General features: G+C 49.8%; 327 protein-coding genes, 4 tRNA genes, 6 pseudogenes and 1 riboswitch (2 of these 338 running past the window's edge). Of the genes and pseudogenes, 123 read left to right on the forward strand and 214 right to left on the reverse strand.

Annotation, left to right across the window (positions count from 1 at the left end; genetic code table 11):
• From JS578_09255 to JS578_09330, 16 genes are all read right to left on the reverse strand, one after another.
• A protein-coding gene (locus JS578_09255; protein ID QRX63063.1) for an o-succinylbenzoate synthase crosses the window boundary here: on the reverse strand, nt 1–812 show its 5' portion. It extends 253 nt beyond the left edge of the window; the window shows 812 of its 1,065 coding nt (coding positions 1–812); its start codon is at nt 810–812; its stop codon lies beyond the left edge, outside the window.
• A gap of 12 nt (nt 813–824) precedes the next feature.
• Nucleotides 825–1,646, reverse strand: coding sequence for a 1,4-dihydroxy-2-naphthoyl-CoA synthase (menB, locus tag JS578_09260; protein ID QRX63064.1), 822 nt, complete (start codon nt 1,644–1,646; stop codon nt 825–827).
• Complete coding sequence (gene menD, locus JS578_09265; GenBank protein ID QRX63065.1) at nt 1,643–3,319, reverse strand: 2-succinyl-5-enolpyruvyl-6-hydroxy-3-cyclohexene-1-carboxylic-acid synthase; 1,677 nt, start codon at nt 3,317–3,319, stop codon at nt 1,643–1,645. Before menD ends, menB begins: the two co-directional genes overlap by 4 nt.
• An 11-nt stretch (nt 3,320–3,330) precedes the next feature.
• Nucleotides 3,331–4,419 carry an isochorismate synthase gene (locus JS578_09270; GenBank protein ID QRX63066.1) on the reverse strand — a complete coding sequence of 363 codons (1,089 nt, stop codon included), beginning with the start codon at nt 4,417–4,419 and terminating at the stop codon, nt 3,331–3,333.
• Entirely contained in the window at nt 4,416–4,856 is a 441-nt protein-coding gene (locus JS578_09275; protein ID QRX63067.1) for a PaaI family thioesterase, read from the reverse strand. Before JS578_09275 ends, JS578_09270 begins: the two co-directional genes overlap by 4 nt.
• Nucleotides 4,857–4,958: 102 nt before the next feature.
• Nucleotides 4,959–6,782 carry a family 43 glycosylhydrolase gene (locus tag JS578_09280; GenBank protein ID QRX63068.1) on the reverse strand — a complete coding sequence of 608 codons (1,824 nt, stop codon included), beginning with the start codon at nt 6,780–6,782 and terminating at the stop codon, nt 4,959–4,961.
• Between the two features lie 5 nt (nt 6,783–6,787).
• The gene (locus JS578_09285) at nt 6,788–8,347 is read right to left on the reverse strand and encodes a sulfatase (protein ID QRX63069.1); all 1,560 of its coding nucleotides are present in this window, start codon (nt 8,345–8,347) and stop codon (nt 6,788–6,790) included.
• A gap of 19 nt (nt 8,348–8,366) precedes the next feature.
• Nucleotides 8,367–10,640 (reverse strand): beta-glucosidase BglX, encoded by a 2,274-nt coding sequence (bglX, locus tag JS578_09290; GenBank protein QRX64977.1) that lies wholly within the window; start codon nt 10,638–10,640, stop codon nt 8,367–8,369.
• Between the two features lie 144 nt (nt 10,641–10,784).
• Nucleotides 10,785–12,146, reverse strand: coding sequence for a beta-glucosidase (locus JS578_09295; protein ID QRX63070.1), 1,362 nt, complete (start codon nt 12,144–12,146; stop codon nt 10,785–10,787).
• Between the two features lie 53 nt (nt 12,147–12,199).
• Nucleotides 12,200–13,171: a metallophosphoesterase gene (locus JS578_09300; protein ID QRX63071.1), complete on the reverse strand. Its 972-nt coding sequence runs from the start codon at nt 13,169–13,171 to the stop codon at nt 12,200–12,202.
• A 76-nt stretch (nt 13,172–13,247) separates the two neighbouring features.
• Nucleotides 13,248–14,891, reverse strand: coding sequence for a beta-glucosidase (locus tag JS578_09305; protein QRX63072.1), 1,644 nt, complete (start codon nt 14,889–14,891; stop codon nt 13,248–13,250).
• A gap of 72 nt (nt 14,892–14,963) precedes the next feature.
• Entirely contained in the window at nt 14,964–15,758 is a 795-nt protein-coding gene (locus tag JS578_09310; protein QRX63073.1) for a LamG domain-containing protein, read from the reverse strand.
• 13 nt (nt 15,759–15,771) lie between these two features.
• A complete protein-coding gene (locus JS578_09315) occupies nt 15,772–17,313 on the reverse strand; it encodes a RagB/SusD family nutrient uptake outer membrane protein (protein ID QRX63074.1) in 1,542 nt (513 codons plus the stop codon).
• Between the two features lie 12 nt (nt 17,314–17,325).
• Nucleotides 17,326–20,340, reverse strand: a complete 3,015-nt coding sequence (locus JS578_09320) for a TonB-dependent receptor (protein ID QRX63075.1) — start codon at nt 20,338–20,340, stop codon at nt 17,326–17,328.
• A 206-nt stretch (nt 20,341–20,546) separates the two neighbouring features.
• Entirely contained in the window at nt 20,547–23,432 is a 2,886-nt protein-coding gene (locus tag JS578_09325) for a hypothetical protein (protein ID QRX63076.1), read from the reverse strand.
• A 28-nt stretch (nt 23,433–23,460) separates the two neighbouring features.
• A complete protein-coding gene (locus JS578_09330) occupies nt 23,461–24,192 on the reverse strand; it encodes a hypothetical protein (protein ID QRX63077.1) in 732 nt (243 codons plus the stop codon).
• A 154-nt stretch (nt 24,193–24,346) separates the two neighbouring features.
• On the opposite strand from JS578_09330, the gene dut reads away from it, so the two are divergent.
• The 6 genes from dut (at nt 24,347) to JS578_09360 (ending at nt 33,031) form a co-directional block, all read left to right on the forward strand.
• A complete protein-coding gene (dut, locus tag JS578_09335; protein QRX63078.1) occupies nt 24,347–24,781 on the forward strand; it encodes a dUTP diphosphatase in 435 nt (144 codons plus the stop codon).
• Nucleotides 24,782–24,793: 12 nt separating this feature from the next.
• Nucleotides 24,794–26,521, forward strand: a complete 1,728-nt coding sequence (locus JS578_09340) for a tetratricopeptide repeat protein (protein ID QRX63079.1) — start codon at nt 24,794–24,796, stop codon at nt 26,519–26,521.
• On the forward strand, nt 26,518–27,363 hold the full coding sequence (locus JS578_09345) for a DUF4292 domain-containing protein (GenBank protein ID QRX63080.1): 846 nt from the start codon (nt 26,518–26,520) through the stop codon (nt 27,361–27,363). The genes JS578_09340 and JS578_09345 overlap by 4 nt, the downstream gene beginning before the upstream one ends.
• A gap of 10 nt (nt 27,364–27,373) precedes the next feature.
• The gene (locus JS578_09350; GenBank protein QRX63081.1) at nt 27,374–28,762 is read left to right on the forward strand and encodes a peptidoglycan DD-metalloendopeptidase family protein; all 1,389 of its coding nucleotides are present in this window, start codon (nt 27,374–27,376) and stop codon (nt 28,760–28,762) included.
• A gap of 26 nt (nt 28,763–28,788) precedes the next feature.
• Nucleotides 28,789–30,072 carry an MFS transporter gene (locus JS578_09355; protein ID QRX63082.1) on the forward strand — a complete coding sequence of 428 codons (1,284 nt, stop codon included), beginning with the start codon at nt 28,789–28,791 and terminating at the stop codon, nt 30,070–30,072.
• 94 nt (nt 30,073–30,166) lie between these two features.
• Nucleotides 30,167–33,031 (forward strand): DUF5110 domain-containing protein, encoded by a 2,865-nt coding sequence (locus JS578_09360; protein QRX63083.1) that lies wholly within the window; start codon nt 30,167–30,169, stop codon nt 33,029–33,031.
• Nucleotides 33,032–33,380: 349 nt separating this feature from the next.
• Here the strand turns inward: JS578_09360 and JS578_09365 are convergent, their stop codons facing one another.
• From JS578_09365 to JS578_09385, 5 genes are all read right to left on the reverse strand, one after another.
• Complete coding sequence (locus JS578_09365) at nt 33,381–36,173, reverse strand: insulinase family protein (protein QRX63084.1); 2,793 nt, start codon at nt 36,171–36,173, stop codon at nt 33,381–33,383.
• 71 nt (nt 36,174–36,244) lie between these two features.
• The gene (locus JS578_09370; protein QRX63085.1) at nt 36,245–37,111 is read right to left on the reverse strand and encodes a nucleoside phosphorylase; all 867 of its coding nucleotides are present in this window, start codon (nt 37,109–37,111) and stop codon (nt 36,245–36,247) included.
• A gap of 37 nt (nt 37,112–37,148) precedes the next feature.
• The gene (gene floA, locus JS578_09375) at nt 37,149–38,135 is read right to left on the reverse strand and encodes a flotillin-like protein FloA (protein QRX63086.1); all 987 of its coding nucleotides are present in this window, start codon (nt 38,133–38,135) and stop codon (nt 37,149–37,151) included.
• Between the two features lie 82 nt (nt 38,136–38,217).
• On the reverse strand, nt 38,218–38,709 hold the full coding sequence (locus JS578_09380; protein ID QRX63087.1) for a hypothetical protein: 492 nt from the start codon (nt 38,707–38,709) through the stop codon (nt 38,218–38,220).
• Nucleotides 38,710–38,720: 11 nt separating this feature from the next.
• Nucleotides 38,721–40,142: a tetratricopeptide repeat protein gene (locus JS578_09385; protein QRX63088.1), complete on the reverse strand. Its 1,422-nt coding sequence runs from the start codon at nt 40,140–40,142 to the stop codon at nt 38,721–38,723.
• A 276-nt stretch (nt 40,143–40,418) separates the two neighbouring features.
• Between JS578_09385 and guaA the strand changes: the two genes are divergently transcribed.
• Nucleotides 40,419–41,939, forward strand: a complete 1,521-nt coding sequence (gene guaA / locus JS578_09390; GenBank protein QRX63089.1) for a glutamine-hydrolyzing GMP synthase — start codon at nt 40,419–40,421, stop codon at nt 41,937–41,939.
• A 22-nt stretch (nt 41,940–41,961) separates the two neighbouring features.
• Here the strand turns inward: guaA and JS578_09395 are convergent, their stop codons facing one another.
• Nucleotides 41,962–44,091, reverse strand: coding sequence for an HDIG domain-containing protein (locus tag JS578_09395; GenBank protein QRX63090.1), 2,130 nt, complete (start codon nt 44,089–44,091; stop codon nt 41,962–41,964).
• Nucleotides 44,092–44,296: 205 nt separating this feature from the next.
• On the opposite strand from JS578_09395, the gene JS578_09400 reads away from it, so the two are divergent.
• Nucleotides 44,297–45,262, forward strand: a complete 966-nt coding sequence (locus JS578_09400) for a Stealth CR1 domain-containing protein (protein QRX63091.1) — start codon at nt 44,297–44,299, stop codon at nt 45,260–45,262.
• 3 nt (nt 45,263–45,265) lie between these two features.
• Here JS578_09400 and JS578_09405 read toward each other — a convergent pair whose 3' ends face one another.
• The 6 genes from JS578_09405 to JS578_09430 form a co-directional block, all read right to left on the reverse strand.
• Nucleotides 45,266–46,258 carry a Stealth CR1 domain-containing protein gene (locus tag JS578_09405; GenBank protein QRX63092.1) on the reverse strand — a complete coding sequence of 331 codons (993 nt, stop codon included), beginning with the start codon at nt 46,256–46,258 and terminating at the stop codon, nt 45,266–45,268.
• A gap of 28 nt (nt 46,259–46,286) precedes the next feature.
• On the reverse strand, nt 46,287–47,801 hold the full coding sequence (locus JS578_09410; protein QRX63093.1) for a glutamate--tRNA ligase: 1,515 nt from the start codon (nt 47,799–47,801) through the stop codon (nt 46,287–46,289).
• Nucleotides 47,802–48,040: 239 nt separating this feature from the next.
• Complete coding sequence (locus JS578_09415) at nt 48,041–48,682, reverse strand: WbqC family protein (GenBank protein ID QRX63094.1); 642 nt, start codon at nt 48,680–48,682, stop codon at nt 48,041–48,043.
• Complete coding sequence (gene lepB / locus JS578_09420; GenBank protein ID QRX63095.1) at nt 48,679–50,148, reverse strand: signal peptidase I; 1,470 nt, start codon at nt 50,146–50,148, stop codon at nt 48,679–48,681. Before lepB ends, JS578_09415 begins: the two co-directional genes overlap by 4 nt.
• 24 nt (nt 50,149–50,172) lie before the next feature.
• On the reverse strand, nt 50,173–50,892 hold the full coding sequence (dapB, locus tag JS578_09425; GenBank protein ID QRX63096.1) for a 4-hydroxy-tetrahydrodipicolinate reductase: 720 nt from the start codon (nt 50,890–50,892) through the stop codon (nt 50,173–50,175).
• Nucleotides 50,893–51,007: 115 nt separating this feature from the next.
• Complete coding sequence (locus tag JS578_09430; GenBank protein ID QRX63097.1) at nt 51,008–52,021, reverse strand: NAD(P)-dependent oxidoreductase; 1,014 nt, start codon at nt 52,019–52,021, stop codon at nt 51,008–51,010.
• A gap of 142 nt (nt 52,022–52,163) precedes the next feature.
• On the opposite strand from JS578_09430, the gene rnr reads away from it, so the two are divergent.
• Nucleotides 52,164–54,308 (forward strand): ribonuclease R, encoded by a 2,145-nt coding sequence (gene rnr / locus JS578_09435; GenBank protein QRX63098.1) that lies wholly within the window; start codon nt 52,164–52,166, stop codon nt 54,306–54,308.
• On the opposite strand, the gene JS578_09440 is transcribed toward rnr, so the two are convergent.
• The 3 genes from JS578_09440 to JS578_09450 are packed head-to-tail and all read right to left on the reverse strand — an operon-like array spanning nt 54,295 to nt 57,538.
• Nucleotides 54,295–55,200 carry a glycosyltransferase family 2 protein gene (locus JS578_09440; GenBank protein QRX63099.1) on the reverse strand — a complete coding sequence of 302 codons (906 nt, stop codon included), beginning with the start codon at nt 55,198–55,200 and terminating at the stop codon, nt 54,295–54,297. The genes rnr and JS578_09440 overlap by 14 nt on opposite strands.
• Nucleotides 55,190–56,086 carry an FkbM family methyltransferase gene (locus tag JS578_09445; GenBank protein QRX63100.1) on the reverse strand — a complete coding sequence of 299 codons (897 nt, stop codon included), beginning with the start codon at nt 56,084–56,086 and terminating at the stop codon, nt 55,190–55,192. Before JS578_09445 ends, JS578_09440 begins: the two co-directional genes overlap by 11 nt.
• Nucleotides 56,087–56,092: 6 nt before the next feature.
• Complete coding sequence (locus JS578_09450) at nt 56,093–57,538, reverse strand: lipopolysaccharide biosynthesis protein (protein ID QRX63101.1); 1,446 nt, start codon at nt 57,536–57,538, stop codon at nt 56,093–56,095.
• A 158-nt stretch (nt 57,539–57,696) separates the two neighbouring features.
• Here JS578_09450 and queG point away from each other — a divergent pair, with 158 nt between their 5' ends.
• Both queG and ruvB read left to right on the forward strand, forming a co-directional pair.
• The gene (queG, locus tag JS578_09455; GenBank protein QRX63102.1) at nt 57,697–58,617 is read left to right on the forward strand and encodes a tRNA epoxyqueuosine(34) reductase QueG; all 921 of its coding nucleotides are present in this window, start codon (nt 57,697–57,699) and stop codon (nt 58,615–58,617) included.
• 26 nt (nt 58,618–58,643) lie between these two features.
• Nucleotides 58,644–59,675 (forward strand): Holliday junction branch migration DNA helicase RuvB, encoded by a 1,032-nt coding sequence (gene ruvB / locus JS578_09460; GenBank protein QRX63103.1) that lies wholly within the window; start codon nt 58,644–58,646, stop codon nt 59,673–59,675.
• Nucleotides 59,676–59,710: 35 nt separating this feature from the next.
• Here ruvB and JS578_09465 read toward each other — a convergent pair whose 3' ends face one another.
• Both JS578_09465 and JS578_09470 read right to left on the reverse strand, forming a co-directional pair.
• Nucleotides 59,711–61,105 (reverse strand): DUF4270 domain-containing protein, encoded by a 1,395-nt coding sequence (locus tag JS578_09465; protein QRX63104.1) that lies wholly within the window; start codon nt 61,103–61,105, stop codon nt 59,711–59,713.
• 146 nt (nt 61,106–61,251) lie between these two features.
• Nucleotides 61,252–62,070 (reverse strand): glycogen/starch synthase, encoded by an 819-nt coding sequence (locus tag JS578_09470; GenBank protein QRX63105.1) that lies wholly within the window; start codon nt 62,068–62,070, stop codon nt 61,252–61,254.
• A gap of 294 nt (nt 62,071–62,364) precedes the next feature.
• On the opposite strand from JS578_09470, the gene JS578_09475 reads away from it, so the two are divergent.
• From JS578_09475 to ligA, 5 genes are all read left to right on the forward strand, one after another.
• Entirely contained in the window at nt 62,365–63,207 is an 843-nt protein-coding gene (locus tag JS578_09475; protein ID QRX63106.1) for a pantoate--beta-alanine ligase, read from the forward strand.
• 6 nt (nt 63,208–63,213) lie between these two features.
• Nucleotides 63,214–63,567, forward strand: a complete 354-nt coding sequence (locus JS578_09480) for an aspartate 1-decarboxylase (protein QRX63107.1) — start codon at nt 63,214–63,216, stop codon at nt 63,565–63,567.
• A gap of 118 nt (nt 63,568–63,685) precedes the next feature.
• Nucleotides 63,686–64,957 (forward strand): MATE family efflux transporter, encoded by a 1,272-nt coding sequence (locus JS578_09485; GenBank protein QRX64978.1) that lies wholly within the window; start codon nt 63,686–63,688, stop codon nt 64,955–64,957.
• Between the two features lie 39 nt (nt 64,958–64,996).
• Nucleotides 64,997–66,064, forward strand: a complete 1,068-nt coding sequence (locus JS578_09490) for a hypothetical protein (protein ID QRX63108.1) — start codon at nt 64,997–64,999, stop codon at nt 66,062–66,064.
• 12 nt (nt 66,065–66,076) lie between these two features.
• On the forward strand, nt 66,077–68,077 hold the full coding sequence (ligA, locus tag JS578_09495) for an NAD-dependent DNA ligase LigA (protein QRX63109.1): 2,001 nt from the start codon (nt 66,077–66,079) through the stop codon (nt 68,075–68,077).
• Between the two features lie 9 nt (nt 68,078–68,086).
• Here ligA and JS578_09500 read toward each other — a convergent pair whose 3' ends face one another.
• A complete protein-coding gene (locus JS578_09500) occupies nt 68,087–68,977 on the reverse strand; it encodes a hypothetical protein (GenBank protein QRX63110.1) in 891 nt (296 codons plus the stop codon).
• A gap of 147 nt (nt 68,978–69,124) precedes the next feature.
• The gene (locus JS578_09505) at nt 69,125–70,039 is read right to left on the reverse strand and encodes a glutaminase (protein QRX63111.1); all 915 of its coding nucleotides are present in this window, start codon (nt 70,037–70,039) and stop codon (nt 69,125–69,127) included.
• A gap of 128 nt (nt 70,040–70,167) precedes the next feature.
• Between JS578_09505 and JS578_09510 the strand changes: the two genes are divergently transcribed.
• Together JS578_09510 and JS578_09515 are read left to right on the forward strand one after the other, a co-directional pair.
• Entirely contained in the window at nt 70,168–72,336 is a 2,169-nt protein-coding gene (locus tag JS578_09510; GenBank protein ID QRX63112.1) for a S46 family peptidase, read from the forward strand.
• 89 nt (nt 72,337–72,425) lie between these two features.
• Complete coding sequence (locus JS578_09515) at nt 72,426–72,965, forward strand: DUF4488 domain-containing protein (GenBank protein QRX63113.1); 540 nt, start codon at nt 72,426–72,428, stop codon at nt 72,963–72,965.
• A 66-nt stretch (nt 72,966–73,031) separates the two neighbouring features.
• Here JS578_09515 and JS578_09520 read toward each other — a convergent pair whose 3' ends face one another.
• Together JS578_09520 and JS578_09525 are read right to left on the reverse strand one after the other, a co-directional pair.
• Nucleotides 73,032–74,330, reverse strand: a complete 1,299-nt coding sequence (locus JS578_09520; GenBank protein ID QRX63114.1) for an O-acetylhomoserine aminocarboxypropyltransferase/cysteine synthase — start codon at nt 74,328–74,330, stop codon at nt 73,032–73,034.
• A gap of 86 nt (nt 74,331–74,416) precedes the next feature.
• A complete protein-coding gene (locus JS578_09525) occupies nt 74,417–75,622 on the reverse strand; it encodes an ROK family transcriptional regulator (GenBank protein QRX63115.1) in 1,206 nt (401 codons plus the stop codon).
• A 352-nt stretch (nt 75,623–75,974) separates the two neighbouring features.
• Here JS578_09525 and JS578_09530 point away from each other — a divergent pair, with 352 nt between their 5' ends.
• A complete protein-coding gene (locus JS578_09530; protein QRX63116.1) occupies nt 75,975–78,176 on the forward strand; it encodes a sodium-translocating pyrophosphatase in 2,202 nt (733 codons plus the stop codon).
• 126 nt (nt 78,177–78,302) lie between these two features.
• Nucleotides 78,303–79,301, forward strand: coding sequence for a malate dehydrogenase (locus JS578_09535; GenBank protein QRX63117.1), 999 nt, complete (start codon nt 78,303–78,305; stop codon nt 79,299–79,301).
• An 86-nt stretch (nt 79,302–79,387) separates the two neighbouring features.
• On the opposite strand, the gene JS578_09540 is transcribed toward JS578_09535, so the two are convergent.
• Both JS578_09540 and JS578_09545 read right to left on the reverse strand, forming a co-directional pair.
• Complete coding sequence (locus tag JS578_09540; protein QRX63118.1) at nt 79,388–79,915, reverse strand: DUF1858 domain-containing protein; 528 nt, start codon at nt 79,913–79,915, stop codon at nt 79,388–79,390.
• Entirely contained in the window at nt 79,902–81,140 is a 1,239-nt protein-coding gene (locus JS578_09545) for a DUF438 domain-containing protein (protein ID QRX63119.1), read from the reverse strand. Before JS578_09545 ends, JS578_09540 begins: the two co-directional genes overlap by 14 nt.
• A gap of 252 nt (nt 81,141–81,392) precedes the next feature.
• On the opposite strand from JS578_09545, the gene JS578_09550 reads away from it, so the two are divergent.
• The 3 genes from JS578_09550 to istB all read left to right on the forward strand — a co-directional run bounded on the left by JS578_09550 (nt 81,393) and on the right by istB (nt 85,255).
• Nucleotides 81,393–82,712, forward strand: a complete 1,320-nt coding sequence (locus tag JS578_09550) for a Gfo/Idh/MocA family oxidoreductase (GenBank protein QRX63120.1) — start codon at nt 81,393–81,395, stop codon at nt 82,710–82,712.
• Between the two features lie 219 nt (nt 82,713–82,931).
• Complete coding sequence (gene istA / locus JS578_09555; GenBank protein ID QRX63121.1) at nt 82,932–84,485, forward strand: IS21 family transposase; 1,554 nt, start codon at nt 82,932–82,934, stop codon at nt 84,483–84,485.
• Nucleotides 84,486–84,514: 29 nt separating this feature from the next.
• Nucleotides 84,515–85,255, forward strand: coding sequence for an IS21-like element helper ATPase IstB (istB, locus tag JS578_09560; GenBank protein ID QRX63122.1), 741 nt, complete (start codon nt 84,515–84,517; stop codon nt 85,253–85,255).
• 143 nt (nt 85,256–85,398) lie between these two features.
• Here istB and aspS read toward each other — a convergent pair whose 3' ends face one another.
• Complete coding sequence (gene aspS, locus JS578_09565) at nt 85,399–87,156, reverse strand: aspartate--tRNA ligase (protein QRX63123.1); 1,758 nt, start codon at nt 87,154–87,156, stop codon at nt 85,399–85,401.
• 153 nt (nt 87,157–87,309) lie between these two features.
• Between aspS and JS578_09570 the strand changes: the two genes are divergently transcribed.
• Nucleotides 87,310–87,384 (forward strand) — tRNA-Pro (locus JS578_09570).
• A gap of 1,036 nt (nt 87,385–88,420) precedes the next feature.
• Nucleotides 88,421–89,716: a group II intron reverse transcriptase/maturase gene (gene ltrA / locus JS578_09575; protein QRX64979.1), complete on the forward strand. Its 1,296-nt coding sequence runs from the start codon at nt 88,421–88,423 to the stop codon at nt 89,714–89,716.
• Nucleotides 89,717–89,838: 122 nt separating this feature from the next.
• Here the strand turns inward: ltrA and JS578_09580 are convergent, their stop codons facing one another.
• From JS578_09580 to JS578_09605, 6 genes are all read right to left on the reverse strand, one after another.
• Nucleotides 89,839–91,548, reverse strand: coding sequence for an ATP-binding protein (locus JS578_09580; protein ID QRX63124.1), 1,710 nt, complete (start codon nt 91,546–91,548; stop codon nt 89,839–89,841).
• A gap of 13 nt (nt 91,549–91,561) precedes the next feature.
• Nucleotides 91,562–92,494: an SIR2 family protein gene (locus JS578_09585; protein ID QRX63125.1), complete on the reverse strand. Its 933-nt coding sequence runs from the start codon at nt 92,492–92,494 to the stop codon at nt 91,562–91,564.
• Nucleotides 92,495–92,599: 105 nt separating this feature from the next.
• Entirely contained in the window at nt 92,600–93,169 is a 570-nt protein-coding gene (locus JS578_09590) for a 3'-5' exonuclease (GenBank protein QRX63126.1), read from the reverse strand.
• Nucleotides 93,170–93,358: 189 nt separating this feature from the next.
• Nucleotides 93,359–95,008 (reverse strand): ATP-binding protein, encoded by a 1,650-nt coding sequence (locus JS578_09595; protein QRX63127.1) that lies wholly within the window; start codon nt 95,006–95,008, stop codon nt 93,359–93,361.
• The gene (locus JS578_09600) at nt 95,001–96,083 is read right to left on the reverse strand and encodes a DNA cytosine methyltransferase (protein ID QRX64980.1); all 1,083 of its coding nucleotides are present in this window, start codon (nt 96,081–96,083) and stop codon (nt 95,001–95,003) included. The genes JS578_09595 and JS578_09600 overlap by 8 nt, the downstream gene beginning before the upstream one ends.
• A 262-nt stretch (nt 96,084–96,345) precedes the next feature.
• Nucleotides 96,346–96,603: a tyrosine-type recombinase/integrase gene (locus JS578_09605; GenBank protein ID QRX64981.1), complete on the reverse strand. Its 258-nt coding sequence runs from the start codon at nt 96,601–96,603 to the stop codon at nt 96,346–96,348.
• Between the two features lie 130 nt (nt 96,604–96,733).
• Between JS578_09605 and JS578_09610 the strand changes: the two genes are divergently transcribed.
• Entirely contained in the window at nt 96,734–99,268 is a 2,535-nt protein-coding gene (locus JS578_09610) for a glycoside hydrolase family 9 protein (GenBank protein ID QRX63128.1), read from the forward strand.
• Nucleotides 99,269–99,281: 13 nt separating this feature from the next.
• Here the strand turns inward: JS578_09610 and JS578_09615 are convergent, their stop codons facing one another.
• A complete protein-coding gene (locus tag JS578_09615) occupies nt 99,282–99,782 on the reverse strand; it encodes a DMP19 family protein (protein QRX63129.1) in 501 nt (166 codons plus the stop codon).
• A 127-nt stretch (nt 99,783–99,909) separates the two neighbouring features.
• Here JS578_09615 and JS578_09620 point away from each other — a divergent pair, with 127 nt between their 5' ends.
• From JS578_09620 to JS578_09640, 5 genes are all read left to right on the forward strand, one after another.
• Entirely contained in the window at nt 99,910–101,151 is a 1,242-nt protein-coding gene (locus JS578_09620; GenBank protein QRX63130.1) for a DUF1015 domain-containing protein, read from the forward strand.
• Nucleotides 101,151–102,344 carry an amidohydrolase gene (locus tag JS578_09625; GenBank protein QRX63131.1) on the forward strand — a complete coding sequence of 398 codons (1,194 nt, stop codon included), beginning with the start codon at nt 101,151–101,153 and terminating at the stop codon, nt 102,342–102,344. Before JS578_09620 ends, JS578_09625 begins: the two co-directional genes overlap by 1 nt.
• A gap of 87 nt (nt 102,345–102,431) precedes the next feature.
• Nucleotides 102,432–102,893: an Lrp/AsnC ligand binding domain-containing protein gene (locus tag JS578_09630; GenBank protein QRX63132.1), complete on the forward strand. Its 462-nt coding sequence runs from the start codon at nt 102,432–102,434 to the stop codon at nt 102,891–102,893.
• A 98-nt stretch (nt 102,894–102,991) separates the two neighbouring features.
• Nucleotides 102,992–103,159 (forward strand): glycoside hydrolase family 125 protein, encoded by a 168-nt coding sequence (locus tag JS578_09635; protein ID QRX63133.1) that lies wholly within the window; start codon nt 102,992–102,994, stop codon nt 103,157–103,159.
• Nucleotides 103,160–103,177: 18 nt separating this feature from the next.
• Nucleotides 103,178–105,463, forward strand: a complete 2,286-nt coding sequence (locus JS578_09640; protein ID QRX63134.1) for a GH92 family glycosyl hydrolase — start codon at nt 103,178–103,180, stop codon at nt 105,461–105,463.
• On the opposite strand, the gene JS578_09645 is transcribed toward JS578_09640, so the two are convergent.
• Together JS578_09645 and JS578_09650 are read right to left on the reverse strand one after the other, a co-directional pair.
• Nucleotides 105,381–105,854, reverse strand: coding sequence for a septal ring lytic transglycosylase RlpA family protein (locus tag JS578_09645; protein QRX63135.1), 474 nt, complete (start codon nt 105,852–105,854; stop codon nt 105,381–105,383). The genes JS578_09640 and JS578_09645 overlap by 83 nt on opposite strands.
• A gap of 78 nt (nt 105,855–105,932) precedes the next feature.
• Nucleotides 105,933–106,005 (reverse strand) — tRNA-Met (locus tag JS578_09650).
• 112 nt (nt 106,006–106,117) lie between these two features.
• On the opposite strand from JS578_09650, the gene JS578_09655 reads away from it, so the two are divergent.
• The 3 genes from JS578_09655 to JS578_09665 all read left to right on the forward strand — a co-directional run bounded on the left by JS578_09655 (nt 106,118) and on the right by JS578_09665 (nt 109,400).
• Complete coding sequence (locus tag JS578_09655) at nt 106,118–106,885, forward strand: polyprenol monophosphomannose synthase (GenBank protein ID QRX64982.1); 768 nt, start codon at nt 106,118–106,120, stop codon at nt 106,883–106,885.
• Nucleotides 106,882–108,222: a dihydroorotase gene (locus JS578_09660; protein QRX63136.1), complete on the forward strand. Its 1,341-nt coding sequence runs from the start codon at nt 106,882–106,884 to the stop codon at nt 108,220–108,222. The genes JS578_09655 and JS578_09660 overlap by 4 nt, the downstream gene beginning before the upstream one ends.
• A 101-nt stretch (nt 108,223–108,323) precedes the next feature.
• Nucleotides 108,324–109,400 carry a glycosyltransferase gene (locus JS578_09665; protein QRX63137.1) on the forward strand — a complete coding sequence of 359 codons (1,077 nt, stop codon included), beginning with the start codon at nt 108,324–108,326 and terminating at the stop codon, nt 109,398–109,400.
• 36 nt (nt 109,401–109,436) lie between these two features.
• On the opposite strand, the gene aroB is transcribed toward JS578_09665, so the two are convergent.
• Genes aroB through JS578_09685 form a run of 4 tightly spaced genes read right to left on the reverse strand, consistent with a single transcriptional unit; the run spans nt 109,437 to nt 115,096 of the window.
• On the reverse strand, nt 109,437–110,492 hold the full coding sequence (gene aroB, locus JS578_09670; protein ID QRX63138.1) for a 3-dehydroquinate synthase: 1,056 nt from the start codon (nt 110,490–110,492) through the stop codon (nt 109,437–109,439).
• 9 nt (nt 110,493–110,501) lie between these two features.
• On the reverse strand, nt 110,502–113,465 hold the full coding sequence (locus JS578_09675; protein QRX64983.1) for a serine hydrolase: 2,964 nt from the start codon (nt 113,463–113,465) through the stop codon (nt 110,502–110,504).
• A 39-nt stretch (nt 113,466–113,504) separates the two neighbouring features.
• The gene (locus JS578_09680; GenBank protein QRX63139.1) at nt 113,505–114,332 is read right to left on the reverse strand and encodes a metallophosphoesterase; all 828 of its coding nucleotides are present in this window, start codon (nt 114,330–114,332) and stop codon (nt 113,505–113,507) included.
• A gap of 5 nt (nt 114,333–114,337) precedes the next feature.
• On the reverse strand, nt 114,338–115,096 hold the full coding sequence (locus JS578_09685; protein QRX63140.1) for a 5'-nucleotidase C-terminal domain-containing protein: 759 nt from the start codon (nt 115,094–115,096) through the stop codon (nt 114,338–114,340).
• Nucleotides 115,097–115,335: 239 nt separating this feature from the next.
• Here JS578_09685 and rplS point away from each other — a divergent pair, with 239 nt between their 5' ends.
• Nucleotides 115,336–115,686 carry a 50S ribosomal protein L19 gene (gene rplS, locus JS578_09690; protein ID QRX63141.1) on the forward strand — a complete coding sequence of 117 codons (351 nt, stop codon included), beginning with the start codon at nt 115,336–115,338 and terminating at the stop codon, nt 115,684–115,686.
• 117 nt (nt 115,687–115,803) lie between these two features.
• The gene (recO, locus tag JS578_09695) at nt 115,804–116,526 is read left to right on the forward strand and encodes a DNA repair protein RecO (GenBank protein ID QRX63142.1); all 723 of its coding nucleotides are present in this window, start codon (nt 115,804–115,806) and stop codon (nt 116,524–116,526) included.
• Here recO and JS578_09700 read toward each other — a convergent pair.
• From JS578_09700 to JS578_09730, 7 genes and pseudogenes are all read right to left on the reverse strand, one after another.
• A complete protein-coding gene (locus JS578_09700; protein QRX63143.1) occupies nt 116,523–117,146 on the reverse strand; it encodes a thiamine diphosphokinase in 624 nt (207 codons plus the stop codon). The genes recO and JS578_09700 overlap by 4 nt on opposite strands.
• Before the next feature lie 81 nt (nt 117,147–117,227).
• A complete protein-coding gene (gene ric / locus JS578_09705; GenBank protein QRX63144.1) occupies nt 117,228–117,953 on the reverse strand; it encodes an iron-sulfur cluster repair di-iron protein in 726 nt (241 codons plus the stop codon).
• 74 nt (nt 117,954–118,027) lie between these two features.
• Nucleotides 118,028–120,246 (reverse strand): annotated as a pseudogene (locus JS578_09710) (nitric-oxide reductase large subunit).
• A gap of 29 nt (nt 120,247–120,275) precedes the next feature.
• Nucleotides 120,276–120,725, reverse strand: a complete 450-nt coding sequence (locus JS578_09715; protein ID QRX63145.1) for a hypothetical protein — start codon at nt 120,723–120,725, stop codon at nt 120,276–120,278.
• A gap of 85 nt (nt 120,726–120,810) precedes the next feature.
• On the reverse strand, nt 120,811–121,245 hold the full coding sequence (locus JS578_09720; protein QRX63146.1) for an Rrf2 family transcriptional regulator: 435 nt from the start codon (nt 121,243–121,245) through the stop codon (nt 120,811–120,813).
• Nucleotides 121,246–121,433: 188 nt separating this feature from the next.
• Nucleotides 121,434–122,645, reverse strand: coding sequence for a transposase (locus JS578_09725; GenBank protein QRX63147.1), 1,212 nt, complete (start codon nt 122,643–122,645; stop codon nt 121,434–121,436).
• Between the two features lie 202 nt (nt 122,646–122,847).
• Nucleotides 122,848–124,059 carry a transposase gene (locus JS578_09730; protein QRX63148.1) on the reverse strand — a complete coding sequence of 404 codons (1,212 nt, stop codon included), beginning with the start codon at nt 124,057–124,059 and terminating at the stop codon, nt 122,848–122,850.
• Between the two features lie 246 nt (nt 124,060–124,305).
• Here JS578_09730 and JS578_09735 point away from each other — a divergent pair, with 246 nt between their 5' ends.
• The 15 genes from JS578_09735 (at nt 124,306) to JS578_09805 (ending at nt 137,067) form a co-directional block, all read left to right on the forward strand.
• Nucleotides 124,306–125,298, forward strand: coding sequence for a thiamine pyrophosphate-dependent dehydrogenase E1 component subunit alpha (locus JS578_09735; protein ID QRX63149.1), 993 nt, complete (start codon nt 124,306–124,308; stop codon nt 125,296–125,298).
• 23 nt (nt 125,299–125,321) lie between these two features.
• The gene (locus JS578_09740) at nt 125,322–126,323 is read left to right on the forward strand and encodes an alpha-ketoacid dehydrogenase subunit beta (protein QRX63150.1); all 1,002 of its coding nucleotides are present in this window, start codon (nt 125,322–125,324) and stop codon (nt 126,321–126,323) included.
• Between the two features lie 11 nt (nt 126,324–126,334).
• On the forward strand, nt 126,335–127,459 hold the full coding sequence (locus tag JS578_09745) for a dihydrolipoamide acetyltransferase (GenBank protein QRX63151.1): 1,125 nt from the start codon (nt 126,335–126,337) through the stop codon (nt 127,457–127,459).
• Nucleotides 127,460–127,477: 18 nt separating this feature from the next.
• Nucleotides 127,478–129,187, forward strand: a complete 1,710-nt coding sequence (gene lpdA / locus JS578_09750; protein ID QRX63152.1) for a dihydrolipoyl dehydrogenase — start codon at nt 127,478–127,480, stop codon at nt 129,185–129,187.
• A gap of 201 nt (nt 129,188–129,388) precedes the next feature.
• Nucleotides 129,389–130,387 (forward strand): lipoate--protein ligase, encoded by a 999-nt coding sequence (locus JS578_09755; protein ID QRX63153.1) that lies wholly within the window; start codon nt 129,389–129,391, stop codon nt 130,385–130,387.
• Between the two features lie 284 nt (nt 130,388–130,671).
• Entirely contained in the window at nt 130,672–130,995 is a 324-nt protein-coding gene (locus JS578_09760) for a hypothetical protein (protein QRX63154.1), read from the forward strand.
• A 23-nt stretch (nt 130,996–131,018) separates the two neighbouring features.
• The gene (locus JS578_09765) at nt 131,019–131,270 is read left to right on the forward strand and encodes a hypothetical protein (protein QRX63155.1); all 252 of its coding nucleotides are present in this window, start codon (nt 131,019–131,021) and stop codon (nt 131,268–131,270) included.
• Nucleotides 131,267–131,605 carry a NifB/NifX family molybdenum-iron cluster-binding protein gene (locus JS578_09770; protein QRX63156.1) on the forward strand — a complete coding sequence of 113 codons (339 nt, stop codon included), beginning with the start codon at nt 131,267–131,269 and terminating at the stop codon, nt 131,603–131,605. Before JS578_09765 ends, JS578_09770 begins: the two co-directional genes overlap by 4 nt.
• Before the next feature lie 13 nt (nt 131,606–131,618).
• Nucleotides 131,619–132,488, forward strand: a complete 870-nt coding sequence (locus JS578_09775) for a DUF89 family protein (protein QRX63157.1) — start codon at nt 131,619–131,621, stop codon at nt 132,486–132,488.
• The gene (locus tag JS578_09780) at nt 132,485–133,342 is read left to right on the forward strand and encodes an ATP-binding protein (protein QRX63158.1); all 858 of its coding nucleotides are present in this window, start codon (nt 132,485–132,487) and stop codon (nt 133,340–133,342) included. Before JS578_09775 ends, JS578_09780 begins: the two co-directional genes overlap by 4 nt.
• Complete coding sequence (locus tag JS578_09785) at nt 133,339–134,208, forward strand: 4Fe-4S binding protein (protein QRX63159.1); 870 nt, start codon at nt 133,339–133,341, stop codon at nt 134,206–134,208. Before JS578_09780 ends, JS578_09785 begins: the two co-directional genes overlap by 4 nt.
• A 25-nt stretch (nt 134,209–134,233) precedes the next feature.
• Nucleotides 134,234–135,169, forward strand: coding sequence for a radical SAM protein (locus JS578_09790; protein ID QRX63160.1), 936 nt, complete (start codon nt 134,234–134,236; stop codon nt 135,167–135,169).
• On the forward strand, nt 135,166–135,687 hold the full coding sequence (def, locus tag JS578_09795; GenBank protein ID QRX63161.1) for a peptide deformylase: 522 nt from the start codon (nt 135,166–135,168) through the stop codon (nt 135,685–135,687). Before JS578_09790 ends, def begins: the two co-directional genes overlap by 4 nt.
• Nucleotides 135,684–136,508, forward strand: coding sequence for an Mrp/NBP35 family ATP-binding protein (locus tag JS578_09800; GenBank protein ID QRX63162.1), 825 nt, complete (start codon nt 135,684–135,686; stop codon nt 136,506–136,508). Before def ends, JS578_09800 begins: the two co-directional genes overlap by 4 nt.
• Nucleotides 136,501–137,067 carry a uracil-DNA glycosylase gene (locus JS578_09805; protein ID QRX63163.1) on the forward strand — a complete coding sequence of 189 codons (567 nt, stop codon included), beginning with the start codon at nt 136,501–136,503 and terminating at the stop codon, nt 137,065–137,067. The genes JS578_09800 and JS578_09805 overlap by 8 nt, the downstream gene beginning before the upstream one ends.
• Nucleotides 137,068–137,136: 69 nt before the next feature.
• On the opposite strand, the gene JS578_09810 is transcribed toward JS578_09805, so the two are convergent.
• From JS578_09810 to JS578_09860, 11 genes are all read right to left on the reverse strand, one after another.
• Nucleotides 137,137–137,868: a ZIP family metal transporter gene (locus JS578_09810; protein ID QRX63164.1), complete on the reverse strand. Its 732-nt coding sequence runs from the start codon at nt 137,866–137,868 to the stop codon at nt 137,137–137,139.
• Between the two features lie 29 nt (nt 137,869–137,897).
• Complete coding sequence (locus JS578_09815; GenBank protein QRX63165.1) at nt 137,898–138,575, reverse strand: YggS family pyridoxal phosphate-dependent enzyme; 678 nt, start codon at nt 138,573–138,575, stop codon at nt 137,898–137,900.
• On the reverse strand, nt 138,572–138,958 hold the full coding sequence (locus tag JS578_09820; protein QRX63166.1) for a VOC family protein: 387 nt from the start codon (nt 138,956–138,958) through the stop codon (nt 138,572–138,574). The genes JS578_09815 and JS578_09820 overlap by 4 nt, the downstream gene beginning before the upstream one ends.
• An 8-nt stretch (nt 138,959–138,966) precedes the next feature.
• A complete protein-coding gene (locus JS578_09825) occupies nt 138,967–139,200 on the reverse strand; it encodes a hypothetical protein (GenBank protein QRX63167.1) in 234 nt (77 codons plus the stop codon).
• A 44-nt stretch (nt 139,201–139,244) separates the two neighbouring features.
• A complete protein-coding gene (locus tag JS578_09830; protein ID QRX63168.1) occupies nt 139,245–139,586 on the reverse strand; it encodes a uracil-DNA glycosylase in 342 nt (113 codons plus the stop codon).
• A gap of 19 nt (nt 139,587–139,605) precedes the next feature.
• Entirely contained in the window at nt 139,606–140,133 is a 528-nt protein-coding gene (gene cobO / locus JS578_09835) for a cob(I)yrinic acid a,c-diamide adenosyltransferase (protein ID QRX63169.1), read from the reverse strand.
• Nucleotides 140,118–140,432: a hypothetical protein gene (locus tag JS578_09840; protein QRX63170.1), complete on the reverse strand. Its 315-nt coding sequence runs from the start codon at nt 140,430–140,432 to the stop codon at nt 140,118–140,120. The genes cobO and JS578_09840 overlap by 16 nt, the downstream gene beginning before the upstream one ends.
• A gap of 20 nt (nt 140,433–140,452) precedes the next feature.
• Nucleotides 140,453–140,692, reverse strand: coding sequence for a DUF5320 domain-containing protein (locus JS578_09845; protein ID QRX63171.1), 240 nt, complete (start codon nt 140,690–140,692; stop codon nt 140,453–140,455).
• 84 nt (nt 140,693–140,776) lie between these two features.
• A complete protein-coding gene (locus JS578_09850; protein QRX63172.1) occupies nt 140,777–141,556 on the reverse strand; it encodes an MBL fold metallo-hydrolase in 780 nt (259 codons plus the stop codon).
• 86 nt (nt 141,557–141,642) lie between these two features.
• Nucleotides 141,643–142,203 carry a nicotinamide mononucleotide transporter gene (locus JS578_09855; GenBank protein QRX63173.1) on the reverse strand — a complete coding sequence of 187 codons (561 nt, stop codon included), beginning with the start codon at nt 142,201–142,203 and terminating at the stop codon, nt 141,643–141,645.
• Nucleotides 142,204–142,226: 23 nt separating this feature from the next.
• A complete protein-coding gene (locus JS578_09860; GenBank protein ID QRX63174.1) occupies nt 142,227–144,470 on the reverse strand; it encodes a TonB-dependent receptor in 2,244 nt (747 codons plus the stop codon).
• A 110-nt stretch (nt 144,471–144,580) separates the two neighbouring features.
• Nucleotides 144,581–144,675, reverse strand: a riboswitch (TPP riboswitch).
• Between the two features lie 134 nt (nt 144,676–144,809).
• Here JS578_09860 and JS578_09865 point away from each other — a divergent pair.
• Entirely contained in the window at nt 144,810–147,104 is a 2,295-nt protein-coding gene (locus JS578_09865) for a bifunctional (p)ppGpp synthetase/guanosine-3',5'-bis(diphosphate) 3'-pyrophosphohydrolase (protein ID QRX63175.1), read from the forward strand.
• Here the strand turns inward: JS578_09865 and JS578_09870 are convergent.
• From JS578_09870 to miaB, 4 genes are all read right to left on the reverse strand, one after another.
• The gene (locus JS578_09870) at nt 147,097–147,480 is read right to left on the reverse strand and encodes a hypothetical protein (protein ID QRX63176.1); all 384 of its coding nucleotides are present in this window, start codon (nt 147,478–147,480) and stop codon (nt 147,097–147,099) included. The genes JS578_09865 and JS578_09870 overlap by 8 nt on opposite strands.
• Nucleotides 147,477–147,854, reverse strand: a complete 378-nt coding sequence (locus JS578_09875) for a phage holin family protein (GenBank protein QRX63177.1) — start codon at nt 147,852–147,854, stop codon at nt 147,477–147,479. The genes JS578_09870 and JS578_09875 overlap by 4 nt, the downstream gene beginning before the upstream one ends.
• 25 nt (nt 147,855–147,879) lie before the next feature.
• Nucleotides 147,880–148,122 carry a YtxH domain-containing protein gene (locus JS578_09880; protein QRX63178.1) on the reverse strand — a complete coding sequence of 81 codons (243 nt, stop codon included), beginning with the start codon at nt 148,120–148,122 and terminating at the stop codon, nt 147,880–147,882.
• A gap of 171 nt (nt 148,123–148,293) precedes the next feature.
• Entirely contained in the window at nt 148,294–149,655 is a 1,362-nt protein-coding gene (gene miaB / locus JS578_09885; GenBank protein ID QRX63179.1) for a tRNA (N6-isopentenyl adenosine(37)-C2)-methylthiotransferase MiaB, read from the reverse strand.
• Between the two features lie 241 nt (nt 149,656–149,896).
• Between miaB and JS578_09890 the strand changes: the two genes are divergently transcribed.
• The gene (locus JS578_09890) at nt 149,897–150,379 is read left to right on the forward strand and encodes a hypothetical protein (protein QRX63180.1); all 483 of its coding nucleotides are present in this window, start codon (nt 149,897–149,899) and stop codon (nt 150,377–150,379) included.
• Nucleotides 150,380–150,432: 53 nt separating this feature from the next.
• On the forward strand, nt 150,433–151,926 hold the full coding sequence (locus JS578_09895) for a succinate CoA transferase (protein QRX63181.1): 1,494 nt from the start codon (nt 150,433–150,435) through the stop codon (nt 151,924–151,926).
• A 348-nt stretch (nt 151,927–152,274) separates the two neighbouring features.
• On the opposite strand, the gene JS578_09900 is transcribed toward JS578_09895, so the two are convergent.
• A tRNA-Pro gene (locus JS578_09900) sits at nt 152,275–152,353 on the reverse strand.
• Between the two features lie 251 nt (nt 152,354–152,604).
• On the opposite strand from JS578_09900, the gene lpxD reads away from it, so the two are divergent.
• The 5 genes from lpxD (at nt 152,605) to JS578_09925 (ending at nt 157,930) form a co-directional block, all read left to right on the forward strand.
• Nucleotides 152,605–153,651, forward strand: a complete 1,047-nt coding sequence (gene lpxD, locus JS578_09905; protein QRX63182.1) for a UDP-3-O-(3-hydroxymyristoyl)glucosamine N-acyltransferase — start codon at nt 152,605–152,607, stop codon at nt 153,649–153,651.
• Nucleotides 153,652–153,767: 116 nt separating this feature from the next.
• Nucleotides 153,768–155,150: a bifunctional UDP-3-O-[3-hydroxymyristoyl] N-acetylglucosamine deacetylase/3-hydroxyacyl-ACP dehydratase gene (locus JS578_09910; GenBank protein ID QRX63183.1), complete on the forward strand. Its 1,383-nt coding sequence runs from the start codon at nt 153,768–153,770 to the stop codon at nt 155,148–155,150.
• 21 nt (nt 155,151–155,171) lie between these two features.
• Nucleotides 155,172–155,960, forward strand: a complete 789-nt coding sequence (lpxA, locus tag JS578_09915) for an acyl-ACP--UDP-N-acetylglucosamine O-acyltransferase (GenBank protein QRX63184.1) — start codon at nt 155,172–155,174, stop codon at nt 155,958–155,960.
• 2 nt (nt 155,961–155,962) lie between these two features.
• Entirely contained in the window at nt 155,963–157,003 is a 1,041-nt protein-coding gene (locus JS578_09920) for an agmatine deiminase family protein (protein ID QRX64984.1), read from the forward strand.
• A gap of 48 nt (nt 157,004–157,051) precedes the next feature.
• Complete coding sequence (locus JS578_09925; GenBank protein QRX63185.1) at nt 157,052–157,930, forward strand: carbon-nitrogen hydrolase; 879 nt, start codon at nt 157,052–157,054, stop codon at nt 157,928–157,930.
• A 60-nt stretch (nt 157,931–157,990) separates the two neighbouring features.
• Here JS578_09925 and JS578_09930 read toward each other — a convergent pair whose 3' ends face one another.
• The 8 genes from JS578_09930 to JS578_09965 all read right to left on the reverse strand — a co-directional run bounded on the left by JS578_09930 (nt 157,991) and on the right by JS578_09965 (nt 164,888).
• Entirely contained in the window at nt 157,991–159,208 is a 1,218-nt protein-coding gene (locus JS578_09930) for a hypothetical protein (GenBank protein ID QRX63186.1), read from the reverse strand.
• 206 nt (nt 159,209–159,414) lie between these two features.
• The gene (rsxA, locus tag JS578_09935) at nt 159,415–159,999 is read right to left on the reverse strand and encodes an electron transport complex subunit RsxA (protein QRX63187.1); all 585 of its coding nucleotides are present in this window, start codon (nt 159,997–159,999) and stop codon (nt 159,415–159,417) included.
• A gap of 21 nt (nt 160,000–160,020) precedes the next feature.
• Entirely contained in the window at nt 160,021–160,614 is a 594-nt protein-coding gene (locus JS578_09940; GenBank protein QRX63188.1) for an electron transport complex subunit E, read from the reverse strand.
• Nucleotides 160,607–161,272 (reverse strand): RnfABCDGE type electron transport complex subunit G, encoded by a 666-nt coding sequence (locus JS578_09945; GenBank protein QRX63189.1) that lies wholly within the window; start codon nt 161,270–161,272, stop codon nt 160,607–160,609. Before JS578_09945 ends, JS578_09940 begins: the two co-directional genes overlap by 8 nt.
• Nucleotides 161,265–162,233 (reverse strand): RnfABCDGE type electron transport complex subunit D, encoded by a 969-nt coding sequence (locus JS578_09950; protein QRX63190.1) that lies wholly within the window; start codon nt 162,231–162,233, stop codon nt 161,265–161,267. Before JS578_09950 ends, JS578_09945 begins: the two co-directional genes overlap by 8 nt.
• A 21-nt stretch (nt 162,234–162,254) precedes the next feature.
• Nucleotides 162,255–163,586, reverse strand: a complete 1,332-nt coding sequence (gene rsxC, locus JS578_09955) for an electron transport complex subunit RsxC (protein QRX63191.1) — start codon at nt 163,584–163,586, stop codon at nt 162,255–162,257.
• 12 nt (nt 163,587–163,598) lie between these two features.
• The gene (locus JS578_09960; protein QRX63192.1) at nt 163,599–164,468 is read right to left on the reverse strand and encodes a Fe-S cluster domain-containing protein; all 870 of its coding nucleotides are present in this window, start codon (nt 164,466–164,468) and stop codon (nt 163,599–163,601) included.
• Nucleotides 164,469–164,477: 9 nt separating this feature from the next.
• Nucleotides 164,478–164,888, reverse strand: coding sequence for a SoxR reducing system RseC family protein (locus JS578_09965; protein QRX63193.1), 411 nt, complete (start codon nt 164,886–164,888; stop codon nt 164,478–164,480).
• Between the two features lie 361 nt (nt 164,889–165,249).
• Between JS578_09965 and JS578_09970 the strand changes: the two genes are divergently transcribed.
• From JS578_09970 to JS578_09985, 4 genes are all read left to right on the forward strand, one after another.
• Nucleotides 165,250–167,502 carry an aconitate hydratase gene (locus JS578_09970; protein ID QRX63194.1) on the forward strand — a complete coding sequence of 751 codons (2,253 nt, stop codon included), beginning with the start codon at nt 165,250–165,252 and terminating at the stop codon, nt 167,500–167,502.
• A 22-nt stretch (nt 167,503–167,524) separates the two neighbouring features.
• The gene (icd, locus tag JS578_09975) at nt 167,525–168,787 is read left to right on the forward strand and encodes an NADP-dependent isocitrate dehydrogenase (protein ID QRX63195.1); all 1,263 of its coding nucleotides are present in this window, start codon (nt 167,525–167,527) and stop codon (nt 168,785–168,787) included.
• 108 nt (nt 168,788–168,895) lie between these two features.
• The gene (locus JS578_09980; GenBank protein ID QRX63196.1) at nt 168,896–170,251 is read left to right on the forward strand and encodes a citrate synthase; all 1,356 of its coding nucleotides are present in this window, start codon (nt 168,896–168,898) and stop codon (nt 170,249–170,251) included.
• Between the two features lie 9 nt (nt 170,252–170,260).
• Complete coding sequence (locus JS578_09985; GenBank protein QRX63197.1) at nt 170,261–171,481, forward strand: NADP-dependent isocitrate dehydrogenase; 1,221 nt, start codon at nt 170,261–170,263, stop codon at nt 171,479–171,481.
• 99 nt (nt 171,482–171,580) lie between these two features.
• On the opposite strand, the gene JS578_09990 is transcribed toward JS578_09985, so the two are convergent.
• The gene (locus JS578_09990; protein ID QRX63198.1) at nt 171,581–173,737 is read right to left on the reverse strand and encodes an elongation factor G; all 2,157 of its coding nucleotides are present in this window, start codon (nt 173,735–173,737) and stop codon (nt 171,581–171,583) included.
• A gap of 451 nt (nt 173,738–174,188) precedes the next feature.
• On the opposite strand from JS578_09990, the gene JS578_09995 reads away from it, so the two are divergent.
• From JS578_09995 to JS578_10010, 4 genes are all read left to right on the forward strand, one after another.
• Complete coding sequence (locus JS578_09995; protein ID QRX63199.1) at nt 174,189–176,882, forward strand: cation-translocating P-type ATPase; 2,694 nt, start codon at nt 174,189–174,191, stop codon at nt 176,880–176,882.
• A gap of 191 nt (nt 176,883–177,073) precedes the next feature.
• Nucleotides 177,074–177,328: an OadG family protein gene (locus tag JS578_10000; protein ID QRX63200.1), complete on the forward strand. Its 255-nt coding sequence runs from the start codon at nt 177,074–177,076 to the stop codon at nt 177,326–177,328.
• Between the two features lie 27 nt (nt 177,329–177,355).
• Nucleotides 177,356–179,269: an oxaloacetate decarboxylase gene (locus JS578_10005; GenBank protein QRX63201.1), complete on the forward strand. Its 1,914-nt coding sequence runs from the start codon at nt 177,356–177,358 to the stop codon at nt 179,267–179,269.
• A gap of 2 nt (nt 179,270–179,271) precedes the next feature.
• Nucleotides 179,272–180,480 carry a sodium ion-translocating decarboxylase subunit beta gene (locus JS578_10010; protein QRX63202.1) on the forward strand — a complete coding sequence of 403 codons (1,209 nt, stop codon included), beginning with the start codon at nt 179,272–179,274 and terminating at the stop codon, nt 180,478–180,480.
• A 246-nt stretch (nt 180,481–180,726) separates the two neighbouring features.
• Here the strand turns inward: JS578_10010 and JS578_10015 are convergent, their stop codons facing one another.
• The 11 genes from JS578_10015 to JS578_10065 form a co-directional block, all read right to left on the reverse strand.
• Nucleotides 180,727–181,956 carry a PLP-dependent aminotransferase family protein gene (locus tag JS578_10015; protein ID QRX64985.1) on the reverse strand — a complete coding sequence of 410 codons (1,230 nt, stop codon included), beginning with the start codon at nt 181,954–181,956 and terminating at the stop codon, nt 180,727–180,729.
• A 20-nt stretch (nt 181,957–181,976) separates the two neighbouring features.
• Nucleotides 181,977–182,402: an ACT domain-containing protein gene (locus JS578_10020; GenBank protein ID QRX63203.1), complete on the reverse strand. Its 426-nt coding sequence runs from the start codon at nt 182,400–182,402 to the stop codon at nt 181,977–181,979.
• A gap of 42 nt (nt 182,403–182,444) precedes the next feature.
• Nucleotides 182,445–183,743 (reverse strand): phenylacetate--CoA ligase, encoded by a 1,299-nt coding sequence (locus tag JS578_10025; GenBank protein ID QRX63204.1) that lies wholly within the window; start codon nt 183,741–183,743, stop codon nt 182,445–182,447.
• A complete protein-coding gene (locus tag JS578_10030) occupies nt 183,740–184,330 on the reverse strand; it encodes an indolepyruvate oxidoreductase subunit beta (GenBank protein QRX63205.1) in 591 nt (196 codons plus the stop codon). The genes JS578_10025 and JS578_10030 overlap by 4 nt, the downstream gene beginning before the upstream one ends.
• A gap of 57 nt (nt 184,331–184,387) precedes the next feature.
• Nucleotides 184,388–186,013: an indolepyruvate ferredoxin oxidoreductase gene (locus tag JS578_10035; protein ID QRX64986.1), complete on the reverse strand. Its 1,626-nt coding sequence runs from the start codon at nt 186,011–186,013 to the stop codon at nt 184,388–184,390.
• A 422-nt stretch (nt 186,014–186,435) separates the two neighbouring features.
• Nucleotides 186,436–188,568, reverse strand: coding sequence for a polyribonucleotide nucleotidyltransferase (gene pnp, locus JS578_10040; GenBank protein QRX63206.1), 2,133 nt, complete (start codon nt 188,566–188,568; stop codon nt 186,436–186,438).
• 223 nt (nt 188,569–188,791) lie between these two features.
• Nucleotides 188,792–189,901, reverse strand: coding sequence for an OmpA family protein (locus JS578_10045; protein ID QRX63207.1), 1,110 nt, complete (start codon nt 189,899–189,901; stop codon nt 188,792–188,794).
• Between the two features lie 189 nt (nt 189,902–190,090).
• A complete protein-coding gene (locus tag JS578_10050) occupies nt 190,091–192,898 on the reverse strand; it encodes a hypothetical protein (protein ID QRX63208.1) in 2,808 nt (935 codons plus the stop codon).
• Between the two features lie 201 nt (nt 192,899–193,099).
• The gene (locus JS578_10055; protein ID QRX63209.1) at nt 193,100–193,477 is read right to left on the reverse strand and encodes an HU family DNA-binding protein; all 378 of its coding nucleotides are present in this window, start codon (nt 193,475–193,477) and stop codon (nt 193,100–193,102) included.
• A gap of 597 nt (nt 193,478–194,074) precedes the next feature.
• The gene (locus tag JS578_10060) at nt 194,075–195,805 is read right to left on the reverse strand and encodes a helix-turn-helix domain-containing protein (GenBank protein QRX63210.1); all 1,731 of its coding nucleotides are present in this window, start codon (nt 195,803–195,805) and stop codon (nt 194,075–194,077) included.
• Between the two features lie 135 nt (nt 195,806–195,940).
• Complete coding sequence (locus tag JS578_10065) at nt 195,941–196,693, reverse strand: hypothetical protein (protein ID QRX63211.1); 753 nt, start codon at nt 196,691–196,693, stop codon at nt 195,941–195,943.
• Nucleotides 196,694–196,815: 122 nt separating this feature from the next.
• Between JS578_10065 and JS578_10070 the strand changes: the two genes are divergently transcribed.
• From JS578_10070 to JS578_10080, 3 genes are all read left to right on the forward strand, one after another.
• Nucleotides 196,816–197,976 carry an AhpC/TSA family protein gene (locus JS578_10070; protein ID QRX63212.1) on the forward strand — a complete coding sequence of 387 codons (1,161 nt, stop codon included), beginning with the start codon at nt 196,816–196,818 and terminating at the stop codon, nt 197,974–197,976.
• Between the two features lie 156 nt (nt 197,977–198,132).
• Entirely contained in the window at nt 198,133–198,603 is a 471-nt protein-coding gene (greA, locus tag JS578_10075; GenBank protein ID QRX63213.1) for a transcription elongation factor GreA, read from the forward strand.
• Nucleotides 198,604–198,608: 5 nt separating this feature from the next.
• The gene (locus tag JS578_10080; GenBank protein ID QRX63214.1) at nt 198,609–199,007 is read left to right on the forward strand and encodes an HIT family protein; all 399 of its coding nucleotides are present in this window, start codon (nt 198,609–198,611) and stop codon (nt 199,005–199,007) included.
• A gap of 331 nt (nt 199,008–199,338) precedes the next feature.
• Here JS578_10080 and JS578_10085 read toward each other — a convergent pair whose 3' ends face one another.
• Together JS578_10085 and htpG are read right to left on the reverse strand one after the other, a co-directional pair.
• Nucleotides 199,339–200,289 carry a type I pantothenate kinase gene (locus JS578_10085; protein ID QRX63215.1) on the reverse strand — a complete coding sequence of 317 codons (951 nt, stop codon included), beginning with the start codon at nt 200,287–200,289 and terminating at the stop codon, nt 199,339–199,341.
• A 108-nt stretch (nt 200,290–200,397) separates the two neighbouring features.
• Nucleotides 200,398–202,287 (reverse strand): molecular chaperone HtpG, encoded by a 1,890-nt coding sequence (htpG, locus tag JS578_10090; GenBank protein QRX63216.1) that lies wholly within the window; start codon nt 202,285–202,287, stop codon nt 200,398–200,400.
• Nucleotides 202,288–202,617: 330 nt separating this feature from the next.
• Here htpG and JS578_10095 point away from each other — a divergent pair, with 330 nt between their 5' ends.
• Complete coding sequence (locus JS578_10095) at nt 202,618–203,136, forward strand: RNA polymerase sigma factor (protein ID QRX63217.1); 519 nt, start codon at nt 202,618–202,620, stop codon at nt 203,134–203,136.
• Between the two features lie 126 nt (nt 203,137–203,262).
• The gene (locus tag JS578_10100) at nt 203,263–204,201 is read left to right on the forward strand and encodes a calcium/sodium antiporter (GenBank protein QRX63218.1); all 939 of its coding nucleotides are present in this window, start codon (nt 203,263–203,265) and stop codon (nt 204,199–204,201) included.
• Here JS578_10100 and lon read toward each other — a convergent pair.
• Entirely contained in the window at nt 204,194–206,653 is a 2,460-nt protein-coding gene (gene lon, locus JS578_10105; GenBank protein QRX63219.1) for an endopeptidase La, read from the reverse strand. The two genes, JS578_10100 and lon, sit on opposite strands and share 8 nt — an antisense overlap.
• A 108-nt stretch (nt 206,654–206,761) precedes the next feature.
• On the opposite strand from lon, the gene JS578_10110 reads away from it, so the two are divergent.
• The 12 genes from JS578_10110 (at nt 206,762) to JS578_10165 (ending at nt 216,039) form a co-directional block, all read left to right on the forward strand.
• Nucleotides 206,762–207,475, forward strand: a complete 714-nt coding sequence (locus JS578_10110; protein QRX63220.1) for a tRNA1(Val) (adenine(37)-N6)-methyltransferase — start codon at nt 206,762–206,764, stop codon at nt 207,473–207,475.
• A gap of 91 nt (nt 207,476–207,566) precedes the next feature.
• Nucleotides 207,567–209,201 carry an exo-alpha-sialidase gene (locus JS578_10115; protein ID QRX63221.1) on the forward strand — a complete coding sequence of 545 codons (1,635 nt, stop codon included), beginning with the start codon at nt 207,567–207,569 and terminating at the stop codon, nt 209,199–209,201.
• Nucleotides 209,202–209,272: 71 nt separating this feature from the next.
• Nucleotides 209,273–209,809 (forward strand): hypoxanthine phosphoribosyltransferase, encoded by a 537-nt coding sequence (gene hpt / locus JS578_10120; GenBank protein ID QRX63222.1) that lies wholly within the window; start codon nt 209,273–209,275, stop codon nt 209,807–209,809.
• A 179-nt stretch (nt 209,810–209,988) separates the two neighbouring features.
• Nucleotides 209,989–210,687, forward strand: coding sequence for an energy transducer TonB (locus tag JS578_10125; GenBank protein QRX63223.1), 699 nt, complete (start codon nt 209,989–209,991; stop codon nt 210,685–210,687).
• An 88-nt stretch (nt 210,688–210,775) separates the two neighbouring features.
• Nucleotides 210,776–211,753, forward strand: coding sequence for a polyprenyl synthetase family protein (locus tag JS578_10130; protein QRX63224.1), 978 nt, complete (start codon nt 210,776–210,778; stop codon nt 211,751–211,753).
• A 19-nt stretch (nt 211,754–211,772) separates the two neighbouring features.
• Entirely contained in the window at nt 211,773–212,468 is a 696-nt protein-coding gene (locus JS578_10135) for a hypothetical protein (GenBank protein ID QRX63225.1), read from the forward strand.
• Nucleotides 212,465–213,274 (forward strand): TatD family hydrolase, encoded by an 810-nt coding sequence (locus tag JS578_10140; protein ID QRX63226.1) that lies wholly within the window; start codon nt 212,465–212,467, stop codon nt 213,272–213,274. Before JS578_10135 ends, JS578_10140 begins: the two co-directional genes overlap by 4 nt.
• A 132-nt stretch (nt 213,275–213,406) precedes the next feature.
• Nucleotides 213,407–213,494: transfer RNA gene (locus JS578_10145), tRNA-Ser, on the forward strand.
• Between the two features lie 122 nt (nt 213,495–213,616).
• The gene (locus JS578_10150; GenBank protein QRX63227.1) at nt 213,617–214,420 is read left to right on the forward strand and encodes a MotA/TolQ/ExbB proton channel family protein; all 804 of its coding nucleotides are present in this window, start codon (nt 213,617–213,619) and stop codon (nt 214,418–214,420) included.
• 5 nt (nt 214,421–214,425) lie between these two features.
• Nucleotides 214,426–214,905: a hypothetical protein gene (locus tag JS578_10155; GenBank protein QRX63228.1), complete on the forward strand. Its 480-nt coding sequence runs from the start codon at nt 214,426–214,428 to the stop codon at nt 214,903–214,905.
• Between the two features lie 40 nt (nt 214,906–214,945).
• Nucleotides 214,946–215,575 (forward strand): biopolymer transporter ExbD, encoded by a 630-nt coding sequence (locus tag JS578_10160; protein QRX63229.1) that lies wholly within the window; start codon nt 214,946–214,948, stop codon nt 215,573–215,575.
• A gap of 2 nt (nt 215,576–215,577) precedes the next feature.
• A complete protein-coding gene (locus JS578_10165) occupies nt 215,578–216,039 on the forward strand; it encodes a biopolymer transporter ExbD (GenBank protein QRX63230.1) in 462 nt (153 codons plus the stop codon).
• Nucleotides 216,040–216,108: 69 nt separating this feature from the next.
• Here the strand turns inward: JS578_10165 and JS578_10170 are convergent, their stop codons facing one another.
• Nucleotides 216,109–217,347, reverse strand: coding sequence for an anaerobic sulfatase-maturation protein (locus JS578_10170; GenBank protein ID QRX63231.1), 1,239 nt, complete (start codon nt 217,345–217,347; stop codon nt 216,109–216,111).
• A 96-nt stretch (nt 217,348–217,443) separates the two neighbouring features.
• Here JS578_10170 and JS578_10175 point away from each other — a divergent pair, with 96 nt between their 5' ends.
• The 4 genes from JS578_10175 (at nt 217,444) to JS578_10190 (ending at nt 221,584) form a co-directional block, all read left to right on the forward strand.
• The gene (locus JS578_10175; protein QRX63232.1) at nt 217,444–217,860 is read left to right on the forward strand and encodes a DoxX family protein; all 417 of its coding nucleotides are present in this window, start codon (nt 217,444–217,446) and stop codon (nt 217,858–217,860) included.
• A 301-nt stretch (nt 217,861–218,161) separates the two neighbouring features.
• Nucleotides 218,162–219,382, forward strand: a complete 1,221-nt coding sequence (gene pepT / locus JS578_10180) for a peptidase T (GenBank protein ID QRX63233.1) — start codon at nt 218,162–218,164, stop codon at nt 219,380–219,382.
• Nucleotides 219,383–219,408: 26 nt separating this feature from the next.
• Entirely contained in the window at nt 219,409–220,494 is a 1,086-nt protein-coding gene (gcvT, locus tag JS578_10185; protein ID QRX63234.1) for a glycine cleavage system aminomethyltransferase GcvT, read from the forward strand.
• Between the two features lie 94 nt (nt 220,495–220,588).
• Complete coding sequence (locus tag JS578_10190; GenBank protein ID QRX63235.1) at nt 220,589–221,584, forward strand: flippase-like domain-containing protein; 996 nt, start codon at nt 220,589–220,591, stop codon at nt 221,582–221,584.
• Between the two features lie 9 nt (nt 221,585–221,593).
• Here JS578_10190 and JS578_10195 read toward each other — a convergent pair whose 3' ends face one another.
• From JS578_10195 to ffh, 3 genes are read right to left on the reverse strand one after another with little or no spacing between them, the layout of a single operon-like run.
• The gene (locus JS578_10195; protein ID QRX63236.1) at nt 221,594–222,349 is read right to left on the reverse strand and encodes an SDR family oxidoreductase; all 756 of its coding nucleotides are present in this window, start codon (nt 222,347–222,349) and stop codon (nt 221,594–221,596) included.
• 38 nt (nt 222,350–222,387) lie between these two features.
• Nucleotides 222,388–223,269, reverse strand: coding sequence for a bifunctional methylenetetrahydrofolate dehydrogenase/methenyltetrahydrofolate cyclohydrolase FolD (folD, locus tag JS578_10200; GenBank protein QRX63237.1), 882 nt, complete (start codon nt 223,267–223,269; stop codon nt 222,388–222,390).
• Nucleotides 223,266–224,591 carry a signal recognition particle protein gene (gene ffh, locus JS578_10205; GenBank protein QRX63238.1) on the reverse strand — a complete coding sequence of 442 codons (1,326 nt, stop codon included), beginning with the start codon at nt 224,589–224,591 and terminating at the stop codon, nt 223,266–223,268. Before ffh ends, folD begins: the two co-directional genes overlap by 4 nt.
• A gap of 255 nt (nt 224,592–224,846) precedes the next feature.
• Between ffh and JS578_10210 the strand changes: the two genes are divergently transcribed.
• Nucleotides 224,847–225,767, forward strand: coding sequence for a cation transporter (locus JS578_10210; GenBank protein QRX63239.1), 921 nt, complete (start codon nt 224,847–224,849; stop codon nt 225,765–225,767).
• A 79-nt stretch (nt 225,768–225,846) separates the two neighbouring features.
• On the opposite strand, the gene JS578_10215 is transcribed toward JS578_10210, so the two are convergent.
• From JS578_10215 to JS578_10245, 7 genes are all read right to left on the reverse strand, one after another.
• Complete coding sequence (locus tag JS578_10215) at nt 225,847–226,308, reverse strand: V-type ATP synthase subunit K (protein QRX63240.1); 462 nt, start codon at nt 226,306–226,308, stop codon at nt 225,847–225,849.
• Nucleotides 226,309–226,406: 98 nt separating this feature from the next.
• Nucleotides 226,407–228,221 (reverse strand): V-type ATP synthase subunit I, encoded by a 1,815-nt coding sequence (locus tag JS578_10220; GenBank protein ID QRX63241.1) that lies wholly within the window; start codon nt 228,219–228,221, stop codon nt 226,407–226,409.
• Nucleotides 228,215–228,829, reverse strand: a complete 615-nt coding sequence (locus JS578_10225) for a V-type ATP synthase subunit D (protein ID QRX63242.1) — start codon at nt 228,827–228,829, stop codon at nt 228,215–228,217. The genes JS578_10220 and JS578_10225 overlap by 7 nt, the downstream gene beginning before the upstream one ends.
• Nucleotides 228,829–230,142, reverse strand: a complete 1,314-nt coding sequence (locus JS578_10230; protein QRX63243.1) for a V-type ATP synthase subunit B — start codon at nt 230,140–230,142, stop codon at nt 228,829–228,831. The genes JS578_10225 and JS578_10230 overlap by 1 nt, the downstream gene beginning before the upstream one ends.
• A gap of 66 nt (nt 230,143–230,208) precedes the next feature.
• Complete coding sequence (locus JS578_10235; protein ID QRX63244.1) at nt 230,209–231,966, reverse strand: V-type ATP synthase subunit A; 1,758 nt, start codon at nt 231,964–231,966, stop codon at nt 230,209–230,211.
• Between the two features lie 25 nt (nt 231,967–231,991).
• Nucleotides 231,992–232,843 carry a DUF2764 family protein gene (locus JS578_10240; protein QRX63245.1) on the reverse strand — a complete coding sequence of 284 codons (852 nt, stop codon included), beginning with the start codon at nt 232,841–232,843 and terminating at the stop codon, nt 231,992–231,994.
• Between the two features lie 43 nt (nt 232,844–232,886).
• On the reverse strand, nt 232,887–233,474 hold the full coding sequence (locus JS578_10245; GenBank protein ID QRX63246.1) for a hypothetical protein: 588 nt from the start codon (nt 233,472–233,474) through the stop codon (nt 232,887–232,889).
• A gap of 248 nt (nt 233,475–233,722) precedes the next feature.
• Here JS578_10245 and JS578_10250 point away from each other — a divergent pair, with 248 nt between their 5' ends.
• Both JS578_10250 and JS578_10255 read left to right on the forward strand, forming a co-directional pair.
• Nucleotides 233,723–235,012 carry an MATE family efflux transporter gene (locus JS578_10250; GenBank protein QRX63247.1) on the forward strand — a complete coding sequence of 430 codons (1,290 nt, stop codon included), beginning with the start codon at nt 233,723–233,725 and terminating at the stop codon, nt 235,010–235,012.
• Between the two features lie 119 nt (nt 235,013–235,131).
• Entirely contained in the window at nt 235,132–236,226 is a 1,095-nt protein-coding gene (locus JS578_10255) for a hypothetical protein (protein QRX63248.1), read from the forward strand.
• Between the two features lie 34 nt (nt 236,227–236,260).
• Here the strand turns inward: JS578_10255 and JS578_10260 are convergent, their stop codons facing one another.
• The 3 genes from JS578_10260 to JS578_10270 are packed head-to-tail and all read right to left on the reverse strand — an operon-like array spanning nt 236,261 to nt 241,773.
• The gene (locus tag JS578_10260) at nt 236,261–237,589 is read right to left on the reverse strand and encodes a TolC family protein (GenBank protein QRX63249.1); all 1,329 of its coding nucleotides are present in this window, start codon (nt 237,587–237,589) and stop codon (nt 236,261–236,263) included.
• Nucleotides 237,582–240,641, reverse strand: coding sequence for an efflux RND transporter permease subunit (locus JS578_10265; GenBank protein ID QRX63250.1), 3,060 nt, complete (start codon nt 240,639–240,641; stop codon nt 237,582–237,584). Before JS578_10265 ends, JS578_10260 begins: the two co-directional genes overlap by 8 nt.
• A gap of 31 nt (nt 240,642–240,672) precedes the next feature.
• The gene (locus JS578_10270; protein QRX63251.1) at nt 240,673–241,773 is read right to left on the reverse strand and encodes an efflux RND transporter periplasmic adaptor subunit; all 1,101 of its coding nucleotides are present in this window, start codon (nt 241,771–241,773) and stop codon (nt 240,673–240,675) included.
• 285 nt (nt 241,774–242,058) lie between these two features.
• Between JS578_10270 and JS578_10275 the strand changes: the two genes are divergently transcribed.
• Complete coding sequence (locus JS578_10275) at nt 242,059–242,760, forward strand: SGNH/GDSL hydrolase family protein (GenBank protein ID QRX63252.1); 702 nt, start codon at nt 242,059–242,061, stop codon at nt 242,758–242,760.
• Nucleotides 242,761–242,843: 83 nt separating this feature from the next.
• Here JS578_10275 and JS578_10280 read toward each other — a convergent pair whose 3' ends face one another.
• The 5 genes from JS578_10280 to rhaB all read right to left on the reverse strand — a co-directional run bounded on the left by JS578_10280 (nt 242,844) and on the right by rhaB (nt 249,294).
• Nucleotides 242,844–244,115 carry a fimbrillin family protein gene (locus JS578_10280; protein QRX63253.1) on the reverse strand — a complete coding sequence of 424 codons (1,272 nt, stop codon included), beginning with the start codon at nt 244,113–244,115 and terminating at the stop codon, nt 242,844–242,846.
• Between the two features lie 238 nt (nt 244,116–244,353).
• Nucleotides 244,354–245,250 carry a helix-turn-helix transcriptional regulator gene (locus tag JS578_10285; protein QRX63254.1) on the reverse strand — a complete coding sequence of 299 codons (897 nt, stop codon included), beginning with the start codon at nt 245,248–245,250 and terminating at the stop codon, nt 244,354–244,356.
• 160 nt (nt 245,251–245,410) lie between these two features.
• Nucleotides 245,411–246,439 (reverse strand): L-rhamnose/proton symporter RhaT, encoded by a 1,029-nt coding sequence (rhaT, locus tag JS578_10290; protein QRX63255.1) that lies wholly within the window; start codon nt 246,437–246,439, stop codon nt 245,411–245,413.
• Nucleotides 246,440–246,442: 3 nt separating this feature from the next.
• Nucleotides 246,443–247,708, reverse strand: a complete 1,266-nt coding sequence (locus JS578_10295) for an L-rhamnose isomerase (protein ID QRX63256.1) — start codon at nt 247,706–247,708, stop codon at nt 246,443–246,445.
• 101 nt (nt 247,709–247,809) lie between these two features.
• A complete protein-coding gene (rhaB, locus tag JS578_10300) occupies nt 247,810–249,294 on the reverse strand; it encodes a rhamnulokinase (protein QRX63257.1) in 1,485 nt (494 codons plus the stop codon).
• Nucleotides 249,295–249,639: 345 nt separating this feature from the next.
• On the opposite strand from rhaB, the gene JS578_10305 reads away from it, so the two are divergent.
• From JS578_10305 to JS578_10335, 7 genes are all read left to right on the forward strand, one after another.
• The gene (locus tag JS578_10305) at nt 249,640–251,001 is read left to right on the forward strand and encodes a 2-oxo acid dehydrogenase subunit E2 (protein ID QRX63258.1); all 1,362 of its coding nucleotides are present in this window, start codon (nt 249,640–249,642) and stop codon (nt 250,999–251,001) included.
• 101 nt (nt 251,002–251,102) lie between these two features.
• Nucleotides 251,103–252,458 carry a dihydrolipoyl dehydrogenase gene (gene lpdA, locus JS578_10310; GenBank protein ID QRX63259.1) on the forward strand — a complete coding sequence of 452 codons (1,356 nt, stop codon included), beginning with the start codon at nt 251,103–251,105 and terminating at the stop codon, nt 252,456–252,458.
• Between the two features lie 62 nt (nt 252,459–252,520).
• A complete protein-coding gene (locus JS578_10315; protein QRX63260.1) occupies nt 252,521–254,980 on the forward strand; it encodes a dehydrogenase in 2,460 nt (819 codons plus the stop codon).
• Between the two features lie 13 nt (nt 254,981–254,993).
• Nucleotides 254,994–256,199: a hypothetical protein gene (locus JS578_10320; GenBank protein QRX63261.1), complete on the forward strand. Its 1,206-nt coding sequence runs from the start codon at nt 254,994–254,996 to the stop codon at nt 256,197–256,199.
• Entirely contained in the window at nt 256,186–258,147 is a 1,962-nt protein-coding gene (locus JS578_10325; GenBank protein ID QRX63262.1) for an SDR family NAD(P)-dependent oxidoreductase, read from the forward strand. The genes JS578_10320 and JS578_10325 overlap by 14 nt, the downstream gene beginning before the upstream one ends.
• A gap of 16 nt (nt 258,148–258,163) precedes the next feature.
• The gene (locus JS578_10330) at nt 258,164–259,438 is read left to right on the forward strand and encodes a zinc-binding dehydrogenase (protein ID QRX63263.1); all 1,275 of its coding nucleotides are present in this window, start codon (nt 258,164–258,166) and stop codon (nt 259,436–259,438) included.
• Between the two features lie 56 nt (nt 259,439–259,494).
• Nucleotides 259,495–260,793 carry a class II aldolase/adducin family protein gene (locus JS578_10335; protein ID QRX63264.1) on the forward strand — a complete coding sequence of 433 codons (1,299 nt, stop codon included), beginning with the start codon at nt 259,495–259,497 and terminating at the stop codon, nt 260,791–260,793.
• A 4-nt stretch (nt 260,794–260,797) separates the two neighbouring features.
• On the opposite strand, the gene JS578_10340 is transcribed toward JS578_10335, so the two are convergent.
• From JS578_10340 to JS578_10550, 43 genes and pseudogenes are all read right to left on the reverse strand, one after another.
• A complete protein-coding gene (locus JS578_10340; GenBank protein QRX63265.1) occupies nt 260,798–262,621 on the reverse strand; it encodes a sialate O-acetylesterase in 1,824 nt (607 codons plus the stop codon).
• A gap of 252 nt (nt 262,622–262,873) precedes the next feature.
• Nucleotides 262,874–264,205: a xylose isomerase gene (gene xylA, locus JS578_10345; protein ID QRX63266.1), complete on the reverse strand. Its 1,332-nt coding sequence runs from the start codon at nt 264,203–264,205 to the stop codon at nt 262,874–262,876.
• A gap of 37 nt (nt 264,206–264,242) precedes the next feature.
• Entirely contained in the window at nt 264,243–265,715 is a 1,473-nt protein-coding gene (locus tag JS578_10350; protein QRX63267.1) for a carbohydrate kinase, read from the reverse strand.
• A 93-nt stretch (nt 265,716–265,808) separates the two neighbouring features.
• The gene (locus JS578_10355; protein ID QRX63268.1) at nt 265,809–266,621 is read right to left on the reverse strand and encodes an SDR family oxidoreductase; all 813 of its coding nucleotides are present in this window, start codon (nt 266,619–266,621) and stop codon (nt 265,809–265,811) included.
• Nucleotides 266,622–266,632: 11 nt separating this feature from the next.
• Complete coding sequence (gene uxuA / locus JS578_10360; protein QRX63269.1) at nt 266,633–267,814, reverse strand: mannonate dehydratase; 1,182 nt, start codon at nt 267,812–267,814, stop codon at nt 266,633–266,635.
• A 100-nt stretch (nt 267,815–267,914) separates the two neighbouring features.
• Nucleotides 267,915–270,041: an alpha-glucuronidase gene (locus JS578_10365; protein QRX63270.1), complete on the reverse strand. Its 2,127-nt coding sequence runs from the start codon at nt 270,039–270,041 to the stop codon at nt 267,915–267,917.
• On the reverse strand, nt 270,041–271,015 hold the full coding sequence (locus JS578_10370; GenBank protein ID QRX63271.1) for a glycoside hydrolase family 43 protein: 975 nt from the start codon (nt 271,013–271,015) through the stop codon (nt 270,041–270,043). Before JS578_10370 ends, JS578_10365 begins: the two co-directional genes overlap by 1 nt.
• Before the next feature lie 21 nt (nt 271,016–271,036).
• The gene (locus JS578_10375) at nt 271,037–272,146 is read right to left on the reverse strand and encodes an endo-1,4-beta-xylanase (GenBank protein ID QRX64987.1); all 1,110 of its coding nucleotides are present in this window, start codon (nt 272,144–272,146) and stop codon (nt 271,037–271,039) included.
• 49 nt (nt 272,147–272,195) lie between these two features.
• Nucleotides 272,196–273,611, reverse strand: a complete 1,416-nt coding sequence (locus JS578_10380; GenBank protein QRX63272.1) for an MFS transporter — start codon at nt 273,609–273,611, stop codon at nt 272,196–272,198.
• 627 nt (nt 273,612–274,238) lie between these two features.
• A pseudogene (locus JS578_10385) lies at nt 274,239–275,069 on the reverse strand (RagB/SusD family nutrient uptake outer membrane protein).
• Nucleotides 275,044–276,180: pseudogene (locus JS578_10390) on the reverse strand (hypothetical protein). Before JS578_10390 ends, JS578_10385 begins: the two co-directional pseudogenes overlap by 26 nt.
• A 101-nt stretch (nt 276,181–276,281) precedes the next feature.
• Nucleotides 276,282–277,718, reverse strand: a complete 1,437-nt coding sequence (locus JS578_10395) for a DUF1593 domain-containing protein (GenBank protein QRX63273.1) — start codon at nt 277,716–277,718, stop codon at nt 276,282–276,284.
• Between the two features lie 71 nt (nt 277,719–277,789).
• Nucleotides 277,790–280,564, reverse strand: a complete 2,775-nt coding sequence (locus tag JS578_10400; GenBank protein QRX63274.1) for a DUF4982 domain-containing protein — start codon at nt 280,562–280,564, stop codon at nt 277,790–277,792.
• A gap of 30 nt (nt 280,565–280,594) precedes the next feature.
• Nucleotides 280,595–282,103, reverse strand: a complete 1,509-nt coding sequence (locus tag JS578_10405; GenBank protein QRX64988.1) for a hypothetical protein — start codon at nt 282,101–282,103, stop codon at nt 280,595–280,597.
• Between the two features lie 196 nt (nt 282,104–282,299).
• Nucleotides 282,300–283,670, reverse strand: coding sequence for a family 43 glycosylhydrolase (locus JS578_10410; protein ID QRX63275.1), 1,371 nt, complete (start codon nt 283,668–283,670; stop codon nt 282,300–282,302).
• A complete protein-coding gene (locus tag JS578_10415; GenBank protein QRX63276.1) occupies nt 283,670–284,593 on the reverse strand; it encodes an alpha/beta hydrolase in 924 nt (307 codons plus the stop codon). Before JS578_10415 ends, JS578_10410 begins: the two co-directional genes overlap by 1 nt.
• A 54-nt stretch (nt 284,594–284,647) precedes the next feature.
• A complete protein-coding gene (locus tag JS578_10420; protein ID QRX63277.1) occupies nt 284,648–287,026 on the reverse strand; it encodes a glycoside hydrolase family 127 protein in 2,379 nt (792 codons plus the stop codon).
• A gap of 45 nt (nt 287,027–287,071) precedes the next feature.
• Nucleotides 287,072–289,018 (reverse strand): glycoside hydrolase family 97 catalytic domain-containing protein, encoded by a 1,947-nt coding sequence (locus JS578_10425; protein QRX63278.1) that lies wholly within the window; start codon nt 289,016–289,018, stop codon nt 287,072–287,074.
• 63 nt (nt 289,019–289,081) lie between these two features.
• Nucleotides 289,082–290,467 (reverse strand): family 43 glycosylhydrolase, encoded by a 1,386-nt coding sequence (locus JS578_10430; protein QRX64989.1) that lies wholly within the window; start codon nt 290,465–290,467, stop codon nt 289,082–289,084.
• A gap of 59 nt (nt 290,468–290,526) precedes the next feature.
• A complete protein-coding gene (locus tag JS578_10435; GenBank protein ID QRX63279.1) occupies nt 290,527–291,738 on the reverse strand; it encodes a hypothetical protein in 1,212 nt (403 codons plus the stop codon).
• A 38-nt stretch (nt 291,739–291,776) separates the two neighbouring features.
• Entirely contained in the window at nt 291,777–292,910 is a 1,134-nt protein-coding gene (locus JS578_10440) for an esterase (protein ID QRX64990.1), read from the reverse strand.
• Between the two features lie 88 nt (nt 292,911–292,998).
• A complete protein-coding gene (locus tag JS578_10445) occupies nt 292,999–294,720 on the reverse strand; it encodes a glycoside hydrolase family 43 protein (GenBank protein QRX63280.1) in 1,722 nt (573 codons plus the stop codon).
• Between the two features lie 106 nt (nt 294,721–294,826).
• Nucleotides 294,827–298,711 (reverse strand): response regulator, encoded by a 3,885-nt coding sequence (locus JS578_10450; protein QRX63281.1) that lies wholly within the window; start codon nt 298,709–298,711, stop codon nt 294,827–294,829.
• 175 nt (nt 298,712–298,886) lie between these two features.
• Nucleotides 298,887–302,708: a glycoside hydrolase family 3 C-terminal domain-containing protein gene (locus JS578_10455; protein QRX63282.1), complete on the reverse strand. Its 3,822-nt coding sequence runs from the start codon at nt 302,706–302,708 to the stop codon at nt 298,887–298,889.
• 44 nt (nt 302,709–302,752) lie between these two features.
• A complete protein-coding gene (locus tag JS578_10460) occupies nt 302,753–305,176 on the reverse strand; it encodes a glycoside hydrolase family 95 protein (GenBank protein QRX63283.1) in 2,424 nt (807 codons plus the stop codon).
• Nucleotides 305,177–305,190: 14 nt separating this feature from the next.
• On the reverse strand, nt 305,191–307,098 hold the full coding sequence (locus JS578_10465) for a glycoside hydrolase family 97 catalytic domain-containing protein (protein ID QRX63284.1): 1,908 nt from the start codon (nt 307,096–307,098) through the stop codon (nt 305,191–305,193).
• Nucleotides 307,098–309,725 (reverse strand): DUF5110 domain-containing protein, encoded by a 2,628-nt coding sequence (locus JS578_10470; protein QRX63285.1) that lies wholly within the window; start codon nt 309,723–309,725, stop codon nt 307,098–307,100. The genes JS578_10465 and JS578_10470 overlap by 1 nt, the downstream gene beginning before the upstream one ends.
• 35 nt (nt 309,726–309,760) lie before the next feature.
• Nucleotides 309,761–310,522: a sialate O-acetylesterase gene (locus JS578_10475; protein ID QRX64991.1), complete on the reverse strand. Its 762-nt coding sequence runs from the start codon at nt 310,520–310,522 to the stop codon at nt 309,761–309,763.
• Nucleotides 310,523–310,540: 18 nt separating this feature from the next.
• A pseudogene (locus tag JS578_10480) lies at nt 310,541–312,553 on the reverse strand (hypothetical protein).
• A 131-nt stretch (nt 312,554–312,684) separates the two neighbouring features.
• On the reverse strand, nt 312,685–315,231 hold the full coding sequence (locus JS578_10485; protein ID QRX63286.1) for a glycosyl hydrolase 115 family protein: 2,547 nt from the start codon (nt 315,229–315,231) through the stop codon (nt 312,685–312,687).
• A gap of 13 nt (nt 315,232–315,244) precedes the next feature.
• A complete protein-coding gene (locus tag JS578_10490; GenBank protein ID QRX63287.1) occupies nt 315,245–316,516 on the reverse strand; it encodes a glycoside hydrolase in 1,272 nt (423 codons plus the stop codon).
• Between the two features lie 60 nt (nt 316,517–316,576).
• Nucleotides 316,577–318,160, reverse strand: a complete 1,584-nt coding sequence (locus JS578_10495) for a glycoside hydrolase 43 family protein (protein QRX63288.1) — start codon at nt 318,158–318,160, stop codon at nt 316,577–316,579.
• Nucleotides 318,161–318,172: 12 nt separating this feature from the next.
• Nucleotides 318,173–320,137 (reverse strand): cellulase family glycosylhydrolase, encoded by a 1,965-nt coding sequence (locus JS578_10500; GenBank protein ID QRX63289.1) that lies wholly within the window; start codon nt 320,135–320,137, stop codon nt 318,173–318,175.
• Between the two features lie 82 nt (nt 320,138–320,219).
• The gene (locus tag JS578_10505; GenBank protein QRX63290.1) at nt 320,220–322,418 is read right to left on the reverse strand and encodes an endo-1,4-beta-xylanase; all 2,199 of its coding nucleotides are present in this window, start codon (nt 322,416–322,418) and stop codon (nt 320,220–320,222) included.
• Between the two features lie 19 nt (nt 322,419–322,437).
• Nucleotides 322,438–323,466, reverse strand: a complete 1,029-nt coding sequence (locus JS578_10510) for a DUF1735 domain-containing protein (GenBank protein ID QRX63291.1) — start codon at nt 323,464–323,466, stop codon at nt 322,438–322,440.
• 29 nt (nt 323,467–323,495) lie between these two features.
• On the reverse strand, nt 323,496–325,283 hold the full coding sequence (locus JS578_10515) for a RagB/SusD family nutrient uptake outer membrane protein (protein ID QRX63292.1): 1,788 nt from the start codon (nt 325,281–325,283) through the stop codon (nt 323,496–323,498).
• A 27-nt stretch (nt 325,284–325,310) separates the two neighbouring features.
• Nucleotides 325,311–328,139: a SusC/RagA family TonB-linked outer membrane protein gene (locus JS578_10520; GenBank protein ID QRX63293.1), complete on the reverse strand. Its 2,829-nt coding sequence runs from the start codon at nt 328,137–328,139 to the stop codon at nt 325,311–325,313.
• 26 nt (nt 328,140–328,165) lie between these two features.
• Nucleotides 328,166–330,037: a RagB/SusD family nutrient uptake outer membrane protein gene (locus JS578_10525; GenBank protein ID QRX64992.1), complete on the reverse strand. Its 1,872-nt coding sequence runs from the start codon at nt 330,035–330,037 to the stop codon at nt 328,166–328,168.
• 11 nt (nt 330,038–330,048) lie between these two features.
• The gene (locus JS578_10530) at nt 330,049–333,171 is read right to left on the reverse strand and encodes a TonB-dependent receptor (protein QRX63294.1); all 3,123 of its coding nucleotides are present in this window, start codon (nt 333,169–333,171) and stop codon (nt 330,049–330,051) included.
• A 687-nt stretch (nt 333,172–333,858) separates the two neighbouring features.
• Nucleotides 333,859–334,986, reverse strand: coding sequence for an endo-1,4-beta-xylanase (locus JS578_10535; GenBank protein QRX63295.1), 1,128 nt, complete (start codon nt 334,984–334,986; stop codon nt 333,859–333,861).
• A 539-nt stretch (nt 334,987–335,525) separates the two neighbouring features.
• Complete coding sequence (locus tag JS578_10540) at nt 335,526–336,704, reverse strand: esterase (protein ID QRX64993.1); 1,179 nt, start codon at nt 336,702–336,704, stop codon at nt 335,526–335,528.
• 156 nt (nt 336,705–336,860) lie between these two features.
• A complete protein-coding gene (locus JS578_10545) occupies nt 336,861–338,540 on the reverse strand; it encodes a RagB/SusD family nutrient uptake outer membrane protein (GenBank protein QRX63296.1) in 1,680 nt (559 codons plus the stop codon).
• 17 nt (nt 338,541–338,557) lie between these two features.
• Nucleotides 338,558–341,674, reverse strand: coding sequence for a TonB-dependent receptor (locus JS578_10550; GenBank protein ID QRX63297.1), 3,117 nt, complete (start codon nt 341,672–341,674; stop codon nt 338,558–338,560).
• Nucleotides 341,675–342,013: 339 nt separating this feature from the next.
• On the opposite strand from JS578_10550, the gene JS578_10555 reads away from it, so the two are divergent.
• Nucleotides 342,014–343,351, forward strand: a complete 1,338-nt coding sequence (locus JS578_10555) for a family 43 glycosylhydrolase (protein ID QRX63298.1) — start codon at nt 342,014–342,016, stop codon at nt 343,349–343,351.
• An 84-nt stretch (nt 343,352–343,435) separates the two neighbouring features.
• Here JS578_10555 and JS578_10560 read toward each other — a convergent pair whose 3' ends face one another.
• Nucleotides 343,436–345,019, reverse strand: coding sequence for a response regulator (locus JS578_10560; GenBank protein ID QRX64994.1), 1,584 nt, complete (start codon nt 345,017–345,019; stop codon nt 343,436–343,438).
• A 129-nt stretch (nt 345,020–345,148) separates the two neighbouring features.
• Nucleotides 345,149–347,665 (reverse strand): annotated as a pseudogene (locus JS578_10565) (hybrid sensor histidine kinase/response regulator).
• 317 nt (nt 347,666–347,982) lie between these two features.
• Between JS578_10565 and JS578_10570 the strand changes: the two are divergent.
• Nucleotides 347,983–349,038, forward strand: coding sequence for a family 43 glycosylhydrolase (locus tag JS578_10570; protein ID QRX63299.1), 1,056 nt, complete (start codon nt 347,983–347,985; stop codon nt 349,036–349,038).
• Between the two features lie 37 nt (nt 349,039–349,075).
• Here the strand turns inward: JS578_10570 and JS578_10575 are convergent, their stop codons facing one another.
• The 8 genes and pseudogenes from JS578_10575 to JS578_10610 form a co-directional block, all read right to left on the reverse strand.
• The gene (locus tag JS578_10575) at nt 349,076–350,080 is read right to left on the reverse strand and encodes a glycoside hydrolase family 43 protein (GenBank protein QRX63300.1); all 1,005 of its coding nucleotides are present in this window, start codon (nt 350,078–350,080) and stop codon (nt 349,076–349,078) included.
• Between the two features lie 59 nt (nt 350,081–350,139).
• Entirely contained in the window at nt 350,140–351,591 is a 1,452-nt protein-coding gene (locus tag JS578_10580) for a family 43 glycosylhydrolase (GenBank protein QRX63301.1), read from the reverse strand.
• A gap of 22 nt (nt 351,592–351,613) precedes the next feature.
• Nucleotides 351,614–352,207: pseudogene (locus JS578_10585) on the reverse strand (acetylxylan esterase).
• 153 nt (nt 352,208–352,360) lie between these two features.
• On the reverse strand, nt 352,361–353,281 hold the full coding sequence (locus JS578_10590; GenBank protein ID QRX63302.1) for an alpha/beta hydrolase: 921 nt from the start codon (nt 353,279–353,281) through the stop codon (nt 352,361–352,363).
• A 64-nt stretch (nt 353,282–353,345) separates the two neighbouring features.
• Nucleotides 353,346–354,467 carry an alpha/beta hydrolase gene (locus JS578_10595; protein ID QRX63303.1) on the reverse strand — a complete coding sequence of 374 codons (1,122 nt, stop codon included), beginning with the start codon at nt 354,465–354,467 and terminating at the stop codon, nt 353,346–353,348.
• 90 nt (nt 354,468–354,557) lie between these two features.
• Nucleotides 354,558–355,715: an esterase gene (locus JS578_10600; GenBank protein QRX63304.1), complete on the reverse strand. Its 1,158-nt coding sequence runs from the start codon at nt 355,713–355,715 to the stop codon at nt 354,558–354,560.
• A 230-nt stretch (nt 355,716–355,945) separates the two neighbouring features.
• A complete protein-coding gene (locus JS578_10605) occupies nt 355,946–358,585 on the reverse strand; it encodes a glycoside hydrolase family 3 C-terminal domain-containing protein (GenBank protein ID QRX63305.1) in 2,640 nt (879 codons plus the stop codon).
• Between the two features lie 184 nt (nt 358,586–358,769).
• Nucleotides 358,770–360,845, reverse strand: coding sequence for a beta-galactosidase (locus JS578_10610; GenBank protein QRX63306.1), 2,076 nt, complete (start codon nt 360,843–360,845; stop codon nt 358,770–358,772).
• A 216-nt stretch (nt 360,846–361,061) separates the two neighbouring features.
• Here JS578_10610 and JS578_10615 point away from each other — a divergent pair, with 216 nt between their 5' ends.
• On the forward strand, nt 361,062–362,123 hold the full coding sequence (locus tag JS578_10615; GenBank protein ID QRX63307.1) for a LacI family DNA-binding transcriptional regulator: 1,062 nt from the start codon (nt 361,062–361,064) through the stop codon (nt 362,121–362,123).
• A 97-nt stretch (nt 362,124–362,220) separates the two neighbouring features.
• Nucleotides 362,221–363,288 (forward strand): substrate-binding domain-containing protein, encoded by a 1,068-nt coding sequence (locus JS578_10620; protein QRX63308.1) that lies wholly within the window; start codon nt 362,221–362,223, stop codon nt 363,286–363,288.
• A gap of 23 nt (nt 363,289–363,311) precedes the next feature.
• Here the strand turns inward: JS578_10620 and JS578_10625 are convergent, their stop codons facing one another.
• The 14 genes from JS578_10625 to JS578_10690 all read right to left on the reverse strand — a co-directional run bounded on the left by JS578_10625 (nt 363,312) and on the right by JS578_10690 (nt 391,047).
• Nucleotides 363,312–364,076: a rhamnogalacturonan acetylesterase gene (locus tag JS578_10625; GenBank protein ID QRX63309.1), complete on the reverse strand. Its 765-nt coding sequence runs from the start codon at nt 364,074–364,076 to the stop codon at nt 363,312–363,314.
• The gene (locus tag JS578_10630) at nt 364,073–367,072 is read right to left on the reverse strand and encodes a DUF4982 domain-containing protein (protein ID QRX63310.1); all 3,000 of its coding nucleotides are present in this window, start codon (nt 367,070–367,072) and stop codon (nt 364,073–364,075) included. Before JS578_10630 ends, JS578_10625 begins: the two co-directional genes overlap by 4 nt.
• Nucleotides 367,073–367,132: 60 nt before the next feature.
• Complete coding sequence (locus JS578_10635; GenBank protein QRX63311.1) at nt 367,133–369,922, reverse strand: glycosyl hydrolase family 2; 2,790 nt, start codon at nt 369,920–369,922, stop codon at nt 367,133–367,135.
• 46 nt (nt 369,923–369,968) lie between these two features.
• Entirely contained in the window at nt 369,969–372,851 is a 2,883-nt protein-coding gene (locus tag JS578_10640; protein QRX63312.1) for a beta-glucuronidase, read from the reverse strand.
• Entirely contained in the window at nt 372,841–375,156 is a 2,316-nt protein-coding gene (locus JS578_10645) for a family 43 glycosylhydrolase (protein ID QRX63313.1), read from the reverse strand. The genes JS578_10640 and JS578_10645 overlap by 11 nt, the downstream gene beginning before the upstream one ends.
• Complete coding sequence (locus JS578_10650; protein QRX63314.1) at nt 375,153–376,385, reverse strand: glycoside hydrolase family 88 protein; 1,233 nt, start codon at nt 376,383–376,385, stop codon at nt 375,153–375,155. The genes JS578_10645 and JS578_10650 overlap by 4 nt, the downstream gene beginning before the upstream one ends.
• Nucleotides 376,386–376,410: 25 nt before the next feature.
• Entirely contained in the window at nt 376,411–377,688 is a 1,278-nt protein-coding gene (locus JS578_10655; GenBank protein ID QRX63315.1) for a rhamnogalacturonan acetylesterase, read from the reverse strand.
• Between the two features lie 27 nt (nt 377,689–377,715).
• Nucleotides 377,716–378,030, reverse strand: coding sequence for an L-rhamnose mutarotase (gene rhaM / locus JS578_10660; GenBank protein ID QRX64995.1), 315 nt, complete (start codon nt 378,028–378,030; stop codon nt 377,716–377,718).
• A 90-nt stretch (nt 378,031–378,120) separates the two neighbouring features.
• Entirely contained in the window at nt 378,121–380,259 is a 2,139-nt protein-coding gene (locus JS578_10665) for a glycoside hydrolase family 88 protein (protein ID QRX63316.1), read from the reverse strand.
• 38 nt (nt 380,260–380,297) lie between these two features.
• Nucleotides 380,298–383,144 (reverse strand): beta-galactosidase, encoded by a 2,847-nt coding sequence (locus JS578_10670; protein ID QRX63317.1) that lies wholly within the window; start codon nt 383,142–383,144, stop codon nt 380,298–380,300.
• Between the two features lie 126 nt (nt 383,145–383,270).
• Nucleotides 383,271–384,659, reverse strand: a complete 1,389-nt coding sequence (locus JS578_10675; protein ID QRX63318.1) for a sulfatase-like hydrolase/transferase — start codon at nt 384,657–384,659, stop codon at nt 383,271–383,273.
• 88 nt (nt 384,660–384,747) lie between these two features.
• On the reverse strand, nt 384,748–386,361 hold the full coding sequence (locus tag JS578_10680) for a RagB/SusD family nutrient uptake outer membrane protein (protein ID QRX63319.1): 1,614 nt from the start codon (nt 386,359–386,361) through the stop codon (nt 384,748–384,750).
• A 46-nt stretch (nt 386,362–386,407) separates the two neighbouring features.
• Nucleotides 386,408–389,623, reverse strand: a complete 3,216-nt coding sequence (locus JS578_10685) for a TonB-dependent receptor (protein ID QRX63320.1) — start codon at nt 389,621–389,623, stop codon at nt 386,408–386,410.
• Between the two features lie 53 nt (nt 389,624–389,676).
• Nucleotides 389,677–391,047 carry a Gfo/Idh/MocA family oxidoreductase gene (locus JS578_10690; GenBank protein QRX63321.1) on the reverse strand — a complete coding sequence of 457 codons (1,371 nt, stop codon included), beginning with the start codon at nt 391,045–391,047 and terminating at the stop codon, nt 389,677–389,679.
• Between the two features lie 1,035 nt (nt 391,048–392,082).
• On the opposite strand from JS578_10690, the gene JS578_10695 reads away from it, so the two are divergent.
• The 14 genes from JS578_10695 (at nt 392,083) to JS578_10760 (ending at nt 418,751) form a co-directional block, all read left to right on the forward strand.
• Nucleotides 392,083–395,118 carry a TonB-dependent receptor gene (locus JS578_10695; protein QRX63322.1) on the forward strand — a complete coding sequence of 1,012 codons (3,036 nt, stop codon included), beginning with the start codon at nt 392,083–392,085 and terminating at the stop codon, nt 395,116–395,118.
• 33 nt (nt 395,119–395,151) lie between these two features.
• Nucleotides 395,152–396,720 (forward strand): RagB/SusD family nutrient uptake outer membrane protein, encoded by a 1,569-nt coding sequence (locus JS578_10700; protein QRX63323.1) that lies wholly within the window; start codon nt 395,152–395,154, stop codon nt 396,718–396,720.
• A gap of 152 nt (nt 396,721–396,872) precedes the next feature.
• Nucleotides 396,873–399,578 (forward strand): hypothetical protein, encoded by a 2,706-nt coding sequence (locus tag JS578_10705; GenBank protein QRX63324.1) that lies wholly within the window; start codon nt 396,873–396,875, stop codon nt 399,576–399,578.
• A gap of 70 nt (nt 399,579–399,648) precedes the next feature.
• Entirely contained in the window at nt 399,649–400,299 is a 651-nt protein-coding gene (locus tag JS578_10710; GenBank protein ID QRX63325.1) for a hypothetical protein, read from the forward strand.
• An 8-nt stretch (nt 400,300–400,307) separates the two neighbouring features.
• A complete protein-coding gene (locus tag JS578_10715) occupies nt 400,308–401,705 on the forward strand; it encodes a hypothetical protein (GenBank protein ID QRX63326.1) in 1,398 nt (465 codons plus the stop codon).
• Nucleotides 401,706–401,768: 63 nt separating this feature from the next.
• A complete protein-coding gene (locus JS578_10720; GenBank protein ID QRX63327.1) occupies nt 401,769–403,118 on the forward strand; it encodes a hypothetical protein in 1,350 nt (449 codons plus the stop codon).
• Nucleotides 403,119–403,231: 113 nt separating this feature from the next.
• On the forward strand, nt 403,232–404,203 hold the full coding sequence (locus JS578_10725; protein QRX64996.1) for a PKD domain-containing protein: 972 nt from the start codon (nt 403,232–403,234) through the stop codon (nt 404,201–404,203).
• Nucleotides 404,204–404,478: 275 nt separating this feature from the next.
• A complete protein-coding gene (locus JS578_10730; GenBank protein QRX63328.1) occupies nt 404,479–407,748 on the forward strand; it encodes a TonB-dependent receptor in 3,270 nt (1,089 codons plus the stop codon).
• A gap of 13 nt (nt 407,749–407,761) precedes the next feature.
• Nucleotides 407,762–409,297 (forward strand): RagB/SusD family nutrient uptake outer membrane protein, encoded by a 1,536-nt coding sequence (locus JS578_10735; protein ID QRX63329.1) that lies wholly within the window; start codon nt 407,762–407,764, stop codon nt 409,295–409,297.
• A gap of 149 nt (nt 409,298–409,446) precedes the next feature.
• The gene (locus JS578_10740) at nt 409,447–411,030 is read left to right on the forward strand and encodes a DUF5597 domain-containing protein (protein QRX63330.1); all 1,584 of its coding nucleotides are present in this window, start codon (nt 409,447–409,449) and stop codon (nt 411,028–411,030) included.
• Between the two features lie 17 nt (nt 411,031–411,047).
• Nucleotides 411,048–411,920 carry a DUF4861 family protein gene (locus JS578_10745; GenBank protein QRX63331.1) on the forward strand — a complete coding sequence of 291 codons (873 nt, stop codon included), beginning with the start codon at nt 411,048–411,050 and terminating at the stop codon, nt 411,918–411,920.
• Between the two features lie 29 nt (nt 411,921–411,949).
• The gene (locus tag JS578_10750) at nt 411,950–413,401 is read left to right on the forward strand and encodes a glycoside hydrolase family 28 protein (protein QRX63332.1); all 1,452 of its coding nucleotides are present in this window, start codon (nt 411,950–411,952) and stop codon (nt 413,399–413,401) included.
• An 83-nt stretch (nt 413,402–413,484) separates the two neighbouring features.
• Nucleotides 413,485–415,626 carry a hypothetical protein gene (locus tag JS578_10755; protein ID QRX63333.1) on the forward strand — a complete coding sequence of 714 codons (2,142 nt, stop codon included), beginning with the start codon at nt 413,485–413,487 and terminating at the stop codon, nt 415,624–415,626.
• A gap of 1,373 nt (nt 415,627–416,999) precedes the next feature.
• Nucleotides 417,000–418,751, forward strand: a complete 1,752-nt coding sequence (locus JS578_10760) for an alpha-L-rhamnosidase (GenBank protein QRX64997.1) — start codon at nt 417,000–417,002, stop codon at nt 418,749–418,751.
• Nucleotides 418,752–418,845: 94 nt separating this feature from the next.
• On the opposite strand, the gene JS578_10765 is transcribed toward JS578_10760, so the two are convergent.
• The 4 genes from JS578_10765 to JS578_10780 all read right to left on the reverse strand — a co-directional run bounded on the left by JS578_10765 (nt 418,846) and on the right by JS578_10780 (nt 427,677).
• The gene (locus JS578_10765; protein QRX63334.1) at nt 418,846–420,015 is read right to left on the reverse strand and encodes a glycoside hydrolase family 88 protein; all 1,170 of its coding nucleotides are present in this window, start codon (nt 420,013–420,015) and stop codon (nt 418,846–418,848) included.
• An 80-nt stretch (nt 420,016–420,095) separates the two neighbouring features.
• Nucleotides 420,096–421,931 (reverse strand): silent information regulator protein Sir2, encoded by a 1,836-nt coding sequence (locus JS578_10770; GenBank protein QRX63335.1) that lies wholly within the window; start codon nt 421,929–421,931, stop codon nt 420,096–420,098.
• 478 nt (nt 421,932–422,409) lie between these two features.
• Nucleotides 422,410–424,548: a RagB/SusD family nutrient uptake outer membrane protein gene (locus JS578_10775; protein QRX63336.1), complete on the reverse strand. Its 2,139-nt coding sequence runs from the start codon at nt 424,546–424,548 to the stop codon at nt 422,410–422,412.
• A gap of 27 nt (nt 424,549–424,575) precedes the next feature.
• Nucleotides 424,576–427,677: a TonB-dependent receptor gene (locus JS578_10780; protein ID QRX64998.1), complete on the reverse strand. Its 3,102-nt coding sequence runs from the start codon at nt 427,675–427,677 to the stop codon at nt 424,576–424,578.
• 155 nt (nt 427,678–427,832) lie between these two features.
• Here JS578_10780 and JS578_10785 point away from each other — a divergent pair, with 155 nt between their 5' ends.
• From JS578_10785 to JS578_10795, 3 genes are all read left to right on the forward strand, one after another.
• On the forward strand, nt 427,833–428,990 hold the full coding sequence (locus JS578_10785) for an IS4 family transposase (GenBank protein QRX64999.1): 1,158 nt from the start codon (nt 427,833–427,835) through the stop codon (nt 428,988–428,990).
• Between the two features lie 176 nt (nt 428,991–429,166).
• Complete coding sequence (locus tag JS578_10790) at nt 429,167–430,615, forward strand: transposase (GenBank protein QRX63337.1); 1,449 nt, start codon at nt 429,167–429,169, stop codon at nt 430,613–430,615.
• 457 nt (nt 430,616–431,072) lie between these two features.
• Nucleotides 431,073–431,801: a lipoate--protein ligase family protein gene (locus JS578_10795; protein ID QRX63338.1), complete on the forward strand. Its 729-nt coding sequence runs from the start codon at nt 431,073–431,075 to the stop codon at nt 431,799–431,801.
• 6 nt (nt 431,802–431,807) lie between these two features.
• Here JS578_10795 and hemG read toward each other — a convergent pair whose 3' ends face one another.
• The 11 genes from hemG to JS578_10850 all read right to left on the reverse strand — a co-directional run bounded on the left by hemG (nt 431,808) and on the right by JS578_10850 (nt 444,690).
• Nucleotides 431,808–433,175 (reverse strand): protoporphyrinogen oxidase, encoded by a 1,368-nt coding sequence (hemG, locus tag JS578_10800; protein QRX63339.1) that lies wholly within the window; start codon nt 433,173–433,175, stop codon nt 431,808–431,810.
• A gap of 8 nt (nt 433,176–433,183) precedes the next feature.
• A complete protein-coding gene (gene hemN, locus JS578_10805) occupies nt 433,184–434,548 on the reverse strand; it encodes an oxygen-independent coproporphyrinogen III oxidase (protein ID QRX63340.1) in 1,365 nt (454 codons plus the stop codon).
• A 7-nt stretch (nt 434,549–434,555) separates the two neighbouring features.
• Entirely contained in the window at nt 434,556–435,764 is a 1,209-nt protein-coding gene (locus tag JS578_10810) for an MFS transporter (GenBank protein ID QRX63341.1), read from the reverse strand.
• 10 nt (nt 435,765–435,774) lie between these two features.
• Nucleotides 435,775–437,856, reverse strand: coding sequence for a TonB-dependent receptor (locus tag JS578_10815; GenBank protein QRX63342.1), 2,082 nt, complete (start codon nt 437,854–437,856; stop codon nt 435,775–435,777).
• Nucleotides 437,857–438,050: 194 nt separating this feature from the next.
• On the reverse strand, nt 438,051–438,986 hold the full coding sequence (locus tag JS578_10820) for a TIGR01212 family radical SAM protein (protein QRX63343.1): 936 nt from the start codon (nt 438,984–438,986) through the stop codon (nt 438,051–438,053).
• Nucleotides 438,987–439,113: 127 nt separating this feature from the next.
• Entirely contained in the window at nt 439,114–441,093 is a 1,980-nt protein-coding gene (rpsA, locus tag JS578_10825; GenBank protein ID QRX63344.1) for a 30S ribosomal protein S1, read from the reverse strand.
• Nucleotides 441,094–441,323: 230 nt separating this feature from the next.
• On the reverse strand, nt 441,324–441,869 hold the full coding sequence (locus tag JS578_10830) for a DJ-1/PfpI family protein (protein QRX63345.1): 546 nt from the start codon (nt 441,867–441,869) through the stop codon (nt 441,324–441,326).
• Nucleotides 441,870–441,885: 16 nt separating this feature from the next.
• Nucleotides 441,886–442,671 (reverse strand): energy transducer TonB, encoded by a 786-nt coding sequence (locus JS578_10835; protein QRX63346.1) that lies wholly within the window; start codon nt 442,669–442,671, stop codon nt 441,886–441,888.
• Nucleotides 442,672–442,709: 38 nt separating this feature from the next.
• A complete protein-coding gene (locus tag JS578_10840; GenBank protein ID QRX63347.1) occupies nt 442,710–443,117 on the reverse strand; it encodes a biopolymer transporter ExbD in 408 nt (135 codons plus the stop codon).
• 66 nt (nt 443,118–443,183) lie between these two features.
• A complete protein-coding gene (locus JS578_10845; GenBank protein QRX63348.1) occupies nt 443,184–443,897 on the reverse strand; it encodes a MotA/TolQ/ExbB proton channel family protein in 714 nt (237 codons plus the stop codon).
• Nucleotides 443,898–443,958: 61 nt separating this feature from the next.
• A complete protein-coding gene (locus JS578_10850) occupies nt 443,959–444,690 on the reverse strand; it encodes a pyridoxine 5'-phosphate synthase (protein ID QRX63349.1) in 732 nt (243 codons plus the stop codon).
• Between the two features lie 152 nt (nt 444,691–444,842).
• On the opposite strand from JS578_10850, the gene JS578_10855 reads away from it, so the two are divergent.
• Together JS578_10855 and JS578_10860 are read left to right on the forward strand one after the other, a co-directional pair.
• Nucleotides 444,843–445,220, forward strand: coding sequence for a hypothetical protein (locus JS578_10855; protein ID QRX63350.1), 378 nt, complete (start codon nt 444,843–444,845; stop codon nt 445,218–445,220).
• 26 nt (nt 445,221–445,246) lie between these two features.
• Nucleotides 445,247–446,140, forward strand: a complete 894-nt coding sequence (locus JS578_10860) for an NAD kinase (protein QRX63351.1) — start codon at nt 445,247–445,249, stop codon at nt 446,138–446,140.
• A gap of 6 nt (nt 446,141–446,146) precedes the next feature.
• Here JS578_10860 and JS578_10865 read toward each other — a convergent pair whose 3' ends face one another.
• The 11 genes from JS578_10865 to pruA all read right to left on the reverse strand — a co-directional run bounded on the left by JS578_10865 (nt 446,147) and on the right by pruA (nt 456,888).
• On the reverse strand, nt 446,147–446,329 hold the full coding sequence (locus JS578_10865; GenBank protein ID QRX63352.1) for a hypothetical protein: 183 nt from the start codon (nt 446,327–446,329) through the stop codon (nt 446,147–446,149).
• A 10-nt stretch (nt 446,330–446,339) separates the two neighbouring features.
• On the reverse strand, nt 446,340–447,491 hold the full coding sequence (locus JS578_10870) for a sodium ion-translocating decarboxylase subunit beta (protein QRX63353.1): 1,152 nt from the start codon (nt 447,489–447,491) through the stop codon (nt 446,340–446,342).
• Nucleotides 447,492–447,515: 24 nt separating this feature from the next.
• A complete protein-coding gene (locus JS578_10875) occupies nt 447,516–448,673 on the reverse strand; it encodes a sodium ion-translocating decarboxylase subunit beta (protein ID QRX63354.1) in 1,158 nt (385 codons plus the stop codon).
• A 15-nt stretch (nt 448,674–448,688) separates the two neighbouring features.
• Nucleotides 448,689–449,129, reverse strand: coding sequence for an acetyl-CoA carboxylase biotin carboxyl carrier protein subunit (locus JS578_10880; protein QRX63355.1), 441 nt, complete (start codon nt 449,127–449,129; stop codon nt 448,689–448,691).
• A 31-nt stretch (nt 449,130–449,160) separates the two neighbouring features.
• Nucleotides 449,161–450,066, reverse strand: coding sequence for an OadG family protein (locus JS578_10885; protein ID QRX63356.1), 906 nt, complete (start codon nt 450,064–450,066; stop codon nt 449,161–449,163).
• Nucleotides 450,067–450,078: 12 nt separating this feature from the next.
• The gene (locus tag JS578_10890) at nt 450,079–451,641 is read right to left on the reverse strand and encodes an acyl-CoA carboxylase subunit beta (GenBank protein QRX63357.1); all 1,563 of its coding nucleotides are present in this window, start codon (nt 451,639–451,641) and stop codon (nt 450,079–450,081) included.
• A 65-nt stretch (nt 451,642–451,706) separates the two neighbouring features.
• Nucleotides 451,707–452,114, reverse strand: coding sequence for a methylmalonyl-CoA epimerase (gene mce / locus JS578_10895; protein QRX63358.1), 408 nt, complete (start codon nt 452,112–452,114; stop codon nt 451,707–451,709).
• 109 nt (nt 452,115–452,223) lie between these two features.
• Complete coding sequence (pfkA, locus tag JS578_10900) at nt 452,224–453,207, reverse strand: 6-phosphofructokinase (protein QRX63359.1); 984 nt, start codon at nt 453,205–453,207, stop codon at nt 452,224–452,226.
• A gap of 105 nt (nt 453,208–453,312) precedes the next feature.
• A complete protein-coding gene (locus tag JS578_10905; protein QRX63360.1) occupies nt 453,313–454,206 on the reverse strand; it encodes a 4-hydroxy-3-methylbut-2-enyl diphosphate reductase in 894 nt (297 codons plus the stop codon).
• Nucleotides 454,193–454,897 carry a (d)CMP kinase gene (locus JS578_10910; GenBank protein ID QRX63361.1) on the reverse strand — a complete coding sequence of 235 codons (705 nt, stop codon included), beginning with the start codon at nt 454,895–454,897 and terminating at the stop codon, nt 454,193–454,195. The genes JS578_10905 and JS578_10910 overlap by 14 nt, the downstream gene beginning before the upstream one ends.
• Before the next feature lie 359 nt (nt 454,898–455,256).
• Entirely contained in the window at nt 455,257–456,888 is a 1,632-nt protein-coding gene (gene pruA / locus JS578_10915) for an L-glutamate gamma-semialdehyde dehydrogenase (protein QRX63362.1), read from the reverse strand.
• 141 nt (nt 456,889–457,029) lie between these two features.
• Between pruA and JS578_10920 the strand changes: the two genes are divergently transcribed.
• Complete coding sequence (locus tag JS578_10920; protein QRX63363.1) at nt 457,030–458,220, forward strand: proline dehydrogenase family protein; 1,191 nt, start codon at nt 457,030–457,032, stop codon at nt 458,218–458,220.
• 4 nt (nt 458,221–458,224) lie between these two features.
• On the opposite strand, the gene JS578_10925 is transcribed toward JS578_10920, so the two are convergent.
• From JS578_10925 to murA, 3 genes are all read right to left on the reverse strand, one after another.
• Nucleotides 458,225–459,259 (reverse strand): 2-oxoacid:ferredoxin oxidoreductase subunit beta, encoded by a 1,035-nt coding sequence (locus tag JS578_10925; GenBank protein QRX63364.1) that lies wholly within the window; start codon nt 459,257–459,259, stop codon nt 458,225–458,227.
• 2 nt (nt 459,260–459,261) lie between these two features.
• Nucleotides 459,262–461,127 (reverse strand): 2-oxoacid:acceptor oxidoreductase subunit alpha, encoded by a 1,866-nt coding sequence (locus JS578_10930; GenBank protein QRX63365.1) that lies wholly within the window; start codon nt 461,125–461,127, stop codon nt 459,262–459,264.
• A 223-nt stretch (nt 461,128–461,350) separates the two neighbouring features.
• Nucleotides 461,351–461,373, reverse strand: partial view of a UDP-N-acetylglucosamine 1-carboxyvinyltransferase gene (gene murA, locus JS578_10935; protein ID QRX63366.1) — the final stretch only. It continues 1,285 nt past the right edge of the window; 23 of the gene's 1,308 nt are visible here — the last part of the coding sequence; its start codon lies beyond the right edge, outside the window; it ends in the stop codon at nt 461,351–461,353.

Genomic DNA, 461,373 nt, shown 5'->3' on the forward strand with positions numbered 1-461,373 from the left:
CATTCATTGCAACCGCTGATACCGCCGTGCAGTGATGGCTTTAGGATGATGTAGTGCGGTCGGATCGTTTCCAACAACCTTCTCTTCTCCTCCGGCCGGTGGATGCCGATCAGTTCCTCATCGAGGGCGATGGGTAGGGGAGAGGTCTCACATAAACGGGTCATCCCTTCCCACAGTCCCGCCCTAATCGGTTGTTCGATGGAGTGGATATCCAGCGGGGCGAGCATTTGAAGCTTCTCATCAACCTCTCTGGGTGCAAAGGCACCGTTGGCATCCACGCGGAGGGTTATGGTTGGATGGTTGTTGCGGATGAACTGCAGCAGCTCCAGTTCCTGATCAAACCCTATGGCGCCAATCTTCAGCTTGATGCATTGGAACCCTTTTTGCAGCAATTTTTCTGCCTGTTGTTGCATCTCATCATAACTGCCCATCCAGATAAGTCCATTGATGGGGATTCCCTCCTCACCCCGGCTAAAAGGGCTCTCCAGAAGCTGCCACGAGTGCTGTTGGTAATGTTGTAGGGCGCTCTCCAGGCCAAAGAGAATGGAGGGGTATGGGCGTATTGGCTCAATGTCCAGTTGCTGCCACTCCTCCAGGATCCGGCAGAAATGGCTGAGCGTTTCCGCATAGCGGGCATTGTAGTCGCAGCTCAGACCTGGCAGCGGTGCGCACTCGCCGATACCGATATGGGTTGGATCTTCATTGTCGTGTAGCACTACATACCATACCCGGTGCTCGCGGTAGACCCCTCGGGAAGTGCCGGCAGGCTGCTTGAAGCGAAGAGTGTAGGGAATGATCTCGGTAGTGAACACGTTCTTTGCAGGTTAGGGTAGTTTAGGGAATTTTTTGAAATTGGGTTTCCGTTTCTCCAGGAAGGCCTGTTTCCCCTCCTGTGCTTCCTCTGTAAGATAGTAGAGCATGGTGGCATCTCCAGCCAGTTCCTGGATGCCTGCCTGCCCGTCCAGCTCGGCGTTGAGGCCCGCCTTGATCATACGCAGCGCCAGGGGGCTGTGCTGCATCATCGTCTCTGCCCACTCCACCACCTCATCCTCGAGTTGGTCGAAGGGCACCACCTTGTTCACCAGCCCCATCTCGAGTGCTTCCTGCGCGTTGTACTGGCGGCAGAGGAACCAGATTTCACGTGCTTTCTTCTGTCCCACGATGCGGGCCAGGTAAGAGGAGCCAAAGCCGGCGTCAAAGCTTCCCACACGGGGCCCTGTCTGACCGAAGATGGCATTCTCGGAGGCAATGGAGAGGTCGCACACCACGTGCAGGACATGTCCGCCGCCGATTGCGTAGCCATTCACCATGGCGATCACCGGCTTGGGGATGGAGCGGATTTGTTTCTGTACATCGAGCACGTTGAGGCGCGGCACGCCATCCTTACCGATGTAACCTCCCTTCCCCTTCACGTTCTGGTCGCCACCGGAGCAAAAGGCCTTGTCGCCGGCGCCGGTGAGCACCACCACGTTCACCTCCTCCATCTCGCGGCAGATGCGAAGAGCATCGCTCATCTCTGTGGTGGTGGTAGGTGTGAAGGCGTTGCGGTAGCGGGGGCGGTTGATGGTGATGCAGGCGATACCGTTGTAAAAATCAAACAAGATATCTTCATATTCCTTGATGGGGGTCCATTCTCTCTTTGTCATTTTCTATTGTGTTTGAATTGTTCGTAATAGGATGCGATCACTTGTCGGTTCTCCTCTATCGAGGTGAAGACCTCCAGTAAAACAGGTTGCTCCCCTTCCCTGTTCATGAAGAGGGGCAATTGTTGCTGCAGTTCCTCTCCGTTACGGGCCGTCATTACGCGGAAACCCTGTTGTTCCGCCCATCTGCATGCCTCGGTGTGGTGTGCTGTCGCCACGTAGTCGTCCAGCGCTTCCGACCGGTTTAATCCCGGCAGGGTATGGAAAATGCCGCCTCCGCCGTTGTTGTTCAGCAGGATGCGCAAATTCGGAGAGAGGTGGCGATTCCAGAGAGCATTCATGTCGTAGAAGAAGCTTAGGTCACCCGTCAGCAGGAAGGTGAGCCGTCCCGAGGCTGCAGCATAACCTACTGCGGTGGAGAGCGATCCCTCGATGCCATTGGTGCCCCGGTTGCAGAAAAGTTCCACATCGGCAGGGGGGGTGAACAGCTGGGTCTGGTAGACTGCCTGGCTGTTGGCCAGGTGAAGGGCCGCTCCCACAGGTAACTGTTCCAGGAAGCTCCCAGTTACAGCAAGGTCGGAGAAGAGAGCCCTGGGTGGAGTGATTGTCGCAGCTGCATTGATCCAGTCTTGCCGGAACCTATTGCTGCACCTGTTGGCCGGTCTTGCTGCCAGCCGTTGCAGAAAAACAGCAGGCTCGCACCGAATGAGCTCGGTCACCTTCTGAAAGGTGTCAGTCACCTCCCCTGAGGGGGTGAGGTGCCATAGCTCCCTGATTTCCGCCTTTCGGACGAAATGCTTCAATCGCTTGGATGTGAGATGCCCCCCTAGTGTGATGACTAGTTCTGGTGTCAGTTCCTGTTGCTTCTCCTCGTCTACGCTTCGTAACAGGGCATCATAGCGGTGTATCATAGTGGCGGGAATGTTGGAGAGTCGGTCAACCAGCAGCACCACCCCTTGTTCCTCTGACAGTTTTTGCAGGGATTCTGAGAGTCCGTGACCAGGGGGCAGTTGCCCCACGATGATCATCTTCCTCTCAGTTTTCCGGAACCGAACGAAATAATCCTCTTCCACATCCCGCGGAAGCGTGTAAATCGTTCTTGACCGGCGGATCACTCTTACTATCGGCAGTTGCTCACTGTTGAAAGAGAAGAGCGGCTCCGAGAGGGGGATGTTGATGTGTGCCGGACCGTAGATGCCATCATTGTTGATGGCCAGGATGGCCTCGTTGATCAGCCGGTTGCAGTGCCACTCCTCCTCTTCGTCTTTCACCTCGGGGAGTTGTACCGAACGACGAACCATTGAGCCGAACATTTTCTCCTGGGGGATGGTCTGCCCATCCATTTGCCCGACCCATGCCTGAGGGCGGTCGGCGGTGATCACCAGTAGCGGGAGTTGTTGATAGTAGGCCTCTGCGACTGCGGGTCCCAGGTTGAGTGCCGCGGTTCCGGAGGTACAGCACACTACCACCGGCTGTTGCACTGCCTGTGTGACACCCAAGGCGAAAAAGCCGGCACTCCGTTCATCCACTACACTGTAACAGGTGAAGTCACTGTCCCCCGCGAAGGAGTGAATCAGTGGTGCATTGCGTGAGCCAGGGGAGAGCACCACCCGGGTGATACCATGTGCCTTGAGCAAGGCTGTCAATTGCAATACACTTTTTTTGTCTGAGTACATGATTTCAGCGATTAAATGATACTCCCCATCGTTCCTATCTTCTGCTCTGTCTCTTTCCACTCCTCCCTGCAGCTGGAGGAAGCCAGTAAGCCGCTGCCGGCAAAGAGGGTGAGCCTGTTTTTGCCGATTTGCATGCAGCGCAGGTTGACGTAGAGGGTGGTCTCCGCCTCCCGGTCTAACATCCCCAGGAAACCGGTGTAGTAGCGACGGTCATACCCCTCATGATTCTGTATGAAGTCGAAAGCATCTTCCTTTGGCAGCCCGGATACAGCAGGGGTGGGGTGGAGAGCCTGCAGCAGCGATCCTATCGCTGTCTCCGCAGGCAGTTCAAAGCGGATATCGGTCTTCAGGTGGGCTAAGTTACCCGCCCGTGCGGTATAGGGACCGTGAATCTCGGGGGTAATCCGGAAAGAGGTGAGTTGCCGTAGCAAGTAGGAGGTGACCAAGTGCTGCTCACGCAGGTTCTTGTCGTCCCACGAAACATGCCCTGAACGGGGATAGCGGGTGCCCGCCAGGGCAACGGTCTGCCAGTTGTTCTCTTTACCGGTGAGGATAATCTCGGGTGTACTCCCCAGCCAAGTACCACTCTCCGGTGTATGGAAGAGATAAACACAGGAGCGTTCATATTTTTGTGCTGCCCGCCAGAAGGTGCGCCCCGGCGAGAAACCTTTCCGGCGCACCACGCACTTACACCGGGAGAGCACCACCTTCTCCAACCTGCCGCTCAGCAGCGGTTGCATGAATTGCAGGAAACGTTCCCGGTAATCAATTTTGCCACCGTGGACTCTCTCAGGGTCATTCGTTTTTTTGGTTTCTTCGAACTGTTCAGATGCAGGAGTCACCAGTAGGTCGGAGAGTTGGGGCATCACTGTCTGGTCTGCACGAATCACCAGCAGCGGTGAGGAGGGGGTGATTCGGAAAGGAGCCACCACGAACCCTTTCTGGTCGTTCAGTGACTCCAAATCCTGCAGTCGCAGAGGAGTGCCACTCTGCTGCATCACAAAGCGAGGTTCCGTTTCTCCGGGGAGTCGGCAGATGGCAAAGGAGGCATCCCGTTCAATCAGTGCATCCAGGATCAGATGCTTCTCTTCGTCACTCATCGTCTTTTCAATATGCTGTTGACCACCCGTACGGTGGAGATTATTCTTCCGTCTCCGGCGGTGACATCGATGTTCCAGATATGGATGGTTCGTCCCTGCTGTAGTATGGTTCCCACGGCATGTACGGTTTCACCCTCCCTTGCCGGGGAGAGATGGTTGCCGCTCACCTGGATGCCGGCAGGTACCTCGCCCTCGCCGCATAGCATCAGTGATCCTTGTCCTGCCACAGTCTCTGCCAGTGCCAGAGTGGCTCCCCCGTGCAGTATCCCGAAGGGTTGGCACACTTTTTTCTCGACCCCCATCACTGCCTCGCAGCGACCCTTGGAGAGTAAGGTAAAGTGTATCCCCAGCGAGGCCATGAGGGTGCCCCGGTTCCCTTCGTTGATACGCTCCAGGGTGATCTCATCCGGAGAGGGATTTTGTATCTTTTCGTTCATGCTTATGTTGTTTGTTGCCTACAAAAATAGTCAATCAATTGGCATGAACCTCATAAGAATCTTTAAAAAGTGTGGGGAGCCTTCCGCCCTCTCCACTCACTTTCAGTTTTTGGTCTGTGGTGAGATACCGTTCTCGTTGAACGCCTCAATAGCGAAATGATATTCCACCCCTTTGTTAAGAGCACGTAGCTCATAGGCTGTCTTGCCGTAGATCATCACCGAATTATTCAGTTTGTCCGGTTCAATGCCCCAATAAAGCACATACCCCATCGCATCTTTTACTGGATCCCAGCTGATGTCAGCGTTTCTTGCATCGGTCTGTCGCACAGCCTTGAATGAGCTCGGTGGGGAAGGTTTTTCTCCTTTGCCGTCGCCGAAGACGCGAAACTCACCGATGCCGAGGTAGCGGTTGGGGAAATATTTGTTGGTGAAGCGGATATAACGTCCTTCTACCGGCTCTTCCAGTTCGACATAAGCGTGGGGACGGTCCTCGTTGTTCTCCGAGTAGTCGACGGTGGTTCGCCATTCGTTCCCGTCGATCGAGGTCTCGATCACGAACTGTTGCCGCAACGTGTCGGGTTTACCGAAAATGGTGGCGTTGAAATCTTGGAAGTTCAATTGAATGGCTCTTAAGGTCATTTTACGACCCAGGTCCATTTCGAAGCGAAGGGTGTCGCTGTTGTTCTCTGCTACCCAGAGGGTGCGGATGTTCTCATCATTGATCTTCCCGATGCTGTAGTCAGCAACCTCCTGTTCCGGCAAGTATCCCTTTTCATCTTCATCCGCCACGTTTCGATGTACACCGGTCAGCACCGAGTTGCTCTTCACCGGTTTATCCTTTGAGAGCAGCATCCATCCAGTGAAGCGATGTTTGTGATCATCCACCTCTACATCGGGCAGGTAGTGGGGGTAATCGCCATAAGCAGTGTTGACATACATCTGTCCGTTCTCCTCAAAGCCGGCGGGGTACATACCTAACCGGCGTTCAAACTTGTAGTTAACCGAGATGGCCATGGTGGAGAAGTGCCAGTGATTCCCATGGTTATCCATTACCGCGCTGCCGTGACCCGATCCGTTGAGAAAACCGCCCGGCTTATATGCCACCGGGTTGTAGGGGGCATAGGAGAAGGGCCCCAGGGGGTTGTCGGAAGTATACACCCCATCAGCATAGACATTCCACTGCGTGCCTGGGGCACCATACATAAGGTAGTAGGTGCTGTCATGCTTCACCATCCAAGGTCCCTCAATGAAAGGCGCTACGTCGGAGCGGTGATCCTGCCCGAAGCGCTCCCATCCGTGGTTGTCGGGATCGAGTTTGAAAAGATCGACCTGTTCTCCTTTCGGGATGAAGTAGTTCTCGGCATCGAGCTCCACACCCCTGATGGGCCATCGGTTGGAAGACTCCTCAAACAGGTAAACCCTGCCATCTGTATCCACAAAGAGATTGGGGTCCTGTATTCCACCCGGTGGGTTGATTACGGCATAATTTGTTTTCCAACTTCCCAAATCTGGATTATCCGTTTCAATTATGGGACCATAACCTGAGGGATCACCATATGCGATGATTTTATCATCATTTACTGCTGCGGCTGGAGCATTGGAGCCACTGAAATACCAGTTCTGTGGGCGAATAAATCTCCATTTGCTCATATCCTCTGATACCCAGTAGCCATGGGAGCGTGTGACAAACAGGTAGTACTTACCCTTGAAGTTTACGACCGCCGGATCTGCTCCAGAGCGGTAGGATACATCCCTCTCTGCGCGATAGTGCGACATGTAAGTGTAGTCGATGTCTATCGGGTTGCAGTAGGTGGACTGGCTTCTATCTGCTGTTGCCATCGGTTTGATTTCCTGCCGCTCGGTGTCGCAGGAGAGTTGTATAATCGCTATCAGTAGAATCAGGGGAATGACGAAGGTTTGTTTCATAGGTTTCATTTTATTCCAGGTTGTAGATGGTCTGGGGGCACATCACACGTTGCCTGCAGTTTTTTCAGCTCATGCTTCAGTTGGCGGGTAATCTGTTCTGTGCCTTTCTCGCCGTAGAGGTTATTGATCTCAAGTGGGTCGTTCTGTTGGTCGTAGAGTTCCCACTTCTGTTCCCCGTAGAAGTGGATCAGTTTGTAGCGTGTCGTTTTTATACCGTAGTGGGCACGGACGCTGTGGAAGCCGGGGTATTCGTAGTAATGATAATAAAGAGAATTTCGCCATTCCTCAGGCGTTCGGCCTGTTTCGACCAATTTTCTGAAAGACTCACCCTGAATATCTTCCGGTATGTCAATGCTGCAGAAGTCGAGAAGGGTGGGGGCAAAGTCGATGTTCTGTGTCAATCCCTCAACCTGTGTGCCCGGCTGGATATGCTCCTTGTACTGCATCAGAAGGGGCATTCCGAATGACTCTTCGTACATGAATCGCTTGTCGAACCAGCCATGCTCACCCAGATAGAATCCCTGGTCACTGCTGTATATGATGAGGGTATTTTCGTCCAGTCCGGTTGCTTCCAAGTAGTCGAGTAACTGTCCCACGCTTTCATCCACCGCCCGGATGGTTGCCAGGTAATCCTGCAGGTAACGTTGATACTTCCACTGGGCAATCTCCTTTTCGGTCATCGGAATGGTATGAAAGGCATTGTTACGCTTCCGGTAGGCAGCGAAGAATCGTTGCTGCTCGCCGGGAGTCATAGTGCCCAAAAAGGCATGGGGCCAGGGGTCGTAGAGCAGGCTGTCGCTGTCAACACCGTTCACCATCTTCAGGTCGTGTCCCTCATACATGTCGCGGTAGATGTTCATCTCTTGGTGAGCCGCTGCAAAGCGTCCCTCATAATCGTCGAAATAGCTCTCGGGTAGCGGGAAGGTGACATCCTCGTAGAGGTGGTAATGTCGCTCTGCCGGCACCCAGTTGCGGTGGGGTGCCTTGTGGTTCATCATCAGGAAGAATGGTTTGTCATCATCTCTTGTCTGCAGCCATTGTTTGGTGAAGGTGGTAATCAGGTCGGTTACATAACCGGCATACTGCACAGTATCGTTCTCCGTGATGAAGTCCGGGTTGTAATATTCCCCCTGGTCGTTCAGGATCATCCAGTGGTCGAAGCCGGTAGGTTTAGAGATAAGGTGCCACTTGCCGATAAGCGCTGTCTCGTAGCCATGTTCCTGTAGGATCTTGGGAAGCGTCTGCTGAGAACCATCGAACGCCCTGTTCCAATTGGCGAGGAAGCCGTTCTTGTGGCTGTGCTTGCCGGTTAGGATGCTGGCACGGCTGGGACCTGAGATGGAGTTGGCGCAGTAGTTGTTCCGGAAGATAGCACCATGGCGGGCAATCCGATCGATGTTGGGTGTAGGTGCCAACTCCGAGATAGGATGTCCATAGGCGCTGATAGCTTGGGTAGCATGGTCGTCGCTAAGGATGAAGATGATGTTGGGGCGGTGCTCTGTTTGCTGTGCCATTGCCGTCAAAGCCGTCAAGGCCAGTGTCCCTATGGTGAGATTTCTCTTCATTGTTGCGTTGTTTTACTCTTTACTCAACTGAAAATGTAGCTTCATTCTCATTGTCATTGGAGCTCTGGGCTACCCATAACTTAAAGTTTCCTGGCTCGGTCTTTTTCTGCATATCGATGCCATAGAAGGCCAGCTCTTCGGAGCGTAGTTCAAAAGTGACCTGCTTGTGTTCTCCCGCCTTCAGCGCGATCTTCTGAAAACCTTTCAATTCCTTCACCGGACGGGTGACGCTTCCTACCAGATCGCGTACATAGAGTTGTACTACCATCTCACCATCCATTTCGCCACTGTTAAGTACGGTGGCAGTGATAGTGATCATGTCACTGTCTGCTTTCATGGAAGGTTTGTCGAGTATCAGGTCGCTGATGGCATAGCTGGTGTAACTGAGTCCATAGCCAAAGGGGTAAAGCGGGGTGATGGAGCTGTCGAGGTAGTTCGACTTGTAGTCGACCCGCTCATCGTTCAGGTCTACCGGACGGCCGGTGTTCTTGCGGTTGTAGTAGATGGGAATTTGTCCCACATTTCGGGGAAACGACATCACCAGTCGTGCCGAGGGATTGTAATCACCGGCTATTACATCAGCAATGCCGTGACCACCTTGTGTCCCTGGGAACCAAGCCTGCAAGATGGCATCCATCTCTTCATTCTCCCTCGATAGGTCGAGGGGTCGACCACTCAAATTGACCAGTACAATCGGCTTTCCTGATTCTTTGAGGGCCTCCAGCAACTGGCGCTGTGCCTCTGGTAGGCGGATGTCGGTGCGTACAGCAGCTTCGCCAGACCAATGGAAGCTCTCTCCCACAGCTGCAATTACGATATCAGCTCTGCGTGCAGCGGAGACCGCATCGGCAATTCTTTGGGGAGTGGTTTCATCAATCGATGCCCCCTCCGCATAAATCAATTTTACAGCACTCTCCTTATATTTCTCGGTAAGTCCCTTGAGAATGGGAACGCTATTGTTGCGGTCTCCCAATCCGGCCCATTCACCATTGAGGTTAATGGAATCGTTCATTAGAGGCCCCACCAAAGCAAGGGTGACCGCTTTCTCTTTCGTGATGGGAAGGATGGTATGCTCGTTCTTCAATAGCACCACCGAAGCGGCTACGGCCTTACGCGCTGTCTCCAGAAACTCAGGTGTCATGCTGTTTTGTCTTGCTCGCTCTTCATTGAGGTAACGGTAGGGGTCATCAAAGAGCCCCAGCAGGAACTTCATCTCAAGGATGCGGCGGGCAGCGTTGTCGATGGTCTGTACCGGCACATTACCCTCTTCCACCGATTTACTGAGATACTTGATGAAGCTGGCACCTGTCATATCCATGTCGATGCCCGCATTTACCGCCAGCTCGGCAGCATGCTGTTCATCCTCCGCAAATCCGTGGAGTACCAGCTCGTTGACTCCAGTATAGTCGCTAACCACGAAGCCCGTAAAACCCCACTCACCACGCAGGATATCGGTCATTAGCCACCGGTCGCCGGTAGCGGGTACACCGTTAATCTCGTTGAACGATGCCATGAATGTGCCCACCCCTGCATTTGCAGCTGCCTCATATGGGGGCAGGTAAATGTTGCGCAGGGTGTGCTCGGAGAGCTCGGCGGTGTGGTAGTCCCTGCCTGCTTCAGCCGCACCGTAGGCTGCCAGGTGCTTGCCCGTAGCCAGTAGGGTATGCAGCTCACCCAATGCTTTTCCTTCGGCACCTCCCTGGAAGCCGATGACACGTGCTTCGGCGACCCTGCTGCCCAGGTAGGGATCTTCGCCGGCACCCTCCATTACACGGCCCCAGCGGGCATCGCGGCCGATGTCAACCATCGGTGCGAAGGTCCAGTTGATACCGTCGGAGGCTGCCTCAATGGAAGCGATTTCAGCGGTTCGGCGCATCATCTCCAGGTCCCATGAGCAGGCTTCCGCCAAGGGTATTGGGAAGATGGTCTTGTAGCCGTGGATCACATCCTGTCCGAAAAGGATGGGAATCCCCAGCCGGGTAGAGTCGACCGCAATTTGTTGCATGTTCCGAATTCCCTCCACCGAGGTGGCGTTGAAGATACTGCCTATCAACCCTTTTTCCAGGTAGGGTTTAAAGTCGTCAGACATCACCGGCCCGGTGATGGACCAGTTGGCAGAGAACTGGGTCATCTGTCCGATCTTCTCCTCCAGGGTCATTAGTTTCAACAGGGAGTCAACGCGCCTCTCCACCTCTTTGTCGCCGCTGTAACTGACCCACCTGCCGGTACCGGATCTGTTGGATGTGGGTGAACAGCTGTTGGTAAAGAGCATTAGCACTACTATCCATACCATTGGAATTGCAATTTTATTCATATTTTTCTCTCTTTTTATGTTGTTTTTTGTCCTGTGATCCTGCTTCTATTTTTATTGTTTTTGAACAGCTAACTTCAATCTTTTTTAACCTACGGTCTGATCAACCTTCCAATCTCAGAAATCTTATTTGAATTCTAGCTTCTTTAGGCCTTCCTGAACCTCTGGTGCACCCATAAAAAGGTTCCATAGCAGTCCGCTGCGGTGGTTCTCGATCATCGGGGCGATGGTGAGTTGGTCGATGGCGAGATAGCGTTGTGGGTACCACTCATGTTCGATGCTGAAGGCATCGTAGAAGCCATATTTTCCCCAGATGCTGTCTCCCAGTTCGAAGTAGAAATGTTTCAATGCCTTCATCGACTCTTCAGGTGTGTAAGGGAAGCTGGAGAGTGCTGCCGTGGGGGTGATCACTCCACGGTCGTTCTCCATTGGCTTGTGGCCGGTGTACCCTTCCACCGAGTAACTTGCGGTGAGTCCCCAGCAGGCATCGCTGTATCCTTTGAACCCTTTTGGGTTCTGCGCACAATAGGCATGATTGATCAGAGTATGATTGCGGTTCAGCTCCCAGTAGTCGGCATACCGGTCGCTCAGTCCCTTCGGACTGAGACCTATGTAGGAGTAGTGTGACCAGAAGAGTGGACCGCCATATACCTCAGCTCCGTTGTGTCGGAGAATCAGAGGATAGCCAAAGGCACTTTTGCTGCTTTTAATCTCACCTCCCCGTGCCCACCCGTTGTGGTATGCCGATGCCGGGATGGGATGGGTGGGTGAGGAAGCTGCCAGGATATAGGTGATGAGGCACTCGTTGTATCCCTCCAATGGGAAGTTCATCTCCCAGCCGTAGTCAGGACTCCAGTGCCAGTAGAGTACATCCTGCCCGTTGAGGTGCCAGTCCCATTCCATCTCCCGCCAGAGGATGTCGATCTTGGCAGCGAGTGCCTGCTCTACCGGGTTACCATTCTTGAAATACTCACGTACGATGAGTAGTCCCTGCATCAGAAAGGCGCTCTCCACCAGGTCTCCGCCGTTGTCTTTCTTGCTGAAGGGTTTTGTCTTTCCGGTGGAACCCTCCAACCAGTGGGGCCATATCCCGTGGAAACGGTCGGCAGTAGCCAGAAAATCGGCAATTGTATGCAACCGCTCCACACCCTCTTCACGGGGAATGAATCCTCGTTCAATGCCGACAATCAGTCCTGCCAGGCCGAAACCGCTGCCGCCCGTGGTCACCACAGAAGCATCGTTTTGTGGGTAGTTGCCGTCGATGTGAATCCGTTCTCGAGCCAGTCCGGAGGTGGGCTCTGCACCTTCCCACATATAGTTGAGATGGCTGTGCTGGATGTAATTGAGCAGCTCTTCATCCGATGCGAATGTGATCGTTCGTCTCTCTTCCGGGGAGGCTGTTTTTTTTCTGTTGTTGTTGCCACAGGCAGTGAAGAAGAGAGTGGCCGTAATAATCATTGCCAGTGTCGTGTATAAACCTTTTTTCATTTGCATCTATCTCTTTATATAGTTTGATTGATGGATTGAGAGAACATATACATTCAGTGTCTTTTCTGCCGATCGTTCAGTTTCAGATCAGTGAAAATAAAATTGTGCACCGGAGATGGATGATATTTGTCTTCCAGTGTAGAATAGGTTTTCACCTCCAGCGTTCCTTTCTTCCGGTCAAAGGTGACAATCCGCAGGTAACCGTTGCCTCCTTTTTCTGAGCCCTTCACTCCTCTTTGATAGTTTGCCAACATTTGATACACCTTGTTCCCCTGTTTGCCGTTGCTCACAAGGGTGCCTACTCCTTCGTTGAGAACATGTCCACAAAACAGGGCCACGATATTGGGATGATTAGATGCAAATTTCTCCCATATTTGTGCCCCATCGTTGACAGTACGGGTGGTGTCTTTTCCAATTCCGTAGGATTGCGGTCGCCACCAGTCACCATTGTCAAGCAGTGTACTGTCGCTGTAGAGATAGGCATGCGTGTTGACGATTATCCATTTATCCCGATTCTCTTCAGCCACCCTGTTTGCCCAGTCGAGGACATCATCAGATGGGCCGAACTCAAGACTCATAATAAGCCACTCTTTACCTCCCGCACGAAGCGTGATGTAATGGTTGTCAATAGTCATCTGATCATGACTCCCTCCCCACTCTTTTTTCGTTTTGAAGCGGCTCACCGGGAAGAACCTGTTGGCCAGTGAGGTGTCGTGTTGATCAGCAAATAGACCCGGTTTACTTCCCATGTCGTGGTTACCCAGTGAAAAGGTGTAAGGTAACGCAATTTCTTCGATATCGGAAAAGTAGCGGGAGAGCAGCATCCACTCCACGGGATGGTTATCCTGTGTAAGGTCCCCCACATGAATAAGGGCATCTATCATGTTGTGGTTGTCGGAAATCCAGTTGAACTGTGATTCCAATACTTCCGGGTAGGCTTCCAGATATGTTTGTGTATCGGGGAGCACTACAAAAAGCGCTTTGTGGGAACGGCACGAGATGAATACCCACAGTGACAACGACATTAAAATCAGATATGTAATTTTATTTTTCAATTTATTTAATTTAATCAGCTATTAATTCACTGGACAGTTTCCTGTATTACCAAAGAAATCCCAGCAGGGTAAGTCCCCATTTAATTTCATCGTCGTTCATCAGTAGGTCCCATAGTAGTCCGCTCCTGTGGTTCTCAATCATCAGGATGATCGGTCCCTGGTTGATGGCGAGTTGTTGATTGGTGAACCATCTCTCCGAGAGGTTGAATGCATCGGTAAAGCCATAATCAGTCCAAATCCTGTCTCCCAGCTTGTAGTAGAAGAAGTGGAGTGCTCTCATCGATTCTTCCGGCGTGTAGGGTATAGAGGAGAGCGCTGCTGTGGGTGCTATTACACCACGGTCGTTGGAGGGTGAGTGCGCGCTGTAACCCTTGTCGCCGTCACAGGCGGTAAGTCCCCAGCACTCTTTGCCATAGCCGTAGTAGCCATTAGGATTTGCCACACAATGGTTGTAGTTGATGAGGGCATGGTTCCTGTTCTGTTCCCAGTAGTCGGCATAACGGTCGCTCAACCCCTCTGGGCGAATGCCCAGGAAGGAGTAGTGGGCGAAGAAAAGTGGTCCTCCCTGTGGTGGTCCCAGCGGAAGCCGATACCCGTAGTAAGTGGCGTTGTTGGTCATGTTGCCGCCACGTGCCCATCCATGCTCATACATCTCCCTGTTGATTGCGTGCGAAGGGGAGGAGGTGGCGAGCAGGTAGACGATCAGACTCTCGTTCCATCCGCTGATGGGCAAGTTCTTCTGCCATCCGTATGTGGGGCTCCAATGCCAGTAGAGCACCTGTTCCTCTCCTTTGTGAAACCAGTCCCATTCAACCGCTTCCCACAGTCGGGTGATCACCTCCCTCAGGGTTGTTTCCTCCGGCGTGGTGCGGTTGAAGTACTGCCTGGCAGTGAGCAGTCCCTGCATAAGCAGCGCGGTCTCCACCAGGTCGGCTCCATCATCATAGGTGCTGAAAGGGATTGTTTCACCCGTCTCACCATGGATCCAATGGGCAAAGGCACCGTGGTACCTGGTGGCTTTCTGCTCTAGGAAGGTGGCGATCTGCTGCACCTGTTGGAGTGCCTCTTCCCGGGTTATAAATGCTCTTTCGGTCGCGACTATCATTGCCATCACGCCAAAACCGGTACCACCGGTGGTGACGGTGTTACCCGAACTAGTCCGTTCGCGGGCCATGCCACTCACTGGGTGGGCGAATTCGCGGAAATAGCGGAAAGTATGTCGCTGTACCAGTGTCAGCAGCTCCTCGTCAGGAATGCGAGAGAACTTGTCGGTACTGTCCAGACCCGTGGTGAGCGGGAAAATCTTTCCCGTGGTGATCCTACTGCCGGAAAGGGCTCTCAGGCCGTTGTGTATCTCGAGGCGATAGTCGCTGAAGGCAACCAGTCTGTTCACCGCTTCGATATGGAGTTCCGACTGGTCCGGGGTGAAGTGAAGTTCTATCCTTTCACCACTCTTGTGCTGCAGGGTAATGTTGGCTTCCATCGTGACAGGGTCAACCGGTTCCGAAAAACGAAAGGTGACCACCAGTGAGGGGTCCAGGTGATGGTAGGAGTGAGCATCCGCCACCTCACCGATCCGAATGGTCTCCAGATGGAAAAAGGCGGGTGGCGGTTGTTCGTCGCTACTGCCACAACCCCAGAGGAGGATGGAGCAGAGGATGCCTGTCCATATACCAATTGCTCTGTTCATTTTACTACTCTTTGGAGACCACCGGTATTTAGAACCGGTGGTTCCCTTGTTATCACCTGTCTACACTCCTGCTTATTGATTTGACAGCCTTTCTATCTCCGATGCAGGGAGGGCCTTGTTGTAGATGCGCACATCATCGATCAGGCTTTGGTCAGAGAGGTGTCCCCATTCATTGAAGCGGGGTGCACCCGAGCCGATCGACATGATGTCGCAACCATTCCAGCTGATACCGGTGAAGTTGGACGCAGCCACCTCCACCCCTGCCATGTAAAAGGAGGCTTTGTCGGGTGACAGCACCAGGGCGACATGAACCCATCCGGCCGTTGCCGGATCCAGGTCAGCCTTTGTCCCACCGTCTAGCCAGCTGTCTGCCGTACCATTTCCGACATTGGCTTTCACCCGCTGTTTGCCTCCCGCATTTTCACGGAAGATACGGATGCCGGCAGTGCGGTTGTTTTGCGCATTGGCTGGTTTTCCCTCATGCGGAGGGCCGATCACCAGGATGCCTGCCCGGTCGGGGGTGCCGTTCACCTTGTACCAGAAGGTGAAAGTCATGGAACTGCCGAGCGGTGCCGCCATGTTGGCCACGTCAAAGGTGAGGTAGCTGTTGACAGCGCCGGCATAAGCCTTGCCGCTCTTGCCGTCTGTAAAGGTGGGTGTGCCCACTACAGCGGCTTCCATCAGGCTTTGGTAATCCTCCAGATCCTCATCGAAAGAGAGGTAGAACATCTGACCGTCCGCACCGATGGGAGGTGGCGTGGGCTGTTCGGGGAAGTCGAATGGGGGGTTCTGTCCCAGGTCCTGAAAGCAGGAGGTGAAGATGACCCCTGTCATCATCAGAATTAGGAGATATGCTGTTTTCTTCATAGCGATCATTGTGTTAATAGTTAGGATTCTGTACCAGTACACCGTTTGATTTGTCAACCTCGTTCTGTGGCAAGGGAAGCAGTTCATGTTTCTCCTGATAACCGGTCTTGCCGGCAGCATGCAGCACCTCTTGGGCGATGCCCCAGCGTACCAGGTCGTAGAATCGGTCGAACTCCATGCCCAGCTCCACCCGACGCTCGTGGCGGATGGCATCGCGCATCTCTGCCTGGTTAGTTGTGGTCACTTTGGGTAGTAGGGATGCATTTGTGCCGCGCGCTCTCGCCCTGACCATTTCAAGATGATCTGACGCTTCTCCGGTACTTCCCAGTTCATTGGCAGCTTCGGCCGCCATCAGCACCACGTCGGCGTAACGTATCAGCCGGATGTTATACCAGTACCCTCCCTTTGTATAGGTGGCCCGCAGGCTGGGGTTGGTATAGGCTTTCTTGTTGTAGTACTTGTTGATCACATCGGCGTTGGAGATAGGTTTCTCACCGTAGGGTTGATTCGCCGGGATGGAAGAGGGATCACCTCCCGTCTTGATAAAATAGAGCAGTGTCTCGTTTCTTCGGGGGTCTCCCTCCTCAAAAGCGTCTGCCAGAAACTCCGTAGGGGTGTGCCACCCCCATCCAAGATTCCATTCGCCAGCACCTCTTACACCCTGCACCTGTGCAAACTGGCTGCCGATGTCGTTGGAGCCGGGTTGAGAGGCAGTGGCGGTACATTGCAGTTCGAATACAGACTCGCTGCTGTTCTCTCCCGTCTCGCGGAAGATTTGGTTGTAGGGGGTATTGAGGTTGTAGAGTCCAGATTGGATCACCTCCATCGCTGCGGTGTGCATGTTGTTCCAATCGTTTCTCATCATGTAGGTGCGCGCATGAAGTGCCCTTGCGGCACCCCAGGTGAGGCGGCCGGTGTATACTGGTGGCCAGCTCTGCGGCAGATGGGCCTCTGCTGTCTCCAGGTCAGCGTCGATCAGTGCATAGATTTCAGCGGCGGGTGATTTGGGGATGTTGGCCTCTTCGGCATTCACAATTCGGAAATCGATCTTGGGTACATCGCCGAAGGCTCGTACCAGGTTGAAGAAGGCAAACGCACGGAAGAAGTGGGCTTCCGATCGGTTAATCAGGTCACCCTCAGAGAGGACTCCCTTTTCTGCTTCACTCATTGCAATATCGTCGAGGATCTTGTTGGCCAGGATGATGATCTCGTAGTTAGCAGTCCAGTAGGAGCCGATCAGGCCGTTGGTGGCGATGTATTCGAAGTCGTCGAACATCCTGCCGTGTGCGGCACCGTCGGAGGCGGTGCTCCCTTTTTCGGCATCCTCGGAGCGGAAGGAGTGGATGGCGAGGGCAGTGGTACCAGAAGTGACGTGGTAACCGCGTAGTTTTGCATAGAGGGTGAAGATGTCGGACTGGAAAGAACCGCCGCTACCCTCATCGCCTTCTACCCATTCGCCCTGTGGCTTTTGGTCCAGGAGGTCGGAACAGCCACCAAGGGCTAGAGAGTAAATTGCTGCAAAGATGAGCCAAATATATATCTTGTTCAGTTTCATAATGCTGTCAGTTTAAAAAGTTAAGTTCAGACCAAAGGTATAGATCATCGGCATGGGATAGGTGCCGCCATCGATTCCGAAAGCGAGTGCAGAGCCGCCAATCTCGGGGGTATAGCCTGTATTGCGTGTCCAGGTCTTCAGATTCTGCACGTTGGCGAAGAGCCGTAGCGACTTGAGGTATACCCTCTGCAATAATTCAGTTTCAAAGGTGTAGCCCAGCTGAACGTTGCGGATGCGGAAGAAACTGCCATCCTCGATGAAGTAGTTGGAGTTGATCAGGTTGATGGAGCGGGAAGGGTTGAGTATTGGCTCCCAGTTGGAGGTTCCTTCGCCGTTCCAGCGATCCATACGATTGGTCAGGTAGTTGAGCTGTGCGTAGGTGGGGTCATCCCATGTGCGGTAGATTTCATTTCCGTAGACCCCCATCATCTCGACATCGAAGTCGAAGTTGTGGTAGTCCAGGTTGAGGCTGAGGCCATAGGAGAAGTCGGGTGTCGGGTTGCCGATCATGGTGCGGTCCTCCTGTGTGATGGCACCATCTCTGTTTATATCCTCGAACTTGAGGTCGCCCGGTGCGACACTCCCCACGCTGTTGGGGTAGTAGGTCTTCACATCCTCCCTGTTCTGGTAGACACCAGCCACTTTGTATCCGAAGAAGTGTCCCACGGGATAACCTTCCAGTGAACGGGATATGCCGCCCGAGGCGAAGATGGCATCCTCTGGACCACGGCCGAGTGAGAGCACCTTGTTATCAATGGTGGTGAAGTTGCCTGCAAGCGAGTAGGAAAGGCCGTCGCTACCAATCTGGTCGTTCCAGGTGGCGGAGAGTTCGAGACCCCTGTTTCGTATCTCACCCAGGTTCTCCAATGAGTTCTTGGCTCCGGAGAAACCGGCCAGCATCACGATGATGTCGCGAGTGGTTTTGTTGTAGAAAACCGGTTCGATCCGCAGACGGTTGTCGAGAAGGTTGACCTCGACCCCAGCCTCCCAGGCGTATGTCTTCTCCCAATTGAGATCCTGGGGCAGATACTGCACCGAGTAGCCGGTGATGATGTTGTCGCCGAAGACGGCACTGCCGGAGCTTTGCAGGCGGGGGTAGGTGGGGTAGTTATAGCCGCCGGTGTTCTGACTGCCCAGCACACCCCAGGAACCCTTGAACTTCAGGTAGTCGATCAGTGCCAGACCTTTCATGAAATCTTCTTCCGAGGCAACCCAGCCGGCACCGAAGGAGTAGAAGTCATCCCAGGTGTTGCCCACCGAACGAAAGACTGAAGCACCATCTCGCCGGTAGGAGGCGTTGAAGAGGTATCGGTTCTGAAAGTTGTAGAGCCCCCTCAATAAGTAGGACATGGTGAACCGCTTGTACTGACTCCCACTGTTTGACATCGATTTGTTCGAAAGGGAAGAGATCCACCACTTGTCGGTGTCATCGCTTGGAACTGAGAAGATGATCTCTTCGATATTCTGGCTGCGCGAACCGCCCAGAGAGGAGTATTCGGTGAAGTTGGTTGTAACACCGGCGGTGGCGGTCAGGTTGTGATAACCAAAGGAGTTGTTGTAGGTGAGGATGTAGTCACTCTGTGCCACGGTCCGGGTCGATTTCGACTGTGATACCGACTCACTCGTGGTGAGGTTTTCCGCCCCCTCTATGTCGGGGTTGTAGACCGTGATGATGGGGCTGAGGCTGCGGGATTCGTTCACTGCATAGTCGAGCGAGAAGGTGCTCTTGAAGCTGAAATGTTCCAGGAAGTCCACCTCCCCGTAGATGTTTCCCGCCGCACGGTGGTTCTGTGCTTGGGCATGGTTGGCCCTAGCCTCCACCTCGATCAGGGGATTCCAGACCTGTGCCCTTTGAAAATCGGGAAGAGTGTGAATAAGACCTTCAGTTGCGTCATAAAGCGGAGCGATGGGAGCTGCCCTGATGGCACCGCTCACTCCCTTGGCGTCGGTGGGGTTGGTCCTGGATGCGTTCACCTGATAGCCGAAGCGTAGTGCTTCACTTACGCTGTACTCGCTGCTCAGGTTGAGTGTCAACCGCGAGTATTTCTCATATTTAATGTTACCCTCCTCGGAAGTGTAGCCGATACCGAGGTAGAAGCGGTTTTTCTCACCTGAACCGGTGATGCTGACATTGTTATTGGTGAGGAATCCCTGCTGGAAGATCACATCCTGCCAGTTGGTGTCTGCTTGCCAGTCACTGTAATCGAAGCTGGATAGTCCCTGGTTAACACGCTGTTCGTCATACAACTCGCGAAACTGAGCCGCGTTGGCCATCGGCATCATGTGGGTCACTTCCTTGAAGCCGAGTGAACTGTTGAAGTTGACCACTGTCTGGCCCCGTTTAGCCCTTTTCGTGTTGACGATGATCACCCCGTTGGCTCCCCGGACACCGAAAATAGCAAGCGAGGAGGGGTCTTTCAGGATCTCCATTGACTCTATATCAGCAGGGTTGAGGTAGTTGATGTTGTCGGAGAAGAGTCCGTCCACCACGTAGAGCGGGGAGTAACCGTTGATGGAGTTGGTACCGCGGATACGGACTTCCGGGTCCTGTCCGGCACGGCCACTGTTAACGATTTGAACACCGGCCACCTTACCCTGCACGGAAGATAGGAGGTTGGTGGTTGGCCTGTTGGCGATCTCCTCGGCACTTACGCTGACGATAGATCCGGTCAGGTCACGTTTCTTGGCACTGCCGTAACCGATCACCACCACCTCTTCCAGTGCCTGCACATCTTCGTTCATCACCACGTTGATGGTAGTGCGGCCGTTGAGGGGTTCTTCTACCGAGAGCATACCGATGTAACTGTACTGAATGGTTGCGTTGGAAGGCACGTTCTCAAGGGTGTAGTTCCCGTCATAATCGGTCACGGTACCGATTGTAGTGCCTTTTACCAATACGGTGACACCGATTGCCGGATCACCGGTTGCTCCTTCCGTCACCATACCGGTAACCGTTACGGTCTGTTGTGCGGACAACAGGAAAGTGAACAACAGCAGATGCAGAATGATTGCGATTTTCAATTTCATAGATTCATATTTTACTTGTTCATAAATGGCAGATGAAGCAAAGGAAATATATGAATCTGATCAGGTAAAATAATAAACCTCGTTAAAGATACGTTATGTTTTATAACATATTTTTAAAGGATACTTTTTTACTACACTTTCAGTATTTAAAATATTTTAAATCAGTATGAATGGCAGTGTGATATTAATAAGTGTACAGTATCCATTTATTGGAATTTAATCATGAATTCCACCAGATTGTCAGCTTCTGAAAGGGTTAGTTTCTTGCGTAACCGATAGCGGGCAGCTTCCACACCCCGGATGGAAATGTTCAACATCTTCCCGATTTCCTTTGAAGAGTAGTTCAGTCTAAGTAGGGCACACAGTTTTAGATCGGAGGGTGTGAGCAAAGGATATCGTTCCTTCAGTTTGCGGAAGAAGTTCTCGTGAATCAGGTCGAAGGTATCCTGAAACTGGTTCCATTCATCTTCATCGGAGAGGCCATTGTTGATCATGGACAACAGTTCGTTCCCTTCGTTACGTTTGAGTTTGCCGTTCAGTATGAGAGATTGAATGGTGCTGCGCATATTTTTCAGAAACTCGGTATGGTTGATGATCATCATGGTGGCGCTAGCCAACTCCTTACTCTTGTGTGTCAGTTCAGCCTCAAGTTTTTCATTGCGTAACCGGGTGATCTCTCTCTCCTGTTTCTCCAGCTGTGCCAGTCGACGGTTCTCCTGTTCGACAAAGAGCTGGTTTTTCTTCTTTATGATACGGCGTACGCGGTTGCCGATGAGTAGTCCGCTTGCCAGAATGATCAACAGGATATAGAGAAGTGTGGCCCACCATGTTTTGTACCATGGGTTTTTTATACGGAATGCAAAGGTAACCTCTGACAACACTTCTTCCCTATCATCCAGTACCCTCGCTCTGAGTCTATAATCATTGGGAGGTAGATTGTTGTAGGTCACAGCAAGATCTCCGGCTACGGGAACCCAACGATTGTCATATCCCTCAAGGATGGATTCCACCAGCAGGGGTTTACGGGTGAATTCAGGAAAGACAAGCTGAAAGGAGAGATTGTTGTGTCGGTAGGCGATCACCTCTTTAGTCTTTGTGTTCAGATCTTGGTTCTCTCTCCATTCGCGGTCATGGCTCATGGCAGAAGCAATTCTCAGATTGCTGATAGACAACGCTCCTGTTTGCTGACCTATAAGGTATTTTCCGATGCCGCCATTCAGAGAAAAATATGAAACTGTATCATTCACGATGAAAATGTCTGCCCGTCCCTCATTGGGAGGGTTGTTGAGGATTCCGTAAGGGATTCTGTCCCTGAGGCGAAAGTGATCAGCGGTGTATTCCACCAGCGCATACTCTTTGTTGCGGATAAACCAGAATAAATGATCATTCTGGGGAACGATGCGATAGGTGTCGGCAAATTCCGGAAGATCTTGGTTCAGAGGTTCAAAGGGGATGATTTTACGGCTGATGTCATCGTAGGTATAAAATAGCTTTCCATCTGCAAAGAGTACTCTTCCTTTCAATTTCATCACTTTTACGGGACGATATGGCTCATTCAGGGCGGTATCGAACGTGAGGAAGTTCTCAATTTCTGTAACCTTATCCAGATCGGAGGATAGCTTCAATCGATAAACACCTTTGTACATGTGGCCGGCCCAGATGTTGCCGGTATGATCAATTTCGATGTTACGGATCAGGTCGGAAAAACCTTTCACCTGGTGACTGAACTGCCAATTGCCAGATGGGTCCTGGTCATATACATAAAGTGCTGTGTAGGACGATTGAAGCAAGTGGTTTTCCCCGTTCAGGATTATCTGTTTCATATCCAATCCACCGGTACGTGCTTGCGGAATATCAACTAAACGTTCCTTTTCCAGCAACGATGTGCCTAGGTTGTGTCCCACAAATAACTGACGGTTGAATTGTTCAATAAACCACGACTGGGTGTCAAAATGGGCATAACGTCTGAAGTTCCTTTCCTCTTTGGAGTAAGTGTAGATTCCCTGGTTTGTTGCCAAAAATAGTGAGTGATCGTTCTCGAGGATATCCTCCACCAATCCAATCTGGATGTCGGAAGGCTCAAAAAAGGAGTAAGGGGAGTGGGAAAGAAAATGGGCTATGCCGTTGTCCAGCGCTGCCCATATATTTTGTTCTCGATCGCTGAAAAGTGAGAGCACTGTGTTGTTGTGCAGTCCATTGTTACGATTGATGTGCCATCGCTCTTCACCCTTGTGGTTTAATGCAAAAAGACCGTCGTTCAGGGTCCCTATCACGATCAGTGAATCACCATTCAGGGTTGCTCGGTTGACCACTCCCTCCCTCAGCCGTTTGTCAGCTGTTGTTGGCCATGGCTGGAGTGTTTCAAGGTCGTTGCCGAGATGGAAGATCCCGTTTTTTTCCGTTACCAGCAGCTGCTCTTCACCCAGAGGAAGGACTGCCACAACATTGTCGTTATTGAGTTGCTTGCGGGTGAACAGTTCCCTGAAATGTTCTCCGTCAAACAGGGTGAAGTGGTTGTTGATCAACTGTGCGAACAGGTTGTCCCCAACCGGAAAAAAATAGAGAACGCCGGGATAGGGTTTATGGGTTTTGATGGAGTTTTCTTCCAGGACAAAGAATGCAGAAAATGATTGAAAGTAGATCTTCCCCCTGTGTTGACAGATTTTCCATATCTCGTCGTTGTGGAATTGATAATCCTTCACCCGTTTCCTGAGTGAGTGGTAGATGAGCCGGTTGTAGCGATCCCGTTCAAAATATCCAAATTCCTCGAACGATCCCACATAGATGCGATTGGGGTGTTGATTAAAATCGATAAATATCGATTTCACAGCCAGATTGTTGGGGAGCTTGTGGAGGTTCCAGTTTACACCGTCAAAGCTGAGCAGTCCGTTGTTGTTACCGAAATAGATTACACCCTCCTGATCCTGTGCGATGGACCAGTTTTGATTCCCTGCCTTATAGTGCGCAGTGGTGTAGTTGTATACAGGAGGAATGAATGGTATTTCGAGCGAATAACCCTTCCATGGGAAGAGTGAGCATATGAGGGTGAAAAAGATCCCGGAGAAATTGACGATTGGCATTTTTTTTCTCATAAAGTCGGGAATGGGTTTGTAGAATGGGTCAACTCTGCTTTTTTTCCAGCAACTGTTCGATCTCTGCTTCACTGAGCACTTTCACATTGGTGAAGATAAACCTGGTGTCGAGGAAGTTGCCGTACTGATTGCACTCCTGCACTGCAGCAGTCAAGTTTGTATGGATATCTCTTTCAAATGATAAGAGCATGAGGATGGAGAAATAGTTGTCTTTGATCTCAAATTTCTCAATCACCACTTCAGCCTGCTGTAGCTGAAATGTGAATTCTCTTTCCACAATCTCCCTCTGCAGGGAGGTGAGTGTCTCTTTGTTGTGGGTTGTGAAGAGTGAAAAGAAACGTAGCTTCTTATCCAGTCCCCCCAGTCCGGAGGAGATATAAACCTGCTGTTTCCCGGAGAGATCGGAACTCAATATGATTCGGCTGCTCACCAGCGCCATGGCCGACCAGTGTGCCAGTTCGGGCTCGGCAGGACTACTGTGATAGGTCTCAATGGCACGGTATGCTCCTACGTCTGGGATGGATGCCAACAGTGTCAGACATCTTTTTTTCCGTTCTGCCGGTATGTCGGGTGTGAAGAGGATAGCGATCTCATCATCCCGTACGAAAGGCTTGTTTTCCTCGCGTAGCTGGTCGAAATAACGGAAATAGGCCATCTGTTCCTCAATGGGTACAAGCTCCTCCAGGATATGAAAAGAGTCTATACCCTGTTCGTTGAGGGACTGTCTCAACTTGGCCAAAAGATCTTCCTGACTGCTCATCTGACAAAGATAGTTTTTTTTGTAAATTTAGCCTCTCTTCTTCGTCAAAAGATAATAGAAGAGTGGCTTCTTAATCCTTAAATTTCATCAAACAGGCCAAATATCTCACCAGAAATGTATAAATTCGCACAATCAATTTAAAATGTGCCCTCTAATGAGAATCAGGATTGTGAACCAGTCGAAACACCCTTTGCCCGCCTATGCCACCGCGCTCGCCGCAGGGATGGATTTACGGGCCAATATTGATGAGCCATTGATGCTGAAGCCTCTGGAGCGAATCCTCGTGCCTACTGGTCTCTATCTGCAATTACCGGAGGGCTATGAAGCCCAACTTCGTCCCCGCAGCGGGTTGGCTCTCCGTCATGGCATCACACTGCTCAACAGTCCCGGCACCATTGATGCCGATTACCGGGGCGAGATTGGGGTGATTCTGGTGAATCTCTCCGATGAACCTTTCACCATCCTGGATGGTGAACGCATTTGTCAGATGGTGGTGGCACAGCACTCCCGCATAGAGTGGGAACCGGTAGCGTCACTCAGCGAGACAGGACGTGGCGACGGTGGATTTGGACATACCGGAAAAAAGTAACAATCGATTCACATGCACAACAGATATACGAGACAAATTTTTCTGATACTGTCGTTCTTGCTCTTCTGCCCAATCGGCTCCATTGCCACTGAAGTGTCACTTACGCAGGAAGAGAGGCGGAAATTTGATCATTTCTTTTACGAGGCATTGAACGCCAAGGCCCAGGGCAAGTACGACGAAGCGATGGATCTTTTTCGCTACTGCCATGCCCTCGACTCCACCAATGCCAATGTCCTGGTGGAACTGGGTACTTTTTACAATGTCTTGCAGGAGAAAGACAAAGCACTCACATACCTGCAGAAAGCAGTCACTCATGATCCCTCGAACTACTATTACAACATGATGCTGGCAGGGCTCAGCAAGGAACTGGACCGTAAGCAGGATGTGGTTGATATCTATGCCGCGATGCATGAACGCTACCCCGACAAGCAGGAGTTGCTCTACGAGTTGGCGTCGGCACATGCCGACAATGGCGAACTACAGCAGGCAATCGATATGCTGGACCAGCTGGAGAAAAGCACCGGCATCATCGAGACGGTTACCATGAGCAAGTTTCGATACTACTCGATGTTGGAACAAAAGGAGGAAGCATTTGAAGAGATAGAGCAGATTATCGAAAAGAATCCCTCCAACCCCGCCTATCTGGTACTAATGGGAGATCTCTACATGGAGGACAATCAGTCTGAAAAAGCATGGGAATATTATGAACGGGCTTACAAGGTTGACTCTTCATTTCCGGCACTCATTCTTTCCAGGATCAACTATTACGAAAAGCACAACCGAAAAAGGGAGGCACAAGAGGAGCTGGAAACGGCAATCACCGGCAGTTCAATGGATGCAGAAACGAAGGTACAACTGCTTACCCGGTATCTTGGTATCCTTCAGCAGGAGCAACAGGATTTGTCCCAGGCCAATCCTCTTTTCGAGTCTCTCTTCAAGCAATATCCCAACTATTCGCGCCTGAGGATGATTTACGGAAATGTCCTGATGATGCAGAATGATAAAAAAGGGGCTATGAAGCAGTTTCGGGAATATATCACTGAGCAACCGGACGATCCGGCCGGATATGAGCAGATCATACGCATCGCTTTACCCGAGGAGGATATGGAGACGCTCAAATCAATCACCGAGGAGGGAATCAAAAATATTCCACAAGAGCCTCAGTTCTATTTTTACCTTGGTGCGGCCCATTATCAGGAAGAAAACCATGAAGAGGCCCTTCGTGTTTTCAAAGAGGGGCTGGAACATGCTGTGATTGAGAATCCCCTGCTTGAGTCAGACTTTTATGGACAAATAGGTGATCTCAATTTTTTTCTTGGACGCAAGGAGGAGGCATTTGAGAACTATGAGAAAGCACTGCAACTCAACCCGCAGAATCTGCCGGTGTTGAACAATTACAGTTACTACCTCTCGCTCGACAAGAGGGATCTCGACAAAGCGGAGATGATGAGTGGCATCACCATCAAAGCCGAACCGATGAATCCCACCTATCTGGATACCTACGGATGGATTCTATACGAACAGGGATCCTACATCATGGCGAAAATTTACCTTGAGAAAGCTGTTGAATACAGCGGGGAGAACCCCTCAGCCGAAGTGCTTGAACATTATGGTGACCTGCTGCATAAAACCGGAGAGAAAGAAAAAGCGGTTGAGCAGTGGATCAGAGCCAAGGAGCTGGGAGGCGATGCTGAAACGCTGGAACGAAAAATCAAGAATATAACCAACCCAACACTATGAAACGTTCGACCAAGAGGATCCTTTTTTTATGTTTCTTATCGGCCACTCTCTTGTTGACAGCCTGTAAATCGCGCCAACAATATATCTATTCAACCACACCGGTTGAAGATAAAGAATACAATGAATTGTTTCATGACATCATTGAGAGTGAATTCTCCTTCCAGACATTCGCTGCCAAAATGAATATGAACCTGACCACCGGTAAACGATCTCTCAGCTCCAAGGCCAATATCCGGATTGTGAAGGATAATGCTTTGCAGATTTCAATACAACCGTTGTTCGGTGTAGAGATGTTTCGTCTCTACATCAATCCTGATACCCTGATTTTACTCGACAGAATGAACAAGCGTTATGTGATGGAGCCAATCGCCGAACTAAAAGCGCAATATCCGGTAGGGTTCGATTTTTATACCATGCAGTCAGTATTCACAAATGCGTTGTTTATCTCGGGCAAAAACGAGGTCGAGCTTGCTGACTACAGGAAGTTCAACTTTACACGCACCTCAGACCACAACTATTACCTCACGGCAAAAGATAAAACCTCGGGCATCGATTATGCTTTCACCGTGAACGGTGACGATCGGATCACCTTCACCCATTTGTTGCAACCGGAAGGTAGTCATTCACTTCAGTGGGGATACAATAATTTCGCACTACTGAATGAGATTAGTTTTCCGCACAAGATGAATATCTCACTCAGTTCAAACAGTAAGAAAGTAGATGCGGAGTTGCTTTTTTCAGATGTGGTGACCAATCTGCCGATTGAACTCACAAAAAGTGTACCGAATGGTTATTCCAGAACTACTATTGGTGAGATCATGAAAATCCTCGCTACAAATTGATGAAACGAGCATGAGAAAAACGGTTGTTCTGTTATCTTTCTTCCTCCTCTTGTCAAGCAGTCTGTTGGCGCAAACCCCTCAGATTGAGCGCTTGCAGCAACAACAGCAGGCCCTGCAGGAGGAGATACGCAATGCCAACCGTCTCTATCTCGATGTGAAGAAACAGACCAGCACCATCTTGGACCGAATCAATCTGATCAATAAACAGATCAATTCCCGGAAGGAACTGATAAGCGTACAGCGTGAAGAGGTGGCTGCATTGCGTAGGGAGGAGACAAGGCTGGAAGAGGAGATTCAACGACTCAACAAGGAGCTGGTTGAGACACAGGACAAATATGCCAATGCGATCCGTGGAATGTTACGCCACAATGTAAGCCAGAACAAACTGCTTTTTATCCTTTCGGGCCGCTCGTTTGGGGAATCGATACGCAGGATGCAATATCTGAAAGATTATTCCCGCTGGCAACAGTCGCAGGCTGAAGAGATCAAAAAACAAAACCGTGCGATAGCCGATAGGAAAGAGCTGCTTACCAAAGCAAGGGCAGACCGGGAGAAGGCGCTCACAACCCTCGAGCAGGAGCAACAGAAACTGCAAAAGGAGGAGCAGTCAAGACAGCAGGAGATCACTGCTGCAAGGGGTAAAGAGCAAGAACTGCAGAAGACGTTGCAGCAGAAACAGCGGCGGGTGAACCAACTGAATGCTCAGATTGAACAGTTAATCGCTGAGGAGGTAGCGCGTCAGGAGCGTGAGGCGGAAGCGCGCCGCAGGGCAGAGCAGGAGGCTTTACGCAAGAAAGCAGCGGCGGAGGCTGAACGGGCAGCACGCCGCAGTAAGGATGAAAGCAAAGAGGAGGCCGCAACCAAGGAGGAAGCTGCAACCAGGGAAGAGCCTGTTCCCAAGAAGGAGGCAGCACCGGAGAAACCTGCAGAGACCGGTCCCAGGATAGAGGCGGGGGGCAGTGCCACTACCGAGACTTTCCGGCTTTCCAAGAATTTTGCTGCCAACAAAGGGAAGCTGCCCATGCCGGTGACGGGAACTGCCTCCATCGTTGGCGGATTCGGTGCCAAGAAGCACAGTGAGTGGAATGTGACCACCAACAGCAATGGTGTCGATATCCAGGCGCAGAAGGGAGCCAGTATCCGTTCAGTGTTCGACGGTGAGGTGTCGAAGGTGTTCTCATTCCCCGGTTCAAACACCTGTGTCATAGTGCGTCATGGTGAATATTACACTTTCTATGCCAACATCTACGATCTCTTTGTGAAACAGGGTGACAGGGTGAAAACAGGCCAGTCGCTGGGACGCATCTATGCCGATCCTGATACCGGCATTGCCACCATGCATTTCCAGTTGTGGCAAAAGACCACCAAGCTCAATCCTTCTCCCTGGCTCAGCAGATAAAAACCACAACACTATAAGTTAACGTTATGTCACTCAAGCTTCGACTCATCATCATGAACTTCCTCCAGTTTGCCGTCTGGGGGGCCTATCTCACTTCGATGTCCCGTTATCTGGGGCCTGCCGGTATGGGGGCACACATCGGCATCTTCTATTCCGTACAGGGACTCGTTTCCATTTTCATGCCGGCCATCATGGGCATCATCGCCGACCGTTGGGTGCCGGCACAGAAGCTGCTGGGTGCATCGCACTTGCTGGCCGCAATCTTCATGATATCTGCAGGCATTTATGGTCTGCAAGCCGGGCCCGATGTCTCATTCTCCATCCTCTTCACACTCTACACGTTGAGTGTCGCTTTTTACATGCCCACGCTGGCACTCTCCAACTCTGTAGCCTACACCATCCTGGAGCGGGGTGGCATGGATACGGTCAAGGCATTTCCTCCCATTCGCGTATTTGGCACCGTGGGATTTATCTTCACCATGTGGTTTGTCGATCTTGTGGGCTACCAGACTTCATCGATGCAGTTCGTGGTGAGTGCCGTAATCGGCCTGATGCTGGGACTCTACTCCTTTACCCTTCCCAATTGCCCAATCAGTACCGACACCACAGACAAGACACTGGCCCAGGCGCTTGGCCTGGATGCCTTCAAGCTGTTCAAACAGCGTAAGATGGCACTTTTCTTCATCTTCTCCATGTTGCTGGGTGTATCCCTGCAGATCACCAACGGTTTTGCCAATCCCTTTATCGCCAGTTTCGAGGCAAACCCAATTTTTGCCGATACCTTCGGTGTGCAACATTCAAACATGCTGATCTCCCTGTCACAGATATCAGAAGCACTCTGCATTCTGTTGATCCCATTTTTCCTGCGGCGTTATGGCATCAAACGGGTGATGATCATTGCCATGCTGGCCTGGGTGATGCGCTTCGGATTCTTCGGACTGGGTAATCCCGGTAGTGGTGTCTGGCTCCTTGTGTTATCCATGCTGGTTTACGGTGTTGCTTTCGATTTTTTCAATGTCTCCGGCTCGCTCTTTGTGGATAAGGAAACCCCTCACCACATCCGTTCCAGCGCACAGGGAATGTTCATGCTGATGACCAATGGCATCGGTGCCACCATCGGCACGCTTGGGGCCCAATGGGTCGTGAATCAGTTTACTTCCTGGCAGGAGGTGATGGTGGGAGGTGAAACTAAATCGCTGATGCTGGGCGAGTGGTCCTCTGTCTGGTTTATCTTCGCAGGCTATGCCTTGCTGGTTACCATCTTCTTTGCCATACTCTTCCGTTACAAACACGAACGAACTCATTCATAAATAATTCCAGTTTCACCTGTTGATCATATTGGTTTTGCGAATTTTTGTTTGTTGAACTTGAATGATTAATATTACTGAAAATAAATTGTAATACATGGAACGCATTTTATCGATCGCATTGGGGATTCTCTTGTTTGTCTCCTGCACATCTACAGGCATTGAAAAAACAGATCATGGGATCATTGTCCATTTACAACCGGAAAACAGCAGGGGGGTACGCAACATCCGGCTGCAGGTCGTCAACGAAAAGATTATTCATGTTTCTGCCACCAGCGAGAAAAGCTTTTCAACGGAGAAAAGTCTGATCACCAAACCGGGACTGACCTATTCGGACAAATTCACGGTTGAAGAGAAAGAGGATAGGGTCATCCTCTCCACCGATTCCCTCGATGCAGTCGTTCTACTGGAAACAGGAGAAATCGCTTTTCTGAACAAAAAAGGAGAATCCATCCTGCAGGAACTAAAAGGTGGCGGGAAAACGCTGACCCCCATCGAAGTGGAAGGGACCAAGGGCTATACAATTCACCAGTTGTTCGAGTCGCCCAATGATGAGGCCTTCTACGGATTGGGACAACATCAGGCCGATGATTTTAATTATAAGGGTAAAAATGAGTCGCTGTTTCAGTACAATACCAAAGTATCGGTGCCCTTCGTCGTCTCCAACAAAAATTACGGAATCGTATGGGATAATTATTCGTTGAGCAAGTTTGGCGATGTACGTGATTATGCCGATCTCGATCAGTTCAGGCTTTACGGCAGCGACGGTTCGGAGGGAGGACTTACGGCTGTCTATGCGAAAAAGGATGATCCCTCAGTGATGATTGAACGGAAAGAGACAAAACTCGATTATCAGTTTATGTCGTTGCTGCACAATTTTCCGGAGAATTTCGACCTGAACGACTCGCGGGTGGTCTGGAGCGGTGAGATAGAAGTGCCTGAAAGCGGTTTATACCGTTTCTTCCTCCATTATGCCGGTTACACAAAGGTTTTCCTCAACAACGAACCGGTGGTGGAGGAGCGTTGGCGTACCGCCTGGAATCCCAACAGTTTTAAGTTTGACTATCCGCTTCAAAAAGGAGAAAGAGTCCCCCTGCGTATCGAGTGGGAGCCCGATGGGGATGTCTCCTATATCGCGTTGAAAGCATTGAGCCCTGTTCCGGATGAGTTGCAGAACAAACTATCGCTTTGGAGTGAGATGGGCAATGGAATCGATTACTATTTCGTGGCGGGTAACAGCATGGATGATGTGATCAGCGGATACAGAACCCTCACCGGGAAATCACAGATCATGCCCAAATGGGTAATGGGTTTCTGGCAAAGCCGCGAACGATATAAAACGCAGGATGAGATTGTGGGCACACTCGCCGAATTCAGGAAAAGAGAAATACCGATCGACAACATCGTACAGGACTGGAGCTATTGGCCCGAAAAGGAGTGGGGCAGCCACAAGTTCGACACGACCCGATTCCCCGACCCTCAGGGAATGGTAGACCGAATCCATGCAATGAATGCCCGGATCATGATTTCCGTGTGGCCTAAATTTTATGTGGGTACCGATCATTACAAGGAGTTCGACAAAAATGGGTGGATGTATCAGCAAGCGGTGAAAGACAGCATCCGCGATTGGATCGGAGAGGGTTACATCGGCTCGTTCTATGATGCCTATTCCGAGGGTGCCCGCCAACTATTCTGGGAACAGCTCGAAGAAAATCTCTATTCCTACGGTGTGGATGCCTGGTGGATGGATGCTTCCGAGCCCAACATACAGGACAATACCGACATGGATTACCGGAAGAAACTGTGTGGCCCCACAGCGTTAGGACCCTCCACGAAGTATTTCAATGCCTATGCCCTGGTCAATGCCGAAGGTATTTATGAAGGACAGCGGGGCGTCAATCCCGATGAACGGGTGTTTCTGTTGACGCGATCAGGCTTTACCGGAATCCAGCGCTATTCAACCGCTGTCTGGAGCGGCGATATCGGTACCCGGTGGGAAGATATGAAAGCACAGATCTCTGCCGGACTCAACTTTGCCTTGTCTGGGATCCCCTACTGGACAATGGATATCGGCGGTTTTTGTGTCGAAAAACGATACGAGCAGGCACAACGTATCTACGATGCTACCGGTGTGGAAAATGAGGATCTCAAGGAGTGGCGTGAGCTGAACAGTCGCTGGACCCAGTTCGGTGCTTTTGTGCCGTTGTTCCGCTCCCATGGACAGTTCCCATACAGAGAGCTGTTTAATCTCGCGCCGGAAGATCATCCCGCCTACCAATCCATGCTCTACTACACGAAACTCCGATACCGGCTGATGCCCTATATCTATTCGATGGCCGGGATGACCTATTTCAACGATTACACCATGATGCGTGCCCTGGTGATGGATTTCGGTAAAGATCCGAAAGTAAATGACATCGGTGACCAGTATATGTTTGGCGATGCACTGATGGTTTGTCCGGTCTACACCTACCAGGCCACTGACCGGGAAGTCTATTTCCCCACAACCACAGGCTGGTATGATTTCTATACCGGAGCATTTGTGGAGGGGGGCCAAAAAATAAGGGTCGAAGCTCCCTACAGCCGCATGCCACTTTTCGTGAAAGAGGGAGCGATTGTTCCGTTTGGACCGGAGATTCAGTACAGCGACGAGAAAAAGCCGGAACAGATCACCCTTTATCTCTATGCCGGTAAGAACGGAAAATTCACGCTCTACGAAGACGAAGGGGTGAACTACAACTACGAGCAAGGAGCCTATACCACCATCGACTTCAATTATAACGATGCCTCCCGCACACTTGAAATTGGAGAGCGGCAGGGGTCGTTCGACGGCATGTTGCAGGAGCGCACTTTCCAACTTGTCTATGTCGATAAAAACAGACCTCAGGGTGTAAACCCCGATGCGACGGGAATCGAAGTGGTCTACACCGGTCAGCCACAAACAATCAAGTTAGGGGAATGACAAACAGCTAAGTAGAGTTCCAAAAAAAGAGGCCGTTTCAATATATAAATGAGATGGCTTTTTTTTATCCCACCCACTAAGATTCGCCTTATATGGCTTTTTACTGCGTATCAATTCAGTCGTAACTGACTCTAATCTGGTTCGAATCTATTAGAACCAGATTAGAACCATATTAGAACGAGATTAGAACGAGATTAGAACCTGTAACGAAGAAGGTAGGCTGTCTCTTCCTGAAATAGGGCTACTCAAACTGTAACGTATAAACACAAAAAGGCCATCTCATGTTGAATGATGAGACGGCCTCTTTTATTAGTTGGTCTTGTCGGATCACTCTATGATCCAACGCCCTTTAGGGAATCATGATGATGGTTTTCAGGTTGCCCTGCTTGAGCAGTTCAGCAGTGAACTCCTGTACATCTTTCGGTGTCATGGCGTTGACGGCATCAATGTAACCTGTGTGCATGTCTTCTCCGTAGAAGTAGAGCTGATCCAGGATGTTTGTCCAGTAACGGTTCTCCTTCAGGTTCTCGTTGAAGCTCTTGTTCATGTATTCCTTCACCTTGATGAAGTCCGATTCACGGGGACCATTGGCTGCAATCCCTTCCAGTTCCTTCAGGATGATGGCATTCAGGTGATCTTTCTTTTCGGGATCGGTATCGAACATGATCTGGAGCACGGTCTGTCCCTCCGGGTAACGGGAAATGGCTCCCGCTGAGGAGACACCATAGGTGCCACCTTCTTCTTCCCGAACCTTTTCGGTGTAGACGATGTCGAGAATCTGGTCGAACATGCTCATCAGGATCTGGTTCTTCATGTTACGCTCCATGTTGCCGGTAACAGCATTGAAGACAGAAGCCTTCGGGTTCTGCATCTCCCGATTGAAAACATTCTCTGTTTTGCCCTCGTTGAATGACATTGGCACCTTGATAAACTCACCCTTCACTGCATCACCCGGCAGCGAGGCCAGATACTGTTCCACAACGGGACGAACTTTTTCGGCATCTACATTGCCAACAAAGGTGAAGGTGAAGCTACCCGGATTGCGGAACTGCTGTTTGAACATTTCCATGATACGGTCGTAATCAACCTTGGCGAGATCAGATAACTTGATTCTGTTTGTCAGCGGGTTGTTGCCGTAGATGGCATGGTTGATGCTGTCACTGAAGGCCACCATCGGTTCTGCCTCCTGGTTTTTGAGCTGTGTCTCCATCCGCTGAATGAAAGACTTGAAGGCATCAGCGTCTTTACGCGGTGCAGTGAAGTAGAGGTAAACCAACTGCAGCATGGTTTCGAAATCTTTGATGGATGAAGAACCGTTGAAGTCCTGCGTGGTAAGGCTGATGCTGGGACGCACTGTCGCTGTTTTACCGGCCAGCACCTTCGGCAGATCGGTGGCACTGAAATTACCCACACCGCCAAGGTTCATCACGGAGCCCATGATACGGCTGTTGATGGGGTCCTGTACCGCATATTGGGAGTATCCCCCCGTGCTGGTAGCAGTCATCAATATTTCATCATCCTTGAAGTCGGTGTTCTTCAGGATCACTTTTATACCGTTCTGCAGGGTCCAGATGGTGGCATCCATCGCTTCGTTTTGTTCTTCTTTCACTATCTTACCGGGTGTGGGAGGCGTGGCGATCAACGGTTCATCAATCACCTGTTCCGCGTATGCTTCAATCTCTTCCGCTTTCACGCTGCTAACCACCGCGAGCAATTCTTCTTCAGAGGGGTATGACAGTCCCTCCTTCTCCGGACCCGTGACGGCAATCACGATGTTTTCATCGGTGATCAGCTGCTGCAGGGTCATGTTGATTGCTTCCACAGGGATGTTGGGGACGAGTGCCTGCATGAACTGGTATTCGAATTCGATGCCCGGTATTGGCTCCCCATCAGTGAATGCGCGCACGTACTCTTGAGAGTAGGAGGAGTTTCGTTGTTTGTCGCGGTTGTTATAGCTGTTTTCGATGCTTTTGAGGATGTTGGTGCGAGCCACTTCATATTCAGAAGCAGTGAAGCCAAATTTCTTCACCCTTTCAGTCTCGCGTATCATCGCTGCCAGCGCGTCGTCAATCTTATCCTCCGCACTCTGGGCCACAACCGTCCAGGCGTCCTTCGTCTTGGCTACGAAATAGTCATCGTCGTAGGCATAGGCCGTTGTGAAGGGTGCATCAGGCTTCTGCGTGATCTCCTCGAAACGCTGGTTCATCATGGAGGATGCAGCATTCAGAAGATAGGTGGTAATGTAGCCCATTTGTGTGTTCTTCAGCTCTTCGGGCAGCGGGTCATGCTTGTAGAAAAGCATTAGCTGTGTGCTCCTTGCTTCCTTGTCGGTTGCAAAAGCCACCAGGGGTTCCTTGTTGTCCGGAACGGGGAAGTAGACCCTTTCAGCTCTCTCTTCCTCCAGCTTGATGGGTGAAAAGAGTGCCTTTACCTTCTGCTCCATCTCATCCAGATCGAAATCACCCACAACGATGATCCCCTGAAGATCGGGACGATACCATTTGTGGTAGTAGGCACGTATCTCCTCCGGCTTGAAGTTGTTGATCACGTCGATGCTGCCTATGGGCATTCGGTTGGCATACTTGCTGTCGGGGTACATCTTTGGTAAAAGCTGATCCCACAACCGTTGCTGTGCACCCCCGCGGGTGCGCCACTCTTCGCGGATCACTCCCCGTTCATTTTCCAGCTCTTCCTCTTCCAGCGCGATGGCACTCGACCAGTCGTGAAGCACCAAAAGGGCTGAGTCCACCAGGTTCTGGTTGTTGGTAGGGATGTCGGAGATGTAGTAAACCGTTTCATCGAACGAGGTGTAGGCGTTGATGTTGGTCCCGAACTTGATGCCGTTGTCCTGCAAGTAGTTGAGCATCGCCTTGCCGGGGAAGTTCTTGGTGCCGTTGAAGGCCATGTGTTCCAGGAAGTGTGCCAGACCTGCCTGGCTGTCTTCCTCCTGCATGGAGCCCACTTTCTGTGCGATGTAGAAATCGGCTCTGTTTTCCGGTTGCCCGTTATGCCGGATGTAATAGGTCAGCCCATTCTCCAGCTTTCCTGTTCTCACCTCCGGATCCACAGGAAGGGGAGGATTCTGTTGTGCCGTGGCCGCAAACGTTGCGACAAGCAGCAGCAAGGTAAAAATTCTTCTCATGTTACTTTTTTTTAAAAAATTGATTCTTGTTGAATAGGTGATACACTCATTTTTTGTAGTGAGTTTATTCGCTAAATACGATCTAACACAATTTTAATCAGTTCTTCGGTAGATCCCTTGTAGTTGGCATTCGATTCAAGTGCCACGCGGTTTGCGATGATGGCACAAACCGTCATCGCCTTGTGACCCATCATCTTGCCCAGGCCGGCGACTGCGGAGCTCTCCATCTCGTAGTTGGTGATGCAATGATCCCCGAAACGGAAGGACTCAATCTTCGCATTCAGGTCCGGATCTGCCAACGGCAGACGTACATGCCTTCCTTGTGGACCGTAGAAACCAATTGCTGAGATGGTGACTCCACGGATCATGTCATGACCGATGCGTTCCACCAGCTCTTCGTCAGCACTTACCACATAGGGGGAGCAATGAAAGGGCGACCAGTTGACATGCTTCTGGAAAGCCTCCTCGAAATCCTCTTCCCGTATGGTGTGAGCGTTGGCATAATAGTGAATCAACCCGTCGAAACCGATTGACTTCTCCGAGATGACGTAGGATCCCACGGGACAGTGGGGCTGCATACCTCCCGAAGTGCCCACGCGGACCATTGTGAGTTGTCGGAACTCCTCCTTCACCATGCGGGTGTTAAAGTCGACGTTGGCCAGCGCATCCAGTTCGGTAAGCACGATGTCGATGTTGTCGGTGCCAATGCCGTGCGAGAGTGCCGTGATTCTTTTACCCTTGTAGGTCCCGGTGACGGTATGAAACTCACGGCTGGAGACGTCACATTCGATATGGTCAAAAAAACCGGCAGTCATGGTGACCCTACCGGGGTCTCCCATCATCACGATCTTGTCAGCCAGCTGATCGGGCCGGATGTGCAAATGAAAGGCACTGCCATCGGAGTTGATGATCAGCTCCGATTCGGGAATGATTCTCATAATAATTTCAGTATGTTAGGTTCAGTTAAAATAACGTTTATTTCTTGTTGTTGCCACCGCTTTGTGGTTTTGCAATGGAGTCACGCATGTCGGTATCAGCCTTGATGTTCTCCATCCGGTAATAATCCATGATGCCCAGGTTGCCACTGCGGAACGCCTCTGCCATTGCGATGGGCACCTCAGCCTCGGCCTCGATCACTTTGGCTCTGGCTTCCTGAGCCTTGGCCTTCATCTCTTGCTCAAGGGCGATGGCCATGGCCCGGCGTTCTTCGGCACGTGCTTGTGCGATGTTCTTGTCGGCCTGTGCCTGATCCATCTGCAGTACCGCACCGATGTTCTTGCCGATGTCGATGTCGGCGATGTCAATGGAGAGGATCTCAAATGCAGTACCGGCATCTAGCCCTTTTTTGAGAACCAGTTTCGAGATGGAGTCAGGATTCTCCAATACCGACTTGTGGGAGACAGCCGATCCGATGGAGGAGACGATTCCCTCACCCACGCGGGCCAGGATGGTCTCTTCGCCGGCGCCCCCTACCAACTGCTTGATGTTGGCACGAACTGTTACGCGTGCCTTGGCGATCAACTGAATGCCGTCAATGGCCACGGCGGTCACTGGCGGAGTGTCAATCACCTTCGGGTTTACTGACATCTGTACAGCTGTCAGTACATCGCGCCCGGCCAGGTCGATGGCGGTAGCCATCTGGAAGGATAGGTCGATGTTGGCCTTTGATGCAGAAACCAGTGCATGAACCACCTTTTCCACATCACCACCAGCCAGGTAGTGAGCTTCCAGGTTGTCACGGGTGACATCTCTCAGGCCTGCCTTGTGGGCCTCTATCATCGCATAAACGATGGTGTGGGGTGGTACCCGTCGCAGCCGCATCAGGAAGAGCTGGACCAGTGAGATGCGCACGCCTGCCGACAAGGCATTGATCCACAGGAAGAATGGGACGTAATGGAAGAAAATCATCAAGAAGATGACGATGACGGCAATTGTAATGATTAAGGGAAATGATAAAGCCATAATGTTATGTTTAGAGTGAATATTTTCTTTTTTTCATGTTGATATGCAACACCCAATTTGGGTTTTTGTTTCTGTGAAGAGATTAAACCTTTTCAGTTTCTGTTTTTCTTACAACCTGTATCTGGTAAGTATCGATTCTTATCACTTCAATCTTTTCGTCTTCATCGATAAACTCACCGTTGTACGATTTACCTTCCACTATCAATTCGTTCACCATCACTTTTCCGGTTGGATTGAGCCTTGAAAGAGCAATACCGGTATCACCGACGCTTATTTTCGCGAGGTCTGAATTATCCACCTTACTCTCGATATTGGTCTCGAGCGAGATTCTGCGCAATGATTTTGATTTCAGCAGCAAGAAAAATGAGGCTCCCATCGCTATGGCTGATGCGGCCAGGGTTATGTTGCCGGCAGTGCTGCCGATGAAGAGGTAGGAATAGACAATCCCTCCGATCAGGAAGATGGCACCGGCAATTCCGGCAACAGAGATCCCCGGCAACAGAAATATCTCTGCAAGCATAAAGAGGATGCCCACCAGGATCAGGGCAACTACTATCATTAGTTCGAACGTCATATCCAATCTGTTTATCTGGTTAGATTTCTGATTTCTTCGTTGCGGGCTTCATTTTTCAATCTCTCAATTTGTCGGTACAGGATTTCACTTTCTTCTTCAAGTTCAAGCATTGATGTGATGAGTGAACTGTCAGTTCCCCCCCCTTTTGCAATAAACTCTCTTTTTTCCTTCAATTCATTCGTTAACACTTCCAACTGTTTGGTGAGTCCAATCGCCTGTGAGTAAAGAGAACGCGCATTACTGAAGGTGAAATCATCCAATCGGTGGTACACTTTTTCATCGTTGATGATGAACTCAAATTCAACCGTATTTTCCTCTTCCCTGTTGTCACTCAATTGCGCTGCTTCACGGAACGTGCCATATTCAACTCCCTCTCGCCAGCTGTCGGCAATGGATGTGATACGTGCCCTGCGATAGATGTATGCCTCATCGTCACTTTCCAGCAGTGTTATCTGAGGATTGGGAAGAAAGGTGTATACACAGACAAAACCATCCGGTTGAAAACGGTCGCTTGCAAACCAGCCTACTCCTTTCTTCTCATCGATGACCATCATGTAGTCGTTGAAGGGTGAGTTAAAGGGCATGTTCAGCTGGTTGGGAGTGAGGTATGAATCTGAAGCCAGGTTGTATCGTGTTACATACAGGTCATAGCCACCCAGCGACTGGTGACCGGTAGATGCAAAGTAGATAGTGAGGCCGTCACTCATCACATAGGGGTAGGCTTGATTGCCCTTCCCGTTGATTGTTTCCGGGAGTTTTTGTTCATTGCCGAAGCGATTCAGCAGCTTGTCCATGGTGAAGAGGTCTTGACCGGATAGACTGTTCTCCTGCGAGTAATAGACCTTGTCACCTCGTTCGTTCAAAAAGAGCGTTTCGTTCCCTTCAGGGAACTCCCTGAAGAAGGTGTGAATCGGTTCGAGGGAACCGGATGAGCGGGAGAGATTGTATGCCGAAAGGAATTCGCTTTTGGGGAGGACCAGGCTGTCGATGATTTGTACATCTTCAGAGCGAAGGACTCTTCGTCTCAGTTGGGCCGTTTCTTCCCTGAATTGATCCAACTTCGCCAATGCATCTTTGTTGCGACGATTTGTTTTCTGGTATTTCTCAAAAACAGATTCGGCTTCCTCGAAGCGATACTGTTTGCTGTAAAGCTCTCCCAGGTAGAGTGACGCCTCCGGTATTTTCTTCTCATCAGAGAACAGGAGATAACTTTCTGCCTCGACAATTTTTCCCGTTTTCAACAGACTCACTCCGAGCCATTGATTCAGTGCAGGATTCAACGAATCGTCAGCATAGGCTTTTTGGAAGATCGGTAGGGCATCGGCATATCGACCTTCCAGGTACCAGTTCCTGGCATCATCGAGTGTCTGTCCCTTGAGGGTAAACAGTGCAGTGCTGATCAGTATCGTAGATATGAGATATTTGTGATTCATTTTTCGTGCTTTCTACATTCAAAGATAAGTAAAATAGAAATACCAACGTTATATCGGGTTACATTCCTTAAAAATTGTCATCTGAGATGGGATATTTATATTGCAATAAATAATTATTCCATTGCAGCATCAAGGGTCATCCATCCTTTTAGTTTTCCACTGCCGAAACAGTTTTACGGATGAATAATTATTTTCATTCTTTTTGTATCTTTGTCACCTAAAACTTCATCAACAGAACAGACCTGCTCACGCAATGTCTCAACACAATCAAACCCTATGCACGAAAAAATTGTAATTCTCGATTTCGGCTCCCAGACCACCCAGCTGATCGGCCGCCGCGTCCGGGAACTGAACACCTATTGTGAGATCGTTCCCTACAACAAGTTTCCCTACTGCGATGCGTCGGTGAAAGGGGTGATTCTTTCTGGTAGCCCTTTTTCGGTGAACGATGAGCATGCGTTCAAAACAGATTTACAAGCCATCAGAGGGAGTTACCCCGTGCTGGGAATCTGTTACGGGGCTCAGTTGATGGCTTCCGTTTCAGGAGGAGAGGTGGGCAATCACGGATCCAGGGAATATGGCCGTGCGCACTTGCAGGTTAGCGAGAACAAAGATCCGCTTTTAGGAGACATAGCACAAAAGAGTCAGGTGTGGATGTCACACGGTGACACCATCGTTAGGATCCCCGATCACTTCAAGGTGATTGCCTCCACTGAAGATGTGGCATTGGCAGCCTACCGGATTGAGGGAGAGGAGACCTGGGGGGTGCAGTTTCATCCCGAAGTATACCACACGGAGCAGGGCACGAAGATCCTGGACAATTTCCTCTCCATCTGCGGGATGAAGAAGGACTGGACGCCTGCCTCCTTCATTGAGTCCACTGTAGAGGAATTACGTGATCAGCTGGGTGACGACAAGGTTATCCTGGCGCTCTCGGGAGGAGTAGACTCTTCGGTGACTGCCGTACTGCTCAATAAAGCCATCGGCCGTAATCTCACCTGCATCTTCGTTGACCATGGGTTGCTGCGCAAGAACGAATTTGAGACGGTGTTGGAAAATTATGAGCACTTAGGGCTGAACGTGATTGGCGTGGATGCCAAGCAGCATTTCTATAAGGAGTTGTCGGGGGTGACCGATCCGGAACAGAAACGTAAAATCATCGGCAAGGGTTTTATTGATACTTTCGATCGTGAAGCGCACAAGCTGCAGGATATCAAATGGCTGGCACAGGGTACTATTTACCCTGATATCATTGAGTCACTCTCCATCACGGGTGTTACAATTAAAAGCCACCACAACGTGGGAGGGCTTCCGGAGAAGATGAACCTGAAGCTGTGTGAACCACTGAAACTTCTTTTCAAGGATGAGGTGAGGCGCATCGGCCTTGAACTGGGCATGCAGCCCCACCTGATCCACCGTCACCCTTTCCCCGGTCCGGGGCTTGGTATCCGAATTCTGGGTGATATCACACCGGAGAAGGTGCGCATGGCACAGGAGGCAGATGATATCTTCATCTCCAACCTGCGTGCAGCAGGTCTTTATGAACAGGTGTGGCAGGCGGGAGCGATTCTGTTGCCGGTACAATCGGTGGGAGTGATGGGTGATGAACGCACCTATGAAAATACTATCGCATTGAGGGCTGTCACTTCGACCGATGCGATGACGGCCGATTGGGCTCATTTGCCCTATCCTTTTCTGGCCAAGGTGTCGAATGAGATCATCAACCGGGTGAAAGGGGTTAACCGTGTGGTCTACGACATCTCCTCCAAGCCACCGGCTACAATCGAGTGGGAGTGAACCATCCTTACATGACAGTTCGTTAGGATTCTTCCTGACTCATCTTATTATCAGCTGTGTGATCTTGATCAGGCAGCTGTTTTTTTTCGCTTTTGTTAAGTTCAGGGTAAGCTATACGGGAATGATAAATGGTCTGCAACTTCTCAACAAATACATCTTTCACCGTTTGGATGTCCCGGAAGGTGATGGGAGCCAACTTGAAATAACCTTCATAGAGCTGAGCGTCGATGATCTTGTCTACCAATGTCCGGATCGATTCCTCTGTATATTCCGGAAGGCTACGGGAGGAGGCCTCCACTGCGTCTGCCATCATCATGATTGCTTCTTCACGGGTGAATGGATTGGGACCCGGGTAACGGAAATCGGACTCATTGACCTCTTTTCCGGGGTTTGCATTCTTCCATGAAATATAGAAGAATTTTGGCATGCTTGTGCCATGGTGTGTTTCGATGAAGTCGATGATCTGTTTAGGGATGTTATTTTTTTGTGCGATCTTCACCCCATCTTTCACATGATTGATGATGATGCGTGCGCTCTCTTCAAAAGGAAGTCCTGCGTGTGGATTCATGCCCGGTGTTTGGTTCTCGGTGAAGAATGCAGGATTCACCATCTTCCCGATATCATGGTAAAGCGCACCTGTACGGATAAGCGAAGCGTTGGCTCCCAGTTTTGAAGCCGCAGCCATCGCGAGGTTGGATACCTGCATCGAGTGTTGAAAAGTGCCCGGAGCCTTTTCCGAGAGCTCTTTCAGAAGTGGTTTGTTGATGTTGGAGAGCTCCACCAATGAAACGCCGGAGATAAATCCAAACGACTGTTCTACCAGGTATACAAGGGTGTATGAGAACATGATAAAGATGAAGTTGATCAGGAAGTAAATCAGCATCACCCAGTTTGTTTCTTTGATGCTCCCCTCCTGGTATAACGTCAGACCCACATATACCAATACGTAAGTTAGCAGGATGAAAAAAGAGCTTCTGATAAGTTGTGATCGTTCCGACAACTCTTTAAGCATAAAGATGGAAACCATCGCTACCGACATCTGAATTACGATAAACTCAAAGGGGTAGGGAACCATCAACGAGCTGAGAATTACGGTGATCAGACTTGTGAAGAGTGCGGTACGTGAGTCGATGAAGGTACGGATCAGGATGGTCACGATGGCGTATGGGATAATGAATACGCTGAAGAGCTCAAAACGTACCGTCACGGCGGTGAGTAACAGAAAAATCACAATCAGCAATACCATGAAGACCACATGCTTGCGGTTGCGATATTCGTTGGGTCGAAAAAAGAGAAGGTACATGTAAAATGATCCGAACATCAGTAGGATCAGCATCAGTTGCCCTACAATTATTCCGCTGTTTTTGCCGGCACCACCGCTGCGTTCCTCGGTAACCCGCTTCAACGAGGAGAGGATGTTGTAGGTGTGGGCATCGACGATTTCTCCCTGGTCAATGATTCGCTGTCCTAGCTGCACCATTCCACGGCTGATGTCTATCTGTTGAATAAACTCTTTTTCTGCTTTTTCTGAAGTGGCGGCATCGAAGATGATGTTCTCCCTAATGTAGTCATTGATGTCAGCAGATCTCAATCGTTCGACATCCATCGACTCCGGTAAATCATCCAATACTTTTTCATAGGCGGATCGAATCGTGAAGAATGATTCAACGTTTCTTGAATCAGCCATGTTCCCTTCCTTGAGACGCAGGCCGCCTGTTACAGATGCAGCAATGCGGTCATAATCCTCGGAACGCATGATGCCTTCCTCGTATACCTCCTGCAACTTTTTACGAATGTAGAGTTTGTAGTCCGCCGATAACTCTGACATCCTTTCTTTCAGGTTCACGTCGGCATCGAAATCTGCCAAAGCATTTTTCTGCACCTCGTCATCGATTTCAAAATAGGGCTCGTAGTATTGCAGAAGGCTGTCCTGCTCAGCCTGCAGTTGTTCCGTTGTTTTGTATATCGGGAAATCGAATGGAGCCGTCAACAACCCGTATTGCCATGGTCTTCCTTCGTTGAAAGAGTACTTGAAGCTGCTCTGCCGGGGAAAGAGGTAAGTTACGAGCAGAACCGCAATGACAAAGACCAGTGGAACAAATACGCGGGTGCGGATCTTTATTTTTTTCTTCTTCGATTGGTTTGCGTGCATACCTCAGACAATTGGATAGAGTTCAATTCCTTTAAACAAATTAGCCGATGAAAAGTTTTGTCAATAGGGCTCCTCCTGCCATTTCTGTGACAAAGAAATCCCCGGATCTCTTTTTTTCATCAGGTCAAATTATTCAATTACTTTTGCACCGGATAAAAATCGTTCTCATGCAGAGAAGATAGAAGGCCAAATTTAATTTATAGGTATGGAGGAGCGTATCATGCATTCTGAAATTGATCTAGTTTACATGTGGGTTGATGGTAGTGATCCAGTCTGGATTGCAAAAAAACAACAGGTTACAGGTAAGGTGAGTGATCAATCGGAAGAAAATAACAGGGGACGATACATCAACAATGATGAACTAAGGTATTCTCTTCGTTCAGCAGAGTTGTATGTTCCCTGGGTTAGGAAAATATTTATCGTGACCGATAACCAGTCCCCTGACTGGCTGGTGAGAGATCATCCAAAAATAGAGGTGGTGGATCATACGGAGATACTTCCCCCGGAGGCGCTTCCCTGTTTTAATTCCAGCGTCATCGAATATTTCATTCACAGGATACCCGGGTTGGGCGAACGCTTCTTGCTGGCGAATGATGATCTTTTCTTCGGCAAACCTCTCAAATCCTCTTTTTTCTTTGATTCCAATGGTTTACCCTATGTGCGATTGAAAAGGAAAGTGTTGGGCCGATGGCACTACGCGGTGAAAAAGTTATTTCGAAAACGATTGGGTCAGTACATTTCAAAGGTCCTTGAGGGTGCTGTCATGGTACATCAGCAATTTGGTAAGTTTTATTCGGGAATTCCACATCACAACATAGATGCATATCGAAGGGATGACTACCGCTATGCCGCGGAACAGGTCTTCGGTGACAAGGTAAAGGCGTCACTGGGAAGTCATGTTAGACAGTATGGTGATTTGCACCGTTCCGCATTCTCCTATTATATTCTGGCTACAGATAAGGCACACCTGAGATATGTAAATCGTCGAGAATCTCTGAGGCTGAATGTTCACAAGCAACATTTCATGAAACGATTGATGCGTTTCAATCCTTCCCTGTTCTGTCTGAACGACAGCCAACGTGTCTCGGATGCTGATCGTGAGGCTATAAAACCATTCCTGGAAATGCTCTTCCCTCAAAAATCATCGTTTGAAAAGACAAATGTAGAGTGATCGTTACAACTCAAAGTCTGATTTCTCCGGAAGAATGGTCTGAAATGCTTTGTTCAGTTGCTCCATCACCGCTTCGTAATTGCGGATATGACCGTTGTCGTTCAGGCAGATAAGCTTGTATTGTTGCTCCTCGATTGCCCTGATAGCCTGTTTCGATTTGAGAATCAGTGGAAACATCTTGGTGTCGCTGTAGGTGTTGTAGGGATTGAAGTTGGAACGGCAGATCTGCCAGGTGCGGAACAATTCAGGGGTATAATCACTTGTGTTCCGAAACCGGTTCACCGAAACGGCTGTCAGTTGCTCTCCGGCATAATCCCACACCTCTTCAAAGGTTGATTTAAGGAAGGGTTGTGCATTGTGCGGGGTGATGAGGGTGACAAACTTATCATAGGGCTGCAACAGTCGGGTGAGTCTGCTTCTTTTCCCGTAGGATGGGTGAAACCATTTGTCATGGTCGCGCGACAGTACCTCTCGTTTGTCGAATCGTTTGTTGATGAGCCGGATATTGTTTTTTAGTGTTTTCGACCAGAGGCCAATACCCGAATTGTGTCGGAATGCTGCAATATCGTTTGGCAAGCCATTGGTGAAGAAACGTTCCTGTGTAAGGTGGTTGATGATGAAAAAATCATCGTTAAAATAGACAAAGTGCTCGGAGAGATCAGGGATCCGATGAATGTAGCTCTCGATCAGTGTTGAGTTGAAGACCGGAAGGTATTGTGTGGGAATATAATCTGAATGATTAACCAGCTGCAGTTTGGGGTGGTCGGCGTTCAACCATTCCGGCTTTTGGCCACAAGTAACAAAATGTACTTTGCGTACCCATGGTGCGAATTTTTCTAACCCCCTGAACCAGTATCTCAGAAGGCCATGGTCCCGAAAACGGGCTTCTGTCATCTCATTCTTCAGGTTATCGATTTTACCGGAGTGTTTCGCAAAATCAGTTTTCCATGTTGGGTCATCCATGTCTACCCAAGTGACTACAAAATCAATTTCCATCTTATTTGCAATTAAGGTTTCCCGATCTCTATGCAATATTTTCTACTGCCCGGCGAAGCCTGCGAACTGTTTCATCTTTGCCAATCAGTTCCGTAATCAGGAACATGTGAGGGCCTTTTCCGGCACCTACCACCGCCAGACGGAAAGCGTTCATCACATTTCCGGTGTGGTAGTTGTTGCGCTGGATCCAATCCATCACAATTGACTCCTGTGCATCAGCAGAGAAGTCATCCATCGCTTCGAGCATGGCTGCCAACTCATTCATCTGTGCAGGAGTCTCCTCTTTCCACCGTTTGCGCACCGTTTTCTCATCGTAGCTCACGGGTGCCTCGAAAAAATAGGATGACTGATCCCACAACTCGTGTGCGAAGTGAACGCGCTCTTTCACGATGCCTGCCACTTGTACAATCATCTCCTTCGGAGCGTTGATGCCCCGCTGATTCAATTCAGACATGAAGATCTCTGCCAACATGTTGTTGGGCAAGTTGAGGATGTATTGGTGGTTAAACCATTTTGCTTTCTCCAGATCGAAGCGGGCACCGCTCTTGCTACACCGTTCAAACGTGAAGGCGTGTGTAAGCTCCTCGAGAGAGAATATTTCCTGTTCCGTGCCGGGGTTCCATCCTAGGAATGCAAGGAAGTTAATCACCGCTTCGGGTAAGTAGCCACTCTCGCGAAATCCGGAGGAGCGATCGCCGCTCTGGGGGTCTTGCCATTCCAGCGGAAATACGGGGAAGCCGAGGCGATCACCGTCTCGTTTACTCAGTTTGCCATTGCCCTCCGGTTTAAGCAACAGAGGCAGGTGTGCGAATTGGGGCATGCTTTTTTCCCAACCGAGACTCCGGTAAAGCCATACGTGCAGAGGCGCGGATGGAAGCCACTCCTCACCGCGAATCACATGGGTGATTTTCATCAGGTGGTCGTCAACCACGTTGGCCAGGTGGTAAGTGGGAAGCTCATCGGCCGACTTGTAAATCACCTTGTCGTCGAGCACCGATGAGTTGATCACCACTCTACCGCGAATCAGGTCGTGCACAACAATCTCCTGTCCCGGTTCAATCTTGATGCGTACCACATACTGTGCCTTGCTTTGTATCAGGCGGTTGGTCTCTTCTTTTGTGAGGGTGAGGCTGTTGCGCATCTTCATGCGGGTTGAAGCATCATACTGGAAGTTTGCTTTTTCTGCACGTTGTGATTCAAGTTCTTCGGGTGAGTCGAAAGCGATATAGGCTTCCCCTGCTTCCAGAAGCCGGTGCACATACTCCTTGTAGATCTCCTTTCGTTGTGACTGTTTGTAGGGGCCGTAGTTCCCTCCCTGCCGCGGACTTTCATCGAAAGAGAGTCCCAACCAGTCGAAAGTCTCCTGGATATACTCCTCGGCACCCGGTACAAAACGTGTAGAGTCTGTATCTTCAATGCGTAGAATGAAGGAGCCTCCCTGTTGTCGTGCGAACAGGTAGTTGTAGAGGGCAGTGCGTACACCGCCAATATGTAGTGGCCCGGTGGGGCTGGGAGCAAAACGTACTCTTGGTTTTTGTTGCATCTTAATATTCTCTCTTTTGTTGATCCAAACAACCCTTAATCAGAGGGTGTTGGTGTATGGGGCGTTTTATTTAAAACCTTGTTTTTTTACAATCTGCAAAGATAGGGAAAAAGCTCCGGTCATACAGCTTCTGTTGCTCAAAAATGTGAAGGCTGTTCACTGATAACGAATCCCATGCAACCAAATAACTTTTTTTTATCAAGACAAACCATCAGCCACGAGGCATGATTCTTTGTGAATCAGTCTACTTTCATCCTTCTGAGAATCAGTCTTGTTTCGTTCCCCATGTTGAACAGCAGGTCTATGATACTCAGGTCATGCATCAAGCCACTATTGTCAGCAAACACTTGGTAATAATAAGGTATTTGGTAAGGGGAGGGTCTTTTTGGATGTATCAGCTCCCTGTAATCCATCATCCCATTGGGAGGATCATTCACATATGCTGAGGTGTAGGAAACTGTAGTTTCAATACTGATCAACCGACCGATCAGCTGACGCAACCCTTCGTTAAAGTCATGCAGAAAAGAGAACCTCTTCTCATAATAGAGACGAAATTCGTCTTCATAATATTGAAAGAAGGGTGTAGATCGGTATGCCGACAAGATGGCGTTCCAGTGCAAATGCTGCCAATTCCCGTGGTCGGCAATCCGAATATCACGCATGGTGCACTTGTTGCCGGAGTTTTTTTCAACCGGTATGCTCAAGGGAAGTATCCCGTTGGCACCGGCAATGTGACAACGGTTTCGATAGCTCTGTTTCTGGTAGTGATCGCAGACTTCTATTGTTGCATTTTCAGCATTGAAAAGCAATGCATAGTAGGTGACAGGTGCAAGATAGCAGGAGGAGAGCAGCACCGTGTGATGTGCTATTCCATTGCTCATGCCGGAACACTTGCGCTACGGAACAGCCTGTTCCAGCGTATCTTCCCGTTGAACCATCCCTTGTCTTTTTCCAGTGATAACCAGATAAGCATTGGCTTACCCACGATGTGATCTTCCGGAACGAACCCCCATACCCGGGAGTCGGCTGAGTTGTGGCGGTTGTCGCCCATCATGAAGTAATAATCGAACCGGAAGGTGTAGGAGTCAGCTTCTTCGCCGTTGATAAACACCTTTCCGTCACGATATTCAAAGTCATTCCCTTCATAGTTCTTGATGCAGCGTTCGTATGCCGCCACCTTGAAAGGCAGGTTGTCGTTGAAGGTGATCGTCTCCCCCTTCTTGGGAATCCAGAGGGGACCGAACGTGTCGCGCGACCAGCCACTGTTGTAGCTGAGGGGATAATAGTAACTCATACCAGGCTGTTCTTTCTCTTTGATGATCTTCCACACAAACGGCTTGGCTTTTAATCCGGCTACCATCTCCTCTGTGAGGGGAATGCTGAAATAGATACGTCCGTTGTTCCCGTTACGGGGCTGCAAACCGAACATGGCCAGGTTTAAACTGTCCACCCCTGTCAGATCCTGTGAGCGTGTGACCACCTGTCCGTAGTTGTTCTGCGTTTCATAGTCAGCCTTGTTGATGCCCAGCTCTTCGAATACCTCACTGGCAATTGTGGTACCGTCGGTGTGAATCATATAGTTGTGTTGGGAATAGCGTGGGTTAGGCAGATAGTTGCCGTCGATGAAAACACTGTCATTGCTCAAAGAAATGGTCTCTCCCGGCAGCCCGATGCAGCGCTTCACGTAGTTCTCCCTCCGGTCCACCGGGCGGTAGACGATTTCTCCATAGGTGCGCCGGTCTGATCGCACACCGCTGCTGCCATTGGCATTTAGCTTCGAGAGAGTGTAGAAGTCAACTCCCTGCATGTTGAGAGCCACCGTGTCACCGGTAGGGAAGTTGAAGACCACGATATCGTTTCGTTCCACTTTGCCAAACCCTTTCAGTCGTTTGTATTTCCATTGCGGCTTCTCGATGTATGACTTGCCGCCCACCACCGGCATGGTGTGTTGTGCCAGCGGAAAAGAGAGTGGTGTGATGGGAGCGCGTGGGCCATAGCTTAGTTTGCTCACCGCCAGGAAATCACCTACCAGTAGTGATTTTTCCAACGAGGAGGTGGGTATCTGATAGTTCTGGAAGAAGAAGGTGTTGATGAAATAGACCGCCACCAACGCGAAGAGGATTGCATCCACCCATTCCATGGTCTTGCGGAATGGTTCGTTCTTCGATTTCTTCCAGAAGGACCAGGGGATGAACTTGGTGATGTAGATGTCGAAGAAGAGTAGTGTGAACAGTAGTATCCAAGGTGATCCTGCCCAGAGTGAGAATAGCAGTGTTGCAGCGACCCAGACGGCAAACCAAAACCATTGATGTTGTGTTGCCGATGAAACACGTTGTTTGAATGTCATAGCGTCAATTCTTACAATATCTGTTTATAACGAACCCAGCATGTCTTTCATGCCGAGGAGTCCCTTCCTGCCTTTGGTGAACTCGGCAGCCAGCACTGCTCCCAACGCAAATCCGGAGCGATTCTTCGCATCATGTGTGATGCGGATGGTGTCACTTGCCGATTCATAGATGACGGTGTGGATGCCTGGTACTTCCCCTTCTCGAAAGGCGTCTATTGTGAGTTCACCTGATGTGCCTTTCTCACCCAGTACCCACTTCTCCTTTCGTTCCACCTGTTCGATGATTCCCTCGGCCAGGGTGATGGCAGTGCCGCTTGGAGCGTCCAGCTTGTGGATGTGGTGTGTCTCCTCCATCCGTATCTCATAATCTGTGAACCGGTTCATGATCTTTGCCAGATAGTTGCTCAGTGCGAAGAAGATATTGACACCAAGACTAAAGTTGGATGCGTAGAAGAAGGTCTTTCCGTTTTTGTTGCACTCCTCCCTGATTTCATCCATGTGTTCCAGCCATCCAGTGGTGCCCGATACAACAGGTACCCCGGCTGCGAATGCTCTCCTGTAGTTGTGAAGGGCGCTCTGCGGTGAGGTGAATTCTATTGCCACCTCGGCACTCGCAAATGCGGGTGAAGTGAATTTATCCTCTTCTCCTATATCAATTGTGCATACAATCTCATGTCCTCTCTCCCGGGCGATGCGTTCAATTTCATGTCCCATCTTCCCGTATCCAATCAATGCTATTTTCATTATTTTATTTTCTATCTACCTGCCTATGACAGGTTATGTAACCAACAAAAGTACAAAATAAATAGTTACTGAATGTGCTATCACTCATAAAATCACCAACCGCTGCTTGCAGCGATTAAAGCCATCCCTCATTGCGATACCAGGCGACTGTCATTTCTACCCCCTCTTTCAGTTTCCAGCGAGGGGTGAAATTGATATCCTCTTTCAGAGGGGTTATATCGCAACTCCAGTTGCGCTGTTTCATGATCAGGAACTTGTCACTGTTAAAAGCAGTAGTTCTTCCCAACAGAGCAGACAAACCTCCGTTCACACAGGCAGCTTGCTTTGTCAACCAGAGCGGTATCTTCAGACGGGTTACCCTTTTCTTTCCGAGTGCCTCCTTTACGATGGCATTAAATTGTGAGTCAGTATAGCTGTCACCATCGGCCAAAAAATATTTTTTGTTTTGGATCCCTTTTGCCAGGAGATTGAAGATCACCCCTGCCAGATCCTTGCTGTGGATGAAGGTGAGCAGCTGTTTACGGAAACCCACACCCACATCAAGGCCATTTTGTACCGCTTTCATAAGGATCAGGTAATCCTTGTCGCGTGGTCCGTAAACACCTGTTGGACGGATGATCAACCAAGGGATATTCTTCTGGTTGAACAGGAATTGTTCCGCCTTAAGCTTGCTTCTGCCATATGCCGTGTTGGGATTGGGTACACTTTCAACACTGAAAGGGGTGTACCCCTTTTCATCTCCGGGTCCCATGACACTGAGTGAGCTGAGCAGTATGAAGGTGCCTGAAAGTGCATCTGCTGCTTGAAGTGCTTCTGCCAGGTTGCGGGTGTATTGGTAGTTCACCCTGTCAAACTCCTCATTCCGTCGTGCCTTGGTGAGACCGGCAACATGGATTACAGCATCGAAAGGACCAACATGTTCCACTTGTCCCCGCAGTTGTTGGGTAAGCATCCTTGAATCATCATATTGGAGGTCGATGAATTTGATTCGTTCATCCTGTAGGTATTGAAGGCTGCTTCCAGAGCGAATGCCCGCCCAGGTCTCATGTCCCAGCTCGAGAGCCTTGTCGACGATGGTGCTGCCGATAAAACCGCTGGCGCCGGTGATGAGTATTCTTTTTTTGTCCATTGTGAATCATTTCTCTTCTACAAAAATAAGGATATCTTCATGAAAACGCCCTATCTTAAGCATTCAGATTGTTTTTTTTATTACCTTGCGTTAACTAAAACCGGACTCATTTGTTTAAGTTATATTAATCAATAGAGATATTATGAGCAGAAAAACAAACACCTCTTCCACTGAAAGTAAACCCAGGAAGAAAGAACTGATTACATCCGTCACACAATTCCTTACAGAAAACAACGATAAACAATACAACTACAAACAGATAGCAGCAGCCATCAACGTGCGAGGCGAAGAGGGCCGGCGGCAGTTGGTGAAGGTGCTCGACAAGCTACGCGATGAAGATATGCTGCTTGAGACCTCCCGTGGCAGGTACCGGATCAACAACCGTGGTTTGATGCTGGAGGGTCGATTTGAGCGAAGAAGCAACGGTAAAAACTTTTTTGTGCCTGACGATGATGCAAACATCATCTACATTCCCGAACGTAACAGCAAGCATGCCATGAACGGAGACCGTGTACGGGTTCAGTTGCTGGCCAAACGCAAACGTGCCGAAACAGAGGGAACGGTTGTGGAAATTCTTCAACACACTCAGAGTCGCTTTGTGGGGGTGTTGGAGGTACAGAAGCACTTCGCTTTCCTGGTAATGGACAACAAGTATCTTTCCAACGATATCTTTATCCCGAAGGAGGATCTCAATGGAGCCGGCAACGGTGATAAAGTGGTAGTTGAGATTGTTGAGTGGCCTGAGAAGGCAAACAACCCTGTGGGTAAGGTGATTGATGTCCTGGGCAAGCCGGGACAGAACGATACTGAGATGCATGCCATCCTGGCACAGTACGATCTGCCCTACAAGTATCCGGCGGATGTGGAGAAATATGCCGCGACAATTTCCGACAAGATTAGCCAGGAAGAGATCGCCAAACGGGAGGATTTCCGTGATGTGTTCACCATCACCATCGACCCAAAGGATGCGAAGGACTTTGACGATGCACTCTCACTGCGACAGCTTTCTCCCAGGGAGTGGGAGGTGGGAGTTCATATCGCCGATGTGACACATTACGTGAAGCCGGGTGATTTGGTGGATCGTGAGGCAGTGAATAGGGCTACTTCGGTCTATCTGGTGGATCGCACCATCCCGATGTTGCCGGAACGACTCAGTAACGGGCTATGTTCGTTACGTCCACAGGAAGAAAAGCTCTGCTTCTCTGTTATCTTCAACCTCAACGACAAGGCGGAAATCAAAAAGTCGCGCATTGTCCGCACGGTGATCAAGTCGGATAGCCGTCTCACCTATGAGGATGCACAGGCTGTGATAGAGACCGGTAAAGGTGATTTCTCCTCTGAGATATTGAAAATGAACGACCTGGCTATCCAGCTTCGCGAACGCCGCTTTGCTGATGGAGCAATTAACTTCGAACGATATGAGGTGAAATTCAACCTCGATGAGAAAGGAAAACCGCTAGGTGTCTACTTCAAGGAGTCAAAAGAGGCCAACCACCTGATTGAAGAGTTTATGTTGCTGGCAAATAAAGCTGTGGCAGAAGCTATCGGGCGGGTACCTAAGGGCAAAAAAGCCCAAACGTTTGTCTATCGCATCCACGACATTCCCGATCCGGAGAAGTTGGATACCCTCAATAACTTCATCCTCCGTTTCGGGCATAAGATCAAACCAGAAGGCAGCAAGACCGAGGTGGCGAAAAGCATAAACGCTCTTCTAGACAAAGTTCAGGGACGTCCCGAAGAGAACCTGGTCGAGACAATTGCCATCCGTACAATGTCGAAGGCGATCTACTCAACCAAGAATGTGGGGCATTACGGGCTGGCTTTTGACTACTATACCCACTTCACATCACCCATCCGCCGCTATCCCGACATGATGGTACACCGTTTACTGGAGCATTACCTGGCTGGTGGCAAGAGTGTGAATCAGGGAGAACTTGAGGAGGAGTGCAAGCACTGTTCACAGATGGAGCAGGTGGCTTCCAACGCGGAACGAGATTCAATTAAGTACAAGCAGGTGGAGTTTATGTCGGACAAGATCGGCAAGGTGTATGACGGAGTGATATCCGGTATCACCGAATGGGGACTCTACGTTGAGATAAATGAGAACAAGTGTGAGGGGATGATTCCCATCCGAGAGCTGGATGATGATTTTTATGAGCTGGATGAGAAGAACTACCGACTGGTGGGACGTCGTTCCAAGCGTGAATATCGTCTCGGGCAACCGGTCTCAATACAGGTGGCACGTGCCAACCTCGATCGCAAGCAGCTAGATTTCACTTTTGCATAGGATATCCTTCTCTTCGGGTGTAACTGGCAGCCCGCAACTTACTCACCAGACGCAGTGCTATGGAGTTGTAGGCTGCTGCATCCCTGCCTTTACCTGCAATAAGAGCCTTGCCGGCCTTTTTCAGGGCGGCAAGCACGCTGTATGCAAACGCGTTGATAAAGTTGTAATAGGGATTGGAAGCCTCCGTGAGAAAGTAGACATATTCTGAGTAGAAGAATTGAGTTCTACTCAGTCCTCTGTTCTCCCGCTCATGATACCCTACAGCATTTTTCACCAATCCTAACCGGTAACCCTTTTTTTGCATCCGCAGTACGAAATTACGGTCCTCACCGTAATGTGCAAAGAGCGGGGCGAAGCCACCTACCTCACGGATGATCCGGGCAGGTACTAGCCAAAGTGCTGCATTGATAAATTTATATTCGGTAACTGCAGACGGCAACCGTTCGGCATCCCTCCTGTCACGAATGCCCGTATATTCTGCAAAACCAAAGTCAGTAGCATCACCTCTGCTGTTGAGGTGGAGTGGTGATAGTATCCCGTAAGCTTTCTCTCTTTCTGCAGCAGCCACCAGCTGGGTTAGTGTGTCAGGTTCGATGCGTGCATCCTGGTTCATTAAAAATAGATAGTCAAACCCTTTCTCCAGTGCATATCGAAAACCGATGTTGTTGGCCTTGCCGAATCCCAGGTTCTCTCCGCTATTGATCAGTACTACCTCGGGAAAACGTGAGCGTATGATTTCACAAGTGTGGTCATCTGAGCCGTTGTCCACCACAACTGTCGTGACCCGCAGGGTTGAGGCCCGCAGGGAGTGCAGGCAGCGATCGATCCATGGTTCGAAATTGTAGGAGACGATCAGGGCGCAGAGAGATGGGTTGGGGGTGTCACTCATCATGTGAAGTCGCTTTAATCATACATTTACGAAAAAAGGGTGGTGCGAAATTGTTCAGATCATTCAGGAAGACCATCACGCCGGGAGTGGGATAATGGTGAAACCCCAAATTGTTGAAAAAACGGGTAAACTGTATAAAATCATCTTGATGATGGTAGGTACAGAGTGCGATCCGAAGTGGATGATTGTTGATGAGACGGCTCATCCCTTTTAGTACAGAAGCTTCGGCACCCTCCACATCAATCTTACAAAAGTGGGGTCTTACTCCTTTCTCTTCAAAAAAGTGGTCGAGGGAAATCTGATGGTCGCTGTTGCTCTCGCCCACAAATCGGGGTACAATGGTCACTTTTTCCTGCCATGGAGCAAAAGTAGCCTCAAGTGCTTCAAGCCACCCGTTGTCCTGTTCAAAAAGAAAGATTCGTTGTTGACTCTCTACGTTCAGCAGTGAGAAGTAACCCTCGGCACACCCCACGTCAGCCAGCAACTCTCCGGTACGGGGATAAAAAGATTCATCAGTGTAGCAATGCGGTGATTCCCAATCTTGTTCAATGAGCAACATGTTATATAGCAGTTGAACGGTGCGTTTGTTGTGTGAGCGTTTGAAGTAGAGTCGTTTATTTCCAGTAAGCACATATGGAAGACCGTTTTTGGAATCATGCAATACATTGATATCCCGGTATCGATATTTCTCCTGAAAGTGGCCGTAGAAGGTGGAGAGGCGATGGTGCAGAAGGTATACGACTGCGTTTTCAATCTCTGGATCCGTGGGTGGATTTTTTCGGTAGTGGGTAAGCACCTTTTTACGTGCCCATTTGTACTGTTGAGAGGTCTGAAAGGCTTTCAGTCTGGAGATGACTTTGTAGCGCAGCGTATTGGTTGCATTTTTCATAAAAGCTCATTTTTGAGTGATGATCCACTCCTTGATCTCCTTGATCATCTCGAGCCTGAAGAGACGACAAAATAGTAGGTAGAGGATAGCTACAATACCGCTGCCGGTAAAGATAAAGAGCAGGTTGTGCTCGATATTGCGGGTTAAGAACCAGGCTACACCAGTACTAATCAGCGCCAGCAGCATGTAGGGGAGCACATCGCCGGCAAAAGCTGATAAAGAGTATCCGATCAGTCTCTGGGAGAGGATGAGAGTGATGATCAGTGTGACATAGGTATAGATTACCCAGCTGGCTGCAAGCCCCATAATTCCGTAGTGAAAGAGCATTGCGATGAGGAATACCAATATCAGTCGCCTGATGATTTCTACCCCGAGAAAATAGTTGGCTTTTTCCCTGGCGATGAATAGCTCATTCAGGACAAAAGCAAAGGGGGAGATGATACCCGCAAGAGTGAGTATCCGGAAGTAGGGTACAGCCGGCAACCATTTCTCCTGGAAGAGAAAGAGGAAAGTAGGCTCGGCAATCAGGATCATCAGGAATCCAATGGGGAAAGACAAGAAAGCAAGTGATTTCATCATTTTGCTCACCACACGATGCAATCTTTCAGTCTGGTCGTTAATTTCAGGGAGGATTAGCATTGAGACGGAACGGAAGGTGTTGGAGAGGACGCCAAAAGGTATCTCCTGATATTTCTGAGCCTGGTTGTAATAGCCCACTTGATGCATCGCGTTTGGATAGAAGAAGGCAATGATGGAGGGATATATATTGTTAAAGATGGCGTTGATAAGTGATGTGGTGGCTAGCTTATAGCTCAGCCCGGTAAAGGATCGAAGCAATTTCATGCTGAACTGCCTCAGTGGTGACCACCGCGAGTAAATCCAGAGAAACATCGTGCGGAAGAGGGCAAAAAGAAGGTTCTGAGCTACCAGTGACCAGACACCGTAACCTTTCAATGCCATCACCATGGCAGCAATCACGGCGATGAGTTGTGCCATCAGGTTTACACGTGTGATTCCCCTGAAGTCAGCTTTCTTGGTGAGGAGTGTCATTTGGATCATACCCGCGGCATTGAAGATGAGTGATAGGAAGAGAATGCGGGAGACAGACATGATGCGGGGATCGTGGAAGAGTTGTGCGATGCGGGGAGCTGCTGCGAAAAGCAACAAATAAAGCAACACGCTGAACAGCAGATTGAAATAGAACACGGTACTATACTCTTCAGCAGTGATATGCTTTCGGTTGAGAAGAGCACGACTGAATCCGCTGTCAACCAGTAATGCTGAGAAAGCAATAAAGATAGTGAGTGCTCCGATCAATCCATATTCAGAGGGTGAAAGGATGCGCATCAGCACGATACTGCTACCCAAAAAGATGAGCTGCTGCCCAAATTTATCCAGAAAACTCCAGAAGAGTGATACTGTGGTCTTATGTTTGAGTGTTGGTTCCGTCATCAGAGGGTGAAAATAGCTGTTTGCTCCGCAAAAATACGCAACTTAATTCACAAATGTGGAATATTCATAACCTTGTTGCTGTTGTATTCTGGAATATGCCTCTTGAAATCACCAATTTCTTTAAGGTTATTTTTGTTTTTTGATGTACATTTGCGAGGATGACTTTTTCACAAGAGATAAAGCAGCAAGCGCTGCAGCTTGGCTTCGATGTGTCCGGTATCTGCCGCGCCACAGACAGTGGTGAGGAGGATCGTTATATGCAGTGGCTGCATGATCACTGGCAGGGAGATATGGGTTACATGGAGCGTAACATCGACAAACGACTCGATCCCCGTCTGCTGGTGGAGGGTGCGCGTTCCATCATCTCTGTTGCACTGAATTACTATCCACCGGTAAAGCTTCCGGGAAAGGTACCTCAATTCGCCTATTATGCCTATGGTAAGGATTACCACGAGGTGGTTAGAGGGAAGCTTAGGCGTCTTTTCGAGTGGATCCGGGAGCGTCATCCGGAAGTTACGGGGAGGTGTTTTTCCGACTCGGCACCCGTCCTGGAGCGCTTCTGGGCTGCACGTGCAGGATTGGGGTTCATTGGCAAGAACACACTGCTGATCATTCCAGGCAAAGGTTCTTACTTTTTTCTTGGAGAATTAATCATCGATATGGAACTCGATTACGATGAACCTGTCACCGAGAACTGCGGCGACTGTACCCGCTGTCTCCGTTCCTGTCCCACTGCCGCCATAGAGCAACCCTACCGACTGAATGCTGCCAAATGCATCTCCTATCAAACCATTGAAAACAAGGGGGAGATTGACCCCGGTATCCTGCCTAATCTGCGAAACAACATCTACGGTTGTGACATCTGCCAGAAGGTATGTCCCTGGAATCGAGAGGCCACCTCGCACAGCACACCTGAGTTCATGCCATCCGATGATTTTCTGACACTTGATTTGGAGCAAATCATGGAGATGGATGAGGATCGCTGGCGCCACATCTTTCGTCATTCGGCGGTGAAAAGAGCCAAATTTAGCGGATTGAAACGCAACGCAATTGCCATTTCCAAAAGTCGTGGGAAATAGCTACATTTGCATTTTGCAGCACAATTATGACAACAGATGAATCATTTGACATCCGGGCGAAAAGTACGTTGCCGGAGAGTGAGCGAGAGGTGGAAAATACACTGCGTCCGCTTACTTTCAGTGGCTTCAATGGTCAGGAGAAGATCGTAGAAAACCTGAAGATCTTCGTCAGCGCCGCCCGCATGCGGGGTGAATCACTCGACCACGTGCTGTTGCATGGTCCTCCGGGACTGGGTAAGACCACCCTTTCGAGCATCATCGCCAATGAACTGGGCGTCGGTTTCAGGGTTTCCTCAGGACCGGTGCTCGACAAGCCGGGAGATCTGGCAGGTATTCTCACTTCGCTGGAGCCCAACGATGTGCTTTTTATTGATGAGATACATCGTCTTTCACCAGTCGTGGAGGAGTATCTCTACAGTGCGATGGAAGACTATCGCATCGACATCGTAATCGACAAAGGACCCAGCGCCCGCTCCATACAGATAGACCTCAATCCTTTCACGCTGGTGGGTGCCACCACACGCAGTGGCCTGCTCACCAGTCCCCTGCGTGCCCGCTTCGGCATCAACATGCATCTTGAATATTACGATATCGATACACTTACTGGAATTGTGTTGCGATCTGCGGATATCCTGCAGATAGCGTGCGACCGGAATGCTGCATTGGAGATTGCCTCCCGCAGCCGCGGTACACCGCGAGTGGCCAACGCCCTTCTGCGCAGGGTGCGTGACTTTGCACAGGTGAAGGGTAACGGCCGCATCGATCGAGCCATCTCAACCTATGCGCTCGAAGCACTTTACATTGACAAGCATGGGTTGGATGAAATCGACAACAAGATACTGCTTACGATCATTGACAAATTCAATGGTGGACCAGTGGGAATATCTACCATCGCCACCGCCGTGGGGGATGATGCCGGTACCATTGAAGAAGTATATGAACCATTTTTAATCAAGGAGGGATTCATCAAGCGCACCCCACGTGGTCGTGAGGTGACTGAATTGGCTTATATTCATTTGGGCAGAGTGAAGAGGGGGGAGCAGGGAGAGTTGTTCTAATCTGTGGCGAAAGCAGCCAGCTTTCACAAATTATCTCAATAATTACTGAATATCAATTCTATTTTCAGGTTGCCCTCTCTTTTGTCAAGTTTGGCTGCCGTGGGCCACATCTGGTTCTGTAGGTCTGTTAGCGTTTGGGTACCGGAAGAATAGTAACTCTGCTGTGAGGTGGTGATGGTTGCATCTACCGGAACCAGGTAATAGACCAAATCTTTTGGATTTTCTCCCATCGTCCGGTTGTAGTAGTTCATCATTGCAGAGATGTTGTTAAAGTCGTAGCTGTAAGTGGTAGCATCGAACTTATCAGAGAGAAAACTGGTGACATTGTCCGGCAGTTTATTCTTTTCGAAGAATCCTGCCAACGAATCCCGGTTGATCAACAGCAGGTAATCGGGTGGAGAGATTTTTACCAGCGGATCTTCCGTTGCCTCAGGCATTGCGCTGAAAGAGAAATTGGCCAGGTTGAGAGCCCTGGATTCTAATTCCTGATTTATATCGCTGAAGGGAAAGGTGATCTCGGTCACTACCCCGGCAGGACTTTTCACGTAGGTGTGGCTGTCACTCTCTTCCAACAACTGTTGGTTATTGCTGCGAATGGTGTTGATCTGGGTCACATCAGGGGTGATGTAGAGTCTCATTGCATCGGTGCGGGTAGTATCCTGACCGGTCGAAGAGCCTTTTACATCGGTATAGTGATAATGAACGTAGAAGGTGGTGTAATTGACGTTTATAATGGTACTGTTTCCGAAACTGGTTGTAAAGTAGAGACCGGGAAAGAACTCTCTGAAACTGTTCAAATCGCTCATCTTTCCATGACCCGGTTTTTTGTATTCATTGAGAAACCGTTCACCAATTGTCAGGGGGAGATTCACACTGATGTCGTACACATTGTAAGACTCGGTGTTCCCGTATCCAGAATTGTAATACTCTGTGTGATAATTGTTGTTCTTTCCTGTAAACACTGTCTTCCCCAGCGGTGCTGACATTTCAGCATACTCTTCCGGATTGATGTGTGTATAGTTGTTGACCCCTTTGAGTGATCGGTTGAGCTCATATGCCGACAATTCCATTGGTGCCAGAGAATCACCCATCATGTTGGTGTATGATACAACAACCCTCACAGAATCAATGTGAGCGCCCGGTTTGAATTCTGATCCTTCAGGCAGGTAAAATTCACCCATAAACTCTGATTTGACAGATCCGAAAACCGGATCCAGGTATTCTCCCAGCACTGGATATTTGGTCCTGCCAAAAATTGAATCGAGTTGAATGGTACGGGCTTTAAGATGCATAGTGTCGATACCCACTGTGAGTGAGTCCATTCCCGGTTGGATGGAGAACCCCACCTGATCGAGTGTGTCGTCACAGGAGAGTGCCATAAAAGAGAGTAAGGCCACAATCAGCACCTTGTATAAAGAGTTGGGTTTCATTGGCTCCAAAATATTTTTTTTCAACGGCGCAAATATCAGAAAAAAAAGGTTCAGATGAAAGCTGTTCAAATGCTTTCTCTCATTTTTTAATGATAATTGTCTTACGTCGATTTAAAAAAAGAAATTCATTAAGGTTTTTAAGAGAATCATGCATCAATTTGATCGTAAAAGCGATTGATCTCATCAGAGTACTGTTCGAAGTCGCTCTGGAAAGGGAGTTGCTGAATGCCTTTGTCGGTTGCATAGCGGATTAGTTCCGGGTCAACCTTATCGCTTCCCATGATGATGCCATCTGAAAAGTCAATGGCCAGCTTCATCAGCTTGGTGTAATCAATCGTGCCAAGCGCTTTTACAGCTTCAACCTCTTTGTCTCCAATGCCGTCATATCGCAGCTTGCCGGCAAAGTCGGGTTGGAAGGGTCTGGAAAACGACTCGTCATAGAGTGAGCAAATCACTTTGCTGTTTCTAAAACAGGGATCGTCTGCATAACCCTTTTTGATGTAGAGTGGGGCCAACGCTGAAAACCAACCATGGCAGTGAATTACGTCAGGCACCCATCGTAGCTTCTTGATGGTTTCCATTACACCGCGAATGAAGAAAATACTTCTTTCATCATTGTCTTCATATTCTGCTCCTTCTTTGTCGGTCAGTAGTTCCTTGGTTTGGAAATAGTCTTCATTGTCGATGAAGTAGACCTGCATTCGAGCCGCTTGAATCGAGGCCACCTTGATGATCAGCGAATGGTCGGAGTCGTCGATGATCAGGTTCATCCCTGAGAGACGGATCACTTCGTGCAATTGGTTGCGGCGTTCGTTAATCGGTCCGTACTTGGGCATAAAGGCTCTGATTTCTTTTCCTTTTTCCTGGATGGCTTGTGGTAAGAAGCGTGAAGTGTTCGAGATGGGAGTTTCGTCGAGATAAGGGTATATTTCCTGCGTAATGTACAATATTTTTTTCTGGGACATGGAGCTAATTCTCTAAATTTGAGTACAAAGATAATAAAAAAAAATCAGACAATAACAAAATAAAAAGATGTCAATTTTATAATCAGCACTATAATAGGACTATAACAGGTTTATTGCGTTTTTCTGAATCTTTTTTTGCCGATGGATTACTTGTTCATTGCCACAAAATCAGCAATGCAACGGTTTATATTTCAACAATCCGTGAAAGAAAGCTAATTATTTTCTCAATGAAGGCAAATTTCTTCTCTATGTGGCAAATATTTTGTTGCTTTGCAGACTGAAACAAAATAATCAATGAAAGTTATTCATACTGTTTCCGGTCTCAACCTGGCACTGCAATCTATTCGCTGCAAGGGCGATTCTATAGGGTTTGTACCTACAATGGGGGCGTTACATGAAGGTCATGCAACACTAATCCGGCAAAGCATTGCAGAGAATGAATGTACGGTGGTAAGCCTTTTTGTGAACCCCACGCAGTTCAACAACAGTGATGATCTGCTGCTCTATCCCCGTACTCCGGAGGCAGATGAACAATTGTTGCAGGAGTTGGGGGTAGACTTTCTGTTTGCTCCTTCTGCAGAGGAGGTTTATCCGGAGCCGGACAGAAGGGTATTCGATTTTGGAGTGCTTGACAAAGTGATGGAAGGTCGCTATCGTCCCGGTCATTTCAATGGTGTAGCCCAGGTGGTAAGTCGCTTGTTCAGCTTCGTGCAGCCTGATAAAGTCTATTTCGGAGAGAAAGATTTCCAACAACTGGCCATCGTGCGTGAGATGACCGCAATGCTACATATCCCGGTGGAGATCGTGGGTGTGCCCATCGTGCGGGAGCAGTCGGGATTGGCCATGAGCAGCCGCAATCAACGTTTGTCGCTTCCGGAGCGGGAGCAGGCCTCTCGTATTTACCATGTTTTGCGTGACAGCCTACAAAAGAAGAGAGACTGTGCCCCACAGGAAATTGCATCGTGGGTTGTTCAGGAGATAAACAAAGTGCCCGGTTTACGTGTTGAATATTACGAAATTGTAGACGGATATTCACTCCAACCTCTTGCCTCCTGGGGTGAGAGTGATTGGCCGGTGGGTTGCATCGCCGTTTATTGTGGTGAAGTGCGTTTAATCGACAACATCAGTTACAGATAATAAGTTATGTGGGTAGAGACATTAAAATCAAAGATACACAAGGCAACAGTCACCGATGCCAATCTCAATTACGAGGGTAGCATCACCATCGACGAGAATCTGATCGATGCCGCGGGAATGTTTGTGCACGAGAAAGTTGCGGTAGTGAACAACAACAATGGTGAGCGATTCGAGACCTATATTATTCGCGGGGAACGCGGATCAGGGACCATTTGTCTCAATGGCGCAGCAGCCCGTAAGGTACAGGTAGGGGATGTGATCATCATCATGAGTTATGCTCTCCTTCCGCTGGAAGAGGCAAAGTCATTTGTTCCCACTGTGATCAACCTCGAGCCTGGCTCCAACAACATCCGCAGGTAACATTTGAAGTCAAAGAACCTGCCGCCGGTAGTGAATCACATCGGCGGTTTTTTTATGAAACCACAAAGTGTACAGCAATAAACAGATTCTAAAGGTTAGTTCACCCATCCTGCTAAGCTTGCTGGCGCAGAACATCATTCAGGTGATTGATACCGCCTTCCTCGGCCGTGTGGGGGAGGTGGAGCTGGGTGCGTCTGCCCTGGCAGGGATCATTTACATTGCCATCTACACCCTGGCCTTTGGTTTCAGTATGGGGAGTCAAATCCTCATAGGGCGGCGCAACGGTGAGGGGAACTACCATAAGATCGGCGAGATTGTGATCCAGGGGATCCTCTTCCTGTTGATCCCGGCACTCTTGCTGATTCCCCTGCTTCGTTACGCTGCGGTTCACTGGCTGCCGGCAATGTTCGCATCGCAGGATGTGGCAGGCGCGGTTACAGACTACATGGTGTGGCGTGTCTTCGGCCTTCTCTTTGCTTTTACCAACGTGATGTTTCGTGCCTTCTATATCGGCATTGCACGTACGAAAGTACTGACCATCAATGCGGTGGTGATGGGGCTGGTCAATGTGGTGTTCGACTATGGGTTAATCTTCGGGAATCTGGGTATGCCGGAAATGGGCATGGCCGGAGCAGCTATTGCTTCAGTGATAGCAGAGATGGCATCCACAATCTTTTTCATCCTCTATACACGTAAGACAGCCAATCCACACCAATATGGCTTCACCACAATACGCTTTCAGTGGCCGGTGATCAAGAAGATACTGGATATCTCCATCTTCATGATGGTGCAATACCTCTTATCGGTGGGCACCTGGATGCTTTTCTTTCTCTTCATCGAGAACTATATGGGTGAGCGATCGCTCGCGGTAACCAATATCGTACGCAGTTTCTACACCATTTTCACCATTCCCTCTCATGCTTTGGGGTCCTCCACCAGCACGTTGGTGAGCAACACCATCGGTGCCGGGAGGAACAGTGAAGTGCTTCAGCTGGTTAAACGAATCTCACTCCTTAGCATGGGCGTGATGTTACTTGTCATCTTGGTGATCTCACTCTTCCCGCGGCTCATGATACACATCTATACTGACGATCCCTCGTTGATAAGCGATACGGTGGTTCCGCTCTACGTGCTGATCTCGTCACTGCCCCTCTACAGTGTGGGCACAGTGCTCTTCAGTGCCGTCTCCGGTACCGGCAACACCCGTACAGCTCTCGGTTTCGAGATCTTCACCCTGTTCTTCTACCTGGCCTACATGTGGCTGGTGATTATCTTCCTCCGTTTGTCAGTAGCTGTTGCCTGGACCACCGAGCATGTCTACTGGATCTTCCTGATGACCCTCTCTTTCTATTATCTCCGCAGCGGGAAATGGAAAGATCGCAAGATTTAAGCATTTTTACTATCTTTATCTCCCAATAAGTTGCTAGTTATGGGATCAAGGATATTCTGCATTGCCTTTTTACTCCTCTCGGTGCTCACTTCTCCCGCACAGGAGTTTCGTTGGAGTACCGGTATGGATTACTTCTTCGATAATATGGAGTATAAACCTTCGCCATATGCCGATGCCCGTACCCTACAGGGTATCTGGTTAAACGCCCTGGGAGTTGTGGAATGGGACAGTTCCCACACCTTGGTTGCTGGGGTGAACCTGCTGAAGATGCCGGGGATGCGTCGTGCTGTTGACAAGGCTGAGGTCACGCTCTACTACAAATATGAAAACGAAAAGGTGCAGTTTCGTGCCGGTGCGTTCCCCCGCAGGGAGGTGCTCTCCAATTACTCAGATTTTTTTTTCAGAGATTCGGTGAATCAGTTTATGCCGCTGATGCAGGGTCTCTTCTGGCAGTTCGGCAGGGAGACTAACTTTTTCAACGCCTGGATGGACTGGACCGGTTATTCTACCGCCGAGGAACGTGAGAGTTTCTTCCTGGGTTTCTCCGGCAAAGCGAGCAAAGGCCTTTTTTTTGCTGATTTCCAATCCAACCTCTTTCATCTTGCCGGCAACTACCCCAACGACGGACGCTACGGCGTGAGTGAGGTGATCCAGGGTATCGCTTCAGCGGGGTTGCAGTATGACAGGGGAAGCAATTTTCAGGTGATGGCTTCGGCAGGTATCTTTGCAGGTGTGGAACGTGACCGCAAGGCAGAGGAGACTTATATCCCCATTGGTTTTATTGCACGATTCAATGCCGAATACATGGGGTTCGGCACCGAGAACAACCTCTATGCGGGAGATCCCCGCATGCGTCTTTTTGAGAGATATGGCAGTCAGCTTTACCGGGGTAATCCATTCCTGCAGGGAAGCCGCTATCTGCAAAGCAAATGGTATATTCGTCTCATTGAAACGGGGAGAACGAAGCTACGACTCAACTGCAATTTGCATTTCAGCGAGGGGGAATTGTTCTTCCAACAAGCACTGAATCTCTCTGTAACGGTCGGAACCCTTACGCCAGGGGAACGCAGCAACAGTGAGTATCCCTGGATGCGTTTTTTTCAATAATCGTCACATGTTATGGATCAGATCAGGCAACAAATAGAAGCGCTGCGTCAGCAGTTGCATGAACACAACTACAACTACTACGTCCTGTCACAACCGGAGATCTCAGATCAGGAGTTCGACCGGCTGATGGCCGAGTTGACTCACCTGGAAGCCCAATACCCGGAGTATGCCGACCCCAACTCACCCTCAGTCAGGGTGGGGAGTGATACCAACAAGAGTTTCACGCAGGTGGCGCATCGATATCCGATGTTGTCATTGCAAAACACCTATTCCGAAGATGAGGTGAAAGAGTTCTACAACCGGGTAAAGAAAAGCCTGAACGAAGATTTTGAAATCGTTTGTGAACTGAAATATGACGGCACCTCCATCTCTCTGATTTATGAGGAAGGGAAGCTTACTCGTGCCGTCACGCGGGGAGACGGACAAAAAGGGGATGATGTGACCGCCAACGTGCGTACCATCCGCAACGTACCACTTATTCTGAGAGGAACGGAGATCCCCCCCTACCTGGAGATGCGGGGTGAGATCCTGATGCCCTGGAGCTCATTCGATGAATTGAACCGTGAACGGGCCGCACAGGAAGAGCCTCTTTTTGCCAACCCCCGGAACGCAGCTTCCGGTACGCTGAAGCTGCAGGATTCACGTCTGGTCGCTTCGCGCCGATTGCAGTCGTTTGTCTATTACATGCTGGGAGAATCGCTTCCAACGGAAAGCCATTATGAGAATATGACTCTGGCACGTGGTTGGGGGCTCAACGTGTCGTCGGCCATGCAACGCTGTGAAACGCTAGATGAGGTGTTCGACTTCCTGCGTTTCTGGGACCATGAGCGGCGACAACTGCCGGTGACCACCGACGGTGTGGTGATCAAGGTCGATTCGCTGGTGCAACAGCGCAATCTGGGCTACACTTCCAAGTTTCCCCGCTGGGCCATTGCCTATAAGTTTAACCCGGAGCAGGCGGTAACCACCTTGGAGTCAGTTTCCTGGCAGGTGGGTCGTACAGGTGCGGTAACGCCAGTGGCTAACCTGGAGCCGGTATTGCTGTCCGGCACTACCGTTAAGCGTGCCTCACTCTATAACGAAGATGCGATCCATGCCCTCGACCTGCACATTGGAGACAAGGTTTATGTGGAAAAAGGGGGTGAAATTATTCCCAAAATCACAGGTGTGGACAAAGATGCACGCTTCCTGTTGGGGGACAAGGTGACTTTCACACGTAACTGCCCTGCGTGTGGCAGTTTGTTGGTCCGTAACGAGGATGAGGCGGTACATTATTGCCCCAACAGTGCCGGCTGCCCCCCGCAAATCAAGGGTCGCATCGAACATTTCGTGACCCGTAAGGCGATGGACATCACCATCGGACCGGAGACGATTTCACTGCTTTACGACAAAGGGATGATCCATGATGCTGCCGATCTTTACTTACTCCGTTTCGATGATCTGGCAGTTCTTGAACGGTGGGGTGAGACCAGTGCCCGAAATCTGTTACAAAGCATCGAACAGTCAAAAACGGTACCCTATGAGCGGGTACTCCACGCGCTTGGAATCCGTTATGTGGGTGAGACGGTGGCACGCAAGCTGGCACACGCTTTCCCGCACATTGAGCGTTTGATGGCGGCAACAGAGGAGGAGCTGACGGCTGTGGAGGAGATAGGTGATCGTATCGCACAAAGTGTAACAGCCTATTTTGCAAACCCGGAAAGCCTTTTGTTTGTTGAGCGACTCCGCAAGGTGGGGCTACAGTTTACGCTCAGCGCGGAGACGCTGGCCGGCAGAACAGATAAGCTAAGTGGATTGACCATTGTGATCAGTGGTACATTTGCGTTGCATTCGCGTGATGAATACAAGGCAATGATCCTGCAACACGGTGGTAAGAACAGCGGATCGGTATCCAAAAAAACCGATTATATCCTTGCCGGAGAGAACATGGGGCCGGCGAAGCTGGAGAAAGCAGCGAAGCTGGGGGTGAAAGTGATTGACGAGCAGACTTTCCTGCAGATGATTGGTTCGTGACAGGGAGGTTTATTCCTCCATGTTGAAGCTGCTTGTGCCAATGTGGTGCCCATCGGCAAAGATATCTGCTTTGAAGGTGCCCGGCATCAGGAACTCCTCGATATCCCAGTAGAGGGTTACCGGTATCTCTTCGCCTCCATATTCCACAATACGATGCATGGAATAAAGAATATCCCTGTTCTCATAGGGGAAGGTATGGGTGGGACTCTTGGAGAGTACTGTCCCATCGGGTGTCATCAGTCGCACGTAAATGCTTCGCTCTCCCGGTTCAGTGGTGATGTTGCGGGCGATGGTGAAGGAGACCACAAACTGACTGCTGCGACTGAGCCTCGACTGCTCCCTGCCACGGTTGTTCACTGCCTTCACCGCGATGTTGGTAGCCACCAGCTGTGCAGCCAACGACACTTTCTCTGTCAGTTCTTCTTTCTCCTGTGATACTTGTGTCAGTGTACGGTTGGTCTCATTAAACTGGCGTGTAATCTGCCGATTTTCAGCCCGCAGCTCTTCATTCAGTCGGTTAAGGGAGTCAATCTGATGGATGTAGGAGCGCAGCACCTTTCGCAAAGTGGAAAGCTCATCTTTTAGTCGTCTGATCTCTGCCTGGTCGGTGGCTTTTGTCATGCGCAGCTCCTCCTGGAGGCGCATCACCTTCGTCCGTTCGTTCTCCAGCTTGTATAGTAGTGAGTCGTTCTGTACACTGAACTTGAACCCTTCATACTGTAGTGAGATCGCTTCGTACTCATCCTCCAACTCCTGTTTGTCGAGGGTAAACTGTTGCTGCATATCTTCAATTTCAGCATTCTTGTTTACCAGGAAGCCAATTGCGATGGCCAACACGATGGCCAACACTCCGATGACGGCGATCAGTTGAGCTGTTCTTTCCTTAAAGTCAAATTTCATCTAAACCCTTATTTTTCAATCGGGAGCAAAATTAACCGTTTTCACCTGAAAAGCCAATGAAGCGATCCCCTTTTTCATTAATTTAAGATTTCCTCATTCCTCCCGTGCGAAGGCGATGGGGGAGAGTGTTCCCCGCCTCGCAGATCCCTAAAAGATCGAGAGGTTTGTCACGGTGGTGAACTGTTCCAGGAAGAGCATTCCCCTGTATGAGTTGCCTTTGCTGTTAAGTCTTGGACTCCAAACGGCAATGACATACCTGCCCGGGTGCACTGCCACGATGCCACCCCCCACACCACTTTTACCCGGCAGCCCCACCTTGAAAGTGAACTCGCCTGCTTCATCGTAGAAGCCACAGGTCTGCATCAGCGCGTTGGTACGTTTGGTGCGGCTGGGAGAGAGAATGCGTTCCCCCGACCAGGGTACCACCCCGTTGTTGGCCAGGAAGAGGAAAGTAGATCCAAGTTCTTTGCAGCTCATCTCCAGGGAACAAAGGTGGAAGTAAAGATCCATCACCGTTTCAATCTCGTTTTCAATGTTGCCGAACGATTTCATGAGGTAAATCATGGCATAGTTACGGTTTCCCGTCTCTTTTTCTGATTGTGCTACCCTTGGGTTATAGTCGATGGTGTCATTGCCTGAAAGAGCTCTCACAAAAGCGAGCATCTCCTCCCTGGGATTATCCAGCTCGCTTACCAGTATATCACAAATGAGGATGGCCCCTGCATTGATAAATGGGTTACGAGGGATGCCTCTGTCCACTTCCAACTGCAGGAGGGAGTTGAAGGGCGTGCCAGCCGGTTCCAGGTTGGTTCGTTTCCAGACATCACTTTTCAGTCGCCTGTAAGCCATTACAAATGAGAGCACCTTGGCGATGCTTTGTATGGAGAATCGCTTCGCTGCATCTCCGTAAGAGTAACCTTTACCCTCTACGGTTTTCAGATGTACACCAAACTGATTGGGATCGACAGAAGCCAACTCAGGGATGTAAGCAGCCACTTCACCCCTGTCCTCTATTTTTTGGAGATCACGAAATATCTCTTCGAAAGTTTTCTCGTAATGCATGATCTGGAAGGCTAAACAGTAAGGTTCAATTTCTAAGGCAAAGATAATCGGAAAAGAGATAGAGAGGGGGATTTGTGACATTTTTTTCTATCTTTATCGTTCCAAACATTAAAGTAAAAACTGCAACGATGAAAAGATCACTTGTAAGTCTGTGCCTCTCCTTTTTGCTCTTTTCTCCTCTCTTTGCCGATGAGGGGATGTGGATGATTCACCTGCTGAGACAGCAGAAACTGGCTGAGATGCAACAGATGGGATTGAAACTGGATGATGTGGATATCTACAACCCCGATGGCTCCTCTCTTAAGGATGCCGTGGTACAGTTTGGAAGAGGTTGTACGGGTGAGGTGATTTCGCCAAACGGGCTGGTGCTCACCAATCACCACTGTGGATACGGACAGATACAGCAGCATAGCACCCTGGAACGCAACTATCTGGAAGAGGGGTTCTGGGCCATGTCGCCCGAGGAGGAACTCCCCAATCCCGGGCTTACGGTGACCTTCATTGAGGGGATTGAAGAGGTGACCGATTGGGTGAAGGAGTGCCTGGAACGAGACAGGGCGGACGACACAGAAGGCCTCTTTTATCTCTCACCTTCTTATCTGAATCGCCTTGCACGTCAGAAAGCAGGGGAGCAGTTTCTGGCTGACCATCCCGGTACGGAAGTGGAAATTAAACCCTTCTTCGATGGAAATCAATATTACCTCTTTACCAAAAAAGTCTATTCAGACATACGGCTTGTGGGTGCCCCTCCAAGTGCCATCGGTAAGTTTGGTGCCGACACCGACAATTGGATGTGGCCACGCCACACGGGAGATTTCAATCTTTTTCGTGTCTATGCAGACAAGGATGGCAATCCTGCTCCCTATGCAGCAACCAATGTGCCGTTACGTCCCAAGCGGTGGTTTCCCATCTCCACAGCCGGGGTTGAGGAGGGTGATTTTGCCATGATGCTTGGTTTTCCCGGCACTACCCATGCCTATTATACATCGTGGGAGGTGGCTGAGCGACGTGATATTGACAATGCAGTGCGCATAGCCATGCGTGCAGTGCGCCAGGAGGCGATGCTGGAGGAGATGCTGCGTGATCCGGCAGTGAAAATCCAGTATGCCTCCAAATATTCAGGTTCAACCAATGGCTACAAGAACGCCATTGGCAGCAGTTGGGCAATCGATAAGCGTGATTTTGAGCAACAGAAGAGCGTCATGCAGGAGCGACTTCTGGAGTGGGCAGCGACGAACAACCAGGCGAAATATGGGGATGCCCTTGCAGAAATTGAGCGAATCGTGACTGAAAGGGCTTCATTGCGCTACCGTAGCTGGATGCTGACGGAGGCTATTCTCCGGGGTATAGAATTTGCGGCGGTGCCCACCGAGACTGCTGAAGCCCTCTCTGTTGCCTTGTCCGAGAATGATCAAGAGCGGATTGATGCGTTGATTGATCAGTTGTCGGATGAATTTCATCAATTCAACAACAAGGATTACAACAGAGAGGTAGATCGCAAGGTGGCACGGGCCATGTTGAAGGCTTATACTGATGGTGTGCAGCTGGAACTTCAACCCACAATCTTCACTGTTCTTCACGATCGCTTTTCCGGTGATATTGATCGCTTTGTGGATCATCTGCTCGATCACTCCCTTTTTGGCAACGCTGAAGCGATGCAACAATTTATGGAGCATCCTTCGCGGGAGACTTTACGCAACGACCCGCTGTTTACCTTTGCACGTTCGGTGCGCGAGGAGTCACGCACACTGCAAAGTGAGCTGGCCAGGTTCGAACCCCCATTCCGCTTGGCGCGACGCACCTTGCTGGAGGGACTGCTGGCCATGGAGGGAGAGCATGCCCTCTTTCCCGATGCCAACCTCACACTGCGTCTCACCTATGGTCAGGTGAAGGGATACCGGCCTCGTGACGGGGTGGTTTTTACCCATCAAACCACCTTGGATGGCGTAATGGAGAAAGAGGATCCGGACAACTGGGAGTTCGTGGTGCCTGAGAAACTGAAACGTCTTTACCGGGAGGGTGATTTTGGACCATATGCCTTGCCCGACGGTCGTATGCCGGTTGCTTTTGCTGCCACCACCCACACCACCGGGGGCAACTCAGGCAGTCCGGTTCTGAACGGCTGTGGTCAGTTGATTGGCATCAACTTCGACCGCAACTGGGAAGGGGTAGGCGGAGACATCACCTATCTACCCGATTACCAACGCAGCATCATCGTTGACATTCGTTATGTGCTTTTCGTGATTGAAAAGTATGCCGGAGCAAATCGCCTCATGGAGGAGATGGAATTGCTTTAAAACATGGGAAAAAAGTGTGATCATTTTGAGAAACATATCTAAATAAACGCTATATTTGACAAGATATCCATCCCTCAAAATCATAGCCTATGAAAGCAACGAAACTTACTTTTTTGCTCCTCCTGACGATGTCGCTGGTCATCAGCTGTGGCAGCTCGCGACGTGCAGCGATGGACCAGGCTTCCCGCTTGTATGGCCTCTGGGAGGTGAAGGCAATTCATAACAGTGATGAGCCGGGTTATAAACAGATACCACCCGGTATGTTCAAGATGATCTTCCCCAATGGTCAGTTCATGAATTTTATCTCTACCCAGGAGGGTGCTATCATCACGGTCGACGGTTCCTATCGTATTGAAGGGGATCTTTACACCGAAGAGATCGTCCATTCCTTCAACAAGAGTCAGGAGGGAAAGCATAACCCTCTGCAGATGAAGCTTTCGCAACAGCATTTTATGTACCTGCGCTGGTTTCAGCCAATTGATGAGTTTGGCATGGAACGTAACCGCTGGATTGAGGAGATCTGGCAACGGGTCCGCATTGAGGATCTGGAGGTGAGCAACGTAGATTTGCAGCAGGAGCTCTCCTCCCTGCCGGTCAACGAAGAGGGGATCAGGAAGGTGATTGAATGACCTCTCCCAAACGAAAGATGGCGACACCGTGTGTATGTCGCCATTTCTATCCGATTGAAGCAGTCCTTATAGTTTCTGCAATGCTGCTTCAAGGTCTGCCTTGATGTCGTCAATGTGTTCATACCCTACCGAAAGCCGCAACAGGTTGGGATAAACTCCAGCCGCCAGTTGGGCCTCCTGGGGCAGTTGCTGATGCGTGGTGCTGGCAGGGTGAATGATCAATGTTTTCGCATCCCCTACGTTTGCAAGATGACTGATCAGAGAGAGGTTGTCAATGATGCGTGCAGTTTGATCCACATCTCCCTTCACGAAGAACGAGAGTACACCGCCGTAACCGCCGTTCTTCAGGTACTTCTTGGCCAGTGTGTGGTACTTGCTGCTTTCCAGTCCGGGGTAATTTACCTTCTCCACCTTAGGATGCTTCTCCAGCCAGCGTGCCATCTCCAGTGTGTTGGCATTGATGCGTTCCGCACGCAGAGAGAGTGTCTCAATCCCTTGCAACAGAAGGAAGGTGTTGAATGGGCTGTTCACCGGCCCCAGGTCTCTCAGGCCCTCCACGCGGCAACGGATTGCAAAGGCAATGTTTCCAAATGGAGATCCCTCGCCAAAGGTATTCCAAAAGTTGAGACCGTGGTATCCTTCAGAAGGTTCACTGAACATCGGAAATTTGCCGTTACCCCAGTTGAAGTTGCCCCCGTCAATCACCACGCCTCCCATGGAGGTACCGTGTCCGCCAATCCATTTGGTGGCGGAGTGCAATACGATGTTGGCTCCCCATTCAAAGGGATTGCAGAGATACCCTCCCTGTCCGAAGGTGTTGTCTACGATCAGTGGAATCTGATTCGCTTTTGCCACCTGTGCGATGGCTTCAAAATCGGGTATGTTGTATTCCGGATTACCAATGGTCTCCAGGTATATAGCCTTTGTCTTTTCGTCAATTAGTGAGGCGATGCTATCAACATTGTCGCCGTCGGCAAAGCGTACATCAATACCCATTCGTTTGAAGGCCACTTTGAACTGATTGTAGGTGCCTCCGTAGAGGAAAGATGAGGAGACAATGTTGTCACCTGCCTCGGCCAGATTGTGAATGGCCAGCAACTGGGCTGCCTGTCCCGAGGAGGTGGCAACTGCCGCCACACCCCCTTCAAGGGCTGCCATACGTTTCTCAAATACATCGGTGGTCGGGTTCATCAGTCGGGTGTAGATGTTGCCGAACTCTTTTAACCCGAAGAGGTTGGCGCCATGCTCGGCGCTCTTGAATGTAAATGCTGTAGTCTGATAAATTGGTACCGCTCTAGCACCCGTTACCGGGTCAGATTCCTGCCCCGCATGTAACTGTAATGTTTCAAAATGTTCTTTTCTCATTGCAATCCAAAATTAATGTCCCGCAAAAATAGGGGAAATAATGAGAAAATGACATGAAAGGACGGGTATAAGTGATAAATTAACACTTATTCAGAAAACAGCCTGCTACGAGCAATCATGCAGGCACCAATGATGCCGGCTTTGTTCTTTAATTTGGAGGTGACAATTTGGGTGTCTTTGTTCACCAGGTTCAGAGAATGCTTTTTAATGGAACTGCGGATAGGCAGCATGAGGAAGCCTTCAGTCTCAGCTACCTGTCCGCCAATCACCACCAGCTCGGGGTTGAAGATGTTAATCAGCCCTGCGATGTACCTTCCCAATTTATAGCCCACCTCTTCCACGATCTCAATGCAGAGCGGATCTTCGTTGTTGGTGGCTTCAATGATATGGGTCAGGGTGAGCTGATCCAGGTCCTTCACCTTTTGGGTGAGGATACTGCTTTCCCCCTGTCTGATCCGCTCTTTGACGGTACGGTGTATGGCCAGGCCTGATGCTTCGGTTTCGAGGCATCCTTTCTTTCCGCAATGACAGATAATCTCATTGTCGTAGATGGGGAAGTGACCAAACTCGCCTGAAAAACCCGATTTACCGTAATAGGGCTTGCCGTCGATGATGATGCCAATGCCAAGTCCCCAGCTCACGTTGACGAAGATGACGTTTTTTTCGTTTTCAACCACCCCTTTCATGTACTCACCGTAAGCCATGGCCCGGGTGTCGTTGTCGATGCTCACCGGATAGTGGAGCTTCTCGGTGAGGATCTCACTGATGGGTTCTTCGCTGAAGTAAAAGCTGCTAAAACTGTAACCTGTTTCCGGATTAACTCTTCCGGAAATGTTCAGGTTGATGTGATAGATCTTGGGCTTCATCTCTCCTGTCTTGTCGATGAATTTCTGCAGGTGCCCGCAGAGCAGGTCGAACGATTCGGGAGTGTTCTCGTAGGTGAAGGAGATGCCCATTTCGTTGTCCACAATCCTGCCGGTGAAATCCATCAGCGCGATGTTGAGGTGGTGACGGCTCATGTCAGCACCAACGAAGTAGGCGGAGGTGGGTTTCAGTCCATATACAATGGGATGACGGCCACCGGGGGTATGTATCTTCCCGAATTCAGTAATCAAACCCTGGTCCGTCAGTTCACCGATGAACTTGGTGATGGTGGGTACGCTCAAATCGAGCTCTTTTGCCAATTCAGCAATTGTATCGTTGCCCAAGTTGATGAAATGGGAGATGATGTCCTTTTTTATTTGAATATTTTTCGGACTTTTGTCGCTCTTGAAAAAGTGATTTTTCACCATGTTCTTTCTGTGATATTGAATAATCAGATTTGATTGTTAAAACAAAATCAGAGAGCATGTTCCTGTGCATCATTTGTGTGATGATTGTGTATGGAACCGTTCGTGTCGCACCTCTGTCAATTCTGTTTTGTCTATAGGTGTTTGGCGTTCATATCATTCATAAAATCACAAAAATACGAATATTTTTCAATATTCAAAAAAAAAGTTCTGTTTACAATCATTGCAACAATTGCTGATTTCTCTCAATTATTTTTTATTTTTTTAAATTATTTCTACATCTTTGTGGGTAACATAACCTGTTGCCAGGTGTGATGCATTTGGATGAGAACAATCACTTTAAAATAGTTACACCGTGAATTACTTTTATCTTGTACCGGCAGCCTCCGTGGTTGCGTTGTTGTTTGCCCTTTACTTCTTCAAGCGGATGATGCGTGAGAGTGAGGGTACTGAAAAAATGGTTACCATCGCGCGCTATGTGCGGGAGGGAGCAATGTCCTATCTCACCCAGCAATACAGGGTGGTAATAGTGGTCTTCGTCATACTGGCCATCCTTTTTGGAGTGATGGCATACTTTGGGTTGCAAAACAACTGGGTTCCATTTGCCTTTCTTACCGGTGGCTTTTTCTCCGGACTGGCCGGCTTCTTCGGGATGAAGACCGCCACCTACGCTTCGGCCCGCACAGCCAATGCCGTGCAGCGGTCGCTCAACAGTGGACTGCAGATTGCATTCCGCTCCGGAGCAGTGATGGGCTTGGTGGTGGTAGGGTTGGCACTGCTCGATATCTCGGTGTGGTACCTGGTGCTCGATCATTTCATCGAAGATGAAGCGACCGGTCACAAGCTGGTAATGATCACCACCACCATGCTCACCTTCGGCATGGGTGCCTCTACCCAGGCGCTCTTTGCCCGTGTGGGAGGGGGTATCTATACCAAGGCGGCCGATGTGGGTGCCGACCTTGTGGGGAAGGTAGAAGCGGGCATCCCCGAGGATGACCCCCGCAATCCCGCCACCATCGCCGACAACGTGGGTGACAACGTGGGTGACGTGGCCGGCATGGGTGCCGACCTCTACGAATCCTACTGTGGTTCCATCCTCTCCACGGCGGCACTGGGTGCCTCAGCCTATGTGCTTAATCCCGCGATGCAAACGAAAGCGGTTTTCGCCCCGATGATCATTGCAGCCATCGGTGTTTTCCTCTCCATCATCGGCATCTTCCTGGTGCGTACAGGCGAGAAAGCATCGGTGAAGCAACTGATGGATTCCCTCAACAGGGGGGTCAACGTGAGTGCTGTGCTAATTGCCGGCGCTACCTTCGGCATCCTCTACCTGCTGGGCTTCAGCAACTGGGTGGGTCTCTCCTTCTCGGTGATCGCCGGGCTGCTGGCCGGCATCATCATTGGTCAGGGCACCGAATATTTCACATCGCACTCCTACCGTCCCACGAGGATGATCGCGGAGAGTGCCAAGACTGGTCCTGCCACGGTGATCATCGCCGGTATGGGCAACGGATTCATCTCTACCGTGATTCCAGTGGTTACGATTGTGGCGGCCATCCTGATCTCCTACCTGTCGGCCATCCGCTTCGACGTAGCGAACATGATGAGTGCCGCGAACCTTAGCATGGGGCTCTATGGCATCGCCATCGCCGCGGTCGGGATGCTCTCCACGCTGGGCATCACACTGGCCACCGATGCTTACGGACCCATTGCCGACAATGCGGGTGGCAACGCTGAGATGAGCGGTCTCGGGCCTGAAGTGCGCAAGCGTACCGATGCGCTGGATGCGCTAGGCAACACCACTGCCGCTACCGGCAAGGGATTTGCCATCGGCTCGGCGGCACTGACGGCGCTGGCGCTGATCGCCTCCTACATGGAGGAGATTCGCATCGGCATGATGCGGCTCGGACATACGCTGTTGGAGTTCGCTGACGGTGAGACGGTGGAGGTGGCCAGGGCCAGCTTTGTCGATTTCATGAACTACTATCAGGTGACGCTGATGAACCCAAAGGTGCTGGCAGGCATCTTCATCGGATCCATGATGGCATTTCTCTTCTGCGGACTGACAATGAACGCTGTGGGCAGGGCGGCACAGAAGATGGTGGAGGAGGTGCGCCGACAGTTCCGTGATATCAAGGGGATACTGACGGGTGAGGCTACACCCGACTATGCGCTCTGTGTGGAGATCTCCACCAAGGGAGCACAACGTGAGATGCTCCTTCCTTCACTCCTGGCCATCGCGATACCCATTCTGATTGGTATCTTGCTGGGCGTTCCCGGCGTGTTGGGATTGCTGGCCGGGGGGCTGGGAGCCGGTTTCGTACTGGCCATCTTCATGGCCAACTCGGGGGGTGCCTGGGACAATGCCAAAAAGTACATCGAAGAGGGACACCTCGGCGGCAAGGGAAGCGATGCACACAAGGCCACGGTGGTGGGCGATACGGTGGGTGATCCCTTCAAGGATACCTCCGGGCCGTCGCTCAACATCCTGATCAAGCTGATGAGCATGGTCTCCATCGTGATGGCCGGCCTGACGGTAGCCTGGAGCCTCCTGTAAGAAACAACTTGTTTAGTGTTTATTATCATTTTGCATGTTTGTTCGTTCGGTTTTTTTTTGTATATTTGATCCCTGAAAAAATCACCCTTTTAGGCTATTCATCAATCATCAAATAGAACCAAATTTATGAGCTTTTTAACGAACGACAAACTGACAATTGTAGGAGCAGCCGGCATGATCGGTTCCAACATGGCACAGACTGCTGCCATGATGCGTTTAACACCCAATATCTGTCTCTACGACCCCTTTGCACTGGGTCTCGAGGGAGTGGTTGAAGAGATGCGTCACTGTGGCTTTGAAGGCGTGAACTTCACCTATTCAACCGATGTGAAGGAGGCCTTCAGCGGCAGCAAGTACATGATCTCTTCCGGTGGTGCGCCCCGTAAGGATGGCATGACCCGTGAGGATCTGCTGAAGGGCAACGCTGAGATTGCCGCACAGCTTGGCAAGGATATCAAGAATTACTGTCCCGAGCTGAAGCACCTCACCATCATCTTCAATCCGGCCGACATCACCGGGCTGGTGGCGTTGATCTATTCAGGTCTGAAGCCGTCACAGGTGACCACCCTGGCAGCACTTGACAGCACCCGCCTGCAGAGTGAACTGGCAAAGAACTTCGGTGTGGAGCAGAGCAAGGTGACCGGTGCCCGCACTTATGGTGGCCACGGTGAGCAGATGGCTGTTTTTGCCTCTACCGCAAAAATTGATGGCACACCATTGTCCGAACTGATCGGCACTGAAAAGTTGACCAACGAAGCATGGGCTGACCTGAAGGTGCGTGTCACCAAGGGGGGTGCCAACATCATCAAGCTGCGCGGCCGTTCTTCCTTCCAAAGCCCTGCATACACCTCTGTGGAGATGATCCGTGCCACCATGGGCGGAGAAGCCTTCCGCTGGCCTTCAGGCTGTTACGTGAACACCCCCGAGTTTGGCCACATCATGATGGGAATGGAAACCACACTCGACAAGAACGGTGTTTCTTTCGGTGAGGTGAAGGGTACTGACGCCGAGATTGCTGATCTGAAGCAGAGCTACGGCCACCTGGTGAAGCTGCGCGACGAAGTGATTGCCATGGGAATCATCCCCACGGTGGATCAGTGGAGCAGTGTCAACCCGAATCTGTAAGCTGAGATAGTTGCAACATACCAAAAAAGACGGCCCATGGGCCGTCTTTTTTTATCTCAATTTTTGATCTCCTGCACGGTGGGGGGTTATCGCTCCACGTATGTTTTTACCATTCCATTCCCGGGAGGCAGCATGGTCACCCGGAATCCCCTCTTCTGCAGGAGAGTGATGAGTGGTGCCGGCGGGAAGGGAGCAAGCAGTAACATGCACTCGCCCGATTTCAGTTTCTCCGCCTCACTCATCACGGCATCTTTGGGTTGGTCCCCTGCTTTGATGATGGGACGCACATCAAGGGTGAAGGTTACCGGTGTCACGGGAGCCTGTTCAGCGACCTGCAGCGATTCCTCATCATAGCCAGCGCTTAAACGCGCGCCGAGCGACTCCAGACCTGCTGCCTGTCGAAGGCTGTCCACCATCTCAACTGCATTGATGTTGCCCACCTTTGCTGCCTGTTGCAGTGAGGTGACACGTGCAACGGTTCTGCGCAACACCGGATTCTTCAGGGCAGCAAACGTGGGTGCCAGGCGACACAGTAGCTCTTCCAGTTCCGGATATTCGCGTAGCAGCTCGGCCACCTTCGTATCGGGCGTGATATCTAATTTACTTCTGCTCATAAGAGAGGAGGCGTTTATCTCCTTCAAGCTGCCGCAGTCGGGTGATGTCTTGCGTCACCTCCACTACACCGAGGTAGTCACCCTCCTTGCTTCTCACGGCCGAATACTCAATGTATACGAACCGATCCTTCATGAAAGATGACATCCAGAAGACAGCTTTGTTCTCCTTGCCACTCTTGAAGTCGGTGAGGATCTGTTCCACGATGTGCACGCTGCCCGGGGGGTGGCACATTCGAACATCGCGTCCAAGGATGGCGCGGTTTCGTTCAAACACCCTGTTTGGGCTATGGGAGAAGAAACGCACTTTGTCGTTTTTGTCCACGAAAGTGATGTCGATGGGGAGGTGCAGGAAGAGCGCCTCCAGCTCACCGATGTCGAAGGCTCCCGAAGAGAGACGAATGGCGTCGGCAGTTACATATTCCTGTTTCTCCGCCCTCATGCCTTCCGGTTTCCACTCATCCTGCGGATCAATCAGGCAATAGCCAAAGTCAGCTGTTTCGTTATACACCTTGTACCACTCCTCATCGCTGAGCGTATCCATCGCCATGGGGAGCAGTATCTCCTCCTCCTTCATGATCATCCCTTCAATCATCTCCACCGTGTGATCCAGTACCAGCTCCACCAGCGACTGCAGCTCTTCCGCGCTCTCCACCGGTGCGGCAAGGGCTTCGTGCGCGTTCTTCAGGAGCCCGCGAGTCTCGTCATGCTTGCCCCACATCACCTTTGGGGGGCCGGTGATCAGATGTTTTTCCAGGAAGGGAAAGAGCAGGTATTCCTTACGCAGGTAGTGCTTCTCCACATCGGCGAAATTGTTAAAGATGGTGCGCAGTTGCAGGATGAAGGCCGGCACGTCGCTTTCGCTCACCTGCCACAGCTGTTCCTTCACCAGCCTGTAGGCATCAACCTCCCTTCTCAGGGCACTGTTCTCCTTTTTGAAAGTGTCCACCGGATGTCCTCCTGGAATCTGTTTCGCCGCCTCCAGGTCGATGCTTCCATCGAGCACCGCGGTGTGAAGGTCACAGAAATCGAGGATCTCCTCTTCGGTCAATGCGTTGCTGTTGATCAGCTCCTGCTCCACCTCCACCACCTCGTGGTAGGGGATCTGTTGCAGGGCGTCGATTAGGCGGCTACGCAGCACTTCGGGGTTGTCCCCTTCGTGCAGCCGGAGCAGGAGGTGTTTCAGCAGCTCCTTGCGTTGGGAAGAATTGTTGATCAGTTCGCTCATACTTATTTAGTTTTGGAATACAAATATACTATTTAGAATCAATATGAATTGCAATCCGGATTCTATTCTATTCAATTTAATAAAATATTAACCAATGAGATTCATTTAGATTCATGTAGAGCGATTGACTCAGGCAATTCATGGTAGTTTTCTGCAGTAATTTTTCGTTTTGAAGGGTGTTGGATATAAAAAAGGTTATATTTGCAGAGAGAAAAGAAAAAAGTTTAATCCCTGAAAATAATATCAAAAGTCATGAGCAATCAACTAACCAGAAGAAAATTTTTCAAGACGGCAGCCGTGGGTGCTGCCGGTGTGGCACTGTTCCCGCAGTTCCTGGCATCCTGTATTCAAAACAAGAAAGCTGACGGCGACGGTATCCTCCGCCTTGGGTTTATCGGACTGGGTCAGCAAGCGATGTACCTGCTGGCCGGTTATCTCGGCATGGAAGGTGTGCAGGTCGTTGCCGGCAGTGATGTCTACGGTGTGAAACGGGAACGTTTCCTGAAGCGGGTGAACGCCCGTTACGCCGAAACCGGCGAAGAGGTTGTCGTGGAGACCTACGAGAACTACAAGGATCTGATCGCCCGCGACGACATCGACGTGGTGGTGATTGCCAGCCCCGATCACTGGCATGCCTTTATGGCGATCGATGCCTGTAACGCCAAGAAGCACATCTATCTGGAGAAACCGCTCACCTTCACCATCAAGGAGGGTCAGCTGCTCCGCCAGGCGGTACGCGACAACGGTGTGGTGCTGGGTGTGGGGAGCCAGCAGCGTTCCGATACCAACTTCCAGCACGCTGTGAAGATGGTGCAAGAGGGACGTATCGGTAAGATTGAAAAGGTGAACGCCTATGTGGGAGCACCACCCGTACCATACGACCTGCCCGAGGAGCCGGTGCCGGCCGACCTGAACTGGCCCATGTGGCTGGGACCATCGGAATACCTGCACTACAATGCACAGCTCAACCCGCCCATCTCGCTCGATCCCGAGCAGAATGAACAGTTCTGGGGTGCCTGGCGCTGGTACAAGGAGATTGGCGGCGGCTTCACCACCGACTGGGGTGCCCACATGTTCGACATCGCGCAATGGGGACTTGGCATGGATGAGAGCGGTCCCGTAGAGGTCATCCCGGCCGGCTACGAGGGAACCCAGTTCCTCACCTTCAAGTATGCCAACGGGGTTGTGATGACCGAGGAGCCGTTCAACGAGCAACAAACCAAGGGTGTCAAGTTCTGGGGCGACAAGGGATGGATTGAGATCTCCCGTGAGCATTTCCTCGCTTCCGACGAGAGCCTGTTGCCACCGGCCGCGGAAGTGTCGGAGGGAGCCTATGAGACACAGATCCCGCACCTGGAGAACTTCATCAACGCCGTAAAGACGAAGAGCGATCCTGTGGTGCCGGTAGAAATTGGTCACCGCTCCTGCACCGTCTGCACGTTGGGGAACATCGCCTACGACCTGGGGCGTCCCGTCAAGTGGGATCCCGCTGCAGAGAAGTTCGTAGATGATACCGAGGCCGATGGCCATCGGTTGTTCAACAAGAGCTACAGCGAAGGATACACCCTGTAAGGGATCTCCGTTTCTGAAACCAAAAAAAGCTGCCCGCGGGCAGCTTTTTTGTTTCACAGTGGGGGATGAGCAGTTGATGGATAAAACGGTTTGATTTGTGCCAGTGATTTCGGTCTATGTGTGCCACCTTTTTCGGTTCAAACCGTGCCACTTTTTACGGTTCGATTTGTGCCACTTTGAAAAGATCAAGTTATCTTGTCCCTAAAAAAGGGATGCGGTATGGCAAATAAACTTGATCCTATGGATATAAAACAAATTTTAGTCTTAATCAAAGACGGTTTTAGTAACCGCAAGATTGGTGCTACACTTGGTATATCTCGTAATACCGTTAACAGCTATGTACAACAGTTTAAATCAAGTGGTTACAGCATTAGCGAGCTTTTAAACTTTGAAGAGACTCGTTTAAACGAACTCTTCACCAGTAAAACTACTATCGACACTTCCCGGCATGATGATTTAATGTGCTATATTGAGCGCATCAAAGCAGCCCGGAGTCATCCCGGTTTTACTTTTCAGTACCATTATAATGAGTATGTAAATAATGTAAGCAACCCCTACAGCTACACTCAGTTCTTGGAGCACTTCCACCGTAAAAACAGTAAAGTAAAAGGTTCAATGAAGCTTGAGCATATTGCAGGCCATGAGATGTTCGTTGACTTTGCCGGTAAAAGGCTTGAGATAGTAGATAAAGATACGGGTGAGATCAAACAGATTGAAGTCTTCGTATCAATTTTACCCTGTAGTCAATATACTTATGTTGAAGCCTGTGCCACACAGAACCGTAATGATTTTATAAGTTGCTGTAAAAACGCATTACACTTTTATGGCGGTGTTCCAAAGGCAATCGTATCTGACAATCTAAAGTCTGCCGTTACAAGAGCCAGCAAACATGAAGCAGTTATTAACCGCTGCTTCAAAGACTTTGCCAGTTATTACGGTTGTGTTATTAACCCCACAAGAGTGTATGCTCCACAGGATAAAGCATTAGTAGAAAATGCTGTACACCTTACTTATCAAAGAATCTATTACCCTCTTCGAGAAATGACATTCTTCTCGATAGAAGAGCTCAACAGGGAGATCAGGCGATTGCTTACAGAATACAACAAACTGCTCTTTAAGCGTAAAGAGGCCAGCAGACTGGAACTGTTCCAGACAATAGAGCGAGGCTATCTGAAGCCATTACCCGGCGAGCAGTACGAGATAAAAGAGTACCGCAGGGCAAAGGTTCAGAAAATGGGATATGTATATTTTTCACCCGATAAGAGTTATTATAGTGTACCATACCGCTATATAGGCAAACAAACGCAAATACATTATACACAGAAACATATAGAGGTTTACTACAATCATCAGCGCATAGCCATACATCAAAGGAATCACTCAACAGGCAGCTATAACACTAACTCAGATCACCTGAGCAGTACGCATCAATCATACCTGGGTTGGAATCCGGATTACTTTAAGAATAAAGCTGCAGCGCATGGTGAGCATGTTGTCAGCTGTGTAGAACATATACTTGCATCTGTAGATTATCCCGAGATTGGTTACAAGCGTGTAACCGGTCTTTTACAACTCCATAAAGCATATGGCTCAGAAAGATTAAACAGGGCCTGTAAAATGGCTTTAAATGCCGGGATACCATCATATACCCGAATCAAAAACATCCTGAAGAATAACATGGATAAAGCATTAATCTCATATAATGAATCCGATAGTGCACAGTCGCACATACCGCTGCATCATAATATAAGGGGAGCATCATCCTACAGTTAAGCAAATTAGTTAATTATAAACCTATAATAATGAACAACAATCAAACAGTCGAAAGATTAAAACAAATGAGGCTCGGAGCGATGGCTTCATTGCATTATCAGCATATCAAGGACAACAGGATAGAGAATGTCACAGCTGATGAATACCTTGCATTGCTTACAGATCATCAATGGGAAGAACGATTGAATAATAAAATAGAGCGTCTTATCAAACAGGCCGGCTTCAGAGAACAGGCCAGTGTAGCGGATGTTGAATACAATCAGCAACGCAATCTGGATAAAAACATGTTTACCCGTCTGGCCACTCTGGACTTTATTAAACGAAAAGAAAACATCATAATAACTGGAGCATCCGGTACGGGCAAAAGCTATCTTGCTCAAGCTTTGGGATATCAGTCCTGTTTAATGGAATACAAAGTGTTATATGCAAACACCGCCAAACTTATCGGCAGACTCAAACTCAGTAAAATAGACGGCACTTACCTGAAGGAGCTGTCAAAACTAATAAAAGCAGATATACTTATCTTAGACGACTTTGGGCTGCATGCCTTTGACAATCAATCCAGGGAGATATTACTGGATATTATTGACGAGAGGCATAATCAGGCATCAACTATATTATCCTCACAAATACCGGTATCAGCCTGGTATGATCTGATTGGGGAGCAAACAATAGCAGATGCTGTCCTGGACAGGATAGTAAACTCATCACACAGAATAATACTTAAAGGTGAGTCCCTTAGGAAAGGAAAAATAAGTACAACTGAATAAAATTATTAACTTTGCCAATGATCTTTCAAATAGGTAAAAACTATGAATTATAGTGGCACGGTTTGACCGAAAAGAGTGGCACTATCAGACCGAAATACACAGTTGAGGCATCATCACCCTTACGGTATCATCTGTGCAGTATCTCAATCCTGCTTCTGAGGCTTTAGCATGATGCCCAACTCGTCGAGCTGTTCCAACTCTACGTGGGAGGGCGCGTCGATCATCACATCGCGACCGCCGTTGTTCTTGGGGAAGGCAATGCAGTCGCGTATGCTGTCGAGTCCCGCGAAGATGGAGACAAAGCGGTCCAGTCCAAAGGCGATGCCACCGTGGGGTGGGGCGCCATACTGGAAGGCGTTCATCAGGAATCCGAACTGCTCCTGCGCTTTCTCCTCGGTGAAGCCGAGCACGGAGAACATCTTCTTCTGCAGAGCGCTGTCGTGGATACGAATTGAGCCTCCGCCAATCTCCACGCCGTTGATCACCAGGTCGTAGGCGTTGGCGCGTACGGCTGCCGGGTCGCTGTCGAGCAGGGCGATATCCTCCGGCTTGGGAGAGGTGAAGGGGTGGTGCTTCGCGAAGAAGCGGTTCAGCTCCTCATCCTTCTCCAGCAAGGGGAAGTCCACCACCCAGAGGCAGCGGTAGTTGTTTTTGTCGCGCAGCCCCAGGCGCGATCCCATCTCAAGGCGCAGCTCCGAGAGTTGCTTCTGTGTCTTCTCTGTCTCGCCGGCCATCACCAGGATCAGGTCGCCCGGCTTGGCGTTGCAGCGGTCTGCCCACTGTTTCAAGTCTGCTTCACTGAAGAACTTGTCGACCGATGATTTGAGCGACCCATCCTCGTTGTAGCGGAGGTAGATCAGCCCCTTGGCGCCCACCTGCGGGCGTTTCACGAAGTCGGTCAGCTCATCCAGCTGCTTGCGGGTATAGGCGGCGCACCCCTCGGCGCAGATGGCACCCACATATTCCGCGGCGTCGAACACCCCGAAGTCGTGCCCCGTGGTGAGGTCCTTCATCTCGATGAAGCTCATCCCGAAGCGGGTGTCCGGCTTGTCGGAGCCGTAGAGGCGCATGGCGTCGGCATAGCTGATGCGTGGAAAGTCGGGGATCTCGATTCCCTTGATGGTGCGGAAGAGATGTTTTGTAAGTCCTTCGAAGGTGGAGAGCACATCCTCCTGGTCCACGAACGACATCTCGCAGTCTATCTGTGTGAACTCCGGCTGGCGGTCCGCCCTGAGGTCCTCGTCGCGGAAGCACTTCACGATCTGGAAGTAACGGTCGAAGCCGGATACCATGAGCAGCTGCTTGAAGAGCTGGGGCGACTGTGGCAGGGCATAGAACTCGCCCTGGTTCATCCGTGAGGGGACGATGAAGTCGCGCGCACCCTCGGGTGTAGAGCCGATCAGCACCGGCGTCTCCACCTCCAGGAAGGCCCGCTCGTCGAGGTAGCGGCGTGTTTCGAACGCCATCTTGTGGCGCAGCTCCAGGTTCCGGCGCACCACGTTGCGGCGCAGGTCCAGGTAGCGGTATTTCATGCGCAGCTCATCACCGCCGTCGGTCTCGGTCTCGATGGTGAAGGGCGGCGTCTTGGAGGCGTTGAGCACCTTGAGTGAGGAGGCGATGATCTCGATCTCGCCGGTGGGGATGTTGGCGTTCTTGCTGGAGCGCTCCTGCACCTTTCCGGTCACCTGAATCACCCACTCACGTCCCAGCCTGTTGGCCTGGTCGCAGAGGGAGGCGTCCACCTCCTGGTTGAAAGAGAGCTGCGTGATGCCATAGCGGTCGCGCAAGTCGATGAAAGTCATCCCGCCCATCTTCCGGATGTGGGATACCCAACCCGATAAAGTTACTTCCCTGTTTGCATCGGCCAGCCGCAACTCGCCGCACGTGCTGTTTCTGTACATAAATGATTTCTGTTATGTTACGTTTAATTTTCAACCAACAAAGGTACATAATTCTTGTGGGAAATGAATGTTGTGAGAAAAAAAGCAGTGAAGTTTTGATTCACAACGAAAATAATCTTATCTTTGCGCCCGTCTTTTGAGAAGAAGACCAATCGGGGTGTAGCGCAGTCCGGTTAGCGCACCTGCTTTGGGAGCAGGGGGTCGCGAGTTCGAATCCCGCCACCCCGACATTCAAAATCAAACACCTATCTGAAATTTCAGGTAGGTGTTTTTTTGCATTGTGTTCCCGGCTCATTGATCTGTTTCGCAACCTTGCAACTAAAATAATGGTCGACTATTCGGCTATACCAAAGCAAGACATCGGCCTCTGCCCCTCCAATATTTTTTGGAGTGGCTTTGGAGTGGATTTGGAGGGATATGGGAGAGGCACCAGTCCAGTCCTTGCCGAGTCTTTTTTGTAAAGTCCTGAAAAGGGTTATACCATGTGTGTGTAGAGTCGATATTCCCTGCATTCAAACAAGTGCACTCCCATTAAACATCGCTTTCTCATGGTAATCGTTTAACGTTCACTTGTATGTGGTCGGGCGGGATTTCGAAGAGAATCCTATCAGACCAGCAGGAAAGTAGGCAAAAGGTCTGATTTCTCAGACCGTTACCCGCCCCGCCTGCCATATACAAATTGTGTGCGCCCTGCATGAGCAGAGCGCACCTGCTGCAAGCAACAGTAAAATTTCAAAATTACAAATAATTTTGGTTAAACAATGCTCTAAGCAGGTGTATTTTTCCAGAGGGTGTAAGTCCCTTATGCACGGGGTCGTGCCCGAAGCATTAGCAAGTCGCAAGCTGGTTGTTGGTGACGACAGCAGTGAAGGAAGCGAGACTGCAAAATCCGGTACTGACGAACAGAAACGGTATATGAGGCATAATTGTCCTGGGTAAGCAACCACATCATTGTAACGCCCAAAAGGTAGTTTGTGGACAGATATGTAGATACCGCAGGGATTGGAGGAAGGAAAAAGCTCTTACCGGGGGAGATCTCTAAGCAGTAAAATGTAATGAGAAGTCAGCCGAGGTCATAGTAATTACGGAAAACGAGCCGGCAAGTGATAGAAATCCAGAGAGTCGGAGGTCTCACGAACGTAATGAAGGACTGAACGTTAAGAAGTTTTTAATGCGACATGGATTTTCAGCAATGAAATAGCCTGTAGCAAGCGAAACAGGGCAAGAGAAGATGATTAAATTAGCAAACAAAAACGAAATGGAATTGATCGAGCAAGTGATTAACCGTCACAACATGATGCGTGCATTGCAACAGGTCAGGCAGAACAAAGGTTCGGCAGGAGTTGACCGGATGCCTGTAAGCGAACTATACGACCACCTGACAAAGAACAGGGAAAGTATAGGGCAATCATTGTTAAATGGCACTTACCTGCCACAACCCATTTTGGGGGTAGAGATACCCAAGGGAAATGGGAAGACACGTCTTTTAGGTGTGCCTACCGTGGTTGACCGAATGCTTCAACAAGCCGTAGGGCAAGTTTTAGCCAACCGGTTCGAAATGGAATTTGAGGATTACAGTTATGGATTTCGCCCGAATAAGAATGCCCTGCAAGCGGTACTCAAAGCATTGGAGTATATAAACAATGGTTATCAGGATATAGTAGACATTGACCTGAAGAGCTTCTTTGACGAAGTAGACCACTGCATTTTGCTGCAATTGTTGTATCGCAAGGTAAAATGCCCGCTTACGCTGCGTCTTATCCGCAAATGGCTGCGAGCGCCGATTTTAATCAACGGGAAGTTAGTCAAACGCCGAAAAGGAGTACCACAGGGCAGTCCGCTGAGCCCGATTCTCTCCAATATCATGTTAGATGAATTGGATAAAGAATTAGACAGACGTGGATTAAAGTCTGTCCGCTATGCTGACGACTTTAGCATTTATTGCAAAAGCCAATGGCAAGCCCGCAAAACAGGCAACGAGATCTTTCTCTTTCTAAAGAGTAAACTACACCTGCCTATTAATCGGGAGAAAAGTGGAATCCGTCGCCCCGTAAACTTTTCGCTATTAGGATATGGTTTTGTGCCCACTTACAAAAAGGGGGAAAAAGGCAAATACCAGCTGGTGGTAAGCGGCAAAGGATGGAAAAACCTGAAACTAAAACTCAAAGCCATCACCCGAAAAACCACACCCGCCAGTTTCGATGAGCGTATCCACAAACTGAAAGAAGTACAGCGAGGCTGGCTTCAATACTACCGCATGGCAAGTATCCAGGAAAAACTCAAAGATGTGGATGGGTGGGTGCGTAACCGGTTACGTTGCTGTATCTGGAAACAATGGAAGAAATCCGAACGAAGACGGAAAAACCTGATACGTTTGGGCGTTGACCTTGAACACGCATACAGCCACAGCCGTAGCCGAATGGGTACATGGGCGGTCGCCTGTAGCCCTATTTTGAAAACCACCATCACGGTGGAACGTCTGCAACAACGCGGTTACGAACCTATGTTTACTTATTATCAGAAAATTGCTCCATTTCTTAACGAACCGCTGTATACGTGAACCGTACGTACAGTGGTGTGAGAGGCTCTCCCCGTCAGCCAAGGCTGGCGGGGCAGTCTACTCGATTACCAGCTGGCGTTTTTTTTAATTTTTTGTATTACCTCGTTTTTAGTGCCTCAACCTCATTCAACTTGTTGTTTTCTCCATGCATTTAATACAGGGTTGAATTCTATTTTTTCATATGGCGAATTCCATTCCTTGTAAAATGAAGTGTCATCGCTGTTTGGTGTTGGATCAGGTTTGCGTATTTTAATTCTGGTCGGCATGATTACTGAATCGCCTAATAGAGTACATTCACCTCTTCTTAGATTTGAAAACATACTTACAATCCCTCTAATTGAATCAGGCAATAAACTTTTTACATACGATTGATCTTCGGGATTTGAAATTCTCATGCAAAGAAATGAATTGCACTGTGATAAAATTGTAGCTGAAACTTCTCTAGGTCTTTGACTTATTACAGTCAAACTTATTCCATATTTTCTTCCTTCTTTTGCAATTCTCTCGGCTGATAATCTTGCGGCTTCTGAATTTGGGTCTTTGTCATTAAAGTATATATGTGCTTCGTCGCAAAATACAGAAATTGGATAAGCTTTTAAATTCACTTTCTTATACCAATAAGCAAAATCAAACATACATCTTAGGATTAAGGATATTATCGAATTTCGAACATCAAATGGGATTGAACTTAGGTCTATAACAACTATTTTCTTGGGATTTGATTCTTCACCTAAAATTTTACGAAAAAGTCCTTCCATTGAAGCCGATGTATTATATGTGACAGGATTAAATATCAAGTCATATCTTTTGTCATTCAGTCTTGAATCAATTCTCATTAATAGACGAGTAAAATCACCATTTAGCGGACCTTTTATCAATCTTCCAGCAGTTGCTCCGGGGACCATTTGAACATCTAACCGTCTAAATTCATCAATAATATTAGTAAAGTCAAAATGGACAGGCGTATCAATAGTAATTTTAGGAATATCTAATGTTTGGTTTTCAGCGTGATTTTCTTTTGCAGCTTGAAGTAACTCTTTAAATTTCGCTATCTGGTTTGGTGCAGCAGATTCTGCTCTATCCACCATTAATCCTAAAAGTTCATCACTTTTCATAAGCCAATAAGGAAATTCTAAATCACCCGCATTTATATATTCTGCATAGTCGCCAAAAGCTGTTTTATATTCTCCATGAAGATCAAAAAGTACAACTGTAGATTTAGGAAATGTAGAAATACTTTGAAGTAAAGAAGCTACAGTCCACGATTTTCCGCCACCTGTTTGTCCTAACACGGCTGCGTGTCTTGAAAGAAATGAATCAAGATTAATTTTTGCTTCTTGATCTTTAAGTAAAGAGAGTTCACCAATTGAAAAATTTCCTTCTGCAAACGATTCATAGACTTTATCAATTACATCTGGCAAAACTGCAAATACATCGTTGTTTACTGTCGGGAGAAGGTCTGTTCCCCTTTCAAACTTTCCAGAAGTATCTATTGTTCCGACAGGAATTACAGAAATAATTCTAAGCGGACTTTGAATTAGATATTCATTAGAATTTTCTGCTTTTTTAATCTCGCCATTTAATGTGGATACTTCTTTCATTGAAATATCAGTAATCATTGAAAGTAAAGTTCCATTTGGAATTGCAACCAAAACAAATGTGCCAGGTTGACCAATCAAAACAGGTGTTGGCCCAATTGGTGTATCAATTATTACGTTCATGTTATCTGGTACACCGTAAACCGTTTCATCAGAATCTGAAAAATTATAAAGAGATATATCAATCAGGTCAGATGAGACGTTAATAACTTTTCCAATTTTGTATTCTGCCATATTATATTGGTTATTAATTAAATAATTCGATAAATTTTTTGAAATCCCAAAGGTCAAAGATGCCGTCTGTATCTTTTCCATTATAATGTAATTTATTGCTAACCATATAATGAAAACTTGGATTGTCTTTTAATTGTATGATCTCGGGAGTTTCATCTTTAGACAATGCAAAAACTCGAATTGAGTTATCTCGAAGTTTAGAGCTAAAAAGAATGTCGTTTATATGTTTATCACGATAACTATATCCACATGAAACAATAAATTTACATTGCTTTCCAATAACTGATGACGCATATCTGAAAAGCTTATCGTAGGGGGATTCAAGAGTTTCAATAACCTTTGTCCTTTTGGGTAAAATCATACATCTATTTTCCGTTTTTTCAGGTGAAAATGATTCAATAATGTTATTACTCTCTTTGAACCAAGATGTTGAACCATGCAGCTTAATCAGATTAATGTGTGGTTCATTAAGTTGTTCAAATGTCCTATTTGGTTTTATTTTGCCATAAGTAAGTTCTAGCCTTTCAATATCAAAAAACCTTTGGGCTATTCCTTCAAATCCATTGAATATTGGAATTTTTACGATAGATGCAGCAAATTCGAATAACAAATCATAATTAGTTGTAAAAATCCAAACCGATTCATTCCTATGTTGCATGCGTTTTTTTAATCCATTTAGAAAATTTACATGCCATTCAAGATTAGGATTAGCAATTTCACTTATTACACTAACAATTTGTTTTCTAATGGAATCAATTAACAAATTGACTCCGGCATAGCCACCTCTTGCTTTTGCTTGATTTAATTTGTCTGAAATTATTTCAATATCAGGTTCTCCTTTAGAAACATTAAGATTAAGTCCTTCTGCTTTAAGGATCTTCTCAATCAACTTAATTTCAGTAGAATTAAGTTTTTCTAATACGTCAATTGTTAATTGATAAGTCAATGGATAACCAGCAGCATATGAAGACCCAGCTCCAAAAAAGAAACCTATTTGACTTAACCCTGTATTTGAATTAGGAAATAAATCAGAAAGTGTAATATCTATAGTTTAAATTTTTCCAAGCCGTTTCAATTCCCAAAAACATTTTGCAGTAGCATTAATATCAACTGCAGCATTATGAGCTTCCTCAAAACCAGTTCTAAAAAGTTTATAATGCAATTCAGAAAGTTTAGGCCATTTATAACCATAAGGTCCTTCGATTGCGCAAAAATTAGTCGTGCTTTGCATTGTACAAATCTTTCTTTTAGGTGCTACACCATCGGACATTTTATTTCTCAAAAATTCAGCACCAACAATTTTTTCATCAAAACTCATATTGTGTGCAACCAAATATTCTGCTTGTTCTATCATAGATTGAAATTTTTGCAAAACATCTATTAATGGTTTTCCTTCTCTAATAGCACGTTCTGTTGAAATGCCGTGAATACGAGAAGTTTCTATAGGTATTGTAAAACCCTCTGGTTTAACAATATAATCTCCGGCAGAAATTTTATTCCCGTTTTTATCGTAAAATAAATAAGCTAATTGAACAAGTCTAGGCCAATTGTTCAAATCTGTTACAGGTGCTTTCCAGTTTCTTGGAAGTCCAGTTGTTTCGGTGTCAAAAAATAGGTACATAGTGATAGTATTTAGTATGTTGATTTTTCTTTTTTCACGCTTGCTGGTAACGTTTCGGCGCTTGGCGCAGTGGCGGATTTCGGAGCACAAAACTGTCAATACACCACAAAAGTTGATGCGAGCTAGAATGTTCAATTAACCACTACACCCGCCATTGAGCCAAACGCCTGTTGGCTGCTGGGCTTCTTGTCATCCGAGTATTTTTTTAATTCTTGCCTTAATATTTTCATAGGTTGAGTTTAGTCGCTGCTTAGCGTTTTGCGTTAACAAAGCAGTATGAGCCATTGCATCACGGATAGGCTTATATTCCTTTGCATCCCTTGATAGTCCTGCTTGTTTTAAAGGGTCAACTTTTTCAATTAAGTTGGCTAAGTTGTCCATATCCAAGTAAACGAGGTCTTCTTTGGACTGTCGCAAGTCAAAGCTAATGTTTGCAGTATTTTTATTTGCTTCTTCTTTGTCTCTCCATTTCTTGCTTTCTGAAATCGCTTCTGGTGATAAAGGAACAGGTTTGTGATTTATATAATTACGAAGTAGGTTTTCACTAATAAAACATTCTGCATAAGTTGTAACATTAAATTCAGCGTCTTTACTTAGGCTTTCAAGCCATTCGTCAACTTTACTTCGATAAATTGATTCTTTGGTTGGAACGAATTCGTCTGAGATTGTATTTACTAATTCTTTTGACTTTCTTTCTTTTTTGGTCATTCGAGTTGTATTCTCTGAATCACCATCTTGTCTTAATTCTACCCGCCAATTATCCCAATCTTCTATAATTCTTTTCATTATATTGTCTTTTAGTTCACTGAGTAGTGATTGAAAAAGAGGATCATCAGAAATTACTCCTTCGCGACTACTTGTAAACCTGTCTTTTTCACCATCTAAACTATTAAAGTGAATCTGCCCATAAGTATAGCTTTCAACTATTCGTGTTGTTGGTATATGTTTTAGTAAGTTGGTTTCTCTTAATCTTCCATTTACATATAAATCTAAAGTCACTTTTTCTTGTGTGTTCCTAATTTTCAAATATTCAGGTTTTTTTACAGAAGCTATAAAACCACTAATATTTAATGGTGATGTAAGCTTTTCATATCTTTTTATATGTTCAAGGGTTGGCGAAACTTTCTCTTTTAAATATGGGTCTTCAATCGAATTTATTTGCCAAACAAATTGAGTGCTTTGTGATAAATCATTTAATTCATTCAAGGTAATCGGGTCATCATTGAGAGATATTTTAAAAGAATCGTCAATTAGTGAGAATCTGAAAAACAGAGCAATAAGTTTTCTGATGTATTCAATTCTATTTTTAATCCCATCGTTTATGTCTTCAAAATAGATAATCGTTCCCTTTTTAAAATCATCAAGGTGTTTTCCAAAGAGTTCGGTATTTACAGTTTCTAATGGATATTGTTGTGGAGTTAAATCATCGTGTATAGCATTATCTAACCCTGAATTATCAATCACTCCCCCAACAAATTCAGTTTCCGCTGTCTTTGATAATATATGAATCCTTTTTGCACAAGATAATAGGGCAAGTTTTCCAATGCCTTTTCGTCCAATGAAAGGTCTATGTAAGTTTGTCTTATCCGCTCCATCTTTTCGTTTTGAGTAACCGATTTTCAGAAACTTGTTTTGAAAATCATCTGATGTCATCCCGTCACCATTATCCTTTATAATTAGGTGATTGTTTTCCCTGTCAATATATATCCAAACATTTTTAGCATCAGCATCCCAAGAATTTGAAATTGCTTCTCCAAGAACTGTAATAAAGTTTCGGTATAAGTTCCGCCCCAAGTGGTTGAGAACGCTCAATGATATATTGAAGGTAAAATTATCCATTGCTGATTTCGTTTAAATGTTTGATTATGCTCTTTCCAATGGCTAAACCAAGATTGACTGGAACTGCATTACCTATATGTGTGCCGATGCGTGTTAGCATAACTTCTTGACTTTTATCAACAAACTTATACTTCGGAGGAAAACTTTGAAGAATTGATGCTTCACGAATGGTCAATGCTCTGTCCTGTTCAGGATGACCAAACCGACCTGTTCCATAGTTGTAAAATTGTGTTGTAATAGTCGGTGCAGGTTCGTCCCACGACATTCTACCATAAACAGCTTTATATGTTTTTCCTGATTCTTTTTTATGGCACTCCAACCAAAGATTTGCATCCCAATCTTCCCAAGTTCCGTTAGGAACAGACGCCCTGATTCTTTGTAAGTTGATGTCTGTTAGCTTAGTGGTGAAGTGAAGTTTATCTTTTTCACTTATTTCGCCACATTCAATTGGCTCCAAATGTGAAATGGCATCTCGAACGGTTTTGTATTTTTCTTTTTTATGGGTAGGGGCAATTAAATTTAACTCACCGAAACGAGAAGCAAGTAATACCAATCGTCTTCTCTTTTGAGGAATACCATAGTCAGGGCAATAGACATTCTGATATTTAACATTGTATTTTAATTCTTCAAGTTGACCCACAAAGTCTCTAAACACTTGTTTGTTTGAAAGATTTGTAACATTCTCCATTGAAATAATGTCTGGTGTGGTTTCTCTTACCAATCGGATAAACTCTTTTAAAAGATTCCACTTATCTCCTTGTTCTTTGTCTTGGTCTTTTACTTTGTTTGCGTGAGTGGAAAATGGCTGACAAGGAGCGCAACCCACTAAAATTTTCACTTCATCATCCTGCCAATATTTTTGGATTTGTTCACCTGTTATTTCCGTAATGTCCGCTCCAATAAATTCAGCTTTGTTATTTACTTCATATGCGTATTTACAACTTGTGTCAAGGTCTATGCCCGCTCTTACTTTTATCCCTGATTTTATAAGTCCGTGAGTCAGTCCACCCACTCCGCAAAATAAGTCAACCCCCGAAACTTTCGGCAGATTTTGCTTTCTCTTTGTCGGTTTCATTATCTTTTTCTTTGTTGTCATATTCTTATTAAATGTCACAATTATAGTGAATTGTTGGGTTTGTTAGCCTTGCAGCCAACATTTGTGTATACGCAATACAATTGCGTATATATTTCATATATACTCCCTCCTTGTTTTTCTAATAAACTAATTCCTAGAGTTATATAAAAAGTTGTATGTTTAAATGCAATTGCGCATACATAACTTATTGATTGAGTATAATATGTCGTTTTTCTTAAATATCAGGGTTATCCAATGGATTTCATATCCCAAGCCAGTGTTTAGCAAAAGAATGACGCAACGAATGTACAGAAATATTTTTATGAATCCCAACTTTCTTTAAAGAGATTTTTAGTATGTTCTGAACACTTCTGATTGAATATTGCCCCCCATTTGATCCCTCAAACAAACAATCTTTTGGTTGGTATTCCTTGATATATAACCGCAAAGTATCCAATGTCTTATTTCCTAATAGAGTGTATCGGTTCTTTTTTTCTTTTCCAAATAACGCAGTGGGGATAAAAGAGGTGTTGCTTGCTTAATGATTCCAAAATTGGTATTGTGTGTAACTTTTACCTTTTTTGTTTATCTTTACGCCTTTCAAAACCGAGAGAAACAACAATTGATGATTTAATATTTTTTTGATTTCCATGAAACGACTGACTTTTTTACCCTTTTTACTCCTTTTTTTCGCAGCCGGTAATCATGCCAAGGCGCAACAACTGACCCTCAATGAGCTGGAATATTTTGAAAAACAGGGTGTCAACGTGCTGGTATACAGTAACCTTTTTACCGGTGGCTTCAACGATGAGAAAAATGCAGGCATCGAACTGATTCACCATGGCGTGCGCACGGCACAGGGTGGTGCGGTACGCCTTTCCAATACCCCGGAACAGTGGGACCTGGTGCCGGAGATTCCCACCAGGAAGGTGGATCCTGCAACCAAAAGCATTGAATCGTTGCTGCGGTATGAGGAGTACGACTTCGATTCGCGCGTGGTGGTCACCGCGAAAGGCAACGGGGTGGAGATCTCGGTATGGCTCGATGAGCCGCTCCCGGAAGAGCTGGTGGGAAAAGCGGGCTTTAACCTGGAGTTCCTCCCTTCTCAATACTGGGCAAAAGCATTTCTGATGGATGGTAGGCCCAACCGCTTCCCGCGCTACACCGTGGGCAACACGGTGACACGTCCCAACAGCGAGAAGACGAAACAGTTCAAGGGATATGTCACCTCTGACGACCGCGGTACAGGCCAGTTCATCGATCCCCTCCCGCTCGAATCGGGACGCTCCATGCTGCTGGCTCCCGATGCCCCCGAGCGGATGGTGAAAATCACCTCACACGATGCGGACCTGATGTTGTTCGATGGCCGCATATTGGCACAGAACGGCTGGTTCGTGGTACGCAGCCTCCTGCCGGCCGGCAAAACGGGCAAGGTGCTGACCTGGACGGTGGAGCCCAATGCCGTGGAGGGCTGGGTGCGGGAACCCAACATCGGTTTCTCACAGGTGGGATACATCCCTGAGCAACCTAAAATATCGGTGATTGAACTGGACAAGAAGGACAAGCCGCTCGAAACCGCTTCGATCTACAGGATTGGAGAGGATGGCAATGCCTCCGAGGTGTTCACCGGCAAGATCACTCCCTGGGGCGACTACTTCAAGTATCACTACGTGAAGTTCGATTTCTCTGCGGTCAACACGCCCGGAATCTACTACATTCGCTACGGCGACTGCATCACTAACAACTTCATCATCGAAGAGAATGTCTACGACCAGATCACCGATGCCACAAGCGATATCTGGATCCCGATACACATGAACCACATGTACGTGAACCAGGCTTACAGGGTGTGGCACGGGGAGCCTTTCAAGGAGGGTTACCTGCAGGCACCGCCCAACACCGATCACTTCGACCTGCACGGACAGGGTCCCACCACCGATACGAAGTACAAGGCGCTGGAGCTGATCCCCGGACTGAACGTGGGGGGCTTCTTCGACGCGGGTGATTTTGACATCGAGACCGGATCGAACATCAACGTGGTGCAGAACTTCGTGCACACCTGGGAATATTTCAAGCCGTTACGCGACCAGACCTTTGTCGATCACACGCAACGCTATGTGGACCTGCACCGCCCCGACGGGACCCCCGACATGCTGCAGTTCATTGAGCATGGTACCATGCAGCTGGTGGCGCAGGCGGAAATCATCGGTCACATGGCGCAAACGCTCTCCAACGCGGTGCTGGATAACTACCACCACCTGGGCGACGCGGCCTCCATCACCGACGGCCTTCCCTACAACCCGGAGCTGGGTCCCTACGAGGTGGCCGCCGACGGTCGCTCCAGTGGTGTGAAGGATGATATGTGGGCCTTCACCAGCCGCAACCCGGGTCTCGACCTCAGGGCGGCTACAATGTTCGCCGCTGCCAGCAGGGCGCTGAAAGGTTACAACGACGACCTGTCGGAAAGGGCATTGGTGCAATCGAAACGACTGCTGAAAGAGGCTACGGAACTGCTTGAAGAGAGACCTGAACGGCAGGGGCGCCGCGGCTTTGAACCATTTGACATCGGCTCCTACCTGCAACTTTATATCTCCACCGGTGAGCAATCGTATCTCGATCGTTTCCAAGAGCTGCTTTGGCCGGCACTCGACAGAAATGTCAACTTCCAGATACTGACGGCCCTTAATGCCATCCCTCACCTGGATGCATCCTACAAGGAGAAACTGCGTCCCTACGTGGCAAAATACAAGGATTACATCGACGAACTGGAACAGGACAACCCCTACGGATTGCCCATCGGCCTGGCTAACTGGGCCGGGGGAGGTGCCGTGGTTAACTACGGAACCACCCTCTGCATTGCCAACGAGTTCTATCCAGAGCTGATCGACAAAAGCCATGCCTACAAGGTGGCCAGCTGGCTCTATGGATGCCATCCCTATCACAACTACTCACTGGTGGCCACCCTGGGTGCCACACGCCCCAAGGAGGTGTTCTACGGCAACAACAGGGCCGACTTCTCTTTCATCCCCGGCAACATGGCTCCCGGCATCCTCTTCCGGCAACCGGACCACTTTGAGAATTACGACGACTGGCCTTTCCTCTGGGGTCAGAACGAAGGGACCATCGCAGGCAACACCGGTTACCTGATCTTTGGCTCGGCCTTCAAGAACCTGGTGAAGGAATGATCCTGTTGTTGGGCTACTGAATAACTTCGGCGAAATCTTCCAGGTGCTCATCTACATATTGGGCAACCTGGAGGGTTTCCTCTTCCTCGAGATAGAAGAACTTCTCCTCCAGCTCATCGAACTGTTCAAAGTCGACATACATCGCCATGAACTCCTCCTCGCTGGTCTCCCGTTCAAGCTCCTCGCGATGGGCATCGTAGATCTCCTTCGCCTTGTAGAGGATCTTCGACATCCCCTTGGCGCCCATCTCTTTCAATGCCTTGGCCACCGGGTTGTTGAAGAGATAACCGCCGTAGCCGTTCTGGATGAGCTGCACGAAGCCTCCCTCGTTCACCTCTTCCGTGAAGAAGCGGTAGGCCAGCAGGGTGTGCTGGTAACCGTTCAGCAGCTCCATGTTCTCGGCCGTGATGTCGCCGCCAAGCAGCTCCAGGTAGGCGTCGGTGAACACTTTCAGGAACTCATCCATCCCCTTCTCCGCCGCTGCAATGATCTGCTTTTCCTCTATCTGTACCATCCCATAAAAGTTTAATTTGTTGTTGAAACAAAAGTAGCTGTTTTTTCCCAAATCTGCCTTCCGGCATGTCTTTATTCAGGAGAAAATGGCTACATTTGCGATGATAACTTTTTTAACGTTTGACAAGATGAAAATAAAACCTTTCCGGGGCGTACGGCCGCCCAGCACGATGGTCCGCGAGGTGGCCTCCCGACCCTATGATGTACTCAATTCAGAAGAGGCCCGCAGAGAGGCTGAAGGCAATGAGAAATCGCTCTACCACATCATCAAGCCGGAGATCGATTTCCCCGCAGGCAAGGATGAACACGACGAGGATGTCTACCTGAAAGCGGCGGAGAACTACCGTATGTTCTGCGACAAGGGATGGCTCCTGCAGGATGAGAAAGAGCTTTATTACGTCTATGCCCAGACCATGAACGGCAAAAGGCAGTATGGCCTTGTGGTGGCTGCCGCCGTGGAGGATTACATGAGCGGGAAGATCAAGAAGCATGAGCTGACACGGCGCGACAAGGAGGAGGACCGGATGAAGCATGTGCGGGTGAACGATGCGAACATCGAGCCGGTCTTCTTCGCTTACCCGGAAAACAACGAGGTCAACGCCATCGTGGAGTGGGTCTCTGCCACTGCACCGGAATATGATTTTGTTTCTGTTGATGGTGTGGGACACCACTTCTGGCTGGTAACGGAGGAGCAAGACATCCGCCGCATCACCGAGCTCTTCGCCGCCATGCCGGCCATGTACATCGCCGACGGTCATCACCGTTCCGCCGCCGCCGCACTGGTGGGTGCCGAGAAGGCGAAAAACAACCCCGACCACCGGGGCGATGAGGAGTACAACTACTTCATGGCGGTTTGCTTCCCCGACAACCAGCTCACCATCATCGATTACAACCGGGTGGTGAAGGATCTCAACGGACTCACACCCGATCAGTTCCTGACGCGGCTGGAGAAAAACTTCACGGTGGAGCCCACCGGATCAGAGATACAGAAGCCGAAGCAGCTGCACAACTTCTCAATCTACCTCGACGGACGCTCATACAGCGTTACCGCCAAGCCGGGCACTTACGACGACGGCGACCCCATTGGCCAGCTCGACGTCACCATCACCTCCGGCCTCATCCTCGATGAGATCCTTGGCATCAAGGACCTGCGCAGCGACAAGCGGATCGACTTCGTGGGAGGTATCCGGGGACTGGGAGAACTCAAACAACGGGTCGACAGCGGTGAGATGGCCCTGGCCATTGCCCTCTACCCCGTATCGATGAAGCAGCTGATGGACATCGCCGACACCGGCAACATCATGCCGCCCAAGACCACCTGGTTTGAGCCGAAGCTGCGCTCAGGACTGGTGATCCACAACCTGCACTGATGGACCTCCTGCAGCAGATCCGTCTCCTGACGGAGCAACTCTTCCCGGAGGTGGTTGGTCATTACCGCCACCTCCACAGCCATCCCGAGCTCTCCTACCGGGAGCAGGAGACGGCTGCATACATCGCCGCCTTCCTGCAAAAGGAGGGGATCTCATTCCGGAGCGGAATCGGCGGCTACGGTATTGTGGCTGAGGTGAAGGGGGAGAAGGAGTTGTCGGAGAGCTGCATCGCCTTCGTGGCCGACATGGATGCGCTGCCGGTGCAGGAGGAGAACGATGTCTCCTACCGGTCGCTGAACGAGGGGGTGATGCACGCCTGCGGCCATGATGCTCAGGCGGCTGCACTGATGGGTGCGGTGAAGATGCTCCACTCGCTGCGCCAACATTTTGCCGGCACGCTGCTCTTCGTCTTCCAGCCGGGTGAGGAGCAATCGCCCGGGGGTGCTTCCCTGATGTTGCGCGACAATCTCTTCGGGGCTTACAACCCCTGCATGATAATTAAACAGCATGCCTACATTGACCTGCCGGCCGGACATGTGGCCTTTCAGAGCGGCACGGTGATGGCCTCGGCCGACGAGGTGCACCTCACCGTGAAGGGTCAGGGTGGACATGGTGCCCTCCCGCACGAGCTGAACGACAACGTGCTGGCCGCCTCGCAGATTGTGGTGGCCATGCAGCAGCTGGCCAGTCGCAGGAGCAATCCCTTCCATCCCATCGTACTCTCCTTTGGGCGTTTCATTGCTGCCGGTGCCACCAACGTGATCCCACCGGAGGTGACACTCGCCGGCTCCCTGCGCTGCATGAACGAGGAGGAGCGGCGGAAGATGCTTGGGTTGATCCCGCAAATCGCTTCCGACACTGCAGCAGCCTACGGCTGCCGGTGTGAGGCAGTGCTGCCGGAAGGGTATCCCTGCGTGATCAGTGACGAGACAGTCACCCGGGAGGTCAAAGTTGCGGCGGCTGAATGGCTGGGCGCAGAGCGGGTGGGGGAATACCCGCGACGGATGACAGCCGACGACTTCGGCTTCTTCACCCAACAATACCCTTGCTGCTATTACCGTTTCGGGGTGTCGCCAACAAACAAAAGATCAGGAGCCCTCCACTCCGGTAGCTTCCTCATCGACGAGGAGGCGCTGCGCACCGCCACCGGACTGCCTGCTGCCATAGCTTTAAAATGCTTAAAAATGGAGTGATTTGATTTGGTTGATGTTCAGAGATCCGAATATTTTACTATTTTTGCATAAAACAACCTATTTTACTGACAGATTAAAACTTACACTATGGCACAACATGAACTGGATGAGTTGGATGAGAAGATTTTGCGAATGATCATCGACAACGCACGCATACCCTTTCTGGAGGTGGCCCGCGAATGCGGTGTCTCTGGAGCGGCAATTCACCAGCGGGTGCAGAAACTCATACAACTTGGCGTGGTGAAAGGTTCGGAGTTTATCGTGGATGCGGAAAAGATCGGCTTCGAGACATGTGCCTATGTGGGGATTTTTCTCACTTCTCCTTCAACGTTCGATTTTGTGGTGAAAGAGCTGGAAAAGATTCCCGAGGTGGTGGAGTGTTACTACACTACCGGTCAGTACGACCTGCTTATCAAGGTCTACGCGAAGAACAACAAAGATCTGCTGCGCATCATCCACTCGGAACTACAACCCCTGGGCCTCTCCCGTACCGAGACCTTGATCTGCTTCAAGGATGGCTTCCGCAAGAAATTGCCGGTGAAATTGTAACCGGTTTCCTAAGAAATGATTAACCACCATACTACATTGTGTGACTACACGAAGGAGCTATATCAAAAAATCGACCCCTCCTGTGTCACTGCTGCCGCATGCTGCGCCATACCGATGCAGGTGCCGGCTTCATGCATGAGTCCTTTCACAAGGACGACCCTGCAAAATTCACCCGCAGCTGGTTTGCCTGGGTCAATACCCTCTTTGGGGAATTGATCGTCGACCTCGATAAGAAAGGGAAAATGAACCTGGTAAACAGCCTTTAACCCCTGCAAGACAAAAATATGAAAAGATATACATTGGCACTCAGCCTGCTGCTGAGCCTGACAGCTCCTCTGGCCGGAAAGGCTTATGACGACCCCGTGGATTACGTGAATGTACTGATGGGTACCCAGTCGGAGTTCGCTCTCTCCAACGGCAACACCTACCCGGCCATCGCACGTCCCTGGGGGATGAATTTCTGGACACCCCAGACCCGCAAGATGGGTGACGGATGGCAATATGCCTATACCGACAACAAGCTGAACGGCTTCAAGCAGACCCATCAGCCCAGTCCCTGGATGAATGACTACGGTCAGTTTGCCATCATGCCGATGACCGACAGGATGGAGTTTGCGCAGGAGAAACGGGCAAGCTGGTATTCCCATAAGGCTGAGGTGGCGAAGCCCTACTATTACAGTGCCTATCTGGCCGACTACGACATCACCACCGAGATCTCTCCCACTGAGCGGGCTGCCATTTTCCGCTTTACCTTCCCCGAGACAGACAGCGCCATCGTGTTGGTGGATGCCTTCGACAAGGGATCCGCAGTGGAAATTATCCCCGGGAATAATGCTATTGTCGGCTACACCACCCGCAATAGCGGCGGTGTTCCTGAAAACTTCAAAAACTACTTCGTGGTGCTCTTCGATAAATCCTTTACGTTGCACCGTGCGGTGAAAGATGGTGAGATACTGGATGAGGAACTCGCTGCTGACGGAAGCCACACCGGTGCTTTCATCGGTTTTGCCACCCACCGTGGTGAGCAGGTGGTGGCCCGCGTGGCCTCCTCATTCATCAGCTATGAACAGGCGTGGCAGAACCTGAAAGAGGTCACCGGCAAATCGTTTGAACAGGTGAAACAGGAGGGTCGCAATGACTGGAACAAGGTGCTTGGCAGGATTGAGGTGGAGGGTGGCAACCTCGACCAGAAGCGTACCTTCTACTCCACGCTCTATCGTTCCACCCTCTTCCCCAGGAAGTTTCACGAGGTGGACGCCGATGGCAATATCATTCACTACAGTCCCTACAACGGAAAGGTCCTTCCCGGCTACATGTATACCGATACCGGCTTCTGGGATACTTTCCGTGCGCTCTTCCCCCTGCTCAATCTGGTCTACCCCTCGGTGAACGCTGAGATTCAGGAGGGGCTGGTCAATACCTACAAGGAGAGTGGTTTCCTGCCCGAGTGGGCCAGCCCCGGCCACCGCGGCATCATGATTGGTAACAACTCCGCTTCGGTGGTAGCGGATGCCTGGCTGAAAGGGGTTCGCGGTTATGACATTGAAACGCTTTACGAAGCGATGCTTCACGGCACCGAGCACGTACATCCGCAGGTCTCTTCTACCGGGCGTCTCGGCCATGAGTACTACAACACCCTGGGTTATGTACCCTACGACGTGAAGATCAACGAGAACGCCGCACGCACGCTGGAGTATGCCTATGCCGACTGGACCATCTACAAGCTGGCCAGGGAGCTGAAGCGCCCACAGGCGGAGATCGATCTCTTTGCCAAAAGAAGCCGGAACTACCGCAATCTTTACTCTCCTGAGCACAAGCTGATGCGTGGCCGCAACAAGGATGGCTCCTTCCAGTCGCCCTTCAGCCCCACCAAGTGGGGGGATGCCTTCACCGAAGGGAACAGCTGGCATTACACCTGGTCGGTGTTCCACGATCCGCAGGGGTTGATCGACTTGATGGGAGGCAACAGGGCTTTCGTGGAGATGCTCGACTCGGTATTCGTGATGCCCCCACTCTTCGACGACAGCTACTACGGCGGGGTGATTCATGAGATCCGTGAGATGCAGATCACGAACATGGGACAGTATGCACACGGCAACCAGCCCATCCAACATATGATTTATCTCTACAACTACGCGGGTGAGCCATGGAAGGCTCAGTACCGGGTGCGAGAGGTGATGGACAAGCTCTACACACCCCATCCCGACGGTTATTGCGGGGATGAGGACAATGGTCAGACATCGGCATGGTATGTCTTCTCTTCCCTCGGTTTTTACCCTGTCTGCCCGGGTAGCGACCAGTATGTGATCGGTTCACCACTCTTCAACAAGATGACACTACACCTGGAGAATGGAAACAGGGTGGAAATAAATGCACCCAACAACGCACACGAAACTCGTTTTGTCTCCTCGGTAGAGCTCAACGGCAGAAGCTACACGAAGAACTACTTCACCCACGGTGAACTGATGGAGGGGGCAAAGATTGACTTCACCATGTCGGAGAAACCGAACAGGGAGAGAGGTATCCGCAAGTCGGATGCTCCCTATTCCTTCTCAAACGAGAAGAGGTAGGGTTCATTTGCCAAAGATCCGCATCAGGGATGTGTTCCCTGATTTCCACCGTGATGACCCCCTGTTTCAGCATTCCCAGCTGTTGGGCGGCTGCATGAGAAACGTCAATGATCCGGTTGCGCATATAGGGTCCCCGGTCAGTCACCTTTACGATGACACTCTTGTTGTTTTTGGGATTGGTCACCTCAAGCAAGGTGCCGAAAGGATAGGTGCGGTGTGCACAGGTGAGGCTGTCTCTGTGGTAGGAGGTTCCGTTTGACATTTTCCGGCCGTGAAAACGCCCGGCATAATAGGAGGCCCTTCCCAGTACCTGTTCAGCCTGTTGTGCCTGCCCTGATAAAGGAAGGAATGACAGCAGCAACAGTGCAGTGAAAATAGTGATTCGAAACATCGACAGGGCTATTGATCGGTTCTACCCTGCAAATAAACAGAAAAAAAAGGAAAGCAGAACTGCTTTCCTTTAAAAATGTTGCGGAGGCAAGACTCGAACTTACGACCTTTGGGTTATGAGCCCAACGAGCTACCAACTGCTCCACTCCGCGATTTAGTTTCCCTTAATGGGACTGCAAAGATAGGAATTTGTTTTGATGATACAAAATATTTCACCAACTTTTTTATTTGTGCGCCAAATGGTGTACTTTTGAAATAAAATTGATTCCAATGGCAGATAGTGTAGTGATTATACCCACCTACAACGAGAAAGAGAATATTGAGAACATCATAAAAGCTGTTTTTTCGCTGGACCAACAGTTTCATATCCTGGTGATCGATGACGGCTCACCCGACGGCACCGCGGCCATCGTGCAACGCCTTATGAGCGGTCCGTTTGAAGGTCGCCTCTTTCTGGAAGAAAGGAAGGGGAAGCTGGGACTGGGGACTGCCTACATCCATGGTTTCAAGTGGGCATTGCAGCGATCGTACGACTATATCTTCGAGATGGATGCCGACTTTTCGCATAACCCGGAGGATCTGCCACGACTCTATGCCGCCTGTCATGACGATGGATTTGATGTGGCTGTGGGATCACGCTATGCCACCGGTGTGAACGTCGTGAACTGGCCCATGGGGCGTGTGCTGATGTCCTTCTTCGCATCGAAGTATGTACGCCTGGTGACAGCACTCAATGTGAAGGATACCACTGCCGGTTTCGTCTGCTACCGACGCAAGGTGCTGGAGACCATCAACCTGGATCAGATTCGGTTCAAGGGTTATGCCTTTCAGATTGAGATGAAGTATTCCGCCAAAGTGCTGGGTTTCAGCATTAAAGAGGTGTCGGTCATCTTCGTGAACCGGCAGCTGGGCACCTCCAAGATGAACAGCAGCATATTCGGTGAAGCATTCTTCGGCGTGATCAACCTGCGCTGGAGAAAAGAGTTGGGACAAATAAAACCACGCAAACAATCCAAACAACTATCCTCATGATACTGATACAAAAAGCAACCATCATCAACGAGGGGGAGACCTTTACCGGCTCACTCCTGATAGAGGGTGAACGAATTGCACGCATCTTTCGCGATGAGGTGCCGGAACAACTGCTCTCCCGCTGTGACGATGTGATCGATGCCAGGGGGCTTTTCCTGATACCCGGTGTGATTGACGATCAGGTGCACTTCCGTGAACCGGGTCTGACTCACAAGGGGGATATTTTCAGCGAGAGCAGGGCTGCCGTGGCAGGAGGTGTCACCTCATACATGGAGATGCCCAACACGATGCCCCAGACCATTACCAACGATGAGCTTCGCCGCAAACAGGAGCTGGCTGCGGGACGCTCTGCTGCCAACTACTCCTTCTACATGGGTGCCACCAACGATAACATCCGGGAGCTGATGAAGGTTGATCCGGTAACTACCTGTGGGGTGAAGGTATTCATGGGTTCCTCTACGGGCAACATGCTGGTGGATGACCGCAGGACGCTGCAAAAGATCTTCGCCGAGGTAGAGATGTTGATCGCCACCCACTGCGAGAGTGAGGAGCTGATTCGTGAGAACAGGGATCGAATGATCCGATTGCACGGAGAGGAGATGCCTGTTGCCATGCATCCGCTGATCAGAACTGCGGAAGCCTGTTACCGTTCTTCGGCCGAGGCGGTGGAGCTGGCCGACCATTACGGCAGCCGCCTGCATGTGTTGCACCTCTCCACGGCGCAGGAGATGAGCCTTTTCTCCGAAGGCTCATTGGCAGAGAAAAAAATCACGGCAGAGGTATGTGTTCACCACCTCTGGTTCAGTGATGAGGATTATGGCCGCATGGGAAGCCGCATCAAGTGGAACCCGGCGGTAAAGGGGGCGGCCGATCGGGAAGCGCTCCGTGAGGCACTGCGTCGCGGACGCCTTGATGTGGTGGCTACCGACCATGCTCCTCACCTCCTGAGTGAGAAGGAGGGCGGTGCCATCAGAGCTGCCTCTGGTGGTCCGCTGGTACAGCATTCGCTGGCAGCAATGTGGGAGATGACCGATGCAAAGATCTTCACCCGTGAAATGGTGGTGGAGCGGATGTGTCACGCTCCTGCACGCCTCTTCGGTGTTCGGGAAAGGGGTTTCATCCGGGAGGGTTACCATGCTGACCTGGTTTTGGTTGATCCTTCGGCTCCCTTCACTGTTACCCCGGAAAACATTCTTTACAAGTGCGGCTGGTCTCCTTTCGAGGGGGTCACCTTTGGCAACAGCGTGAGCAAGACATTCGTGAATGGTATGCTGGCATACGATGAGGGGCGTGTGTCGGATTGTGCCGCGGGACAGTTGCTTACATTTGAACGCTGAGTCACTTTTTTTGCGATGTTACTATACCTTAACCGAAAAGTTAAGGGTGACTGCCGTTTAATTTGTACTTTTGCAGCTGAAACATCAAAAATCTTTTTTTTGTGAGATTCTTGTTCACTGTACAGGGAGAAGGCAGAGGCCACTACACGCAGGCGCTCTCGCTTGCTGCCATCCTGCGTAAACAGGGCCATGAAGTGGTGGCCGTGCTGGTGGGTAAAAGCGACAACAGGGAGATACCATCCTTCTTCTCCGAGAAAATTGCTGCACCGGTCACTGCTTTCAACAGCCCCAACTTCACCTCCTTCTACAAACAAAAGCGACCCAACATCCTGTTGAGTGTGGCGACCAACTTCTCACGTCCCTTTATCTTCCGTAAAAGCCTTCAGCACATCCGTCATAAGATTGAAGAGTATCGTCCCGACAGGGTGATCAATTTTTATGAGATGATCACCGGTATGGCTTATGGCATTTACCGGTTCGACAAGAAGATGGGGGTGGAGATGATCTGTGTGGCACATCAGTACATCCTCCTGAATCCAAATTACAAGACCAGTGCCGAACAGGATGTGAAGTACTATTTCCTAAGAATGCTCTCGCGCATCACCTCCAACCGTGCTTCCCGTATCCTGGCCCTCTCCTTTCGCGATATGCCTGCTGCAACCGACAAACGGATTGTTACCGTGCCCCCGTTGTTGCGTGCGGAAGTGTTCCGCTCAGTACCCTCTGATGGCGATTACATTCACGGCTACATGCTCAATGCGGGCTATTATGATGAGATTGCCCGTTGGCATGCACGCCATCCGGAGGTGCCGTTGCGCTTCTTCTGGGACAAGAGTGATGCCGCGGAGGAGGTGCAGGTGGATGATCGGTTCACGATCACTCGTCTCCATGATGAGAAGTTCCTCAGCAGCATGGCCGGGAGCATGGCCTATGCCACCACTGCAGGCTTCGAATCGCTCTGTGAAGCACTCTACTTCCGCAAACCAATCCTGATGATCCCGGTGCATGTGGAGCAGGAGTTCAATGCCCAAGATGCATCACTCTCCGGTGCGGGCATCGCCGGCAAACGATTCGATCTGGACCGGCTGGTCGATTTCATTCCGCATTACAAGCCTGATGAAACGTTTCGCGACTGGGTTCACCAGGCTGAAGAGCGTTTCATACGTGAGATTTGTTGAATCAATCCGCACAATTTCCACCCCGCGGGGTTCTGTTTACAATCCAACCGAATCGCGATAGAAGTCGAGCGCTTCAAAAAAGAGTTTCTTGTCTGCGGTCTGGTCTATCTGCACGTTTCCGATCTCTGAGAGCAAGGTGAAATTGATTACTCCTCCCCGGTTCTTCTTGTCATGGAGTGCGATCTCATAGAGTTGCTCATAATGATCGCAGCTGATTGCAAAGGAGCCGTACTGCTCCCGGATGAACCGTACCGTCTTCAGCAGTTTCTCCTTGGGGAAACGACAGATGCGGTGTGAGAGGTAAAGCTCAACAATCAATCCCCATGCTACGGCAAAGCCGTGTGGCACAGGAGTGCCTGCTTTAAGGGCGTGGCTCTCGAAAGCGTGTGCAGTGGTGTGTCCCAGGTTCAGCGCCTTGCGTATATCCTGCTCGTAGGGATCCTTCTCCACAATCTGCCGCTTGATGCCAACCGAACGAAATACCATCTCGTTCAACTGTTCATAGTCGGGTTTGTCGAGTTGGAAGGCAATGAGTTTGTCAAGGTCGGCCGCCGAGTGGATCAATGCATGCTTGATCATCTCTGCATAGCCGGAAAGAAGGGCTTCCTGTGTCAGCGTGCGGAAGAAGTCGGAGAAGATGATGACAAACTCCGAAGGGTAGAAGGAGCCAATCTCATTCTTGTAGCCGCCAAAGTTGATGCCGGTCTTGCCGCCTACGGCTGCATCGACCGCGCCCAGGAGTGTGGTGGGGATGTTGATGTAACGAATGCCCCGCTTGAAGGTGGCGGCAGCAAAGCCTCCCAGATCGGTGACCATTCCTCCGCCCAGGTTGATGAGCAGCGAGTGGCGGGTGGCTCCTCCCGCAGTGAGTTGTTCCCATACCATCGAAAGTGTGGAGATGGTCTTATTGATGTCATCGGCGGGGATCACAATCTCTGTGGCGTCGCTGATCTGTGGCAGGTTGCTGAGCAACGGCAGGCAATGCCGGTGCGTGTTGTCATCGGTGAGGATGAAAAGTTTGTCGTAGCGGGTGTTACGGATAATTTTTTCTGTGTCGGCAACCAACTGGCTGCTCTTGATAACCTTTTGCATCGTCTCTTGTTACTGTTGGTTTGTGATGGGTGAATCGGTCCGCAGGGCCTGGTAGATCTCTTCCTGTACCCGTTCGCGAATGCTCAGCGTAGAGAAACGGTTGGGCGCGCGCGAAGGGTTGACACGGTTGGAGAGAAAGATGTAGATCATGTTGTTCACCGGGTCTATCCAGAAACTGGTGCCGGTGAAGCCGGTGTGTCCATATACCTCCACAGGCGTGGCGGGACTGGTAGGGCTTAGCTTACTGTTGCCCGGGTCGGGCTTGTCGAAGCCCAGGCCGCGCCGGCTGATGCTGCTCTTCATGGTGGTGAAGAGCCTGACAGTCTCAGGGCTGAGCAGCTGCTCACCTCCGTAACTTCCGCCATTCAACAACATCTGACTCAGTTTGACCAGGTCGTTGCTGTTGGAAAAGAGGCCGGCATTCCCGGAGATACCGCCGAAGAGGGCAGCTCCCTCATCATGTACATATCCGCGCAGGTGCTGTCGCCGGAAGAAGGGGTCATCTTCGGTGGGGGCGATCAGTTCCTCCGGGTGTTGCTCCAGGGGGCGAAAGGTGATGTTGTTGGCTCCCAGCTTACGGTAGAAGTTATCCTTCACATAGCTGTCGAGGTTGTTTCCGGTGGCGGCTTCCACCGCTTCCTTGAGCAGCATGAAGTTGAGACAGCTGTAGAGATAGCGTCCCTTTCGCCGCAGGGGCGACTGAATGATGTCGCGCAGCAGTGCATCGTGCATCTTGTTGCTGGCATACAGTTTTTTGGCTACGGGCATGTGAAATCGTTCCGACTGTTTGCGGGAGATCAAATCGGGCAGGAAGGAGTAGTCGGTGCGCGCCCAGACACCGGCATAGCGGACATGGTAGCGTGACGACTTGCGGCCGAACAGGGTGCCTTCGTAGCTTTTCGCGTCGATCGCACTGGTGTAGTAAGGGATAAAAGAGGTGATGCCCGATTCGTGAAAGAGCAGCGAGCGGATGGTGGCAGATGCTTTGTCACTCCCCCGTGTCTCTTTTACAAACTTGCTGATGGGATCCTGCAGCCGCATTTTTTTCTCATCGAACAGTTTCATCACCGCCGGCAGTGTGGCGGCTGCCTTGGTGACTGATGCCAAGTCATAGATTGTCTGAGCGGTTACCTCTTCATCCGATCCATAGTCGAGTGTGCCAAACGATCTTTCATAGATTACCACTCCATCTTTTGCCACCAGGATCTGACATCCGGGGTAGGCCCGCTGGCGGATGCCCTCCAGGGCGATCTGTTCAATCCCTTCCAGCTTTTCAGAGTTGATTCCCACCTCCTCCGGCAGCGAATAGCCGAGTCGTATCTTTTCCGTCTGAAGACCTGCTCCTTCGGGGTAGTTGCCGGCGGCTACAGGTAGTCGCCCCGAGAGGGCGATGCCGCCGAAGAGTGCCTGTGCGGCACTGAACTGTGCAGCCTCCGAAGCGTCGTATGCCAGCAGTAGCACGGAAGCCTCTTGTGCCGTTTTACTGAAACGATGCAGTTGTGACGGAGGGGTGAAGAGTACCACCACGCTTTTCTTCGATTTTGCCAATTGTTGCAGATGAACGGAGTCGTCAATTTTGTCTTTGTGCAGTGAGATGATGACCAGATCGAATGCATCCAGTTTTTCAAGCAGGGCACCGATCGATGAGGAGGATGGTGTGAAGGTGGTCACCTTCCCATACTTGTTGAGGTACTGTTGAAAGGGGTTGTCATCGGGGGCATCTACGGCAACCGATGCAATCTTCAGCCGCTCCAGCTTTTTGAATGGTATCAGCTCAGTTTCATTCTTCAACAGGGTGATTGCTTTGTCGTAGATCTTACGTTGCATCCATACTGCACCAGGGTTGTTCACTCTGTTGTGAACTTTTGAATGGTCTATGGGAACGATTGTGTCGAGGCCGACGATGTATTTGTAGGCAAGGATTCTTCTTACCTTCTCTTCCAGTAGCGAGTCGGGGAGTACACCCTCTTCAACCGCTTTCCTGACAGAAAGGAAAGCTTTTGAGAGGTTTGCCTCTCCCAACAGGATGTCGTTGCCGGCCAATAGTGCCTTCACGCTGGCATCGGGCTGATCAGATACTCCCTTCATGGCCATTGCATCGGTGAAGGTGAGCCCTTTGAATCCCATCTTTTCACGCAGCAAAGCTGTGACGATCTCCGGCGAGAGCGACGCCGGCAACCCCTTCGTGTTGAGAGCAGGTACATTCAGGTGGCCCATCATGATGCCGGAAAGGCCGGCATTGATGTATTCCCGAAACGGATAAAGCTCCACTGAATCGAGCCGCAGGGTGTCATGGGTAATCAGCGGCAGCGTGTGATGTGAATCATCGGAGGTGTCGCCGTGGCCGGGGAAGTGTTTGGCCACCGCAATCACACCCTTCTCTTCCATTCCGCTGGCAAAGGCGATCGCCTGGCGGGCCACCTTTTGGGGATTCTCTCCGTATGAGCGGTTCCCGATAATGGGGTTGGCGGGGTTGGTATGCACATCGACAGAGGGTGCGAAGTTGACATGGATACCCATTTCGCGGCACTGCCGTGCCACCTCGTTGCCGTAGTGTCGTATTGTCTCCTCGTCCTGTATGGCACCAATCACCTGGTTGCGCGGATATCTGGGTGCATCGGTCAGTCGCATGGCAAGGCCCCACTCTCCGTCGAGCGCGATGAGCAACGGTATGGGTGAGAGGTTCTGTGCATAGTTGGTCACGTCGGCCTGGTTGCTCAGCTTGCTCTTTGAGAAGAGCAGGCCCCCTATTTTCTGCTCTGCAATGTATCCCGCGATGCGCTTTTTCCAACCGCTGCCGGTCTCAACGATTGGCATGAAGAGCTGTCCTATCTTCTGATCTGTGGTGAGTTGTGTGTAGATGGAATCTACCCAGCGGTTCATCTTCTCTTTGTCTGCTTGTTCATAGAGCGTGACGGGCACCTGTGCCTGTACCCCACCTGAAAAGAGGATTGCACCCAGGGTAAAAAGCATTACACATTTTCGCATTGTCTCGTGAAGGTCTGTTCGTTTTTATTTCTTTATTTTCTCCATCGTCACGTTGATTCGTCCCACATAGACTCCTCTGCCGGCAGTCTGGTAGATTAGCACCTCACGGTTGTCCATGTTCTTACGGACATCGGGTTCTTCCATGTAGGTGTGACTGTGCCCGCCGATGATGATGTCGATGTTTCGGGAAGCCTCTGCCAGCCTCGTGTCGTGTTGGTATCCAAGGTGAGAGAGAGCCACCACCAAGTCGCACCCGTATTGTGTGCGCAACCGGTAGGCGAGCATGTTGGAGGTGGTCACCGGGTCGAGATACTCCATGCCCTCGTAGTTGGCCGAGGAGACAAGCCCCTTAGGCTGGATGTTGATTCCCATCACTCCGATTTTCACGCCTCCTCTTTTCAGGATGAGGTAGGGCTTGATCTTTCCTGCGAGGGGTGTCTTGCTGAAATCGTAATTGCTCGAAACGATGGGGAAGTGGGCAGCTTTCACCACCTCCTCCAACACCTCCAGTCCATAGTCGAACTCATGGTTGCCAAGGGTCACAGCATCGTATCCCATCAGGTTCATCGCCTTCACTTCTGCCTCTCCCTTGAATAGGTTGAAGTATGGAGTGCCTTGCAGGAAATCACCTGCATCGAAGAGTAACAGGTTTTCATGCTCAGCGCGCATTTGTTCAATGTAGTTGATGCGCCGCTCCACACCTCCCTTGTCGGGAGCATGGCGGTCACCCGCGGGCAGCGGTTCGATGCGGCTGTGGGTGTCGTTGGTATGTATGATCACTAGCTGTTTCTGGGCAGAGGCCGTGACGAGGATCGTCAGCAACAGCAGCAGGGTGAGAGTCGTTTTTTTCATCTTGTTCACTCTTGATTGGTTATGGTTATTCGTCCGTCGAGGGTTGAGCGGATTGGGTTGCCCCGGCGGCTCTCCTCTTTTACATGGTCAATCATCACGTCTCGCAGGGTGACACCGGTGTTGTGTTGCCTGATGGCATTGCGCATGGCGCTCATGTTGTCGTTCCCCTCTGCCAGATAGTCGAGCGTGACCACCCGATATATCTGTTCTGCATTGATTGCTTTCCCGTCGAGGGTTACCTCTTTGACACTGCGGTTATCGATGACCAATCGCACGTTGGAAGAGATGCCTGCACCGCCTATGCGCGCATAGGCGTTGAAGAGCTCTATCAGGTCGCTCCCTTTAATCTCAAGAAAGGTGATGGCGTTGTCGAAAGAGTAGATCTCGTAGAGGTTGCCTACCGTGATCTCACCTTTGGGCATCGACGCTCGGTGCCCGTGTACATTCATCATCGCCACATCGGCTCCTTCCTCCAGCTGCTCATCGCCATATGCTTTCATTACATCGGAGGTAAAGTTGGTCAGCAAGCTCTCCGGTCGCCCATACATCATCGCCTGCTCGGAGGTGGCAATCACCTCGTTCATCTTTTCGTCCAGCTCACTCTTGTAGGAGTATACCAGGGCATGCATGGCTGCATGTTGTGGGGAGTCAAAGCTGTTGTTCATCTCGGTGATGGAGCCGCTCATCTCTGCAATATGGTATTGCGGTTTGCAGGATAGAAGGATCAATGCCGTAAGGAGGATCCCGAATGTTTTCATTTTCATGTTGTTGAATCTCATTGTTGGGTTGGGGTGTGTCGAAACAATTGTTACGCAGCTCAAAAATAGGGTTTTTTCCTCAGTGCATCAAGAACTGCACAAAAAATGTGGATTAATTGGTTATTTGTATGGTGGTTTCATTTGGATTTACTACCTTTGCATCCGCTTTGCGTAATCTCTGTCGGTCAACATGCCGTTACATTGCGTTCACACAGGTTAATTATTAACATAAAGCTTATTATAGGATGGACTTACTTAAAGTAGCGGAAGCCTCTTTTGCCAAAGAAAAGAAGGAATTCCCCAATTTCAGGAGCGGTGACACCATCACGGTGGCCTATCGCATTGCCGAAGGTAACAAAGAGCGTATCCAGCTCTACCGCGGTGTGGTGATTAAAATCTCCGGTCATGGTGATGCAAAACGCTTCACTGTACGCAAAATGTCGGATAACATTGGCGTGGAGCGTATCTTCCCGATGAACTCACCCTTCATCGAAGAGATCACTCTTAACAGCCAGGGTAAGGTACGCAGAACCAAACTTTATTATCTGCGCAAACTGCGTGGCAAGGCTGCCCGCATCAAGAAAAAATTGTATTGATCATCTTCAGTATGAGAGATATTGTGACGCTCCGGATGATTCCGGAGCGTTTTTTCTATACAGACCACCGGAATTTGCTACATTTGTAGCTGTAAGTGACTAACGTTAAGCGAAGAGATGTTGCACAAGACCCAGGGCATTGTACTGTCGACCATTCCCTACAGTGACACCTATTCCATCACGCAGCTCTTCACGCGTGATTTTGGGAGGGTCTCTTACTTGTTGCCACGATCGAAGGGTAGAAAATCGAAGATCAATATATCACTTTTTGCTCCACTGACATTGCTTTGGTTGGAGGTTGAGCACAAGCCATTACGCGACCTGCAGCGTATCAGGGACGCAACGCGTCAGTTTCCCCTCTATGAGATCAACAGCCAGATGGCAAAGATCTCTCTGACTTTCTTCCTGTCGGAACTACTCACCCGGCTGCTGCATGAGTCGGATCACAACGAATTGCTTTTCGACTATCTGAAGAATTCGTTGGAGACACTGGAGGCGACAGAAAAGGGGGTTGCCAATTTTCACCTCGCTTTTATGTTGGGACTGACTCGCTTCATGGGTATCAGCCCCAACATGGAGGGTGCGGGGAACAACCGCTTTTTTGATCTGATGAATGGGGAGTTTACCAGTTACGCACCGCTGCACAGCCATTACCTGAACAGAGAACAGAGTGCTTATCTTCAACTGCTGAAACGGATGCACTACGGCAACATGCATCTCTTCCACCTGTCTCGCAGCCAGCGCAACAAGATTGTGGACTCTCTGCTGGAGTATTACCGGCTGCACACATACGACTTTCCCCCACTCAAATCACTCGACGTCTTGCGGGAGCTGGGTTAATAAGCCTGAAAAACGATCATTCTTCCTTCAGTTTCAATCCTGAAATTGTCGCCGGTTGACTCGTTGAGTGAGCCCTGCCACCAGTTGGTAAGCACCCTCTGTTGAAGTGGATACTTCAATCCGCTGGTAGTCAGAGGCACAGTATCGATGGCGAATATCGATACCTGTTCTCCCCTGAAACTTTGAAAGGTGGTGCTGCCCGCTATGGGAGTGAAGAGACCCCAGTTGGTGACCATCACAACCTGTGCCAATTGGCAGTACTCCGCAAGCAGGGAGATGTTGCCCAAGGTGTGGTCTTCCCGTCTACCGGTGCCTCCCACAATGACAATCTCCTTGCGACCCTCTGCAACGCAGTATTGCACCGACTTGGTAAGGTCGTTGGTCTCCTGATCGGCACTGGGATGGATGATTGCGGCGAAGCGCTCCCTGTTCTCCTGTGAGATGGAGTCGCAGTCGCCCACAATCGCATCGGGAACGCCCCCTCGTGCGATAAAGTCGTTGGCTGCACCATCAGTGCAAACGATAAAGGAAGCCTCCCGGATCAGGGAGAGCGGCATGGCATGTTCCGGGTAGCGACCGTTGGCGATGATCAGGGCGGAAGTCGATCGTGAAACGTTCATCGAGATTTGTTTTAGTACAAAGATACTAAAGATGCGGCAACCGCCCTGCGATCACATCTCCAAATTTTGTGCTTCAGTTGTTCAATGTGGCAGCTGCTCTTCGAGTATCACTGCCTTGGGGAAGAGGATGTTGTTCTCCAGGTGGATGTGCCGGTGCAGGTCCTCCTCGAATTCCTCCAGCATGCTGAAGGTGACGCGGTAGGTGCTGCAGGCATCCTCTGGGGGGGTGTAGTGATCGGTCAGCGCACTGATGGTGCGAAACCGTTCACCCTCCGCATCATGCTCCTTTTCCATCTCAGCGATGTATGCGGCAGCTGAGCCGATCACGCTCTTCGGCTTGTTGCCGCCGCTGAGTTGAGCCTTGACCACTCCCCGGATGTATGGAAAGAGCATCAGCTCCTCTTTTTTCAGGTGCGCCGACAGGTCCCCCGCCGACTGCAGAAAGAGCCGTTCCACCTCCATCAGATCGGGATGGTTCATTCCATGTACCTCCACAATCTTGCGCAGGAAGGGGGTAATCTCGCTGATCTTTTGCGTCACGTAGCGATGGTGCGTCTTCTCGATGTAATCGGCCAGCAGGTCATGCGGGAAGGTGTTGAAGTCGATGCCGCCGTTATTTTTCTCTGCCATGGCCTCCTTCAGTTCCCGGATCAGTTGATCCGGACCACTCTCCTTCTTGCCGGCAGCCCTTTCGATGGTGCGGTTGCCGTTGCAGCAGAAGTCGATGCCATGCTTCTTGAACACCGCGGCAGCCTTGTAGTTCTCCGCCACAATTTGTCCGATATTGCTGTTTTTGTTGATTTCCATAAGCTTGCTATTTGTGGGAGGTGTTACCCGGGAACCGTTGCTGGCTCCCGGGAACGTTCTCCTCCCGGTGAATGTTATTTTTTCAGGAGGGTGAGCCGGTAGACAAACCAGAAGAGGGTCAGTGTACCCACCGCGAAGATGGTGTCACCGATGGTGCGTAGCCACTTGAAGGTGTTGACCAACGGCTCCTGCATGAACTCGGCTGAGCGGGCGTACCACATCCCCTCCTTCACGCTGGCCACAGTCTGCATCAGTCCCACCGGCAGCAGGCTCAGCAACACCATCAGCAACAGTCCGATGTTGAGCGACCAGAAGGTGAAGCTGATCAGCTTGTTGTTCCACTGCTGCTTGCGATACATGCTGTGCAGCACGAAGAGGATCAGACCGATACCCAGCATGCCGTAGACTCCGAAGAGGGCGGCGTGTCCATGCACCGGTGTGGTGTTCAGCCCTTGCATGTAGAAGAGGGCGATGGGTGGGTTGATGATGAATCCGAAGATACCGGCACCCAGGAAGTTCCAGAAGGAGACCGAGAGCAGGAAGTAGATAGGCCACTTATAGTCCTTGAGCCATTCGGTGGCCTTGCTCAGCCGGTAGTTGTGGTAGGCCTCAAAGCCAATCAGCACCAACGGTACCACCTCCAGCGCACTGAAGGTAGCTCCCAGCGCCATCACACCGGTGGGTGTGCCGGTGAAGTAGAGGTGGTGGAAGGTGCCCAGGATGCCACCGGTGAGGAAGATGATGGTGGCGAACAATACGTTGTGTGTCGCGGAGCGGATGCCCAGCAGTCCCATACGGGTGAAGAGGAAGGCGGCCACTACCGTGGCGAACACCTCGAAGAACCCTTCCACCCAGAGATGTACCACCCACCAGCGCCAGTACTCGGCAACCGCCAGGTTGGTGGTGCGTCCCCACATCAGTCCCGCACCGTAGAAGAGAGCGATGGCGGCGCAGGAAATCAGGAAGAGGATGAGCAACCCCTTTTCGGAGGTACCCTTGCGGATGATTGGCAGGATGGGGCGCACCATTAGTGCCAGCCATAGGAAGAGGCCTACCACCAGCAGGATCTGCCAGAAACGTCCCAGGTCCACATACTCATACCCTTGGTGTCCGAACCAGAAGTTATCCACCAAGTTGAGCCGCTGCATCACACCGAACCATTGCCCAATGAGGGAGCCGGCCACCACGATTAGCAGTGCCCCGAAGAGGACGTTGACTCCCAGTCTCTGGTATTTCGGATCCCTGCCGCTCAGCGAGGGAGCGATGTAGAGACCAGTGGCCAGCCAGGCGGTGGCAATCCAGAAGATAGCGATCTGGATGTGCCAGGTGCGTGTGATGGAGTAGGGGATGAAGGAGGCGATGTCGATGCCGTAGAAGCCGTCACCCTCCACGCCGTAGTGTGCGGTGATCACCCCCAGCAGGACCTGTGCCAGGATCAACAGGTTCACGACCCAAAAATATTTTTTCACCGCCCACATGGAGGGGGTGATGTTTTGGTTCATCAAGGGGTCGGAGACCGGTTTCAGGGGTTCTTCCTCGCGGGTGCGTGCCTGCAGAAAGATCATGATGCCGATGCCCAGTAGCAGCATGATGATACTGAAGCCTGTCCACAACACCAGGTCGCTGGTGGCCACGTTACCTATCTGCTCGTCGGGCGGCCAGTTGTGGGTGTAGGTGACATCGGATCCTGGCCGCTCAGTGACGCATGCCCATGAGGCCCAGAAGAAAAACTGCGCCATCTTCTCCATCCGCTCCTCCGAGCGGATGCTGTTGCGCGCGATGGCATAGTCGGCGCGCAGTTCATCGAGCGCCGGGTCATCCATGAAGAGGCCGGCATAGTGTCCGAAGAGTTCCCGGAAGGCATCATAGCGCTGGCTGTGGATTACCAGGGTGGAGGTTTTCTCGTTGTAGCTATTCTTACGCAGAAACTCCTGCAGGCGGCGTTCCATGGCTGCCTGCTCCACCTCGGTGAGCTGTTCGAATGTTTTACCCTGCTCCTCCTGCGACCAGGTACTGTGCCTCGCGGTGCATGCAGGTAGTCGGCTGTCCAGTCAGGTGCCACATAGGCGCCATGCCCCCAGACGCTGCCCACCTCCTGACCGCCAATGCTCTGCCAGATGTTCTGACCATCCTTGATGTCCTGGCCGGTGAAGAGCAGTTGCCCCTCTTCATTGGTGACCCGCTCCGGTACGGGCGGTGCCTGCTGATAGATTTGGTTGCCGTAATAGAGCAACACGGCAAAGGAGATGCCGACCACCAGGGCGAATGCAATCCAAAGTTTTTTCTGTGTCATAGGTTTTTTTTAATGGATGATTGATAGGTTTATCTCGCTTCTTTCAGAAATCCGATTCCAACGATAATTAGAAGGGTCACCTTGAATACCTCTGCCACCACGTAATAGATGTGTAAAGGAGAGGAGGGTACCTCCAGCCCCTGCTGGTAGAGGGGGATGCGTGCATCGAGTGCCGGCAGCAGCCAGAGAGTCTGGATTAGAAGCAGTATCATGATGATCCCATATTGGGTAACGCTGCTTCTCCTCTCTCTTCTTCGGTTCAGAATAAATCTTGCTGCGATGAGTAGTGCGAAGAGCCACTCCATCAGGTTCAGTGCTTTGAAGACAAGGCTACCAATTCCCAGTCCCAGGGGCAGGGTGATTCCGGGAGCCCTGAACTTGAGCCAGGCTTCCATGAAGCTGATTGCCGAGACAAATCCGATCCAGAGAAAGGTGGCCGGTAGGGCGGCTTGTTTGAAGGTTTGCTGTAATGGGTACATATATGGCGGGTGTATTTGGCTCACTCCTGATTAATCATCACCTTTCTTTGTTTACGATAAAAAAGTCGTAAATAAAGACAAAAATTTAACGCTTCAATATCAGCTCTATATTTTTCTGTTTGGTTACCAGGTCATGGAGGCTGGTATGCTGCAACACGTAGAACATGTTCTCCCGGATCTTCACCACAGAGTGATGCATCGGACAGGGGTTTTTCTCGTCGCAATGGGAGAGCCCCAGGGCACATCCTTCAAAAAACTCATTGCCGTCGATGGCACGCACGATCTGTTCAATAGTGATCTGCCTTATTTTTTCCTTTTTGATCTCGAAGCCGCCAGCAGGTCCCGTGTAAGAATCGACCAGCCCGTGTCGGGAGAGGAGCCCCAGGATCTTGCCGGTGAAAGCTTCGGGTGATCCTGTTTGCCGGATGATGTCACCAATCTTTACCCGCCTCTCATTCAGAGATTGAGAAGCGATGTAGAGCATTGCCCGGATACCATGTTCACATGTTTTTGAAAACATCTTTTAGCATTTAACGCTTCAAAGATAGGAAATCTTTTTAAATTGCGACAAAAATATCGTAAATCTTTTTTTACCTTTGTGCCATTGTTTTTAGTCTGACCTGACATTTTTCTATTTGAAGAGTGTCGGGATGTGATTTTTTTTGTATGTTTAAGATTTCAATAGTTCGTTAAAAATATAGTTTAGAGTCATGCAGCAATGGCTGCAAACTCAATGAGTTCTTTGACAAGTTTATCTTTTAATCTTCTGTTCGGTTTAATGCCAGACACGCAAATAAATCGTTCAAGCAAGTAAGCGTTGTGTATCATTGTTTTACATGATGCCATCGAAAAAGAGATGCCTCTCTCCTTTGCCAGTACCTTTGCCAGGTTGACTGAGGTAAGAGATGCATTAAAGTTGAACGATAGCTTTGCTACATCCCTTGCCTGCGATTGCATCAGTCCTGTGAAGCCTTTTGCATCCCTGAAGCAAAACTCGATCTGAAAACGGGTGCGGTAAAATTCTATAACATCTTTTCCACTCATCTTAGGATTGGTAGAGAAGAACAGTTTTGGTTTTTTCCCATCTTTGAAATACCAGATGACAAGCCTGACCATCTGTCTAAGTGATTTGGAATAGGCTATCAAGGTGTAGAGATCACCGTTATCAATATTGATCTTTTGCACTCTGGTTGTATCCAGGTTGGCCATGTCAATCTTACCGTCGTAGAGTTTAGGCCTTCCTTTCTTGCCCGTTGGTTTCTGCAGTGTTGGATAATAAAGTGCGGCGTCATCCCTGAAACGGCTGACCAGATCAAACTTCATCTCTTGCAGACCCGTAACGAAGTTGTTCTTTGCGAAGTAGGCATCAGCAACCACGTAACGGCTTGTCCGATGGAGTTTCTCCTGCATCGATTCAAGGACCAGCAGGTACCAGTCGATCAGGTTGGCCTCGCGACTCTCCAGGGTTTGACGGTCCGGAGTCTGAACGGCCTGTAGACTGATGCAATCCTTGTTGTCGACGTCTATAAGGCCCACTCCCAGGATTTCCAATCCCCTTTTCGCCTGACCGGCTGCACCCGACCAGAAGTAACCAATCCAAGGGGTATTCTTTCCTGATTTGGTTATATAACTGGGATCAATGGCAATAGCCTTGCGATCTCCGGTTAATACCCTATCAGACAAAGACAAGTTAAACTCCAGCCAATCAAAATCCTTCGAGAAGTTCTGGCGAAATCGCTGTTCACACGACTTGCCATATCTCCCTAATTGTAGGAAATTAATCCTCCCGGGAATGACCAGATACAAAATAAGCGTCTCCATAAGGAATGATTTGAAACTTTTGTTTAACTTCGTAGTTAGTTCACCAAGAACATCACTACAGATACCTCTATATTGGTTAAGTATGCTGGTTCTATCCATCTTTATTAGGCTTTCATCAGCTATAAAGCTACTGATAATCAGCTACTTAGCCATCTTTTTTATGTTAAACTATGTTATGTAAATCATTGAATTCTAATCAGTTAATTGAATATTTACCGAAGTATTGTTAAACGCAACAGTACAAAAATGAATATTTGAAGCAAATGCTTTATCAATAGTTCGTTAAAAATATAGTTTCGAGTCACGCAGCAATTGCTGCAAACTCAATGAGTTCTTTGACAAGTTTATCATTTAATCTTCTGTTCGGTTTAATGCCAGACACGCAAATAAATCGTTCAAGCAGATAAGCGTTGTGTATCATCGTTTTACATGATGCCATCGAAAAGGGGATGCCTCTCTCCTTTGCCAACACCTTTGCCAGGTTAACCGAGGTAAGAGATGCATTAAAGTTGAACGATAGCTTTGCTACATCCCTTGCCTGCGATTGCATCAGTCCTGTGAAGCCTTTTGCATCCCTGAAGCAAAACTCGATCTGAAAACGGGTGCGGTAAAATTCTATAACATCTTTTCCACTCATCTTAGGATTGGTAGAGAAGAACAGTTTTGGCTTTTTCCCATCTTTGGAATACCAGACGACAAGCCTGACCATCTGTTTAAGTGATTTGGAATAGGCTACCAAGGTGTAGAGATCACCGTTATCAACATTGATCTTTTGCACTCTGGTTGTATCCAGGTTGGCCATATCAATCTTTCCGTCGTAGAGTTTAGGCCTGCCTTTCTTGCCCGTTGGTTTCTGCAGTGTTGGATAATAAAGTGCGGCATCATCCCTGAAACGGCTGACCAGATCAAATTTCATCTCTTGCAGACCCGTAACAAAGTTGTTCTTTGCGAAGTAGGCATCGGCAACCACGTAACGGCTTGTCCGATGGAGTTTATCCCGCATCGATTTAATGACCAGCAGGTACCAGTCAATCAGGTTGGCATCACGACTCTCCAGGGTTTGACGGTCCGGAGTCTGAACGGCCTGTAGACTGATACAATCCTTGTTGTCGACGTCTATAAGGCCCACTCCCAGGATTTCCAAACCTCTTTTCGCCTGACCGGCTGCACCCGACCAGAAGTAACCAATCCAAGGGGTATTCTTTCCTGATTTGGTTATATAACTGGGATCAATGGCAATTGCCTTGCGATCTCCGGTTAATACCCTATCAGACAAAGACAAGTTAAACTCCAGCCAATCAAAATCCTTCGAGAAGTTCTGGCGAAATCGCTGTTCACACGACTTGCCATATCTCCCCAATTGTAGGAAATTAATCCTGCCGGGAATGACCAGATACAAAATTAGCGTCTCCATAAGGAATGATTTGAAACTTTTGTTTAACTTCGCAGTTAGTTCACCAAGAACATCACTACAGATACCTCTATATTGGTTAAGTATGCTGGTTTTATCCATCTTTATTAGGCTTTCATCAGCTATAAAGATACTGATAATCAGCTGCTTAACCATCTTTTTTATGTTAAACTATGTTGCGTAAATCATTGAATTTTAATTAGTTAATTGAATATTTACCGAAGTATTGAGATTTAATAAAATATAAAAAACAGGCCCCTACAAACAATAAGTTTGAAATAGTGTTGTTAAGTAGACTCATTCTAATTATGTAGAAAACTACAAACAAAATACAATAAGGAAGCTGCTATGGCGAAAACAAAATCAACTAAAAGCAATTTATCGAAAGAGAAGATGTTGCACATGCATCGGATGATGTTGGACATCCGCAATTTCGACAGTAAGGTTAACAAGCTGGTAAGAAAAGGGATGATTCCCGGAATGACCCACTTCTCTATTGGTGAAGAGGCGGCCAATGTGGGGGCGGTAGCTGCCATCGAGAAAGGTTTCGATATGATTACCTCCAATCACCGCGGTCACGGACAAAGCATTGCCCTGGAGATCGACCTGAACGGAATGATGGCGGAGATCATGGGGAAGGCCACCGGAACCTGCAAGGGTAAGGGTGGTTCCATGCACATTGCCGACTTGGACAACGGTAACCTGGGAGCCAACGGTATCGTAGGCGGCGGTATGGGGATGGCTATCGGTGCGGCGCTTACACAAAAGATGAAGAAGACCGGCAAGATCGTGGTCTGCTTCTTCGGTGATGGTGCCGTGAATGAGGGTACCTTTCATGAGACAATGAACATGGCTTCAATCTGGGACCTGCCGGTGATCTTCTATTCGATCAACAACCTCTATGGCATCAGTACCCCCATCAAGGATGTGATCAACATCGACTACAACTACCAGCGGGCAGCATCCTACGGCATCCCGGGTCACTTCATCGAAGATGGAAACGACCTGATGGCGGTTTACAACAAGTTCGAGGAGATCGTAAAATACGTGCGTGACGGCAACGGCCCTGTACTGGTGGAAGCTATCACTTACCGCTGGCTTGGACACTCAACCTCCGACCCCGGCAAGTATCGCACCAAGGAGGAGGTAGACGAGTGGAAGCAGAAGGATCCCATTACCCGTTTTCGCAATTACCTTATTGAGAATAAGATTGCTTCTGAAAAAGAGCTGGATGAACTGAACGATGCTTCGCTGGCAGCAGTGGAAGAGTCGGTCAAGTTCGCGCTGAGCAGTCCCGAACCCACCCTGGAGTCCGCCTTCGAAGATATTTACGCAGATTAAAAAACAACAGCACACGATAATCAATGGAAAAAGAAACGAAAATAATGTCTGTCCGCGATGCCATCATTATGGCCATGTCGGAAGAGATGCGGCGCGACGAAAGCGTATTCCTCATGGGTGAGGATGTAGGGATCTTCGGAGGCGACTTCGGAACTTCGGTTGGGATGCTCGATGAGTTCGGTAAGGAGCGGGTGCGCGACACCCCCATCTCGGAGAACGCCATCTCCGGTGCTGCCATCGGTGCCGCCATGACAGGCATGCGTCCCATCGTGGATGTCACTTTCATGGATTTTGTAGTCTACATGATGGACAACATCGTGAACCAGGCAGCCAAAACAAGGTATATGTTCGGTGGTAAGGGGCAGATCCCCGTGGTCTTCCGCTGTGCCGCCGGCGGTGGTGTAGGCTCCGCTGCTCAACACTCACAGTCGCTCGAAGCATGGTTCACCCATATCCCGGGACTGAAAGTGGTGGCCCCCGGTACCCCGGCTGACGTGAAAGGAATCCTCAAGGCGGCTATACGTGACAACAACCCGGTGATCTTCCTCGAGTACAAGGCGCAGTTTAACATGAAAGGCGAGGTACCCCTTGATCCCGACTTTGTGCTACCCATCGGCAAGGCCGATATCAAAAAGGAGGGTAAAGATGTTTCGGTGATCACTTACGGACGGATGCTCGAAAGGGTGATGCAGGCTGCCAAAGAGGTGGAGGAGGCCGAAGGAGTGAGCGTTGAGGTGGTCGATTTGCGAACCCTCAAGCCGCTCGACAAAGATACCGTGCTGGAGTCGGTGAAGAAGACCGGCAAGGTCCTGCTGGTGAACGATGCCCACAAGACTGGAGGTTTCATTGGCGAGGTGGCTGCCACCATTGCCGAGAGCGACGCCTTCGATTACCTTGATGGACGCATCTTACGCCTTGCGGGTGAGGATGTGCCCATCCCCTACAACCAGACCCTCGAGGCTGCGATGATTCCCAGCGTGGAGAGGATCAAGAAATACATTCTCAAGTTAGTCAACAACCGCTAAAAAGGGATTGAATGGAAACAGTTAAACTAAGGGCAACACCGGCTGCAAGAGCACTGGCGAGACGCCTCGGGGTGAAGCTGACCAACGTGACCGGCACCGGTTACAAGGGACGCATACACCGCGACGACATCGCCGGCTTCAATTACGAGGAGAAGGTACATGTCTCCCCGTTGGCCCGCCGCATTGCCGAGGAGCACAATATTGAACTGAAAGGAATCAAGGGCAGCGGCCACAACCACAAAATCATGAAGGAAGATGTGCTACAGCTAATTGCCGACCCGCAGGTGAAAGCGATGCTGACCCGCGACAAGCTGGCTGAACCCGCGGCACCCCCCAGGACGCCGGCAGCTGTACAGCAGCCCTCACAACAAGCTGCCGCACCTTCACCAGCCAAAACTACTACACCGGCAGTATCAACTGCTTCTGCCGCCCCCGCGGGCAGCACCGAGACGGTGCCAATGACACAGATGCGCAAGATCATCTCAAAGCGGATGATGGAAAGCTACTTTGGTATTCCCTCTTTCATCCAAACCTGGGAGGTAGACATGACCAACCTGCTGGCCCTGCGTAAGCAGCTTATCGAACCCATCAAGGAGAAAACAGGGAAGAAGCTGACAGTAACCGACCTGATCTCGGTGGCGGTGGTGAAGACGCTGATGAAACACAAGTCGATCAACGCCAGCCTTAACAAGGAGGGTACCGAGATCACCTACCACAACTATGTGAATCTCGGTATGGCGGTAGGCATGGATGAGGGGCTGCTGGTGCCGGTGGTGAAGAATGCCGATAGAATGAGCCTGAGTGAGTTCGTGGTAGCTATCAAGGACCTCACCGAGCGTACCTTTTCCAAGAAGCTGTTGCCCGATGAACAGGCGGGAAGTACCTTCTCGATCAGCAATCTGGGGATGTACGGTGTGGATGAGTTCACAGCCATCATCAACCAGCCCAACGCGGCTATCCTGAGCGTGGCCTCCACGCACGAACGGATTGTCCCGATAAATGGTGAGGCGGTGGTTCGCCCCATCATGAAGATCAGCCTCACCAGCGACCATCGGATCATTGACGGCCTCACAGCCGCAAAGTTTATGACCGACCTGAAGGCGCTGCTGGAGAACCCGATGACCCTTTTGATATAAACAAGAAAAAATAGAAATATGGCTTTTGAAATCATCATGCCCAAGGCCGGTATCGACATGACCGAGGGACAAATTGTGAAGTGGTTGAAGAGTGAGGGCGATCCCGTCAAAGAGGGGGAGATCATCCTTGAGATCATGACCGACAAGACCAGCATGGAGCTAGAGGCGGAAGCCACGGGTATCCTGCTGAAGATCGTACGCCAGGACGGAGAGACCGTACCGGTGACGGAGGTGATCGGCTACATCGGCTCCGAGAACGAGTCGGCCGACACACTGATGCCCGAGGTGATCGAAGATACCGGGGCGAAAGAGAGCGATGAGGAGAAGCGAATGATACGACTGGAGGACAACTACCAGGTGGTGGTTATCGGAGGCGGTCCCGCCGGCTATGTGGCTGCAATTCGTGCGGCACAGCTGGGCGCCAAGGTGGCCATCGTGGAGAAGGGCACCTTTGGGGGCACCTGCCTCAACGTGGGTTGTATCCCCACCAAAACCTACCTGAAAAATGCTGAGATCATCGAGCATATTCAGGCTGCGGCCTCGCGCGGAATCATCATCGACAGTTCCATGATCAAAATTGACATGGCTAAGGTGCAGGAGTACAAGAACGGCGTGGTGAAGAAACTCACCAGCGGTGTGGTAGCCCTGCTCAAGAGCAATGGTGTGGATATCTACCAGGGTGTGGGGCGCATCAACAAGAACAATGATGTGGTGGTCAACGACTCGCAGATCATCAAGGCGGACAAGATCATCCTGGCAGGAGGTTCAAAGGCTTCAAGGATCAACATCCCAGGCATCGAGAGCGACAAGGTGCTCACCAGCGATGAACTGCTGGCTGTCAAGGAGGTGCCCGGCACGCTCGCCGTCATCGGCGGCGGCGTGATAGGAACCGAGATGGGACAGTCTTTCGCAGGTCTGGGATCAAAGGTGATTATTATCGAGATGATGGATCGTATCGTGCCCACCCTCGACCAGGAAGTGTCGGCAGAACTTCTTCGCCACATGAAGAAAAAAGGAATTGAGGTGTTAACCTCTACCCGCATCACCGAGATCGTGGACAAGGGTGACAAGCTGGAGGTACGCATTGAAGGCAAGGATCCGGTAGTTGCCGACAAGGCACTCATTTCCATCGGCCGTACACCCGACTTGGAGGGTCTGGGTGAGGTGAAGCTGGAGACTGAAAGGGGCAAGGTCAAGGTGAACGAATACATGGAAACCAGCGTGAAGGGGATCTACGCCCCCGGCGATGTGAACGGCATCAAGATGCTGGCACACGTGGCCTTCCGCATGGGTGAGGTGGCCGCTGAGAACGCAGTGAAGGGCAACCACCGCAAGGTGAACCTCCTCTCGGCACCCTCTGTGGTATACACCTCTCCCGAGGTAGCCCAGGTGGGGATGACCGAGGAGCAGGCACGTGAGAAGTATGATGATATCCGCATCGGGCGGTTCAACTTCTCCGCCAACGGACGTGCCCTCGCTTCGGGCGATGCGGTTGGCTTCGTGAAGGTGATTGCCGACAATCGCTACGGCGAAGTGCTGGGTGTCCACATCATCGGACCCTCTGCCGCTGAGATCATCACCCAGGCATCGGTGATCATGGAAATGGAAATCACGGTGGAAGAGGCGGTGCAGACCATCTACGGTCACCCCACCTACTCTGAGGCGCTGATCGAGGCATTTGCCGACGTACTTGGCGAAGCGATTCATATCCCGAAGAAAAAGAAATGATCACTTTAACCCTAGAGACTTAATAGGTCAAATATATTTAGAAGAAGACCGGTTGACACTTTCGAAGGGTGGATAATCGGTCTTCTTTTTTATTTCTACAGATTGAATCGTTTGTCGGTTCACTGTTTCTTGGTTTTCGATATTTCGGAATAAACCTCACAACCTCACAACGTAATGACTTAACAACGTCACAACATAACAATGATCTATATTGTCAATAAAAACAACAAGCCCGACCACAACATCGCGTTGGAGGAGTACTGCTTCAAGCATCTGAGGCATTTCGGCAAGATATTCATCCTCTGGATCAACGAGCCGTCAATCATCGTTGGCAAGAATCAGAATACCCTGGCCGAGATCAACAGCCGTTACGTGGAAGAGCATGGGATCCATGTGGTTCGTCGCATTACCGGCGGCGGGGCGGTCTACCACGACCTGAACAACCTTAACTACACCATCATCTCTAATGAGGAGAAGGGTGAGGGAGCGTTTGACTTTAAAACATTCTCGCAGCCAGTGATTGAGACCTTGACAGAGCTGGGGGTGACAGCAGAGTTCTCCGGCCGCAACGACATCACCATTGAAGGGAAAAAGATATGCGGTAACGCCCAGGCCTACCACGACGGACGGGTAATGCACCACGGCTGCCTGCTCTTTAACACCGACCTGACGGTGCTCTCGCAGGCACTGGAGACCTCAAGGGAGGGGGTGGAGGCAAAGGGTGTAAAGTCGGTTCGTAGCCGTGTGGACAACATCCTTCCAAACCTGCCGGAAAAGATCAACGTGAAGCTGTTCGCTGAGAAGATACTTGCTCACATGAAACAACACTATCCAGAGATGGTGGAGTATCACTTTAGCGAAGATGAGTTGCAGGCCATCGAACAGACACGTCGTGAAAAGTTCGGCAGTTGGGAGTGGAACTTCGGCACTAACCCGGTGGCCGAGGTGGTGCGCGAGCGCCGTTTCGCGGCAGGTAAAGTACAGGTATTCCTGAACCTGCGGAAAGGACGCATCGCCGATATCCGTTTCTTCGGCACGTTCTTCGGCCGAGAGGCCGACCTGAGCCCACTTGAGGAACAGCTTCAGGGTGTGAGGTATACAGCCGGTGAGGTGAGGGATGCGCTAGCGGAGATGGATATCTCCCGATTCTTCGCAGGCTTCACCAGGGAGGAACTGACGGAGGCGATTGTCGGCAGTTAAGCAAAATCATTTTCTTGTTCCGGCGGTACAGGGAGCGAACCTGTTTACTTGCCTACCCTGATGTGACTGATTAAATCGAATCCCAAGATGCAGAGGGTCAGTGGCAGGAAAATTTAGGCTATTCGACGAACATCGTTTTGGCATCTGCTTTTTTTTCTTTGCGTGGTAATAATTGTAGAGATTTTGTTTGCAAATAGAACATATGTTCATTACATTTGCTGCGTGAAACAGATAGATTGCCAATGTTGACGATCTCATGAATCAATCAGGAATAAAAACATCCTATGAAAGTAGCCATTACATCATCCGGCAAAGAGCTGACAGCCCTCCCGGATAAGCGCTTCGGACGCTGCAACTGTTTTGTCATTTATGACACCGATAACGAATCGGTGGAAGTTGTAGATAACCCCAATAGGGATCACAACGAGGGAGCGGGGCCTGCCGCAATGCAGCTGATTGCCTCGAAACGAGCCGGGAAGATAATCACCGGCCATCTGGGGGACAAGGCTGCATCGGTTGCGAAACAGCTCGGAATAGAGATGGATCCGATCGATGACAACCTAAGGAGTGTGGAAGAGGTGATTCAGATGATCAGACGTAACAACTAAACAAAAAACAAAAGGAGATTATTATGCCAGGAATGAACAGGAGAGGCCCCGAAGGAGAGGGCCCGATGAGTGGAAGAGGACGGGGACGTTGTAACCCGGTGAACAGAGAGTCCAACAACAGTGATGCTCCAGCAGGTAGCGGGATGAATGCTCCTTTCCGGCAGGGTGCCGGCAGGGGTATGGGTCAAGGTGCCGGCAAAGGTATGGGCCAGGGACAAGGACAAGGCGAGAGAATGAGGAGAAGAGAGGGAACCGGTAGAAGACCAATGGGATGAAGCAGGTGATTGCAATACCCCTCGAAGAGGGAAGACTTTGTCAGCACTTTGGCCATTGTCAGCAGTTTGCCATCATCGAAACGGAGGATGGAGCCATACAGAACGAAGCATTAGTGACTCCTCCTCCGCATGAACCGGGATTGTTGCCTGCTTGGCTCTCGGAGAGAGGTGTCACGGAGGTGATTGCGGCCGGGATCGGACAAAAAGCCATACGTCTGTTCGAAAAACAACAAATCAGGGTACACATAGGTGCTGAGTATAAGAGCCCGCGGGAGTTGGTTAGTGATTACTTTCAGCAGTCACTGCTCACCGGACTCAATGCCTGTGATCACTAGAAGGGTAAGTTTGGTGGAAGCCGATTACAGATGTTATTTTTGTTTTGCTCGCACCTTCGAGCGTTTGTTGGAGAAGCACAAGCTTACGGTAGAGGAAAAGAAAGCACTTGCCATTGAGATGTTCTCCCACTTTTATAACGGCAATACCGGGTTTTCTGTTCCTGTTCTCTCTAGAGAGCTTTACCGTCTTTTCAGGGAGAAAAGCGGAGTGGTTGATCCTTACCGGCGAATCAAGTATGAGAGCAACGAGCGCCTCATCGGTGAGTATGCCTCCTTCAGGGAGAAGATTGACCAATCGGATGATCCCTTCGAAACAGCATTGCGATTGGCAGTTGCAGGGAATATCATTGATTACGGGGTAAGTGACCATCATGATCTGAAAGAGACGATGTCGAAAGTCCTTGAGAGTCCTTTCGCAATTAATGATGTGGAACGCCTCAGACGGCGGTTGGCTGAAGCCAAGACGGTCCTCTATCTAGGCGATAATGCCGGCGAGATTGTTTTTGACAAATTGTTTATCGAAACCTTTCGTCACCCTAATATATGGTATGCCGTGCGAGGAGCACCTGTGATCAACGATGCCACCCGGAGAGATGCCGCCCAGGTAAAGATGGAAGAGGTGGCACAGGTGATTGACAACGGTTACGATGCTCCCTCCACCTTGCCGGAGTACTGTTCGCCAGCCTTTCAGCAACTATACAATGATGCGGATCTGGTGATCTCAAAAGGTCAGGGCAATCTGGAGGGGTTGATCGATGCCCCCAGGGGTGATATTTACTTCCTGTTGATGGTGAAGTGCGAGGTGATTGCTGACAGGCTCGGAGTAACAAAAGGTAGTTTTGTCTGTGCGGAGAATAACCCGAGAAAGGTTTATACAGGATGAAGATTGCGATAGCCAGTGGTAAGGGAGGTACCGGTAAGACATTTGTTTCAACCAACCTCTTATGGGTAGCAGCGCAGAAGGGTATCGATTGTTTGCTGGCCGATTGTGATGCAGAAGAACCTAACGTGGCAGAGTTCCTTGCCGGTGAGGAGGACCGGGTTGTGGAGGTCTACCAACTTGTGCCGGTGATTGACCCGGGGAAGTGCACCTTCTTCGGGAAATGTTACGAATACTGCAGTTACAATGCCATCCTCTATCTACCCGAGAGGAAAATGATTCAGGTGCTTCCCGATCTCTGTCACGACTGTGGTGCATGCAGCTATGCCTGTCAGGCGGGAGCGATCACCGAACATCCCAAGCTCTTGGGCAGGGTGAAGCATGCTACATATGGTGCCGGTCAGCAGTTGGTCGAAGGTCGTGCCGAGGTGGGGGTCTACTCCCCCGTGCCGGTCATCACCCGTGCCATCCATGAGGCCGGAGAAAGGGAATTAGTACTTTTGGACTCACCTCCCGGCATCTCATGTCCCTTTATTGCAACCGTCGACAGGGCCGACTATGTGGTGCTGGTCACTGAGCCCACGCCATTCGGACTGCATGACCTGCAGCTCTCGGCAGCCACCGTCCGGCAGCTCGGTAAACCTTTTGGTGTGGTGGTCAACAGAGCCGGACTGGGCAACAATGAAATATACCGGTGGATGGAGCAGGAGTCGATTCCCCTGTTGCTGAAGATCCCTTTCGACCGTGAAGTGGCACGCATCTATGCCGAGGGAGGGCTGCCTGCAGCTGTTGATGGCTCCTATCGGGAGATGTTCAGCCTTCTGCTTACACAAATCGTAGAACAGCATATCTCATGAGACAGATTGTAATCATCAGCGGAAAGGGAGGGACAGGCAAAACAAGCCTGAGCGCAGCACTTGCAACCATGGGTGAACAGTTGATGGTGGCCGATTGTGATGTGGATGCGGCTAACCTTCATCTGTTACTGGAGCCGACAGATCACTCCACTCACCCCTTTTCCACTGGTTCCAAAGCGGTAATCGACCAGCAGCTATGTACACAATGTGGGGCCTGCATGGATGCCTGTCGCTTTGATGCGATCCGGTATCACGAAGATCGCTACACCATCTCTGAAACATCCTGTGACGGATGTCGTTTATGCATGCGCATCTGTCCGGCCGACGCAATCAGTATGATTGAAAGCAATGGCAGCTACTGGACGACCGGCACCTTCCGCAACGGTTGGATGGTGAATGCCAGGCTGGCGCCAGGAGAGGAGAACTCCGGCAAGCTTGTAAATGTGGTGCGTGAGCAGTCTCGTCAACTGTCGGAGCGGATGGGGTTGGAGACCATTCTGATTGATGGCCCTCCAGGAACCGGCTGTCCCGCCATCTCAGCTATGAGCGGTACTGATTTGGCACTGTTGGTTACTGAGCCGAGTCGCTCCGGTTTTCATGACCTGAGGAGGGTGAAACAGTTGGCCGATGGGTTCGGTATTCCCTCTGTTGTAGTGATCAATAAATATGATCTGAATGAGCAAGTGGCGTCCGAAATCGCTACCTGGTGCCGTAACAAGAACCTCCCGCTTATCGGGAGGATTCCTTTCGAACCGGCAGTGGTGGAATCTATGCTGCAATGCCGTACGGTGGTTGAGTGGGCTCCCCGGTCGGCGGCAGCCGGTGAGATCGCAGCCATCCATCGGCATATTTTTCAATCGAAGTGAAAGAACCATTAAAAAATATGAAGCGATGATTAGTTTTGGCCCCGTACCCTCCAGAAGACTGGGACAAAGCCTTGGGATCAACAACATCCCGGGGGATAAGATCTGTACCTATGCATGCATCTACTGTCAGGTGGGTGCCACACGTCATTACACCCTCGAAAGGGCATCATATTACAACCCGGAGCAGATCCTCGAAGCGGTGGAAGAGCACTTGGGTAAGTTAAAGGCAATGCCTGATTATCTTACATTTGTACCGAACGGTGAACCCACACTTGATATCCACCTGAAAGAGTCGATTCGCCTGTTAATGCAGAGCGGTATTCCGATTGCTGTGATCACCAATGTATCACTACTGGGTGATGCAGCGGTGCGTGATGCCCTCTCGCTGGCCGACTGGGTTTCAGTGAAGGTGGATGCCAACGATGAGGCTGTATGGAAGAAGATCAACAGACCCCATCCCAAGCTCACCTTTGAGGGTTACAAGGAGGGTCTCCTGACTTTTGCCTCATCTTACAAGGGAATCCTGGCAACTGAAACCCTGATGGTGGATGGGGTCAACGATGGAGCTGAGCTGTTACAGCACAACGCCTCACTGATTGCAACGATCAATCCCTCCAGGGCTTATCTCTCCATTCCCACGCGGCCCCCTGCAATGCGGAGCGTGAAGAAACCGGATGAGGAAGCCATCAACAGGGCTTACCAGGTCTACACTGATGCCGGACTGCACTGCGAGATGCTGCTCGGCTTCGAAGGCAGTGATACCGGTTTCACCGGCGATGCCAGGGAGGATATCCTTAATATGAGTGCTGTACATCCCATCCGGGAGGAAACCATGGGAGAGATTCTGCGCAAGAACCGAGCGGAGAGCAGTCTGCCCGATCAGTTGGTCCGTGAGAAAGAGATCAGAGAGGTGCTCTATCAGGATAATAAATTTTGGATCCGTAACTTTACAAAAAGATGATTGTGCCGATAGTGATATACGGTGCTCCCGTATTGCGTCAAAGCGCCTTTGACATCCATCAGGAGGATCTACCGGACCAGATCAGTGGGAACCTGTTCGATACCCTCAAGAGAGCTGAGGGTATTGGGCTTGCAGCTCCGCAGATTGGTCTCACAAAAAGGATATTTGTGATTGATACCACCCCGCTTGTCGATGATGAAGGGGAATTCAAGCCGCTGGAGAAGGTCTATCTGAATCCCCGCATATTACATTCTGATGATACGCTCTCTTCCTATAACGAGGGTTGTCTCAGCATCCCGGGCATTTTCCGCGAGCTGAACCGCCCTGAGAAGATTCACGTGACCTACCAGAACCTCGCCTTTGCGACTATAGAGGAGGAGTTAAGCGGATTGGAGTCCCGTATCTTCCAGCATGAGTATGATCATCTCGATGGCATCCTTTTTATTGACCGGTTGTCCGGCCTTCAAAAACGATTGATACAGGGTAAACTGAACAAAATTAGAAAGAAAAGAAGATGAATGAACAATGTAACACTGCCAAAAAGCCGTTCGAAAAAACGAGGCTGCCAAATATAAAAAATATTCTTATCGTTGCTTCGGGTAAAGGGGGAGTAGGGAAGTCGACCGTGGCTGCCGGCCTGGCACTCTCTCTGGCCAGAGAGGGGTATGCAACTGGCCTGCTGGATGCCGATATTCATGGTCCCTCGGTACCCACTCTCTTCCACCTGAACAACCAACGGCCACTATCGATGGAGAAAGAGGGGAAGACATGGATTGAACCCTTTGATCGGTATGGCATCAAGGTGATCTCGATTGGTTTTTTTATCGATTCCTCCCAGTCACTTCTTTGGCGAGGCCCTATGGTGTCGAATACACTCAAGCAATTGCTCAACGATACCGACTGGGGAGAACTGGATTATCTGGTGATTGACACCCCGCCCGGAACAGGTGATGTCCACCTGACCCTGCTACAGTCTTATGAGATCTCCGGTGCCGTGGTGGTTACCACTCCACAGACCATTGCACTGGATGATGTGATCAAGGCAATCGGTATGTTCAATAACAAAAACGTCTCTGTGCCGGTGCTGGGCATCGTGGAGAACATGTCCTGGTTCACCCCTGTGCAACATCCCGACGAGAAATACTTCCTCTTTGGACAGGGGGGTGGTGAGAAGCTGTCACAACAATTTCATCTGCCCCTGATCGCACAGATCCCCATGAATGAGCAGATCAGACAAAACTGTGATGAGGGCTCGCTTGACAATCTCTTTCAGGATGAGCAGATCGCACATTCACTCTCAGGTATCGTGAACGCGGTGCTGGCGTACCGTGATGCGTAAACAGAGAGCACTCGGTCACCTTTGTCGCACCATCAAAGCGTGTTGTCGCTGCCCCCTGCATGAATCGACAGAGCAGGCTCTCTGTGGGGAAGGCAACGCCGATGCCTCTCTCTTCTTTATTGCCCAGGCACCGGGTGAGACTGAGGAAAGAGTGGGGCGTATGTTTATGGGGCCAACCGGTGTTGTTGTTGATCAACTGTTTCAATCTGTTCATCTCTCGCGGGATGAGGTCTACATGACCAACCTGATCAAGTGCAGACTCCCCGGCAACCGAAAGCCGAAAAGGGAGGAGATTGAGCGCTGCAGCTTCTATCTCGACCGGGAGATTGAGATTGTGAGACCCCGTTTGCTTATTCCGATGGGTTATTACGCCACTTGTTACCTGCTGGAGCGCTACGGGTTAACCCATACCCCTGCGAAGGAGCAGATAGGCAGTTTGTATGTTTCCGGCTCTTTTCTGATTTACCCGGTGAGACATCCCTCCGCACTGCTCCATAACCCATCGTTGAGAGATGGGATGTTTAAGGATTTTGAGAGAATACCCCATCTGAGTGAGTGACCACTGAACTAGCCGGATCGCATCTCCCATTAGAGCGGAGGTGTGGAACAACAACCCTCTGCCGTTGCTCTAACCGAACAGCTTTGAGAATACGATAAAGAGTGCCAGGGCTACACCTCCCAGGAAGGCCACACCGGAGTGCTTTTTCTCCTCACCTCTTGCCTCGGGGAGAAGGTGCGAAGCAGCGATATAGATTAATACCCCCGCAACAAAGCCCAGCATTAACCCCAGGTGACTATCGTTGAGACTTTTTACAAGCGGGTATGCTACGAAGGCACCCAATGGTGTGGTGAGTCCTGCCACTAGGAATGCATAGAACATGGAACGTTTCTCTTTCACACCCCCCTTGAGAAAGAGGGTGTAGGTGATGATCCCCTCGGCAAACTCATGAATCACCAGTCCTGTTGCTGCCAGAAAACCGGCCAGGATGCTGATGCTGAAGGTGACGGTGTAGATGATGCCATCGATGAAGGAGTGGATGGCTATCCCTTCGGCGGCAACGATGCCGAAGGCGAGCACCTCTGTCTTGGTGATCTTCTTGATCAGTCCGTTCGAGAAAAACATAAACAGGAAACCGAGCAGTGCCGTGAATCCTGCAAAGAAATTCTTCTCTATGGCCTGGGGGAGCGCCAGCATCAAGGGGGTGGCAATCAGCACGCCGGCAGCAAAGCAGATGAAGTAGGGTTTGGATTGTATGGCCCAATTCCGGTACCTGTAGAGGATGAAAATTCCCAACCCGTTGATGATGGCTGCAAGGATAGCAAAGAGGGCGATCCAGAGAAATGTATTGTTGTCTGACATGTTCCCAGTAAATCTCGTTCCAATGTCTGTTATTCTACTTTTTCTCTCTCACCAAACAGGGCGGTTCCGATACGGATGATGTTGGCACCCTCGTCAATGGCGATCTGATAACTGTTGCTCATTCCCATGGAGAGATAGCGCATCTCAACACACGGGATCTCAGCCTGTCTGATCTCGTCGAAGATTCTTTTTGTGATCCGGTAGTAGGGCCTGGCATCCTCCGGGTCTCCAAAGCGCGGTCCCATGGTCATCAACCCCACAATCGACAGGTGTGACAGATGATTGATCCGACGGATCAGTCCAATCGCGTTTTCCGGTAGCACACCGCTTTTATTCGACTCCTTGCCGCTGTTGATCTCAATCAATACCGGCATCACCTTGCCCACGGCAGCCGACTGTTTGTCTACCTCCAGTGCCAGTCGCTCCGAATCGATGGTCTCAATCATGTTGAACAGCTCGACCGCTTTTTTTACTTTGTTACGCTGCAGGTGACCAATCATATGCCAGGGCAGTGTTCCTTCTACAAGTGGACGCATGCGCTCTGCCTCCTGGATGTAGTTGTATCCGATGGCATGAATACCGGCAGTCACCGCAGCATTTACCTCGTCGGCATTTCTTGTTTTTGCGGCTGCCACCAGCTCTACTCCCGGGGGGAGCGACTTCAATATCTCCGTTATGTTCCTCTTTATCCTTTCTGAATCTGTCATGATTCAATCTCCTTTCTCTTTATCTCAAACATGTTTCCGCTTTTGTCCCAGATGAAATGGGTGACACGGTTGGGACCTCTTTTGATCCATCGCCTGTATCCCTGTTGATGGGCATGGTCCGACACCTCTTCCGGGTTGTCATACTCCAGACAGAGGTGGGTAAAACGACCTTTTTCTCCCTCGGGGTCAATGAAGATCTCCAGTTTCAAATCCTGATACTCCAGCATATAGACTTCTGTTTTCCTGTCGGTGGCGAAGATGGAGTGGAGCACCTCTTCTGAATCGAGGGTGAACTGCTTCAGCCGCCTGAAATGCAAAACGGCTTCGTAAAATCTTCCAATCTCTGCAGGTTCAATAATGGTTAATCCCACGTGATGTAACATTGTTTTTTTTATGATTCGTACTTTGTTAGATTGGTATTCAATGGAATATGGGGAGTGTAATGATTAGGATCAACCAGCTCCCGGTACTTATAAATCACCTTCTTGAAATCATCCCAGGTATCCCTTTTTAGTGCCGGGTTTCTTAACAGTGCAGAGGGGTGATAGACTGGCATCATTAACCGATTGTCCTGTTTGATCCAGTTGCCCCTGACCCGTGTGATGCGGTAATCGGTACCTGCCATATATCTCAGTGCTGTTGCACCCAGCAGGATTACGATTCTGGGATCTACCAGCTCCAGCTGTTGGTGCAGCCACGGTAGGCAGGCGGCACTCTCTTGTGTGGTGGGGGGACGATTCCCCGGGGCCTGCAGCGGACAATGTTGCTGATGAAGAGATGCTCCATCCTGTTGAATCCACAGGCTGTGAAGATCTTGTCCAACAGGATCCCCGAAGGGCCTATGAAAGGTCTCCCTACACGGTCTTCATCTCTTCCCGGTGCTTCACCGATGATGAAGATGGGAGCATGATGATTTCCCTCACCGAAAATGAGGTGGTTCCGTGAATGCCACAAGTCGCATCTTCTACACTGTTCCATCTCCTCTCGCAACTGCTCCATCGTATGGCTCATTTTGATTTTTTCCTGTTTGTTAATATTCAATTCCCTCCCGAGCCTCAATGCCCTGACGGTAATAATGTTTCACCTCTCTCATCTCAGTCACAAGGTCGGCCACCTCAATCAGCTCCTCCGGTGCATAACGACCAGTAACCACCACTTCACAACCGGCTGCTCTCTTCTTCAATATTTCGATTAACTCACTCACAGTGAATAGATCATAATATATGGCGATGGTTGCCTCATCCAGAATCACCAAATCATACTGCCCAGAGGTGAGTACTTCAGACACCACTGCCAGTCCCTCGCGTGCAGCATCTACATCCTTCTCCGTGGGTTTTTCCACGATGAAACAACCCCTGCCGAACTGCCGGATTGTGATTTGGGGCAGATGCTCCCTAACAGCTGTAATCTCGGAGTAGTTTCTTCCTTTCACGAACTGTGCAATGTAGATACGCATCCCGGCACCGGCTGCACGAAGAGCCAGGCCGAAGGCTGCCGTGCTCTTTCCCTTGCCGTTCCCTGTGTAGATATGCAGATATCCTCTCATCTCACTTTGCATGCATTGGATATTTTCAGTACGAAGACTGATGGATAGCGCACCATCAGTGGAGCAAACGTATCGGTGAGGGTCTGCATCACCAGATGATACTCACCGGCTATAAAGGTGCTCATACTGCCTGTTTCCACCTGTATCATCTGACAGCGTGACACTCTCTCCAAAAAATCCTTCACCGGGGTGGCATAATCGCCGGTAAGGGCACAATAACTGATTTCAATGGTGATCTGCATGGTTCCTTCTCTTTTGTACGATGGTAGCAATAAATGCCGGATGAGTATTACCTTTGTCACGTTGCTCATCAAGCAGCTCAAAATTGCTGTCATAATAGACAGCGTAGCGAAACTGTGGGGTCCCCAAGAATGTGAGGTGGTTCCTGATCTCTGCCGGTGTGTAAAGATGTGCCTTGCTGAAGGTGGGAGAGTTTTACTTTTGTCGCCCAATCTCTGTTGCGATACAATCCATCTTCATATCCGGGTGCATCATATCCCGAACAAAATCCTCTTGCTCTTCCGGTTCTGGGACCTTGTCCCAGCGGTCCGGTACGATCTCCTGATGGCATAATGCTAAATTTTTAAGTGAAACAATTGATAAGTTGATAACGGCAAAAAGCCTGAATTGAAGTAAACCTTCTTTCATTAATAAATTAAAAGGTGTAGACGTCTCCTGTTTTAACCGATCGAGTCTTGAAACTTTCCGTAAAAGCCACAAGGGCAGGCAATGCAGTACAATGAGAGGGGATGACATGTTCCACCTTGTTTTTTTTGAGGTACTGAATGGTCTCGATGGTTTGCCGGTCACGCTTCTTCAGATGAAAACCACCCATAATCCCGAAGATTCTTTGCTCACCGGTGCTTTTTTTTGCATGTTCCAGGGTGTTTACCACCCCGGCATGCCCGCAGCCTGTAATGACAAACAGCCCTTTATCTGTCTGCAGGGCGACAGCACTGTCGTCTGCAACAAAATCGGGTGTTCCGTCTTCGAAGGAGAAAGAGGTCTGTTGCGATTCAAAATTGGTGATGCGGGGAATCTCCCCCAGAAACAGAATGGAATCACTGACACGGTAGGGAGCTTTACTGGTTATGAGATCAAATTTTTCAACGATCTCATCATGGCTGTTCTTCAGACCGATGTAGGTGTGATCGACTGTTCTGTATCGCTTCACAAAACAGCCCGGATGGCAGACCAGCCTCCCACCTGAGAGATGTCTCAGTCCGTTTCCGTGATCAAAGTGACCATGACTCAGAATGATCAGATCTCTATCCTCCGGATCAATCCCCATCAGTGAAGCATTTCTCAGAAAAAGATCACTCTGTCCCGTATCAAATAGGATCTTTGTGCCTTCATGCTCTATAAAATAGGAGAGTCCATGTTCTGCAGCGGTGTTTCCTCCCGGGTAATTGTCGGTAAGTATCGATACTTTCATCTCTTTTTTCTACAAATATAGACATTATAGTTTTAAAATGAACAAATGTTCATTTTAATTTGCCATAAAAAAAGGATAATGATCGATCAGCTTTCTCTCGTCATTCTTGCCCACTTGAAATATCCGAACACAGAGATCACGGTGTAGATGCCAAAAAGCAGCGTGGTGGGATAGAGCCCTTTCCAGAGGTAGAGTCCGCAGGAAATAAGGTTGACCAGGAACCACACCCACCACTGCTCCGCATGTTTCTGTGCCAGCATCCACATACCAACGATGCTCAGGGCGGTGGTGAGGCTGTCACCCCCGGCCACAGGGCTGTCTGTGTAGCGGGTGAGGAGCAGGTAGATGAATCCGAAGAGTAGCATGGTGACCAGCGTGAGGGGTAGGATCAGACGACGCGGGGTATGGATGATGGCAGGCGTATCTCCTTCCGTATGACTTCTTTTCCAACGGATCCAGCCATAGATGCTGGCGAAGAAGTAATAGATGTTGATCCCCATATCTGCATAGAACCTGCTCTGGAAGAAGATCCAGATATAAACCACCGGCATCAGTACCCCCACCGGCCAGAGCCATCTGTTGGCTTTGTATTCGAGATAGAGATAGAGCAGGCCGATCAGGGCACCGATGATTTCGATGGTTTGCATGTTATTGCTGGATCATTATTGATTTAAAACGAAATAGTAAGCCGAGCCATGATGTTGCGCGTGGCTTGGGGATAATAACCAATCCAGTTGATGCTGCTGCCGTCAGCAAAGGTGTCGGTGGCTGCCCAGCCGTTGGCCACATATTCCTTGTTGAACAGGTTGTTCACGAACAATTGCAGGTTGATCACCCCCAGTTGGCTCTTCTGGAAGGTGTAGCCCGCCGAGAGGTTGCTCACGAAGTAGCCGTCAATCGACTTGGCATCGTCGGAGGTGTTGTCCATATATTGTTTGCTTACATACTTACCCAGCAGGTTCAGATAAAAAGCAGATGCCGGTTGCCAGGTAAGCCCCACGGTGCTCACAAGATCGGGTGAGAAGGAGATTTGTGTGGAACCATAATCCCTGCTGACCTGTCCCACCCACTCATAATTGTCGGGGGTGTCATACTGGTCGAAGTACGCCGTGTAATCGCTGATTCTGTTGCGGCTGAAGGTGGCGTTGGCATCCAGCTGCAATTTTTCTGTCCAGAGAGGGAGGGATGCCTCCAGCTCAATGCCGGCACGATAGCTATCCTTCACGTTCTCCATCAGTTTGTAACCAATATCGGTCAGCTTACCGGTTTGCACCATCTGGTTGTAGTAATCCATGTAGTAAAGGTTCACACCCAGTCTGGTGCCCTTGCTACTGTAACGGTACCCCAGCTCATAGTCTATCATGCGCTCCGGTCGGATCGGATTGACCGCTCCCCCCTTGATGCCATCCTTCAGGTCGGCACGCAGCGGCTCCCGTTGTCCCACCGCAGTTGAGGCATATAGATTGCTCGACTGATTGAGCTGGTAGAACAGACCGGCTTTTGGGTTGAAGAAATTGTAATTAAAATCGCCGTTAAGCTCCATCATATCGTCGTCCATCCCGCTGAAGCGGTATCCCACATGGCGATACTGCAAGTCACCGAACAGTGAGAGCCTTTCGTTAACCTGATACTCAACCTTGGAAAAAAGACTTACTTCCGATTTACGTCCTACATTGCGGTACCATTCATACTGCTCCGGGATGTTTTGGTTGTGCTTTACCCAGGGAAGGCGACCAAAGTGATCGCCGTCGTAGTAGCTGTAGAGCCCACCAACATTGAACTTAAGGGCATCAATAACTTTCTCGATGCCCAGGCTCGCCACGTAGAAGTCGTTCTCCATCAGCTTGCGACGGATAAAGTCGGTACGATTGTGGGTTTCCTCACCGACGGTCTGGGGGTCCAGTCCGAAATCGGAGTATTTCCGATTGTAGCGATAGTTCTCGTAGTAACCATAACCATGGTTGTAACTGAGTCCCGCGTTGAGCGAGAGGGAGCGGCTCAGCTCCCTTGTGAAGGTAAGCTGAAGGATGTGTGAGTAGTAGTTGTCGGTCTCATTGTCGTAATAAAGACGGTTACCCGCATCATCATAGTATTCTCCGGCAGGGTTGTAGCGCCGTCCATATTCCGGATCCTGCATCTGCTCTTCCGAAACCCCTTCCCACGTGATGCCGGTATGCTGGATTCCCCTCAGGTAGCTGAGACGGAGCAGCTGATGCTCGCCATAGTGAGAAAGCACACCGTAGAAATTGGTGTGGTCTACCGTACCATTACGCACGTAACCCTCGCCCAGCACCCGTGAGAAACGGGCATCGAACGAGAGGCCTCCCTCGCTGATCCCGGTGCCGGCAGCGATTGAGGAGGAGTAAGTACCATAGCTGCCCACGGCGGTGGATGCTTCACCGTAAGCATTGGAACGTGCACCGGCCGTCCTGAGTGAGATGCTGGCCCCGAAAGCGCCGGCACCGTTGGTGGAGGTGCCTACGCCGCGTTGTACCTGGATGCTCTGCAACGAGTTGGAGAGGTCGGGCAGGTTCACCCAGTAAACCTCCTGACTCTCCGGGTTATTGAGCGGCATTCCATTGAGCGTTACGTTGATGCGGGTGGCATCGGTGCCGCGGATCCGGAAAAAGGTGTTGCCTACACCCAGTCCGTCTTCGGTGAAGGCGACGAGTGAGGGAGTGGATTGCAGAATCGAGGGAATGTTGCGTGCCGCGTTCTCCCTGCGGATATCCGCAGCGGTGAGGTTGCTGTAAGTGACCGGTGTCTGTGAACCGGCACGCGTGCCGGAGACAATCACCTCCTCCAGCCGGATGTTGTTGATCGTGTCGCCCGGCGTGGCATCTGCCTGCGCCGTTAGTTGAAAGAGAGTTGCTGAAAAGAGTGTCAGCAGAATTGAAAAGAAAACCTTTTTCATTTTACCTGTGTTTTTTTGTGTTGAACAAATCATGTGACTTTGTTCAACGGTGTGAGTGAAATAAAAAAGGGGATTTATGAAAGATGGATACCTATGAAAGAGCCACCGGGATGTGTGCTGCTTTCTTTCCCTCCGCCGGCATTATCCGGATCAGGTGATATGGGTATGATCTCAGCCCGTTCTCCGGGCACCCCTGTTGTTTGGTGAAACAAAAGTACACACTTTTTGTTCAAAAACCTCAGTCCAGACGAAAAAAAGGATTCAAATGCGATTATCTCTCGATTTATTTGTAATTTCGTTTGTGGTTAAACGGTTCAAACAAAGTGGATCTTACGGTATATGAGTGACGAAGACAAAATGATAGCTGAAGAGCAGATGATTGAGCAGGAGTTTCAGGGACTCCTGGAGGATTATCTCAACTCGAATCACCGACGCAAGGTGGACATCATTACCCGCGCCTATAACATGGCGAAGGAGGCACATAAAGGGGCGCGCCGTCGTTCCGGTGAGCCCTATATTATGCATCCCTTAGCCGTGGCCCGTATCGTTTCCAGGGAGATGGGGCTCGGCTCCACTTCCATTTCAGCCTCATTGCTCCACGATGTGGTGGAAGATACAGAATACAGCACAGAGGATATTCGTGCCCTCTTCGGCGACAAGATAGCCCAAATTGTGGATGGTCTCACAAAGATATCGCAAGGTATGTTTGGTGAGAATGTATCGGCACAGGCTGAGAACTTCCGCAAGCTGTTGCTCACAATGTCGGACGACATCCGTGTGATCCTGATCAAGATTGCAGACAGACTGCACAACATGCGCACACTCTCTTCGATGAGTCCCACAAAGCAGTTTAAGATTACCGGTGAAACACTTTACATCTATGCGCCTCTGGCACATCGGTTGGGTCTTTTTGCCATCAAAACCGAACTGGAAGAACTCTGTTTCCGGTATGAGCATCCTGAGGTCTATGCCGATCTGAAAGCAAAAATTGCAGAGAGTGCCCCCGAACGAAACAAGATTTATGAGAACTTCGCCGTTCCTGTAATCCCGGCGCTTGATAAGATGGGGATTCAATATGAGATGCGTGCCCGTGTGAAATCGGTCTACTCCATCTGGAACAAGATGCAGAACAAGGGGATCAGCTTCAACGAGGTGTACGACCTATTTGCCGTGCGCATCATCTTTGAGGTACACCCCGGTATGGATGAGAAGAAGCAATGCTGGGACATTTACTCAGCTATCACAGATATTTACAAGCTGCGTCCGGACCGTATCCGCGACTGGGTGAGTCACCCGAAGGCCAATGGTTACCAGGCGCTGCACCTCACCGTGATGGGTCCCGACGGCAAGTGGATTGAGATTCAGATTCGAAGCCGCCGCATGGATGACATTGCTGAGAAAGGATTCGCTGCACATTGGAAGTACAAGGAGAATCGCATTGAGGAGGACAATGAACTTGAAAAATGGCTCAAGACCATCCAGGAGATTCTCTCCAACCCCAACCCCAACGCGATCGACTTCCTGGATACGGTGAAGATGAACCTCTTCTCTTCAGAAATATTCGTATTCACCCCAAAGGGTGAGATCAAGACACTTCCTCAGGGAGCTACGGCGCTCGATTTTGCCTACATCATCCACACCCGCATCGGCGACCACTGCCTGGGGGCCAAGGTGAATCACACGCTGGTACCCCTCAGTCAGAAGTTGCGCAGCGGTGATCAGGTGGAGATCCTCACCTCTCAATCGGTCAACCCCCAACCGGAGTGGCTCAACTTCGTCACCACCGCCAAGGCACGTACCAAGATAGAGGCTTCGCTGCGACGTCAGCGACGCCGCATCGTAGAGAAGGGACAGAACATGCTGGATGAGCTCTTCAACAATGAACCGATCGACAACACCCTTTTCAATAAGATTCTCCACTCCTACAAGGCGGAGAACAAAGAGGATCTCTACTACATGATCGGTAACAATGAATTGACCCTTCCGCTGCAGAAAGAGGCATTCTTCAAATTGAAGCCGGTTCCTCAGAAACAGGACAATCTCTTTGTCCGTTACGTGAAGCAGGCGATGAATGCCATCAAGAAATCACCTCAGGAAGCTGAGAAGGTGACACTGATCGGGGGAGATGATGAGGAGTCGCTGCCGCTGCCGCAAGTGGCAAAGCCGACGAAGATAGACCGCAAGCTGGTTTATCGTCTCACAGAATTGAACTTCCGCAAGAATTTCATCGTTTACTCCTGCTGCAATCCGCTGCCGGGTGATGATGTGTTTGGTTTTGTAACGGAGAGAGAGGAAGTGGAGGTGCATAAACGCTCCTGCCAGACAGGCCTGAAGCTTAAGGCCAGTTACGGCGATCGCATCATCGCGGTAGAGTGGGGTGATTACCGACAGTACTCCTTTCTGGCATCAATCATATTCACCGGTATCGACCGTGTCGGGATCCTGGGAAGCATCCTGGCCAAGTTGGCTGAAGATGTCGTTGTCAATATTCAGAGTGTGAATGTGGCATCAAAGGATGGTATCTTCGAAGGGGTATTCAATGTACATGTACACAGTGCCGAGGAGGTGAATCAACTCTGTGCCAAGATCGCAAAAGTGGACGGCGTTAGCACCGTCCACCGTTCCACTATCTGATTTTTTTCTTTTTCCTGCCGAACAGCAATGAGGTGCCCTGTTTCAGGGCAAAAGCGATGATGGCCGGTTTGGTCAGTTTCCAGGTGACTGATCCCAGCAGGGGCAGATTGGACATCGCCAATTGTATCCAGGGGTTTCTCTTGTGAGTAACAAAAGGTGTCACCGAGTAAGAGTTGCCGCTGGAGATTGTATCCATCGTTTCAGCAAACTTTGTTTTCACCGATGAGGTGAGCCCCTTGGTAAGCATTGATCCCCAGTTGTCATTCAAATACTGCAACTGGTAGGAGAGGCGTTGGCTGGCGATGCTGCGTTCCTCTTGCTGTCTCTTTTTCTCAAGTCGCAGCTCCTCCAATGGCGTGAGTTTATAGGTGCTCATGGCTTGCTCTTTTTGTTGTCAGACTCATCATTTTCCATCAGGAAGTGTATTACCTTGTTTGTCATCTTTTTCTTGAAAGGCTTACCCACCAGCAACATTATCAGCAGTACCAACAGGGCGAATGCGGTTACAATACCGAAACCGGCCCAGAGGTTTTGCAACAAGTCACCCAGGTAGAGTGCCACAGTGACAAAAAGGAACAACAGAACAAAGAGAGAGACACCCCCCAGAATCAATCCATAGGTGATGGCCGAAGATCCCAGGCTTAGTTTCTCATACACCTCCAGTTTTCCGAGTTCAAGAGTGCTGGATATATATCTGGATATATCATCGCGCATCTCCTCAAACAACGTACTTACTTTTTTTTCTTCCATCAGTTCGGCAAGTTATGAGAGTCAATTATTGTTTGGCCAGTTCTTTCTTGGCAATATCAGCGATGTCATCGATATCTTCCTTGAGATCCTGCACCTCGCTCTTGCCTTTGTAGACTGCTGACTTCACGTTAGCTCTCACCTTATCGGCAAATTCATTGGCTTGCTCCAGCCACTCTTCCTTGCGGTCTGTTCCCATGATGTAACCGATGGCAGCTCCCAATGCTACACCAATGCCTAATCCCAGTAATAATTTTGATTCTGAATTCATAATTGGTAGTGTTTAATAGTTAGTAGTTTCTGTTTCGTCAATCACGCCTTACGAACCGTTCATCGTATGAACCGTTCTTGCTTTTTAACAGCTTCTCAGCGATCATATGCTATCAAGTAAACAGACAGGTCGCAAAATTGTTTGCTCCGGGTGGCGATTATCTGAAGTACACTACTTCTCCTCAACTGCTTCCCCGAGTAAGGTGGCGGAAGTGAAACCGGTCACTCGTACCTTCACGAAATCACCTATGCGGTGATGCTTCTTGTTGAATATCACTACCTTGTTTTGATCGTTCCTGCCAAAGAGTTGCTCACGTGAACGTTTGGAGAATCCCTCTACCAGTACCTCGAACACCTTCCCCATGTCACGTTCGTTGCTTTGATGTGACAGCTCCAGCTGGAGGTTGATGATCTCCTGTAACCTGCGGTTTTTAACCTCTTCCGGCACATTGTCTTCCAACTTCTTGGCAGCATAGGTGCCGGGGCGCTCGGAGTACTTGAACATGAAGGCGGAGTCGAAACCCACCTCACGCATCAGCGAGAGGGTCTCCTGATGATCCTCCTCCGTCTCGGAGTGAAAGCCACACATGATGTCGGTTGAGAGGCCGCAGCCGGGAATGATTCGTTTAATGGCGGCGATCCGTTCCAGATACCATTCCCTGTTGTAGCGACGGTTCATCAGCTTCATCATTCGTGAGCTTCCCGACTGAACCGGCAGGTGGATGTAATTGCTGAGATTGGGGTAGCGTGCGATGGTCTCAAGGGTGGCATCGTTCATGTCCCACGGGTGGGAGGTGGTGAAGCGAATTCGCATTCCCGGTGCTGCCTCTGCCACCAGGGCCAACAGCTCATCGAAGCCAAGGGTGCGCTCATCATCCTTGTAACGGTAGGAGTTGACATTCTGCCCCAGCAGGATCACCTCCTTGAAACCCTTCTCCCGCATCACCCGCAACTCGTTGAGGATGCTCTCCGGCTCGCGGCTGCGCTCCCTGCCGCGTGTGAAGGGAACGATGCAATAGGTACAGAACTTGTCGCAGCCGCGCATGATGGAAATGTATCCCGATATGTTGCTCCCCTCCATCTTGAGGGGGATCACATCCTTGTAGGTTTCTGTCTTCGACAGCTCTATGTTCATCGCCTTTTCGCCCTGCTCTGCTGCTCCCACCAGGTTGGGCAGGTCGAGGTAGGCATCGGGACCCACCACGAGGTCGGCATGATGCTTGTCTATTAGTTCCGATTTGGCCCTCTCAGCCATGCAACCGAGAACTCCGATAATCAGTTTCTCTTTTCGCTTGCGTTTCAGTGACTGGAAGTAATCCAACCGCTGAATCACCTTCTGTTCGGCATTCTCTCGGATGGAACAGGTGTTGACGAAGATGGCATCAGCTTCCCGGTCGTCACTTGTCAGTGAGTAGCCATCCATCTCCATGATGGAGGCAACAACTTCTGTGTCGGCAACGTTCATCTGGCATCCGTATGTCTCGATGTACAATTTCTTGTCGCTATGCTTGTCTGTACTCATTATTTCACTCATTTTCACTGTGATTCATCCCGTGGGGGAAAAGTTAAATATTGCATTTATCCGGCCAAAAACTTGGATTTTAAGATCCAATAGTTTATATTTGTCTGGGAAAAATTTATTTTTTTTCATAGTTAAGGTTTTGGTTAAATTATCGGGAGTGACTGGGAAGTTACTTCCGATAATTTGTATACCAAATGCCCTTAATATTGACAAAAAATGCCTATTTTTGTCCAGTTGCAAAATTAATCAAATTATGGAGTTCGGCGACATCATTTATTTTATCCTTCTTCTATTTTTCGCGATATTGGGTTTTTTTAATGAATCCAGGAAGAAGAAAAATTTACAGCAGCAGCAGGGAGAGAGAGACTCAAAACCTCTTTTCACTGAGGAAGAGGATGAGCCTTACCTGCATCATCTTCCACTGCCGCAGACAAGAGATTTGCCGCCCACCACACCTCCCGTACAAAAGAACAAACGTCGCGAATTCCAATCCTCTCTCGACCTGGTGACCGATTTTGAAGGAGTCTCATCACTGAAAAATTCTCTCTTTGTTTATGATGCCGATGACTCCTTTGCACAGGATGAGACATCAGTCTTTACAACTTCTGAACAGGAGCAACGCAGCGACATGATTAGCACGCTTCATCCACTGGTGGCTGAACTGGCCGGTGATAGTGGCGAGGAAGCATTGAAGAGAGGGTTGATTTACGGGGAGATCATGCAGCGTAAATATTAAATTATCCACTCCCGGAAACCACTCACCAAAACATATAAAAACCAACAATTGATATGGCATTGAAATTTATTAGCGCTGAAGAGGCTGCGTCGCTCATCAAAAATGACGACAACGTTGGCTTCAGCGGGTTTACCCATGCCGGCTGCCCCAAGGTGGTGCCGGTAGAGATCGCCAGGAGGGCGGAAGCTGAGCATGCAAAAGGGAATCCTTTCAAGATAGGTGTTTTTACCGGTGCTTCTACCGGTGACTCCATCGACGGATCGCTCGCACGGGCCAAGGCAATCAAGTTCCGCACTCCCTACCAGACCAATAAGGATATGCGAGAGGCGCTTAACAGGGGGGAGTTCGACTTCTTCGACCTGCACCTGTCACAGCTGGCGCAAGAGATTCGTTACGGTTTTCTCGGGAAGATCAACGTGGCAGTGGTGGAAGCTGCCGACGTGACAGACAATGGTGAGATAGTACCCACCACCGGTGTGGGCATCACTCCCACCATCTGTCGTCTGGCCGACATCGTGATCGTCGAACTCAACAAGAAGGTGCCCTCGAAATTGAGGGGTATTCACGACCTCTACGAACTGCAGGATCCCCCCAAACGGCGCGAAATTCCCATCTATGAGGTGCAGGGTCGTGTGGGACTGGAATATGTGAAGGTGAACCCTGAAAAGATCTTCGTGGTGGAAACCGAGCGGGACGGCGAAGGGGGCGGCTTTGCCCCGCTCGACGATGTCACTGCCCGTATAGGCAATAACGTGGCAGAGTTCTTCGTGGCCGAGATGAAAGCCGGACGCATCCCGCCACACTTCCTCCCCATCCAGTCGGGCGTGGGCAATATTGCCAATGCGGTGCTGGGCTCCATGGGAACCAATCCCGACATCCCCCGCTTCGAGGTCTATACCGAGGTGATTCAGGATGCGGTGATTGACATGATGCAGAAGGGCAATATCTCGTTTGCCAGCGGCTGCTCTCTCACCGTGAGCAACGAGGTGCTCGACAAGTTCTACAGCGACCTCCCCTTCTTCAAGAACAAACTGGTGCTCCGTCCCTCGGAGATCTCCAACAACCCGGGTCTGGCACGTCGCCTGGGCATCATCGCCCTCAATACCGCCATTGAGGTGGATATCTTCGGCAGTGTCAACTCCACCCACGTGAACGGTACCAAGATGATGAACGGTATCGGCGGCTCGGGCGACTTCACCCGCAACTCCTACCTCTCCATCTTCCTCACCCCCTCCACGGCCAAGAACGGTGCCATCAGCTGCATCGTGCCCAAGGTGACACACGAAGACCACAACGAGCACTCGGTGAAGATCATGGTATCCGAATATGGGGTGGCCGACTTGCGTGGCAAGGGTCCCCGCAACCGTGCCGAGGAGATCATCAACAAGTGCGCGCACCCGGACTACCGTCCGCTGCTGCACGAGTACCTCAACCTGGGTGTGAAAGGTCATATCCCGCAGGATCTCTACTCCTGTTTCGCTTTTCACAAAGCTTTGCAGGAGACAGGTAGCATGATCAATACTGACTTTTCGAAGTACAGGAAGTAATTGATTGTCAAAGACAATGATTGGGAGGACCAGCTCTACTTTTGAGCTGGTCCTTTTATATTGAAGATATTCGCATGTCGGATTAATTTGATTCACTGTTTTTCATTTTGAATCCATCTTACATGGCTTGATATGCGATTGAATTTCATCTTAATTTGGTCGTAACTTGCTCTTTACTGGTTCGAATCTATTAGAACCATATTAGAACCATATTAGAACGAGATTAGAACGAGATTAGAACGAGATCCATACGAAAGAGCTGAAATCCCGGATTGTTAGAATAGCAGAATTGAAATGAAAAGGAAAAAAAAAGAGCTATGCGCATGCATAACTCTTTTAATAATGGGTTGGTCGGGATGACTGGATTCGAACCAGCGACCACTCGCCCCCCAGACGAGTACTCTAAACCGGACTGAGCTACATCCCGTAAAAGTGCCTGCAAAAGTAACACTATTTTTTTAAATGCACAAACCTTCTCACCCTTTCGTTTAAACTATATTATGAAATAATTTCGTCACAGTTAAAAAAAAAAGTTGTTAATTTGCATCCAAAATGATAATGCAGAGGCATTTTGAGATAGTTTTGTCCCTCACCACGCCAATCGCAGCAATTGAGTTGATCCTGATTGAGCCGCTGTATGAGCGCATGTGTAGCCTCGGTAAATAATAGAATCTATAGATGACTTTTACTGCAAAGCAAATAGCCGACTTCCTTCACGGAGAAGTAATCGGTAATCCGAATGCGACCGTATCCTCCTTTTCCAAGATTGAAGAAGGCAAGCCGGGAACACTCACCTTCCTGGGAAACCCCAAGTATACATCCTTTATATACGAGACTGCTGCCGACATCGTGTTGGTAAACAATGATTTTTTGCCCGATAAACCCATCAATGCCACATTGATAAAGGTTCCCAATGCCTATGCTGCTCTAGCATCGCTGATGGCAATGGTAGAAAAGCAGAAACCGGTGAAAGAGGGGGTCGCGTCATTAGGATTTGTCTCGCCAACTGCAAGCCTGGGAGAGCAGATCTACGTGGGTGAGTTTGCATACATAGGGGAACAGGCACGCATTGGCAACAACTGCAAGATCTACCCACAGGTGTATGTGGGTGACAACGTTCAACTGGGTGACAATTGCATCCTCTATCCCGGGGTGAAGATTTACCACGATTGTGTGATTGGCAACAACTGTATTGTGCATGCCGGTGCCGTGATCGGTGCGGACGGCTTCGGTTTCAGCAAGCAGGAGGAGATTTACCGGAAGATACCGCAGATGGGCAATGTGATCATTGAAGATGATGTGGAGGTTGGAGCCAACACCACCATCGATCGGGCTGTGATGGGATCGACCATTATCCGGCGTGGGGTGAAGCTCGACAACCTGATTCAGATCGCACACAACTGCGAGGTGGGTGAGAATACGGTGATGGCTGCCCAGGTGGGCGTTGCCGGATCGACCAGGATCGAAGAGAGCTGTGTGCTGGGCGGACAGGTAGGCATTGGGGGACACATCACCATTGGTAAGAATAGCCAGATTGGAGCGCAATCGGGCATCATCAGCAATACCAAGGAGGGATCAGAGTTGATGGGATCACCCGCGTTCCCGGTGAAAGGTTTCTTCAAATCGAGTGTCATTGTTCCCAAGCTGCCGGATATGTATCGCAAGCTGAACGCCATGGAGAAAGAACTGGCTGAATTGAAGAAAAGACTCACTGAGAACGAATAGGCATGCTTCATTGAAAGCATCGCCCGCAAACATTTGAGGCCAAGAAGCAGGATTTCCTGCTTTTGGTTGTATATTTGCACACAATTTCCGATAATGTGTAATAAAAATAAGATACAGTGAAACAGAGAACATTGCAAAACAGCTTCACCCTGCAGGGGATCGGACTTCATACCGGACAGGATATTGTCGTTACCTTCAATCCTGCACCGGTGGATCATGGATACAAGATTCGACGGGTCGATCTGGATGATCAACCGGTGATTGACGCTCTGGCAGAGCATGTGGTCAACACGCAGCGCGGAACGGTGCTGGGAAAAGGGAATGTCACGGTGAGCACCATCGAACATGGTTTTTCAGCACTCTATGCGCTTGGCATTGACAACTGTCTGATCGACGTGAACGCCTCCGAATTTCCCATACTCGACGGCAGTGCCATCGAGTATGTACGTGAGATACGCAAAGCTGGTGTTGTAGAGCAGGAGAAGGACAAGGATTACTACATCGTGCGCAACAAGATGGAGGTGACCGATCCTGAAACAGGCTCCAAGCTGACGCTGCTCCCCGATGACGCTTTCTGTATCAACTCTTTCATCGAGTTCGATTCGCAATATATACCCAACCAGTCGGCATCGATGGATACGGTGACCGATTTTGAGAAGGAGATTGCCTCCTGTCGCACGTTTGTTTTCGTGCGTGAGATTGAACAACTGAGGAAAGCCGGATTGATCAAGGGGGGCAACCTCGACAACGCCATCGTGATCTATGAGAAGAAACTCTCTCAGAAAGAACTCGATGAGATTGCCGACGAGTTGGGGGTGCCTCACCACAATGCCGATGAACTGGGTTACCTCAACCATCGAAAGCTGGCATACCCCAATGAGCCGGCACGCCATAAGTTGCTCGACATCATCGGAGACATGTCGCTCATCGGTAAGCCGATCAAGGGGCGTCTCATCGCCCACAAGCCGGGACACAAGATCAACAACCAACTGGCCAGGCTGATCCGCAAGGATATCAAGCTCAACGAGGTGCAGCCGCCGGTATATGATCTGAAGTCTGAGCCTGTGATGGATAACAAACGGATCCGGGAGTTGCTGCCCCACCGTTATCCCTTCCTGATGGTGGACAAGGTGATCCAGATGACCGACACCTTCATCGTGGGGGTGAAGAACATCACCACCAATGAGCCATACTTCACCGGCCACTTCCCCCAGGAACCGGTGATGCCAGGAGTGCTGCAGGTAGAAGCGATGGCCCAGACCGGGGGATTGCTGGTACTGGCCATGCTGGATGAGCCGGAGCGGTATTCAACCTACTTTCTGAAGATCGATAACGTGAAGTTCCGCCACAAGGTGGTGCCGGGCGATACGATTCTCTTCAGGGTAGAGCTCACCTCGGAGATGCGCAGGGGCATCGCCACCATGCGTGGACTCGCTTTTATCGGAGACAAGGTGGTTTCCGAAGCCGACTTCACCGCGCAGATCATCAAGAACAAATAGAATTAACTGAACGATACTTTTATGAGCAGTATATCATCGATGGCTTTCGTGCATCCTGAAGCCAAATTGGGGGAGAACGTGATCGTGGAACCCTTTGCCTACATCGACGCCAACACAGAGGTTGGTGACGGCACACGCGTGATGACGCAGGCCACCATCCTCTCCGGTGCCCGCATCGGCAAAAACTGTGTCATCTTCCCGCATGCCACCATCGCCGGAATCCCGCAGGACCTGAAGTTCCAGGGTGAAGAGACCTTCGCCATCATTGGCGACAACACCACCATTCGTGAGTGTGCCACCGTGAACAGGGGTACCGCTTCTCGCGGATATACCAAAGTGGGCAGTAACTGTCTGATCATGGCTTACAGTCATGTAGCACACGATTGTGTGCTGAACGACCATGTGATCCTCGGTAACACCACCCAGCTGGCGGGCGAGATCGAGATCGATGACTATGCCATCGTGAGCGGAGGCTCCCTGGCACATCAGTTCACCAAGATCGGTCCCCACGTCATGGTACAGGGTGGCTCTAAGATTGCTAAGGATATCCCTCCATTCGTGATGGTCGGTCGTGAGCCGATCTCCTATGTGGGCCTCAACATCGTGGGGTTGCGCCGCAGGGGTTTCACCAGCGAGCGGATCAATGTTATCCAGGAGATCTACCGTACCCTTTACCTTTCAGGATATAACATCTCACAAGCGGTGGAGCGTATTGAACAGGATCTGCCTGCCTCAGAGGATCGCGACCTGATTCTCAACTTTGTTCGCTCATCCAGTCGTGGCATTGTACGCAGCAACATGGAGGGATGACCATGGCACAGGTGGTTTTTCCGGCTGAATGGCATCCACAGGAGGCAGTAATGATCACCTGGCCCCATCGCGACAGTGACTGGGCTCCCATGCTGGAGGATGTTACGCAAACCTTCCTGGCCATCTCGAAAGAGATTCTGCGACGGGAAAAGCTTTTGGCATTGGTGCCACCGGGGTTGGACATCACTTCCCACTTAACCGAAGAGGAACAGAAAAACCTGATCAGGGTTGAGGTTCCTTCTAACGACACCTGGGCACGCGACCATGGACCCATTACGCTGTTTCGTGATGGCTCTCCAGTGGTGGCCGATTTCGGCTTCAATGGCTGGGGACTCAAGTTCGCTGCCGACAGGGACAACCTGATCAACGGTCAACTCTTTAGAAAAGGGATTTTTCATTCGTCGGCCACCTATCAGAACCGGCTCAACTTCATCCTTGAAGGCGGTTCATTGGAGTCGGACGGTGAAGGTACACTTCTCACCACCTCTGCCTGTCTGCTGGCACCCAACCGCAACCAGCCAATGACACGGCAGGAGATTGAAGATGCGCTGAAAGAGATGTTAGGCCTCGAAAGAGTGCTCTGGCTCAACCACGGCTACCTGGCGGGTGATGATACAGATAGCCACATAGATACACTGGCTCGTTTTTGCGATCCTTACACCATCGCTTATGTGAAGTGTGATGAGGTTGCCGACGAACATTATGAGTCACTCAGTGCGATGGAGCAGGAATTGCGGGCTTTTACCACCGTTGCCGGAGAACCCTACCGGCTTGTTCCGCTTCCCATGGCAGACGCCGTTTATAGCGAGGGAGAACGGCTGCCGGCTACCTATGCCAACTTCCTGATCCTGAATGATGCGGTACTGATTCCCTTTTATGGTACCGATAAAGATGAGATGGCGCTCCGGCAATTGCAACTGGCTTTCCCCGACAGGGAGGTGATTGGTGTGGATTGCTCTCCGCTGATCTGGCAACACGGTTCGCTGCACTGCGTCACAATGCAGCTGCCGAAGGGAATTCTGGCGATTAGTGGTCATTCTTAATTCTATAACTAGCTAACATCCCAAAGTACCAACCTCAAATATAAAGTCATGAAGGTAGGAATCATACAACAGGCAAACAGCGGGAATCGTGAGGAAAACATCTCCCGGCTCGAATCAAAAATAAGGAAACTTGCTGGAAAAGGTGCCGAGTTGATTGTTCTGCAGGAGTTGCACAACGGTCTCTATTTTTGCCAGACGGAGGAGACATGCCTGTTTGATCAGGCTGAGACCATTCCCGGACCATCTACCGAACGATATGGCCGACTGGCAGCAGAGTTGCAGGTGGTGATCGTGCTCTCCCTCTTCGAGAAAAGGGCAGCCGGCCTCTATCACAACACCGCGGTGGTGATGGAAGCAGATGGAACCATCGCAGGCATCTATCGCAAAATGCATATCCCTGATGACCCTGCCTATTACGAGAAATTTTATTTCACCCCCGGCGACCTGGGGTTTCATCCCATAAATACATCGGTGGGACGTCTTGGGGTGCTGGTCTGCTGGGATCAGTGGTATCCGGAGGCAGCAAGGCTGATGGCTCTTGCCGGAGCAGAGCTGCTGATATATCCAACTGCCATTGGCTGGGAGTCGTCTGACAACCCTGAGGAGCAACAACGACAGCGGGATGCATGGGTCACAGTACAGCGTGGTCATGCTGTTGCCAACGGACTTCCGGTGATTGCTGTGAACCGTACCGGCTACGAAGCAGATCCATCGGAACAGACCGGTGGCATTCGTTTCTGGGGGAGCAGTTTTGTATGCGGTCCCCAGGGTGAGATACTATGGCAGGCTGCCACTGATGAGGAGGTCGAACAAATTATTGAGATCGACAAGCAGCGAACAGAGAATGTGCGTCGCTGGTGGCCTTTCTTCCGTGACCGGCGAATCGAAGCCTACGGTGATCTGACACGCCGATGGATTGACCTGTAAAAAAAAGAGAGGCCTTCCCCATCGGGAAGGCCTCTGACATTTCATACACCCTTTAACCCTTTATCTTCTTCCGGAACTTCTTCCGGAGCTGCTGCTCTCACGGGTGCTGCTTGTTGATGAAGAGCGGGTGGCGGAGCTATTGCGGTTGCTGCTGGTAGAGCTTTGTGAGCGGACTGCACTGCTTCCGCGGGTTGAGCTCTGGCTGCGTACCGTACTGTTTCTATTGTTGGTGCTGGTGCTGCGTTGCGGTGTGCTCACTCTGCTGTTGCGCGTGGAGGTCTGCGTGCGTACCGTTGTATTACGGTTTGATGTTGTGCTGCGCTGCGGGGTTGCTACGTTACTGTTACTGCGGGGTGCGCTCTCGGACTGTACCGTGCTGTTCCGGTTTGTCGAAGTTCTGTTTGTAGCAGCGTTTGGAGTAGCCTGACGTGTTGTGCTGCTGCTGCGCCGGTTTACAGCTTCCCTGTTAGTGGTTGTCCTGCCGTTGGTTGCATCGGGGCGGTAGACTCGTACCGCGTTGTTGCTAACCCGTGTGGAGGCTCTGCCGGAACGGCTGGTACTGCTTTCCAGTCGCCGTACGGTGGCTGTTCTGCCCGTCTCGCGGCGGTAGTCGCTGGCGCTGGGACCACTGTAATACCGATTGTCATTGTAGACATAGGTGTTGTTGATGATGGTGGTCCGGTTGTAAATGGCCGGGCTGTAACGGTTGTAGTGACGGTGCATGTTGCGGTAGTACATATACCTGTTGGGAAGGAAGGTCCAGTAGCGGGCCGGCAGGTTGATGTTGATGTTGATGTTGATGCCGGGGCCCATTGGTGCCCATCCGTAGTATCCGCCGCCGCTTCTCCAGCTGACCCAGGCAGGTGCCCATTCGTAGCCGGGAACCCAGGCCCACCCGTAGTAGTCGTCATAATACCAACGGCCGTAGTGGAACGGAGCCCATCCCCATGAATAGTCGGAGACCCAGGTGTTGCCGTAGTCGGTCATCACCCAATAGCCGTTGGTGGCGTAGGGATGGAAGTTGCCCCCCACGTTTGGGATCCATACACGTCCATGTGCTCGGTGGTTGATCCAACTGCCGTAAGGACTCAGCTCATTGTAAAAGAGATTGAAGCTGACCCCTCCGTTGTTGTAGTTGTCATACTCATTGTAGTTGGCGTAGCCATCATTATAGTCGTCGTAGTATCCTCCCTGTGCGTATGTGCTGCGGCTGGCGTAGCAGGAAGTAAGCATCAGTGCGATGGCTGTGAGGATGAGGTTGGTTTTTAAAGCTTTCATATCTGTTATTGTTAAAGGGTGTAACATCATTTGTTTAACACTATGACACCATTTTCACCCGATGGTTTAACAAATGGGCAGATATTTCAGTTATCAGTTATCAGTTATCAGTTGTTAGTTGTCAGATTCGAAAAATAATAACCAAGTACCAAGGACTACGAACTTCCTAACCGATTAATTTATGAACCTATTCACCTACCAACGTTTTACTTAAAAACCTGGTCGATGCCTGAGAAGCCCATGAATGCCATGGCGATGATGCCCGCAGTGATGAGTGCAATGGGCATTCCCTCCATCGCCTTGGGTACCCGTGTCAGGGATAGCTGTTCCCGTACACCGGAGAAGATGATCAGCGCCAGCCCGAAGCCGATGGAGGTGGCAATGGCATAGACCACCGACTCCAGCAGGTTGAAATCTTTCTGGATCACCAACAGGGCCACACCCAGAATGGCGCAGTTGGTGGTAATCAGTGGGAGGAAGACCCCCAGTGCCTGGTAGAGTGAGGGTGAGATCTTTTTCAGGATGATCTCCACCATCTGTACCAGGGCGGCGATCACCAGGATATAGGTGATGGTCTGTAGGTACTGCAGGTTAAATGCTTCCAGTACACCCTTGTAAAGGAGGAAGGTGACCAGCGTGGCAATGGTGAGCACGAAGGTAACCGCTGCACTCATGCCAATGGCAGTGTCTACCTTCTTGGAGACACCCAGGAAGGGACAGATGCCGAGGAACTGTGAGTAAACGATGTTGTTTACAAAGATGGCAACGATGATGATTCCAATATATTCCATGATTAATTGTATCTTATCTGTTTATGCCTTTTTATGCTGTAGTTTGTTGAAGATGGCTATCAGGAAGCCCAGTACGATGAAGGCACCCGGTGCCAGTACAAAGAGCAATGATCCGTACTGCTCAGGGTAGATCGTCTGTGAGAAGATCTTACCGGTACCCAGCAACTCACGCGAAGCACCCAGCAGCGTAAGCGCCAGGGTAAAGCCCAGACCGATGCCCACGCCATCGAAGATGGAGGAGACTACGCCGTTCTTGGAGGCGAACGACTCTGCACGGCCCAGCACGATGCAGTTGACCACGATCAGCGGGATGAAGATGCCCAGGCTCTCGGCCAGCGCCGGCACGTAGGCATTCATCATCATCTCGATGATGGTCACGAAGGTGGCGATCACCACGATAAATGCGGGGATGCGCACCATGTCGGGGATCACGTTCTTCAACAGCGAGATTACTGCGTTGGAGCTGATCAGCACGAACATGGTGGCCAGGCCCATGCTCATCCCGTTGATGGCTGAGCTGGTGGTAGCCAGCGTGGGACACATCCCCAGTAGCAATACGAAGATGGGGTTCTCCTTGATGATGCCGTTAAGCAGTATCTTTACTTTTTTATTCATTGCTGACTCCTCCTTCCTTTGTTGTTTCGTCTGTTTCATTTTCGGTAGCAGTGGTAGTACCGCTCCAGGCATCTTCCATGCCGCCATTGTAGACAGCGTAAGCTCTGTTCACCGCTTCCATGAAAGCACGTGAGGTGATGGTCGATGCGGTGATGGCATCCACGTTACCTCCATCCTTGGTTACGGCGAGCGTTCCCTGTGAGAGATCCCTGCCGATAACTGACTGTCCCGGCTTGGTAGCATCGCGGAACCACTCGGTCATCTTGGAGCCCAGTCCCGGTGTCTCGGCATGCTGCAGCACGGCGTAGTTGACGATGCGGTGCTCCATGTCGAAGCCCACCATAATCTGTATGTTGCCACTGAAGCCGTTGTTGGAATAGCTGTTGAGCGCGAAGCCCACCAGTTCGTCACCCTGTTTTGCCGGGTAGACCAGCAGCGAGTCGCCGTTGTCGTCGGCCATCCGGTAAGCTTCCGCCACCGGATCGTTGTCGAAGGCAGGCACCACCTCACTGATGGCATTTTGTAATTTCATTGCCTTCGCTTCGGCAATGGGTGTCGCGGTCATCTTGTTCACCTGAGCCAGCAGCAGTGCCACCGTAAGACAGATGAGCGAGAGCGAAAGGAACATGTTCCTGAATGATGATTGTAGTTTAGCCATGTTTCACTGCCTCCCCGAATCGTTTAGGTGTGGTATAGGTATTGATAAGCGGTGTGAAGGCGTTCATCAGCAGGATGGCGAACGAGATTCCCTCGGGGTAGGCACCCCAGAGACGAATCGCGACCGTGACGAAGCCGATGCCGACGCCGTAAATGATCATTCCCTTTTTGGTGAGTGGTGAGGTGACATAATCGGTCGCCATGAAGATAGCCCCGAGCATCAGTCCTCCCGAAAAGAGATGGATCAGCGGGTTGTATTGGGGCAGTGGCTCAATCAGGTAGAGAATACCGGTGAAAAGTGCCACGGTGGCCAGGATGGTGAGTGGAATGTGCCAGGTAATCACCTTCTTCCAAAGCATGTAGATCAGCCCCAGCAGTAGCGCTGCGGCGCTCATCTCGCCCAGCGAACCGGGTTCCAGCCCCAGGAACATTTGCTGCAGGGCAGGCAGCGTTTCGGGTGCCTGCTTCAGCAGCGCCAGCACGGTGGCGGAGCTCACCGCGTCGGTGGTCTCAACAGCCATCACCGTTGCGGGCCAACTGGTCATTTGTGCCGGGAAGGATATCAATAGGAAAATGCGTCCCGCGATGGCGGGGTTGAAGATGTTGTTGCCCAGTCCCCCGAACGAGAGCTTCACCACCCCAATGGCGAAGAGAGCACCCAGTGCCAGGATCCATACCGGCAGGCCGGAGGGGACGTTGAAGGCAAGCAGCACGCCGGTGATGATGGCTGAGCCGTCGAGGATGGTAGGCTCCTTCTTCATGACAAACCGCACGATCAGGTATTCAAAACACACGCAGAAGAGCACCGACAGGGCGGTGATCAGCAGCGCATCGAGACGGAAGGTATAGAGGGCCACCAGGAACGCCGGAATCAGGGCGATCAGGACGGCATACATATTTTTGGGGATGGTGTCACCGCTGTGCACATGCGGCGAGGGTGAGACGATCAGTTTTTGTTCCATAATCAGTTTTATCCCTTGGTGTTAATTTTTTCTGGCTCTGATGATGCCGTTCACCTTGCTCTTACCCAGGCGGATATAGTCGAGCAGTGGCCGGTCGGCAGGACAGGTGTAACTGCAGGAGCCGCATTCTATGCAGTCGGTGATAGCATTCTTCTCAGCGCGGTCCCACACCTCATACTCGGTGAGGTTCATCAATAGGGTGGGGTTGAGGCCCATGGGGCATACCTGCACGCATTTACCACAGCGGATGCAGTCTTTCATTGCCTTGCGTTTTGCTTCCAGGGTGGGTACGACCAGGATGCCTGAAGTTCCTTTGGTGACCGGGATATCGACCGATGCCAGTGCCTTGCCCATCATGGGGCCACCGCTGATCACCTTGCCGGTGCTTTCCGGTAATCCCCCGGCAGCATCAATCAAAGTCGTCAGTGGCGTCCCGATACGTGCTCGCAGGTTGCAAGGCCGTTCTACCTCTTTCCCGGTGACTGTTACCACACGCTCTACCAGCGGCTTGTTTTTCTGAACCGCCTCATAGATGGCAAAAAGCGTCCCTACGTTCTGCACCACTGCACCCACCGAAATGGGGAGCGCCCCGGAGGGTACCTGGCGACCTGTTAGAGCGTCGATCAGCTGTTTCTCACCTCCCTGTGGGTATTGCACTTTCAATGCCTGTACTTCGATGCCGGGGAACGCTTTTACTTTCTTTGTGAAGAGTGCCACCGCATCTTTCTTGTTGTTCTCAATGCCGATGATGGCGCGCTGCACGTTGAGTGCTTTCATCACCAGCGTGATGCCCACCAGAATCTCTTCGCTTTTCTCCATCATCAGCTGATGGTCGGAGGTGAGGTAGGGTTCGCACTCCACCCCATTGATGATCAACACCTCCGCCTTCATGCCGGGAGGGGGTGTCAGCTTCACGTGGGTGGGGAAGGTGGCGCCACCCATGCCCACGATGCCGGCAGCGGCAATCTTCTCCAGGATATCTTTTGGTGTGAGACTGCAATCGCTGATCAATTGCTCTGAACGGTCGATTTGTTTTTCCCATTCATCCTCTTCCACCTTGATGAAGACGGCGTCACGTTTGTAACCGCTGGCATCCATCGCCTTGTCGATCTTCAGCACCGTGCCGGAGACCGACGAGTGGATCTGTGCAGAGACAAAACCGACACCCTTGCCGATGAGTGTGCCCACCTTCACCTTGTCGCCCTTCTTGACGACCGGCTGGCAGGGTGCCCCGATGTGTTGCGAGAGCGGTATCACCACCTGTGCGGGAACGGCAATGGTTTGTATGGCCATTCCTGCAGAGAGCTTGTTCTCTTTCGGGTGGATGCCGCCTAAACGAAAACTCTTTAACATATGTTTTTCTTCTTATGCGGTTGTGGTTGCTGCTTCCTCTTTGGCTTCCGGAGGTGTCTCCTTGCGGGGCGGGAAGTGGAGCTCCAGGATTGAGTGGGTAGGACAGACCACCACACACTTGCGACAGAGACGGCATTTGTCGTCGTCGATGTAAGCCAGGTTGTTTTCAATGGTGATAGCGTCGAACGGGCATACCTGCTGGCACTTGCTGCAGCCGATACAGGCCACGTTACAGGCTTTCTTTGCCACGGCACCCTTGTCCTTGTTGACACAGCTCACGTAGATGCGGCGCGACTTGGGGCCTTGTTTGCGTAGTTCGATGATATCCTTGGGGCAGGCTCTTACGCAAGCACCACAGGCGGTGCACTTGTCCTCCACCACCTCGGGCAGCAATGTCAGCGGGTTGATGTGTATGGCGTCAAACGTGCAGGATTCCTCACAGTCGCCCAGGCCCAGGCAGCCGAAGGAGCAACCGGTGTCGCCACCATAGAGGGCGGCAGCGATGGAGCAGTTGGAGACGCCGTCGTAAAGGTTGAGGCGGGGACGCTCCTCGCAGGTACCGCTGCAGCGCACCACTGCGATCTTCTTCGCTGTCTTGGATGCAGTCTGACCCAAAATTTCGGCTACCCGCTCCATGGTAACCTGTCCCCCCACGGGACAGTTGAGCCCCTCCAGTGAATCGGCCTTCACACAGGCGGCAGCGAAGGCTGCACAGCCGGGAAAGCCGCAGCCACCACAGTTAGCGGCGGGAAGGGCGTCCTGCACCTCCTGGATGCGGGGGTCCTCCTCCACTTTGAACTTCTGACTTACCAGGTATAGGATGCCGGCGCTTCCGGCGCCAATGGCGCCCAAAGTGGCTACGGCAGTAAGGATTACACTCATAATTACTGATTAATGGTTTTTTTTAATACTGAATTGAAAGGTGTGAGCCATGCTGTTGCGAAATAGATAGAGAAGTAGGTAGTAGGGTGCCAGCGCCAGCAGTGCGCTGAGTGCCGCCTCTGTCTCACTGAAGTGCCAGACGCTTGTGGTGAGTACAAGCATGGCGATGAGGATCAACAGCGGGAGTAGAAATGCCCAGAAGACCGCTTTGTAGCCAATCGACTCTTTTCCCTCAATGATCACCAGCTCATGAAGGGTGAACTGCCCGGAGTGGTCGGCGATGTCGACAAGCTTCTCCTTCGAGTCGGCTGCCATACAGGCTCCCTTGGCGTGGCAACTGCTGCAGGCTGATTGTTGCAGGATGCGAACGGTTATCTTCTCTCCGCTGATTTGTTCAATGATTCCCTTGTGTGTGATCATGAAACGATGGTTTTTTTCAGACGATCCCTCTTCTCTTTCCAATGGATTCGCAAAGTTAAGGATTATTTTCGGGAATAGTGCCTCTTTTTTTGAACATAAAAGGGCCTTTGATTGTTAATGTGCGCTTATCCCCCCCCCCAATCCCCGAACCTTAAGACTGAATGCGATGAAGAATCTCCTCCGGATCCCCACTCACCGACTCCTGCGGCAGACCAATCCAATAATTCTCCCCTGTAGAGTTACTTAATCCTCATTTTAGCTCCTCACGGGCGAACATTTAGGCTTCCAAATTTGTTAAAAAGTGAAATTGCCGCTTTAAGCAACCATATTAAACAAAACATATTTAAACCACTTAACCCGTATGATTTTCGACATTGAAATGATTCGCAGGGTCTATGCGAATTTGCCCGAAAGAATTAAAAAAGCCAAAGAGAACCTGCAACGTCCGTTGACGCTCACTGAGAAGATATTGTTCTCTCATCTCTCCCCAGGAGTACCCCTGATCAACTACAAGCGTGCATCCGACTATGTGGATTTTGCCCCTGACAGGGTGGCGATGCAGGATGCCACCGCACAGATGGCCCTGTTGCAGTTGATGAATTCCGGTCGCACCAGTGTGGCGGTACCCTCCACGGTGCATTGTGATCACTTGATACAGGCCTACCGCAATGCCGAGAGCGACCTGGAGACCGCCAACGTCACCAACCGTGAGGTATACGAGTTCCTGCGGGATGTCTCCAACAGATACGGCATTGGTTTCTGGAAACCCGGTGCCGGCATCATCCACCAGGTGGTGCTGGAGAACTACGCATTCCCGGGTGGAATGATGGTGGGCACCGATTCCCACACACCCAATGCCGGCGGACTGGGAATGATCGCTATCGGTGTGGGTGGAGCTGACGCCGTGGATGTGATGGCCGGACTGCCCTGGGAGCTGAAGATGCCCAAATTAATTGGTGTGAAGCTCACCGGAAAGCTTTCCGGATGGAGCGCCCCCAAGGATGTGATCCTCAAGGTGGCCGGTATCCTCACCGTTAAGGGGGGCACCAACGCCATCATCGAGTACTTCGGTGAGGGGGCTGCATCTCTCTCGGCAACAGGAAAAGGCACCATCTGCAACATGGGTGCCGAGGTGGGAGCAACCACCTCCATCTTCCCCTTCGACGAGAAGTCTGCCCAATATCTTGAAAGTACCGGGCGCAAGGATGTGGCCGACGAGGCACGTCGCATCATGGAGCATCTGCAGCCTGATCCGGAGGTGATGGCCGATCCTGCACAATATTATGACCAGCTGATCGAGATTGATCTCTCCGAATTGGAACCTCATATCAACGGTCCATTTACCCCCGACGCAGCTTACACCATTTCCGAGTTTGGCGAGGTGGTGCGCAAGAACAACTACCCTCGCAAGATGGAGGTAGGTCTCATCGGTTCCTGCACCAACTCTTCTTATGAAGACCTCACCCGTGCAGTCTCCATCGTACAGTATGCACGTGAACAGGGAGTGCCGGTGAAGGCACAGTTCCTGATCAACCCCGGCTCGGAACAGATACGCTACACCGCTGAACGCGATGGTATCCTGGAGGAGTTTGACAAGGCGGGTGCCACCATCATCGCCAACGCCTGTGGCCCCTGTATCGGACAGTGGAAACGTGATGATGTGGCAGACAACCGTCCCAACTCCATCGTCACCTCTTTCAATCGTAACTTTGCCAAGCGCAACGACGGCAATCCTAACACCCATGCTTTTGTCACCTCTCCCGAACTGGTAGCTGCACTCACCATTGCCGGTGATCTCTGTTTCAATCCGCTTACCGACACACTGCTCAACGACAAGGGGGAAGCCGTGAAATTACCCGAGCCGAAAGGCTTTGAGATGCCCCCCCTAGGATATGAGGTGAAGGATGCCGGTTACCTGGCTCCCTCCCCGGAGGCTGCTGTGGAGGTGACCATCGACCCGCAGTCGAATCGTCTGCAGAAGCTGGAGCCCTTCTCCGCCTGGGACGGGAAGGACTATGCTGACCTGCCGCTGCTCATCAGGGTGCAGGGTAAGTGTACCACTGACCATATCTCGATGGCCGGTCCATGGCTCCGCTATCGCGGTCACCTCGACAATATCTCCGACAACATGCTCATAGGGGCTGTCAACAGTTTCAATGAACAGACCAATGCGGTACTCGACCCTGAGACGCTCGAATATATGCCGGTACCGGCACTGGCCCGTAAGTTCAAGAGCAAAGGGGTAGGATCCATTGTGGTCGCTGAAGAGAATTACGGCGAAGGATCCAGCCGTGAACATGCAGCCATGGAGCCACGTCACCTCAATGTGAAGGTGATTTTGGTTAAGTCGTTCGCCCGTATTCACGAAACCAACTTGAAGAAACAGGGTATGCTGGCACTCACCTTTGTCAACAAGGAGGATTATAACAAGGTACAGGAACGCGACAAGATCAGCGTGGTTGGCCTTAGCGAATTTGCTCCCGGCCGGAACCTTACCATTGAGTTGTTGCATGCCGATGGCACGAAGGATCGCTTCGAGGCGGCTCACACCTACAACGAGCAGCAGATAGAGTGGTTCAAGGCCGGTAGTGCTCTGAATGCGATGAGGAGATAACCAAACCCCAATAAGAATAACAATGCAGGTAACGAAACAGGGCGAGCGGCTTCTGGTACCCGACAGGCCGGTGATTCCCTTTATCGAGGGCGATGGCATCGGTAAAGAGATCACCCCCCATGTGCAGCAAATTATTGATGCTGCTGTGGCGAAAGCATATGGTGAAAACCGCCGCATCGACTGGCGCGAGGTACTGGCCGGCGAGAAAGCGTTCAATGCCGTGGGCAGTTGGTTGCCTGAAGAGACGATGGAGGCTTTCCGCACCCACATGGTGGGGATTAAAGGGCCGCTCACGACACCCATCGGAGAGGGGATCCGCTCGCTCAACGTGGCACTACGCCAGGAGCTGGATCTTTACGTATGTCTGCGACCGGTACGCTGGTTTAAAGGGGTCGCTACCCCGCTGCTGCACCCCGAGAAGGTGCATGTCACCATCTTCCGCGAGAACACGGAGGATATCTATGCCGGCATCGAGTGGGCAGCAGGTACACCGGAACTGAAGAAGGTGCTCCGATTTCTACAAGAGGAGATGGGAGTGGCGAAGATTCGTTTCCCCGAGACCACCTCGCTTGGTGTGAAACCTGTATCACTGGAGGGTACCGAGCGATTGGTTCGCGCTGCAATCGAGTATGCGTTGGAGCATGGGCTGCCTTCTGTGACACTGGTCCACAAGGGCAACATCATGAAGTTTACCGAGGGTGGTTTCAAGAAGTGGGGTTATGCCCTTGCGGAAAGGGAGTTCCCTGACCGCACCTTCACCGAACACAAGTTTCGCCAGATAGAGGCGGAACGTGGTCTGGAGCAGGCGGTAGAGGAATACAACCAGGCGGTCGCCTCGGGAAAGGTGTTCATCAAGGATGTGATCGCCGACGCGTTTCTGCAGAACACGCTCCTCAAGCCGGAGGAGTATGCCGTGGTGGCTACGCTCAACCTCAATGGCGACTATATTTCCGATCAGCTGGCGGCCATGGTGGGCGGCATCGGCATCGCGCCGGGAGCCAACATCAATTATGACACCGGTCATGCCATCTTTGAAGCAACGCACGGCACGGCCCCTGACATCGTCGGGAAGGGAAAGGCCAATCCCTGCTCCATGTTGCTCTCGGGGGTGATGATGCTGGAGTACATGGGATGGCACGAAGCGGGTGCACTGATCACAACCTCGCTTGAGAAACTCTTTGCGGATGGATATGCTACCGCCGACCTGGCTCGTTTCATGGAACACGGGAAAGCACTTACCACAGCTCAGTTTGCACAAAAAGTGACCGAAACCATTAAAATATGATGATTCGAACAAACAAAATGGCTTGAAAGACTGTTATTTCAGCATTCTCTAACCATTGCCCAACATTTTCACATTGCTAACATTTTAACAATCAAAACATATCTAAAGATGAATAATGAACAAATAACGAAGACTTTATCTGACTCCATTGCCTTCACCAGCAACATTGACAAGGAACTCTTTACAAAAATGGGGGTGAAGCGCGGTCTGCGCAACGAGGATCACTCCGGTGTGCTGGCTGGACTCACTCGTGTGGGTGATGTGGTGGGCTATGAACGTCAGGAGGATGGTACCCTCAAGCCTGTACCGGGTAAACTTTACTATCGTGGGTTGGATGTGGAGGAGTTGGTGAAAGGTGTGCAGTCTGAAAATAGGCTCGGTTTCGAGGAGACTGCTTTCCTGCTGCTCTCCGGTCGGCTCCCCAGCAAAGAGGAGTTGGATGCCGTGAACAGCTTGATTGCACAGACCATGCCGCTGAACCACCTGGCCACTATGAACATCCTTTCGCTGAAGGGGAAGAACATCATGAACATTCTTGCCAGAAGCGTCCTGGAGCTCTATGCCTACGACGATAATCCAGATGACATCTCACCCGACAACCTGGTACGTCAGTCGCTGAACCTAATAGCCAAGTTCCCCACCATCATTGCCTATGCATACCAGGTGATGCGTCATGATCAGATGGGCCGTTCGCTGCACATCCGTCATCCCTACGAAGACCGCTCCGTGGCGGAAAACTTCCTCTTCATGATGAAGGGACGCGACAATTACACCGAACTGGATGTGAAGATCCTCGACTTGGCGCTGATACTGCATGCCGAGCACGGCGGTGGTAACAACTCCACCTTCTCGGTACGTGTCACCAGTTCTACCGAGACCGACACCTACTCGGCCATCGCTGCCGGTATCGGTTCTCTGAAGGGGCCCCTGCATGGTGGTGCCAACATCAAGGTGCAGGGTATGCTGGAAGATATGAAACAGAATGTGAGTGACTGGACCAGTAAGGAGCAAATCGATGCCTACCTGACCAAGATACTGAAAAAGGAGGCCTACGACCGTACCGGTCTCATCTATGGCATTGGCCACGCCGTCTACACCGTGAGCGACCCGCGTGCCGACCTGCTGAAGGGAATGGCACGTGAACTGGCCCGCGAGAAAGGACGTGAAGAGGAGTTCAACTTCATGGAGTTGATCGAGGAGCGTGCAGTTGATGTGTTCCTGGGCTTCAAGAAGCAGACTGCCAAGTCTCGCACCTGCATCAACGTTGACTTCTACTCCGGCTTCGTTTATGACGCCATCGGTCTGCCTGCAGAGGTCTTCACCCCGCTGTTTGCCATGGCCCGCATCGTGGGCTGGTCGGCACACCGCATCGAGGAGATGAACTTCGCCAGCAAGCGTCTGATTCGTCCGGCTTACAAGAACGTACGGGAGAAACAACCCTTTACACCCATCAACGAAAGATAAAGAAACCGCATGCAGAAGATAAAAGTAACCCATCCGGTGGTTGAGCTGGATGGTGATGAAATGACCAGAATTATCTGGTCATTTATCAAAGAGGAACTGATCCTTCCCTATCTCGACCTTGATATCAAGTATTACGACCTGAGCATCCAGCACCGTGATGCCACCAACGACCAGGTGACAATTGATGCTGCTGAGGCGATCAAGAAGTACAACGTGGGTATCAAGTGCGCTACCATCACGCCCGATGAGGCGCGAGTGGAGGAGTTCGGACTGAAACAGATGTGGCGGTCACCCAACGGTACCATCCGTAACATCGTGGGGGGGACCGTCTTTCGCGAGCCGATCATCTGCTCAAACATACCCCGCTACGTGCAGGGGTGGACTGAGCCAATCATCATCGGTCGTCATGCTTTCGGCGACCAGTATCGTGCTACCGACAAGGTGATCAAGGGGAAGGGAAAGCTAACGCTCACTTTCACTGCCGAGGATGGTGAACAGACCAGCTGGGAGGTGTATGACTTCAAGGGTGACGGCGTGGCGATGGCGATGTACAACACCGATGAATCGATTTACGGCTTCGCTCGTTCCTCTTTCCAGATGGCGCTGACCAAAGGCTATCCGCTCTACATGTCGACGAAGAACACCATCCTGAAGGCTTACGACGGCCGCTTCAAGGATATCTTCCAGGAGGTGTACGAGACTGAATTCAAGGATGCGTTCGCAAAGGCAGGCATCACCTACGAGCACCGGCTGATCGACGACATGGTGGCATCCGCCATGAAGTGGAACGGCGGTTTCGTCTGGGCCTGCAAGAACTACGACGGCGATGTGCAGTCCGACACCGTGGCCCAGGGCTTCGGTTCGCTTGGGATGATGTCCTCCGTGTTGGTGACACCCGATGGCAAGACGGTGGAGGCCGAAGCGGCCCACGGCACGGTAACGCGCCACTATCGCCAGCATCAGCAGGGCAAGGAGACCAGCACCAATCCCATCGCCTCCATCTTTGCCTGGACGCGGGGACTGGCTCATCGCGGCAAGCTGGACAACAACCAGCCGCTCATCGACTTCTGTAACAAGCTCGAGCAGGTATGCATTGAAACGGTGGAGGGAGGTGAGATGACCAAGGACCTGGCACTTCTCGTGCATGGCAACGATGCACCGCGCGATAGCTGGCTCACCACGCAGCAGTTCCTGCAGGCGCTGAAAAGGAATCTGGAGAAAAGTTTTTAGCTATCAGCAGTCAGCATGCTGATTTCAGCAGTTTATTAGTAAAGAAGGGCAGTCCGTGCGGGCTGCCCTTGCTGTTATGAAAACGAAAATAATTGATTGTCAATCTTCCTTCTCCTGCTCCTCGTAAGCCTTAAGTAGTTTCTCCTGCACATCGGAGGGCACCAGCTCATAGCTGGCGAACTTCATGGTGAAGGAGGCCCTGCCACCGGAGAGAGAGCTCAGGGAGGTGGAGTAGTTGTTCATCTCTTTCAGGGGTACACGTGCCTTCAGCTTCTCAAACCCTTTTTCACTCTCCATGCCCATGATCATGGCACGGCGTCCCTGCAGGTCGCTCATCACATCACCCATGTAATCACCCGGAACGGATACCGTTACATCATATACCGGTTCCAGAATTTTTGGGCCTGCATTCTTAAAGGCGGTGCTGAAAGCGTTCCTTCCTGCCAGCATGAAGGAGATTTCGTTCGAGTCCACCGGGTGCATCTTGCCGTCGTAGACGATCACCCGCACGTCACGAGCGTATGAGCCGGTAAGCGGTCCCTGCTCCATGCGACCCATGATTCCCTTCAGAATCGCCGGCAGGAAGCGGGTGTCAATGGCACCACCCACGATGCTGTTCACAAAGACCAGCTTGCCGCCCCAGTCAAGTTCAATCACCTGCGTGTCGCGGTTCTGTACTTTGAACTCCTGTCCGTTGAAGCGGTAGACTTCCGGCATGGGCAACCCTTCACTGTAAGGCTCTACAATCAGGTGTACCTCGCCGAACTGACCGGCGCCACCCGACTGCTTCTTATGCCGGTAGTCGGCACGTGCCGTTTTGGTGATGGTCTCACGGTAGGGTATTTTCGGTTCCAGGTATTCGATCTCTATCTTATCGTTGTTTTCCAGACGCCATTTGAGGGTACGCAGGTGGAACTCACCCTGACCCGATACGATGGTTTGCTTCAGTTCCTTGGAGACCTCAACGATCCATGTGGGATCCTCCTCCTTCATGCGGGTGAGCGCCTCGCTCATCTTCTCGGAGTTGGATTCGTTCACCGCACGGATGGCACGACGATATCGCGGTTCCGGGTATTTGATGAAGTTGAACCGGTTGTCGATCCCCTTTGCGTTGAGGGTGTTGCCGGTTCGCACGTCCTTCAGCTTCACAGCGGCACCGATGCTGCCGGCATGCAGCTCCTCCGCCTTGGTGCGGATCTGTCCCGCCACGGTATAGAGCTGTGCCAGTCGTTCCTTCGAGGAGCGGTCGCTGTTGGCCAGGTCATCACCTTCCTTTACGGTACCCGACATCACCTTGAAGTAGGAAACTTCACCGATATGGGGTTCTACGGTGGTCTTGAAGAAGAAAAGGCTGGCGGATGCAGTGGCATCGGGTTTCACCTCTTCCCCTTCACTGTTGAGGGGAGCCGGCATTTCATTCGGCGAGGGGGCCACCATGTTGAGGAAGTTCATGACACGGTGCACCGCCATGTTTTTTTCTGCGGAAGCACAGAAGAGCGGGAAGAGAGTGTGGTCGAGCATCCCCTTGTGGATGCCGTCGCGCATCTCCTCTTCAGTGAGCGATCCCTGGTCGAAGTACTTCTCCATCAATCCCTCGTCATTCTCTGCGGCCGCTTCGAGCAGTACCTGGTAATATTCGCCGGCCCGTTCCTTCTCACTGTCGGGAATCTCCAGCACCTCCGGGGCGGTAGCTCCAGGTTTCCATTTGTAGAACTTCTGTTTCAGCACATCAACGATGCCGTCGAAGGAGCTGCCGCTGCCTGTTGGGTATTGCACCGGCACCACCTTGTTGCCGTAGAACTCGCGGAGCCCTGCCAGCGTGTTGTCATAATCGGCCTTGTCGTGGTCCATCTGGTTCACCAGCAGCACCATCGGTTTCTTCAATTCATCCACGTAGCGGAACTGATTCACGGTGCCCACCTCCACGCCGTTGGCGGCATCAATCAACATCAGCACCATATCGGTCACATGAAGTGCGGAGATCACTCCCCCTACAAAATCATCCGATCCGGGGCAGTCGATAAAGTTCATCAACTTATCTTTCCACTCGTAAGAGAAGACGGTGGAGAATACCGAGTAGCCATAATCCTTCTCCACCGGGAAGTAGTCGCTCACGCTGTTCTTCCCATCCACGGATCCGCGTCGTTTTATCAGACCACTCTCGAAGAGCATGGCCTCTGCGAGGGTGGTCTTACCTGATCCGGCATTGCCAATGACAGCAATGTTCTTGATTTCGTTTGTTTTGTACACTTTCATATGATTTATTTATTTAATAAGTTAGGTGAATGTCACGTCTCAAAGGAGTGAATTTATGTGAGAATTCTCTTATATTCGTTTCATGATTAGAATCTTATTAAGTATTTAAAGTTTACCGGCGGCTAAAACATTCAATACCTCCCTCACTCCGGTGCGAAAAAAACGTGATGGCAGGGGTGCGGCGGTATGAAAAATGACTTTGCAACGGCCTGAGACCGGCAAAGTCAACCTGTCGTGATCAGCGTTGCAATTTATAAAATAAGGATGACAAAGAGAAATGTTACGGTTATGTTTTATAACATATCAAATTGGCAGGGTAGCGAGTAGATCTGAAGGTAAACATTTACCGCTGTCAGTTGTTAATAAATCTGTCAGCCCCAACCTCTACCACATTCGGGAGGGTGGCAACTACACCAAAAAATAAGATATCCAACAACCTAAAGAACAATCAATGAAACCCTATTACAGTCAGCCGGCAGAAGAATTGTTGCGGCAACTCAATGCGAATGCCGATACCGGACTATCGGATGAGGAAGTGAAACAACGCCTCGCAACCCATGGTCCCAATGAGCTTCAGTCGGCAAAGCAGAAATCGCTGTTTGCCATCTTCTTCGAGCAGTTCAAGAGCAGCATGGTGGTGATCCTCTTCATTGCAGCCATCGTATCGGGTGTGATTGGCGTGATGCATCATGAGGGGCTGACCGAGAGCTACGTGATCCTGGCCATCCTGATCATCAATGCGATCATCGGCACGGTACAGGAGCGGAAGGCACAGTCGTCGCTCGAAGCACTGAACAGGATGAGTGCACCCCAGACCAAGGTGTTGCGTGGAGGACAGGTGGCGGAGGTGGTCTCCACCGCCATCGTGCCGGGCGACATCGTCATCCTCGATACAGGTGACATCATCCCGGCCGATTTGAGGCTGCTGGAGGCGGTGAACATGAAGGTGCAAGAGTCGGCCCTCACCGGCGAGTCGGTGCCGGTGGAGAAGCATCACGGGCTGCTGGAGGAGGGTGAGGTGCCGCTGGGTGACCGTGACAACATGGCATTTTCTACCAGCGTAGTGACCTATGGCCGTGGAAAAGGAGTCGTGGTGGGTACCGGCATGCAGACTGAGGTGGGTAAGATCGCCCATATGCTGCAACATACCGAGAACACCGACACCCCCATGGGCAAGCGGCTCCATCAGCTGGGCCGCATCCTGGGCTACGTGGCGCTGGGCATCTGTGCCCTGATCTTCGGCGTGGGCATCCTCTATGGAAACGACTGGCTGGAGATGCTGATGATGGCGGTGAGCCTCGCAGTGGCGGCCATTCCCGAGGGGCTGCAGATCGTCTCCACCATCGTGCTGGCCATAGGCGTACAGCGACTGGTGAAGCAGAACGCCATCGTGCGTACCCTCCCCTCAGTGGAGACGCTGGGCAGCACCACGGTGATCTGCTCCGACAAGACCGGTACGCTCACACAAAATAAGATGACCATCGTGGAAGGATGGAGTGGCGGCAACCGAATCGACTTCCGCAATGCACCGCTGCCGGAGGAGCTCGACAAAGATGAACGGATGCTGCTGATGAGCTCGCTGCTCTGTACCGATGCCCATCTGAAGATGACGGAAGTGGGAACCCACGAGACGGCAGGTGATCCCACCGAGACTGCCATCGTGGATGCGGCCTTGGAGCTGAAAATGAACAAGAACGAACTGGAAAAGCAATACCCGCGACAGGAGGAGGTTCCTTTTGACTCAGAACGAAAACGTATGGCCACCATCAACCGGATGGAGGAGGGTCAGCTGCGCGTCAACGTGAAGGGAGGACTCGACGAAGTGCTGGCAGTCACCACAAATATCCTGATGCATGGCAAGGTGCGTCCCCTTACCGACGAAGACCGGTCGACCATCCTGGAGGAGAACCATCGCATGGCACAGTCGGCACTGCGTGTGTTGGCAGTAGCCTATCGCGACATCGACGCACTGCCTGCCGAGGTGAGCGCTGAGACGGTAGAAAAGGAGCTTGTATTTGTTGGTTTGCTCGGACTGATAGACCCTGCCCGTCCCGAGGTTGTGGAGGCTGTGATGAAGTGCCGTACGGCCGGCATCCGTCCCGTGATGATCACCGGCGACCACAAGGTGACCGCTGTGGCCATTGCCGATGAGATTGGTATTTTCAACGAAGGAGATCGTGCAATCACCGGCAGCGACCTGGCTGCGATGCCCGACGAGTCGCTGCGGCGTGATGTGAAGGACTATTCAGTATACGCGCGGGTGGCACCCGAGCACAAGGTACGCATCGTGCAGGCCTGGCAGTCGCAGGGCCAGATTGTGGCGATGACCGGTGACGGTGTGAACGACGCCCCGGCACTGAAGCAGGCCGACATCGGTGTCTCAATGGGTATCGTGGGCACCGAGGTGGCCAAGGATGCCTCCGACGTGATCCTAACCGACGATAACTTCGCCACCATCGTGGGGGCAGTGGAGGAGGGACGCCGCATCTACGACAACATCCTCAAGGCAATTCAATTCCTGCTCTCGGCAAACGTAGGCGAGGTGCTGCTGATCTTCATCGCCTCCATCTTCAACATCGGCAACCCGCTCACCCCGATCCTGATCCTCTGGATCAACCTGGTGACCGACAGCTTGCCGGCACTGGCCCTCAGCATGGATCCTGCGGAGAAAGATATCATGACCCGTCGTCCGCGCGATCCAAAACAGGGATTCTTCACCAAGGGGATGATCTGGCGCATCTTCTACCAGGGTGCCACCATTGGCCTCATCTCATTGGCTGCCTATCTGATTGGACGTCGCGATGGCATAGAGGCAGGCCTGGAAGACCCGGGAGCATTGGGACGCACCATGGCATTTGCCGTATTGGGATTCTCCCAGCTGTTGCACGTGCGAAATCTGCATTCCAACAAACGCTCATCTTTCCGTACCAGTATCTTCAGCAACCTGCCATTGCTGGGCGCTATCTTCCTTTCGGCCCTGCTGCTGCTGGCGGTATTGCTGATTCCGGCCGTAAGCCGCATCTTCGGGGTGATTCCGATGGACAGCATCCATTGGCTCTATGTGGGTGCACTCTCACTGGTTCCAATCCTGGTGGTTGAACTGGTTAAATTGGTGCGGCTCAACCATACGAAAGATGAATACTGATTACTGAAGAAAAGTCAAAGCAATTTAAAAAAAATATAAATATGCTCATCTTGGTGTACAATGTGCATCAATGAGCATATTTTTTTGTATTTTTGGGTATCTAAGTGCACACGCTTTCCCGAGATCCGTTATAGTTCCAACAATTCAGGTTATGCCGGGTTATCATCTCTGGGGTGTAAAAACTAAATTCTATGGAAAATATAAATGAGGCCTTAACCCTGCTGGCAATAGGGATGATCATGGTATTTCTTATCCTCACCCTTGTGGTGGGGGTGGGCAACCTGGTAATCGGGATTACCAACCGGTATATCAGGGAAGCAACACAGCCGGCAAAGGCTACCGGTGGGGGTAAGGCAATTCAACCCCGCAAACTGGCAGCAATCGCTGCCGTGGTAGATGTGATCACCCGTGGAAAAGGGAGGGTCGACTCCATCGAGAAGCGATAAGAACCAAAACAAATCAAACAATATTTTATGGCAAAAGAGATTAAATTCAGTCTCCTTTACAGAGACATGTGGCAATCGTCAGGAAAGTATGTCCCCACGGTGGAACAGCTCACCGAGGTGGCTCCCGCGATCATTGAGATGGGTTGTTTCGCCCGCGTGGAAACCAATGGCGGCGGCTTCGAACAGATTAACCTGCTGTTCGGTGAAAACCCCAACAAGGCGGTGCGCGACTGGACACAGCCCTTCAACGATGCAGGCATCCAGACCCACATGCTGGAGAGGGGATTGAACGGCATCCGGATGAGCCCCGTGCCATCGGATGTACGGCGACTAATGTTCCGGGTGAAGAAGCAGCAGGGCACCGATATCGCCCGTTCGTTCGACGGTCTGAATGATCCCCGCAACCTGAAGGATTCTATTGTTTTCGCGAAGGAGGCAGGCATGATCTCACAAGCGGCGCTCAGCCTCACCGTCTCACCCGTACACACGGTGAAATACTACACCGAACTGGCTGATACGCTGATCGGGATGGGTGCCGATGAGATCTGCATCAAGGACATGGCAGGCGTGGGACGTCCCGCCACCATCGGGCGGATCATCAAGCAAATCAAGGAGAAACATGCCAACATTCCTGTCACCTACCACGGTCATGCCGGTCCCGGTTTCCAGATGGCTTCCATCCTGGAGGCGGCTCATGCCGGTGCGGAGTATATCGACGTGGCAATGGAGCCTCTCTCCTGGGGTACCGGCCATGCCGACCTGCTGGCGGTACAGGCCATGTTGAAAGATGCCGGCTTCAAGGTGCCTGAGATCAACATGAAGGCCTATATGAAGGTGCGTTCCCTCACGCAGAAGTTCATGGATGATTTCCTGGGTTACTACATCGACTCCAAGAACAGGGTGATGAACTCGCTGTTGATCGGTCCCGGTCTGCCCGGTGGCATGATGGGCAGCCTGATGGCCGACCTGGAGAACAACCTCGCCTCTCTGAACCGCTGGAAGGTGAAGAACGGCCAACCCGAGCTGACGCAGGATGACCTGTTGGTCAAGCTGTTCGACGAGGTGACCCATGTGTGGCCCATGGTGGGTTATCCACCATTGGTGACCCCCTACAGCCAGTACGTGAAGAACCTGGCGCTGATGAACGTGTTGCAGCTCGAGAAGGGCAAGGAGCGCTGGTCGATGATCGCCGACAACATCTGGGATATGATCCTCGGCAAGTCGGGCAAGCTGCCCGGTGAGCCGGCCCCCGAGATCGTGGCGATGGCGAAGGAGCAGGGCCGTGAATTCTACACCGGCAATCCTCAGGAGCTCTACCCCGACAAGCTGGACAGCTTCCGTGCCGAGATGAAACAAAACAACTGGGAACTGGGCCAGGATGAGGAGGAACTCTTCGAACTGGCGATGCATCCCGAACAGTACCGTGCCTACAAGTCGGGTGAAGCCAAGAAGGCTTTCGAAGCTGACCTGGCAAAACGCAAGGCAGAGGCAAGCGCACCTGCTGAAACAAACGGGGCTCCTGCTGCTGCAGTAACCTCATCCGTAGCAGAGAGTCAGTCATTCATGCCGAAGCAGCTGGTGGTGAATGTGGACAACGAGGAGTTCGTGGTTAACATCTCCTATCCGGGGAGTGGCAACAGCAGCGCACAAGCAGCACCAAAAGAGAATGCCCCCGCTGCCCCGGTGGCAGCAGCCCCGGTAACGGGTGATGTGAAGGAGGTGCTCTCACCGCTGGAAGGGAAGTTCTTCCTCACCAAGGAGTCGTCAGAGAGCCCGCTGAAGGTGGGAGATAGCGTGAAGGAGGGCGACCTGATCGGCTACATTGAGTCGATGAAGACCTACAACGCCGTCACTGCCGAGGTGAGTGGCAGGGTTACCGAGATCTGCTTCGACAACGGTGCCTCGGTCGATGAGGATGACACGCTGGTTAAACTGCAATAGGCATGGGAGATATTTTTTCCAACATCGCGGAGATGACCGGGTTCAGCACCATGGGGTGGGAGACCATCCTGATGTGGCTGATCGCCTTTGTGCTGCTCTACCTGGGCATCAAAAAACAGTATGAACCGTTGCTGCTGGTACCCATCGGCTTCGGTGTGTTGCTGGCCAACCTGCCGGGGGCAGGGCTGGGCATCGTAGACACATCGCTGGTGCACAACGCCGACGGCAGCTACATGAGCCTGCTCGATATCGCCGACCAGCATGGCATCATGAACTTCCTCTATTTTGCCCTGATCAAGACCGGTATCCTGCCCCCCATCATCTTCATGGGGGTGGGTGTGCTGACCGACTTCGGACCAATGTTGCGCAACCTGAAGCTCTCCCTCTTCGGGGGAGCGGCTCAGCTGGGCATCTTCTCGGTGCTGATGGGTGCGGTGCTGATGGGCTTCACCCTGCCGGAGGCTGCCTCACTCGGCATCATCGGCGGTGCCGACGGCCCTACGGCCATCTACACCACTATCAAGCTGGCACCTCACCTACTAGGGCCGATCGCCATCGCCGCCTACTCTTACATGGCGCTGGTGCCGGTGATCATCCCCTTCATCGCGAAGCTGCTGATGACCGAGAAGGAGTTCAAGATCCACATGAAGAAGATGGACAAGCAGTATCCGCCGAAGCATGAGATCAAGCATATGAAGACAGTGAAGATCATCTTTCCCATCGTGCTGGGGGTAATCGTCTCGGTGTTGGTGCCCTCCTCGGCACCGCTGCTGGGGATGTTGCTCTTCGGCAACCTGGTGAAGGAAATAGGTTCCAGTACCGGTCGACTAGCCGATGCTGCCTCCGGGCCCATCATGAACACCGCTACCATCTTCCTCGGCCTTACTGTGGGGGCAACCATGACCTCAGAGGTGTTCCTTTCGTTTCAGACGCTGGGTATCATTGTGGGGGGGCTGCTCGCCTTTGGTGTCTCGGTAGCGGGGGGTATTTTTGCCGTGAAAGGATACAATCTTTTCTCGAAGAAGAAGATCAACCCGCTGGTGGGTGCTACCGGACTGAGTGCCGTGCCGATGGCTTCACGCGTAGCCAACGATGTGGCGTTAAAGTATGACAAATCGAACCATATCCTGCAGTACTGCATGGCCAGCAATGTCTCCGGCGTGATTGGATCGGCCGTGGCTGCCGGCGTGCTGATCTCATTTCTGGGATAATTTCTTACCTTGTACCCAACGAAAGTTTCGACTTCCAAAGATTTCATGCACAGCTTAAGTTTCGACTTCCGATGTTTCGTGACCCATTCCAGCTCACATGAGCTAAAAGAGTAGAACTCGCTTCGCTCAAACATCTACTCTTTTTTTACGCTCCTTGCGAGCGATGGGTCCCCACAAAACATCAATAGGTCTCGACTTAAGCTGTGCATATTTTGTAGCAACCCTAAAAAGGTGCACAGTAAAATCTTACTTCTCGATGTTCTCGCGAATGGCCTGGGCGATGAGGGGGATGCCGCGGCGGATGGTTTCCGCATCGGTATTGCAGAAGGAGACCCGCATGTGGTCGTTCTGTAGTCCCGCGGGATCAAACGTCTTGCCGGTTACGAAGACCACCCCTTTTTCAATGGCTCTCTTCAGAATGGTGGTGGAATCGGTCCCCTTTGGCAGCTGCAGCCAGGTGTAGAAGCCTCCGCGCGGTCGCTCGAAGGTGACATATTCGGGTAGGTGTGCTTCCAGTTCCGCGATCATCGTTTCCCCTCTTTTTTTGTACTCCTCCCGCACGCGGGCAGCATAACGGTATATCTCCCCGCTGCGGATGAACTTGTCCGCCAACACCTGCGAGAGAGAGGGGGAGCAGGCGTCGATCGACTGCTTGATCAGTTCACACTTGCGGTAGATCGCCTCCGGTACCAGCATCCATCCCAGTCGCAGGCCGGGGCCCAGGATCTTGGAGAAGGAGCCGGTGAAGCAGATGTCAATCCCCTGTGGGTTGATCGCCTTGAGGTTCTTCATCTCCTGTAGATCCTCCTCGTGAAACCAGATGTCACTGTATACATCATCTTCGATCACCGGTATGTTCCTTCCTTGCAACAGCGCGATCATCTGTTGCTTCACCTCCATCGAGTAGATGATGCCCGCCGGGTTGTGGAAGTTGGGTGCAAAATAGAGGAACTTGGGCAGCGGAGCATCACTGTTCAGCTCCTTTGCCAGCAATGATATATCCATCCCGTCGCCCCTAAGCGGGATGGCTTGCAGCTCCGCCTGACAAGCGCGAAAGGCAGAAAGTGCCCCGATAAAGGAGGGGTTCTCCACCACTACCCGGTCCCCCGGGTCAATAAATGCCCTCGCCAGGATATGAATCGCCTGCAGCGATCCGGTGGTGATCAGCAACCGGTTTTCCTTCACCGGCAGTCCCTTTGTTTCCAGGTAGCCTGAGAGTGACTCGAGCAGGGAGGGGAGTCCGCTCGTGGGACCGTACTGCAAGGCGGTTTGCTTCTCACTTTTGGTGAGGCTGTTGTAGATGCGATCCATCTCGTCGAGCGGGAAGAGTTCGTTGCCCGGCATCCCCCCGGCGAAAGAGATGATGTCGGGGGCGGAGGCGAGGCTCATCAGGTCCCGTATCTCGGAGGAGTTGAGTGCTGCGCTGCTTTGCGCGAAGCGAGGCTGATTGCTTGCCTGTAAACCGGGAGTGGTCATGCTGTTCATTTCTGTCGCGTTTACATTTGATAAAGATCGCTGCCGGAGAGTAATTCCAGCTTGTGTTGCTGCAGCACGGCGCCCACGCGACTGATGTCAGCACTGCGGATTACTGCCAGTGCCACGTTGCTGTTGGAGAAGGCGTACATGTAGTCCACGTTGATCTGTTCATCAGTAAGGATCTGCAGGATCCGGTGGAGAGACCCGGCCCGGTCGGGCATCTTCGCACAGACCACCTCGGTGAGGCCCACCGTGAAGCCGGCCTGTTCGAGTGCTTCCTTGGCTCTCTCCGGTCGTCCCACCACCATGCGTACCATGCCATAATCGGCAGTCTCAGCCACGGTGAGGGCTGTGATGTTGACGTCGTTCTCTGCCAGGATGCGGGTCAGCTCTGTAAGTCGTCCCGACCGGTCTTCCAGGAACACGGATAATTGTTTGATCAGCATAATGTTTTTGCTTTCAGCGGTTTGAAAATTCGTTTTCGCGGGTTATAAGTGACGTTCGTCGATGATCCGCTGCGCCTTTCCTTCTGAGCGTGCGATGCTGTAGGGTTCCACCAGGCGGATGGTGGCGCTGATGCCCAGGAGGCTGCGGATGCTGTGGTCGATGCGCCGGCGGATGCCCTCCAGTTCGCGGATGCTGTCGGACCAGTTCTGCTGATCCACCTCCACCCGTATCTCGAGCGTGTCGAGGTTGTGCTCCCGCCGCACGATGAGCTGGTAGTGGGGAGTGGTCTCCGCTATCTCCATCAGCACCGACTCCACCTGTGAGGGGAAGACGTTGACGCCGCGGATGATCAGCATGTCGTCGGTACGTCCCAGGCACTTCTCCATTCGCACCAGCGTACGCCCACAATCGCATTTCGTGCGGTGCAGCCGTGTCAGGTCGCGTGTGCGGTAGCGCAGCAGCGGCATCGCCTCCTTGCTCACCGTCGTGAAGACCAGTTCGCCCAGCTCCCCGTCGGGCAGCACCTCCAATGTTTCAGGATCGATGATCTCCGGGATGAAGTGATCTTCGAACACATGGTTGCCGCATTGACATTCACACTCCATTGAAACGCCGGGGCCAATCACTTCGCTCAGCCCGTAGATGTCGTAGGCTTTGATGTGCAGCAGTTTCTCAATCTCACGACGCATCTCACCGGTCCAGGGTTCCGCCCCAAACACCCCGATGCGAAGGCGCACATCGTCGGGTGAGATGCCCTCTTTGAGGAGGCTTTCCCCCAGGTGTGCCGCATAGGAGGGGGTGCAGGCCAGCACCGATGCCCGGAAGTCGGTCATGAACTGCAACTGTTTCTTTGTGTTGCCTGTGGAGATGGGAATCACGGTGGCACCGATCTTCTCGGCGCCGTAGTGCAGTCCCAGTCCCCCTGTAAAGGGGCCGTAGCCATAGGCGATCTGGATGGTGTCGCCACTGTGGACACCGGCCATGGTGAGGCTGCGGGCCACCACCTCCGCCCATAACTCAATGTCGGCACGACTGTAACCCACCACGGTGGGCTTGCCGGTGGTGCCGCTGGAGGCATGTATCCGCACCACCTCGCTTTGGGGCAGGGTGAACAGACCGAAGGGATAGTTGTCGCGCAGGTCCGTCTTGGTGGTGAAGGGGAGCAGCTTCAGCTGCTCCACGCTCCTGATGTCGCCCGGTTCCATGCCGAGTTCCATCAGTCGGTTGCGGTAGAAGGGCACGTGGTTGTAGATCCGTCGGACCATTGCCTGCAGGGCGCTTCCCTGCAGCTCTTGCATCTGTTGCCTGTCGGCACACTCTCGTTGTGGGTTCCAGATCATCTTACTGTTTGTTTCAATCGGTTCTGTGCAGCACCCAGCCTGAAGGCTCTCAGGTTGGTTGCGACGATGTTCTCTCCTTTCTTTGCAAAATAGGCGGTGATTGCCTTCTCCAGCACCTTGCTTTCAATACCCAGATAGGGTGCTGCCGCTCCCAGCATCACCAGGTTGGAGCTTTTACTGCTGCCGGCATCCCTGGCCAGCGTAGTGGCATCGACCAGCAGGTGGAACCCTGTGGCGTTGATGACCCTGTGCAATGCATCAACGGATGGGTAACCGTCAATTTCACCCTGTGGCTCCGTGGCGGTGATGATGAGACCCTTCGGAGAGAGGAAGTGGAGATGGCGGAGCGCCTCCATCGGTTCCAGTGAGAGGATCAGATCTGCTTTGCCCAACGGGATCAGATCTGACCAGATCGCTTCGGATGAGATGCGCAGGTGCGATTCCACGGCGCCACCGCGCTGGCTCATACCGTGTACCTCCGCCTGCTTCACCTGCAGTCCCAGTTCCATTGCTGCCAGGTCGATGATGGCGGCGATTGTGAGGATTCCCTGGCCTCCCACGCCGGCAATGATGATATCTTTGTGCATATGATTAGGGATCAGTTGTCAGTTGTCAGTTATCAGTTGTCAGTTGACAGTTGTCAGTTATCGGTTTTTTGTTTTGCGGATGTGGATGCACTCCCGTTGCGCGATGATCACCGAGACACCTTCGTATTCGAGCTCTTCGCGAATGATTGTGATGTTCTCCTCCATGTTTTTCCGGAGCGGCACGATGGAGCGGATATGTGCTTCATCCACACCAACACCTTTGCAGATGTCAAAGAAGCGACCGGTGCCGGCTGAATCTTGTCCCCCGGTCATGGCGGTGGTGCCGTTGTCGGAGATGATCACCGTGAGGGGGGAGCGGTCGTTCACAGCGTCAAGCAGTCCCGTGATGCCGGAGTGGGTGAAGGTGGAGTCGCCAATCACGCAGAGGGCGGGACGGAGCCCCGCATCGGCGGCACCCTTGGCCATGGTGATGGAAGCTCCCATATCCACGCAACTGCTGATGGTGCTGTAGGGCGGCAGCGCCCCCAGCGTGTAGCATCCGATGTCACCGAAGACATGCTTTTCAGGGTAATCGTTCATCACCCGGTTGATTGCTTCGAACAGGTCGCGGTGGCTGCATCCCTTGCAGAGCATGGGAGGGCGTGGTACCACCAGCGGATAGGTTACTGGTTGATAAATGACTGCCGGTTGTTTGGTATCATGCCGGGTGTCATTTGCACATCCCATAAATTCGAGCAAGGCCTTCTCCAGCAGGGCAGGTGATAACTCTCCCGTGCGGGGCAGTGTACCATCGAGCCGTCCTCGAAAACGGTTGTCACCCGAGAAACCACGCAGCAGCTCCTCCTGGAGCGGGTAGCCCTCCTCGGCGATGAGGATCTCGCTGTACTGTGCCGTGAACTGTTTCACCATCTTCTCCGGCAGCGGGTATTGCGATATTCTCAACAGCGGGATCTCTAGGTTGTGGGAGGTGATCACCTCCATGGCGTAGTTGACGGCGATGCCGAAGGCGATCACCGCCCGCTCACCGCTGCCTGATATCATACGGTTGTAGGGCGACTGTTCCGAGATTTGTCGCAGCGCATCCTGCTTGGTGAGCAGCAGGTGGTAGTTCTTCCGGGCGTTGGCCGGCAGCAGGATCCACTTGTTCCTGTCTCTTTCGGGGTTGAGTTTGTTTTGCGCGCGTGGCTCGGCGGGAGTGACCACCGCCCGCGAGTGCGACAACCGCGTGGTGATGCGCAGCATCACCGGCAGCCTCAATATTTCCGAGAATTCGAAGCCGTAGCTGACCATCTCGTAGGCCTCCTGCTGGTTGGAGGGTTCCAGGATGGGTATCATGGCGAACCGGCCATAGTAGCGGCTGTCCTGCTCGTTTTGTGAGGAGTGCATCGAGGGGTCGTCGGCCACCACCAGCACCAGTCCGCCGAGCACCCCCGTGATGGCCGCGTTCATGAAGGCATCGGCCGCCACGTTGAGGCCCACGTGCTTCATACATACCAGGCTTCGCCTGCCCGAGTAGGAGACACCCAGTGCCGCCTCGAAGGCGGTCTTCTCGTTGGTTGCCCAGCGGGAGTGCACACTGGCCTGATTGCCTTCTGTTGCGCGTTGGATGTACTCGGTGATCTCGGTGGAGGGAGTGCCCGGGTAGGCGTAGACACCCGATATGCCCGCGTCGATTGCGCCCTGTGCCACCGCTTCTGCCCCCAATAACAGTTTTTTCTCCATATGCTCTGTCTCACCGGTCAGCAGTGTGGCGTTGGTAGTTGTCCGATTGCCCACCTCTTGATGCCGGAATGAAATTAAAAGATTGCGATAAGTTGCAAAAGTACAAAAAATATCAGCTTCGGGTTACAGAATATCATAATTAGAATGTTTCCAGATAACGACTCGTTTTTCAGAACAAATCGGCCTATAATTCGCAAGGAATGGGCGTCTGCCTCTCCCATAAATATAAGAATTGACTGGGAGAGGTGTGGGATAGGCATAAGAGGGGCACAAGCCCGGTACCCGTCCATTTGTTGCGAATTAGAGTTCTGTATGAAGACAAAAAAAAACTGCCTCAATCAATGAGGCAGTCACCAATATGTTAGATGTCAATCTTTTGGAGTTTCAGGAAGGGTTGCTTCCCTGCTCCGTGTCGACTTCGTTTACTTATCGTTTCTTTCCGGACGGGGCAGCAACACCTTGCGGGAGAGCTTGAACTTGCCGGTGCGGGGATCCACATCGATCAGCTTCACGCGGATCTTGTCACCCTCCTTGATGCCGGCATCTTCCACCTTCTCCAGGCGTTTCCAGTCGATTTCGGAGATGTGAAGCAGTCCGTCCTTACCAGGGAGGAACTCGCAGAAGGCGCCATAAGGCATCACCGAACGCACGGTGGCTTCATACTCCTCACCCACTTCGGGAACAGCCACGATGCCCTTGATCTTGAGCATGGCGGCATCGATGGATGCCTTGTTGGTGGCTGAGATTTCCACGCGGCCGCGGTTGTTGATCTCCTCGATGGTGATGGTGGCACCGGTCTCTTCCTGCATGCCCTGGATGATCTTTCCACCCGGTCCGATCACGGCACCGATGTAGTCTTTTGGTATCTCGATCACCTCGATGCGGGGAGCGTGCGGTTTCAGGTCGGTACGCGGTTCGGAGAGCGTCTCCATCATCTTGCCCATGATGTGCTCGCGACCAGCCTTTGCCTGCGCCAGCGCATTCTCGAGGATCTCATAGGAGAGACCATCCACCTTGATGTCCATCTGTGTGGCGGTGATACCATCTCTGGTACCGCACACCTTGAAGTCCATGTCGCCCAGGTGGTCTTCGTCGCCCAGGATATCGGAGAGGATGGCGTAGTTCTGCCCCTTGTTCTCGGAGATGAGACCCATGGCAATGCCGCTCACCGGTTTCTTCAGTGTGACGCCGGCATCCATCATGGCGAGGGTACCCGCGCAGACGGTGGCCATTGAGGAGGAGCCGTTCGACTCCAGGATATCGGATACCACGCGGATCACGTAGGGGTATCCTTCCGGGATCATCTTTTTGAGGGCGCGGTGCGCCAGGTTGCCGTGGCCGATCTCGCGACGGCCGGTACCGCGTTGCGGACGGGCTTCGCCAGTGGAGAAGGGGGGGAAGTTGTAGTGCAGCAGGAAGCGGTCAGTACCATGTTCCAGCACATTGTCGATGATCTTCTCGTCGAGCTTGGTGCCGAGGGTCACTGTGGTGAGCGACTGCGTTTCGCCGCGGGTGAAGAGGGCCGAGCCGTGGGGTCCCGGAACGAAGTCCACTTCGCTCCAGATGGGCCTGATCTCGTTGGTTTTGCGGCCGTCGAGACGCTTTCCCTCGTCGAGGATAGAGCGGCGCATCGCCTCTTTCTCCACGTCGTGGTAATATTTGCCGGCAAGCGCTGCTTTGGCATCACGTTCCTCTTCGGGCAGTGATTCCAGGAATTGGTTCAGCACCGCCTCGAACGCTTCGATGCGTTCATGTTTGTTGGGGTTCTGGGAGGCAGCAACCACGTAGGCAGGTGCATAGCACTTGTCCCATACCAACTTGCGCAGCTCCTCGTCGTTCTCTTCGTGACAGTAGGCACGTTTTTCGGTTTTGCCGACCGCTTCGGTCAGTTCCATCTGGATGCGGCAATGTTTCTTGATCTCCTCGTGGGCGAACTTGATGGCATCGAGCATCTCTGCTTCCGACACCTCGTTCATCTCGCCCTCCACCATCATGATGTTGTCGAGGGTGGCACCCACCATGATGTCCATGTCGGCCTGGGCTAACTGCTGGATGGTGGGGTTGATGACAAACTCACCGTTGACACGTGCAACACGCACCTCCGAGATGGGACCGTTGAAGGGGATGTCCGAAACGGCGAGTGCTGCCGATGCTGCCAATCCGGCCAGTGCATCGGGCATGTTCTCCGTATCGGCAGAGAAGAGGATCACATTCACGAAAACCTCCGCATGGAAATCGTCCGGGAAGAGAGGTCTCAGCGCACGGTCGATCAAACGGCTGGTCAATATCTCAGAGTCGGAAGGTCTTCCTTCTCTTTTCAGGAAGCCTCCGGGGAAGCGTCCCGAGGAGGCAAATTTCTCGCGGTAATCAACCGACAGGGGCATGAAGTCGGTTCCCGGGGTGGCATCTTTGGCTGCGCAAACAGTGGCCAGCAGCATCGTGTTGCCCATACGAAGGGTCACGGAGCCGTCTGCCTGTTTTGCCAGCTTCCCCGTTTCGAGCGTGATCGTGCGTCCGTCTGACAGTTCGATCCGCTTAACAATTGGATTCATCATAAATATCTGTTGTAATCTTCTAAGTGAAAAATTACACAAAGGTACATAAAGTTTTGGTTACTTGGTGCATTCGGCACTGTAAATTAGTGTAACAATCCCGACGCACATCTACCCCTCAACGCATCACCTGTTGTGTATGCACCTCCCTAATGTGAGTGAGCGTGCAATTAAAAAGAGAGGAGTGTCCGTTGCGGGACACTCCTCTGTGTAAATAAGCAATCAGTTAGTTCATTTCCGTTACCTCCACACGACGTGCCTGGATGGTGAGTGCCTCCTCACCGCTTGTCTTGGGATCTTCACCCATGCCGGCGGTGGTCATGCGGGCAGCGTTGATGCCCTGACCCACCAGGTAACTCTTCACAGCTTCCGCTCTTCTCACCGAGAGGGCGTCGTTGTAGGCGTTGGGTCCCTTGTGGTCGGTATAGCCGATGATGTTCACCTCCGTATCGCTGAACTCTTTGAGTACGGAGACGATGGTGTTCAATTCGGTCGCATACTTATCGGTATCCACTACATCACTGTCGAAGGCAAAGTGAATCGATGGCAATGCCGGGAATTCCTTCACCACTACCGGTGCCGGCTCAGGCTTCGGTGCGGGTGCGGGTGCGGGTGCCGGTTCCGGAGCGGGCGGTGGTACTGGTTTCGGATCGTAGTAGACCGGTTCGGTACGTCCGTAGCTCTTGCCTAGGTTGATCTTGAAACCAGCCAGCGCGTTGAACTGCCAGTCGGGATTGTCAGCCCTTTTCGAGTTGAAATGATCGTCCAGGATGCTGGCACCCCCCTCGAGGGTGAAAGCCAGCGCGTCGCTGATGCGGAAGTTAAAGCCAAGGCCTGCACGTCCTGCCAGGAAACCGCGGTTTTCGGTCCAGAGGTACTCCAGGTCATAGTCGCCGGTGTTCAGTGCCGTGGCACCATTCTCAAAGCCGTAGGCATAACCACCGCCGGCAAAGAGATAGGGGCTCACCGCCCGTTCCGGCTTGAAGCCGCCGAAGAGCGTACCCAGGTCGAACAGCAGGTCAAGGTTGCCCTGCACGAACTGGAAGTCGTACACCTGTGCGGGAGCCACCCAACCCCCTTTACCCTGCCATCCGGAAGCGCCGAGGCGCATGCCGAAGAGGGGACTGAACTGGTAGCCCAGGTTCACTGCTCCCGCGGGTGAGATCAGATCCTTGAAGGCCGCTTCACCGAGCGTGTGGGCTGCACCTGCCTGCCACTGCGTAAAGAAGTGGGGCTTGAAGAAGGTCTTACCCTCCTCCTTGATCTCTCTTTCCTGAGCAAACGTCACCATCGGTAGCAGGACGCATGCGATCAGGTAGATAAAAAACTTTTTCATAGACTTTACTTTTAAATTATGGTAAAACAGTTGATAATAATGCGTTCGCTTACGTAGTTAAGATTTTCTGTACAATATTAACAATATAGCCCGATAAATGTTTATTTTTCCCCACATTTCGTTAATAGAAACCACACAAAAAAAGAGGTGCCCAATGGACACCTCTTTTTTATTAAGAAAGCGGGTTAATTACTGTACACTTTTTGTAGCGGAAGTCGGACGAACGACTACGTTTACAATCGTTTCTACATCACCCCACTTGTAAGATACGGTTACAGGAACCTTCAGTGTGAACTCGTTTACAAGTGCAGCACCATTGTTCGTGTATGTCAATGCACCGTTCGGATAATCTGCAACAGGTAATGTTGTATCGAACGCAACTTCAATCGTTGAAGGAAGTTCGGTCAGTTCAGTACCACCAGAAGTCATTAATCCAACAGGTACAATGTTGTCTACATCTACTGCTACTCCGGTAACATCATAGAAGCCGTAGTAGTTTTCGTGGTCAGGTTCGAAGTAGTAAGCATCGGTATTCTTGGCATAGTTTCTCCAGTCAGAGAGACGTACTACATCGCGGATATCGAGGATTGAACCTTCTGCACCAAAGTCAACACCATCAACGAAGTTGTCAGCAGCATTTCCTTCAATGTTCACCGGACGGAGGAAGTGTACATCGAATTCACCTTCGAAGTCACCAGTCAGTTCCACTGCATGTCCACAGTCGTTCATCACAACCATGTAGAGAGTTGCTTTCATGAATTCCGGACCCTTGTTGAGCAGATACTTGCCAAGGTCGCTGTCTTCGTTGTAAGCAAGGATATCGCCATCAGCTGTAGTCTGAGCAAGAATTTCTGCAACAACTTCTGTTGTAGCACCATCGTCATCAGAAGCAAGCAGTTGCTTACCATCTGTGCTTACAGAGACAGTGATACCGTCAACAGTCTTGATGGGCTGAACATCCTTGAAGAAGTATTCGTAGGTGTAACCTGCGTAGTCTTCATCTGCAGCTTCAAGATCAAGCAACTGACCAGTAGTTACGAATGCATTGTTGATGTTGTTTTCAAACGTTGCATTGGCAGGATCATCATCTGTTGTCGATGTCGGTACAGCCACGTTGTGCTGGATGTAGGTCAGGTTTGCATCCCAGTAGTTGGTCAGCAACAGGTCAGAGATATCTGCTGTGGGCTGGCTTACTTCTGCGGTGAAGGTTACCTGAATTACGTTCGGACCGTAGGTATAGGTACCGGACTTGGTAATTGTTTCACCGATGTTATCCCAAAGTTCAGCTTCGGTAACAGTCCATACCAAGTTGAATGATTCAGTGTCGTTCAGGTCTTCTTCTTCGGTAATTGTTCCAACACCTTCAGTTTCTTGTGCCCATACATAGTTATCATGGAAGAATGTCTTGGTCACCTTGGCAACAGCATAGAAGTTTTCATTCATTTCCTGTGTACCAACTCTCAGTACGAAGTCTTCGCAACCAGCTTCAACGCCACCGTCTACTACGAAGGTAACCGGATCAATTGGTTCAGGCTGAGCTTCCACGATGTTGATCTTGATGAAGCCTTCTGCCACGAGGCAGTCATCGTTCATCAAAGAAACATGTACAATCGGGGTACGATTGATGGATGCAGGGTTGGGTTCGTTGATGTCATACACGCGGGTGGAAACTTCAGAACCTACCAGGTTGATAAATTCTTGCTGGTCGGTATCGTTGTCTCCCTGGAGGAATTCAATCACTTCACCTTCTTCGTCCAACAGGTCGAATTCATACTCAAGTCCGTATGTATCAAGGTTGAGCCAAGCTTCAACTTCAGGAGCCCATGTATTGACAACATCGAGCAGGTCAAGCGTTTCGTTGTACACCAATTCAACAACGGGAAGGTCTTCCACATCAAGAGCCTTGGCGTCGTCAAGGAGTGCCGGGAATTCGTAAGTTGACCAGGCTACACCTTCTTCAACTTCATCCTGTACATTGACGAGCATGAGTTCAGAGATAGGATCAGACATTACCGTCATCCAGTCAGAGTTCGCTTCTCCACCAGTGGTAGAGGGAACGATCAGCATCAACTGGTCGATCTTATCGCTCCAAGGTTCTTCAATCTCTGCGGTATTGATTTCAACGGCAACGGTAAGGATACCATCTTCAAGAGATACAAAGGTAGCTTCCGGAGCGATATCAGCAGATCTTGTTGCATAAGGATATACAACAGTCGGGTTGTTGTATTTGAAATAGATTCCTTCGGTATCGATCATGTCAATCGAAGCGTTGCTCGGGCTCACCTGGAAGCGGGCCATTGTAGCAGGAACAATCTCGCCACATTCTTCTGTTACCAGTGGAGAGAAATTCAAAATCGGAAGTGATCCAGTTGGCATTACAAAGTCTGGAATCAGGGTGAGGTAAGCGATGGAGAGGTTACCCAAAGCGATGGGGCCGTCAGCACCTTCCACATTGTAAAGTGTTACACCACCGTTTTCCCATACTGCAGTGATGGTACCGGCAGGTAACCATGTCATTTCAGTAACGGTATCGGTTTCTCCCTCTACCATATGCCAGAAACCATCAGCATGTGGGTAGTAATAAGCACCGTCAGCACCGTCAGCACCGTCAGCACCGTCAGCACCCTTAGATGCCATGCCGGTGTCTACACCGTCGATAAACCAGTTTCCGTTCTCACCAATGGTGATAACCGATCCGTCAGCACCGTCAGCACCGTCAGCACCGTCAGCACCGTCAACACCGTCAACACCGTTGGTGATGTTGTAAGACTGACCGTTGCTAAGGGTTACAGTGATACCGTTTGCAGTAGAGCTAACATTGGTAATCACAGAACCACTTTCTACAGCAGCATTCACGGCATCAACCGTAGTCTTCAGAGATGTAATCTGGTCCTGAAGGTTGTTGATGTCGTCATCATAATCTTTACAAGATGTAACTGTCACGAAAGCGCCAATTACTGCAAAGATGAATAACTTAAATAATAACTTTTTTTTCATACACTAAAAAATTTAATAATAATAAATTAAGATATTGCACTTTTCTGTTCCCTATTTGATTTTAAAGTCTTTTTATTGTTTGTTCAATAGTCAACTCCACAAGTGTCGGGCGGAGTTTGTTTTGTTGTCTTGTTTCTTCGATCGTTCTGTTTTTCATAAACTGTTACCTGATACTCCTCCTTTCTTTACGCGTGTGATTGACTATTCAGTTTTCTCGAAATGCATCTTTTGTAATGTCTCCTTAAACTCCGGCGAGGGTGTGAACACCACTCGCATATTCTTGATATGGGCGGCTGTGAAACTATCCGGTTCCGACACCCCTTCGCTCGATAAAGAGAGACGCAGCGTGCCGAAATTGTTCAGGTTTACGCTGTAGCCCTCAGTAAGGTATCGGGGGATCTCATCCACCATATTCTCGATCACATTCATCACATCACCGCGTGAGAGGGAGGATTTGCCTGCGATCCCCTTGCTCAACTGGTAATTGTTGATGGTTCCCGCCTTGACCGGACTGGCATACCACTTTCGTGTTGTTCCCGGTTCGAGCGGATTGGCTTTTTGAATCAGTTTATACTTCATAGACGTATGTGGTTAATATTTTCTCCACTGCATTGGCGGCTTTACGACTCATCGTGATTTTTTTTTTGCTTCTGTTGTTTCGTCCCTCATCCGTTTGTAACAAAATTGCTGAACGTTTAAAAACTTTGCTCTGACCGTTTGTCGTTTGTCGCTTGCCGTTCCTGTTTTTTGGGCTCCGACCGCTTGGAGATTTTTATCTCTCCTTATCACCGCCACTTTTTAATGGTGGCAAACATACGCTTTTCTATTGCTTTACGTTAGGATTTATGACCAAAATTGTAGGATAAACTACGCTTTAACATTTTATTATATTAGTGCATTTTGCGCAAAGACAAATGCTAAAATGCATACAAATAAGTTAATACCTGTGCTGTTACCCGGTTTTGATCTAAATCATGTCACTGTCGCTTTTTTATTGACCTGTTTTTATGGGATCTTATCCCTGGTTTAATTGTCTCTATTTCAAAAAACTCCGCTGTTCCGCTACCGTACGGGTGAGGGCAACAGCGAAAAAATTTTTTACAAATATACAACTTTGTTGTTGAAAACAAAAAAAGTTTAATAAAATATGGAGTGCCTTCCCCGATATTTTTCGATTCATCCTTCATTGAGGCTGGGAAGTCGCTGGTATTGAGTAGGTGTAACACCTGTATGCTTTTTAAAAATTCGTGAAAAATAATTGACGTCGTAAATGCCGCACTCGGCGGCTACCTCACCAATGGCTTTCTGTTGTGACGCGAGGATTTTCCTGGCGTGTGCCATTTTCACCTGCAGGATGTAGGTGGAGGATGGTTTCCCTGCCACACTGTTCAAACGCCTGTTCAGCTGCGAGAGACTGAGGGCGAGCTCTTCTGCTAGCATCTTGGGGGAAAATGCCTGGTTCCTGATCTCACGGTGGATGATGTCGGTCACCTGCCTCAAAAACTCCAGCTGCTGACTCTCCGGTTCATCTTTCATCTCGTTGACCGGTTGTGCACGTTGGTATTTCTCCCGCAGCAGGTTCCTTGATTCCAGCAGTTTCTCCACCCTCAACTGCAGCTCCTCGGCACGGAATGGCTTGCTGAGGTAGGCATCGGCACCGCTTTGAAGTGCCTCCAGTCTGTCGTCAAGCGTGTTGCGGGCAGAAAGGAGGATTACCGGGATATGGTTCAACAGGGGGGATGAGCGAAACGAACGGCACAGCTCCAGCCCGCTTTTTTGTGATGTGTTGCTGTCAGCAATCACGATGTCGGGAATATGTTTCAGTGCCAGTTCGTGTGCCATCGTACCTCCGGGGACAACGAGGAGGTTGTATCGGTTGGGATGGAACAATGTGCCGAGATAACCTGCCATGTCGTTGTTCTCCTCCACAAGGAGGATCAGCTCACGGGGGTCATTTGCATGGATGGAGGGATTGACGGAATTGCTTGTCATCACCAACTCCGTCTCATATTCCTCCTTTGAGGGGTCGAATGCAAGCGGCCGGGGAGTCTCTTCCGGAGGAGCGGCAGCTTTTTCGTTCCGGATGGGAAGCTGAAGGGTGAAGGTGGTGCCTTTGCCCTCACTGCTGTTCACCCTGATGCATCCTTTCAATCTTGTCACCAACTGTTTGCTGAGCATCAGTTCTGTTTCTGTTTTAACCGGCTCCCCGTTGATGTCTTCGTGATAACAGGGCTCAAACAAAGATGGCAGCTCTTGCTTGCTGATGCCTTTGCCATGGTCCACCACCTTGATGACGTAATTCTTTTGATTCCCCCGTTGCCGCTCCACGATGAGAAAGATCCTGGAACCCTCACGGCTGCTTTCCAACGCTTTGTTGAGCAGTAGGTGCAGTATCTGTTCGAGATGAGCGGGGTGGAAGTCGGTTTCTATTTGTGTCTCTTCACTGAAAAAGACCAGCTCAACACCTTTCTTGCGGGTCACAAGCAGGTATGATTCGGCAACCATCTCCAGGAATGCCACTACGTTTCCATGCTTCCAGGCATCGGGTGCATCTGCGGTCTCATAACCGGTCACCACCTGCATTCGGTTGGCAAGGTCGTTCAGTATCCTGCCTTGCCGCTCAATGGTTCCCAGGTAGGTGTGGTTGTTGTTGCCCGTTTGATTCCCCTCCCGGAGGTGCCGGCTCAGTCCCTGAATGATGGTAAGGGGGGAGCGAAATTCATGTACCAATCCCCGCAAGAAACGTGTACGCATCTTCTCGCTTTGCTGCATTCGGGACAAAGCACGGGTGCGTTGCACCAGCAGGATAGACAAGGTGATTGCAATTGCTGCAAGCAGTAGGATGATGAGCATCACGGGCATCGAGACACCCGTGTTGTCAGGTAGATAGATTGTTAGTTTGTTCACGACTGTTTTCAGTTAGCACAAAAGTAACAGCATTTTTCACATGCAATATTAGCACTTATTTTGAGAATGACAAAAGAAGTGCTTAAAATTATGCTTGTAAACAGGCGGAATAAAAATCTGGTGAACCGCTCACTCCTAATTGATACGCACTGTGAGGGAGAGGTTGAGCATGGGCCACCAGTTGAGCGTCTCCTGTGATACCGGCAGTTCGAGCTCCTCGGCCATGCGGTTCACCCAATCGCGTCCGGCCTCGTTGAGGTTATCGCTATCCAGGCGGTATTTGCCCTGGTAGACCGCACCCAGCTCAAACCTGACGCCCACCCGGTTCTTCGGGATGGTTCTGCCCAGGGCCACACCAATATAGGGTTTCAAGCTGTTCCCCATGGTCAGCAGGGCGTCAAAGCTACCGTCGCTGTTGGGTTGAAAGACGATATCCTCGTAGGTGAGGGAGGGTTCCTCGCCCATTGCAGCGGAGATTGTTTCGTAGTCGTGAATCAGTCCCTTCCCATCAACGCTGTTGCTGCCGACGTAAAAGCCGCCGGTCAGACTGAAGATGCTGTTGCGCACCGGGTAATAGTCGAGCATCAGTTTAAAATTGGGGAAGGTGATGGAGGCCTCGGTGATTTCTGCCTCCACCGTGGGAGTGATGCCATATTCCTCGTAGCCTTCGATCTCCGCTTCAAACGAAGCAACATCCTGACGGCTGTAACCAAGATAATCGAAGCCGGCACGCAGTGAGAAGTGTGGAGAGAGGTTGGTGGCTGCCTGCAGGCCTACGCCATAGAGACCTCCGTTGATGCCTGCCGACCAGTGTGTGAAGGGGCGTTCCTGTGCATGGATGGCGATGATGCAAAGCCCGAGGAGGATTGTAAAGATAAATTTTCTCATATCAGGTGCAGCTAAAAGGTGAATGATTCAGGAAACAATCACACATATATAAGATTTAACAATCATTCCAACTTTTTTGTTTTCCAAAAAAAGAGTAAGTTTGCACCCTTAATTGAAATGATATGAAGAAACAGGGATTCATTGTTTTTATACTCCTGCTCGGGGTTCTCATGATCACCGGATGTACGCAAGGCGACCGGTTCACGGTGGAAGGAAATATCGTTGCTGCCGAAGGTGATACACTCTACCTGGAACAGCGGGCACTTGCCGGTGTGGAGCTGCTCGACTCGGTGGTACTTGACAAGGAGGGTGCGTTTCGTTTCCGGCAGCCGGCGCCGGACAATCCTGAGTTTTATCAACTCCGTCTGGGTGGCCTGATGGCAGCCTTCGCGGTGGACTCGTCTGAGACACTCCGTGTGACAGCTGACGGTTCGGATCTCTATCGCTCTTTCAAGGTGATGGATTCGCCCACCAACGATCAGCTTCGGCAGGTGGATCGTTTGGTGATTGATGCTGCAGCCGCTCTCAAGCAACTGGAGGAGGAGCACAAGGCGGGATCGATCGACGACATGGCTTTCATCAGCCAGCTCGACTCCGCCCTGCTCAATTATAAGGGGGAGATTTCTAAACTGATCCTGGGCAATCCCACCGGTGCAGCCGCTTACTATGCCCTGTTCCAAAAGATCAACAACTTCCTGATTTTCGATCCTTACGACCGTCGCGATTACGCCATGTTCGGGGCGGTAGCCACCTCCTGGAATCGTTTTTACCCGGAGAGCGATCGTACCCGCCACCTCTACGAGTTCACCATGAACGCCCTGAAGGTGCGACGTCAACAGGAGCAACAGGCTGAACTGCTTGAGAACGCAGTGCCGGAGACCGGTACGGGATTGCCCGACATCGTGCTCCCGGTGGTGAGTGGTGAGAAAGTGAGTCTCTCCTCCCTGCAAGGGAAGGTGGTGCTGCTCGATTTCACGGTGTATGGATCCGACTTCTCTCCCCGGCACAACATCGACTTGAATGCGCTCTACGAACGTTACCGCGAGAGTGGGCTGGAGATCTACCAGATCTCGTTCGACTCGGATGAGCATTTCTGGAAAACAGCTGCCAGCAACCTGCCCTGGATCGCCGTGCGTGATCCCCAATCGGTGAACAGCCGCCTGCTCCCGCTCTACAACGTGAGAGAGCTGCCCACAGCCTTTATCATGAATCGGGACGGTGATCCGGTGGTGCGTATCGAATCGTATGCCAGCCTTGAGGAGGAACTGAAAAAGTTGCTCTGAAACTTTTTCCCCAATTTTTGTTTTTATGGAATAAAGTTTTTATCTTTGTGGTAATTACATCATGGAAAAAGGGAGTTCCGGTCTTGTTGAAAAAGGCCGGAATTCTTTTTCTTTGTGTTGTTTATAACAAGTATCAAAACAAAGAAATTACACGTTATGGCAGTAACCTACATGACCGAAGATGGACTTCGGAAATTGAAAGAAGAACTGATAGAGCTGGAGTCAGTGCAACGGCCTGAGATCTCACGTCAGATTGCAGAGGCACGTGACAAAGGTGATCTGTCGGAAAATGCGGAGTATGATGCCGCCAAGGAGGCACAGGGAATGCTGGAGGCCAAGATTGCACAGTTGAAAACGCTGATCGCAAGTGCCCGGCTCATTGATGAAAGCAGCATCGGCACCGATGAGGTGCAGATCATGAACAAGGTGACCATTCGCAACCTGCAAACAAAGAAGTCGATGACTTACACCCTTGTTTCGGAGAGCGAAGCGGACCTTAAAAGCGGTAAGATCGCGGTCAGCACCCCCATCGCACAGGGACTGATGGGCAAGAAGGTGGGTGACGTGGCCGAAATCAAGGTTCCTTCCGGAACAATGACATTTGAAATAGTGGAAATATCAATCTGAAAAAAATGGCAACCATTTTCAGCCGGATCATCTCAGGGGAGATCCCATCCTACCGGGTGGCCGAAGATGATCGTTTTTTTGCTTTTCTCGACATCAACCCGATGCAGGCGGGGCATACCCTGGTGGTGCCCAAACAGGAGACCGATTACCTGTTCGATTTAGATGATGCACTCTTGGCCGACATGATGCTTTTTGCCAAAAGAGTGGCAAGGGCGATTGAAAAAGCGGTGGAGTGCCGCCGCGTGGGAGTGATGGTGATCGGCCTCGAGGTGCCGCATGCCCACATCCACCTGATCCCGATTCAACAGGAGGGAGACATGAGTCTTGCCCGCAAGAGAGTAGAATTGACAGAAGAGGAGTTCAAGCAAATCGCGTTGCGGATAGAAGCCGCATTTGATGCGTGAAGTTTTGTGCTGCAGAGCACAAGGAGAAAACAGACGAAGAGGCTGTCTCAATTTACAAATGAGATGGCTTTTTTTTATCCCACCCACTAAGATTCGCCTTAGTTGGCTTTTTACTGCGTATCAATTCAGTCGTAACTGACTCTAATCTGGTTCGAATCTATTAGAACGAGATTAGAACCATATTAGAACCATATTAGAACGAGATTAGAACCTGTAGCGAAGAAGGTAGGCTGTTTCTTCCTCAAATAGGGCTACTCAAACTGTAACCTATAAACAAAAAAAGGCTATCTCATTTTATATCATGAGACAGCCTCTTTTTTGTTGAGTGTAGTCAGATTTTCCGGATACGGACGCCCCTGACAAAATGGCACTCTCCCTTCTCCAGAATCAGGTCGGCCCGGAAGCGGGTGGGGAGGATGTTCTGCTGCAGGTTTACCAAGTTGATCTCATCCCACACCTCATTGGCGAACTTCATCAGCTCCTCTTCCGAGTAGGTGGCGTATCGGTGGAAATAAGACTCAGGGTTTCGGAAAGCAGTCTGCTGCAGCTTCTTGAACCGTTCGAGGTACCACTCCCGTAAGTTGCGCTCGCTGGCATCCACATAGATGGAGAAGTCGAAGAAGTCGGAGACGAACACCCTCCGCTTTGGTTTCTTGGCCGTGTTCACCTGTAGCACATTGATTCCCTCCACGATCAGGATATCGGGACGTTCAATGGTCTGTATCTCTCCCTCCAGCACATCATAGTAGAGGTGCGAATAGAGTGGCACCTCCAGGAGCTCCTTCCCCGATTTCACGCTGGCCAGGAAGGCCAGCAGCCGTTTGGCATCATAACTTTCGGGAAAACCCTTCCGGTTAAGGATGCCCCGTCGCTCCAGCTCTGCATTGGAATAGAGAAAGCCGTCGGTGGTAATCAGTTCTACTTTTGGTGCACCGGGTGTCATGGAGAGCAGCTTCTGCAATACCCTCGCCGTGGTGCTCTTCCCCGCGGCCACGCTGCCGGCGATGCCAATGATGTAAGGTATAGGGTGGCTGGTGTTGTGGAAGAACTGATCGCGCTCGTTGTGCAGGTTGCGGTAGTGCGTCAGGTGGATCTGCAACAGGCGGATCATCGGGATGTAGATCTCCTCCACCTCTTTTGTAGTGAGCGGTTCGTTGAGGGCCTGCAGCCGTGTGAGATCGATGTCGGAAACGGGAAACATGGGATGTTCATCCAACATGCTCCACGCCTTACGCGTGAAGGCACGAAAGGGTGAGTAGGTAACCTCGTAGGTTTTGTTCATCTCTGTTGATAGCTTTTCTTGCTGCAAATATACGGAAAAAGTACAAAAAAGGGAATCCCACTTACGAGGATCCCCTTTTTTATGCAATTATCTCTGTTGTTGTCCGGTTCAGATCATTTCGAAGCTCCGTTTCACGAAGCTGTTCAGCGACTCACCCTTCAGCAGACCACCGGCCAGCAGTGCCAGGTCGACCATATGCTTCAGCTTCGTGTCGGCTGTGACCGTTGTCTCCAGTTCCTCCTTCGATTCGCTTAGGGTGATCAGCTGTTTGATGTAAGAGTGATCGGCATTGAGTACCAGCTGATAGCTGTCGGGCATCTCACCATAGAACGCCATCTGTTGCTGCATGGCGGCCATCTCTTTCATGCGGCGGGAGAACTCGTTCTGGGTGATCTGCACCGGTTTGGAGCTTTCACCCAGAGCCTTGAAGTCGACGTTGAACTCAGTCTTCTCGATGACCGGCAACTGTGACTTCACCACTTCGGTCAGTGTCTCCTTCTGCTTGTCGCTCAGCTCCGGTGCACTCTTCTCTTCTTTTTCGATGATGTGCTCAATGATGTCGCTGTCTACCCGTACGAAGCGGATTTTCTCCAGCTTCTGCTCCAGTAGTCCCATCCAATGTACATCGAGCTGTCCATCCATCAACAGGACATCGTATCCCTTCTCACGGGCCGCCTCGATGGGAGCATACTGCTCCTGATGGTCGCTGGCGTAGAGCCAGATGAGGTCGCCGTTCTTGTCGGTCTGTGACCCCTTGGTCAGTTCCTTGTATTCTTCAATTGTGTAGGACTGCTGCTCACTGTTCTTCACCAGTGCGAACTTGGCGGCACGGTCGTAGAACTTCTCTTCAGAGAGCATCCCATATTCGATAAAGAGCTTCAGGCTCTCCCACTTCTCCTCGAACTGGGGACGCTCTTTTTTGAAGAGTTCCTCGAGCTTGTCAGCTACCTTTTTGGTGATGTGGTTGGAGATCTTCTTCACGTTCTGATCGCTTTGCAGGTAGGAGCGGGAGACATTCAGCGGGATGTCGGGTGAATCAATCACTCCGTGCAGCAGTGTGAGGAACTCCGGTACGATCCCCTCCACCGAGTCGGTGACGTAAACCTGATTGCTGTAGAGCTGTATCTTGTTGCGCTGCAGGTCTATGTTGCTCTTGATTTTCGGGAAATAGAGGATACCGGTCAGGTTGAAGGGGTAGTCCACGTTGAGGTGGATCCAGAAGAGTGGCTCGTCGGTGAACGACATGGGATAGAGGGTGCGGTAGAACTGGAGGTAATCCTCATCCTTGAGCTCTGTCGGTTTTTGTTTCCAGAGCGGGTTCACCTCATTTACCACGTTGTCTTCTTCGGTGTCCACATATTTGCCATCCTTCCACTCCTGCTTTTTGCCGAACACCACCGGTATGGGCAGAAACTTGCAGTACTTCTTCAGAAGTGATTCAATCTTCTCTTTCTCCAGGAACTCCTTGTTCTCATCGTCGATGTGGAGGATGATGTCGGTGCCGCGATCCTCTTTTTTCACCTCCTCCATGGTGTACTCAGGTGAGCCGTCGCACGACCACTTCACTGCGGGTGCTTCCTGGTTGTGTGATTTTGTGACGATCTCCACTTTCTTCGCCACCATGAAGGTGGAGTAGAAGCCCAGCCCGAAGTGACCGATGATGGCGTTGCTGTTGTCCTTGTATTTATCGAGGAAGTCGTTGGCCGAAGAGAGGGCAATCTGGTTGATGTATTTGTCCAGTTCTTCGGCGGTCATGCCGATACCACGGTCGGAGAGGGTTACGGTTTTCTTTTTCTTGTCGACCGAGACCCTTACGGAGAGGTCGCCCAGTTCACCTTTGAACTCGCCCACATCGGCAAGTGTCTTGAGCTTCTGTGTGGCATCGACGGCATTGGAGACGATCTCACGCAGGAAGATTTCATGATCACTGTATAGAAACTTTTTGATGATTGGGAAGATGTTGTCGGTGGTGACACCGATTTGTCCTTTTTGTGCCATATATCTTTTTTTTTATTGGGTTATTGCAACGCTGATAAATTTGCAAATAGTGTGCCATAGTTTCGCTTTGCGAATTGGGCCAGGAGGGACCTTTAATCGCTAAACTTTATACCCTCTCTTGTTATATTGATATTATTTATCGTATATTGATGAACTTCTTCCGCCTGAATATTCCCAATATCCCATGTGGGAATCAATGGAATATCACTTTTTATTTCACAATTAACAATCATTAATCGTTTTTCGTTCCACAAACACTCTTTCTTTTGAATAGTTATTTTTATATTTGCAAGGACAACGGTCATTTAACACAATAAAAAGTTATCGCTTATGAAGACAAAGAAATCTTTCGAGAAACAGTTGTTGAGTCTGCAGGATAATATGTTCAATTTTGCACTTACGCTGACTGCCGACCGGGAAGAAGCAAAGGATCTGTTGCAGGAGACTACGCTCCGGGTTTTGGATAACAGGGAGAAATATTATGAGAACGTAAACTTCAAGGGCTGGGTGTTCACCATCATGCACAACATCTTTGTGAACAACTACCGCAAGATTGTGAGAAGCCAGACCATCATCGACAAAACAGAAAACCTCTATCACCTCAATCTCCCGCAGGACTCCGGTTTCGATACCCCTGACGGAGCCTACACCATCAAGGAGATCAACAAGGCGATTAACAGCTTCACAGAGGAGTACAAGGTGCCCTTCTCGATGCATGTCTCCGGATTCAAATATGAGGAGATTGCCCGTCACCTCTCGTTGCCCATCGGTACGGTGAAGAGCAGGATCTTTTTTGCCCGCAAAAGATTGCAGGAGATGCTGAAGGATTTCCGCTACTACTCAGAATAATCAACAGACAACGATAAATTGTTTTAAACCTCTTTCATTGAAAGAGGTTTTTTCATTTCCGACAAATGCGGTATCTTTGCAACTGAAAAATTGATTGTTCAGGAATAGGTTTTATAAATAGAATATATGGAAATTGTCTGGTTGTTGCTTTCACTCGTGATTCTTTATTTCGGTGCCGAAGGGCTGGTGTCGGGCGCTGCCTCGCTGGCCAAACGGATTGGTATCAGTCCCCTGGTGATCGGGCTTACCATCGTTTCGGTGGGAACCAGTGCACCGGAGCTGCTGGTGAGCGTGAAGGCAGCCCTCAACGGTCAGGGTGCCCTCTCGGTAGGGAACGTACTGGGGTCTAACTTTTTCAACGTGGGGCTCATCCTGGGCATTTCTGCCATTATTTACCCGCTGGCGGTGAAGCGACAACTGCTCAAGCTCGACGTGCCGGTGATGATACTCTCCTCGCTGCTCTTCTTTTTCTTTTTCCTCGATTTTACCATCTCCCGACTGGAGGCATTGGTCTTTGTGTTGATCCTGATTACCTATATCACCTATATGTTGATCACTTCGAAAAAAGAGAAGCCTGCACAGAAAGGGGATGAGGAGGATGAGATCAAGATGAGCAAGCACTGGCTGCTCGACATCCTTTTCATCGGGGTGGGACTGGCCGCGCTGGTCTACGGTTCCGACCTGCTGGTGGTGAATGCGGTGATCATCGCCGGATGGCTGGGTATGTCGGAGGCACTGATTGGCCTCACCATAGTGGCGGCAGGCACCAGCATGCCGGAAATGGCCACCTCAGTGGTGGCAGCGCTCAAGAAACGTTCCGACATCGCCATCGGCAACGTGGTGGGGTCGAATATCTTCAATATATTCCTGATCCTGGGTGTTACGGGCCTAATAACTCCTCTGCATACCAGTGACATCAACTATGTGGATGGTCTCTTCAACCTGGGCATCGGTGTGCTGCTCTGGCTTTTCATGAAACGGAGTTCCCGCATCAAGCGGGCACAGGGAGCTATCTTCCTCCTGTTCTACCTGGTCTACTTTGCCTACAAGCTGTTTCTTATTTAGCAACAGCCAGATTCTTCGCATTGGCCACTTTCTCGGGTAGCAGAGCTGCGTCAAGCACCTCCTTCACGTCACTCACATAGTGGAAGGTGAGTCCTTTCACGTAGTCAGCTTTGATCTCCTCAATATCTTTTTGGTTCTCCTTGCAAAGAATGATATCGCTGATGCCGGCCCGTTTGGCTGCCAGGATCTTTTCGCGGATGCCACCTACCGGCAACACCTTACCCCGCAGGGTGATTTCACCGGTCATGGCCACGTTCGCACGTACCTTGCGTTGTGTGTAGACCGATGCCAGTGAAGTGATCATGGTGATACCCGCCGAGGGTCCATCCTTGGGAATGGCTCCTTCGGGCACATGGATGTGTGTGTTCCAGTTGTCGAACAGCTCCGGATCGATTTCCAATTCCTCCGCGTGGGAGTGGATGTACTCCATGGCCAACATGGCCGACTCCTTCATTACATCTCCCAGGTTGCCGGTGAGGGTCAGCTTGGCACCCTTGCCACGGCTGAGTGAGCTCTCCACGAAAAGAATCTCTCCTCCTACGGCAGTCCAGGCCAGGCCGGTCACCACGCCGGCGTATTCGTTGCCCTGGTATCGGTCGCGACTGTATTGCTCCACACCCAGGTATTCACGGATATCCTGCACTTTCAGCGAGCGGGGGTAGGGCTCCTCAGCCGCCACACGACGGGCCACGCGGCGCATGATCTTGGCGATCTTCTTGTTCAGCTCTCTCACACCCGACTCGCGCGTGTAGTTTTCGATGATGCGTTGCAGTGTGGGCTTGGGGATGTTGAATGCTCCTTTTTCGATGCCGTGGTTCAACAGCTCCTTGGGCACCAGGTGACGGTGGGAGATTTCTATCTTCTCCTCGGTGATGTATCCCCCCACGTTGATCAGCTCCATGCGGTCGAGCAGTGGTTGCGGGATGCTGTTCAGGTTGTTGGCCGTTGCAATGAAGAGTACCTTCGAGAGGTCGTAATCGATGGAGAGGTAGTTGTCGTGGAATGCCATGTTCTGTTCCGGGTCGAGCACCTCCAGCAGTGCCGAGGAGGGATCACCGCGGAAGTCGTTGCCGATCTTGTCAACTTCGTCGAGTACGAACACCGGGTTGGAGGTGCCTGACTTCTGTATGTTCTGGATGATGCGCCCCGGAATGGCTCCAATATAGGTGCGGCGATGACCGCGGATCTCCGCCTCATCGTGCAGTCCCCCCAGCGATACCCGTACGTACTTGCGGTTCAACGCCTCAGCGATTGACTTGCCCAGAGAGGTCTTGCCCACCCCCGGGGGGCCGTAAAGACAGAGGATGGGCGATTTGAGATCGCCCTTCAACTTGAGCACCGCCAGGTGCTCAATGATACGCTCCTTCACCTTCTCCATGCCAAAGTGGTCGCGATCCAGAATCTTCTGCGCATGCTTGAGGTTGAAATTGTCTTTCGTATATTCGTTCCAGGGCAACTCCAGGATGGTCTGCAGGTAACCGTATTGCACCGAGTAGTCGGGCGACTGCGGGTTGAGCCGCTCCAACTTCTGCACCTCTTTCTCAAAGGTCTCGGCAACAGCCGTGCTCCACTTCTTCCCGTGTCCCTTTTTACGGAACTCATCAATCTCGATCTGCTGGGTGTTGCCTCCCAGCTCCTCCTGGATGGTTCTGATCTGCTGTTGCAGGAAGTACTCCTTCTGCTGTTGATTGAGATCCTCCCTTGTCTTCATCTGGATGTTCATCTTCAGCTCCAGGATCTGTGACTCCCGGTTGAGGATCATCAACAGACGGTAGGCCTGCTCCTTTTCGTCGCGGATACTCAGTAGCTCCTGCTTCTCCCGGCTGTCGATCGGTAGGTTGGTGCCGCAGTATCCAATCAGCATGTCGGAGAAGGCTTCGCTCAGGATGGTTTGAATCAGCTCCTTGGGTGGCTCTCCCAACATCTGCAGCATGTGCACCATTGACTCACGGATGGAGTCGAGAATTGCTTTGTATTCCTTGTCATCTTTTGGTGCCTTGATGGTCTCCATCAGGTGGTAGGTGCCCTTCATGAAGGGCGTTTTTTGGGTGAGTTCCTGCCACTCGAATCGTTTCTTAGCCTGTACGATGATGCTCATGTTATCGTCAGCAAGCTCGATCACGCGGATCACCTCTGCCAACACCCCCAGACGATAGAGGTCTTCGGCTTCGGGATCTTCCACGCTGGCATCCTTCTGGCATACCAGTCCGATGTAGCGTTGTTTCTTACCCAGTGCCTTTATCAGTGCAAGCGACTTTTTTCTTCCAACCGAAATGGGAAGCGTGCTGCCGGGAAAGACGATTGTGTTGCGCAGTGGCAGCAACGGCAGTGTCTCTTTCAGTCCAGATTCGTCTATATCAGTATTGCCATCAATAAAGTCGCTGGCGATAAATGAGATCACGTTCGATTCACTCTCCTCGGTATGTATGCTGTTTTTTTTGAATGGATTCATATTCATTGTTTATCTCTGTTGTCAGAACAGAAAATTGGCTATATTTGTTTTCCTGTAACAGATGATTAAACAAATTCCGTGCCAAAGCGGCACGAAGAAGTGAGCGCAATGTCGAACCCCTTTTTTAAGTTTAAACAATTCACCGTTTATCACGACCGTTGCGCCATGAAGGTGGGTACTGACGGTGTCCTGCTCGGCGCATGGGCTTCTGTGGATGGGTGTACCCATCTGTTGGATGTGGGTACCGGCTCTGGTTTGATCGCGTTGATGCTTGCACAACGGTGCAGGAATGCTTTTGTAACTGCGATTGATCCCGATGAGGATGCCATAAAGCAGGCTGAAGAAAATGTGAAGGCATCTCTCTTCGCCGAGAGAATCACTGTTGTGGGCACACGTTTCCAGGATTTCACAATCAAAACATCAAAACGTTTCGACCTGATTGTCTGCAATCCCCCGTTTTTTGCCCGGTCATTGCTGCCACCGGATGCTGGAAGAGCCAATGCACGACATTCCGTCAGCCTCTCACTTGAAGAGCTGATGCAAGGTGCTCACCGCTGCCTCTCACCGGAGGGACATCTGGCCCTTATTCTCCCTGCCGAAAGGCTCGTTGAAATGGCAGCGTTGTCTGCTCATTTCGGGTTCCAGTTGCGACGGCTGACACACGTGGTCCCTTCCTCCGGGAAGCCGGTTCGCAGAATACTGGCTGAGTTTTCACGCTCTCCCGGCGAGCCGGTGGAAACTGAGCTACTGCTGGAGGTGTCTCGCCATCACTATTCACCCGCTTATATCGAGCTGGTTCGTGACTTCTATCTCAACCTCTGAACGTGGAGAAAGGATAAGGCAGAGCAATATAGAAATTGTTTAATATATAAGCCAAAATATATTATCTTTGTTGCATAGCAATCCCAAGAATATGAAAAAAATTATTTTAATCGCATTGACAATGGTAATGGCTCTTCTCTCAGTTGAGGGAGCAGATACCCTTCGGGTGAAGCAGACCCGAATTCCGATACTGATTGACCGGGAAGACAATGTCCTGTTCTACATTCGTCTGGAAGCATCGGAAAGTAAACAATTGGATGAGATAGCTCTCCGTTTCGCTCAAGAGACAGATATGAAGGCGGTGAAGGCTGTCAGACTCTGGTATGGCGGCACCGAAGCACCGCAGCACAGGAATACGCTTCGCTATGCCCCCGTGCAATATGTTTCAAGTCACGACCGTGGCAGGACAAGGGTGGCCAATCCTTCCTATTCACTGGAGGTGCAGGAAATCGCAACACCCGAGAGGGAGGTGCTTTTCAAGCCTGCCTATCCCCTTTTTCCCGGCATCAATTTCTTTTGGGTGAGCCTGGAGATGCATCAGGATGCATCGCTACTCACCACAGTGGATGTGGAGATGGTCTCTGCCGAGCTCGACGGTGTAATGGCGCCCCTGTTGTTCGCAAACGAAGCTGTTACCCACCGCATGGGAATTGGCGTACGTCACGCCGGTGATGACAATGTGGCAGCTTACCGCATCCCCGGATTGGTGACTACAAACAAAGGAACATTACTGGGTGTGTATGATGTGCGTTACAACAGCAGTGTTGATCTGCAGGAATATGTGGATGTGGGGCTGAGTAGAAGTACTGATAAGGGACAGAGTTGGGAGAAGATGCGTTTGCCTCTCAGTTTCGGGGAATATGGAGGACTGCCCAAGGCGCAAAATGGCGTGGGTGATCCTGCCATCTTAGTGGATGAGCATACAGGTACCATCTGGATAGCTGCGCTCTGGACACATGGTATGGGTAACGGTCGTGCATGGGTCAATTCAATGGACGGTAATGAAATTCACAGCACGGGACAGTTGGTGCTCACAAAAAGTTGTGACGACGGCAAGAGCTGGTCGGAGCCGATCAACATCACCCCACAAGTGAAAGATCCCTCCTGGAACCTTCTGCTACAGGGACCCGGAATGGGGATCACCATGCAGGACGGCACACTGGTATTTCCGATACAATATATTGATTCCACCAGGGTTCCCAATGCCGGAATCATGTATAGCAAAGATAACGGTGAGAGTTGGACCATCCATAACCATGCCCGCACCAACACCACCGAGGCTCAGGTGGCAGAGGTAGAACCGGGAGTGTTGATGCTTAACATGCGGGATAACCGTGGCGGTAGCAGGGCGGTATCCATTACCCGCGATCTTGGAAAAACATGGGTAGAGCATCCCTCTTCGCGGAGCGTGCTGCAGGAGCCTGTCTGCATGGCGAGTCTGATCAACGTCCCCGCATCGGAGAACCTGCTGGGTCGTGACATCCTTCTATTCGCCAATCCCAATTCCACACAACACCGCAATCAAATCACCATCAAGGCCAGTCTCGACGGAGGGTTGACCTTCCCGGAGGAGCATCAGCTGCTGCTTGATGAGGATTTTGGCTGGGGTTACTCCTGCCTGACCATGATTGATGAAGAGACGGTAGGAATACTCTACGAGAGCAGCGTAGCACACATGACTTTTCAGGCGGTGAAGCTGACAGATATCGTGAAAACCATATTTTAGGTAAAAAAGCGTCGAACCTCACTCATAAGTCACAAAATTGTAGTAATTTTGGCGTTTTAAATTCCAGAATCGTGAAAGAAGTAATCACAATCAAAGACAGAGACTTTGAGTTGTTCATTGAGCAAGAGGTAGTTGAACAGGGGATAAAACGCATCGCCGGTAAGATGAACGCCGACCTGGAGGGAAAGAACCCAATATTTGTGGCTGTTCTTAACGGTGCTTTCATGTTTGCCGGAGAGCTCATGAAGGAGGTGAACATCGCGAGTGAGATCACCTTCGTGCGCCTGGCTTCATACCATGGAACAACCACCACCAATGATGTGAAGGAGGTGCTCGGCCTCAACGAAAGCATTGAGGGTCGGTGTGTGGTGATTGTTGAAGACATCGTGGATAGCGGCAACACTATGGTTTCTCTTCTGGAACAGATGAAAGCACTTCGTCCCAGTGAGGTTCGGATTGCCACCCTCCTCTTCAAACCCGCGGCATTGAAACAAAAATTACATCTGGATTATGTTGCACTGGAGATTCCCAACGATTTTATTGTGGGGTATGGTCTTGATTATGACGGATACGGCCGCAACCTGAAGGATATTTACAAGGTGAAATAAACAGCCTTATACCATGCGTGACAACGAATGTGAAATTTCCTGCGAATAAGACGTAGAACCATTAATAAATCTATTTTTCCTAATTTTATAGGCGAAAAAGGAGTTGGTTTAAAAAAAATGCCTATTTTTGCATTAGCAGCAGACTTGTAACAAACTGAAGTAGATAAAAATTTTTCAAAATGGACAAAGATGAAGTAAAAAAATCGCCAAAAGCGAATTTGGAAGTACATCGGAACACCTTTATCCTGATGGGATTAGTGGTGGGTCTGTCACTTCTTTTCTTCGCTTTTGAATGGTCCACACAAACCAGAAAACTGGACGAGACTGTCCTCGTTCAGGATGTGTTGGCCGAAGAAGAAATTGAGATTACTCGTCGTGAGCCCACTCCTCCTCCTCCCCCTCCACCACCGGAACCGGAAACACCCGAGATTATTGAAGTGGTAGAGGAGAAGGTTGAAACGAAGCTGGAGATCAAGACCGAGGATGACCAGTCGCAACGACAGATGCAAACCTATGTTCCGCCCCCACCTCCCAAGCCAAAGCAAGAAGAGGTGACCGAAGAGATCTTCGTGGTGGTAGAAGACCAGCCACTCTTCCCAGGTGGTAATGCCGCCATGATGAAGTTTCTCAGTGACAATATCAAGTATCCAGTGATTGCACAGGAGAACAATATTCAGGGACGTGTGATCTGTAACTTTGTAGTTGAAAAGGATGGCAGCATTACCGACGTACAGGTTGTGCGTGGTGTGGACCCCACGCTCGACAGAGAAGCAGTCAGGGTGATACAGCAGATGCCTAGATGGAAGCCCGGTAAACAGCGTGGACAGGCAGTACGTGTCCGTTTCACCCTTCCGGTGGTATTCCGCCTCCAGAACTGATTTAGAAATATTGTATTGCGAAAAGCTGCTTTTGTGAACCAGAAGCAGCTTTTTTGCTCATTTGTACCTTTCATCCATACCGACTGTTATGAATCAGAAGATATCACTTTTTGAGAAGAAAATCGGTGACGCCATCGGAGAGGTGTTGCTCCGTGAGAAGCCTGAATCGTTGTTCGACCCAGTCCGCTACATCCTATCCATCGGCGGAAAGCGTTTGCGTCCCCTGCTCACCCTACTGGCTGCCGATATGTTTGGGGCTGACCCGGAAGTAGCATTAGAGCCTGCTTTGGCGGTGGAGATCTTCCACAACTTTTCCCTGTTGCATGATGACCTGATGGATCAGGCTGATATTCGACGGGGCATGCCTACCGTACATCGGAAGTGGAATGCCAACAGTGCCATCCTCTCGGGCGATGCCATGATGATTGAATCATACCGCCATGTGGCAAATGTTGCTCCCCACTTGCTCCCTCAAGTGCTCGACATCTTTTCTAACATGGCTATGGATGTTTGTAAGGGACAGCAGTACGACATGGATTTTGAATCACGGCTCAACGTGCAGGAGGATGAATATCTTGAGATGATTCGCCTCAAGACAGCGGTGCTGCTGGGCAGTGCGCTCAAGTTAGGAGCAATTCTGGCTGAGGCTCCACCGGAAGATGCTGACCATCTTTATCGCTACGGGGTTCACATAGGCATTGCTTTTCAATTGAAGGATGATCTTTTGGATATATATGGTGATCCTGTCACCTTCGGGAAGAAGATAGGTGGAGACATCCTTGCAAACAAAAAGACCTACCTGCTGATCAAGGCTCTTCATAATGCCGATAAAACCCAACGAGCCGCACTTGAACAATGGATTACCGCTACCAATTATGTTGCAGAGGAAAAAATTACTTTTGTTAAAAATCTTTACGATCAATTAAATTTGAAACAGCAGGCTGAGAATCTCATTGAAAAGTATTACCTTGCATCTTTAGATCTGCTCTCCTCAATCAGGGTAGCAGAAGATCGGAAAATGGATTTACTCCGGTTGTCGGAAAAGCTGATGTACCGCGAGAAATAAAAAAGATCTACCCTATAAAATGCCCTATCGCAGACTACCCAATACCGACAATGCACGCATCAAAGCCCTGAGGTCCGCAATCGAGAAGGCCGCTGAGACCGATTACCAACAGTTGCCACTCTCACCTGGTCACATCACCGAAGCCCAAAAGGTGCTGGCCAGGCTGGAACGTTTGACGGAGCGGTACCAACAGATGTACGCCGTACAGGTGAAAGCCAACAAGCAGTTTATATTGAAGGTGAAAAATGTACGGATGTATCTTTCTCACTTTGTGCAGGTGTTGTATTTCTCGGTGATGCGTGCTGAAATTAAAGAGGATCAGCTCTCCTACTACGGATTGGAAGGTGAGAAGTTGGTGGTGCCAGACTTAACCACTCACGAACAAATACTATCATGGGGAGAGAAGATTATAGAGGGTGAGAACAACCGAATTTCCCGTGGTGGCGTCCCCATATACAACCCCTCCATCGCCAAGGTAAAGGTGATGTTTGCACTCTTCCGTGAAGCTTACCAGAACCAATTGTTGCACAAGAAAGCCACCAACCGCGTGTTGGGTGAGATTGCAGAATATCGTGTGACGGCTGACAATTTAATCTCCCGGATATGGGATGAGGTTGAGAACAACCATCTGAATCTTCCGGCTGATAAGCGTCTTGAAATTAACCGTGAATACGGCATCGTCTATTATTACAGGAAAGGAGAGACGGTGGAATGACATTGATCGATACCCATGCACATCTTTTCACCGATGAGTTTCGGCCTGATCTGGATGAGGTGGTGAAACGGGCTCAGGTTGCCGGTGTGGAGCTGATACTGCTTCCAAACATAGATGAAACTACCATCTCTGATCTGAAAAACGCAACTGCAAGCCATCCGGCTCATCTACTTCCGATGATGGGGCTTCATCCCACCAGTGTGACAAAGGAGTGGAAGCAACAACTGGAGGTCATTGGTCGCGAACTCGATCAGAATTGTTACGTAGCGGTGGGTGAGATTGGTGTCGATCTCTACTGGGATCAATCACTACGTGAGGAGCAGCTCAGCGCCTTTGAGGAACAGCTCAGATGGAGCATCGAAAAGGATCTGCCGGTCTCCATCCATTTCAGGAATGCGCTCAACGAGGTGATTCAATGCATCGAAAGGGTAGGTCCTGAACGCCTGCGGGGAGTCTTTCACAGCTTCGGTGGTTCGAAAGAGGATCTACAACAGATCCTTTCGCTGAAGAACTTCATGGTGGGTGTCAATGGTGTAACCACCTTCAAGAATGCCGGCGTGGCAGAAACGCTTGCCATTTGTCCACACGAGAAGTTGATCCTGGAGACCGATTCCCCCTATCTGACACCGGTGCCTTTTCGGGGCAAGAGAAACGAATCATCATACATCACCTTTATTGCCCGACGAGTGGCTTCTATATGGCAGATCAGCGAAGAGGAGGTGGCGGCCATCACCACCCGCAATGCATCTCATCTTTTCAGACGGATAGGGGAGGGCGTGCAACCATCTGCGGGAAATAAACAGTGAAAGAATGTTTTATTCAAATTAATCCTGATCGGAGTAGTATATGTAGGATAAATTCAGTATTTTTGCCCTCCAAATGGGATGCAAATAAAATATTTTTTGTAATTTGCACCCGTTTTTGGAAACAACTCATAGGGAGAGGTGCTCGAGTGGTTGAAGAGGCACGCCTGGAAAGCGTGTATACGCCAAAAGTGTATCGCGGGTTCGAATCCCGCTCTCTCCGCAAGTTTTATGTAGAAAAGAGATAGATTTATTCATCTGACTGTTGCACAGAAAACCCAACAAAACAACACGTAATACAACAAAAAACAACTAAAGATCATTAATCAAAAATTTGAACACACAATGAAAAAGTTATTTGCAATTTTAGCAATCTTCGGAATGATGTCTGTAGGATTGTCATCGGTTCTTTTGGCACAAGAAACCACTCCGGCTGAACAAACAGAAGAAGTTGTTACCGCACCTGTAGAAACAGCCTCCACTGCAGTTGAGGAAACATCCACCGGCGGATTTCATCAGGCACTGAAGACAAAATTCATTGAAGGTGGTGCCAGCTTTATGAGCTTGATCATGATCGCTCTGATCCTTGGTCTTGCGTTCAGTCTGGAAAGAATTATCTATCTCAGCCTGGCTGATGTGGACCCCGATTCTTTGCTCGATAAAGTGGGAGACGCATTAGACAGAGGTGATGTAGAGGCAGCCAAGGACATCGCCCGCAATACAAGAGGACCTGTTGCATCAATCGTATACCAGGGACTGCTTCGTTTGGACCAGGGTGCTGATGTGGTGGAACGCTCCATCGTTTCATACGGCGGCGTACAGTCCGGTCTGCTTGAAAGAAACCTTTCCTGGATCACCCTCTTCATCGCCATTGCTCCTTCACTCGGATTCTTGGGTACAGTAGTAGGTATGGTACAGGCTTTCGATGACATCCAGAGAGCAGGTGACATGAGCCCGACAATTGTAGCCGGCGGTATGAAGGTTGCCCTTATCACCACAGTAGGTGGTTTGATCGTAGCCCTGATTCTGCAGGTGATCTACAACTTTATCCTCAGCAAGATGGAAGGCATCCTCAACAAGATGGAAGATGCTTCAATCAAATTCCTGGATCAGGTGATCAAATACAACGTTAAATACAAAAACTTGTAAGCAATATGGCTGTTACAAAAATACACAGAACCTCCAAGACCGCTCTCATCATAGGTGTCCTGATATCTATTGCGGTGATGGCGTTGTTCTACCTGGGAGGTCAGGTTCCGGCGTACGAGAAGATCGCCGCTGATATGAGTCAGCCAAAGTTTACTGACTTGGTTTTATACTGGGCCTATATCCTCTTTGCAATCACCATCGTGGTATTGTTACTTTTTGCGGTATTCTCCTTTTTCAAGAAATTGAAAGAGAGTCCCAAGAAAGCAATGGGCGGTCTGCTTGCACTGGTGGGCATCGGAGCACTTCTGCTCGTGACCTATTCCATTGGTGACGGCACCCTGCTGAATATCCCCGGTTATGACGGTCCAGACAATAAGCCCGCAACATTGAAGCTGACGGATATGTGGCTTTACAGTGGCTATATCCTGTTGGTAATTACATTTCTTGCAATTTTGGTATTGCCCCTTTTCAAGAAAAAAGGCTAAACGGCAGCCAGTACATTAAAGAAAAAGAAAGGTTAATTTTATGGCAAAAACAACTAGAAAAGTTCCGGCACTCAACGCAAGTTCCATGGCGGACATTTCTTTCCTGTTGCTGACCTTCTTCCTGCTGGTATCCAATATGGACGTCGATTCCGGATTGGCACGCCGTCTACCACCACCACCACAGACCGAGGAACAGACTACGGTCGACGTGCAACGCAGAAACCTGCTGGTGGTACTGGTGAACGCTCAAAACGAGACAATGGTCCAGAATCAACAAGGAAGTGAATGGTACTCCAACGCGGAAGAATTGCGTGGTACCGGGAGTAAGGTTGCGCTCAAGGACAAGGTGAAGGAGTTCGTACTGAACACTTCAAACAGTGAACAGCTTCCGGAATTGACTGAAGAAGATTTTGGCGCTCCCATCGGCATTGTGCCGGTTACGGATCAGCATGTAATCTCCATTCAGAATGATGCCACCACCAGTTATAAGACCTATATCGCCGTGCAGAACGAAGTGGTAAGGGCTTACAATGAGCTGAGGGAGGAAGGTGCCCGGAAATATTTCAATACCTCATACGATGAGCTGACGGATGATCAGCAGGGACAGATCAACGATCTCTACCCGCAACGTATCTCTGAGGCAGAACCTAAAAACTACGGAGGACAATAATTATGGGAAAATTTAATAAGGGTGGCAAGAAAGAGATGCCTGCATTGAACTCTTCGTCGATGCCCGATATTGTATTCGCCATTCTGTTCTTCTTCATGGTGACCACCACCATGCGTTCAGAGACGCTGATGGTGCGGATGAAATTGCCCACAGCTTCCGAAGTACAGAAACTGGAGAAAAAGTCACTGGTGACTTACATCAACATCGGTCCCCCGATGGAAACGCGACTGGGTACTGGTACCCAGATGCAGCTGAACGACCGGTTTGCACAGGTTTCGGAAATTCAGGATTACATTGCCCAGGAAAAGGCAAGTATGAACGAAGCTGACCAGCCGCTGATGACCGTATCAATCAAGGCCGACGAAGAGACTCGCATGCAGTACATCACTGATGTGAAGCAGGCGTTAAGACAGGCCTATGCATTGAAGATCAGCTATTCTGCCCGCCAGGGACAGAACAAGTAATCACTCACAATCAAAAAAAACCGAATCGCATCTGTGGTTCGGTTTTTTTTGTGGGTTTAAAGAAGGAAACTAGCGTGATGCCTGCCTGGTACGTGCCCATTCCATCACATTGGCCGGTGGGCGTCCCGCAAGCAGCTCCTGCTTCATGAAATCCATATAGGGAGCCACATGGCTGTAATAGCGGTAATAACCGCTACAGAGGTAATTGAGACCCTTGTTGCCATATTTGTCGCGTATAAAACGGTTCTTGGGACACTCCCCGTAGCAGGTGAATAGCATGTCGCATTCGCGGCACTGCCGGGGAAGGGTGTCAAACTTGTTATTCCCGAAAGAGAGCTGTTGCTCCGAGTACATCAGTGAGGCAAGCGGTTTATCGTATATGTTCCCCAGCCGGTATTCGGGAAAGACGAAGTGATCGCACGAGTAGACATCGCCGTTGAACTCCATGGCTCCGGCATGACCGCATGTCTTGGCCATGGTACAAACACCCGGCTGTTCACCCACCCAGTTTGCCAATGTGGAGTCGAAGATCTGGATAAAAATCCTCCCCACATCCTCTTTGATCCATTCGTCAAACAGATCACAGAGAAACTTGCCCCACTTATCAGCAGGCACGGTAAAAGGTGCCAGCTCCACATCCTCCTCCTCATCTGCCGCGGTGGCCAGTTTCAAGGATGAATTGTTGTTTTTGCGGATTCGTTCCACAATGGGGGTGAACTGAAGGTAACGGCAATCAATCTCCTTGAAGAAACGGTAAAATTCAAGCGGGTAGTCCACGTTGTAATCGTTCACCACTGCCAGACAGTTGAATTCCACGCCGTGCTTCTTCAGCAATTCAATGCCACGCATCACACGCCGGAAAGAGGGACGGCCCATCTTATCACGCCGGTACTCATCGTGGAACTCCTGCGGACCGTCGATCGAGATGCCTACCAGGAAGTTGTTCTCCTTGAAGAAGATACACCACTCATCGGTCAGCAACGTCCCGTTGGTTTGTATGGAGTTGTCTATCTGACGTCCTCCAGCATATTTCTTTTGTAGCTCCACCGCTTTTCTGTAAAATGAGAGGGGACGCATCAGCGTTTCTCCTCCATGCCATGTGAACATCACCTGCGGCTGTGTCTGAGATTCGATGTATTGTTTCGTGAACCGTTCGAGGAGCTCTTCGCTCATCACCTGGTTGTTTTTTTTCGGAAAGAGGTTCGCTTTCTCCAGATAGTAACAGTATTCACAGTCGAGGTTGCACTTGGAACCTACCGGCTTCAACATTACGTACATCGGTTTGGCGAAAGGGGCAAAAGTAGACATATCGATTTTATTGATGTTGCAAAGATAAACAAAACGGTCTACCTATCGGTTTAGAGCGTGACAATATTGAATAATTACATAACAAGAAAATAGAAAATGAGAAAGAAAGAAGATTTGTTACATCTGGGATGGTTGATTTTGAGAGCGGGTATTGGTATTTCCATCATGTTGCACGGTATACCCAAGTTGATGGGTGGAGTGGAAACATGGACATATATTGGCGGAAGCATGTCGATTTTCGGTATCACCTTTGCCCCTGCGTTCTGGGGATTCATGGCAGCCGTTGCTGAAGCAGTAGGGGGTGCTCTTTTTGCACTTGGCCTGCTTTTCCGTCCCGCTGCCCTGATGCTGACAGGTACCATGGTCGTGGCGCTCGCTACTCATCTTGCGGCAGGCGATGATTTCATGGTGTTCGGTCATGCGCTCGATTTGCTGATCGTCTTTGTCGGAGCAATTCTGATCGGTGCCGGTAAGTACTCGCTCGACGCCAAGCTGTTGCCAAAGATCGCATAGTGATCGGTTGATAGATACATCACAAAAACCCCTTCACCTTTGACGGTAGAAGGGGTTTGTTGTTGGTCCTAAAAAAGGGTAAGCGATCTATATCGCGCCGCTACAACCAAATACCCTTGCTTCGGTCAAGACCTGGGGGATTCAATGGGAGCTGGCCGTATAGGACTTACCCTTGTGCAAAGATACATCTTTTTATTTAGATACAAAAGGATGAAATTGATTTTTCCTATTCACTCTCTTTTTTTATCTTTGTAGGAAGATCAATACTTAAACGAAGAAAAAATCAGTTCAAGAAATCATCATGGATATAGTAGACCGGTTTATCAAGTATGCCCGCATCGATACACAGTCGGATGAGAACAACACCCAGACTCCGAGTACCCAAAAGCAATTCAACCTGGCCAAGGAGGTTGAGAAGGAAGCCCTTGAGATGGGGCTTACAGATGTGACTCTCGACAACAACTGTTACCTCATGGCCACCCTCCCGGCCAACACGAAGAAGGATGTACCGGTGATTGGTTTCGTCGCTCACTTTGATACCAGTCCCGACATGAGTGGCGAAAAGGTGACGCCACGCATCGTGAAAGCTTACGATGGCAAGGATATCCTGCTCAACGAGCAGAACAATGTTGTGCTTTCACCGGCCGACTTCCCCGAGTTGTTGCACCATGTGGGGGAGGATCTGATTGTCACTGACGGGAATACACTTTTAGGGGCTGATGACAAGGCTGGTATAGCTGAGATCATGAATGCCATGCAATACCTGATTGAGCATCCCGAAATTGAACATGGCAAGATTCGCATTGCCTTCACACCCGATGAGGAGATTGGTCGTGGTGCAGACAAGTTCGATGTGGCGAAGTTCGGTGCCCGCTGGGCTTACACAATGGATGGCAGCGAGGTGGGAGAACTGGAGTATGAGAATTTCAATGCTGCCTCGGCAAAGATTGAGATACAAGGACGCAACGTACATCCCGGATATGCAAAGGGGAAGATGATAAATGCCCTGCATGTGGCCAACGAGCTGGTAGCGATCTTGCCCGAAGGGGAGCGACCGGAGCACACCGAGGGTTATGAAGGGTTCTTTCACCTGATTGGCATCAATGGTACGGTGGATGAAGCGAAGGTCTCCTTTATTATCCGTGACCACGACAGGCTGAAGTTCGAAGCACGTAAGCGATTGATGAGCGAAGTGGTGGAGCGTCTCAACAAACGTTATGACAACCGTCTCACACTGGAGATGAGGGATCAGTACTACAACATGAAGGAGAAGGTTGAACCGGTGATGCATGTCATCGACTACGCTTTCCGTGCCATGGAGGCGGTGGGTGTGAAACCAAACATCAAACCAATTCGCGGTGGTACCGACGGTGCGCGCCTCTCGTTCATGGGGCTACCCTGTCCCAATATCTTTGCCGGTGGAATGAATTTCCACGGCAGGTATGAGTTTCTGCCCATCCCGTCGCTGCGAAAAGCATCCGACGTAATCGTGAAGATTGCTGAGCTGGTTGCACGCGGCTGAGTTACTACTTTAATCCAAATCATAATATGAAAACAACACCATTTACCAACCAGCACATTGCTCTGGGAGCAAAGATGCATGAGTTTGCAGGCTACAACATGCCCATTGAGTACAGCGGAATCATCGATGAACATCTTACGGTGGTGAATGCCGTGGGTGTGTTTGACGTGTCGCACATGGGTGAGTTCTGGGTGAAAGGACCAAAAGCGCTATCTTTCCTGCAGCAGATTGCAAGCAACGACGCAGCCCGTCTGCAGCCGGGCAAGGCTCAGTACAGTTGTTTTGTAAACGAACAGGGTGGCATCGTGGATGATTTTATCCTGTACCAGTACGATGAGGAAAAATACATGATGGTGGTCAACGCCGCCAACATTGAAAAAGACTGGGAGTGGTGTCAAAGGCATAACAGCATGGGTGCTGAGCTGGAGAATGCTTCGGAACATATGGCCTTGTTGGCTGTACAGGGTCCTCATGCAATGGAGACGATGCAGAAACTCACCACCGCCGATCTCTCGGCCATCCCCTACTATTCATTTGTGACTGCACGTTTTGCAGGTGTAGATAACGTCATCATCTCCAACACCGGATACACCGGTGCCGGAGGCTTCGAGCTCTATTTTTATCCCGAAGAGGGAGGTAAGATATGGAATGCGCTTTTTGAAGCGGGTGATGCTTATGGTATTAAACCAATAGGTTTGGGTGCACGTGATACGCTTCGTCTGGAGATGGGCTTTTGTCTTTACGGAAACGATCTGGATGACAGCACCACCCCTCTGCAGGCTGGACTGGGCTGGATCACCCGCTTCACCCCTGAGAAAATGTTCATTGGGCGTGAGGTTCTTGAGAAAGAAAAAGCAGAGGGTGTCTCTCGTAAGCTTTGTTGTTTTGAGTTGACAGAGAAGGGGATTCCACGGCATGGTTATGAAATAACGAACGATAAGGATCATTCCATTGGTGTTGTTACGTCGGGTACGATCTCACCGATTCTGAAAACAGGAATCGGCATGGGATACCTCAAACCGGAATATGCCACCCCCGGCACAGAAATATTCATCAGCGTGCGCAACAGAAAGCTGAAAGCCGTGGTGGTTAAACCCCCTTTCCGGAAATAATTTGCTGGTTCTTACCATTATTTCACGAATTAACCCTATTTTTGTGGCCTGATGCTGCGCGTATCGGGCCATTGTTGTTTAGAGCCACCCCCTTATGGCAAAAAAAGCGAAGATTGCTCAAAATATTTTTTTTCTGCTCGGTGCCCTGGCGCTGGGCTTTATGATATACAAGACAGGGATCGACAATATCATGCGCGATATCAGGCAGACCGGTTGGTGGTTTGTACCCATCATCGGGCTTTGGGTAGTGGTCTACCTGATCAATACCTACTCCTTTTATCTGATCCTGCATGATGGAAGTGAGGAGACCAAAAAGATCGGGTTCATGCGGCTGTTCAAGTTGGTGATCAGTGGCTTTGCCATCAACTACATCACTCCCTTCGGACTGATGGGTGGTGAACCCTATAAAATCATCGAACTGCAATCCACCCTGGGAATACAGAAAGCGACCTCCTCTGTACTGCTCTCCACCATGATGCACTTTGTCTCTCATTTCATCTTTTGGATGATATCCATCCCGCTGCTGCTTTTCCTGGTACCGGTGCTTTCCGATGTGGTGGAGCTGGGTATGATTCTTTCCACGGCCACCTCATTCCTTCTGTTGTTATGGGCTTACAGGGTTTATACCCGGGGTGGGGTAGACAGGGCTTTGATGCTGGGAGGCAGGCTTCCTTTTATCGGGAAAAGCCTGAGAGCATACCGCAGGAACAACCAGGAGAAAATTAACCAGATGGACACCCTGATTGCCGACCTCTACCGCAACCGCAAGAAAGATTTTGTTGCATCTCTCTCCCTGGAAATATTCTCCCGTTTTTTTCTTTGCCTGGAAGTGATCCTGATGATGCGTGCAGTGGGTATGCCTATCTCTTATGGGAAGAGTGTGATGATTGAATCGATCCAGTCGCTGATAGGGAACATTCTTTTCTTTATGCCGATGCAGATGGGCTCCCGCGAGGGAGGCATCGTAATCGTATTCGGCATTCTCTCGCTGCCTCTCTCGTATGGTGTATTTGTGAGTCTCTGCAAGCGGATCAGGGAGATCTTTTGGACAGTGGTAGGTATCCTGCTGATCAAGGTGAAAAAATATTGAGAGGAAACGTCAGACGTAAATCATTTTCTTGGTCATCCCCCCGTCCACGGTGAAGTTTTGTCCCGTGATGAAGCTGTTCTCCGGATTCATCAGGAAGAGGACCATGCGGGCGATATCCATCGCATTGCCCACACGGCCGGCAGGATGCTGCAGGTGATCTTCCTCCGTAATCATCACCTGTTTCGTCAGAGATTTTTTCTTCAATGCCGAAACATCAATCCAGCCCGGACTGATACTGTTAACCCGTACGTGGGGACCCAGGCTCATCGCCATGGCATGGGTGAGTGCGCAGATGCCTCCCTTGCTGGCCGAATAGGATTCAGTGTGGGGCTCTGACTGAAAAGCGCGTGTGGAGGAGATGTTGACAATCGATCCCTTTGTTTCCCGGATTGAAGATGCCAGATGTTTGCTGCATAGGAAGGTGCCGGTGAGATTGGTGGCGAGAGCCCTGTTCCACTCCTCCAGGGTAAGTTCTTCCATCGGTTTGAACAGCTCGTATACCGCATTGTTCACCAGTCCGTAGACGGGGCCGTACTGCTTCACGGCGGCTCGTATGGAGGAGCGGACGCTCACCTCGTTCGACACGTCGGTGATGTGGAAGGAGACGCTGCGCCTGCGGAACGATGGTTTCAACTCTTCCATCGCTTCACTGTCGATGTCGAATACCGATACACTGTATCCCTCCTCCAGCAAGAGTTGCATCACCACCCGTCCGATGCCTTGTGCACCGCCGGTGACTACGACATGAGGTTTTGCTTTTTTCATAGGGTGCATCGAATTGGGGAATGTCTCCCAACAAAAAATTATGCGTAAATTGACTTCTTACCTGCCAGCAGGGTGTTGCGCATCAGCGAGACGATGGTCATCGGTCCCACACCACCCGGTACGGGAGTGATCCAGGAGCACTTGGGTGCCACTTCGCTAAAGGCCACGTCGCCCGTCAGTTTGAAGCCCGATTTTGTCTTGTCGCTCGGCACCCGTGTGGTGCCCACGTCGATCACCACCGCGCCCTCTTTCACCATATCACCCTTTAGGAATTCCGGTACGCCCAGTGCGGCGATGATGATGTCGGCTTGCAGGCAGATCTCTTTGATATTTTTGGTGCGACTGTGGCAGACAGTCACCGTACAATCGCCCGGGATTCCCTTTTGCATCATCAGCATCGATACCGGTTTGCCCACGATGTTGCTTCGTCCCAACACCACGCAGTGCTTTCCGCGGGTCTCAATGTTGTAGCGCTTGAGCAGTTCCACGATGCCCGCCGGTGTTGCAGAGAGGAAACAGGGGAGTCCGAGGGCCATGCGACCCACGTTCACCGGGTGAAAGCCATCCACATCTTTGTGGTACTCGATTGCCTCGGTGATCCGCTCCTCGTGTATATGCTTTGGCAGCGGCAGCTGGACGATGAAGCCGTCGATGTCGGGATCACTGTTGAGCCGCTCCACGCAGGCGAGCAGCTCTTCCTCGGTAACATCTTCCTCATAGCGGATCAGGGTGGAGTGAAACCCTACCTCCTCACAGCTACGCACCTTGTTGGCCACATAGGTCTCGCTGCCGCCGTCGTGACCCACGAGTACCGCTGCCAGGTGAGGTGTCTTCCCTCCGTTGGCCTTGATCTGTGCCACCTCTTCGGCGATCTCCTTTTTTATTTCAGTTGCTGTTGCCTTTCCGTCGATCAGTTTCATCTTCTTCTCATATTACGCATGGCCTGTTTGCCTCCACCGGAGGTCATCATCCGCATCATCTTACGGGTCTCGTCGAACTGTTTGATCAGTTTGTTCACCTCCTGCACATTGGTGCCGCTCCCCTTGGCGATGCGGGCACGGCGGCTACCGTTCAGAATCTCCGGGTTGGAGCGTTCTGCCGGTGTCATGGAGCGAATGATCGCTTCGATCCCCTTAAAGGCATCGTCGTCGATATCCAGGTCCTTGATCTGCTTACCCACACCGGGAATCATAGATGCCAGGTCTTTCAGGTTACCCATCTTCTTAATCTGCTGAATCTGGGCAATGAAGTCGTTGAAGTCGAATTGATTCTTGGCAATCTTCTTTTGCAGGCGGCGCGCTTCTTCCTCGTCATACTGTTCCTGTGCCTTCTCCACCAGTGAGACGATGTCGCCCATCCCAAGGATACGGTCGGCCATACGTTCCGGGTGGAAGACATCGATGGCGTCGAGTTTCTCGCCCGTACCGACGAACTTGATCGGCTTGTCGACCACCGAGCGGATGGAAAGCGCCGCACCGCCGCGGGTATCACCATCAAGCTTGGTGAGCACCACCCCGTTGAAATCGAGTCGTTGGTTGAACTCCTTGGCAGTGTTCACCGCATCCTGACCGGTCATGGCATCCACCACGAAGAGGATTTCCTGTGGGTTGACTGCCTTCTTGATCGACTCGATCTCCTGCATCATCTGCTCGTCGATGGCCAGACGACCGGCCGTGTCGATGATCACCAGGTCCTTGCCATGCTGGCGGGCATACTGGATGGCATTCTGCGCGATCTTCACCGGGTTCTTATTCTCCTCCTCTGCGTAGACCGAGACGCCAATCTGTTCACCCAACACCTTGAGCTGCTCGATGGCAGCCGGACGATAGACGTCCCCGGCTACCAGCAAGGGTTGCTTCCCCTTCTTGCTCTTGAGCATGTTGGCCAGCTTGCCGGAGAAGGTGGTCTTACCCGATCCCTGCAACCCGGACATCAGAATCACCGCCGGGGTGCCCTTGATGTTGATGTCGACCGCCGTCCCGCCCATAAGGGTGGCCAGCTCGTCGTGCACAATCTTCACCATCATCTGCTCCGGCTTCACTGCGTTGAGCACATCCTGTCCCAGTGCTTTTTGCTTCACTGTCTCGGTAAACTCTTTCGCGGTTTTGTAGTTTACGTCGGCGTCGAGCAGTGCACGGCGTACCTCCTTCAGGGTCTCGGCCACGTTGATCTCGGTGATCTTGCCTTCCCCTTTCAGTATTTTAAACGACCTCTCCAGTCTGTCACTTAAATTTTCAAACATAGTCCTTTATGCAGTTTTAATACGGATACAAAGATAATGAAAAAAGCCAAATCATAGGGACTCCCCAAAGATGAAATAGAGAGGTCTCATACGGGTGTTGTGAATTTAGTGTGAATTAATCCGGCAGCCGGGAGTAACTATTGGGAAGAATTGATTAATTTTGCCGAATAATCTGCCTGCCATCACAACATGTTTGCATACTGTCTCTAACAGTAGATAGAAGATCGGATGTGATGGGAGATAATTTTTACTTCAATGAATAGAAAATCGCTTAACAAATATCTCTACCTCTCACTGGCAGCTGCGACGATAACCATTCTGCTGAAGTTTTATGCTTTCCATGTCACCGGCTCAATGGGATTGCTCTCCGATGCACTGGAGTCGTTCGTCAACCTGTTCGCCGCGCTCTTCGCGTTGCTGATGCTTCATCTCTCGCGCAAGCCTGCCGATCAGGAGCATGAATTTGGCCACGGCAAGGCGGAGTACTTCTCCAGCGCCGTGGAGGGGGCACTGATCCTGATTGCTGCCTTCACCATCATCCGTTCAGCCCTGCCCCGGATCATTGAACCCCAGCCACTGGAGAATATCACCACCGGATTACTCTTCTCCTTGCTGGCCTCACTGGTGAACCTGGTGGTAGGAGTTGTTCTGATCAACAACGGCAAAAAGAAAAAGTCTCTGCTCGTGGAGGCTGACGGCAGACATCTGATGACAGATGTCTATACCAGTGTGGGGGTCATCCTGGGGATCATCCTGGTGGAGCTCACCGGCTGGTTGATCATCGACCCGATTATCGCCATCCTGGTTGGCCTCAACATCATCTATTCCGGTTACAGGCTACTCCACCGGTCGGCACGAGAGCTGATGGATGCCTCCATTCCGGAGGATGAACTGGAAAGGGTGACCACCTATCTCGATTCTCTAAGCGAACGGGAGATTGAATATCACTCCCTGCTGACCCGCATGTCGGGACCGCGTCGCTTCATCTCGATGCACCTGCTGGTGCCGGGCGATTGGAGCGTGAAGCGGGGGCACGACTGTGCCGATGAGGTGGAGGAGACCATCATCGCCATGTTTCACGAGCCGGTTACCGTCTCCACCCATATCGAGCCGGTGGAGGATCCCGCCTCGATGAGGGACATAGGGATTGATCGTGTCGATATAGACATCAGCTGACAACAGGGGGGTGCCGGTAATTAAAAGAGGTTGTCTCATCATTGAGGCAGTCTCTCTTTTTTGATTTGTAGTAGCAGATTTAAGCTACGGCGGTACCGATCAGGAAGACGCCGGCCAGTGCCACGATGGCGTATAGTTCGGGGAACACTGCAAGGATAAGTGTGTTGCCGAAGACGTTGTGTCCCTGTCCGATGGCGGCGATGCCGTTGGCACAGACCTGTCCCTGACGAATGGATGAGAAGAGCCCGATCAAACCCAGTGCCAGGCCACCTGCCAGCACCGCTGCCGACTGGATTGAGGAGATCTCGGGAGTCAGCACGCTGAAGATGCTCTGGAACATGAAGTAACCCGCAAAGCCATAGAGACCCTGCGTGCCGGGGAGTGCCGTTAGCACGAGGAAGTTACCGAATTTGCTGCTGTCTTTCTTCAGTGCCCCTACTGCCGCGTTGCCGGCAATGGTTACCCCGTAGGCGCTGCCGATACCCGAGAGGGCGATCATGATTCCGATGCCGATATAGGCAATTAATAAGTTGCTGTCCATGTTGTAAATTGTTATTTATTTGTTTATCTGTTGGTTTCTGAATACTAGGTAGTTTCTTTTATTTTCTTGTTGTCACGTTGCTGTCAAACTTTTCATCTCTACTTTTTAAAAGGTTCGTATCGTTTCCCTCCACCGGTGAATTCCGCATTCTTGTAGAACTCCACGAAGGTGAGTCGCATGGGGTGCACGATCGCACCCAGCACGTTCATGAAGATGTTCATGGCATGGCCGAAGAGGAAGATGATCAGGAAGACCAGCGACCCGGTCACCACGTTGTCCGGCTTCAGACCGAGGGCCAGGCTGTTGAAGACGCTGGCCAGGATGCCTCCCGAGAGACCCAGAGCGAAGAGACGGACATAGGAAAGCACGTCGCCAAGCAATCCGGTTGCCATGTTGTAGGTGTCGTAGAGTCCCAGTCCCAGGTTGAGCAGCGGGTTCTTGCCCGGAGCATTGAAGAAGAGTATCAGGATGGCTGAAGCACCCAACACCGCCATGTGAACCGTTCCCCCCATCGGCATCACGTTTGGTAAAAGTACAGCCATGATCACGCTCAGCAACAGTATGACCCATCCGATGGTGGAGAGGGCGTGCATGAATCCGAATTGACGGATGCGGTTGAAGATCTTCAGGAACATGCCGAAGAGGATCTGTATCACCCCTAGGATCAGGGAGAGCACGAACATCTGCTGATTGTCGAAGTAGACCTGATCCTTCATCTTCTCGAAGAAGGGGATATGGGTCTCGTAAATATTGAAGCCGAAGAACCCACCTGTAAGAAGGCCGCACACCATGGTGGACGCTCCCAGGATCTGCACCAGCCTCATCATCCCCTTCATGGTTTTGCCGATCTTCTTCATGAAGATCATCGCCAGGGTGGAGACCACCAGCAGGAAGGTGCCGTAACCGATATCGCCCAGTGAGAGACCGAAGAAGATCATGTAGAAGGGAGCGAAGAAGGGGGTGAGGTCGATTTCGTTGTACTTCGGCAGCATGTAGAGTTCTGCGATCGGCTCGAAGAGACGGGTGAAGCGGTTGTTGGCAAACATGATGGGGACATCATCTTCCGGTTGTGGCTCCGCCGTCTCATAGTAAGCCTCCTGTGCTTCCAGGTAGGCTGTGATCTCTTGCTCCTTGGCGGCGGGGGCCCACCCTTGCAGCAGCAGCAGCTTCTCATCAGCTACACGGGTGGCGCTGTGAGCCACGCGTGTGAAGAAGATACGGGTGTTCAGCTCTTTTATTGCTGCCTCCAGTGAGGGCAAATCGGCTGTCAACTGCCTGAGAGCCTCTTCTTTCTCGCTGATTCGCTTTTTCAGGGCAACAATCAGCTTGTCGAGCTCCAGCAGCGACAACTCGGGATGCTTCATCTCCTCCAGGTTGAGCTGGTCGGCCAGACCGGTTTCTTTGGTGATGGTGACGAAATAGCTCTTCGAACCCTCGCGGTGGATGATCATGGCGTTGTAGCGCTCCTCCCACTCCGGATTGTATGCTTTATCCGGAACGACGAGAAGGTTGACGTGGTATCCCGCCTCCTCCAGCCGTTCAATGTTTTCCGGGTCAAAATTGCCCCAGGGGCGCAGTGCCTCACGTTCCCGCTGACTCACCTGCAGTTGTTGTGCGAGCGTCGATTTATCGTTCTCAATCTCAGCGATCCGATCGGGGAGAAGCACTCCTTCTTCCACGCTGGCAGTATTGGGGTGCAGGGGCGACTTCTTGTCGGTCACCTTCTCCAGCACCTTTTTGGCTTCGTTCAGTCGGCGTGTCTCTGTCAGGAACTGTTGCAGCTCCTCACTGTCGAGTGCCTTGCGCTCCTGTTCCACCACATGGATCATCCCCAGCTCCCGCAGCTCATGCAGGAAGGTGTTGTAGTCGTTGTGGAAGACCAGGAAACTGAATTTCTTCATTCTTGCTACCATATGCTACCCTCCTCCTCTTTTCTTTTCTCCTGGTGACTACGCATGATCTTCTGCGACGATTTAGAGAGGTTCTCCTCATCTTCCAGGTATCGCTTAATCTTCAGGATTGCCTCCTGATAACCGGGTATCTGCACCTTCTCAAAGAGATTCACCTTCTGGGTGGTCTTCTTACGGGCATATTCGAGCCTTTTCAGTTTGATCTCATTGAAGTCTCTCCGGATACCGATCTCCGCCAGCTCCTCCACGGTTTTCACACCATCAAGGAACCATTTGGGCCGGTTGAAGAGGCTGAATGGTTTGGTCTCGAACAGCACCTTCTCGAGGATGGGGAGGACCACGCCGGCAATTTTTTTTCTGTTGAGCTCCACATCCTTTACCCGTATCAGTGTAGGGTCGAACTCACTCCAGAGGGCTACCATCTTATCGTACGAATGTATTCTCTTTTCCAGTTCCTCGTCCAGCAGTTCGATCTCCTTTTTGGCTTTCTTCACCTCCATACGCAGCGCCGTCTCCTTGTTCTGTAGGGTGGGGAGCGCACGTATCCTCACCTTCAGCTGTTTCTCCAGCTGCTGGCGGGAAGTTTTGTTATATTGAAACCTGATTGCCATCAATGCCAGTATTTATCCACCAATTCCTTCTTCATATTCACTTCACTTGGTTTGAAGTGGGTTGAAAGCAGCTTCCAGGTCTTGTCGAGCATCTCCTCCGTGTCGAGGTTTACATCGATAGCCAGAATGAATTTGGAGTAATCTTTCGCGAATGAAAGGGTGCGCTCATCGTAATCGGTCAGATCGAAACCGTTCTCCATCTTAGTTTTGGCGTTGGCTGCATCGGAGTAGAGACGTACCGCCGCGTTCATCACCTGCGGATGATCCTCTCGGGTCTTCTTACCTTGTACCAGCTGTTTGAGTCGCGATAGCGAGCGGAACGGGTCTACCACCACCTTGCCCACGTCGCTGTCACGCCGCAGGAAGAGCTGCCCCTCGGTGATGTAACCGGTGTTGTCGGGTACCGCGTGGGTAATGTCGCCTCCCGAGAGGGTGGTGACCGCCACGATGGTGATGGATCCTCCGGTGGGGAACTGTGCCGCCTTCTCGTAAATCTTCGCCAGGTCGGAGTATAGCGATCCCGGCATCGAATCCTTCGATGGAATCTGGTCCATACGGTTGGAGACGATTGAAAGCGCATCGGCATAGGAGGTCATGTCGGTGAGCAGCACCAGCACCTTTTCATGCTTCTCCACCGCGAAATACTCGGCGGCGGTAAGTGCCATGTCGGGCACCAGCAATCGCTCTACTGCCGGGTCTTCGGTGGTGTTCATAAAGGAGATGATACGGTCGAGGGCACCGGCGTTGCTGAAGACGTTCTTGAAGAAGAGGTAATCGTCGTTGGTCATCCCCATCCCCCCCAGGATGATCTTGTCTGCCTTGGCGCGCAGCGCCACGGTGGCCATCACCTGGTTAAAAGGTTGGTCCGGGTCGGCAAAGAAGGGTATCTTCTGTCCCGACACCAGCGTGTTGTTGAGGTCGATGCCGGCGATGCCTGTGGCAATCAGCTCGGAGGGCTGTTTTCTTCTCACCGGGTTCACCGATGGGCCCCCGATCGGCCGTTCCTCACCTTCCGGCACGGGACCGCCGTCGATGGGATCGCCGTAGGCGTTGAAGAAGCGTCCTGAGAGTTGTTCTCCCACTTTCAGTGAGGGGGCCTTGCCCATGAAGATCACCTCCGCGTTGGTGGGGATCCCCTCGGTACCTTCAAAGATCTGGAGGGTCACCTCATCGCCGATGATCTTCACCACCTGTGCCAGCTTGCCATTCACCGTTGCCAGTTCATCATACCCTACGTTGGTTGCCTTCACCGAGCAGGTTGCCTTGGTGATCTGGGTGATTTTGGTGTATATTTTCTGAAATGCTTTTGCCATTTTTAATTGAATTGCTGATTTGATAATTAGCTGTTTCGCTGTTCTCCCGGTTGTTTCACCGCTTTTTTATCCGTTGCTTTTCTCGGATACCAGCTCTTTCATCTGCCTGTGATAATCGTTGAACGACTCCGACTGGAACTCGGCATAATTCATCTGTTTGCCGATGTTGATCAGTTCCTTGAAGAAATCGGCCACCTGGTTGAAATGATCGAACTGGAACTCGGTACGACAGATCTCCGTCACCAGGTCCAGGATATGCTTCTGCCGCTCGATGGGGGTGACCGAATCAATCTCGTCGAAGGCATCCTGCTGGAGCACGATGAAGTCGATCAGTTCCGCTTTCCAGAAGGTGGTGTGGTATTCCACCGGCACGCCGTCGTCGCCCAGGATGTTGATTTGTTCGGCAATCTCCTTGCCCCTGAGCAACCTTGTTTTGGCCTCGTTCACCTTCTCTGTCCAGTCGGCAGAGATATGTTCTGCAATAAATTCTTCAAATTCAGGATATTCGATATACTTAGAGTAGGATTCAATAGGGTTGATGGCCGGATAGCGTTTCTTGTCGGCACGATCCTGCTCCAGGGCATAGAAGCAGCGGGCCACCTTCTTGGTGTTTTCTGTCACCGGTTCCTTCAGGTTACCCCCTGCCGGTGAGACGGTGCCGATAAAGGTGATGGATCCCTCCTGACCGTTGTTGAGGGTGACATGTCCCGCGCGGCCGTAGAAGTTGGAGATGATGGCCGAGAGGTCCATCGGGAAGGCGTCAGGTCCGGGCAGCTCTTCCAGACGGTTGCTCATCTCGCGCAGTGCCTGTGCCCAGCGTGAAGTGGAATCAGCCATCAGCAACACCTTGAGTCCCATGGAGCGGTAGTACTCACCGATGGTCATAGCCGTATAGACCGAAGCCTCTCGCGCAGCCACCGGCATGTTGGAGGTGTTTGCCACGATGATGGTACGTTCCATCAGCTTGCGTCCCGTGTGGGGGTCTATCAATTCGGGGAACTCGGTGAAGATCTCCACCACCTCGTTGGCGCGCTCACCACAGGCGGCGATGATCACGATATCGGCTTCCGCCTGTTTCGAGATGGCATGCTGCAACACCGTCTTACCGGTGCCGAAAGCTCCCGGAATGAATCCGGTACCCCCCTCTACGATCGGGTTGAGCGTGTCGATGGAACGGACGCCGGTCTCCAGTAGCTTATAGGGGCGTGGTTTCTCTCTGTAAGCGGTGAGGGGTATCTTCACCGGCCAGCGCTGCACCATGGTGATGTCATGTTCCCGGCCCTCCTGGTCGGTCACCACCGCAATGGTTTTATGGATGTTAAAGGTGCCCTCCTCCACGATGCTCTTGAGGGTGTATTCCTCTTTCATCACGAAAGGAACCATGATCTTGTGCGGCTGGAAGTTTTCATCCACTTCACCCAGCCAGGATCCGCCGGTCACCTTGTCGCCGGGCGCTGCCAGCGGTTTGAACGACCACTCTTTCTCCTCGTCGAGCGGGAAGGTATACTCACCACGTTTCAGGAAGACTCCTTCCATCTTGTCGAGGTCGTTCTCCAAACCGTCCAGGTTGCGTTCCAGCAACCCCGGTCCGAGCACCACCTCCAGCATGTGTCCCTGAAACTCCACCCGGCTGTTGACACGCAGTCCGCGGGTGCTCTCGAACACTTGCACATAGACATTCTTTCCCACCACCTTGATCACCTCCGACATGAGGCGGGTACCGTCGAGATCAATGTAGGCGATCTCGTTTTGGGCTACCGGTCCGTCCACTTCGACGATGACCAGGTTGGCAATGATTCCTTTTACTGTTCCTTTTGTTAACATATATGGTTGTTGTTGTTTGTCGTTGTCAGATATCATCCGGCATCTCCACCCCGTTTTTCAGGCTGTCGATCAACTTGCGGAATACCTTTTCTCCCTCTTCGGCGTTCAGTTCCACCCATCGCTCCAGAATCTCCAGCTTACAGAGGTAGGCAAAGAGATACTCGACATTGAAATAGTCGAGCGCAGTGTGTTCTTCAAGCCAGTCCCAGCGGAACTTATCTAGCTTGCGTTCCCGCTCGAAGAGATCGTTCTCCTCAGAAAGCCGCAGGACGTTGTCAAAGTAGTCCAACTCTTGACCGATACCGAAATCACGGGCGTTGGCATTTTCCCTGATGATGATTGCCAGCGGATTATTTCCCACGACGACCTTATGGATGTCGATCTCATACTTGCGGGCATAGATGGCCGAGAGGATGTTGCCAATGTTGAGGTTCAGTTCAAACCAGTCAGCAATTAGGCTGTTACGGGCTTCCAACCCGTAGTCCATATGGAATGAAGCAATAAGGTCTTCCAGTGTGCGCGCCTCTCCTGCTACCTCCTCATTGAGCCATGCCCTGAGGAATGTTTCATAGTAGGGCGGTGCCAGCTCGTGATCAATGGGATCTCCCTCTTTCACCTTCCCGATGATCTCTTCCATCTCGTCTCGTGAGAAGTTCCCTTCACGGTGCCAGTCACCCTCCTTTCTGTTCAGTATGTGGAAGAGATTGAGGTTGTCGTAGCGAAGGAAGTATCTGCTTAACAGCTTGCTGTCCTCCGGCTTGAGGGCCTCATCGAGCATCTCCCTGAAGGTCTCAACGGTGTATGGCAGCTTGGTGCTGTCGAACGAGAAGTCGGGCAGCCCGGAGATGAAATAGTAATACTGGTTTGTAAAAAGCATAGGTATAAACAAAAAAGGTGGAGGAGCAGAAAAGCTTCCCTTTTTAAAAGAGCAGTTGCCGGATCTGGGGACGCAGGAACTCCTTGAAATAATCGATGAACTCCTCTTCACCGAATCGCATCTTGTACGATCCGTCAGCGGGAGAGAGTGTGAATCCAGTCTTGATGCCGTTCACCGCTTCAATCTTCAATCCTTTCTCAAGAATCTGTTTCAGATTGGAGGCGATATAGGACTCCAGCTCTTCTGGGTGCTCCACACCCACCGTCAGGGTTTCGTTTTCGGACCAGTGGGTTACCAGCTCACCAATCAGTTTTTGCATGAACCCCTTATCCTCCATCGCTGCCTTCACATTCATGGTGGCAAGCTTGTCGGTCAGCAGGTTGATGATCTCTGTCTTGAGTGCTTCTGCCGACTGGGATGCATAGAGTTTCAATTCTGCCTCGGTGTTCTTTTTCAGCTCAGCCTGTTCTTTCTGAGCAGCTGCGATCAGCTGATTTGCTTTTTCCTCAGCCTCTTCCAATATTTTTTTTTCTTTGGCTTTGGCTCCTGCAATGATTCGCTCTGCTTCATCCCTGCCTTTTTCCACCCCTTCGGTGTAGAGTTTTGAGGTGAGTTCCTGAATTTTATCCATATGGTTGTTCCTAAATGTTTTTTTCCTTGTGACCTGTTTTCTGTTATAGATAAACCGCAGTGAGGGTCTGGTTAAAGAAGCCGTCACCGAGGTCTGATTATTTGTAATTAAGGAAGAAGCAAAGTTACAAAAAAATGGTCAATCTCCTCTCTCTCCTCCCAAAAAATGAAACTTTTCACATCGCTAGACTGTTAATTCTCTTTTATGGCTGTTATTGATTAAATTTTCGATTTCTATTTATTTCATCCATGGACAGGAAAATATTCAGACTGGCACTACCCAACATCATCACCAATATCACCGTACCCCTGCTGGGGATGATTGACATGGCGGTGGCCGGACGGCTGGGGTCGGCTGTTTACATTGGTGCAATAGCGCTGGGAGCCAATGTCTTCAATATGATCTACTGGAATTTTGGGTTCCTGCGGATGAGCTCCAGCGGTTTCGCCTCCCAGGCGTATGGCGCCCGTGATCTGGCGGAGGTGATGCACGTGCTGATCCGCACACTGCTCATCGGCCTGGGCATCGGTAGCGTGATCGTGCTGCTGCAATACCCTTTGGGTAGATTTGCATTTGGTCTGATAAAGTCGGGACCGGAAACGGTACATCATGTAGAGAGTTATTTCCGTATCGTGGTGTGGGGCGCACCGGCAGTGCTGGGGATGTATGCCTTTAAAGGATGGTTCATCGGAATGCAGAATGCCCGCATCCCCATGTTCATCGCCATCTTCAACAATGTGCTAAACATCTTGCTGAGTGTTTTCTTTGTCTTCGTGCTGGGGATGAAGATTGAAGGGATTGCCCTGGGTACGCTGCTCTCGCAGCTCATCTCCTTTCTCGTGGCGGCAGGTTTCTGGTGGCGCTACTACCGACGGCTCCGTGTTTATGTGAGGAAGGAGCATCTATGGGAGAGGGGTACCATCAGGCTCTATTTCCGGGTGAATGCTGATGTGTTCGTTCGTACTTTCCTGCTCACCCTGGTCACCACCTTCTTTACCTTTGCCTCCTCGGGTATGGGAGAGACCATCTTGGCGGTCAACGCGTTGCTGATGCAGTTCTTCATGCTTTTCTCCTATTTCATGGATGGCTTTGCTTATGCGGGAGAGGCACTTACCGGCCGCTTCGTGGGAGCGGGAAACAAATATGCACTGAAGCAGATGCTGCGTCGCATCTTTTTCTGGGGTGGGGTGGTGAGCATCACCGCGATGGTAGTCTATACCCTCTTCCCGGAACAGATCCTGCAGATTCTGACCAATGACCGGTCTATCATAGAGGGGGCTGGCGATTATCTCTTCTGGACGCTGTTGATCCCGCTTACCGGCTTCGCTGCCTTCCTGTGGGACGGAATTTACATTGGTGCAACCGCTTCCGCACAGATGCGCAACGCGATGATACTCTCCTCACTCCTGTTTTTTGCCATTTATTTCCTGATGACACCGCTCTGGGGAAACAACGGGCTCTGGCTGGCTTTCATCCTCTACCTCCTTTCACGCGGTCTTACGCAAACCTTATGGGCCAAGAGGGCGTTAAAATTGTAAGATGTTTTCATTCTCCAGTTTTATCGATGGGTACAATGCTTTAATTGTTTAGATTGAATTTTAACTTTCGAAACTTGAATTACGAACATATTCATTTTCTATTTTGACAACCTTCTGATATGCAACAATTTGACAACCTTTCCGAACTGAAATCGTTTCTCAACCGGACAACCGTGGAGGAGATCGCGGTGCAAGCGCTCGACCTGACTGAGATTGAGGAGCAGCTGCTTGCCGTTCGTTTTTCCAAATGCCTCTTTCTGGGCTGTACCCTGTCGGAGAGATTGCTGCATCATCTGCAATCGGACAATTTTATCTTTCCGCTGCTGGATGTACCCTTTCACACCTATCCCAGCAGGCTCTACAACAAAGATTCATTGTACAACGGATTTGATCCCTCTCACCCTGAGACATATCTGGGTACCCTCGACAAGGTGGTATATGACTACTACCGCCGGTCGCGTGAGAAGCAATCGATCAGGGATACGCTGGCACAACGCCTGCACGATCATTCTATCACCGATTCGCTACACGACTATATTTCCAGGTTTGACGAGCGCAAGCTGGTGGCAGTGATGGGAGGCCACAGCATGCTGAGGAGTGAAGCGATCTATTTGCAGGTAGTGCGTCTCTCGAAGATGCTAACCGAGGTGGGGTATCTGATGCTTTCCGGGGGCGGTCCCGGAGCGATGGAGGCAACCCACGTGGGTGCCTGGCTGGCGGGGCGGAGTGAATCGGACATTGAGGAGGCAATGAGGTTGCTCTCTGTTGCGCCGGCCTACGCCGATGAGGAATGGCTGGCATCGGCGTTCCGGGTGATGGAACGTTTTCCCGATCCCCAGTATGAGAGCCTGGGGATCCCTACCTGGCATTACGGGTATGAACTGCCCACTCCATTTGCGACACACATTGCCAAGTATTTCGAGAACAGTGTGCGGGAGGAAGGTTTGCTGGCCTTTGCCAAGGGTGGGGTGATCTTTACCCCCGGCAGTGCGGGAACGATGCAGGAGGTTTTTCAGGATCTCGCGCAGAACCACTATGAGTCGTATGGTTATGCAAGCCCGATGATTTTTCTGAACAGTGCGTTCTGGACGGAACAACGTCCCATCTTCCCCATCATCCGTGAGATGGCAGAGCGGGGAGATCTGATGAACCTGAACCTGGGGTTGTACGACCGGAACGAGGAGGTGCTGGCACATCTCAATCGCTTCGTATAAAGAGATCAGATCGTTGCTTCAGGATCTCAACCCTCTACGGGGTGAGATATTCGTCTACTCTGCCGCTGATCTGCAGCAGGGATATCTCGTAGAGCTTGGTATTGTATTGTGCTGTCAGCAACCGCTGCTCTGCTTCCAGCAGGCTGTTTTGTGCTTCCCTCAACTCCAGACCCGAGAGGTCTCCAATGCGGTAACGTTCCATGGCAATCTCATAATTCAACCTCGCATTCTCCAGGCTCTCCATCTCCAGTTGCGTCAGCTCAATGTTGTTCTGATAGGCCATCCACATGTTGGCGAAATCGCTCTCCAATGCCAACCTGCTTTGTTCCAGCGCCAACTGGCGGTTTTCAACCGAGATCCCCGCATTTTTCTGTTCCCTTCGGCGATTGAAACCATCAAAGAGTGTGTAACCAAGCGTTACCCCCACTGTGGGGCCCCAGTTGCGTTGTCGGTCGAGGGTGCCGCTGTTGTAGTTGTAGTGGGTAAACCCGTAACCGGTATTGAGCCGCAGGTAGGGATAATTTTGACTCTGCCGGTTTTTTAGTTCCAGCTCGCTGAGTGTTTTATTCTTTTCAGCCAGCAACAGCAGGGTGTTGTGCTGCAATGCATCTGTCATGAGTTCTTCTTTTTGCAGAAGTCCGTTACAGTTGATTGTGGTGTCGACAGCTGAAAAAGATTGATTCACATCGCCACCCATCATCTCGTTGAGTCGTATGCGGGAGCTGTGCAGAATCTCGTACTGTTGAATGAGCAGGGAGCTGTCGGCATTGAAATATACTCTAGCCTGTTGCAGATCGAGACGGGAGAGTGAACCCACCTGGTAACGCGCCTCTACGATGCGGAGCCTTTCCTTGGAGAGGGCCACCGCATATTTGAGGTTTCCCAGTCTGATCTGCTGTTGCACATAATTGTAATATTCAGCCGTGAGGTTGGCGATGAAGTTCTCCACTGCCAGCCGGGTGTTGAGTTCTCCCATCGTCTTCAGTTCCTGCAAACGTTTGTAGTTTGTCTGAACAGAGAATCCTTCAAAAAGCGTCCAATTGAGATTCACTCCCGCATCGAGGGTGCCTGTGGAGGCATTGCGCTGTTGTTGAGCAACATCTTCGCCGACAGGGTATTGATCACTGTTGTTGTTGCGCAGGTTGTACCCTGAGTTGAGGGTTACCGAGGGCAGGAATCCGGCGTTGCCCAACGTGACGTTGTTGTGGGAGATCTGCTCTTCGTTGCGCACTATCTGCAGATCATAATTCTTTTCCAATCCTGTTTGAAGGCATTCCTGCAGGTTCATCACCTCTTGTGCCAAGGTGATCGATGGCATCAACAGAAAAAAAATGATCAGGCCAATGGGATATCGTTTATACATCACTTGTACGTTCTTGATTCTTCTTAATTTTCTGGGCTTCGCGGTCTGTGGAGAGATAGATATACATCACCGGAATAACAAACAGGGTGAGCAGGGTTGAGATCAGCAGGCCACCCACCACTGCCGTTCCCATGGCAATACGGCCATTGGCGCCTTCACCGGTGGCTAACATCAGTGGCAGTAAACCCAGCATGGTGGAGATGCTGGTCATCAGGATTGGGCGCAACCGCTGTACGGCTGCTTCGATGATCGCCTTATGCTTGTTTAGTCCCGCCTGCTGTCGCTGGTTGGCGAATTCTACGATCAGGATTCCGTTCTTAGCCACCAGGCCAATCAGCATGATGATGCCAATCTGGCTGTAGATGTTCATCGTTACGCCCGAGATCCACATGAAGAGAAGTGCCCCAAAGAGAGCCATGGGCACGGAGAACATGATGACAAACGGGTCCTTGAAGCTTTCGAACTGAGCCGCCATCACCAGGAAGATCAGCAGGATGGCCAGTCCGAAGGCGAAGAGCAGGCTGGAGGAACTCTCCCTGAAGTTTCTTGATTCCCCTTCCAGTGCGGTGCGGAAGCTGTCGTCCAATACATCAGCCGCGATACGGTCCATCTCTTCCAACCCTTCACCCAGTGAGTAGCCGGGAGCCAATCCCGCGGAGATGGTGGCCGAGTTGAAGCGGTTGTAACGAAATAACTGAGGGGGTGCCACCGACTCTTCCAGTTTCACCAGGTTGTCCATCTGGATCATCTCTCCCGCATTGTTCTTGATATAGATGGTCTTCAGGTCGATTGGTGTATTGCGCTGCTGGCGGTTGATCTCTCCCAGGATCTGGTATTGCTTGCCATTCATGTAGAAGTAACCCATCCGCTGTCCGCTGAGTGCATACTGCAGGGTCTGACCGATGTCGCGGGTACTCACCCCCAGCATCGCTGCCTTGTCGCGGTCGATCAGGATGCGGGTCTCCGGCTTGGTGAACTTGAGGTCCACATCGGCCATCTGAAAGTAGGGGCTGTTACTTACCCGTTCCATGATGGGGGGGATGAATTCCTGTAGTTTCTCGATATTCGGAGCCTGCAGGACATACTGAATCGGCATTCCTGCACGCCGACCGCCGAAGGTGGACTGTTGCTGGACAAAGGCTCGTGCTGCGTTCTCGTTGCGTATCGCAGCTGACAGCTCACCGGCAATCTCCATCTGGCTGCGTTCCCGTTCATTCATGTTGGGCAACACCATGCGCACCATGCTGAAACCGCTGCGGGTGAAGACGATGTTTGATTCTCTCTCCGGTGCGATGGAGTCGGCGATCTCTGAGATGCGATCGGTATAATCTCTGACAAACTCGAAGGTGGCCCCTTCGGGTGCGGAGCTGCGGATCATGATCTGTGAGCGGTCTTCCAGGGGTGCCATCTCAGCCGGAACAATGTTCCAGAACAGGATGATCAGGAGTGTGGAGAGGACCAGTATGGGCAGCACCAGCCATTTGCGGTGGAGGAAGGTGCGCAACATCCGGTCGTAAAAGCGATTCATCCCGACGAAGAATAACTCGGTTTTGTTGTAGAAGCGATTGTGTTTCTCTTTTTTCTTCAACAGCTTGGAAGAGAGCATCGGCACAAACGAGAGAGCCACGAAGGAGGAGATGATCACCGCACCGGAAATGACGATGCTGAACTCTCTGAAGAGGCGACCTGTCATTCCCTCCAGGAAGACGATCGGAAAGAAGATGGCCACCAGGGTGATGGTGGTGGAGAGGACGGCGAAGAAGATCTCTTTGGAGCCTGCGATGGCAGCCTCCTGTGGGTTCATTCCCGCCTCCACCTTCTGGAAGATGTTCTCCGTCACTACGATTGCGTCGTCCACCACCAGACCCACTGCCAGCACCACCGCCAGCATGGAAAGTACGTTGATGGAGAAGCCGGCCAGGTACATCACGAAGAAGATTCCGATCAGCGAGATGGGGATTACCACTGCCGGGATCAGCGTCACCCGCCAGTTGCGAAGGAAGGCAAAGATGATGAGCACCACTAGGATGAAGGCGATGATCACCGTGTTCTGTACTTCTGATATCGATGCCCTGATAAACATGGTATTGTCGAATGCCACATCAAGTATCACATCTTCCGGCAGGTCCTTTTTCATCTGGTCCATGCGGTTGCGGACCTCATCGGCAATCTCAATATGGTTCGCCCCCGGTTGCGGGATGATGACGCAGCTGACCATCGGCACCCCGTTACGGCGGAGGATGGTCTGACGGTTGGCGGCATCCAGCTCGGCATAACCCACATCCCTGAAACGAACAATGCGGAAGTCATCTTCCATCAGGATCAGGTTGTTGAACTCCTCCGGTGTCTGCATCAGGCCCATGGTACGAATCGACTGGGAGATGTGATCTCCTTCGATGTTACCGGCGGGCAGTTCCACGTTCTCCCGGTCGAGTGCACTCTTGACATCCATGGGAGTGATGTTGTATGCAGCCATCCGGATGGGATCGAGCCAGAGACGCATGGAGTAACGATACTCACCCCAGATCTCAACGGCACTTACGTTGGAGATTGTCTGCAGCCGTTCTTTTACCGTGAGTTCGGCGATCTCAGAGAGCTCCAGCAGGGAGCGGGTGGGACTTTGTATGGTGATCTGCATGATCGGGTCGGAGTCGGCATCTGCTTTCGAAACGGTTGGAGGATCGGCATCGCGGGGTAGGTAGCGTTGTGCAACGGAGACTTTGTCGCGCACGTCGTTGGCTGCCGTTTCCATGTCAACACTCAGTTCGAACTCCACGGTGATGCGGGAGCTGCCCTGACTGCTGCGACTCACCAGGGATCGGATGCCCGGGATGCCGTTTATGTTTTGCTCCAGCGGCTCGGTGATCTGGTTTTCGATCACCTCGGCGTTGGCTCCAGGGTAGGAGACATGTACGGTGATGATGGGGTTGTCCACGCTGGGGTACTCCCTTACCGCGAGGTTGGTATAGCCGATGATGCCGAAAATGATGATGATCAGTACCATCACGGTGGCGAGAACCGGTCGTTTGATGCTAAGTTCTGAAAAGTTCATAGGTCTGCGTATCTCCTTGCTCGTTTCATTCTTATTCAGTGCTGTTTGGTACCATCTCCGTAATCCGTACCGGCATGCCGGTACGAAGCTGCATCACTCCCGTCGTGAGGAGGGTATCACCCACCGAGAGACCACTGGTCACCTCTACTGAAGAAGCGGTACGCATGCCGGTGGTGATCTCCACCTCTTTGGCCTTGCCGTTTTCGTAGATGTATGTGATGTCCCGTCCGATCTCCTTCACCGTGGAGATGCTGGGAATTACGATGGCATTTTCGATCTGATCCAGCTTGATGCGGATGGTGGCCGACTGTCCCGGTTTCATCTTCAGGTCACTGTTGGGATATCGCGCCCGCGCGAAGAGGCTGAGCGTTTTTACGTCGAGGCGTGACTCCACCGCATAGACTGATGCTTGATACTCCTGCAGGTCGTTTTCAACCGTGAAGGTGATCTCTGTTCCCGGTTTGATCTTGTTTACAAAATTTTGTGTGAGGGAGAATTCTATCTTCAGTGGTGAGATTTTGGTAAGATTGGCGACCACCACTGAAGGAGAGGCGTAGGCTCCTTCGCTCACCTGCCTCAGTCCGATCATCCCGCTGAAAGGTGCGCGCATCTCTGTCTGCCGGATACGGGCCTTCACCAGCTCGATCTCTGCCTTCAGTGTTTCCAACTGGGTGGAGACCGACTGATAGGTCTCCTGGCTGATGGCATCCTTCTCCAAAAGTGTCTGTTGACGATAGAGACGATCTTCGGCCAGCGGTAACTGAGCCTCCAGCTTCTTCAACTCCGCCTGCAGGGGTGCATCGTTCACCTTTGCGAGTAGCGTTCCCTTTTGTACAAAGCTCCCCTCCCTGAAATTGATGTTGGTGATTTTACCCGATGTCTCAAAGGTGAGATCCACCTCTTCATCGGGGAGCAGGATTCCGGTGATGCGGAAGATGTTCTCCAGCACTTGTGGTTGCAATACGGTGGCATTGACCGCCAGCTGTTGTCTGCCACCGACGGGGCCCACAGGCGATCTGGCTTCGGTTTGTTGTCCGGAAGTGAAGATCTTCCTGATCTTCGGATAGAATGCCATTCCAAGTATCAGCAAAGCGATAGCTGCAAAGAGGATGATCTTTGTTTTCTTATTCATGTAGTATCGAAATCTTTTCCTGTTAGAAGTTTGAATACCGCTGTGAATCTTTGTAAAGGTGTGAACGCACCACTCATCACCCAGTTATAGAGCACATCGGATATTTTCCTTCAAAATTACCCATTTCACAGCTATATCATGTTCCCAGAGGAGTCATTTTTTGTTTTTTTAGCGCTTTATCGACCAATCAGCCATATTTTTCGATGAAACGGTTGATAGGTATGCAAAGAATAACTAATTTTGACACTCCATCATGACCCTATATAAGTTAATCTGTCACATAAAATGAAACATCTGAACAAATTACTCTTGCTGTTGATAACGATGAATGCCATAACCTTATCAATCACAGCCCAGGATTGGGCCAACCTGAACCGTTTCAGGGAGGATAACGCCAAACTCGCTGCTCCCCGAACCTGCGATGATCGGGTCGTCTTCATGGGGAACTCCATCACACAGGGGTGGATAGACATGGTGCCGGAGTTCTTTGCCGGTCGTCACTACATCAACCGTGGCATTGGCGGACAAACAACACCGCAGATGCTGATCCGCTTTCGTCAGGATGTGATACACCTGCAGCCCAAGGTGGTGGTGATCCTTGCCGGTATCAACGACATCGCGGGTAACACGGGGCCTTCCAGCCTGGAGATGATTGAAGATAACCTGCATTCGATGACCGAGCTGGCTCAGGCCAAAGGCATCCAGGTGGTACTCTGTTCGGTGCTGCCGGCAATTGATTTCCCCTGGCGTCCGGGAATGGAGCCTGCTGATAAGGTGGTGGAGTTGAATAAACGAATAGAGTCATATGCCACGTTGAAGGGAGCGGTCTATTGCGACTACTTCACAGCGATGGTTGACGAACACAACGGTTTACCTGAAGAACTCTCGGGTGATGGTGTACATCCCAACGTAGAAGGTTACGCGATCATGGCTCCTATCGTGGAGAAGGCGATAGCCCGTGCCCTGCTGATGTGGAAAGGCAACTGATGTAAAGACAGAAGAGCCCCATATTAAGGGGCCCTTCTGATTCATATGATACCGGCCAAACTTCAGCCTTCCTTTCTACAATTTTATTCCACAAATTGATAATCATTTGCATTTCTCATTCCCGGAACACCGTAGTAATTATCAAAGTCTCCTTTGATTAATACCTGTTTGTCTATGTTTAAGGGATTGTCGCATATGTTCAGAGCTTCCTTCACTGGTATTGCACCGAAGAAAATCGGCAACATAAGTGTAGAAATCGTTTCACCCGGGTTGTCCGCCAGGGCCACATTTGTCCTGACCTCCCATGTGTTATCGGTCACGAAATTTGAGGTGGTGAGGTAAAATGCACCTACGATATAACCTTTTACCCAGACATCATCTTTTCCCTGGCGATTGATGGCCTGTGCAACGCTATAAGGATATTCCTTTGAACCTTTGAGTTGCGGTGGGGTATCTGCCGAACGCTCAGCAGTGAAAGACACAGAAGGCGGTGTAATCCATGGGGTTATTTCGGTCGAGTCAGTTTCCACCCTTACTTTGTCTGTGTATAGCATTGCATTGAATGTGTATTGTGTCGATTCGGATAAGGGACCTGAATTGAACAGCGTATTTAGCGATACTTTATAGGCTTCCAATCCATCCTCGATTAGAAACCAGAGGTCGCTGCCCGAGAGATCAGTTCCAGGCATTAGAATTGCCTCAGCCAGGGTACAGTCATCGTTCACACAACAAACAATGTCAGTTTTTGCTGAATCAACCGTCAGACTTTTGTCGGTCAGATTAAATGAGCCGACAGTGGGAACCCCTGTGATGATCACCGAGAAATCACTCTGCTCGATTACCCGATAATGCTCCACCTGAAACACAATCCTGGAAAGCTTGTGGGAGAAACGCATGGTTATCTGGCTTTCTGTCTGGCTCACGTTCTTCACATTATCGGCATACATCAGGTCGATCGCTGATTGGTTGGATTGAGACGTCAGGTCGATTGGGATGTTGAATGCTGAGATGTCCTCCCGGAAAGGATAATACCCGATAAAATCAACGGCATCACCATTGGTGGGGAAGTAGATAATTTCATTCTCACTCATTGGTTCAAAATGACCTGTTTCCTCACTGTATATGTATTTTAAATTTTTTTTCGGCGCTGAAGCATTGAGCTCGTCACCGTTCATTTTCATAAATACCCCTATGGCATCGTCCTGATCCCAGGTGGAACCGGAAAGACGCGTTTTCATGCCTTCAATCTCTGCAGTCATACGGACAGCAGTTTTCGTTCCTAATGGATTGATCTTTTCTCCTTCACAAGCGATAAGAAGCACACCGATCATCAACGTTAATAATAAATTTTTCATAATACAGAATTTAAAAGAATAGAATATTATAGATGCTAAAGAACAGCGCATTGTTGGAGGACCTGAGATTGGTGAAAGATTGCAATTTTGTGATATCCTTTTAGATAGCGTTGAAAATTAACATAAATAATTTTAATTAATCCGAACGGAAAATCAATTTATATTTAGACTAAATATAAATAAGCTCTGATGTTTTTTGGAAGGGCGAAGACAGAAATGTAGGTTGTTAAGGAGAAATTTATTTGATTCTGCCGGTATTACGGTATTCCATGGGGGTGGTGCCCACTTTTTTCTTGAAAAAAGATAGAAAATACTCGTAAGAGTTGAAGTTGAGTTCAAATGCTACCTCCTTTATGGAGTGATTTGTTTCAGTTAGCATCTCCTTCGCTTTTCTCAACTTCAGCTCCTGGAAATATTGTGCGGGTGAGTAACCGGTATACTCCTTAAAGACTTTGCGGAAGAGTGAATAACTGATCCCCAGGTTTTGTGCCAGCTCTTTTATCTCCAGGTTTTTAAGAATGTTTTCGCACATGATCACCTTTGCTCTTTCAATCTTTTGTGCTGAGTCATTTGTTTCGAAGTTCTTGTTCTGAGCCAAGGAAAGGATGGTCCCCAAGATGTTGAATACTATTCCTGCAAGGTTTTGTTGTGCTGCGGTTTTATCTTCCTTGGCAATCTTGATTGCAGAGGAGAATAGGTTGACAAGATCTTCATTTACTCCCACATCGAGGATTTGGTTTTCCTGTGAAAAAAATCCCTGTGAGACAATATTGTCAATGATCATTCCTTCAAAGCCGATGTAATACTCGTTCCAGCCGGTATCTTTCTGTGGTGAATAGGTGTGCCATTGTCCCGGGAAGAGCACCATTGCCTGCCCTTTGGTGATGCTGGTACGTCGGGTTGACTTGGAGGAAAAGCTCCCTTTACCTTTACTGATGTATACAATTTGATATTCGGATAGTATTCTTCCTTTGCCCGGGTGGAAATAATAGTTTTTCGGATGTTCTGTGGAGGGATAGAGTGAATGGGGAGGAATGGGTTGAAAGCCGACTGTATTGACAGTGAGCCCAAACTTCTTATCCCTCTCGTTGACCAACAGGTATTTGAAGTCGATGCCTAAGTCATTGAATCTCATCTTTTCTGTTTTTCAGCGGCACTGTTTTTGTGTGCTTTCCCATTTTTACCGGCGGTAAATATACAAAAAAATTAGCAATGCGGTATCACGTAGTTTGTATTTTACGTCATACCGCATTGAGCCAAAAGAATCCACTGTCTTTCAAACCTGTTTTGCAGGATCAGAATAGATTGGGAATGATTAATGAGAAGATCAGGATAGCCATTCCGAAGGCAAGGAAGGTGACAGCTTTGTTGCCGGCTCCTTTCCATTCCTTCAGAATGATGCCCCACACGTTGCTGAATATCACGTTGAGTGACATTAGGATGCTCCAGGAAAAAGCCATCATCACACTGTTGGCCTCAAAGAAGCTTTGTCCCATACCAAGGCCGAAGAACTGTGAGTACCAGAGCAATCCTGCCAGGGCACAGAAAAGCAGGTTATTGATCAACACTGCTTTCGATGAGCGCCCAATTTCCCCACCAGTTTTGTTTTTCCGGTTCATGTAGAGACAATAAACCAGGTTTGTCAGAAATCCACCGAATGTAACCAGCAGGGTCACCGGGTTCTGTGCAAACAAATCGGAGGCGCCGGCAGCCATAGCCGCTTCTTTCACCGGAATTCCTGCACTCAGACCAAGGCTGAAACAGGCACTCATCACACCTGAAAGCAGGGCGATGAGCAATCCTTTCTTCAGTGCGAAGTCTTTGATGGCTTTTCGTCGCTCCTCTTCCGTCATGTTTCGAGAACGGAGGCTACCGGCATAACCCACCAAGGTGATACCCACCAGTGTAACTGCTACGGCGAGCAACAGGATCAATCCTTTGGGTGAGAGCAGATCTGTTCCGGTCAGCATTGCCGGGATAAGGGTACCGAAGGCTGCACAGGTGCCCAGTGCAACTGACTGTCCCAGTGCAATGCCGAGGTAACGCATGCTGAGGCCGAAGGTAAGTCCCCCCACTCCCCAGAGTACACCATATCCAATTGCCTGCAAAGTAGCAGCGCCGGTAGAACCGTAAATCGAGAACAACTCCGGTAAAGAATTGGCCATAAAAGCACCCAACAAGGGAAACACAAGCCAGGCAAAAACACCCTGAACCAGCCAGAAGTTTTCCCATGACCATTCCTTGATTTTGTTGATGGGGACATAGGAACTCGACTGGCCCATGCTGCCCACCGCGATAATTAGCAGACCGAAGATGGTATTCATCGCTTAGTTTCTTTTGGAGGTAATCTCCGATTCATATGCCTGGATCTCCTTGATGTAAGCATCACCCACAGGTACACCCTGCTTGTTGCAGTAATAGTTGTAGAGTATGTTCCAGGGCATTCCTTTCAGCTCTTCGAGGTAGGCCATCCGCTCGAAATTCTTATCTTGTTTCTCATACTCCCGCAACTTTTCGGTCGGTTCCAGAAGGGCTTGAAGCATCGCTTTTTGAGCCGAACGGATTCCCACCACATAAGCCCCGATGCGGTTGATTGAAGCATCGAAATAGTCCAGGCCCATGTGTATCCGGTCCATGTGACCGGAGCGTACGATCTCCTGTGAGATGGCAAGCAGCTCGTCGGTGAGGATCACCACATGGTCGCTGTCCCAACGCTCCGGACGACTCACATGCAGGGTAATTTCAGGAACGAACAGCAACATTGATGAGAGCTTGTCGGAGATTACTTCTGTGGGGTGGAAGTGACCGGCATCGAGGGTGAGGAGCATGTTGTTCTTCACTGCATATCCCATATAAAACTCATGTGATCCCACCACATAGCTCTCGCTGCCTATGCCGAAGAGTTTACATTCCACACAATCTTTCAGATAATCTGTGCTGATCTTTTCAGCTAGTACCTCGTCGAGTGACTCCTGCAATAATCGTCTGTGTTGGTATCGGGAAACCGTTTTGTCTTTCTCCCCATCTGGAATCCAGATGTTGTGGATACAGGCATCACCCTGTTGTCTGCCTATCTCCGCTGCAATCTTCCTGCACTGACGTAGATGGTCTTTCCAGAAGCGTCTGATTTCGGGGTCGAAATCGGAAAGGGTATAGCCACTGCCTGCTTTGTCGTGTGAGAAGAAAGTGGAGTTAAAGTCGAGCATCACGTTTTTCTCTTTGGCCCAATCAATCCAGCTCTGAAAATGTTTCGGTTCTACCTTGTCGCGATCCACAAACTCACCCCCGAAATCGCCATAGGTGGCATGCAGACTGATGCGATGTTTCCCCGGAATCAGTGAGATCACTTTTTCCAAGTCATTTCTGAGCTCTTCAATGGAGCGTGCTTTGCCCGGGAAGTTGCCGGTGGTTTGTATCCCGCCCGTCAATTCACCCTCCGGGTTCTCAAATCCCGAGACATCATCTGCCTGCCAGCAGTGAATGGAGATGGAGAGCTGGTCTAACTTTGCAATGGCTTGATCAATGTCAACACCCAATGCAGCATATTGTGCTTTTGCATCCTCATAAGCTCTTTGTAACTGTTCTTCTTTCATGCGATTTTAGTTTAGTTGTATGTTTTATAGTTGTTTAGAGATTTTTAGTTGTACAGACAATTCAAGGTGAGCAATATTGTTTGCTCTTGGCCATCTATCCATCACTCATCGAGGTATACACTGAGATATTGCTCGTATTGCTGATTCCATTCATCTCTGTTAACTGGTTCAAAAGTCTCCAGCTCACTGGAATTTCTAACGATGCGACGTATTTCATTTTTGCTTTGTACCGCTCCAGCAGCTTTTGCTTGAAGTAGAATGTTACCCATAGCTGTGGCTTCGGAAGGACCGGCAACAACCGGTATGCCTATGGCATTGGCGGTGAATGCGTTTAACATTTGGTTCTTTGATCCTCCGCCAATGATGTGAAGGGTTTCGATGGGAAAGGAAGCCAGCCTTTGTAGGTTTCCCAGCACCTGTCTGTAGCGCAAGGCCAGGCTTTCATAAATTGATCGGGCAATCTCTCCCACGGTGACCGGTACGTACTGGTTCGTGTTACGGCAGTACTCCTGGATAGCCTCGATCATAGATGTGGGATTGGCAAAACAGGAGGCATCTGGATTGATGAAACATTGAAATGGTTTGCTTTGTTGTGCTGCCGCCACTATCTCTTCGTAGGTGTGTGGATGATCCTGATCCCATTCTTTTTTGCAACGCTCAATGAGCCACATGCCGCAAATATTTTTCAGGAGACGTATGGTCCCGTCGGCACCTCCCTCGTTGGTGAAGTTTAGCGAATAGGTCTCTTCGTTGATCACTGGTTGCTCAGACTCAATACCCATCAGTGACCAGGTTCCTGAACTCAGATAGGCAAAATTCTCATTGATAGACGGAACCGACAATACAGCAGAAGCAGTGTCGTGTCCGGCCACTGCTACTACCGAGAGCTCCTTCATTCCGGTGAGGTGTTGTACTGTTTCACTGATGTTCCCAATCTCTTCTCCGGAAAAAACTACTGGTGCAAAATGATTGGTTGTGAGTCCAATCACCTCCAGTAGGGTTGGGTCCATTTCCCTGGTATAGGGATTGATTATCTGGGAAGTGGATGCGATGGTGTATTCTGTAACCATCTTGCCGGTCAACATATAGGAGAGAGCATCTGGCATGAAGAGTATCTTGTCGATGATGCTGTTGATTCCGTTCTTTTCATCCTGTTGGGTATCCAGTTGGAAAATCGTATTGAAATCCATGATCTGGATGCCTGTCCTTTGGTAGAGCTCCTTTTTTGAGATTTTGTCAAAGAAACGTTCAGCTGCTCCGATCGTACGTTTGTCTCTGTAACTGTAAGGCATCCGCAGGGGCTCTCCATCCTTGGTGAAACAGACATAATCTACACCCCAGGTGTCAATCCCGACGGAGGTGACTGTTTGTGTGAGTTGTCTGATCTCTTTAAGGGATTCGATCACTTGCTGGTAAAGAAAAAAAAGATCCCAATACTGATGGTTGTTCACTTCAATAATTGGATTCGGAAACCTCCTTATCTCTTTCATGGACAACTGATCGTTATGGACGGTTCCGAGAATTGCTCTACCACTGCTTGCTCCCAGGTCGATTGCTAAAAATGAGTTAAACTTTCTTTCACTCATGATGAGGTTAAATAATAGGTTTTTGAAAGATTGTTTGCAAATCTACGGCTTATAAAAGTGAACACAATGAAAAAAATGATTTAAAAACTGTAGTTTTTGATATTATTACTCCTTGTTTTGTCCCGATCTTCTGATTTGTGATCCTCAGGGTTAATTATGTCAAAAAACATAGCTAAAAAATCAATTATTACAACTGCTATACTCACTATTTGAATACATTTGTGGGCAAATAATGGGATTGACGCTGGGGTATCCTGACAGTTTATGCTGTCACTTTTTTTGATATCTTTGTAACAAATCCTATCTGTTCAACTTTTTGAGAAACGCTTAAATCATAGATATAAAATGGCAGAGGTAGTAATAATGCCCAAGCAGGGGCAATCGGTAGAGAGTTGTATCATCACCGAATTAAAGAAGAAAAAAGGTGATTCCGTTAAAAAAGGAGATGTGCTCTTTACTTATGAAACAGATAAAGCTTCCTTTGAGGAGGTGTCGCCTGTCGATGGTGTCCTGTTGGCTTGTTTGTACGCAGAAGGTGATGAGGTGCCCGTACTGGAAAATATGATGGTTATCGGCACTCCGGGTGAAGATATTACTTCTTTGTTGGGTGATGCACATAAGAGAGACCCACAAGCGAAAGATGAGCAAGCCGTAGCCGAAAAGATTGAACCCGAATCAATGGAGAACAAGGGGCCAGATGCGAAACAAGTTGCAGGAGTACCCACTTCTCCCGTGGCCGATGAGCTTTACATCTCACCCCGCGCCAGAAAACTGGCAGAAAAAGAAGCGGTCGATTTCACCCTGATTGCTGGTACCGGTCCACAAGGGCGAATCATTGAAAGAGATGTGGAGTCATACCTGCAGGAGCGTCCACGGATGACCCCCCTCGCAAAGAAGCTGGCTGTTCAGGAAGGGATGCAACCCCAGTCAGGGGGGACAGGATTGGCCGGTACCGCCAGATCTTCTGATCTCGCTGCCCCCCTTAACGAAGTCTACGGCAAGGACTACGAAGAACGGAACATATCCAATATCCGCAAACTGATAGCCCGTTCCATGCATGCTTCCCTTCAAAATTCAGCACAGCTTACCCACCATCTGGGTGCTGATGCACGACGCATCCTCGAATTGCGTAAGAAAGTAAAATCCGCCCAGGAAGCGGGAATAATATCCGTCAATATCACCCTGAACGATATGGTTTGCTTTGCAGTAGTCAAAGCATTGAAAAAGTTCCCCAACGTAAACACCCATTTCTTGGGTGAAAAGACACGCTTCTTCCATAAGGTACATCTGGGCCTCGCTGTGGATACCGATCGTGGGTTAATGGTGCCGGTTGTACGCAATGCCGATGATCTTTCCATTACCGGTCTGGCTGCACAGTTGAAAGAAATTGCTGCCGCCTGTAGGAATGGAAGCGTAAATCCTGACATCCTCTCTCCTGAAGCCGGTTCCTTTACGGTGTCAAACCTGGGCAACTACGGAGTTGAGATGTTCACACCGGTGATCAACCTCCCGCAGTCGGCCATTCTGGGGGTGAATACAATCGTTCCGCGTCCCAAGGATCTGGGTGACGGGGTTTATGCTTTTGTACCCTTTATTGGTCTGAGTCTCACCTACGACCACAGGTCGCTCGACGGTGGTGAAGCAACCCGTTTCCTGAAACAGATCGCCATTGAGATCGAAACGTTAGAGATCGATGTGCTGATTTGAGGATGTGATGGCAGACTCATTCGATGATTTGTTTACACATTGAATGTATACTGAAAGCTAAAATATAGAAGTACGATACGAATAACTAAAATTTCACAGCTATGATAGATTTACTGATTATCGGCGGTGGCCCCGCCGGATATGTTGCGGCAGAGAGAGCCGGTCACAACGGTTTAAATGTGGTGCTTTTCGAAAAGAAAGCAATGGGTGGTGTCTGTCTAAACGAAGGTTGTATCCCGACCAAGACGCTGCTTTATGGGGCCAAAATCTATGAAAATGCCCTCCATGGGGATAAGTATGGTGTTTTTGGAGATAACATCCGCTTCGACTATGAAAAGATGATTTCCCGCAAGAAGAAAGTAGTCCGAAAGTTAGTCTCCGGTGTAGAGGGCAAGATGAAAGCCAACAAGGTCACCGTTGTAAAGGGGGATGCGATGATTGAAGGACGTTCAGCCGTAGGTATTGAAGTCAGCTGTAACGGTGAAAAGTATACAGGTAAGAACCTACTGATATGTACCGGCTCTGAGGCTTCCGTGCCACCCATACCCGGATTGAAAGAGGCAGGTGATGTGGTTCTTACAAACCGGGAGATTCTGGAGATGAACCAACGGCCTGCGTCACTGGTTGTGATAGGTGGTGGTGTGATCGGGATGGAGTTTGCAAGCTTTTTCAACAGCCTGGGGACGAAGGTGACGGTGATAGAGATGCTGCCGGAGATTCTGGGGGGGCTTGATATAGAGATCTCTGCCATGCTTCGAGGCATCTATGCCAAAAAAGGGATCGAGTTTAACCTTAATGCCAAGGTTATACAGGTTGAAGGCAACAATGTGATTTTTGAGAAAGATGGTGAAACACATAAGGTTGATGGTGATAAGATCTTGCTGAGTGTTGGCCGCCGACCAGTTACACAGGGACTCGGTCTGGAGAAGCTGGGAGTGGAGCTGTTGCGAAACGGCATCAAGGTGGATGAGAAGATGCGGACCAACGTGCCCGGCGTCTTCGCCGCAGGAGATGTCACCGGCTTTTCTTTGCTTGCCCACACTGCCAGCCGCGAAGGGGAGGTAGTGGTCAACAACCTAACCGGTAGAAATGACATGATGCGCTACAATGCCATCCCCGGTGTTGTCTACACCAACCCTGAGGTGGCCGGTGTGGGAGAAACCGAGGAATCGGCAAAAGAAAAAAAAATTGCCTACAGGGTGGCTAAGCTTCCCATGGCCTACGCAGGCCGATTCGTCGCCGAGAACGAGGGTGGCAGCGGCCTATGCAAGGTGCTGGTGGGAGAAAAGCATGGAGAGGTGATTGGGGTACACATGCTGGGCAATCCCTCCAGTGAGATCATTTACGGTGCCTGTATGGCCATTGAACAGGAAATGACCCTGAAAGAGATGCAGGAGGTGGTTTTCCCGCACCCCACCGTGAGTGAAATATTTAAAGAGACTGTATTCAGTTTTTAATTGGTTGCCTGAAGTGAAAATTTACACAAAAGCTAATCAGCACAACAACAAATTAATATAGTATGCCTAAAGTACAAATCATCGATCCGCAAGAGGTTCGAAAACCGGGATTCGTAGAATTTAGTCCCATTCCCGTAAACCAGTATCAGAAGAGTGTGAAGGATGAAAGAGCGCACTTTTCGGATGAGGAGTTCAAAGCCATATACCATGACATGGTACTGATTCGTGAGTTTGAAACCATGTTGAACCTGATTAAGACCAAGGGTGAGTATAACGGTACGCCCTATAACCACCCCGGTCCTGCTCACCTTTCCATCGGGCAGGAATCTGCAGCTGTAGGTATGGCCTGGACATTGACGGTCGATGATTTTATTTTCGGCAGCCACCGCTCACATGGTGAAATTCTTGCAAAGGGAATGTCTGCCATTCACAAGCTAGAGGATGAGGAGCTCACTGCGATCTTGGAATCTTTCTTCGACGGTGCGGTTTATGAGATTGTGAAAAAAGATTTCAACGGTTCGGTCAAAGAGCTGGCGAAACGATTTCTGGTCTATGGAACGCTTGCTGAGATCTTTGCCCGCAAGACCGGGTTCAACAGGGGATTGGGTGGATCCATGCATGCTTTCTTCACTCCGTTCGGTGTCTATCCAAACAACGCCATCGTGGGAGGGTCGGGTGACATAGCCGTAGGTGCGGCACTTTATAAGAAGGTGAACCGAAAACCGGGACTGGTAGTGGCCAACATTGGCGATGCTTCCCTTGCCTGCGGTCCAGTATGGGAAGGAATCTCCTTTGCCTCTATGGATCAGTTCCGTGAGCTTTGGGAAGGTGAGATGCAGGGCGGCCTGCCGGTAATCATCAACATCATGAACAACCAGTACGGCATGGGAGGCCAAACCACCGGCGAGACAATGGGTTATGGCATTGCCGCACGTATTGGTGCGGGGGTAAACGATGACCAGATGCACGCGGAGCGGGTGGACGGTTACAACCCCCTGGCGGTGATCGATGCCTACAAACGGAAGCGGAAGGTCATTGAAGAGAAGAGAGGTCCCGTGCTGCTCGACGTGCTTACCTATCGCTACAGCGGACACTCACCTTCCGACGCCTCTTCCTATCGTACCAAAGAGGAGGTTGAGGCCTGGGAAGAGCAGGATTGCATCCGCAGCTACGGCGATCAGTTGCTTGAAGCCGGGGTTGCTACCAAGGAGGCGCTCGACCAGGTATCAGACGAGATCAGGAAACTGGTCTATGAGATGTTTCTCAAGTCGATCGACGATGACCTCTCACCCCGCATGGACAATGCCGATGTGATTGGTGAGATGATGTTCTCCAACGGATCGGTCGACTCTTTCTCCGATGCGAAACCCGACGTGCTGATACCTATGGAAGAGAACCCGCGTGTGAAGAAGATTGCCAACAAAGAGCGTTTTGCGTTCGATGCAGAGGGCAAGCCTTTCAGCAAGATGAAGCAGTACCAACTGCGTGACGGTATCTTCGAGGCAATCATTGATCGTTTTTACAAGGATGCTTCCCTCATCGCCTACGGTGAAGAGAACCGTGACTGGGGAGGGGCTTTTGCCGTTTATGGAGGTCTCACGGAAGCGCTGCCCTACCATCGTCTCTTCAACTCACCAATCGCTGAGGCCTCCATCGTGGGGACTGCAATCGGCTATGCCATGTGCGGCGGACGGGTGATCCCGGAGATCATGTACTGTGACTTTATTGGCCGTGCCGGAGATGAGATTTTCAACCAGCTACCAAAGTGGCAGGCTATGAGTGGCAATGTTCTCAAGATGCCGGTGGTGGTCCGCGTATCTGTAGGCTCGAAATATGGCGCACAGCACTCACAGGACTGGACCTCGCTTGTGGCTCATATCCCGGGAATCAAGGTCTGCTTCCCGGTAACACCCTACGATGCCAAGGGTTTGATGAACGCAGCCCTGCAAGGTACCGACCCGGTAATCTTCTTCGAGAGCCAGCGCATTTACGACATCGGTGAACAGTTTCACCAAGGAGGGGTGCCCGAGGGGTACTATGAGATTCCCATCGGTGAACCCGATGTGAAAAAAGAGGGAAGTGATATCACCTTCCTGACCGTGGGTCATACCCTCTATCCGGCTTTAAAGGCAGCCGAAGAGCTCGAAGAGAAATATGGTATGAGTGCCGAGGTAATCGATGCCCGCTCACTGGTGCCCTTCAACTATGAGAAGGTGATTGCTTCGGTGAAGAAGACCGGTAAGATCATCGTGGCTGGCGATGCCACAGCCCGTGGTTCATTTCTGAACGATCTGGCAGCCAACATCGGTCAGCTGGCGTTCGACTATCTTGATGCCCCTGTATGCGTGCTCGGTTCCCGTAACTGGATCACCCCGGCACATGAGCTGGAAGAGGCGTTCTTCCCACAATCGGGCTGGTTCCTCGATATGATTCATGAGCGGATACAACCCCTCAATGGATATATCGCCGATGAGAACTTAACCGGAGGTGAGATGATCAACAGAGCTAAAAAAGGAATCTAAAGAGTTACCCATCATGAATAGAATTGCTGGGCATGACCTCCCTGATGTCAATGCCCATTTGCATACACCTTACTCCTTCAGTGCCTTTCGTGACATAGACGAAGCGCTTGACATGGCTGTTGAGGAGGGGGTAAAAGTAGTAGGTATCAACGATTTTTACACCACAAAGGGATATGATGAGTGGGCAGACGGTTGTAGTAAAAGGGGATTGGTACCGCTTTTCGGTATCGAATTTATTAGCCTGAACGAAGCCGATCAGAAAGCCGGCTTGCGTGTAAATGATCCTGCCAACCCGGGTCGTACTTACCTCAGCGGGAAGGGACTTGCACATCCTTTCCATTTGGAAAAAACCTATGCATCACAATTGTCGGCGGTACAGTTTGAATCAAACCGACAGGTGGAGAGGATGTATGAGAAGTTGAATGAACTACTGCAAAAAAAACAGATGGGTTTCCTGCTTGATTTGGATCAAATCAAACAGGAGCTGACCCGTGGTTCACTGCGTGAACGGCACCTGGCAAGGGCTCTCCGGATGAAAATCTATGAACATTGCAACGACAGGGAGTCGGTAATCAGAGTGATGCTCGAAACACTCTTTAGCGGTAAGCAATTGCAGTCAGCTACCGATGACCATGCAGGTGTGGAAAACGAGATTCGTGCCAACCTGCTGAAAGCGGGAGGTTCAGCCTTTGTGCCGGAAGAACCTGCTGCTTTTCTGCCGATGGAGACTGTTTGCCGTATCATACGTGCTGCCGGTGGAATTCCTACTTACCCATTTCTCGCGGATGATTCCAAAGGAGGATATACCGACTTTGAAAATGATCTGGAGAAGGTGGCAATAGAACTTACTGAACGTGGTTTTCACTCCGTAGAGTTTATCACCACCCGCAACGAGCAACAGCTTTTGGAAAAGTATGCGTCATACCTGTATGAGCAGGGCTTTGTAGTGACATTCGGAAGTGAACATAACTCTCCACTTCTGGAACCGATACGGTTGACTTCACGTGGAGGGTTTCCCCTGTCCGATCGTTTAAGGGAAATCAACTATGCGGGAGCCTGTGTGATTGCAGCACACCAGCATCTGGTTGCACAGGGGTTACAGGGTTACCTCAATGAAGAAGGGGTGGCTGACCGTTCCCGGCGTGAGGAGTACATTTCGTTAGGGGCAGAATTGATTGAAAAGAAGAGAACAGAAAAAGAAACTTATGAATCCGATTGAAGAATTGATCAACATTTCCCAATACTACGGTGCCGATAGCCGTTTTGTGATTGCCGGCGGGGGAAACACCTCCTATAAAAACAATGATTTCATATGGGTAAAAGCCAGTGGCTCCTCACTGGCAACCATTGGGGAGGAAGGGTTTGCACAACTCGACCGCTCTTTGCTCAACCGGATGACCGACAAGGAGTATAGTCAAGATACGACGAAAAGGGAAGAAGAGGTGAAGAATGACCTCGCTGAAGCAACCCTCACCAAAGAAAGACGTCCATCAGTGGAGACTTCGATGCACAACGTGATTGGATATGCCTATGTGGTACATCTCCACCCCACTATTGTCAATGGTTTGATGTGTGCTTCGGAATCGGAGAAGGAGCTGATCAGGTTGTTTGGTGAGAAAGCTCTTTTTGTGGAATACACAGATCCCGGATATCTGCTTTTCAAGAAAGTAGCAGGTAAGATCGGTGATTACCGATCCCGTTATGGTGAAGAGCCACAGGTGATTTGGTTACAGAACCATGGTATATTTGTTGCAGCTGACAGTACGGAGGAGATCAAAAAGATCTATGCAGATATTCTCAATAAGATTCAAGAGAACCTGGACAAACCGATTCCTGAGGGAGAAATGTCCATTCCGTCAGTTGTGGTAGAAATAATTCCTGCACTCAGAATGATCCTCTCACGCAATGGTATGAGAACATTGCGACTGCGCAACAACGCGTTGATTCACTCATTTGCAGAGAATCAATTTAAACAGCAGGAGATCGCACATCCGTTCACGCCGGATGCCATTGTATACTGTAAGTCCAACTATCTCTTCCTTAACGAAGAGGAGTCAGAATCTTTGTTGCTTGAAGCCGAAAAAGCAATAGTCTCTTTTGAGCAGAAGCATGGATACCTGCCAAAGATAATTCTTATCAAAGGAATAGGGCTCGTGGCTGTCGGTGATAATGCCGATCAGTGTGATATCATCCTAGATGTATTTGAAGATGCCATGAAAGTGGCAACCATCTCTCATGCCTTTGGTGGTCCGCATCCCATGACAGCCGAGCAGATAGATTTTATCGATCACTGGGAAGTCGAAAATTACCGCAGGAAGGTGACATCCGTTGCCTCCTCCGGGAGAGTTGGCAACAGAACCATCGTGGTGACCGGTGCTGCTCAGGGTTTCGGTGAAGGAATAAGTCGGTGCCTTTTGTACGAAGGGGCCAACATCGTGGTAGCCGATCTCAACGATGAAGCAGGGAGTGCCACCGCAACTCACTTCAATGGTTTGGTGAAAGGTAACCAAGCTCGTTTCGTCCGGACCAATGTGGCGGATATTACAAGCCTGGAGCAACTGGTGAAAGAGACCATATGCAACTTCGGTGGAATAGACTGTTTCATCAGTAATGCGGGGGTACTGCGTGCCGGGGGGCTGGAAGAGATGACAACCGAGAACTTCGAGTTTGTCACCAAAATAAACTACAGTGCCTTCTTTTATGTAACCAAGGTGGTGAGCAGGGTCATGAAGCTGCAAACTGCATTTGCTCCCGAATCCTATTATGCCGATATCATTCAGATTAACTCCAAGTCAGGATTGGAAGGAAGCAAAGCCAACTTCGCCTATGCCGGTGGTAAATTCGGCGGTATAGGCCTCACGCAGTCCTTCGCACTTGAGTTGGCGCCATTTCGTATCAAGGTGAATGCTGTCTGTCCCGGTAACTTCTACGAGGGACCATTGTGGAGTGATCCCGATAATGGCCTCTTCGTACAGTACCTGAATGCCGGCAAAGTCCCCGGAGCGAAAACCATTGCGGACGTGAAAGCGTTTTATCTCTCTAAGGTTCCGATGCGTAAAGGATGTACCCCGGAAGATGTAACAAAGGGAGTGCTATACCTGATGGAACAGTGCGGTGAAACAGGACAGGCCCTCCCAATCACCGGAGGACAGGTGATGTTGAATTAAATACATAACAATAGAAATGAAAACAAGAGCTGTACGATTATACGGTAAGAAAGATCTCCGATTGGAGGAATTTGAACTACCCCCGATCAAAGAGGATGAAATCCTTGCAAAAGTGGTATCCGATTCCATCTGCATGTCCTCCTATAAGGCATCTTCACAGGGTACCGATCACAAACGAATCCCGGATGATGTGGCGGCTAACCCGATTATCATTGGACATGAATTTGCCGGAGAGTTACTTGAAGTGGGAGCCAAATGGGCCGACAAATTCAAGGCGGGTGACAAATTTTCCATACAGCCTGCATTATACTACGAAAATGGTCCGGTGGGAATTTTAAGTGCTCCCGGATACAGTTACAAATATATCGGCGGTGATGCCACTTACGTGGTGATTCCAAACGAAGTAATAGAACAGGATTGTCTGTTACCCTATCATGGCGAAGGCTACTATCCCGCATCGCTGGCAGAACCACTCTCCTGCGTGATTGGTGCCATGCATGCCAATTACCATACTACCCCGGGAAGTTATCAGCACAAGATGGAGATCGTGGAGGGTGGCAATATGGCCATCTTGGCAGGGGTAGGTCCCATGGGACTTGCAGCCATTAACTACGTGCTCAACAGAGAAGATCGCAAACCTTCACTACTAGTTGTGACCGATGTAGATCAGGCCCGTCTGGACCGAGCAGCATCCATCTATACGGTGGCTTTTGCCGCTGCAAGAGGAATTGACCTGCGCTATGTGAATACCGGAAAGATGGCCGATCCGGTAAAAGAGTTGAAGTTGATAAGTGGTGATCATGGTTATGATGATGTTTTTGTCTTTGCACCCGTGAAGCCTGTGGTGGAGCAGGGGGATGCCATTCTGGCGTTCGACGGCTGTCTCAATTTCTTCGCCGGTCCCGGTGATCCCAACTTCAGCGCCATGCTCAACTTCTACAATGTGCATTACGCCTACACCCATATCGTAGGTACCAGTGGTGGCAACAATGATGACATGAAGGAGGCACTGGAGATCATGGGAAGCGGCCTTGATCCTGCGGGACTGGTCACACATATCGGGGGACTCGATGCGGTGATCGATACCACTAAACACTTGCCTGAGATTCCGGGTGGGAAGAAACTGATTTATACCCATATTGATATGCCGCTTACTCCCATTGCCGATTTTGAAAAGCTGGGAGAAAAGAGTGAGTTGTTCCGTAAATTGGCTGAGATCTGCAATCGCAATAACGGGCTTTGGAGCGTGGAGGCTGAATCCTATTTGCTCAACTTTTTTGAAAAGAACTAAGGTAATTGTAAGCTGTCAGCTCATCGCTGAGAGCTGAATACTATATAATACAAACAATGAAACAATTAGATATAAACCTGATGCATCCGGTGGAACAGATCAATGTGATCATCGGAAGGATATACAAAAGCGGGATGACCACCACCTCGGGTGGTAATATCTCTATCAGAGACAAGAACGGTGATATTTGGATCACCCCCTCGGGTGTGGACAAGGGGTCGCTTACTGTGAAGGACATCATGCAGGTGAAGCAGGATGGAACCATCATCGGCCTCCACAAGCCCTCTTCCGAACTGCCCTTTCACAAAGCAATATACGAAGCACGTCCTGAACTTACTGCCATCATCCATGCGCACCCGCCGGCACTGGTGGCTTTCAGCATCACGGGCATTGTCCCCGACACAAAGATTGTTCCCCAGGCGCATAACATCTGCGGTGATATTGGCTTTGCACCCTATGGTACCCCCGGAAGTGAGGATTTGGGTGAGAAGATTGCTTTCGAGTTTCAGGATAAACACTACAAGGCGGTGATCATGGAAAATCATGGTGTAGTACTGGGTGGTACCGACATGATGGATGCCTATCAGCGGTTTGAAACACTTGAGTTCTGCTGTCGTACCATTATCAATGCCAAACGGTTGGGCAGTGTCAATTACCTCTCAGACAATCAGGTATTGCAATATGTGAATCACCTCCCCTCCAATGTTTCTCATTTTATGGATATCGATCATCCATCTGAAGAGCGTGCTCTTCGCTCCGAAATGGTGAATATCATCCGCAGGGCTTGCAACCAGGGATTGATGATCTCAACCTACGGTACGGTGTCGGTACGATGGAAAGAAAATGATTTCCTGATCACTCCCAGCAATATTGCACGATGGGACATTGTCCCCAATGATATCGTGCAAATCAAAAACGGCATGGCAGAAGCAGGCAAAATACCCAGTAGATCTGTTGCGCTGCACCAGCGGATCTACCAGCTGAACCCGCACATCAACTCCATCATCTGTACTCAGCCTGTGAACCTGATGGCCCATGCAGTGAGCGGCAGCAAGTTCGATGTGCGCACCATTCCGGAGAGCTGGATCTTCCTGCAGGATGTGCCCTCCATACCTTTTGGACTGATCTATAATGATGTGGACAGTGTAGCGAAGATGTTCGCCAACAACCGGGTGATCCTGGTAGAAAACGACAGTGTCTTCGTGACCGGTGACAAGTTGCTCAACACCTTCGATTACCTGGAGGTGGCAGAATTTTCAGCCAACTCACTGGTGATGGCTTCTTCCATTGGTCCGTTACAACCGATCGGGGAGGAGGAGATTGACGACTTGCGGGTGGCTTTCAACGTGAAGTAAGCATTCATTGGGCGAAATCCCATTGAAACGTTGGAATAGGGAGCTCATTCTCGCCTTTAAGATTTGCCCGGGGAGGTGTGTTGCGCCATGCGTACCGCACACTCACCGGGTTATTTATATCTGAGCAGGTGATGTACAACTTGTTTGCTTTTGCGAATGCCTCCGCATTCCTATATTGTTTGCCATCTTCCGATAATTCAACATCGTACACCTTTCCTTCGGAATCTCCCATCACAGTGTCAGTAAAAGTGAGGACCACTTTGCTGCCCGATACCTCACCACTCACAAGTCGCGGTGTAACTTTAACAGGCTGACTGTAAACCTTGCTCCTGATTTCAATAGATGCACGTTCGGCCATCTCCTTTTTGCGCAGGGGATGAATGTCGTTCCATTCTCCCAGTCCAAGACCTACAACCAGCTCGGCATTGGGATCATTGAGAGTTGCCCTGCGCTGAGACTCACGCAATCTCACCCATCCACTTTCGGAGGGATTCTCACTGGGGGACATATAGTCCGGGAGTTGCACAATGAAGAAGGGGAGCGAAGGTTCGTTCCAAATCTTACGCCAGTTGCCCATCAGATCGCCCAGTAATCCTTCATATTCCTCTGCACGGCCGGTGTTCGACTCTCCCTGGTACCACAAGACACCCGCCACAGGGAAGTTACGAAGGGGCCAGATCATACTGTTGTAACAGGCAGTGGCGATGTTCTGCAAACCTATTCCCTGTACCCGCTGCTGCGGCATATAAGCACCATGTCTGAATTTCCATCGAGGAGACAACGGTTGTTCCTCTCCGTTGTCGTATACAATTTTGTAGGGTTTATCCTTTACAAACGATGCGTTGCTGCCTCCAATCAACCGGAGGGTAATCTGGTTCTTTCCCGCCTTCAGGAGACCGGCAGGTATGCGGTATTTGCGAGGTGGATACTGATAGCCTGTTGTGCCGACCAGTACTCCGTTCAGGTAGGTGGAATCGGCATCCACCAGACAGCCTACTCTCAGTAGCGCCGCTTCACCTGCATGTGATGCATCCACCTCAATCTCCTGCCTGAACCAGTATGAGCCGTTATGCGGACCATGGTCCGTGCGGGTCCAATTACGTGAATCGTACTGGTTTACCGTTTGCCACTTCCGGTCATCGTAGTCGGTGGCATACCATTTTTCCTGCACCCCTGGGTCGAGCCTGTACAACAATTCGTTCCAGGCACGACCTGCAATATGTGCTGCCCTGTTCACCTGCGACACATAATCATTGTTGCGTGCAAGCAGCAACTCGTTGTAATAATGGGGATATTTTTTTACATCTGTTTCACTGATCCATGCCTGAATGGGTGTGCCTCCCCAACTGGTGGCGATCACCCCCTGCGGGATCCCTGTCTTCTCGTAGAGGTCGTTGGCCAGAAAATAGGAAAGTGCTGAGAAATCGGATACATTTTCAGGTGCCAGTATCCGCCAGCGGGTATCGGCGAGGTTTTCCTCGGGACCCATTACCTGGGTGTTGTTGGCTACTTTCAGTAAACGTACCTTCTCTTTTTTCAAGGTGTCAGTAAGCTCTTTGTAGAGATCCTCAACACGATAAATCGGGAGATCGATGTTTGACTGCCCCGAAACGATCCAGACATCACCCACCATGATGTTGTTCACGATGATCTCGTTGATTTGCATGCTATAGGGACCGCCGGCTGCTAAGGGGGGTAAAAACAGCGACCAACTGCCCTGCTTGTTAGCTACTGTTGCATATTTTTTTCCCTGAAAGAGAACTGTCACTGCTTCATCTGAATCGGCAGTGCCCCAGAGATGAATCTCCTTTTCTCTCTGTATGATCATATTGTCAGAAATGAGTGGGGGGAGTTTTACAGAACCCTGCAACGATGGTATCAGCAGAGAAAAAGCAATGGTTATGAGAATCCTGGAAAAGAATGTGTGTATCAACAGTTTCATCGGTAATAAAGAGATTTGTAGAAGGTGGGTAGGACATGGAAAGCAGATACAAACAGTGCGGTTTGAAAATGCTTTTTAACAGAACAAAAAGATCAATCGGTCCATTGAGGACCGATGATCTTTTTGTTTAGTAATAACTTAAATGTACATATTGACAATCGCTTCGTAGAGCTCTTGTTTGCCGCTGATCTGTGCAGGTTCTTTCCCTAAAGAAAGAGCGTACTGACGCACTTCTTCCAGCGTGAGTTTACCTTCCTCAAATGCTTTTCCCTTACCCTCATCGAATGATGCATAACGCTCATTGAGCATTGAGAGATAGGGTGATTCTTCAAGGATGGCAGCTGCCGTCTCCAGGGCACGGGCGAAGGCGTCCATGCCGGCGATGTGAGCGATGAAGATATCATCCAGGTCGGTGGAGTTGCGGCGTGTTTTGGCGTCGAAATTGGTGCCACCACCCTGCAAGCCTCCTCCACGAAGGATTACCATCATTGCCTGTGTCAGTTCGTAGAGGTCGATGGGGAACTGGTCGGTATCCCACCCGTTCTGATAGTCACCCCTGTTGGCGTCGATAGAACCCAGGAGTCCCGCATCCACGGCGCACTGCAGTTCATGTTCGAAGGTATGACCGGCCAGCGTGGCATGATTCACCTCAACATTTAGTTTGAAGTCCTTGTCCAGTCCGTGGGCACGAAGGAATCCGATTACTGTCTCTGCATCCACGTCATATTGGTGCTTGGTCGGTTCCATCGGCTTGGGTTCAATGAAGAAGGTGCCCATGAAACCCTTTGAACGGGCATAGTCGCGGGCCATCTTCAGCATGGTGGCCAGGTGTTCCTTCTCCCGCTTCATATCGGTGTTGAGCAGGGTCATATATCCTTCACGACCTCCCCAGAAGACATAATTCTCACCTCCGAGCTCGATTGTGGCATCAAGTGCATTCTTGATTTGCGTAGCAGCATATGCCACACTGTCGAAGTTAGGGTTGGTGGCTGCACCATTCATGTAACGTTTGTTGCCGAAAACGTTGGCGGTTCCCCACAACAGTTTGATGCCTGTTTCGTTCATCTTCTCCTTCACATAGGAAACGATGCTTTTCAGGTTTGCTTCATACTCTTCCAGAGAGTTGCCTTCTTCCACCAGGTCTACATCATGGAAACAAAAGTATTCCAAACCAATCTTCTGCATGAATTCGAAGCCGGCATCTACCTTCTTTTTGGCTCGCTCAAGAATGGCATCACCGTTGTTCCATTCAAAATCCTTTGTCTCTTCACCAAACGGGTCGTTCGACTCAGCGCAGAGTGTGTGCCAGTAGGCCATTGAGAATTTGAACCAATCTTTCATCTTTCGGCCGTGAACCACTTTCTCGGGGTCATAATAACGAAATGCCATCGGGTTGCGGCTCTCTTTGCCTTCAAACTTGATCTTCCCGATTCCGGGAAAATATTCATTCACTTTTTTTTCACTTTCCATACAATTGTTGAATTTTAAAATTGAACTTATTTTGATTTTAAATAAATTTTTTCCATTGTGCGTATGCATCCTGATATCTGTCGCTGTTTCTGGTATCTGGCTCTACCGTCATGATCTTCCGTAGTGAGCCAAAAGCTTCCTGCGGCGAAGCATAGATTCCGGCACCTATGCCTGCACCCTTGGCGGCACCTGCTGCTCCGTCAGTGTCGTAGAGTTCAATCACTGCACCGCTCACTGAGGCGAGTGTGTCGCGGAAAATGGGACTGAGGAACATGTTTGCATTTCCAGCCCGGATTACCTTGATATCCATGCCGATTGCCTGCATCACCTCCATGCCATACTGGAAGGAGAAGACGATGCCTTCTTGTGCTGCCCGTAAAAGGTCTGAAAGAGAGTGGATGTTGAAATTGATGCCATGGAAAGAGCTGCCCGAATCCCTGTTTTCCAATACCCGTTCGGCACCGTTGCCAAAGGGTACCACCGAAATGCCCCTGGCACCGATGGTCGATTGTGCGGCCATTTGGTTCATCTCGTTGTATCCCAGATCAGCCGGCACCATGTTTTTCTTGATCCATGAGTTGAGGATACCGGTACCGTTGATGCAGAGCAATACTCCCAGACGGGTCTGCTCCGGCAGGTGATTCACATGGGCGAAGATGTTCACCCTGGAGAGGGGGTCATATTTCACCTGATCGAGTACTCCATAAACCACTCCGGAGGTGCCGGCGGTGGAGGCGATTTCACCAGGATTGAAGACATTGAGCGACAGGGCGTTGTTGGGCTGATCTCCCGCACGGTAGCTGACGGGTGTGCCGGGATGTAGTCCCAGTTCCTTGGCCACTGCTTCAGTCACTTTTCCCTGGATGCCAAATACCGGCGTGAGGGAGGGGATCATCTCCTTCTCAAAGCCGAAGTGATCCATCACATCCTGTGAGAGTCCGTTCTCCTTGAAATCCCAGAAGATTCCTTCCGAGAGACCCTCCACGGTGACGCCAATCTCACCGGTCAGCTTCATGGCGATGTAATCCCCCGGCAGCATGATCCGGTAGATCTGTTCGTAGAGCTCCGGCTCATTCTCCTTCACCCAGGCCAGCTTGGCTGCTGTGAAGTTGCCGGGTGAATTGAGCAGGTGGGAAAGAGCTTTCTCTTCACCGATGGCCTTGAATGCCTTTTCACCATAGGGTACCGCACGGCTGTCACACCATATGATGGAGGGACGCAGCAGCTCACGCTCTTTGTCAATCATCACCAGCCCGTGCATCTGCCAGGAGATGCCAATCGCCTTGATGTCGGCCGGGTTTACACCCGATTGTTGCAACACTGAAGCGTTGGCCAGCTTCAGGTTGCTCCACCACATCTCCGGATCCTGTTCCGCCCAGCCTGCCTGAATGGCCTGCATGCTCATTTCTGTTTTCGGGAAAAAATCCGAAGCCACAGTTTTTCCTGTTACTGCATCAACCAGAGCAGCTTTCACCGATGAGCTGCCAATATCATATCCAAGTAGGTACATCTTTTGTTGTTTTATCAATTGTTCAAATTTTGTTTTGTCCTATTCTATTGCAACGGGATGAATGACCCGTCAAAGAATCTGAGATTTTCTGGATCACATGGCGAATGCGTTGAATCCACCATCCACTGTGATGGTGCTGCCGGTTACAAAGGATGAGGCATCACTCACCAGGTAATGGATGGTGCCACACAACTCTTCAGGTTTGCCCATCCGTTTGAAGGGTGTCTGACGAATCACATCCTTTCCGCGCTGTGTGTATGAACCGTCCGGGTTGGTTAGCAATTCCCTGTTCTGTTCGGTAAGGAAGAACCCGGGAGCTACGGCATTCACCCTGATCCCTTCGCCAAATTTGGTTGCTACCTCGGTGGCCAGGTATAGGGTGAAGTTGGTTACTCCGGCTTTTGCCGCGGCGTATCCCACAACCCGTGTCATGGGACGAAAGGCTGCCATGGAAGAGAAGTTGAGTATTACTCCCTTTTTTTGTTCGGCCATCGGTTGCAGGAAAATCTGCGTAGGGAGCACACTCCCTGTGAGGTTGAGTTGTACCACCTGGTCGAACTGCCCCATGTCCAGGTCGAAAAAGGTCTTATCAGGTGCGATATTGGCTCCGGCCATGTTCCCACCGGCACCATTCAGGAGGGCATCAATACGTCCGTAACGTGTCAGAATCTCTTCGCGGTTTTGGGTCAGTTTTTCCGCATCCAATACGTCTGTCTCCAGGAAAAGAGCTTCCCCTCCCTTGTCTCTGATTTCATTTACCAATGCTTCACCTGCCTCTTTGCGCCGACCAAGGATCACAACGCTGGCCCCTTCACCTGCCAGATAGGTTGCAATCACACTGCCCAGTACTCCGGTTCCGCCGGTAATCACAATTACTTTCCCGCTGATATTGAACAAATCTCTCATTATTTTCGATTTTATCTTGATCTTTTTGCTTCTATTTCATTTCTCACTACCGCCATCATTCCCTCCACCTGTGCCAGGGCAAACATCCTCCCGTAGAAGGTGTATCCCGGGTTGTGGGCAATTTCCCTGTCGCCGGGCAGCACCCTGCCATGATCTACCCGCATCGGGATCTCGGGCAGGCTTCTCTCAAGCTCACGGATCACCTCAATCAACCTTCCGTTTCCATCCAAGTGGAATGCTTCCATGAAATTGCCATCGGGCAACAGAGCCGTGCTCCGCAGGTGGGCGAACCCGATTCGTTTTGCGAAAAGTTGTGCCATGCGTGGAACATCATTTTCTGCAATGGCGCTGAGCGATCCGGCACAAAATGTGATGCCATTGCTGTGGTTGTTGACTGCACCAATGATCCACTCCAGATCCTCTTCCCGACTGACAATACGGGGTAACCCGAATACCGGAAAAGGTGGGTCATCAGGATGGATGCAGAGCATGATGCCATAAGCTTCAGCCACCGGTATCACTCTGTTAAGGAAATAGGTGAGATTCTTCCGCAACTCATCTCTGTCGATATCCTTGTAGTGATGGAGCAACTTTCTAAATTCTGTAACCGGATCGGCTCCCTCTTTCATCTTGCGGTGGATAAATCCCTGTGTCTTGACGATGATGGTGTCAATCAGTTCTTCCTTTTCCTCCTTGGTGAGGGTTTTGTCGAGTAGCTCAATTTTTCTCAGCTCCTCTGCACTGTAGTCGGCTTCGGCTCCCTCACGTTGCAGGATCCTGCAGTCGAAGAAGGCATACCTTATCCGGTCGAAATAGAGGGTCGTGGTCCCATCCGGTAACTCTCGGTTCAGATCGGTCCTTACCCAATCGATGGCCGGCATAAAGTTGTAACAGATGGTTTTGATGCCTGCTCTGCCCAGGTTCATCAGGCTCATGTTGTAATTGTGAATCAGCCTGTCGCGAGTGGGAGCTGCATATTTGATCTCCTCCGCTACGGGAAGACTTTCCGCTACGGACCAGACAAGTCCTGCCCCTTCAATGGTTTGTTTCAGTTCTTCAATTGCTTCCGGGCTCCATACCTCCCCCGGGGGCAAGTCATAGAGTGCCGTCACAATTCCCTCCACGCCAATCTGCCGCAGCATCTCCAGCGTGATGGGGTCTTTCTTGCCAAACCATCTCCAGGTTTTGATCATTTTGAATTAAATTTAGCTTTCAGCTTATTCTGTTTGTGAACCATGAACTCACCAACATCCTACATTCTCAGCTTCAAACTGCAAACCTCTCAACAGCACATCAATTATGGTGCTTGAGATCCAATTTGATCTGTTTCAATTCTTCCAAATCATGTACCGGTCGCTCAATGTCGTAGGGGATGGGCATGCCTGAGAATGTCTGGAAGTAAAGCAAACAGGCATCTTTCCACCAGACGGCATCACGCGACTGGATTCTGAGGCGGGATTGTACATGGTGGAACCTTTCGCTGTCGACATAGGGTTCCATTCGATCCCATAATTTTTGATAAGCACGTACCTGTTGCACTCCCCCGTCGTAACGATGAGAGAGTTCATCCCAGAGTGTGCGTCCGTTCTTCATCGGGTGATTCCAGGGGACATGGTGGAACCAGAGCAGCAACTCCTCAGGGCAGGATTCCAGGTTGTTGTATGTTTCGCTCAAAGGTGCACAGTATTGTGACACCGCATCACTGCCCGTAGTGGTACGGTCGAATCCGATTCCCTCTTTACTGGCATTGTGGTAATAGGGTGGGAGCCAATCGGGACGGGCACCGGGTATGTCACACCAGGGCTCGGGTCCGTAGTGGTGTTCCCAGGCGAAGATATGGTGCAGTCCCAGCGGCATCATGTAATTAACCGCCGTCTCCCAGGAACTGAGCATCATTTCCCGTACAGGCTCCAGAAATGCCCGCTTATCGGTAAAAGTCATCCTGAGCCACTCCTCTGCGATCTCTTCCGCCGTGAGAGTGTGATCCCATGCCAGTCGTCCGAAGGCATACCAGTTGGCCTGGGCAAAGTGATGTCCGCTCCAGTTGTCATCCAGCCCGATGTTGGCTACACCCGCAATGGCGGTGAGCGGGTGTGTGAGGAGCGTGCCATCAGTGCATTTCGCCACTGTTGATTCATCACCCAGGCAATGGGTGTCGCTCTCCAGAAATTCTTTCCACTGCGTGGCGAGATAGACCAGATGGTTGGAGAAACCGAGATACTCCTGCGTGATTTGTAACTCCGGCATCAGGGCTGTCTGTTGCATGGCACCGAACAAGGGACTGAACGGCTCACGCGGCTGGAAGTCGACCGGCCCGTTCTTCACCTGGATGATCACGTTGTCACGGAACTGTCCGTCGAGGGGCATGAACTCACTGTATGCCTGTTTGGCACGATCCTCTTCGGTGGGGTTGTAAACAAACGCGCGCCACATCACGATGCCACCGTGAGGCTTGAGAGCATCGGCCAGCATGTTAGCACCCTCGGCATGAGTACGTCCGTAATCCTGTGGTCCCGGCAACCCCTCCGAGTTGGCTTTCACTAGGAACCCCCCGAAGTCGGGAATGGTCTGGTAGATTTCATCCGCTTTCTTCTTCCACCATCGTGCAACCATTGGATTGAGCGGGTCAGAGTTTTCCAGACCACCCAGTTCCGCTGGTGAGGAGAAGTTGATGGAGAGATAGACCTTGATGTGAAAGGGACGCAGCTCATCGGCAATCATCTTCACCTTTTCAAGATATTCCCTGGTAAGAATATCAGGGGTGGCATTCACATTGTTCAGTACTGTTGCGTTGATGCCGATGGATGCGTTTGCACGTGCATATTCCCTGTAGAGGGGTGAGATCTCTGCAGGCAACTTGTCCCACTGCCAGATGGAGTAACCGGCATAACCACGTTCCACGGTGCCATTGAGGTTGTCCCAATGATTCAGGATGCGGATATCGTAGCGAGGTTGCTCACTAATGGCAAGCGAATCATTGTAGGAGCCGGTTTGAATGAGTCGCAAAAGGTGATAGACACCATAAAGGAGACCTGCCTCCCCTACAGAAGCCACCACAGTGGTGCGGCGGTTACCCTGTTCCACTGTACGAATAACATAGCCTTCTTTCCCTGATTTCTGTAATTCATTACGCTTTATGAACTTGCGTACCTCCCGGTTTTTTAAGGTTCCGATCAAAAGGGTGTGCGCAGGATCATTCCCATTTTCAGTGAGGCTGCTGCCGCTCATTTCCTGCCAGGCATGCTGAAACTCTATGAGTGCGACCGAGGAGGCATCCCCACGGAGTTGGGTGAAGGGAGGCAGCGAGCTCTTCTCCTGCGGTTGGAAGCGCAGCCAGAGCCTGCTGCCATCCTCAGCGGCGAGCTGGCCGATTACGGCAATACAAAAGCTGATGAACAGCAAAAGTCTTCTTATTCGCATTACTCAGCAGTTCCTTTAATGGGTTTGATAGTGCCGTCGGGGTTGTACTTCAGTTCCGTCACTTTGAGGCTCCTGAGCCATGTTTTCCCTTCCGAGGGTATGCAATCGTGATGAAAGAGATACCATTTCCCTTTGTACTCTACGATCGAGTGGTGAGTGGTCCATCCCACTACCGGTGTGAGGATTACCCCCTGGTAGGTGAATGGGCCATAGGGGTTGTCCCCCGTGGCATAGCAAATCAGGTGAGTGTCACCGGTGGAGTAGGTGAAGTAATATTTTCCATTGTAAAAATGCATCCAGGAAGCCTCGAAGAAGCGTCGCTCGGAATCACCGGCTGTCAGAGGATTTCCATTCTCGTCCAGGATCACAAGGTCGCGTGGTTCCTCGGCAAACTCCAGCATATCTTCTCTAAGTTGCACCACCTTGGGACAAAGTGCCAGTTCATCACCTTCCGGTAATATTGCACACTCCAGCGCTTTGTTGTTGCGATAGCGCTGCAGTTGTCCGCCCCACAAACCGCCGAAGTACATGTAATAATTACCGTCACGGTCGGGCCAGATGCATGGGTCGATGCTGTAGCTGCCCTTCATCGGATTCTCCTGCGGGATGAATGGGCCCTCCGGCTTGTCGCTGATGGCAACGCCAATGCGGAAGATATCGTTCTGGTCTTTCAGCGGGAAGTACATGTAGTATTTACCGTTCCGGAAGGCAACATCACTGTCCCACAACTGGCGACCGGCCCAGGGGATATCCTCGGTACGAAGCACCACGCCATGGTCGGTCACCTCTCCATTTTCCACCTCATCCATTGAGAAGACATGGTAATCTTTCATGTTGAAATGGTCACCGTTGTCATTTTCCGGAATACCACTCTCCCAGTCATGGGAGGGATAGATATATAGTTTGCCGTTAAAAACGTGTGCAGCCGGGTCGGCCATGTAATCACCCGGAACGAGATATCTTGGTTCTTTCATCGTGAGATTATTTTTTGATTGTTATTGTTTTGTCAGGTCAATAATTTGCTGTACCACCGGTTTAGGCTGATAGTTGCGGTCGAAGAGCAGCGGGTAGTCGGTTCTGCCCGGTATCGGCCAGTCGTTGCGCCAGGTGTCGTTGTCTGTAACTCCCCAAAGGGTTACGCGGCTGATCTTGTCCTGATGTTTCAGGAAAAGGGCGAAAAAGTCGGTATAGCGCTTGTTGAAAGCTGCCTCAATCTCTTCAGGAAGTCCGGCTGCATAGGGATTCATCTGCTCCTGGTATTCGGCAGTGAGCGATACCTCTGCAGTCTCTCCGGCAGGGAAGGGGAGCAGGGTGATATCCATTTCAGTGATCATAACATTTACCCCAAGGGCTGCAAATGCTACGAGACTCTCCTCAAACTCGTTGATGGCGGGATAATCCATTCCCATATGTCCCTGCATCCCGATGCCATCAATCTTAATTCCCTCTTCCTGCAGTTTTTTCACCATTTCCACCACACTGTTGCGCCTTCCTTCCTGTGACATGCCGTAGTCGTTGTAGTAGAGTTCCGCATCGGGATCTGCCTCATTGGCAAACTGGAACGCCAGTTTGATATATTCCTCGCCAATGATCTCGTAAAACTTGGTGTTGCGCCACGAACCGTCGTCCATAATTGCCTCGTTCACTACGTCCCATCCGTCAACACGCCCTTTGTAGCGGCCTACGACGGTGTGAATATGGTTGCGCATCCGTTCGATCATCACCTCGCGCGACACATCTTCCCCGTTTTCATCGGTGAAGAGCCAATCGGGTGCCTGTGAATGCCAGACGAGTGTATGGCCTACGATATGCATGTTGTTGGCTTCACCGAATTCAATGAATTTATCGGCTTCCTCAAAGATGAAGACTCCCTTGGTGGGTTGCAGATGCATGCTTTTCATGCAGTTTTCTGCAACGATGGAGTTGAATTGGTCTTGTATCACCTGGATGCCCAACGTATCTCTTCCATAGTTGTGATTTGCATTCAGGGCTGTGCCAATCAGAAATTTTCCTTCAAACGCCTCTTTAAGAGAGGGTCCTTGCTCACTTTGCGGGGTGGAGCAACTCATTTGAATGATGGCCATGAAAAGAATTGCAGGCACCATCAAATGGAAACTTTTTTTTGTTGTCATATAAGATCAGTTTTGTTTGATGTTATTGATTTTCTTGTCTGGCTTCAATCTCCAGATTGAGCCTGTCGATCACATCATCTTCCAGTTCGTAGCGAGAGATGATGAACATGGCCAATATAAGCAACAATGCCGGTATCACTGCTACCAGCCAAAGAATTCCCTGTTCCACAAAGGGGGTCTGAGTGATGGCATTCTTCTCGTCAAATCCTACGAAGGCCAGTACGAAGCCGGGTACCACTCCACCCAGAGCCATGCCTGCCTTGAAGAAAATGCCGGTGAGGGCATTGACGATGCCGGAGATGCGGCGGCCGGTTTTGTGCTCTCCGTAGGAGATCACCTCCGGTACCAGAGCCCACATATATCCAGTTGCAACGATCACGCCGGTGGACTTCACGAACTGTGCCACCAGTACCAACCAGACCAGATTCTTCAGGGCAGGGATGACGGAGATGGCATAGAGAAGTCCCATTCCGAAGATGGCCACGGAGAGAAAGACATAGAACATCTGTTTCTTGCCAATGGCCCGTTTGATTGCAGGTACCATGGGCATGAAGATAAATGCCGGTATGGAGCCGAGTGCCATGAAATAGGGCACCATGTCGGGTGCATGTACATTGTAGATCATGTAATAGGACCCTGCCGAGTTACCGATCGCCATCATGGCGAATGCAGTGATGAAGAAGAATGCCAGCACCCGCAGCGGGCGGTTGCGGACAAACTCTGTCCAGAGGTCGGAGACCTTCACATCATGGGTATCCTTCTCATCCATCACCACCCGCTCCTTGGTCTGGGTATAACAGAAAATCAGAAGTGCCAGCCCCACCAGCGCATAGATGGTCATGGTGATGAACCAGGCGCTGCCCGACTCGGCTGAGTTGATCCTTCCGTCCGGGGAGAGGCTTTTTACAATGATGGGTATTCCGTATGCTACGGCCAGTCCTCCCAAGTTCGCAAGGAACATACGGGTGGCGGTAAGCTTGGTGATCTCATCGGTGTCACGGGTGAGCGAGGCATTCAATGCGCCGTAAGGTACGTTTACCAGTGTGTAGGCCATTGACATTCCTACATAGGTGATGTAGGCGTAGAAAAGTGATCCGGAGAAGCCGTTCCAAAAACAGAGGATGGCGAATCCCGTCAGCGGTATGCCTCCCAGGATCAACCAGGAACGATATTTTCCCATCTTGGGATTTCGTTTGTCCACAAAGGCACCCACAATAGGATCCCATACCACGTCGATAAGTCGCACAATGAGGAACATCACGGCAGCCGTTGCAGCCGGTAATCCGAATACGTTGGTGTAAAAGATCAAAAGGTACATTGATACCGTCTGATAGATGAGGTTTTGTGCCAGGTCTCCGGAACCGAAACCGATGCGTTGTAGCGGTGACAGCTTGTAGAAGCCGCGTGTCTCTCGCTTTGTTACTGACAGATCTTCCATTTTTTTTGTCTGTTTGTTTTTGATTGGTATAAGTTGTTATCTTGATTCAACGTGTAGTTTCGGGATCATTCCTTTCCTCATTTGCTTTCAACGCCTCTTTTTGGGTTGTGCACGTGCACAGTCTAACACACAAAAAAACTCATCAATTAGGCAAAAAAGTTGGGCGCCCGTTGAAAATAGTGAAAACGGTCTTACATTAATTCCTACAAAAGTAAGCTTATTTTTTGCAAATAATCGGCTGTGAGAGGAAAAGATCCATCAATATTAAGCATATAGAATATAGACACAGTATATAACATCGTTTTCTCTGCTGAGGTTTCTGATGTTGAAATTGGGATAAAAGGGTGCCTCCGCCATCTCCCATTTGAACAAATTGATTCCTTTTCGTTCTAATCTCGTTCTAATCTCGTTCTAATATGGTTCTAATATGGTTCTAATAGATTCGAATCAATTTAGAGTCAGATACGAGGAATATATGTTGAATATTAAAATCAAATGAAGCGATTATTCGGAGCAACGGCATCACATGATAAACTGATATTCTGGCTTTAAGCATCTGTGATAAAAAAACAATCATCTCCTTCGCAAGAAGGAGATGATTGCAATTCATAGGTTCTGTCTATCTGATTAATAACCGGGGTTCTGATAGGCCGCTTTTTCCTCTTCACTCATGGTCATCCCGTCGATCTGACCCTGTGGGATGGGACGCAGATAATGATGTTTCTCGATGGTACGGGTGTAGACCACCGGGGTATGGTCACCGGCAGCCGAACCACAAATGGTATAGGATGCTGCTAGTTCCGCCCATTTCTGGGTGCGGACCAGGTCATACCAGCGATGACCTTCACCAAATAGTTCACGGCTGCGTTCCGCCAGAATGTAGTTGATGTCAATGGTGGCAGGGGTGGCTGCAGTCATGGCTGCACTGCGGTCAGCCACCAATTCATAGTTGCCGTTGTTTTTCCAGCGCCATTTGTCGGCACCCACGTTGCTGGGTCCTGCACCGGTGGGATAGGTGACCGGTATTTCGGGTTCTGTTTCCAGGAAGGTAAGCACCGCTTCGCCATTCTTCACCGGCAGTCCGTTGGCATTGATAAGCGTCTCTTCAGTTCGTCCGGCTTTTTTCCAATTGCCGTAGAAGACATGCGCAAAAGTGCCATCAAAGCGACTGTCGTTCACTTTGTCGTCGAAGGTTTCGGTATAGGCTTCGATGGTGGGGGCCATACGGGTCCAGGGACGTCCTCCCCACTGCACGGCATCACGCTGTACGGATGAGACATTGAAATCTGTTCCATTGGCTGAACTGCGTACATTGGTGTAGTTGCAGGTCACATACCAAACAGCGTAGTTCTCTGGAGCGGAGCCGTTGGACCATGAAAGGCTGGCCTGGTTGTAGTATTCATCTTAGACATGATCTGCATTATCGGTTATTTCACCATTGAATCCATTTTTCGTAATTCACCTCCTGGTAGGGATGGATTTCAACTTTTGTATTAACTGTTTCATTTCCCAGCAGGAACTTCTCTATAAATGCTTCCACCTCGGGACGTTGCATCTCGGGTAGCATGCAGTGGCCATGATCTGACACGATGGAGAATCCGAACCGGTCTGCGATTCCGAATGTTTCCCAGACCCGTTGAGCGGCTTTGCAGGAGACGTATCCTGATTCATCGGCCAACCATTCATAATCGGGGTTTCCCAGGATAAGCAAGGCACGCGGGGCGATCATCGCCATCAACTCATGGTGGTCGAACGGCAACTTGCCCACTGTATCAGAGAATTGGAACATCTCCTCCATAAACCATACATGGCTCGTTCTGGCGAGGGTCTCCACCTCACCCAGTGTTTCCGAAACCCGCCAGGCAGCCGCACCGCCACCACCTGACTCCTGCGCGATGGTCAACGCGATCCGCTCATCAAATGCAGCAGCGTAGAGCGCCATCTTACCCGCAAAAGAACAGCCGGTGATGGCCAGTCGGTGCAGGTCGACAGGCAGTTGATCCTGTACCAGTTCCAGTCCGTCGATTAGGCGGCTGACCCCCCAGGACCAGGCACTGTAAGCACCCATGTGGATCAGATCAGGATAGAGTCGGTTGATTGGTTCTTCCCCTCTTTTTTGTTGCCAGGCCATCACCTCCGTGAAGTTGAAGCTGATTTGTGCGATATTGCGGGAGCTGAAGAGATCGGGCGGTAGACTGCCGGAACCTCTGCCGATGCCGATTACAGCGGGAAAGGGTCCCTTTCCTTCCGGCAGAATCACAAGAGAGGTGAGGGTCAGCGTCTTCCCATTCACTGTGATATGCACTGTCAGCGTATCGTTACCGTATTCGGCAGTGATCGAATCGGGCCGTTCCGGTTTTCTGCCGATCTCATAGTGCTGGATTTCCGCACCGATCTCCATCCTTCTGCGCCCCCAGTCTGTAAAACGGGTGGAGCGTCCGCTGCCGTCCGACCAGGCAAAGGGATCGGGCAGTGTTGCATTCACGGGCAGCTCCTCTAGCGAAGGCAGGGAAACCTCAAAAGGGGCAACCGAATTCTCGGCATCATAGACCAGGGGTATCTCCTGGGCATTCACTTGCATCAGATTGAAACTTACGATGCAAAGCATTAGGGTTGCGAAGGTGTGATAAGTTGTTCTCATAGGATTAATTTGTCTTGAAAGTGGGAAGTTCAATTTTCAGGTTGTAATAGGATTCTTTTGTAGCTGGTCAGGTTGGGAATACCGTAATCGGTTATTTCACAAATAACATGAACACTTTTACCTGTCATATCGGATGGAATATTTATTTTAGCCCTATTTGTATTAGCATTCTCAATTTCTATCTTTCCAGCGTAGGTGCCTGCCTCTGGTAAAATAAACCATTTATAACTCAACGGATCACCGTCGGGGTCAAAAGACTCGGAGGCATCCAAAACGATCACATTGCTTTGTTGAGATGTGATGAATCCTGTTTCCCAATTTTTTTTTCCATTGACAATCACCTTTGGATTTCGGTTCCCTTTGCCCTCTTTGGCCCAGTCCATCCGGGCTGCAAAGTTATTGAAAGCTGCAGGGTAAAAGTAGGCTTCGTACTTTTTGGATATTTCCTTCGCTTTCCCCGTATGGTTGGTATAGCAATAGGTTGTATTGTCCATTCCCAATCCCCACTCAAAGTATCCTCCCCAACCAATTTGCCCAGGTGTTTCCGGGTCATTCAGGCCATTTGGCATGAGATGCAGGAACGACGGTGTATCGCCCTCCACTCCATATTTATATTTTGGGTAGATCGCACCGAGGTGACCATGCTGTTGGATCTGTTTTGCATATTCATCCCATTTCCCGGCACCGATTCCGTTCTGCGAAAGCCACGCACTCTCATCCCAAATAAAGAGCAGTTCTTTTTCAAATTCCCTGCGCATCCATTGATGAGAACTGAATGCGTAATTAGAATGTCGTTCTCCCCAGGGCACATCCTGGTCGGTGATGGTGTAGACGCGCAGTTTTTTCAGAAAGCGACGAAGTTCATTCTCTGTTCGTTCCTGTTTCACCCGCCAGATTGCCTGGGCCAGTGTGTTTCCCCCTCCCCATGCAGCAACCCATAATGGGCGGTCGTCCGCTTCATCCACCAGTTGAATGATAAAATCGCTTCCTTTTGAATAGTTGTTATTCCCAATCTCCCCGTATCCCAAACCCAAACTTCCCGGCATGACTCGTTTCCGCAAATAATCTGCACTGGGCCAATAACCAATTTCCTGCTGTTTGTTTTCCATTTCCGGAGTAAGAAAACTCTTTTGATTCGATCGTTTCATCAGGTTGGGGAGATCTTTATCGTAGGCATCGATCGTCTGATGCAATATCCCCATCCAGGAAAGGGGATAGCTTCGCCCACTGCTGTTCCATCCTCCGGAGGCAATCAACGCTTCTATCTCAAACATATCCGCATGTGCCAGCAGGCGGATCATGGATTGCATGTCATCCGGTTCCACATCCCCGGGAGCGATATCGGTTAAAACCACCATCCTGGGTTTAAGCGGTTCCGATGTTGTCTCATTCTGGCCAGGTAGCGCATAGGATAGTTGCACAACTGATATCAGGCACAGTAGAGACAAAATATGTTTTGCAGTCATATCGATATGATGTTTGAGATCAATTTGTAAAAGTAGTGGCTATTTTGTAAAGCAGCAAACCATGGCTCTATTTATTCAGTCATCAGCTTAATCTTGCTCTCTTTCAATCCCGGAGAGGCAGCCCTGATGGTAATGCTTCCGGGATCACCGGCTTTTCCTTTTACAATGGCGAGGCACATCCCGCTAAAAGTTGCCCTGTCGGGTGAATGGAAGGGAGTCATGTCGGCCGGATTGCCGTTGTCGGTAGCCACTATATCACCAGCTCCCTCAATGGTGAAATGGATGGGCAGGACCGCATCCGGCACCGGGCGTCCCTTCCGGTCGGTCACCGTGAGGGTGACAAAAGCGAGATCCTTCCCGTCAGCGGTAATCCTGCTTCTGTCTGCCACCAGCTGCAATGAGACAGGCTCCTCAGTAGTTGTGATCATCGCTTCCGCCCATTTCTCCCCGTTTTTGTAGGCAATCGCCTTCAGTTCTCCCGGCTCATAGCGCACATCATCCCAACGGAGCCGGTATTCAAATTCACCCTTTTCCTTTCGACCGAGCGACCGGCCATTCAGGAAAAGTTCAGCCTCATCACCGGAGGTAAAGAGATGGACCGGGGTGATCTCTCCCTCTCTACCGGGCCAGTTCCAATGGGGCAGGATATGCACCATCGGCTGCTCAGGTCGCCAGCGAGACTGGTAGAGATAGAACCGGTCTTTCTTGAAACCGGCCAGGTCGATGATGCCGCAATAGGAGCTGCGGGAGGAGTAGTAGGGGGTGGGTTCTCCCAAGTGGTCCCAGCCGGTCCATACGAACCCTCCTGCCACAAAGGGATGCTGATCCTGCATCAGGAACACCTTGTCGGGTGATGAGCCGAAGTCCACCGCATAAAGCTCATAGCTGCTCACCTGTGCCCTCTTCGAGTCACCCCCTCTGCCCTCTCTCACGGGGGAGGTGCTCTCACCGGTAACCGGAAAGAGGTAGATGCCACGGCTGCTGAACGAGGAGGCTACTTCGCTGCCAAAAATCATCTTTTCCGGGTAAGCGGCATGGAAGTGGTCATACTGCGGTACTGTTCGAATCCGGTCGGTACCCTCAAATTCAGGTTCCTGGCGAATACCCTCACCCTGGTAGTTCAGACCGATCTGATCGGCCACACGCGGGAAGGGCATATCCGGTTTGGCATAGTTCATTGAGAGTGTGGTGGGTCGTGTTGGATCCTCCTCCTTGACGATCCTGTTCAGACGTTCTGCAAGTGCTGCTCCCTCTTCAGCCGTGTACTGTTCACCCACTTCGTTGCCGTAGCTCCACATGATCACTGACGGGTGGTTTCTGTCGCGCCGCACGAACGAGCGGGTATCTGCTTCGGCCCACTCCGGGAAGATTAGGTGAAAGTCGTGGGGTGTTTTTTTCCTTTCCCACGAGTCGAAGATTTCGTTCACCACCAGGAATCCCATCCTGTCGGTCAGCTCCAGTAACTCCGGTGATGGCGGGTTGTGTGCCATGCGGATGGCGTTGCAGCCCATCTCCTGCAACAACTCAAGCTGCCGCTCGGCGGCATGTCGGTTGAAGGCCGCACCCAGCGCACCGAGGTCGTGGTGTTGGTTGACTCCCTGCAGCTTGATCACCTGACCGTTTACCAACAGTCCCTGTTCCGGATCAAACTGCAGCTCACGGATGCCGAAGGTGGTTTCGTAACGGTCCAACATCCTGCCATTTTGTTTCAAGGTGGTGATGGCCCGGTATAGGTGAGGTGTCTGGGTAGGCTTTGGACCCCACAGCTTTGGGTTCTTCATCACGGTGGAGAGTTTCTCTTTACCGCTTTCACCCGCTTCCAGCGTGATTTCAATATCATGGAAGGAGGTAGCCGGTTTATCCCCTTTCATCCCGAGGCTGTCCAGCTCGTAGATGTCAGTTTCTATCACGAGAGAAGCTACTGACTCTGAATCGTTGTCGACCGTCACCTCCAGGTCGACCATCGCTGAGGAGGGGGAGACTTCTTTCGTGGTCACATAGGTCCCCCATTGAGCAATGTGTAACTGGTGAGTTTTGATCAGCCATACGTTTCTGTATATCCCAGCTCCCGGATACCAGCGGGAGGAGTGGTTGGGATTGTCGAGACGGATGGCCAGCTGGTTCTCTTCTCCATAACGTAGATGGGGCGTGAGATCGAGCTGCCAGGAATTGTAGCCGTAGGGCCAGCCGCCCACCAGCGTTCCGTTGAGCCAGACCATGGCGTAGGACATGGCACCCTCCACCTCCAGAAAGATCGATTTGCCTCTCTCTTCAGAAGAGATATCGAGTTTTTTCCGATACCAGGCCACTCCCTGCACCGGCAACCGACCCATGCCGCCGCCCACAATCGGTTCATCCCCTTCGTAAAAAGGCCCCTCAATGGCCCAGTCGTGCGGAAGATTCACGATCTCCCAGCGGGAGTCGTCAAAATCGGGTTGCACAAAAGGGAAATTCTTACCGGGTGATTCCCCTTCAGGCCTGGTGTACCGGTCAGCGGGTTCTGCAATAAAAGGGTTGGCCGTTGGCAGGATCCACGATTTCAATATCTCTGCGGAACTTCCAACCTCCACTGCTTCCGTCGGTTTGGCATCGGCAACCAGATACTCACCTGCTTCTGAGATATCGGGGCGGAGATCATATATCAGTGCGTCCGTATCAGCAGCATCCTCATAACGGAAGAATTGCCAGTGATCATTCAGGGAGATGACCTCCCGCGAGGCTGTTTCCGTTTTGGCATCGCGTATGCATGAGGGAAGAAGGATCAAAGCGGTCAAACCCGTGAAAATGGTCCATACAAAGGTCGTTCGCTTAAGATATCTCAGGGAGATGTTGATGATTGGGTACATGTCTTCGATTAATGGTGAACGGTTTCTCAATTATTTTACCTGAATCCTCACGGAAATAATGCTGTTTCCCGCAATATTGACAGTCGCACTATGTTTGTCCGCCCCCACAGTGGCAGTTGTCGGTTGCATGTTTCTTGCTACTGTAGTTTCATGGGCACTAATCTGACTGATGGTTCCTGGGATTGAAATCTGACCCAACCAAGCATCCGCTTTCATGTTCAACAGCACAATGCTGATTTCTGTTTCCTCATCGTTGATGTATGCTGTTGCCTTCACATCGGGTGCTCCGACATCCACCTTTGTCCGTGACATGCCGGAAGCATATTTGGCGTAGTGCGAAAGGATATAGCCATTCTTCAATACTTCACCCGGTGCTGCAGCACTTCTCGCATCATGATCGCCAATCATGCCGTAGAAACGCTTCAGGTACCAGTAGATATAGGCGCTACAATACCCCTCCATACACATATGGATCTCCAGTGCCAGTGTCTCCAGGTTGTAGGACCAATCCTGGAACTGCCACAGGGCGGGGTTGCTCTCTTTTTCTCCGTCGTTGAACAGGTGCTCGGTCATCCACCAGCTCTTGCCGGCAGCAGCCAGTCTCCCGTTGTACAATCCCACAATATAATCATGCCTGTTTTTGACATAACTGCTCTCCTCCGTTTTCACAAAGCCCTGATAGAGATGACCGGCTATGATATCGGTTTGATCGAACGCCACCGGATCATTCAATACCGGATCAGTGTATTCTGCCGACATCCCACAGGCTTCCGGCGCCATCAGTTTCACTCCCGTTTCCCTGATGCTGGCCCCATGCTCCTTTACAAATTTAACCACCTCTTCCGGATGCCAGAAGGTGAACTCCATATCCGGTTCGTTTTGCACCGAAACGGCAAAGATATTAATTCCATGCTCCTTCATGAAATTGATGTACCTGATCAGATGGTTTGCATAGTCGTGATAATGTTCCTGTTTCAGATGCTTGTATTCCCGTCCGTTCTGTATGATTATTTCTGCATAGTCATCGGTACAGTCCCATGGTGCGGCTATCACTATCGCACCCTGTTGCTGAGCCAGTCTGGCACCTTCCACATCAGCACTCCAATCAGCTTCATCAGGATAGATCATCAGACGGAGGATGTTGTATCCCAAACCCTCCGGGCTGTACATCTTCAGCAGTTCATCACCGGTGATCAGATTGTCGGGTGACAGCCATATTTTGGGATTGTACATGCCTCCGAAACCATGGACATACTGATAGCGGACCGAATTGTCCGGTTGAATGGATAACGGTACCAGCCTGGAGTCCTGTATCAGTGTCAGTTGCGAACGTTCACCTGACTCCGCGTTTATCAGGAAAAGCACCTGTGTGCGACGCTTTTCCGTACTATTTTCACTGAACTGTACGGTGATTTGGTTCTGTCCGTATTGTTTGTTCCTGTTTCCTCCGCTCGTGGGTGATATTTGCGTGATCATCCCACTCTCTTCCTCCATCCTGATTTCCCAGGTTGTTGCGGACCACTCAACAGAAAAGCTCACTTCTCCCCCATTGGGAGCGAGGGTGATGTTATCAAGTGAAAAGGTAGCGTAGGCCACCGTATTGTTTTCCGTCACATCATCCGTACAGGATCCGAAGATACCTGAAAAGAGACAAAGGGATGTGATAAACAGTAAATTAAGTATTTTTTGCATCAGCTGATTGAGTTATTTTACATACTCACAGATCCTTCCGGATTCATTTCATTTGCCACCAATCGAAGTCGAACAGATCTTTTTCTCCTCTAAAAACAAAGTAAAGATCATGTACCCCTCCAACTTCTTTGACAGCGGCAGTGAAGGTTTCCCAAAGTCCGGATTGACTTGTTTTATTCACCTCAACAGTAGCAATCAGGGGGCCGTCAATTCCGTCAATACGGATTTCAATTGCTCCACCGTAGATGGGTGAAACGCTCACTTCCACTAATTTGGCTCCGTCAGCCAGATTGACACCTTGTACTTTAATGTAATCACCATTTTGAATGGCCGTTACAAACTGTCGGTCGGCGATCCTCTTTCCCCGGGCCCAGTCGAAATCGCCTTCCCATTCCGTTTTAAACCTGGTTTTAACCCCTTCACTCCAGGCCATGGTCTCCGCTTCAACGCGAACATAGGGGTTCAGTGTGGCCACCTGCTCAGGACCTTCAACCGAGAAATAATGCCTGTTCCGGATGGTACCATCAGAGTTGTAGTACATCTCATCCATATCCACCGAGCGACGCTCATAGAACTTGGGAGTGATCTGTTTCAACAGATCGTAACTATGCCCAAATACATAGGACTTCCCTTTGTATTCAATGATTCCCGGGTGATTTCCGCGGCTCAGCTCCGAGGCATCAATGATCATTCCTTTGTATTCCCATGCTCCGGTGGGCTTGCTGCTCATGGCGTAGCCGATTCCCTCGGGACAGCAGGTGGAAGCGTAGGCCATGTAATACAACCCATTGCGTTTCCAGACCCAGGGCCCCTCCTGGTAGTTTGCAGGGGTGGTGGGATCCTGCATGATCTCTCCGGAATAGGAGATCATGTCTTCATTCAGCTTTACATAATAGACTTTTGGATTTCCCCAGTACATGTAGGCCTGGCCATCATCGTCTATCATCACGGTGGGGTCGATGTCGTGATTGCTGTTTTTGATTAACGGCTTGCCAATTGGGTCTTTGAAGGGCCCATAAGGACTATCGGCTACCAAAACGCCAATGCCCACATTTCCGGGCATGGGACAGTAGAGATAGAACTTCCCATTGCGTTCAATGCATTGTACCGCCCAGGCACCGTTGTCGTAGGGAACCCATGCAAAATCCTTAAGAGAGGCTACCGCACCATGTTCGGTCCAGTTGACCATGTCGGTAGAGGAGTAGAGCAGCCAGTCCTGCATTTTGAAGCCCATGGCGTCATCCTCGTCGTGACTGGTGTAAAGAAACACCGTGTCATTATACACCAGTGGCGCCGGATCGGCGGTATACTTTGTCTGGATGATGGGGCGCTGGGGTGGAATACTATGTTGTGCGTAGCCCAGTCTGTTTCCTGCTAACAGCAGGAGCATGATGATGATTGTCATTTTTTTCATTAAGGCAGATTTTTCTTGTCAACGGTCCATATATCTGATAGGGAAAGTCCACATGGGTTGCCGGTAAATAGCTTTCCGGCCTCCTGATCCCCTTTCAGCTGCCATTTGTACCATGCGGTGGCCACCACGGCAAAAGCGCCGCCATGGGGTTGACTGTAGGTGCCACCGTGCCCCACATCCATATTGGCCACAAATACAGGTACATGGTTGATACGATTGAAATCATCCATCCCATTGTTGTAAGCGATATCGGTCTCACCACCCAATAGGTAAAGGGTAGGGGTGTGCAGTTTATTCAGGTGATCCTTGGTGAGGGCGGGCATACCAGGCATACCACCTCCGCCTCCAATGATGCCGCTGTTGCAAACTACGGCAGTGGTTACCCGCGGATCGGGAGCCACCTCAAGTGTCTGCAGGCCGCCACAGGACATCCCGCTGACCGCAATCTTGGTCACATCCACCTTGTTGTAGAAGGGACTTGAAGGGTCATCATTCTGCGCGATAGCCCAGTCAATCGCATCCAGCAATTGAGAAGCTGTAGATCTGCCGCCGCCGCGTTCTCCCTCCTCCGGCATGGGGCCGATGGCGATCACCAGGAAGCCATGAGAGGCCACTTCCGATAGGAAGTTGACATGCTCCCAGGGGGAGTTGGCACAGGCGCCGTTGCCCCAGGCGATTACGGGCAGCTTGTTATTTTCGCCAAACGGGCTCAACTCTTCGGGACGAAAAATGGTATGCGTTGCTAATCCCTCATCGGTATACATGATGGCCTTAAATGATACTGTTCCCCCATCTTCTACGACTCTCGGTTCAGGTAGATTTGCATGATCAGCTGATTGAGCTGACAATGGACTCTGAAGACCCATTCCAAGCAACACCAATAACGAAAGTGAGACCTGAAAAAAAATGACAAAATTCTTCATTTGATTATTTATTTAATGTGTTTGTGTGACGGTTCATATTGTATTATTGATGGGTCACTGCCTCAGCAATCGGATAAAGTATACTGCTCCGGCGGTGTTGCCGGGAAGTGACTGAAACCTAACCCGAATCTGCTGCTTGTCTCTGACCATCGAATCAGGGATCGTATATGCCACATCAAAGAACCTTGACTGGTTCCAGCGTCCGGTATTCTCTTCTGTCAACAACTTATCATCGTCGATGTAGATGTCAAACTTACGACCTCCCCACTCTGCACCCCAATAACGTACCAGAAGGGTGAGACTGGTTTCTGACCCGGTTTTCATTTCATAGCTGAAATAACCATCCCTGTTTGCTTCACGATAGAACTGGTTGTTGCTGTTCCCTGTTGTGGAGTGTTCACTCTGCATGGCATGGTCTGTCTCCGGTTGTTGCTCACCGGTAGCCACAAAATCGATTGTACGCTGTTCAATGGCGATTTTTTCGTTTTCAATCGCTGTCAGTGAGTCTTTGTATGCGCTGTATCCATCGTTTGTAAGTGCCAGCCAATATATTATATACCTTGCATCATGTATTTTTGCAAACGGCTCCAGTGTCACTTCCATCGGATTCTCCATTTTGACATTCAGCTTGAATCGCAATGGCTGATCCTTAATCGGAATCAGTTTGTCAGCTATCTGACTTATGTCATCCTCTATCAGTATCGGTGCCTGGTCCACCGGTAACAGCTTACCGCCCGGATATTGTGCCCAGCGGCCATCATCGGCAAGCAATCCCCTCATGTCTTCGCTGCCTGTTTTGGCACCCAACAGGATGGGACCACGCATAAATGCGATATAGTTCTCCAGGTTGGGCAGCTGTTCGACTCTGTTGTGCATCGGAAAATCCACTTCCAGAACATCCCCCTCTACCCATTTTCTCTCAATGCAGATGTAGGAGGAGGGGGGTGAATCGTACTTCACCTCCTTGCCGTTTATCCTGATGATCAATGCTCCTTCTTTTACCCATTCCGGGTTCCGAACCATTAAAGGGAAGTATGAAGATCCTTCCGTAATGGTAAGCTTCATACCCTCTTCGTATGGGAAACCGGTTTCCTGTCTTATCCTGACTTTTTTATTCTTCCAATTGAGTTCAGACGCAACAAAAAGGTTCAGGTAGAGTGAATCGCCGGTATGGGTGTAAATAAACTGGTTGTATTTACTGTGGTTCTCCATGCCCGTACCCACACAGCACCACATGGCGTTGTTGGGGGTTGAATAGACCCGATAGTGACGGGGCCGCACCGTGGTGAAATAGACATAACCCCCATGTTCCGGGTGCTGGGTTGACAGAATGTGATTGAACAGGGTCCGTTCATAGTAATCGGCGTAATGTGCCGACGGACAGACGCGGAACAGGTCTTCGGTCAATTTTAGCATGTTGTAGGAATTGCACGTCTCAGGACCGTCTACATCGTTAATGTAATCACCGGAAGACGCCACACTGGGGAAATGTTCCCGGCGACTGTTTCCTCCGAAAGCGAGTGTGCGATTTTGGACAATGGTTTCCCAAGAGAAACGTCCCGCATCTTCATATACTTTGTCACCGCTCAGTTCCGCGATTCGGGCAAAGCCGATGAACTTGGGTATCTGTGTGTTGGCATGCTTATTGTCCAGGTTGTCAATCCCCTGAGACAAGGGCTCAAGAAACATTTTATGTGAATACCTTTTTGCGGCTCTCAGGTATTTTTCATCGCGTGTGATCTGGTAAGCATCGGCAAAAATCTCATTCATACCTCCATGTTCCATATTGAGCATCGTTTCCATCTGCTCGTCGCTCAGGTCGGCAGTGATGTCGATGCCCCAGTCACAAAACTGAAGAAAGAGCGATTTGCCGAGCTCGTTGTCTGCATAAAGCCAGGCATCCCTTAAACCGGCATACATCTTATGCAGGTTGTAAAAGGGAGCCCATGCCCCCATGTAGATTCCGAAATCCCCTTTTTTAAATGCTGACCACAGTGCCGCACTATTGGGAAAACCGCCAATATAGCCAATTCCCCATTCAGCATTATTTGTAGCATTCGCTTCCAGGCAGGCTTTAAGTTCGGTAAGCATGTATTCCAACCGTTCCTTACAGGCATCGTTGCCGGTGGCAGCATAATTGATGGCCATGGCGGAGAGGTAGTGCCCAGCGATATGCCCATCCAGTCCATCCCAGTTGGGATAGCTTGCCGCCTTTTCTTCCAGTCCTGCTACCTTGCGGTAGGGAGCCAGCAGGCGATCTACATCGTACTGCAGCAGGAGTTGAAGGTTCAGATCACGGGCTTGTTTCAGAGGGCCTTCGAGTAGCGTCACATCCGAGATCGGAAACTCGTTGTTGTATAGTTTCTCCTGTGCCTGCAGAGATGCAAAGCTAAGCAAAAGAAAAACGAACAAACCGATGATTCTTGTTTTCATTTCTGTTTTATTGAATGATTCATTCATTCTAACCGTGTTAGTTACTTATTGTGTGATTACAAAGCCCCCACCAGACTGAAGCGTGACGCTCACCTTACCGTTTCTTTTGATTCTTTGGTCGGTGACCAACGGTTCTTTGTCGTTGGTGTCGCTGTAAATCGTCACTTTCTTCCCGGCAATCATGGGAAGGGCCAGCTCGAGTTCCAAAGGATCTTTCAGGGCATTGACCCCGGCAATGTACCACTGCTCACCATGACGGCGGGCAATGACCGAGTACTTACCCGGGTAACCGTCGATATACAATGTCTCTTCCCATGTGGTGGGAATCGATTTCATGAAGTCGATCAGGGAAGTTGGTGCGTCGGTCAGGTTGTTGGGGGTTAATGCAAACATTTGCACCGCATTTTGAAAGAGGATACCGGTAGCAATCTGGAACACATCTGTGGTGAGTCGTTTTTGTCCCCTGCTGTTTCCCCTGTTGAGGAACTTGTTCATAAAGACCCCACCAAACTCCATGCTCCCCACGCTGTTGCGGATAAAGGGATGCAGGGTTGCATAGAATGCCTCTTTCTCCCGCACATCCTGTGAGAAGATCAACATTTCGGAGGCGAGTACCGCCTCGCTCCCTACATAGTTGGGGTAGAGCCGTTCCCATCCGCGGGGCAACGTACATCCATGGAAGATGATCATCAAACCGTAGTCATTGGCGTCAGATAAAATGTCTTCGTAATAACGCATCGTCTCTTGCTTGTCTCCTCCGAAAAAATCTACTTTTAATCCTTTCACACCTACTTTTTTCAGCCATTTCATCTCCTCTTTCCTTGAAATGGAGCTGTTCAGCCTGTTTCTGGGTCCTTGTGGTGCATCATTGAATCCGCCGTTGGAGTTGTACCAGAGGAAAACGTCTACATTCTTGGATTTGGCATATCCAATCAGCTCCTCCATTTTCTCATAGCCGATGTTGGTGTCCCACAACGCATCAATCAGGATGTATTCATATCCCATCTCCGAAGCCAAGTCAATGTATTTCACCTGATCATCCCAGTTCATGCTTTGGTCCTGCCATACGATCCAGCTCCAGGTGCCCCTTCCGTACTGGTACTCCTGTGAGGCTTCATAGAGTGGATCCACCAGGTCAAACGGGATGGTGGTTTCTACGATAGGTTTCAGACTGCTGCCCACCGTGATAGTACGCCATGGGGTGACACCGGGCAGTGAGAGCTGTGCACCTGTGCTCCCAAATCCGTTGTTCTGCCTCATTTCTGGAAAAGCTACCCTGTAGAGCCCCTCCCGGGTGCCATCACTCAGGTGGGAGGCGCAGTACTTACTGGTGACCCCTGTCTCGGAGATCAATGCCCAGCCGTCGTCACCGATGCGGAAGAGTCCCGGGAATACATACCCCAGGTTGCCATGGGTCGGTTTTCCCACAGGCTCATCGTTGGTATAGCCACTCTCGTAGCTGGGAGAGGTCCGGGCGAATGCCCCCATCGCACCCATCATTGGAGAGAGAAAGGTGGTTGTGAACTCCGGGAACTTGAATCCCGTAGCTTCTTTTTCAACCACGCAGGCTCTTCGCTCACCCCATTGCGGAAGCTCGTAACGAAAGGCCACATCGTTGTTGCTTACCTGGAACACGATTTGCAGTCCTCTCTGCCTTGCATCCTCTAGAGAAACGACCATCTTGTTGGCTTCATAGCGAACGTTAGACTGCTTGATCTTATCCTGGGTGTAGTTCTTCTCTACCGTTGAGGTTTGATGTCCTTCATAGGTGAGGTTGGTGCTAAAATCCCCTTCATTGGTAACAATGCCCAGTGGTGACTGTTCCAGAATGGTATTGCCTTCATACTCTACAGAGTATTGGGGTTGTCCTTCCTCAACGTAGAACTGTAGGTTGAGCTTCCCGTCAGGGCTGGTCAAGGTGGCAATCTGTGCCAACAGGGTGTGGGTGGTGAAGGTGAATAAGATAGAGAGGGTAATAAAAAGATATTTCATTGTTGTTATGATTTCGTTATTTGTGAATGGTCAAACATTCGATTGTTGATTGATAAAGTTTCTTTATTCAGAGAACTTCCAGTAATCGAAGTACATCAGGTGGCTTTTCGGGTTTCCCTTTACAACGAAGTAGAGATCGTGTAGTCCGGTGATTCCGTTCAGATCAGCCGATACCACTGCCCAGCGGTCGCTGCCACCGGTACGCGGGATACGCACTGAAGCGATCTTCTCACCCTCACGACTTCCCAGCCTCACCTCCAGGGTGATGGGATCGTTATGGGTGGTGGCAACTCGGGCGGTGAATTGAGTGGCACCTTTCTCTCGAAAATCGACATCGCGTATTTTGATATAGCTGCCGTCATTGTTAGCCGTCACAAAAACCCCTACCTGGTCGTTGTGGGACGACTTGAATCCTTCGGAGAAGGCAATGGTCTCAGCATGGTTCAACAGATAAGGATTCAGTGTAGCCAGACCCTTGCTGATGCCTTCGGTCATGTTCAATTGCGGGATGGATCCATCAGGATTGAATCGCATTTTCTCCACAGCCACAGAACGGGTGAAGCCACCGCCGCCCGGGAGGGCACCGTTGTGATAAAAGAAGTAGGTCTGACCGCGAAAGTCGATCACTCCGGGGTGATTGGTAAAAGCCCCTCCCTGTGCCGGCATCACCACACCCCCATACTTCCATGGCCCTTCCGGACTCTGGCTGGTGGAGTAGCCGATGTGTTCCGGCAGAGGTCCTCCCGGCCAGAAGAGGTAGTAAAGATCGTTTCTCTTATAGAGCCAAGGTCCCTCCTCATAGAGGGTGCTGCGCTGCGGGTCACCTTCTCTTTTTCCGAATGACTCCGCGGTGAGGGGTACCTTCACGATATCTCCCTCGTAGGAGATCATATCTTCGTTCAGCTTCACGTAGTAGAGGTTGGGATTTCCCCAGTAGAGATAAGCTTGTCCGTCGTCGTCGATGAAAACCGTGGGATCGATGTCTCCCCAATCGGTTTGCGCCAGCGGTTTGCCCAGAGGGTCGTAAAAAGGTCCCAGGGGACTGTCGGCCACCGCCACACCAATGGCACCCCGGTTGTTCTCCCTGGAGATCATCGGCACATACATGTAGAATTTCCCATTTCTCTCAATGCACTGGGCCGCCCAAGCATCCCCTTTAGCCCATACGAAATCGCTGTATGAGAGTACCACGCCGTGGTCGGTCCAGTTCACCATGTCGTTGGTGGAGTAGAGCCGCCAGTCGTCCATGGTGAACCAGGTAGATCCGTCGGCGTCGTGGGTGGTATAGAGGTATAGCCGGTCGTTCCATACCATGGGGGCCGGATCGGCTGTATAGCGTGTCTGGACGATAGGGTTTTGTGCAATAGATGACTCGATGGCTGAAATTCGCAGCAGGATCAGGAGTAGGATAAGCAGTATCCTACTGCTTTTTGTAAAGGGACAATTCATTTTCATTTTTATTCTTCTGATTTGTGGTTGATCTGTTTCAATAAATGATATCTTATTGTTTATTTTCTCCATAAGTTGGGTAAAAAGCGGTAGTAGAGCAGATGGCGCCAGGTGGACCAGTCGTGGCCGCCATTGCCGCCGACGTAGTACTCATGTTCTATCCCGTGATTGGTAAGCGCATCGTGTAGTGCCTGGCAACGAAGGTTGAAGAAGCCCTGAGCCTCTTTGGTGCCCTGACCTACGAATAGATAATCAACCTTGCTGTTTACCTGTGGCTCCTCCAGAAAGTGCTGCAACGTAGTCTCTGGGTCGGTGTCACCGGCGCTGAGGATGCCGAAATTGGCAAACAGGTCAAGTGAACGGAAACCGATGAACATACTGTGACGGCCACCCATAGAAAGCCCCGAGATTGCCCTTCCTTTGGGCTCCTTACGGGTAGCGTAACAATCATCAACCAACGGGATGACATGTTCTCGCAGCTCTCGTTCGAATAGGTCGAACGTCAGTTCTGCATGGCGGGGATGGTTCCTGTGGATGATCTGATTGTTGGGGATGACGATCAGCATCGGTTCCGCTTTCCCTTCAGCCAGCAAGTTGTCCATAATAAGATTCACCCTGCCATCGTAGACCCAGTTGGAGGGAAGTTCACCGCTCCCACCAAGCAGGTAGAGCACAGGGTACTGCTTATCGCTGTGATATCCGGGTGGGGTGTAAACATATAACTCACGTTCCCCGTCTGTGACATTGGAGTGGTAGATGTGTCGGGTCACAACGCCGTGGAGAACTTGCTTTGCATCATAGTAAGCCGGCTCATCACCATGTACCACCAACTGACTGTATGGGGGCATGGCGGTGAAGGCTGCGATGGTGTTCGAGGGATCGGGAATCTGCATTCCGTCCACCCGGAAGTGATAGGCATAGATGTCGGGATCGAGTGGGCCGATGGTCAGCGACCATATCCCATCTTCTCCTCTGGTAAAGGGAATGGGTTCATTTCCCTTTCCCAATGCCGTATGAATTGCACCTGGATTCAATATCACCTCGGTTGCAAGGGGAGCCTTTAGACGGAAGGTGACGGTACGGTCTTCATGTACCTCGGGAGAGTTGAGAGGTGCGCTGAAAGGAATCAAACCCTCTGTATCCTGGTGCGGGTTGAAATCGAGGTTCACGTTGGCTTGTTGTGCAATGGTTGTCTGTGAAAATCCCAATATAAAAAGCAACAGTGTCAGGAGATTGACCGATTTCGAATGATTCTGTTTTATGTTCTGCATTATGAATTTCATTGGTTGATAGATTAATCGTGAAGGATTTAATGAAATAATAATTGAGCATACTGATATAGTGACCTGCGCCAGGTGAGCCATTCGTGTGCGGTGTTAGGAGATTCGTAGAAGTAATGCTTAACCCCCTGCTTCTGCAACATCTTTCGAAAAGCGCCAATTGACAATTGGAACACATCCGGTTCTGTAGTGCCAACACCCAGCCAGAGTACCCTGATCTGAGCGTTGATGCGGTCACCATTGTTGAATACGCCACCAAGGAAACTTTCAGTATCAATCTCCGCAGCACTGGGATAGTTGGCGGTACCACTGAAACCACCGTAGTAGGCAAATTTGTCAAGGTTGTTCATGATGATGCGCATGGTTTGGTTGGCACCCATCGACAGACCTGCGATGGCACGGCTTTCCCGCTGATCAATGGTTCGGAAACGTTGATCGATCATTGGAATGATCTCACCAATCATCACCTCTTCAAACACCATCGTAGAACGGCTCGGATTGGTTCCGGTCTGCTCTTCCTCGGCTCTGAATGCATAGCCATTGTCCATCACGATGATCATAGGTTTGGCTTTCCCTGCCGCGATCAGGTTGTCGAGAATCAAACCGGCTTTCCCTTGTCCGGACCATCCTGTCTCATCTTCGAAGCTGCCATGCTGCAGGTAGAGCACCGGGTAGCGTTTCTCATCTCCTGCATCATAACAGGGTGGCGTGTAGACAAAGCAGCGACGCCAGGAACGGGTGATTTCAGAATAGTAGTTTAGTTCACTGATCCGTCCGTGTGGCACATTTTTGAGAGCATAGAACTCTTGATCATGCGCGGGAATCTCAATCCCGCTGCCCCAGCGTCCGGCTCCATAGAAGTAGCGTGTTCCGGGGTCAGGGACAGAAGCTCCATCGATGTTGAGTTGATAATAGTGAAACCCCTCTTCCTGGGGAGCCGACTCTCCAATCCAAACTCCCAACTCGTTTTTTGTCAGGTCATATTTCACACCCCCGATATCAAGTTGTACATATTGCGCGTCTGGAGCCTCCAGTTGCACTCGCACACTCCCCTCAGAATTGACCTGTGGATACTCTTTTCCCGGCTGGTTGACTTCCGAAGGTTGGAAATCCTCCTTCACCGGACTTTGGGCCCATGCCGTATTGAGTACCGTTGCAGTCATCAGACACAGGAACCATATGTTTTTTCTGTTTGTCATGTTATGGTTTTATTTTTAAAGGTTTACAGAGCCGCCGCAATCCCGGTTGATATTATTCCGGGAACGCGTCATTCTTCGTGGTAGCATGCAAGCCGATCAGGTTACCGGTGAAGCCGCCTGCAACGTCAGTGGAGAGGATGTCACCGGAGACCGTTCCACCCAGGTTGTGATAACTCTCACCGTTCGTTGAGTAATTGAAACGATAATCATCCCCTTTTGCGTTGATCTGTAGGCGGATAGTTTTTTTTGTCTCTATAGGGGTACTGGCAAGAACAGTTGAGGTTCCTCTTTCAGTGCGCTGCAATACCAGATAATCCTGATTGCCTTTACGGGTGATTCCGAAAAGGTAATAGAATCGCTCACTCTGGTAACAAACCATTCCGGCCAGATCCTTTTCTGAAGCAGGTTGGTATTGCAGTGTAGTGGTGGCAGTAAAATATCTGTGTTGCTGCCGGTGAAAGAGGGTGGAAGTGGGGGCAACCGCTTTCAGGTTGACAGGGAATGGTGTGAGTGCGAGTCCTTTTTTGTCAGCTTTTGTAAATCCCTCACGGGGTCCTCTCACCCCAATCCAGCGATAGTCCAGGTCTGATTGGAAATCATCGCGAAAGGTAAAGTTACCATTGGGGAAAAATCCATCTTTACCGGTTTTATTTGTTACTCCTTCCGGCATTTTTAGTTTTGGTGTCATGGGGATCAGCCCGTTCTCGAATACGGGATACTTACCGCTCCAGTCTACCGGCAGGATGAATGTCTCACGCCCGGTATTGACTCTGTTCTGTTCATTCGGGCGGATTGCCAGAAAGACACCATAGTATTTACCGTCGGGACCCTCCACCAAGTCGGCATGTCCGGCCCAGTCCACCTTGTTTGCCCGGTCGGGATGCAGGTAACGCTGTGAAAGGATGGGGTTGTTGTCAGCAGGAGTGTAAGGACCTTTTGGGTGATCACTGGTGAAGATCACTTCGCTGTGCCAGTCTCCGGTACCCCCCTCGGCACACATCAGGTAATAGATGCCATTTCTCTTGTAAATGTGGGGAGCTTCGATCCAAATAGGTTTTTGCGTGATGTCCACACCTCCATCCACAATGATTTGGTCGCTTCCGGGGATTACCTGATCATTTTCCATGTCATATTCCCATATCTTGATGACGCGATGCCCCTCATAAAGTTCTTTGCCCCTGTCAGGTGCATCGTTGTGAATCACATAGGCCTTACCGTCGTCATCGAAGAAGAGAGAGGGATCGATTCCGCCAAAATTGAGTTTCTGAACTTCACTCCATCCTTTAAACGGATCCTTTGTTTTTACCACCATGTTGCCAATATCACCGGCAAACTGTGTAGTGATCATGTAAAATGTATCGTTGTAGGGGTTGTACTTGATGGCCGGAGCATAGATCCCTGCACTAATACCGCTGTCATGTACAATCAGCTGCGATTTCCTGTCGAGCACATGACCTATTTGCTTCCAATTCACCAGATCGTTGGAGTGAAAGATGGGCACTCCGGGGAACATGGCAAAGGAAGAGGAGACAAGGAAATAATCATCTCCTTTCCTTGTGATGGAGGGGTCGGGGTAACAGCCCTGGAGAATCGGATTGTAAAACTCGTCCGGTTTTAATGGATTAGATTGGTATACAGGGTCTTCTCCCTGGTAGGTGAATTGGCTGAAAAGGGGCTGATTTGATTGAACGCTCTTTTGAGCATGTGTACCTGAATAGGTGAACAAAAGGATGCATGCAGTCAGCAGCAGTGGCAGGTTTAAATTTGTTTTCATCGTGGTAAAATATGATTATGAACTACCGCAAATATAGCATGCAACGGGGAGACCGTATCCTGATTTTGGATAGTTAATTCACTTTTATAGATAAAACAAATAAAGTTTACAGCTTGGAGGGTGATTTTCCGAAATAAGTCTTGAAGGCTGCGCTGAAATATTTCACGCTGGAGAAGCCACATAGCTCACTTACCTCCGTAACGGAATATTTTCCGGACTGGATCAGTTTTAGGGCATGGTTTAAACGGATGCTCTTGATGAAATCAATAGGTGAGAGATCTGTCAATGATTTGATCTTCTTGTATAGCAGTGATGAACTGACATTCATCTCGGAGGCGAAGGTCTCCTTGTTGAATTGCGTGTTGTCCATGTTGGCGTGAACCACACTCACTGCTTTCTTTACAAACTGATCGTCCAGCTCGTTCAGATAGATTGTTTCTCCATCATCTTCATCAATCAGGCGAAGAGCTTTCTCTTTGACAATCTTCCTATTCTGAATGATGTTGAATATACGCTGGTGCAGCAATGTCATGTCGAACGGTTTGGTGAGATAATCATCTGCTCCCAATCCCAATCCGTGCAATTGTTGCGATTTCTCATTCAATGCAGTTAGTAGGATGACCGGAATATGTGAAGTTTCATACGTCGACTTTACAAGCCTGCATAATTCAAACCCATCCATGTTGGGCATCATCACATCAGAGATAATCATATCGGGCATTTTTTTCTGAATCATCTCCCAGGCAATCGCTCCATCTTTTGCGGCTACAATTTTATACCTGCTCTGCAGAGATTGTTGCAGGAACTCTATAAGGGCATCATTGTCCTCCACAATCAGGAGCTGCTCTTTTTGTTCACTCTCCTGATTGATTGCCGTGATGAATTCCTCTGCCTGCGGAACCATGGATGTATGTTTTTCAACACTCTCAATATCGACGTTGAGTGAGGGTGATGTAGCCGACACTTCTTTATAGGGTATGGTTATGCGGAAAAGAGAACCCTCATTCTCTCTGCTCTCGAGGGAAATGCTCCCTCCGTGCATGGCTACGTAATTTTTCACCAACAGTAGACCGATCCCCGAGCCGACGATGGTTGAATTGACCACGTTGTCGCCCCTGTAAAACTCCCTAAATAGTTTTCTTTGGGCATTTTCTGAAATCCCCAATCCATGATCTTTTACCTCTAGAATCCATTTGTTTGGATCACAATTTAGATTTATTTCGACTTCGCCCTTAGGATGTGAATACTTGATGGCATTTGATAACAGGTTATCAATCACCTTTTCAATTTTCAATTCATCTACTGCAGTTACATAAGCATCTTTGTTGCTATTGAAAACAAGCTTAACATTTCGTTTTGAGGCAGCGGCATCGAACATCGATCTTCGTTGACGGATAATTTTCACCACATCACTCATCATCAAAAAGGCTTGACCTTTGCCGATGTCAACCTTCTGGAAGTCTAGTAGTTGGTTTGTGACCGAGGAAAGTCTTCCCGCTTGTTCTGTGGCTAGGTTAAGGTAATAACGTCCCTCGTTAGAGAGGTTTCTCTCCTTGTTTAGTTCGTCGATAGGTGCATTGATCAGTGTCAAGGATGTACGTATGTCGTGTGCCATGTTGGCAAAAAAGCGAATCTTGTCTTCTGCGTGTTGTTGCCTGATCCGATTGATGTAAAAACGCAGGATAAAGACCAATAACGATATTGTTAACAACATGATAGCCAGTCGAAACCAGAACGTCCTCCACCAGGGAGGCGTAATCTGAATCTTTAGTGATCGCTCCTCCACAACCTGTTTGAGTGAGTTGTCATACATCCGTATTTTCAGTGAATAGTCACCACTTGGCATGCTGGCATAAGTGATGGCTCCCGAACTGGTCGGTTGGGTCCACTCATCATCTATTCCTTCCATTTTCCAGGAGAATTTTGAGTAGAGAGAGGAGGTTCCGATGGGGAGAAACTCCAGAGTAAGTGTGTTTTGGTCGTATTTCAGTGAGATCTCTTCCAGCTCATCGAGAGGGGAATCAATGGTGAAAAACTCATTGTTGCGCAAAGATCGTCCTGAGATGACAATATCCTGGAAGTATATTCTCCCCCTTAAGGGTGAAAAAAGCATCGCATCGGGTTCAAACATCAATGCTCCACTGCTGGTACCCCAAATGAGCTGTCCGTTGGAGAGCTTCAGTGATGCGTTCTGGTTGAAGGATACATTGAAGAAGGAGGGCAAGGAGGAGAATATTTCTACATTTTTTTCCTCGGTATCAAATTTACATAGACCGGATTCTGTCCCCAACCAGAGGTGATTCCCTTCCCGCAGGAGACTGTTCACATAGTTTGAGAGCAATCCCTCATCTGTGGTGAATTTTTCAAGGGTGTTGTCTCTCAGGTTATATCGCAACAGTCCATCTCCGGAGGTCCCCATCCATACATTGTCACCAATGACAATCAAGTCATGCAGGAGATAACCATCCAGGATTGTGCGTGTTTGTCCCGTTTTTTTATCCATCACAAGCAATCCGTAGGTACATGCCAGCAGTAGATTGCCGGGTGTGAATTCCTCAAAGGCATATACCGGTTGAAATGGGTAGGCCTTGAAACGCTTCTCACTTTCAATATAACGGAAGATTTGTCCCAGCGGGCTGCCTAGCCAGAGATCGCCGTGACTGTCCCTGATAATGTCAAAGATATAGTCGTTTGTCAGTGATGAGATTCCATCATCACTGGAGTAGTGTGCAATCTCTCTGCCGGATATCCCATCGATGACATAGATGCCTGATGAATAGGTTCCTGCCCAGATGTAGCCGTTTCGGTCCTCACAGAGTGAAAGAAATACCTGTGCCTGCTCCTGTAGGTTCTGATAATAGGTTTGCCATTTGCCTGAAGATGTTTCCCAACGACTTATCCCATTGTTGGTGGCAAACCAAATGTTACCCCTGCTGTCTTCAATCACTTTGTTGACATTGTCGTTGCTTAGTGAGTTGGGGTTGTTGATCTGATGAGTGATTTGTGTAACCTCAGCCGATTCCTGATCGAAATAGGAAAGTCCCCCACTATATGTACAAACCCAAATACGCTTATTTTGGTCATGTAAGATGTCATAAACCCCATTCCCCTTCAAAGATAGAGGATTGTCGGGGTTCTCCTTGTAGATGTTCAATACCTGTTGGTTATTACTGTTTAACTCCCAAATCCCCTGTCCGTCAATACCAACCATCACTGTTGTATCAGTATTGGCTACAATGGCGTAGATAGGCTGCTTTGGAAACGGTTCAAGCGTTGATTGCTTTAGTTGGTTTCTCTGAAGATTGTATAAATACAACCCATTTGCGCTTGTACCCACCCAAACCGTTTCATCTTGTTGGTTGTAATAAAACCGGGTTACGTTCAATTCATTATCCTCTTCATATTTGTAGATGTGGCGGTCGGTAAGGGAATGGGTATTCATCATCCAGAACCCGTTGTTGGTAGCCATGAACAAATGCAGATCATCAATCCAAATAAAGTCATGCACATCGTGATATTTATCCTTACCCAATGCTATAATTTTCTGGTTCTGATACTTATAGAGACCGGAAGAGGCGGCTATCAGGATGGATCCGTAACGGTCAATTGCGATCCTTTTTAGCACCAGATGGGTGTCATTCAGAGGTTTACGTATGTCAATGACAAGGTCGAAACGGTCATATACCTCGTTGTAATGAAATATCTGACCGTTGTTGGTGAAAGCCAGGAGTGAGTCCTTGTCGTAAAGCAGTTTTGTGGTGATGATGTTAGGCGTTTCATAGGGTAATTGATAGATGTGGTAACTGTTTTCAGTCAACCGAAGTATGCCGCTCTTAGAGGATGCCCAGATGAATCCATTTCTGTCCTTGCACACCGATGCGACCTCTCTCATGCTTATTCCGTGAATTGAGTTGATGTCATAGAATTTCACATTGGAAAAGCAGTATGTAACGGAAAGAAAGAGAAGGGCAAATATGAATTTGGGTTTCATTGACAATTACTTTCTGAAAAATCATACAACCATCAGGAAGAGTTTACTTCCTATCGGTAATGGCCCATGATACATTACACATTGTAAAACGATACTTCAAAGATAGTAATAATTGTCAAAAAAACATAAGAGTCGTCTTGTTCTTAAGATTTAAAACTGCTCTCTTGCTTTGTACTCACTTTTTCATCTGTTCATATTTAATTCCCGAATTATGAATGTGAAAGTAATCGAATGAGACATCAAATGGTGTTTCCGGCTTGGATGTGTCTGAATCGAACCAGAAGGTACTGGTCATGCTCTGTGTGATGATACCATCACAGGCAATCAATCCCGCCTTAATATTCTGCAAGGTGGCCTCCGTACTTCCAAGTAACTGATAGGTTTCACCATCGAGAGAATAGTAGGCAGTGTAGTGGGCTCCCTCTTTTGTCAAACGGAGGTAAAGTGGCTGGTCACCGACAATCATCTCATTCAGGTTAAACGATACTGCCGATCTGGCAATATCATTCTCCTCTACCAGCAGGTCGATAGTCCCTGGCTGTGGCCCTCTCTGGCGGGTGGTCTTTGTCACCGCGCGTAGCATCAGCTTCACAAAGTTATGGTCATCCTGCCAGGCAATGATTCCAGCATTTTCCGGTTGTGATGGGGCCCGGGAACCTATCAGCTTGGTTTCGATGGTCCAGTCATTGTTGGCGCTCTGCAGCAGTAGGTTGCGGGCATTGTTGCTTTGTTCTGAGACATCTCCCTTTTCGGTGGTGATGGTGAGAGACCCCTGGTTTGAGGAGAAAGAGTGATGGTTGCTGTTTTCACGAATCCACTCCCACTGTGAACCGAGTTTGCTATCATTGAACTCATCACTCTGAGAGGAGTGGTCAAAGTTCAGGTAGTAGCTGTTCTCCTCCATGGTATGGTAATCAATAAACCGTACAATGGCAGTACCGGGAACGGAGGTGACCTGATCGACCTCCACGGTGGTTGTTTCACTCATCGCTGTTGCTTCCACCGTGGGTAATGAAGATTGTTTCATCATCTGGAAGCTGTATGCGTTTACCTCCGGTTTGAACGATTGAAGCGGAATGCCGTTCACGCTAATGGTGGCGGGTGTCAGGTCGGGAACCACCTTGACTGGATAGCTATCGGATGCGGTGGTACCGTTATAAGTAACAGAAGCAATGATGGAGGCAACACCCGGTTGATGTGCTGTAATCTTTCCGTTTTGGTCTACTGTCACCACCGAGGGGTTCGTACTTTTGTAGACAACCTCAGTATGCTCGATTGCAACAAAGCTGTCATCCAGTAATGTAGCCGACAAACGGCTCGCTGCCGACTCACTAGGGTTGAGAATCATATTGTCAGATTCGGCTACCACTGTTTCAAGTGTTGGCTCGAATTGTCCCATCATCACGGCATTCACACTGCCCTTGATGTCATGCGACGATGCTCCCACTTCGAATGTGTAGGTCCCCTGATCAAAGGTGATTCGGTTCTGTTCCGCGTCCCAGTACCAAAGGTCTCTACAATCGATGTCGATTGAAACGGTTTTGGTCTGTCCGGCAGGAATGGTCACTCTTTTGAATCCTTTCAGTTGCTTGAGTGGTCGCCCCTTTGCTGCAGCATCGGCTGTTCTGAGGTAGATCTGTACAATCTCATCACCGTCTCTCTTTCCGCTGTTCGTCACATCGGTGGTGATGGTGATCCGGTCATAGGGGGTGATCTCCTTTTTACTGATGGTAATCTCATCATAGTCAAAGGTGGTGTAGGAGAGTCCATATCCGAATTCGTAGGAGACCTCCTTGCCGAAATACCAGTATGTACGCCCGTTTTTGTGCTCATCTCCACGCAGTGAGTAGTCTCCTAACGGAGGAAGAACATTGACGGAGCGATACCAGGTGACACTGCTCTTACCGCTGGGGTTGACTTCACCGAAAAGGATCTTAGCCATAGCTGTACCCTGGGCCTGTCCGTTGTAACCGGTGTAGATCAATCCGGGCACATGCGGGTTCTGTTTGATGGCTTCCACCTCTACCATGCCCATGGTCTGCATTACCACAATGGTATTTGGGTTCACGGCTGCAACTGCCTCTATCAGCTGCATCTGATTGCCGGGTAGCGAGAGGGAGTATCGGTCTGATTCCTCCCTGCCGGTATTCTGGTCAGTACCTACAAAAATTAGCGCCACATCGGCGGTGGCTACCTTTTCCAGCGTCTCCGGATCAATTGACTCTGCCTGTGGTTCGCGAAAGACGAAGTAGATATCCTGTGGCCCCGTGATGCCGAGGGTGTTTACCTTTACCGGAAGAGTTAAACCTCTGCCAAAGGTTCGTTCACCCCCGACACTTTCAACCCTCTGTGAAGCAATGATGTTACCGGTGGGCGCACCAATACGGACTTCCAGGGTGCCGCCTCCCTGTGCCACGTTCAGTTGTAGGATCAGTGAATCCAGGTGGGTCAGGTCAATGTTGTGATAAGATGTCCAGTCGCCATCTTTGATTCCTTGTAGTGTAGGGTTGCCAAAACGTTCTGTGGCGATGATGCCGGGAGCGGCAACATCAAAATCGGTTGCGTTGTACTCTTTGCGGTCCCCGCCGGTACTGCGCGTGGTGAAGCTGCGCAGCGTAAAGAAATCGGTTCTGCGGCTCGTATTGCCTCCTTCACCATGGAACAACTCAATGGGAAGATTGTGTTGTTCGATATAACTGCGCAATCCCTGCAGATGGGAGATGCTCAGGTGAGCTTCCACCGGTCCGGAGTAATCACCCAGCTCCACCCTGTCGGCTTGTGGTCCCAAGACTGCAATTCTCCTGATCTTTGCGGTTTGTAATGGGAGTGCTTTTGTGGTGGTTGATGCAACCTGTTCATTTTTCAACAGAACGGGACTCTTGGTCGCAATCTCCAGTGCCAGATCGTTGTGTGCGGGATCGTTGATGATGTCGGGTCTGAGTCTGGAGTAGGGAACGATGGCGGGAGGATCAAACTCGCCCAGCCGCATGCGGATGGTCATCATATTGATCAATGCCCTGTCGATATCTGTCATGGTGACCAGACCCTGTTGCAGTGCTTCCAGTGCATTGCTCTGGTACTCTCCCCCGCAGTCAGAGTCTACTCCAGCCTTCAAACCGGCTGCAGTGGCTTCCACTCCATCCTTCAGGAAGTGATGTCCTTGGAAGATGTCGGAGATGGCTCCGCAATCGCCCGTCACATATCCATTCATGCCATATGTTTTCCTGGCAACGGAGTCTACAAGAAATATGCTGGCAGACATCGGTATTCCATTTACGGCGTTGTAAGCCGTCATGATGGAGGGAAGATTGTCCTTTTCTATCAGCGCTTTGTAGGGTGTGAGGTAGTACTCACGCATATCCCGTTCGTCCAACTCTGAGTTACCGTTGTGGCGGTTGTATTCACTGTTGTTGGCGATGTAGTGTTTGCCGGTAGGGACCGTTTTAAGGTATTGGGGGTCATCGCCCATCATCCCTCTCACAAAGCCGCTGGCCAGTGCGGAGACCAGGAATGGGTCTTCACTGTAACTCTCGGCGGTACGGCCCCAGCGGGGATCTCTTGCAGGTTCGATGACGGGCGACCAGTAGGTGAGGGTGAAGATGCGCTCGTTGTTGAAACCACGGGCTTCATCCGCAATCACCGAAGCTTCTTTTCGTATCAGCTCTGGATCCCAGGTACTGCCCACGGCAATGCTGTTGGGAAAGGAGGTGGCTGTCATACCGGCATTGTTGTTCCTTCCTACCACCCCGTGCAGTGCCTCACCCCAGACATCATACTTGTTGATGCCCAGTCGCGGTACCGGTGACATGGTGTTCCCCAGCAGTGTTTGTTTTTCTTCCGGCGTCAATCTTGAAACAAGATCGACCGCCCTCTCCTCAAACGTGTAGGCGGTGTTGAGGTAGAGAGGTTGTCTGCTTATTTTATTGCCGTCATTTTGGGCAGCGAGGTTAAACTGCAATAGGATCAGTAGAAAGGAGCTTAAAAGAAACTGTCTCATGGCTTTGTATTTATTGTGAGATGTGTGTTGTTGATATAACCCGTTTATTTCTTCCTGATATGATATCGTTTACCCGCTTTGGTCTTCAAGTCATACTCATAGACCTTAAGGAGTTCATTTCTTTCGGTAGCAAGAATCTCATCACTTATCAGGGGTGTTTTCACCTGTTCCTTTTGAAAGAGGGGATTGGGATTTTCACCTGATGCCGGAATGAGTCCTTTTCCCTCCAGTGGCACGTAAGAGCGTATACGCAGATTCCCTCCCAACCGGGAGATGAAAGTGGCTTCCTGCAAAGTGCCTTTCATCCAATCAATAGATACTTCGAACCCTCCACGGGCTATGATACCCTTCACTGATCCGTTCTCCCACCTTTCCGGCAATGCCGGTAACAGGTGAACTGCCTCATCGTGACTCTGAAGCAACATTTCCGCCACACCGGCTGTCAGACCGAAGTTACCGTCAATCTGAAAGGGTGGGTGTGCCGTAAACAGGTTTGGATAGGTTCGTCCGTTTCTCAATGGTCCGTTACCGGCCAACGTCAGCATGTTTTGGATGATACGGTAGGCATGATCACCATTCAGGAGACGTGCCCATAGGTTCACTTTCCAGCCGATGGACCAGCCGGTAGCCTGGTCGCCGCGATAGAGCAGTGACTGTCTGGCAGCATCAAACAGCGCCGGTGTGGAGTAGGGGGATATCTGGTTCCCTGGATAAAGACCATAGAGGTGTGATACATGACGATGTTCGTTTTTAGGATCATCCACATCATCAAGCCATTCTTGCAGCTGTGCGTGTCTGCCTATCTGCATTGGTGGCAATTTGTCGGCCATATCACGCAGCTGCCTGCTGTAGTCCGGATCCTTCCCCAACAAGTTGTTTGCTGCGGCTGTACGGGTGAACAGGTCGAACAGCAGCTGGTTGTCCATGGTGGTGCCGGCTGTCACTGGGCCATGCTCAGGTGACACCGAGGGACTGACCACCATCCAGCCGTTGTCCGGATGTGTGACCAAGGTGGAGAGAAAAAAGTCGGCAGCCCCCTTCATCACGGGGAAATATTTCTCCAGGAAGAGTTTGTCGCCGGTGAAGAGATAGTGTTCCCACAGGTGCTGGCAGAGCCATGCACCACCGGTGGGCCACATCCCGGCTGCTGCAAAGTCGACTGGACCGGTGATCCTCCAGATATCGGTGTTGTGGTGCACTACCCATCCGTCGGCGTTGTACATACTGCGTGCGGTCTCCTGACCGCTATGACTTAGCTCTTCCATCATCCGGAAGAAAGGGGTGTGGGTTTCCGTGAGGTTGGTCACCTCTGCCGGCCAGTAATTCATCTCGGCATTGATATTGAGCGTATATTTGCTGTCCCATGCGGGGTGGGTACTGTTGTTCCATATCCCCTGTAGGTTGGCTGGCTGTCCCCCAGGTTGTGAGGAGGAGATGAGTAAGTAACGCCCAAATTGTGTTAGCAGCGTTACCAAAGCAGGATCTTCTGTTTCTTTGAAAGATGCGATTCGCTGTGTAGTTGTCAGCCTTTGGGTATCAGAGTACTGTCCCAGTTGAAGGCTAAAGCGTTGGAACTGTTTGCCATAGATCTCACTATGCTTTTTGAGGGCCTTGCTGTATTTTTTTGAGAGTGCCGCTTCCAGTAGGTCAGAGGCCACTGTCGCAGGATCTCTGTCCAGGGATTGATAATCCCTGAAACTGGTGCCAATTGAGATGTATAGAATCGCTTCCGTAGCATTGATGATGCGGATCTTATCTTCACTCACCTCCACTGTTCCACCACTTTGTCTGATTGCTGTCTGAATCTCATATTCGATTTTCCCGTCGATTCCTTCATGGTCAACCCCTTTGCCTCTTAGTACCAGCCTTTCATCACTCTTCGTGACGGAATGTTGTGCCGGGTTGCGATAGGAAGCTTCAAAAGAGATGCTTCTCTTTTTGTCAGCTGTTAGCCGCAGAATGATCACGTCATCGGAAAAAGAGGTGAATAGCTCACGTGTGTAGGTGACACCGCTCACTTTATAGCGTGTGGTGGCAACTGCCTTTTCAAGGTCCAACTCACGATAGTAATCTTGCCAATCGCTGTGATCCTTAAAACGTAGCATCAGACTGCCGGCTGTCTGGTAGGGCATCCCATGTGGTCCCCCGAAAAAGGTCTCGTTGATTCGTTTGTCGGCTTCTCCGTACTCTTTTCGGAAGATCATATTCTGTACTTCCTTTAGCGCTCCGGCCGCTTTCGTGTTGTCGTTCCGGTGGGGTGATCCGCCCCAGAGGGTCTCCTCGTTGAGTTGTATCTCCTCCTCAGCAGGATTGCCATAGACCATCGCTCCCAGCCTGCTGTTGCCCAGGGGGAGTGCTTCCTCCCACATCTTTGCAGGTGTGTCGTACCACAGTTTCAGATCCTGTGCAGAGAGATGAAGAGAAAACATGAAAAGAAGTGACGTGAAAAAGAATGGTATTCTGTTCATAACGGATGTTCTATTTAATTGATAATTGCTATAAAGCCACCGCGGGGAAGGCAATCCACCTCAATCGTTTCAGGGAAATCTGAGAGTGGTGATGCTTCTTCAACTGCAAAACTTCTCTGATCAACTCCATCCCCGAAAAGGGTGATCGTGTCGTGTGTTCCGTCGAGTGAGAGATGTGGGAGTGTCAGCATAAGAGGCTCATCGGTGCCGTTGATGCCAGCCACATACCAGCTATCCCCTTTACGTCGGGCCAGTACCACCGATTCCCCCGGGTAACCGTTCAGCAGTTTTGTCTCATCCCATGCCGTGGGTAGCCCTGAGAGAAACTCCCTGACTGGTTCGGGAAGAGAACGATAGGATTCGGGACGATCGGGCATGTGTTGTAGTGCCGACTCGAATAAAACGGTCAGTGCCAGCTCATGGCCGTGGGAAGTGATATGGGGGTGTTGTGAATCACTGAAGGTGCCGGGAGTGTAATCCATCGGTCCGACCACATTTCTGGTAAAGGAGAGTGTCGCGTTGTGCCTCGCTGCTCTCTCTGTCAGTATTGGCCGGTTGTTGTACCACTCTGCACCATAAACTGCTTCCACGGTCATCATGTGGGGATAAGTACGCTGCCATCCACGGGGCAATGTTGCACCATGGAAGTTGATGAGCAGTTGAGGATCTATAGCATCTTCCAGCAGGTCCAGGTAGTAATTCATTTCTGCATGCCCATCTCCATTGAAGAAATCAACCTTGATACCGGAAACACCCATTTCGTTCAGTTTACGATACTCGTTGAGCCTGCTTTCTTTTTCGTTCAGCACAAACAGGGGACCCGGTGCTCCTTCTCCGTTCCAGCTGGTGGAAGAGTTGTACCACAACAACGTCTTAATCTCTTTCTCTGCTGCATATTGGACTGCCTCGTTGACTGTCCCACCGTTACCCATCTCATTCCATTTCCAGTCAATCAGATTGTAGGGCCATTGCATCTCTGCAGCCAGATCAATATACTCTTTAACCTTTTGAAAATCGTTTGAGCCGTTGTTGTGTGCCCAGTAAATCCAGGCGGCGGGACCCGGGGTGATCCAGCTGGTATCGGCAACTTTCGAAGGTTCGGAAACATCAGTTACCAGTGTTGATTCCACAACATCAGCCAGTGTCCCGATAATCAGGACCCTCCAGGGCGACTCCCAATTGCCTTTTACGGGTAGTATCTTGTCGGCCAATTGCAGGCGGTAGGCACTGCTGTCGGCAGCGTTATCCAGATGTGATCCGCAGCGATTACGTTGGATGTTGGCTTCGGTAATCAATACAAAAAGGGAGTCTGCCGGCTCCAGCAACAGCGGATAGGACCAGCGGGTGTTGATCTGGCCTGAGCGTGGATCCCTATCGGATATCCCGCTTTGGGTGTGGGTGTAGAAGCCTTCGTAGTCGATCTTCAACGGCTGGTTCCACCGTTTGATGCCCTCAGCAATCGGATAGGTGGTGGCCTCCTCCGTGATATTTTCTCCCTCATCTACGCTGTTAAACCGATAGCGGAAAGCCACCCCGTCATCGTAGGTGCGAACAATAAGATCCAACTTCTCTCCCGTCGGATTTTCGTAACTGTAAGTGCGTTCAAATCCGTGGTTGCTGCAATTTCTTTTCTTGCCCGTGATCATGGTATACTCCTCCACGATCTCCAACGGTGATGTAACAGTTACAAGCTTCATGCTGTCTGTCAGGTTCTGTCTGTCTGTTTTGAGTCCGGTGAGCAGATTGTCGAAAAGTGTGTAGTTGTTGCCGGCATTTCTGTAGGTGATGGTCAGGGTAGGTTGACCAACTGTATTGCTTGCCTCTACCCTTATTTTTCCGTTTGGAGATGTGAGCGGTCGCTGGCCGGATAGACAGGAGGAGGTGATGCTGAGCAAGAGTGCCAGATATAAAATTCGTTGCATTATCTCTCTTTTTTATCAAGTAATGTGATCTTTTTTCTCTTTCCGTTATAGGTTACTGAAACAGTTTCGTTCTTGTCTGCATGAGGCTTTACCACCACCAGATGAAAAGTGCGGATCTGCTCCAAACCGGGGAAAGTACCCTTACGTGCTCCGATGGTTAAGGTTGCAGCCGCCTCATTCCATTTCATCTCAATGGAACTGAAGAAGCCCTTTTCATATTGATAATTGTCGCCTTCATCTTCATAAAGGGTGAAGGATGCATCTGCACCCGGATAAATACGTATCTCTACCGGTTCGTCCGATGACTGTGATGTGAATTGTTTGGCAGGGCCCATCGGAATGATTGAGCCGGCTCTGACAAAGAGGGGGATGGCGGTGAGATCGACAGGAACATTCAGTATCTGGCCTCCCTCAAATTTTACCCCACTCCGGAAATCGATCCACCCCTTCTCCTGTTTGGGAAGATAGAGCGACCACTGCTTTACCCCCGGTTCGGTTACGGGTGCCACCAGGAGGGATGGGCCGAACATGAATTGATCTTTTTGTTCCAGCGCTGTAGGATCGTCGGCAAAGTCCATCACTAACGGACGCATCAGGGTGGAGCCGCTCATGCTGACTCGAGATGCTTCCGAATAGATATAGGGGAGCAGTCGGTATCGTAGATCGAGGGTCTGCGACACCACTTGTTCAACCGCTTCACCATATCGCCAGGGCTCGGTATTGCTCATGTAGCCATGGACCCTCAATAGCGGAAAGAAGGCAGCGGTCTGAAACCAGCGGATGAAGAGCTCGTGATAGTCGGGGTTGGTGTACTGGTCTGAAGGTCGAAAGAAGCCGCCGGCGTCGTATGTCCACCAGGGTAAGCCCGTGCTCATTTGACCAAGCCCGGCGGTGATCTGGCGACGAAGTGTCTCCCAGTCGTGACCGACATCACCCGACCAGGTAGCAGTGCCATACCGCTGCATACCGGCAAAGGCGCTGCGTGTGAGGATGAAAGCACGCCGTCCCGGATCATCCTTTCGCAGTCCTTCGTATACCGTCCTGTTCACATAGAGCGGGTATACGTTGCGAAGGAGTTCTCCAGGCAGGGTGCCGTTCATTATTTTTCGGTGTTGAAGATCATCATTCTCCGGCTCGGTGGCATCCAGCCACCAGGCATCGATGCCGTAGGGGAGCATTTTCGCGGAGAACTGCTCCCAGTAGGCGGCAGCCGCATCAGGATTGAAGAAGTCAATCCAGTCGCTTCCGGGGATATAATATCCCTTAGCGTTCATTTCTTTACCTACCTCCGACTGTTTGTCAATTTTCGACCATACAGAGATCATCATACGCATGTTCATTGCATGAAGCTGACGTACCATTTCTGCCGGGTCAGGATAACGATCCTCATCAAAACGCATGGCATTCCAGCCATACTTACCCCAGTATTGCCAGTCCTGCACGATCACATCGACAGGGAGCCCTCTTTCTCTGAAGGTACGGGCGTTCTCGAGCAGCTCATCTTGTGTGTGGTAACGTTCCCGGCAATGGATATATCCGAATGCCCAGCGCGGTAGCATGGGCGCAGCTCCGGTCAACTGACGGTAGCTGGCAATCACCTCGTCACCATTCCCGGCAAAGATGGTGTAGTCGAGTGCCTCTGCCACCGGGGAGGAGAGGATGGTTTCATCGGTGACGGCTCTCCAGTAAAGCTGGGGTCGGTCCTTTTCTTCTCCCTCTACGATGACCTGATGGGTGCCTGCTGACAGATGCGCGATGAGAGAGGTAGTTGGGGGTAGCCAGATGTTGTTGACATTGACCAGTGTATCGCCGTCGATCACCAGGTGATGCTTGCGCGCCATAGTCTGCCCCACATCGAGCATCAGTGCATAGCTGCCTGTTGCGGGAATCGTAAGCGAGCCGGTGAAACGGTTCATCTGCCTGGTCTCCGTTCTGTTGCCACTGGTGCCGGTGGCTTCCACCGTAATGCGCTCTCCCCGTTCATCATTGCGCTGAAGTAACAGCACCTCTTCAACCGGGTTGAGGTCGGTGAGCCCGTAGTTGTTCCAGAGTAGCCCATACCCCTTGCTGGAGAGGACGAAGGGAATGGCTATCTGACTGTTCACCTGTGTGAGTCGGCGCGACAATCCCCTGATGTTCAGTTGACCGTCCTGGAATTGTCCTGTGCCGAACAGATATTCGTCAGGAGGAGAGTGAAACCGCTGCATCACCTTATATACAGCGAGGTTATCCAGGCTGTCCGCCACCATGACGCGTCCCCCTACTTTTTCGCTTAGCAGGATTTTTCCTTGATGATCGGTAAAACAGAGCGTTCTATTTTCCCGGTTGAAAATGGCAATGATCCTCTCCAACTCGATCCTTACCGACGTTTCATCTTCAGTAACCCTGTAGAGGGGTGGTGTCACCTGTTCGCTGTAAATCAATTCCTCCGGGTAGAAGCGCGCTTCTGTTTTTTTGAAAGTGACACGAATGGTTCGCTCGTTTAGGGGGTTGAGACGAAGAATACCCCCGTCGCTCTCGATCATCACTCCTTTCCCGGCATCAACTATCTGAGACTGGGGTGAGGCGGTGAGCGACAGGAGCATCAACCAGCAGTAAATCAGTAAAACAGTTTTAAAGTGTGTCATTTCAGATCAGAGGTGTTGCATAATTTATCTTGGGTTCACTTATTCAGGATAGAGAGCATTCGTTCGGCATAACGTTCTCCCAGCATCTTATAACCTTCGGCCGAGAAGTGAAGATTGTCCGGTCCGTCTTTACAACCGGCTGAAGAGATGACATAGCTGTTGGGAATTACCTCAGGAAGCGTCTGTATGATCTCATTCATCGATGCACAGATGCCCCCCTGGTCGGCATGTACCACTTCACCAGCCAGCAGTGGAACGGAGTTGGGTGCCAGACCCACATCTTTGAGCAGGCTGTCATACACTTTTTTTACCTTTAGCGGCCAATCCTTCTCACCAGTGTTTGATTCTCCCTGATGAAGCAGGATTCCTTTAATTACACCACCGTTTTGGCGGGCAACAAGAGCCATGTCCACAAGGCGCTGGTATGGATTACCGTCATACTCCGTGACCATGTTCTTCAGCCAACCCGGAGAGGTGGCTACATACTCCTGGTAGTTCTCCTTGTCAAACAGTTCTATCTTGCATCCACCTACAGCTACGTTGACGACTCCCACCTTGATGTGGGAGGGCAATTCAGCCGTCATCTTGCGTCCGAAAAAATCAACCGGTCCCAAACCTGTATGGCAACGTACCAAAGGAGGGTTGGCTTTATACCACTCTCCTTTTACCCGACCCATATCAGGACAATCAACTGTCTGCAACACCCTGAAACGATCATCGATACCAATGGTATCCTCCGGTTTGAACCGTACATGTCCTTCCATGTTTGATTGACCAAGACAGAGGTAGACATGCATCTCTTCCTTTTGTGTCTCAAACCGGATCTGGTATGTTTTGACCACACCATTGAAGTCAAACTCAACCTTCGCAACACCTGTTGGTGAGTCGGCCTGAATCACGTTCACCTTCACCTTCTTGTTATCAGCTGAGGCCGAGACAGTAGGCGTTGTTGAACCTGCGGGAAGCATACAGGTGGTTTCATAGAGGTTATATCCCACAATACCGTTTTTATTGGTCGATCTGACAGGATGTTCAGGAATTTCTATTTCATTTCCGTTGACGGCAATGGTTACTGTTGGAACTACCGGAGGAGCGATTTTCTTCTTTTTTGAGCTGAATCCGAGTCCGATCAAATCGAAGAGTTCCGTTGAATTCTCACCTTCAGCTACCAGAAAGATCGCATGTTTCTTGTCAAGGTGATCCACGTACTTGGCTACATCGATGGTAAACTGTGTCATTTCCTGTGCAGAGTTGGCCGGAACAACAATCTCACCGATCTTCGTGCCACTCCAGGTTTCATTCTCCCAGGGACCGTCGAGCCATACATTCACCTTGAAAGATTTCGATGTTCTGGGTGTCAGGAACAGGTTGAATGCGGTTTTGTTTCTTTTTTTGGTTCCCTTGAATGCTTTCAGCCCTTTGGTGTCTTTTTTCAGTCCGCCAAAACCGAAGTATTTGTATCCGATCACGTGACCATTCTTCACATTACCGATGGGCATGTGGTTGTTCCAGATATCCCACGCATCCTGCTGGATACTGATATCAGACAGGTAGGAAGCATAACCGGCGGAATAGTATTGATAGGGATCAAGTCCATAGATATGAAATCCTTCAGAGGTTACCTCGGCACCCTTGTATTCATTTCCATTACTGTCTTTGGCACTCCATTTCAAGTCGTCAGCGTATGGATCATATGCACTGATGGTCACCATTCCACCTTCCGACACCGGCTTTTCATCCCATTCCACCTTGACGGGAGCTACCATCGGCTGGCGTGCAAAACCGAAGCTGCGCGGCGGTCTGTGGTAAAAGACGTACCATTGGTCGTTGATCAGTTCGATACTGCCATGTGTGTTGTGTCCGGCATAGGAGGTCTCGATGGCCGATCCATCGCGATTCAGTACCGGAGCCCTGGAGTCTACGAGTACTCCTCCACTTCTCCAGGGACCCAGTGGTGAGTCGCCCACGGCATAACGCAGTGTGGAGTTGGAGCTGCTTACTCCATACTCGGGACCTGAATAACCACTGAAAACCGTAACATACTTGTTCCCCACTTTGCGTATGGAGGATGCTTCAAAGAAGTTGAATGTTTTTAAATCCTGATCCGGATAAATCTGTGGGTAATGAGTGCCCTCCGGATCGCGGATCATGCCGTAACGGGCACTGGCAGGAAGGAAGTAGCTGATTACCTCGGTTCCCGGTCTGAGGGAGTACATGGTCTTCTGATCCAACTGTGCAGCCAGCGATCGCTGGAATCCCCAGTAACCGTATGCCCTGAAGCCTATCTCATAATCGGGATCGGCAGGATCGGTAACATATTCAATATAGACAGCCGGGTCGAAACCCAGGATGCTTCCGGGAATGGTACTTCTGCCATCTTCGGTCAGGTTGATCGGGGTAAAAGGCCCGTCGGGGCGGCTACTTTTGGCTACCATCGCCTCTCTGCGGGGACCACGGCTGTGCGGATAGAGATAATACTCTTTCGTGCCATCCTTTTTCCTGACCTCTACCAGGTCGGGGGCATACATCACATCCCACTGACCATCTATCTGATAAGTAAAGATGGGACCTTCATCTCTCCAACTGGAGAGATCCTCCACGGGAGCCGACCACATCCTGATATCAGGACCACAGTAGCTGGTAACGCGCAGGTCATGCGAGCCGATGATGTAAGCGCGGTATTTTCCCGGATTGTCAGGATCTTCAAATACGCGGGGTTCCCCATCAGGCAAGTGTTCCCAGAGTGGCAAATAGGGATTACCGGCTCCCTGGTGGACGAATTTTTCTTTAGGGCTATAGGGTGGGGTAGGGTTCTGTTGCCCCTTCACCAGGAATGAAGCTAAGAGAAAAAATGCCATGCAGAGCATTGTCAGTTTCTCTTTTTTTGCAGTGAATCGTAAATTTTTCATCAATGTTCAGTTATTAAGTGTTACAGTATTATCTGTTCTGATCTCCGATCTTATTTCTTCAAATTCGCAGTACTCTTGCGCCTGCTTTCCGGGGGTCCCAGGTAGCTTGGGTTCAACCCACCTGTATCGATTACGATCTTTTGCAATACGATTCCCGGATCCAATACGCGGTAGCGAAGGGTGTGGATGCCCGGTTCAGTGATGGTATGTCGGGTACCCGACCGGATGATATGCTCTGCCTGCCACCTACCCAGTTCTCCGCGATAATGACCGTTGAAGTTGACTTGCTGTGGCGTTTCTTCGTCGAAAGATATCACATACCGCAATCCTTTGTTGTCGTTGAAGTTGAGTGTGGGGGCCAACAACAGTTGCACTTCAAATTCTCCTGTTGATTCAAAGAGGATGTCATACTCCAGGTAAATCTCCTCCTCCGGAGAGGGATAACTATTGTGCGGCAATGTGGTGACACCCGAAAGAGTTTTACCGAAGTGGGGAATCACCGACCAAAGGATGTTACCGGCCTCTTGGCGACGGGCAAAATTTTCTGCCTCAATGGAAACATATCCGTTTTGTTCAACGAAGATCTTTTCAGCAGCGGTCTCTTCTGGTGAGAGGTAGGTGACCCGTGGCATGATGTTGCGTGGGGGTTGCTGCCAGGAGGTATAACCGATACGGGGCTGGTCCATCATATGCGACCATTTGCCATTGGCGATGACCGTGTTGTATTCCACCTGCAGCAGCGAGTCGCGCGTAAAACACTCTTTCACCTTGTCGGCATAGAGGTTTGCCCGCAGATCTTTTTTATTCGCCAGTTGCCGGTTCATTGCCACGGCGTAGTACATCTCGTATAGATTGCTGCTGGCATTTACCGGATATAGCACCAGCTGGTAGTAAGCATCCCTATGCTTTGCCGGCAGTTGTGCATGGATACGGAAAGCATCCAGTGCAAGGGAGCGGTAGTCGTTCACCACTCTTTCAAACTCACCGTAATGTTCCAGGCTGTATGTCTTTTCATTCAGCATTTCAGGGGTGATCCTTCGGTTAAATTTCGCATAGAGGGTGAGGATACGGGCAATCTCTTCTGCGTATGTTGAGCCAAATTGTTGTGCAGCCCACTCTGTGGTATGTTCCACAAGGTTGTACGGATTAAATTGTTCGGGATCCCAGGCCATATCGAGAAAGAAGCTGATGGGGTACTCCATCGGTTTGAGGTCTCCCACGTTAACGATCCATAGTCTGTCTACTCCATGTGTATAGGCAAGGTTCATTTGTTCCCATACCCGCTGAATGGGGTTGATGTTGATCCATTTTGAATTGCGGGGAGCACCTACATAGTCGAAGTGGTAATAGATACCATAGCCCCCTTTTCTGGGTTTAGTCTCTATGTTGGGCAGTTTGCGTATGTTTCCCCAGTTGTCGTCACATAGGAGAAGTGTCACATCATCCGGCACCCGCATCCCGTGGTCATAGTAATCCTGTACCTCTTTGTACAATGCCCAAACCTGGGGTGTTTCTGTTGCCTTTTTGCCGGTCACCTTACTGATGATCTTGCGCTGATCCGCGACGATCTTTTCCAAAAGGGCGATGTTCACCCCCTCCTCCATCGCTTCGTCACCGTCACCGCGCATGCCGACGGTTACAACCTTTTCCCAGTCGCGGCTACGTTCCATGCCATATTGCCAGGATTGTTGGAGTGCTTTGGCATTTTTGTTGTAATCCCAGATGTTTGAAAGGTTGTTTCGTTCCACATACCGGTGCCAGTCGGTCTGTGCCATCGCCATCGGTTCATGGTGTGAGGTGCCCATGATGATTCCCATCTCGTTTGCCAAAACACCGTTTTGAGGGTCATCATCGTAAAAGGCACTGCCCCACATTGCCGGCCAGAGATAGTTGCCTCTCAGTCGCAGTATCAACTCAAACACCTTTTCATAGAAACTGCTGTTGAAACCGCCAAAGGTGGCGTTGGCCCAGCCGCTCAATGCCGGTGCTTCGTCATTGAGGAAGATGCCGCGGTAAGTCACTGCTGGTTCCCCGTCACTGTAACTTCCTTTTTGAAAGAAGAGCTTCTCTTTTCTCTCAGTCGGCACATCTGCCCAGTAATACCATGGTGAGACACCCATTTGTTCTGAGAACTCATAGATCCCGTAGATGGTTCCTCTCTTGTCGCTACCGGCAATCACAATGGCTTCCGCAACACCCTCAAAGGGATTGGTTATCGATTCTATCACAAACATCTCACGCTTCCCCTGAAGTTTCGATGCGTCAAATTTATTTTGTGCTACAAGGGCATCCACAGCTGATTGGGTACCAAGGGTGCCGATAATGATCAGTGGCATCCTGGTGGGAGAGAAGTTTAACATCACTTCGGGCCGATGACCGGTTACCTGTCTAAAATCTTTTTGCAGGTCATTAACAGCTCGCTCTACTCCCTTGTCTGCATCCGGGAATAGAAGGATATCAGCTCTTCTGTCGCCATCAAAAAGCACCAGGTTATTGCTCTGCTGTTGTGTGGTGATGAACTTATCTGCCCCGGTAAGGGTAAAGCTAATGCAGCCAATAGCTGCAATCAGGATGCATAAAATTCTTCTTCGTTTCATAAGCTCTAATTACTTATTTTTCATTGTGTGGGCATATGATCCGGTAATTGCCGCTCAGGTGCATGTAAGCAAAGAGCTGTAAGAGTCCATCGTAATAGGCATCGAAATAACCATCCTCATAGGGTTCATGTCTGCTATTCCAGAAATGATCTACAAATTCACGGCTCTTCTCATGCGAGCATACCAGAGATACTGCAGCCGCCGAGGCTACCAGTCCCAGTGAATGGCGCAACTTCTCATAGCCGCCTGCTCCGAGTATCTCTGTTACCGTTGTACCGTCTACATTGTATTGATCCACAAACTGATCCAAGCCCTGCGCATAGAGAAAGTTCTGGATGTTGTGGCCATATTGCTGTTGCCACTCCTGATCCACGCATGCCCAGCTGTAATCGAGGGCAATGTTCATCGGTACACGCCAGGAGTCGAAACGAAAGGCGTCACCGATGATGTGCCGGCTGTAGAGCAGTGAGCCGTCATAATGGCTGTAGTCAGGGTTCAGTCCTGTTTCAGGATGAATAACCTTCTTCAGGTAATCACGACTTTTATTTGCACATTCCCTCCAGTAATCGGCTCTACCATCTTCCGCCCAGCGTGCCCACACTTCGTAAAAGGCAGGAAGGTGATAGGAGGGGTCAGTGAATCCGGCACCGAAACCGGTAGGTACAAAGGTGATCAGTTGTTGTTCAGGATGGATCAGTGGTGTGACACCCTCTTCGCCTGTTTTGTCCATGGAGCTGTTGAGGATGAACTGTGCTTCTGAGAGGTAATCGATACCGCTCTCATTGCCCCAGCGGTTGGATGCAAAGATGAGAGATGTGATAAAGTACAATTCCCCGTCGGAAGCGGGCCCTTGTGAGTTGGGTGTTCCGTCAATACCGCAACTCCAGCGGAAGTATCCTTTTAGCGCACCTTCCTGATGCTGCATGTAGTGTCTGGACCATCGCCAGAGACGGTCGAACATCTCCTTTTTATCCATCTGTACGGCAATCATCATGCCATATGACATCCCTTCTGAACGGACATCGTTGTTCTTGATGTCTGAGATGTATGCCATAGAGTCACCGGTTTCGAAGTAGATCTTCTGCGGACCTTCGAACAGGTTTGAGAATATCTCCTCTAACCTTGCATCGATCTCTTTCTGTTTGTAACCCATCTCGGCTAGGAGATTGCGGTAATCACCGGTTTCAAACGCCCCTTTGTCTCTTGGCACCAAGGTGGCAGATGTGCAATTGGTCAGTTGCATACAACTTAACAAATAGAATAACAATAACAGTTTATTTTTCATATCATATGATTGTCAGATGACAGATACAACTACCGGGATCGTTTTTTTAGAAGTCGACTACTATTCTGAGATACGATCTTCAATTCGGTAGTAGTCGAATTCAGAATATCCCCCTGTTTCTTTGGTGGCATAGTATGTCAGCCCAAAGCGGTAACCCATGAAATGGGGGAGGGTATAGGCCATCTGCAGGGTGTTGCCGATGGGTTCCCAGCTCACACCATCAAAGCTATAGAAGCATCTTGCTTTGTCCGTACGATCTTTGAAATCACATTCAATCTTCAGATGTACGCCGTTTTGGTTCAACGATATGGATGCCACCTCCACCGGCTCTTCTCCTTCACCATTGATCATCACCACCGTATAACGTTCATTTTCCTTTTTTACACCCACAAAGGCATATCTTCTTTGCAGGGCGATCATGCCCGCATAATCACCGTTTTTCATATGGGTGATCTCCACGAAGGTGGAAGCTGCACTCTCCGGCCCGAAGGTGCGTTGTGTCAGCGTGTTCCGTGCCTGTAGGGGAGAGTTGTCAATTCTACCGCTGGTGAGCCTGAGATAACCCGGAGAATCGGTGAGCGACCAGAAACGGTTGTCGGGATTGTGGTTCCATTGCCAATAGAGGGGCAGCGGATCATCATCAGGCATTCGGTTGAACTCATCAGAGGCCACGATGCCCCACACCCCCAGATTTTCCGATGCCGGAATATCAAGCGTGTCGGGTACAGCACCCTCTATCCCCAGAACCGGCCAATCATTTTCCCATGTCATTGGCATCAGATAGGGAATTCGGCCCACTGCTCCGTAATCGCGGAACATATAGGCAAACCATTCTCCTTCCGGAGTATCGATGATGCTCCCCTGCGCGATACCTCTGTCCCTGAGCAGAAGCTTGCCTTCGTAGGGACCTTCGATGTTTTTTGCCCTGTGCACAATTACCGTCCGCATGTCGTTGGGTGGCCAGGTGATGTTAAAGAGGTAGTAGAATCCATTGTGCCTGACCATCTGTGATCCTTCAGCCGGAAGTCCTACTTTTTCTGAGGCTACCTTGCTGGCATTGGGTATGATCACCTGGTGCATGCCACCCTCCTTGAGTCCTGACAGCTCCGGGGTGAGTTCTGCAATACGTATGTCTCCCGCGCCGTAGATCATGTATACCTTGCCATCTTCATCAAAAAAGAGAGTGTGGTCATGCAGTACCGGTTTAAAACTTTTTTCTTTCCACTCTCCTTTTTCGATGTTGTCGGTGGTGAAAACATGTGTTTTACCCGATGTCGCAGAAAAGGTGGAGACATAGTAAAGCCCCTTGTGGAAACGAATACTGCTGGCCCATGAGCCTGCACCATAGGCGTTGTTCCCGTTTTCCAGGCGGAGCTTTTCGTTGTCGGCAAGGGTGTCATAGGCGTAGCTGACCAGTTTCCAGTTCACCAGATCCTTCGATTTCATGATTGGCAATCCGGGGCTCATGTGCATGGTGGTGCTACTCATGTAGTAGGTGTCACCCACCCTTATCATGGCCACGTCGGGTACATCGGCCCAGATGATTGGATTGGTTGCCTTTCTTATGTCACCTTCTGACGCTGTGCTGGTAGAGAGTGAGAATAGGCAGAGTAGCAAAATAGATGTTGCAAAAAAACGTTTCATATCTTGAATTTGTTAGGATGTTTTATCTGTGAGATATACATTTTTGATGACAATCGGTTTGTTTCCTGAAGACCAGAATCCGATGATGTAGATGTGGGAGGGATCCAATTTCACCTGTTGATCGCCAACCTGCTTGTACATGTTGTGCAGGTCAACCACTACACGACTTTCATTTCCAAAATCGTAGCGTGCCGGTTGCGACCAATAATTGTTTTCATCGAAGAGGCGGAAGGAGACCCCCGATTCGTTATCGTTTCCCAGCTCTGCAATAAGGTATTGATAGCTGGAGAGATCTACTCCCTTGTTGTACCACCATCCGCCAAATCCCCACTGTCCGGTGATCAATGTCTTTGTTTCTTCATCGAACGATCCCTCCTCAAAGATTGAAGGATTGAACATCTCGGTGGTGAGCGGGAAGGTGGTGGCAAGGACATTGACGACAGCTTCCCGGGTATCACCGCCGGGAGATGTGTAGGTAGCGGTAACCACAGCTGCTCCGTCTCTCAGCGCATACATGATACCATTCTCTTCGATCCGGAGGATCGATTCATCGGATACCTGAAAACGCGTCTCTGCAGTGACATGACGAATCGAACCATCGGCAAAAATTGCCCTGGTGATCAGATAGCGCTCCCCCCCTGTCAAAATTGGCAGTTCATCATCCACACCCACGATTTCCAGCTTCTCCAGAGCTGATGCAGAAGCTGAGTTCTGATTCGCATATTCCGTAAACCAGTGATAGATGGGCCATGGACAAGCTTCCGGATCGTTCAGGAAACTGTATTGTCCCGGTGTGCCCGGGCTGTTGTTGAACGCCGCTAGCCGGTGGCATTCAGTGAAAAGCAACCAGCTCACGTTTCCGGTCATATCGGCAATGTATTTGAAGTTGGCCCCAAATCCGGGTCCACCCACCGTTCCGGTGAAGCTCTTTCCCCATGAGGCATCGTATTTGGCGGGAGCCCAGTCCATCTCGGTTACCATCACAGGTGCAAAGTCTGCAACTGGCTTTACCTGTCTATTCCATCCCTGCTGAAAGCTTTCATAACCACCTCCCATTGTACCGCCCAATTCCGGACTTGCTTCTTCGGTGTCGCTGCCATACCAGCCGGGATAGGCATGCACGGCATAGCCGATGTTGTTACCCTCCACCGGGTTATTGGCAAAGCCACTGAAGGAGGACTGGTAGGCCAGCCCCGGCACCCATATAATATTGTCTGCATTTGCCCGGATCTTGTCGACGATACGCTGACAGAATAATTTCATCCGGTCGAAATGTCCCTGTCCGCTGCTGGCATAGGTGCCGTCAGGTCCAAGGATGTTGATTGGCTCATTCGCCAGCTCGAACATGATGCCGTGATTGTTTTTAATCTTTGGATGTGATGATACGATGCTCCACACTTCTTCAAGGAACAGGTTGTAGTCATCCCCCACGGCTATTTTCTCTGGGCTGACACCGGGCGGTCGAAACACCACGTACAACCCTTTGTCGTTGGCGAATTTCGCCATCGGGATGAACACCTCATCCAGGTATTTCTTGAAACGAGCGGTTGAAAAACGCTCATGTCCTTCGTAACGAACCGATGGCATGCTCGGGTCGTCGCTCCAGTAGGGATCCATGTGCATCCGGACGAAGTTCATCTTCCACCCGGCAGACAATATCCCGTTGATCAGCATTTGGTTGTAACGGAGACATCCCGTCACGTCATAGTTGTTCCATGCATTTTGGTTAAAGAAGGGGCTGTAGGTCTGTGCAAAGCCATGCAGGTTGATTGTTTCACCCGCATCGTTCCTGAGGGTTCTTCCTACAACATGTAACTGTGGCAACACTGATTCCTGTTCTTCTTCATTTTCTTCCTCTGTCACTGGAGGCTTCGGTTTGACCGTTTCCTCCTGGTCTTCGGCTGCCGGTAAAGGATTATCAGCACAGGAAGTGAGCAACAGACCACACAAGTAGAATAGAAAGAAAAGGAACCGCATTGTCTCTGAATGTTAGAATTTTAAAAAAAAAGAGGACAAGGCATTTTACTTCCTTGCCCTCTTTCGGAATGAAAAGGTTTGGTTAATTGCCTGCTAAACCGTCAGCAAAAGCAGCATAGGTATGCTTCCGGTAAAAACCGCCTTCTGTCCAGAGACCTACCGGCTCACCACCTCTCCAGGAGGAGCTTTCAGGGCTGTCTGTCGGGCACCAGTGTGCAATACCATACCGCTGGTTAGCAGGTATGATTTCAAAATATTTCTGGATGATGAATTTATAAAATTCACCCATCGCCTTGTGTTGTGCTTCGGTCATCTGCTTTGTAAGCACTGATGTGCCGTTTTCATCTACAAAGCCCATATCCAGCTCCGTGATCCGGACCAGCTTGCCGGTTGCGGCCATCAACTCGTACATCTTAACGATATGTTCTTCCTTGCTGGCCTGAGTTGCAGGGTTGGCATGGTAAGAAACGTGCATTTGAGTACCAATGCCATCAATGACAGTTACACCGTCTTCCTCCCACTTTTCGATCCACTTGATCAAGCTCTTGAGCTTCTGGTTATCGTCCCAGTCAGATTCCAGGTTGTAATCGTTTATAAAGAGCTTCATGTCTGCCGGACCGTGCGTGCGGGCCAGTTGTACTGCCGTACGAACATAGTTGTCACCCAGGTAATCCTGCCAGTAGAAGTTGTTTTGGGCATCCGCTTCCGGAACGTTGCTGGCCGATTGAAGGTCGTACATTCCATCACTGTTGCCATCTGCACCCGAGAGAGGTTCGTTCACCACGTCCCAATCCAGTACATACCCATCGGTTGCTTCCATCATTCCGGCAATCCATCTGTCCATGGCCCATGTGAGGGTATCAGCCTTTTCTTCCGGGGTCTGTGGTATCTTATTCCCTGACTCTTCAATTTCCCAGACGATGTCGTCGAAATAATAGGTGTTGGCTTCCCCGAACACAGACAGGTTGAAAGCGATGGTGTTCGCCCCGACCTGACTACCATTGATAGCACCCGTAAAGACATGTTCTTTCCATTCGGTAGTGAAACTGGGGCTTCCAACAAATGCCCAGTGCAGGTACCCTCCGGGTTCATTGTGAGCCTGCGACTCTGCATTGGCGGGTTTCTCAGCTCTGTATTTCATGCTGAAGCGAATCTTTTCCCCCTCTTCAAAGTTTTTGGGAACTTTCACGAAAAACTGTGTATCCCAAGGATTGGCCGGATTGTCACCCGACTTAACTACGATGGCATGTCCTACGCCATCGGCACCCGTTCCGGCAGCACCAATCGTAGCAGCTTTTGGTCCAACCGTTGCTTCGGTGGCAAAGAAGCTGGAGACATCGTTATTTTCCACATCGCTGTTACTGACTAGGTTAGTCCACCAGGAAATAGATTGTGCTTCACTGTGTGATACTTTTACCCATGCTATCTCGTAGGTTCCCACATAATGTCCCGACTGAAGCATCACAAAACTATTGGTTACAAGTCCATTTAATTCTGCGGTCACTTCTACCCATTCTTCGGTAATTGGGATTGTTGTGTTTTGAGTATTTCCCCAAGTACCCAATGCCAGTGTAATCTCACCGGCAGTAGTACCCTTGATACGAATGGTCACCTTGTGTTTTGTGCCCACAATAGTGGGGATGCCACTTGCTACATGGTATTGGACATCCCAGAAGTTTGCTTGTTTTACTGGATTTGCTACAACCAGTACTCCATTTTCTACTACAGGTTGTACGGGTCCACCCACCCAACCGGTGAATGGATCTACCGCATAATCCTTCAAGCCATCAACCACCTCAACAGTAGCATCCGGATCAATCTCGATTTCCTTATCGGCAATGAGACTGTTCAAATACTTGTTGTTCTGCTGGGCATGCCAGACAAGTGTATGGCCATATATGGAGATATCTGCAGCTTTTGCCGCTCCCACAAAGGAGGTGACCTGCGAGAAATCCATCGAACCATCCTCTTTCACCACGGACCCAAATTTCATGGCGTTTCCGGCGGTGATCTGGTCGAAGTTGGAATTGATGAGTCGGTACATCATTCCCTGATTGCTGTATTCACTGGCAGTGACACCGGCTCCAAGCTTGAAGATTGGATTGGCGCTTCTGTCCACGTAGCTTTTCAGGGCGTCATATTCGTTGAGGTATTCCATCCCTGCGATCGATTCCGGCTTCTCCACATCGAAGAGCAGTTTGGTATCGTCCACACATGAACTGGCCAAGGCCAATATCAGGAATATCACTCCGATCTTATTGATTGTATGTTTCATATTCATAATATTCTAAGAATGCAACTTAATCTAATAATGCGGGTGTAAACCATTCCGCCTTCACTCCTCTGTCTCTAACCACCAGTGTATCTTTGGTAGACACCTGGATGTCGCCATAATTGACAGTGTAATCGAGATAAAGCACATCTCTGTCTTGTTCTCCCCAGCTGTTTTTGTCACCTTTCGGTACAAACTTGCCAGATCCTGTGGCAGCTACACCGTCTGTGTCAGAGGAGACCGTACAATCGCCCTGGTCATTGAAAGTGAGGAGCATCACACTGTTGCGGGGGATGTTTTCCATGTCTCTGGTCTGATGTTCCCATGCAATGGTGTTGAGTGAACGGGTGGTGATGTCGTCGATCACTTCATCATGCTCCACATATTGTGCACGACGATTGTTTGTGCCGCTCTGACCACCGGAAATCACATCTACTCCTCTACGCAGGTAGTTTGCATCATATGGGTTGATGTATTTCACCGCATAGAGTACATAATCCTTGGGTTGTACATCCCAATCGCCCGACACACCCCTTCTCGGATTGTCTACCATTGGTTTTCCGGAGAGAATGGTGTCAGCGTTAACCACACCTGTCATCACCACGGGAATCACATAGGTGTTCACCAGCGAGTTGGGGTCGTTGAAGAATGCATCAGTTAACTGAACGGTGACACCTCCCAGGATGCTACCTTTCTCAATGATAATCTTATCGGAAGAGAGCGAATAGTAGTTGGAGGGCATCGCGATGATATCCTCTTGTGTGGCATCAAATACCAGGTCGTTGACAATTGAATTATCCACCCGGATGCCGATTTCAACATCCTTGTCATTGTTGTAAATGCCACCCATGGTTGCCATGATCTGGCACTTGTACTCGTTGTCGAGGCTTGTGTCAAACACATCCTCCCCAAGTACAATGGTGCGTACGGGACTCTGATAGGCAAAATAGACGGCTGAATATTCGTAATCGGGAAACTCCCAATCCCCGTTCTCACAGGAGGTAAACAGACCGGTCACTAGTGCCGTCAGTAATGTTATGATAAATATCTTTTTCATGTTTGTCATATTATAATGTTCAATTCTTTTTACCATCCCTTGTTTTGAACCAGGTTGCTGAACTTAATTACTTCTCCGTAAGGAATAGGTCCGTGATACATATAATCTTCGTATGCACGTCTTTCTACCTGTGGGAGAACAGTGTATGCTCCTCCACTAATGCTCATGCCCTTTGCCGGTTCGGTGATGTCTTTTTTCCATCGACGGAGGTCCCAGAAACGGAATCCTTCAAAGCAAAGTTCGATGCGGCGCTCATTGTGAATCAATTCACGCATCGCCTCCTTGTTGCCTTTGACCGATTCCAGGTAGGTATCGGTAGTGTTTACCCCGATACCGGCCCTCTGGCGGATCGCCTTGACCACGTCGTATGCCGAGTATCCGTTGGCTCCTTCGCCTGTAGGACCCCATGCCTCATTGGCTGCTTCTGCGTATCCCAGGAATATCTCTGTGTAACGGATAAAGGGCTTGTAATGGTAAGCAGGTGTCTCAGAACTGGGGTTCGCATTGACCTGCTGATTCAACAACTTCTTCATGTAATAACCGGTACGGGTTGAGGTTTCGGTTCTGTTCAGAGCATTGTTGTCGCCACCGTCGGCTGCCGTGGTGATGGTGCTGTTCTGCGGACCTGCCTTACTACCATTGTAAAGAATGTAGAGCGCAAGCCGTGCATCCCTGTTGGCATAGGGGTTGTTCGGGTCATAGCCGCTGTTGGGATCGGTGATAGGAAGACCATTCGCCATGGGGAAAGCATCCACCAGGTTCTGGGTGGGGTTCACACGACCGCTGCCGAACAATGTCGGAGGATAGTTGTCCCGTTCCAGGTTGACATTGCTCTCTTTGTTTCCGCGCCATAACATCTCTTTGGGATTCACACCTGCGGGGAGGTTCTCGATTGCACTGCTGTTTTCATACCATTTGTTGCCATTTGGATCAACCTCAGCAATCGGGTTGCTTCCCAATCCGTTCAGTACGACTGCCATCCTGTTTGCAGCCTCTTCCCATGTTACATCGGTTCCGGCACTGTAGGCAGGGCTGGCAGCCAACAAAGCGGCTTGTGCACGTACTGCCTTGGCGATACGGGCGCTCATGCGGTTTTTGGCATTGTCGCCGAACACGCGTGAATATTGACCTGCTGTAACGCCCAGAGAGCGATATTTTGCCGGTACCTGGCTGTCGTCTTCAATAACCCCGTAATCTTCCGGCAGTAGCATCAATGCTGAATCCACATCGGCATAAAGATGTTCTATGCACTCCTGGAAGGTGTTGCGCGGAAGGTTGAATTCTGAGCTGAGATCTTCCGGTTCGGTAACGATGGGAATACCCAGTAACTGTCCGTCGTCCGTCCAACCTCCATGATTGAGCAACAGATGGTACATGTAAAGGGCTCGCATGCCAAATGCATCGCCTTTCATGCGATCTCTGAACATGTCTGCAACCAGCGGGTCATTGGCCCAGCTTACCTCATCGGCAATGTCAAGGAACTGATTCAGGTATTGCCAGGAGGCGCGTAGGTACTGCCATCTGTCCATAGGGTTGTTGTTGGCTCTCCATGAACCGGTAGCCATCTGCAGATGTCCGTTGTTGGGGTTGTTTGAAACCGCATCGTCGGTAGCCACATCACTAAAAGACCAGGAACCCACCGGGTTGCTGATGTAGGCGTGGCCCAGCAATCCGGTAGCCCATGCCGGCATATTGTACAAGGCACTGTTGTCCTTATGATTTTCGATCGCAGGCTCGAACATGTCCTGACATCCTGTCTGGACAAAGAGGAGTGCAACAAACAGTGCAATGATCGATTTTTTGTTTCTATTCTTCATGATTGAATTTTTTATCTGATGATGTGATTAAAATGTGCCTCTTACACCGATGTTGTAAAAACGGGTCTGTGGCGCACTTCCAACATTCATTTCAAAATGTTTGCGTTCCTTTGAGATGGTCAGCAGGTTGTAACCACTCACATAAAGGCTGATGCCTTTGACAAATTTTCCCTGTAACGCTGTTTCCGGTATGTCGTACGTTAACTGTACCTGCGACAGGTTCAGACGATCAGCATCGTACATCCAGAAATCAGAACTGCGGAAGTTATTGGCTCCGCTGGTGGTGGTGAGTCGCGGATAGGTTGCGGTTCCCTTCGTTTCCTCTGTCCAGCGGTTGCGTACGATCTCCGAGTATTTGTTGTCGCTGCGCACCCAGTAATATGAGTTGTCTTTCATTCCCTGTCCACCATAGAAACCATCGGCCATGGCGAAAAGGGTAAAGTTGCGCCACTTGGCTGTGAAGTTGAGACCCAGACGGAATGGAGTATCCCAGCGACCCAGGTAAACCTCGTCGTTGGTGTCGATGATGCCGTCACCATTCTGGTCTTTGTATTTGATGTCTCCCGGTGCTGGTTCGCCAAACTGCGGTGCAGGTGAACTGTCGATATCGGCCTGATCGTTGAAGAAGCCAATATTTTGCAGACCCCAGAGTGCATTCAGCGGTTGTCCAATCCTGGATTGATAATCAAACTCGTAGCTTTCATCGCGTTTAGCAACCTTGGTAGAGGTGTACATCCCATTGACACCAAATGTCAGGTCTACCTCATTTACTTTCTTGTTCAGATAAAGACTGAAATCAAAGCCTGAACGATCATCAGCATTGTAATTTACATATGGGATGATGGAGGAGGTAGGATAACCTACCTGGGTGAAATAGATGGGATAAATGGAGTTTACCCTTGCAAGGTCACCATCCATTTTTCCTGCGAAGTAATTGACATCGAATGTCAGCAACTGATCCCACAGTGAACCGCGAAGACCCAGATTGACCTCTTTCCGCTTGACGAAGGTCATGTCGGGATTCTCACCCCGCTGGAACTCGGTAGCAGCTTCACCACCAAGGTCGGCCCAGGAGTACCATCCTCCGCGCTGAAGGATCGATTTGTAGAGGTAGTATCCCATCTCGTTCTCGTCGGTTGAGATGTCCATGTCCTGACTGACGATACCGCCTGAAACGGTCAGCATCAAATCGTCAAAGGCGCTGTCCCCGAAGAAATCTTCCTTCACCGGACGCCATCCGAGTGTGATGGTGGGTGAAAATCCAAGTCTGTTTCCTTCCGGCAATTTGGCGGAGTAGGGAAGCGCAGAACTGAAGTCAACGTAATATTTCTGCTGGAAGTTGTAGGATGCCTGCAAACCCAGGTTCACGTTGGTCAACCGGTGGTATTGTCCGCTCTGCTGACGCTGCCATGCATTGGCCAGCACCATGGCGAACAGGTTGTGGTCACTGTCAATAGTGCGGGTATAGTCAAACTGAGCCGCCATGTTGTAGGTGTAGCGATAGGCTGAGTTGCTGATGTTCTCATTTCCGGACTTCCTGTCGGTACCATACTGAGTGACACTTGCAATCATGTCGCTGCCGGCATAATTGGTCCAGACCGGTGCAAAACTAGCGTACTCATTTGAGTATCCCTGGTTGTAGGTCGATGCATAGTCAATACCATATTTCGCACGCATGTGCAATCCCTCGAGCAGTGATCGCAGGTTGAGGTCGAAACGGGTATTGAACTGGAACTGACGGCTCACGAACTTGTCATCACCGGCTGCATAGGAATCGGCAATCGGGTTGGTGGGATTCAACTGTGTACCCCCCAGGAAATATTGTCCGTCGATCAGGTTGTTACTGGTATTGATGGTGTTCCATGAAGGGATGTCATTTTCTTCCAGGTAGCTGAGCGGAATCAGCGGTGCCACACGGTTGGGACGCAGGGTGGCCGCATTCGACCACCAGTCACCCCTTGCGGTGTAGGAGTCATAGAAAGTGACATTCGCATCAGCCTGAACTTTCAGGAAATCTGTTACATTCACATCAAGGTTACCGCGTACGAACATGCGGCTGGTATAGTTGTCCTTGCTGTTACCCACTTTGAGCAATGCGTTTTCACGATAGTAACCGGTAGTGGTATAATACTTCACCCGTTGGTTGCCACCAGAGATCTCAGCGATTGCCTCCGACCTGTTGTATGCTTTGCGAAGATAGTCTGAAGAATACATGTCGAGGTCCGGATAACGGTAGGGATTTTCTCCGGAAGCATATCGGTAGATATCTTCAATACTGGAGCTCGGTTCCAGACCGTCATTGATACGTGCCTCGTTGTACAGGGTCAGATATTCAGCAGAACCCAAATACTTTGGAAACGCCTTGGGGGTATGCATCCCGCTATTGGCGCGTACACGGATGGTGGGATCACCGAACTTACCTCGCTTGGTGGCGATCTGAATCACCCCCTTGGCAGCACGGCTGCCATAGAGTACAACCGCTGCCGGTCCTTTCAATACGGTGATCTGCTGAATCTCGGTAGGGAGTACGTTGTTGGCATCACGAACCATGCCGTCGATGACCACCAGGTATTCGTTCATACCCCAGATGTTTCCGTTCACACCACCAATCAAGTTTTCTACGAAGTTCAAGCTATAGGTGGTATAGGCTTTTTCTGTCATCTCTTCCACATCGATGACCGAAACACCACCCAGGAGGTCCTGTTTGTCCATGGTGCGGAATGCAACCTCCACTCTCTTGTGCAGTGTATCGTTTTCCAATGTCATTTCATCTGTATACCCTAACTGGGCTACAGCCTGCAGTGCATTGAAAACAAAAACGATACAAATTGCGAGACCAATATATCTTTGTTTCATCTTACTCTTTTTTAATTTTCAGTTTGTTACCAACCGGGATTTTGGTAAAACTCCGGATACATGCTGACATCATCTGTGTTGAAGGGCAGCCAGTAATGTTTACTGGTGAGGTTGCGTGTCTGAATCACCTCTTCATCCCAATTCAGTACGGCATTCTCTTTCGGATCTGCTTTCGGATCCAGTTCAGATGCCCTGTCGAAATGTTGTCTGGTTTTGATGTTGTAGGGGTATTCGGTCAGCAACAGCCAACGACGCAGGTCATTGAAGCGGTGACCCTCAAATGCAAGTTCTACCGCTCTTTCACGTCGCAGTTCGCCCATGAACCCTTCCAGGTTGTTGGCATACTTGTCAGCCAATGGGTCAACACCGGCACGCTCACGGATGGTGTTCAATGCTTCTACGGCATTCTTGGAGAAATTGGAAGATTTCCCTGAGGGAGATCCGTAACCCTGTGCAGCTGCCTCGGCATACATCAGGTATACATCGGCCAGACGTACCCATGTCAGATGGAAGTGGGTGGAGTAGCTGTAGCCGTAGGTGATGTCCCACTTGTTGGCTCCAAGCGGAATGAACTTGTAGTTCAGGTAACCGGTACGGCTTACGGTACGGGGGTCATTTACATAGTCTCCTCCTGTATAGAGACTGGCATAACGCCATTTTTCGTCCGTCGGGTTGGTAATGGTTCCTGAAACCACTTTCACTCCATCATAGATGATGTCGTTGTAGAAACGAGGATCACGATTCTTCCAGGGGTGAGTGGGGTCAAATCCCGATTCGGGGTCGTTGAGCGGCATGCCGTTTGCCATTCCGTAGTAATTTACATAGTTTGCCGCAGGTGCCAGTACGATACCGTCACCTTCTGCCATGGCTGAGGGCTGGTAGGAGTTCATCTGGCGCCAGTATGAATCAGGACCGTAGGTCGGGCTTCTTACAATCGCTTCGGTACCTCCCGGCATCAGCCAGTTTTGCTGCATGGTATAGAACAGTGAGGAGTAATCTTCAAAATCAACCAGTGCATACTGTGTCTGTCCCGTTTCCACCATGCTAAGCAGTTGTCCGAAGGTGTCGGCTGCCTTCTTGCACATCTCCGCATCGTAGGTGCGCGGACCATTGATGCCGTTGGCCATCAGGGGGCTGCCTGCATAGAGATAGGTTTTTCCCAGCATGGAGAGCGCCCATATCTTGTTGGCACGCAATGCATTGTTTCCTGAAGTGCGACGGCCTACTTCGGTGTCGTCCCAGTTCACCGGCAGAAGGTCTGCCGCTTTCTGAAAGTCTGCTGCCATCTTCTCCGCATTTTCCCTGTAGCTCTCACGCGGAAGGGTAAGAGGCTCATCACTGGGAAGCACAGTGTCAATATAGGGGAGTCCGCCCCAATACTGTGTGAGCTGGAAGTAGAACCAGGCGCGCATAAAGTATAGTTGTCCTGTCACCAGGTCTCTTTCCTCCTGGCTTGCATCGGTCATTTTTCCATCGGCAATCGCCTGCAACCCCATGTTTGCCACACGGATACCATACCAGGAACCGCCCCAGACAGATTTTGCAAAACGGTCGCCACCGGGACTCCAGTTTCGATCGAGAAAAGAGGCTCCATTGCCGATATAGTCGCGGTAGTTTCCTCTGTCGATGCTGAATCCCATCAGATATTCACCGTTACCAATTGTCAATACTTCATCCTCACCCCAGTTGAAGGAGCTTACCCAGTAATGCTTTGCCAGGTCGGGGGTGAGATGATACATCCTTTCCACAAATCCCTGGAAGTTCGTGAAGTTCTTGTAGGCATCGTCCGGTGCGATCACCGAATCCGGAGCCCTGTCCAGGTATTCAGTGCATGAAACAACACCCAATAGCAGGGTGGTTGCCAGTGCGTATAGGTAATATTTTAATTTTGTCTTCATCATATGAATGGTTATAACGAGATTCTCAATCCTAAATTAAAACGTTTCTGTGTTGGGTATGCGGAATTGCCACCGGTATTGGATTCACGGTCATCCGGCATTTTGGTCCACAGGAACAGGTTGTTGCCGTTGGCGAACACTTTCAGGCTGTTCAATCCTACATTCTTCAACCATTTCTCCTGGCTGAAAGTATAGGAAACTTCGGCATATTTCAGACGGAGATAGGAGCCGTCATGAAGGTAACGCGTGCCGCTGGTGAAGCCACTGGCGATGGTTCCCCACCTTGGCAACGGTACATCGGCATTGTTGTTGTCTTTCGACCAGTATGTTCCTTCGTTGAAGGCGGTATTCTTGATGCCACCCAGACTCTGAAGACCCACGTAGCGGGTTACATTGTTCACACCGTAGAACTGAACGAAAGCACTCCATCCCTTGTAATCGGCACCAATTTGGGTGTTGACGGTATTCTGGGGCACTCCGGTAAATCCGTAGGGAATGTTGTCGAAAGTAGAGATGATACCGTCGGCATCATAGTCGAGAAGGATGTAGTTACCCGGGATACGGGCATCATCCGATTCATCGTGTCCGGTAGTTCCGTATAGTTCGTCCCAGTTGTTGTAATAACCGTAGTCCACATGTGCGTAGGTCTGGCCAATGGCCTTGTTGGCTGCTTTCTGGTATTCCGGTTTCAACAGAGGATCGTCGGCTTCAATCACCTTGTTTTCTGCATGCGTATAGAATACATTCCCCCAGAGGCGCCAGTCGCTATTGAGCTGTTTGTTCCAGCGCATCTCCAGTTCGTAACCACTGGTTTCCACTTCACCCAGGTTGGCGGTCGGTGCGGTAGTACCATAATAGGAGGGTACCGAACGACGGTTACCATCGAGCAGGATGTTGGATCTGTTTTCCTTGAAGAAGTCGACCGATCCGGAGATCACACCACCGAACATGGCGTAGTCGGCTGCAATGTCAAGCTTGGTGGCTATTTCCCAGTGTACATTGGGGTTACCCACTTGCGACTCATAATACCACTGATAAGGGCTTTTTGTGGGATTGATTCCTGTCAGAGCCTGGTTGAAAGCACCACCGTAGCCCCAGGAGTCCATGTAGAGCCAGCGTCCGCCAATGTTGTCATCCCCTAATTGACCGTAGGATGCCCTGAATTTGAGCATGTCGAGCCATTTCAGGTCGAGACTCTTGATCAGAGGTTCTTCAGAGAACATCCATCCAACAGCACCCGACTGGAAGTAAGCAAAGCGGTATTCAGGAGAGAATTTCTCGGAACCGTTGTAGGCACCGTTGTATTCCAGCATATAACGTCTGGCATAGTCGTAGGTGGTACGGAAAACCCAGTTCTCACGATAGAAAGGCAACTGGCTTCCGGTAGCATACTGCTCACGGCTTACATTCCCCATGGCACCCACGTTGTGGTCGCCAAAGCTGTTGATGTAGTTGAGCTGTCCTGAATAGTTGAGCCTGCGGTAGGTGGCGCCGTTGTTTACAGAACCTGCGCCGGTCATCCAGGCAATGTTGTTCTGGTAGTCAAACTTGTTGTTTCCGTCAACTGTCACATCGGTGAATACCTCCCCTGTTTCGGGATGGATCCATTTGTGCGGGTTGTCTTCCCAGTCGTTGGTATCATCGATACCGCGGTTGGTTTCCTGGAAACTGTTGTCGAAGGCCAGTCTTCCCTGGAGGGAGAGCCCTTTCAGCAGAAATCCCAGATCCTGTTCCAGCGTAAAGTCGGTATAAAGACGGTCGCTGGTGGTATAGCCCACACCGTTCACGCTGAGGTCTTCCATCGAGTTTGTGGTAGCCTGTGAAGGGTTGGGGTGATAGTACCCGAACGATCCGTCACTGTATTTGGGGCGGAACATATCGGGGGCAATGCCATAGAAGGCAGCCCATACCAGATTTTCATACTGGAAGTAGTTGGTTCCCTTTGATACGGCATGAGATCCGGAGAGGTTCATCCGCAGGGTGGTTGATTTGGTCAGTGAGAAGTCCATGTTGCTCCTCACGTTGATACGGTCGTAACCAAATCCGGTATCATAACCGCGGTTGTTGTCCACAGTCTTGTAGATATCTCCTTCGTGTGCATAGTCCAAGCTGGCAAAATATTTCACGAAGCGGGTACCACCCGATACATTGACGTTTGCATTGTAAGAAGTGGCCACATCTTTCAGCAGCTCGTCTACCCAGTTCACGTTGGGATAACGCTCAAACTCTTCTACGTTGGCCGGGTAACGATATTTGTTGATGATGTCGTGGGGTCTGTAGTTCACCCACTGACTGGGAGCATATCCCAGTTCGTTTTCTATCACCTGGTTGCGCAACATCAGGGCATCATAGGAGTCCATCAGTTCCGGCAACTTCGAATAGGTCTTCATGGTGGTGCTCACGTTGATGTCTACGTTGGCTTTCCCCTCTTCACCTCGTTTGGTGGTAATCAGGATAACCCCGTTGGCACCGCGCACACCAAAGATGGCCGTGGCAGAGGCATCTTTCAATACCGAGATGGTTGCCACTGAGTTGATGTCGATTCCGGTCATGGGTCGTTCCACACCATCCACCAGGATCAGGGGAGCACTTCCGTTCCATGAACTGACCCCACGGATGGTAATCTCGGGGTCTTCTTCTCCGGGCTTACCGGTAGTGGTCATGGTGACCACGCCGGGAAGGTTACCGGTCAGGGCCTGACCCAAACTGCTCACACCACCGGTGCGTTCCAAAACTTTAGCATTGGTCTGGGCAATGGCACCCACCACACTCTCTTTTCTCTGCTGGCCGTAGCCAACCACAACCACCTCTTCGAGCAACTCAGTATCCTCAGTCATTGTAACCGAAAGGGTTGTTCTTCCGTTCAACGCGATGGACTGAGGCTGCATTCCCACATAAGTGACAAGCAGCGTTGCATTGGATGGTACATTGCTTAAGGTAAACCTCCCATCCAGGTCGGTCACCGTTCCGGTGGATTCACCTTCCACCTGTACGGTCACGCCAATCAGGGGTTCTCCTGCTACATCAGATACAGTACCTCTTACGGTAATGTTCTGCGCATAGACAGATAAGGAAAATGCGCACAACAAGGTGAGACATATTCCTCTCATTAGATTCGAAATTTTTCTTTTCATTCTCTGATTTGATTAGATTAAACAAGTAATTCTTTTTAGATGTATAAATCATCTGATCTGTTAAAAATTCTCAATCATTCTACGTGTCTCGCATAAGATTATCACTATTTGTTTGTAAAATTAGGTATAAACACTCATTCGTTACTGCCAATATTAGATACTTTATTACAATATTTAGATATTTAATACTTTTTTTTATCCATGTGCACGTGCACGGATGCTGTAATAATCGAAATCATCTCTCCGTCTGTTGGTTTAATCTGCAATCTCTTCTACTGTTAGAATGGCATACTTGTAGGGTTTCACTATTTTGTGTATGTGCACAATGTTTTGATTAACATATGTTTAATTAAGTATGTCAAAATCTTTGTACAGTTTAAAATATTCAGATCCTCGTCATTTCTTTACCCGGAAACAGGAGAGAATCCCTTTGCAGTTAATCAGATTTTCACACAAAGGTAAAATGATTTTTTACAAAATCAAGAGCCTGTTTGGGAAAATGATTCGAATTAACATCATGCCATCAGGGAGATTCTTTCCATTCCTGTTCGATATGTCTGCCAACAAACAGTTGTTATCGCTGAACCCGGGCTGATGTTTCCCAATGGATGAAATTGCACAAATGAAGGAGGGTTGGTCCCTCTCCTTCATTTGTCTGCAATATATTCATCAGGATCATCCGTAGGTTTATTGTTCCGAAAGCTTGCTGATCAATTGGTTTACTACCCCTTTGGGCTGGTGATCTCTGTCGAAAAGCAACGGGTAATCGGTGCGTCCTCTTACGGGGAAGTTATTTTTCCATGAATCGGCATCACTTACTCCCCACATGGTAACGCGCAACACATTGTCGCTGTTTTTCAGGAACAGATCGAAGAAATCCATCATCCTGTTGTCCCAGGCTTCTGCAACCTCCTCAGGCAGTCCTTCGGTATAGGGGTCAATCTCCTTGCGGTATGCTTCCCTGTCGGCAAGATTGGCACCTCCCATTCTGCGTGGCTCGGGTAGCGGGCTCATATCCAGTTCTGTAACCAAAACTTTTACCCCTGCGTTCACGTAATCGTCGATGGTGGCCTGATATTCTTCAATGGTTGGATTGGTCATTCCCACATGTCCCTGCAACCCGATGCCGTCGATGCGAATGCCACGTTCCTTGAGTGTGTTGATCAGTCTTACAACTGTTTCACGCTTGCCGGGATACCATTCGTTGTAGTCGTTGTAATAGAGTTCAGCTTCCGGATCTGCTTCCTGCGCATACTGGAATGCCAATGGAATGAACTCTTCTCCCAGGATCTCGTAAAACTTGCTTTTACGGTATGATCCATCTTCCATGATTGCCTCGTTGACCACATCCCAGCCTTTGATGACGCCCTTGTAACGTCCTACAACGGTATAGATGTGTTCCTTCATCCTTTCTTTCAGGATTTCAGGGCTTACATTCTCACCGTTCTCATCGACACAAAACCAGGCGGGCAGTTGTGAATGCCATATCAGGCAGTGTCCCGTGATAGTCAGGTTGTTGTCGACTCCAAACTGAACAAACTCATCGGCCTGAGTGAAGTCGTAACGATCTTCTTCCGGGTGGATCTCAGCACTTTTCATGCAGTTTTCAGCAACGATGGCATTGAAATGTTGCTGTACGACTTTAGTGGCTGCCGAGTCATGACCGGCTGCCTGTCGGGTGTTGAGTGCAACGCCGATAAGAAACTTGTCTTGAAGGACATCTTTTAAACCTGGTTCTTCCTTGACCTGGTTGTTGCCGCATGTCGTGAAGGCTACCGCTGCCGTGAGCAGCAACGCAATTTTCATTTTTTTCATGTTGTTTATCTTCTTATGGTAATTAGGTGATCTGTATCAATTGTAAAAAATGCCTCAATGATAGAAAACGCAATTTAACTTATCTTCTGTATTTGGTATCAAAATTAATACAAATGAACAATGAATAATCGATTCAAAATTCCAATATTCGATATGATTCTTCCTTATTTAGATATTTAATGTCTCATTTATTTGTTGGTTTTTTGGTTGAATCATTTATCCTTTAGGGTTTTATTTCGACAAAATGAGCTGTTTTCTGCTTTTAAGGTACTGTTTGGACAACCCTATTACAGCACGATTCAGGGTTCTCAGAGCCTCTAGCCTTATTGCACCCTTATTGCACCCTTATATCCACTCCAATAATTATCGGAGTGGATATAAGGAAGCAATAAGGTAAAAATATAGAATTAGCAGCCAAAAACATTTGAACAACTTCACTTTTTGGCCTAAAGTTCTTTCAGGATGTTACAGATTGTACAAAAAAAAAGAGACTATCTCAATATTAGAGACAGCCTCATCACTCAAATCCTTGTTTTTGCCTAACGGAATAACAGCGGAGCAAACTCACGGAGCGAACGACGCCAGGTGAGCCATTCATGCGCACTTCCGGGTGATTCGTAGTAGACCACATTCTCCAACCCATTTCCCTGCAATGCTTCGGCAAACGCTTTTACCCTCTCAGGGTGTTCTTCTTCGCCAATGCTGAGGAACATCAGTTTAACCTGTTTGTTGAATTTCTCAGGCTTTGTCAAGAGCCCGTCATACAACGTCTCAATCTGGTCCACACCACCGGCACCACCACTGAATCCGCCGAGATAGGCAAATTTGTCCAGATTGGGCATCACCACCTGGAAGGTATGCATGCCTCCCATGGAGAGGCCCGCCATGGCACGGCTTTCGCGATCCGTTTTCGTGCGGAAGGAGCTGTCAATCATCGGGACAATTTCCTTGACCAGTAATTCAGGGAATACGCTTTGGAATCGAAAAGGTGCTGCTGGGCGTGCAGGTCGCTCGACTGCGGGAGCACCAGGAGCTGGTGCAGGTGCGTTGGCACCGGCAAGGAAAGCGTTCATGCCAGGATTGTCAAATCTGCCCATGGGCTCACTTCCCGGGACTCTTGCATAGCCGCGATCCATCACGATGATCATCGGCACCGCTTTGCCTTCGGCGATCAGGTTGTCCATGATGTCTCCCATCCGTCCCTGGAACACCCATCCTGTTTCATCTTCTCCCCCGCCATGCTGTAGGTAAAGCACGGGAAAGCGTTGATTGGTGTCCTGGTCGTACTGGGGTGGGGTGTATACATAGCACATGCGCCAGGCTTGTGTCATCTCCGACCAGTATTTCTTCATTCTGATCTCACCATGCGGTACGTTTTGTGTCTTGTCGTAAGGCAATCCTTCAGGTATTTCGATGGCACTCACCCATTTACTCATGCCGTAGTAGGACTTGGTAGCGGGATCGGCCACGTTGACACTGTCGATGACAAGCTGGTAGTAATGGAAGCCCACCGCTTCCGGCTCAGGCGAAACGTAAGTCCAGTAACCGTCAGCCTCACGTGTCATGGGCCCGCGGAAACTGATCTGCACATTTTTTGCATTGGGTGCAAATACCCTGAAGTAGGTGTGTCCTTTATCATCCACACGGGGCCATTGCACTCCCTCGAGGTTGTGTTCGTTTGGAAAAGAGCCTTCCGGAAATTCCTGGGCTGCGATCATCAATGGGAAGATCATCGCCAGAACAACGAGAAATGTTGTTTTTTTCATTTTGAGTTGATTTTTGAAATTCTTGGTAGATCATTTATAAATATCTGCCGGAGGCGAAATGATTCGACACTCCGGCAGACAATCATCAGAAAACAAAAGAATAAAGGTTTACCATCCCGGGTTTTGTACGAGGTTCGGATTGATGGAAGTAACGTTGTAGGGATAGGGGAACCACTCGTGCTTTCCGGCCTGGAAGCCAACCTGCTTTCCTGCGTTGGGCTCTGAGTAGGTGAGATAGCCTCTGTGTGCAGCTTCCCCATCATTGATGAAGGCATCCTTCAGGGAAGGAATGTGCTTACCGGCGTTCTTTGCTTTTTCAAATTCTCCCCAACGTTTCATGTCGACCCAGCGTGATCCTTCCATCCACAACTCATAGTTGCGTTCTTTCTTCACATCGGCAAGTGTCAACGTGGAGCTCACATAGTCAGAACCGGCACGCTGCTGCACCATTTGAAGGTACTGGAGTCCATCATTGTCGTTTGTCTGGGCACATGCTTCAGCGTACATCAGCAGCACATCGGCGTATCGCATGATGATGAAGTTGTTGAAGCGGTACCAGTTTGTGGAGCGATCTTCCTTGGCAACGATGTGTTTTCTCTGCAGGTAGTTGCTCTGCCCGTAAAGCCCGTCGGGATTGATGATCCCTCTGTTGGGGTCAGCCAGTTTCTGAGCCTTGGTCATCCCGTTGATGTCACCGTCATCACTTGGCCATTCCAGTTCCGTGAGGAATTCCTCATAAGAAATGATGGTCGCTTTGCGGCGATAGGAGTCACCGTCATTGTTCGCAAATTCATTCGCGAAGGTCTCTTCAACTGCCAGACCACCCCATCCCTGATCGGCCTGCATCGTGGGAGAAGCAGCCAGACGGGAGGATCTCCAACCCCAGAGGTTCATCTCCATCCAGGTAGAGCGCTGTATCTTTCCGTCCCAGTCGCCGATGCTGGCGTTGTTGATCAGGTTCAGTTCAAACACCTTCTCTTCGTTTCCGTCGCCGGAGAGATGGAAAAGGTTTCCATATTCTTCACCCGGTACAAGGGCATATTTGCCGGAAGTGATTACATTCTTGAGCGCTGTTTTCGCACCTGCATTGTCGCCGGCATTCAGCAAAGCCTTTCCCTGTACCGCCCAGGCGAATCCCTTGGTCACTTTCACCGCACCTTCCTTGTCGGAGGTGCTTGCACGCTCGTCAAGGTATTGAACTGCGTCGGCACATTCAGCGGCACACCACTTGAGCAGATCCTCGTGCGTCCCTTCGTAGTTGGCGGGCTTGTCTTCGGGTGCAAGCAGATGATCCACCAGGGGAGGAGTACCCCATGCCAGTGCTGCCGTCATGTGACACCATGCACGAATGACCCTTGCCTCGGAGATGCAGCGGTCCTTGACAGCGCTCTCTCCATATTCGAAGTTGTCAATAACAAGGTTGGAGTGATAGATTACGAAATACAAACGTCTGTACAATTGATAGACTACAGAGCTTTGCGAGTCGAAGCGAAATTCATTGATGCTGGCAAACTGATCATTGTCCCCATAAAATTCACCGGCTGCGAGCACATTGTCTGCACAGTAGTTGAATATGATGTTGTACGGAACATAGATGCCATCATTGCCTCCAATGTTGGTGATGAAATCTCCGTATAAATTTACCAGAGCTGATTCGGCATCCTCATCGGTCTGGTAGAAGGAGTCAATGCTGATCACCCCTTTCTGGGGGATGTCAAGGAGATCCTCGTTGCATGCCGAGAATATCGTGACAGCAGTGATGAGTAGAGGAAGTATATATTTTTTCATGTCTATATTTTATTGAATTAGAATGTGATGTTAAGACCAAAAGTAATCTTCTTCGATTGCGGATAGGTACCGTTGTCGAAACCAGCCCTTTGGGGAGCAGTGCTGACGGTAGCTGTTTCAGGATCAACACCTGGATAAGAGGTGAAGGTAAAGAAGTCATCCAGTGAAACATATAGTCTCAGCTTGTTGATCAGTGCTTGTTGGGTAATCTCTACCGGAAGGGTATATCCCAGCTGAAGCTGTTTGATCTTGAAGTAAGAACCGCTAAACATGGAAGCTGACGATCCCCAGAAATGCCAGTCGGTAGCGACAGCCTGCGGATTGGGCATGGAGGCATTCTTGTTTTCGGGTGTCCAGGCGTTGTCATAATAATATTTCAGTGAGTTACGCATGGGGGTATCGGCACGGTACAATACGGTGAAGATATCATTGCCGCCTACTCCTGATCCAAACATGCTCAGGTCAACACCCTTGTATGCCAGGTTGATGTTCAGGCCGTAGGTGTAATCAGGTATTGCCTTTCCAAGATAGGTCATGTCACCATCGGATATATTGCCGTCACCGTTGATATCGGTGAGGATGGCTTCACCCGTCTCAGGATTTACTCCTTCGTACTGGTAACCTCTGAAATACCAGATAGGATGTCCCACCTCGAAGGCAGTACGGATCGGGTTGTTGGTGCCGTCTACACCACCTGTGGCTCCTTCCAGCCGTGCGATGGATGGATCGAGGAAGGTGACTTCGTTGTGCAATGTGGAGAAGTTGGCGCTGACAGAATAGCTGAAATCCTGACCAATGTTGTCTCTCCAGGATGCCTCCAGTTCGAGACCTCTGTTGAGAACAGAGCCGGCGTTTACAGTCGTTTCGGCAACACCGAGCTCCGGAACCGGATTGATATTTACAAGCAAATCTTTGGTTTTCTTGTCGTAATAATCCGCTGAGATAGCAAGTCTGTTTCTCAGGAATCTCATTTCAACACCCAGGTCGAGCTGATCGGAAGTTTCCCATCTGAGGTTGGGATTGGCCAGTCCGGAGGGTTTGGATCCATATGAGGGACCGCTATCTTCTACACCATACTGATACCATGAGCTGTTATAAGCGATGGTAGTGCTGTATCTGTAATCATTGAGAACGTTGATGTTACCGTTACGACCCCAAGAGGCACGCAGTCTCAGGAAAGAAAAAATATCCATGTTGAGGTTCTCGGAAAAGAACTTTTCATTGCTGACGGTCCATCCAGCTGAGAAGGAGGGGAAATATCCCCAGCGATTGTCTGCCGGTAGTTTGGAGGAGTCGAACGCATCGGCACGGAAGTTGGCCTGAAGGGTGTAGCGATTGTCATAGGTATAGATGAGACGTCCGAAGTAGGACATCTGGGCCGATTTTCCGGGGAGATTGCCATAGCTTTTCACCGTCTTCTCCTCACCGTCAACCATGTTGCTCTTCACATAATCCATGTAACGGAAGTTGGGCTCATAGCCTGTCAGGATATCGGGGCCCTGTGCGCTGGTGCTCACGTTGTCCCAACTGTTTTCGATGTATGACATACCGGCCATGGCGGTGATGGCATGCTGATCGAGGGTGATGTTGTAGTTGGCAAAATTTTCAAACTGATAGTAAAGCCCGGTATTGGCGTTAGCAGAGATGTTGTAGTCGTCCGACTTTGCCTGGGGAGTTGCATAATAGGGAGTGTTGAAGCTGTGTGAGTTGCTCTGTGAAACCCTGTAGCCCAAACGGGAGGTGATCACAAGCCCTTTCACCGGTTTAAGGTTCCCGAAGATCATACCCCGAAGGGTAACACCCTTGTTTTCGGAGTCCACCCGGTCTCTTTGCAACAGCGGGTTACCACTGTCATCGGTGATATACTTGGAGGTGGCATAATAGAGCCCGTTGTCGGGATCCCTGAGGATAATCTTACCCTCATCGTAAGCCTGCTTCATGGTCGGTGCAAATTGATCCGGACCGGAATAGTATACAGGGGTCAAGGGGTCAATGGTCAGCACCGAGTTCATCAATGAACCATATTGTGACATATGGGGAACCGATCGGGTAGACCATTTTTCGATGGAGTTGTTGGTGCCCACCTGCAACCAGCTCTTGATGTTGTAATCGGCGTTGATCTGAGCAGAGAGACGTTTGTACACATCCTTTTCTCCCTTCACGATACCATCGTTGTGGATGTAGTTGAGAGAGGTGAAATAGTTACCCTGGTTGTTGCCTCCCTGGAAGGTTACCGTATGCTTCTGACTCCAGGAGGGGGCGAATACCGCTTCAAACCAGTTGGTATCGGTATTGTCATAGTTGTTTGCCTCCAGCTGTGCATCGATGGGCAGGCCTGACATTCTTTTATAATCAATGAAATCATCCGCACCGAATATTTGCGGGTGACGTGCAAGGCTTTGGTTGGCATAGCTTACATCATAACTGATGCTGGAAGAGCCGATGGCCGATGCGCCTGACTTGGTGGTTACCAATACCACACCGTTGCCGGCCTGTGCACCATAGATGGCTGCCGAGGCAGCATCCTTCAAAATCTCGATTGATTCAATCATTGAGGGATCCAGGTACTGGATGTTGTCAACCTGCAAGCCATCCACAATAAGAAGGGGACCGATATTGCCGGAGTTGGAGGAGTAGCCGCGTACACGTATCGAGGCCCCTTGTCCGGGAGCACCGGAGTTGGTCAGCACCTGCACCCCGGAAGCCTTTCCCTGAAGGGCTGCCGCAGCATCTGACGTGACGATGTTCTCAAGAGCATCTGACCTGACCGATGAGATGGCACCCGAGATATCGCTCTTACGCATGGTACCGTAACCAACCACCACAATCTCATCAAGGTCTGTAGCCGTTTCGTTCATCACCACATTGATGACTGATTGGTTGCCTACCACAACTTCCCATGTATCCATGCCTACAAATGAAAACTGCAGTATGGATTCCGGCCCTTCAACAGCGATATTGTAGATACCATCAATATCAGTGATTACGCCGTGTTGGGTTCCTTTTTCCAGGATGGTAACACCCGGAATCGGTTCGCCTTGATTGTCCGTGACAGTGCCTCTCACCTGCAGCTGTGCATATGAGGCAATGCTTAGACAAAAGCAAATAAAGAAAAACAGAACTCTTTTTTTCATAGAAATAGAATTTAAAAAATAAATTAATTTAACAAACGTGGCATTTTTTTCACAATATTAGGGGTATGCACAGAGGTAAGGGTTAAATAATCTTTGAGAATGGTGGATTTTTTCGTGAAGAAAAGTTTTGTCCACGTTTAGATATGAATAATCCTCCCGACAGGCAGTTTCAATGTGCCAGCGTCTGAATAGTTTCCCATGACTCATAACCATATCCACCGTTCATATAGATTCGTCCCCCATGCGAAAGAAAAGATTGTTTATCTTTGTTCGCACATATTGCAGTGACATCCCGTTGTGAGCCGTATGGGTATTGTTGAATTATTAATCATGAATCGTATGTATCAAAAAATTACCAAAAAGGGAATCATAGTCATTCTCTTCGTCTCTTTTCTCATTTCCCTCAATGCACAGAATCCCATTATCAGGGATCAGTTCACGGCTGATCCAACAGCCAGGGTTTTTGAAGGAAAAATATATCTTTATCCTTCGCATGATATTCCCAGTCCCATCGAAAGGCTCAAGGAATGGTTTTGCATGGCGGACTATCATGTCTTCTCTTCCGAGAACCTGACCGAATGGGAGGATCATGGGGTGATTGTCAGTCAGGAGAAGGTGCCCTGGGTAGCAGCTGAATCCTACTCGATGTGGGCCCCTGATTGTGTTTATCGGGATGGTAAGTATTACTTCTATTTTCCCTCTACCCCCGCAGGTGAAAACAGACGCGGCTTTGCGATAGGTGTCGCCGTTGGCGATAAGCCGTACGGTCCTTTTCTACCTGAAGAGAAGCCCATTGAGGGAGTTGGCGGTATAGACCCCTGCGTGCTGATCGACCACGATGGTCAGGCCTACATTTACTGGTCCGGACGTGGCATGTCGGTGGCAAAGTTGAAGGATAACATGCTTGAACTGGCGAGTGAGCCGGTACAGATTGAAGGATTGCCGGAGGGTTTCAAGGAAGGACCGTTTGTATTTGAGCGTGAGGGAATCTATTATTACACCTTTCCCTGGGTGAGGGACAGCACAGAGACTCTGGCCTACGCCACCGGCGACAATCCCATGGGACCTTTCACCTTCAGGGGAGTGATCATGGAAGAGTCACCCACAGGCTGTTGGACCAACCACCATTCAATCGTGGAGTATGAGAACCAGTGGTATCTTTTTTATCATCACAACGATTACTCCCCCGCATTCGATAAGAACCGTTCTGCTCGCATCGATTCACTCTTTTTCAATGCTGACGGCACCATCCAGAAGGTGACTCCTACCTTGCGGGGTGTTGGCATCACAGCTGCCACCACTCAGATCCATCCGGACCGATACAGTGCCATCAGTGAAAAGGGGGCTTCAACGGCCTTTCTCAATGAGGAGAATCCATTTGAAGGATGGAAGGTGGGATTGAACGAGGGGGCATGGGTCCGCTATAATCGCGTGGATTTCGGCAAGGGAGACCAGAAAGAGATAATCATGAGGATATCATCAGCTACAGACAGCAAAGTGCAATTGCATGCGGTAGATTCCGAGAAGCGATTGTTGGCCGAGATCAATGTGCCGGCAGGAGAGAGCTGGCAGGGGATTGTCGTACCGCTTCAGAATGTTTCCACAGGGATTCATGATTTGGAACTCTCACTCGTTAAGGGCGGGAAGGTTGAAATTGACTGGATACGTTTTGAATAGTTGACGATTCAATTGAATCCTCTTCCGGGAGTATAATTACTCCCGGATATACTTTTGGCTAAAAGCAATCATTGAAACTGACCCCTATGATTCCTGACTTATGATGGAACTGGGGGTCATGTTGTATTGTTTCACAAAGCAACGGGTGAAGTATTTGGGATCATTGAAGCCCACACGATAAGCAATCTCTGAAACAATGACATTGTTGTTTCTGTTTTTCTCCAGGATTAGTTTGGCTATCTTCAACCTGTACAGCATCAGAAAGCGAACCGGAGGGACCCCTGTAATTGAGATGAACTTCTTATAGGTCAAAGTGTAACTCATGTTCAACTGTTCTATCAGTTCTTTGACCCCAAAATTGGAATCGGCAAAATTTTTCTCTATCAGAACCATCACCTTCTCCATGAACTGTTGATCGGACTGACCCACCTCAAGCACCGAAATGTTCATCTCATCCTCAATAAATTTCTGTTGTCGTAAATTTCTGTTCTTCATGATGGCTTCAATTTGTGCCAAGAGGATGGAATCTTCGAACGGTTTGGTGATGTATCCGTCGATGCCGTTCTCATAACTCTCAATATAAGCCTGTTCACTCGAATTGGCAGTGAGCAGCAGAAAGGGGATATGGCACAGTTCCACGTTCTCTCTGATTTTTCGGCAGAGCCATGCCCCGTCGCACACGGGCATCATCAAGTCTGATACAATGAAGTCGGGCAGGATGTTACGCGCCATCTCGTAACCCTTTTCACCATTGTTTGCTTCTGCCACGTTGAATTTGTCTGAAAGAATCTTTTTGATGTAACTGCGCATATCGGGATTGTCTTCCACCAGTAAAAGGTTGGGTTGATTCCGGTCCAGCGGGATGAATGGTGGAATGATATCTTCGGTGGAGGGGGGTAGTTCAGTTTTCATCGGTTGTGTTGTCACTTCCTTGTTACTGATGGATACCGGGAAATAAAACCTGAAAGAGACACCATTTTTCAGAGATGATTTCACTGTGATATGGCCCTGAAGCAGTGTAACCAGTTCTTTTACAATGTGCAGTCCGATTCCGGTACTGCTTTGCCCGAATTGAGAATAATTCTGTTGGTTGGGTATGCGGTGAAAACGATTGAAAATTTTTTCTGATTCCTCCTTCTCTATCATGCTGCCACTGTTGGTGACGGAGATGTATTGCAGCAATCTGCCGGTAACAGGTTCAGTGAACTGGCAGGCATGAAGGGTTATCTTACCCTTGTCCGGAGTGTATTTGACAGCATTTGACAAGAGGTTGAACAAAATTTTATGGATATTTTCCTTGTCAGTGACAACATCACTGTGTGAGAGTCGGTATTTTGTTTCTAGTTGAATTGATCTCTGCTGCATCAGACCTGAAAAATCGAAAGCGGTCTGATTGAGCAATTCTACGAGGTTGAAGCCTGTCAAGTTCAGTGTCAGGTTTTTAGTGTCAATTTTATGCAAGTCAATCAACTGATTCACCATGGAAAGGAGGTAGCGTGCATTTCTGTTGATCATTTCCAGATTTTCTTTCCCCTCCTGATTGCCTGTATCTCTGATTAATTGCCCCGTAGGACCGAGGATGAGCGTCAGTGGTGTTTTAAACTCGTGGGCAATGTTGGTGAAATAGGAGATCTTGTCCCTGTTCAGTTGCTCCATTTGCTGGGACATTTCAAAGATGGCATTCTTCTGATGGTTGATTTCATCGTTCTGCAACTGTAGCTGTTCATTTTTGTCGATGATTTCGCTTTGTGTTTGTTCCAGCTCCCCGATGGTTCTGGTCAGTGCAGCGGTGCGGTCTTCTATCTTCTCTTTCAGAAGCTGTTGTATATTCCTCTGACGTTGATTGTACCAATGAAGAATGTACAGCAATGCGGAGAGAATGAGCAATGCGATGAGCCCATAGAACCAGCTGGTCTGATAAAATGGGGGGTGTACCACAATGGTGAGCTGGGTTCGCTCTGAAGACCAGTTGTTGTCCTGATTGGTGCACCACGCTTCAAAGGTGTATGTGCCGGCATCCAGGTTGGTATAACGGGCAGTTCGTTTGGAGAGACCCACATTGATATCTTCGTCGAGCTCCAGGATGCGGTGAAAATAGTATATCTTGTCCTGACCGGTATAATCAAGACTGCTGAAAGAGAGTTCGAACGAATTGTGAGGAGGGTAGAGATGGAGTTCTTTTGCCCGTGTAATGGATGAGGTGAGGTTTTTGGGATGCTGAAAGGGGATCATCTCGACACCGTCGCAATAGAGACTGGTCAGCGTCACCACTCTTTCTTTCTTCCTGGGGAGATGAACAAGCGGATTGAAAGAAACCAACCCGTTGGTGGTGCCCAGTATTATCCGATGGTCGGTTGTTTCACAACCTGCTCGTTTGTAAAACTGTTGAACCTGTAATCCCTCTTTTTCATCGAATTTGATTGCTCTTTTCGTAAAGGCATTTAAAAGGTAAATACCTTTCAGCGTACTGATCCAGATGTTTCCATTCAGGTCTTCCATCAGGTTAGAGATGTTTTGGTCCGATAAGCCTGATCTGCCTGCATAGTTGGTGAAGGTGTAGCTTCCTTTTGAACTGCCTGGGTTCAGTTGGTAGATGCCATTGCCCATGCTGCCCAGGTATATTTCACGGTCTTTTGTCTCCAGGATACAAGTTATTTTTTCTTTTATCATGCTCTCGGGGTCATCCAGTTTCTGTTTGTAATGGATCGATTCATACCCGTTCCTGTAATCTTTCAGATCGATGATATAAACTCCATTCCCCCCGATCCAAAGGCGTGATTGTGAGTCAACAAATACTGTATTCATGCGGTCGGGAATTTCTCCCGACCGTGTGTAGTGTTGAAGGCGATTCATCTGGCCGGTGGCAAAATCCAGTATTTGGATGTGACGGCTGCTGCAGATCCAGATGGAGTTCCTCACCGGATCGAGACAGAGGTCCTGGATTTCGTTGGAGAGTAATTGGGAGTTGCTGGTTGTGAAATGTTCAAACTTGGGGTTTGAGAGATTCTCTTTTAATAGTTTATCGATGCCACCCCCAATCGTTGAGATCCAGTAATTGCCCCTGAAATCCTGAACGATATCTGAGATGTTGTTGTGACACAATGAGGTGGGGTTGTCGGCATGATGTCGGTATATGGTAAAAGAATCATCCCCTTTCAGTTGTATGGCTAGACCACCATCCACCACCCCGGCCAAAAGATTACCCTCCTTATCTTCCAGCACAGCGCTGATAATATTTGGTCGTTCGTTTTCTGACCCCTGCAGTGAATGCGTGAAATGAATCTTTTTGGGGGTCATGAGATTGATGCCTCCAAACATCGCGCCGACCCAGATTGAGTTATTCTCATCCACATAGAGTTTGTTGATAATGTTATCGTTCAGAGCCAAACCTTCTGTTCCTTTTGTGTAGTGGACAAATTGCTCATTGCGCTGAAATATATTGACTCCATTTCGTGTTGCAATGATGATTTCTCCTGATTCGTTTGTGGCCAGGTCTGTCACATGATTGGATGAGATACTGTTTGGATTATCAGGGTTGTGATGATAGAGGGTCATCTCTGCACTTGGAGTGTTGAAACAGAACAAACCTTCACGCGTGCCTATCCATAGGTAATCGCCAATTGAAAAGAGTGTATTGATTGTCATCCTAGAAAACTCGGTGGTTGTAGAAAGCGGAATCTGTGCAAATTTTCCCGGGCTATTGATCCTGTATCGGAGCAGCTGGTTAAATCCTCCGGCCCAAATTTCACTTCCATGTCTGACAATTGTCCTGATATCCACATTTTTTTTCAGGATCTGAATCTCTTCAATCTCCCTTTCCTGATTGAGAATGAGATATGCCAGGCAGTCCCCCTTGCCTATCCAGAGGTTTTGTGAATCATCCACAAAGATGGACTGCACCGGTGAGGAGAGAATATCACTGTTTTCACCTTCAAAATTTTTCATGAATGAGATCTCCTCATGTTGGAGGTCGATACGCATGATGCCTGCATCTGAGGCTACCCATAGATGCAAAGATTCATCTTCTGCAATGTCATAAATGTAGTTACTTTCAATAAAACGATTTGGAAGGGCCTCACCGGCTGAATAGTGTTTAAGCTCATAACCGTCGTAGCGATCAAGCCCGTTGGAGGTGCCAATCCATATAAATCCCAACTGATCCGTATGGATGTCCCGGATGAAATTGTCGCACAACCCTTCATTGATGGTGAGATAAGAGTAATTGTATCCGGTGAGATTGTTCTGTGCCGGAAGCAACATAACCGAAGTCAAGTGGATTAAAAGAAAAAAAGAAAACAGAAGCCGGTATCTCATTTTAGGGTAACGTTGCGAGTGAAGAACAAAAGTATGAATAAACTTATGAACTGCAAACATAGAAAACAGGGTTGATCAAACAGAGGATTATTTTTTCATTGATGGGTACAAAATTTATCGAACCGTTCACATCCTGTCCGTGAGGCTCTTTTTTTTTCAAAGATGTTAATTAATCCTCTTAAAAAATTAGTTTGGCCACTACTTTTCAGGAAAAACGGGTTATGTTTGTGACAGAAAAAGAAAGTGTGATGGATAGAGTGGATCGAATATTTTTGTGCAGCCGTAAGTCATACAGCGACAAGTGGAGGTTTGGTAGAATGATACAAGCAACCGTTTTTCTTTTGTCTCTTTTTGTGTTTCTGAGCGGGTGTAAGTTCTCCGATAACAATGGAGATGAGTTGACCCGTTATACCCTGTTGCAAGGTTTACGATGGGGTGATTTACGTAAAATTCCTTTTGACTCATTGATAGCAAGTGATCCTTTTATCTTCGCTGACAAAGCCTCACGCACCTACTACCTTACCGGTTCAGGAGGAACAATGTGGAAAAGCCTGGACCTGAAGAGCTGGGAAGGTCCCTTCAGCTACATCGAGATAGACACCACTTCGTGGATGGGCTCCGATCCCATGATCTGGGCTCCTGAACTGCATTACTACAAAGGAAAATATTACTGTATTGCAACATTTACAAATACCGATATTGTTGTCGATACAGTTCCCCAACGCTGTGACGTGTTGCGACGCGGCATTCATATCTTGACGGCCGATCAGGCGGAGGGTCCTTACCGTCCGGTCACGCAGATACCCTATTTACCGGAGGAGTGGTCTACACTCGACGGTACCCTTTACGAAGAGGAGGGAGTTCCTTACCTGGTTTTCAACCATGATTGGATGCAGCTTGAAAACGGAGAGATCAGACAAATCAAACTGACGGAGGATCTTTCCCGTACCGAGGGTGAAGCCTCAACATTATTCTCAGGCAACGACGCTGCCTGGTCGCGTGATATGCAATTGATCGGAGAGCTGACCTTCGGGATGTCACTCAATGGTTTTGTCTCAGATGGACCCTTTCTTTTCAGAACCGGCAGTGGGAGACTGGGAATGCTATGGTCCAGCTGGAGTGACAAAAGATATGCACAGGGCGTCGCGTATTCACTGACGGGACGGTTGGAAGGCCCTTGGGAGCAGCATGAGAAACCGCTTGTCCCTGAAAATGCGGGACACGGGATGCTCTTTACCACGTTTGAGGGCAAGGAGTTGCTATCATTGCATTATCAACCACTCGATGAGAATCCTGGCCCCCGAAAACCGATGCTTCTGGAGGTGGATCTCACCGGTGATCAACTAAACATCATAGGGAGATACAATCCCTGATGATATCTCTCCTTCTTTAAACCTTTCATGTCTGTACTTAAAGTGCAGAAACTCCTTCAGTCGTTTGTGCTACAAACTGCATGGTGCCGTCGGGATTGTAATGAAGCTCTTCCACACAGACACTGCGCCGTCCAATGGCTCCTCCAATGCTATCGAGTGTGAGGGTTGCGTTGTGGTAAAAAAGATACCAGTTCCCGTTGAACTCAGCTATTCCCGGATGGATGGTGAAGCTGTTCTCCGCCATGCCGGTCAACTCTCCCTGGGGTGTCCAGGGGCCTTCCATGGAGGGGGCCGTGGCATAGGAGATGGTTTCACGTCCCTCACCCATGGAGGCATAGGTCAGATAGTAGAGGTCGCCTCGTTGGTGTAGCCAGGGACCTTCCACGAAGAGGGGGAGATCGACCGTTTCAATCTCACCATCCAGTTCCGTCAGGTTCGGTTTTAAACGGGCCAGGAAGCAGGTGCCGTTGCCCCAACAGAGCCATGCCTGTCCCTCCTTGTCCATGATGAAAGTGGGATCGATATCGTTCCACCAACCTCGTGGTCCATTGGAGGTCATGTCGTCGGTAATCAGGGGCTTCCCGATTGCATCGATAAAAGGACCTGTGGGGTTGTCGCTGACCGCCACACCAATCACTTTACTGTTATAGGGTTCACCTGCTTGGACAGTTGTATAATAATAGAATTTTCCCTCATGCTCAATCACCTGTGAAGCCCAGGCTTCACCCACACCCCATTCAAAATCGGTGGGTTTCAGCACGGATCCGTGGTCGGTCCATTTCTGCATGTCTTCTGTGGAATAGCATAGCCATTCAGTGATGTTGAACTCCTTACCTCCCGATGCGCTATCCTGACCTTCATAATACTCATCATGCCCCACGTAGAGGTAAAGTGTACCATCTTGTACCAATGGTGCGGGGTCGGCTGTGAACTTGTTTTTTATCAGCGGATTGCCTTCGTTTTGGAAAGTGTTCTGAGCATCCTTTTGTGTGCATCCTGCAACAAAGAGGAGCGTGAGGAGAGAGAATGTAAATATCTTCATATTTTGTAATTTATTGCTGTTCATTGTAAATCAAAGTTGAGATCCGTAAATATTTATCACTAGTGGTTTTTAAAGTTCCATTTTGCGTTGTCACTCTTCATGTCAAATTTCGCAAGGGTGGGGGTACTGTCACCCGATGATACCAGAACCAACTGCTCGTTACAATTGGGAATCATCTTTGGCATGATGCGATAAGTACCATCTGTCAACTGATCGATTCGCCAGAGCTGTTCCGCTGCACCGGTAAATGCCGGGACAGTGGTTACCTCTGCATCCGCAGTGGCTGCCAGAGCCCTATCGGTGTCGGCAATGGTGATTTTGTAATAGGGACCGCCCAGATAACCCCCTGCCTCCGGCACTGCTGTGATGGTCCAGCGCTGATGAGGGCGTACCATGTAGTCACCAATTCTTACCTCAATGTTGCCGGCAGGCCAGCTATCGATGACATCAGACAGCTGTTGTGCCGGAATCGGATGAATTGGTTCATCGTTGTCATGGTTGAAACGACGTATTCTGCCGGGCATCCGAACAAAATCTACTGCCAGTTCAAGCGAGTAGCCTCTTCTTACAGATTCAATCTTATAGGTTCCATCCTTGAAATTATCTCCCGCGACAGGCCATCCATCTTCCCAGAGCAAAGGACGGATGCCCAGCACACTGTGTCCCCCCTGGTCCAGATCAGCCTCGTAATGGCAGGACATCTTTTCCACACCATCTTCCAATATGACACGTCCGAAGTGTCCCGGTCCGATAAGTTTTTCTCTTGCAGCAAGGAGCATTTTGCCGCCACCTTTCAACATCTCTCTTCCCATGTTGTCGAGATAGGGTCCCGTAATTTCTCTCGAACGGCCCACGACGATGTTATAGGTGGAATTGGGTCCATCGCAACAGGTGCCGTGTGTACCGAGGAGATAATACCATCCGTCACGGTACTCCAGATCGGTAGCCTCACAGTCAATCGCAATATCAATCGCTTCATTCCCCTCTACCCGCTCACCCGTTTCGGGATCGAGCTCTATGAGTCGGATAAATCCGAAATAGGTACCGTAAGAGCACCATAATCGACCGGTGTTTGGATCGAGCAGCAACCCCGGGTCAATGGCATCGTTGTCTTCCACACCATCGGATTGCGCAACCAGTATGGGATCCGTATACTTGAAATCAGGAGATGAGGGGTCCAGGGTTTTGTTCCACATGGTCAATATTCTGCCGTTATGACCACCTCCCAGACCGCCTCCAGTTGCACCATAGACAACCAAATAGCGGTCACCGATTTTGATGGCATCGGGTGCAGCCCCTCTTCCGGGTCTTACGGCACCACCCTGCCAGTTCCAACCATCATCCGATATCAAACCGCCGCCACCAGTGCCGAAGGTATAATATTTACCCTCACATTCCATGATGGTAGAAGGGTCGTGAATAAAAGGTTTACCCACCTGTGCTTTTATTGTCCCGGTAGTGACAATTGATAAAATTACAAGTGCTGTTTTGATGTTGTTATATAAATTCATATAATGATGCAATTTAAAGTTGTTACTGACAACTGATATTGATGTTTTTAACTGGTTCTCCATTCTCATCGAGGATACGTACACAGAAATCGCTCATCCCCGGGCCGTTGATGACGGCACCTCGAATGATGTTTCTTCCTTTTTTGAGTGTCAGACGGCGGGAGAGCGCATCATCCATCACCATGCGCCTGTCACCAGAAAGCAACAAAACTTCCTCTCCGTTCAACCACCACATGGAAGCAGAGTTGGAACCGGCTGAGATCCTGACATTTTTCATCTCTTCAGGGCTGTCGATTACGGTTACAGCCCAGAAGAGTACTCCATAAGTGGGTTTATACAATCCGTAGGCAAAGCGAAACAGTTTGATGTTGAAAAGTTTGCTGTCAAGTGCATGCCAGGTGAGCTCCTGATTGCCCACTTTCACTTTCTCTCCATCTTTGGGAAGCAGTGTGAACTGATTGTGAAAATAGAGGGTGTCAAATGCATTTCTCAAATAGCTGTCAGTGAAGAGCGTGTTGCTCCGGATTTGTTTCTCAATTGGTTCCAGTAGCAACCAACGTTGAATGAATCCCTCATCATCTGGTGTTATCGGGGCAGGTGAGGCAGGAATAAAATAGTGATTGAGGCTTCGTGCCGTATCACTGGCTACTGTTTCCGGTTCCTGGCTCCATGCTCTTCCGTTTTGTGCTTTCAGTCCGGATGCAGTGATGAGAAGAGTGAAGGCCAATAGAAGCGTTGCTCTTAGTTTCATGTTCATGTTTAATGTTGTTTATCTTTTAGTTGAAAGGTTCTGTTTTTCCGCTTCTTCCCTAAAGAAACGGACCATTGTCTTAAAAGTATGTTCGTTAAAAGTTACAGGGCCGTGCTGGCCTTCAGGAACGGATATCAATTGATTCAGCAATTTATTCTCTTTCAATGCCGCAGCGAAGAGTTCACTTTGGCAGTGTGGTACCACATTGTCGGCAGCACCATGTATCACCAGAAAATGAGGATCAGCTTCATCTAAAAAGGTGATGGGATTGAGCAATGCAATCATGTCAGGGTTGTCGGCCGGATTTCCCCTGATCAGTGCTGCTTCGGGAGAATCATTCCCTTTGGGACCCTTGCATTCATCCATCAGCAACATATCAATGGGCCCAAACCAGTCGACTACAGCACTGACTGCACTGCTGACAGAGTGATGTGGCCCCACATTCCCTTCGATATCAACCGTCGTGTTGTTGATACTATACTCTTTTACACCGTTCGTAGTGCCTGCCAGAGATGCGAGATGTCCTCCCGAAGAAAAACCTGTGATGCCGATAAAAGAAGCATCGATATTGTAGAGGGTAGCATTTGCCCTGATAAAACGTATGGCAGACTTCACATCATTGATCTGTGCCGGATAGGGAGCATCTGAACTTGATCGGTGGTTGATGGCAATCACAGCGAATCCGCCTTCGAGGAGTTGCTTCCCCAAAGCGTCGAATGCGAATTGTTTCATGTTGTTCCCAAACCATGCACTGCCGTAAATGACAACTATTGCTTTGTAAGCAGGTTCTTCCGTTTGGGGGAGATAGATGTCAAGGTTGTGATATTCCTTTTCATCTCCGGCATAATTCAGGTTGAGCCACTGCCTTTCGCTATTTTGCCCGAAGCAGGTAACAAAACCATAGACCGAAAGGAGTGCGGTAAATAGAATTCGTTTCATATTTAATTCATTTCATTTATTCTTATGCGTAACATTTACAAAAGTGGGCCAAGGTGGTTCAACCCTAAATTTCAACCGAGATTTCAAACAACTTTTGCAATCCTTCTGAATAGCTCTTTGTTGCAACCCACTCCTGAAAATTCAAATCATGGTTGTGTTTGTCAAAAACAAAGATCTTCAGATTTGATTTCTGACATGCCCGAAACCGCTCTTCAAGGTCGAAGAGCCCCTCAACCGGAACATTTGAATCATCTCTCCCATGAAACAGATAGATGGGGATTTTTACTCTGGTGAGTCTCGTTTTGTTGGGCTCAAGTGCAAAATGTTCTTTGAACCAGTTAACGGGTACCCTAAAATAGTTGTTCCATATCCAATCTTCTTCATTTTCTGCAATCTTCTTCATGAGGATCTGTTGAACTGGTTCCCGCATTTTGTTGATGTCTCTGATGTCAATTGCATTGTCTTTTACCACATCGACCGAATCAAATGGCAGATTGTTGAACAAGTAGCCTCTGTATGCAGACACTGTAGCATCTTCAAGTTCATATTCCTCTCTATCCACCGCATTGTCATCGTTGCTGTCGAATACCGATTTGATCATGATCATTACACCGTTGCCATTGTTTTGCCACTTGATAATATCAAACATGTTATCATGAGCATATCCGTGTAAGAGCAATGCATCGATCATTACCTTATTCCGTTCGGCAACCATGGAGGCGATGATTGTACCTTCGCTTATACCGTAGAGAATTATTTTACAATCACTGAAGCGATGATCATTCTTCAGGAATGCAATCATGGTTTCAATATCGTCGGCTTCGATATGGGGCTGATATTTGGCGTATTGAGTGCTGTCCACCGTGTCAAACCAAGGTGCCTGATCGCCTAAATCAACCCCACGGCGATTGTAGGTAAAGAAACCGGTTCCTTTCCCACAAAAACCTTCCGCCAATACATCATAGTAATTGAAACCATCTCTTCGGGTCAGATATGTGTATGGTCCGGTGCCGTGCACTGCAAAAACAATCCGGTCGATCTTTCCTTCTTCCGGGAGTGCGAGTCTGACTGTTGTTGTTACACCATCGGACAATTTGATCTGAAAGATTTCGGAGTTGAATGCATTGGCTTGCATTGCGGCAATTGACATGATTGCCGTCATAATCCATTTTACCAGAGTTTTCATCGTATGATATTGCCGTAATTAAAACTATTCGGGATCACTTGAATCCCGAATAGTTTTAGGAAAGCATCTAAGCTGATTTACGGTTGGTTTCTATTTGAACAACAGCGGGACGAACTCTTTCAGACATCTGCGCCAGGTGAGGAACTCATGCGCTGTTCCCGGAGATTCGTAATAAACGTTGTTGATGCCCGCATTTTTCAGCGACTCACTTAGATTTCTGGTACGTTCAGGGCGTTCTTCGGAGCCTATACCCATAAAGAATACATGAACTTTCTCATTGAATGCAGCGGGATCTTTGAAGACTCCATTGTATGCCTGATCCAATTCATTGGTGTTGATCATCCCTGCCCCACTGAATCCGCCAATGTAGGAGAATTTATCGAGGTTGTTCAGTGTGATGTTAAAGGTCTGCAATCCTCCCCAGGAGAGTCCTGCCATCGCCCTGTTGTCACGGTCGGTCAGCACTCTGAAGCTCGATTCAATGTGGGGGATGATCTCATTCAGCAGGATGGAGGAGAAGTCGGCACCAAATCTTGCTCTTGCTTCATTGGGATTTTCACCGGGCAGCGTGCTGAAGTTTTCGATGTTGCCGTTATCCATCACCACCACCATCGGTTTTGCTTCCCCCGACGCAATCAGGTTGTCCATGATGAAGTTCATCCGACCCTGGTTGGACCAGCTGGTTTCATTTTCACCCATACCATGCTGCAGATATAAAACAGGGAACTTGTGTTCCGGCTCTTTTTCGTAACAGGCAGGTGTATAGACGAAACAACGACGCCATTCATTGCGCACTTCAGAGAAGTACCAGCTTTCGCTGACCCTTCCTTTGGGAACATTCGCCTGTGGCTTGTAGTAATCACCTCCCTCTTCCGGGATTTCAATACCGCTGACCCATTTGCCCATACCGAAGACCGGTTTGCCATTCGGATCGGCCACACTTACACCGTCGATAATCACCTGATAGTAGTGAAAACCCACTACCTCCGGCTCTTGTGAGACCAGGGTCCAAAAGCCATCTTCTCCTTTTTCCATTTCACCCCGAAAGCTGATCTCTACTTTGTTGGCGTCGGGTGCGTGTACTTTAAAGTAGGTGCGTCCATCTTTGCCAACGCGGGGATACTCGGCTCCCACTATGTTGAATTCATTGGGAAGAGTTCCTTCGGGCAGCTGAACTGTTTCTTGCCCTTTTGCCAATAATGAGCAGAGGAAAAGGAAAGAAAAAAATAATTTCATCGCATTTTTCATAATCTGTTAATCATTCATTGTTTGTAATTCATTGTCTGTTCATACAAGGATGAACACCTGGTAAAAGTAGGTGAAATCCTTCTCTCAGGGGTGCAGAAAATTGAATATGGGGTGCATTATTCTTTCCGTACGGATGAATTGTATCTATTTTCGGTAATTGCATCGCAAACAAATTGCATATCCCGCTCGCTATTCTCACTGATTTCATCTGCATCTCTTCTTCTGATCAATCAGTTCACTTCAATATCCACGCTCTTCAGGCTTTTTTCAGATGAACTGCTTCCATAAAAAAGTGTGTAACTACCCTCTTTGGCTACCAGACCCGCTTTACTTTCATCATAAAACAGGAATGCATCGGGATCTACGGTCAGTTCCACCTCAACCGTTTCACCCGCTGCAATGTGTTGGCGTCGGAATGCCCGGAGAGATTTCATCGGAGCTTGTGGATCATTGTTTCTTTTCACATAAAGTTGTACCACCTCATCACCACTTCGATCGGAGGTGTTGGTGACAGGAACCTTCACCGTGAGCCCTTCCTTGATATCTACCTCTCTACCGCTGAGAACTGCATCGCCATAACGGAAGCTGGAATAGCTCAGCCCATGTCCGAAGGGATATAAAGGTTCCTCCTGCATGTAACGATAGGTGCGTCCATCCATGTTGTAATTCTGAAAACCTTTATGTTCCGGATTGTCTGCAGGTTTAAGGGCATTGTCGAGTTGTGCAGTCGATTTGTAGAATGTAACCGGTAGTCTCCCTGCAGGATTGTAATCGCCAAAGAGCACATCTGCAACGGCGGTACCGGCTGCCTGACCGCCATACCATGCAGCCAGCAGTGCGTCATAATGCTTCTCATCCTGTTCCAAGGCTATCGCACTGCCTGAGTTGAGCACAAATACGACCGGTTTGCCCGTTTTCCTCAAGCTCTCCAGCATGCGCCTTTGTACCTCGGGTAATTCTATCCACTCACGGTCACCACCCTTGAATCCTTCTGCATTCACCGGCATCTCTTCACCTTCAAGGAGTGGTGAGAGTCCCCCGGCATAAATGATGACATCCACCTCTTTGAGTCTTTCAGTTAATTCATCGAATTGTGCCAGTTCTTTTTTAAATACGGAGAAATCGATGCTCATGCGTCGACCGGTCTGTGCATGTTCCAGTTTAACCTCGTAGATCTTTCCCTTTTCCGCCTGTAAGCTAAATTCAGAGGGGATATAGGCCTCACGTCCGCTGCATGACAACACCTCTTTTCCATCCACGGAAAGGGTGTAGCTGTCGGAAGTGCTGACGGAGAAAACTGCTTCACCACTGTAAGGAGCCTTGAAAGAGCCGGTAATGCGAGTAGAGGTGTTTTCCATGTTCACTCCCTGAGCAAGTGCCGTGCCGCCTGAGTTGTTGTAGCGGATTCCTTCACTGTTCACTTCGGTGTATGCGGGACTCCCTTCAAACTGGTTGTTGTTGTAAAAGGCGACCTGCATCCCCTTTCCGTTCTCATTATCAGTGGTGAAATGTTCATAGAGCGAGGTGCGCACCCAGGGATCAACCAGGTCACAACCTCTTTCATAGATGACTTCGGTGTTGGGTAGCTTGGCACGGATACCATCGAGAATGGTCACCGTGGAAGAGGGGAATCCGTTGTAGTTACCCCACAGCATCACACTGTCGGCCGCATTGGCACCAATTACCGCCACCCGTTTCAGATTTTTGCTCAGCGGCAAGAGATCATTGTTGTTCTTTAACAGGGTCATCGACTCCCTTGCCACACGCAGAGCCATCTCCCGGTGCTTATCAGAGTCAATTACATCGGGTGAAAGGTTACTCCAGGGCACTCTTTCCACAGGATCAAGCATCCCCAGCTCAAACCAGCCTCTCAATATTCGGCGGAGCGACTCATCGATCTGATCTTCTGTGATCAGGCCCTCTTCCACAGCTTTTACCAGTTCCTCATAGGTACTGCCGCATTCCAGGTCGGTTGAGTGAATTACCGCATCGGCAGCAGCTGATTGAGGGTCGGCATGGGTGCCATGATTCTCAGGAATATAAAAATCGTTGATTGCCCAGCAATCGGAGACTACCATGCCATTGTAACCCCATTCTCCACGAAGGATGTCCAGCATCAGCCTGCTGCTGCCGCAACAGGGTTCACCCTCAAAGGCATTGTAGGCACACATCACCTGCTTCACATTTCCCTCATCGATCAGTGCCTTAAATGCCGGCAGGTAGGTCTCCCATAGGTCTCGTCCCGACACGGAAGCGTCGTAGGAGTGACGGTTCCACTCTGGGCCGCTGTGCACGGCAAAATGCTTGGCACAGGCATAGGTTTTGAAATAATCGGGATCGTCACCCTGCAGACCTCTCACGGCGGCAACGCCCAGTCGTGCTGTCAGGAATGGATCCTCTCCATAGGTCTCCTGTCCCCGACCCCAGCGGGGGTCACGAAAGATGTTGATGTTGGGAGTCCAGTGGCTGAGTCCATAATACCTGTCCCGGTTGTTGTTCTTTACAGCTTCATGGTGTTTGGCCCTTGTTTCGTCTGAAATGATGTTGAATGTTTCCAGGTGCCCCTTTTCGTTCCAGGTGGCAGCCATCCCAATTGCCTGAGGAAATACGGTTGCCAGTCCTGCACGTCCCAAACCATGCAGTGCTTCATTCCACCAGTCGTAAGCAGGTATATCCAACCGGGGTACCGGTTTAGAAGCGTTTACCATCATACCGGCCTTCTCTTCCAGTGTAAGCAGGCTAATCAGGTTGTCAACCCGCTCCTCCACTGTAAGGTCAGGATTTTGAAATGGATGGGCATATTTTTCCTTACAGCCTGACATGCTAAAGATTCCCGCAATAAATAGAATCCAGATAATTTGTTTGTTCATTCCTTTTTAAATTTGGTATTTTATTTATTAAAGTTCTATTATTGGTTTGCTTAAACTCTTAAACAGATGTAATGCAGATACAGCGTCTGTTATGATTTTCCGGTACTCTGAAACTTATTTGTAGCGCTGTGCACGTGCACATAATGTTCTATTCATGAATCGTTAATCATATGCCGTCTACCTGTTAGTTAATTTTCCAGACCAGTACTCCAGCAGTAGGAATCTCCTTTTCTCCAATTAAAATTTCCGTATCTTTTGACAGGTCTATTGTATAGGCAGAATCACTGTAATTCATTGCAATTCCGAAGCCATCGCGGTATTCGACAATAATTCCCGGAGGATAGTTTTCAACCGGAATATCAAGACGATTGAACACTTTCTTTAGGACGGCCAGTTCCAGATCACCCTTTTGGCTGTCGGCACCCACGTAGCTAACGCTGCCCTCATTAAATTGTCGGAAGGTGACAGCCGCTTTGCCGGCATAAAAATCACCTTGGTAAGATGCCCAGCTTTCAGTCTCACTCGATGGTTGCAGGATGTCGCCCCAGCTGTTCCAGCTATATTTGTTGCCATCCATCTCCACTGTTCCCGGATCGAAGGATTGTGGCAGATCATAGAAAGCAATCTCGCTACCAATCAGTTCGTAGATGGGCTCTGCGTGCTTTGCTTCCCAGAGGTGACCCAGTTCGTTCTGGTGACCGCTCCTACAGGAGATGATCAGGTTCCCTCCGTTTTCAGCGTATTGGGTCAGTTTTCTGATTAGCTCGAGGCTCATCTGTTGGTAGGCAGGTACTACTATCACAGGGTATGCAGTGAAATCAGCGTTCTCACGGATGAAATCGACGGGGGCACCGAAAGATTTCAGCGCGCGATAGTATTTCAACAGATGTGCTTCGGTGTTCCAGTGCTGTGTCTGTTTGTTCTGTTCGATGGCTACAGTGTTGTCAGGATTATAGAGAATGGCTGTTTTTCTCTTTAGATATGGTTCTGGCTGCTGATGAAGTGAAGCATTTTTCCTGAGCAATCCGATCTCACTGATAAACTGCTGGTATTCGATGCCACCGCCGGTGGGAGTGACACCATCGGGACCCACGATGCCGTAATGGTACTGTTCGTAACCATAGATAGGTGCCCTGAACCTGTATGTACAGGTAAAACGGCTTCCTCCGGCAAAGACATGCCAGAGCCAGAGACGCACGGCACCGGGCATCGGTTGTGAATTGACCGTTCCCCAGTTCACCTGCCCCGGCTGCAGCTCCATGACCCCATAGAGGGGCGAAAGGGGGCGGAAATAGTCGTTGGCCATTGCAATCCGAGAGTATTCACCCACGCGGTACCCTTTCTCACCGATACCCTTGTGTTCCCCGTAAACCATGTAGCGGGTATAGCTAATGAAATCGAGTTCTTTGTCTGCACCGATGAAACGAGCATCATACATCGGAATGAAATTGGTGGTGATCCACTGTTGGGGTGAGATGTGTTGCCGCAGTGTGCGTGCCTGCTCGTCGAGGAAAGTGCTCGTTTCCTCGTCGCAGAAACGACTGTGATCGAGCCGCTGATAGAGGTTCATGCCCCATTGCCCATGTTTTGGCAGGTTTATTTCACTGAAATTGTTATAGGTGCCACTCCAGAAGTTGGTACCCCATGCATGATTCAGCGATTGAATTTCTTTGTATTTCTCCTTCAGCCACCGACGAAAGCGTTTGAGCGCATCAGCACCATAATCAACGGTTGAGCGGGGTTCGTTGTCCAGTTGCCAGCCGATGACCCTTTCATCCTCTCCGTAACGTTTTGCCAGTTCGGAGATCATTTTCATGGAATAGGTGCGGTAGTACTCATTGGAGAAAGAGGCATGCTGTCGCGAACCATGGTCATAGCGTGTGCCATCTTCGTTTGTAATGAGGATGTCAGGGTGTTTACGTACAAGCCAGACAGGTGGGGTAGCGGTTGAGGTACAGAGAATCACCTTGAGATTATGTTTGGCAGCCAGAGAAATGGCCCTGTCGAGCCATCCGAAGTTGTATACGCCCTCTTCGGGTTCTAGTTGAGCCCAGGCAAATTCGGCAAAATGGGTGAACTCAAATCCCATCTCTGCCATCTTCATCAGATCTCTTTCCCATTGCGATTCCTCCCAATGCTCCGGATAGTAGTAGGCGCCGACCGTTGTAAGTTGCTGATCGGGAAAATAGTCCTGCGATTCCTGTGGGAAAAGCATAAGGCTCATCATAGAGAGAATCAAAAGTGATGTGACATGTTTCATGTGAATCAAACTGTTTATTTTCAATGGTATCTGAGACCAGTAGCTGCAAATATAGCTGATTTATTTCATTTTGCAACCTGAAACAGAGAGAGAATGAGTGGAACAGAATGTTTATTTTATGGAATTCGAGAAAAAGTTTGTTTCTTTGCAATGAAAACTAATGGATTGTACATTCATTGTAGTTTTATTGGAAAATTGACCTTTAAAAGAACCGAAATGCAACGCAAAGCCCGTATCAAGGATATTGCAGAAATGGCAGGCGTCTCATCCGGCACTGTCGACAGAATCCTGCATAACAGGGGAAATGTATCAGAATCTGCCCGTAAAGCAGTTGAGGAGGTGCTGAAGAAAGTGAACTACAAGCCCAACATCCACATTTCCGGGTTATCACTGAAGCGAAAATACAAGGTGGTGATAACAACACCAAGTGTTACCGAGGGGGAGTATTGGGATAGCATACATTCCGGGATTCAACATGCACTTGAGGAATATGAGAATATACGCGTGAAGTGTCTGGTGCACACATACAATGAATTTGATGTTTACTCCTGTCGTGAGGTATATGACCGTATTGTTGAAATCGATGCCGATGGGGTGATCATAGGGCTCACCTTTAAGGAGGAAACACTCCGGCTCACCCGATTGCTTGAAGAGCGGGGGATTCCCTATATCTTTGTGGATTCTACCATGGACAACAGTTCACCACTGGCATTTTTCACCTCCGATCATTACATGTGCGGTTATCTGATGGCCAAGCTGATCACCTCCATCATCCCTGCAGGCTCCGATATAGGCATGTCGCAAGCTGTGCGGATTGGCGATGAGAGCGCCAACACCAGTATCCTCCGAAAGAAAGGATTTCATGACTATCTGGAGGAGAAGAAGATCGCAAACAGCATCTTAAAAATCCCATTTTCTGCCTTTGAACCGGAGAAAAATGAGGCCTGGATGTCCGATTTTTTCCAAAGCAAGCATTCGGTGGGTGGTGTAGTCTTCTTCAACTCACGAGGAGGGTTATTGGCAGACTATTTCGCCAGGAATGGCATCAAAGATATTCACCTGATAGGTGTTGACCTTACGGTATCCAATGTGAAAGGATTGCGTGAGGGATATATAGATTTTCTGATAGGTCAGGAACCCGAACACCAGGGTTTTCTAGCCATGAAGACAATGATAGAGTTCATGATATACAGAAAGCCGGTGAAACAACGAAACTACGTACGCCTGGATATATTGACCCGGGAAACGATTGATTTTTACAGAGAATTCAATTACTGATTCAGTGAACCAAATATTTTCAGTATTAAGAAAAGGTTCTATAGTCTAAGATTCGTTGGGTTTCAAGTGATAGCAAGTGATTTGCAATAAAATGTCCATGCAAGGAAAAATTCGTATCAAGGATATTGCTGAAATGTCAGGGGTTTCACCTGGTACCGTCGACCGTATTATTCACAATAGGGGACGTGTGTCGGAGACCGCCCGTCAGGCTGTTGAGGAGGTGTTGAAGAAAGTGAACTACAAACCCAATATCCACATCACCGGACTCTCTTTACGTCGGAAGTACAAGGTGATCATCACCACCCCCGACGTGATGGAGGGAGAGTATTGGGAGAGCATCCACATGGGAATTCGTAAAGCAATCCAGGTGTATGAAAATATCCGCATCAAGTGTTCCGTATATACCTATAACCAGTATGACATCAATTCTTGCCGACGGGTCTATGACGAGATTGCAGAAATGGATACCGATGCTGTAATCATCGGTACCACTTTCAAGGAAGAGACGCTAAAGTTGGTCAGAAAGCTTGAAGAGCGTGAGATTCCCTATTTATTTGTAGACTCGACAGTAGAAGATACTGCACCACTGGCCTATTTCACATCAGACCACTATGTCTGCGGTTATCTAATAGCCCGACTGATCACCTCCATCACAACAATGGGATGCCGCATCGGGATGCTGCAGGCGGTGCGCATCGGTGATGAGAGTGCCAATACCAGTATCCTCCGCAAGAAGGGTTTTGCAGATTATCTGAGTGATAATGATATCTCCTCGGAAATTGTGCGGATCCCCTTTACTGCAATGGAACCAGAAAATAATGACCAGCAACTTGATCACTATTTTCAGGGGGAGCACGATTTTGGGGGAGTGGTGGTGCTCAACTCCCGGGGAGGCATACTCGCTGACTATTTCTACAGGAAGTCGATAAAAGATGTCCGGTTGATATGTGTGGACATTACGCGACCAAATGTGGAGGGGCTCAGAAATGGTGTTATTGATTTCCTAATCGGTCAGGAGCCCGAACGACAGGGATTTTTGGCCATGAAGACATTATTGGAGTACCTCATTTACAGGGGATTCGTAAAAGTACAGAACTATGTCAGTCTGGATATCCTCACCAAAGATACCATCGATTACTACAACCGATTTAATTTCATCTCATGATTAAAAGGTGTAAAGGATATTTCTCAGCGGTCGGTTGTCTCAGGTAATAATATGTGCCGGTTAATCTGAGGTAGATCCAACGCACTGAGACCCTCCGCCACAAAACAGGCAATCTTTCGTGCACCTTTTTCCATGGTGTGTGTATCATCCTGCAAACCCTCCAGCCTCACCGGATCAACACCCGGTTCCACCCAACGGTAGTAAGGTTTTGATGCCTCGTCACCCAGCATGGTGACAAAATCGCGCGTCCTGAGGTTGATGTCTATCAGATGAACCTGATGCTCCTCGGCCAGTTTCCGCATGATTGCTGGATATCCTTTCAACCGGTCATCGACCAGGTTCCCCTCCACAAAGGTACGCATGACGACTGAGGTGAGCAGTACAGGGGTCGCCTTTTTCTGTCGCACATCCTGAATCATCTTCAACAGGTTCTCTTCATATGCCTGGTAGGATGCATGTCGCTCAGGACGCGTGGAAGAGTCATTGTGGCCGAACTGTATCAGTACGATATCGCCGGCGTCGGTTTCATTGAGCAGCCGTTCCCATCGGCCTTCAGCGATGAAACTCTTGGTGCTTCTGCCGCCAATAGCATGGTTGACCACGGTGATCTGGCTATCGAGGAACAGGGGCAGCATCTGCCCCCATCCTCTGATTAACCCGTCTCTCTCTTCGTTATAAGTCTGAGCAGTGGAATCGCCGGCAATCAATATTTTCACCGGCTTATTGGTAGCTTTGAATGAAGATACAACAATGAGTATCCCCAATATGAGGTAGATGATTTTTTTCATTTTGATGTCGTAAATGCCTGTTCATAAATATCGATCTCCACGATGCGAAGTTGTCCCTTCGCATCTTCGGCGTTGGGATCACGATAGAGATCAAGTTCTTTCGTGCCGGTGATTTCCACGATCTCGCCAAAGGCATCCTGATCGCTGCTCTGTCCAAGCAGCCGTACCTCAACGAATCGTCCCACTGTGGGCTCAATCGGTATGGCGACATAGCCGAGACTCTTTTCCGTTTTACCTTCATACACCTTTTGCTCATCAACATAGATTTCGATGGGATAGCTTCTCATACGCCAGCCGGTGAGCTTCAGTTCGATCTCCGAGATCAGGGCGTCCCGTTCCAGTTCGTAACGTATCCAACCGGAGGAGAGCTTCCCGTCATTGGTCCACTCTGACAACTCGTTGTCATCGAAACTGTTTCTCACGCTTTCCGGATTTGATGCAGCCACAGCATTTAGGATCGAGATCTGATTGCGTGAAAGGGTGAATGATTCACCTCCCGTCACCTCACCCCTTTCCATATAGCTGGGAAGATGGTCGGCACTGATATATGTGGCAAGACCATTTTCCTCGCTGAATGGGATGGAACGGAAGGAGAGTGACGCCGGTGTCAGCCCCTCAGCCATGGCGTTTAATCTGATGTTCCCACTTTTGGTGGTGGAGCGAATCAGGAGACGATTCACACCGCCTTCTACCGGTAACTCTTTTGAAAGGATATAATTATCCGGTCCCTGTGCTATGCCCCCTCTCCATTCAGCCGGTCCGGCAAGATCGAAGGTGATCATGTTGTTAGCCAGAGGGCAACGGTTTCCTTTGCTGTCAACAACCTCAACCTCTGCCAATACAAGGTCGGCACCATCGGCCTTGAAGCCGTCGGGAGCCTGCATGAGTCTCATCCGGATGGCTGCCGGTTCATCGGCTGTGGTGAGCTGATGACGGCTCATCTCCTTTTTATCGGTATCGTAACTGACCGCCTCAATGCTTCCCGGTTCCCATAGTATGTCACTGAATGTGAACAGGAAATGGTTATTTCGCTCTCCGAACCCTTTGGATGTGCCATTGATGAAAAGCTCCACTTTTTCTCCCGTAGAAACCACATAGATATCTTTTTTTGTGTTGGGTGAATAGTTCCAGTGACCCACGATGTGTGTGCGGTGGTTCTCGATGTCAACCCATCCATTCCACATCACCCTATGTGCGAAGAAGCCGTCCTTGGGTATACGCATCGGGTCGGTCACCCCACTGCGACGGTAGTTTTCCTCACCCCTGAAATGGGTGTTACTGTCGGAGAAGATGATTTTTGCACCTCCCGAGCTGACTCTTTTCCCGGTGCCGGGACGAATTCTAAAATAGTCGTGCCACCTCCTCACGAGCTCAACGGCAAATGAATCCTGGTTACGGTTATAAGAGCTGGCATTTTGTCCTTTATACAGTGGTCCAGCCCCATTCTGATGATAGGGGTAGGTGTAGTTATCCCAATATTTTCGCAAGCCTTCATCTCTACAGTACTCGGTGGCCCACATGGGGTGCCGCGCACTCTTGTTGATATAGAGCATCTCACCTCCCCATTCCGCAAGTTTACTGTCAAGCATCTCCCGGGAGCCGATGGCACGTCCGCCATAGGGGTCATATCTGTCGCGCACGGCGATCATATCGGCCATGTGCTCCTCACTGATCGATTCGTTGCCACTCTCATAGAAGAGAATACTGGGGTTGTTCCTGTTGTAGATGATGGCATCGCGCATCAGTTCCACCCGCTGCTCCCATTGCCGGCCTCCCGCATCGCGCTCCGCATCACCCGCCGGCATGGCCTGGATCAAGCCTACCCGGTCGCACGACTCCACATCCTGCTTCCAGGGTGTGACATGCATCCAACGCACCAGGTTGCCGTTTCCTTCCACGATCATGCGGTTGCTGAAGTCACTCAGCCAGGCAGGAACAGACATCCCCACCGACGGCCATTCGTTGCTGGTGCGCTGTGCATATCCCTTGAGCTGTATCACACGGTCGTTGAGCCAAATCATACCATCGGCAAAGCGAGTTTTCCGGAAACCAGTGCGGGTGGTCACCATGTCAACCGGTTCGTTGTCCACGAAGAGTGTGGTATGTACATTGTAGAGGTAACCATAGCCCCAGCTCCAGAAGTGTAGATCGTTCACCCTGCCGGATACCTTTGCAGTGATGGTTTCGCCAGGTTGTACCATCATCTCATTACCTGTAACCTCATGAATCACTTTGCCTTCCATATTCTCAATGGTCATCCCAAATCGGAATGTACGAGGGTTTTCATGTTCATTCTTAATTTCTGACTCTGCGAAAATATTAGCACTTTTCTTGCTCACGTTGATCTCACGGGCATAAACATAGGTGCCGGTTGTCTTCAGGTTGCTGTATAGCGGCAGTGTCTGGTACAGCTTATTGGATACATGCAAGTAGACATTTTTGGGAATCCCGCCGTAGTTGGCATTGAAATTACGGTCGTTCCACTGATATCGCTGATCTGTTGCACGCTCCCTGTAGCTCCATGAATTGTCTATGCGCACAGCCACCACGTTCTCTTTGTTGAAGTTGATGTGATCGGTGATGTCGAACCCTGCTGCCATCACCCCATTTTCATGCAGGCCAATCGATTTGCCGTTGATAAAAAATTCACCGCCAAAGCGGATGCCTTCAAACTCAAGAAACACCTTTTTTACCCTGTCGCTTTTCGGTAGACGGAAATGTTTCCTGTACCAGACGATGGTATCAGTATGTTGGTCAATGGCTACCCTGAATGGTTCATCTTCATTGAACGCACGGGGAAAGGTGATTTCCTTCCACGTGTCATCATTCAATTTGGGGTCGTTGCCGTTGGTGATATCACCAATATGCAGCAACCATCGACTGTTGAAATTGTACTTAACCCGATCGCTTTCAGTCTGATCCGACATCGAAAACAAGGACTGAAAAAAAGAAGATAAGAGAAAAAGTGAAAAAATTAGTTTGATCTGTTTGTTCATTGCTGCTTTGTTTGCCTTTTGTTTTTTTGATCACTGATTCACCACCTGAATCAACCTTTTTCAGGGTGAAACATTTTCCAACTCCGTGATGGTTATAGGGCCCAGCAATCCGGATGGCATCACCTTCCAGATATCGAACTGTGTTGGTTGGTAAGTGATACTTACAAAATTGATCTCATGGAAAATCCGCCACTCCACACCTCTCCGGTCAAAATCGGCAATGCGGTTGGCAGGCAGGTTGGTCACATCAATCTCGATGCTGTTCTCTCCCTCTTTTAACAGGGATCCGATCCTGGTTTCGAAAGGGACGGCATAGAGCGTGTCGGCAACTTCACCGTTGATGCGCACCACGGCACTTTCACGCACATCCCCCAATGAAAGGAGATAATCTGCTTCCGGATTTTTTCTGAGCTCAAATGTAAGGCTGTATTGACCTGTTCCCATGTTCCGTTGCAGATCATCATGCCCCAGTTCGGTCCAGGAGTGAAGGCTGTCGGGGGTATATGTCTCATCTATGGCAGGTTCACTATCGATGAAGGAGAGTTGCCATCCCCGGTCCAGCTGGATGGTCTGATCAACAAGCTTATAATAGCTCCATTTTTCTGCCTCGACCGGGTGATTGAATGTTTTTACTATCATCGACTCACCCGGTTTGAGCTGCAGGTATATCTCTATCCTGCCATTGTTCTTCCGCAGCGCGGCAACACCTTTTCTGCCACTCATCGGATCAAAAAGCATGGCACTTTCGGCGTCAACACCCATTGTCACCCATCCATCCACAGGATTGTTCTGCAACATCGCGAGGAAATAGATGTGTCCCTTCTCATGCTTTCTTCTCACCAGCTGACCGCCCAGCTCATTGACAAACTGTTCCCTGTTCTCATCCCAGCTGGAGAGCATCTCGCTGTAGTCGCTGCCGGTGATCACGGTTCCTTTTCCCATCTTCTGTTGAACTGTTGTTTCGAAGCTGCTCACTTTCGGTAAACCGGAGAGGAGATTGTTAAATTGGTCCCTGCGTTTTTCCAGATCGGTTAGTCCCGGCACATCGGACGGGTAATGCTCCGAGAAGAGGATGGTCGCTCCCTGTTCGGTAAGACGGGTGATCTGTTCCATCGTTTTCAGTGGAATTAGTTTCACAGCTGGCAGAATCAGTGCCTTGTAGGTTGTGCCTCCCTCGGTTTTCAGCAATCCGTTTTCCACCGTTGTGGTCTGCAGAAAGCGGTCAGAGATGTAATCCAGGTCAAATCCGCTCTGCATGATTCGGTCTACCGCATCGCCAAAGTCGGGCAGCTGCTCGCGCATCCCATGGATGGCGAATGTGGTGAAGAAATGTCCTCTCTGTTCATACCAGATGTCATAAATCGGAAGGTAGAGCAGGAAGTCATTGTCCGGTTGGCCGCTCTGTAGGAACGACTGCACACGGGTGATGTATCGGAAGAATGCAGGGGCATCCTTCCAGAAAGGATTGGTGGGCGACATATCCACAGAGGCGTAGAATTTCCATCCGGGCCATGCTGCCTCTTTGGGTGAATAGGTGCTGCCGTGAAAGAAGACACGGTTCACACCTGAGGTGAACATTTGATCGATCTCCGGTTTGGCTTGTGACAATGACGTTCTGAAATGTTCTGTCAGCCAGGTAAAAGTTTCTGATGAGGTATATCTTTTTCCTGTGATGTGTGCTGCGGAAGAGGCATACTTCAGGATGGTGGGGTCACTGTCGTTCTCCTTGCGGATGGTATCTTTTCTGAGGCCCGGAATGTCAAAATCGGTGATGCCGAACGATTCACATTCCGGTATGTCGACTGCTGCGTAGAGATCGATCAGGTTGGCCGGCGATCCATGTGCCTGGTTGCGTGTCTTCACACCGTGCCCATGTGCCCATTCGGTCCAGGGAATGGTGAAGTTTTCAAGCAGGATCTCACCCACTGTCTCGCGATAATCGGCAATGACCCTGGCTGATTGATCGGTTGCACCGTTGTTCAGCAGATCAGGGAGATAATCCTGTAGCTTGTAGCTCCTCCTTTTTTCAAACTCATCCAGCAGGGTGGGGGTCCAGTCGGCCCCATACACTTCGTAGGAATCGTTGAAGAAGGTGTTTGGAAAAGGTATGTTATTCACTGCAAAAGCTTTGTCGAAACGTTCGAGGTATCGGTCCACTGCATTTCTGTCCAGGTGATCAAGCACATATCCTTCACCCCCGGGGGCCGCTCTCTTCACCTGTTGTCCGGTCTTACCCACAAAGAGAGCAATCAATCTCCAGCTGTCACCTTCGGGAGCTAACCAGTCCAGATAACCCTCCTCATCCACCTTGTCGGTGAGATCCAACACATCACCTTTCTCACTGTAAGCCATTAGCTTATCCAAACGTGCAGTTGCTCTCTGCCGCTCTGCAATTACTTTCACAGGATCTTGAAGACGTTCACCACCCGACAGGGAATAGCCACTGAAGAGCGCCCTTGTAGCTGCCTCTTCCACACTCACCTCCGGCCCCCCGAAGGGCCATCCGGTACCGTTGTTCATGTCAACCCCCATTCCTAATCGTGATGCTTCGGCGATGGTAAAAGAAAGCATGTTCATCCACCGGGGTGAGAGATAGTCGATATAGTGCTCTTCGCGCCCTTTCACCCCATAGATGGGTGTGATTTCCACGCCGCCAATACCGGCTTCACTCAGCGCCTCCAGGTTGTAGCTTAGGTTTGCGGAGTCGAGATCATTGCCCATCCACCACCAGCGTGTCCAGGGTTTGTTTTCGTTAGTCTGTTCCGGCCATTCGGTATCTGCTCCCCAGTTGTTGCAACCGGTAAGCAGCATTGTGAGTGTGGTGAAGAGAAGTGCAATTTGCTTTTTCATTTTCCTTTTTTGTTGTTTGTTTGTTTGTTTGTTTGATCTGAGATTATTACAACACAACACCTTTCAATTCATCGGGGGCGTCCTTCGTTTCAATGTTGAGCCGTTCTCCTTCTTTTCTGGTCAGATCTTCAATCAGCGACAGTTTCACATCAAACTCAGGGTTGAATAAATGTGAATTCATGTACTTCAGGATGGAGTAATAGAGCTGTTCGGCAACCGGCCTGTCTTGTAGATCGCTTTGGAGGTCGGCACTACACACGATGATGCGTCCTTTCCCCACGTTGACTTCGAACAGCATCCCCAGTTTACGGTTGATAAACCAGGTGTCGATTGGTTGTACCAACGGTTGGAAGTCAGCAGGGTAGTTATTCAATTCCATCACCTGAGCCCGGTGAATCAGTTCCCACCATTGTAGTCCCGTGTAGGAATCGGTGGGGAATTCTCTGAATATGGGATGATGATCGTTGACAAGTGTGCCCACCGTATGGGGAGGTCTCATCTTGAACCATGAGGTGTTCCAGAAAGCAGGTGTCATGTACTGTACTACCTCTTTTCCCTGTTCCACTTTATCTGCCAGCAACAGCAGTACTTTGCCACCATTGTTGAGGATTTCTTTCGTTCTGTCATCTATCCGGTCAGTTACATGGATATCATTACTCTTTACCGTTGGTGATTGTGCGGGATAGACCCAGAAGTCCCAGTTGTTAGTGATCGCTGTCCCTTCAAACCATATCTTAAGATTCAATTTTTGTGCTTTCTCAATTGAGCTAAGAGGCAATGAGATGCTACCAAGCTGTTGAGCATTGCCCAGATGGATGTCAACCGGAGGAAGCTCTCCCTGTGCTACGGGTAGACCCTCGGCATAGCTAACCGACCAGTTTACCACCTGCTGAGGTAATTCCTCTTTCCCAAAGTGTGCCACCTCAATGTCGGCTCTCAGCGTTTCATTGTTCCTGAAAACGAACCGCTCCATCCGGGAGAGAAGTACTGTGGGTGCAGAGAACTGACGGAATTCTGCCGCATCGATATATCCTTTCTCCTCCCAGAAGGCATTCAACACCCCTACCAGAGCGGTGCCCTGGCCAGAATAGTCGTTCAGGCTGAGCAGCTGAAATCCTGCATAACCGGGTGTGCGGAGCGTCCGCTCTATTTCATGTTTGTAGCAGAGTGCCTGGAGCTTACCAGAGGCCATCAGAAATTGGGCACTCTGATCACCCATGTTACGGTCTTTGAGATCCTGCCTGAACAGTTCAAAGTTGCGGGCTCTCATCACTCCTGTATAGCGGTCGATCTCCCTGAAGTCGGGGAAGACAGTCCATTGACCTGTTTCGTGTGAAACAAAGGGTTGTTTGACCGTATCAATTCGGGCTGTGAAATCGGATCGGGAGTCGGGTCGTTGATTCCATTCCAGGCCCCGTGCCCCTGCTTTGACATGAAACTGGTTTTTGGGTTGCCATGCCCAGCTGCCACCAACGGAGGCGCCGGTATAGACCCTGCGGGGATCGGTCTCTTGCCAGTAGTCTACAAACCGGCTGACCCAGGGGACCCATCGTCCTCGTGGCTCGTTGCCGATGGCGAACATGCAGAATGAGGGGTAATTGCCATACCGTTCCACGATCCGCTTCGCCTCCTCCCAGAGGTAGTCATCTACCGGGTGGCCGTCACCGAGTGAAGTGCCATGGTTGGGCCAGCTGGGACCTTCGGGCTGCAGGTAGAAGCCCACGAGATCGGCTGCCTCCAATGCTGCTTCAGGGGGACAGTAGGAGTGAAAGCGCATATGATTGAGTCCGTAACTGCGACAGATACGGAACACTCTTACCCATGACTCCACATCCATGGGAGCATAACCTGTTAACGGGAAGACACAGTTCTCCACCGTGCCACGCAGCATGGTTTTTCTTCCGTTGATATAGAAATATTTCCCTTCGATGGTGAAGTCCCTCATGCCGAAGCGGGTTTTTTTTACATCTGTTCCCTCCTTTGTCGTCAACGTAGCCGTGAGGCGATAGAGGTTGGGTTCAAATTCATCCCAGGTAAGAAAATCGTTTCCCATCGGCAGCTCCATCTCCACTGAGGTGATTCCGTTGACTGCTTTGAATGATTGGGTGACAGGTGCTATTTTATCATTTCTACTGCTGTTGAAACTTTCCGCCTCCAGCCTGATTGTGCCCGATGCCTTTCCATACAGATTTATTTTTACGATGGCTTTCTTGCCTTGCAGATCGGGATAGACCTGCAGATCCTCGATGTAAGTCGGAGGTGTCGACTGCAACGCAATTTTTCCTACAATCCCGTTCCAGTTTCCCTGTGTCTGGTCGGTGATGCTGTGGGAATCTTTCCCCACGTCGATCGATTTTGTCCGATTGTCGACACGGATTGTGATTCTGTTGCTGCCGGGAGTCACATAATCACTAATCTCGTAATGATGCGGTACCGACAGGGAGTTTTGCATCCCCACCTTTCTGTTGTTGATCCAGAGGAGTGTCTCCGTATGTGGGCGTTCCAGAAAGAGGAACACTTTTCTTCCCTTCCAGTCGGAGGGAATGGTGATCTCTTTCTGATACCATGCTGCTCCCACATAATATTTCACCGGAGTGAGCCAAAAGGGCAGTTTCAGGTTTTCCTGCACACGATATTTTTCAAGTCGCGGGTTATAAAAGAAGGAGCTGTCGTAAATGCTTGCTGTCCATTGAGTATGCAGGGTTACATCATCACCCTTGCGGTTTTCTGCCATTGAGCCGGGCAGATAGATTTCGTCGGACAACCTGTCGGAGAACCATTTTTCTTCCACCCCCCTGTCTCTCCGGTCAATCTGAAAGCGCCAGCTACCTGACAGATCTTTCTCAATTACCTGTCCTGTTAACAACGAGATGTTGAGTAACAACACTACCTGGATAAGGATGAGTTGGAAATTAGATCTAATGCTCATGATAAGTGAGTTCTTTTAATCTGATCCACTCTTTTCTGCTGATGCTAAAAGCGGTCCCATGTCTGGTACCCTGCGGGAATGAAATCTGTTCAGAGACATCTTCCCATGTAACACCATCTTTCGAGCGTATCGCTCCATATTTTTTCTCAATGTACTTGTCGAAATAGACGTAGACATACTCCCCAATTGTGAGTGGGGAGGGGCCTTCCGCCCATGCTTCGCCTGATATGTTAGCGGATACGGTCACGGGAAAACCCTTTTTCAGATCATCGGTAAAGACCACTCTCAAGTTCTTCTCTGCCGGTGCGGAGTTTTCATTTTTGACGATCATCCAGTATTTCCCCTCCTGCCGTATGAATGCAGCGTCGATTACACTGAATCCCGGATCATAGAAGAGCCAGGTCTCACTGAAGGTCACAAAATCCCTTGTGGTGACGGCGTATTGGCGGTGGTTCAGCCCCTTCTCACTTTCGGATGTGGCAATTTCCGGGAATTTACCAGGGATGGTGGAAGCCCAGACAATATAGAAGAGATCATCTGCCTCATCATAGAAGAGTTCGGGTGCCCAGCTGTTTCTTGTTTCCGGTTCATGATACATCACCGGGATTGTGCGTTGTTTTGACCAGTGAAACAGGTCGGGTGAGGAGGCATATCCAATGTGGCGGTCCCACCACCCGGTGGTCCAGACCATGTGGAACAGTCCATCCTTATCCCGGGTAATGCTCGGGTCACGCATCAGCCGGTCTTTCCCTACCATTGGTGTCAGGAGTGACTCTCCGTTGTTGAGGGGCTTCCAGCTCAACCCATCGAAGCTGTATGCCAGGTGCAGGCCATCTTCTCCATTTCCGGTGAAATAGGAGAAGAGAAAGACGTTGTTCCCTGCCGGGAACGAAACGTCGTTGCTTTCTGTTACCTGTACGGGAAGGTTATCCTCTGAAGTGATATCGATCTGATCCATTTGCCAGTTCTCCGCATGCTTCACCGAACCGGCACTCCCCGCATTGATGGTGATGTCACTCAGGCTGAAGTGGTCCATTTTGGATTGCTCACTACCCTCCACACTGAGGGCTCTTCTTGCCTTATGGACTGTGATTCCGGAAAAATGGATGTTATTGAAGCGGGGAATCCCCAGTTCAGGTGGATCAACCGTTTCCAGCATTTTCACCCAGTGTGGGGGTAGCTCTTTCCCCTCAAACTCCTCGGGTAGTGCCGAATAACTGTAGGAGGGGTTCCAGTTCATGGAGGCCTCGATGGCGGTGCCTACCTCTTCCATCACGATATCTTTGAGGTAGATATGTTCGGTTGTACCTCCCCTGTTCATCGCCGATTTGAAACGGAGTCCCACTGATGTGCCCTTTGCCCTGAGGTCGTGTGCCAGCACGTAGCGGATGCCACCCGAAGTCTCACTCCCGCAGGTGAAAAGACCGCCGCCGGCACGTGATATGCAGTTGCGGATTACCACATACTCGGTGGGGTGGTTCACCCGCAGCCCGTCGGCATCACGACCAGCCTTGAGGCAGAAGTTATCGTCGTTGCAGTCGATGTCGCAGTTTTCTACAAGGATGTGCGAGGAGGAGTCGATGTCGATCCCATCAGTGCTAGGGCCATGTCCTCCGATGTTGTTGCGTACGATCACGCCGTCTACAGTAGAGTAGCTTGAATAAAGGAGGTGAATGGTCCAGAAACCAGCTCTTTTGAAGGTGACATCCCTCACCGTGATGTCTTCCGCCTCTGATACCAGTAGTGTACGGGGGCGTTTGCAATCGTAATCAACTATCCATCGCAATCCTCTTGCCTCGTAATCTCTTCGCATCTCCCAGTAGTTATCCCAGAATGGTTTTCCCTGTCCGTCGATCTCACCCTTGCCTGAGATCATCACATTCTTTTCTCCAATCACATTGATTAGTGCCGAGGGCCATACCATCTCAATTCCTGCCACGCGGGTAGGGATATCGGGATAATCATCTATCTGCTGGCTTCCCAGCAGTGTTGCCCCTTCCGGAATGTGCAGATGCACCCCCTCTTTCAGATAGATGGATCCGGTGAGATAGCTGCCGGGGGCAAAGGTGACAATGCCGCCCCCGGCCACTGCACAGGCGTCAATCGTAGCCTGTATTGCTTTGGTGTTCATTGTTGTGCCATCAGCAACAGCACCAAATGAGCGAACATTGAATGTCTGTTTTCCTTCCGGTTCGCTGCGGGCTCCTACATCTTTCGCCCAACTGAGGTCTGTAATATCGAATCCAGCATTGACGGCAAGCGGAAATGTCAGTAATACAATAATCAGGAGTTTCTTAATCTTCATTTCTTGCTGTTTAGTTTCATCATTTCAACTGCTGTATTGATGATCAGTCCCAATCCATGTTTCTCGTTGTCACCGACCGGTCGGTTAAAATAAAAAGGAAGATCGTTGCTGATACCTGTCCCCACACAGACATTCGTAAATCGCCCATCGGCTGTGATCTCATTATCTTTTAGGGCTTTCCATCCAGCTCTGGCAATAGAACCATAGGAGGGGTCAATCCAGCCGTTGTTGATGGCCTTGGCGATACCATAGATGTACATCGTTGTTACCGATGACTCGTCGTAAGAGTCACTCTTGTCCAACAGTTGGTTCCACATGCCGTTTGCGTTCTGCCAGCGTGATGCACCTACGATTTGCTTCTCCAGTATCTCTATCAGCTCGTCCCGTTGGGGGTGATCAGCCGGCATCGCTTCAATCAGATCAGCCAACGAGATGGTGATCCAGCCGTTGGCTCTGCCCCAGTAGGCGACACCGTTTCGATCCAGATCGGAATAATAGCAGTGATAATAAAGTCCCTTTGTCTCATCCCACAGGTAGTTGTCCATCTGGATAAGTTGTTTGGCTGCTTCATCGAAGTAACGCTGATCGCCGGTAAATTTGCCCATTCGTGTAAGGAAAGAAGTGGCCATATAGGCATCATCCGCCCAGACGGTCATCTCTCTCGGGAAGGTACGACTCAAAGTGCCGTCCTCCAGGCGATCCTGCCCCTCCATGATATGCTTTGCGGCTGTATGGATGTAATCGAGGTACTCCTGTCTCTTTTCCAGTTGATATACCTCGATTACGGCAGCACCCATGGCACCGCAGTCGTCCAGCTCCTTCGTATTCCACAATTGTCCGAAGGGCCAGTGCCAGTGATTCCGGTCGTTACGGAATCTCTCCTTAAAGTAGGTGTAGTTGTTGAATCCGAATGCAACATGATTCTTGGCATAGTCCAGATATTTTGTTTCATTCAGATATTCTCCCAGTTTGATCATCGCCATGTCAAGCACCCCATTCGAGTAATGCCATTCGGTGAGTGGACTTTTAAACTTCACATCTTTGCCTTCAGGTATCTCCTTTGTGCTATTATAAACTGTGCCATCATCCACACCCACGAATTGTGTGACGGGTTGCTTAAGAATGTTATCGGCAACTGCTCTTATTGCTTCCTCATCTGTTCGTTGTTGCGCCGAGATGGTACAGGTGAAGAGCATCAGAATTGAGATTGGTACAATATAATTTTTCATACGATTCGTATTATATATTTAAATATTAGTTTCCTTCCGGTGTTGTGAGGGAAGTAAAAGGTGTCGGAGAGAGGAAGAAGCAATCCGGATCATCGGGATGGGCCGGATTGAAGGGTGGAATATCTTCACGAAGGTGATTCTTCAGTGAAATGTTGTTTTCAAGAATCCCTTTGATGATACACCTTGCCAATTGATAGCCCCCATAAGCATTGAAATGGGTGTTGTCTGCCAATGCTTCTGTCTGCCTGGGAAAGGTGCCTGCAGTGTAGTGTACGAATGCCCTTTTCGAGTGTTCGGGTCCCCACGCTTCATAGAGAATCTTACTCATTGCATTCAGGTCGATCAGCGCTACCTGCTCTTGAGTTGCCAGCTCTCTCATTGCGTTAGGATATTCACCCAATGTATTGATGATTTTATTGTTCTCGTCGAACTGCCTACGGTGCATGGGGGTGACCAGAACAGGAATGCCTCCTTTTTCAAGGGTTCCTGTGATCAGCTGCCTCAGACTCTCCGTATAACTCTTGAATGGCCCTTTGTCAGCTCCTTTCTGCTTTTGATCATTATGCCCGAATTCGATGAAGAGCCAATCTCCCTTTTTCATCATTGTCACAATCTTGGCAAATCGTCCGGCAGAGATAAACGTGTTTGCCGCCTCACCCGACTCGGCATAATTGGCTACTGCAATTCTGTCGTTGAGAAAAAGAGGAAGCATCTGTCCCCATCCGCACCAGGGCTCATTGTCCTGATCGGTAACGGTTGAGTTTCCGGCCAGAAAGAGGGTGGGAACCTCTGCTTTTTCAATCACTATCTCCCGTAGACCGGGACGTTTACCGTTGATCTCTATGGTAAGTTTATCATCCCAGTTAAGCTTTCCAATTTCACGGGGTTTGAGCTTGACTGACCGGTCTGCCGTGATGCTGGTATTGCGTATGTTTACCACAAATGAGCGTGTGATCATCGAGCCCGCCTTGGTCTCTGCGTTGGCAAGCATCAGTCGCCGTGATTCGGATCGTATGGTTGTGTGGGTATCACGCCTCTGGTCACCCAGCACCACTTTGACCCGGTAGTTACCCTCCGGCAGCTTCACAGAGAAGAAAAATGGCTCCCCATCCGCATGTGAAGCAATAAGATCATACCCATAGGAGGAATCGTTGTCGTACAACGTAGAACTATTCACTGTCTGATACCCCTCCTTGTTGCCGTCACCGAAGTAGAATCTGAATTCTTCTGCTTTTGCTTCTGCCATGGTGATGACCAAAAGTGTGAACACAATTAGGCAGCAGGATGATTTATATCTGTTCATATTAACAACGCTCTGATCGGCATTATATTATGGCATATAGAAAAGTTCTTCCAGGGGGATCGATACGGGTGAGTTGTCCGGGTTGGTCTCCATGATGTCGGCCATGTAGGCCCACCATTTCTGTACGATCTCCAGCTGCCCCAAATCCTGTGAAGAGCCGTCGCCTTCACTCTTTTGCACGGCAAACAGTACATTGGTCTCTTTGTCCCAGAAGATGGAATAATCTGAAACGCCTTCCTCTTTCAGCAATTCACGCATTTCAGGCCAGAGCGCATTGTGTCTTTTTTCGTACTCCTTTTCAAAACCCGGTTTCAGGTACATTTTAAATGCATTTCTTTTCATCATCTCAGATCTTTATTTGTTTTTTTAATTTCAGAATTTGCATCAGGACACCTCATTGCCAGCCATTTCATCCTGGAAGTGTAACGGAACCTATTGTTTGATCAATTGATTCAGTTGAAAGTCCGGAGTCGACCGAATGCCTTCAATCAATGTCTTGCCGAACAACAGCGCCCCTTCGCGGGAGGTGTGCACCCGGTCCTTGTAGAGTTCATTGGTTTGTTCTTTCCCCATCGCTTCACATTGGGTGGCGATGAGATCGTTCAGGTCAATGTAACGCACGCCCTCCTCTTCTGCCACCTCTTTCGACCACTTACCGTAGGTGTCGCTGTTGCGCAGCATTCTGTCTCCTTCCCAACTATTACCGGGAGTATGTGACAGGACCACCGGTATCGCACCCCTCGCTTTGGCCTGACGGATGTAGAGACGCAGATAGTGTCCGTAGGTAAACACCTCTTCGTGACCACCATTTCTTTCCATAATCACCCATTGTGATTCATCGCCGATACCTTTCAGGGATGCCCTGGCTCTCCCGGTGTGTAATGGTCCCCCGTCGTTGTGTCCAAACTGGATGAAGAGGTAATCCCCTTCGCGGATGCCGCGGAGTACCTTGTCCCACAACCCCTCGGTGATAAAGGTGCGGCTGCTTCTTCCACCCAGGGCATGATTTTCCACAGTGACGCGTGTTGTGTCGAAAAATTGTTCAAAGAAAGAACCCCAGCCCCACTGGTCGTTGTCGCCCTTTCCGCTGCCATTCTTCACAGTGGAGTCTCCGATGAGGAAAAGCACAGGGTTGTTTTTTTTCCTGCTACTGCCAGAGGTGATCTGATCGGTTCGGCCTCCCAGACTGAAGATGGGTGCAGGCGTGGTCTGCTCCGTCTGATAGAACTGTACCGCGTTGTCGTTCATTCGGGGAAAGAGGTTGTTCAGCAGGCGGATCATCTCCGCACCGGCCCAGATGACAGGCCCATAGCCATGTGCCGCGTAGACGCTGGTGGGGCGGCTGTAGTAAAAGGCGGGGTCGAATGCCATGCCGGTACCCACGCAGGTACCTTCCACCTGTCCTTGCTGGTTTATCTTTGTAGCGACGGCGTTCCAGCCGAGCGTGGCTACCGGCCCGTAGATGACGGGACTGATCCATCCTTTGTTGATGGCGTGGGCAATACAGTAGACATAAATTGCGGTGGCGGATGTCTCCAGATAGGAGTCGTTCCTATCGAGCAGCTGATGCCAGAAGCCATCGCCCGACTGCAGTGCGGCCAGGCCGCTGATATGCGATTTCAGGAGTTCAAGGATCCCGTCTCTTCCGGGGTGGCTTACTGGCAGTACGTCCAACGTCTCCACCAGCGTGAGCAGCGCCCAGCCGTTAGCTCTTCCCCAGAAGAAAGCAGGTTGCCGGTCGGCTGCCTCTACCCATCCGTGGCGGAAGAGTCCTTTTTCTTTGACGTACATCTTTTCCCTGAAAAGTGAGATCTGCCTAACAGCCTCGTCGAAATAACGACTCTCACCGGTCAACGCACCCATCTGAACGATTGCCGGGATGCTCATAAACATGTCATCAAGCCAGACAGTGTTCATTTGTGGTCGCTTCCGGGCAAAGGTCCCATCGTGCAGGCGGTATTCGTAGTGCATGATGTAGTTCATATAGTTGGCGATCACCGGTTCCAGCTCTAGCCCGGGTTCCATGTGCGATGCCTTGATCATGGCAGCACACATGGCACCTGCATCGTCGAGTGCCGCAGGCCGGAGAATTTGTCGCATCTGGGGATCGGAGGAGCCATAATCTCCCAGCACCTTCTCGAATGCCGGCCTGATCTCCGAAATGAAGCGAAAGCGATCTGTCGCGTATGTTTTGTATCGCTCGTCACCGGTTACCTCCGCCGCTGTCAGCATGGCTGCGTAGGTGACCCCCCACTCGTAGCTCGAGAGACGGAAATCTCCTTTTTTCAATCCGCTATGCTGATCAATCTGATCGGTTTTTTTGATCACCTTCCCTGTTTGGTTGTTGACCAAAACAGCGGGCGTCACCTCTTGGAGATAGGCCAGAATGCGATCCAGATCCTGTTTGATGGTTTCCGTCTTCGGAACACCGTAAGGAGTGTTGTAGTCGGGTTCCATCAGGTGCAACGGGGTGTTAAAGTCGTTCGCCTGTTCTTTTTTGTTTTGCGCGTTTGCAGGCAGCAAAGCGAAAATCAACAAAAGAAATAGAGGAATAAACGTTTTTTTCTTCATCGGGCTCAATTGTTTAAAAAGTTGATTGTGATAGAATCTTACTGCTGACATCCCCGGAAGTCGAACCAGAGATTCATATGTATTCCCTCATCACCGATCTTTATCCGGATGTTGGAGGGCTGGCTGTTGGGCCCTTGCTGGGAAATCGGTTTGAAACTGCGTATGGCCGGAATTTCGTAGAGGAACGAGATGTCACCTTCCGGGAACTCAGGATATGCCCGCCAGTTAGTTTTGTTGTCCGTTGGCTCCGCGGGTGTGAAGATCCGCATGAAGATACCGTCACTCTCACTGTAGACAGTAAAAGGAGACTCGGTGGTGTTGAGCGTGCTCCAGTAGGTGTTGCCGTGGTATCCTTTGAACTCGGGATAGACAAGGTTCCCGAAGTCGGCCCCAGTGATGGTGTTGTTGTAATCCTTTTGCCAGATACCGTAATTGGCACCACGGATACGGTTACGCCACACCCGGTAGGGACCCCGTCCAAACCATTCCATGCTTTTCACTTTCTCTTCGGGGTAGGAGAAGGTGAAGCCGAAGTTGGGGACGTTGTCCTCGAAGATGGCCTCGTCGAAGCCGACACCTGCCCGTGCGTTGTTCAGTGTCACGGCATTCATTTGTAACAGTCCGGTAGGTGTCATTTCCCATCGGATGGAATCGACCGCACCCTGGTAGTAAGCGGTGAAAACCGCATTCTCCCCCTCCTGACGATGTTTCACCTCTCTGATGCGGGCTTTCATGCCAACAGGTATCGGTCCGTTGTTAAATGAGAGGATGCCATTTTTGTTACGTACCTCCGTAATCAACCCATCTGTTGCATGAAAGGTAACCGTCACATCTGCGGCAGATAACCTGACTGCGTCCCCCTCTTTCACAACTGTCGCTTTTGCCTCTTGTGTGGTTTGTTCCAGCTGTTGGTGGGTGTAAGCAGCAGCATATCGAATCGGCCAGGTCCATGTGCAGATCGCCTCATTGTGCCGATCCCATGCGGTGATCTCCAGGATATCGCCCTCGAAGAAATTCCCGGGCAGCTCCATTGTGGCTTTGCCTGCCTCTCGCGGGTCAATGGCAGGCAGGGTGACCTCTCCCGAAGCGATCAGCTGCTGTTGGGTTCCTTTACTCAACGGTGAGGGAGCATTCAGCACCCTGTATTCCATCCGGCTGCTCTCCAGGTTGGAGAAGAGATAGTCGTTACGAACGATAAACTCCCCGCTGAAGGAGGGCGTGACAAAAAAGGGTTCGATCTGAATGGGTGCCCATACCTCACGTACGGTGTAATAGCTCCCCTCTTTCTGGCGGTAGGGTCCCAGAATACCGTCGCAGCCATTAGAGCCGTCGGAATCGAGGATCCCACCCTTGTCGGTTCGTTTCACAGCGTTGTCGGAGAAGTCCCACATGAAACCGCCTGCGAATAGCGGGTGGGTGCTATACCTCTTCCAGAAATCTTCCAGTCCAGCGCCATGTCCCTGGTCATACATGCCATGCATGAACTCGGTTGGCATAAATACCTTGTAACCGTTGTTGAAGCGAGCCACACCGGTGAGGTAGGTGGGATAGTGGTGTGTGTCCAGATCATCAAAATCGGCCCAGGCATGGATCACATGCCTCTTCTGTGGATCATACTTGCGATAGAGCGGGTTGAGGTCGTGATTGAATCCTCCCTCGTTGCCATTGCTCCAGAGGATGATGGAGGGGTGGTTCACGTCGCGGGTAACCAGCGACTTCACTAGCTTCGATCCAATCTCAGTTCCATAGGCGTTCTGCCATCCTGCCAATTCATTTACCACAAAAATACCAAGAGAGTCACAGACATCCAGAAAGTGGGTGTCGGGTGCATAGTGAAACCGCACGGCATTGATGTGCATCTCCTTGATCAGTTTCCCGTCCATCAGGCTGATTTCCTTGTTGGTGGTGCGCCCACCGTCGGGGTGGAACGAGTGGCGGTTGATACCTTTCAGTACCACCTTCGTGCCGTTTACATAGAGCCCGTCCTGCACACGAAACTCCACGGTGCGGAAGCCTATCCGCTCTGTGTGGACATGCATCACTTTATTGTGTTTATCTACCAGCTCCAGCTCCAGATTGTAGAGGTTTGGGGTTTCTGTGTTCCAGGGTTGGACATCGTTCCAGTGAAAGCGAACAGCATGTTCGTTACCCGATGCCAGGGTTATGGTCTGTATGGTGGCTGAAGCCGGTTGTTCATCACCATATAATTTCACGGGTACAATACGGGCATTCAACCTGAACCCTTCTTCGATCGGTGTTGTGATCACATTTGCATAAAGTGATCCATCTGCTTTGGCATCTACGGCTATCCGTTGAATATTTGCAGCAGGCTTCGCTTCCAGATAAACAGGTCGGTAGATACCGCCAAATATCCACCAGTCGGCCTTACGCTCAGCTGCATTCACCAGCCGGTCAGCAGATTCCTTGCTGACCTTTACCTCCAGGATGTTCTTCCCTGTTTTGATCTTATCGGTGATGTCATACGAGAAACGGTTAAATCCACCCTGGTGCATCTCCCCCGCGAGGGTTCCGTTCACAAACACTTCCGTATCGGTCATCACTCCCTCAAAAACGATGGTAACCTGTTTCCCTTTCCAGTGTGATGGGATACGGAATGAAGTACGATAGGTCCCCGTTTCGGTGGAGGGTTTACCCCCTTTGATGGTGTACCAACGTCCGTAGCTGTACTCCCCGAACCCTTGCAGTTCCCACTGGGAGGGTACTTCTATTTTTGACCATTTCCGGCTGTTCATGCCGTTGCTGCAATAGAAATCCCATGTTTTGGTATCACCCAGTCCTGTTCCGGAAAGATATAGCGTTTCTGTTTGTTGGGCTGTCACCTGTAAAGAGAGTAAAAGAATCAAAAGCAATGTCAGTTTCTGCATTGTATTTAAAAATTTAAATGGTATTTTTCATCCGATATTTCACAGTTTACAAATTTAACCAAATAAGGATCTTAACAGCTAATAAAAATGACATTTTCCCTATGCGATTTGACATAGAGCAATTACTCACTCCTCTTCCAGTAAAGGCCAATTGGGCGATGGAGAGCGTATCTCTGTCATCTCCTCTTTCAGTTCCGCCACTATTTCGGGGTGTTGCTCAGCAAGATTATTACTCTCACTGCTGTCCTCTTTCAGATTATAGAGCTCCAGTGGGGAATCTTTTTGTGTGGTTACCACTTTCCAGTCTCCTTTTCTGGCAGCATACTGCTTTCCCGGGAACTCCCAGTATAGCATCCTGTTGTCTGTTTCAACCTCCATCCCGTAAAACAGCGGTAGGATATTGATACCGTTCAGCTTTTCCGGCAGAGTGGCGTCAACAAGATTTGCAAGGGTGGGGAGCAGGTCGGGGAAGTAGATCTGGTTGTCGAGGGTTTGTACCGGCACCTTTCCCTTCTGGTTCACAATAAAGGGGATACGAATACCACCTTCATAGAGCAGGGCTTTGCGTCCTCTGAGGTTACCGTTGCTTTGCAACAGCTCCAGTGGAGCTTGTACGGCCGCTCCATTGTCTGAGGTGAAAATGATAAGTGTATTGTCGAGAATTCCCAGGTTTTCTACCTCTGCAATTAGACGGCCAATGGCCTGATCCATATGGGTGATGAGCGAGGCATATCGTTTGGTATTCAAATCCCAATCCTTGTCGTCATACCAGGAGGTGTCATCGATGATGAAGGGCTCATGAGGCGAGTCATAAGCCAGGTAGAGAAAGAATGGATCGTTGCTGTTACGACGGATGAATTGAATGGCTTCATCGGTAGAGATATCGGTGTTGTGCCGCAGCTGTCTGCCCTCCGCATTTTCCTCAATATGCACCAGTGAATCATTGTTGAAACGATAATAGGGGTAGTAGTAGGGGTCGTTTGAATGGGGTGTACTGACGAGCCAACCATAGAATTCATCGAATCCCCTGTTTAGTGGTGTGGCCTCCGGATTGAATCCGTCGAGATGCCATTTGTTTACCAGGCAGGTTTTGTAACCAGCACTTTTCAGTACCGTGGCAATGGTTGTATCGGTGGGGAGCAGGTGCATGCGACGGATGGGATTCCCGTTTTTGAGTCCTTCCATTCCTCCTGCTGCGGCGAAGTTGTCGCGAATGGTAGTGTTGCCGCTGTTTTTTCCTGTCATCAGTGCACAACGCGAGGGAGAACTGACAGCCGATCCTGCATAAGCTTGTGTAAAGCGGGTGCCGGTGGCTGCCAGACTGTCTAATGTCGGGGTTAGTATCTGCTCGTTTCCGTAGCATCCCAGGTCTCCATATCCCAGGTCATCTGCCAAGATAAAGATGATGTTGGGATTCTCTTGTTGACGACTCTGCTGTTGTTCATTGCATCCGGTAGATAGGATGAGGGGTGTACAGCAGACACCCAGCACAGGTAATAGATTGATTGATTTCATGATCCAATTTTTATGAAGGAAGTCATTCTGATCCAGTGTTGATAGGGATCAGAATGACTTCCAAATTAGTTAACCTAAACAATGCATCTCAATAACCCTCATTTTGTGTCCATCCGAAGTCCAGCATCAATTGCAATTGATCATAGGGGAGAGGGAATAAAATCGAATAGGAGGCATTCGACCATTTCCATTTTGCCTTTGAATCGATTTTGTCGTTCCCGTTCATGTGCGATTGAATTACTGAGTTGAGTCCCGGTTCAGCCCAGTTGAAATGGTCGGTCATGATTTTGGTGAGACGTCCCCTGCGCAACAGATCGAACCAACGATGTCCCTCAAAGCATAGTTCTAGCAACCGTTCGTTTTCAATGGCAAGAGTGAGCTCCTCTTTCGAAGCGGCTGCAGTCGCATCCAAACCTGCCCTGTTGCGAACAATATTGAGATGCGTAGCTGCACCTGAGGAGTTACCTGTTTCATTCAGACACTCTGCATACATCAGCAATACATCGGCATAACGGTATATAATGTTATCCGTTCCGGCGGCATATTTTGAGAGGCCGTTGTAATTGTTCTGATGATCATAATATTTGAGTGTGGTTGGCAGATATGTTGCATTGGTCTCGGTTCTGAAGGCAAAAGGATCTGCAGAGGTGAACTCAGCGTCATACAATCCGTTGTATACCAGTTTTTGAAATCGTTTATCCTTGTCATGGTCATATCTCTTGTAGAGATCATATGTCATCAGCAGGATACTGGTGCCTTCTGATGTTTTGATTGTGGTGGTTGTACCATCATCATAGGCATAAGTAGGTTGTGCTGAAGGATTGATAATGTTGGGAATGGAGGCAGACATCAGGTAGTTGCTGATAATCGTGGAGCCATAGTTGAACTGAGCAGCCAGAATAATCTCTTTTCCGTTGGCATTGTTGGAATCGTAGATATCTTCTACATTTGTTTCAAGCCCCAGTAAGCCGGGATTGGCACTGGCAAAATCAATTACACTTTTCAGGTGTGTTTTGGCTGTTTCAAAATCATTCCTTGTCATGTAAACTTCTCCAAGCATGGTCAGAGCAGCAATCCTGGTTGCCCTTCCTTTTTGTGCATCCATTGTGTAGTTGTTGGGTAACCCTGCAACTGCATCAGTGAGGTCCTGCACCACCTGGCTGTATACTTCATCAACTGACTGACGAGGATACCCGTACAGGGTGGTGTAATCCTCAATCACCTCTGTTGTAACCGGAACGTTGCCAAAGAGCCTCACAAGTTGGAAGTAAGCATAAGCTCTGAAGAATTTGGCCTCACCTTCAAACTGTTTCTTGTTTGCTTCATCTGTAACGTTGTCTAACGCTTTCAAGGCATAGTTAGAGCGGTTAATGATCCTGAAGCATCCTGCCCAAATGGTAGAGGAGATGCCAAAATTTTCAGTGATATTGCTTTCATTCAGGTTGATGTGATCCATCGAGTTGTTTGTTTTTCTGTTGTAGGCCACATCTGTTCCTATATCATTGAGGTAAATGATGTTCTGGGTTACCGAGCGGAGCTGGTAATAGACATCATAGAGCACATTTTCAACCTCAGCGTCATTTGTGAGATAGGTCTCTACCTGCATCGAGTCTGACGGGAAACGGTCGAAAAAGCTGTCACTGCAGGAATGAAGCCCAAGGGCTATGATTCCCATAAATAGTATTGTATATATTTTTTTCATATGCATTTCTTGTTTTTGAGCATGATGTGATGAGCAGTTGCGGAAATTAAAAACCTATATTGACACCGAATGTGATTACTCGTGACAACGGGTAGCTGCCGAAATCAACTCCATTATTGGTGGCGGAGTTCCCTGAGTAGTTTGACTCAACCGAATACCCCGGGTATTTATCAAAGGTATAGAGGTTTTGTGCATTAAGGCTGAATCGCAACATCTCAAAACCGATCATTTTTGTGAATTGCTTCGGGAGAAGATAACCAATGCTCAGATTGCGCAGACGCAGATAATCGGAGCTGTAAAGATAACGGGTGGAGGCATTGATGTTGGACCCCAGGTTGTTGGTGCCCGCTTTGTGTGATGTGCCGTTGCCGGGATCACTTTCCGACCTCCATCGTCCCAGGCCGGAATCAGCCAGCACATTGTCATCATACCTGTTCAGGGTGAAAGCACGTGCAGCGGCAAAGATCACTTTACCCCCCACCTGGCCGTCAATTGTGAAGTTGAGGTCAATGTTCTTGTATGCAAAAGAGTTGGTCCATCCGAAGGTGAAATCGGGCTGGTAATTGCCCACGAGTTGGAAGTCATCGTTGTTAATCACTCCATCTTTGTTGTAGTCTTCGTACATCAGATCCCCAATAGCTTGTGTTCCGAAATTGGGATTGTTTTTGACATCATCTGAATTGTTAAAGGTGCCGATTACCTTGAGCATGTACATGTCACCCATCGGTCTCCCCACGTAGTTTCGGATCACATTTCCCCACTTTGTTCCTGCGCTCTGGTTGGAAAGCTGCGACTGTCCGTTGGCGAGTGTGAGGATCTTGTTGATGTTCTTGGATCCGTTGAGGGTTGCAGTCCATTTAAAGTCGCCGGTAAGGATGGGAGCGGTCAGTTGCGCTTCAAAGCCCTTGTTTTCTATTTCTCCCGAGTTGGACATGATGGATGAGGATATGCCATTGAAGTTGGGGATAGACATTGACATCACCACTTCACTAACCCTGCGATAGAGATCTACGGTAAGGCCGAAGCGATTGAAGAATCCTAGATCGATACCCAGGTCCCACTGACTGTTGGTTTCCCATCCCAGGTATGGATTGGAGTAGCCGTTCGGATAGTAAGCTGTGCGTGTCATCATGTTATCACCGGTGCCAAATACCACCTGGTTGGAGCTACCAAGGGACGCCATCCATGAGTAGTAATCACCAATCTGATCATTGCCTGTAAGACCGTAGCTCAGTCTGATCTTTGAGTTGGTCAGCCAGTCACTCTTACCCCACTCCTCTTCAGAAATATTCCAGGCTGCCGATCCTGAGTAGAAGATACCCGCACGTTTGCCGGGTCCGAATTTACTGGAACGGTCGCGCCGGAGAGAAGCAGAGGCAACATATTTCTGGTTGTAGTCGTAGTTGAGGCGACCGAATACTGCATCAAACGCATATTCGCCCACAGTTGAGGAGCCGTTCCAGAGGTTTGCTCCATTTACGTTGGTGATATTGGTCTGGGTGTATGCAATGGGATAGTCGCTGTCGGTACGGTCATCCTGACGCACATCAAACGTGTTGAAATATTCAGCGTCATAACCGAGCAGAGCGGTGAAGTTGTGACTCTCGTCGATCGACCATCCGTATGTGGCAGTCGTAGATGAGTACAAGTCGTAAGCTATGAGAGAAGATCGGTAACCGTCAATTGTGTTGAAGTTGGGTGTCGATTTATTTCCCGTATAGCTATTGCCAAGCAGGTAAGCGGTCCGGTAGTTATCCCGCTTGTAGGAGTTGATCATCAGATCAACACTGGAGCGGATGACCAGTCCCTCAATTGGTCTGAACTCAAGAAATGCATTATTCAGTGAGCGAAAAGACCATCTGTTGTCAAAGTTTTCCATCAGGTTGGCAACCGGATTTCTGATCTGCGTGTTGAACCCGTAGTTGGGGTAACCATTCTTTCCTCCGCCATGTTGTGCCACTTGGAAATAATCACCGTTCTCTACATAGGGTGTGAAAAGGGGGGGGAAGGTGAGTGCTTCGGCAACAACACCTGTCACATCTTCGGTATTCCCGCCTGAAGGACTCTGTGCACGGGTATGGTTGTAGGTAGGAGAGAAACTGACTCCCAGCTTTATCTTGTCTGTCAAGAGGGCTTCAAAGCCACCCTTCAGACTGATTCTTTTGTTGTAAGAGTTCAACAATATGCCATCTTCATTGAGATACATGGCAGAAAAATTGTATTTCACCTTTTCCGTTCCACCGGTTACCGAGACGCTTGTTCTATGGTTGAGGGCGTTTCGGAAAATATCTTTTTGCCAGTTGTTATCGGGTAAGGTACTGCGTTTGTTCCAGAGATCCTGGAGTGCAGGGAAGTTGTTGATTGTTCCGTTGTTGGTCCTTGCTTCAATCACCATTTCCAAATAATCATCCCTGCCCAATACATCTACATAGGTGGAAGGCTGGCTTACACCCATCTGTGCATTGAGGCGGATTTCCGGTTTTCCCTCCTTTCCTTTTTTGGTGGTTACGATGATTACCCCGTTTCCTGCACGTGATCCGTATATAGCCGATGAAGCAGCATCTTTCAGGATCTGGATGCTTTCCACATCCTGTGGGTTGATGTTCGCGAAATCGCTGCTGGAGGTGGTGGGATAACCATCAATCACATAAAGTGGATCGTTCCCACTGTTGATGGATCCGTTGCCCCTGATACGAATCGCAGGTGATTCACCAGGTTGACCGCTGATCTGCTGAAAGGTTACCCCTGAGCTAAGTCCTACAAGACTTTGTGCAAGGTCCCCTGTTGGCATGTCTGCTACCTTGTCTCCTTCAACAGTTGCGACAGCTGTGGAGAGCGATCTTTTGGTAACGGTACCGTAACCAATTACAATCAGCTCCTCCATCAAGGTTACGTTTTCGGTCATGATCACATCAATTCGGTTTCTGTTTGCGAGCGGAATAGTCTGCGAATCATAGCCAACAAAAGAAAAGACAATGTTCACATCGGGTCCGGGAACCCTCAATGTGTAATTACCATTAAAATCGGTTACCGTACCGATTGAATTATTTTCAACCTGCACGGTCACTCCAATCATCGGCTCTCCCAGTTCATCTGTCACCTTGCCACTGACTGTGCTTTCCTGTGCTGTTGCTATTGTTACATAAGACAATAGGCATAGCAGTAAAATGAGAGTTTTCGAAGAAAAGGTCAATTTTATCATAATGATTTTTAATAAGCGTTTAAATTCATGTATTTCAATTGTATATTTAATTCTGTTCATGGTAATGTGCCGAGTACCTCAAATGAGTGTCTGGCAATAGTTGTAAGTGTTTGTTACGCTTTCTTCACCATGGGCTGCAGGGATGTAAGATCCCTGATCATCACCGTTTCGCCCGTGGCGATACTCTTCCTGGCGGCGATGCCCACCAGGCAGGCCAGTGAGCCGTCGCGTACGCCCGCGGCCTGCCGTAGCGGGTCGGGTGTTCCGGGGATGAAGATCTGGTCTTTGAGCAGCTTGTCGCCACCGCCGTGGCCACTGCCCTGCGGGATGTGGTGATACTCTCTCTTCCCGAAGTTCTTCGAGACCACGATCTCGTCGTAGTTGGCATCGGTGGTGGGGTTGGACTCCTGTATCCAGGCATCCATCCTGCCCTTGGTACCGTTGAAGGCGATTCGATACCCCTCGTAGGGCGAGTAGGTGGTGAGCGAGTAGGCCACCTGCACGCCGTTCATGTACTTGATGGTGGCGGCCATCTTGTCGTAGATGTTGACATCGTTTCGGAAGACACATCCGTCGCGGTGATAACCATCATATTTCTCATTCTCCACATAGAGTCGCTTGAGATGTTCACTGCGCATGATGTCGAAGTAGAACTTACACTCTTTGGTGTGGGGGCAGCTGCGGCAGTTGTCGGCACGGAAGGGCCCATTCTTGCCGTAGAACTCCAGGTCGCCCAGGGCGTAGACGCTCTCCGGGTCGCTGCCAATCCACCAGTTGAGCAGGTCGAAGTGGTGGCTGGCCTTGTGAACCCAAAGCGATCCCCCTTTTTCCATCAGGCGGTGCCAGCGGCGGAAATAGTCTGCGCCATGTGAGGTGTCGAGGTACCAGTGGAAGTCGACCGAGGTGAGCTCTCCGATTTCACCTGACTGGAGAATCTCCCACATCTTTGCGCGGTGGGGTGAGTAGCGGTAATTGAAGGTGATCCTGCACTGCTTGCCTGTTCTCTTCTCGGCGTCGATGATTCGTTGTATCTTCTGCTCGTCTATGGCCATCGGCTTCTCGCAGATGATGTCGGCGCCCATCTCCATCCCTTTTACGATGAAGTGGTCGTGCGTGTCATCGTCGGTTGTGACGATCAGCTGGTCGGGTTTGGTCTCGCGCATCATCTGTTCGAAGTCGTCGAAGGTGGGGCAGTCGGTACCAATCAGCTGCTTTCCCAGTGCCAGCCTGCCGGGGTTATGGTCACAGAGGCCCACGAACTCAATCTGTTTGCCATACTCTTTCGTGAGGCTGCTGCCCCACATGCTGGTGCCCCTGATGCCGAGGCCGACAATGGCCAGCCTTGTTTTCTTGTTGTTGATACTGTTGCTGCCCATGTTGGCTGCAAGGATGTTTGAAGCCGGGTTCACGATGGTAGTTCCGGCGATGGCTCCGGAGACAGCCAGGAACTTTCTCCTGGAGATAGGATTTGCTTTGTTTTTCATTGAAGTGAAATTTATTTGTTTTGAAAAGGTTATTATGTATTATTCCTTTTGTATGGTTTACGCCTCAAATTTCAACTACCCTTTTAATCAAGATTCCTGACGTTATAAAATGAAAATGCTATTGGCTGGAATCGGGATGAATGTGCATCACTCTCAAACAAGTTTTTCCAACATCAATTGTAAAATAAATTCAGGCTTATTAATACAATTTCAAAATTAAACCTAAAAAGAAATTTGTAACTGTAAAAAATGATTTAATAGATGTGTAAAATGATAATTATATTCCAGTGGTTTTTGTAAACAATCAAAAAATATCAACTGCTTGTCGTTTGAGATCTTTAGTTGAGATGAAAAATTTACTTGCTGATTAGAAATTAATGTGGAGATTGTGATTTAGTATACGCAGCAAATATAATTTGAGGAAATATAAATAACATATTGTAAGTGTCTTTAACTGAAAACGGTTGACTCACAAAAGAGCCAACCGTTTTCAGTTAAAGACAGGTTACAAAAAGGGGTAGCTTACACTATCTGCACTTATTTTCTCGTGACTTCTGCTAAAAAGAAACTGGATATCACTGTAAGATTGTATACTTTCACTCAGACTTTATGGCTGGCTTTATTTGATAAATCAAATATCAAAGAACTCTTTAGTGGCAATAGTAATTTCAATAAACTGTCTGATTATCCATACTTGTCACTTTGGGAAAATTAAATCGGACATTTGTGGTTTAATATAAATGAAATATACAAATGAAATTAATATGTCAATTAGCATAGTATTTAAATCATATTTTATAGTTATGACAAAAATTAGCACTTTATTTTTGCATATCGTTTTTGAATCTTTTTACTCAAAGTCCCCTTTCCAAAATTGCTCTTTGATAATAAAACCGATTTTATCTTTTTTTTTAATTCAGAAATAAATATCGAATCATTTAATACCAATCAAATATCAATTATTAATAATCTTGATAAAAAAGTATCTAAATTTCTGAGAAGTTTAACAAGTTTCTAACCTTTAATTGTGATGTAATGAAAAAAAATGAAAAAATGTGTATTCTGTCACAACGGCCAGCAAGATTTATTTTTCAAATTCTTGTTGTGTTTCTTATGTTTTCATTGCCTGGAGTTCTTTTTGCCCAAACGAAGACTATTTCAGGGAATGTTATAGACAATTATGGTGATCCGGTTATTGGTGCAACCATAATTGTGGTAGGGACAACTCATGGAACAACAACAGATATTGACGGTAATTATACGTTGGGTAATGTACCAAATAACGCGCTATTGAGAATATCTTTTATTGGATATGCCACTCAAGAGATTCCCGTTGCGGATAGAACGGTGATTGATGCGGTGCTGGAAGAAGAGTCCATAGGCTTGGATGAGGTTGTCGCTATCGGATATGGTGTGACACGCAAACGTGACATTACCGGTGCTATGAGCTCAGTAAAGAGTAAAGATTTCAATGTGGGAGTCACCATTGCTCCTGAACAATTGATTCAGGGAAAAATCGCAGGGGTGAACATTGTACAAAGCAGTGGTCGTCCAGGTGCTGCCTCAACCGTTCGAGTCAGAGGAACAAGTTCGATCTCAGCGGGGAATGATCCGTTGTATGTGATCGATGGAATTCCTATGCAATTTAACTCAGCCCACCTGCATGTGGATGTGACCGGACAACAAGGAAACTCCCCTTTTTCATCGGAAGGGTTTAATCCATTAAACACGATTAATCCCTCAGATATTGAGTCGATTGATGTGTTGAAAGATGCTTCAGCAACAGCTATATATGGGTCTCGTGGTGCCAATGGTGTGATATTGATCACTACCAAAAGCAAAAAGGGAACAGGAGAGTTGCTCACCTATGATGGCTATTTCGGTGTTTCAACCATTCGGAAGAAACTCGATATGATGAATGTGGATGAATACCGCTCATACGCACAAGACAATGATTTTCCTTTCCCTGATGAGGAAGCGAATACTGATTGGCAGGATGCGGTTTTTCGTACAGCGATTAGCCAGAATCACAACATTGCTTTTGGAGGCGGATCGGCGAACAGTAATTACCGTGTTTCAGTGGGTTATAGTAGTCAGGAAGGAATCATCCTTTCCTCAAAGCTTGATAAATATACGGCTAGATTCAACGCCAATCACAAAGCATTGAATGATAAGCTGACACTAGCATTAAATCTCTCTTTTGCCAGAATTGACAACGATGATACCCCCGTAGGTTCCAACTCTAACAATGAAGGGGGAAATATCCTTAAGGATGCTTTGCGATGGGCTCCTACTTTACCAATATTCAATGATGACGGTAGTTATTACCAGATTGGTGAGTTGCGTGTGAATCCTGTTTCTTGGAAAGAAGTTACCGACGAGAGTCATACCAATAATTTTATCGGGAGCGCCTCATTGACTTACCAGATCCTAGCCCCCCTGAGTTTCACTCTCAACCTCGGACATACCATGGAAGATGTTGAGAGGTACATTCACGTGCCATCAACTCATCCGCTTGGAGAGGCTGAAAAAGGAAGAGCTTCCATCAGTAAGCTGAAGAATTTTAGCAATACGATGGAGTCAAATCTAAATTTCGTGCAAGATATCTTTGAAGATTCCAACATCAACGCCTTATTGGGATATTCATTCTACAGATACATAAACCAGAATACCTTTACACAGGGAAATCAGTTTGTATCTGATGCTACCACGTGGAACCTAATGCAATCGGGGAATATTCTTTCCAACACCTCCTACAAAAGTGCCAACCGGCTTAGCTCTGTTTATGGAAGAGTAAACCTGAACATCAAGAATCGCTATCTGGTGACTCTCACGCTTCGAAACGATGGTTCAAGCCGCTTCGGGAAAAATTATCGCTGGGGTTTATTCCCCTCTGGAGCGTTGGCATGGAACATTAACAATGAGCCATTCTTTAAAAGCGATATCTTCTCCAATCTAAAACTTCGTTTGGGTTACGGGGTGACAGGTAACCAAGAGATACCTAACAACTTGTACCGTGAACAGCTTTCTGTGTTGGGCTCTTCCTCGTATGTCTTGGGTGGAATTGCAATTCCCAGTGTTTTGCCCAGCAATTATGCCAATCCTGATTTGAAATGGGAAGAAACAACCCAGATTAACCTTGGACTGGATTGGGGAATACTCAATGGCCGTTTTACAGGATCTGTCGATGTGTATAAAAAGAACACAAACGACCTCCTGTTACAGTTTTCTACAGTTGCACCTTCCGTCGTGAACAGCCAATGGGCGAATGTGGGGCAGGTAGAGAACAGAGGTATTGAGTTCTCTATTGATGGTGCACTGGTCAGCACCCGCGATTTTCAATGGAATGCAAACCTGAACATTGGACACAACAAGAATGAGGTGATCGCACTTTCCAACGAGCAGTTCTCCCGTGACGAAATCAACACGGCTAACCCTTCGGGACTGCTAAACCACGATGGCAGTGTACAGATTATCAAACCTGGACTGCCAATCGGTACTTTCTATGGGAATAAATTTTTAGGCCTGGATGAGAACGGGATGGAGATACTGCTGGATGAAGATGGCTTTACAGGTCCTGATGATGTGGTGATCGGCGACGCCAATCCTGATTTAACAATGGGTCTAACAAACTCATTTGTATGGAAAAGATTTGATGCATCTTTTACGTTCTACGGGATGTTGGGCAATGATGTCTTTAACAACACTGGGGCTGAGTTCTCTTACACCAAACCTACTCCAGGGATCAATGTTCTCAGATATGCTGTGGATAGTGGCGTTTCGCACGATCAGCAAGCTCAGTTTTCTTCACGATGGATTGAAGATGGCAGCTTTTTGCGCCTTGACAACGTGAGTATTGGTTATAATTTTAATGTAGAAAACATCTCATTTATTTCCAATGCTAGGATGTATGTAACTGGACAGAATATGCTGGTATTCACCAAGTATACTGGCTTTGATCCGGAGGTTCGTACCAATACGAACAGGGGAGGTACCGCTCCTATCGGAATTGACTATTTGGCTTATCCCAGACCAAGGGTTTTCATGGTCGGCGCGAGCATCACATTTTAATCTGAATCGTTCAAATTATTCAATTATAAAGTTATGAAAATAAAAACATATATCATTTATCCTTTTGCATTGCTGATGATTTCTATCGGTATGTTGCAAAGTTGTTCGTTGGACGAAGATGTCTATTCGGAATATGTAGCTGAAACATATTATCAGGGTGAAACACAGATCCTCTCATCCTTGTCAGGTATTTACAGAAATTTTGCTACAATTACCGGAATGGGAGTTGAGTACAGATGCATGGAATGTCCGGCTGACCAGGTGCTGGTAACCGGTAAAATTCAGGGTTGGTGGTCAGGTGACAACTATGAACAACTCACTGAACATAAATGGGATGCCGATCACTCTTACTTGGGTACCAGCTGGAATTCATTTTTCGGAACTGTTGGCAGAACCAACGCTTTGTTGGCTTCCCTTGAGAGATCTGGGATTGAGGGTCTGGAAGCTCCAAAGGCTGAACTACGTGCTTTACGTGCGTACGCCTATTTCTTTTTGATGGATTTTTTTGGTAATGTGCCTATCTTCACAGAAGAAAAGGTAAATCCCAAGGATCTGCCAAAACAAAATACACGCAGCGAGGTGTTTGACTTTGTAATTAAGGAATTGGAAGCCGCAGCTCCCGATTTACCATCACAGAACGACGTTGGAAGTGATTATTACGGACGTCTTACTCGTGAGGCTGTTTATGCACTGATGGCTGTGATTTACATGAATGGAGAGATTTACACCGGAACACCATACAACGATGACGTAATTACCTATTGTGATCTAGTGATCAACTCTGGCGCCTATGAGATGCTAGACAATTATTTCGACAATTTCGTACATAACAACGAGGAAAACTCGGAATTTATCTTTGGAGGTGTTTACACACCGAAGATTCCGGGTGGAGTGGGGCATCCTTTGGTACAGAAAGTTCTTCCTGGAATCAGTGGTGGATTGTTTGGGTTACCCTATACACCTCAGAATGGTTTCCAAACGCGTGAATCGGTTTACAATCTGTTTGAAGACGAGGATATCAGGAAAAGGATGTTCTTGGGACACGGTCCTTTAATCGATCCACGCAATGGAGATGTTGTAATGGTTGAACGTGTTGTGCCGGATGGTAACTCAGTCTTATATGTAGAAGGAAAATCTGCAATAGGTCCGGTACCATATGAGATCATTCCGGCTACTGGCATCCGCAATCAACCCATGAATGCCGGCATCAAATGGATCAAATGGGGGCTCGATCCCAATACCAACGGAGGTAATGCTGGGAATGATATCGCCTTTTTGCGCTATTCTGAAATGTTTCTGTTGAAAGCAGAGGCTTATGCACGAAAAGGTCAGTTCGACAAGGCTTTGCCCCTAGTAAATCTAATCCGCCAGCGGAGCAATGCTACACCAATGGAATCTGTTACCCTCGATGACATCCTCGATGAACGGGGTAGAGAACTGACTTTTGAAATGCAACGGCGTAGAGACCTAATTCGTTTTGGGAAGTTTACCTCTTCCTGGGAGTTCAAAGATGCATCAGAAGAGTTCAGAAACATCTTTCCTATTCCACAATCGGCTTTAGATGCAAATCCTAATCTGAAACAGAATACGGGTTATAATTAATCTCAAAAGTGTTATTTGTTTCCCATCCTGCTATATCATTATAGCAGGATGGGAGATATTCATTTTTTTAATAACATTCTTTTATGATCTAACACCTGAAATGTTTTTAGGAGGAAATCACTCATTCTGTTTATAATAAACTGATCACTCATATGAAATTATTACAATCATTAGATCACTCTTTTCTGAGGTTGACGGCTTTGTTACTCTTCTTTTCTTTTACTTACTCTACGCAAGCAGGCAGTGAACCACAACGAATCCAGCTGAGCTGGATGGGAGCAGAGACCCCTCCACTTGCAACTGGAGTGAGCTGGGGAGTCCCATTCCCAAAAGGAATTTTTCAAAAAGATCAGCAGTTCACACTTAAGGGTCAGGCAGAGGAATCTCTTCCCTTGCAAAGTTGGCCAATGGCCTACTGGCCCGATGGATCATTGAAATGGGTTGGATTCAGTACGGTTGTGGATAAACATTCGGAGAATGGATTTTTATTGGAGCCTGCCTCGATAGCATTGGAAAGCAAAAACCAATTAAATGTTTCTCTTGAGGAATCGGATGATATGATCAGGGTTAACACAGGAGCGTTTGTCTGTCACATTCCCACAAAGGGAGATAAGCTTATACAATCTATCACTGTAGGTAATGAGATAATCTCAACCGGAGGTGAGTTGGTTTGTCTCCTGCAGGAAGGTGTGGCAGGAGAGTATGGCCCTCAACCTGAAATCACCAAATTTGTTGGAAAAGTTGACAAGGTAACAGTAGAACAATCAGGTCCGGTACGAGCAGTAATTAAGGTAGAGGGATACCACAAATCAATCACCGATAAGAGGAGTTGGCTCCCTTTCGTGGTTCGTTTCTATTTCTACGGTGGGATGCAAACAATCAGAATGGTTCATTCCATCATTTATGACGGTAACCAGGAAAAGGATTTTATCAGGGGGTTGGGTGTGCGTTTTAATGTTCCATTAAACAATGAATTATATAATAGGCATGTTCGTTTTGCCGGAGAGAAAGGGCGTCTGTGGGATGAACCGTTACAACCACTCACCGGACGTATCCCATTGTCAAGAACTGAGAATTTGTATGAAAAACAACTTCAGGGTAAACCGATAGCTCAACGCCCCCATTTTGATTCTTTGCAACAGCACCTGTTGAAACACTGGGCATCATGGAGCGATTTCAAACTCAATCAGCTCAGTTCCGACGGATTTACGCTGGAGAAAAGAACAACACCTGCCAGTGCCTGGTTGGAGGCAGGTGCAGGTAAACGTGCAGAAGGTTTGGCTTTTGTAGGAGGTATCACCGGTGGACTCGCAATCTCATTGCGGGATTTCTGGAAATCCTACCCCTCTTCACTTGAAATAAGGAATGCCCGTAGCGAGTCTGCCCAAATGACTGCCTGGCTGTGGGCTCCAGATGCCCAACCTATGGACATGCGTCATTACGATACCATTCCTTGGGGACATGATTTAATTGCAAGCTACGAAGATGTGCAACCGGGATTCAGTACAGCCACCGGAGTAGGAAGGACAAGTGAGCTCCTTCTTTATGCAACTAACCATATTCCTGATCACAATGTCCTTGCCGGTCTCACTGAAATGGCTTCTGAACCACCCTTGCTGGTGGCCACACCTGAATACTACCATAAGGTGCATGCATTTGGGATATGGAGTTTACCTGATAGGAGTTCACCCGGAAAAGTCTGGATAGAAGATCAACTGGACAAAGCTATCGAATATTATCAAAAAGAGGTGGATCAGAGACGATGGTATGGTTTCTGGAACTATGGAGATGTGATGCATGCTTATGATCCTGAGCGTCACGTTTGGCGGTATGATATTGGCGGATATGCATGGGATAATACTGAGTTAATGCCAAATTTGTGGCTATGGTACAGCTTCTTGCGTAGCAATCGTGCCGATATATTCAGGATGGCTGAAGCAATGACGCGACATACCGGTGAAGTGGATGTTTATCATTTGGGCCGCTTTGCCGGACTTGGGTCAAGACACAATGTACGTCACTGGGGTTGTGGGTCAAAGGAGGTCCGAATTGCCCAGGCTTTGTTGGGACGCTTTTATTATTATCTGACGACTGATGAAAGGACTGGTGATCTTATGCGTTTTGTTGCTGAAGCATCAAATGATGCAATAGGCAAAATTGATCCCCTGAGATTAATCCTTGAAAAAAGCGACTATCCTACGCATGCAAGAATGGGACCAGACTGGCTTGCATTGATAGGCAATTGGATGATCGAGTGGGAAAGAACTGGGGATCCTGAATGGCGCGATAGAATCATGACAGGTGTGAGGAGCCTAGCAAAGATGCCCTTTGGCCTCTTTTCGGGCAAGGGGGCGGCTATGGGTTATGATCCCGAGAACTTTAAACTGTATCAATTGGAGCCGGAGCATGTTGGTCACTCACACTTGTCAGTATTAATGGGAGGCCCTGAAATGGCATACGAATTGACCGATCTTCTCGGCGATGCCAATTGGACCCGCATGTGGATGCAGTTTACCCGTTTATATGGTGCTCCGGAGGAGGATGTTTATCGTGAGTTTGGAGTCTCTGTGAAGTTGGGTGATCCGGGGCATTGGTATGCACGTTTACCGGCCTATTTTGCATACAAAACTGGATCTGATGTGTGGGCCAATCGTGCATGGAATGATTTTCTCGGTACCCAGACACATTTTAATCAAAAACTCTTTGACAACATTGAAACTCTTGAACCGGTATATGAGGTTGAAGGTGTTTCCACGAATAATACGGCTCAATGGTGCCTGAATGCCATTCAATTACTTGAAATGGTTGGGGATCACTTACCGGAAAAACATGAACGTTTTCATATGAAACATGAATAGAGCAGAACAAAAAACTCATTTACATGCAAAACTGAATGTCGCAATGATTCTCCTGATATTAACAACCGTTATGGGGCGATGTGACAACAAGCAGAAAGTGGATTATGAGATTGAAACATCTATCTTTCAGGATCACTTCAATGGTGCTTTGGATAATTGGATCACGGAGGTGGTGCCCGATTCTACAGTCAACATCGGAATAGTTGATAATCAACTGGTGATTGATACCGATCGTGGTGTTACACTCTGGTTGAACCGGGAACTTTCGGGAAACATACTCATCCGCTATAAACGGAGGGTTGTGTTGGAAGAGGGACCGAATGATCGACTCTCCGACATGAATCAGTTCTGGATGGCTGTTGATCCTAGTAATCCCAGTCTCTTTTCTCGAGAAGGATCATTTGCGGAGTATGACTCCTTGTTGATGTATTATGCCGGGATTGGAGGCAACTACAATAAAACAACCCGTTTCCGAAAATATACCGGAAATGGGAACCGGGTACTGATACGCGATTTCACTGAAGAGCCCTATCTACTCAAAGCAAACCATACCTACCAAATAGAGATTGTAGTTAAAGATGGCGTTACTAAGCTGTTTGTGGATGATTGTGAGTTTTTCCACTTTGAAGATGAGGAGCCTTTGAAGAGTGGATATTTCGGTATTCGTACCACCTGGTCACGTCAGATTGTAGATGATGTGGAAATATTCAAATTGAAATAATTGTCAGGATGATACATCAAATCTTGAAAATTTTTAAATCAACAGAAGTATGGCTCCTCATGTCACTCATACTTGCTTTTGGTTGCGGAATGAAATCCAAGTCGCAGGTATATAATGTGTTAGATTACGGTGCAAAAGGTGATAGCATCACAAATGATACTGAAGCGATTCAGTCGGCTATTGATGCAGCAACAGCTGTTGGAAACCAAGCAATGGTGCTGATACCTGGAGGATATCAGTTTTTAACTGGTACCCTCGAGCTGGAAAGTGATATGGAGTTCCGAATAGAGGAGGGTGCCTGCCTCTTGGTCAGCACCCATCAGGAGGATTATGCAGGTGATGCGGTTATCGTAGCCAATGATGCCCATTACCTGACCATCTCCGGTAACGGTATCATCTATGGTAGAGCAATGGAATTCATGGAATACTATGAAGAGGAGAACAAATGGTGGATCCCCAAAAAATGGCGTCCTCGGTTGCTTATTCTAACTGGTTGCTCCAATCTACACATCAGTAACATTACCATTAAAAGAGCACCCAGTTGGAGTTTGCATATGTTAGGATGTGAAAACGTTTTGATAGATGCGATTCATATCCGGAATCAACTAGATGTCCCCAACTGTGACGGTATCGACCCAGATCACTGCAGAAATGTGGAGATTAGAAACTGTTACATCGCATGCGGGGATGATGCTATTGTGGTAAAAACAACACGTCAGGAGAGTGATTATGGACCCTCATCCAACATTTGGTTACATGATTATGTTTTGGAAACACAAGACTCCGGCTTGAAGATTGGAACGGAAACTACACAGGATATTTTCAACATTTTGTTTGAACGTTGTAAAATAAAGAGTTGCTGTCGCGGACTCACCATTCAATTGAGAGATGAGGGCAATGTGGAGAACATCACTTTCCGCGATATCAGTTTCACCTCATGTTATCATTCAGATCCATGGTGGGGACGGGGAGAGGCAATCTCCTTCACTGCTATTCCCAGAAATACCGGAAGTCCTATTGGGAAGATCAGCAATGTAAGAGTTGAGAATGTAAACGGTACAGCTGAAAACAGCATACGTATCAACGGTTCAAAAGATAGTCGGATTCAGCAGGTTTGGTTCGACCAGGTTGATTTAACGCTAAATCGTTGGACCAAGTATCAAGGCGGAAGCTATGACAATCGTCCTACAACTGCATACGATGAGATTGAAATACATAGCACTCCGGGATATTACATTCGATATGCAGATCAGTTGTGCATTCGCAATAGTTCATTGAAGTGGGGAGAGAATTCTCCTGTATATTTCTCTCATTTGTTGGAGGCTCATGATGTGAGTGTATTGGACATAGAGGGATTAGCGGGTGATGCAGCCAAACCCGGAATAGCTCGATCAAAAGTTAATTAATCGATCAATTAATATTGAATCTAAACGTGAAGAAATTATGTATTCATCTAATAAATTTGCACTATGAAAAGAATTATTTTACTTGTTGTCGTGATCCAGTACCTAATGTTTGGATTGTCTCTCCAGGCACAGATAGGAACCCGTTTTCCATCAGAGAGAAAAGTTGTCAGGGATCCTGTGACAGGCGTAGATCTGGTCTTCCTGACCAGTAGCCCTACAGGTGAAAGAAAGATCTATCCGACACACAACCAGTGGACCTCTGATGGAGAATGGCTGATCTTTCATTCGCAACGTGTGCCGGGAGAGGCAATGGCTGTTCATGAAAAAACCGGTGAAATGGTTCAGGTTACCGAGGGCGGTTTTTCCGGTATGCTGAGTGTGGCCAGAAAATCGATGAAACTTTATTATATGCGTCATCCGCGTGGTAATAATGCAGCGAAAGGAGCTATTGAAGTGGTTGAGACCGACCTGGCAATGCTCTTTGCCGATTCAAAATTTGGTATGCTGAAACCGGCCACTGCATATGAACGGATCTGCGGTATCACACCACCTGAGATGCAGGCCGGAGGAGATATGGCACTCGACGGGAGTGAAGAGTGGGTTTGGTTTCGTGTGGGGAGGGAGAAAGCCATGAAGCATCTCCCAGAAGGGACCGAGATCGCCAAACCGTTTGGCCCCCGCAATATGGGAGCCGGCCCTGCCGGTATCGCCGGAATGAATATTTTAACAGGAGAAACAAAGTATGTGGTGTCCGTTCCATTCCAGGTGGGACACATCCAGACAAATCCATGGGTGCCCGGACAGATTCTCTTCTGCTGGGAAACCGGTGGCAAGTCTCCTCAACGTACTTGGATCGTCAATGCGGACGGCACTGGCTTACGCCCGCTCTATCCCGAGTCGGAATATGAATGGATTACCCATGAAGCCGTGATCTCCCCCGATGAGGTGGCGTTCGCCATCATGGGACATCGCCCCATTCCGGGAGTCGAAGATGAAAACAGACCGCAAGGTACGGATGTGAAAGGTGCCAATCCCGGTCAGGAGGCAACATGGGGTCCTTCGGGTACACGTGAGAAGCCTACCGGACTGGGAATCGTGAACATCCGTACACGGGAGATGACAATTGCAGGTCAGATCCCTTATGGAAGTGGATTCTGGCATGTCCACGGCTCTGCTGATAAACGTTTTGCGGTGGGTGATAACTTTGCACGTGAACTCTATCTGATCAATCGGGAGACCAACGAAATGATGCTGTTGACGGCCGGTCACAAGACCACAGCCGCTGATCACGTGCATCCAACGTTCAGTCCCGACGGCACGAAAATTCAAATCCAGTCGGCTATGATCTCAGAGGATGATCGTGCAATGGATATTTGTATTGTTCCGGTGCCTGAGAAATGGTTGAAAAAATAAGGGTATTTATGCATATAAGAGCTTTTATTCTCTCTTTCATCGGGCTGTTGCTGGTGACACAGCTTATGGCACAGGAGGACCGGGGATACAAAATTTACCAGTTCCCTCCCGACATGATCCCACGTATCGACGGTAACACTGACGACTGGTCGGAGTTCCCCGACGAATATATTGTGGGGACAGACCAGCTGTGGGATGACTCGGGGAAGTATCCCGAACCTGATTCCCAAAACCTGGATGTGAAGGTGAGGGTGGCGTGGGTGAAGGGACTCAACAGACTCTATTTCCTCTACGAAGCCTATGACGACTATTGGGATTTCACCGATCCCGGACTTCACAATGATATCTTTGAGATTGTGGTTGATGGTGACCTCTCGGGTGGCCCATTGATTGACGAACTGCATCCGCTTCAGAGCATCGACTGGAGTGCGAGGTATTTTGACTTCCATGGAGTACATGCACAGAATTATCATATTTTCACCCCTGCAGTCGGAAAAGAGTGGGCTCTGGTCTGGGGATCTCAGCCCTGGATCAGGGAGCTACCCTATGCCAATATAGCCTACTCCTACGATTTTCAACCGGGTGAATCCGGAAAACTAATCGCCGAGTTCTGGATCACACCTTTCGATTATGCCGGTCGTGAGGGTCCCGAAAGAGCAGTTCAGTCAGTGCTGAAGGATCACAAGAAGATTGGACTGACCTGGGCTGTGATCGACTACGATGATGTGGATGATACCAGTAAGAAGGGGTTCTGGAACTTGTCGAAGCATCATAAGATGTATGGAAACGCAAGCCTGGGAACCATTTTCACCTTGATGCCACTCGATGAGAAATACCAAAAGAACTTTGAAGCTGACTGGTCTTTCCTGATTGTGGATCCGTCAGAGAGAATGGTTACATTCAGGGATCAGAGCAGGGGAGAGATCACCTCATGGCATTGGGATTTTGGTGATGGAACCAATTCAGACCAACAAAACCCGGTACACCGTTATCGCCAAGCCGGCAAGTACATCGTAGTGCTGACAATAGAAGGTGCCGAAGGAACATCAAGTTTGGCCAACGTCTGGGATGTGGCTGTAGAATAAATATGCATAGAGATTCACTCCGAATATCATTTCTCACAGTTTATATGACAAAAAACAAAGTGTTATCTCATTTTGATTTTTTTATATTTGCAAACTTGAACTGCTAATGAACTTTAATTAGATCTGTCAGTTGATGTTTTAGCATTACAATAACCATCCCATGAATGGTACTTATCCGGTAAAAACAGATAACCTGTTTAAGACATCTGATTCATCTCAGTTTAATTAATCTTTCTATTGGCTCATTTTAAAACAAAATCAATAATTTAAATGAAATGAAAAAACAACTAACGAGAGGAAAAAAGATCAAGTCCGAATCTTTCTTCACCGGATTCTTATCCATGTTTTTTTTATTCTGTACGGTAGCGCTGAATGCTCAGACAAAGACAGTTTCAGGTAACGTGTTGGATGAAGCTGGGTATTCCATTCCCGGTGCCAGTGTCTTTTTACAGGGTACAACGATTGGAACTGTTACAAATGCACAAGGTGAATTTGTTTTACAGAATGTACCGGAAGACGCCACGCTTCATGTTTCGTTTTTAGGGTATATACCACAAGACATCCCAGTAGCCGGAAAAAACGTAATCCAGGTGGTATTAATTGAGGATACTCAAAGTTTGGATGAGCTTGTGGTAATCGGATATGGTACGACAAAGCGTGCGAACACAGTTGGCTCAATCTCCAAAATTACATCAAAAGAAATGGCTGAACGTCCCATTGCCCGTATTGAGAATGCATTACAGGGGCAGATGGCAGGAGTATCTGTGAGAAGTGCCACCGGTAAGCCGGGTGCCGATCTGGAGATACGTGTACGTGGTGCTGCTTCGATTACCGGAGATTCAAGTCCACTCTATGTGGTTGATGGTGTTCCGCTTGAATCTTTACAAGGTGTGAACCCCAGTGATATTGAGTCAATTGATGTGTTAAAAGATGCTGCCTCTGCCGCTATTTATGGTTCGCGTGGTTCCAATGGTGTTGTGCTCATCTCAACCAAAAGGGGAAAGAGCGGACCTCCGACAGTCACTTTCAATGCATACTATGGTGTAGGAAATCTTGAACGGAAGGTAGATGTGCTCTCTTCGGATGAATGGATCACGTTCAACAAAAAATGGTATGACCGACAGTGGGTGAACTCTCAAGGCGGAAATCTGGGTGATAGCCAGGAGATGCGTATTCAGAAGGCTATTAACGATGGCAGACTGACGCAGGCTGATCTGAACAGTCCTGATTACCGGAGCAAATTAAACAGCATCAAAGCAGTATACGGATTGTATGACCCCTGGTGGGGTACAGACAATATTGAACCGATTGACTGGCAGGATGCATTCTATCAAACGGCTCCTCAAAGTGATATCCAATTGAGTATAGCCGGCGCCACTGATAGAATCAGTTATGCCATTTCAGGTGGTGTCTTTGATCAGGAAGGGCTGGTGCCCGGTTCATCGTTTACCCGTTATTCAGGCAGGGTGAAATTAAATGTGAAAGCAAATGATTTTATCTCGTTGGGTGTCAATCTTGCACCTTCCTATGGAATCAGTAATGGTACAAATGTTGATGGAAAAGACCAGGCTGTTGCTCGTGTATTGAGCTACCCCGGTTGGGTACTGGCTGGTACAGGTAAATATGCAGGGGCTGACCCCTCAGGATGGGCCGAAGGTCAGTATGATGCATCCGACCCCAGCAAGTATAAATTTTACGGCATGTGGGGCCCGGGTGATAACAACGTGAGCCCTTACATTCAAGCATCAGGACCAACCAGAAAAGAAAGCAATGTACGATTGAACTCCTCGGTTGATGTAACACTGAATCTGGCCAAAGGGCTTACCTTGAATGGGATGTATGCCTGGAACTACCTCAGTGCGATCGATCGCTCCTTTTCGCCTACCTGGATCAATAGAACATGGAATACGGCAGAGTATCCCGGTCAACGATCCAGTTCATCCTATCAGACATGGACCAACAACAACACACTGGTACAGACTGTGGCCAACTACAGCAATGTGTGGGGGGATCATGCTTTTGATCTGATGGCTGGTTTCTCACAGGAAAAGAGTAATGTGCACAGAAGCCGTCAACAACAGTCGGACTTCCCGAATGACAAGACATGGGTGTTCAATCGTGATTATGGTAGAACAACCAACTCCAATGAAATTGGATTCAGCGAAAATGCAATGATGTCATTTTTTGGCCGTGCAAATTACACATTGAAAGATATGTATATTCTGACCTTGTCGTTACGTCGTGACGGCTCATCAAAATTTGGACCCGACAATCGCTGGGGTAATTTCCCTGCCATTTCGGGTGCCTGGAAATTCAGCGAAGAGGAGTTCCTGAAGGATCTCGATTGGCTGGGGCTCTCAAAACTTCGTGTGAGTTGGGGTCTGGCAGGTAACGACCGCATCTCAAATGCATCGTTTATGTCAAATATGACTGCCCGCAATTATACAATTGGTGAATCCCAAGCGTTGGCAAATGGATATGTGATAGGAAATATTGCGAACTCAATGCTGGGATGGGAGTCTACCTCATCTACCAATATCGGATTGGATATGAGTTTTATGCGCGGAAGGTTTTCTTTTTCAGCTGATTACTATTATAAGTTGACTTCTGACCTGTTGTTGAATTCACCTGTATCTCCTATTACCGGATTCACCAATATGATGGATAACATTGGTAAGGTGCGTAACCATGGGATGGAGTTTGACTTCAATTCATTTAACATCGACAGGGGCGATTTTTCCTGGGAAACCGCGTTGAATCTCTCGTTTAACCGCAACAAAATTGTTGAACTTGCAGGAGGAAATGCCGATATCATTTTTGGCTCAACTGTACAAGCTTTGATTCAAAGGGTGGGGCATCCCATCAATTCTTATTACCTCTACGAGGTAGAACGTACGTTACGTGCATCAGATTTTGAAGCAAACGGAACTACTCCCAAACAGGGAATTGCGATTTATCCGGGACAACGGCCGGGAGATACCAAATGGAAGGATAAGACTGGTGACGGAGTCATCTCTGCAGCAGATAAAGATGTGGTGGGTAGTTATGAACCCGATTTTGAATGGGGACTCACCAACACCTTTACCTTTAAAAACTGGGATTTGTCGATTTTCCTGAACGGACGTCAGGGGGGTGAGTTGCTCTCATCCGGATCGCGTGGTTGGAACCGTGCCACCAACGGTCCCGGATGGCAGTATATGGATCGCTGGCTCTATGACGCCTATTGGAACGAAGATGAACCTGGTGACGGGAAAACTCCCGGGTTCTTCTCAACGGTAAGCGGCAATCAATATGATACGAACTGGCTCTATGATGCCACATATATCCGGATCAAAAATATTCGATTTGGATACAACTGGAAATTGCAACCCAACAGATATGTCAACAATATTCGTTTGTATGTGTCATGTGACAATGTCTACCTTTGGGACAATTACTACCCGGGATACTCTCCTGAAGGAGCAACACAGGATAATGCTGCTTCTGAATGGGGTGCATACCCATTGGCTCGCACAGTTATTACAGGTATCAATGTTACATTTTAAAAAGGAATAAGTCATGAAAAAAAATATATCAATATTATTGATCACACTCTTGACGGTAGTCTCTTGCTCTGATGTGCTGGATATCTATCCCGTTGAGAATAATTCTGCGGATCAGTTCTACAAAACCGAATTGGAAATGCAACAAGCGGTAATAGGTATCTATGGACGATTGTCACAGTATACAGATATCCCCGCTCTTTATTATCTCCAATTATCTGAAAGCCGTTCTGATAACTGGTTCATGGCGCAAATACCAAATGCCCAGCGTGATCAGGCTGATGTACGCCGTTTTCAGGTAAACTCGCAAACAGGATTGGTGTCAACAGTTTACAATCGTTTCTATTCGATTATTGCAGATGTGAATACACTCATGGCTAAATCAGATGAATCCTATAGCCGTTTTCGTGCTGAAGCCAGCTTCTTGCGGGCATATGCCTATTTTGAACTCGTTCGATCCTGGGGACCTCAACCGGTTCTGTTAACACCGACCGAAAAACAGGATGCGTTGGATGCCGCACGTCAACCGGTAAGTGATGTTTATGATCAAATCGTTAAAGATTTACTCTTTGCTATTGAACATCTTGATGAATTTTACACAGGTAAAGAGGCCGGAAGAGTAGGTTCATGGGCGGCCCGTACTTTGTTGGCTAATGTATATGCTACCATGGCTGGCTATCCTTTGAACGACGGAACTGCCTATCAAAAAGCAGTTGATATCTTGACGCCTGTCATCAATACAATAGGAAGCCGTTTTGCTCCAAAATATACCGATATCTTTGATCTGGAACAGGAGAACAAATGGGATCTATTTTCTGTACAGTTTTCTTCCGGGGGGCAGGGTCTTGGTTCATCTGTGCCGGGATTCTCAACCGGCGGAGGCTCTTCTTCTGAGACAATGTTTCCAGAGTGGGTCTATTCCGGTTATACAACTCAGGGACAGGATTTCCGAATGGATTCAGTCATTATAAATGATATGCTTGATGAGGATGATGCCAGAGGACAATTCCCGCTTTTCACAAAAGGTTACTGGAATGTGAAAAATCCACCTGAAAATCCGACTGCTGCCGATTCTGCTACCAATTATATTGAGAAGCCATATCTAATGATCAAATATTTGGTTCGGGACAATACCAACAACTCCATCAAAGCATGGAACGATTATCCCCTTAATTTCCCGATTCTGCGTGTATCAGATGCTTATCTGTTGTACGCTGAAGCACTCATTGGTGTGGGACGTCCTGGGGATGCCAAAGAGTGGGTTGACAAAGTACGCCTGCGAGCTGGGATAGAAGCTTTGGGATCCAATCCCACCTTACAGGATGTGATGGATGAACGTCGCAAAGAGTTCCTGGGAGAAGGGAAACGTTACTTTGACCTTGTCAGACAAGGTGAGGCCGTATTTGTTCAGAGGCTGAAATCATTTTCAGACTGGTATGGAAACGTAACAGTCTACAATGGATCGGATCCGACAATCAGGGATATGTTGTTGCCAATCCCCCAATCAGTGATGAATATTCATTTGGATTGGGATCAGAATAGTAATTACTAATTTTCAAACCAACACCGAAAGTGAGCCTTCATGACTCACTTTCGGTGTTTTTAAATATTAAAACAATGTTCTACTTTCAGAAAAATAGATATTTTGCTCTGATCGTCTTGTTGGCTTCCTTTTTTACGAATGAAGCCATTGGCCAGCATATGCCCCGATTGGAGAAAAGAGGTGCCGTAACCCAGCTGATAGTGGAAGAGAAACCTTTTCTGATTCTGGGGGGCGAGTTGCACAACTCCAGCAGTTCCAATCTCGAATATCTGGAACCTGTCTGGCAACAGTTAAAAGATATGCACCTGAATACAGTGCTGGCTGCGATTTCCTGGCAGCTGACAGAGCCGGAGGAGGGGCAGTTTGATTTTTCACTGGTCGACGGATTGATCCGTGAGGCTAGGGAACATGACCTGCGGCTTGTGTTGTTGTGGTTTGGCAGCTGGAAAAATGGGCTATCCCATTATGTGCCCGACTGGGTGAAACAAGATCCTGCACGCTTTCCCAGGGTGATACTTGACAATGGCAAAGCTACCGAGACTGTAAGTCCTTTGGGACTGGAATCCAGGAAGGCTGATGCCAGGGCATTTGCAGCTCTGATGGAACACCTGAAAAAAGTGGATGGGCGTGACAACACGGTGATAATGGTGCAGGTGGAAAATGAGGTGGGGGTACTGGGAGCTGTGAGAGATTACTCAGAGTTGGGCAACACTTTTTTTCATCAACAGGTGCCGAAAGCGCTCATAGATGGCTTGAAAATGTATGAAGAAGACCTGCATCCGCAAGTAAAAGAGTTGTGGGAGCGTCACGGTCGTCGGGAAGCAGGCAGTTGGAGTGAGGTGTTCGGCAACAACCTACTTTCCGAAGAGTATTTCATGGCCTGGCACTATGCCGACTATATCAATGCTGTGGCTGCTGCAGGTAAAGCACAATATGACCTTCCTATGTTCGTCAACGCATGGATTGTACAACCGGAAGACAAAAGAGCGGGGGACTATCCATCCGGAGGACCTCAGGAACATGTTCATGATTTCTGGCGCATAGCTGCTCCCAATATTGACATCTTCAGTCCGGATATCTATCTTCCGGATTTTCCGGCTATTACGGAAGCGTATACCCATTCATGGAATCCATTGTTTATCCCTGAGTCGTTTGCCGGTGAAATGGGAGCAGCAAATGCTTTTTATGCACTCGGAAAACATGCGGCCATTGGCTATTCACCTTTCGGCATTGACGGGATTGCTGATTCATCTCAGGTTTCATTCCTGGCAAAGGCTTACAGAGTGCTGGGGCAGCTCGCGCCTATAATCACAGAGGCTAAGTCCGACAATAGGATCACCGCGTTTATGCTCACAAAAACCAAGAGCCAGATAACCCAAAAACTGGGAGGATATAAGGTGACAGCCTCATTGAATCAGAATATGAGATCTGGTGCATTCTTATCCGATAACGGTTATGGCATCGTGGTTTGGGAGGGTGAAGAGGTATTTGTGGTTGCCGGTTCAAACATAAACATTACTTTTGTTCCGGATACACCCGGTCCCCACATGGCTGGTTTCCTGTCTGTATACGAGGGAGAGTATCTGAACGGGAGCTGGAAAAGTGGTCGGTTACTCAACGGTGACAATATCATGGTCAACTATGATCTTGCCAATGAAGCGTATCATAACCGAACTGGCACCGGTGCCAAACTGGGGAGTGATCCTTCAATTCTGAAGGTGAAGCTTTATCGATTCGAATAATCATAATATTTAAACAAATGAAAACGAAACTATTTTTATGTGCCTTGCTCCTACAGGGAAGTATACTCACAGCACAGAACATGACAGATGCAAGCCTCTTCTTGCGCAGTGACAGTACACGCTACCTGGATCAAGTCTCATCAGAATCAGGCGATCTCTATAACGCGCTGGGACATCACGGACCGGCAATTGAAAATGAATGGCTTGGACTGAGGCTCTATTTTGACAAAAAAGCAGCAATTGATGTCTATTCAAAAGCCAACAGAGGACTTGAACTCGCAGATTATAAATGGTACCCCACAGCGGAACAACAGATGAGCGGAAAAGGTGCCGACTACTACAAGGTTGGGCCCACCGTCGGCTTGGGAGGAATCCGTTTATGGGATGGCGAGAATGTGGTGCCACTTCACCCGGTTGCAAGCAGATCGGCAAGGGTGGTGAAAGAGGGTTCGGTCTCCTTTATGGAGATGCTGTCTGAAGATGTGCCCTACCGCAACAACAAGGTTGATCTCCTTGTCAGGGTTACCGTCTATTCCGGTCTTAGAAAGGCCAAGGTTGAGGCATTTGCATTGAGTGATGATGATGTAGCGTTTGTAACCGGCATCAACTATCACCCGGGACAGCAGGTGGTGGTGGAAGATGATTGCATCTTCACCTGGGGATTGCATCCGGAGGATGTGGCTGCTGAGCAGGTGGAACTGGGTGCGGCTATCTTCGTAGATCCGGACGATTTCTCACGGAAGATGGATGATGGCAATCAGCATCTATTTGTTTCTAAACCTGCAAGATACATTAGTTACTGGATCTCTTCGGCAAATGGCAAAGAGCCACTGATTAATTCGCTGGATCGGTTTATCGACTTTTCGAAGTTGGAAATAAATTGCAAATGAAATAGCAAGGATTAAACCAGCAATAGGCCATGAAAAGGGTGATTTGTAATGAGATGCAACTGGATGTGAAATGCCGCGATATCATTCCAGGGATGTTGCTTATTACTCTAATCATGGTACTTGGAGGTGCCGGATCCTGTGTGAGTGAGAAGGGAGGATATTACGACATTACTGATTTTGGAGCCATCGCTTCTCCCTCATCCGTGAACACAGAATCCATACAGGCTGCCATCGACATGTGTGCCGATGAGGGGGGCGGAACGGTACTGGTGCCAGCAGATACATTTCTTACCGGGGCCATCTTCCTGAAACAGGATGTGAGCCTTGAAATAGCTGCTGGAGGAGTGCTGAAAGGCACTACCAATTTGTCTGACTACAAATTGGTGCGTACAAGATGGGAAGGTGAAGAACGAATCTGGATCAGCGCACTGATCAATGCTTTTGATATGGATGGCTTCAGCATTAGTGGCAAAGGCACGGTGGACGGATCGGGTGATGTATGGTTCTCTCACAGAGAAGCACGTAACCGGTCGGCCGCAGATACGATCGGTGAGGGCCTGAGGTCTGCGCCTCTACATATTGGACCTTTTCGTGAAGGTCCACCCCCGTTGGGCCCCGAGGGTGGATTGATTCCCGATAAATCTTCACCCGCTTTTGAATTCAGGGAGGTGGAGCTACCCGGCTATGCCCGCCCGCGGCTCATTGCCATACAGAACTGCAGCAACGTGGTTGTGCAGGATCTGCATCTGGTCAACCAGTCGAGCTGGGGTCTCTTTGTCCTATACAGTAACCGGGTGGATATCAGTGATCTTGTGATCCGTGCCGAGCACTATATACCCAGCTCTGACGGCATCGACATCGATTCCAGTGATGGGGTGCATATCTCTCATGTAGATATCGATGTGAATGATGACTGTATCTCTATCAAGTCAGGAAAAGATGAGGATGGCCGGCGTGTGAACAGACCGGCTGAGAATATTCTGGTTGAACACTCCATTTTCAGGTATGGCCATGGTGGCGTGGCAATGGGCAGCGAGATGTCAGGCGGCATCCGCAATGTCACCATTGCCGATTGCATTATGGAGGCCGACAACTGGGCACCCATACGTTTTAAGTCACAACCCAGCCGGGGCGGTGTGGTGGAGAATATCACCTATCGCGATCTGGTATTGAACGGGACGCGTCAGGCATTTGAATTCAATATGGAGTGGCGCATGGTTCCTCCACTCAAAGCTCCTTCAGATCCACTGCCCGTGGTGCGTAACGTGAAAATAATCAACGTCAGCGGTACTGTAACGGAGGCCGGATTCATTCACGGCTTGCCCGATAGTCCTATCGAGGATGTGACTTTTGAAAACTGCAATATCAATGCTGTGAGAGGCCTTAGGGTAGAGAACGTAAAAAATCTGGATCTCTCCGGTCTGACGATTCAGACAGAAGAGGGTGAACCGGTTATCAGAAGAAACATATTCGGAGAATGAGGAAGATAGTGATGGACAGTGTTCACTCACAACTCTTCCGTGCGATAACTTGTAAAATAATCTACTTCTCAAATGAAGATAAAATGAAAAATATTGTATCTCCTCTTATACTCTCTTTATCTTTTTTTCTGATTCTTGTCTCCTCCTGCGGAACATCTACATATGAGAAGCATGGGAAGATCAGCAATCCTTCTGTATCTGAAGTGTTGGGGAAATTTGATGAACCCCCGGTTGAATATTCACTTTCCTTTTACTGGGGGTGGGACGGAAATGTGACGGAAGAGGTGATGGCCCGCGATTTGGACACTTTCCGGGCAAACAACGTCCATATTGTCTCTCTGGAGGCGGGCTATGAGATGGGTGCTTCCTATCTCTCCGATGGATGGTTTATGAAGGTTGATACAGCTGTTCAACTGGCAAAAGAGAGGGATATGCGGCTCTACCTGGTGGATGAGGGGAAATATCCGAGCGGTTTTGCCGGAGGGATGATCGCCGACAAAGTGCCGGAGTTGGGAATGAAAACAGTGGTTCCCTGTGACAGCCTGATCATATTGAAAGGGAATGAATCCATCAATATTACCTTGCCGGAAGAGGTGTTGAGTGCAGCTGCTTTCAACAGGGAGGATAATTTGATTGAAATGCTGGAAATTAAGGAGGGTTCGCTTAACTGGAAAGCTCCGGAGGGTGAGTGGACCATCGTAATGGTCAAACATCTGTTGCGATCATCACCCACCCGTTCAGTGAATAATCCCACCAGGGGGAAAGACTCCTCACATGCTTTGATTGATTATCTGGACGCTGATGCAACCGGTAAATTCATTGAGTTCACACATGAGGAGTACAAAAAATATGTGGGAGAGGAGTTTGGAAAGTCCATTCTCGGTTTTCGCGGCGATGAACCGGATTACTCCATCAGGGGCTTTCCCTGGACACCCTCTCTATTTGATGCATTCAAGAGCCGAAAAGGATATGATCTCCAGCCTTTCCTCGCCGCTCTTTTTGCTGAGCAACTTACCGATGAACTGCGCCGCGTGAAGGCGGACTACTGGGATGTGTGGTCGGCTTTGTTTGCAGATCACTTTTTTAAAATACAGGCCGACTGGTGTTCGGCAAACAACTTGGACTACCTGGTGCACCTGAACCACGAGGATGATTTAATAAAACTGATTCGCTCGGAAGGAGATCTTTTCAGAACCCTTCGTTCGGTTCAGATGCCGGGGGTGGATGCCATCTGGCACCAGATATGGCCGGGTGAGGTAAACCCGATCTACCCCAAATATGCCTCTTCTATGGCACACCTGAGCGGTCAACCCAGGTCCTTTACCGAGAGCTTTGCTGCTTACATGCCTCGTCCTGATCTGGACCAGGCCAAATGGATCTTGGATCAACAACTGGTAAGGGGAATCAACATGGTGGAGGTAATGTTCGTCCCGGCGTCCAGCAGAGGCCGCGCAGGTATGATGGGCTGGCTGACGGATGAGCGATTTTCAGAGGTGGCCAAGTATATACACAGGGCATGTTATCTCCTCTCTCAGGGAACACCGGCGGCGAGACTGGCGTTTCTCTACCCCGTAAGCAGTATCTGGCTGGGTGATCAAGCTGTGGATAGCTGTGCCGGTACAATCATGCAGCAACTGCTCGAAACCCAGAATGATTTCGACCTGATAGATGAAGAAGCCATAGCATCACTGATGACTCTTCAGGGAGGCGGATTTATCAACAAAAGCGGACAAACCTACACAACCATCATTGTTCCGCCGCTCACCGCCCTCTCTTCTGTAGCTATTGACCGATTAAAAGCATTCCAGAGTGGGGGAGGAAGAGTGATTTCCATCGGCAATGATTCAATTCTCTCGGTAAATGAGAATTTCCGCAATGCACAGTGTATCCCCTTTCACTGGGATATTGAAGAGCCATCCGGCATGTTGACACCAAAGGTGCTGGATGCGATGGGTGTTTCTGATGTTCAACTTGACAGTCCCTCATCTACTATAAAATATAACCATCGCAGATGGAAAGATGCAGATATCTATTTTGTCTTTAACGAAGGTGAAGAACGACAGGAATTGAATGTCACACTTGCCGGAACAGGAGACCTCCAAGTCTGGGATGCGATGACCGGTCAGGTTGTTGATCTACCGGCAGAGGTGGAGAAAAAGGGTTATATCACTACCGGATTGAGGCTTGAGCCATGGGAAACCCGTTTCCTGGTGATCACAAAGTAATGATCTGACCCGCTAAGCGGCAATCAATCTGTGGATTACCTTAATTGAATCATAATTATTTTGCTAAAAGACAACACGATATGTTCCAGCTGGTAAATAATCTGAAAGAAAACATCACTCAGTGGTTGATCATACTTTCATCGCTTTTTCTTTGTGAAATGGTAGGTGCACAACAACAGGATACCATCGCCGGCATCCCTGTCAACTACGACGAGTCGAAGACAGGCAGCTGGGAGCTTCCCAACCTCTTTACCCTGCAAAACGGCAGCAGGGTGACCAATGCAAAGGAATGGATGGAGCAACGTCGCCCTGAGATTGTCCGCCTCTTCGCAACGGAGCAGTTTGGCAAGAGCCCCAAGCGGGTGCCGCGTCAGGCAAACCTCTTTGATGCCGGCAGCCCGGCATTCGATGGCAAGGCGCTCAGAAAGCAGGTGAGGCTCTATTTCACAGAAGACACCGCCAGACACCATGCCGACATGGTGATTTATTTGCCGGCAGAGGCAACAGGTCCGGTACCGCTCTTTTTGACCATCAGCTTCATGCCCAACGCCCTGATGGTTGATGACTCCGGGCTGGCCCCCGGCTACCTCTGGAATCGTGAAGGTGAAAGGGTTCCGGTGCAGCTCCGCGAGGGTTCTCCTCGCATGGGAGGCCTTGATGTGGAGAAGTTCATCTCACAAGGGATGGGTGTGGCTACCCTCTACTACGGTGACATTGAACCCGATTTCCCCGCCGGCATCGGGCACGGCATCAGGGGCCATTACCTGCCCGATGGGCAGGAGTGGCCCGCACCCGATGAGTGGGGTACCATCTCTGCCTGGGCCTGGGGCCTGAGCTACGCGATGGACTACCTGGAGAGAGAGCCCGGTATCGACGCCTCTAAGGTGGCCCTGCATGGTGTCTCCCGGCTGGGCAAGACGGTGTTGTGGAGTGGAGCCCTTGATCAGCGCTTCGGCATGATCATCGCCAGCTGTTCCGGTGAGGGAGGGGCAGCCCTCTCGCGGCGCAACTATGGTGAAACCATCGCCCACATGATCGACTCCACGCGTTACTTCTACCAGTTTTGCGGCAACCGTGCCCGCTACGGCGATGACCCGCACCAGTCACCCATAGATGCCCACATGCTGGTCTCGCTGATCGCTCCCCGCCCGCTCTTGTTGCAAACGGGTGACAGCGACGGCTGGTCTGACCCCAGGGGTGAGTTCCTGTCAGCTGTTGCCGCCGAACCGGTCTACCGTCTCTTCGGTAAAAGAGGACTGGAGAGAACGGAGATGCCTTCTCCGGGTGAGCCTATCCTCAATGATATGGGATACTACATGCACGAGGGGGGGCACGGTACCATCCCCGACGATTATGATATCTTTATCACCTTCATGAACCAACACTTCCTGAAGGAAGCCCCTCAGACAGTGCTCCCCCCGGTTTTCGGTCCCGAGTACAGTGGAACCGCGCAAAAGGATGAACTGACAAGGGTCTACATCTCTCCGGTAAGGGTGGTCTGGAGCTCCGACAGCACGGAAACGATGGTCAAGAACAGCCGGGTGCTGCTGCAACCGGGCAACAGTCAGTCGGACATGAGCCGCACCACACGTTTCTGCTCGATTACCAGCAGCCAGAGCGACACCTCCTCCATCATGCTCGACTATGGCAAGGAGCTGCATGGCGGCCTCCAGCTGGTGATGGGTGGCTCCTCCCGCCGCGAACCTTCGCTGGTACGCATACGCTTCGGCGAATCGGTGGGGGAGGCCAACAGCGACACCTACAACTCCGACTGGCTGATGGGTTTCTCTACCGACGACCATGCCAAGCGGGACATTATCATGGAGATTCCCCGCACTGGGATGATAGAGATTGGCAACACCGGTTTCCGCTTCGTGCGGATCGACCTGCTGCAACCGGGTACCACCATCAACATCAAAGAGGCGCGTGCCATCCTGCGCTACCGCGACATTCCCTACCTGGGATCCTTCAAGAGCAGCGATCCGCGGCTCGACTCCATCTGGATCACTGGGGCCTACACCACCCACCTCAACATGCAGGAATACCTCTGGGACGGCATCAAGCGCGACCGGCTGGTATGGCTGGGCGACTTTCACCCGGAGCTCAAAGCGATTAACACCGTTTTCGGATACAATGAGGTGGTTCCCAAAAGCCTCGATCTGGCCTGTGAGCAGTATCCCCTGCCGCAGTGGATGAACGGGATGAGCTCCTATTCGATGTGGTACCTGATCATCCACCACGATTGGTACATGCAGAACGGAGACCTCTCCTTTTTGCAGAAGCACCGCGACTACATCGTTGGATTGATCGATTTGATCGACTCGCGCATAGCAGCGGACGGTACGGAGACACTAAGCCCCTTTCGTTTTCTGGACTGGCCCTCCACGCCCAACAGTGAGGGGGTGGAAGCCGGTTACCGGGCTCTCCTGGCATGGGCCTTGAGAGATGCACAGAAGTTGTGTGAGCTGCTCGGAGAAGCTCGCTCTGTCAGTGTGGCAGCCAATGCTGCAGAGAAGCTGAACAACAAGGTCATGCCCCACAACGACCTGAAGCAGGCAGCCGCCCTGATGGCGGTAGCAGGGATTCTGGATCCTCATACTGCCAGCCAGGAGGTGGTGGCGGTTGATGGTGCCAAACGTTTCTCCACATTCTATGGCCTCTATATGCTCGATGCCCTCTCGTTGGCCGGCATGCAGGATGAGGCGTTGCAGATTGTCAGCGACTACTGGGGTGGGATGCTCGACATGGGTGCCACTACCTTCTGGGAGGACTTCAACATAGAGTGGATGGAGAACTCAGCACGCATAGACCAGCTTACGCCGGAGAGGATGAACGATATCCACGGCGATTTTGGCGATTACTGCTACCCCAGCTTCCGCCACAGCCTCTGTCATGGCTGGTCATCCGGTGTGACAGCCTGGCTCACGGAGAATGTGCTGGGCATCACGGTTGTTGAACCGGGATGCCGCACCCTGCAGGTGAAGCCCCACCTGGGGGATATCCAGTGGGTGGAGGGGACCTTCCCCACACCCCACGGGGTGGTGAGGGTACGACATGAACGGTTACCAAACGGTGAGATAGGCTCACAAATTGATGCACCGAAGGAGGTCAAAATCATCAGGTGAAAACCTGAACCGCCCTGCTGAAAATGAAATCACCCCAATAGCTTCTGAAAACTATAGGGGTGATTTGTTCTGATGGTATGGACCACTATGCTGTTCAGAGCATTTTATAGATCTCAGCTCCTGCCATCAGGAACGCGCCCAGCCCGTAATCGTCGAAATCGGGTTCCCGCTCATAGGTGACCGGCTGTGCCTCTTTGGGCTCTTTACCCGTTCCCTGTACATATCCCAGAAAACCGTTGGGATGCAAACTTTCACTTACCAAGGCATTCCATGCCTTGTAAATAACCGGTGCATATTCAGCCCTGTCGAGCAGTCCGTTGTTCACACCGTAGGCCATTCCGTAGATGAACATAGAGGTGCCGGTAAGTTCCTTGCCTCCGTAGTTATCCGGATCATGCAGGCTGACATTCCAGTAGCCATCTTCCCGCTGAACTTTTTTGAGTGCTTCACTCATCTCTACGAGCATGGTTTCATACTCAATCCGATGCGGTTCATCCTGCGGCAGGAGATCCAGCATGCGTGCCATTGCTACCACCACCCATCCGTTGCCGCGCGACCAGTAACAGTCTTCACCGTTCGGTTCGGTATAGGGAGGATCAAAGTCGGCATCTCTCCACCAAAGCTGGTCTTCCGGGTTGTAAAGACCATTCTCACCATGTTGCAGCTTGCTGTACATGTACATGTCGTAGGCCCGGTTGTAATAGGCCGTATCGCCTGTGATATTGCCCAGCTGTGCAAAGATGGGCATCGCCATCTGAATGGCGTCGATCCAGTTCCAGTCATCGATCTTATTGGTAACCATCATCGAGTCAACCGATCTTTTGATGTTTTCAATATAGTGAGTCGGCTTAGCGGGATCCTGCTCGTAAAGGAAGAGATATGCCTGGCCGGCACACTGGTTGTCAGCATTACGGGTCATCCACCCCTCAGCTGAGTTTCGCAGGCCCCACTCATGCTTGTTTCCCCATTCCAGGGCATAGTCGAGATAGCGCTGCTGGGGATCGATCTTCCAGAGATCGATCAGTCCTTCGTAATAGTAAGCCCGTGTCCACAGATTCGATTCATACTCTTTGTTACGGGTGGGATAGGGAATCGGTTGACCGGGATCGCTCCACTTGTTCATGAAATAATCGTTGGCCAGTCTCAGTGCATCCAATACCTCCTCTTTTTCAGGAGTGGTTGATGCGGCGGTGTTACCATTGTTACACCCCACCAGAAGTGTGAGGCAGAACAACGAAATAAACAGTCTGTGCAATTTTATCATTACGAGTAAATTAGTAAATTGTTGAATAAATTTGTATTTTGCATCTCTGATTCCAGAGATTTTTTTTCGGGTATCTATGATTAATCTCCCAGGTACCATCCCGGAACAGGTGCTTGCGGATAGCCCTGTGAGCGTTGCAATACATAGCTCCTGTAAATGGGATCCTGCATCAGGGTGATCTTTCTGTCAGCAGCCGGAATCGGGGTATGATAGATGCGTAGCTCTCCCGGCAGCGAGGTGACCACCTCTTCGCGCCAGTCGCCCATAAGGTCGGCAATCATGATGATATCCCCATGAATTTCATGCGCTATCTTCTCTCCTTTCCAGTATCCGATCTGTTGTCCTTTTGCTCCAGATCGTGAGTCGGAACCCCATCGATTGTCATCTCCGAAAAATGTCTGTCTGATGTTGCCTGCATCCCACCATATCCAGTTGCGACAGGGGGGTACATCGTCGTTTGAGGCGAGTCGTTGACCGTCGGAGCTGAGCAGATATTTGTCGGTAGAACCACCCTTGCGATCCTCGCTGGCAAAGCACTCCAATCCTGGTGTTGACGGGTCGATGTCGGCTACCATGCCGTCTCCCACATGAAACGTCTTGTGACCGATACCCCATACCCGTTCACCTGTTGCGGCATCGAGCATGGAGACACCGAAACCGGTCTCCTCAAATGGTTCGATGGCAAGGAAGACCTCCATGCCGGGTCTCCGGGGGTCGATATCGGTAAGATAGGCCTTGTCGGGATGTCCCAAACCGGAAGACCAGAGCAGTGTGCCGTTGTCATCCAGCATGCAGGAGCCTAGAAGGATCTCATCCCTGCCATCACCATCCACATCGCCGCTCACCATGTTGTGGGCTCCCTGGCTTCGAACAACAGGGTTCTCCTCATCACCATCCCAGCGCCATTGTCTTTCCAGCTTACCATCATGAAACTGCCAGGCATCCACTACCATCAGTTTATAGGTGCCTCTTGCAGCCACGATGGAAGGTGTCTTGCCATCCAGGTAAGCCATCCCTATCTGGTTCCGGTTTTGTCTGTTGACGTTGCCGTAACGGAAATTACGCTCAGGCCATTCCGCTTTTGCCAGCTCCTTGCCGGTCATGCCATCCAGTATGGTGAGATATTCACTGCCTCCGTAAATGCGACCACTTTCATTTTTCAGGTAGTCATCTCCCGTTGTTTTGAGTGCAATCTCTGCTTTTCCGTCGCCATCAAAATCATAGGCTATGAAAGGGGAATACCACACTCCCGGTTCAGTTCCCAGACCCAGGTCCTTTGTCCAAAGCCAGGTACCGTCACTCAGGTAGGCCTCGATCTTGTAGGTGGTTCCATCATTGGGATTGGCCACCCCGGGATCCACGTTGCTGTTGGGATGACGAATGATAAAGTCGTAGTTGCCATCTCCGTTCAAATCGGCAACTGCCACTTTGCCGGCTGTGACACCATTTTTGAGGCTGATGCTTCTGTAACCGGGTGATTGCAACCCGGAGAAGTCAACCTCAATCTTTTCAGATTGAGATCTTTTCTTCACTTCCACACTTTCAATCCAGTAAGATGCTTTTCCTTCTGACGGAGCATTGTCGGTAAAGTCAGTCGTGAGAGAGATTGGCTTTCTGTTGAGTTTTTTCTTTTTGCCATTCACCGAACGAAAAACATTGAATGTGATTCCCTCTGTATCCGATCGCAGCAGACGCCAGTTAAGATACACTCCTTTCCCGTCAGCAGTCAGAGCTGCCTGTAATCCCCTGTTCAAGTTTTCAGTTACCCGTTCGCCGGCATAGCCATCCACGGGAGGTTTAGGTTCATGTGAGGGGGTGAGGATCTCATAGTAATAGTGTCGTTCTCTCAAATCCTGTGCAATGGTGCCGACGACCGACACTAGGACCAGCAACGCTGTAAAAAGAAAATGTTTCATAGTATTCCTTTGAATTATTGGATTAGCCGTTTAATTGTTTTATCTACACAATTAGCAGTCTACAAAAATAAGGTAATCCAAATTGTTTCGACTAACTTTTATGACAATAGACATGTGATATTTGATTCAAGTTTCACATGTTTATCCTATTGAGATGGATAAAGCAATATTTGTTTGCAGATTTTTCGCCTGTTTTTGGACGCTCCATCTATATTCTAGACTTATTGCATCCTTATATCCACTCCCATAATTATTGAGGTGGTTATAAGGGTGCAATAAGGGTGCAATAAGGCTAGAGGCACCAAAGACCTTGTCTCGTTCCTTTCATTCCGTTATTTTATGCGAATAATTATACTGAATTTTTATTCGCAAAACTTCAATAATTGACACTTCTGCAAATAAAAACGGATGGAAACCGGAATTTTTACATCCCTGGTTTCCATCCGATAATAAATAGAAAAAAGTTGGAACGAATCGTTTACCAGCCCGGATTCTGGAACGATGCTTTCTGTTCATCAGTCAACGGTGAGCCATCGTCTTGTGTCAAACCATCGATAAAGGTTTGGGGGATAGGACGAAGCTGATGCTTTTCCTGGATGTTGGGAGCAGCCTGTGGATTGAATGCCCGGGCACGTTTTACCAGCAAACCGGCACGACTAAGCTCTTCCCAGCGGTTCCATTCTCCGTTCAACTCACGTGTGCGTTCGTTGAAAATGAAGTTCAGCATACGGTCGTATTGACTGGAAGCACCCAGTTTGGTGAGAATCGCTTCGTCTTCCTCCGGCAGGCTGGCAGGTCCACTGATCTGGAGTGAGGAGGCAGCTGTTGTCTTTGCAATTCCTGTTGAGAGGTAATAGGTGTTCTTTGTCAGGTAGACATTGCCCGCGGCATCCTTCAATGCCCCGTCGTTGTAACCGGGATGTGAGTTTGCAAACCAATTGACATAGTTATCAGTCTTCCCGTTCTTGCTGAAATTGGTGGAGGGGGAGTAAAGCGAGTTGCTCATGGGAAACGCAATGGTTGCATCCACATAGAGTTCGCGGTCTTCTCCGGCTTTCCACTGGGCACGGGCCCGCAATTGGTTGACAGTTGAAATGGCCTCAGCAAATTTGTTCTGCCTTACCTGTGCTTCTGCCTTGATGAGATAAGTCTCACCGGTGCGGGCCATGGTCACGTCGCGGTAACCGTCTCCACCCTCTGCCGTACGGGTACCATCCTGGGTCTTATTCAATCCGGCAAATACATTCGATTTGCTGGCATCACCATTGCTGTTGTAATTGGGCAACACATATTCACCTTCCAGGTAGAGCGGGAATGCATTGGGTACCCACTTATTGGTCTCCGGATTGATAAAAGTACCGCCGGCGTTGGGACGTCCAAACTTGCCGTAGGGCTCCCCATCGAAACGTGAGTCATCCTTTTTGTTCAGGATGAAAATGATACCCTGGTCACCCAGTTCAACCGCATGTTCGCCAAACGACTGGTTCAGGTTGTTATCCCTGATGTTGTTGACTCCGTAAACCGTCTTGAACGATTTCCACAGACGGGCATCATTCACATTGTCGTAGGTGGAGTAGTTGTACTCCGTGGGGCGACAACGCTGAAAATCCTGACTTCCGATGTGTGCTCCGCGACTTACCCAACCACCACTGAAAGTGTTGAACTGCGGCGAGAAATAAGAGTGCGTGCGGTTTCCGAAACGACCTTTGGTTGATGAATCAGCGTTGTGTTGTGCCGACATCAGTATCTCGGGTAATCCCTCGTTGGGGTTATCCACACCTGTCCAACGTGCATAAAGATCCCAGTAGTCATTGGCTAGCGGACGGGCTGCAATCACTTCATCGGCAAGGGAGATGCACTTGGTCAGGTCGGCATCAACATAGGCAGCGTTCCATGCACTGTTTCGTTCAGAAGCGCGGAACAAAAGTGCTTTGGCCCAGAAATGGGCAGCCGCATATTTGGTCCAGGTACCCATTCCACGCCAGTTGTCTGTTGGCAACAGCTTGTAAGCATTTTCAAAATCGGAGATGATCTGTGCCATCGTCTCCTCTTCACTGGCACGGTTGAAGTTGCGCACAACGCCCGCCACCGGTTCGGTTTGAAGCACAACCCCTCCATATTGAGCAAAGAGGCGGTAGTAGTTATATCCGCGAAGGAAATAGGCTTCACCCATGCATTTGTTACGAATCTCCTCATTGCTGATTTTATCTCCTTTTGCAATGATCATGTTGGCTGATGAGATGCCGAAATACATCTGATTCCACAAACCATCTACCGGTGGGCAGTTTTTATTTGCAGCACCGGTTTCGACGGTAGCATTGGATGCGTTGAGACGACTGTCGTAGGTGTTCCAGGGTTCACTGGTTAGGTCGGCGCCATTGGTGAATTCATCGGTACCGTAGAGTGTGATGCCGTAAGCCCATTCATAGCCGAAATGCCAGCGGATGTTGCCGTAGAGGGAGGTAGCCAGTGCCGTAAGGCCCTCTTCCGTTTCAAAATATTGTGTCGTGTAGGCCGTGGTATTTTCCTCATAGAGAAAGTCATCACCACAGGACCAAAGACCGACGGATGACAGGATGATTGCTCCGATCAGTAATTTGTTGTATAAATATTTCATAATCTGTCTTTGTTTGTAAGTGAATAATTAAAATCCTATCTCCACACCAACAGTGATTCCTCTGTTGTAGTATGTAGAGGTACCAAGGTCCAGGTCAAGGAAATCGACCGACGAGTAGAGCGTCCCCGGATTGCGTAACTGAGTGAATAACTTCAGGTTGCTGATTCCAAGAGGCTTGCAGATATTCTCAGGTAGATAATAACCAAGGGAGATGTTCCTGAATTTGATGAACGATGCTTTCTTGAAACCTATCAGACTTGAATAGGCGTCGCCACCCACACCCGGAGTGCCGGTGTAAACCGGTTTCTGCCACTCGGCACCGGTATTCTCGGGAGTCCAGTAATCGATCATCCGCTGGTTGGGGATGCCATTCTGCACCTCACCACCTGTTGATACGAGGTAATTCATGCGACCGTACAGTTCAACACTCAACTCCAGTCCCCTGTAGTTGAAACTGTTGCTCCAGCCGGCAGTGATACGGGGGTTGCGGTTGCCCATTACTACGCGGTCATCGCTGTCTATCACATAGTCACCATTCTGGTCTACCGGTCTCACGCTGCCTGCAGTGAAATTCTCACCCTTTTCATTGAATTTGGCCATCTCAGCTTCATCGCCAGCCTGCCATAAACCGGCATTCTCATAGCCGTAGAACACACTGATCGATTCGCCAATGAACCATGAGTTGTCAACCATATCGTTCTTACCGTTGGCCAGCTCTACGATTTCATCTTTCTGCCAGGCAAAGTTAAGCGATGAGTTCCAGCTAAAATCAGCGGTTTGAACCGGGATGAAATTTAGACCTACGTCAATTCCGCGGTTCTTTGTTTTGCCTACATTGGCCATGGTGCTGTTGTAGCCGGTAAGCGTGGGAATGGTCATCTCCATCAGCAAATCATTGGTATTTGATTTGTAGAGATCGATAGTACCACCGATGCGTCCCCTGAAGAAGGAGAAGTCAAGACCTACATTCCATTGCGTTGTTTTCTCCCACTCAAGGGCGGGATTGGCCATCAGCGTGGTACCTGAGAAGTAGTAGGGTTCGTTGGTGCCGTATGCCAGCACGTTGCCCACACCGCCAAATGGTACGTAAAATGAACGGATGCTTCCCAGTGTTTCGTAGGCTCCGATAGCGGAGTTACCGGTTGTACCCATCCCAAGGCGCAGCTTAAACTGATCAAGCCATGAGAGATCCTGCATGAACTGTTCCTGATCCAGTCGCCATCCCAGTGCAGCACTGGGGAAGAAGGCCCACTTATGGCCTTCGGAGAGAACTGAAGAACCGTCGTAGCGACCCGATACGGTGATCAGATAGCGATCCATGTAGGAGTAGTTCAGGCGACCCATATAGGAAGCCAGTTGTGTTTGTGTCAATCCTGTACCCATCGATGCTTTGGCATCGGTGCTGGTGATGTCCACCGCACCCATGTTGTTCCATTTGTAGCTTGCTTTCGGGACATTCTGTTCACTCATGCTCGCACTCTCAGAATCATATCTGGAAGCCGATTGCAGCAGGGTGATATCAAACTTGTGGGCATCCATTGTTTTGCGATAGGTGAGTATGTTGTCGAGCACCCAGGAGAACCTGCGGTCGTAGTTCCATGCTGCATAACTGGTACCACCCTGACGCACAGCCGAACTCTTGTCAATGTACACACCCCGGCGATAGTATCTGAAGTCAGGGCCGAAGTTTGTTTTGAAGCTTAATCCTTCCAGGGTGTTCCAGATGCCACCAAAGTCGAGATTGGTGTAAAAGCTACCCAAGGCACGCAGTGTTTGTCTCTTTTCATCTGATTTTTCCCACTCATCAATCACAGTATAAACACCGTTGAGGTTGCCGGGGGTGAGAATGATCTCACCGTTCGCATCGTAAGGTTCTGCCACATTGAATATCTGCTTGGCTGCAGCATAGATCTCGGTTGGTCCTGAGCTGGTGGACTGACCGGTGCGGGAAAAACCATAGCTCTGGTTGCTCCATGAAGCATTGACCGATCCTCCCATGGTGAACCATTTGGTTGGAGTGATGTCGGTAGACATGGTGGCATTGTAGCGATCGTATGATTGACCAATCTGTGTTCCTTCCTGTTTGAGATAACCCAGCGAGAAGAACGATTTGATCTGTTCGGTACCCCCGCCGGCACTGATGGTGTGTTCCTGTGTGATACCGGTTTGCGTAACCAGTTCGGTCCAGTCGGTGTTGAGTACTTTGGATCCGTCCCAACTACTACCGGACCATCCGCGCATCACATTGTTATAAGCAGTCTCATCCAAAGCACTGAAGAAGGTTTCGTCCTGTGCCTTGGAAGGTTGATTGCCAGGTGTATAGGCTGTGGGGTTCGCATTGTGATGGGCCCACCTGCGCCAGGTGATGTATTCGTTGGCATTCATTGCCGGAGCGAGATCGTGAATGTTCTCAAAAGTGAATGTGCCGGAATAATTCAGTTGCAGTGACCCTGCCTTACCGCGCTTGGTGGTGACAAGGATTACACCATTGGCACCACGTGATCCATAGATGGCCGTTGAGGAGGCATCTTTCAACACGTTGATGCTTTCGATGTCACGCGGGTTGATGCTTTCAATGCCACCGGAGCTCAACACAACACCATCTACCACATACAATGGAGCATTGGTTGCATTCAGTGAGCGATTTCCACGGATGCGCACCGATCCTAATTCACCGGGTCTCTGGGAAGAAGTGATATCCACTCCGGCAACTTTACCCTGAAGGGCTTCAAAGGCATTTGCAACCGGTTTTGTAGAGAGTTCTTCGGCTGAAACGACTGCCACGGCGCCGGTTACGTCACTTTTGCGCATGGTGCCGTATCCCACAACCACAACTTCTTCCAGAAGCTCAGAGTCTTCTTGCATCACAATGTTGATCACTGTTCTGCCATTAACCGGTACATCTTGTGAAGTCATTCCCACATATGATACTTCCAAGACTGCATTGGGTGGAATAGCAGGGATCATGAAATTTCCATCTGCGTCGGTAACGGTACCTACCGTTGTTCCCTGAATATGAACCGTCACACCAATCAGCGTTTCACCGGAGGTGTCCGTGATCGTCCCTCTGACGGTAATGTTCTGAGCAATGCTACTCAGAGAAAATATTGCCAAACAAATCAGCAAGATTCCTTTTTTTAGATTTAAATTGTTTTGTCACTAGTGTCCACTTAAACTTTTAAATTCAATAGATATAACATTGAAACAATGATATTTACAAGCGAAAATAGATGTCCACGATTTGAATTGCTATTTTTACATCCATTATCAAAAAAATGGATAGAATGCTTAGTCGCAAATACATTTTCGCTCAACTTATCGAGTTTCTCCCTCAGAAGTATTTTCAAAGACTTGTTATGAAATACGAAGGCGATAAATACGTAAAACATTTCAGCTGTTGGAATCAGTTGCTTGTTATGATGTTCGGTCAGTTGTCTAACCGAAACAGTCTTCGTGACTTGACAAATACTGTTTCTGCACATTCCAACAAGTCTTACCATCTTGGCTTTGGCAAAAGTATTACCAGAAGCAATCTTTCTAAAGCCAACGAAAAAAGAGATCCTAAAATATTTGAAGACTTTGCATATCATATGATTGGCATTGCTCGAAAGAAAAGGATAGTCAAAGATTTTGAAATTGAAGGGAAAGTGTATGCTTTTGATTCCACAACAATCGACTTGTGTCTGAGTGTCTTTTGGTGGGCAAAGTTCCGTAAAACCAAAGCAGGAATCAAACTCCACACTTTGTTCGATATTGAAACCCATATCCCTGCTTTTGTGCATATAACTCCTGCCAAAGTTCATGATATGAATGCAATGGATAATATCCCATATGAAACGGGTGCATATTATGTCTTTGACAGAGGTTATTTTGATTTGAAACGACTTAATCATATTACGCAAATAGAATCTTATTTTGTTATACGTGAGAAAAGCCGTTTGCAGTATGAGGTAATTAAGAATCAGAATACAAACCATAATGCTAATGGTATACTGGCCGATCAAATAATAAAACTTACCGGTTATGCTTCTTCCGGAAAGTATCCGGGAGAACTTCGCAGGATTGTTTACTATGCTGAATCTCTGAATCATACATATGTTTACTTGACAAATAACATTGAATCCCCCGCCTATCAAATTGCCTTGCTTTATAAGTACAGGTGGCATGTAGAGCTGTTCTTTAAATGGATTAAGCAGCATCTTGAGATTAAATCCTTTTGGGGTACAACAGAAGGAGCTGTTAGAATCCAGATATTTACAGCTATTATAGCCTATTGTATGGTAGCCATTGTTGAGCATGATCTTCATCTTAATAGAAGTACTTACGAAGTCTTGAGAGTCTTGAGTGCTTCGTTGTTGGATAAAACTCCTGTCAGGGATATTTTCTTTAAAGAGACTAATATGGATGAACATGATAGTCAATTAAAACTTAATTTTTTTTAGTGGACACTAGTGTTGTTTTGTTTCATCTCATTCTTTCATTTGTTTAGATTAGTAATTCAAGTTTCGCAAGTAAAAATTCAGTAAAAGTAATCGCATAAAAAAACGGCATAGAGGCTTCTGTAATTCACAGATTATTAGTATATTTAAGCGTCAAAACCAAAAATACTAACAGCCCTATGCCGATATACAAAAGTAACTCCATTTTATCAGAAATCAGCGTTTTTTTCAAGAAAGATGATTCAAACAGTGCCCTTTTTACCCTGACGGATATGCTAAAAGGTTTCAACATGTCGGAGAAGGTCCTCTTCGGGAGCAGGAGCAAATGCAACAGCAAGTATTCCCTGCTGCAGGTGCTCGAGTTGCTGATTATGTTCCCTTGTTTCATGATCAAGAATCCTTACAATTATTGTCGATCATCCCTAAGCGGCTTCTTTGGCTGCGAAAAGGATGTTTTCTACCGTTTTGTGAACAACGAAATTTATGATTGGCGCAAGATACTCTACCACTTCACCCTTCAAATATGGAACAAGGTTCGCGTGAGAAGTGACCACAAGCATCAAACTGTTTGCCTGATGGTGGACGATACCGACTTTCCCAAAACGGGAAGGCGTATTGAAAACATCGGTAGGGTCTATTCCCACCTGGGACACAAGACGATCCTTGGTTTCAAATCTCTCTTTCTGGGCATCACGGATGGCAAGAGCCAGTTCATCCTCGACTTCGCCATCCTCGGGGAGAAGGGCAGGAAGAACAACTTCAGCATGAGCGACAAGGAGCTCGAATCGCGGTTTACCAAGGATAGAGATGAAGCGTCCCCCGTTGTAACGCGGGCAAAAGAGTACGGGGAGAGCAAGATCCAGTTGATGATAACCATGATAAAGCGAGCCATTAGAAAGGGCATCCGCTTTGACTACCTGCTTGCCGACAGCTGGTTCACCTGCTCGGAGGTGATTCGATTCATACGTGCCCGGCACATAAAGTGCCATTACCTGGGTATGATCAAGATCGGGAAGAAGGGAGTTACCAGGTACGGTTTTGAAGGGAAGGAACTCACCGCCCGGGCACTGATCAATCTGCTTGAAGCCAGGGGTGAAGCCAGAAGGAGCCGCAAGCTTGGTTGTCAGTATATTACCGCTGACGTTCGCTTTGCGGGCACAGATGTACGTCTCTATTTTGTGAAGAGAAAAAAGGAGTCCTGGAATGGAATAATGACGACCAACCTCTCCCTGGAGTTCCTGGAAGCCTATCGGATTTATGCCATGCGCTGGTCCCTCGAGGTCTTCTTCAAGGAAACCAAGGGATTGCTGGGTATGGGCAAGTGCCAGTCCCGGAACTTCGCAGCGCAGCTTGCCGCAACCACGATCACGGCCTTGCAATACAATTTGCTTTCCCTGGCCAAAAGGTTCACCAGTTATGAGACCATTGGCGGAATCTTCAGGGATGTGCAACACTCTGGCATGGAGCTCTCCGTAACGGAGAGGATATGGGGTATTATCCTTGAAATGGTGAAAATCATGACCGGGATCTTCTCCATTGAAGAGGAAGAGATCTTCGATGCAATCATTAATAAATCGGATAATCTGGCTCACTTTATCAACTTTTATGAACTAAAATCGGCAAGTTAGCAACTTGCGAAACTTGAATTAGTAATATTCTTCGTATTGTTTTTAGCCAATATTAGAAGGTGTTTTATTCCCGGTTTATTCTTTGCATTTCGATTCTATAGAGTGTCTCCGTCAATCAGTGTAATACTTGGTGATTAAGATAATGGGGATTTGTTCTCAACACTGTTGACATTTCTTCAAGGTTGTTATAAGATATAAGATTCAGAAATGCCATTTATTGTGTCACAATATTTATCACGCAATGTGCTTGATGAAGCATTGCAAGCGAATGAACTACAGCTATTTAAGCAACCAAATACACGTGAAAATCCTACGATGTAGGCTGTTTAGCATGTTAACTTTATTAAAAAGTTATTTATACACCATGCAAATTTATAAATGGTTGACCGGTAAAAGCTGTGAAAAATGACATAAAATGTTAATTGTGGTGATGCTATTTATTTGTAATTTTGCACCCATGAATATTGTTGTCTCCCCTTCTAACATCCCCTCCTTTAATCTTGCGGCTGAAGAGTATCTCTTTACCCGGAAGGGTGAAGATTACTTTTTTCTTTATCGCAACGCCCCCAGTGTGATCATCGGATCCAATCAGGCGGTAATGAACGAGGTGGATCAGGATTGGTGCATCGAGCATGAGATCCGCATCATACGGCGGATTTCAGGTGGAGGCGCGGTATACCATGACCATGGCAACCTCAACTACTCACTTTTGTACGACAAGTCAGATGCACCCCTGAGCGGACGCTTCCTGGAACCGGTGGTGGCGGTGCTTAAGGTACTCTCCGTGTCGGCCGAGGTGGGCCGGAGAAAGGATCTCTGGCTCAATGGGAAAAAGATCTCTGGGACCGCTTCCCATGTCTCGCTGCAGCGGGAGCTGCACCACGGTACACTGCTTTATGACACCAACTTGGAGATGTTGCAACGTGCACTCAACGCAGAGAACAAGCGTCTGATCAAAAAAGCAACCGCCTCTGTGCCCAGCCCGGTGACCAATATCCGCAGCTACCTTGCTGAGAGGGGAGGTGATGCCCCCGATACCAATCTTTTTTTGGAAATGTTTGCTAAAGAGCTGCTTGTGCACTACGGTGGGGGGGAGTTGATGCCCTTTCCGGGTGATGCCCTTGAAGAGATTGAACGGTTACGCAAGGAGAAATATACCCTGCGGAGCTGGAACTACCGGCTTTAAACACCCTTAACGGATCTCCTCTGCAAGACGGAATCCCTGGATGATTCGGTGCGACATGCCAATACCGTCGCGCAGGTTGCCGGCGATGTGGAGCCCGGGATACCCCTTTTCCATCGCAGATATTGTCTGAAACCGCTCTTCGGAGGAGCGTTCATACTGCGGAATCGCATAACGGTGGCGGAAGATACGGATCAGGTCGGGCTCCATTGCTGCCGGAAAGCCAAGCAGGCGGTGAAAGGAGCGAACTACCCGCTCGCCGATCTCTCCGTCTGACAAATCGATGCAGCCGCTGTTTCGCATCCCTCCCATGAAAAAAGAGAAGAGCATTCCTCCCTCGGGACTTCTACCGACAAAGCAGGAGGAGGGGAAGAGCACACCAAGGAAATCCTCTCCCTCTCCTGAGGGAATCAATCCCCCGAAAGCCTTGAAGCGTAGCTTACCCACCTCCTTGACACCCACAGCTACCTGGATCACAGGTGCGTAGCGGAGAAGGGTGAGCTGCTCCATTGTGGGGGAATCGACGAAAGGAAGCAACTCCGGCAGTTGGTGGGCGCCGGGAGTGGTCACCAGGTGGCGTGAGCGAAACGCGATTGGATTACCCTGATGCATTGCGGAAGTGTTCCAGTGTCCCGTCTCCCTATCGGGGGTGACTCTTATGCCGTTGAGAGAGAGAAATATATCCTCTTTGCCAATGGTTGCAGACATCGCACGAGGGAGCTGTTCCATGCCGCCGCGGGTGGAGAAGATTCCCTTCCTGGCTTTGCCGGCTGCCTCTCTTTTTACCTCTCTTGCTTTCTTGATGCTGCCACCAATAAAACTGCCGTACTGCTGCTCCAGGTTGTAGAGCTTGGGTAGGGCGTGGCGGGTGATCAAGGTGTGGGGGTCGCCTGCGTAGATCCCCGAGAGAAACGGGTCTACGGCATAGTTGAGGAATGACTTCCCCAGGCGGCGTACGGTCATCGCTGCGACCGTCTCATCCGGATTACTTCCCCTGTGGCGGAAGGGCTCTCCCAAGATCCGCAGCTTGTCCCACGGGGAGAAGAGGGGTGTGAAGATTCCGCCCACCAGACCGGAAGGGAGGGGGTGAAACCGTCCCTTTTTCCAGATCCATCGGCTCGCCGCTTCCTTGGCGGCAAATTCAATCTCGCATCTGCCGGAGAGGGAGTCATAGAGCGCCATTACCTCCTCCGAAGCCCCCGATCCGGTGTTGGGACCCGATTCGAAGAGGAATTCCCCTTCACGGTGGGTGGCAATCTGCCCACCCGTACGGTTGCTCTTCTCGAGGATGGCCACGGAGAGCCCTCTTTTTTTCAGTTGCAGTGCGGTTGTAAGTCCAGTAAGACCACCGCCGATGATGACCACATCTCGTTCCATGGTTTCTGTTATATCGGTTTTGAAAAAGTCTTATCGCTGTTTATGAGAAGTGGATCGAGTGATGCGGCTACGTTGCGGACATAGGGTGATCCCTTTTCCCGCATCATGATCTCTTCCCGATTGAAGTGGATAAGCCCGTCCTCAGCAAATTGCTGCATCTGCTCCTCCGAGTAGGCGGTCATTTCCTGCAACTGCTTCACACTCATCTGCAAATGTTCAGCCAGCTCCTGCCAACGGATCTCCTCGTTGCACATCAGGGTGGTAATCACCTCACGCGTCACTTGTTCTTCCCGCGAGAGAGAGTATCCTTTTTTTACCGCGAGATGGCCGCTGAGGATCGTTCGCTTGTACTCCTCAATATCTTTGCTATTCTGGGCGTAGGCACCTGCAAGCTGGCTGATGGCAGTGACGCCGAAGGCATAGACCTGTCCCGTGGTGCGACGGGTGCAGTAGCCCTGGAAGTTGCGGTGTAGGGTGCCGCTGCTCAACGCATGGTATAGTTCATCCTCCTCCTTTACGTAGTGGTCCAGTCCAATCTGTCGGTATCCGGCCTGTAGCAGCAGTTGCTGTGCATTATTGTAGAGCGCGCTTTTGAGCTCCTCTGACGGCAACCCTTTACGCTCCAGCAGCTTTTGCCGCGGGAAGAGATGGGGTACATGCGCATAGGAGAAGGTGACCAGCCGATCGGGTCCCAGGGTAATTGCCCTGGCAATGGTGTCGCGGAAGCTCACTACGGACTGCAGTGGTAGTCCGTAGATGAAGTCGAGGTTGATGCGGATCTGTCGCTCCCTTAAAAGGGCAAACAGCTCTTCCATGGGGAGCAGCGAGGGAAGGCGGTTCGATGCCTTCAGTACCTCCTTGTTAAAATCCTGGATACCGATGCTCATCCGGTTGAAGCCAGCATCGGCCAGTCTCTCGTAAGCGGAGGCTTTCATGTAGCCAGGGTGACATTCAATTGCAATCTCCGGGTTGTTGATGGTGCCGAAGTGGCTGAAGAGTTTCTCGTTGATTGCCGCAATCAGGTCAGGGTCGAAGGTGGAGGGGGAACCCCCGCCATAGTGGATTTGGGCGATCTTCCTATTTGGATCGATGTGGCTGCAGACCATCTCTGCCTCACGAATCACCGCCTCCACATAGTCGCTGTCACTGCTGTGCCGGGTCCGGGGATAGGCATTGCAACCGCAGTAGTGGCACATGCGATTGCAGTAGGGCAGATGGATGTAGAAAGAGAGGTGGGAGGGCTCCTGCCGGTTGGAGGCCTCAATGGCTCGGATCAGTTCTTGCTCACCATACCCCTCGTGAAAAAAATTGGCCGGCGGGTAGCTGGTGTAGCGAGGTACCGGTACGTTGTATTTCTCTATCAGTGGATTCATTTCGTTTTCACTCTTTTTCTGTTGGACGAAACGGGTTGACAAACAGTATAAAAATAAAGGAAAGGGAGGCCAGCAATAACTCCATGGTAAATAATCCAGAATAGCCGATCAAGTCACCCACGCGGGCGCTCACCAGTGTGATGACCATTGCGCTGAGGTGTGTGAGCACGATCTGTAGGGTGAAGTCTGTACCCTCACGTCCATCGCGCACGATGTCCATGGCAGAGGTGTTGATCATGGTGGAGGCCATGCCGTAGGTGCCCCAGACCAGAGCTACCCCCACAAGAATCAGGGTGTGGCTCTCGCTGCCGCTTTTCGTGAGCCAGAGGAAGTAGGCAGCGGGGAGGATGATCAGTGCCGAGATGATCCGCCGGGAGCGCAGTTTCCCTTTTCTGCGGATGAAGATGCCGGTGAGAAAAGCGGAGAGGATGCCGGTGGAGACACCGAAGATGCCCACCATCGCACCGATCTCTTTCATCTGGTATCCCTTGTCCACGAGGTAGGGGCTGAGAGAGGAGAGGATGCCGATCAGTCCCGCGTAGAAAAGGATGAGGAAGAGGATCTGTCGCCAGATCTGCTTTCGTGTGAAGAAGAGCCACATGTCACGGGGTGTTGCTTTCTTCCTGTTCTTTCGTTTCTGGAGGGTAATCCTCCTGTTGAATGCCAGGGGAAGCAGTGCCACCAGCACGAAGATGGCTACCCAGGGAAGTAGATGAGACCATCCGATACGGTGGAAGAGCAGCAGCAGAAAGCCGCCGCCCACCATGCTGCCCGTGAAGGAACCCATCGACTGGATGCTGTTGAGCAGGCTGCTGTTCCTCCGTTCAAAGGAACGGGCTGCCATCGCGTCGGTGGCGATGTCCTGCGTGGCGGAGGAGATAAATGCGAGCAAGATCAGCAGGATGACCAGTGTGAAGTGGGTCTCCACGTTGAGCATCGCCACCACGAAGATGATCAGCGCATAGAGAATCTCCGAACCGATGATCCACCGCTTGTAGTCTGCTGTGGTCTCGGTCCTCCTGTCGACCAACGGCGACCAGAGGAACTTGAAGATCCATGGCAGCTTAATCAGCTTGAGTAGGGCGATGGCAAAGAGGGAATAGTCGCCCTGTCGCATCAGTACAGGCAGTGCCGTGGCGAAAAAGCTCATCGGTATTGATTGCGCGATGTAGAGGGTGAAAAAGGTGAAAAGGTTGCCGGTTAGTTTCTGTTTCATGCCAGTGCCGTTAGAATGAATAGTCGAAGGTTACCCCCGTTGTAAAGGGTTTACCCGGTTTCCCCAAACTACGTCCGGCAGATTCAAAGTAATATCCCAGCTGTTTCTCGTTTAGTATGTTTTTGCCCCAGAGCGTCACCCGCAGCGATCCTTTCTCGATTGCAACGCTGGTGTTGAGCAACCCGTAGAAGGGTTGTCTCACACGGTTGTCCTCGTGCCAGTAGCGTTCGCCCATGCCGGTGTAGCTTGCCTGCAACAGCAATCGATCGCTGATGAAAGTGCGCAAGTCGATTCGTTGTCCCGCCCCCACGGTGAGGGTGTTACGGGGTACGAAGGGGAGGTAGTTGCCGCTGTAGTCGGTATCCTCACTGTAGTGGTAGCTACGGAAGGTGGCATGGGTGTATCCGTAAGTGAAATAGATCAGCGCGCCATCTGATGGCATTACTTTCAGAGAGAACTCGGCGCCCTTGCTTATGGAGCGGCCGGCGTTGCGGATCTTCACCCCCTGCAGGTCGAGAAGCTGCTTCACCTGCTGGTTGCGAATATCGATATAGAAAAGTGCCGCCTCCGCGATCAACTTTCTGTCGAAGAGGGTTGTCTTACCCCCGATCTCATAGTTCCAGCTTTTCTCAGGGTCGAAAGTCCGTTCATGCTCCGCTTCGAAGACGGTGTTGAAGCCACCGGTCTTGTATCCCCTGGCCCAGGTGGCATAGAGCTGATTAAACCCATTGAAGCGATATTGTAGCGTAACCTTGGGTGTCCATTGTGAGAAGGTGAGGGGGGAGTCATACTGGTTGCGCAACTCTACAGTTCCCCCTGTGAGTTTGTTTTCGCGGTGAATGGAATGAGCCTTTTCGAAATCGTACCGTAACCCAGCCTCCAGTACAAGCCGGGGAGTGATTTGCAGTTCCGACTGGTGATAGAGAGCGATGCCGCTGTTCCGGTCGTCGTAACGTTTTTCCAGTTGATAGGGGGGCTTGGCCATTTGCAGGAAAACATCGGTACTCCTGCGAATAAGATGGTGAAAGGCAAAGAGGCCGAAGTTCCAACCATAGATTCCCTCTGTCGTGTTTCTGAGGTTGATCTCCTGCGAGAGGAGTCGCTGTTTCTCTCCCTGCAGGGCATGGTAGAGGTCACGTGGTGAGGCATCCTGGTCCACTTCATAGGTGTCATCCAGCAGCTGCAGCGAACTCTGCGCACGGAACCAGACCAATGGGGTGTGATAGTCGGCCTGTAGTCCAGCGTCGTAGATCAATCGCTCGTAGTGGCTGGGATGGTTGAGTGAGACGGAATCGACATCGTTTCCTTCGCTGTTCACTGTCCCGTAACCGAAGGCGCCCTGTTTCACCTTCTCCAGGCTCTGCTGCAGGCGAAAGCTCAGGTTGTGGCGGGGACGCCACTCCAGCCGGTTGTACAGTGAGGCTGCGTTAAGTCGGTCGGTTGTTTTGTTGTTGTAGCGGTTGATGATGTAGCCGTCGGAGTGGTGATAATCGCCGGTGAGTCCCCAGGCAAACTGCTCTCCCTCTTTCTGGCGGTGCGACAGCGTGATACGTGTTTCGTTGTGGCTGCCGTAGCTGAGGCGCAGTCTTGTCCCTTGCCGGCGAAAGGGGGAGGCGGTATGCACCAGGATGATGCCCCCCATCGCATTGCGGCCGTAGAGGGTTCCCTGTGGACCGCGAAGGAATTCGATCTTTTCGATATCGGCCAGGTTGATGTCGAAGGAGGATTTCTCAAAGTGAGGGATACCATCCACATACATCGCCACCCCCGGGGCGTTGATCAGTGAACCCACACCCCGCACGAACACCGAGGAGGTGAGACGGGAGTCACGGTCGATCATGATGAAGTTGGGGATAGAGGCGGTGAAATCCTTCATCTCATTGAGCTGCCTTCGCTGCAGCGTGGTGCCATTGAGCGTGGTGGAGGCTGCCGGCACCCGCCAGGCGGCATGTGGCAGCTTGATGCTCGAGACGACGATGCTGTCGAGATGGTATTGGCGCAGCGAGTCGCTCTCATTTGCCCTGATCACGGGGGAAACGAACAAAAAGAGCATCACATCCCAAAACAGTTGTTTCAGTAGGGTTGTTTTCATGCAGACTATTTTCAGTTGAATGGGTTCAGGTTCACAGGCTTGGTTTCTCTCATCCTGTCACAAAGGAAAGCAATTCTTCGCGATTCTACAATCACTACTTTTAGTGATATTTGCTTCTTTTTGAACTCCGGAGTAAAGAATTTGTGAAACCCCTCTGATGGGCCTGAATCTCTTAAGACTCTATCGGATGGTTGTCATGTCAGGTTGGCACACAAACGTCCCTGAAGGGTAACTCTCTCACGGAACCGCTTGATGATCCGGGCGGTCATCTCGTGGTTTTTCATCCCCCAGTCGGGGGCGATCAGGAGTCGTTTGGGCGATTGGGAGGTGAACCGTTCGATGTGGATGTCGGGGCTCAGCCGCTCGGCAAAGCTGACGCAGAGATCGATATACTCCTCCGGTTCGAAAAGCCGGAACGATTCGGGCAGAAGCTTGTATTCACGCGCCATGGCGGTGTAGCGAATGATCTGTAACTGATGTAGCTTGATCGTTGTGAGTGGCAGTTCCGACAGTCTGTCGGCATGGCAAAGAATCTCCTCTTCGCTCTCGCCCGGGAGGCCCAGGATCATGTGTGCACCCACGGGGATGCCCCGCTCCGCTGTTTTGCGGATCATGGCAGTCGACTCCTCGTAGCTGTGTTGCCGGTTCACCCGCTCCAGGGTCCTGTTGAGGGTTGATTCCACCCCATATTCAATCAGCAGGAAAGTTTTTTTGTTGAGATGCTCAAAGTAATCCAGCAATTCGTCCGGCATGCAGTCGGGTCGTGTGCCCACAATCAGCCCAACCACCCCCGGATATGCCAGTGCTTCTTCATATTTCTCCGTGAGAGAGGTCAGGCTGTCGTAGGTGTTTGTATAGGATTGAAAATAGGCCAGGTATTTCATCTCCGGATATTTCCGGGAGAAGAATTGGATGCCGTCGGCCATCTGCTCTGTAATTGTTTTGGTGGGCTTACCGTAGCCGGGACTGAAGCTCTGGTTGTTGCAGTAGGTGCAGCCGCCGCGACCCTTGCTGCCGTCGCGGTTGGGACAGGTGAAACCTGCATTGATGGAGATCTTCTGCACTTTATACGGAAATCGTGCTGCCAGGTAGTCGGCAAAGTCGCGATATGGTTTGTCGTTTGTGAACACTTGCTGTGATATTTTCTGCAAAGATACGAAAAATGAACTGAGATGGTGAAAAAGAAGGGGACCGACTGTTATCAGCCGGTCCCCTTACGGATTTGTATGTGAGAAAAAGATCTCAGAAACAGGTGTATTACTCCTTCACTTCCTCGGAAGCGTCTGTTTCCTCAGCTTCGGTTGTGTCTGCTTCTGCTGCCTTTTCTGCTTTAGCAGCCTTCGGCTTCTCATCTTTTTTTACATCTTCTTTGACATCGGCTTTCGTTTCAACTTCCGCTTTAGCTTCTGCTTTTGCTTCCGCTTTAGCGGCTTCCTTCTTAAATGCCTCTACCTTCTGGTTGTCCAGCTTCTCTTTCAGGGCTGCCAGTTCTTCGATGTCTCCAAGCGTAGTCTTCTCTACAGAAGGCATGGCGACGACTGTTTCATTGCCACCCTCTTTTCTGCCACCGCGCTTACTTCTTCTGCGGGAGTCATCACCCGATAGATCTTCGTGAATGCGGCTGTGAGAAACGATGATGCGCTTGGAATCCTTGTTGAACTCAATCACCTTGAATTGCAGCTTTTCATCTACCTGTGCCTGTGAGTTGTCTTCCTTCACCAAATGCTTGGGGGTAGCGAATCCTTCCACGCCGTAGGGCAGTGAGATCACGGCACCCTTGTCGAGCAGTTCCACGATGGTTCCCTCATGGATTGAACCCGTGGTGAAGATAGTTTCAAATACATCCCAGGGGTTCTCTTCCAGCTGCTTGTGACCCAAGCTCAGACGACGGTTTTCCTTGTCGATGTCGAGTACCTGTACTTCAATTGGTGCAGCGATCTCGGTCACCTCGCTCGGGTGTTTGATCTTCTTGGTCCAGGAGAGGTCGGAGATATGGATCAGCCCTTCCACACCCTCTTCAATTTCCACAAATGCACCGAAGTTGGTGAAGTTGCGAACGGTAGCGGTATGGGTGCTTCCTACAGGGTATTTCACCTCGATGTCATCCCATGGATCGGGCTTCAGCTGTTTCACGCCGAGTGACATCTTACGGTCTTCACGATCGAGTGTAAGGATCACGGCATCCACCTCTTCGCCTACGGTCATGAAATCCTGTGCGCTGTGGAGGTGCTGTGTCCAGCTCATCTCAGAAACGTGGATCAATCCCTCAACACCCGGTGCAATTTCTACGAAAGCACCATAGTCGGCGATAACCACTACCTTGCCCTTGATGATGTCACCCACCTTCAGGGTTTCACTCAGGGCATCCCATGGATGCGGGGTGAGCTGTTTCAGGCCAAGTGCGATACGTTTCTTCTCGTTGTCGAAGTCGAGGATCACCACGTTGATCTTGTCGTCCAACTTCACCACCTCTTCGGGGTGTTGAATGCGTCCCCATGAGAGATCGGTGATGTGTACCAAGCCGTCTACACCGCCCAGGTCGACGAATACACCGTAGGATGTGATGTTTTTGACCACCCCTTCGAGTACCTGTCCCTTTTCCAGTTTAGAGATGATCTCTTTCTTCTGCTGCTCGAGTTCTTCTTCGATCAGTGCCTTGTGAGAAACCACCACGTTCTTGTATTCAGGGTTGATCTTCACAACCTTGAATTCCATTGTCTTGTCTACAAAGATATCATAGTCGCGGATCGGCTTCACGTCGATCTGCGATCCCGGAAGGAATGCTTCGATTCCGAATACATCCACAATCATACCACCCTTGGTGCGGCATTTGATATATCCCTTGATGATTTCGTTGTTTTCGAGTGCTGCATTTACACGATCCCACGAGCGTGAAGCACGTGCCTTCTTGTGTGAGAGGATCAGCTGTCCTTTTTTATCTTCCTGGCTTTCGATGTAAACCTCTACTTCGTCGCCAATTTTCAGGTCGGGGTTGTAACGGAACTCGTTCATCGACACCACACCGTCTGATTTGTATCCGATGTTCACAACCACCTCGCGTTTGTTCATGGAGGTTACGATACCATTTACGACCTCTTTGTCACTGATCTTGCTCAGCGTGTTGTCGTAACTTTCGGTAAGTTTTTCCCTGTTCTCTCTGCTGTAAGGATCACCCTCAGCATAGGAGGCCCAGTCGAAATCTTCTATGGGCGCCACATTTTTTAGGTTTTCAGTCATTTGTTGTGTAATAATAAATAATTAAATAAGTGAGACATTATGTTGTACTTTGCTTTCCAGCCATGTTCATGTTGCGTGAGCACCCAATCCTGTCGGGCCCGGAATGCAGCCGGTTCATGAAACGGTAAAAAAAGCGGTGCAAAGGTAGCTGGTTTTTTCTTAATAACCAACTCTTTGCACCATAAATTTTCCCGCAAATTAGCACTTGAGCGATATAATTAGGCCGATGATCAAAGGAGCAATCCCTGTGCCACCTCCCTGCGTTTGTCACTGCCGGCGATTTGCTCTACCAGTGTCAGCGCGAATTCAAACACCAGGCCGGGTCCCCTGCCGGTGGTGATATGGTGGTCGCTCACCACCTTCTCACCCGTGACCCTTGCGCCGATAAGTTTCTCCTCAAAACCGGGGTAGCAGGTAGCCTGTTTATCCTGTAGCAGGCCCAGGCCACCCAGTATCATTGGTGCCGCACAGATGGCGGCGATTTGTTCTCCGCGATGGTCAAAATCGGTGATCAGCTGCTTCAGTCCTTCGTGCTCATCGAGGTGCCGTGCTCCGGGCATGCCGCCTGGCAGTACCAGGTAGCCCACCTGCGAGAAATCGGTCTCCTTGAACAGGCTGTCTGCGATGACCTGTATCTGGTGTGCACCAGTCACCTCTTTTTTCCCAGTGATGGAAACAGTGGTTACCGGTATCTGCGCTCTTCTCAGGATATCGACTGTGGCGAGCGCTTCAATTTCTTCAAAGCCGTCTGACAGAAAGAGTGCTACTTTTTTCATATCACAATTATCTTTATTATTTAAGTCTAAACCGATAGGTGATGGTTCCCTGCTGGTTGTTCATCGAGGTGATGGCATTGAACTTGGTGCTCCTTGCCGCCTCGAGCGCTTCTTTGAGCAGGGCGGCATTGGGTAATTTGGTGCCCTTGCCGATCTCTGCATGTGTGACATTCCCTGAGGGATCAACGGTGATATTGATGACCACCGTACCTTCATCGTTCACGGTGTATCGTGGTTGCACCAACCCTCCGCTGCCCAGTGAACGGCCATCTAGGTTGAATTCTCCGATGCCGCCGGTACCTGTGGGTGAGCCTTGTGTGGCGTTACCTGTGGTGACACCCTGTGTGCCGCTCCCCTCGGTGTTGCCACGGCTTTCGGTGCTCTCGCCGAAGAGTCCCGACATTTGTTGGTTAATTTCCCGTTTACGGGCCTCCTCTTCGCGGCGTCTTCGTTCTGCCTCCTCGCGTGCGCGTTGTTCGGCGGCCAGGCGGGCCTGTCGCTCACTCTCCTCACGTTGTGCCTCAATATCGATGGTAGGCTCGTTGGTTTGGGTGATTAACGGTTCCTCGGGGGTGTTCGCCGGAGGCTCAGGTTGTTGCGCGGGCAGGGGTGTAGGTTCACTCATGGGAGGCTCGGCCGCCCCGTAGGCATCCTCCACACTGCCGAACATCACCGGGATCCCTTCCAGCTCCTCCGTTGGGGTGCTGAGTGTGAAGTAGGAGAACATCAGGATCAGCAGGAGCAATATGGCAAAAATGATTGTTCCTGCAATTCCTCCTATTTTCTCTCTGGTTATCTCCATTGTTCTCCTGTAAGCTATGGGTGAAAAAATCAATCCCTTCAGTTGGGTCTTGTCATCAGTACCATCTTGAACCGGTTCTGGTTGGCAATGTCCAGGATGCGGACAATCTCCTTGTAGGGAACGCTCTCATCGGCGTAGAGCGCTACGAAGATATCCGGTTCGGCACTGTATACCGATTGCAGGAACGGGGTGATCGCTTCAAAGGGCACCTGTCGTTCACGTTCGTTGGCGTTGGCCACATAGTAGTTCAGATCCTTGTCGATGGTTACCCGGGTGATAGGCTTGGCCTGTGCCTGTTGCTGCGACCGTGGCAGCAACACCTGTATGGCGTTGGGCACTACGATGGTCGAGGTGATCATGAAGAAAATCAGCAACAGGAAAATCACATCGGTCATCGATGCCAGGCTGAAATTCGATTCTATGTTAAATCGTTGTTTTAATGCCATATCTCTTTGATTCGGTGATTTGTTGATTGGCGATGAATCCGCAAATCGGTCAATCCGTTGTACAAGTTATACCGCCGGTTCGTTGAGGATATCCATGAACTCCATAATCCGCATCTCAAGCCTGTTGACGATACCCTTGATTCGCGTGGAGAGGTAGTTGTAGGCAAAGAGGGCGATGATACCCACAATCAGACCACCCACGGTGGTGACCAGTGCTTCGTAGATTCCGGTGGAGAGGATGTTCACATCTACGTTGGCGCCGGCACCTGCCATGCTCATAAAAGCTTTCACCATGCCTGTCACTGTTCCGAGGAAACCCACCATGGGGGCACCCGAGGCGGAGGTGGCCAGCACCGGGATCCCTTTTTCCAGTTTGGAGATCTCGATGTTGCCCTGGTTCTCAATGGCCGACATCACATCTCCCATGGGGCGTCCCAGCCGGGAGATCCCTTTCTCCACCATCCTGGCAGAGGGGGTGTCAGTGTTGCGGCAGAGGTTGAGCGCTGCGTCGATCTTGCCGTCATGGATGTAATCCTTGATACGGTTCATAAAAGAGTTGTCCTCTCTGCCGGCCTTGTTGATCACCAGTGTTCGTTCAATCAGCACATAGATGGTCATCAACAACAGCACCAGCAGAACGATCATGATCCATCCACCTTTCAGTGCCAGGTCGAATGCGTTCATCTGTGAAGCCATCTCTTCCGCAGCGGCTGTTTGCTGCATGGTGTTGTAGATTGTCTGTAGGCTGTCTGCCGGCGAGGGTATTTGTAAAAGATTCATATCAAAATGATTCTGTTATGGTTCGTTTTAGTCGATTGATAAAGATAACTGTTTTGGCTGGTCATAACACATCCGGATCCTCTTTTAAACAATTTTTATAGGCTTTTATCGTTTCTTTGAGTCCCATGTAGAGTGCATCACTGATCAGTGAGTGGCCGATGGAGACCTCCTTCAGCCAGGGGATCTGCTGCCAGAGGTAACGGAGGTTGTCGAGATTCAGGTCATGACCGGCATTGATGCCCAATCCCAGGCTCTTCGCCAGTGTAGCTGCTTCCACAAAAGGAGCCACCGCCTTCTCCCTGTCAATCGGAAATTGCATGGCGTATGGGCCGGTGTATAGTTCGATGCGATCGGTGCCGATCTGTGATGCCATTCGAATCATCTCCGGATCGGGATCCACGAAGATTGAGGTGCGTACACCCATGGACTGAAACTCGCTGATGATATCGCTCAGGAATTCTTTATGGTTGACAGTGTCCCAACCGGCATCGGAAGTGATGGCATCATGGGCATCAGGTACGAGGGTCACCTGCGCCGGTCTGATTTTTCTGATCAGGTTGATGAACTCTGGGGTGGGATTGCCTTCGATATTGAACTCCGTAAAAACCTTCGCCTGCAGGTCAAACACATCGCTGTAGCGGATGTGTCGTTGATCGGGGCGGGGATGTACCGTGATGCCTTCAGCTCCAAAATGCTGACAGTCAACAGCCACTTGTACCAGGTCAGGAATATTGCCCCCGCGTGCGTTTCGCAGCGTGGCCACCTTGTTTACATTAACGCTTAACTTCGTCATAATTTTTCACACTCTTCACTTCACATTGGCGGAACATGCAAGTTCTTTTGGTAAAGGAATAATAAAAAAACCGCATGGGTGCTCAAATAGGTAAAAAATCACCATCTTTGTAGAAGTGATACAAAAGTAATACGAAATAACCGTTTTTCGCAATGTCGGAGAAAGAAATTATCAAAAATCAGGTGGAATGGTTCACTTCTCCCCTAAGCCCCGAACAGTTCGCTGAACTCTCAGAATCAGAAAATTCGCTGATCATTCTGGAGGTGGCGCTAAGGGACTACACCCTCACTGAGATTGCCCGGATTGTGGAGAGCAACAATGCCCATGTGATGGCATTGTCTGTCTTGCCACTCTCGGGAGGATCAGCCCTGATGGTTTCTTTGAAGCTGGATGTGGATGATCCCACCTCCGTGTTGCGAAGCTTCGAACGTTTTAACTACCGGGTGGTGTATCATTTTATGCGTGAAGGTGAAGTGACCGACAAACAAAGGGAACGGCTCGACGAACTGATGTATTACCTGGAAATGTAATTTTAGAACCAAAAAGGGATAAGAGGATGAAGTTTGCTTTATTCGGCAGTATATTTCCCGACCGGACTGCCAGAGCAGAAGAACAGATCGGCGGGGTATGCCTCTCCATTATTCGGTGTGGAGGAGAACTATATCTGCCGGAGAGCTTTTTTTACACCCTGCCGGGACACATACAATCCCGCATAGGACCCTTCTGTGAGCTGGTGGATACATTGCCTCCTGTAGACATGGTATTGAGTGTGGGTGGTGATGGTACCTTTCTGCGTACAGCCGCAACAGTGGGCAACACGGGGGTCCCTGTACTGGGTATCAACACCGGACGACTTGGGTTTCTTGCAGCTATCAATTATTCGGATGTGGATGAAACATTGCAGGAGGTGATGCGCAACGATTACAAGGTGGAGGAGCGTTCTCTCCTGAAACTGACAACCGATGAGACCTTTCCTCCGGATGATTTCAATGCACATGCCCTCAATGAGGTGGCAATTCTAAAGCAGGATACCGCCTCGATGCTCACCATCCATGCCTATATCAACAACGATTATCTAACCTCCTATCAAGCCGATGGACTGGTGGTTGCCACCCCTTCCGGTTCAACTGCCTATTCACTCAGTATCGGAGGCTCCATCCTCGGCCCCACAACCCCCAGTCTGATCCTTTCGGCGATTGCTCCGCACAACCTCACCTCCCGCTCGTTGGTGGTAGACGATAGCAGTCTGATCTCACTAAAGGTGGAGAGTCGCAGCCACATGTTCCTTGTATCTGTCGACGGCCAGTCGCGCGTGCTGGAAGAAACGGTTAGTATTCAGGTGCGCAAAGCTGATTACAGACTACGAGTGGTCAAGCGCGTAGGTCACACATTTTATGAAACATTGCGTGACAAACTGATGTGGGGGGCTGATCTCAGGAAACAGGACTGACGCAATTCAGAGATTCTCATCTTCCGTAACCCTTTCCTCAGAAAACTCCTCTTCCGGTTTTTCTTCCCGGAAAGGCATCAGTCTTTCGAGCAGCAGAATCAGCAGGTAGAAAACAACCATGAAGAGAAAGATTCCTGTCATGCCAATGGCTGCAATCAGCAGTGCTTTTTCAAAAATTGGTGTCATCATCAGGTTTTTTTTAAGCGAAAAAGGGAACCAGTGTCAGGATAATACCGCCTGCCACCACTGAACCTATCTGTCCACCTACATTGGCACTGATTGCCGGCATCAGCAGGTAGTTGAAGGGGTCCTCCTTCTGTCCCATCTGGTGTATCACCCGTGCCGACATGGGAAAGGCAGAAATACCGCAGGCTCCGATCATCGGATTAAATTTGTTCCCTTCTTTGCGGAAGAGATTCAGGAACTTGGCGAAAATCACCCCGCCAAAGGTGTCAAAGACGAAGGCAAAGAGTCCCAGTGCGATGATGATTAGCGTATCTACCCTGATAAAGCGATCAGCAGTCATGGTGCTGGCGATGGTGATGCCCAGGAGTAGTGTCACCAGGCTCGCCAACTCATTTTGTGCCGAGAGGGAGAGCTTGTTGAGTACACCGCATTCACGCACCAGGTTGCCAAACATCAGGAAGCCGATCAACGATAGCGAGGAGGGGGCGATGATGCCTGCCACGATGGTGACTACAATCGGGAAAGCAATCAACGCTTGCTTCGAGATCTTCTTGCTGTTATTACCTGTCATGCGGATCAGCCTCTCCTTGCGGGATGTAAGCATCCGGATCACGGGCGGTTGAATGATCGGCACCAGGGCCATATAGGAGTATGCAGCCACGGATATGGGACCCAACAGTGATGGCGCAAAACGGGAGGCCACCACAATCGAGGTAGGTCCATCTGCAGCACCGATGATGCCGATGGAAGCTGCTTCACGCAGGTCATATCCCAGCAGGGAGGCAAAAAGCATGGTGAGGAAGATCCCAAACTGAGCGGCAGCACCAAACAACAGCAGGGAAGGGTTGCGAAAGAGGGGAGAGAAGTCGATCATCGCCCCTATGGCGATGAAAATCAGCAAGGGGAAGATCTCAGTGGCGATACCCGCCTGAAAGAAAACATTGAGTACCCCCTCCACCGCTTCACCAGTAGCCGGGTCAATCTGAGTGAGGGCCGACGAGAGAGGGATGTTCACCAGGATGGCACCAAACCCCATTGGCAGGAGCAATGTCGGCTCATATTTCCTGGCGATGGCCAGATAGATGAGGAGTACTCCTACACCTATCATGACCAAATGTTGCCAGGTCATGCCTGCAATGGCAGGCAACAACTGTTCCAGGCCCATTGCTGTGACAGTTTTGTTTTTTTATCAATAGAGGAAGCCCAGCATGATACCGGCCGCCACCGCTGAACCAATCACACCGGCCACATTGGGGCCCATGGCATGCATCAGCAGGTAGTTGGAAGGATCATATTCCAGCCCAAGTGACTGTGAAATACGGGCAGCATCGGGAACAGCAGAAACCCCTGCGTTACCGATCAGCGGGTTGATCTTCTTCTCCTTCGAGAGGAAGAGGTTCAGGAACTTCACAAAGAGCAGTCCCGTACAGGTGGCAATCACAAAGGAGAGCGCACCGATGGCAAACACTTTCACAGACTCTACACGCAGGAAGGTGGTAGCTTGCGTAGAAGCACCCACGGTGAAGCCCAGCAGGATGGTGATGGTATCAACCAGCGGTCCGCGGGCTGTTTCTGCCAGACGACGGGTAACACCTGACTCTTTCAGCAGATTGCCGAAGAAGAGCATCCCCAGCAATGGTAGACCGGAGGGTACCAGGAAAGTGGTGAGTAACATACCCATGATCGGGAAAAGGATCTTTTCGGTCTGTGACACCACACGAGGCGTTTTCATCTTGATTACCCGCTCTTGCTTGCTGGTGAAGAGTCGCATGAAAGGAGGCTGGATCACCGGCACCAGCGCCATGTAGGAGTATGCCGAGATGGCTACAGCCCCCAGCAAGTGGGGTGCCAACTTCGAGGTGGTGAAGATGGCGGTTGGTCCGTCAGCGCCACCAATGATGCCAATCGCGCCTGCTTCGTTGGGAGCAAATCCCATCTGAAGGGCAATGATATAGGCACCGAAGATTCCAAACTGTGCCGCGGCACCGATCAGGATCAGCTTCGGGTTGGCAATCAGTGCGGAGAAGTCGGTCATAGCCCCGATACCCAGGAAGATAAGCGGTGGATACCATCCTTGGGCTACACCCTGATAGAGGATGTTGAGCACCGATCCCTCTTCGTAGATGCCGATCTGCAGGTTGGCTGCCTCGTTGAAGGGTATGTTTCCCATCAGAATACCGAAGCCAATGGGAATCAGCAGCAACGGTTCATACTCCTTGGTGATGGCCAGGTAGATAAAAACCAAGCCGATCAGGATCATGATGAGGTGTCCCGGTTCCGCGTTGTAGAACCCGGTATAGCTCCAGAAGGTGCGCAGGTTGTCAGTTAATGAGATTAATGTATTCATCGTATGCGACAGCTTTTATTCGATTACTACCAGATCCGCGCCCTCGAGCACCGAATCACCTTTTTGCACAAGAATTTCGGTTACTTTACCGTTCTTGTTGGCCAGGATGTTGTTCTCCATCTTCATCGCCTCGAGAATCATCAGGGTTTGTCCCTTCTTTACCGAATCACCCACCTTACAGCGGAGATCCAGGATGACACCCGGCAATGGTGATTGTACCGAACTCTTGCCAGCGGCAACGCTCGGCTTGGTCACCAGCGGCGTGGAGGAGCTCTGTGGGGTAGGTGAGCTTACTGTACTAGGTCGTTTCACTCCCGCCAGGGATTTTTTCTTTTTCTGTGCGAGCTCAACGGTAAAAGGGGTGCCGTTTACCTCCAGCTCTACAATCTCGCTGTCTGATTTGTTGACCACCACTCTGTAGGGGGTACCGTTGATTTTATAGTTGAATTCTTTCATACGTTTGTTCTGTTTTTCTTTTTGTAACTGATTATCTGGGTAATTCCCGCATCGATTGACGTTTGGTACTCCAGGGTGAGAAGTTGCGTTTCACCTGATGGATGGTGAGGATGGTAGACTCAATATCATGCTGATCTTCCTTCAGCTCATGAATAGCTGCCGAGATGGCTGCCAGCACTTCACCCGAAAGGTGCGACTGGCTGCGGGCAGCTGATAGGGTACCGCTCTTTGCCACTTTCTTTTGGGTCATACTCTTGGCAATATTGCCGGAGAGCTTGAAGAAGAAATAGAGTGCGATAAGCCCCAGGAATACCACCAGCATCGATGTGAAGGTCAGCAGTCCTCCATCGGCATCATTCTCTTTCAGATACTTTACTTTGGGGTTCTCCTCCAGAATGGCGTTGTTGCTGCTGGGGGTCACACGTTCCAGTAACTGAGCTGTGTGAGTGCCTTCTTCATTATACTTGAATCCATCCTGGTCATACCCGAAGGTCTGGTCGGCCAGCATGCCGGCGGGGACAGTGATCTCATCGAGCAGTGTCTTGCCATCATTGTCATAGAGTCCAATCCAGTTCTCTTTTGCTGGGTCAAGTAGGAAATTGAGATGGAAGGTGCCGTTTATAGGTTTCTCATCAGCAAAGAAGAGTGCATGTTGATGTGGTTTTACACGGGTGAGCACATCTCCGCGTGGGATTGCATATTTTTTTGGATTATTAGGATCGTTGCTTAAATAACGACCCCCTAAGTCCATCGTCTTGGCGGTATTGTTGTAGATCTCGATCCAGGCATGGCGCTGGCCATAACCGTCCATGAAACTGCTCTCATTGACAACCATCACCTCGTTGATCACCCATTCCGGGTTTTTCACCTTGGAGGAGCAGCCGCTGAGCAATGCCACCGTAGCAAAAAGAAATATTATTTGTTTGATAACTCTCATACTAAGCTGCATTTAAAGTGGTAAATTGTCGTGCTTCTTGGGCGGGTTCTGCAGTTTCTTGGTCTGCAGCTGCTGCAGTGCACGGATAACCCGGAAACGGGTGTTGCGCGGTTCGATCACATCATCGATGTATCCATAACGTGCTGCCACATATGGATTGGTGAAGAGGTCGTTGTACTCTTTCTTTTTTTCGTTCACCAATTCAGCCAGTTTCTCCGTATCTTTTTCAGCGCCAATCTCCTTGCTGTAGAGCACTTCCACTGCCCCTTCAGCTCCCATTACCGCGATCTCGGCAGTAGGCCAGGCATAGTTGATGTCACCACGAAGCTGTTTGCAGCTCATAACGATATGGGCTCCTCCGTAGGACTTACGCAGTGTGACGGTCACTTTGGGTACGGTGGCTTCGCCGTATGCGTAAAGCAGCTTGGCGCCGTGGGTAATCACACCACCGTACTCCTGACCGGTTCCGGGAAGGAAGCCGGGCACGTCTACCAACGTTACCAGAGGGATGTTGAAGGCATCGCAAAAGCGTACAAAACGGGCAGCTTTACGGGAAGCATTGATGTCGAGGACACCTGCAAGGAACTTGGGCTGGTTGGCCACGATTCCCACCGACTGACCGTTCATGCGGGCAAAACCGACGATGATGTTCTTGGCATAGTCGGCATGCACCTCGAGGAACTCACCATTGTCGATGAGTGCACCAATCACCTCATACATGTCATAGGGTTTGTTGGGGCTGTCGGGGATAATATCGTTCAATCCATCTTCGAGACGATCGATGGGATCATCGTTGGGGTATAGCGGTGCTTCTTCCAGGTTGTTCTGGGGGATATAGCTGAGCAACTTTCGGATCAGCTTCATGCCATCCTCTTCGGTCTGTACCTGAAACTGTGATACGCCCGATTTTGAAGAGTGTACAGAGGCGCCACCCAGCTGCTCCTGGGTCACATCTTCGCCGGTGACTGATTTTACTACCTTGGGACCGGTAAGAAACATGTAGGAGGTGCCCTGGCTCATGATGATGAAGTCGGTGAGAGCCGGTGAATAAACCGAACCACCGGCACAGGGGCCGAAGATGCCGGAGATCTGAGGAATCACTCCCGATGCCAGGATGTTGCGTTGGAAGATCTCTGCATAGCCTGCCAGGGCATTCACCCCTTCCTGGATGCGGGCTCCACCCGAGTCGTTGATTCCGATCAGGGGGGCTCCCATCTTCATGGCCTGGTCCATTACCTTACAGATCTTTTGTGCATGCATCTCTGAGAGGGATCCACCGGAGACGGTGAAATCCTGTGCGAAGATGTATATCAGGCGTCCTTCAATAGTGCCGTAACCGGTTACAACGCCATCGCCAAGGAATTTGGTTTTTTCCATGCCGAAATTGTAGCAGCGATGTTCCACGAACATGTCGAACTCTTCGAAGCTGCCTTCGTCAAGCAGCATGGCAATTCGTTCGCGTGCCGTATATTTGCCTTTCAGGTGTTGTGATTCGATTCTCTTCTCACCCCCGCCTATGCGTGCTTTTTCGCGTAGTTGGATAAGCTCTTTTACTTTCTCGAGTTGGTTGCTCATATGAATGCAATTATAATGTGATGTGTTATTTGATGTTGCGGTTGTTGGTCAAATGGCAGTTGCGGTTATTCAGGATGTTCGCACAGCTCGGTCAGCACGCTGCCGGTAGATTTTGGGTGCAGGAAGGCAATGTTGAGCCCCTCAGCACCTCCGCGCGGTTGCTGATCAATCAGGCGCACCCCTTTGGATTCCATCTCCTTCAAAGACTCTCCAAGGTTCTTGGTGGCATAGGCGATGTGGTGGATCCCTTCACCTCTTTTTTCGATGAACTTGGCAATGGTACTCTCTTCACTGGTTGGTTCCAGCAACTCTATCTTAGTCTGGCCGACCATGAAAAAGGCTGTTTTTACCTTCTGATCTTCCACTGTCTCAATGTTGTAGCATTTCAATCCCAGAATCCCTTCGTAATAGGGCAGTTGTTCTTCAATGCTCTTCACTGCGATGCCGATGTGTTCAATGTGTGTTATTTCCATATATAATTAATTGATTAATTTGTCTATAAGCTACAAAAGTACCGCTTTCAATTCGGAAAATATGTTAAACGTGGAGATTTATTTTCCTTCTCGTCATTCATCTCTGCGCTCAGATTGATGAGATGCGCAGCACTTCAAGCAACTCCTCGCTGATCTCTCTTTCTTTACGGATGGCTCGCTTGAAAGGCACATAGTCAATCTCATTCTCCCTGATGCCAATCATCACATTACGCTGGTGTTCCAGCAATGCCTGGATGGCGGCAATACCCATGCGGCTGGCCAGAATGCGATCCTGCGCCGTAGGTGACCCTCCACGTTGCAGGTGCCCCAGGATAGAAACACGTACGTCGTACTGTGGATACTCCTTCTTCACCCGCTGTGCAAGTTTCATGGCGCCACCGGTCACCTCGCTCTCGGTAACCAGAACCATGCTACTGCTCTTTGATTTGCGGAATCCCTGCTCAATCAGTTCACCCAACTGGTCTTTCTCAATGCTGATCTCCGGGATAATAGCTGCCTCGGCACCGGAGGCGATGGCACTGTTGAGTGCCAGGTAGCCACAATTTCGTCCCATCACCTCTACGAAGAAGAGTCGTTCGTGTGAGGTGGCAGTGTCGCGTATTTTGTCCATCGACTCCATGATGGTGTTGAGTGCAGTGTCGTAGCCGATGGTTGTATCAGTGCCATTAAGGTCATTGTCGATGGTACCGGGGAGACCAACCACCGGGATGTTGAACTCGTTTGCAAAGATACTGGCACCGGTGAGCGATCCGTCACCACCAATTACCACAAGGGCATCGATACCATGCTTCTGCATGTTCTCATAAGCGATCTTTCGTCCCTCTTCGGTCATGAACTCGAGTGAACGAGCTGTTTTCAGAATGGTGCCTCCCTGCTGGATAATGTTGCTGACACTGTTGGTCTTGAATTCAACAATCTCATCTGTGATGAGGCCCTTGTAACCTCTATAGATGCCGTAAACACGCATTCCGTTTGAAATGCCGGCGCGGGTGACTGCGCGAATGGCTGCGTTCATACCCGGGGCGTCACCTCCGGAAGTGAGAACCCCTACGCTTTTGATATGTGACTCCATAATGATTGTATCTATTCGTAAGATTACAGGTTACCTGCGTGATAACCCTCAAATCAACAAGGCGCAAAGATACGTTTTTTTAGTGATGACACAAAAAAAGCTGCTTCAAAAAGCAGCTCTTTCAGGTTCTGATTGTGGCATCAGTTTTTTGACAATATCGGCAACCGCTTCCATCTGCCATTGTGGAGTGGAGGTAGCACCACAGATGCCGATGCTAATCTCTTCCCGGAGCCACTCCGGGTCCACCTCTTCGGGAGTGTGAATGAGGTAGGAGTTAGGGTTCCTGCTCTTGCATTCATCAAACAGCACCTTTCCGTTTGAACTTTTTTCACCGGCAATGAAGATAATCAGGTCGTGACTCGACGCAAACTCCCGGATATTGGGTACCCGGTTAGATACCTGTCGGCAGATGGAGTCGTTGAAAAAGAAGGATGCTCCCTCCTCCATCCTTGCTTTGATCAATTTACCGATTTCATAAAAACCCTCCAGCGGCTTCGTGGTTTGTGAGAAGAGGCTGATGTCGCGTGAGAAATCGAGTTTATCAATCTCCTCCTTGCTCTCAATAATGATGGCTGACTCGCGGGTCTGACCCATCAACCCTTTCACCTCGGCGTGTCCTCTCTTCCCGTAGATCACTATTTGAATCCCGTTGTCAACTCCAAGTTCATATTTTTTCCTGATCTTCTTCTGCAGTCCCAATACCACCGGGCAGGAGGCATCGATCAACTCAATGTTGTTCTGTTTCGCTATCTCATAGGTGCTGGGGGGTTCTCCATGTGCGCGTAGCAGCACCTTGACATTTTTTAGTTCCTTCAATTGTTCGTGATCGATGGTGATCATCCCCATCTTTTCCAGTCGTTCCACTTCGATACTGTTGTGGACGATATCGCCCAGGCAGTAAAGAAACCCATCTTTTTTCAATTCCTCTTCAGCCCGGGTGATCGCTTTGGCAACTCCAAAGCAGCATCCTGACTGTCGGTCTATCTCAATTTTGTTCATTGTTCGCTGTGATTTTGTGATACATATCCAGTGCCCACCGCAACTGCTCATCAATGCCGATATGAGAGTTATCCAGTTCCAGGGCATCGTCTGCCTTGCGCAGAGGGCTCTCCGCGCGGGTGGTGTCCCGCTGGTCCCGCTCTTTCACGTTGGCAAGTACTTCGGCAAAAACGGGATTTTCTCCCTTCCCCTTCATCTCGTCAAAACGACGCCGGGCTCGTACCTCGGGTGAGGCGGTAAGATAGAGTTTTAGCTCTGCATCCGGAAAGACTACCGTGCCAATGTCGCGGCCATCCATTACCACACCCTTTTCTTTGCCCATCAGTTGTTGCTGTCGTACCAGTTCGCGCCGTACGAAAGGGAGGGTGCTGATACGGCTGGCGCCGTTGGCCGCCTCCAGGGTGCGAATCTCCTGCTCCACGTTCTCACCATTGAGGTAGGTCTCCTGCTCTCCCTGTGAGTTCTTGTAGAATGTAATCACCATGCCGGAGATATGTTTTTCCAACTGCTCCTGATTCATATCCTCTTCTGTGATCCAGCCGTTGCGGAGCGCATGGAGGGCAACGGCACGGTACATGGCGCCGCTGTCGATGTAGGTGTATCCCAACTCTCTTGCCAGACCTTTGGCAATGGTGCTCTTGCCACACGAGGAGAAACCATCGACGGCAATGTTGATCTTTTTGTTGTCCATTATTTGATCTTCGTTCCCTGCATAAACACCCCACAAAGGTAGATTGTTTTTTCTTGAAGTTCATTTAACAGATGCAAACAGAATGGAAAAAGAGGCCGTCTCAGGTTTGCAGGATTTTGGCATCTATTAGGAAGCTCTTCTTATATTCTAAGTTAATTGCATCTTTATACCCACTCCGATAAATATTGGAGTGGGTATAAGGGTGCAATAAGGGTGCAATAAGGATAGAGACTCTGTGAACCCTGTCTCGTCCTGAAATAGGGTTAGAATAATGGTGACTTAAAACAAAAAAAAGGCCGTCTCATGTTTTATGAGACGGCATCTTTCTTACGAGGGTATCCGGGATCAGTTCCGCATGATTACTCTTCCAGGAAGTTGGGATAGAGATAGTCGGTAGCAGGTACAAAGGTCTCCTTGATGCATTGTGGTGACACCCAGCGTAGCATGTTGAACACTGAACCTGCCTTGTCGTTGGTCCCTGAGCCGCGGCCACCGCCGAAGGGCTGCTGATCAACCACCGCACCGGTTGGTTTGTCGTTGATGTAGAAGTTGCCGGCGGTGTGCATCAACCGGGTGGTCATCTTTTCAATGCGAGCCCTGTCGGCTGAGAAGATGGCACCGGTGAGTGCATAGTCGGTGGTGGTGTCGAGGATGTTCATCGTTTCCTCCAGTTTGTCAGGTTCATAAAGATAGACAGTGAGTATGGGGCCAAACAGTTCTTCTCGCATGGTAATGTAGTCCGCCTTTTTCGCCAGGATTACGGTGGGCTGGATAAAGTAGCCTTCCGTTTTGTCGTATGTGCCGCCACAGACGATCTCCGCATCAGGGGATGCTTTGGCATCATCGATTACGGCTGCCAGCTTGTCGAACGACTCTTCGTCGATCACGGCGTTCACAAAGTTGCTGAAATCGTCCACCACACCCGTCTTGATTCTGGCGAGGTCATCAGTGACATAATGCCTTACCTCCTCCCACATGTTGGTGGGTATATAGGCGCGTGAAGCGGCTGAGCATTTCTGTCCCTGGTACTCAAAAGCCCCACGGGTGATGGCGGTGGCCACCTGCTTCGCGTTGGCGCTCTTCTCGGCCAGTATATAATCCTTGCCACCAGTTTCACCCACGATGCGCGGGTAGGATTTGTAATGTCCGATGTTGCCGGCGATGGTCCCCCACATACCGTTGAAAACAGCTGTCGAGCCGGTGAAGTGGAGACCTGCAAAGTCGCGGTGATTGAACACCACTTCGGCTGCTTCCCTGCCGCCGGCGTAGACCAGGTTGATCACCCCGTCAGGGAGTCCCGCCTCCTGTAGGACCTTCATGATGAGGTGCGCCGACCAGACAGCAGTCTTCGATGGTTTCCATACTACCGTATTGCCCATCAGCGCGGGAGCTCCTCCCAGGTTGCCTGCTATTGAGGTGAAGTTGAACGGGGTAAGTGCGAAGATGAATCCTTCAAGTGGCCGCCATACCATCCTGTTCCAGATGCCGGGTGATGAGTTGGGTTGCATCCCGTAGATTTCAACCATGTTCTTTACATTGTATCGGTAGAAGTCCACCAGTTCACAAACCGCATCGATCTCCGACTGATAGGCATTTTTCGACTGTCCTATCATGGTCACGGCATTGAATTCACTGCGGTAGGGACCTGCAATCAGCTCGGCAGCCTTGAGGAAGATGGCTGCTCGGCTCTCCCAATGCATTGCCTCCCAGGCCGGCTTGGCTTTCAGAGCTGCTTCGATGGCCATCTGCACATGACTCTTGTCTCCCTGGTGGTAGTGTCCCAGTAGTTGCCGGTGATTGTGAGGAGGGCGTATGTCATGGAGGTTGCCGGTACGTATTTCATTGCCACCGATGATCATTGGCAGGTCGAGCACGCCACGGTTGAGTTCATCGAGTTTGCTTTTCAGCGCTGTTCTTTCCGGTGATCCGGGTGCATAACTTTTCACCGGCTCGTTTTTCACGTCGGGAAGATGATAAATTCCTTTTGGCATAATGATTTTGTTTGTGGTTTCTGACTGATACAAATATATTGAAAAAAGTCGGATGAAAATAGATTGTAAAAATATATTTTAATCACCTTGAATTGTTTTTTTATTATTTTTGTGTCAAATCTAATTACTTTACTAGCACACATGCAATCAGGAAAAACCAATCATCTCGATTTCAGCAACTGTGAAACCGCATTCCGTGACCAATCCAACAACAGCCTGTGGCAAGCGTATCAACTTTTTAGGGTGATGAACAATAAACAGCTGGTTTGCCTGGGAAAGAATCTGGTCAACATTTCGCTTGCCCTCCACCTGCCTGTGAAGGGTGTCATTCGCAATACAATCTATCGTCATTTTGTTGGGGGGGAGTCGATTGATGACTGCAGCCGTACGATACAGCGATTGAGTGAACGAAACGTACAATCGATCCTTGATTATGCTTTGGAGGGAGAGGAATCAGAGGAGGTGTTTGATGCCACCTGCAGGGAGGTGATTCGAACCGTTGAATATGCCCACCAAAACAAAAGTGTTCCTTTTAGTGCATTTAAAATTACCGGTCTTGGATGTTTCGACCTGCTTGAGAAGGTGAGTGCCCGGTTGCCGCTCACGAATGAGGAGAGGGATGCCTACAGAAGAGTGGAGGAAAGGGTGGAGTCTATCTTTCGACGGGGTTATGAACTGAATGTTCCTGTGTTGATCGATGCAGAGGAGAGCTGGATCCAACCCGTGCTTGATGAGATGGTGATGCGGTTGATGGCAAAGTACAACAGTGAGAGGGCAATCGTTCAGAACACCTACCAGATGTACCGTCACGACAGCATCGATCGGATCAGGAAGCATCATTTGATGGCACTCGAGGGAGGATTCCGCTTCGGGTTGAAGATCGTCCGGGGGGCATACATGGAGAAGGAACGGGCACGTGCTCTTGAGAAAGGATACCCCTCTCCAATCCAGCCGGATAAGGATGCCACCGACAGGGACTTTGATGCCATCATCCGCTATTTCATGGAACATCACGCTACCATCGAATTTATGGTGGCTACACACAACGAGGCCAGCTCAATGTTGCTTGCTTCGCTGATCGACTCCGTAGGCCTGCCTCGCAATCAGCAAGGCATTTACTTCTCACAGCTCTACGGAATGAGTGACCACATCACCTTTAACCTGGCGGAGATGGGTTTCAACGTGGCTAAATATGTCCCGTACGGCGAGGTGAAGACGATGATGCCCTACCTCTTCCGACGAGCCGAAGAGAATTCATCGGTGAAGGGACAGACCAGTCGCGAGTTGAAGATGATCCGGGAAGAGATCCGGAGGAGAAAGCAGGCCGATTAGCACATCATTTCACCTCCCAAACGTTGGAAGAAGATAACAGGAAATCGGTGAAGGATCTTTTCGGGTTTTTCTGCTGTACCTCCTCTATCTGTTGTTCGTAGTCCTTCTCATAGGTGGGTGCCTCAACACTGCGGATCACCCCGAGTGCCACGGGCAGCTCGTTGGTAGTGTCCATCAGCGCCAGTTTCATCTGCAGGGTATTGTCCTTCGAAGTAGCGTCGTGTACCAGTACATCCTCCAGTGTATAGCCTTCCTCGCCGATGGTAACTGCTTTCAGGTTCCACCCCTCGAGTACCAATCCCTTATCATTCTCCTTGCCGAAGAGCATCTTCTCACCGTGACGCAGGGTGATGGTGTTGTCTGCTTTCCAGTTGCGATCACTAATCTTGTTGTGGATGCCGTCGTTGAAGATGACACAGTTCTGCAGCACCTCCACAACGGAGGTTCCTTTGTGACGGGCGGCTTCTACCATCACATCCACCTGGGTCTTCATGTCTACGTCGATGGCACGGGCGAAGAAGGTTCCCCTGGCACCGAAGCAAAGCTCTGCCGGGTGAAAGGGATCTTCCACCGTACCATAGGGGGATGACTTTGAAACGAACCCACGTGAGGAGGTGGGGGAGTACTGTCCCTTGGTGAGTCCGTAAATTTTGTTGTTGAACAACAGGATGTTGATGTCAACGTTGCGGCGGACAGCATGGATGAAATGATTGCCCCCGATGGCGAGTGAATCTCCGTCACCGGTAGCTACCCACACGCTCAGGGCGGGATTCGCTACCTTCACACCGGTGGCGATGGCAGCGGCACGGCCGTGGATGCTGTGAAACCCGTAGGTGTTCATGTAGTAGGGCAATCGCGAGGAACATCCGATACCTGAAATGACAGCAGTGTTGTGAGGATCTACGTTCAGTTCTGCCAGTGCTTTGTGTAGGCAAGTCAGGATGGCGTAGTCGCCGCAACCGGGACACCAGCGCACCGCATTTTCGCTCTTGTAATCCTTTGCGAGATATTTCTGATATTTTATTTCTGTTGCTTCCATGCTTATTTTCCTTCCATCATTTGGGTAAATGCTTCAACCATATCACTCACCTTGAAGGGTTGACCCTCCACTTTGTTGTACTTGCAAATGTTATTCAGATCGGCGAACTGACCGTTGAGGTAGTTGGCGAACTGGCCGTTATTCTGTTCAGCCACAATGATTTTCTTGTAGCGTTTTAACAGTTCGTGGCTGTTGGCAGGGAGGGGGGAGATGTACCGGAAATGGGCATATGCCACCTTTTTACCGTTGTCGCGCAACCGCAACATGGTCTCCAGGAGGTGACCATGGGTGCCGCCCCATCCGACAATCAGTGTATCTGCATCGGGGTCACCCAGCACCTCCTGCTCGGGTATGAAGTTGGCTATGTTGTCGATCTTCTGTTTACGGATGTTGACCATTCGCTGGTGGTTCTCCGGATTGGAAGAGATAACTCCGGTGAGCAGATCCTTCTCTAAACCGCCGATGCGGTGCATATAGCTGGGTGTTCCGGGTACCCCCCAATATCTTACCAGTGTGTCTTCGTCACGCATAAATGGTTTCCATTCACCGGCATCCCCATTGAAGTGGGTTTGAACAAAGTGAGGGTTGATGTCCGGATACTCTTTCATATCGGGTATCTTCCAGGCAGAAGATCCGTTTGCGATGTAGCCGTCAGTGAGCAGTATCACCGGTGTCATGTGCTCCAGTGCAATCTTGCTGGCAGCGTAAGCGCTTTCGAAGCAGTCAATAGGGGAGGCTGCGGCCATCACTACCAGGGGACTCTCACCGTTGCGGCCGTAGAGAGCCTGGTTCAGGTCTGTCTGCTCACTCTTGGTGGGCATCCCCGTGGAGGGACCACTACGCTGCACGTCGATCACCACAAGGGGTAGCTCGGTCATCACCGCCAGTCCCAGTGCCTCACTTTTCAATGCCAACCCCGGTCCTGATGTGGAGGTGGCCGCAAGGCTACCGGCAAATGCAGCACCAATGGAGGAGGTGATCCCTGCAATTTCATCTTCCATCTGCAGGGCTTTCACGCCGAAGTCCTTCCTCTTGGCCAACTCCTGCAGGATGTCGGTCGCCGGTGTGATGGGGTAGGAGCCCAGGAAGAGCTGTAACCCTGCCTTCTCAGCGGCCGCAATCAATCCGTAGGCAGTGGCGGTGTTTCCGTTCACGTCAGTATAGAAGCCTTTTGTGGCTTCGATTGGTTCGATCCGGTAAGTCGAGGCGGTAAGGTGTATGTTGTTGCCGTAGTTGTAGCCGTCGGTCAGTGCTTTGATGTTGGCAACGACGATCTTCGGCCGTTTGGCAAACTTTTGTTCCAGTAATTTGTCGGCGATCTCCAGTGGTCGGTTGAAGAGCCAGCAGACGATGCCCAGGGCGAACATGTTCTTGCAGCGCAGCATCTCCTTGTTTTCCAGTCCCGAGTCTTCCAGGGATGATTTGGTCATCGAGGTGATGGCTACCCCTATTGGTTGTATATCCTGCAGGTTTAGTTCTTCAAAGGGATCCTGCGTCTTGAAGAGTGCCTTGTCCATATCTTTCTTCTGAAAGGAGTCGGTGTCGAACAATACGATTGAACCCTTTTTCAAATAAGGAGCATTGACTTTCAGCGCTGCCGGGTTCATCGCCACCAGCACATCAGTTTTGTCACCAGAGTTATAAACATCTTTCGCACCGATGCGTACCTGAAAACCGGATACACCATGCAGCGATCCCTGTGGTGCCCGGATCTCAGCCGGGAAATCGGGGAAGGTCGCTATCTCGTTGCCGAAGATTGCTGAAAGGGTGGAGAAAAGGGTGCCCGAGAGCTGCATCCCGTCGCCGGAGTCACCGGAAAAACGGATGGTTACTTGTTTAATGTCGGTTACGACCGCATTCGTTGGCATAATTACTAGTTGTGGTTAATGAGTCGTTATCACTCTGATTTGTGTTCAGGGGTCAGCAAGCAACATTTGTTTGTTGATCTCTTCAAATGAATCTGCAAAGTAATAAAAGAGTGACCTAAAAAGCAAATAAATCGTGCAAACAGCCACTCAATTTTTTTGAACCTCAGAACATTTATCCCGATTAGACCATTAAGTGGGCGTACCGGATATGTTATATGAATCATCAGGATAATCGTTCAATCTGAG

Source organism: Dysgonomonadaceae bacterium zrk40 (assembly GCA_016916535.1).
Taxonomy (GTDB): domain Bacteria; phylum Bacteroidota; class Bacteroidia; order Bacteroidales; family Dysgonomonadaceae; genus Proteiniphilum.

Excerpts from the sequence above, each read along its gene's own strand:
- JS578_10250 (QRX63247.1), top strand. The coding sequence starts at position 233,723 with ATGGACAGGAAAATATTCAGACTGGCACTACCCAACATCATCACCAAT.
- JS578_10110 (QRX63220.1), top strand. The coding sequence starts at position 206,762 with ATGTCGAACCCCTTTTTTAAGTTTAAACAATTCACCGTTTATCACGAC.
- JS578_10000 (QRX63200.1), top strand. The coding sequence starts at position 177,074 with ATGGAAAATATAAATGAGGCCTTAACCCTGCTGGCAATAGGGATGATC.
- JS578_09535 (QRX63117.1), top strand. The coding sequence starts at position 78,303 with ATGAGCTTTTTAACGAACGACAAACTGACAATTGTAGGAGCAGCCGGC.
- JS578_09320 (QRX63075.1), bottom strand. The coding sequence starts at position 20,340 with ATGAAATTGAAAATCGCAATCATTCTGCATCTGCTGTTGTTCACTTTC.
- JS578_10530 (QRX63294.1), bottom strand. The coding sequence starts at position 333,171 with ATGAAAAGAAAAATTTCGAATCTAATGAGAGGAATATGTCTCACCTTG.
- JS578_10600 (QRX63304.1), bottom strand. The coding sequence starts at position 355,715 with ATGAAAAATGCGATGAAATTATTTTTTTCTTTCCTTTTCCTCTGCTCA.
- JS578_09350 (QRX63081.1), top strand. The coding sequence starts at position 27,374 with ATGAGAAAAACGGTTGTTCTGTTATCTTTCTTCCTCCTCTTGTCAAGC.
- JS578_10230 (QRX63243.1), bottom strand. The coding sequence starts at position 230,142 with ATGGCAAAAGCATTTCAGAAAATATACACCAAAATCACCCAGATCACC.
- rsxC (QRX63191.1), bottom strand. The coding sequence starts at position 163,586 with ATGTTAAAGAGTTTTCGTTTAGGCGGCATCCACCCGAAAGAGAACAAG.
- JS578_09960 (QRX63192.1), bottom strand. The coding sequence starts at position 164,468 with ATGAGTGTAATCCTTACTGCCGTAGCCACTTTGGGCGCCATTGGCGCC.
- JS578_09845 (QRX63171.1), bottom strand. The coding sequence starts at position 140,692 with ATGCCATCAGGAGATCGTACCGGACCGCTGGGACAAGGTCCCAGAACC.
- guaA (QRX63089.1), top strand. The coding sequence starts at position 40,419 with ATGCACGAAAAAATTGTAATTCTCGATTTCGGCTCCCAGACCACCCAG.
- JS578_09415 (QRX63094.1), bottom strand. The coding sequence starts at position 48,682 with ATGAGCAATGGAATAGCACATCACACGGTGCTGCTCTCCTCCTGCTAT.
- JS578_10400 (QRX63274.1), bottom strand. The coding sequence starts at position 280,564 with ATGTACCCAATCATCAACATCTCCCTGAGATATCTTAAGCGAACGACC.
- JS578_09580 (QRX63124.1), bottom strand. The coding sequence starts at position 91,548 with ATGGCAGAATACAAAATTGGAAAAGTTATTAACGTCTCATCTGACCTG.
- JS578_10730 (QRX63328.1), top strand. The coding sequence starts at position 404,479 with ATGAAAAAACAACTAACGAGAGGAAAAAAGATCAAGTCCGAATCTTTC.
- JS578_10020 (QRX63203.1), bottom strand. The coding sequence starts at position 182,402 with ATGCTGATCAAACAATTATCCGTGTTCCTGGAAGACCGGTCGGGACGA.
- mce (QRX63358.1), bottom strand. The coding sequence starts at position 452,114 with ATGGAAATAACACACATTGAACACATCGGCATCGCAGTGAAGAGCATT.
- JS578_10010 (QRX63202.1), top strand. The coding sequence starts at position 179,272 with ATGGGAGATATTTTTTCCAACATCGCGGAGATGACCGGGTTCAGCACC.
- JS578_10355 (QRX63268.1), bottom strand. The coding sequence starts at position 266,621 with ATGAGAGATTTGTTCAATATCAGCGGGAAAGTAATTGTGATTACCGGC.
- JS578_09400 (QRX63091.1), top strand. The coding sequence starts at position 44,297 with ATGGAGGAGCGTATCATGCATTCTGAAATTGATCTAGTTTACATGTGG.
- JS578_09310 (QRX63073.1), bottom strand. The coding sequence starts at position 15,758 with ATGAAGAAAACAGCATATCTCCTAATTCTGATGATGACAGGGGTCATC.
- JS578_09365 (QRX63084.1), bottom strand. The coding sequence starts at position 36,173 with ATGAGAAGAATTTTTACCTTGCTGCTGCTTGTCGCAACGTTTGCGGCC.
- JS578_10235 (QRX63244.1), bottom strand. The coding sequence starts at position 231,966 with ATGTTAACAAAAGGAACAGTAAAAGGAATCATTGCCAACCTGGTCATC.
- JS578_10225 (QRX63242.1), bottom strand. The coding sequence starts at position 228,829 with ATGGCAATCAGGTTTCAATATAACAAAACTTCCCGCCAGCAGCTGGAG.
- JS578_10380 (QRX63272.1), bottom strand. The coding sequence starts at position 273,611 with ATGGAAGATCTGTCAGTAACAAAGCGAGAGACACGCGGCTTCTACAAG.
- JS578_09875 (QRX63177.1), bottom strand. The coding sequence starts at position 147,854 with ATGGAAGAAAAAAAAGTAAGTACGTTGTTTGAGGAGATGCGCGATGAT.
- JS578_10460 (QRX63283.1), bottom strand. The coding sequence starts at position 305,176 with ATGAACAGAATACCATTCTTTTTCACGTCACTTCTTTTCATGTTTTCT.
- JS578_09660 (QRX63136.1), top strand. The coding sequence starts at position 106,882 with ATGATACTGATACAAAAAGCAACCATCATCAACGAGGGGGAGACCTTT.
- JS578_10860 (QRX63351.1), top strand. The coding sequence starts at position 445,247 with ATGAAGTTTGCTTTATTCGGCAGTATATTTCCCGACCGGACTGCCAGA.
- JS578_09595 (QRX63127.1), bottom strand. The coding sequence starts at position 95,008 with ATGGATAATTTTACCTTCAATATATCATTGAGCGTTCTCAACCACTTG.
- JS578_10525 (QRX64992.1), bottom strand. The coding sequence starts at position 330,037 with ATGAAGACAAAATTAAAATATTACCTATACGCACTGGCAACCACCCTG.
- JS578_10685 (QRX63320.1), bottom strand. The coding sequence starts at position 389,623 with ATGAACAGAATTAAATATACAATTGAAATACATGAATTTAAACGCTTA.
- JS578_09490 (QRX63108.1), top strand. The coding sequence starts at position 64,997 with ATGGGATCAAGGATATTCTGCATTGCCTTTTTACTCCTCTCGGTGCTC.
- JS578_10615 (QRX63307.1), top strand. The coding sequence starts at position 361,062 with ATGCAACGCAAAGCCCGTATCAAGGATATTGCAGAAATGGCAGGCGTC.
- JS578_09475 (QRX63106.1), top strand. The coding sequence starts at position 62,365 with ATGAAAGTTATTCATACTGTTTCCGGTCTCAACCTGGCACTGCAATCT.
- JS578_10720 (QRX63327.1), top strand. The coding sequence starts at position 401,769 with ATGAAAAGAATTATTTTACTTGTTGTCGTGATCCAGTACCTAATGTTT.
- JS578_09305 (QRX63072.1), bottom strand. The coding sequence starts at position 14,891 with ATGAACAGAGCAATTGGTATATGGACAGGCATCCTCTGCTCCATCCTC.
- JS578_10305 (QRX63258.1), top strand. The coding sequence starts at position 249,640 with ATGGCAGAGGTAGTAATAATGCCCAAGCAGGGGCAATCGGTAGAGAGT.
- JS578_09630 (QRX63132.1), top strand. The coding sequence starts at position 102,432 with ATGGCACAACATGAACTGGATGAGTTGGATGAGAAGATTTTGCGAATG.
- JS578_10190 (QRX63235.1), top strand. The coding sequence starts at position 220,589 with ATGGCAAAAAAAGCGAAGATTGCTCAAAATATTTTTTTTCTGCTCGGT.
- JS578_10140 (QRX63226.1), top strand. The coding sequence starts at position 212,465 with ATGACATTGATCGATACCCATGCACATCTTTTCACCGATGAGTTTCGG.
- JS578_10545 (QRX63296.1), bottom strand. The coding sequence starts at position 338,540 with ATGAAAAAATATATACTTCCTCTACTCATCACTGCTGTCACGATATTC.
- JS578_10295 (QRX63256.1), bottom strand. The coding sequence starts at position 247,708 with ATGAAAGAAGAACAGTTACAAAGAGCTTATGAGGATGCAAAAGCACAA.
- rsxA (QRX63187.1), bottom strand. The coding sequence starts at position 159,999 with ATGGAATATATTGGAATCATCATCGTTGCCATCTTTGTAAACAACATC.
- JS578_10640 (QRX63312.1), bottom strand. The coding sequence starts at position 372,851 with ATGAGCATTAGATCTAATTTCCAACTCATCCTTATCCAGGTAGTGTTG.
- JS578_09730 (QRX63148.1), bottom strand. The coding sequence starts at position 124,059 with ATGGATAAAACCAGCATACTTAACCAATATAGAGGTATCTGTAGTGAT.
- JS578_10005 (QRX63201.1), top strand. The coding sequence starts at position 177,356 with ATGGCAAAAGAGATTAAATTCAGTCTCCTTTACAGAGACATGTGGCAA.
- JS578_09770 (QRX63156.1), top strand. The coding sequence starts at position 131,267 with ATGAAGCAGGTGATTGCAATACCCCTCGAAGAGGGAAGACTTTGTCAG.
- greA (QRX63213.1), top strand. The coding sequence starts at position 198,133 with ATGGCAGTAACCTACATGACCGAAGATGGACTTCGGAAATTGAAAGAA.
- JS578_09840 (QRX63170.1), bottom strand. The coding sequence starts at position 140,432 with ATGAGCAACGTGACAAAGGTAATACTCATCCGGCATTTATTGCTACCA.
- JS578_10770 (QRX63335.1), bottom strand. The coding sequence starts at position 421,931 with ATGAAACATTTTCTTTTTACAGCGTTGCTGGTCCTAGTGTCGGTCGTC.
- JS578_10070 (QRX63212.1), top strand. The coding sequence starts at position 196,816 with ATGAAGAAACAGGGATTCATTGTTTTTATACTCCTGCTCGGGGTTCTC.
- JS578_10830 (QRX63345.1), bottom strand. The coding sequence starts at position 441,869 with ATGAAAAAAGTAGCACTCTTTCTGTCAGACGGCTTTGAAGAAATTGAA.
- JS578_10055 (QRX63209.1), bottom strand. The coding sequence starts at position 193,477 with ATGAAGTATAAACTGATTCAAAAAGCCAATCCGCTCGAACCGGGAACA.
- xylA (QRX63266.1), bottom strand. The coding sequence starts at position 264,205 with ATGGAAAGTGAAAAAAAAGTGAATGAATATTTTCCCGGAATCGGGAAG.
- JS578_10790 (QRX63337.1), top strand. The coding sequence starts at position 429,167 with ATGCCGATATACAAAAGTAACTCCATTTTATCAGAAATCAGCGTTTTT.
- JS578_09920 (QRX64984.1), top strand. The coding sequence starts at position 155,963 with ATGGCACAGGTGGTTTTTCCGGCTGAATGGCATCCACAGGAGGCAGTA.
- JS578_09800 (QRX63162.1), top strand. The coding sequence starts at position 135,684 with ATGAATGAACAATGTAACACTGCCAAAAAGCCGTTCGAAAAAACGAGG.
- JS578_09270 (QRX63066.1), bottom strand. The coding sequence starts at position 4,419 with ATGAGTGACGAAGAGAAGCATCTGATCCTGGATGCACTGATTGAACGG.
- JS578_09940 (QRX63188.1), bottom strand. The coding sequence starts at position 160,614 with ATGAATAAAAAAGTAAAGATACTGCTTAACGGCATCATCAAGGAGAAC.
- def (QRX63161.1), top strand. The coding sequence starts at position 135,166 with ATGATTGTGCCGATAGTGATATACGGTGCTCCCGTATTGCGTCAAAGC.
- JS578_09715 (QRX63145.1), bottom strand. The coding sequence starts at position 120,725 with ATGTACCCATTACAGCAAACCTTCAAACAAGCCGCCCTACCGGCCACC.
- JS578_09685 (QRX63140.1), bottom strand. The coding sequence starts at position 115,096 with ATGAAAATGAAAACATTCGGGATCCTCCTTACGGCATTGATCCTTCTA.
- JS578_10855 (QRX63350.1), top strand. The coding sequence starts at position 444,843 with ATGTCGGAGAAAGAAATTATCAAAAATCAGGTGGAATGGTTCACTTCT.
- queG (QRX63102.1), top strand. The coding sequence starts at position 57,697 with ATGACTTTTTCACAAGAGATAAAGCAGCAAGCGCTGCAGCTTGGCTTC.
- JS578_10045 (QRX63207.1), bottom strand. The coding sequence starts at position 189,901 with ATGAAAAAGTTTTTTATCTACCTGATCGCATGCGTCCTGCTACCGATG.
- JS578_09355 (QRX63082.1), top strand. The coding sequence starts at position 28,789 with ATGTCACTCAAGCTTCGACTCATCATCATGAACTTCCTCCAGTTTGCC.
- JS578_10765 (QRX63334.1), bottom strand. The coding sequence starts at position 420,015 with ATGATAAAATTGCACAGACTGTTTATTTCGTTGTTCTGCCTCACACTT.
- JS578_09860 (QRX63174.1), bottom strand. The coding sequence starts at position 144,470 with ATGAAAAAGGTTTTCTTTTCAATTCTGCTGACACTCTTTTCAGCAACT.
- JS578_09360 (QRX63083.1), top strand. The coding sequence starts at position 30,167 with ATGGAACGCATTTTATCGATCGCATTGGGGATTCTCTTGTTTGTCTCC.
- JS578_10620 (QRX63308.1), top strand. The coding sequence starts at position 362,221 with ATGCAAGGAAAAATTCGTATCAAGGATATTGCTGAAATGTCAGGGGTT.
- JS578_10155 (QRX63228.1), top strand. The coding sequence starts at position 214,426 with ATGGCTGTTACAAAAATACACAGAACCTCCAAGACCGCTCTCATCATA.
- JS578_09890 (QRX63180.1), top strand. The coding sequence starts at position 149,897 with ATGGAGTTCGGCGACATCATTTATTTTATCCTTCTTCTATTTTTCGCG.
- JS578_09945 (QRX63189.1), bottom strand. The coding sequence starts at position 161,272 with ATGGCTAAACTACAATCATCATTCAGGAACATGTTCCTTTCGCTCTCG.
- gcvT (QRX63234.1), top strand. The coding sequence starts at position 219,409 with ATGAAAACAACACCATTTACCAACCAGCACATTGCTCTGGGAGCAAAG.
- rnr (QRX63098.1), top strand. The coding sequence starts at position 52,164 with ATGAGCAGAAAAACAAACACCTCTTCCACTGAAAGTAAACCCAGGAAG.
- JS578_10260 (QRX63249.1), bottom strand. The coding sequence starts at position 237,589 with ATGTATAAACGATATCCCATTGGCCTGATCATTTTTTTTCTGTTGATG.
- JS578_09725 (QRX63147.1), bottom strand. The coding sequence starts at position 122,645 with ATGGATAGAACCAGCATACTTAACCAATATAGAGGTATCTGTAGTGAT.
- JS578_09675 (QRX64983.1), bottom strand. The coding sequence starts at position 113,465 with ATGCTTTTTACCCTGGGTGCAATCCTCTTTTCAGGTGGGGTACAGGCA.
- lpxA (QRX63184.1), top strand. The coding sequence starts at position 155,172 with ATGAGCAGTATATCATCGATGGCTTTCGTGCATCCTGAAGCCAAATTG.
- istB (QRX63122.1), top strand. The coding sequence starts at position 84,515 with ATGAACAACAATCAAACAGTCGAAAGATTAAAACAAATGAGGCTCGGA.
- lon (QRX63219.1), bottom strand. The coding sequence starts at position 206,653 with ATGAATCCATTCAAAAAAAACAGCATACATACCGAGGAGAGTGAATCG.
- JS578_10650 (QRX63314.1), bottom strand. The coding sequence starts at position 376,385 with ATGAAAAATTATATTGTACCAATCTCAATTCTGATGCTCTTCACCTGT.
- folD (QRX63237.1), bottom strand. The coding sequence starts at position 223,269 with ATGAAACTGATCGACGGAAAGGCAACAGCAACTGAAATAAAAAAGGAG.
- JS578_10085 (QRX63215.1), bottom strand. The coding sequence starts at position 200,289 with ATGAACAAAACCTACGAGGTTACCTACTCACCCTTTCGTGCCTTCACG.
- JS578_10175 (QRX63232.1), top strand. The coding sequence starts at position 217,444 with ATGAGAAAGAAAGAAGATTTGTTACATCTGGGATGGTTGATTTTGAGA.
- JS578_09995 (QRX63199.1), top strand. The coding sequence starts at position 174,189 with ATGAAACCCTATTACAGTCAGCCGGCAGAAGAATTGTTGCGGCAACTC.
- JS578_10370 (QRX63271.1), bottom strand. The coding sequence starts at position 271,015 with ATGAAAGAACCAAGATATCTCGTTCCGGGTGATTACATGGCCGACCCG.
- ric (QRX63144.1), bottom strand. The coding sequence starts at position 117,953 with ATGGAAATCAACAAAAACAGCAATATCGGACAAATTGTGGCGGAGAAC.
- JS578_10465 (QRX63284.1), bottom strand. The coding sequence starts at position 307,098 with ATGCAACGAATTTTATATCTGGCACTCTTGCTCAGCATCACCTCCTCC.
- JS578_10560 (QRX64994.1), bottom strand. The coding sequence starts at position 345,019 with ATGTCCCAGCAAATGGAGCAACTGAACAGGGACAAGATCTCCTATTTC.
- JS578_09760 (QRX63154.1), top strand. The coding sequence starts at position 130,672 with ATGAAAGTAGCCATTACATCATCCGGCAAAGAGCTGACAGCCCTCCCG.
- miaB (QRX63179.1), bottom strand. The coding sequence starts at position 149,655 with ATGAGTGAAATAATGAGTACAGACAAGCATAGCGACAAGAAATTGTAC.
- JS578_10265 (QRX63250.1), bottom strand. The coding sequence starts at position 240,641 with ATGAACTTTTCAGAACTTAGCATCAAACGACCGGTTCTCGCCACCGTG.
- JS578_09985 (QRX63197.1), top strand. The coding sequence starts at position 170,261 with ATGCAGAAGATAAAAGTAACCCATCCGGTGGTTGAGCTGGATGGTGAT.
- JS578_09810 (QRX63164.1), bottom strand. The coding sequence starts at position 137,868 with ATGTCAGACAACAATACATTTCTCTGGATCGCCCTCTTTGCTATCCTT.
- JS578_10695 (QRX63322.1), top strand. The coding sequence starts at position 392,083 with ATGAAAAAAAATGAAAAAATGTGTATTCTGTCACAACGGCCAGCAAGA.
- JS578_10610 (QRX63306.1), bottom strand. The coding sequence starts at position 360,845 with ATGAAACATGTCACATCACTTTTGATTCTCTCTATGATGAGCCTTATG.
- JS578_10680 (QRX63319.1), bottom strand. The coding sequence starts at position 386,361 with ATGAAAAAAATATATACAATACTATTTATGGGAATCATAGCCCTTGGG.
- JS578_09930 (QRX63186.1), bottom strand. The coding sequence starts at position 159,208 with ATGAAAGCTTTAAAAACCAACCTCATCCTCACAGCCATCGCACTGATG.
- JS578_10410 (QRX63275.1), bottom strand. The coding sequence starts at position 283,670 with ATGAAAAAAATGACAATCATCATCATGCTCCTGCTGTTAGCAGGAAAC.
- JS578_10875 (QRX63354.1), bottom strand. The coding sequence starts at position 448,673 with ATGAATACATTAATCTCATTAACTGACAACCTGCGCACCTTCTGGAGC.
- JS578_10930 (QRX63365.1), bottom strand. The coding sequence starts at position 461,127 with ATGCCAACGAATGCGGTCGTAACCGACATTAAACAAGTAACCATCCGT.
- JS578_10115 (QRX63221.1), top strand. The coding sequence starts at position 207,567 with ATGAAAAAAATTATTTTAATCGCATTGACAATGGTAATGGCTCTTCTC.
- JS578_09965 (QRX63193.1), bottom strand. The coding sequence starts at position 164,888 with ATGATCACACACAAGGGAATCATTGAACAAATCAGCGGAGAGAAGATA.
- JS578_10550 (QRX63297.1), bottom strand. The coding sequence starts at position 341,674 with ATGAAAAAAAGAGTTCTGTTTTTCTTTATTTGCTTTTGTCTAAGCATT.
- JS578_10035 (QRX64986.1), bottom strand. The coding sequence starts at position 186,013 with ATGGAGAAAAAACTGTTATTGGGGGCAGAAGCGGTGGCACAGGGCGCA.
- JS578_10775 (QRX63336.1), bottom strand. The coding sequence starts at position 424,548 with ATGAAATATTTATACAACAAATTACTGATCGGAGCAATCATCCTGTCA.
- JS578_10590 (QRX63302.1), bottom strand. The coding sequence starts at position 353,281 with ATGAAACGAATTCTATTTACCGCACTCCTTTCGGTCTATGGTTTTGTT.
- JS578_10570 (QRX63299.1), top strand. The coding sequence starts at position 347,983 with ATGATACAAGCAACCGTTTTTCTTTTGTCTCTTTTTGTGTTTCTGAGC.
- rplS (QRX63141.1), top strand. The coding sequence starts at position 115,336 with ATGGACTTACTTAAAGTAGCGGAAGCCTCTTTTGCCAAAGAAAAGAAG.
- JS578_10210 (QRX63239.1), top strand. The coding sequence starts at position 224,847 with ATGAATAGAAAATCGCTTAACAAATATCTCTACCTCTCACTGGCAGCT.
- JS578_10845 (QRX63348.1), bottom strand. The coding sequence starts at position 443,897 with ATGAATCTTTTACAAATACCCTCGCCGGCAGACAGCCTACAGACAATC.
- JS578_10630 (QRX63310.1), bottom strand. The coding sequence starts at position 367,072 with ATGAACAAACAGATCAAACTAATTTTTTCACTTTTTCTCTTATCTTCT.
- JS578_09410 (QRX63093.1), bottom strand. The coding sequence starts at position 47,801 with ATGCAACAAAAACCAAGAGTACGTTTTGCTCCCAGCCCCACCGGGCCA.
- JS578_09445 (QRX63100.1), bottom strand. The coding sequence starts at position 56,086 with ATGAAAAATGCAACCAATACGCTGCGCTACAAAGTCATCTCCAGACTG.
- JS578_09745 (QRX63151.1), top strand. The coding sequence starts at position 126,335 with ATGGAAACAGTTAAACTAAGGGCAACACCGGCTGCAAGAGCACTGGCG.
- JS578_10445 (QRX63280.1), bottom strand. The coding sequence starts at position 294,720 with ATGAAAACAAATTTAAACCTGCCACTGCTGCTGACTGCATGCATCCTT.
- hemN (QRX63340.1), bottom strand. The coding sequence starts at position 434,548 with ATGAATCCACTGATAGAGAAATACAACGTACCGGTACCTCGCTACACC.
- JS578_09640 (QRX63134.1), top strand. The coding sequence starts at position 103,178 with ATGAAAAGATATACATTGGCACTCAGCCTGCTGCTGAGCCTGACAGCT.
- lpdA (QRX63152.1), top strand. The coding sequence starts at position 127,478 with ATGGCTTTTGAAATCATCATGCCCAAGGCCGGTATCGACATGACCGAG.
- ruvB (QRX63103.1), top strand. The coding sequence starts at position 58,644 with ATGACAACAGATGAATCATTTGACATCCGGGCGAAAAGTACGTTGCCG.
- JS578_10100 (QRX63218.1), top strand. The coding sequence starts at position 203,263 with ATGGAAATTGTCTGGTTGTTGCTTTCACTCGTGATTCTTTATTTCGGT.
- JS578_10850 (QRX63349.1), bottom strand. The coding sequence starts at position 444,690 with ATGACGAAGTTAAGCGTTAATGTAAACAAGGTGGCCACGCTGCGAAAC.
- JS578_09550 (QRX63120.1), top strand. The coding sequence starts at position 81,393 with ATGAGCAATCAACTAACCAGAAGAAAATTTTTCAAGACGGCAGCCGTG.
- JS578_09855 (QRX63173.1), bottom strand. The coding sequence starts at position 142,203 with ATGCAAACCATCGAAATCATCGGTGCCCTGATCGGCCTGCTCTATCTC.
- JS578_10910 (QRX63361.1), bottom strand. The coding sequence starts at position 454,897 with ATGGACAACAAAAAGATCAACATTGCCGTCGATGGTTTCTCCTCGTGT.
- JS578_09680 (QRX63139.1), bottom strand. The coding sequence starts at position 114,332 with ATGAAAAAAACGACTCTCACCCTGCTGCTGTTGCTGACGATCCTCGTC.
- JS578_10885 (QRX63356.1), bottom strand. The coding sequence starts at position 450,066 with ATGAGAGTTATCAAACAAATAATATTTCTTTTTGCTACGGTGGCATTG.
- JS578_10050 (QRX63208.1), bottom strand. The coding sequence starts at position 192,898 with ATGAAAAAAAAGTTATTATTTAAGTTATTCATCTTTGCAGTAATTGGC.
- JS578_10160 (QRX63229.1), top strand. The coding sequence starts at position 214,946 with ATGGCAAAAACAACTAGAAAAGTTCCGGCACTCAACGCAAGTTCCATG.
- JS578_10710 (QRX63325.1), top strand. The coding sequence starts at position 399,649 with ATGGGGCGATGTGACAACAAGCAGAAAGTGGATTATGAGATTGAAACA.
- JS578_10535 (QRX63295.1), bottom strand. The coding sequence starts at position 334,986 with ATGAAAAAAATGAAAATTGCGTTGCTGCTCACGGCAGCGGTAGCCTTC.
- JS578_09830 (QRX63168.1), bottom strand. The coding sequence starts at position 139,586 with ATGAGCCATACGATGGAGCAGTTGCGAGAGGAGATGGAACAGTGTAGA.
- JS578_09330 (QRX63077.1), bottom strand. The coding sequence starts at position 24,192 with ATGAGCAGTCAGGAAGATCTTTTGGCCAAGTTGAGACAGTCCCTCAAC.
- JS578_10920 (QRX63363.1), top strand. The coding sequence starts at position 457,030 with ATGCAATCAGGAAAAACCAATCATCTCGATTTCAGCAACTGTGAAACC.
- ffh (QRX63238.1), bottom strand. The coding sequence starts at position 224,591 with ATGTTTGAAAATTTAAGTGACAGACTGGAGAGGTCGTTTAAAATACTG.
- JS578_10705 (QRX63324.1), top strand. The coding sequence starts at position 396,873 with ATGAAATTATTACAATCATTAGATCACTCTTTTCTGAGGTTGACGGCT.
- JS578_10815 (QRX63342.1), bottom strand. The coding sequence starts at position 437,856 with ATGAAAACAACCCTACTGAAACAACTGTTTTGGGATGTGATGCTCTTT.
- JS578_09970 (QRX63194.1), top strand. The coding sequence starts at position 165,250 with ATGATTTTCGACATTGAAATGATTCGCAGGGTCTATGCGAATTTGCCC.
- cobO (QRX63169.1), bottom strand. The coding sequence starts at position 140,133 with ATGCAAAGTGAGATGAGAGGATATCTGCATATCTACACAGGGAACGGC.
- JS578_10665 (QRX63316.1), bottom strand. The coding sequence starts at position 380,259 with ATGAAGAAAAAAACGTTTATTCCTCTATTTCTTTTGTTGATTTTCGCT.
- JS578_10835 (QRX63346.1), bottom strand. The coding sequence starts at position 442,671 with ATGGAGATAACCAGAGAGAAAATAGGAGGAATTGCAGGAACAATCATT.
- JS578_09785 (QRX63159.1), top strand. The coding sequence starts at position 133,339 with ATGAGACAGATTGTAATCATCAGCGGAAAGGGAGGGACAGGCAAAACA.
- JS578_09790 (QRX63160.1), top strand. The coding sequence starts at position 134,234 with ATGATTAGTTTTGGCCCCGTACCCTCCAGAAGACTGGGACAAAGCCTT.
- lpdA (QRX63259.1), top strand. The coding sequence starts at position 251,103 with ATGATAGATTTACTGATTATCGGCGGTGGCCCCGCCGGATATGTTGCG.
- JS578_10220 (QRX63241.1), bottom strand. The coding sequence starts at position 228,221 with ATGGTAGCAAGAATGAAGAAATTCAGTTTCCTGGTCTTCCACAACGAC.
- JS578_09720 (QRX63146.1), bottom strand. The coding sequence starts at position 121,245 with ATGTTTTCAAAAACATGTGAACATGGTATCCGGGCAATGCTCTACATC.
- aroB (QRX63138.1), bottom strand. The coding sequence starts at position 110,492 with ATGCAAAAGGTTATCAAGAGCAGCCAGTTGGTTGCCGACACAGAAAAA.
- pruA (QRX63362.1), bottom strand. The coding sequence starts at position 456,888 with ATGCCAAAAGGAATTTATCATCTTCCCGACGTGAAAAACGAGCCGGTG.
- JS578_09765 (QRX63155.1), top strand. The coding sequence starts at position 131,019 with ATGCCAGGAATGAACAGGAGAGGCCCCGAAGGAGAGGGCCCGATGAGT.
- JS578_10170 (QRX63231.1), bottom strand. The coding sequence starts at position 217,347 with ATGTCTACTTTTGCCCCTTTCGCCAAACCGATGTACGTAATGTTGAAG.
- JS578_10350 (QRX63267.1), bottom strand. The coding sequence starts at position 265,715 with ATGTACCTACTTGGATATGATATTGGCAGCTCATCGGTGAAAGCTGCT.
- lepB (QRX63095.1), bottom strand. The coding sequence starts at position 50,148 with ATGACATTCAAACAACGTGTTTCATCGGCAACACAACATCAATGGTTT.
- JS578_10245 (QRX63246.1), bottom strand. The coding sequence starts at position 233,474 with ATGGATAAAATTCAGGAACTCACCTCAAAACTCTACACCGAAGGGGTG.
- JS578_10240 (QRX63245.1), bottom strand. The coding sequence starts at position 232,843 with ATGCTTTTTACAAACCAGTATTACTATTTCATCTCCGGGCTGCCCGAC.
- JS578_09300 (QRX63071.1), bottom strand. The coding sequence starts at position 13,171 with ATGTCGTTGTCACTGTGGGTATTCATCTCGTGCCGTTCCCACAAAGCG.
- JS578_10510 (QRX63291.1), bottom strand. The coding sequence starts at position 323,466 with ATGAAAAAGATATTTATCATAACATTACTGACGGCACTAGTGACCGGT.
- JS578_09700 (QRX63143.1), bottom strand. The coding sequence starts at position 117,146 with ATGAACGTTTCACGATCGACTTCCGCCCTGATCATCGCCAACGGTCGC.
- JS578_10485 (QRX63286.1), bottom strand. The coding sequence starts at position 315,231 with ATGAAACGAAGAAGAATTTTATGCATCCTGATTGCAGCTATTGGCTGC.
- JS578_10580 (QRX63301.1), bottom strand. The coding sequence starts at position 351,591 with ATGAATTTATATAACAACATCAAAACAGCACTTGTAATTTTATCAATT.
- JS578_09865 (QRX63175.1), top strand. The coding sequence starts at position 144,810 with ATGAGTGACGAAGACAAAATGATAGCTGAAGAGCAGATGATTGAGCAG.
- JS578_10095 (QRX63217.1), top strand. The coding sequence starts at position 202,618 with ATGAAGACAAAGAAATCTTTCGAGAAACAGTTGTTGAGTCTGCAGGAT.
- JS578_10840 (QRX63347.1), bottom strand. The coding sequence starts at position 443,117 with ATGGCATTAAAACAACGATTTAACATAGAATCGAATTTCAGCCTGGCA.
- JS578_10655 (QRX63315.1), bottom strand. The coding sequence starts at position 377,688 with ATGAACAGATATAAATCATCCTGCTGCCTAATTGTGTTCACACTTTTG.
- JS578_10430 (QRX64989.1), bottom strand. The coding sequence starts at position 290,467 with ATGAATTGTCCCTTTACAAAAAGCAGTAGGATACTGCTTATCCTACTC.
- pfkA (QRX63359.1), bottom strand. The coding sequence starts at position 453,207 with ATGGAGTCACATATCAAAAGCGTAGGGGTTCTCACTTCCGGAGGTGAC.
- JS578_10595 (QRX63303.1), bottom strand. The coding sequence starts at position 354,467 with ATGAAAACTCTGGTAAAATGGATTATGACGGCAATCATGTCAATTGCC.
- JS578_09755 (QRX63153.1), top strand. The coding sequence starts at position 129,389 with ATGATCTATATTGTCAATAAAAACAACAAGCCCGACCACAACATCGCG.
- JS578_09850 (QRX63172.1), bottom strand. The coding sequence starts at position 141,556 with ATGAAAGTATCGATACTTACCGACAATTACCCGGGAGGAAACACCGCT.
- JS578_10255 (QRX63248.1), top strand. The coding sequence starts at position 235,132 with ATGCAACAATTTGACAACCTTTCCGAACTGAAATCGTTTCTCAACCGG.
- JS578_09625 (QRX63131.1), top strand. The coding sequence starts at position 101,151 with ATGGACCTCCTGCAGCAGATCCGTCTCCTGACGGAGCAACTCTTCCCG.
- JS578_09520 (QRX63114.1), bottom strand. The coding sequence starts at position 74,330 with ATGAGAAAAGAACATTTTGAAACATTACAGTTACATGCGGGGCAGGAA.
- JS578_09280 (QRX63068.1), bottom strand. The coding sequence starts at position 6,782 with ATGAAACAAACCTTCGTCATTCCCCTGATTCTACTGATAGCGATTATA.
- rhaT (QRX63255.1), bottom strand. The coding sequence starts at position 246,439 with ATGAATACCATCTTCGGTCTGCTAATTATCGCGGTGGGCAGCATGGGC.
- JS578_10870 (QRX63353.1), bottom strand. The coding sequence starts at position 447,491 with ATGGGCCTGGAACAGTTGTTGCCTGCCATTGCAGGCATGACCTGGCAA.
- JS578_10435 (QRX63279.1), bottom strand. The coding sequence starts at position 291,738 with ATGCAGAACATAAAACAGAATCATTCGAAATCGGTCAATCTCCTGACA.
- JS578_09450 (QRX63101.1), bottom strand. The coding sequence starts at position 57,538 with ATGACGGAACCAACACTCAAACATAAGACCACAGTATCACTCTTCTGG.
- JS578_09505 (QRX63111.1), bottom strand. The coding sequence starts at position 70,039 with ATGCATTACGAGAAAACTTTCGAAGAGATATTTCGTGATCTCCAAAAA.
- JS578_10635 (QRX63311.1), bottom strand. The coding sequence starts at position 369,922 with ATGAAAAAGCAAATTGCACTTCTCTTCACCACACTCACAATGCTGCTT.
- JS578_09805 (QRX63163.1), top strand. The coding sequence starts at position 136,501 with ATGCGTAAACAGAGAGCACTCGGTCACCTTTGTCGCACCATCAAAGCG.
- JS578_10450 (QRX63281.1), bottom strand. The coding sequence starts at position 298,711 with ATGAAACCCAAATTCATATTTGCCCTTCTCTTTCTTTCCGTTACATAC.
- JS578_10605 (QRX63305.1), bottom strand. The coding sequence starts at position 358,585 with ATGAACAAACAAATTATCTGGATTCTATTTATTGCGGGAATCTTTAGC.
- JS578_10670 (QRX63317.1), bottom strand. The coding sequence starts at position 383,144 with ATGCAGAAACTGACATTGCTTTTGATTCTTTTACTCTCTTTACAGGTG.
- recO (QRX63142.1), top strand. The coding sequence starts at position 115,804 with ATGTTGCACAAGACCCAGGGCATTGTACTGTCGACCATTCCCTACAGT.
- JS578_09540 (QRX63118.1), bottom strand. The coding sequence starts at position 79,915 with ATGAGCAGAAGTAAATTAGATATCACGCCCGATACGAAGGTGGCCGAG.
- JS578_10285 (QRX63254.1), bottom strand. The coding sequence starts at position 245,250 with ATGAGATTCAATGACTTAGGCATCGACTTCAAATACCTGTTGGTCAAC.
- JS578_09925 (QRX63185.1), top strand. The coding sequence starts at position 157,052 with ATGAAGGTAGGAATCATACAACAGGCAAACAGCGGGAATCGTGAGGAA.
- JS578_10440 (QRX64990.1), bottom strand. The coding sequence starts at position 292,910 with ATGACTGCAACGGTACTCAATACGGCATGGGCCCAAAGTCCGGTGAAG.
- JS578_09615 (QRX63129.1), bottom strand. The coding sequence starts at position 99,782 with ATGGTACAGATAGAGGAAAAGCAGATCATTGCAGCGGCGGAGAAGGGG.
- htpG (QRX63216.1), bottom strand. The coding sequence starts at position 202,287 with ATGGCACAAAAAGGACAAATCGGTGTCACCACCGACAACATCTTCCCA.
- ligA (QRX63109.1), top strand. The coding sequence starts at position 66,077 with ATGGATCAGATCAGGCAACAAATAGAAGCGCTGCGTCAGCAGTTGCAT.
- JS578_10395 (QRX63273.1), bottom strand. The coding sequence starts at position 277,718 with ATGACTGCAAAACATATTTTGTCTCTACTGTGCCTGATATCAGTTGTG.
- JS578_09380 (QRX63087.1), bottom strand. The coding sequence starts at position 38,709 with ATGACGTTCGAACTAATGATAGTAGTTGCCCTGATCCTGGTGGGCATC.
- JS578_09870 (QRX63176.1), bottom strand. The coding sequence starts at position 147,480 with ATGAGCACCTATAAACTCACGCCATTGGAGGAGCTGCGACTTGAGAAA.
- JS578_09295 (QRX63070.1), bottom strand. The coding sequence starts at position 12,146 with ATGAAAAAAGGTTTATACACGACACTGGCAATGATTATTACGGCCACT.
- JS578_09515 (QRX63113.1), top strand. The coding sequence starts at position 72,426 with ATGAAAGCAACGAAACTTACTTTTTTGCTCCTCCTGACGATGTCGCTG.
- JS578_09315 (QRX63074.1), bottom strand. The coding sequence starts at position 17,313 with ATGAAACTGAACAAGATATATATTTGGCTCATCTTTGCAGCAATTTAC.
- JS578_10330 (QRX63263.1), top strand. The coding sequence starts at position 258,164 with ATGAAAACAAGAGCTGTACGATTATACGGTAAGAAAGATCTCCGATTG.
- JS578_10150 (QRX63227.1), top strand. The coding sequence starts at position 213,617 with ATGAAAAAGTTATTTGCAATTTTAGCAATCTTCGGAATGATGTCTGTA.
- JS578_09980 (QRX63196.1), top strand. The coding sequence starts at position 168,896 with ATGAATAATGAACAAATAACGAAGACTTTATCTGACTCCATTGCCTTC.
- JS578_10740 (QRX63330.1), top strand. The coding sequence starts at position 409,447 with ATGCCCCGATTGGAGAAAAGAGGTGCCGTAACCCAGCTGATAGTGGAA.
- JS578_10520 (QRX63293.1), bottom strand. The coding sequence starts at position 328,139 with ATGAAACAAAGATATATTGGTCTCGCAATTTGTATCGTTTTTGTTTTC.
- aspS (QRX63123.1), bottom strand. The coding sequence starts at position 87,156 with ATGTACAGAAACAGCACGTGCGGCGAGTTGCGGCTGGCCGATGCAAAC.
- lpxD (QRX63182.1), top strand. The coding sequence starts at position 152,605 with ATGACTTTTACTGCAAAGCAAATAGCCGACTTCCTTCACGGAGAAGTA.
- JS578_10715 (QRX63326.1), top strand. The coding sequence starts at position 400,308 with ATGATACATCAAATCTTGAAAATTTTTAAATCAACAGAAGTATGGCTC.
- JS578_09430 (QRX63097.1), bottom strand. The coding sequence starts at position 52,021 with ATGGACAAAAAAAGAATACTCATCACCGGCGCCAGCGGTTTTATCGGC.
- JS578_09645 (QRX63135.1), bottom strand. The coding sequence starts at position 105,854 with ATGTTTCGAATCACTATTTTCACTGCACTGTTGCTGCTGTCATTCCTT.
- JS578_10645 (QRX63313.1), bottom strand. The coding sequence starts at position 375,156 with ATGAAGATTAAGAAACTCCTGATTATTGTATTACTGACATTTCCGCTT.
- JS578_10065 (QRX63211.1), bottom strand. The coding sequence starts at position 196,693 with ATGAGAAAATTTATCTTTACAATCCTCCTCGGGCTTTGCATCATCGCC.
- JS578_10315 (QRX63260.1), top strand. The coding sequence starts at position 252,521 with ATGCCTAAAGTACAAATCATCGATCCGCAAGAGGTTCGAAAACCGGGA.
- JS578_09950 (QRX63190.1), bottom strand. The coding sequence starts at position 162,233 with ATGGAACAAAAACTGATCGTCTCACCCTCGCCGCATGTGCACAGCGGT.
- dapB (QRX63096.1), bottom strand. The coding sequence starts at position 50,892 with ATGAAAATAGCATTGATTGGATACGGGAAGATGGGACATGAAATTGAA.
- JS578_10515 (QRX63292.1), bottom strand. The coding sequence starts at position 325,283 with ATGAAGAATAGAAACAAAAAATCGATCATTGCACTGTTTGTTGCACTC.
- JS578_09780 (QRX63158.1), top strand. The coding sequence starts at position 132,485 with ATGAAGATTGCGATAGCCAGTGGTAAGGGAGGTACCGGTAAGACATTT.
- JS578_10470 (QRX63285.1), bottom strand. The coding sequence starts at position 309,725 with ATGACACACTTTAAAACTGTTTTACTGATTTACTGCTGGTTGATGCTC.
- JS578_09740 (QRX63150.1), top strand. The coding sequence starts at position 125,322 with ATGGAAAAAGAAACGAAAATAATGTCTGTCCGCGATGCCATCATTATG.
- JS578_10810 (QRX63341.1), bottom strand. The coding sequence starts at position 435,764 with ATGAAACAGAAACTAACCGGCAACCTTTTCACCTTTTTCACCCTCTAC.
- JS578_10425 (QRX63278.1), bottom strand. The coding sequence starts at position 289,018 with ATGAAATATCTTTTTATTACCCTCTCTATCTTATTCACCTTCACCACC.
- JS578_10475 (QRX64991.1), bottom strand. The coding sequence starts at position 310,522 with ATGCATGTCTACCTCTGTCTTGGTCAATCAAACATGGAAGGACATGTA.
- JS578_09815 (QRX63165.1), bottom strand. The coding sequence starts at position 138,575 with ATGACAGATTCAGAAAGGATAAAGAGGAACATAACGGAGATATTGAAG.
- JS578_10905 (QRX63360.1), bottom strand. The coding sequence starts at position 454,206 with ATGAACAAAATTGAGATAGACCGACAGTCAGGATGCTGCTTTGGAGTT.
- JS578_10325 (QRX63262.1), top strand. The coding sequence starts at position 256,186 with ATGAATCCGATTGAAGAATTGATCAACATTTCCCAATACTACGGTGCC.
- JS578_10755 (QRX63333.1), top strand. The coding sequence starts at position 413,485 with ATGAAAAATATTGTATCTCCTCTTATACTCTCTTTATCTTTTTTTCTG.
- JS578_10015 (QRX64985.1), bottom strand. The coding sequence starts at position 181,956 with ATGACCACTCCCGGTTTACAGGCAAGCAATCAGCCTCGCTTCGCGCAA.
- uxuA (QRX63269.1), bottom strand. The coding sequence starts at position 267,814 with ATGATCAAAACCTGGAGATGGTTTGGCAAGAAAGACCCCATCACGCTG.
- JS578_09285 (QRX63069.1), bottom strand. The coding sequence starts at position 8,347 with ATGAAGAGAAATCTCACCATAGGGACACTGGCCTTGACGGCTTTGACG.
- JS578_10785 (QRX64999.1), top strand. The coding sequence starts at position 427,833 with ATGCTTAGTCGCAAATACATTTTCGCTCAACTTATCGAGTTTCTCCCT.
- JS578_10215 (QRX63240.1), bottom strand. The coding sequence starts at position 226,308 with ATGGACAGCAACTTATTAATTGCCTATATCGGCATCGGAATCATGATC.
- JS578_10575 (QRX63300.1), bottom strand. The coding sequence starts at position 350,080 with ATGAAGATATTTACATTCTCTCTCCTCACGCTCCTCTTTGTTGCAGGA.
- menD (QRX63065.1), bottom strand. The coding sequence starts at position 3,319 with ATGTACTCAGACAAAAAAAGTGTATTGCAATTGACAGCCTTGCTCAAG.
- JS578_09880 (QRX63178.1), bottom strand. The coding sequence starts at position 148,122 with ATGAATTCAGAATCAAAATTATTACTGGGATTAGGCATTGGTGTAGCA.
- JS578_09525 (QRX63115.1), bottom strand. The coding sequence starts at position 75,622 with ATGGTGAAAAATCACTTTTTCAAGAGCGACAAAAGTCCGAAAAATATT.
- JS578_10455 (QRX63282.1), bottom strand. The coding sequence starts at position 302,708 with ATGAGACAGTTTCTTTTAAGCTCCTTTCTACTGATCCTATTGCAGTTT.
- bglX (QRX64977.1), bottom strand. The coding sequence starts at position 10,640 with ATGGTATGGATAGTAGTGCTAATGCTCTTTACCAACAGCTGTTCACCC.
- pepT (QRX63233.1), top strand. The coding sequence starts at position 218,162 with ATGGATATAGTAGACCGGTTTATCAAGTATGCCCGCATCGATACACAG.
- istA (QRX63121.1), top strand. The coding sequence starts at position 82,932 with ATGGCAAATAAACTTGATCCTATGGATATAAAACAAATTTTAGTCTTA.
- JS578_10340 (QRX63265.1), bottom strand. The coding sequence starts at position 262,621 with ATGATCATACAGAGAGAAAAGGAGATTCATCTCTGGGGCACTGCCGAT.
- hemG (QRX63339.1), bottom strand. The coding sequence starts at position 433,175 with ATGGAACGAGATGTGGTCATCATCGGCGGTGGTCTTACTGGACTTACA.
- rhaB (QRX63257.1), bottom strand. The coding sequence starts at position 249,294 with ATGAGTGAAAGAAAGTTTAACTCATTTTTAGCAATCGACCTGGGAGCA.
- JS578_09610 (QRX63128.1), top strand. The coding sequence starts at position 96,734 with ATGAAACGACTGACTTTTTTACCCTTTTTACTCCTTTTTTTCGCAGCC.
- JS578_10750 (QRX63332.1), top strand. The coding sequence starts at position 411,950 with ATGAAAAGGGTGATTTGTAATGAGATGCAACTGGATGTGAAATGCCGC.
- JS578_10080 (QRX63214.1), top strand. The coding sequence starts at position 198,609 with ATGGCAACCATTTTCAGCCGGATCATCTCAGGGGAGATCCCATCCTAC.
- JS578_09825 (QRX63167.1), bottom strand. The coding sequence starts at position 139,200 with ATGGCAGGTACCGATTACCGCATCACACGGGTCAGGGGCAACTGGATC.
- JS578_09465 (QRX63104.1), bottom strand. The coding sequence starts at position 61,105 with ATGAAACCCAACTCTTTATACAAGGTGCTGATTGTGGCCTTACTCTCT.
- JS578_09600 (QRX64980.1), bottom strand. The coding sequence starts at position 96,083 with ATGAAACCGACAAAGAGAAAGCAAAATCTGCCGAAAGTTTCGGGGGTT.
- JS578_10735 (QRX63329.1), top strand. The coding sequence starts at position 407,762 with ATGAAAAAAAATATATCAATATTATTGATCACACTCTTGACGGTAGTC.
- JS578_09990 (QRX63198.1), bottom strand. The coding sequence starts at position 173,737 with ATGAAAGTGTACAAAACAAACGAAATCAAGAACATTGCTGTCATTGGC.
- JS578_10745 (QRX63331.1), top strand. The coding sequence starts at position 411,048 with ATGAAAACGAAACTATTTTTATGTGCCTTGCTCCTACAGGGAAGTATA.
- JS578_09500 (QRX63110.1), bottom strand. The coding sequence starts at position 68,977 with ATGAAATTTGACTTTAAGGAAAGAACAGCTCAACTGATCGCCGTCATC.
- JS578_10415 (QRX63276.1), bottom strand. The coding sequence starts at position 284,593 with ATGAAGAATTTTGTCATTTTTTTTCAGGTCTCACTTTCGTTATTGGTG.
- JS578_10320 (QRX63261.1), top strand. The coding sequence starts at position 254,994 with ATGAATAGAATTGCTGGGCATGACCTCCCTGATGTCAATGCCCATTTG.
- JS578_10030 (QRX63205.1), bottom strand. The coding sequence starts at position 184,330 with ATGCACAAAGATATCATCATTGCCGGCGTGGGAGGCCAGGGAATCCTC.
- JS578_10865 (QRX63352.1), bottom strand. The coding sequence starts at position 446,329 with ATGATGACACCAATTTTTGAAAAAGCACTGCTGATTGCAGCCATTGGC.
- JS578_10025 (QRX63204.1), bottom strand. The coding sequence starts at position 183,743 with ATGATCTGGAACCCACAACGAGAGTGTGCCGACAGGCAACAGATGCAA.
- JS578_09735 (QRX63149.1), top strand. The coding sequence starts at position 124,306 with ATGGCGAAAACAAAATCAACTAAAAGCAATTTATCGAAAGAGAAGATG.
- JS578_10335 (QRX63264.1), top strand. The coding sequence starts at position 259,495 with ATGAAACAATTAGATATAAACCTGATGCATCCGGTGGAACAGATCAAT.
- JS578_09275 (QRX63067.1), bottom strand. The coding sequence starts at position 4,856 with ATGAACGAAAAGATACAAAATCCCTCTCCGGATGAGATCACCCTGGAG.
- JS578_09370 (QRX63085.1), bottom strand. The coding sequence starts at position 37,111 with ATGAGAATCATTCCCGAATCGGAGCTGATCATCAACTCCGATGGCAGT.
- JS578_10495 (QRX63288.1), bottom strand. The coding sequence starts at position 318,160 with ATGAAACGTTTTTTTGCAACATCTATTTTGCTACTCTGCCTATTCTCA.
- JS578_10275 (QRX63252.1), top strand. The coding sequence starts at position 242,059 with ATGAAACATCTGAACAAATTACTCTTGCTGTTGATAACGATGAATGCC.
- JS578_10270 (QRX63251.1), bottom strand. The coding sequence starts at position 241,773 with ATGAATAAGAAAACAAAGATCATCCTCTTTGCAGCTATCGCTTTGCTG.
- JS578_10365 (QRX63270.1), bottom strand. The coding sequence starts at position 270,041 with ATGCGAATAAGAAGACTTTTGCTGTTCATCAGCTTTTGTATTGCCGTA.
- JS578_10725 (QRX64996.1), top strand. The coding sequence starts at position 403,232 with ATGATCCCACGTATCGACGGTAACACTGACGACTGGTCGGAGTTCCCC.
- floA (QRX63086.1), bottom strand. The coding sequence starts at position 38,135 with ATGGCTTTATCATTTCCCTTAATCATTACAATTGCCGTCATCGTCATC.
- JS578_09620 (QRX63130.1), top strand. The coding sequence starts at position 99,910 with ATGAAAATAAAACCTTTCCGGGGCGTACGGCCGCCCAGCACGATGGTC.
- JS578_09385 (QRX63088.1), bottom strand. The coding sequence starts at position 40,142 with ATGAATCACAAATATCTCATATCTACGATACTGATCAGCACTGCACTG.
- JS578_09405 (QRX63092.1), bottom strand. The coding sequence starts at position 46,258 with ATGGAAATTGATTTTGTAGTCACTTGGGTAGACATGGATGACCCAACA.
- JS578_09510 (QRX63112.1), top strand. The coding sequence starts at position 70,168 with ATGAAAAGATCACTTGTAAGTCTGTGCCTCTCCTTTTTGCTCTTTTCT.
- JS578_10195 (QRX63236.1), bottom strand. The coding sequence starts at position 222,349 with ATGAAAAAAGCAAAACCTCATGTCGTAGTCACCGGCGGTGCACAAGGC.
- JS578_09470 (QRX63105.1), bottom strand. The coding sequence starts at position 62,070 with ATGTCCCAGAAAAAAATATTGTACATTACGCAGGAAATATACCCTTAT.
- JS578_10490 (QRX63287.1), bottom strand. The coding sequence starts at position 316,516 with ATGAAAAATAAACTGTTATTGTTATTCTATTTGTTAAGTTGTATGCAA.
- JS578_10130 (QRX63224.1), top strand. The coding sequence starts at position 210,776 with ATGAATCAGAAGATATCACTTTTTGAGAAGAAAATCGGTGACGCCATC.
- JS578_10500 (QRX63289.1), bottom strand. The coding sequence starts at position 320,137 with ATGCGGTTCCTTTTCTTTCTATTCTACTTGTGTGGTCTGTTGCTCACT.
- JS578_10280 (QRX63253.1), bottom strand. The coding sequence starts at position 244,115 with ATGAAAAATTTATTATTAACGTTGATGATCGGTGTGCTTCTTATCGCT.
- JS578_09395 (QRX63090.1), bottom strand. The coding sequence starts at position 44,091 with ATGCACGCAAACCAATCGAAGAAGAAAAAAATAAAGATCCGCACCCGC.
- JS578_09635 (QRX63133.1), top strand. The coding sequence starts at position 102,992 with ATGCTGCGCCATACCGATGCAGGTGCCGGCTTCATGCATGAGTCCTTT.
- JS578_09895 (QRX63181.1), top strand. The coding sequence starts at position 150,433 with ATGGCATTGAAATTTATTAGCGCTGAAGAGGCTGCGTCGCTCATCAAA.
- JS578_10125 (QRX63223.1), top strand. The coding sequence starts at position 209,989 with ATGGACAAAGATGAAGTAAAAAAATCGCCAAAAGCGAATTTGGAAGTA.
- JS578_10675 (QRX63318.1), bottom strand. The coding sequence starts at position 384,659 with ATGAAATCAATCAATCTATTACCTGTGCTGGGTGTCTGCTGTACACCC.
- JS578_10880 (QRX63355.1), bottom strand. The coding sequence starts at position 449,129 with ATGAAAGAATTCAACTATAAAATCAACGGTACCCCCTACAGAGTGGTG.
- JS578_10795 (QRX63338.1), top strand. The coding sequence starts at position 431,073 with ATGAATATTGTTGTCTCCCCTTCTAACATCCCCTCCTTTAATCTTGCG.
- JS578_09545 (QRX63119.1), bottom strand. The coding sequence starts at position 81,140 with ATGAGCGAACTGATCAACAATTCTTCCCAACGCAAGGAGCTGCTGAAA.
- pnp (QRX63206.1), bottom strand. The coding sequence starts at position 188,568 with ATGATGAATCCAATTGTTAAGCGGATCGAACTGTCAGACGGACGCACG.
- JS578_09480 (QRX63107.1), top strand. The coding sequence starts at position 63,214 with ATGTGGGTAGAGACATTAAAATCAAAGATACACAAGGCAACAGTCACC.
- JS578_09325 (QRX63076.1), bottom strand. The coding sequence starts at position 23,432 with ATGAGAAAAAAAATGCCAATCGTCAATTTCTCCGGGATCTTTTTCACC.
- icd (QRX63195.1), top strand. The coding sequence starts at position 167,525 with ATGCAGGTAACGAAACAGGGCGAGCGGCTTCTGGTACCCGACAGGCCG.
- JS578_10625 (QRX63309.1), bottom strand. The coding sequence starts at position 364,076 with ATGAAAAAAATCATCTACCTCATATTGGGGATACTCATTGTTGTATCT.
- JS578_09345 (QRX63080.1), top strand. The coding sequence starts at position 26,518 with ATGAAACGTTCGACCAAGAGGATCCTTTTTTTATGTTTCTTATCGGCC.
- rpsA (QRX63344.1), bottom strand. The coding sequence starts at position 441,093 with ATGACTGAAAACCTAAAAAATGTGGCGCCCATAGAAGATTTCGACTGG.
- JS578_10555 (QRX63298.1), top strand. The coding sequence starts at position 342,014 with ATGTATCAAAAAATTACCAAAAAGGGAATCATAGTCATTCTCTTCGTC.
- JS578_10700 (QRX63323.1), top strand. The coding sequence starts at position 395,152 with ATGAAAATAAAAACATATATCATTTATCCTTTTGCATTGCTGATGATT.
- dut (QRX63078.1), top strand. The coding sequence starts at position 24,347 with ATGAGAATCAGGATTGTGAACCAGTCGAAACACCCTTTGCCCGCCTAT.
- rhaM (QRX64995.1), bottom strand. The coding sequence starts at position 378,030 with ATGAAAAGAAATGCATTTAAAATGTACCTGAAACCGGGTTTTGAAAAG.
- JS578_10690 (QRX63321.1), bottom strand. The coding sequence starts at position 391,047 with ATGAAAAACAAAGCAAATCCTATCTCCAGGAGAAAGTTCCTGGCTGTC.
- JS578_09590 (QRX63126.1), bottom strand. The coding sequence starts at position 93,169 with ATGTACCTATTTTTTGACACCGAAACAACTGGACTTCCAAGAAACTGG.
- JS578_10890 (QRX63357.1), bottom strand. The coding sequence starts at position 451,641 with ATGAGCAACCAACTCGAGAAAGTAAAAGAGCTTATCCAACTACGCGAA.
- JS578_10420 (QRX63277.1), bottom strand. The coding sequence starts at position 287,026 with ATGAAAACAAGAATCATCGGTTTGTTCGTTTTTCTTTTGCTTAGCTTT.
- JS578_10505 (QRX63290.1), bottom strand. The coding sequence starts at position 322,418 with ATGAATATGAAACATACAATCAATAAGATCGGAGTGATATTCCTGATA.
- JS578_09340 (QRX63079.1), top strand. The coding sequence starts at position 24,794 with ATGCACAACAGATATACGAGACAAATTTTTCTGATACTGTCGTTCTTG.
- JS578_09440 (QRX63099.1), bottom strand. The coding sequence starts at position 55,200 with ATGATGAGTGACACCCCCAACCCATCTCTCTGCGCCCTGATCGTCTCC.
- menB (QRX63064.1), bottom strand. The coding sequence starts at position 1,646 with ATGACAAAGAGAGAATGGACCCCCATCAAGGAATATGAAGATATCTTG.
- JS578_09820 (QRX63166.1), bottom strand. The coding sequence starts at position 138,958 with ATGTTACATCACGTGGGATTAACCATTATTGAACCTGCAGAGATTGGA.
- JS578_10760 (QRX64997.1), top strand. The coding sequence starts at position 417,000 with ATGAACCAACACTTCCTGAAGGAAGCCCCTCAGACAGTGCTCCCCCCG.
- JS578_10135 (QRX63225.1), top strand. The coding sequence starts at position 211,773 with ATGCCCTATCGCAGACTACCCAATACCGACAATGCACGCATCAAAGCC.
- JS578_10165 (QRX63230.1), top strand. The coding sequence starts at position 215,578 with ATGGGAAAATTTAATAAGGGTGGCAAGAAAGAGATGCCTGCATTGAAC.
- JS578_10925 (QRX63364.1), bottom strand. The coding sequence starts at position 459,259 with ATGGAAGCAACAGAAATAAAATATCAGAAATATCTCGCAAAGGATTAC.
- JS578_10540 (QRX64993.1), bottom strand. The coding sequence starts at position 336,704 with ATGATCGCAGCCCAGGAATTTCCGGAAGGCTCTTTTCCAAACGAACAC.
- JS578_10375 (QRX64987.1), bottom strand. The coding sequence starts at position 272,146 with ATGGTGCCTGCAATTCTTTTCATGGCCATCATTCAAATGAGTTGCTCC.